The sequence below is a fragment of the Pseudomonas sp. AC247 genome, assembly GCF_979258015.1.
Genome location: NZ_OZ409829.1, coordinates 392,409 through 849,722, shown reverse-complemented (window position 1 = coordinate 849,722; position 457,314 = coordinate 392,409). Strand labels below are relative to the sequence as shown.

Below are 457,314 nucleotides of genomic sequence, written 5' to 3'. Positions count from 1 at the left end.
GTTTTGCAGATAACGCGCACTGGCGCAGACCCGGTAGGAAATCTTCGCCAATTGCCGTCCGACCAGGTGTTCTGGCGGTGTCCGCGTCAGGCGCAAGGCAATGTCGGCGTCGCGGCGGCTGAGGTTGGCGAAATCGTTGGACGTGCTCAATTCGATCATCAGCGCCGGGTAGTTGGGCATGAATTGCGCCAGCGCCGGCAGCAGCAAGCTTTGCAACACCGAATCGGTACAAGTCAGGCGCACCGTGCCGCTGATCACTTCACCGCCCTGCTCTACCCCGATGCGCGCAGCGTCGAGCGCCTGCTCGGCGCGTTCAGCCTGTTCGGCGAGGGTTTGCGCGAGCGTGGTCGGCAGGTAACCGGCGCGACTTTTTTCGAACAGTTGCTGACCGAGGGACGCTTCGAGGCGCCGCACCGCGCGAAATACCGTCGAGACGTCTACTTTCAACAGCTGCGCAGCGCGGGCCAGAGAGCCGCCGCGCACCAGGGCGAGGATCAGGGCCAGATCGGGATAGTCGAGTTGATAGTGCGTCGCTGCATTGATCACTTGGGGAAACGCCAATATTGAGTGCGTGGACGCCAATCTATAGTGAGCATCGGCAGCCGACAATCGCGTTCTCTCTGAGCCAGACCCAAACCCTGTGGTGAGGGGGTTCATCGATACATTCAAGATAAGGAATTCACATGGACGCTGTTTCCATCGCCCTGATCGGCGATTACGACCCGCAAGTGACTGCCCACCAGGCCATCCCGGTGGCCCTCGGTCTTGTCGCCGAACACTTCGGCCAGACGCTGCAATTGGAATGGCTGGCCACTGATCAGATCCACGCCGATACACCGCTGCAACACTTCGACGGTTTCTGGTGTGTCCCCGCCAGCCCGTACAAAAGTGAAGCCGGCGCCCTGCGCGCAATCCGTTTCGCCCGCGAGCACCAACGCCCGTTCCTTGGCACCTGCGGCGGTTTTCAGCATGCCGTGCTGGAATATTCCCGCAACGTTATGGGCTGGGCCGATGCCGAGCATGGCGAGACGTCGCCCGAATCGGCAAGGGCGCTGCTCACGCCACTGACTTGCTCGCTGGTCGAAGCCGTCGACGGCATCCATCTGCGGCCCGGTTCGTTGATCGCCAACGCGTACGAAACGTCCGATATTCATGAAGGCTACCGCTGCCGCTATGGCGTGAATCCGCAGTTCGAACGCGAGTTGTTGAGTAATCGATTACAGGCTGTGGGACACGATTGCTCAGGGGATTTGCGCGCGATTGAACTGAAGGGCCATCCGTTTTTTGTCGCGACGTTGTTCCAGCCAGAACGCGCCGCGCTCAAAGGCCAGATGCCGCCACTGGTGCGGGCGTTTGTCGAAGCTTGCAGGGGGCCGCGCTGATGAAGCCAGAGGGCGATTATTTTGCGGTGATCTTCACCTCGACCCGCACTGAGGGCGACAACGGTTATGCCGAAGCGGCAGCACGCATGGCCGAGCTGGTACGCGAACAACCTGGTTTTGTCGGGGTGGAGTCGATTCGCGGGGCCGACGGCGTCGGCGTCACCGTGTCGTACTGGCAGAGCGAGGCGGCGATTCTGGCGTGGCGACAGCATCCTGAGCATCGGTTGATCCAGGCGCGCGGGCGCGAGATCTGGTACTCGGCGTTTCATACGCGGGTGTGCAGGGTTGAACGCGAGTATGCGTTCGTGCAGTGAATCAGTTTGCGGGCTCACCGGCCCTATCGCGAGCAGGCTCACTCCTACAAGGGCGTGGATTCCCATGTAGGAGTGAGCCTGCTCGCGATGGGGCCGGTACAGCCACCAAAAAACTTCAGCCGTGCACCAGACTGCGCTGCGCCACAATCTCCGGCACTTCAACCTTCTGCATATACACCCGCAACGGTTCGGTGATGTTGATGCGCTCATCAATATTCTGGTCCAGCAGCAACTGGATGCGCTCTCGTTTGAGCGTCATGGTCTGCTCTGATGCCTGCGCCCAGACAAATTCACGGGTAGGCATGATGCCGTCATCGGCGACGTCCATGCCGAACGAATCTTCGCTGAAACGCACGATGTATTGATTGGTTTTACGGTTGAGGCCGACAAAGCCTTTGAGGTCGTCGGCGGCCTGGCAGATGAGTTGGGAGGTGATGCGCATGGTAAACCTCACGAAAAAGGATCGATGGTTTACACGCAGGGCAACTGCTCGGCGCGCCCTCTGCCGGGACGTCTGCCGAGGGCAAGCGTACTGCAAACGGCGACACAAAAGTGCAGGAAAAAACGCTTTTAATACGTTTATGTCGGTCTGGCGATAGCACGCAATCGTTTCAATTGTTAAAAGGTACGTCTTTGAAACAGACCCGCGAAAGGATCTCGAACATGCCCGCCACTTTCACCAAAAGCGCCCTCATGCTGAGCCTGTTACTCGGTCTCGGTCAGGCGCAGGCCGCCAGCCAGGCTGAGCCCAACGTTGTCGCAGCAGCTCACGGCATTCCGCACCCGGCGGTGATCGCCCACCGTGGCGCGTCCTTCGATGCTCCGGAATCCACCGCTGCCTCGTACAGACTGGCGCGTGATCTGGGTGCCGATTACCTGGAAATGGACTTGCAGCGCAGCAAGGACGGCGTGCTGTTCGCCCTGCACGACAACAACCTGCAACGCACCACTGACGTCGCGACCAAGTTCCCGGATCGCAAGGACAGCCCGGCCAATGCCTTCACCATGGCCGAACTGAAAACCCTCGACGCCGGCAGTTGGTACAACGCCAAATACCCGGATCGCGCGCGCCCGTCCTATGTCGGCCTGAAAATTCTGACCCTGGATGAAATCATCGACATCGCCCAGGCCAATGCACAGCACAAACCGGGCCTGTACATCGAGACCAAGGAGCCGCAACTGTTCCCCGGTATCGAGCACGATCTGAAAGAGAAACTGCAGGACCGTGGCTGGCTGAGCCCGGCGGGCTCCAAACTGGCGAAAAGCGCACTGGGCGTGGGTCAGGGCAAGGGTAAAGTGATTCTGCAAACCTTCGAGAAAAACAGCCTCGAACTGCTGCAGAAAGAAATGCCGCAAGTGCCGAAGATCCTCCTGTTGTGGGTCGGTGAAGGCGGCATGGACGCGAAGTCCAAGGTGACCTTCGCCGAGTCTGGCGAGAAGGACAAAAACGCCTACTACGGCAAGCAGGAACCGAAATCGGAAGCCGAGTTCAAGCAGTGGATCGACTACGCCAAGGCGCAGGGTGCAATCGGCACCGGACCGTCGGCGAAACTGACCCACGGCGGCGATCAGAGCTATTCGGATCTGGTGCAGCCGTGGATGAACAAGTACACCCACGATCAGGGTCTGTTGGTTCACGTTTACACGGTCGACGAGCCGGTGGACTTCGAGAAAGTCATGGCTGCCGGTGTCGACGGCATCTTCACCAACCGCGCCAGTGAACTGTTGAAGTTCTACAAACGCCCGGCGGCCGCCAGTGTCGATCAGCTGTTGAAGAACAATGGTTACTGAGTGACCGCACACACCGAGTGGACAGGCCGCCTCTGGCTGGGGCACGACTATGGCCTGATCCACGGAGTGTCGGGGCGCACCGCGCCCCATTCACACTATGCCCACCAGATCATCCTCGCCCCTGAGCGACCGGCAACGGTATGGCTCGAGGGCGAAACCGTCAGCACCTCGCAATTGCTGATCGCCTCCAACACGCGCCACGCCATTATCGATGCTCCGGATCCGCTGTTGACCGTGTATGCCGAACCGTTGATGTTCGCCGCGCCAACATTGCGCGAAGCGGTGTTCTGCGCCGAACTGTCGCTGCCGGCATTGGATCAAGCGCTACGCCAATGCCCGCGACGTTCGCTGAGTGATCCACGGATCGCACGGGCGCTGGCGGCCATCGACGCCTCGCTGACAGACAAAGTCGCCGCGCGGGCGGTGGCCAACACGGCGAATCTGTCCCTGAGCCAATTGCAACGGTTGCTGGTCGATCACGTCGGCTTACCCGTGCGCCGGTTGGTGCTGTGGCGGCGCCTGCGCATGGCGATGGCGTCGGTACTGGCGGGTGATGCGGTGACCATCGCTGCGCACAATGCAGGCTTCGCCGACTCGGCGCACTTCTCGCGCAGCCTGAAAAAACTCTTCGGTGTGACCGCGCGCCAGGCCTTGCAGCACATCGAGCTGCATCTGCTCGACTGACTCAACGACGCAGCGCGGCGGGCACGGGTGGCTCGCGATTTAGCGTTACCGTGGCTAACGGATCAAGCAATTGCGCGACGTAGTCACGGGGAAAATCCGCTCGACTGCCGATCCCCAGATCGCCCGGCCCGATTCGATAATCCTCGGTATAAAACGCGGTGCCCAGCAGCCAGTCCCACAGGGTGAAGAACAGGCCGAAGTTGACGTCACCGGCGCGCCCGTACTTCATGTGATGAAAACGGTGCAGTGGCGCCCAGGCAAAGATCCAGCGCAAATATCCGAGGCGCATGTCGACGTTGGAATGTTGCAGCAGCAGTTGAATCGCAATGGCGAACGCCAGCAGCGCCGCCACTGGTGAAGGAATGCCCAGCACCAGCAAAGGCAGCAGCCCCGCCGACGCTTCCAGCAACTGATGCAGCGGATGCTTCATCAATCCGTTGAAGCCATATAAACGTTCTACGCTGTGATGCACCGCATGCAATCGCCACAGCCACGACACACGATGACTGGCGTAATGCATCAGGCTGATGCCTGCATCGGCTATCAATATCGCCAATCCCAGTTGCAACCACAGCGGCCAGCCTTTGGGCCATACGCCGTCAATCGCCAGCAGTGCGACCAACCCGGGCAAGGCGAGCAATCCCAGCGCACTCAACGCCTCGTTGACCAGCGCATGCAGGATATCGCGCCGCCGATCACCGGCCGCACGGTTCCAGCACACCTCATAGGGCAACGCCCATTCCGCCGCGAACGACACGGCCAGCGCCAACCCAAACAGCGGCAACAACGCCAGCGCCGAGACGTCGCTCAGCCACACCCCGGCGCCAATGAAGCCGGCCCAGAACAGCGGCGCATACACGCCTGCAAAGATACGTTTCATCTGCACCTCCATTGATCGAAGGCACAGCTTGAGATGTTCCGTTGTGCGGCAATTGAACAAACGACGCAATCGAGCGCGGTGTTTTTAAGGGTGAGTTAAGTTGCGGTGATTAACCTGAACTCACTCAAACAGCACACCGCTCCGACAAACATTAAAAGGATTGAACCGATGAAAACCTTGACTGCCCTGTTTACTGCCGCCGCCCTGACCCTGACTGCTGGCCTGGCCCAGGCTGATGTTCGCGTCGACCAGATCCCTGAACTGGTCAAGTCCGGCAAAATCAAGTCGCTGGAATCGATGAACGCCGAAGCGCTGAAACTGCACCCGGGTGCGACCATCACTGACACCGACCTGGATAACCACTTCAACGGTTACGAATACGAAGTCGAGCTGAAAACCGCTGACGGCAAAGAGTTCGATGTCGACTTCGACGCCACCACCGGCAAGGTGCTGAGCAACAAACAAGACACTTGATCGCCTGAATGAAAACACCTGCACGGTGATGAGTCGTGCAGGTGTTTTTTTGTTTTTACGAGGTCATTCAGAGGGTCATTCCAACACGTTCGAGAAAGACGAACTCGTACTGCTGTTGAACGAGTGAACTTCAGCGCGAATCGTTTTTGAAGTGGCCACTACTATTTCTTTCTGGTCATCATCGATGACAACAATTTTATAGCCAAAGTCGACCGTACCGACGACTTTATGCAGCTTCGACTTATCCAGAATCACATGCACGGTAAAATCATCGCCTTCGCGGTAGCGATGTCGAGCGACTTCGGTTTTGCCCATCTCAACGACGATGGCTTGATCGAGCTCATAATCACGGGCTGCGATGGCAACTCTAGGTGTCAGGACATCAGCGTCATTTGAATAGATAACTGTCTTTTGCCCCGCGATAAGAGTCATTGGTAACAATTCTTCGGCCATTGCCTTTCTCCTGATAGGTTCGCAAATCACCATGCCCTGATCCGCTGGCATGTCAGGACTATCAGGTGCAGGCCGAAGACCGTCTACTGTCAGAAATTACAGGTGCAGCCTCATTCCGGCGTAAGGACCCCGATAAAGCGACCAACGGTTATGCCGTTGTGCTGACCAGCGAGCCCGAACTGCTGCTGTCCGAATCCTGCAGCGCCTGCAGCAAGGCCGATGTGGCGGTTTGCAGCGAAGCCGAAGTGCTGGCTATCTGCGCCTGAGCGGCGGCGACGTCGGCGGCTTTGGCCTCCGAGCTTTCCTGCTTGGCCTGCGCCGCTTGCAGCGCTTGCTGTTGTTCCTGCAATTGCTTTTGCAGTTCGGCGATCTGCTTGCGCAGTTCTTTCACCGAATCCGATTCTTCGCTGCTGCTGGAACTGCTGCCACCCGCAGGCGCCGCGCCACCGGCCGCTTTCGGTGCGTCGGTGGCAGCCCCAGTGCTCGAAGAGGCGGCGGTTGCCGCGTCTTCGCTGACGCCGCTGATCGCGGTTTTGCTGGTCGAGGTGTTGAGGGTCTGGTTGATCGAAACAGAAGTGATGCTGACCATGGGAGTGCTCCAATGCCGGTGATAGATAACCGGTCATCGACCATGGCCGCCGCAAGTTGAGATCGACTGTGTAGCGACTCGGTATCCAAACCGGTACACAGTCAAAGGGTCACGCGCTCAGGCGTGCAGTGACTTCGTTCAGTTGCCCCGACAACCCGTGCAGGTTCTGGCTGGCGCTTTCGGTGCGCTGCACGTTGTCGAGGTTGGTGCTGGCGATCGAGGTGATCTCGGTGAGGTTGCGCGAGATATCCTCGGCCACCGAGGTCTGCTCTTCGGCAGCAGTCGCGATCTGACGGTTCATGTCGCGAATCGCCTCTACTGCATGGGTGATGCGCTCCAGCATTGCGCCCGCCTGGGTCACTTGCTCGACGCTTTCATCACTGCGCGACTGACCGCTTTCAATCGCTTGCGCCGCGTCGACCGCACCGGTCTGCACGTTCTGGATGATCTGGTTGATCTCGATGATCGACTCAGCGGTGCGTTGGGCGAGGTTGCGCACCTCATCGGCGACCACCGCAAAACCACGCCCGGCTTCACCGGCGCGCGCCGCTTCGATCGCAGCGTTGAGTGCCAGCAAGTTGGTCTGCTCGGCAATGCCGCGAATCACTTCCAGCACTTTGCCAATGCGACCGCTGTCAGCTTCCAGACGCCGGATGACGGTGGCGGTGTTGGCGATTTCGCCGCGCATCTGCGTGATCGAATGGATGGTGCTCTGCATGACCTTTTCACCCTGCTGGGCAGACTGGTCGGCATCGTCGGCGGCACGCGCGGCATCGGCGGCATGACGTGCCACTTCCTGCGCGGTGGCGGACATTTCGTTCATCGCCGTGGCCACTTGATCGGTGCGGTTGAACTGCTCGTTGGTGCCACCGGCCATGGTCGTGGCAATCGCATTCAACTCGCCGCTGGCGCTGTCCAGATCGCTGGCGCTGCGCTGCAGACGGGTGAAGGTTTCAGCGAGGAAATCACGCAATGTGTTGGCCGCAGCGGCGAGGTTGCCCAACTCATCCTGACGGTCGCTGACCACGCGTTCAGCGAGTTTGCCGCGACTCAACTGAGTGACGTAGTCGATGAGCTTGCGAATTGGCTCGACCAGATTGCGGTTGACCAGCCACAGGCTCAGCAGGCCGATCACCACACCCGAAGCGAGCATCACCAGCAAACCGAACAACACCGTGCGGTCGGCCTCGGCACTGATCAGCGCCGATTGCTCGGTACCCTGCTTGCGCAACTCGGCGACCAGTTCGCTCATCTGGTCGCTGGTAGCACGGTCGACACCTTTGACGGCGTTATCGCCTGCGCTCGGATCGCCACCGGCAGCCACATAGGCATCGCGGCCCTTCTGGTAAGCGCTGCCCAACTGACGATGTTCTTCACGCAAACGTTCGATGCGCGACTTCAGGCTTGGCTCGATGCCTTTCTGACCGGCCAGTTCACCGAGAATACTCTGTACATCGCGCTGACGGTCTTCGAACTGGCTCCAGTACTTGGCCAGGTCCGCCGGTTGTTTGCCGCGCAGCAGAACGTTTTTCCATTCCTGCACCTGCACTTTGAATTGCAGGTTGGCTTCGTCGATCAGTTGCGAGGTGTGCAACGGGCCGGCGATCAACTGGCTGTAGCTTTGCACGCCGTTGGACAGGAAATGGAAGCAGGCCAGCGCGATCAACAACATCGCCAGCAGGCTGCCGCTCAGCAGGGCGAGAATTTGCGCTCTCAGGGATTTTTGCAGCATCACAGGTACTCATGACAGGGATGAGGCACGCCCAAAACGGGCGTGAAAAGTGGCCGGACTTCCCTGTCGGCGAACCTTGGCTCGAGGCCAATGGCGCGCAAGCTAACTCACCCGTGATCGGCGCGCCAGAGCGCTTCTTGAGATTTTCCCGACCGCTGGTAATGCGTTGATTTGACGTCATTTTGCTGTCACACAAACGTCATGTGACATTGCGATGATGCCGCTCAGGTGAACCTGAAATTCCCGCGCCAGCCGCCCTCTTCGCAGCGAGCCTTCATGAACCACAGCCTCGATATCAGCCATCGCGATCCTGATCTGTTTGGCCTGCTCTACGGCTTTCGTTTCCTGCCCGGCGAACGTGGCCGCGAAGTCGATTCGGCGACGGCGTTGCGCTGTTTGCAGGACGACAATGACAGTGGCGAATTTCTCTGGCTGCATCTGAACCTGGCTCACGCCGCCTGTGAACGCTGGATGAAAAGTCATCTGCAATTGCCCGAAGAATTTTTCGAAGCACTGCACGAAGGTTCGCGTTCGACGCGCATCGAACACGTCGACTCGGCGTTGCTGGCGGTGGTCAACGATGTGGTGTTCAACCTCAGCAGCATGGTCTCCTCCGACGTGTCGACGCTGTGGGTCTGTGTGCGCAGCAAACTGATCGTCAGTGCGCGCTTGCAACCGCTGCATTCGGTGGACAAATTGCGCTCGTCGGTGAAGGCCGGGGAGCGCTTTCGTTCACCGTCGGAACTGCTGGTGCATCTGCTCCGTGATCAGGGTGAAGTGCTCACGCAGATCGTGCGCAAGACCAGCCTGAGCGTTGACCAGGTCGAGGACGAATTGCTCTCCTCACGGCTGTCGACCAACCGCGCCGAACTCGGTGCCAACCGCCGGGTGTTGGTACGCTTGCAACGGTTGCTGGCGCTGGAGCCGGGCTCGTTGCTGCGTCTGCTCAATCGCCCGCCGCCGTGGTTGCAGAAGGAGGACGTCAAGGAGTTGCGCAAGTCCACCGAGGAGTTTGCGCTGATCATCAACGACCTCACGGCGTTGGGTGAGCGGATCAAATTGCTCCAGGAAGAGATCGCCGCCAACCTCAACGAACAAAGCAACCGCACGCTGTTTACTTTGACGGTGGTGACAGTCCTAGCGTTGCCGATCAACATCATTGCCGGTTTTTTCGGCATGAATGTCGGCGGCGTGCCGTTGTCGCAGGATCCGGAAGGGTTCTGGATACTGGTCGCGCTGGTGGCGACGTTTACCGTGATTGCCGGGCGTTGGGCCTTCCGTAAAAGAGGCGACTACTGACGTCTCCACACGCTCGTTCCCACGCTCTGCGTGGGAATGCATCAAGTGACGCTCTGCGTCACAGGGACGCGGAGCGTCCCGGGCGGCATTCCCACGCGGAGCGTGGGAACGAGCAGAAGACCGACGGTTGCGCTATTCATCCAAACACTGATCTGTCGCAGTCTCTCTGTAACATTCTGCAATGATCATGGGCGACACTCCTTCCCTCGCTCAGGATTGTCCTCCCATGGCTACTCCCTCCCTGACCGCCAGCTCGGCCTCCGCCGCCAGCGGCCGGCCGGCACTCGACAAGAAGACCGGGCCGTTCACCTACGTGATTTTTTTCGCCGTGCTGGCAATGGGGATGCTGTTCACCGCCTACAGCCTGATGCACGACATGCACGAACTCGGCACGGTGGTCACCACGTGGACGCCGTTCCTGCTGCTCGGCGTGGCGCTGCTGATTGCACTGGGCTTTGAGTTCGTCAACGGTTTCCACGACACCGCCAATGCCGTCGCAACCGTGATTTATACGCACTCGCTGCCGCCGAACGTCGCCGTAGTCTGGTCGGGTTTTTTCAACTTCCTCGGTGTGCTGCTGTCGAGCGGCGCGGTGGCGTTCGGCATCATCGCGTTGCTGCCGGTGGAGCTGATTCTGCAAGTCGGATCGTCTGCCGGGTTCGCGATGATCTTCGCCCTGTTGATCGCCGCGATCCTGTGGAACCTCGGCACCTGGTGGCTGGGTTTGCCGGCGTCGTCTTCACACACGCTGATCGGCTCGATCATCGGCGTCGGTGTGGCCAATGCCTTGATGCATGGCCGCGACGGCACCAGCGGTGTCGATTGGGCGCAGGCGACCAAGATCGGTTACGCGTTGCTGCTGTCGCCGCTGGTGGGTTTCGGTTGCGCCGCGCTGTTGCTGCTGGCGTTACGCGCGTTCGTGAAAAATCGCTCGCTGTACAAGGCGCCGGAAGGCAACACCCCGCCGCCGTGGTGGATTCGCGGTTTGTTGATCTTGACCTGCACCGGCGTGTCCTTCGCTCACGGCTCCAACGACGGGCAGAAAGGCATGGGCCTGATCATGTTGATTCTGGTCGGCACGCTGCCGATGGCCTACGCGCTGAACCGCACCATGCCGGAAGAACAATCGCTGCAATTCGCCGCCGTGGCGCAAGTCACCCAGCAAGCGCTGGTGAAAAGTGCACCGCTGCCGACGCCGGCCGATCCGCGCGCAGTGCTCTCCGACTACGTGCGCAGCAAGGACGCCACGCCGCAACTGATTCCCGCCCTCGCCGCCCTCACCGGGCACATCGGCGAAGAAGTCAGGGGCTACGGTTCGCTGGCGAAAGTCCCGGCCGAAGCCATGGGCAACGTGCGTAATGACATGTACCTGGCCAGCGAAAGCATTCGCCTGATGGACAAGAACAAGGTCGGCAATTTTGACGCCGACACCAGCAGCAAGCTGCAACTGTTCAAGCAACAGATCGACAACGCCACGCGGTTTATTCCGCTGTGGGTGAAGATCGCCGTGGCCATCGCGCTGGGGTTGGGCACCATGGTTGGCTGGAAGCGGATTGTGGTGACGGTCGGCGAGAAGATCGGCAAGACCCACCTGACGTATGCGCAAGGAGCCTCGGCGGAAACCGTGGCGATGCTGACCATTGGTGCGGCGGACATGTTCGGCTTGCCGGTGTCGACGACGCATGTGTTGTCGTCCGGTGTGGCCGGGACCATGGTCGCCAATGGCGGCGGCTTGCAGATGAGGACCATCCGCAATCTGCTGATGGCGTGGGTACTGACATTGCCCGCCGCGATTCTGCTGTCGGGCAGCCTCTATTGGCTGTTCACCCAAATCTTCTGATGATTCCCCTGTAGGCGCTGCCGCAGGCTGCGATCTATTGATCCTGTTTTTAAAGATCAAAAGATCGCAGCCTGCGGCAGCTCCTACAGTTGGATGTGGGATATTGGTTAGAGGGCGGAGCGAATCAGATCGCCGAGCCAGTCCATGAATACCCGTACTCGCAGAGGTAAATGTCGCTGCCTGGCATAGAGCAATGAAATACCCATCGCCGGCGCGGTGAATTGCGGCAACACCGTCACCAGCTCGCCATTGTCCAGATGCGGCTGCAACCCGGTGCGCGGCACTTGCGTCAGACCAAACCCGCCCAGGCACGCCGACTCATAAGCGTCAGTGCTGTTGACCGTCACGCTGCCGGCCATCGGCAAGCGCTTCACCTGCCCGCCCTCCTCGTACACAAACCCTTCCGAACGCGAACCCAGCACGCCGACGTAATGCACCAGCCGATGCTGCGCGAGATCCTCCAGCGTTTGCGGCACGCCATAGCGCGCGAGGTATGCAGGGCTCGCGCAATTGACCATCGGGAAATCGCCCAAATGGCGGGCGACCACCGATTGATCCGGCTGCGCGCCAATGCGCACCACGCAATCAAAGCCCTCGCTGAGCAGGTCGACGCGGCGGTCGGTGCTGCTGATTTCCAGTTCGAGGTTCGGATGGCGATCCATGAATTGCGGCAGGCTCGGCATGACCAGACGCCGCGCGAGAATGTTCGGCAGGTCGACACGAATGCGCCCGGTCAGCGACGCTTCGTCCTGACGAAACAAGCCTTCGATCTCGTCCATGTGCGAGAGCAGGTCTTTGCTGCGTTCGTACAACACCAGACCGTCCTGCGTCGCCTGCACCTTGCGCGTGGTGCGTTGCAGCAGGCGCGTGCCGAGCAACGCTTCCAGCGCTTGCACATGCTCGGACACGGTGGAGCGCGGCAGCCCGAGATTTTCCCCGGCGAGGGTGAAACTCGACAGTTCGCTGACCCGCACGAAGGTGCGCAGCAGTTCCAGTTTGTTCATGGCGGGCCTTTGATTGTTCGGATTAGCCGATCAGTGATTCCGATTTCAGTCTGTTTATCACCTCTCAGCGGATAAATAAACTGAGTACCATCACCACCACTCACCGCAATCGAGGTAGTCCCATGAACCGCAAAATCGCATTGATCACTGGCGCCAGTCGTGGCCTGGGTAAGAACGCCGCCCTGCACTTGGCTGCCCAAGGCATCGACATCATCGGCACTTACCACAGCCGCGCCGATGAAGCGCAGGCGCTGGTAAGCGAACTGCAAGCACTCGGCGCCAAAGCCATGATGTTGCAACTGGACGTTGGCCGCAGCGAAAGTTTTGCCGAGTTCGGTACTCGGGTTGAGCAGGCGTTGCAGCAGACCTTCGAGCGTCAGCGTTTTGATTTCCTGATCAACAATGCCGGGGTCGGTCTGCATGTGAGCTTCGCCGAGACCAGCGCCGAGCAATTCGACATGCTGATGAACGTGCATCTCAAAGGGCCGTTCTTCCTGACTCAACAACTGTTGCCGCTGATTAACGATGGCGGCCGGATCATCAACATTTCCAGCGGCCTCGCGCGTTTCACCATCCCGGGCGCCAGTGCTTATGCGGCGATGAAAGGTGCGATTGAAGTGCTGACCCGTTATCAGGCGAAAGAACTGGGCGCACGGCAGATTGCCGTGAATACCCTGGCGCCCGGTGCGATTGAAACCGACTTCGGTGGCGGTACCGTTCGCGACAATGCGGCGGTGAATGCGATGGTTGCCGACAACACCGCGCTGGGTCGTGCCGGCCAGCCGGATGACATTGGCGGGGCATTGGCGTTGTTGCTGTCGCCGGGTGCGCAGTGGATCAATGGCCAGCGGGTTGAAGCCTCCGGCGGCATGTTCCTCTAACTCACCGCACACACCTCCCCCTGTAGGAGCTGCCAAAAGCTGCGATCTTTTGATCTTGCTTTATAAGGGCAAGATCAAAAGATCGCAGCCTGCGGCAGCTCCTACAGGGGATGGGTCAGTTCTGGCAGACGCGGCGGGTCATGAAGCGTTCGCGCAGCACGTCGTACGCCCAGTGATAAACATAGGTGTACGGCAGGAAGAATAGCAGCACGCCGATGTCGAGCAAAAACGCCTGCCACAGGCTGACCGACAGCCACCAGGCAATCAGCGGCACGCCCATTACGATCAAACCACCCTCGAACAGCAAGGCGTGCACCACCCGCACCCAAGCGCTATGGGCGATATCCATGCGTGCAAGAACGCGATCGAAGTAACGGTTGAACACCACGTTCCAGCCTAGCGCCAGCAGCGCGATCAACACCGTCACCGCGCCCATTTCAAGCATCGGTTTTTGCATGATCCACGCCAGCAGCGGGGTGCAGATCAGAATGGCCAGCAGTTCGAAACCAACGGCCTGGAAAATACGTTCAGTGATGGACTTATTGGTAGTCATGGTCTGACTCCTTAGTGAAGATGGTTGCCATGATCTATCCTCACATCGATACTTCATAACCAATAACCATCGATCAAGGCGATAGTTGATGATCTCGCAGGAAGTGCTGTTGGCGTTTGTCCAGGCGGCCACGCAAGGTTCGTTTTCGGCGGCGGCGCGTAAATTGGGGCGCAGTCAGTCGACCATCAGCGCGGCGGTGGCAAGCATGGAGATTGATCTGGACCTGGTGCTGTTCGATCGCAGCAGCCGCAAACCGACGCTGACCCCGGCCGGGCACGTGATGCTGCAACGGGCGGAAGCGATTCTGGCGGCCAGCAGTCGCCTGGAAATGACCGCGCGGCAGTTGTCGCAAGGCGTTGAACCGAAACTGACCGTGGCGATTTCCGATACCTATCAGTCGTACCGATTCGAAGCGGCGTTGGCAGGTTTCGAACAGCGCTATCCGGATCTGGAACTGGAGTGTTTGATTGCCGAATGTGAAGACCTGATCGAACTGGTGCAGCGCGGCCGCGCGCATCTGGCTTTCGCTGAAATGCAGGAGCACTACCCGCCGGATCTGGTGACGTCGACGGTGGCCGAGCGCACGGAAATCGCCTTGTTCGTCAATCGCGACCATGCGCTGGCCAAGCTTGATCACGTTGATCAGCACATCCTGGAACAGCATCGGGAGTTGCGCTTGGCAACCATCGTCAATCCGTATGACAGCCGTGGCAAAGGCCGGGTGTGGTCGGCACCGAGTTATCTGATGTTGCTGGAAATGGCTGAAAAAGGCTTTGGCTGGGCGCCGTTACCGCGTTGGCTGGCGCAGCGGTTTGGCAATGATTTGTTAGTTGAACTGAAGGTGCGTGGCTGGCCCAAGCCGGTGTTTGTTGATGCTTTGTGGTCGCGGCTGTATCCGCCGGGGCCGGCGGGGAGCTGGTTGTTGAGCAAGATGCTGGAGTAGATCAAAAGATCGCAGCCTCCGGCAGCTCCTACAGGTCCCTCGTCATGGCCGCCCCCCGTCAGCAGGCCTGATAGCGAAAACTCCGTCCTGTAGGAGCTGTCGAGTGAAACGAGGCTGAGATCTTTTGATCTCGCTTAACAGGGTCAAAAGATCGCAGCCTTCGGCAGCTCCTACAGGGGGGTGGATAACTGATTCAGGCGTGCTTCGATGAAGCGTCTTTCGGGTTCTTGCCGGGTCAGTTCAAGGGCGCGAAGGTAGGCTGAACGCGCCTCCTCCACCCGACCCAACTGCCGACAAAACTCCGCCCGCGCCGAATGCGCCAAGTGGTAATCCTGCAACTCGCCCCGCGCCAAAATTCCTTCGATCAGATTCAACCCCGCCAACGCCCCATCGCGCTTGGCCACCGCCACGGCACGGTTCAACTCGATCACCGGCGAAGGCACCGCGCGCAACAGCACGTCATACAAGCCGACGATCTGTTCCCAGTCGGTTTCTGCCGCTGACGGCGCCTCGGCATGCACCGCCGCAATCGCCGCTTGCAAACAATACGGCCCAAACCGCCGCGTGGTCAGCGCGCGCTCGACCAGCGCACAGCCTTCAGCAATCAACCCGGCATCCCAGCGCGAGCGATCCTGATCATCCAGCAACACCAGTTCACCGTCCGGCGAAGTCCGCGCCGATCGTCGCGATTCATGCAACAGCATCATCGCCAGCAGCCCCATCACTTCCGGTTCCGGCAGCAGCTCCATCAACAACCGCCCCAGCCGTATCGCCTCACGCGTCAAATCCTCGCGGGTCAGCTCCGCCCCGACCGACGCCGAATAGCCTTCGTTGAACACCAGATAAATCACCCGCAAGACGCTGTCGAGGCGCTCGGGCAATTCGCTCAGGCTCGGTACTTGATAAGGGATTTTCGCGTCACGAATCTTGGCTTTCGCGCGCACGATACGTTGCGCTATCGCCGCTGGCGCGGAGAGAAACGCACGAGCGATTTCTTCGGTGGTCAGGTCGCAGACTTCGCGCAAGGTCAGCGGCACTTGCGCATCCGCCGCCAGCGCCGGGTGGCAGCAGGTGAAGATCAGCCGCAGACGATCGTCTTCCACGTCTTCGCCACTCCAGTCGGCCTGTTCGAGTTCTTCCAGTTGCGCCAATAACATTGGCTGCGAAGCTTTGAAGCGGGCACGGCGGCGCAACACATCAATCGCCTTGAAACGCCCGGTCGAGACCAGCCAGGTGCGCGGATTGTCCGGCACGCCATCGCGCTGCCAGCGTTCGACCGCGACGAAGAACGCCTCGTGCAAGGCTTCTTCGGCGAGGTCGAAATCACCGAGCAGACGAATCAGCGTCGCCAGAATCCGCCGCGAGTCTTCGCGATAGACCTGCTCGACCCGCGCCCGAACCTCAGACATTCAACTGCCGCACCGGGCGCACTTCAACGCTGCCGACCCGCGCCGCCGGAATGTTGCCGGCGACCTGAATGGCTTCGTTGAGATCCTTGGCGTCGATCAGGTAGAAACCGGCCAGTTGCTCCTTGGTTTCAGCGAACGGGCCATCGGTGATCGACAGTTTGCCGTTGCGCATACGCACCGTGGTGGCGGTCTGTACCGATTCGAGCGCCTCGGCGGCGACCATTCGCCCGCTGCCCTGAATCGACTCGGCGTAGGCCCAGCATTCGGCGTCTTCCGGGCTGTCGGGCGATGAATGCAGCAGGCGCTCATCGCTGTAGACCAGGCATAAATACTTCATGGCGTTCTCCTGAAGCGGACGGTTCAACTATGGCTGAAGATCAGGGAGTCACATCAAATAGGGTCGCGCCGCTCATCGGATCGAACGGCGCCGACCAGTGTTCATGGGCGATTTTCCAGGCCCCGCCGACCTGCCGATAGCACGCAGTGACGCGCATCCAGCAGCTCTGGGTTTCGCCTTTGTCGTTGGTGCCACCGCAGTTGGCCACCCAATGGGCGAAGGCGATGTTGTCAGCGCTTTCGATGGCAATTTCGTGGAACTCGAAAATGTGCGGGCCGGGGCACATTTCCATGCATGCCACCCAATGCGCGCGGTAGGCCGGTTTGCCCTTGAATTGCAGGGCCTTGATTGCGTCGAACGAGACGATGTCGTCGGCGTACAACGCCATGACTTTCTCCACGTCCTTGGTCATGACGGCTTCGCGGTAGGTATTGATCAGGGTCTGGATTTCAGCTTGTGCGCTCATGGTGTTCTCCGTGGTTTTTGTTGTGAAGACACCCTTAGTCGCTTGGTGGATCGGCAGATCGACAGACGAAACAAAAAATTTCCACCGAAGACAAAATCGCTAGAATCCGAGGCTCGTCTTTGTAGGAAAAAGGAAATTCCCGTGTCAGCCCAACTCGTGCCGTACGACAGTCTCAACGCCTTGCAGCGTGAACAAGTCGAGGCGATTGAAATCCACGCCGAACAGATCAAGTTCTCCGGCGATATCCACGGTGCCTTGCACACACTGCTGTCGAAACCCGGCCCCGGTGTAAAGGGTTTTGCGCTGCTGGCGGATGAGGTGCCGGTGGCGTTTCTGCTGCTCAAGCGCCCGCCGGTGTTGCCAGCCTGGGCCGATGAACACAGCGCCACGTTGCATGCATTGCAGGTCGATCGACGCGCGCAAGGCAAGGGTTACGGCAAGGCATGTTTGCAAGCGCTGCCCGAGGTTGCGCGGCAGGCGTGGCCGGAGATCAAGGGGCTGGAATTGTCGGTGGATGCCGATAACGACGCGGCCATCGCGCTGTATGCAAAGTATGGCTACGTCGACAGCGGCGAAGCGTACAAGGGCCGGATCGGTTACGAACGGCGCATGGGGCTGTTTTTCTAAGTTATCGGGGGTGCAAGGATGATTGACTCAATCGAAGCGCTGGAAGCGATTTACGGACTGCCCCACGACCGCGCGGTGCGCAAGCAGATCGGTTTTCTCAACGAGGATTATCAGGCGATGGTGCGGGTTTCGCCGCTGGTGATCGTCAGTTCGGTGGGCGCCGATGGCCTGGATAATTCGCCACGCGGGGATGCGCCGGGGTTTGTGCGGATCATTGATCAAAACACCCTGGCCCTGCCGGACCGCCCGGGCAACAACCGCATCGATACCCTGCGCAATGTCTTGGAGGATTCGCGGGTGTCGCTGCTGTTCATCATTCCGGGGATTGGCGAGACGTTGCAGGTCAATGGCACGGCGGTGATCAGCGCTGAGCCGGCGCTGCTGGAGAGTTTTGCGGTGAATGGCAAACCGGCGAAAACCGTGTTGCTGGTGACGGTGGAAGCGGCGTTCTTTCATTGCTCGAAAGCCTTTGTCCGCTCGGATGCGTGGAATCCTGAAACGCATCTGCCGCGCTCGGCCCTGCCAAGCGCCGGCGCCTTCCACAAGCGCCTGAATGACGGCGAATTCGATGCCGAAACCTACGACCGCGAAGCGCCGAAACGGGTCACCGACACCCTCTACTGATACCCCCGTAAATGATCGTTCCCACGCTCTGCGTGGGAATGCAGCCGGGGACGCTCTGCGTCCCAAAGTCGTGACGCAGAGCGTCACAGGAGGCATTCCCACGCAGAGCGTGGGAACGATCAGGATCGGGGTTGAATCAGAGGGTGAGGATCATCTCGTGCCACGCCATGCCGCCGTGATCGGACTCCGACGGTTTGATGTAGGCGAAGCCAAAGCCGGCATACAGCGGGATGTGTATTTCTTTGCACATCAAATGAATCGTCGCTTTATCCATCCCGCGCATACGCTCGATGAACTCGCCCATCAAGCGCTTGGCCAAACCCTGCCCCTGATAATCCGGGTGTACCACCACCGACATGATCACCACGTTCGGGCCTTTCGGGTCATGGCCGATCAGTTCCTTGAATGCCTCGTCCGACATCTGCACGTCAAACGCTGCGCCGGAATTGACAAAACCGGCGACCACTCCGTCCACTTCAGCGACGATAAAACCTTCTGGCCAGGTGGCAATACGCGTGGCGATCTTCTCGCGGGTGGCCGCTTCGTCGCCTTCGTAGGCAACGGTTTCGATGGCGTAGCAGCGATCCAGGTCGGCGGCGGTGACGTTGCGGATGAGGGTGTTCATGGCAGCTCGAAAATCAGCAGAAGAAAGTGCCGAAAGGATAAAGGAATAAGTGCGGCATATCGATCCGTGCGGGCGGCGTAAAGCTTGCGTATAAGCGCTTTTCTTCGGGCTCGGGGCGGGCTATTTCTCAGGTGTGTATCTGATCACCCTTGGGGGCAACTTATGAGCAGCGTTGAGATTGGTCTGTTGATGGTGTTGGGCATCAGTACGTTCGGGTTCATCACACTGGCGATCGACCTGCTGCGCACACGGCGTAAACAGCGTTGATCGTATGAGGCGGATCAATGATCCGCCTCATGGTTGTCTGTTCAGGCTTTTTTGGAATCGACCGGCACACAGATTTCCAGTTTGCCGGTGTGCAGACGCGGATTGAAATCGGCGCTGTAACGCTCCAGTTCCGGGGCGTTGAGCTCCACGTAGTGAGAGGTCGGCAACCAGGTCTTGTAGATGTATTGCAGGGTTTGCGGCAACTGCTCGAGCGGCCCCTGGTGTTCAAACACCGCGTACTGGCGGGGCAGCACCTCGACCCACTGGTAGACCTTCTGGTCGAGGTCATCGAGCTTGCTGATTTCCACCCCGGCGATGTAATCGAAGCCACCCTTACCGTCGAAGTTACTGCAGACGCCGTAGGTCACTTCGTTTTTTTGCCCCGGTATCTTTCCCAGGTGCGGCAAGAACTTTTCCCACAGCTTCGGGATGTCCTTTGCGCTGTCTTGGGTAAATCGACCGCGAAAACCTGCAATCAGCAGGAAGTGTCCATGTTCGAAGCGAGGTTCAGCCACTTCGACGCGTTTTTGCTCATCCATGACTCGACTCCTGGCACAAAAAAAGGGGTTCGGCTGGGAGTATAGAAAGCCCAATCCAATTCGCACGCCTACAACGTGTGCAACTGCTCGACGGCACCGGAACCGACGAATTCGTTATAGCCAGATACGATCACGTACACCGCGAAATAGCAGAAGATCGCTGCAGATGCCATGTAGGAGTAACGCAGAAGCTTGTCACCGAGCAGCTTGCCGCCATGACTCGCGGCGAAGCACAAACCGGCCGACCACAGCAGCCCTGCGCAGAGGAAACCGCCAAGGAACAACGCCGAACTCAAAGGGCCGCCGCCCCCGGAACGAGCAATCAAGGTGCCACCGACCGCTGCAAACCAGAGAATCGCGCTCGGCGACGACATGGCGAGAAAAATCCCACGAAAGAATTCCTTGCGATGAGAGTTCTGCCCTACTTCCGCCGTGGCCGCCAACTGCGCCTCGTGATGGATCGCCGAGTAAATCATCTTCGCCGCAAAGTAGATCAGCAGCACCGAGCCGCCGATCCACAGTACCCAGCGCACGCTTTCGTATTGCAGCAGCACCGTCATCCCGGCCAGCGCCAGCACCGCGTAAATCAAGTCGCCGACGCACGTGCCGAGGCCCAGCGCGAAGCCTTGAAAGTAACCGCGCTGCATCGCCAATGTGATCATCGCGATGTTGGCCACGCCGATATCCAGGCACAGCGAAAGGCTCAGCAAAAAGCCGCTGGTGAATTCCATCTACCGATTTCCTTGGGACAAAATTGTTTACAAACGGGCTGGACAGTATGCCATCACTGACCTTATCTTCCGACACAGGTCACCGCAGTGACCAGCGTCGCTCGGACGGTTCCGGGCGCTTACGTTATCCGAGGCAACAATGGCTGAACAAGGTTCGCCGCGCCGCTTTGCGCGCATAGATCGACTCCCCCCTTACGTTTTCAACATCACCGCCGAGCTGAAGATGGCCGCGCGTCGTCGTGGTGAAGACATCATCGACTTGAGCATGGGCAACCCCGACGGCGCCACGCCGCCGCACATTGTCGAAAAACTCGTACAGGTTGCCCAACGCGACGACACCCACGGTTACTCCACATCCAAGGGCATTCCGCGCCTGCGCCGGGCGATTTCCAACTGGTACAAGCAGCGCTACGAAGTCGATATCGACCCGGAAAGCGAAGCCATTGTCACCATCGGTTCCAAGGAAGGCCTGGCGCATTTGATGCTGGCGACTCTGGATCAGGGCGACACCGTATTGGTGCCGAACCCGAGCTATCCGATTCACATCTACGGTGCGGTGATTGCCGGTGCCCAAGTGCGTTCGGTGCCGCTGGTGCCCGGTGTGGACTTCTTCGATGAGTTGGAACGGGCAATTCGCGGCTCGATTCCGAAGCCGAAAATGATGATCCTCGGCTTCCCGTCGAACCCGACTGCGCAGTGCGTGGAACTGGATTTCTTCGAACGGGTGATCGCCCTCGCCAAGCAGTACGACGTGCTGGTAATTCACGATCTGGCCTACGCCGACATCGTCTATGACGGCTGGAAAGCGCCGTCGATCATGCAGGTGCCGGGCGCCAAGGACATCGCGGTGGAGTTTTTCACCTTGTCCAAGAGTTACAACATGGCGGGCTGGCGCATCGGTTTCATGGTCGGTAATCCGGAACTGGTCAACGCCCTCGCGCGGATCAAGAGCTACCACGACTACGGCACCTTTACCCCGCTGCAAGTCGCGGCGATTGCGGCGCTGGAAGGCGATCAACAGTGCGTGCGCGACATCGCCGAGCAGTATCGCCAGCGTCGCAACGTGTTGGTCAAAGGCCTGCATGAACTGGGCTGGATGGTCGAAAATCCGAAGGCGTCGATGTACGTCTGGGCGAAGATCCCCGAGCAGTACGCGCATCTGGGTTCGCTGGAATTCGCCAAGAAACTGCTGGCCGAGGCCAAGGTCTGTGTTTCGCCAGGGGTGGGGTTTGGTGAGTACGGCGATGATCACGTGCGCTTCGCGCTGATCGAAAACCAGGACCGCATTCGCCAGGCTGTGCGCGGGATTCGCGGCATGTTCCGGGCCGATGGATTAGTTACCAAATAACTGACCCACCTCTGATCGTTCCCACGCTCCGCGTGGGAATGCAGCCCGGGACGCTCCGCGTCCCAAAGCGGACGCAGAGCGTCCATTGAGGCATTCCCACGCAGAGCGTGGGAACGATCACCCACAAAAAAACCGCATCGCTGCGGTTTTTTTGTGTCTGCAAGAAGCTGTTTACACGAACAGCGACAGCAGCAGGATGAAGCCCAACGCAACCACCGAGAGGATCGTTTCCATCGCCGTCCAGGTCTTGAACGTCTCGGCCACGGTCATGTTGAAGTACTGCTTCACCAGCCAGAAACCGGCGTCGTTCACGTGCGACAGGATCAGCGAACCGGCGCCGGTAGCGAGTACCAGCAGCTCACGGTTAACGCCCGGAATCATCCCCACCACCGGCACCACAATGCCCGCGCCCGTGATGGTCGCCACAGTCGCCGAACCGGTCGCGATACGAATCACCGCCGCCACCAGCCACGCCAGCAGGATCGGCGAGATTTGCGCGCTGACCGCCATGTGGCCGATCACGTCGCCCACACCGCTGGTCACCAGCATCTGCTTGAAGCCACCGCCGGCACCGATGATCAAAATGATCGCGGCGGTTGGCGCCAGGCTCGCGTCCAGCCACTTGAGCATCTGTTGCGAACCGATGCCTTGTTTGTGCCCGAAGGTGTACAGCGACAGCAGCAACGCCAGCAACAGTGCCGAGATCGGGTGACCGATCATGTCCATCCAGGTGCGGAAGAAGTGACCGTCCGGCAACGCCACGTCAGCGAAGGTTTTCAGCAGCATCAGGAACACCGGCAGCAGCACGGTGATCAGGGTGATGCTGAAGCTCGGCAGCGTGGTCGAGTCGTCGTTTTCGCGGGCCAGTTGATCGACCAGTTCCTGATTCGGGTGACCCGGAATGTGCTTGGCGATGAACGTACCGAAAATCGGACCGGCAATGATCGCGGTTGGCAGCGCCACGATCAGACCATAAAGAATGGTCTTGCCGATGTCCGCGCCGAACACGCCGATAGCCAGCAACGGGCCCGGGTGCGGTGGCACCAGACCGTGCACGGCGGACAGACCGGCGAGCAGCGGGATACCGATCTTGATGATCGACACGCCGGTGCGGCGCGCAACGATGAACACCAACGGAATCAGCAGAACAAAACCGATTTCGAAGAACAGCGGAATGCCCACCAGGAACGCGGCAAACATCATCGCCCACTGGACTTTGTCTTTACCGAATGCACGGATCAAGGTCTGGGCGATCTGATCCGCCCCGCCCGACTCGGCCATCATTTTGCCGAGCATGGTGCCCAGCGCGAGGATGATGCCGACGAAACCGAGCACGCCACCGAAGCCGTCCTGGAACGCTTTGATGATGGTGCCGATCGGCATGCCCGACGTCAGGCCGAGGAACGCGGCAGCGATGGTCAGGGAAATAAACGGGTGAATCTTGAATTTGGTGATCAGGATAATCAGGCCGATTACCGTGACCACTGCATCGAGCAGCAGGTAGGCGTCGTGGGACATGCCAAACATTGGGGGTGTCTCCTGGATTGTTGTTGTTATTAAAGCGGGTTAAACAGAAGTCGTGAGGACTGCGCTAGCTCTTTCAACACACTCATACCGCCTGCTTCAGACCGTGGGCCTGCCACCAGACGTGAGCCTGAGACGCCAGTTCTTCAACACTGTGAATCGAAGCATTCAGCGCCAACGTCAGTGGTTCGCCCTTGGGCGATTCGAGCGTGGCGAACTGGCTTTCGATCAACGTGGCGGGCATGAAGTGGCCCGGACGGTGGGACACACGTTCAGCGGCGACTTCAGGGGTCAATTCAAGAAACACGAAACCCAGGCCCGGCAAGGCACTGCGCAACACTTCGCGATAACTGTGTTTAAGGGCCGAGCAGGTCAGCACCGGGCGTTTGCCCGACGCATCGACGCGACGCAGTTCATCGCACAGGCTGTCGAGCCAGCCGGCACGGTCGTCGTCGTTCAGGGGGATCCCCGCGCTCATCTTTTCGATGTTCGCGGCCGGATGAAAAGTATCGCCTTCAATGGCAGTGGCGCCGCTCAATTGGCACAGGGCCTCGCTGACGCACGTCTTGCCGCAACCGGCAACGCCCATGATGACCAGGGCGGTGATGGGATGACTCATATAACACCTCAGCGCGCAGACAGCGCTACCTTTGCTAGCTATGACTCTAGTGCACAGGCAGAAGTTGCCGACGCCTTCTTGTCGTTTTTTTGGGTTGCAGCAGGTTTGCGCCCAACGCCAAAAAGCGAAGATCAGGCAGGACCTCGCTTACGCATTTACAGCTGCATCAGGACAGCGCTACCTTAGTGCCTTGATTTTTGTTTGGCAAGCCGTCGATGACCACCCCTAAAAACGATAAAAACACTCGCACCACCGGCCGTCCCACCCTCAATGAAGTTGCCCGCCTGGCCGGCGTCAGCCCGATTACCGCCTCCCGCGCCTTGCGTGGGGTCAGCACGGTCGCCACCGAACTGGTGGAAAAAGTGCAAAAAGCCGCCAGTGAACTCAACTATGTGGTCAACCCTGCTGCCCGCGCCTTGGCCTCGGCGCAGAGCCATTCTGTGGTGGTGTTGGTCCCTTCGCTGTCCAACCTGTTGTTCATCGATACGCTGGAAGCCATTCATCGGGTGCTGACGCCCAAGGGCTTCGAAGTGTTGATCGGCAACTTCCACTATTCCCGCGATGAAGAAGAAAACCTGCTGCGCAACTACCTGGCTTATCAGCCGCGAGGTTTTTTGCTGACCGGGTTTGATCGCACCGAAAGTTCACGGCGAATGATCGAGGCCAGCAACATTCCCTGCGTGTACATGATGGAACTGGACAGTGCTGCCGGGGTGAATTGTGTTGGTTTCTCGCAACTGAGTGCAGGTGAAACGGCGGCCGAGCATTTGCTCTCACGCGGGCGCAAGCGCTTGGCGTATATCGGCGCGCAGCTCGATCAACGCACGTTGCTGCGTGGCGAGGGCTTCCGCAAGGCGCTGCAAAAGGCCGGGCGTTATGACCCGGATCTGGAAGTGCTGACGCCGCGTTCGTCGTCCGTGGGTTTGGGTGGCGAGTTGTTCCTGCAACTGTTGGCGGCACACCCGGATGTCGATGCGATCTTCTTCGGTAACGACGACCTGGCGCAGGGGGCGTTGCTCGAAGCGTTGCGCAACGGCATCAGGATTCCCGAGCAGGTGGCAATTCTCGGTTTCAACGACTTGCCGATGTCCGAGCACATGGTCCCGCGCCTGAGCAGTATCAACACCCCACGCGAGGCGATTGGCCGACGTGCTGCGGAGCAAATGCTGACGCTGATGGCCGGCAACAATGTCGCGCGGCCGGTCGAAGACATGGGCTTCGAACTGAAAATCCGCGAAAGCACCTGACCCCTGAAACCACTGTGGTGGGCACAAATCCCGGGGTGAAACACGATCCCGGTAGGAGCCGCCGCAGGCTGCGATCTTTTGATCTGATCTTTTAAAAGCAACATCAAAAGATCGCAGCCTTCGGCAGCTCCTACAGGGGGTTACCCAATGGCTCCCACAGGTTTTTGTGGTGGGCACAAATCCCGGGGTGAAACACGATCCCGGTAGGAGCTGCCGCAGGCTGCGATCTTTTGATCTGATCTTTTAAAAGCAACATCAAAAGATCGCAGCCTTCGGCAGCTCCTACAGGGGGTTACCCAATGACTCCCACAGGTTTTTGTGGTGGGCACAAATCCCGGGGTGAAACACGATCCCGGTAGGAGCTGCCGCAGCCTGCGATCTTTTGATCTGATCTTTTAAAAGCAACATCAAGAGATCGCAGCCTTCGGCAGCTCCTACAGGGGGTTACCCAATGGCTCCCACAGGTTTTTGTGGTGGGCACAAATCCCGGGGTGAAACACGATCCCGGTAGGAGCTGCCGCAGGCTGCGATCTTTTGATCTGATCTTTTAGAATCAACATCAAAAGATCGCAGCCTTCGGCAGCTCCTACAGGGGGTTACCCGATGACTCCCACAGGTTTTTGTGGTGGGCACAAATCCCGGGGTGAAACACGATCCCGGTAGGAGCTGCCGCAGGCTGCGATCTTTTGATCTGATCTTTTAAAAGCAACATCAAAAGATCGCAGCCTTCGGCAGCTCCTACAGGGGGTTACCCAATGAATCGACAAGGGCCAGCGCGCCTTTCTGTAAGGGCTGGCTCTTGAGCCACACCGCGTGCACCGGCATCACCAGGCCGTTTTCGATGTTGCGGAAATTCAGGCGTTTCAGCCTTCCGTTGTCCAGTCGCGGCTGCACCACCGACAACGGAAAATTGCCCCAGCCCAATCCCGCCTCGACCATTTCCATCGCCGTTTCCAGGCTGTCGGTACGCCAATACGACTGCGCCACCAACGGCCGCGTCTCACTGATCGGCAAGTCGCGACTGGCGACGATGATCTGCCGCACATGCACCAGATCCTCGAGGAACAAATCCTGCCCCTGCAATAACGGGCTGTCCGCCGCCAGCGTGGCGATCATCCGTTCGCTGCCGACAAACTGAAAACGCTCCAGCACGTTCATGCTCAACCCGGCGAACGCCAGGCACACGCTGACCCGGCCGCTGTGCAGCATCGCCAGCACGTCATCCTGCGGCGCTGTCAGCACTTCGATATCGAGCAAAGGATGGCGCTCGGCGATCACTTTGATCGCCGCCAGCAAACGCCGCCGATCAATGTCCGCGACTACGCCAATCGACAACTTGCTTTCCAGCCCCAGCGACAGCTCCACCGCGTGCACTTGCAGTTGCTTGAGTTGCTCGGCGATCAGCCGCGCATGCGGCACCAGTGCCAGCGCCATCGCCGTGGGTTGCGGCTCGCGGTGGCTGCGGTCGAACAGCAGATAACCGAGTTCGGCTTCCAGGTTGCCAATACTCATGCTGACGGCAGAAGGCACTCGACCCAACGCACGAGCCGCCGCAGAAAACGAGCCGCGTTCAATCACGGCTAGAAACAACTCGATGCTGTCGCTGTTAAAATTCACTCCGAACACCTATCAACAAAACTGAAAGTAGCTGACTTTTTCTGTCAGCCCTATTGAAGCTATCTTTCGTCGCCTTCGCCAGTCCCACTGGCCAACAAACGGCAAGAAAGAGGCAAAACCGCATGCAAGGCGTCAAACGCAAACTGGTCTACGTGTCGCTCTACGAAGTGATCGGCATGACCTTCTCCGCCCTCGGCCTGGCGCTGTTGTCCGGCACCTCCCCGGACAGCACCGGGCCGTTGGCGGTGATCATCACCACCATCGCCGTAACCTGGAACTTTATTTACACCTCACTCTTCGAGCGCTGGGAAAGCCGTCAGGTCTCGCGCACGCGCACGGTCAAACGCCGCATCGCCCACGCCATCGGTTTTCAATTGACCTTGATCGTGTTCCTGATTCCGTTGATCGCCTGGTGGATGAACATCAGTCTGGTGCAGGCGTTTCTGCTGGATCTGGCGCTGATCATTTTCATCCCGTGCTACACGTTCGCCTTCAACTGGCTGTTTGACCGGATTTTCGGTTTGCCGGCCTCGGCGCTGCCCGATTCGGCGGCTGCGGCATAAATCGTTAATTGGTAAGCAGATATTGCGAGAAATCAGCGGTTTATCCGGATAAACCACCGATATTCACAATCCGTAAACTCCGATAGCAGGCTAAGCTTTTCCATCAATAAAAAATGGACCTGCCCATGACTGCACATGCCTCCGCCGCCGCGCAAAGCGACGGCATCGACCCGATACGCGCCGCCCAAGTGTCTGCCCGCATCGACCGCCTCCCGGCCGTCGCGACGATCTGGCGGTTGGTGGCGCTGCTGTCGATCGGTGGATTTTTCGAACTCTACGACCTGTTCCAGACGGCCTACATCAGCCCCGGCCTGATCCGTGACGGGATCTTCGCCACCGGCAATCAAGGCGTGTTCGGATTCTCCGATCAGGCGGCGTTTGCCTCGGCGACGTTTCTGGGATTGTTTCTCGGCGCCAGCCTGCTCAGCCCGTTGGCGGATCGCTTCGGTCGTCGCGCGATCTTCACCTTCGCGCTGGTCTGGTACACCGTGGCGACGGTGTTGATGGGCATTCAGAGTTCCGCACTGGGGATCATCGGCATGCGTTTTCTGGTCGGCATCGGTTTGGGCATCGAACTGGTGACCATCGACGCCTACCTCTCGGAACTGGTGCCCAAACGCATGCGCAGTTCGGCGTTTGCCTTCGCGTTTTTCGTGCAGTTTCTCTCGGTGCCGGCGGTGGCACTGATGTCGTGGTGGCTGGTGCCGCAGGCGCCGTTCGGCGTGTCCGGCTGGCGTTGGGTGGTGCTGGCGAGCGCAGTGTTCGCGCTGTTTATCTGGTGGCTGCGCAAGCGTCTGCCGGAATCGCCGCGCTGGCTGGCGCAGCAGGGGCGCTTTGATGAGGCCAACCGGATTCTCGACCACATCGAGGCACGATGCGCGAAGGATCACGGCAAGCCGCTGGACGCTCCTGAAACCGTGCCGGTCGATGTCGAAGGCAAGGGTCGTTTCGCCGACATCTGGCAGCCACCCTATCGCCGTCGCGCACTGATGTTGATTGTTTTCCACATCTTCCAGGCCATCGGTTTCTTCGGTTTCGGCAACTGGTTGCCGGCGTTGCTCTCCGGTCAGGGGGTCAGCGTCACGCACAGCTTGATGTATGCGTTCATCATCACCCTCGCCTACCCGCTCGGGCCGTTGCTGTTCGTGAAGTTCGCCAATCGCTTCGAGAACAAATGGCAGATCGTCGGCTCCGCCCTCGGCGCAATGACCTTCGGTACGTTGTTTGCGCTGCAGACCAGCGCATTCGGGCTGATCTTCTGCGGCGTGATGATCACGTTCTGCAACGCGTGGCTGAGCTTCAGTTATCACTCGTACCAGAGCGAACTGTTCCCGACCAATATCCGCGCACGGGCAGTGGGCTTCTGCTATTCGTTCAGTCGCTTGTCGACGGTGTTCAGCAGTCTGTTGATCGGCTTTTTTCTCGACAGCTTCGGCACGCCGGGCGTGTTGGCGTTCATTGCCAGCAGCATGTTGATCGTGATGCTGACCATCGGCTGGTTCGGCCCGCGCACCCGCAATCTGGCGCTGGAAAACATTGCCCATCGTTGAAACCTGGCGGTGATCCCCTGCCACCCGGCGGCAAGGGATGGCCGATCTCCCGTCCAACACTCTGATCAAGCCCTTGAAGTAAAAGGTTTTATTCCAAGGGCATGGTATTTGCTGGGTATGGCCGTCAGTCATTACCTACAGGTCAATTCATCATGTTGGTCAGTGCCAAACAAATGGAAGTGCTGCCGCTGCCCAAGCGGTTAGCCGAAGACGCCACCGCTACGGCGGCGGCCGGTCTGCAAGGCGGCCTGCATGGCGCGATGCTGCAAACCCTGCAAAACCAGGTACAGACGCAAAGCACCGAAGCCACCAGCAAGGTACAGGCTTCAGCCACGCAGATTGCCACCCAACAAGTCAGCGAAGCCACGCGCATCAGCGATAACGTCGACGAGGCGTTCGCCAAGACCCGCGTCAACCTGCAGTCCACCGATGCCACTTCCGTCGCCGGCAAAAGCGCCACCGACGAGTTCAAGGACTACATGAGCAAGACGCCGGAACAGCGCCTGCGCGACAGCATCCTCAAGGACCTGGGCATTACCGAGGAAGACATCGCCAACATGCCGCCGGAGAAACAACTGGCGATCAGCAAAGAGATTGCCCAGCGTTTGCAGGACAAAATGCAACTGGCACAATCGGAGAAAGAGAACGTCAACGACGTCAAGGACAGCGACAAGATGGCGGATAAACTACTCGCTACGCTTTGACGTCGTCTGCTAAAAAAGAGCCCTGAATACGGGCTCTTTTTTTATGGCCGCTCTTCTGGATGGCGGCAGATAACGACGCTACCTGTAATTTCTGACAGTAGACGTCCAGGGCGGTGAAGCCAATGATCCGTGGGCGGGAACAATAAGATTCCCGCATCACTGCAGATATAAGGAGATATCCATGGCTAACACCCTTAACGCTAAATTTACCCTGGCGGGCGCCCCGGCAAGGGCAGACTACGCGGCCACGTCGTTTATCGTCATTCCGAATGCGCCGCCTATTCCTACCAAAGTCATTCGAACCAATGACAATCAGAGCAAAACCCTGACGTTCGAATTCAAAGACGGGGTCGGTACCGGCACTCACGTACTTGATGACCTGACGGCATCCTTCATGTATGCCGACAAACTATATTCCGTGTCCAAAAACCTGACGGGCATGCTTGAAGTAAATCTTCTGGAGGGCACCTATAAGGGCAATTTCAAAGCAATCCTGCCGGATGATTTTGGTAGGGAATGGCAAGTTGAAGGCACCATCGATATTACTGTTGAACCGCTAAAAAAGGCTTGAAGTTCCAATAGCGACTTCCAGGTCTCGATACCCACTGGCGCTCATTCCTTGCCGTCCTCTGGCCAGGAATAAGCGCTTTTTTCAGCGGGTTCAGTTTAGTTGCAGGGTTTCATTGAACTGACTGATCGCATCCACCACATGCCGTGAGCCCTGCTGGATTTCCTGAATCACCGCCCCCGCCTCATTCGCCAGTTCCACGCCAAGCCCGGTGCGGCTCAAACTCGATTGCATGCTCGACACCGCGCTCAACGACAAATCATGGTTCTTGCGCACCACATCGACAATCTCCAGCGTCGCCTGGCTGGTTCGTGCCGCCAGGCTGCGCACCTCGTCGGCCACCACCGCAAACCCGCGCCCATGTTCGCCGGCCCGGGCCGCTTCAATCGCAGCGTTAAGTGCCAGCAGGTTGGTCTGATCGGCAATGCCGCGAATGGTCTGGACGATGGTGCCGATGATGTCCGACTGCTTGCTGACCGCATCGATACTCACTGCGGCTTCGTTGAGGTCGCGGGAAATGTCCTGGATGATCTGCACCGTCTGCTGCACGACTTGCGAGCCTTTCTGCGCACAGGCGTCGTTTTGCACCGAGGTGCTGTGGGCCGATTCGGCAGCGTTTTGCAGGGTGGTCATCTGATGGGTGATGTCGCTGGCGAACTTGACCACTTTGTACAAGCGGCCCTTGGCGTCGAACAGCGGGTTGTACGAGGCCTCCAGATACACCATCTGCCCGGACTTGTTCTTGCGCTCAAAACGATGGGAGTGATATTCGCCGCGATTGAGCGATGCCCAGAACGCCTTGTACTGCGCCGACTCGGACTCAGACCGATGACAGAACAGGCTATGGTGATGGCCGACGACTTCGTTGAGCGAGTACTGCATGGTTTTCAGAAAGTTGTCGTTGGCAGTGATGACATTGCCTTCCGGGGTGAACTCGATCACCGCCATGGAGCGGCTGATCGCCGCGAGCATGCTTTCTTCTTCGTGTTCCTTGTTGACCCGGGCGGTGATGTCCGCCGCCACTTTGATCACACTTCTGACCTGTTTATCCGGGCCGTAGACGGGCATGTAACTGGCCTCGAGCCAGACTTCCTTGCCGCCCTTGTTCAGGCGCAGAAACGTGCCGCTGATCGGTTCACCCCGGGCCAGGTCGCGCCACAATTTGGCGTATTCCTCACTGCGGTAAAACGCTTCTTCGCAAAACACCCGGTGATGTTTGCCGCGCACTTCTTCAGCGCTGTAACCCATGGTCTTGCAGAAGTTTTCATTGGCATCCAGGACGATGCCGTCAGGGCTGAATTCAATCATTGCCATCGAACGGCTGATCGCCGCCAACTTGGCATTGGCCTCGGTCAGGGCGCAGCTGAAACGCTCGATTTCCTGCAGGTCAGCCTTGTGATGTAGGTTGAACATGGTTGTATCACCTTCCGCGCGGACTTTTGATTTGATGAAAGTTCAGTTCTTTCACGATCCACCACTACGTTCCACAGAACAGGCACACGCATTCCTCCACGGGAGGAAGTTGTCAGGTGATAAATGATGATCAATCGGAGTGTCCATGCAGCGACGCTCTAATCAAGACATCCTTCTCTTGATAGCCCGCACGCGGGCCAGCCCTAACGCGTTGAAGAACTTCCATGTACAAGATGCTCCTTGTTGGTTCAGTGTCGGTGCCTTGACTTGCGCACTCTGGCAGCATGAATTCCTGCACTAACCGTGCACGGTCGACATAGTTAGTTACAGGGGAGCATAGCCAGCGCGAGGCCGTGCGCAAGGCCACTAGTCGGCCAGACTCTGGCACTTTTTGCACAAAAAACGGTTCAGCGAGAAATGCATTCCCCCTGTAGGAGCTGCCGCAGGCTGCGATCTTTTGATCTTGAAAAAAATCAAAGTCAAAAGATCGCAGCCTGCGGCAGCTCCTACAGGGGGCGCGGTTAGAGGTTGGTGCTGACTTGGGTGGCTACTTCTGCCGGGACCCAGAGCTTCCAGACTTGGGGTTGACTGCGCAGAAACGCTTCGGCCACTGCCCGTGGCTGTGAGCGTTTTTCACTCATTTGCGCCAGTGTCTGGTTCAACAGATCAATCGGCAGATCGACCTTCTCGAAAAACGTCACCAGCTCCGGATACTGCGCCTTGAACGGCGCCGACACGCCAATTGCCAGGCTTGCCGGCATCGAGCGGGTGCCCTTGGGGTTGGGGTTATTGGCATCGGCCAGGGTTTTCCAGGCCTCGGCATCGAATGGCGGCTCTTCCAGTTTCACCAGTTTGAAACGCCCGAGCAGCGGCGTCGGCGACCAGTAGTAGAACAGCACCGGTTTGCCGCGCCTGATCGACGATGCCACCTCAGCGTCCAGCGCCGCGCCGGAACCGGTGCGGAAGTTGACGAAGCTGTCGTTGAGCGCATACGCCTTGAGCTTCTGGCTGTTGACGATCTCTGAGGTCCAGCCGGTCGGGCTGTTGAGGAAACGTCCGCGGCTCGGGTCTTCCGGATCGCGGAACAGCTCTTTGTAGCGCGGTAGATCCGTCACCGATTTCAGCTCCGGTGCCACAGCCTTGATCCCCCGCTCAGGGTCGCCCTTGATCACATACTCCGGCACCCACCAGCCTTCGGTCGCGCCTTTGACCGTGTCACCAAGGCCAAACACCTTGCCCTCGGCAGCGGCTTTGACCCACGCCGGACTGCGCCCGGCCCATTCTTCGCCGATCACCTGAATATCGTTTTTGGCCAGCGCTGCCTCCAGGCTGACGGTGCTGCCAGGCAATGTGTCGGTCGGGTAGCCGTAGCCTTTTTCAACGATCAGACGCAGCACTTCGGTGATGAAACTGCCGCTCTCCCAGGTGATATCGCCGAAGTGAATCGGCGCGGCTTTCTCAGCCGCCGAGACGGCGCCGACGCTCAGGCTCAGCGCCAGCAATGAACGGCCGAGCAGGGTTTTGATCAATCTCATGCAGACCTCTTTTCTTGTAGGAATTGACGGGCGCTGTGGCGATTGCACAGGGCCTGGGAACGGCTCATGTAGACGCTGACCGAACGTTGCGAGATGCCCAGTTCAGCGGCGATTTGCGGGTAAGTCAGGCCGTCGATGCGCGCGAGCAAAAAGGTCGAGCGGACTTTGCCGGGCAGCCGCTGCAGGCTGCGATCGAGGCGAGACAGTGCCTGACTGAAGTGCGCGATGTCTTCCGGGGATGCGCTGGTTTGCGTCTCGATCGAGGGCAAATGCCGCCGCTCCAGATCAGCATGGCGCCAGCGCTGGAAGAGCAAGCGCCGGGCAATGGTCGTCAGCAGTGCGCGCGGTTCGCGAATCGCTTGCAGCGCAGGGGCTTCGAGCAGTTGCGCGAAGGTTTCGGCAGCGATGTCTTCAATACTGGCGGCGTCGCGCAGATGACCACGCAGGTAGGCGCAAAGCCAGTGGTGATGGGCGCGGAACAAGCCGTCGAGGTGCTGGCGATGAGAAAGGTCGGCGCCGGACATAGGGGCTCCTGGGTTAGGGGTCGCTGAATGTCCGGTGTTCCGGTGGCGCGATCGTAGCAAAGCGCCTTATGCATTAATAATATTTAAATATCATTTTTATATGCATTTTATGAATATAAGATCAAAAGATCGCAGCCTTCGCCAGCTCCTACATGCTCCTGTAGGAGCTGCCGAAGGCTGCGATCTTTCAACGCAAGTGGCCATACCCCAACTCCTCAGCCTCACGCTGATAGTCGAGCACCACCTGATAATCACCCTCACCCGCCGCCAACACCTCTGGCAATCCCAACGTTTGCACAACATCCGGAAGTTCGTGCAACGACTGATTCATCACCTGCCGCAGCCGCTCTATCTGTTCATCCGTAGCACTGGCGCTGGTGATAAAAGGCAAGGTCGGACTGAACGCACTGCGTCCAACAACACGTAATCCGCTGACTTCCTCAGGCGCGTATTGCGCGAGATAGGCATAGGTGACGCTGTCGACAGCGGCCAGATCAGCACGTTTCTCACGCAGCCAACGCAGGCTCTCGCGATGTCCGCCACTGATGCCGACCGAGGAGAAAAACCGCCCATCCCTGTGCAGCGGGGCGAGGCATTGACGCAACAGGTTCATGCCGCTGTTGGAGTCGTCGCTGTTGATCACGCCGCGGCTGTCGCGAAAGGCTGGCAAGGTTTCGCGTGGATCATCGACGCGGCTGAGGATCAGGCTGCAATGATTGCCGGCGCTGGCATCGGGGAGTTCGTAGCGCGGGCGGCCGATCACTCGAACCTGGCCTTTTAACGCTGTCATCAACGGATAACCGCAGGTTTGTGTGAGCAGCAAATTGGGGGATAACCAGAGTTCGGGCAATGACAGGGTTTCAGCGTTCAGGCGTGTGTGGCCGAGGTGCTCAAGGATGCGCGCGAGCCAGCGTTCGTTGGCCACGCGGATGGGCTCGGGGGCGGTGTACATCAAGAGTTCGGCGTGGTATTGGGTCATTCACATATTCCCTGACAACGAATGTCCAAATGTAGGAGTGAGCCTGCTCGCGATAGCGGTGGGTCATGCACAGTAGATGTCACAAACAGACCGCTATCGCGAGCAGGCTCACTCCTACAGGGGACGGTGGTGGTTTTGGCTCAGTGATAGGGATGCTCGGGGCTGTCGATTGGTCTGATGCCATGCTCGCGCCACAACTGCCCGTATCCTTGCACCAGAAACACGCCGCTGCGCGCCAGCCACTGCTCGCGATGTCGCCAGTAGACCTTGGGCAAGTCGTACCACGCCAACCCCGGCAAGTCGTGGTGCACCAGATGAAAGTTGAGGTTGAGAAACAGCCAGCGCCACGGCCACGCGGCCTCGTTGAGCACGCTGCGCTGCTGCGGTTGCGCGTGTGGACGATGTTCATAGTAGGAGCGAATCATCGCGATCGACAGTGCCGGCACGCTGATCAGCAGCACGTAATGCCACACGGGCAGCGCACTGAAACGGGCGATAAATCCGAGCATCAATAAGGTCAGCGTGCCGTGAGTCAGCCACATCAACCACGCCTGGCGCTCGGCGTTTTTCAGCCGTTGCAGTTCTTCTGTGGCCAGTGCGATCAGTGCCAGCGGCGCACCGATCACGAAGCGACCGAGTACGGTTTTGTTCAGCCAGTGCAGGCTGCGCGCGAACAGTGGACGGCCCTGCCAGCGTGCTGCGCTCAGGTAGCGGCTTTCCGGATCGACGCCGGGCACGGTCAGGTCCTCGTCGCGGTGATGCAGCAGATGGCTGTCGCGATAGAGCGTGTACGGATACCACACCGCAAACGGTGCATAACCGAGGATTTTGTTCAGCGCTTTGGAGCGGGTCGGATGGCCATGGAGCAATTCGTGCTGCACCGACAGCCACAACACCAGCAGCGGAATCAGCAACAACGTACTTAGGCCGAGACCGAGCCTATGGCTATTGAGAAGGATGGCAAACCAGCCGCCATACACCGCGATCAGCAGTAACCAGGTCGGCCATTCGGTGCGGGCAGTGAAGCGTTGGCGCAGGGTTTCGATGTGTTGCCGGTGGGCGGCGTCGAAATAATGGGGCATGGCGTTGCTCGCTGCGGGTTCCTTCCCTTTCTGTGCAACGACCACCGAGAATCTTGCAGATTATTTTCAATCAACAGGGAAGCCCGAGAACCGGGCTTCCGAAAGGCGTGATCAGTGACCGAAGATGTCGACTTTCTTGGCCTTCTTCTCCGCACGTTTTTCAATCGCGGTCTTGGCCGGTTTCTTCTTCGCGGCTTTTTTTGAATCCATACCTTTGGACATGATGCGTACTCCACTCACAGGGGATGTGAGCTCAGGTATACACCTATCCACAGGCGCGCGTTCTTTTATAATCGCCGCTTTGCCCACCGACAGTCAGACCCCATGCCCGATACCCAGTACAGCCTGCTCGACGCGTCGCTCTGGCCGTTGATGAACAAGTTTTACCGCAGCCACCAGTCTTCGATGAAAGCGGTGCGCGAGGCGCAATTGTGGGTGGCGCGACGGGGCGAGATTGTGGCGGCGTTGTGCTTGCGGCCGGTGGCGGGTGGGCATTGGTTGACGGGGTTGTTGGTTGATCCGCAGTGCCGAGAGCAAGGGCTTGCTGCACAATTGATTGCGGCGGCGGTGCAGGATGTGACGGAGCCGGTGTGGCTGTTCTGCCATCCGGACTTGCGTGGTTTTTATGAGCGGCGCGGGTTCAGTTATGACCCCGCCCTGCCGCAAGCGATGGCAGAGCGATTGAGCCGCTATGCGCGGAGCAAGCCGATGATTGCGATGGGCCTGGAACGGCACACATTCCTGTAGGAGCAAGGCTTGCCCGCGAAGGCGATGTGTCAGTCAACCATGATGTTGGTTGAATGTGCAGGCCTCTTCGCGGGCAAGCCTTGCTCCTACAAGAAATCAGTCGTCGGCTGTGGGGTCGAGGTCGGGGAACATCACTTCGGTGAAACCGAATTTGCTGAAGTCGGTGATGCGCGACGGGTACAACCGGCCGATCAGGTGATCGCACTCATGCTGCACCACCCGCGCATGAAACCCCGAAGCCACGCGCACAATCGGCTCGCCCTTCGGATCAAACCCTTCGTAGCGAATCTGCTGATAACGGTCCACCGCACCGCGCAACCCCGGCACCGACAAACACCCTTCAAACCCTTCCTCCATCAACGGATTCAACGGCGTGATCAGCGGGTTGATCAGAATCGTCTGCGGCACCGCTTCGGCGTCGGGGTAACGTTCGCTGTGCTCGAAACCGAAGATCACCAGTTGCAGATCAACGCCGATCTGCGGCGCGGCCAGGCCAACGCCACCGACGCTTTCCATGGTCTGGAACATGTCGTCGATCAGTTGCCACAACTCGGCGCTGTTGAACATTTCCGGCGGCACCGGCGGGGCGATGCGCAGCAGGCGCTCGTCGCCCATTTTGAGAATTTCACGGATCATGATCAGACTTCGTCAGTGTCCGGCTTGAGCGAATGATCGCGGCCCAGGCCCGAGACGTGTTGTTTGGGTTGTTCATCGAGTTCGCCGGGGACTTTTTCGCCCGCATCCTTGCCCTCGCTGGACATGTGCTCGATCACCGCGTTCATCTCCGCACCGAGCAGCAGCACCGCGGCGGAAATGTAGAAGTACAGCAAGAGCACGATGATCGCCCCGATGCTGCCATACATCGCGTTGTAGTTGGCGAAGGTTTTCACGTAGAACGCGAAACCCAACGAGGCGATGATCCACACCACCACGGCCAATACCGAGCCCGGCGTGATGAAGCGGAATTCCTGTTTGACGTCAGGCATCACGTAGTAGATCAGTGCCACGGCAACCATCATCAGAATCACGATCACCGGCCAGCGCGCGATGGTCCAAATGGTCACGATGACTTCTTCCAGACCAACCTGCGCGGCAATCCAGCCCATCACTTGCGGCCCGAGCACCATCAACGCGGCGGCTACCAGCAACATGCCGGCAATACCGACGGTGTAGAAAATCGACAGCGGGAAACGCTTCCAGATCGGCCGCCCTTCGACCACGTCATACGCGGCGTTCATCGCGCTCATCATCAGGCGCACGCCAGCGGAGGCGGTGTACAGAGCGATAACGATACCGACCGAGAGCAGACCGCCCTTGGATTGCTGCAGCTGGTCGATTACCGGGTTGACTTGCTCCAGTGCCTGCGGCGGCAAGACCAGTTCCGATTGCAGGCGCAGCCAGGAGAAAAAGTCCGGCAGGTGCAGGAAACCGATCAGGGCGATCAGAAACAGGATGAACGGGAACAGCGAGAACAGCATCTGGTAGGCCAGTGCCGAGGCGTAGGTCGACATTTCGTCATCGACGAATTCAGTGACCGTGCGCACCATCACCCGGTGCAGGGGCAGACCTTTCATGTCCGGAAATATCATTCGCGTCTCCTTTCGCCGCTATAGGTTTGAAGTCGTGGCGACTCAGGGGCCGTTTTTTACATCAAGGTAGCCTGTTTGGCGAACCTTGCCGGGTGTCAGCAGGATTTCGACACAAAAACGGCCATCCTTGGATGGCCGTTCGTGTGTTTCGTTCAAGGCTGGATTACGCCTTGTCGACGCCTTTCTTGACCGCGTCCTTGGCTTTGCCGACCGCTTGCTGGGCTTCGCCTTTTTTCTCTTGGACTTTGCCTTCAGCCTGCAGCTTGGTGTTGTCGGTGGCTTTACCGACGCCTTGCTTGACATTGCCGACTGCTTCGTTGGCCATGCCTTTTACTTTATCGCCTGTGCTACTCATGGTGTTTCTCCTTGGTGCAATTAGGGGGAAAAGTCAGTACGTAATGATTGACTGGCCGGGTTTGCGCCAAGTTTCATTTATTTTTCGCCGGATCATTTCGTCGCGACGAGCAGGTTGGGCTTTATGTTTGGGTGCATTGCCACGAGAATGCGCAACATATGGGCGCCGTGCGCCAATGAACCGATCCCGCAGGAATGTTATGAAACTCGATAAAACGCTCGCCATCGCCCGTAGAAACAAGGAACTGGGTGGCGCTGTGCTCGGCACCAACAATTGCCACTTCGCCGAACTGAACCGCAACCGCAACATCTGGTGGTTCGACCTGCCGGTGTCGCGTCTGGCGATTGGTCAGTACGAGTGGATTCACCTGCTGATGCACACGCCGGCCACCGACGAACTGCTGCACCTGAGAGTGCCAACGGTGTTTTTGCGTGAAAAGCTCGAAGGGCTGGTGATCCGCAATGAAGGCAAGCGCAAAGCGGCGTTGAGCCTGGAATTGAGTGCGGACAAGGATTCGTATCTGCAGGACATGCGTCCGGCGGGGACCAACGTGAATTTCGCGCCGTTCCGTCAGTAAATCAACAGATCGCAGCCTGCGGCAGCTACTACAGGGAACGCATTCCAAAATGTAGGAGCTGCCGCAGGCTGCGATCTTTTGATCTGCAACAAAAAGCCCCGCTGATGCGGGGCTTTTTGGTTTAGGCGGCGGACTTGGCCTTGATCTTCTTCAGCTCTTCATCACGCAACTCGCGGCGCAGGATCTTGCCGACGTTGGTGGTCGGCAGCGCATCGCGGAATTCCACCGAACGCGGCACCTTGTAGCCCGTGACGTTGGCACGCATGTGATCCATCACCTGCTCTTTCGTCAGGGTGACACCCGGTTTGGCAACGATGAAAATCTTGATCGCCTCGCCCGATTTCTCGTCCGGCACGCCGATCGCCGCACACTGCAACACGCCCGGCAGAGTCGCCAGCACGTCTTCCAGTTCGTTCGGATAAACGTTGAAACCGGAGACCAGAATCATGTCTTTCTTGCGATCGACAATGCGCATGTAGCCATCCGGCTGGATCAGCGCGATGTCACCGGTTTTCAACCAGCCTTCGCTGTCGAGCATTTCATCGGTGGCTTCCTGACGCTGCCAGTAGCCCTTCATCACTTGCGGGCCCTTGATGCACAGCTCGCCAATTTCACCCAGCGGCTGCTCGACACCGGCGTCGTCGATGACTTTGCACAGGGTCGACGGCACTGGAATGCCGATGGTGCCGATCTGGATGTTCTGGATCGGGTTGACCGTGGCCACCGGGCTGGTTTCGGTCATGCCGTAACCTTCACAGATCGAGCAGCCGGTCACCGCTTTCCAGCGCTCGGCAGCGGCCAGTTGCAGGGCCATACCGCCGGACAAGGTGACTTTGAGCGCCGAGAAGTCCAGCTTGCGGAAACCTTCGTTGTTGCACAGCGCCACGAACAATGTGTTGAGGCCGACGAAACCGCTGAACTTCCACTTCGACAGTTCCTTGACCATCGCCGGCAGGTCGCGCGGGTTGCTGATCAGGATGTTGTGGTTGCCGATCAGCATCATCGCCATGCAATGAAAGGTGAACGCATAGATGTGATACAGCGGCAGCGGCGTGATCAGGATCTCGCAACCTTCATTGAGGTTCGACCCCATCAGCGCCTTGCACTGCAGCATGTTGGCGACGAGGTTGCGGTGGGTCAGCATCGCACCCTTGGCAACGCCGGTGGTGCCACCGGTATATTGCAGCACCGCAACGTCGCCGCTGTCCGGGTTGGCTTCGGCCACAGGCTGGCCCTGGCCTTTGCTCAGCACGTCATTGAACTTGACGGCCTTGGGCAAGTGATAGGCCGGGACCATTTTCTTCACGTACTTGATGACGCTGTTGATCAGCAGGCGCTTGATCGGCGGCAGCAGGTCGGCGACTTCGGTGACGATGACGTGTTTGACGCCGGTTTTCGGCACCACGGCTTCGGCCAGATGCGCCATGTTGGCCAGGCAAACGAGGGCTTTGGCACCGGAGTCGTTGAATTGGTGTTCCATTTCCCGCGCGGTGTACAGCGGGTTGGTGTTGACCACGATCAGCCCGGCGCGGATGGCACCGAAGACGGCTACCGGGTATTGCAGAACGTTGGGCAATTGCACGGCGATTCGATCACCGGGCTGCAAGTCGGTATGCTGTTGCAGATACGCGGCAAACGCACCGGACAATTCGTACAGTTCACCGTAGGTGATTGTCTTGCCCAGGTTGCTGAAAGCCGGTTTGTTGGCGAAGCGTTGGCAGGACTGCTTCAACACTGCCTGAATATTCGGGTACTCGTCTGGATTGATGTCGGCAGCAATTCCAGCGGGGTACTTATCCTTCCAAAAGTCTTCGATCATGGAAGCCCACTCCTCAGCAACGCGAATTCTTCACCGCATTTGATGCGATTATTATTGGTGTTTGTTTTGTATTGGTGAATCTGGCTTTTAGATAGGCCGAGAAGTCACAAAGCGCGCCGAGAGTAGCAGCTTTGCCGAGGGTCGACTAGAGCCAAAAGCGGCCCATACAGTCATGTTTGTGACTCAAGACTTGTTAGCGGTCATTTTAGAGCAAAGATCCTAGAACACTTTGAAAGCCCCGGATTTTGGGGGCTTAGAAGCAAAAGATCGCAGCCTTCGGCAGCTCCTACATGGGATGTGTTTCCTGTAGGAGCTGCCGAAGGCTGCGATCTTTTTGTTTTCAAGCGTTAAGCGATATCGCGCAACTCACGGCGCAGGATCTTACCCACTGGCGTCATCGGCAACGACTCACGCAGCACGATGTGTTTCGGCACCTTGTATGCGGTGAAATTCTCTTTGCAGTAAGCCTTCAACTCTTCAAGGCTGACGCCGGTCTCCCGCGCCACCACAAACAGCTTCACCGCCTCGCCCGAGCGCTCGTCCGGCACGCCGATCACCGCGCAATTGGCGACTTTCGGATGGGCCATCACCACGTCTTCGATCTCGTTGGGGTACACGTTGAAACCGGAGACGATGATCATGTCCTTCTTGCGATCGACAATCCGTACAAATCCGTCCGGATCGATCACCGCAATGTCGCCAGACTTGAACCAGCCCTCGGCATCCAGCACTTCGGCGGTGGCTTCCGGTTTGAGCCAGTAGCCTTTCATGATCTGCGGGCCCTTGATGCACAGCTCGCCGCGCTCGCCCATCGGCTGCTCGACGCCGTCATCGTTGATGACTTTGAGCAAAGTGCCCGGTACGGGCAGGCCGACCGTGCCGAGGCGCGACTGGTCGCCATACGGATTGGTGCAGGCCACGGGCGAGGTTTCGGTCAGACCGTAACCTTCGGTGATGCGGCAACCGGTCATCTGCTCCCAACGCTCGGCGGTGGCTTTCACTAGCGCAGTGCCGCCGGAGTTGGTGAGTTTCAGGCTGGAGAAGTCCAGGGTCTTGAAATCCGGGTGCTCCATCAGTGCGACGAACAGCGTGTTCAAACCGAGCAGCGCCGAGAAACGCCAGTTCTTCAGCTCTTTGATGAAGCCGGCAATGTCGCGCGGATTGCTGATCAGTACGTTGTGGTTACCGGAGACCATCATGCACATGCAATTCGCGGTGAAGGCATAGATGTGGTACAGCGGCAGCGGCGCGATCATCACCTCCTGGCCTTCGCGCAGCAGTGGCTGACCGTCCGGCCCGAGCTGCGCCAGACACGCACGCACTTGTTGCATGTTAGCCACCAGATTGCCGTGGGTGAGCATCGCGCCTTTCGCCAGCCCGGTGGTGCCGCCGGTGTATTGCAGCACGGCGGTGTCGTCGAGACTGACCTTCAGCGGCTTGATGCCCAGGCCACGGCCCATGCGCAGCGCGCTCTTGAAGGAGATCGCTTGCGGCAGCGAATACTCCGGGACCATTTTTTTCACTTTGCTGACCACGGTGTTGACCAGCCAACCCTTGGCGGTGGACATCAGGTCGCCCATCTTCGCTTCGATCAGGTACTGAATGTCGGTGTCAGGCAGCACTTCCTGGACTTTCTGGCCGAACATGTTCAGGTAAACCAATGCGCGCGCGCCGGAATCCTTGAACTGGTGACGCATCTCCCGCGCGGTGTACAACGGGTTGGTATTGACCACAATCAGCCCGGCGCGTAACGCACCGAACACCGCAATCGGGTAATGCAGGACGTTGGGCATCTGCACCGCAATGCGATCGCCCGGCACCAGATCGGTGTGCGCTTGCAGGTAACCGGCGAAGGCGGCGCTCTGGCGTTCGAGTTCAGCGTAGGTCAGGGTCACGCCCATGTTGCTGAACGCCGGGCGATCCGCGAACTTCTTGCAGGAACGTTCAAACACCTCGATCACCGACTTGAACTCGCCCATGTCGATGTCCAGCGGTACGCCGGCCGGGCGCTTGTCGTTCCAGAAATCAGGTTGCATTGTTCTTGTCCTCTTTACCTGAGCCGATCCGGGCCGCTTTCTGTCATTTCTGAAAAAGCGGAGCTTCACGGACACTAGCAGTTATGGCCATTGAGGCAAATACGGGCAAAGCCGTCATTGATCGTGTGAATCTTCGTGCCGTGGCGTGGGCTGATCAGACGCGCTATACAATGTGCCGACTCAGAGCAAAGGAATCGCCATGACCCACGACACCCTATGGCTGGACGCGAGTGACCGCAGCCGCCTGTACGTCAATCGCTGGCTGCCTCGCGCGCCGCTCAAGGCGGTGGTTCTGCTGGCCCATGGCATGGCGGAACACAGCGCTCGGTACGCGCGTTTGGCCGACACGTTTTGCGACAAAGGATATGGGGTGTACGCCGCGGATCTGCGTGGACATGGCAAAACTGCCGATCATGGGACGCTCGGGCATTTCGCCGATGAAGACGGCTGGTGCAAAGTCCTCGGTGACCTTGCCAGCCTCAATCAGCACATCGGCCAACAGCATCCCGGCGTGCCGATCATCCTGCTCGGCCACAGCATGGGCAGCTATCTCGCCCAGGGTTATCTGCTGCACCACAGCGCCAGCCTGCATGGGGCGATTCTCAGCGGTTCGAATTTCCAGCCGGTGGCGCTGTATGGCGCGGCGCGGCAGATCGCCCGCCTGGAAAAACTGCGGCAGGGCGGCAAGGGTCGCAGTGCGCTGATCGAGTGGTTGTCGTTCGGCTCGTTCAACAACAAGTTCAAGCCGGTGCGCACACGGTTCGACTGGCTGAGCCGCGACCCGGCCGAAGTCGATCGATACGCCGCCGACCCGCTGTGCGGCTTCCGTTGCACCAATCAGCTGTGGATCGACTTGCTCGGCGGCTTGCAGCAAATCAGCAAAGCGTCCAATCTCGCCCAGATCGACCCCGGCCTGCCATTGCTGGTGATCGGCGGCGAATGTGATCCGGTGAGTGACGGCAAGCGTCTGACAGATCTGGCCAACGCATTGCGCACAGCCGGCAGCCAGAACCTGCAACTGCAGATCTACCCGCAGGCGCGGCACGAATTGTTCAACGAAACCAACCGCGACGAAGTGATCGCCGATGTGCTGGCCTGGATTGATCAGGTCCTGAGCCATCCGCGCCCTCACCGCAGCGAATAAATTTTTTGTGGATTGATTTGATCCATCAGAGGAATCAAGACCGATGACCCAGGTTACCAACATCCCTTACGAAGCCCTTGAAGTCGGCCAGACCGCCAGCTACAGCAAGACCGTCGAAGAGCGTGACATTCAGCTGTTCGCCGCGATGTCGGGCGACCACAACCCGGTGCACCTGGATGCCGAGTTTGCAGCGGCCAGCATGTTCAAGGAGCGAATCGCGCACGGCATGTTCAGCGGCGCGCTGATCAGTGCCGCGGTGGCGTGCGAGCTGCCTGGGCCGGGCACTATTTATATCGGTCAGCAGATGAGCTTTCAGAAGCCGGTGAAAATCGGCGACACGCTGACCGTGCGACTGGAAATTCTCGAGAAGCTGCCGAAGTTTCGTGTGCGTATTGCTACTCGCGTGTTTAACCAGCGTGATGAGTTGGTGGTGGACGGTGAGGCGGAGATTCTGGCGCCGCGCAAGCAGCAGACGGTGACGTTGCCTACTTTGCCAGCGATCAGCATTGGCTGATTGAAAAGATCGCAGCCTTCGGCAGCTCCTACAGGGGAATGCGTCCCTGTAGGAGCTGCCGCATGCTGCGATCTTGTGCTTTCAAAACACCCATAAAAAAACGCCAGACTAGCTGGCGTTTTTTGTTACTGGCGTACGCTTACGAGCGTGCGCGAGCCTGGTTACGCAGGGCTTTCACCTGGTCGTGGTTGCGCTGTACGCCGTGGTATTGGCGTTCAACCAGGTCACGAATGCCCACCAGGTTGTGCTTGTTGATTTTCTCGATGGCTTCACGATAAGCCTTCAGGGCGTGGTCTTCACCGCGCTCGGCTTCGTTCAGTACAGCCTCTTCGTCTTTGCCGGTGAACATGGCTTTGACGTCGACCCAGCGACGGTGCAGGTCACCGCTGACGCTGGTAGAAGTTTCCGGATCACCGCCCAGCTTGCGAACCTCGGCCTGCAGTTCAGCTGCAGCGGTGGCGCAATCGGCAGAGCGAGTCACGAACAAGGTTTTCAGTTCTGGGTGCTTGATGTCTTCGGCGCAAGTCTTGAACCCTTCCTGACCGTCCTTGCTGGTTTCAATCAGGTCATTGAGTACAGAGATGGCTTCTTTATTAACGTCGGTCATTTTTCAATTCCTTGCGATCGGTGGAAGATGCAAGGGATATTGCAGTGTGCGTGCCAGCTTTTTAAAAACCAACAAACCCTTATAAATCAGCAAGTTAAATACAATTGAACTATCTGTATTGCGGTTATTTGCATGATCTGTCATTTGGCCTGCATGCAGAATGCCTGTATTTTCCAAGCTGATTTGAAGCCAGACGATCTCATTGATGAATCCCGAAAAACTCGAACTGCTGATCACCCGCGAAATGCCCTTCGGCAAATACAAGGGCCGGATCATTGCCGACCTGCCGGGGCCTTATCTGAACTGGTTTGCCCGCGAAGGTTTTCCCCATGGCGAACTCGGTGGCCTGCTCGCTTTGATGCAGGAGATCGACCACAACGGCTTGTCTGACTTGCTCGAACCGCTACGCGCCAAACATGGCAAACCTGCCCCGCGCCACTGAAGCGCCCTCCTCTATAGAGCCAGCCGCCATGCCTGACAACACCCGCCGCGCCCGTGACGAAGCCTTCTGGCAGACGTTTGCCGACCGATACGATGTGCAACCCGGTCCCGTGAACCTGGAGAACGGTTACTTCGGGCGCATGTCGCGCACGGTGATCGAGGAGTATCAGCGCAACATCGAGCTGATCAACACCAGCAACTCGGTGTACGTGCGCCAGCGTTTTGAGCAGCACGACAACCTCGATATCCGCGCACAACTGGCCGAGCTGATTGGTGTGCGCGCGCAAAGCGTAGCGTTCACGCGCAATGCCACCGAAGGTTTGCAGTCGCTGATCCGCAACTACAACCGCCTGCAGCCGGGTGATGAGGTGCTGATCTGCGACCTGGAGTACGACACGGTCAAGGGCGCCATGCGCTGGCTGGCCAAGCATCGCGGCGTCGAGGTGATCGAGATTGCCCACACCCATCCGGCGAGTTTCGACAGTTTGCTGGAGGCGTACCGCGAGGTATTTATCGGCCATCCGAAACTCAAGCTGATGGCCCTGACCCACGTTACTCACCGCACCGGGCTGGTGATGCCAGTGCAAGCCATCGCCGCGCTGGCCAAGGAGTACGGGGTCGACGTCATCCTCGATGGCGCCCACGCCCTGGGGCAGATCGAGTTCGATTTCGAGGCATTGGGTATCGCCTTCGCCGGCTACAACCTGCACAAGTGGATCGGCGCACCACTGACCCTCGGTTTCCTCTATATCGCGCCGCAACGCCTGACCGACATCGACCCCGACATGGGCGAGATGCATTACCCGATCAATGACATCCGCGCCCGCACCTCTTACAGCACACCGAACATTCCGGCGCTGATGACCCTGCCGCTGGTGTTTGAGGAACATCGCTCAATGGGCGGCTCTGCGGCCAAAGGCGCGCGAGTCAACTACCTGCGCAACCTGTGGGTCAGCGCCGTGCGGCACTTGCCGGGCATCGAAGTGATGACGCCGGACGATCCACGCTTGTATTGCGGGATCACCGCGCTGCGTTTCAGCCGCCATGACGATCAGCAGGCCATGGCCGAGCGCCTGCTCAATGATTTCAATCTGTTTACCGTGGTGCGCAACGGTGCTGCGTGCGGGCCGTGCATCCGCATCACCCCTGGGCTGACGACCACCGCTGGTGACATGCAACTGCTGACCCGCGCGCTGAACGAACTGCGCTGATTGGCTAGACGGTATATTTGTCGAAGTCCTCGGGTTTGATCTGCGAGGACGCGGCAAACGTGTCGATGCCGATCGTGAGGTGGCCGAAAAAACCGTCCTCGTGGGAATCGCGGCCGATCGGCCAGACCGTCAAGGTCGAGGCCTCGCCGCCCATGTCGGCATAAATGCTGTCCTGCGCATTGTTCAGCGCCGTCGTTGCACGGCCACGATAGGCCTTGGCGTTGAGCACCGAGCGCGAGACGACTTCAGGAAAATACAGCTGCCCGACCCAGGCCACGTTACGCTCTTCGAGAAACTCGTTGCCACTGACGATGCGCACCGCGACATGAATGTGCAGCGCACGACCGGCGTAGAAGCCCGGATAGATCGTGGTGAAACGCACCCTGCCCTTGTGATCGCAAAACTGGCTGCCGCGCAGATACGTGTCATCGTCGGTGCGCGGGATCGAGCCGATGTCGTCGGAGTCGACTTCCAGGTCCGGGTTGATCCGGCTCCAGCCCGAATACGCACCCCGCGCGTTGCAATGCCAAATGTCGACCAGCGCCCCACTGACGGGCTCACCGGTCATTGCATCGACGATGGTCAGGCGCAGCAGCAGCGGCAAGCCGTCAGCGCCTTCGCTGATGTTGCGACGCAACAGTTGCGGGTTACGGAAATACGGCCCGGCGATCTGCTCGGGGGCCAGTTGATAAACGGGGTTCAGTGAGGCTGTTGCAGAGTCTCGATCCATGACACGTTCTCTCTTCCATAAGATGAACGCAGATTAGCGCCATGCAAACGCCTGTGTGCGGTAACTATGTATCGCGTCGTAACTCCGGACTGCGATCTTTTGGCGTCGCCATTTGAAAGCAAGATCAAAAGATCGCAGCCTCGTTGCACTCGACAGCTCCTACATCGCATTCCGTATCGACGAAGGCTGCGATCTTGTGACGTAGCCATTTAGATCGCAGCCTCGTTGCCATGTAGGAGCTGCCGCAGGCTGCGATCTTTTGATGTTGGCTTTTCTGCGGGCAAAAAAAACGGTGCGCCGACCGAGCGCACCGTAAAGCCGTAGAACACACAACGAAGTGTTTGGTATCAATCAGTCCAGCAGCGCTAACGCTTCGGCGGTGCATTCCTGAATGCGCGCCCAGTCGCCGTTCTTGATCCACTCTGGATCAAGCATCCAGCTACCGCCCACGCACATGACGTTTTTCAGCGCCATGTAGCTCTTGATATTGGCTGGGCCGACGCCGCCAGTCGGGCAGAATTTCACTTCGCCGAACGGGCCGCCGAGGGCCTTGATTGCCGCGACGCCACCGCTGACTTCAGCCGGGAACAGCTTGAAGCGGCGATAACCCAGACCGTAGCCTTCCATGATGCCGGAGGCGTTGCTGATGCCCGGCAACAGCGGGATCGGGCTGTCGACGCTGGCTTCCAGCAGGTCTCGTGTAATGCCTGGGGTGACGATGAATTGCGAACCGGCCGCTTCTGCCGCCGCGAGCATGTTGCGATCGAGCACGGTGCCGGCACCAGTCATCAGTTCCGGACGCTGGTCGCGCAGGATCTGGATGGCCTTGAGGCCGAACTGCGAACGCAGGGTCACTTCCAGCGCGGTCAGACCACCGGCGGCCAATGCGTCGGCCAATGGCAGCACGTCCTGTTCGCGAGCGATGGTGATCACCGGCAGGATCCGCGCCTTGGCGCAGAGGCTGTCGATCAGGGCAACTTTGTCCGCCATGGAAACGGTCGGGGATGGGGTTGTCATAGCGGCTGTTCCTTGGCTCATGGGCACCAGTAAATCTCTAACGTAGGTTGCAGAAACGCGCGCACCGGCATGGCGCCGACGTCGTCGGATGCCAGCGCGGCATTCAGGGTGGTCAGCTTCGACTGACCGGAAATCGACAGAATCTTGTGCTTCGCCGACGCCAGCAGTGCACGGCTCATGGTCAGACGCTGACGCGGCACGCTCGGCGCCAGCATCGGCCAGCAACGACGGGTGCCATCGGCTTGCAGTGCTTCGGCCAGGTTCGGGCTGTTGGGGAACAGCGACGCCGTGTGGCCGTCATCGCCCATGCCCAGCACCAGCACATCAATCGGCGGCAACTCGGCGAGCAAGCGATCAGCCTGTTCAGCAGCCTGCTCGACGTTCGCCGCAGCGCTATAAAGGCTGAGGAACTGCGCTTTCGCCGCCGGGCCTTTGAGCAGGTATTGCTTGAGCAAACCGGCATTGCTGTCGGCGTGTTCAACCGGCACCCAACGCTCGTCGGCGAGGGTTACGACGACCTTCGACCAGTCCAGTTCCTGTTTGGCCAGGTGCTGGAAAAACGCCACCGGGCTGCGACCGCCCGACACCACTAGCACCGCGTTGCCGCGTGCCGCAATGGCCTCGCTCAATTGCTTGGCGACATTCAGCGCCAGACCTTCGGCCAACAGCACCGGGCTCTTGAATTCGTGAGCGTTTACGCCCGCAGGCAGTTGCACATTAGATATCGCCATACCACGACCTCCCGTCCCGCGTGATCAATGCAATGGAGCTCATCGGCCCCCACGACCCGGCGGCGTACGGCTTGGGCGCGTCACCGGATTTTTTCCAACCGGCGATCAACTGGTCACACCATTTCCACGCGGCTTCGATTTCATCTTTACGGACAAACAGGTTCTGATTGCCGTTCATCACTTCCAGCAACAACCGCTCGTAGGCATCGGGGATCCGCGCGCTACGCCAGGTGTCGGAGAAATTCAGTTGCAGCGGGCCGCTGCGCAGTTGCATGCCTTTGTCCAGGCCCTGCTCTTTGGTCATCACGCGCAAGGAAATACCTTCGTCCGGTTGCAGGCGAATGATCAGTTTGTTGCTGATCTGCAAGCGTTGCTCAGGGGCGAAGATGTAGTGCGACGGTTCCTTGAAGTGGATGACGATCTGCGACAGTTTCTGCGGCATGCGCTTGCCGGTACGCAAATAGAACGGCACGCCGGCCCAGCGCCAATTGCGGATGTCGGCACGCAGGGCGACGAAGGTTTCGGTGTCGCTCTGGGTGTTGGAATTCGGTTCTTCGAGGTAACCCGGTACGGATTTGCCTTCGCTGTGGCCGGCAATGTACTGGCCGCGCACTACTTGCGTGGTCAGGCCTTCCGGACTGATCGGCGCCAGCGCTTTGAGCACTTTTACCTTTTCATCGCGAATGCTGTCGGCGGACAGGTCGGCCGGTGGGTCCATGGCAATCAGGCAGAGCAGCTGCAACAGGTGATTCTGGATCATGTCGCGCAGTTGGCCGGCCTTGTCGAAGTAGCCCCAACGGCCTTCGATGCCCACTTTCTCGGCCACGGTGATTTCCACGTGGGAGATGTAATTCTGGTTCCACTGGGTTTCGAACAGGCTGTTGGCGAAACGCAGGGCGATCAGGTTCTGAACGGTTTCTTTGCCCAGATAGTGGTCGATGCGGTAGGTGCGGTTCTCCGGGAAGAACTGCGCCACGGCGTCGTTAACCTTGCGCGAGGATTCAAGGTCGGAGCCGATCGGTTTTTCCAGCACGACGCGGGTGTTCTCTGCCAGACCGACTTTCGCCAGGTTCTCGCAAATCGCGCCGTACACCGCTGCCGGTGTGGCGAAGTAGGCAATCATGCGTTGCGTGCTACCGGCCAGTTCAGCCAGCGCCACGTAATCTTCGGATTTGAGGAAGTCGACGTGCAGGTAGGTCAGGCGTGCCAGGAAACGCTCGGCAACGGCCTCGTCCAACTCTTTGCCTACATAGCGGCGCAGTTCGGCGGCGATGAACGCCATGTGCTGCTGTTGGGAACCTTCTTCACGGGCCAACGCGATGATGCGCGTGTCCTCGTGCAGCAGGTCGGCGCCATCGAGGTGGTAAAGGGCGGGAAACAGCTTGCGCAGGGCCAGATCGCCAAGCGCGCCGAACAAGGCAAAGGTGCACGGTTCAACCGTAATCGAAGGCATGATGTTTGTTCTTTTATCAAGTTAAGCTACAAATACCTTTTTTCAAGGCATCACTCAAGGGAAAATGTAGTAATAACCACAACATTTTCGCAAAATACAGATTCCGAGTGGTGGTCGGTCGGAGCCATCAGTAGGATAGGCCACCGTGACGGGCCATATCAAAGGCCCAATTTGCATAGCCCGGCGCACATTTGCGCAGGTGAATTAGGAATTCCATATGGACCGCGTGCGAAATTTACTGGAACAGATCCAGAGTCGCCTTGAAGACCTGAACAAGGCCGAACGCAAAGTCGCCGAGGTGATCCTGCTCAACCCGCAGCAGGCCACCCGCTTCAGCATTGCCGCCCTCGCCCAGGCGGCCTCGGTGAGCGAACCGACGGTCAACCGTTTCTGCCGTTCGTTCGGCGTCAGCGGCTACCCCGAACTCAAGCTGCAACTGGCGCAGAGCCTGGCCAGCGGCGCGGCGTATGTCAGTCGCGCGGTCGAGGCCGATGACAATCCCGAGGCGTACACGCAAAAGATTTTCGGCAGCGCCATCGCCTCGCTGGACAGCGCTTGCCAGGCGCTGGATCCGAATCTGATCAGCCGCGCGGTCGACCTGTTGATTCAGGCCCGGCAGATCCACTTTTTTGGCCTCGGCGCTTCGGCACCGGTGGCGCTGGATGCGCAGCACAAGTTCTTCCGTTTCAACCTCGCCGTCACCGCGCATGCTGATGTGTTGATGCAGCGGATGATTGCTTCGGTGGCGCACACCGGTGAGTTGTTCGTGATCATTTCCTACACCGGGCGCACCCGCGAGCTGGTGGAAGTGGCGCGCATTGCTCGCGAGAACGGCGCTTCGGTGTTGGGTTTGACGGCGGAGAACTCGCCGCTTGCCAAGGCGAGCACCTTGAGCCTGAACATTCCGCTGCCGGAAGACACCGACATCTATATGCCGATGACTTCGCGGATCATTCAGTTGACCGTGTTGGATGTCTTGGCGACGGGGATGACGTTGCGTCGCGGGGTGGATTTCCAGCCGCATTTGCGCAAGATCAAAGAGAGCTTGAATGCGAGCCGGTATCCGGTTGGGGATGAATTTAATTAGGACGCTTCGCGTAAAAGATCGCAGCCTTCGGCAGCTCCGACAGGGGTTGATCGTTCCCACGCTCTGCGTGGGAATGCAGCCCGTGACGCTCCGCGTCACTGGACGCGGAGCGTCCCTTGAGGCATTCCCACGCAGAGCGTGGGAACGATCATCAAGCCGCGGCCCACGCCTGCAAGCTCAAATGCGCCTTCTCCCCCGGCGCCAGATGCAGACTGTCCGTCCCGCCCGCCGCCGCTTCCACACAGACAAACTCCAACACCTCATCCCAGCTCACGCCCAGCAACGGTCGTGCGCCCGGATGCCAGACCACGGTGTCGGCACTGTCGCCGGTATCGATGCACAATTCGCGCTGCCAGGCGTGATCCTTGAGCTGCAATTCACCGTCATGCTGGAACACCCGCTGACAACCGCCATCTACCCGCAACTCGCCTTCCTGCTGGCAAGACTGGCGATTCAACTGGTCATAACCCTGCGCCCCTTCGAGCCCAGACAGCGCTATCTCACCGACATCGCCAATACGCCAGTAAGCGTGCAAAGCCTGGCTCAACTGGCACGGCATGTCGTCCTGATGCTCGGTGCTCAGGCGCAGATCCATGCGTTCGCCCAGATGCGCGTGCAGATCAACCTGCCAGTCGCACAGCTGTAATTGCCAGTGCAGGCGCACGCCATCTTCGGCGCTGCTGCTGTCGAGCAATTTCCAGTCAAGCAAACGCGCCCAGCCATGGGACGGCCATGCGTTTTCGCTCGGATGACGGCCATACCACGGCCAACAAACCGGCACACCGCCACGGATCGCACCGACATGCGGCCACTTCGCCGCGCACCACAACCATGGCTTTTGCCCGCGCGGTTGAAAGTGCAGCAACTGCGCGCCCTGACGACTGAACACCGCCTGACACAGCGGGTGATCGATCACCAACACGTCGCGCATCTGATAGCGCTCCCAGGCGAACACCGGTTGTTCACGCAGGGATTTGAAAAAGCGTTGTAGCGGATGCTCATGCATGGGCCACGGTCCTGAAAATCATGGGGGTACTTATCAATCCAAAAGCCTTGCACAGCACTTTGTGGCGAGGGGATTTATCCCCGATTGGCTGCGCAGCAGTCATGAAACCAGCAGATGCAGTCTGTCAGTGATATCGCGATTGCAGTGTTTGGGGCCGCTTCGCAGCCCATCGGGGATAAATCCCCTCGCCACAAAAAACTCTCCAGCCACAAAAATCATCAAGTAACACATCAGACCTGTGTCACAAAAAAAGCGGACAGCCTTGGCTGTCCGCAAATATGCGCACATAGAGAGGAGCTTATCGCAGACGCGTCAGAACGTAGACTGAATTTTCAGGCCAGCGACCAAAGCGTTGTCCACATCATCCACACCGCCCGGGTGAGTGATGTATTGCAGGTTAGGACGTACGGTCAGCCAATTGGTGACGTGGAAGCCGTAGTTGATTTCGTAGTTGTATTCGGTTTCACGAATCGGCGAGAACACCGGATTGTCGTAATCCGACACACCGTTGGACACGTTCAGCAGCTCGGCGTTTTTCTTCACGTCATCGTTGACGTGGATACGTGCCGCGCCGATACCGACGTCATCCTTCGGACGCGCGTCGAACGGGCCTTTGTAGACAAACATCACCGACTGGTAGTTGTCGATGAAGTTGGTGTCTTTGTCGTGGAACGTGGCGTTGGCCGCGATGTTCAGACCGCGCGAGGCATCACCGTTGTGGCTGGTGAGTTGCTGTTGCGCGACGAACCAGTAGCCACTTTTGCTGCTGTGAGACTTGTAGGCGTCGCCAGTGGTAGCAGCGTCGAAACCGTTGACGTCTTCGCGAACGTCGTCGGCATCGGCCGTGCTCTTGTAGTAACCGACGCGGTATTCGCCCGGCAGGCTGTTGACCTTCGGCGACCAGACCAATTCAACCGGAAGAACGGTACCTTTGGTGCCGCTGCCGCTGAGTTTGAAGCCGTTGCCGTGTTCCAGCTGCGACGGATTCTGGTTGTACGCACCGATTTGCGCGTAGAGCTCGTCGTTGATGTTGTACTTCACGCGGATGGCAGCCTGGCTAACCGGCCAGTTGTACCAGATGTTGGTGGCCCAGTTACCCACTTGGGAGCCACAGAACGCCAGGTTCTGGAAGTCGCACGGGAAGGTGTTGAAGTCTTCGCCTTCACCGAAGTAACCGGCCTTGACGTCGAGTTTGTTGTCGAAGAACTGGTGCTGAATCCACAATTGGGTCAGACGCACCATGTGGCCACGACCGTAAACTTCCTGCGAGGAGCTCAGGGTGCCGGCACGCGGATCGCCAACGCGGTCGTTGGAGATGTTGTAGCCGTTACGGTTGGTCAGTTGGATCTTCGCCTGGGTGTTATCCCAGCCCCACAGCTTTTGCAGATCGAGTGCCACGCCCAGACCGAACTGGTCAGCGTAACGCGCGGTCTTGTCGTCGTTGTAGCCACCGTTCAGGTTGCCACCGACTTCCCCAACGTAGTCGGCCTTGATGTCGATACCCTGCTCGATCAGCTTGGTCCGCTCGCCACCCCAGTCACCGGTCATCCATTTCGAATCGGAGCTGAAGGCATCCGCCGCCATGGCGTTACCGGCCAGCACCAATGCCGCCGCAGCTGACACTTGGCAGATCAACCGGGCATTGACGTGTTTCATTTTCATCCCTACATCCTCGTCTTTATTGTTATTAACTGTTTTTATCTAACGCGGTTTACATAAATTGCGATGGATTACAGGCAATCCACCGCGTGCTCCTTTGTAGGAGTGAGCCCTGTGGCGAGGGGATTTATCCCCGATGGGCTGCGAAGCGGCCCCAAAAGCCGGGTCTGCTGCGCAGACCATCGGGGATAAATCCCCTCGCCACAAAAGCCCTCTCCTACATCAAATATTCAGCGGCCTTTGAATTGCGCCACGTTCGCAGACCGCGCATCGGTCTGCGGTTGGCCGGCAGTGCCGAGGCGCTCGCCGGTCTTGGCATCAAACAACAACACTTTCGACGGATCGAATTGCAGCGTCAGGCTTTCGCCCACCTGCGGTGCCACGTCCGGCGCCAGACGGCAGCAGACTTTGGTTTCATTCAGATTGACGAACACCAGCGTGTCCGGACCAGTCGGCTCGGTGACCTGCACTTCGGCACGAATGCTCGGCAGGCCGTTGCCCTCGCCGTTCGCCAGAACGATCTGCTCAGGGCGCAGACCGAGGATCACTTCGCGATCTTCGAGACCGGCGTCCTGCATGCTCATCGGCAGCTCGCAACGGGCCTGGCCGCTGTCGAGCAGCGCCAGCAGACGACCGTCCTTGCGTTGCAGGCGTAGCGGGATGAAGTTCATCGGCGGCGAACCGATGAAGCTCGCGACGAACAGGTTGGCCGGGTCGTTGTAGATCTCTTTCGGCGTGCCGAACTGCTGAATGATGCCGTCCTTCATCACCGCAACCTTGTCGCCCAGAGTCATCGCTTCGATCTGGTCGTGGGTCACGTAGACCGTGGTGGTTTTCAGGCGCTGGTGCATCAGTTTCATTTCGGTGCGCATCTCGACACGCAGCTTGGCGTCGAGGTTGGACAGCGGTTCGTCGAACAGATAAATCTTCGGTCGACGCGCCAGCGCACGGCCCATCGCCACACGCTGTTGCTGACCACCGGAGAGCTGACCCGGCTTGCGGTTCAGCAAGTGTTCGATCTGCAGCAGCTTGGCCACACGCGCGACTTCTTCGTCGATTGCCGCCTGCGGCATCTTGCGAATTTTCAGGCCGAATTCGATGTTCTCGCGCACGCTCATGGTCGGGTACAGCGCGTAGGACTGGAACACCATGGCGATGTCGCGATCCTTCGGGCTCATGCCGCTGACGTCCTGATCACCGATCATGATCGCGCCGCCGGTGATGGTTTCCAGACCGGCGATGCAGTTCATCAACGTCGATTTGCCGCAGCCCGACGGGCCGACGAGGATCAGGAATTCGCCTTCCTTGATCGACAGTTCGATGTTCTTCAGGGTGTCCGGTAGGCCGGCACCGTAGGTCTTGTTTACGTTGCGAAGTTCGAGCGTTGCCATGATTACCCCTTGACTGCGCCGGCCGTCAGCCCGCGCACGAAATACTTGCCTGCGACCACATAGACCAGCAGGGTCGGCAGGCCGGCGATCATCGCCGCTGCCATATCAACGTTGTATTCCTTGGCGCCGGTGCTGGTGTTGACCAGGTTGTTCAGCGCTACCGTAATCGGCTGCGAATCACCGCTGGAGAACACCACACCGAACAGGAAGTCGTTCCAGATCTGGGTGAACTGCCAGATCAGGCAGACCATGATGATCGGCGTCGACATCGGCAGAATGATTCGCCGGAAAATCGTGAAGAAACCCGCGCCATCAAGGCGTGCGGCTTTCACCAGCGCATCCGGAATGCTCACGTAGTAGTTACGGAAGAACAGCGTGGTGAACGCCAGACCGTAAACCACGTGGATAAACACCAGGCCGGTGGTGGTGCTCGCCAGGCCCATTTTGCCGAGGGTGAACGAGGCCGGCAGCAGCACGGTCTGGAACGGCAGGAAGCAGCCGAACAACAGCAGACCGAAGAACAACTGCGAACCGCGGAAGCGCCAGAACGACAGCACATAACCGTTCAACGCACCGATACCGGTGGAGATGATCACGGCTGGAACGGTGATCTTGATCGAGTTCCAGAAGTAACCGTCAACCGTGGCCCAGGCCTTGACCCAGCCGATGCCGCTGACCACGGTCGGCCAGCTCAACAGGTTGCCGGTGCTGATGTCTTCCGGGGTCTTGAAGCTGGTCAGCAACATCACCACCAGCGGCACCAGATACAGGAACACCGCGAAAATCAGCACCGCGTAGATCGCGATGCGACTCAGGCTGATAGCAGGTTTGGCAGCGAGACTAGTCATTGCGCTTGGTCCTCAGCTCGGAATACAGGTAAGGCACGATGATCGCGAGGATCGCACCGAGCATCAGAATCGCACTGGCCGAGCCCATGCCCATCTGGCCGCGACTGAAGGTGAAGGAGTACATGAACATCGCGGGCAGGTCGGAGGAATAACCCGGGCCACCGGCGGTCATCGCCGCGACCAGGTCGAAGCTCTTGATCGCGATGTGCGCCAGAATCATCACCGCGCTGAAAAACACCGGACGCAGGCTTGGCAGCACGACTTTCCAGTAGATCATCGGCATGCTCGCGCCATCGATCTGCGCGGCACGGATGATCGATTGATCAACGCCACGCAGGCCGGCGAGGAACATCGCCATGATGAAACCCGAGGCTTGCCAGACAGCGGCGATCACCAGGCAATACACCACGCGATCAGGGTCGATCAGCCAGTCGAGACGGAAGCCTTCCCAGCCCCAGTCACGCAACAATTTGTCCAGGCCCATGCCCGGGTTGAGCAGCCATTTCCACGCGGTACCGGTCACGATCATCGAGAGCGCCATCGGGTACAGGTAAATGGTGCGGATAAAGCCTTCGCGACGGATGCGCTGGTCGAGGAACACCGCCAGCAACACGCCGATCACCAAAGTGATGCCGATGAACATACCGCCGAACACCGCGAGGTTTTTGCTCGCGACCCACCAGCGATCGTTGTCGAACAACCGAGCGTACTGCGCCAGGCCAGCCCACTTGTAGTTGGGCAGGAAAGTCGAGGTGGTGAACGACAGCACGAACGTCCACAGGATGTAGCCATAGAAGCCCACCAGAACGATGAACATGCTCGGCGCCAGCACCAGTTTTGGTAGCCAGCGCTGCAATGCATCGAACGGCGAGGCCTTGCTGAACACAGCAACAGAACTCATGGGGAAATCCAGTACAAGAGAAAAGGACTACTTGGGCAACTCGCCCCCTTGTAGGAGTGAGCCTGCTCGCGATTGCGGTGTGTCAGTTGATGAATCTGTTACCTGACCAACTGCTATCGCGAGCAGGCTCACTCCTACAGGGGCCAAGCATTACTTGGCGGACTTGATCGCTGCGCCGAGTTTCTTGGCGGTGTCGGCCGGGTCGGCTTTCGGGTCGTTGATGTAGTTGGTCACGACATCAAAGAACGCGCCTTGCACGGCCAGCGTGGTTGCCATGTTGTGCGCCATGCTTGGTTGCAGGCCGCCGGATTTGGCGTCAGCCAGGAAGTCCTTGGCAGCAGTCTGTGCGCAGGAGTCGAAGCCCAGCGCTTCCATGTTGTTCAACATGTCATTGCGAACCGGGATCGAGCCTTTGTTGATGCTGAAGACTTTCTGGAAGTTTTCACCCAGTACGACTTTGGCGATGTCCTGCTGACCGGCTGCAGTGCCTGCGTCCTTCTGCTTGAACACGGCCAGCGAGTCGATGTTGTAGGTGAAGGCCTTGTCGGTACCCGGGAAGGCTACGCACTGGTAATCCTTGCCGGCGATTTTCTTCGCGGCGGTCCATTCGGACTTGGCCCAGTCACCCATGATCTGCATGCCGGCCTTGCCGTTGATGACTTTGGCCGCTTCCAGGTTCCAGTCCTGACCTTTGCCGTCGGCGTCCATGTAGGTCGCGACTTTCTTCAGCTCGGTCAGCGCCTTGACCATTTCCGGGCCGGTCAGCGCGCCGTTGTCCAGATCAACCAGGGCTTTCTTGTAACCATCGACACCCATGACCGAAAGCACCACGGCTTCGAACACGGTGCTGTCCTGCCAAGGCTGACCGCCGTGCGCCAGCGGAATGAAGCCCGCAGCCTTGAGCTTGTCGCCCGCAGCGTAGAATTCTTCGAGGGTGGTCGGGTTCTTGGTGATACCGGCTTTCTTGAAGACTTCCGGGTTGATCCACAGCCAGTTCACGCGGTGAATGTTCACCGGTACGGCCACGTAATCACCGTCGTACTTCACGGTATCGGAGACTTTCTTGTCGAGCAGGCTGTCCCACTTTTCCGACTTGGCGACGTCTTTCAGCACGTCGGTGTCGAGCAGGCCGGTCGACGCCCATTCCTGGATGTCCGGGCCTTTGATCTGCGCAACGCCAGGCGGGTTGCCGGCGACTGCACGGCTTTTCAGCACGGTCATGGCAGTGGCACCGCCACCACCGGCGACAGCGCCGTCTTTCCAGGTGAAACCGTCTTTTTCGACTTGCGCCTTGAGCACATCAACAGCGGCTTTTTCGCCACCGGACGTCCACCAGTGCACGACTTCGACCGAACCTTTGGATTCGGCAGCGGAAACACTGAGAGGCAGAATTGCGAGCGGGAACAGGGAGGCGACAGAAATGACAGTAGCGAGGCGAGAAATCGCATTCATCTGAGATGTACCTTTCTTGTTGTTATGCATGCAAGTCTGGTGCTTGCGCTGCACAGGAGTTTAAACAGGACGTTTCCCTTCGCAGGTAACGAAGGGACGCGCGAATGTCACCACATGGTTACACAGGAGAACCCTGAGACAACTGCGCTAAAGCAGTCGCCATACTCGGTGACAAGGGTAGACGAGGGATCAGCACGGCTTGCCAGGCATGATACAGATCGGGTTTACCCGGCCAGATATCGGCACTTGGCACGTTTTGCGGGTTGAGTTCGTGATGCCAGCTGCCGTCGCAACGATCGATGAAGTTCACTTCGCAGAATTCCCAGAACAGCCGGTACCAGCTTTCGTATTGCGCATCGCCGGTGCGTTTGAGCAAGGCACTGGCAGCCGCGCTGGCCTCGGCGTGCGTCCAGTGCAGACGATGGCGGACCACGGCTTTGTTGCCCCAGTCGAGGGTGTAGACGATGCCCGGCAAACCATCGACGTTCCAGCCGTTGCGGCAGTTGTTCTCAAAGAGTTTCTGCGCGTCGGTCGCCAGCCAGCCGGGGGTGAGCATGCCAGCCTGGACCCGCGCGGCTTCGAGGTGTAACAGCAACCGCGCCCATTCGAAACCGTGGCCCGGCGTGGTGCCGTAGGGGCGGAAACCGTCAGCGGGATTGTCGTGGTTGTACTCGCGCAACGGTTGCCAGTCGCGATCGAAGTGCTCGATGACCATGTAACCGTTGGCGGCAGCGTGACCGTGGATCACCCGCTCGACGATGCGTTGCGCACGCACCAGCCAGCGCGGGTCTTCGGTGACATCGGCCAGTGCGAGGAATGCTTCGGTGGCGTGCATGTTGCTGTTGGCGCCGCGATAGGCTTCTTCTTCGCTCCAGTCGCGATTGAAGAACTCGCGCATGGCGCCCTCTTCTTCGCTCCAGAAATAGGTGTCGATGATGTCGATGGCATCATCGAGTAACGCTTGGGCGCCGGGACGTTTGGCGACCACCGCGGAACTCGCGGCCAGCGCGACGAAAGCATGCAGGTAGGCGTTCTTGCCGGTGTTGTCGTCGCGGTGTTCGGCGACCGCAAACCAGCCACCGTGCAACGCATCACGCAACGGCCCACGCAGGGCGGCGATGCCGTGATCGACCAGTTCGGCAAAACCCGGTAGGCCCTGAATATGGGCCATGGCAAAGCTGTGGGTCATGCGCGCGGTGTTCATGGTTTCGGCTTGCGCGTTCGCGGGCAGACGGCCGCGTTCGTCGAGGTTGCCGAAGCCTTGCGGCAGTTTTGCTGCCTTGGCGAAATCCAGCAGGCGCAGGCCTTCAGCGGCGAGCCATTGCTGGTGGGCAGGGGCGTTCAGCCAACTGCTGAAGCCGGGTTGGAAGCGATCCATGGGTGGCCTTTTTTGTTGTTATGACTGCGCGGAGTCTAAACAACGGGCCGGGATGGGCTTGTAACGAAGGGGGCGGGTTTTGTCACTAGCCAGTGACATTGGCAAGAGCAAAGTCAAAAGATCGCAGCCTTCGGCAGCCCCTACAGGGATCAGTGTAGGAGCTGCCGAAGGCTGCGATCTGTTGATCTTCAGTCCGCGGAACGCGGCAATTGCAGAGTCACCCGCAACCCACCCTCACGCAAATTCTGCAACGTCACTTCGCCGCCATGACTGTGAGCAATATTGCGCGCAATCCCCAACCCCAGCCCATACCCCTGCTGCTGCCCCGCCAACCGGAAGTGCGGCTCAAACACCTGCTCCAGCCGCTGCTCGGGCACACCCGGCCCTTCATCATCGACATGCAAGACGAACGCGCTGTCATCGTCATCGATGTGCAGATGCGCGTTCTGCCCATACTTCAACGCGTTGTCGATCAGGTTGCCGATACAACGCTTCAACGCCAGAGGCTTGCCCGGATACGCCGCCAGCGCCCGACCATGCTGAGTCACGCGACCATTGCCGTTCGGCGCCAGATACGGCTCGACCAGACAATCCAGCACATGGTTAAGGTCCACCGGCTCGATGTTCTCGTGGATGTCGGTGTCTTTCACGCATTGCAGCGCGCCTTTGACCAGCAACTCCAACTCATCCAGATCGCGGCCGAACTTGGCTTGCAGCTGTTCGTCTTCAAGCAATTCCACGCGCAAACGCAAACGGGTGATCGGCGTGCGCAAGTCATGGGAAATCGCGCTGAACAACTGGCTGCGCTCGGTCAGGTAACGGCTGATGCGCTCGCGCATGCTGTTGAAGGCGCGGCCCACTTCGACCACTTCACTGCCGCCGCCTTCAGCCACCGGCTCGACGTCGGCGCCCAGCGACATGTCCCGCGCGGCCCGTGCCAAGCGCTTGAGCGGTCGGCTCTGCCAGTGCACCAGCACACCGATGAACAGCAGCAGAAAACCGCTGGTGAGGACGATGAACCACACCTGTTGCGACGGCAGGCCTTGTTCTTCGAGGCTGGTGTACGGCTCCGGGAGCAAAGAAGCGATGTACAGCCATTCGCCCGGTGCCATCTGGATTTGCGTGACCAGCACGGGCGGGTTCACCGGCTCGAGGGTCAGCGCGTAATGCGCCCAGGAGCGTGGCAGCTCATCGAGTTTCAGCCCGGCATTGAAGATTCGCAGATCTTCGGGGCTGACAAAGGTCACCGAAATATCGGTGTCATGGCCCAAGGTCTGGCGCAGCACTTCGTCGACCGCTTTCATCACCGCGGCTTTACGCGGTGTTACCGGCAGCACGTCCATGCCCAGCGGTTTGTCGTTGAGCGTTACCACGAAGCGGGTGCCGCCCATGCTGCGCAACTGATCGAGCACCAATGGCCGGTAAGCCACCGGCAACGAGCGGAAATAACTGACGCTGGCGGTCATCGAATGGGCGAGGCTGCGGGCGCTGGTGACCAGACCTTCGAGCTGGGTGGCGCGCAGTTGCGAGACCCAGATCACGCTGGATAACGTCTGCGCGAACAGCACGGCGAGCAAGGTCAGCAGCAACATCCGCCCGAGCAGCGAGCGCGGCACCGGTACCTTGGCGGCGAGTTTGCGCAGCGACTCAGTGACCATTGCCGGCAACCACGTTGGCTGCCAGTTGATAGCCGCTGCCACGTACGGTGCGGATCAGTCGTGGCGGTTTTTCCGTGTCGCGCAGACGCTGGCGCAAACGGCTGACGGCCATGTCGACGATGCGATCGAGTGGCATCAGATCGCGGCCCCGGGTGGCGTTGCCGATGGTGTCGCGGTCGAGGATTTCCTGCGGGTGATCGAGGAACAGTTTCAGCAGGGCGAAGTCGGCGCCGGAGAGAATCACTTCTTCGCCGTCGGTGTGAAAGAGACGATGGCTGACCATGTCCAGCCGCCATTCATCGAACGCCAGTACTTCGCTGCCGTTACGTTCCTGGCCGAATTGCGCGCGGCGCAGCAGGGCTTTGATCCGCGCTTGCAGTTCGCGCGGGCTGAAGGGTTTGCCGAGGTAGTCGTCAGCGCCGAGTTCGAGTCCGATCACGCGGTCGGCTTCGTCGGAACTGGCGGTGAGCATGATGATCGGCACCTGCGCCTGACGCGGATGCTGACGCACCCAGCGGCACAAGCTGAAGCCGTCTTCGTCGGGGAGCATGACATCGAGGATCACCAGATCGCTCGGCGCTTCATTGAGTGCCTGACGGAAACTGGCGCCATCGGCGGTGGCCCGCACCTGAAACCCGGCGCGGGTCAGGTAGGTTTCCAGCAACTCGCGTATTTCCTGGTCGTCATCGACCAACAATATCGACTTGTTGACTGAGCTCACTTCGAAGGCATCCTTGTTGTTGGAATTGGGGCGGATTATGCCTGATGAACCTTGGAGATTTGTTGTCTGTTCTGGCCTCATCGCTGGCAAGCCAGCTCCCACAAGGATCTGTGTCGTTCACAAAACCTGTGGGAGCTGGCTTGCCAGCGATGAAGGTGACTCGGTATCAAGCCTGTTCGAGGGCCACACCCGCGCCAACGAGGCCAGAATACGGCGCTGTCACCAGCCACACCGGAATGCCTTTGAAGTAATCGCTCATGCACCCTTTGTCAGCGAAGCTACGGGCAAAACCGCTTTCGAGGAAGAAATCGGCAAAGCGTGGAATCACCCCGCCAACGATATACACCCCGCCACGCCCACCCGTGGTCAGCACGTTATTGCCGGCCACACGGCCGAGCCAGCAGCAGAACTGCTCCAACACTTCCAGCGCAATCGGATCACCCGCCAGCCCGGCTGCGGTAATCGCTTCCGGCGTATCGAGTGTCGGTTCATGTCCGTCCACCGCGCAGATCGCCCGGTAAACCCGTGGCAATCCACCTCCGCTCAACGCGGTTTCCGCGCTGACATGGCCAATCTCATTGTGAATGTGCTGCCACAATTGCGTTTCACGCGGGCTGCTCAGCGGCAGATCGACGTGACCGCCCTCGCCCGGCAACGCCGCAAAACGACCTTCACCCAAATCAAGCAAAGTACCGACGCCAAGACCAGTGCCCGGGCCGATCACCACCGCAGGGCGCAACGGCTCCGGCGTACCTTCGCAAACCACGCGGAATTCGCCCGGCTGCAAACGGGTCATGCCCAGCGCCATCGCCGAGAAGTCGTTGACCAGCAATAACTGCTCGACCTGCAAGGTTTGGCAAAACGCCTTACGGCTCAGCCGCCAGTGATTATTGGTGAACTTGAATTCATCACCGCTGACCGGGCCGGCCACCGACAGGCACACTGAACCGATCGAACCCGGCGCCAGACCGAGCCCGCTCAGGTAGAGGCTGATCGCCTCTTCCGGGCTGGCGTGGTCGGCCGTGGCCAGCACCTGAACCGATTCCAGTTGCTGGTTTTTCCACAACGCAAATCGCGCGTTGGTGCCTCCGATGTCACCGACCAAAGCCAGTTTCAATTAAGCGTCTCCAGGGCAGAAGTGAAGGCGCTGGCGCCCTGCTCCGCCGAGCTGAAGGCCATGCGCATGAAGCCAAACAGTTCGCGTCCGCTGCCGATGTTGTTGCCCAACAGGCCTTTGGCAGGTTCGCGCGCTGCAAATTCGTCGGCATCGACCTTGAGTTCCAAGGTGCCTTTGACGCCATCGACGCGGATGATATCGCCCTCTTGCACGCGTGCCAAAGCGCCACCGACATAAGCTTCGGGGCTGACGTGAATCGCCGCCGGGATTTTCCCCGAGGCACCGGACATGCGTCCGTCAGTCACCAGCGCGACTTTGAAGCCGCGATCCTGCAGCACACCGAGGAACGGCGTCATCTTGTGCAGCTCGGGCATGCCGTTGGAGCGCGGGCCCTGGAAGCGCATCACGGCGACAAAATCTTTTTCCAGCAAACCAGCCTTGAACGCGTCGGCCAGATCCTGTTGATCCTGGAACACCATCGCCGGTGCTTCGACGATCTGGTTTTCCAACGCCACCGCAGACACTTTCATCACACCGCGCCCGAGGTTGCCTTCCATAACGCGCAAACCGCCTTCCTGCGAGAACGCACGAGCGACCGGACGCAGGATGTTTTCGTCGAGGCTGTCGACCGGGCCTTCGCGCCAGACCAGCTCGCCGTTATCAAGGAACGGTTCTTTGGTGTACTTGCTCAAGCCGTGACCGAGCACCGTGTTGACGTCTTCGTGCAGCAGACCGGCGCCGAGCAGTTCGCGGATCAGGAACGACATGCCGCCCGCCGCCTGGAAGTGGTTGATGTCGGCTTTGCCGTTCGGGTAGACGTGGCTCAGGGTCGGCACGACTTCGGAGAGGTCGGCCATGTCCTGCCAGGTCAGTTGAATGCCTGCGGCCATGGCGATGGCCGGCATGTGCAGGGTGTGGTTGGTCGAGCCGCCGGTGGCGTGCAACGCCACAATCGAGTTGACCAGCGACTTCTCGTCGACGATTTCGCCGATCGGCATGAAGTTGCCGTTCTGTTTGGTCAGGCGCGTGACTTGATGCGCGGCTTCGCGGGTCAGCGCATCACGCAGCGGCGTGTTCGGGTTGACGAAAGAAGCGCCCGGCAAGTGCAGGCCCATGACTTCCATCAGCAACTGGTTGGTGTTGGCGGTGCCGTAGAACGTGCAGGTGCCCGGGCTGTGGTAGGACTTCATCTCCGATTCCAGCAGCTCTTCGCGGGTGGCTTTGCCTTCGGCGTACTTCTGGCGGACGTCGGCTTTTTCCTTGTTGGAAATCCCCGAGACCATCGGCCCGCCCGGCACGAAAATCGTCGGCAAGTGACCGAAACGCAGCGAGCCCATCATCAAACCCGGGACGATCTTGTCGCAGATGCCGAGCATCAGCGCACCGTCGAACATGTTGTGCGACAGCGCCACAGCGGTCGACATGGCGATCACTTCGCGGCTCGGCAGGCTCAGTTCCATGCCCGGCTCGCCCTGGGTCACGCCGTCGCACATCGCCGGGGTGCCGCCGGCGAACTGGCCGACCGAGCCGATTTCGCGCAAGGCGTTTTTGATCTGCTCCGGGAACACTTCGTACGGCTGGTGCGCCGAGAGCATGTCGTTATACGAAGAAACAATGGCGATGTTCGCCGAGTTCATCATCCGCAAGCTGTGTTTGTCTTCACTGCCGCAACCGGCCACGCCGTGGGCGAAGTTGGCGCATTGCAGCTTGCCGCGCATCGGCCCGTCAGTGGCGGCGCCGCGAATCAATGCAAGGTAAGCCTGACGCGTGGCGCGGCTGCGGGCGATAAGCCGTTCGGTGACCTCAAGAACGCGGGGATGCATGTGTAGAACTCCAGGCTAACGGATGTGGCGACCTGATTGTCTATGCTGATCAAACGCCGTTGTTGTTGGAATGACAGACGGCTTTTTTGACCAATCGGACCAGTTGATTCAGGTCACTCGTTGTAGATAAAACAAAATATTGCCACTAAAAAGGCTTGTTTTCTATTTTTATGCGAATAATCTTGTAATTCCAACAACAAAACGACGGCGGCGCTGTTCCATGACTCTACGAATCGCAATCAATGGTTTTGGCCGCATCGGCCGTAATGTCCTGCGCGCACTGTATACCCAAGGCTATCGACAGGATTTGCAGATCGTCGCCATCAATGATCTGGGCGACAGCTCGATCAATGCCCATCTGCTCAAATACGACACCGTTCACGGCACGTTTGACGCGCAAGTCGAACATGACAATGAAAGCCTGACCGTCAACGGCGACCGCATTGCGGTCAGCGCCATTCGCAACCCGGCCGAACTGCCATGGGCGGCGGAAAAGATTGATGTGGTGTTCGAATGCACCGGTCTCTTTACCGATCGCGCCAAAGCGGCCGCGCATATTACTGCCGGCGCGCGCAAAGTGATCATCTCGGCCCCGGCCAAAGGCGCCGACGCCACCGTCGTATATGGTGTGAACCACGACATTCTGCGCCAGTCGCACCAGATCATCTCCAACGCTTCGTGCACCACCAACTGCCTGGCACCGGTGGCGCAAGTGCTGCACCGTGAGCTGGGCATCGAAAGCGGTCTGATGACCACCATTCATGCCTACACCAACGATCAGAACCTGACCGACGTCTATCACACCGACCCGTATCGCGCGCGTTCGGCCACGCAGAACATGATCCCGAGCAAGACCGGCGCCGCTGAAGCAGTGGGCCTGGTGCTGCCGGAACTGGCCGGCAAACTGACCGGCATGGCGGTGCGTGTACCGGTGATCAATGTGTCGCTGGTGGATTTGACCGTACAGCTGAAAAAAGAAGCCAGCGCCGAAGAGGTCAACGCGCTGATGAAGTCTGCGAGCCAGCACTCGAAGATTCTCGGTTTCAACACCCTGCCGCTGGTGTCCAGCGACTTCAACCACAACCCGCTGTCGTCGATCTTCGACGCCAACCACACCAAATCCAGCGGCAAACTGCTGAAGGTGCTGGCCTGGTACGACAACGAATGGGGGTTCTCGAACCGCATGCTGGATAACTGCCTGGCGCTGTGTAACGCCGAGTAATCCGACATTGGCGGGGTGCGCTCACCTGATGGCCTAACGTAAATCCAGGTAGGAGCTGCCGAAGGCTGCGATCTTTTGATCTTGTTTTTAAGATCAAAAGATCGCAGCCTTCGGCAGCTCCTACATTTATCTGCGTCGATCACAAAACAATACTTGACCATTCAACTAGATGATAAGCATTATCATTCGCTCGAAATGGATCAGGTTCCCCCGTGAGTCAATCGCGCTTCAACCACGTCTTCCTCACCCAGCGCACGTCCTTGCTGCGCACGCTGGAACGGATGGTCAACAATCACAGCACCGCTGAAGACCTGTTGCAGGAGACCTACCTGCGCGTGACGCGGGCGCTGAGCGAGCGGGCCATCGATCACCTCGAACCTTTTGTCTTCCAGACCGCGCGCAATCTGGCGCTGGATCATTTGCGCGCGCGCAAGATTCATTCACGGACGATGGTCGATGACGTGCCGCAAGACGTTGTGCACAGCATCGCCGCCCCTGCCAGCAGCGCCGAAGACGCCGCCCACGCCGAACAACTGCTGGAGCGCTTGAACGTGAGCCTCAGTCAACTCAGCCCGCGTCAGCAGCAGATTTTTATTCTCAGCCGCCTGCACGGCAACAGCTACCAGGAAATCGCTGACGAACTGAACGTGTCCCTCAGCACCGTGCAGAAAGAATTGAAACTGATCATGTCCATTTGCATCGGCGTCGCCGAACGACACGACAGCAGCGGCACGCTGTAAGCTTAAAGCTCCAAGTAAAAACGAAAAGCAGTACACGCATCTGGCTTGCAGCTTGCAGCTTGAAGCTTGAAACTGCTTCGCCAGAAGCCCTGAGGAAACACCGTGACGGACACCCACCGCTCGCCTTCGCCGGATTCGGCGCAGGACGCTGCAAACGCAATGGACCAGGCACTCGACTGGCTCATCGTGCTCGGCAGCCCGGACGAGGAGCAGACCCGGCAGTTCCATGCCTGGCTGGCGGCGGATCCGTTGAATGCTGAAGCGTTCGCCAAGGCGCAAGCGATCTGGGACGGCCCGTTAGTGGTTCAATGCGCGCAAAGCCTCGCGGCGAAACCGGCCAAGGTCACCTTCCTCAAGCGTCTGCGCCCGCACTGGAAACCACTGGCCACGGCCGCTGTGCTGGTACTCGGTCTGTTCAGTTTCAGCAATTTGCCAATGCGCCTGCAGGCCGATCATTTGACGGTGGTGGGCGAGCGTCAGCGCCTGCAACTGGAGGACGGCTCGAAAGTCCTGCTCAACACCAACTCGGCGTTCTCCAGCACCATCAACGATCAACAGCGTGTCGCGCGGTTGTATCAGGGCGAAGCGTATTTCGAGATCGCCGGCAGCCGCACTCAGCCCTTGGAAATCGATGCCGGCCCGGTCAAGGCCAGCGTGCGTGACACTGCGTTCGCCGTGCGTTATCTCGATGGCGTGACGCAGGTCAACGTGCAACGCGGCGATGTCGATTTGCGCGCGACCCATAACGATGCCCGCGTGCGCTTGTCGGCCGGCGAAAGCATCCGCATCGGCCCGAACGGTTTTGATCGCCCGGCCAAACTCGATGCAGCGACCGATCTGGCCTGGGTTCAGGGCCGACTGGTGTTCGAGAATTGTCCGCTGAATCAAGTGCTGGCCGAGCTGCGCCGCTACTACCCGGGCTGGATCATCAACACCAACGAGCAGTTGGCCGACGTCGCCGTGACCGGCAATTACCGCCTCGATCAGCCGCTCGACGTCGTTCGTTCCCTCGCCCACATCACCTCGGCGCGCCTGCAGGAATTCCCGGCGCTGGTGATCTTGAACTAAATGAGAATTATTTTTACTCGATAGCCGAAGCCCGTTCGTCTCGTTATAGCCAATGCAATTGATTCGCATCCTCGGAAGTGAATCAGCACCTATAAAGATTCGTGCGACACGGAGCGCTATCGATGTCCTCACGCCTTACCCGCCAGACCTCATCCCCTTCCCGCGTATTGTCGCTGCTGACCGCTGCCATTCTGATGGCCGGCACCGCACCGCTGATGGCTGCCACCGAGCAACCGGCGCGCAACATGGGTGATTACTCGTTCTCCATCAGTCAGCAACCGCTGGTGTCGGCGCTCAATGCCTTTACCGCCGTGACGGGCTGGCAGGTCGGTTTGCCGGCGGAACTGGGGCAGAACGTATCGTCGCCGGGCGTGCGCGGTTCGCTGCCACCGGAAAAAGCCCTCGAGCGTCTGTTGGTGGGGACCAACCTGAGCTTCCGCAAGCTGAGCAACAACAACGTTGTGCTGGAAAAACGCAACGCCAGCGGCACCCTTAATCTGGATCAGGTGACCATCAGCGCCACGCGTCAGGAACAGTCGGTGAGCAGCGTGCCGGCCACCGTCAGCGTGCAGACCCGTGAGGATCTCGATCGCAACAACGTCAATTCGATCAAGGATCTGGTGCGTTACGAGCCGGGCGTTTCGGTGGGCGGTGCCGGTCAGCGTGCCGGCATCACCGGCTACAACATTCGTGGTATCGATGGCGACCGTGTCCTGACCCAGGTCGACGGCGTGCAAGTGCCGGACAGTTTTTTCAACGGCCCTTACGCACAGACCAACCGCAATTACGTCGACCCGGAAATCGTCAAACGCGTCGAAATTCTCCGTGGCCCGGCCTCGGTGCTGTACGGCAGCAATGCGATTGGCGGCGCCGTCAGCTACTACACCCTCGATCCGGACGACATCATCAAGCCTGGCCAGGACGTCGGCGCACGGCTGAAAACCGGTTACAGCTCGGCCGATGACAGCTGGCTGACCTCCGGCACTGTTGCCGGCCGCACCGGTGACTTCGACGGTTTGCTGCACCTGAGCCAGCGCAACGGTCACGAAACCGAGTCCTACGGCGAAACCGGTGGCACCGGCCTGAACCGCACCGAGGCCAACCCGGAAGACGTGCGCACCACCAACGTGCTGGCCAAACTCGGCTGGAACTACGCTGACGACGCGCGCTTCGGCCTGACCTACGAACACTACAAAGACGACCGCGACACCAACCAGTTGAGCGCCGTCGGTGGCCCGTTCAACGCTGGACGCGGGTTTGGTTTCTACAAGGCGCGCACCGGCAACGACACCGTCACCCGCGAGCGTTTTGGTCTGGAACACCGCTTCGCGCTGGACACTGCGCTGGCCGACAACATCAAGTGGTCGCTTAACTACCAGATCGCCAAGACCGATCAAAGCACCCAGGAAATCTACGCGCCGTCGCGCACCGTGCTGCGTAACCGCGACACCAATTACAAGGACCGCCAGTGGGTATTCGATGCGCAGGCTGACAAGTCGTTTGCCATCGCCGACACCGATCACACCATCGCCTACGGCACGACCATCAAGCAGGACAAAGTCACCGGCCTGCGCACCGGCAACGGCACCTGCCTGACCGTCAGTGGCGCCTGCCGGGTGATCGGTGCGCCAAGCGCCGCCGACACCCTGAAACCGGCCAGCGACTTCCCGGATCCGACCATCAACAGCTACAGCCTGTTCGCGCAGGATCAGATCAGTTGGGGCAACTGGACGTTCCTGCCGGGCGCACGCTACGACTACACCCAACTCAAGCCGCACATCACCGATGAGTTCCTCGCCACTGCCGACCAGAGCGGTAATGGTCAAGTCAGCGACAAGGAAAAAACCTGGCATCGTCTGTCGCCGAAGTTCGGTACGACCTACAGCTTCAACGATAATTACACCTGGTACGGTCAGTACGCCGAAGGCTTCCGCACGCCGACCGCCAAGGCCTTGTACGGTCGCTTTGAAAACCTCGCGGGCGGCTACCAGGTCGCGCCGAACCCGGATCTTGAACCGGAAAAAAGCAAAAGCTATGAAACCGGCCTGCGTGGCCAGTTTGAAGCGGGCACCTTCGATGTTGCGGTGTTCTACAACAAGTACCGTGATTTCATCGATGAAAACGCGATCACTCCGGGCTACAGCGAGACCACGTTCCAGAGCAACAACATCAAACACGCCACCATCAAAGGCGTTGAGCTCAAGGGTCGCCTGAACCTTGACACCTTTGGCGCGCCGACCGGCCTCTACACCCAAGGCTCGATGGCGTACCTGTATGGCCGCAATGACGACAGCGGTCAGCCGCTGAACAGCGTCAACCCGCTGACCGGCGTGTTCGGTCTCGGTTATGACCAGGACAAATACGGTGCGTTGCTGAGCTGGACGCTGGTCAAGCGCAAGGATCGTGTCGACAGCACCATGTTCAAGACGCCGGACGGCACCAGCACCCAGTTCAAGACCCCAGGTTATGGCGTGCTCGACCTGGCTGGCTTCTACAAAGTTACCGACGACGTGACCGTCAACGCCGGTCTCTACAACCTGACCGACAAGAAATACTGGCAGTGGGATGACGTGCGCGGTTACGACAGCGTCGGCGAAGCCTCGGTTACGCAGCCGGCCAACCTTGATCGCCTGACCCAACCGGGCCGCAACTTCGCGATCAATCTGGTCTGGGACATCTGATCCGGCAAACCTCACGGCGCGTGTTCATGCACCGCCCCGTGAGGTTTTTTTACGCTCGCTCGCTGGCTGGTTCGTCTCGTTAGCAAGCGCCTCAATTTCTCAAGGATTTGTCATGACCGCTCAAGACACCGAACAACGCCCTGCCCTGCGTTCGCAGCGCTTGAACCAGATCACCAACGAGCCGCACAGCAAGCTCGATGCGCTGGTCAAGGCGCATGCGCCGTTCGAGACCCGCGCCAACTTCGCCCGTTTCGTGGTCGCGCAGTACCTGTTCCAGTCAGAACTGGTCGACCTGTACAACGATGCCGAACTGACCGCGATCGTGCCTGACCTGTCCGCGCGTTGCCGCGCCGAAGCGGCCAAGGCTGACCTCGCCGACCTCGACACCGAAGTCCCTGCACCGGTCGCCGGCGCGGTGAAAAACCCGAGCAAGGCCCGTGCACTCGGCTGGATCTTTGTGTCCGAAGGTTCGAAGCTCGGCGCAGCGTTCCTGATCAAGCGTGCCGTGGCGCTGGAGCTGAGCGAAACGTTCGGCGCCCGTCACCTCGGTGAGCCCGAAGGTGGTCGTGCCGAAGGCTGGAAGCGTTTCGTGCGTACCCTCGACTCGCTGCAGTTCAGTGCTGAAGAAGAAGCCGAAGTGGAGCAAGGCGCGATCGACGCGTTCAACCGCTTCACCGTGCTGCTGGAACAGGCCTACGCCAGCGAAGCCGAACTCGCCTGAGCCACACAAATCCCCCTGCGGCAGCTCCTACAGGGGGGGCGCGTAAGTCTGTAAGATCTCCATTCCGCTTCAGAAGCAATCCGCTGAGCCCATGCCGCAACCCGCCTCCTCAAAACTCGCCCGCGTGCTGTTCGGCCTTCTGGCCTACGTCAGCCTCGGCATCGGCCTGATCGCCATTGTCGTGCCCGGCCTGCCGACCACCGAGTTCATCCTCCTCGCCGCCTGGGCCGCGACCCGCAGCTCGCCGCGCCTGAGTGCCTGGCTGGAAAACCATCGGCTGTTCGGGCCGATTCTGAGTAACTGGCGCAACGGCAAGATCATCGCGCGCAAGGCCAAGGTCAGTGCGACGGTGAGCATGCTGCTCTGCGCGACGTTGATGCTGGTGATGCTTGATCACGGCTGGCCGGTTTATCTGGCGATTGCCGGGATGAGTCTGGGCAACCTGTGGATCTGGTCGCGCCCTGAAACCATTCCTGTTTAAGCCACACCGAGTTTCTGTGCGAAGAACTCTTGTGGTGAGGGGATTCTGTGGTGAGGGGATTTATCCCCGATTGGCTGCGAAGCAGCCACAGTGCAGATAACCCTGATCTGTCAGACAGAACCCATTTTCAGGATTTGGGCCTGCTTCGCAGGCCATCGGGGATAAATCCCCTCGCCACAAAAGCTTTCCCCTCCTCACACTCAGACACATCGTATTCATCCCACTGAAACATCCCTGAAATTATTGCCTTTTCCAGCACTTTCCCCTGCGCAAACGTTTAGCGATGACCGTTCGTCGGTAGCCGGCTCATGCCCTCTCGCCTCGCGCCGATGAGCATTAAATGGCGCTGAATGGATTTGGCGAACCGGATAGTTAATGTCCGCCAGCCACCCGTTTATTCATTCGCGAGATCGCCCCATGTTCGACTCTCTGTCCATTCGCCTGAAAATCGTTTTGCTCTCCGGTCTGTGCCTGCTCGGTGTGGTCGCGCTGATCGTCAGCATGAACATCTACCAGACCAACCAGAACGACGAACTGGTCAGCACCTCCAGCAACCAGTTGCTCACCGCCAGTGTGCAGAATCTGCTGCAAGCCAAGGCCGCCGAACAAGCGGTGCGGGTGCAGAAGACCTTTGGTGAAAGCCTGTTGGTGATCACCGCGCTGGCGGATCAGATCAAGGACATGCGGGTGATGGCCGCCAAGCGTTCACTGGACGCCGGTGCCCTGCGTGAAGAGTTGAACCTGAGCCTGAAAACCGCCTTCGAGCGCAACGACAAGGTGCTCGGCATCTGGCTCGCGTTCGAACCGAACGGTCTCGACGGCAAGGACAGTGAATTCGCCAACGATGCGGCACGCCAGTCCAACGAAGCCGGGCGTTTCGCCACGTACTGGAGTCGCGCCGCCGGTTCCTCGCTGAACACGATCATGGTCGAAGAAGACCTGACCAAAACTACCCTCAGCGTCAGCGGCACGCCGTACAACAGCTGGTACACCTGCCCTCGCGACAACAAACGCACCTGCTTGCTCGACCCGTACGCCGACACCGTGGGCAACAAGGAAATGCTCATGACGACCATTTCCGTGCCGCTGATCGTCGACGGCAAGGCCATCGGTGTGGTCGGTGTCGACATCGCCCTCGACGCCCTGCAAGCAGCCGCTGTCGAGTCGCAACGCAACCTCTTCAACAACGCCGGGCACATGCTGATCGTCTCCGGCAGTGGCGTGCTCGGTGCCGACAGTTCGGACGCGACCAAGGTCGGCAAAAAGATCAACGACACCCTCGGCGCCAACGGCCAGGATGTACTGCAACTGCTCGCCTCCGGCACGCCGAAAATCATCGAACAGGGCGATCTGATCCGTGCGGTGTATCCAGTCGATCCGATCGGCAATGCGCGCGCCTGGGGCGTGGTCATCGACCTGCCGAAACAAGTGCTGCTGGCCGATTCGGTCAAGCTGCAAGCGGTGCTCGACGACGCACAGGAAACCGGCGTGATCACCGCGCTGCTGGTTGCCATCGTGGCCGGCGTGATTGGCCTGTTGCTGATCTGGCTCACCGCGTCCGGCGTCACCCGGCCGATCAACAGCGTCGCCGAAATGCTCAAGAACATTGCCAGCGGTGAAGGCGATCTGACCCAACGCCTGAACTACAGCAAGAAGGACGAACTCGGCGAACTGGTCAACTGGTTCAACCGTTTCCTCGACAAGCTGCAACCGACCATCGCGCAGATCAAACAAAGCATCACCGAAGCGCGCGGCACCGCCGACCAGTCCTCGGAAATCGCCCGCCAGACCAGCGAAGGCATGCAGGTGCAGTTCCGGGAAATCGACCAGGTTGCGACCGCCTCCAACGAAATGAGCGCCACTGCCCACGACGTCGCCAACAGCGCCTCGAACGCGGCCAATGCTGCGAAGGGTGCCGATCAGTCGGCCAGGGACGGCATGTCGATCATCGAGCGCAGCACCCGCGACATCAACCAACTGGCCGATGAAGTCAGCAAAGCGGTGACTGAAGTTGAAGCGCTGGCGGTCAACAGCGAGCAGATCGGCTCGGTACTGGAAGTGATCCGCAGCATCGCCGAACAGACCAACCTGCTGGCGCTTAACGCGGCCATTGAAGCGGCCCGTGCCGGTGAGAGCGGGCGTGGTTTCGCCGTGGTCGCCGACGAGGTGCGTAACCTCGCCAAACGCACGCAGGATTCGGTGGAAGAAATTCGCGTAGTGATCGAACGCATCCAGACCGGCACCCGTGGCGTGGTCGCGACCATGCATTCGAGCCAGACCCAGGCGCACAACAACGCCGGGCAGATTCGTCAGGCGGTGGATGCGCTGGGCAAGATCAGCGACGCGGTGACGGTGATCAGCGACATGAACCTGCAAATCGCCAGCGCCGCCGAGCAGCAGAGCGCGGTGGCCGAAGAGGTCAACCGTAACGTTTCGGCGATTCGTACCGTGACCGAAACCTTGACCGGCCAGGCCACTGAATCGGCCGCGATCAGCAGCCAGCTCAATGCCTTGGCGAGCCAGCAGATGAAATTGATGGACCAGTTCCGCGTATAAACACCTAGCGAAAATCACCGCAAACCCTGTGGGAGCTGGCTTGCCAGCGATGGCGGCAGATCAGTCAGTACATTGTTGACTGACCCTCCGCTATCGCTGGCAAGCCAGCTCCCACAGGGTCAAGTGGCAACCCTGCAATCGGGGATTTCATCTGACTCGGGATTGTTTTGCACTATCATCGCCCTCTCGCTCCGGAGGGCCTTCGATGACTGATTTACTCACGTCCATTCAAGCCGCACTCGGCTTGTCGCACACGCCAATTCCGTTCACCGATCACGGCGCCCTGCCCTCGGCGTTCGCCGTCACTTACCTTGCGTGCGCGAGCATCGCCGCTGCCGCTCAGGCCGTCAGCGAATTGATCCAGCAGCAGACCGGTTATTTGCCGGCCATTGCAGTCGACCGTCGATTGGCTTCGTTCTGGTTCTCCAGCTCTCTCCGCCCGAGCGGCTGGCAAGTGCCACCGCTGTGGGATCCGATTGCCGGTGACTATGCAACGAAAGACGGCTGGATCCGCCTGCACACCAATGCCCCGCACCATCGCGCCGCTGCTGAAAGCGTGCTCGGCGCATGCGCTGACCGAACGGTGATGGCGGCGAAAGTCGCGCAATGGGCGAGTACGGATCTGGAGCACGCCGTGGTCGAGGCCAAGGGTTGCGCCGCCGAAATGCGCAGTTGGGCGCAGTGGCAACAGCATCCGCAAGGGATGGCGGTAAATGCCGAGCCACTCGTTCACTTGATCTGCGATCAGGCTGAACACGCCAAACCGTGGCAAGGTTCGGTCGCCCAGCCGTTGGCCGGGATCAAGGTCCTGGATCTGACCCGAGTGCTCGCCGGCCCTACCGCCAGTCGTTTCCTCGCGGGGCTCGGCGCGGAAGTTTTGCGCATCGATCCGCCGACCTGGAATGAGCCCGGTGTCGTCCCGGAAATGACCTTGGGTAAACGCTGTGCGCGACTGGATCTGCAGGTTGCGGCGGATCGAGCGGTGTTCGAAAGTTTGTTGAAAGACGCCGACATCCTGCTGCATGGCTATCGCGCCGACGCACTGGAGCATCTCGGTTTCGGCGCAGAACGCCGCCGCCAACTGGCGCCGGGGCTGATCGACGTTTGCCTCAATGCCTACGGCTGGAGCGGCCCCTGGCAGAACCGCCGGGGCTTCGACAGCCTGGTGCAAATGAGCAGCGGCATCGCCGAGGCCGGGCAGCGTTGGCAGCAGGCCGATAAACCGACGCCGTTGCCGATGCAGGCGCTGGATCATGCGACGGGGTATTTGCTGGCGGCGAGTGCGCTCAAGTTGCTGACCGAGCGCTTGCGCAATGGTCGCAGTGGCTCGGCGCGTTTGTCGCTGGCGCGTACGGCGAAGTTGTTGATTGAGTCTGGGTCGGGCACAACTGAAGCGCTGCGTGCCGAGGATGAGCAGGATCAACAGGTGCTGGTGGAACAGACCCCATGGGGCCCGGCGCATCGGTTGCGGGTGCCGGTGAAGATCAGCGGCACACCGTTGCAGTGGGCGTTGCCTGCCACGGACTTGGGTTCCCACCAACCTCAGTGGTGAATTTTAAACCGCTATCGCGAGCAGGCTCACTCCTACAGTTGACCGCGTTCCAACAGTAGGAACGCGGTTAACTGTAGGAGTGAGCCTGCTCGCGATGAGGCCTGAATTGACCAAGCGACATTCGGATCAGTCCGAGCGGCTCAAAGACGTCCACAAAAGCTGCGCCGCATACCCTCGATAAGGCCGCCAGGCCTCAGCGCGCAAAGCCAAATCCCGCGCTGTCGGTCGCACGCCCTCCAACACTTCCAGTGCCCGTAGCAGCCCGACATCGCCATGGGGCAACCCATCCAGATCGCGCAATTGCCGCAACGCAACGTACTGCGCCGTCCACTCGCCTACCCCGTGTAACGCCAGCAGCCGTGCCACGCCACCCTCGCGATTCGGTTCAAACAATGAAGGTTCTTCCAGCAACGCCTGCGCCACCCCCGACAGCGTGCGCCCACGACTTTTCGGCATGCCCAGCGCTGCCAGATCTGCCGCTGCCAACACGTCCGCCTCGGGAAACACATGGGTCAATCCAGGCACGCCCGAATCCAGCGTCACCCCATGTTGCGCAACCAGTTTCCCGGCCAAACGAATCGCCGCCACCACCGTAATCTGCTGCCCGAGCACCGCGCGAAACGCCAACTCCAACCCATCCCACGCCCCAGGAATCCGCACCCCCGGGCGCTCGGCGATCAACCGCGCCAGCAACGGATCATTCGCCAGATGCCCTTGCATCAACGCCACATCAGCATCCAGATCAAACATCCGCCGCAACCTGATCACGATCTCGGGCACCGCTGCCGGATCAGGAAAGTCCAACTCGACCTCCAGCGCATCCGCCGTCCCAAGCCACACCGAAACCGTGCCGTGAACACCGTTCAACCCGATGCTGCGCGAATACACACCCTCGACCACAACCTCCATCCCGACCACCGCCCGCGCCGCGAGAAACCCCAACATCGCCTCCCAGTCATACGGCGGCGCATACGCAAGCGACAACCTCACAACGACAGCACACCGCTGTACAACCCGTAAGCCGCCAGCCCCGCGCCGATGACCACGCAGGTAAAAATGCCTTTCTCGACATGGGTGAACAACGGTTCGCCCGCCTCATGCTTGGCCTTGGCAAACAAAATCACTCCTGGGGCATACAAGAGCGCTGACAGCAGCAAATACTTCACCCCACCGGCATACAACAGCCACACCGCATAACCGAGGGCGATGCCGCCGATCAGCAGATCCTTGGTGCGTTCGGCCGTAGCGTGTTCGTAAGTTTCGCCGCGCCCGCTGAGCAACACCGCGTACGCCGCCGACCACAGGTACGGCACCAGAATCATCGACGACGCCAGATAAATCAGGCTGGTGTAAGTGCCCGCCGAAAACAGCGTGATCAGCAGGAAAATCTGGATCATCGCATTGGTCAGCCACAACGCGTTGACCGGCACATGGTTCTTGTTTTCCTTTTTCAGGAACGCCGGCATGGTCTTGTCCTTGGCCGTGGCGAAAAGTATTTCCGCACACAGCAGCGCCCATGACAGCAAGGCACCGAGCAGTGAAATCGCCAGGCCAATGCTGATCAGCAACGCCCCCCACGGCCCGACAATGTGCTCAAGCACCGCCGCCAGCGACGGGTTCTGCAGATTGGCCAGCTCCGGCTGACTCATGATCCCCAGCGACAGCACGTTGACCAACACCAGCAGCGCCAGCACGCCGACAAAACCGATGACCGTGGCGCGACCGACGTCGCTACGTTTTTCCGCCCGCGCCGAGTACACACTGGCGCCTTCGATGCCGATGAACACGAACACCGTGACCAGCATCATGTTGCGCACCTGATCCATTACTCCGCCGAAATTCGGGTTGCTGGTGCCCCAGATGTCACGGGTAAAAATGTCAGCCTTGAACGCGATGGCGGCGATGACGATGAACATGATCAGCGGCACGACTTTGGCCACTGTGGTCAATTGGTTGATCAGTGCCGCCTCCTTGATCCCGCGCATCACCAGAAAATGCACAGCCCACAGCAGCACCGACGCACAGGCAATGGCGATCGGCGTGTTGCCCTGGCCGAACACCGGAAAGAAATACCCGAGGGTGCTGAACAGCAGCACGAAATAACCGACGTTGCCCAGCCACGCGCTGATCCAGTAACCCCACGCCGACGAGAACCCCATGTAGTCGCCAAACCCGGCCTTGGCGTAGGCGTAGACCCCTGAGTCCAGCTCCGGCTTGCGGTTGGCCAGGGTCTGAAAGACGAACGCCAGCGTCAACATGCCGATCGCGGTGATGCCCCAACCGATCAGGATCGCCCCGGCGTCGGCGCGTGCTGCCATGTTTTGCGGCAACGAGAAAATCCCCCCGCCAATCATCGACCCCACCACCAGGGCGATCAACGCGCCTAATCGCAGCTTTTGCGTCGGTTGCGACATGCAAATCTCCCTTCCTGATCAACGAATTCTCAATTTCTACCGAAACCCCAAGATCCACCCAAACCCCAGATGCACCGCCCCCCTGTGGCGAGGGGATTTATCCCCGATGGGTGGCGAAGCCGCCCCAGACCCAGTCAGCGCGGTGTATCAGACAGAACGAGTTCTGAGGCTTTGGGGCGGCTTCGCCACCCATCGGGGATAAATCGCCTCACCACAGGTTTATGTCTTAACTAACTAAATGGGTAAAGAGTAAGTACGTTTATTAGATAACGCCAACAAACGCCCATTTATATATAGCCGATGACGCTAACGCCTAGCACGCTAAGACAGTTTTGTGCGCTGATCCTAATAAATCAATTCTGTACTGAAAACAGAGGCGGAAAATTTGCCAAACCGCCAAAAAGAACTAGCGTGATAATTCGAAAGTAATAATAGCCATTCCCAAGAACATCACCATAAAGCCTCTAGAACGGGCATTTCAGAAGACAGCTTTATGCCTGTAGTGGTTTCCTAAGTCATTCATTAACAATGGAATGTGACCATGCACTGATCTAAGTCAGCTGTTTGAACAGACAACAGAACTACGCTGTGATCTCTTCTCTCCTGCAATGGAGTCATGCAATGTCTGAAGCTCCCGGAAAACTACGACTAGGTGCACTGGTTGCGTTGGTAGTCGGCTCGATGATCGGTGGCGGGATATTCTCTTTGCCACAAAACATGGCCGCCAGCGCCGACGTCGGCGCGGTACTGATCGGTTGGGCCATCACCGCTGTCGGCATGCTCACCCTCGCTTTTGTCTTCCAAACCCTCGCCAATCGCAAGCCTGACCTGGACGGCGGTGTCTACGCCTACGCCAAGGCCGGTTTCGGCGACTACATGGGTTTCTCGTCCGCCTGGGGTTACTGGATCAGTGCCTGGCTGGGCAACGTCGGTTACTTCGTTCTGCTGTTCAGCACCCTCGGCTATTTCTTCCCGGTTTTCGGTGAAGGCAACACCGTTGCTGCGGTGATCGGTGCCTCGGTGCTGCTGTGGGCCGTGCACTTCCTCGTCCTGCGCGGGATCAAGGAAGCGGCGTTCATCAACCTCGTGACCACAGTCGCCAAGGTCGTGCCGCTGCTGCTGTTCGTGTTGATCGCGGTGTTCGCCTTCAAACTGGACATCTTCACCGCCGACATCTGGGGCATCAAAAACCCGGATCTGGGCAGCGTGATGAACCAGGTGCGCAACATGATGCTGGTTACCGTGTGGGTGTTCATCGGCATCGAGGGCGCGAGCATCTTCTCGGCCCGCGCCGAAAAACGCTCGGACGTCGGTAAGGCCACCGTGATCGGCTTCATCACCGTGCTGCTGTTTCTGGTGCTGGTGAACGTGCTGTCGCTGGGCATCATGACTCAGCCGGAACTGGCAAAACTGCAGAACCCGTCGATGGCCGCCGTGCTTGAGCACGTGGTCGGTCACTGGGGCGCGGTACTGATCAGTGTTGGTCTGATTATTTCGCTGCTGGGCGCGCTGCTGTCGTGGGTGCTGCTGTGTGCGGAGATCATGTTCGCCGCTGCCAAAGACCACACCATGCCGGAGTTCCTGCGTAAGGAAAACGCCAACCACGTACCGGTCAACGCCCTGTGGCTGACCAACGCGATGGTGCAGATTTTCCTGATCATCACGCTGTTCTCGGCCAGTACTTACCTGTCGCTGATCTATCTCGCCACCTCGATGATTCTGGTGCCGTACCTGTGGTCGGCGGCCTATGCCCTGCTGCTGGCGGTGCGCGGCGAAAGCTACGAGGGCTTCGCGGCCGAGCGGCGCAAGGATCTGATAATCGGCGGCATCGCGTTGATCTACGCGGTGTGGCTGCTGTATGCCGGCGGGGTCAAGTATCTGCTGCTCTCGGCCCTGCTCTACGCACCTGGCGCGATCCTGTTCGCCAAAGCCAAGCTGGAACTCAAACAACCGATTTTCACTAACGTCGAGAAGCTGATTTTCGCCGCAGTGGTCGTGGGTGCCCTGGTGGCTGCCTACGGTCTCTACGACGGCTTCCTGACTCTGTAACCCCTGATTGTTTTGTTATCTGGAGGATCTGAAATGACCACGGAAAAAGTTAAGTACGGCGTACATTCCGAAGCCGGCAAACTGCGCAAAGTCATGGTGTGCTCCCCAGGTCTGGCCCATCAGCGGCTGACCCCGAACAACTGCGATGAGCTGCTGTTCGACGACGTGCTCTGGGTGGCCCAGGCCAAGCGCGACCACTTCGACTTCGTCACCAAAATGCGCGAGCGCGGCATCGATGTGCTGGAAATGCACAACCTGCTGACCGACATCGTCGCCATCCCCGAAGCGCTGGACTGGATTCTCGAGCGCAAGGTCACCGCCGACTCGGTGGGCCTGGGCCTGATCAACGAAGTCAAATCCTGGCTGAAAAGCCTCGAGCCACGGCACATCGCCGAATTCCTGATTGGTGGCGTGTCTGCCGATGATCTGCCGGACAGCTTCGGTGGCAAGACCATCCAGATGTTCCGCGACTTCCTCGGCCACTCCAGCTTCATTCTGCCGCCGCTGCCGAACACCCAGTTCACCCGCGACACCACCTGCTGGATCTACGGTGGCGTGACGTTGAACCCGATGTACTGGCCAGCGCGCCGTCAGGAAACCCTGCTGGCCACCGCCATCTACAAATTCCACCCACAGTTCACCAACGCCGAATTCGAAATCTGGTACGGCGACCCGGACAAGGAGCACGGCAGCTCCACCCTTGAAGGTGGCGACGTCATGCCAATCGGCAACGGCGTGGTGTTGATCGGTATGGGCGAACGCTCGTCTCGTCAGGCCATCGGCCAACTGGCGCTGAACTTGTTCAAGAACAAAGCCGTGGAAAAAGTCATCGTTGCCGGCCTGCCGAAATCCCGTGCGGCGATGCACCTCGACACCGTGTTCAGCTTCTGCGACCGCGACCTGGTGACGATTTTCCCTGAGGTGGTCAACCAGATCGTCGCGTTCACCCTACGACCAGATGAAAGCAAACAGGGCGGCATCGACATCCGCCGCGAAGAAGGCACCTTCCTCGACACCGTGGCCAAAGCCCTCAACCTGCCGAAGCTGCGCGTGGTGGAAACCGGCGGCAACAGCTTCGCCGCTGAACGCGAGCAATGGGACGACGGCAACAACGTGGTGGCGGTGGAACCGGGCGTGGTTATCGGCTACGACCGCAACACCTACACCAACACCCTGCTGCGCAAGGCCGGCGTGGAAGTCATCACCATCAGCGCCGGTGAATTGGGCCGAGGCCGTGGCGGCGGCCACTGCATGACCTGCCCGATCATCCGCGACCCGATCGATTACTAAACCTCTGAGCCCTGGCCGACACTTACAACGTGCGGCCAGGGGGATAACCGACACCGAAGGAGATCCATCATGGCTTTTAACATTCACAACCGTAACCTACTCAGCCTGGAACACCACACCCCACGTGAGCTGCGTTACCTGCTCGACCTGTCCCGCGACCTCAAACGCGCCAAATACACTGGCACCGAGCAACAGCACCTGAAGGGCAACAACATCGCCCTGATCTTTGAAAAAACTTCGACCCGTACCCGTTGCGCCTTCGAAGTGGCGGCGTATGACCAAGGCGCCAACGTCACTTACATCGACCCGAACTCTTCGCAGATCGGTCACAAAGAAAGCATGAAAGACACCGCCCGCGTGCTGGGGCGCATGTACGACGCCATCGAGTACCGTGGCTTCAAACAGGAAATCGTCGAAGAGCTGGCCAAGTTCGCTGGCGTACCGGTGTTCAACGGCCTGACCGATGAATATCACCCGACGCAAATGATCGCCGACGTGTTGACCATGCGTGAACACGCCGACAAGCCGATCCATGAAATCAGCTACGCCTACCTCGGCGACGCGCGCAACAACATGGGCAACTCGCTGCTGCTGGTCGGCGCCAAACTCGGCATGGACGTGCGCATCTGCGCGCCGAAAGCCTTGTGGCCACTGGATGATCTGGTTGAGCGTTGCCACAAATATGCGGAAGAAAGTGGCGCACGCATTACCCTGACTGAAGACCCGAAAGCCGCCGTCAAAGGCGTCGACTTCATCCACACCGACGTTTGGGTGTCGATGGGCGAGCCGGTGGAAGCCTGGGCCGAGCGTATCCAGCAACTGCTGCCGTACCAGGTCAATGCTGAGCTGATGAAAGCCTCCGGCAACCCGCGTACCAAGTTCATGCACTGCCTGCCGGCGTTCCACAACAGCGATACCAAGGTCGGCAAACAGATTGCCGAACAGTATCCGCACCTGAAAAACGGCATCGAAGTGACCGACGACGTGTTCGAGTCCCCAGCCTGCATCGCCTTCGAGCAAGCGGAAAACCGCATGCACACGATCAAGGCGATTCTGGTCTCGACCCTCGCTGATCTGTAACTGGATGATCAGGTTCTCCTGATCCATGATCGTTCCCACGCTCCCGCGTGGGAATGCATCCCGTGACGCTCTGCGTCACAGCGGACGCGGAGCGTCCGTGGCGGCATTACCACGCAGAGCGTGGGAACGATCAACATCGAATTCTGAAAGGATTGCATTATGCGTATCGTCGTAGCGCTGGGCGGTAACGCCCTGCTCCGCCGTGGTGAGCCGATGACCGCTGACAATCAGCGCGCCAACATCCGCATCGCCACCGAGCAAATCGCCAAGATCCATGCCGGCAACCAACTGGTCATCGCCCACGGCAACGGCCCGCAAGTCGGCCTGCTGTCGCTGCAAGCGGCGGCCTACACCTCCGTCACCCCTTACCCGCTGGACGTGCTCGGCGCCGAAACCGAAGGCATGATCGGCTACATCATCGAACAGGAACTGGGCAACCTGCTCGACTTCGAAGTGCCGTTCGCCACCCTGCTGACCCAGGTTGAAGTCGACGCCAACGACCCCGCCTTCAAGAACCCGACCAAGCCGATCGGCCCGGTCTACGACAAGGCCGAAGCGGAAAAACTCGCCGCCGAAAAAGGCTGGGCGATTGCCCCGGATGGCGATAAGTACCGTCGTGTCGTGGCCAGTCCACGGCCAAAACGCATCTTCGAAATCCGCCCGATCAAGTGGCTGCTGGACAAGGGCAGCATCGTTATTTGCGCCGGGGGCGGCGGCATCCCGACCATGTACGACGAGAACCGCAACCTCAAAGGCATCGAGGCAGTAATCGACAAGGATCTGTGCTCGTCACTGCTCGCCGAGCAACTGGAAGCCGACCTGCTGGTGATCGCCACGGACGTCAACGCGGCGTTCATCGATTACGGCAAACCGACGCAGAAAGCCATTGCCGAAGCGCACCCGGATGAACTCGAACGCCTCGGTTTCGCCGCCGGTTCCATGGGGCCGAAGGTGCAGGCAGCCTGCGAATTCGCGCGCCATACTGGCAAGGTCGCGGTGATCGGTTCGCTGGCGGACATCGAAGCCATCGTCCAGGGCACGGCCGGTACGCGTGTGACCACCGCGAAGCCGGGCATCACTTACCGATAATTAGAAACTCCGGGGGCAGACCGAAGGTCTGCCCTTCTCCCATGCCTTGAAAGGAGAAAACCATGGCCCAATTCGAACCTGGTCACTTGCACATCGAGCGGCACGCGTTGACCGACGATGACGTCAATTACAACGTACACCTCGACTATGAAGTGTTTACCGATCCTTCGAAAGGCAAAGGAATACAGTTCACCCTGCATGGCAGCATGCAGGGCAAGGACATGAAGGAAACGTTTTTCCTGCCCAAGGAAGAGGCTTACAACTTCGCCCGTGACGTGACCCGCATCGCCGAGAAGTACGGGATTCCCAAGGCTCACAGCCAGATCGGCTCGGTGCACAAGCATTACGACCTGATGTTTGAAGACATTCGGCAGAAGTTGAATATGCAATCCGGGGATCCGGTCAATCCCGAGCATTTTGAGTAACCTGGATTTTTCACATCGATCGTTCCCACGCTCTGCGTGGGAATGCCGCCACGGACGCTCCGCGTCCGCTGTGACGCAGAGCGTCACGGGATGCATTCCCACGCGAAGCATGGGAACGATCAGCGCAGGACACAGATTTCACCATTAGCCCGCCCCAAGGCATACTTGCCACCCTCCGCTCTACAGATCACTGAACCGCCCCATGCGTATCCACGTCAGTTTCATCGACCGCGTCGGCATCACCCAGGAAGTCCTGGCTATTCTCGGTGGGCGCAATCTCAATCTGGATGCGGTGGAGATGATCCCGCCGAACGTCTACATCGATGCGCCGACCTTGAGTCCGCAAGTGCTCGAAGAACTGAAAGATGCATTGTTCCGCGTGCTCGGCGTGGAAGCGGTGACCGTGGTCGACATCCTCCCCGGCCAGCGTCGGCACTTGCAGCTCGATGCCTTGCTGGCGGCGATGACCGACCCGGTACTCGCGCTCGACAGCGCCGGCAAGGTGCTGCTGGCCAACCCGGCGTTGATCGCGTTGTACGGTCGTGAGCCGGCGGGTGAAAGCGTCTCTGAACTGTTCAACGATCCGGCCCTGCTCGACACCTTGCTCGAACACGGCTTCCGCCTGCCGCTGCGCGAAATCACCGTCAACGGCCAGACCCTGTTGCTCGACGCCACGCCGATCACCGACGCTGGCGCCCTGCTCACTTTGTATCAACCGAACCGTATCGGTGAACAACTCTCGGCACTGCACCACGACCACGCTGAAGGGTTCGATGCACTGCTTGGCGAATCCCCGGCGATCCGCACCCTCAAGGCCCGCGCGCAGCGTGTAGCAGCCCTCGATGCACCGCTGCTGATTCAAGGCGAAACCGGGACCGGCAAAGAACTGGTCGCCCGTGCCTGCCACGCGATCAGTGCGCGGCACAGCGCGCCGTTTCTGGCGTTGAACTGCGCAGCGCTACCGGAGAACCTCGCCGAAAGCGAACTGTTCGGCTACGCCCCCGGCGCCTTCACCGGCGCGGCGCGTGGCGGCAAACCGGGGCTGATGGAACTGGCCAACCAGGGCACGGTGTTTCTCGATGAAATCGGCGAGATGTCGCCGTACTTGCAGGCCAAGCTGCTGCGCTTCTTGAACGACGGCAGCTTCCGCCGCGTGGGCGGTGATCGCGAAGTGAAGGTCAACGTGCGCATCCTCAGCGCGACCCACCGTGATCTGGAGAAAATGGTCAGCGAAGGGCTGTTCCGCGAAGACCTGTTCTATCGCCTCAACGTACTCAACGTTGAAGTGCCGCCGCTGCGTGAGCGCGGCCAGGACATTCTGCTGTTGGCGCGCTATTTCATGCAGCAGGCCTGCGCGCAGATTCAGCGCCCGGTCTGCCGCCTCGCACCAGGGACCTACCCGGCGCTGCTCGGCAATCGCTGGCCGGGCAACGTGCGGCAATTGCAGAACGTGATCTTCCGCGCGGCGGCGATTTGCGAGAGCAGCCTGGTGGATATTGGCGACCTCGACATCGCTGGCACCTCGGTGGCGCGGCAGACGGACAGCGATGTCGACAGCCTTGAACAAGCGGTCGAATCCTTCGAAAAAACGCTGCTGGAAAAACTCTACGTCAGCTACCCCTCGACCCGCCAACTGGCCAGCCGCCTGCAAACCTCGCACACGGCCATCGCCCACCGCCTGCGCAAATACGGCATCCCGGGTAAACCTTAGCCAGCACAAACGCTTGGTGGCGATATCCCAAACGTAATTTTCGTCAATTCAACTACAGAGTGATCAAGTACCGTTCCTAGAAAAGACGGCATCCGTGATGGCATAATGCCCCTAGCTTCATACAGAAAACCGAACTTGAATCACCATTAATAACAACTACTCAAGGAACAGAGTCAAAAAATGTTCGAAGTAAAACTGCTTGCCGCGCTGTCATTCTTACCCATAATCATAACAGCAATAGTTCTTTATGGAGAACGGAGGCGCATATTCATATACGCACCAAAATTCAGACTAAATTACTCTTTCGCAAACTGGAGCATCATCGATTCATACTGCACATCTATTTGGATTGGGACTTTCTCGTTTATCATGCTTGCAGCAGTACAGAAATTCCTCCTAACCAATGTAAGTATATTTTCATTGTGTGCAGGACCGATCTTCCTGACTATTACGGGAACCGTTGCATTACTGATAGAACACTACAAACTTAAAGACACCTACGAGAACCATTCAAAAGCGATCAAAACAATACTTGTGGTATCCGCCGTATTCATTGGTTATAAATCAAACGCAATGACGGATGATGTGATAGCCGAGTACACTTTGGTTAATGCATCAAACTTTCCGGATGCGCAGAAAATCATAGCAATTTGCGTGACTGTGGGGATCTGGGCCTATACAGCAGTGGTTTTCAGCCTAGCAATCTACATCCTCATCAGCATGATAACGTTCACCAAGATGATAACCATCGACAAAATTAACGCCAAGGAGAACCGATATAGACGCTGTCTTATCGGAAATCGCCCCATCACACCAAATACTAAAAACAAAGAGATGCTCATCTTTGCCTCACTTCTTGTGGGAGCGGCCATGACTGTAAGTGCACCATTAGGCTTTGTAGAGCACATAAAAACAAAAGAAATAGAAAAAATAGTGAAAAACCTGATAGTCGAAACATCATTCCACTTACCCCCAGGAATATGCAACGTTGAGCCAGCAGACGGAAGCCGTCTATCATTACTACCTTTCCGCCAAGCTGCCATAGCCATCCCCGACAAGAATTCCACTTACAACTTCGCGATCATTGAATGCAATAGAACCTTCGCGCAGCTTCCAAAAACCTTTACGGACGAAAGTACGCAACAAAAAAAATAAAATCATGAATACCAAATCGTATAAATAGAAAATCAGAAACTTCGGAGTGTTAAAGATTGTTGCAAAGCCAGTCTAAGGCCTCGTTATACGCCCACAGGCACAGCATCAGAAACGACCTCCACCTGTACTGAAAACGCTACATCGGAACGATATCGATACACCCATCTCTGATCACCGCTGTGCAAGGCTTTGATCCCGTTCAGCTTTTTTCCCCGCTCCGCTGTGTAGCGATTTCGCTACACAGCCCCATTCCAAGCCTGCCGAAATAGCATTCAATCCTTTGATTTACAACGACAAATTAAATTTGGCAGCATTCTTGCTAACTATTTCCTCATAAATATGGGCTTCCCTGCCCAAGCCTTCCACCGCGTCCACCAGACGAGTCTGGCCCCTGAGGAGTTTCCATGAGCGAGTTGCGTTTTACTGAAGATCACGAATGGCTGCGCACCGAAGCTGACGGCAGCGTTACTGTCGGCATCACCGCTTTCGCGCAGAACGCCTTGGGCGACGTGGTGTTCGTGCAACTGCCTGAGCTGCAGGCTTACGAAAAAGGCGCCGAAGCCGCCACCGTCGAATCGGTGAAAGCCGCCAGCGGCGTGTACATGCCTCTCGACGGCGAAGTGCTGGCAACCAACCCGGCACTGGAAGACAGCCCGGAACTGGTCAACGAAGATCCGCTGGGCGAAGGCTGGTTCTTCCGCTTCAAGCCAAGCGACGCCGCCGCTGTCGGCAAACTGCTCGATCAGGACGCGTACGACCGTCTGATCAAAGCCCAAGCCGAAGCCTGAGGAACACTGACATGACTCAAGTAAACCTTGGCACCGCCAACGAATTCATCGCCCGTCACATCGGCCCGCGCGCCGGTGACGAGCAAGCCATGCTCAACAGCCTCGGCTTCGATTCGCTCGAAGCGCTGAGCGCCAGCGTCATCCCGGAAAGCATCAAGGGCACCAGCGTGCTCGGCATGGACGACGGCCTCAGCGAAGCCGATGCCCTGGCGATGATCAAATCCATCGCCGGCAAAAACCAACTGTTCACGACCTACATCGGCCAGGGCTACTACAACTGCCATACGCCGTCGCCGATCCTGCGCAACCTGCTGGAAAACCCGGCCTGGTACACCGCTTACACGCCGTACCAGCCAGAAATTTCCCAAGGCCGTCTCGAAGCGCTGCTGAACTTCCAGACCCTGATCAGCGACCTCACCGGCCTGCCGATCGCCAACGCATCCTTGCTCGACGAAGCCACCGCCGCTGCCGAAGCCATGACCTTCTGCAAACGCCTGAGCAAGAACAAGGGCAGCCACCAATTCTTCGCCTCGATCCACAGCCACCCGCAAACCCTCGACGTGCTGCGCACCCGTGCCGAGCCACTGGGCATCGACGTGGTTGTTGGCGATGAGCGTGAACTGACTGACGTCACCCCGTTCTTCGGCGCACTGCTGCAATACCCGGCGAGCAACGGTGATGTGTTCGACTACCGCGACCTGACCGAACGCTTCCACGCCGCCAACGCTTTGGTGGCCGTGGCTGCTGACCTGCTGGCCCTGACCCTGCTGACCGCCCCGGGCGAGTTCGGCGCTGACGTCGCCATCGGTTCGGCACAACGCTTCGGCGTGCCGCTGGGCTTCGGTGGCCCGCACGCCGCTTACTTCTCCACCAAAGATGCGTTCAAGCGCGACATGCCGGGCCGTCTGGTCGGTGTCTCGGTCGACCGTTTCGGCAAGCCGGCGCTGCGTCTGGCGATGCAAACCCGCGAGCAACACATCCGCCGCGAGAAGGCCACGTCGAACATCTGCACCGCGCAAGTGCTGCTGGCCAACATCGCCAGCATGTACGCCGTCTACCATGGCCCGAAAGGCCTGACACAGATCGCCAACCGCGTGCATCACCTGACCGCGATTCTGGCCAAGGGCCTGACCGCGCTGGGCGCGACAGTTGAACAAGCCAGTTTCTTCGACACCCTGACCGTGGCTACCGGCGCACAAACCGCCGCGCTGCACGACAAGGCGCACGCTGCGCAGATCAACCTGCGCGTGATCGACGCTCAGCGTCTGGGCCTGTCGGTCGATGAAACCACCACGCAGGCAGATATCGAAACCCTGTGGGGCCTGTTCGCCGACGGCAAGACCCTGCCGGACTTCGCGGCTCTCGCCGCCTCCGTTCAGAGCACTATTCCCGCTGCGCTGGTACGTCAGTCGCCAATCCTCAGCCACCCGGTGTTCAACCGATATCACTCGGAAACCGAGCTGATGCGCTACCTGCGCAAACTGGCGGACAAGGACCTGGCACTGGATCGCACCATGATCCCGCTGGGCTCGTGCACCATGAAACTCAACGCCGCCAGCGAAATGATCCCGGTGACCTGGGCTGAATTCGGTGCGCTGCATCCGTTCGCCCCGGCCGCGCAAAGTGCCGGTTACCAGCAATTGACTGACGAACTGGAGGCGATGCTCTGCGCCGCCACCGGTTACGACGCGATCTCGCTGCAACCGAACGCCGGTTCGCAAGGTGAATACGCTGGCCTACTGGCCATCCGCGCCTACCACCAGAGCCGTGGCGATGAGCGTCGCGACATCTGCCTGATCCCGTCGTCCGCCCACGGCACCAACCCGGCCACCGCCAACATGGCTGGCATGCGCGTGGTCGTGACTGCGTGCGATGCCCGTGGCAACGTCGACATCGAAGACCTGCGCGCCAAAGCCATCGAGCACCGCGAACACCTCGCCGCGCTGATGATCACTTACCCGTCGACGCACGGCGTGTTCGAAGAAGGCATCCGCGAAATCTGCGGAATCATTCATGACAACGGCGGCCAGGTGTACATCGACGGCGCCAACATGAACGCGATGGTCGGCCTCTGCGCACCGGGCAAGTTCGGCGGCGACGTTTCGCACCTGAACCTGCACAAAACCTTCTGCATCCCGCATGGCGGTGGTGGCCCGGGCGTCGGCCCGATTGGCGTCAAATCGCACCTGACGCCGTTCCTGCCAGGCCACGGCCAGATGGAACGCAAGGAAGGCGCGGTCTGCGCGGCACCGTTCGGCAGCGCGAGCATTTTGCCGATCACCTGGATGTACATTCGCATGATGGGCGGCGCGGGTTTGAAGCGCGCTTCGCAGTTGGCGATCCTCAATGCCAACTACATTTCCCGTCGTCTGGAAGAGCACTACCCAGTGCTGTACACCGGCAGCAATGGCTTGGTGGCGCACGAATGCATCCTCGATCTGCGTCCGTTGAAAGACAGCAGCGGCATCAGCGTTGATGACGTCGCCAAGCGCCTGATCGACTTCGGCTTCCACGCGCCGACCATGTCCTTCCCGGTCGCGGGCACGCTGATGATCGAGCCGACCGAAAGTGAATCCAAAGAAGAACTGGATCGCTTCTGCGACGCGATGATCCGCATCCGCGAAGAAATCCGCGCGGTGGAAAACGGCACGCTGGACAAGGACGACAACCCACTGAAAAACGCTCCGCACACCGCAGCGGAACTGGTTGGCGAGTGGACGCACCCGTACAGCCGCGAGCAGGCCGTTTACCCGGTTGCTTCGTTGATCGAAGGCAAATACTGGCCACCGGTCGGTCGCGTCGACAACGTCTTCGGCGATCGCAACCTGGTCTGCGCCTGCCCGTCGATCGAAAGCTACGCTTAAACGTGTAGGGGGCGAGCCACTCGCCCCCACCGCTTCACCTGTAGGAGCTGCCGAAGTCTGCGATCTTTTGATCTTGCTGTTGAAAGATCAGGATCAAAAGATCGCAGCCTTCGGCAGCTCCTACAGGGGATGTAACCAGCCTGATGTTTCGCCAATTCCTATAACAAGAAACCGGAGAACCACTCATGTCGTTAAGCGTGTTCGACCTGTTCAAGATTGGCATCGGCCCCTCCAGTTCCCACACCGTCGGCCCGATGCGTGCTGCTGCGCGTTTCGCCGAAGGCCTGCGACGTGAAAACCTGCTGACGGCCACCGCCAGCGTTCGCGTCGAGTTGTACGGTTCCCTCGGCGCCACCGGTAAAGGCCACGGCAGCGACAAAGCCGTGCTGCTCGGCCTCGAAGGCGAACACCCGGACACTGTTGATACCGAAACCGTCGCCGCGCGCCTGCAAGAAATTCGCGGCAACGGCCGGCTGAATCTGCTCGGTGAACACAGCATTGCGTTCAACGAGAAAGAACACCTGGCAATGATCCGCAAGCCGCTGGCCTATCACCCCAACGGCATGATCTTCCGCGCCTTCGATGCGGCCGGGCTGCAGATTCGCAGCCGCGAGTACTACTCCGTCGGTGGTGGTTTTGTCGTCGATGAGGATGCGGCCGGTGCCGACCGCATCGTTGAAGACGCCACGCCGCTGACCTTCCCGTTCAAGAGCGCCAAGGACTTGCTCGGCCATTGCACCACCTATGGTCTGTCGATCAGTCAGGTGATGCTGACCAACGAAAGCGCCTGGCGCCCGGAAGCGGAAACCCGCGCCGGGCTGCTGAACATCTGGCAAGTGATGCAGGACTGCGTTGCTGCCGGTTGCCGTAACGAAGGCATTTTGCCGGGCGGTTTGAAGGTCAAACGCCGTGCGGCGGCGTTGCATCGGCAGCTGTGCAAGAACCCGGAATCAGCGCTGCGCGATCCGTTGTCGGTACTCGACTGGGTCAACCTGTATGCCTTGGCGGTCAACGAAGAAAACGCCAACGGCGGGCGTGTGGTCACGGCGCCAACCAACGGCGCGGCGGGGATCGTTCCGGCGGTGCTGCATTACTACATGCGCTTTATCCCCGGCGCGAATGACGACGGCGTCGTGCGCTTTCTGCTGACGGCTGCGGCCATCGGCATTCTGTACAAGGAAAACGCTTCGATCTCCGGCGCCGAAGTCGGCTGCCAAGGTGAAGTCGGCGTAGCGTGCTCAATGGCTGCAGGTGCGTTGTGCGAAGTGCTCGGTGGCAGTGTTCAGCAAGTCGAGAACGCCGCAGAAATCGGCATGGAACACAACCTCGGCCTGACCTGCGACCCGATTGGCGGACTGGTGCAGGTGCCGTGCATCGAGCGCAATGCGATGGGCTCGGTGAAAGCCATCAACGCAGTGCGCATGGCCATGCGCGGCGACGGCCAGCATTTCGTCTCCCTCGACAAAGTCATCCGCACCATGCGTCAGACCGGCGCCGACATGAAAAGCAAATACAAAGAGACCGCCCGCGGCGGTCTGGCGGTCAACATTATCGAATGCTAATTAGCCCCCTCTCCCTGGGAGAGGGTTGGTGTGAATCAAGGAGTTCCGCATGTCCACCGAACAACTGTCGAAAACCCCGCTGCACGCTCTGCACATAGAACTCGGCGCCCGCATGGTGCCGTTCGCCGGCTACGACATGCCGGTGCAATACCCGCTCGGCGTGATGAAAGAACACCAGCACACCCGTGAAAACGCCGGGCTGTTCGACGTCTCGCACATGGGCCAGATTCGCCTGACCGGCGCCAACGCCGCCAAAGCCCTGGAAACCCTGGTACCGGTGGACATCATCGACCTGCCGGTGGGCATGCAGCGTTACGCGATGTTCACCAACGAGAGCGGCGGCATCCTCGATGACCTGATGGTCGCCAATCTCGGCAACGATGAGCTGTTCCTGGTGGTCAACGCCGCGTGCAAGGATCAGGATCTCGCTCATCTGCAAAAACACATCGGCGCTCAGTGCACCATTACGGAGCTGTTCGAGGAGCGCGCGCTGCTGGCGCTGCAAGGCCCGGCGGCCGTTACGGTGCTGGCGCGTCTTGCCCCGGAAGTGGCGAAGATGACGTTTATGCAGTTCAACCGCGTGTCGTTGCTGGGCGTCGATTGCTTCGTCAGCCGCTCGGGCTACACCGGTGAAGACGGTTTCGAAATCTCGGTGCCGGCCGCTGAGGCAGCAAAACTGGCGCGCGCCCTGCTCGCCGAACCGGAAGTCGAGGCCATTGGTCTTGGTGCTCGCGACTCGCTGCGTCTTGAAGCGGGTCTGTGCCTGTACGGCCACGACATGAACACCGAAACCACGCCAATCGAAGCCAGCCTGCTGTGGGCGATCTCCAAGCCACGCCGTGCTGACGGCGCACGCGCTGGCGGTTTCCCGGGCGCTGAGACCGTGTTCACCCAGCAACAAAATGGCGTAGCGCGCAAACGTGTAGGCCTGCTGCCACAAGAACGCACCCCGGTGCGCGAAGGCGCAGAAATCGTCAACGCGGATGGCGAAATCATTGGCAGCGTGTGCAGCGGTGGTTTCGGTCCGACTTTGGGCGGGCCATTGGCGATGGGTTATCTCGACAGCGCTTATGTCGCACTTGATACAGCTGTTTGGGCCATCGTGCGTGGGAAAAAGGTGCAAATGCTTGTAAGCAAAATGCCATTTGTTCCACAACGCTACTATCGTGGTTGATTGACTGTTTCTATAAGTAACGCGGTTGCGTTAAACGTGCACTAATGTGTAACGCAACCGCCATAAAACAGTGCATTGTCTATCAACCGATTCGAATATGAACTTTGCTTATAACGTTCGAAAACAACTGAACAAGCAAATCGTCTAAGCCTGCACTAGTGGACCGACTAACAACCAGCAAGCGCAGCAAAACCGGGGTCTTCACAGGGCTTGTTTTTTCTCCCGTAGTTGGCGTAGAGTTTGTTCACTGTGTTTGCATGGGTCAGCTTGGAATCGTGACCTGGGCAGTAGCCTACAAGTTAGCTACATCCCGTTCGACGTCTTCTTACTCTCCTGCAACCAGCCCCAGTACTCTTTCATGTGAAAGAGACTGTCATTAATTTTTTGCGTCAAAGGAAATAAGAAATGGCTGAACGTCAGAGCGGTACCGTCAAGTGGTTTAACGACGAGAAAGGTTTTGGTTTTATCACTCCTGAAAGCGGTCCGGATCTGTTCGTGCATTTCCGCGCCATCCAGGGCAACGGCTTCAAAAGCCTGAAGGAAGGCCAGAAAGTGACTTTCGTTGCTGTGCAAGGCCAGAAAGGCATGCAGGCTGACGAAGTACAAGCAGAAGGCTAATCTTCTGTAACGAAAAAGCCCCTGATATTGATATCAGGGGCTTTTTTGTGCGCGCGAATCCGTAAAATGGCGCTTCCATTAGCGTCCAGAGGCTGCCATGTCGAAAAACCTGCTCACTCCCCAGGGCGATTTTCCTGCCGTTGGCCTGGGCCGTCGTCTGGCCGCGATGTTCTATGACTTCCTGCTGTGCACCGCTCTGCTGATCGTCACCGGTTTCATTTACAAACTGATCCAGGCCGCGATCATCGGCGAAGAACGCCTGCGCGTGCTGACCGATGCCGGAAAAATGGACGGCGACCCACTGTATTCGACGGTACTGTTGTTGGTGCTGTTTGGATTCTTTGCCAAGTTCTGGACCCACGGCGGGCAGACGCTGGGCATGCAGGTGTGGGGCATTCGTGTGCAGAACGCCGATGGCAGCGCGATCAGCCTGTGGCAGGCGCTGCTGCGCTTTATGGTGTCGATTGCGTCATGGCTGTGCGCCGGGATCGGATTCTTCTGGTCGCTGTATGACAAGCAGAATCGCACGTGGCATGACATCTATTCGGATACTCTCGTGGTGCGAGTCCCGAAGAAACAAAAGTAAGCGCCCACAAAAAAAGATCGCAGCCTTCGGCAGCTCCTACCGAGAACAATGTAGGAGCTGCCGAAGGCTGCGATCTTTTGCTTTCAGGCGTTACCGGCCAGCTTCATCCGTGCGGCCTGGGTGAAATCCAGCATGCGCTTGAGCGGCCGGATCGCCTGCGGAATCAACGCCGGATCAACAAAGATCTCGTTCGTGCCCTCCTTCAAGCTCTTGAGCGTGCGCTCAAGGGTGTTCATGGCCATCCACGGGCAATGTGCGCAACTGCGGCACGCTGCGCCGTTACCGGCGGTTGGCGCTTCGATGAAGACCTTGTCCGGGCACAACTGCTGCATCTTGTAGAAGATGCCACGGTCGGTGGCGACGATCAGCGTCTTGTTTGGCAGGCTCTGCGCGGCGGCAATCAACTGACTGGTGGAACCAACAGCGTCCGCCAGCTCGATCACCGACGTCGGCGACTCCGGGTGCACCAGAATCGCGGCGTCCGGGTACAGCGCCTTCATGTCCTCAAGCTGCTTGGACTTGAACTCCTCGTGGACGATGCAGGCACCGTCCCACAACAGCATGTCTGCGCCGGTCTTGCGCTGGATGTACGTGCCCAAGTGCTTGTCCGGCCCCCAGATGATCGTCTCACCGTTGTCCATCAGGCTTTCGACGATCTCCAGCGCGCAACTCGATGTCACCACCCAGTCAGCCCGAGCCTTTACCGCTGCGGAGGTGTTGGCGTAGACCACCACCGTACGCTCCGGGTGCTGATCGCAGAACGCCGAGAACTCGTCGACCGGGCAACCCAGATCCAGCGAGCAGGTCGCCTCGAGAGTCGGCATCAGCACGCGTTTTTCCGGGTTGAGAATCTTCGCCGTCTCGCCCATGAACTTCACACCGGCGACCACCACGGTCTTGGCCGGGTGGGCGTTGCCGAAGCGCGCCATTTCCAGGGAGTCGGAGACGCAACCGCCGGTTTCTTCGGCCAGCGCCTGAATCACCGGGTCGCAATAAAAGTGAGCCACCAGCACCGCGTCCTGAGCCTTGAGCTCGGCGGCGATGGCGGCACGGTAATAAGCCTCTTCCTCAGCCGTCAGCGGTTTGGGCTGTTTGGCATCGAGGTGGGCTTGAACCAGAAGGCGTTCGGAAATCTGCGTCATGTTCGCAAGACCTGCAGGCGCTTTCGCGCGAAAGTCGAGTATACACCCGGCTCCGGACCGCTTGAGGGTACCGCCGGGAGAGTGAGTATTATCAGGCACGGACAGCATTGAAGCTGCGCAAGGCTACAGAATATCCCGTTGATACAAAAGATCATTCTGACCTGCGTCAGCGCTACTGACACTGAAACGACGCGGGCCCGAATTGCAGGCAAAAAAAAACCCGGAAATCCTCACTTGCGTGGGCCTTCCGGATTTTCTAAACCGCCAAAAATGGTGGGTCGTGTGGGATTCGAACCTACGACCAATTGGTTAAAAGCCAACTGCTCTACCAACTGAGCTAACGACCCGCTGTGTGGTGGCGCGTATAATACTGATTTTTAAGGACTATTCAACACCTTTTTGAAAATAATCAAAAATAAGGTGTTGGGTCGTCCACACCAGCGGCCGCGAAGCCTTCTGCGCGCAGGCGGCAGCTGTCGCATTTGGCGCACGCGCGGCCTTCATCGTCGGCCTGATAGCAGGAAACGGTGAGGCCATAATCAACGCCCAGCTTCACGCCGGCCTGGACGATCTGCGCCTTGCTCAGGTTCTGCAACGGCGCCTGGATACGGAAGCCATTGCCTTCCACGCCTGCCTTCGTCGCCAGATTGGCCATGCGCTCGAACGACTCGATGAACTCGGGACGGCAATCCGGGTAACCGGAATAGTCCACCGCGTTCACACCGATAAAGATGTCGCGCGCGCCGAGCACTTCTGCCCAACCCAATGCCAACGACAGGAACACCGTGTTACGCGCCGGCACGTAAGTCACCGGAATGCCTTCACCCAGCTCTTCAGGAATGTCGATGCTGGTGTCGGTCAGGGCCGAGCCGCCCATGCCATTCAGATTGAGGCCAATCACTTTGTGCTCGACCACACCCAAATCACGGGCGACGCGTGCAGCAGCATGCAGTTCGGCGTGGGAGCGCTGACCGTAGTCGAAGCTCATGGTGTAGCAGGCGTAACCTTCGGCACGGGCCATCGCTACAACAGTGGCCGAGTCGAGGCCGCCAGACAGCAGGATTACCGCACGTTTTTCGCTAGTCTTCAGTTGTTCAGTCATATCAGCGCCCCGGCTCATCATTCCATAGATATTTATGCAACTGCAGTTGCAGCCGCACTGGCAGGTTGTCTGCCACCACCCAATCCGCCAGATCCCTGGCATTGAGGTCATGATGACTTGGGGAGAACAGCACTTCACCCGCACGTCGATCAAGCCCGTACTGGATTAGTTTGGATACCGCCCAGTCATAGTCTTCCCGCGAGCAGATGACAAACTTCACCTGATCATTGGGGGTCAGCAATTCGATATTTTCGTAACGGTTGCGGTGGGCTTCTTTCGAGCCCGGTGTTTTCAGATCAACCACGCGACTGACGCGCGGATCGACCGCCGAGACGTCGAGGGCGCCGCTGGTTTCCAGCGAGACCTCATAGCCGGCATCACACAACTGTTTAAGGAAAGGGATGGCATTCGGCTGTGCCAGCGGCTCACCGCCGGTGACACAAACGTAGCGCGGACGAAATCCGGCCACTTGCTCAAGGATATCGTCGAGGGTGCGCACGGTACCACCACTGAAGGCGTACGCGCTGTCGCAGTATTGGCAACGCAAAGGGCAACCGGTCAGGCGCACAAAAACAGTGGGCAGCCCGGCAGTCCGCGTTTCCCCCTGCAAAGAGTAGAAAACTTCGGTGATTCTCAATGTGTCTTGCATAGTCGCCACGGGCGTAACAGCTAAACAGGCTGTCCGCCTCCGTCAGGCACTTCAGGCAATCGCGCCAACGCGCGGACTACAAGAAGCGTGTTTCAGAAAAAGGGCGTGAATTCTAACGAAAAAACCCGCGACAAGCGCGGGTTTCTTCTAAACGGGTCAAGCGTGCTTACATGCGTTGCAGATCGCGTTGAGCCAACTGAGCGGCGGAGGTACCCGGATATTGGGCCACCACCTGCTGCAGAATGCCTTTGACCTTGTCGGTATGACCAAGGCGGCGCTCTACATCAGCCAGCTTGTACAGCGAATCCGGCACTTTGGCGTGCTTGGGATACAGCTGCGAAACCTTGGCAAACGCCTGACCTGCACCTTGCAGATCGCCTTTGGCCAAGTTGACTTCGCCCAACCAGTACTGGGCATTGCCCGCGTATTGGCTGTTTGGGTATTTGCGCAGGAAAGCGGCGAAAGCCTGGCTGGCCTTGTCGAAATCCTTGGCTTTGATCAGGTCGAAAGCAGCATCGTAATACAGCTTTTCTTTGGCCGGATCAGCCGGTTCGCTACCCGCAGCAGGTGCCTGGGCAGCAGCCCCGGCGCCAGCAGCAGCTCCGGCAGCAGCACTTGCATCGCCACCGGCAGAAGAATTCTCAGGAGTCGCGGCCGGTGCAGCACCGCCGGTTCCTATGCGCCGATCAAGATCCTGGTATCGCTCCAGGGATTCCTGCTTCATGCGCGCAACCTGATTCTGCAGTTCTTCAATCACGCCTTGCTGGCGCGAGATCTGATCCTGCATCTGTTGCAATTGGTTGAACAGCATGCCTTGTGCCGAGGCAGGGGCCGAAGCCGCTCCCCCGGCATAGGCGCCGTTCGTACCGTAACCTGCAGGCGGATAACTGCTCCCGCTATTGTTATAACCGGAGTTGTCATCGACCACAGGAACCGCAGCCCACGCCGCAAGCGGCGCGAGGCTGAGAGCCAGAACAGTTACAGCACGACGGCACGTTCGCATATCGAATTACTTACGCAGTTCGACGCGACGGTTTTGAGCCCAGGACTGCTCGTCGTTGCCGGTAGCAACTGGACGCTCTTCGCCGTAGGAAACCAGTTCCAGCTGAGCTGGGGAAACACCTTGCAGTACCAGGTAGCGCTGAACGGCTTTCGCACGACGCTCGCCCAGTGCCATGTTGTACTCACGAGTACCACGTTCGTCGGTGTTGCCTTCCAGAACAACGCGAGCGCCGTTTGCTTTCAGGTCTTTGGCGTGAACGTCCAGAGCGCGCATGGCTTCTGGCTTCAGGTCCGAGCTGTCGTATTCGAAGTAGAAGGTGGTGATTGCGCGCAGAGCAGCTTCTTCGCTCAGGGAACCGTCAACGGCACCAGTGTTTGCGCCGTAACCAGCGTTTGGATCAACAGCGCCTTCACCGGCGTTGTCGCCGCCTTTGGACGAGCAACCTACAGCTACAGCCATGGCCAGAGCCAGCGCAGCAAATTTACCAAACTTCAGCATTTCCATCGTGAAACTCCTAATGAACCCCAGTGTGTTAAGTAAAACGTGTAGCGCCCGCTCACTTCAGGTAAGGGGACCAGGACGGTTCTCTGACTTCGCCTTGAGCGGTAGGAAGCGGGAGCCTAACGCGTCCATTAATGGACACGAGCATCAAGACTCCCCGGCCCTGTTGGCGGGTGGCGTAGATTACCATGGTGCCGTTGGGCGCAACAGTAGGCGACTCGTCCAGAGTGCTATCAGTGAGGATCTTTACACTCCCTCGCTGCAAATCCTGGGCCGCCACCTTGAAATTGGTGAAGCCATCCTGACGATGGATCATCACCAAAGTCTTTTCATCAGCCGACAGTTTCGGGTTGGCGTTGTAGTTACCGATGAAGGTCACTCGCTCGGCACCGCCGCCGCTGGCGCTGGTTTTGTAGATCTGTGGCTTGCCGCCGCGGTCCGAGGTGAAGTAGATGGTCGAACCATCCTTGCCCCAGTACGGTTCGGTGTTGATGCCGGGACCTGCGGTCACACGGGTGATCTGGCGCGAAGCCAGGTTCATCACGTAGATGTCCGGATTACCGTCCTTGGACAGTACGAACGCCAGGCGATCACCATTTGGCGACCAGGCTGGCGCGCCGTTCAGGCCTTCGAAGTTGGTGATCTGCTCACGGCGACCGGTGTCGATGTTCTGCATGAAGATGCGTGGGCGCTTCTGCTCGAACGACACGTAGGCAATACGCTTGCCGTCCGGTGCGAAACGCGGCGACAGGATTGGCTCACGCGATTGCAGCAAGGTCACCGCACGGGCACCGTCATAGTCCGAACGCTGCAGGGTGTAGCGAGTGTTCTTCTCGGAGAAACGCTCAGCCGTCACGTACAGCAGACGCGTCGAAAACGCACCTTCAATACCGGTCAGTTTCTGGAACGACTGGTCGGCGATGAAGTGCGCCATGTCGCGCAACTGCTCGGTCGTACCGGAAACGTTGCCGTCCGCCACTTTCTGCTCGGTGGCCACGTTGAACAGTGCCCACTGTACCTGCAGGCGGCCGCCCGCTGGGGCAATGCTGCCGACCATCATGTATTGAGCACCCACCGCCTTCCAGTCACGGAAGATGATTTCGCTCGGCTGGCTTGGCTGGCTGATCATGTTTTGCTTTGGAATCGGCGAGTAGTAGCCCGAGTTCCGCAAATCGTTACCAATGATTTCAGCCATGTCGTCCGGCAGTACGGCACCGCCCTGCATACCGAACGGTACAACGGCGATCGGGGTAGCCCGATCGCTGCCGCTGGTAACCAGAATGTTCTTTTCATCCGCCATCGCGATCCCTGCCATGCAGCAGATCACGACCAGCATTCCTCGAAGAAGGTTTCTCACAAGGCTAGATCCTCAGGTGTGAATGTCATCTTGAATGAACGATACGGAGCGAAATCGCTCGGCTTCATTCCCTGCATTTCTGTCAAACGTCCAATATTCTTCACTGCCGCGACTGCCGAAGCATCAAACGGACCGTCGCCACTGGATTTGGCCACGCTGACCGAAGTCACCGTACCGTCCGGCAACATGCCGATTTGCAACACGACTGTCATGCCTTTGCGTGCCGAAGGTGGACGAGCCCAACCCTCTGCAGCTCGCGCACGAATCAGGTCATCGAAACTGCCCGCGACTTCATCACCCTGCTCATCGGCCAAGGCCTGCTGGCGCTGCGGCGTGTCGGAAAGCAGATCGGCCAAGGCCTGAGCCTTTTTGTCTTCGGTCGATTTGCGTGCCGCATCCTGCGCTTTCTTCTTCGCAGCATCGGCAGCAGCTTTCTTCTTCGCTTCGTCGGCGATTTTCTTCTTCGCCTCTTCAGCTTCAGCTTTCTTCTTGGCGTCTTCGGCGGCTTTCTTCTTCGCGTCTTCGACGATCTTCTTCTTGGCTTCTTCAGCAGCCTCTTTCTTGGCTTCTTCCTTAGCCTCTTCTTCAGCCTTCTTCTTGGCTATATCAGCCAATTGTTTCTCTTCGGCCTTCTTGGCTTCGGCTTTTTTCGCGTCGTCAGCTTTCTTGGCGTCATCCGCCTTCTTCGCTTCGTCCGCTTTTTTAGCCTCATCGGCCTTCTTGGCTTCCTCGGCTTTTTGAGCCGCTTCTTCTTTCTTTTGTTCCGCAGCGGCCTTGATCTCTTCCTGCTCGACCTTTTTCTGTTCCATTTGCTCGACTTCGGTCTGGCGCGCGGCGGATTTCTTCGCCTCACCCGCAATCTTCTGATTGGTCTGGGTGGTTGCCTGACTTTTCGATTTCAGTTGGTACAGGGTCGCCTGGACAATCGGTTTGGCCGGCGGCAGCTCTGGTGTAAAGGCAAAACTGACGAACAGCATGCCGAACACCAGCACGTGCAGGACAATTGCCAGAACACTAGGCCAGAAGTAGCTTTCCGAGGCGGACGGCTCTCGCTGTTGCTGCATCAGGGGGCCTCGGTAATCAAACCAACATTACCGACCCCGGCTTTCTGCAACCCGCCCATGGCGCCCATGACGGAACCATAATCGACGGTCTTGTCACCGCGGATGAAGACCTGGGTACGCTTGCCGCCTTCGGTACCGGCGCGAATGATCTTGGTCACCGCGTCGGTCATTTGCGGCAGGGTCATGGCCCTGTCCTGTTGCTTCTCGGTATCGACTTCGCTGCCAAGGTTCCAGTAATAGGTCTTGTCAGCCTTGATCGAAATGGTCAGGACCTGTGTGTTGTTGTCCTGCGGCAAGGCTTCGCTGGAAACCTTGGGCAGATCAACTTTCACGCCCTGATTGAGCATCGGCGCGGTCACCATGAAGATGACCAGCAGTACCAACATCACGTCGATGTAAGGCACCACGTTCATCTCGGCGACCGGCTTGCGCTTTTTGCGAGCTCGAGCGATTAAAGCCATTGGAAATTACCTGCTTATTCTTCGCTGGTGTGCACTTTGCGGTGCAGGATCGCCTGGAATTCATCGGCGAAGGTGTAGTAGCGGCCCAGCAAGGTTTCGCTGCGAGCGGCGAAACGGTTGTAAGCGATGACCGCCGGGATCGCGGCGAACAGACCGATCGCGGTGGCAATCAGGGCTTCAGCGATACCCGGGGCTACGGTGGCCAGGGTCGCTTGTTGGGCGCTGGCCAGGCCGCGGAAGGAGTTCATGATGCCCCACACCGTACCGAACAGGCCGATGTACGGGCTGACCGAACCAACGGTGGCGAGAAACGGCAGGCTCTGCTCGAGCTTCTCTTCCTCGCGGGAGATGGCCACGCGCATGGCACGGGCCACGCCTTCCATTACCGCTTCAGGATCGACGCCTGGCTGCTGACGCAGACGGGAGAATTCCTTGAAACCGGCACGGAAGATTTGCTCGACGCCCGAATCCGGGTCCGGGTTGCTGCCCGCCTGACGGTACAGCTTGGACAGGTCGATACCCGACCAGAAGCGCTCTTCGAAGCTCTCCAGGGCGCGTCGACCGGCACGCAGCAGATTGCTGCGCTGAAAGATCATGATCCATGAGGTCACCGATGCGGCCACCAGGGTCAACATTACCAACTGCACCACGATGCTGGCATTGCTGACCAGGCTCCACATGGAGGAATGGTCGACGACGTTAGCTTCCACGCTTTATCTCCTGCTTTGAGTGTGTACCCGGACCGACCGCGTCGGCAAAGGCCGCACGCAAGTCTTCGGGAAGGGCCCGGGGTTTCAAACTGTTAGTGCGCACACAGGCCACCAAAAACTGCCCTTCACAGAGCAGCACATTATCCGTTGCCCGCCTGACCTGCTGTTTGAAGCGCAGGCTGACCCGGTTCAATTCGATTACATCAGCGCTTACCAGCAGTTCGTCGTCCAGTCGCGCCGGCGCGTGGTAGCGCGCTTCGCTGGAGTGCACGACAAACAACAGATCCTCCCCGGCAAGCTGCGATTGGGCAAAGCCCAGCTCGCGGAGCCGCTCGGTTCGAGCCCGTTCCATAAACTTGAGGTAATTAACGTAATACACGATGCCGCCCGCATCGGTGTCCTCGTAATAAACGCGACAACGATGTGCGAACGGCTCAAGCCCGTTTTGCGCGCGCATACTCTAGTGCTTACTCCTCAGGTTGCCAATCCGGCCAGGCAACTGTTTTTCATGGTTTCAGGGCTTTACTGCAAAAGTACCGTCGTCTGACAGTACAAACCCTGAATAAATCGCCAAAAAATGTGTATCAATCGTCCACGGCATCGAGAAACTCGTCTACCACGGGCATCTCACCCATTCGTGACGGAATGTTTAAACCGAAATGCAGGTATGCGTGCCGCGTTACCACCCTGCCCCGTGGTGTGCGCATGATGTAGCCCTGCTGAATCAGGTACGGTTCCAGCACGTCTTCAATGGTGTGACGTTCTTCGCTGATCGCGGCGGCGAGGCTGTCGATACCGACCGGCCCGCCGTCGAACTTCTCGATCATGGTCAACAGTAAACGGCGATCCTGATGATCGAAACCGTGTTCGTCGACATCCAGCAGGTTCAACGCCAGATCCGCCACTGCCTTGGTGATATGGCCCTTGGCGCGGACTTCGGCGAAATCGCGCACGCGCCGTAGCAAACGGTTGGCAATTCGCGGCGTACCACGGGCGCGCCGGGCGATTTCGAAAGAACCTTCCGGATCCAGCGGCAGACCGAGAATCGCTGCCGAACGGCTGACAATCGTCGCCAGATCGGCCGTGCTGTAGAACTCAAGACGCTGGACGATACCGAATCGGTCACGCAACGGGTTGGTCAGCATGCCGGCGCGAGTGGTCGCACCCACCAGCGTGAACGGTGGCAGATCAAGCTTGATCGAACGCGCCGCCGGCCCCTCGCCGATCATGATGTCTAGCTGGAAGTCCTCCATCGCCGGGTACAGCACTTCTTCCACGATCGGCGACAGACGATGGATTTCGTCGATGAACAACACATCGTGCGGCTCAAGATTGGTCAGCAATGCCGCCAGATCGCCTGGACGCTCAAGCACCGGACCGGATGTGCTCTTGATCGATACGCCCATTTCCTGAGCAATGATGTTGGCCAGCGTGGTTTTACCCAAGCCCGGCGGGCCGAAGATCAGCGTGTGGTCGAGGGATTCATTACGGCCACGGGCAGCCTGGATGAACAGTTCCATCTGCTCGCGCACAGTCGGCTGGCCAATGTAGTCGGCCAGGCTGACCGGGCGAATGGCCCGGTCCTGGACTTCTTCGCGCTCGCGCGGGCTGTGCGCGGCGGCGATCAGACGATCAGCTTCAATCACTTAAATCATTCCCTTCAGGGCGCGGCGGATCAGGTCTTCACTGCTCAAATTCTTGTCCTTGATGGCGGTAATCGCCTTGCTCGCTTCCTGCGGTTTGTAACCGAGGGAAATCAACGCACTGACGGCATCGTTCTCGGCGGTATTGACCGGCGCCGGGCCGTCCGGCTGATTCGGTACCAGCGCAAACATCGCCGGCGAAGTTTCCCACGCCTTGAAGCGATCTTTCAGCTCGACCAGCAAGCGCTCGGCCGTCTTCTTGCCAACGCCCGGCACCTTGGTCAGCGCCGAGGTGTCCTGGGATTGTACGCAGCGAACCAGTTCGTCGACTTCCAGACTCGACATCAACGCCAAGGCCAATTTCGGCCCGACACCATTGAGACGGATCAACTCGCGAAAAAAGTCTCGCTCACGTTTACCGGAAAACCCATAAAGCAGTTGCGCGTCTTCGCGTACGACCAAATGGGTGTGCAGGGTCAGCGGTTCACCGACCGACGGCAGACGATAAAGCGTGGTCATGGGCACTTCCAGCTCATACCCGAGGCCGTTTACATCCAGAATCAGGTGCGGCGGCTGTTTCTCAGCCAGGGTGCCGCGCAAGCGTCCAATCACGTTTCAGATCCTTGAGCGTTGGCCAGCCGTGGGCTGGCGACTGTCGAAAGGCGGATTCCGGGCCGACGACACAGGCTCAAGCATCCGCTTTCAGGAAATTTGATGCTGATGCTATCAGAGACGCAGGCGCCCGCCACGACTGCGTGCAGTGCCCAAGCCGTGCGGCAGCAGACTGGAGCGGGTGTGCGCGTGACAAATGGCAATGGCCAGGGCGTCGGATGCATCGATTTGCGGTTTGGCGGTGAGCTTGAGCATGTGCATGACCATCATCTGCACTTGTTCTTTATTGGCAGCGCCGGTGCCCACCACGGCCTGCTTGACCTGAGTCGCCGTGTACTCGGCGATTTCCAGGCTCTCTTCAGCGCCAGCGACAATCGCGGCGCCACGGGCCTGACCGAGTTTCAAAGCCGAGTCGGCGTTTTTCGCCATGAAGACTTTTTCAATGCCCATGGTGACCGGGCCGTACGTCTGGATGATTTCGCGCACGCCGCGATAAACGATTTGCAAACGCTCATGCAATTCGCCCGCGCCGGTACGAATGCAGCCGGACGCTACATAAATACAGCCGCCACGCCCGGTATCACGAACAATCCCGTAACCGGTGATGCGCGAACCGGGGTCGATACCAAGAATTAAAGTCATAACGCCTGCAGAAATTAATGCGAAAGCTGAGGGTACAGGTAGGAGCTGCCGAAGGCTGCGATCTTTGTGTTTTTAAAAGATCAAAAGATCGCAGCCTTCGGCAGCTCCTACAGGGGAAGTGTAGAGCCAGCAAAAACTGCGACCTTTCTATTTACATCAACCGAGCTGGGCGGCGACGTCTTCCGGAATGTCCGCGTTGGAGTAAACGTTCTGCACGTCATCCAGATCCTCAAGCATGTCGATCAGCTTGAGCACCTTCTCGGCACCTTCCAGATCCAGCTCGGCGCTGGTGGTCGGCTGCATGACGATTTCGGCATCATCACCCTTGAACCCGGCTGCTTCCAGCGCGTTACGCACCGCGTAGAAACTGGTGAACGAGGTGAACACGTCGATCGAACCGTCTTCGTGGCTGACCACGTCATCGGCATCGGCTTCCAGCGCCGCTTCGGTCAGTGCGTCTTCATCGACACCTGGCGCGAAGCTGATCTGGCCTTTGCGCTCGAACAGGTACGCCACCGAACCGTCGGTGCCGAGGTTGCCGCCACACTTGCTGAACGCATGGCGCACGGCTGCCGCAGTGCGGTTGCGGTTGTCGGTCATGCACTCAACCATAACCGCTACGCCGCCCGGGCCGTAACCTTCGTAGGTCAGCTCTTCAACGTTGTCCGCTTCGGTGGCACCGGCGCCGCGCGCGACGGCACGGTCGATGATGTCGCGACTCATGTTCGCGCTCAGTGCCTTGTCCAGCGCCAGGCGCAGACGCGGGTTGGAACCCGGATCACCGCCACCCTGGCGGGCCGCAACGGTCAGCTCACGGATCCACTTGGTGAAGATCTTGCCTCTCTTGGCATCCTGACGTTCTTTGCGGTGCTTGATGTTCGCCCACTTGGAATGACCTGCCATAACTCGCTCCGAATTCTCTTTGAAACGTTGCCCGCCCTGCTCATGCAGCGGCCAGCACACAAAAAATCTCGACCTGCTCTCTATAGAAAGAAAAAAGGCGCATCCGAAGATGCGCCTTCAGGCCCGTCTTACTCAGCCTTTGGCGTTTCGCGCAAACGAATGTGCAGCTCGCGCAATGCCTTGGCATCCACCACACCCGGCGCTTGCGTCATCACGTCAGCAGCACTCTGGGTTTTCGGGAAGGCGATCACTTCACGGATCGACTGGGCGCCGGTCATCAGCATCACCAGACGGTCGAGACCGAAGGCCAGACCACCGTGCGGCGGTGCACCGTACTTCAGGGCGTCGAGCAGGAAGCCGAATTTCTCTTCCTGTTCCGCTTCGTTGATACCCAACAGGCGGAAGACTGCTTGCTGCATTTCCTTGCGGTGGATACGGATCGAACCGCCACCCAACTCAGTGCCGTTCAGCACCATGTCGTAGGCACGGGACAGAGCGCCGGCCGGGTTGGCTTCCAGTTCTTCCGGCGAGCACTTCGGCGCGGTGAACGGGTGGTGCAGCGCAGAGAAGCTGCCGTCGTCGTTTTCTTCGAACATCGGGAAGTCGACAACCCACATCGGCGCCCACTTGCAGGTCAGCAGGTTGAGGTCGTGACCAAGCTTGATGCGCAGTGCGCCCAAGGCTTCGCTGACGATCTTGGCCTTGTCGGCGCCGAAGAACACGATGTCGCCGTCAACGGCGCCAACGCGATCGAGGATGGCGTTGAGGTTTTCCAGCGGAATGTTTTTCACGATCGGCGATTGCAGACCGTCAACACCGGCAGCGCGCTCGTTGACCTTGATGTACGCCAGGCCCTTGGCACCGTAGATGCCGACGAACTTGGTGTAGTCGTCGATCTGCTTGCGCGGCATGCTCGCCCCGCCTGGAACGCGCAAAGCAGCGATACGGCATTTCGGGTCGTTGGCCGGGCCGCTGAACACTTTGAAATCAACTTCTTTCAGTTGATCGGCAACGTCGACCAGTTCCAGCGGGATACGCAGGTCTGGCTTGTCGGAACCGTAGCGGCGCATGGCTTCTTCGAAGGTCATGTGCGGGAATTCGCCGAATTCCAGATCCAGCACTTCCTTGAACAGGTTGCGGATCATTTGCTCGGTCAGGCCCATGATCTCTTTTTCATCGAGGAAACTGGTCTCGATGTCGATCTGGGTGAATTCTGGCTGACGGTCAGCGCGCAGGTCTTCGTCACGGAAGCACTTGGCGATCTGGTAGTAACGGTCGAAGCCGGCCACCATCAACAGTTGTTTGAACAGTTGCGGCGATTGCGGCAGAGCGAAGAACGAACCGGCGTGGGTGCGGCTCGGTACCAGATAGTCACGCGCACCTTCAGGGGTGGCACGGGTCAGGATCGGTGTTTCAACGTCGAGGAAGCCGTTCTCGTCGAGGAAGCGACGGATGCTGGTGGTCATGCGCGAACGCAGACGCAGCTTCTCGGCCATTTCCGGACGACGCAGGTCGAGGAAGCGATAGCGCAGGCGGGTTTCTTCGCCGACGTCGGAGAACTCGTTCAGCGGGAACGGCGGGGTTTCCGACTCGTTCAGCACTTCCAGTTCGTAGCCCAGCACTTCGATCATGCCCGACGCCATGTTGGCGTTGGTCGCACCGGCCGGGCGCAGACGCACCTTACCGGTGATCTTCACCACGTATTCACTGCGCACCCGATCGGCAGCGGCGAAGCTCTCGGCGCGATCCGGATCGAATACCACTTGGGCCAGACCATCACGATCACGGATATCGAGGAAAATCACCCCGCCGTGGTCGCGGCGACGGTGAACCCATCCGCAAAGGGTAATTTCCTGGCCTTCCAGGCTTTCGTTCAGTTGGCCGCAATAGTGGCTGCGCATCATGATAATGGTTCGCTTCTCGTCATTCGATATTCGGTGGAGATCGCGTTGCGTTCAAGCAATGCGGAAACTCACGCGTGTCGTTCAACCCGGGGTTGAACCCTAGTCAGATTTGTCGCCACCGGCCAGGTTCTTCTTGGCGCCGGTCTTGAAATCGGTTTCGTACCAACCGCCGCCACTGAGGCGAAAGCCTGGCATCGACAGTTGTTTCTTCAACTCTGGCGCCTGGCAGGCAGGGCAGTCGACCAGCGGTGCCTCGCTGATCTTTTGAATGGCTTCCAACTGATGACCACAGGAAGCACATTGATAATCGTACATCGGCATGGGGGTGTCTCGGCGATCAGGTTGCCACCGCGCGCGGGGCTTTGCGGCGAAAGAGCGGGATTATATCCATTAAATGCGGGCTGTGCAGCCGTAAGACTGCACAGCCCGCATTTAATGGCAATCGCCTTTTTTCAGACGGCAATGGCCGGCGGCACTGCCCCGCCCCCGTTGATCACGCACACTACCCGCACCAGCGCGCTGAAGTTTTTCACCCCACCGTGGCGCAGTTGCACTTCGCGATCGACGTGGGACAACAGCGAACTGATCGAACAGCAATTGTCGGCGGCCATGTTGCCGAGGATATTCCAGTACACCTGCTCCAGTCGCAGGCAGGTCGCATAACCATTCAAACGTACCGACCGTGATAACGGCCGGACCAGCGTCATGTCGAACTCGTTGACGAACGGATCGACGATCAAATCCTGAGGCGGCCCGACAATCCTGTCCTTGCGCCTGTCTGCATCTTCCATATCGCTGACACTCCTTTGCCATTTCTGCGGGTTTCAAAAGCCACATCCGTGTGACCTCCATAAAAGCGCAGACGCAAAGTTATAGCCAGATGACTTATTGCCCATCCACGTAGGATAAGCCAACGCAACCGGTAAGAGTCTGGACAGCGCGCGAGCAACCGTACGAGATGCCCGCGCGCCCGGATCATGCCTCCAGTAGCGCGCGCAGCATCCACGCGGTTTTTTCATGCACTTGCATGCGTTGGGTCAGCAGGTCGGCAGTCGGCTCGTCACTGACTTTGTCCAACAGCGGGAAGATACCGCGCGCGGTGCGGGTAACCGCCTCTTGGCCTTCAACCAGTTGCTTGATCATGTCCTCGGCGCTCGGCACGCCGGTTTCTTCCTTAATAGAGGAAAGACGCGCGTACGTGGCGTAGGCCCCAGGTGCGGGAAAACCCAGCGCACGAATACGCTCGGCGATCGAGTCGACGGCCAGCGCCAGTTCGTTGTACTGCTCTTCAAACATCAAGTGCAGCGTGCGGAACATCGGCCCGGTGACGTTCCAGTGGAAGTTGTGGGTTTTCAAATACAGCACGTAGGTGTCCGACAGCAGACGCGACAGTCCTTCAACAATGGACTTGCGATCTTCTTCACTGATACCGATATCGATTGCCATGTTTTACCCCCTAACGGCGATTGAATTCATCCAAAGGTGCAGACCCACTCTAGCAAGGCTGTCGACACCCCGCAGCCCTGATCGGGCACACGAACTGCGACAAATCGACCAACACCTTGCCGCTGGCCGGGCTGATTTGAGTAGCTGCAGGCTTTGCTGTTAAATAGGCAGTGTGTCGCCATGCCCCATTTTTCGGGGTCTTGCGCATAGGCTGATGCCGTGTACGTGCCTACCGCCTCTTTATTTTGTTACGAAGCGAACCGTGCGCCTTCAGCTCTTCCTTGTGAGCCGTCATAAACGTGAGCCAATTAAAATGTTGAAAATCGTCCACCTGCTAATGGGCGCAGCCGCTTTGCTGCTGTCGTTCATACCCAGCTTGAAATCTGAAGCCGTTCCCTACCTGCAACAACCTGATGCTCTCTACCTGGCCTTTTTCGGCCTGCTGAACCTGGTCATTGCTCCGGTGATTCCTTACTGGAACAAAGGCCCGCGCCAGCATCTGCAAAACCTCGTCAGCGCGCTGCTGGTGCTGACCGTCGTCCTGCAAACCTTGACCCTGATCGCGCCGATGCCTGTCATCGCCGGCCAGCCAGCCGTACTGTTCACCCTGGTGATCGCGCTGGTGGCCGTCGTATTGCACCTGGCCGTCAGTTTTTATCGTTCTTCACCTGCTGCCGCTCCAACCAGCTATGACATGACCAATCGCGATACCGGTACCGTCAAGTGGTTCAACACCTCCAAAGGCTTCGGCTTTATCTCCCGGGATTCCGGCGATGATATCTTCGTGCACTTTCGTGCAATCCGTGGCGAAGGCCACCGCGTTCTGGTCGAAGGCCAGCGCGTAGAGTTCTCGGTAATGAACCGGGACAAGGGCCTGCAAGCCGAGGACGTGATCGCCGCTTTGCCGCGTCGCTGATCCAAGGCAATAAAAAACCGCGTACAGCCTGGCTGTACGCGGTTTTTTTATGCCTTTGAAAACGTATCAATAGTGCGGCGGTGGTGCTTCTTCTTCGAACGATTCGAACTGCCCGACCATCTCTTCCTGACGCTTGAGCAGTGCGGCCATCTGCAATTGCAGACGATCAACCACACGCTGCTGCGCAACCAGTACATCGTTCAACGACTGGATAGTGTCATCCTGAAACGCCAGACGGCTTTCCAGATCGGTAACGCGTTGTTCCAGGCTCATGCTTCAGCCCTCCAGAAACGTGAAGTCTTCGGTCAGCACCAGGCGCAAGCGTTCGCGAATGGCGGCCACTTGCTCGGCGCTATAAGGCTTGGCCGGGTGTTTGCCCCAGACCGGCGCCGGCCAGGCGGCGTCATCGCGTTTGCGCACAATCACGTGCATGTGCAATTGGCTGACGACGTTACCCAGCGTCGCCACGTTCATCTTGTCCGCATCCAGCAAATCCTTGAGCAACTCGGCCAGAGCGGTGGTTTCCAGCCATAACTGCTGTTGATCGGCGACATCCAATTGAAACAACTCGCTGATATCGTCGCGACGAGGCACCAGGATGAACCACGGGTAGTTGGCGTCGTTGGACAACAACAATCGGCAGAGCGGGAAGTCGCCGAGGGTCAGGGTGTCCTGTTGAAGTCGTGGATCTAAAGCAAACACTGCGCGCACTCCGGTTGTTCGACATATTGAGCTTAGCGGCCATCCCGCAGGACGCGGTACCAAGCGACAGACCGGCAGCATACCTGCGATTGCGCCAGCCTTCACGACAGCAGTGCCCTCTCGTCACTCGCCGCACGCCCCGACATGTGACATTTACCGACACGTTGCACCAGCAAAGAACCGAGAACGGCAATGAACACATGCAAATGACCGAAAAACCCTGATGCGTTCGCGATCGCCCACTCATCAAACTGTGTGATTACAGGACAGCGTGTCATTTTTTTTGCACCAAAACCGCACAGTGCGTCTACGCTCATGCGTCGAAGCATCCGCCGAATACTCACTCACGGGGTGAACCGGTAACGTTTTTGGCTGTCGCGTGCGGCTGATGTCGCGGCAACACCATTGCAGGAATGGCGTCAAGCCCTTGTACAAAGGGGCTTTGCGCCCCGTATTTATGAGGTTTTTACAGGTAACACGCGTTGTGCAGAAAAATAACCGCAGCAAGATTGCGGTTTGTGCACGCTTGTTGCATTCGCACACATATGGACTATAAGCGCACCACACGATGTGGATGCCTCAAGCCCAACAAAAACAGTGGCAGGGTTGCCCGATGGAGATTCAAGTGTTTTGCCAGGGACTCTTTTTTAGCGATGCAAACGGCTAAAAAAACAGCGAGAAAGTTGTCGGCCCGATTGCATCGGTACTGTGAATTTGCGACATCTACACAACCGTTTGCGACAGCGTCGTAAAGAAGGTGAAACGTTAGATTCGCAAGTATCGCCAACATTGTCGGCGTGATATAAGTTTGCGCCGACACAAAAAGAAAGAGCCGCCCAGATAATAAAACAGGTGGGACGGCAGTACTCTTCTAAAAACCAAAGGAGCAAATCACGATGCGCGTGATGAAGTGGAGCATGATCGCCCTGGCTGTTGCAGCAGGCACCTCGCAGTTCGCAGTGGCGTCCTCTCAGGATGATTCCAAAGGTTTCATCGGCGACCAGAGCCTGAAACTGAAGACTCGTTTTGAATACATGAACCGTGACTTTAAAAACGGTGCAGGCAATGGCACTTCCGGTACTGCTGGTTATCGCCAGGATTCCGGTCTCAGCCAACTGCTGACTTACGAATCGGGCTTCACTCAAGGCACCGTTGGCTTCGGTCTCGACGCCATGGCAATGGGTTCGGTCAAACTGGACGGCGGCTCGGGCCACCGCGGTAACGGCCTGTTCGCCAACGACAGCGACGGCAACCCGGAAAAATCCCAGGGCAAAATCGGCGGCGCAGTCAAATTCCGCGTATCCGACACCACTCTGAAGTACGGTCAGCAATTCGTTGCCAGCCCGGTTTTCGCTACCGATGACAGCCGTCTGCTGCCAGAAGTCGCGACCGGTACCCTGATCACTTCCAAAGAGATCAAAGGTCTGGAACTGAGCGCAGGTCGCTTCACTTCCCTGAGCAAGCAAACCGGTATGGGCCGTGACAGCATCGGCGGTCTGCCAGATGAGAACGGTTTTGGCGGCAAAGGCCTGACCAACATCAATATCTTTGGTGCCAGCTACGCCTTCACCGACAACTTCACCGGTGCCCTGGCTGCATCCGACGCTGATGACTACTTCAAGAAGTACTACATCAACCTGAACTACACCTTGCCAATCAACGACGAACAGTCGCTGAACTTCGACCTGAACGGGTACAAAACCAAGGGCGACAGCCGTGGTGACCTGGTCGACGCCATCGGTGACGGCACTCTGGGTGTGGACAACAACCTGTGGTCCCTGGCCGCTGCTTACAGCCTGGGCGCGCACAAGTTCACCGTTGCCTACCAGCAGTCGAGCGGCGACAACGCTTACTACTATGGCGTTGACGGCAACAGCACGATCTTCGTGGCCAACTCCATCCAAATCTCCGACTTCGTGGGCCGCGAGGAGAAATCCTGGCAAGCGCGCTACGACCTGAACATGAAAACTTACGGCGTCCCTGGCCTGAGCTTCATGACCCGTTACGTAATGGGTAACAACATCGAGACCAACGGTCTGGGTGAAGGTAAAGAGAACGAGTGGAACGCCGAGTCCAAGTACGTGATCCAGGAAGGCCCGGCCAAAGACCTGTCGTTCCGTCTGCGTTACGCCATGTACCGCTCCAACGGCGCGTACAGCGGCTACTCGTCTGACAACAACGACACTCGTCTGATCGTTGAGTACCCACTGAACATCCTCTAATAGGGATGCACAGCTGACGTACTGTAGAGCCCTGCTCTAACAAGAACCGCTCACCTGATTCAGGTGGGCGGTTTTTTTATGCCCGGCCCAACTTCATTCAAACAACAAAGATTAGCCGGCTATCTATTAGCCAGCAAACTTTCAGCACAGACATAAAAAAACCCAAGACTGCGAACAGCACTTGGGTTTTTCATTAATTAACTGACCGCAAAGCCAGGTATCAATGTTGTTACTGTGCAGCCGTTTCCTGAACTACACGAATTACCCGTTGCGGAAACGGGATATCGATACCGGCGGTTTTTAAACGATCGCGCGACTGTTCGTTAAACATGAACATCACGTCCCAGTAGTCTGCGGTTTTAACCCAGACACGCAGGGAAACAGTGATCGAGCTGTCGCCCAGCGTCGAAATCACTGCCTGTGGCGCCGGATCCTGCAGAACGCGATCATCCTTGGCCAGATCCAGCAGCACCTGACGGGCCTTCTGCAGATCGGCCTCGTAATCGACACCCACATCGAACACAACCTTACGGGTCGGCTGACGGTTGGTGTTGGTGATGATGCCGTTCGACAGGTTACCGTTCGGCACGATGATGGTCTTGTTGTCGCCGGTACGCAGCACCGTGTGGAAAATCTGGATGCTGTCGACGGTACCCGACACGCCTTGCGCTTCGATCCAGTCGCCGATGCGGAATGGACGGAACAGCAGAATCAGCACGCCGCCAGCGAAGTTCGCCAGGCTGCCCTGCAACGCCAGACCGATGGCCAGGCCGGCAGCACCGATCGCAGCAACGAACGAGGTGGTTTCGACACCGATCATCGACGCGACGCTGACGATCAGCAGCACTTTAAGAATGATGTTGGCCAGGCTGCTGATAAAGCCTTGCAGCGCCAGGTCAGCGTTGCGCAGGGCCAGCAAGCCGCCGAGTTTTTGCGTGACCTTGTTGATCAGCCACCAGCCGATGGCCAGGGTAATCACGGCCAGCAGCACGCGGCTGCCGTATTCCATGATCATCGGGATCCACGCCTGGGACGCCTTGACCAGGTGGTCTACCTCAGCATTCAAATCCATGTTCTATCTCCTGATTTCCGGCTACCCGGGCTGAAAAAATCAGCGGCAGAAAGACCGAGCCTGTTGGGGCTCAATCGTTTCTGCCGTTGCTTGGGGCTCGGACGCTGAAAACGCCGAGAGGTTCCCGACGAAAAGCTTAGTCGCGGAAGTTGTTGAACTGCAGCGGCATGCCGAATTCTTTGGCGCGCAGTGCCGCGATGGCCTCTTGCAGGTCGTCACGCTTCTTGCCGGTGACACGGACCTGCTCGCCTTGAATGGCGGCCTGCACTTTCAACTTGGCGTCTTTGATGTGGCCGACGATTTTCTTCGCCAGCTCCTTGTCGATGCCTTCCTTGAGGATGGCGTCTTGCTTCATCAGCTTGCCCGATGCGTAAGCGTCCTTGACTTCAAGGCACTGCACGTCGATCTTGCGCTTGACCAGTGCCAGCTTGAGGATTTCGATCATCGCTTCCAGCTGGAACCCGGCTTCAGCGGTCAGGCTGACGGTCAGGTCTTTTTCCTTGAACTCGAAGCTGCCTTTGCCTTTCAGGTCATAACGACGATCGAGTTCCTTCACGGCGTTCTCGACCGCGTTGGTGAGTTCGTGTTTGTCCAGTTCGGATACCACGTCGAACGACGGCATGTAATCTCTCCAATAAAAAGGCGCGCTCGATGAGGATGGAGCGCGCTTGGCTTGCGGTTAAAATCGGGCTCATTATAACGGGTCTTTTCCTACGAACACGGCGAGCCGCACATGCCTGCACGCAATCGAGCAAAAAACTGATGTCGACCACCTGGCACATTCTCGGCGCCGGCAGTCTTGGCACGCTGTGGGCTACACGCCTGGCCCGCGCCGGTTTGCCGGTCAGACTGATCCTGCGGGATGCCGAGCGCCTGCGCAGTTATCAAGGCGCTGGCGGCTTGACCCTGGTGGAACAAGGAAAGGCCAGTACCTACGCGGTGCCGGGCGAAACCCCGGACAGCCCCGAGCCGATCCGACGCTTGCTGGTCGCCTGCAAAGCCTATGATGCTGAAAGCGCCGTCGCCCGCCTCGCCCCGCGTCTGACGGCGGATGCCGAGCTGATCCTGTTGCAGAACGGCCTCGGCAGCCAGGACGCCGTCGCCACAAGGGTACTGCAGGCCCGCTGCATCAGCGCTTCCAGTACAGAAGGCGCGTTCCGCGATGGCGACTGGCGCGTGGTGTTCGCCGGCCACGGTTTCACCTGGCTTGGCGATGCCGGTCATCCGGTGGCGCCGATCTGGCTGGATGAACTGGACGCGGCGAAAATCCCCCACGAGTGGAGCGCTGACATCCTCACCCGCCTGTGGCGCAAACTGGCGCTCAACTGTGCGATCAACCCACTGACCGTGCTGCACGGCTGCCGTAACGGCGGGCTGCAGCAGCATCACTGCGAAGTCGCCACGCTGTGCGCCGAACTCGCCGAATTGTTGCAGCGCTGCGGCCAGCCAGCGGCTGCCGACAACCTGCAAGAGGAAGTCGAACGGGTGATCCACGCCACCGCCGCCAATTACTCTTCGATGTATCAGGACGTCGCCAACCAGCGCCGCACCGAAATCAGCTATCTATTGGGCCACGCCTGCCAAGTTGCCACCCGCCATCAATTGAACCTGCCGCACCTCAAGCAATTGCAGCAGCGCCTCGTCGCGCATCTGCACAGCCTTGGATTGCCCAGCGACTGAGCAGCGGCTACGCTGGCCACTTGTTCCTTTGCTGCGATAAACCTGATGCCATTGCGCCAGCGCCTCGAAAACCTGCCGGTCGGCCAGAAACTGCTGGCCGCCCTGCTGGTGCTGTTGACCACTGTCCTGCTGGTCGCCAACCTGACTTTTATCAGCGCCGCCTATTATATTTCCCAGGAAAGCATGGCACCGCAGGCCTTGCAGACCATCGGCCGACTGATTGCCAACCCGAGTCTGGTCAGCGAGTCCCTGCAATCACCGGAGAGCGCCGAGCGTCTGCTCAAGGAGCTCGACAGTTATTCACCGCTGCGCGCCGCCGCCCTGTATGACGGCAAAGGCGAACGCCTCGCTCAGGTGCAGCGCGGCGACAAACTGAAACTGCCGGAGCGTTATCGGCACATCGAAGCCTGGCAGCTCACCGAATTTCGCAGCAATCAGCTGATCACCCTGCCCCGCCCCGGCACCGCACCCGGCCATCTGTTGCTGGTGGCGAGCAGCGAACTGCCGATGGCCTTCTACACCGGTACGTTGACCGCGAGCCTCGGCATCCTGATTTTCAGCGTGCTGCTGTGGCTGGTGATTGCCCGGCAGATCAAGCGTTTGATCACCCGGCCGATCCACCAGCTCGAAGAGTTGTCGCGCCAGGTCACCCGCGAAGAAAACTACGCCCTGCGTGCCTCGCGCGGTAACCACGATGAAATCGGCAGTCTCGCCGAGGCCTTCAACACCATGCTCTCGCGTATCGAGGCCCGTGAGCAGCAGCTCAAGCGCGCCCGCGATGACTCGCAAGCCGCTTACGATCAGGCGCAGGGGCTGGCGGAAGAAACCCGCCACACCAACCGCAAACTGGAACTGGAAGTGCAGGTGCGCAGCAAGATCGAGAAGAAGCTCACCGGTTTCCAGAATTACCTCAACAGCATCATCGACTCAATGCCCTCGGCGCTGATCGCCCTCGACGAGCAGCTCTACGTCACTCAATGGAACCAGGAAGCCAGCGCCCTCTCCGGGACACGCCTGGACGAGGCGCTGAACCAGCCGATCTTCCTTGCCTTCGAACCGCTCAAGCCGTTTCTGCCGCAGCTCAAGCAGACCGTCGAGCAACACACCGTGGCGAAAATCGAGCGGGTGACGTGGTTCAAGGACGATGAGCCGAAGCACTACGCGCTGACGTTCTACCCGCTGATGGGTGGTGCCGGGCGCGGCGTGGTGATCCGCATCGATGACATTACTCAGCGCCTGTCGCTGGAAGAAATGATGGTGCAGTCGGAAAAAATGCTCTCGGTCGGCGGCCTCGCCGCCGGCATGGCGCACGAAATCAACAACCCGCTAGGCGCGATCCTGCACAACGTGCAGAACATCCGCCGCCGGCTGTCGACAGAACTGCCGAAGAACCTCGAAACCGCCGAACAACTGGGCATCGAACTGGACACGGTCAATCGCTATCTGCAAGGCCGCGAAGTCCCACAACTGCTCGATGGCATTCAACAGGCTGGCGCCCGGGCGGCAAAAATCGTCACGCACATGCTCAGTTTCAGTCGCCGCAGCACGCGGCAAATGGCGCCGTGCGATTTGCCGGCACTGATCGACCAGGCGGTGGACATCGCTGGCAACGACTTCGATCTGGCCATCGGTTTCGACTTCAAGGGTCAAGCGATCATTCGCCAATTCGACCCGGCGCTCGGCCCGGTACCGGGCACCGCCAATGAACTGGAACAAGTGCTGCTCAACCTGCTGAAGAACGCCGCGCAAGCAATTCACCAGCGCGAGGACGACAGCGAGCCCGGGCGGATCATTCTGCGCACCAAACTCAATCCGCCATGGGCCGAGATCCAGGTGGAAGACAACGGCATCGGCATGAGCGAGAACGTGCGCAAACGCACCTTCGAGCCGTTCTTCACCACCAAGGAAATCGGCCAGGGCACAGGGCTTGGCCTGTCGGTGTCGTACTTCATCATTACCAACAACCACAAAGGGCAGATGGAAGTGCAGTCGGCGCCCGGTCAGGGCACCTGCTTCACTTTGCGCCTGCCACTGGCGCAACCGGCGCCGATCGCAGCCGAAAACAATCAACTACCGAGGTAACCCATGGGCTTTCGCTTGTCGAAGATTTACACCCGCACCGGCGACAAAGGCGAAACCGGCCTGGGCGACGGCCGCCGCGTGCCGAAAGATCATCCGCGCATCGAGGCGATAGGTGAGGTCGACACGCTGAACAGTCAGGTCGGCGTGCTGTTGGCCGGTTTGATTGCCGAACGTGAGGCCTATCCTGGGCTGAATGAACTGATCGAAGTGTTGGCGCCTTGTCAGCATCGGCTGTTTGATTTGGGCGGCGAGTTGGCGATGCCCGAGTATCAGGCGTTGAACGCAGGGGAAATCGAACGGCTGGAAGCGGCGATCGACGTGTGGAATGAGGAGCTGGGGCCGCTGGAGAATTTCATTTTGCCGGGCGGGTCGATGCTGATTGCGCAGGCCCATGTGTGTCGCAGCCTGGCGCGCAGTGCCGAACGGCGCTGTCAGCATTTGAATGCGCTTGAGCCGCTGGCCGGGGTTGGCCTGGCTTACATCAATCGGTTGTCGGATTTGTTGTTTGTCGCGGCGCGGTTGATTGCGCGGCGACAAGGGATTGCGGAGATACTTTGGCAGCCGGCGGCTAAACCTTAGATTTGCAGTGATTGGAAGGACGCCATCGCGAGCAGGCTCACTCCTACAGTTGACCGTATTCCAACTGAAGGAACACGGTCCATGTAGGAGTGAGCCTGCTCGCGATGAGGCCTGCTGCCTTTACAGAGAATCAGGCCAGAACGCGCGGATCCCCGCCACACCCTGCGCCCCAACACCCCAAGCCTTCTCGCGTTCCACCGGGCCAACACCGCCCAAGAGAAACACCGGTTTACTGAACCCCTCAATCAGCGCCCCAGCCTGCTCCCAGCCCAACGGCTGCGCATCCGGATGCGTCAACGTCGGCTGCACCGGCGACAGCGTGACAAAGTCCACACCCATCTGCTCAGCCAGCGCCAACTCCTCAGCGTTGTGGCACGACGCCGCCAACCAACGCTCCGCCGGCAACGGACGCCCCGCCGCTGCGTATTTACGCAATTGTGCGGAGGTGATGTGCCATCCGGCAGACGGGAAATCGCCGAGCCATTCGAAGGGCCCTTTAATCATCAATTGCGCCTTGCCCGCACAAAGACCCGCCGCATCAACTGCCAGATCGCGATACTTGGGGTCGTAACCGTTCGGTGCACGCAGCTGAATCAACTTGATCCCGCCGGCAATCGCCTTCTGGATACCGCGCAACAACGCCGGGGTTTCCAGGTCTTCCGGGGTGATCAGGTATTCAGCCGGCAAACGCGCTGCCGCCACGATCGGCTGATTGGCCGCCGGGAACTCGTAGTTGACCAACTCCTTCGCCGTCACCCAGGCCAATGGCTGGCCTTCGGCACCGTGCGGTTCACCGGTGAATGCCGAGACTTCCCAGACATCCAGCAGCACTTGCTTGTCGGGATAGTCGTGACGCACTTTGATCAGCGGTCGGGCGGCGCCAACGACGATGCCCAACTCTTCGTGCAGCTCACGGGCCAGCGCGGTTTCGACTGTCTCGTCAGCCTCGACCTTGCCGCCGGGAAACTCCCACAACCCACCTTGATGCTGTGAGTCGGCGCGGCGGGCAATCAGGATTTTGCCGCTGTCGTCACGGATGACGGCGGCGGCGACGTGTACGCGTTTCACGGATTCAATTCCTCCAGTCCAGCCTTTTGCCACGCCTTGAACGCGGGCCATTGGTAGACGGTTTCAACATAGGCTTGGTCGACGGCCGGCAGTTGCACTTGATAAGTACGCAGGCGCACGGCAATCGGCGCGAAGAAGGCATCGGCCAGACTCACCCGGCCGAACAAATACGGCCCGCTCTCGGTGGCGGCGGCACGGCATTCGGCCCACAGCGCGAGCATGCGTTCGATGTCGACCTTCACTTCTGGCGGCACCGGGCTGAGCGGCGCATCGTGATTGAGGTTGAACGGCATGTGATTGCGCATGGCGAAGAAGCCGCTGTGCATTTGTGCGCAAGCGGATCGGGCCTGCGCACGGGCGAAGATATCGCTCGGCCAGAGCTGCTCGGACGGGAACTGTTCAGCGAGGTATTCGGCGATGGCCAGCGAATCGGCGACAGTGCCACGCGAGGTTTGCAGCAGCGGGACCTTGGCGGTCGGCGAATGCTTGAGCAGCAGCTCACGGGTGTCGGGCTTGCCGAGCTTGATCAGTTCTTCGGTATAGGGTGCGCCGGTCAGTTCCAGCGCCAGGGCGGCGCGCAGGGACCAGGAGGAAAGCAGTTTGTCGCCGATGATCAGGTGCAGGGACATGGGTTTGGCGCCTTTTCGTCAGGAGAATCAGGCCAGAATTTTTGGTACCTGATGGGGCGCCATCGCGAGCAGGCTCACTCCTACAGGGAATCTGTGGCGTTTACAAAACCACTGTAGGAGTGAGCCTGCTCGCGATGGCATCGACTCGGTCTCAGGTTAGATCAAGTGCGGTATTCAGCGTTGATCTTCACGTATTCATGCGACAGGTCGGTGGTCCAGATGGTTTCGCTGCAATCGCCGCGACCCAGTTCGATGCGGATGGTGATTTCTTCCTGCTGCATCACCGCCGAACCCTGCGCCTCAGTGTAGGTCGCCGCACGCGCGCCACGGCTGGCGATGCACACCTCGCCAAGGAACACGTCGATTTTGCTCACGTCCAGATCCGGCACGCCGGCACGACCGACGGCAGCCAGAATGCGGCCCCAGTTCGGATCGGATGCGAACAGCGCGGTCTTGATCAGCGGCGAGTGTGCCACGGTGTAGCCAACGTCGAGGCATTCCTGATGGTTGCCGCCGCCATTCACTTCAACGGTGACGAACTTGGTCGCGCCTTCGCCATCACGCACGATGGCCTGGGCGACGTCCATGCACACTTCGAATACCGCTTGCTTCAGTTTGGCGAACAACTCGCCTTCGGCGCGGGTGATTTCCGGCAGTGCAGCCTTGCCCGTGGCGATCAGCATGCAGCAGTCGTTGGTCGAGGTGTCGCCGTCGATGGTGATGCGGTTGAACGACTTGTTGGCGCCGTCGAGCATCAAGTTGTGCAGCACGTCGCGGGAGACTTTGGCGTCAGTGGCAATGTAACCGAGCATGGTCGCCATGTTCGGGCGGATCATGCCCGCGCCTTTGCTGATGCCGGTAACGGTGATGGTCACGCCGTCATGCTCGAACTGGCGGCTGGCGCCCTTCGGCAGGGTGTCGGTGGTCATGATGCCGGTGGCGGCGGCTTCCCAGTTGTTTTCCGACAAGTCGTCCAGCGCGGCTTGCAGTGCGCCTTCGATCTTCTCGACTGGCAGCGGCTCGCCGATCACACCAGTGGAGTACGGCAGGATCTGCTCGGCAGCAACGCCGGTCAGTTCCGCCAGTTTGGCGGTGGTGCGTTCGGCAGCGGCCAGGCCAGGCTCGCCGGTACCGGCGTTGGCATTGCCGGTGTTGGTCAGCAGATAACGCACGGCGTTCTGTACGCGCTTCTTCGCCAGGATCACCGGCGCGGCGCAAAAGGCGTTCAAGGTGAACACGCCCGCCACGGTCGAGCCTTCGGCGCAGCGCATCACGACGACATCTTTGCGCCCGGGACGCTTGATGCCGGCCGAGGCGATACCGAGTTCAAAACCGGCAACCGGGTGCAACGTTGGCAAAGGACCAAGACCAACAGCCATGAATGCGCTCCTTACTCAATGATGTCAGCACCGCCAATCGATGCGGCGGTGATTTAAATGGCAAAACGCCGCGACGGCAGGAGCCGGTCGCGGCGCGGGTATTTCAGCGATTGAAACGGGTTTTACTGAATCTGCCCGTGGCAATGCTTGAATTTCTTGCCCGAACCGCAGTAGCACAGTTCGTTGCGGCCCAGCTTCTGCTCGTTGCGAACCGGTGCGGCGGCGAGGGCCACATCGACCTCTTCACCGAGCAATTCCGGTTGCTCCAGACCTGGCGCTTCAGCGTGTTCGAACTGCATGCGGGCGGCCAGTGCTTCAGCTTCCTCACGCAGACGTTGCTCTTCGGCTTCCGGGTCTTCGCGACGAACCTGAACGTGCGACAGCACACGGATCGAGTCGCGCTTGATCGAATCGAGCAGCTCGGAGAACAGCGTGAACGACTCGCGCTTGTACTCTTGCTTCGGGTTCTTCTGGGCGTAGCCACGCAGGTGGATGCCGTGACGCAGGTGATCCATGGTCGACAGGTGGTCTTTCCACAGGTCGTCCAGCACGCGCAGAACGATTTGCTTCTCGAAGGAGCGCAGTGCCTCGGCACCCGCCTGGTCTTCTTTCTCGTTGTACGCGGCAATCAGCTCGGCCATCAGCTTCTCGCGCAGGGTTTCTTCGTACAGGTGATCGTCTTCGTCGAGCCATTGCTGGATCGGCAGTTTCACGCCGAAGTCGCTGGCAATCGTCGCTTCCAGACCGGCCACGTCCCACTGCTCTGGCAGCGATTGCGGTGGAATGTGGGCGCTGACGGTGGCGTTGAGTACGTCCTGACGGAAATCGGCGATGGTTTCACCGATGTTGTCAGCGGCCAGCAACGTGTTACGCATGTGATAAATCACTTTACGCTGTTCGTTGTTGACATCGTCGAACTCGAGCAGTTGTTTACGAATGTCGAAGTTACGGCCTTCAACCTTGCGTTGCGCCTTCTCGATCGCGTTGGTCACCATGCGGTGCTCGATCGCTTCGCCCGGCTGCATGCCCAGGGCTTTCATGAAGTTCTTCACTCGATCAGAAGCGAAGATGCGCATCAGGCTGTCTTCCAGCGACAGGTAGAAGCGGCTCGAACCGGCATCGCCCTGACGACCGGCACGGCCACGCAGCTGGTTGTCGATACGGCGCGACTCGTGACGCTCGGAAGCAATCACCTGCAGACCGCCGGATTCCAGCACTTGCTGGTGACGCTTCTGCCAGTCGGCCTTGATCTGGGCAATCTGCTCAGGCGTCGGGTCTTCCAGCGACGCGACTTCAACTTCCCAGTTGCCGCCCAACAGGATGTCGGTACCACGACCGGCCATGTTGGTGGCGATGGTCAGTGCGCCCGGACGACCGGCCTGCGCGATGATCTCGGCTTCTTTTTCGTGGAACTTGGCGTTGAGAACCTTGTGTTCGATGCCTTCCTTCACGAGCAATGCGGACATGTGCTCGGAGGTTTCGATGGTCGCCGTACCCACCAGCACCGGACGGCCGGCCGCCATGCTTTCCTTGATGTCGGCAACGATCGCCGCGTACTTCTCTTCGGCGGTGAGGAACACCAGGTCGTTGAAGTCTTTACGCGCCAACGGTTTGTTCGGCGGAATGACCATCACTTCCAGACCATAGATCTGATGGAATTCGAACGCTTCGGTGTCAGCGGTACCGGTCATGCCGGACAGCTTGGTGTACAGACGGAAGTAGTTCTGGAACGTGGTCGAGGCCAGGGTCTGGCTCTCGGCCTGGATGTTCAGACCTTCCTTGGCTTCGATGGCCTGGTGCAGGCCTTCGGACAAACGACGGCCCGGCATGGTACGACCGGTGTGTTCGTCGACCAGTACGACCTGGCCGTCCTGCACGATGTATTCGATGTTGCGGTTGAACAGCTTGTGCGCACGCAGACCGGCATAGACGTGGGTCAACAGACCCAGGTTATGCGCCGAGTACAGGCTCTCGCCTTCAGCCAGCAGGCCGACGCGGGTGAGCATGTCTTCGATGAACTGGTGACCGGCTTCGTTGAGTTCGACCTGACGGGTCTTCTCGTCAACGGTGTAGTGGCCAGCCTTGGTGACTTCGCCTTCGACTTCTTCAACGTGCAGTTCCAGCTGCGGGATCAGTTTATTGATCTCCATGTACAGCTTGGAGCTGTCCTCGGCCTGACCGGAAATGATCAGCGGGGTACGCGCTTCGTCGATGAGGATGGAGTCGACTTCGTCGATCACGGCAAAGTTGAGTTCGCGCTGGAATTTTTCTTCCATGCTGAACGCCATGTTGTCGCGCAGGTAGTCGAAACCGAATTCGTTGTTGGTGCCGTAGGTAATGTCGGCGGCGTAGGCCAGACGTTTCTCTTCCGGCGGCTGGAACGGCGTCACGACGCCGACGGTCAGGCCGAGGAATTCATACAGCGGGCGCATCCAGTTGGCGTCACGACGCGCCAGGTAGTCGTTCACCGTCACAACGTGCACGCCCTTGCCGGACAATGCGTTGAGGTAAACGCCCAGGGTTGCCACGAGGGTTTTACCCTCACCGGTGCGCATTTCGGCGATCTTGCCTTCGTGCAAGGTCATGCCACCGACGAGCTGTACGTCGAAGTGGCGCATACCCATGATGCGCTTGCCGGCTTCGCGGGCGACCGCAAAGGCTTCTGGCAACAGCTTGTCGAGGGTTTCCCCTTTGGCGATGCGGGCCTTGAACTCAGCGGTTTTGGCGCGCAATTGATCGTCCGAAAGGGCCACCATTTGCTCTTCGAAGGCATTGACGAGCTGCACCGTCTTGAGCATGCGTTTGACTTCACGCTCGTTCTTGCTTCCAAAAAGTTTCTTTAACAAAGGCGCAAACATATCGGCAGGATCTTCCACACTAAAGGGATGGAGGGCGGCCCCGTGAGCGTCGCCCGTGCAGCCCTCATGGCCGCATGCGAACGAGCATTCTACCCGGAAACGGAAGTGAGGAAAGTGGCGATGTTCCACGATGCTGGCACTGCGCTTTGACGGGGCTCACTTAAAATAGGGGCGTTTTGCTCAACTTCAAGTCATAAAAGGCAGAAGTTAGTCGTTGATTTAATGGGTAAAGCGGGGGCAAAAGCAATGGGCGAGTGATTTCGGCCTTTCTGCTACCATGGCGTTTCTGTTACTTCAGGTGTTCAATCATGGCATTTCGCCCTCTTACGGCCAGAGCACCCGCCGTTCTCCTGCGCGAAGCCAAGCCGCTCAAAGCCATTCTCGGCCATGCCCAGCGACTGGGGCATTTGCAGCGTCTGCTCGAAAGCCAACTGCAACCTGCCGCCCGCGAACATTGCCATGTCGCCTCGTGGCGTGAGGGCAGTTTGTTGCTGATTGTCACCGATGGCCACTGGGCCACACGCCTGCGTTACCAGCAAAAACGCTTGCAGCGGCAATTGCAGATGTTTGACGAGTTCGCCAGTTTGACGCGGATTCTGTTCAAAGTGCAGCCGCCGACGGTGCAGCGCGCGGTGGTTGGCAATACGATGGATTTGTCGACGGATGCCGCGGCGACAATTCAGGCGACGGCGGACGGGATCAGTGATCCGGGTTTGCGTGCAGCGCTGGAACGATTGGCGGCACACGCCAAAGACAAAACCTGAAGCAAGGTCAAAAGATCGCAGCCTGCGGCAGCTCCTACATTAACTCCTGTAGGAGCTGCCGCAGGCTGCGATCTTTACTTTCAGCGGCGTTTGCTGCCGCCTAATAAAGAGCCCATCAGGCCGCGTACCAGTTGTTTGCCCAAATTGTTGGCGGCCTGGCGCATGGCGGATTTCAGTGCCTGGCCGGCGGCTGTGCCGAGGAATTCTCCGGCCCTGTCGGCCAGGCTTGGCTCTTCAGGCGCGGGTTTTGCGTCGGCGGTTTCGGCCTCAGGCGCCAGGCCTTTACGGCCCATGAGTATTTCATACGCCGATTCACGATCGATCGGCTTGTCATAGCGCCCCTTGAACGGCGACCCGGCGATCAGCAGCGTATGCTCGGTTTCCGTCAGCGGCCCGATCCGCGATTGCGGCGGTGCCACCAGCACACGCTGAACCATCTCCGGCGTGCCCTTCTCGGCCAGCGTGCCGACCAATGCCTCGCCGATGCCCAACTCGGTCAGCACCGACAACGTGTCGAACGCCGGATTCGGCCGGAAGCCGTCCGCCACTGCACGCAGGGATTTCTGCTCCTTGGCGGTGAATGCGCGCAAGCCGTGCTGCACGCGCAGGCCCAGTTGCGCCAGCACATCATCCGGCAAGTCCGCCGGCGATTGCGTGACGAAATACACGCCAACGCCTTTCGAACGAATCAACCGCACCACTTGTTCCAGGCGCTCTTGCAAGGCCTTGGGCGTATCGCCAAACAACAAATGCGCTTCATCGAAAAACAATGCCAGCAGCGGTTTGTCGGCATCGCCGCGCTCCGGCAGCTGTTCGAACAACTCCGCCAGCAGCCACAGCAAAAACGTTGCGTAGACCTTTGGCGCCTCATGCACCAGACGACTGGCATCGAGCAGATGAATCCGTCCACGCCCATCGGCCGCCGGCTGCAAAATATCTTCCAATTGCAGCGCCGGTTCGCCGAACAGGGCTTCGGCGCCCTGCTGTTCCAGCGTCGCCAGACGGCGCAGCAGCGCCTGACTGGAACCGGTAGTCATCAGCGCGGCGTCCTCGCCGAGCATTTGCGGGTTGTCCTTGAGGTGATTGAGCAGCGCCTTCAGGTCTTTCAGGTCCAGCAGCAACAACCCTTCGCGATCGGCCACTTTAAAAGCGGCATACAACGCCGCCTGTTGGCTGTCGGTGAGTTCCAGCAGGCTGCCGATCAACAGCGGCCCCATTTCACTCAACGTCGTGCGCAATGGATGACCGGACTGACCGTGGATGTCCCACAAGGTCACCGGATACGCCTGCGCCTTGTAGTCGAGCCACGGCATCCCGGCGATGCGCTCGGCGACCTTGCCCTGCGGGTTGCCGGCAGCACCGAGGCCACACAGGTCACCCTTGATGTCAGCGGCGAAAACCGCGACACCGGCGTCGCTGAACGCTTCGGCCAGACGCTGCAAGGTCACGGTTTTACCGGTACCGGTCGCGCCGGCGATCAGGCCGTGGCGGTTCGCCAGGCGCATGGCCTGACCAATCGGTTGCGCGGTGAGATCGGCGCCGATTACGAGTTGCGATGAGTCAGGCATTTTGTCACCCATGGTTAATCTTTGATTCACTTTGGCCGATAGATAAAGCGTGAACCTGACTGAAAAGTCGGTCGGACATTTCCCTAAGGAGAGTCGGAAATATCAGTTTGCATTCACCTTTGCCCATATTGCGCGCCTTTATAAAAGCACGCCCAGGACATTAAGACCTTAGCGGAACCCCAAGCCATGAACAAAAATCTGCGCTTCAGCCATAAAATTTTGCTTGCCGCCGCCCTCATCGTCATCGCCGCCTTCGCCTCGTTTACGCTGTACAACGACTGGCTACAGCGCAACGCGATCCGCGATGACCTGAACAACTACCTCAACGAAATGGGCGAGGTCACCGCCGGCAACATCCAGACCTGGCTCAGCGGTCGCATTCTGCTGATCGAAAACGCCGCCCAGAACATCGCCATCAACCCGGAACCGGCCAACGTCGCCAGCCTGCTGGAACAGAAGACCCTGACCTCGACGTTCATGGCCACCTATCTGGGCGATGCCACCGGGCACTTCACCATTCGCCCGGACACGAAAATGCCAGACGGTTTCGATCCGCGCGTGCGCCCTTGGTATAAAGGTGCCGAGAGCAGCAGCACCTCGACCCTGACCGAACCGTACATCGACGCCGCCACCGGGCAACTGATCATCTCCATCGCCACCGCCTCGAAAAAGGCCGGTCAGAGCGTCGGCGTGGTCGGCGGCGACTTGAGCCTGCAATCGCTGGTCGATACCCTCGCCGCCCGCGATTTCGACGGCATGGGTTATGTGTTCCTGGTCAGCGCCGACGGCAAGATCCTCGTGCACCCGGACAAGGCCCTGGTGATGAAATCACTCAAGGAAGCCTATCCACAGGACACCCCGCGCATCAGCAGCGATTTCAGTGAAGTCACCGTTGATGGCAAGACCCGCATCGTCACCTTCGCGCCAATCAAAGGCCTGCCTTCGGTGAACTGGTACATCGGTTTGTCGGTTGATAAAGACCAGGCGTTCGCGATGCTCAGCGAGTTCCGCACCTCGGCAGTGATTGCGACAATCATCGCCGTGGCGATCATCATCGCGTTGCTCGGCATGCTGATCCGCCTGCTGATCCAGCCGCTGCACGTGATGACCCGCGCCATGGAAGACATCGCCGACGGTGAAGGCGACCTGACCAAACGCCTGACCATCGTCAATAACGATGAATTCGGCATTCTGGGTACCGCTTTCAACCGTTTCGTCGAGCGTATCCACAGTTCGATTCGCGAAGTGTCGTCAGCCACCGGCCAGGTCAACGAAGTGGCGCTGCGCGTGGTCGCCGCGTCGAACTCGTCGATGTACAACTCCGATCAACAAGCTTCGCGCACCAGCAGCGTGGCCGCCGCGATCAATCAGCTCGGCGCCGCCGCGCAGGAAATCGCCCGCAACGCCGCCCAGGCTTCGAATCAGGCCAGCGATGCTCGCGGCCTGGCAGAAGACGGCCAGCAAGTGGTGGATCGCAGCATCAAGGCAATGAACCAGCTGTCGAGCATGCTCAGCGCGTCGAGCAGCAACATCGAGTCGCTGAACAGCAAAACCGTGAACATCGGTCAGATTCTTGAAGTCATCACCAGCATTTCCCAGCAAACCAACCTGCTGGCGCTCAACGCGGCGATTGAAGCGGCGCGTGCCGGTGAGGCTGGCCGTGGTTTCGCGGTAGTCGCGGATGAAGTCCGTAACCTCGCGCACCGCACCCAGGAATCTGCGCAACAGGTGCAGACAATGATCGAGGAGCTGCAAGTGGGCGCCCGTGAATCGGTGAGTACCATGAGCGACAGCCAGCGCCACAGTCAGGACAGCGTGGAGATCGCCAACCTTGCCGGGGAACGCTTGAACAGCGTGACGCAGCGCATTGGCGAAATCGACGGGATGAACCAGTCGGTGGCCACGGCGACTGAAGAGCAGACTGCCGTTGTCGAGTCGATCAACGTTGATATCACCGAGATCAACACGCTGAACCAGGAAGGCGTGGAGAACCTGCAGGCGACGTTGCGGGCTTGCTCGGATCTGGAGCAGCAGGCTTCGCGGTTGAAGCAGTTGGTGGGTAGTTTCCGCATCTAAGATTGAAAGATCGCAGCCTGCGACAGCGCCTACCGGGATTCGAATGTAGGCGCTGCCGCAGGCTGCGATCTTTTTGCATCTGCCCCCCCCGTTGTAATCCCGACCGAACATCTATTCTGGATAAAGGTCAACCAAGGGAGAACCACGCAGCGGAGGGTTGATCACCGTGCACATCGCCGACATCACCATGTTCTACGCCCCGGCCAGCGGTGGCGTACGGACGTATCTGGATGCCAAACATCGTCGCCTCGGCTTTAAGCCTGGCATTCGTCACAGCCTGTTGATCCCCGGTGCGCATTTCGGCGAAGACGACGGCGTTTACACGGTTCCCGCCCCCGCCCTGCCCTTCGGCAAGGGCTATCGCTTCCCGCTGCGGCTCGCGCCATGGCGAAACGTCCTGCAGGATTTACAGCCCGATCTGATCGAAGTCGGCGATCCGTACCTCACCGCCTGGGCCGCACTTGATGCGCGCCGGCAACTCGACGTGCCGGTGATCGGTTTCTATCACTCGGACCTGCCGCTGCTGGTCCGCAATCGCATGGGCCATTGGCTCACGCCGAATGTCGAAGCCTACGTCACCAAGCTCTACGGCAATTTCGATCGAGTGCTGGCGCCAAGCCAAGTCATGGCCGACAAGCTCAGCAGCCTCGGCGTACGCAATGTCTTCGTGCAACCGCTGGGCGTCGATTTGCAAACTTTTCATCCGCACGCTGGCGACCGCAATCTGCGCGCCGAATTGGGCCTCGCCGAAGACACGCGCCTGCTGATCTTCGCTGGACGAGGCTCGAAAGAGAAAAACCTGCCGGTGCTGCTCAAATGCATGCAGCGGCTGGGCCCGCGTTATCACCTGTTGCTGGTTGGCTCGTCGATGCCCGCCGTGGTGCCGGACAACGTCAGTGTCATCGATGAGTTCTGCCCGGCCCCACGGGTCGCGCAATTGATGGCCAGTGCCGATGCGTTGCTGCATGCCGGCGATCAGGAAACCTTCGGCCTGGTGATTCTTGAAGCCATGGCCTGCGGCATTCCGGTGGTGGCCGTGGCGGCTGGCGCGTTTACCGAAATCGTCAATGAATCGTGCGGCCTGCTTTGCACGCCGAACAACCCGCAAGCCATGGCCAATGCGGTGCGTGAGCTATTCAGTCGTGGCAACACCCGGCTTGGCCAGCAAGCCCGCCAACATGTCGAACAGCATTACGCCTGGGACACGGTAGTGGACAGCCTGCTGGGTCACTATCACGCCGTGCTCGGTGATTCGTTGCCCAGAGTTGCCAATGGCTGAGCCCCTCGCCACACCCGCCGTGTTGCTGGTGCTGCACGATGTAGCACCTTCGACGTGGGCGGATTACCAGCCGTTTGTCGAAGCGATCGACGCCCTGGGCAACGTGCCGATGACGTGGCTGGTCGTGCCGGACTTCCACCGCCACGACACGCTCGACGCTCATCCGGCGTTTTCTCGAATGCTCAGCGAACGCGTGGCACGCGGTGATGAACTGGCGCTGCACGGTTATTACCATGACGATCAGGAACCCGGCCCGCACACCCCGCGAGACTGGTTCATGCGCCGCGTTTATACCCACGAAGGCGAGTTCTATCGGTTGTCCCACGACGCCGCCCTGACCCGCCTGCGCGCCGGTGTCGAAATGTTCCAGCGCCACAACTGGCCACTGCACGGTTTCGTCGCCCCGGCCTGGCTGATGAGCGACGGCACCCGCCAAGCCTTGCGCCAATTGCCGCTGAGTTACACCAGCGACCCGCAACATCTTTATCGTCTGCCGGACTTCACCCCCATAGCGGCCCCCGGTCTGGTCTGGAGCGCCCGCAGTGCCTGGCGTCGAGGCCTGTCAAAAATGCTCAGCGATCAGCGGCAGCAGCGCTGGCGCCAGGCGCCGGTGATTCGGCTAGGCTTGCACCCCGTGGACATGCGTCACCGTTTTTCCCGTGATTATTGGCTGCACACTCTTCAACAACTGCTGGCGGATGGACGCGTACCGATGAGCAAAATCAACTGGCTGGCACAACAGCGCGGTCAACTGGAACACGTCGCATGAGTCGCGGCATTCTGTTACTGATCGGCTTGCTCGCGGCAGTGCTGATCCCGGTGGTGCTGGGCGGCGGCGAAATCTGGGCGCGTCTGCAAAGCTTTCCGCTGCACTGGCTGCTGGTCATGTTCGGCATGATCCTGCTTTGCTGGGGCATCAATACCTTGCGTTTACGCTTGTTGCTCGGCGATCAGTGCGAGCGCGTCACGCCACTGAAAAGTCTCGGCGTGGTCATGGCCGCTGAGTTCGCCTATTGCGCCACACCCGGCGGCAGTGGCGGGCCGCTGACGATCATGGCGTTACTGGCGCGCAGCGGCGTACGTCCGGCGCGTGGCAGTGCGGTGTTTGCCATGGACCAGCTCAGCGATTTGCTGTTCTTTCTCTGCGCGTTGAGCGGGATTCTGATTTACGCGCTGTTCCAGCACCTCAGCGATCGCCTGGAATGGCTGCTGATGGTCAGCGCCGTGTCGTTGTTTGGCGGCCTGTTCAGTTGCGTGTTGCTGGCACGTTACCACCGCGCCCTGATCCGTCTGAGCGGTCGTCTGTTAGCGAGGATGAACGTCAAGGCCGGTACCCGTCGCCGTTGGGCGCGCAAACTGCTGCACTTTCTCGCCGCGTTTACCGACACGTTGAAATTGCCCTGGCAAACCCTGGCCAAGGTGTTCGCCCTGACCTGCGTGCATTGGCTGCTGCGCTACAGCGTGCTGTATCTGGCCCTGCGCGGGCTGGGCGCAGACTTGCAGTGGGCGTGGAGTTTTCTGGTGCAGATGCTTTCGCTCGGCGCCGGGCAGTTCAGTCTGTTGCCAGGGGGCGCGGGGGCGGCGGAATTGACCTCGGCGGCCCTGTTGGCGCCGATGGTGGGGAAATCGACGGCAGCAGCGGCGATTCTGATCTGGCGGGTGGTGACGTATTACTTTTATCTGGTAGTAGGGGGACCGGTGTTTTTGTTGATGCTGGGGCGGCCGTTGCTGAGGAAACTGATGAAAGTGCGTCAAGCTTAAAAGATCGCAGCCTTCGGCAGCTCCTACAGGGATAAGGGTTCAATGTAGGAGCTGCCGAAGGCTGCGATCTTTTCAGGCATCCACCGTTTCATCATCAGACTCCGGTTTGAGTTGTTCCCACAATTCAGCTGCACCGGGAAACTCGGTGCCATCCTCCGGGCTCATGTCCTCCGGGTCGTAGCGACTCAAACAACCCTCGCCCAACGTCGCCGGTGCTTTGGAAGTGGCTTTGTCCAGTGGATCGGTCATGGCTTTTCCTCAAAGCAGAAATGACAAAGGGTCTGGACGATTGAACGCCCAGACCCTTGGTTTTTCAAGCCTGCGGGCGTTCGATCAGAACACCACGGTCTTGTTGCCGTGCACCAGCACGCGATCTTCGAGGTGATAACGCAGGCCACGAGCCAGCACCATCTTCTCGACGTCACGGCCGAAACGCACCATGTCTTCGATGCTGTCGCTGTGGCTGACACGTACCACGTCCTGCTCGATGATCGGGCCGGCATCCAGCTCTTCGGTCACGTAGTGGCAGGTCGCGCCGATCAGTTTCACGCCACGCAGGGAAGCCTGGTGGTACGGCTTGGCGCCGACGAACGACGGCAGGAAGCTGTGGTGAATGTTGATGACCTTGTGTGCATATTCGCGGCACATGTCCGGCGGCAGGATTTGCATGTAGCGCGCCAGCACCACCACTTCGGCGTCGTGCTGTTTGACCAGACGCGACACTTCATCGAAGGCCGGTTGCTTGTCCTGCGGATTGACCGGCACATGGTAATAAGGGATGCCGTGCCACTCGACCATGCTGCGCAGGTCGTCGTGGTTGGAGATCACGCAGGAGATTTCGCAATCCAGCTCATCGCTGTGCCAGCGGTGCAGCAAGTCCGCCAGGCAGTGGGATTCGCGGCTGGCCATCAATACAACGCGCTTTTTCTGCTCGGTGTCGGTGATGCGCCAGTCCATCGAGAACTCTTCAGCGATCGGTGCAAACTTCTCGCGCAACACTTCAATACCGAATGGCAGCGAGTCGGCACGAATTTCGTGACGCATGAAGAACCAGCCCACCTGATTATCCGAGTGGTGGCTCGCTTCGGTGATCCAGCCATTGTGGGCTGCCAGAAAATTACTGACTTTGGCAACGATGCCAACGCGGTCCGGGCAAGAAATCACCAGACGAAAAGTGCGCATGAGGGGAAGACTCCAGAACTTCGCAAAGGCCGCCATTCTAGCGACTGCGCGGGAAAACTGCAGTATTGATCGGCGCACGGGTGGGTTTGGGCTGACGATACGGCTTTTTGACGGGGATAAACGTCAACGTGATGGCGCTCTAATGGCGCCGCATCAACAGATCTTTGTGAATATCTGTGATGACTGCATCACACTATTTAACGGAACAATCAATTCATGCCTATTAATCGTAACTAATTTAAATAAAAACTCCGGTTAAATGTTTACTTGATGAAACAGCCTGACTATTATTGCGGCACTGTCCCCTGCCATTCAACACCTCCACATAAGGTAGTTCTCATGTCCTTGATCAACGAATATCGCGCCACCGAAGAAGCTATCAAAGAGCTGCAAGCCCGTTTGAAGAACCTGTCGCAAGACGACAAACTGCAAACCGAGCTGGAATTCGAAGGCAAACTGCGCACCCTGATGGGCGAATACTCCAAGTCGCTGCGTGACATCATCGCGCTGCTGGACCCAGAGTCGAAAACCAAAGCACCACGCGGCGGCGCAGTAAAAACAACCGGCACCAAGCGTGCTCGCAAAGTTAAACAATACAAAAACCCGCACAACGGCGAAGTCATCGAAACCAAAGGTGGCAACCACAAAACTCTGAAAGAGTGGAAAGCCAAGTGGGGCGGTGACGTGGTTGAAGGCTGGGCTACCCTGCTGGGCTAAGCCGCAACGCCCGTCGCTGATTGATCGGTGACGAAAAAAAACGCCAGCCAATGCTGGCGTTTTTTTATGCCCGACATTTATGCCGGGCATGTTCGATTTCAAAGATCCAAACGTTTGCGTAATGCCTGGACATAATTCTGCCATTCATTGATCACCGCGCTCTGCATCGGCGTCGCACTAAGCAGCCATTGCTCGGCCGTGTTGATAAATGATGTCAGGGTATTCGGCGCCCCCCATTCAGGCACCGACAAACGCTGCTGGCAAAATATTCTCCAGCGCTCTTGCTCTTCAGAATTCAACGTATCGGGAAAGTTACGCGCTCGATATCGAAAGAGTAATTCAGGCAAACGTTCATCATCGAAAGGCCATTGCTCTTGCGCTAATTGTGCCGGATCGGACGCTCTCACTTGCTCACATAGACGGCGGTCGCGATCACCGATAAATCCGTCGTACAACTGTTGTTCCGGATCTTCGCTGGGGGTGAAATCTTCGCTGGCATAAATCGCCGCCACTTTATCTTTCCAAACTTGTTGTGCGTCAGTTAGTCGCAGTGCTCGCGCCTGATAAAGCGCCATGTCCAGACCCAGTCGCTGCTGATCTTCGGCGCGCAACACCGACAACGGTGCCACCACCGGGCAACGATTGATGTGAATCAGCTTGAGCGGTACCGGCAATTCGCCTTCGAGCAAATCGTCGCGGCGCGTGTAAAGGCGCTGGCGCAGGGTTTGCGCATCCAGGTCGAGCAAGCCCTGCGGGTCGAGGTGCAAGTCGCAGACAATCAGCGCATTGCGGTTTTTCGGGTGCCAGGCCAACGGCATGACCACGCCGACGTAACTGCGCGCCGCCGAGAAGCGCCCGGAAATATGCACCAGCGGCTGCAACAGACGAATCTGATCCATGACCTTCTGTTTGCTGCGCAATTGAAACAGCCAGTCATAGAGCTTCGGCTGTTTCTCGCGAATCAGTCTGGCCAGCGCGATGGTCGCGCGCACATCGGATAACGCTTCGTGGGCATGACCGTGATCGATGTTGTTGGCGGCGGTCAGGCGTTCAAGCTTGAGGGTGACGCGGCCCTCGTCATCGGTCGGCCAGACCAGGCCGTCCGGGCGCAATGCGTACGCGGCGCGCACCACATCGATCAGATCCCAGCGACTGTTGCCACCCTGCCATTCCCGGGCGTAGGGATCGAAGAAGTTTCGATACAGGCTGTAACGCGTCATTTCGTCGTCGAAACGCAAGGTGTTGTAACCCGCGCCGCAGGTGCCGGGCGCGGCCAGTTGCGCGTGTACGCGGGTCATGAAATCGGCCTCGCTCAAACCTTTTTCGGCGAGCTGGCTGGGGGTGATGCCGGTAATTGCACAGGCCGCCGGGTGCGGCAGGATGTCTTCGCTGGGCTGGCAGTAGAGGTTGACCGGCGCGTCGATTTCGTTGAGCTCATGGTCAGTGCGAATCCCGGCGACCTGCAGCGGGCGGTCGTTACGCGGATTGATGCCAGTGGTTTCGTAGTCGTACCAGAAGATTGAAGTCACGGGCGGTTCCTGAACTGAAGATCGGCAAAGTCTAGGCGCTCAACCCTTGTCGCGGCCAGCCTCGCGTCATTTCTGCACGTTGCCTCACACGCGGTGCAATACATAGTGATGTCGTTTCCCCCCGAGAGGCTGCTAGCATCGGACGCACTTGCACCCCGAACAGGCGAACATCAGGTAGCCCATGCTCGAGACCACAGCACCGCCAAGGAAAGCACCGCTGGCCCCGCCGCTGGATACGCGGCATCAGGTCGAAACGCCGGAAGGCATCGACCTGCCCCTGCGTCCGGCCGGATTGATGGTGCGGTCTGTGGCGTTCGCGATCGATCTGGGCATTCGCGGTGTAATCGCGGGCGTGCTGTTTATCGCACTGGCGTTCCTCGGCAAGCTGGGGCTGGGTCTCGGTTCGTTGCTGCTGTTCGCCATCAGCTGGTGGTACATGGTGCTGTTTGAAGTGCTGCGTCAGGGCCAGTCGCCTGGTAAACAGTGGATGGGCCTGCGCGTGGTCCACGATGACGGCACACCGGTGGGCTGGTCGGCTTCGTTGCTGCGCAACCTGCTGCGCTTCGTCGATCTGCTGCCGTTCGGTTACTTTCTCGGCACCCTCAGTTGCCTGCATCATCCGACGTTCAAACGCCTCGGCGACATTGCCGCCGGCACGCTGGTGGTCTACAGCGAACGCAAGCTGACCCGCCCGCAACTGCCCGAGGCCGAACCGCGCCGTTCACCCGTTGTGCTGACCCTCAGCGAACAACGCGCGGTGCTCGGGTTTGCCGAACGTCAGGGCGAATTGTCAGCAGCGCGGGTCAATGAACTGGCCGCCCTGCTCGCCCAGCCGCTGCATATCTCCGCGCCCAAAGCCGTGACGGAACTCAACGGCATCGCACGCGGCTTGTTGGGCCCGACATGAAGCAAAGCCTCTTCGAAAGTCGCCACAAGGCCGAATGGGAGCGTTTCGCGCTGGCCCTCGAACGTCTTGAACGCGGCAAGGACACCTCGCAGGTCAGCGCTTTCCCCAAAGCCTATCGCCGACTTTGCCAGCACCTGGCGTTGGCGCAGGAGCGCGGTTACAGCAGTTTCCTCATCGACTCGTTGCAACAGCAAGTGTTGCGCGGGCATCAGCAGTTGTATCGCCATCGCAGTCGTCTCGGGGCCAATCTGCTGAGCTTTATCCTCGCCGGTTTTCCGCGACTGGTGCGCGCCGAATGGCCTTTTGTGCTGGTCGCGGCGCTGTTGTTTTTCGGCAGTCTGATCGGTGTTGGTGTGTTGGTGTATGGGTTTCCCGAGCTGGTTTACAACCTGATCCCCGCCGAACAGGTGCGCGAGATGCAAGGCATGTACGACCCCGTCGCCGGCCACCTCGGTCGTCCCGCCGAGCGCGCGGCCAGCGAAGACTGGGTGATGTTCGGTTACTACGTGATGCACAACATCGGCATCGCCTTCCAGACCTTCGCCAGCGGATTGCTGATGGGCATCGGCAGCGCGTTCTTTCTGTTCTACAACGGGCTGGTGATCGGCGCGGTCGCCGGGCACCTGACCGAGATCGGTTTCGGCCAGACCTTCTGGCCGTTCGTCATCGGCCATGGCGCCTTCGAACTGACGGCGATTGCCCTCGCCGGCGCGGCCGGCCTGAAACTCGGTTGGGCGCTGATTGCCCCCCGGCGCCTGACCCGCGCCGAAGCCTTGAAACGCGCGGCGCGCAAAAGCGTGTTGCTGGTCTGCGGAGTGATGGTGTTTCTGCTGATCGCGGCGTTCATCGAGGCCTATTGGTCGTCGAAAACCAGTGTCGCCCCGCTGACCAAATACCTGGTCGGCGCCGGGCTCTGGTTAGTGGTCGCGACCTATCTGTTGTTCGCCGGAAGGAATCGCCATGCGCCTGAGTGACGCCACGGTGGTGATCCGTCCACGCACGAACTGGGAAGCCATGGATCTCGGCGTGCTGATGTCTCAGCAGCACCGACGTCTGTTGATGACCAGTTGGGCCATCGTCACCCTGCCGCTGTTTGCCGTGCTCAGTCTGCTGCTGTGGGATTCTCCGTCGCTGGCGGTGTTTATTTTCTGGTGGTTGAAACCAGCCTACGAACGCCTGCCGCTGTACATCCTTTCCAAAGCACTGTTCGGCGAAACACCGACGCTCAAGCAAGCGCTGCGCGAGTGGCCACGGCTGCTCAAACCTCAATTGCTGGCCAGCCTGACCTGGCGCCGGCTGAGTCTGAGCCGCAGCTTTCTGATGCCAGTGATGCAACTTGAGGGCCTCGATGGCAACGCGCGACAGCAACGGGTAACCGTGCTGTTGCAGCGCAACGCGGGCGCTGCGCAATGGCTGACGATCATCGGCGTGCATCTGGAAACGGCGTTGTGGATCGGCTTGATGGTGCTGTTCTACATGCTCCTGCCGCAGCCGATTGAAACCGATTGGGACTGGCAATCGCTGATTCTTGCGGCGGATCACGACTGGCGCTGGCTGGAGCACCTGACCAATGCTTTCTATGCGCTGGTGCTGGTGGTGTGGGAGCCGATCTACGTCGCCTGCGGGTTCAGCCTTTATCTGAACCGCCGCACGCACCTGGAAGCCTGGGACATCGAACTGGTGTTCCGTCGCTTGCGCCAACGCCTGAACAACGCTGTGCTGGGTCTGCTGCTGGCGGTGTGTCTGATATTGCCGAACGTGCCCTCGGTGTGGGCGGCCGAAGCTGACAGCGGTCCCGATGCTCCGCGCTTGTTGAATCAGCCGCTGACCAGCCAGGCCTCGCGCGACAGCATCAAGGCCCTGCTCGAACAGCCGCCGTTCAAGAACAAGGAGTCCGTCACCCGCTACCGTTTTGGCGAAGACCCGGCAGCGCCAGCCAAGGATTCAGAGCCCGGTGAAGCACCGCAGTGGCTGAAGACGCTGCTGGGATGGCTCGAGGGTCAGCATTTCAACACGCTGGCCAAGCTGATCGAGGTGCTGCTGTGGGGCACGGTGATTGCCTTGCTCGGCTGGCTGATCTGGTATTACCGTGAATTTCTGCGAGCCTTCGTCAGCCGCCGCCCGTCCCTGCTGGCCAAACCCAAGCGAGCGCTGCCGCAACAAGCCTTCGGCCTGGATTTGAACCGCGACACCCTGCCCGACGACATCGCCACCCGCGCCGAACAACTCTGGCAAACCCAGCCCCGCGCGGCGCTGAGCCTGCTCTATCGCGGTCTGCTCAGCCACCTGCTGCATGACTTTGCGCTGACCTTGAAACCCGCCGACACCGAACATCAGGTGCTGGCGCGCGTTGAACAATTGCAGCGCCCGGAGTTGCTCGCATTCAGCCGCGAACTGACCACTCATTGGCAGAACATGGCCTACGGGCATCGAATCCCGGCGGCGCATCTGCAACAGCAATTGTGCGATGGCTGGCGCGCCCTGTTCGGTCACGGGGCCCGGTCTTGAACCGGCGTTCACTGTGGTGGACCGGCGCGCTGATCGGTACGCTGCTTGTCGCGTTGAGCGTTTTTCTGTTCCTCAAGGCCAAGCCTTATCAGGAAGAAGTCGATCATGGCCCCTCGCCTGCCGTGCAGGCCAATCCGTATCTGGCGGCAGAGCTGTTCTTACAGCAACGCGGCCTCAACGTCAGCCACGCCGAAAGCCTCGCCATACTCCCCGACATCGACCCACGTCGACACACGCTGCTGTTGTTCAACGACCGTTCACGCATGACCCCGCGTCAAGTCGAGCAAGTCCTCAACTGGACGCGCGCCGGTGGGCGGCTGGTGTTTGTCGCCGAGTCGATATGGGACGAGCAGACCCGCCAGAGCAACGATCTGTTGCTCGATCGGGTGCAACTGCATCAGTCGCTGAGCAAAGACCTCAAGGAGCCGCCCAACGATCAGGAGCCAGAGCGCTTCCCGCAATTGACCAAGCTCTATCTGGAAGATGAAGACGCACCGGCCTATGCCGGTTTCGACACCGACTTCCACCTCGACGACCCGAAAGATCTCGCGCAGGCCTGGGCCAACAGCGCCAAGGCCACGCACATGATGCAACTGCCCTACAGCCTCGGCTCGATCACCGTGGTCACCGACGCCGAGTTGTGGAAGAACAAAACCATCAGCCAATACGACAATGCCTGGCTGCTCTGGTACCTGAGCGCCGACACCGACGTCACGTTGATCTACAACACTGAACACGACGGGTTGCTGACCTTGCTTTGGCGCTACTTCCCGCAGGCCATCGTCGCCCTGCTCGCCTTGATCGGCCTGTGGCTGTGGCATGTCGGCGTGCGTCATGGCCCGCTCCAGGCGCCGGCCCCGAGCGGGCGGCGACGGTTGCAGGAGCATCTGCGCGCCAGCGCCGATTTCGTCCTGCGCCACAATGGTCAGCAAGCATTGCTGCAAGCGCTGCAACAGGACGTGTTGCGCCGCGCTCGACGCCGTCACCCCGGATTTGATCGATTGAATGTCGCCGAACAATGGCTGGCGCTGTCACGCCTGACCCGCCAGCCGACCCGTGCCATCAGCCAGGCCCTGAGCCCGGTTGCGAACCAGCGTTTGTCCAGCGCCGAGTTCTGCCGTCAGGTCGCCCACCTGCAAACCTTGAGGAACACGCTATGAATGAACAGACCGAGCCCGGCAGCGCCAGCCACGCCGCCCAGCAACGCCAGCGCGCCAGTCAACTGGCGCAGGCGGTTCGCAGCGAATTGCAGAAAGCCCTGATCGGCCAGAATCAGGTGATCGACGACGTGCTCACGGCGTTGATTGCTGGCGGCCACGTGCTGCTCGAAGGCGTGCCAGGGCTGGGTAAAACCTTGCTGGTGCGCGCATTGGCGCGTTGCTTTGGTGGCGAGTTCGCGCGTATCCAGTTCACCCCGGACCTGATGCCCAGCGACGTTACCGGCCACGCCGTGTACGACCTGCAGACCGAGCAGTTCAAACTGCGCAAAGGCCCGCTGTTCACCAACCTGCTGCTGGCCGACGAGATCAACCGCGCCCCGGCGAAAACCCAGGCGGCATTGCTCGAAGCGATGCAGGAGCGCCAGGTGACGCTTGAAGGTCGCGCCCTGCCGATCGCGCAACCGTTCATGGTGTTGGCAACGCAGAACCCGATCGAACAGGAAGGCACCTACCCCCTGCCCGAAGCCGAGCTCGACCGGTTCATGCTCAAAGTGCGCATGGATTACCCCGACGCCGAACAAGAGCTGAACATGGTGCGTCAGGTCAGTCGCTCGACCCGCGCTGACATGCTCGATGTGCAACCCCTGCGCACGGTGTTGCAAGCCAAGGATGTGCAAGCCCTGCAACGCATTGCCAGTGATCTGCCGATGGATGATCAGGTGCTCGATTACGCCGTTCGGCTGGCACGCAGCACCCGCACCTGGCCGGGGCTGACCCTGGGTGCCGGGCCGCGCGCCTCGATTGCGCTGGTACGCTGCGCCCGTGCCCGCGCGTTGCTGCGCGGCGGCGAGTTCGTGATTCCCGACGATATCAAGGGCTGCGCGCTGGCCGTGCTGCGCCATCGCGTGCGCATCGCTCCGGAGCTGGACATCGAAGGCTTGCAAGTCGATCAGGTGTTGCTGCAACTGCTCGACCAGATCCCGGCGCCGCGCCTGTGAAATCCGTGTTGGGCAGAAAAGATCGCAGCCTTCGGCAGCTCCTACAGATGTTCCATGTAGGAGCTGCCGAAGGCTGCGATCTTTTCAACGAACAGCCCGGTGCCATGCCATGAAACCTTCAAGACTCCTATTGATCTGGCTGACACTGCTACTGGCCATCGGCATCGTCCTCGGCGCCTTGCAGGCATTGGAAATCGACCTCCCGCCCAGCCTGCTGTCGATCAACTGGGGCTTGCTGCTCGCCCTGCTGACCCTCGCCGCCATCGATGCCCTGCGCCTCAAGCGCCTGCCCGCCGTTCGCGTCAAACGGCAAATGCCCGGCAGCCTCGCGCTCGGGCGCTGGGGCGAAGTACGCCTGGAGGTGGAGCACGACTTCAGCGAGCCGCTGCACCTGCAACTCTTCGACCAAGTGCCGGACGGCCTGATTTTTGAGAACCTGCCGCTGAACGTCAAATTGCAACCCGGCAAAATCAGCCACATCGGCTACCGCCTGCGCGCCCTCAAACGTGGGCACTTCAGCTTCGAACACTGCGAAATCAATCTGCCGAGCCCTCTGGGTTTATGGTCAGGCAAACGCCTGCTCGACGTCACCGGTCACACCCGCGTCTACCCGGATTTCGCCCGGCTCTATGGTGGTGAACTGCTGGCGGTGGACAACTGGCTCAGCCAGCTCGGCGTGCGGCAAAAACAGCGCCGTGGTCAGGGTCTGGAATTCCATCAACTGCGCGAATTCCGTGAAGGCGACAGCCTGCGCCAGATCGACTGGAAAGCCACCGCCCGCCAACGCACACCGATCGCCCGTGAGTATCAGGACGAACGTGATCAGCAGATCATCTTCTTGCTCGATTGCGGACGCAACATGCGCAGTCAGGACGATGAACTGTCGCACTTTGACCATGCGCTGAACGCCTGTCTGCTGCTCAGTTATGTGGCGTTGCGTCAGGGTGATGCGGTGGGCATGTGCACGTTCGCCGCTGAGCATCCGCGTTACCTTGCGCCAATCAAGGGCACCGGGCAGCTCAACGTTTTGCTCAACAGTGTTTACGACCTCGACAGCAGTCAACGCCCGGCGGACTATCAGGCGGCGATCCGTCCACTGCTGGCCCGGCAGAAACGCCGAGCGCTGGTGGTGCTGGTGACCAATGTGCGCGAGGAGGACGATGAAGAACTGCTGAACGCGGTCAAGCGCCTGAGAAAGCATCATCGGGTGCTAGTCGCAAGTCTGCGCGAATCCGCGATTGACCAGCTGCAGCAGACGCCCGTTCAAACGTTAGATGAGGCGCTGGCATATTGCGGGACTGTTGACTATTTGAATTCACGCAACGAGTGTCATGAACATCTGATCGCTAATAGCGTTACGACTCTGGATGCACAGCCTCAGGCATTGGGGACTGAGCTGGTAACACGCTATTTGAGCTGGAAGAAGTCTGGCTCGTTTTGAACGTTCGACTTTCCGTCCCATCAACGCTCAGCTGATAGAAATCGTACGTGGGTGCTAGATGTGTGAAAAAAAACACTCACACCCTTTGCATTAAAAAGATTGCTGACAATCGTAATCAATCGAGCACTTCAACCCTTTCAGTGCTTTCCACCCTCCCAAAAAACTGGTGCTATGCTTTCTTTTTTTCGAAAGGAATCGAAGCTATGTCACCTGAATATTCGTTATCCGATGTACTGGAAAGGATCTATGAGAATCAGCTTGGGTTAGAGGCGGCCCTTATGGAGTTAGCACTACAAGTAGAAAAGGAAGGCTTTACGGACGTCGGTGAAAACGTCCGAGGTGCGCTATGTAGGGTTGGTGAAAATGCTGGCTACATAAAGCAGGGCATAGCAAAGATCAAAGGAAGAAACCTCAAATAAATGGATTAGCTACGTGTTCAAACTTCGGCTGGGGCCATTCAAGGGAACCACAAGATAAAAATTTCTCCAGAGATTTGGCCCCAGCGACCTCAATTCAAAAACCCGCCTGCCACGACTTCAGAAAATTTGCGAGGCCCGTCTACTTTTTAAGCACATCTGGTAGATGCACGTAGCCATAAGGTCCGACAGTTTTCGGGAGTTTGAAAACTTCCCTTGGCATTCGGGAATTAAGACTACAAGGTTTGGTGCCGTTGCCTACGCAGTCACCGGAATGGGCTGACTGACACTCTAAGGGATGCCGCTTAGATTAGGCATTGTCGCTGACATTCAGCGGCCAGGTTTAGTCGCCTGATATGAGACAAGGTGCAAGGCTTCATCCGGTCGGGTTTCCTACTCCCGTACTTGATGGTGGCTGTGTGCAGGGCACCTTCGGGTGCGCCGGAAAAGCCTTGTTTCCACCGGTCGACTAACCTGCACATAGCTGCCTCCCTTCATTTAGTCGCGAAGCGGAGGCAGCACCTAATAAAAGGAAACAAGGCAATGACAAAGGCATCCACGAGTCCTCCTGAGATAGATTCCGTCGATACATCACCCTACGCCTCCCCCGATTCAAAAAAGCTCCACGAAGCTGCCGAACGCGCGCTCGACCACTACCTCAAACCCCATCCTGCCATGCGCAACTCCGTTGATCGCGCCATGCAAATGTTCGTCGTCGCCCCCGACATCAATCCCGAAGCCATCGCCATCCAGACCTACGAAACGTTTTCGTCGGTGAGCATTCTTTTGCTGGATCTGGCGGACAGCCTAGAAGACAAACCACGGCACTTGGCGATGGCGATTTATCAGTTGAGCGAGATGGGGTTGTTGTTGGCGGAGAAGGTGCTCGACAGTGAGCGCGCAGTTGCCATGAACGGATGAAGACCAAAAGATCGCAGCCCTCTGCAGGAACTGCCGCAGGCTGCGATCTTTGGCTTTGGCGTTTGCTGTATCAGGCGGAAGCTGGCAGCGGCTGAAAACTGAAGTACTGCTTCAACGCCTGCACCAGTTGCCCGTACTCCGGCGGCGGCCGGTGCAGGCTGAAACCCGCGTCATAATGCTGCGGGGTCGCGTCTTCATGGCACCACAGGCAACACGCCGTCAGGTCGATGACCTGCTGGCAGCCTTCATCCATGGGAATTTTCAGACGCAGCTTGAAATCCACACCGATCATCATCGGTAACTGGCTGATGAGCATCAGCCCGTCTTCGGAGACGTTGCCGAGAAAGCCGATCGGTTTGTCGGTAATGCTGTTGAACACTCTCAGAAAGTACGGCAGTTGATGCCGTTCGATTCGGCGGTCGGTAAACATGCGCAGTTCGCCAGGCAGGGCTCCGTCACGGAGCCGCACTTTTGCTTCGGAACGAACCTGCCTTGCAGGCCCGCTCTCCCCGCTTCCGGTGTGCCGATCGCTACCTCGCCGTCACTTGACCACTTGCCAGTCGCAGGTGTTGCCCCGGAACAGCGCCAACGCGCTGGAACCGGATCATTCGACTATAGCTCAGCCTGTACACACGGCCAGCGTTTGTATGACAACTGTCATCAAAAACGCGTCGGGCGTACCACGGCTGCAGCACTGCGCGTTGGGTAATGGCCCAGGCTCTGCAGGGTTTCCAGACGGGCGCGGGCGCGGTAGGCGTATTCGCTGTTCGGGTACGAGGCCATGATGAACTGATAGGTCTGCGCAGCATCAACAAACATTTTCTGCCGTTCCAGGCACTGGCCGCGCATCATCGACACTTCCGGCCACACGTACGGGCGGGCACGGCTGGCGCGTTCGACCTTGGACAGCTCCAGCATGACCTGCTCGCAATTGCCGCGATCATAGGCGCTGTAGGCGTTGTTCAAATGGTGGTTCATCGACCAACGGGTGCAGCCCGTGACGGCGAGGACGCTGAGGGCAAGGGCGGCAATGGGCAACAATCGCATGGGGGGTTCTCCTGTCTTGTGCTCTGTATCGACCTTGCGCCGGAAATCTTCAGAACGGTTTGTGCCGATTGTCGCGTTCGTCGCGTTCAATAAACAAAGTAATAACAAAGCCCTTCACAAAAAGTAGTGCATTCGAACAATGACTACACCCCAAGAGCATAGTAGCCTTCGCTTGCGCTTGAACTCAGGAGTCTTTGCATGTCCGTCCGTCGTACCAAAATCGTCGCTACCCTTGGCCCGGCCAGTAACTCGCCGGAAGTTCTCGAACAGCTGATTCTGGCTGGCCTGGACGTTGCCCGTCTGAACTTCTCCCACGGCACCCCCGACGAGCACAAGGCTCGCGCGAAACTGGTGCGTGACATTGCCGCCAAGCACGGTCGCTTCGTCGCCCTGCTGGGTGACCTGCAAGGCCCGAAAATCCGTATCGCCAAATTCGCCAACAAGAAGATCGAGCTGAAGATCGGTGACAAGTTCACCTTCTCCACCAGCCATCCGTTGACCGAAGGCAACCAGCAAGTGGTCGGCATCGACTACCCGGATCTGGTCAAGGACTGCGGCGTAGGCGACGAGCTGCTGCTCGACGACGGCCGTGTGGTGATGCGCGTTGATACCCAAACTGACGACGCATTGCATTGCACCGTGACCATCGGCGGCCCGCTGTCCGACCACAAAGGCATCAACCGTCGCGGTGGCGGCCTGACCGCGCCGGCCCTGACTGAAAAAGACAAGGCCGACATCAAGCTCGCCGCTGAAATGGAAGTCGATTACCTCGCGGTATCCTTCCCGCGTGACGCTGCCGACATGGAATACGCCCGTCAACTGCGCGACGAAGCCGGCGGTACTGCCTGGCTGGTGGCGAAGATCGAACGCGCCGAAGCCGTAGCCGACGACGAAACCCTCGACGGCCTGATCAAGGCCTCCGACGCGGTGATGGTTGCTCGTGGTGACTTGGGTGTGGAAATCGGCGACGCCGAGCTGGTGGGCATTCAGAAGAAAATCATTCTGCACGCACGCCGCCACAACAAGGCTGTGATCGTCGCGACCCAGATGATGGAGTCGATGATCCAGAACCCGATGCCGACTCGCGCCGAAGTGTCCGACGTGGCCAACGCCGTGCTCGACTACACCGACGCCGTGATGCTGTCTGCTGAATCCGCAGCAGGTCTGTACCCGCTGGAAGCGGTTCAAGCGATGGCGCGCATCTGCGTCGGCGCTGAAAAGCACCCGACTGGCAAGACTTCCAGCCACCGTATCGGCAAGGAATTCACCCGTTGCGACGAAAGCATTGCGCTGGCGACCATGTACACCGCCAACCACTTCCCGGGCGTTAAAGCGATCATCGCGCTGACCGAAAGTGGCTACACCCCGCTGATCATGTCGCGCATCCGTTCCTCGGTGCCGATTTACGCGTTCTCGCCGCACCGCGAAACCCAGGCGCGCGCCGCCATGTTCCGTGGCGTGTACACCGTACCGTTCGATCCGGCTTCGCTGGAACCGCACGAAGTCAGCCAGAAGGCGATCGACGAGCTGGTCAAGCGCGGCGTTGTGGAAAAAGGCGACTGGGTCATCCTGACCAAGGGCGACAGCTACCACACCACCGGCGGCACCAACGGCATGAAGATCCTGCACGTGGGCGACCCACAGGTCTGAGTGATCGGTTGTTCGAAGAACAAAAGCCCCGGCATGTGAGTGCCGGGGCTTTTTGTTTTCTGATGTTCCGAAGATGTGGTGCCTGTTCGGGCCTCATCGCTGGCAAGCCAGCTCCCACAGGGATTGAGTTGTACACACTGTACTTGATCAACAAAGAAACCTGTGGGAGCTGGCTTGCCAGCGATGAGGCCAGTCAGGTCAGCGACAATTTCAATGCCGTTTGATGAATCCGCTCAACGCCGCTAACGCTTCCGGCGAACGCAGGCGCTGGGTGAACAACATACCCTCCTCCTCGATCACCCTGCGGATCAACTCGCGATCCGGCGCCTTCATCAATTGCTTGCTGATACGCACCGCTTCGCTCGGCAGTTCGTCGAAACGCAGCGCCATCTCCCGCGCCTTGCTCAACGCCGCAGCGCCGCTGCCCAACGCTTCGGTGGCAATCCCCCACTGCGCCGCCTGTTCACCGCTGAAGCCTTCACCGAGCAACAACAACTCCGCCGCTTTGGCCTGGCCGAGCAAGCGCGGCAGGATCAGGCTGGAGCCGAATTCCGGGCACAGGCCCAGGTTGACGAACGGCATACGCAACCGTGCATCGCGGGCCACGTAGACCAGATCGCAATGCAGCAATAACGTGGTGCCAATGCCCACTGCGGCGCCCGCCACGGCGGCAACCACCGGTTTGCGGCACTCAAGCAGGTTGAGCATGAAGTGGAACACCGGGCTGTCGAGGTCGCTCGGCGGTTGCTGGATGAAGTCGGCGATGTCGTTGCCGGCGGTGAAACACTCAGCGCTGCCGGTGATCAGCACGGCGTTAATCTCGGGGTCGCTGTCGGCTTGCTTCAACGCCTCAGCCAAACGGCTGTACATCGCCCGGGTCAGGGCGTTTTTCTTGTCGGGGCGATTGAGGCGCAGGGTGAGCAAACCGCGCTCGCGTTCCAGCAGGATGGCTTCGGTCATGGCGTCTCTCGGCGATAGTCGGGCTTGCGAAGGTCAAATGGGGATAGTGCCTTCTGTGGCCAGGGGACTTCTGTGGCTAGGGGGGCTTTTGTGGCTAGGGGGGCTTTTGTGGCTAGGGGATTGTTGTGGCGAGGGGATTTATCCCCGCTGGGCTGCGCAGCGGCCCCAAAATCTTGCGAGCGCTGCGCACTCAAACGGGAATAAATCCCCTTGCCACATAAATCCCCTTGCCACAAAAAATCCTCTGACCATAAAGACTTGGCCACAAAGAACCTATGAAACCCGATAAGCATTAGCGCTCAACCACGGGACAGGAATACGTCGGCCAGCAGCTGATTACGCGGCAGTCCGGCCAGATACAGGCGCCTGGCGAAGGCGTCGACACTGGCCGTCGAACCGCAGACTAAGGCCAGGGTTTGCCGGGAGACAAGCCGCAGTTGCGCCAAAGCGGCGGCTGACTCGGCCGCCGTCCATAGCTCGACGCTGAGGTTCTCTCGCTGCGCAGCCAGCGCGGCAAGGGGTTTGGCCAGATAGTGTTGGCGCTCATCATGGGCCAGGTGAATGACGCGGATCGCGCCTTGGTGATCCTGGCGCAAGGCTTCGCGCAGCACGCCGAACAACGGCCCCAACCCGGTGCCAGCGGCGAGCAGCCACAGCGGCCGGTCGTGCCAGTCCGGGTCGTAATGCAAGGCGCCGCCGCGCAGTTCGCCGAGGCGGATCGGATCGCCGATCTGCAAGCGCCGCGCGGCATCGCTGAACTCGCCGGGCTGGCGGCAATCGAGGTGGAATTCAAGAAAGCGGTCTTCTTCCGGCAGGCTCGCCAGCGAGTACGGCCGAGCGATGTGATCAATCCACAGCACCAAATGTTGCCCGGCGCTGTAGCGCAACGGCCGTTGCGGGACGAGGCGCAGGCGCAGGACGTTGTCGCTGAGCCAGTCCAGTGCTTCGACCACCGCCGGGCGACCGTCGGCAACCGGGTCGAAGGTGTGCACCTGCAAGTCTTCAACCACCTGGCACTGACACGCCAGGCGCCAGCCCTGCTGACGCTGCTCGGCGCTCAAGGCGTCCGGTCGACTGTCAGCCGGCAGACCTTGCACGCATTGCACCAGACACGCATGACAACTGCCGGCGCGGCAACTGTAAGGCACCGCCACGCCGTTTTGATTGAGGGCATCGAGCAGGTTGCTGCCCGACACCACCGACCAGTGTTGTTCACCGACACGAAGTTCAGGCATCGGCGTTCTCCCACGCGGCCGCGCAACGATTACGGCCGTCACGCTTGGCCCGGTAGAGCGCCTGATCGGCGCGTTGCAAGGCGTCATCGAGATCATCGCCCAGTTCCAACAGGGTCATGCCGGCCGACAGGCTGAGATTGCGCACATCCAGGCCGATCAATTCGACATCAGTGAAGGCAATGCGCAAGCGCTCACAACATGCGGTCAGCCGTTCGGCATTGCAATCGGGCAGCAACACCACAAACTCCTCACCACCGTAACGCGCCAGCACATCGCCGTCGCGCAGACACGCCTGGGCGACACCGGCGAAGGCCTGCAACACCTGATCGCCGGCGGCATGGCCGTGCAGGTCGTTGATGCGTTTGAAGTGGTCGAGATCAATCAACGCCAGGCCATGGGCCACATCGCTGTCCATCGCATTCAATTCACGCGAGGCCAGGCGCAGAAAGTGCCGGCGATTGAACAGCCCGGTCAGTTCGTCGGTGGCCACCAGGTCTTCGAGCTGGCGCATCATCCCGCGCAACGTGTCCTGATGCGCCTGCAAGGCAAACCGGCGCTGGCGCATGCGCTGCCGCGAGATCTGCACGAAACGTGCGTAAAGCACCAGCCACGCCAGCACCATCGCCAGAATGCACACCTGCAATGCCGCCAGCGCAGGCTCGGGCAAGAGGAAGTAGTAGCCATCCCATAAGGTGATCGCCGAGAAACTGAAGAACACCATCAGCGCGCAGCGAATGAACGCGCGTCGACTGAGATGGAACAGGCCAAACAGCAGGATGAGCACATAAAACACCAGAAAGGCGCCCCGCGCCTCGTCCAGATGGGCGATCAGCCAGGTCTGCCAGCCAAGCCCGAGCAGCACCTGCACTTCGGTCAGGCTGGGGTCGGCGAAGCGCTGGTTGCGCCCGCTCCAGAACAGCCCGAACAGGGTCGCCTGACTGATCACCACCAGCGCGCTGCCGATGACCACAGAACTCAGGGTCTGGTCGTAATGACCGGTAAAAAACGCCAGCCACAGCAGCAGCAAAGCCAATCCATAGGTGGCTGCAGCGAGGGCAAAACGTTTCATTAAAAGACGTTGAATGGCGTTATGGGTCAATCGTTGACTCACCGTGCGATAGGAGGCTGACCGAGTGTCCTACTCTACAGACCGGCTGCCACTTTAGAGGCCCGGTCGATAAATGACCACCGATTTTCAGGCCCGAAAATTGACGTCAAAAACCCACATATTCCCGGTAGGAGCTGCCGCAGGCTGCGATCTTCTGATCTTGACCTTAAAAACAAAATCAAAAGATCGCAGCCTGCGGCAGTTCCTGCAGGATTATGCGAAAGACATGCGACCAACGAATGACTGCCGGCGCGTGTACGCCCCACCGAGGCGCGGTATACTGCCGCGCCTTTTTAGCGTCGCGCCAGCAGCCCCGGCGTGCCTTGAAAGGTGCTTGCGACCGACCGATGCACCCAAGCCGCAGGCACCTTATTGAATGTTCCCGTCTTTTAGAGGAGCGCGACTCATGACCGTGATCAAGCAAGACGACCTGATTCAGAGCGTTGCCGACGCCCTGCAGTTCATTTCCTATTACCACCCCGTGGATTTCATCCAGGCGATGCACGAAGCCTACCTGCGCGAAGAATCGCCAGCGGCACGTGACTCGATGGCACAGATCCTGATCAACTCGCGCATGTGCGCCACTGGCCATCGCCCGATCTGCCAGGACACCGGTATCGTTACCGTGTTCGTGCGCGTCGGCATGGACGTGCGTTGGGATGGCGCCACCATGGGCCTGGACGACATGATCAACGAAGGCGTGCGTCGCGCCTACAACCTGCCGGAAAACGTCCTGCGTGCCTCGATCCTCGCCGACCCGGCGGGCGCTCGGAAAAACACCAAGGACAACACCCCGGCCGTGATTCACTACTCCATCGTCCCGGGCAACACCGTGGAAGTGGACGTGGCGGCCAAGGGCGGCGGTTCCGAGAACAAGTCGAAAATGGCCATGCTCAACCCGTCCGACTCGATCGTTGACTGGGTGCTCAAGACCGTTCCGACCATGGGCGCCGGCTGGTGCCCACCGGGCATGCTCGGCATCGGCATCGGCGGCACCGCCGAGAAAGCTGCGGTGATGGCCAAGGAAGTGTTGATGGAATCCATCGACATCCACGAGCTGAAAGCCCGTGGCCCACAGAACCGCATCGAAGAAATGCGTCTGGAGCTGTTCGAGAAGGTCAACCAGTTGGGCATCGGCGCCCAGGGCCTCGGTGGCCTGACCACCGTGCTCGACGTGAAGATCATGGACTACCCGACCCACGCCGCCTCGCTGCCGGTGTGCATGATCCCGAACTGCGCCGCCACCCGTCACGCGCACTTCGTGCTCGACGGTACAGGTCCGGCCTCGCTGGAAGCGCCACCGCTGGACGCCTACCCGGAAATCGTCTGGGAAGCCGGCCCGTCGGCCCGTCGCGTCAACCTCGACACCCTGACCCCGGAAGACGTGCAGAGCTGGAAGCCGGGCGAAACCGTCCTGCTCAACGGCAAGATGCTCACCGGTCGCGATGCGGCGCACAAGCGCATGGTCGAGATGCTCAACAAGGGTGAAACCCTGCCGGTCGATCTGAAAGGTCGCTTCATCTACTACGTCGGCCCGGTTGACCCGGTCGGTGACGAAGTGGTTGGCCCGGCTGGCCCGACTACCGCAACGCGGATGGACAAGTTCACTCGTCAGATCCTTGAGCAAACCGGTCTGCTGGGCATGATCGGCAAGTCCGAGCGCGGCCCGACCGCGATCGAAGCGATCAAGGACAACAAAGCCGTGTACCTGATGGCTGTCGGCGGCGCTGCTTACCTGGTGGCTCAGGCGATCAAGAAGTCGCAAGTGCTGGCGTTCGCCGAACTGGGCATGGAAGCGATCTACGAGTTCGAAGTCAAAGACATGCCGGTCACCGTTGCGGTGGACAGCAAAGGTGAGTCGGTACACATCACCGGCCCGGCGATCTGGCAACAGAAGATCAGCGAAAGCCTGGCGGTCGAAGTGCAGTAAGCGTTTACGCTGCGAATAAGGCCGGCCTCTCGAAAGAGAGCCCGGCCTTTTTTATCGATTGGCTGATGGTTATGAAAAATCCACAGCGTGGTTTTTTCGAACTAAAAGAATCGCCTGACCTGTCAGACCTGACAGGTTACCTGGACGATGTGGCCTGCTAGCGTTGCTCCATCTGCGTCTTCGCACACCGGATGGAACCATGACCTACGAAATCGCCCGAGGCATGTCCATGACGCTGACGTGCACTGAAATACACAACGGTGCAGGCAACCCATTTACAGCAAATCCATACTCGCGGCCCCGGCGCTGATGAACCGTGACGTGCACCAAGGCACCCCCTCCGTCACGGTAAACGACGGTCGAGGCTTACCGGTTCGTCAGGTCGCATACTTACGCGCGATCGCCAATGAACCGGCCATTGCATTGCTGAGCCGACAAGCGTTCGACGGAGCCGGGCGCGTAACCCGGCAATGGGACTCGCGGCTTTCCGAACCGAACCTCAGCACCGTATATGGGCTGAACGGTGCGGCATTGAAGATCAGCAGTGTCGATGCCGGCTGGCGTTTGAGCCTGCCAGGGCTGGCCGGGGAAACACTGGAGCATCATGACCAACGCGGTAACGTCTGGCGCACCCGTTACGATCAACTATTGCGCGTTGTGGCGCTGGAAGAAAACCAGCAGCCGAACGTCGAGACCTTCGTGTATGCCGACGGCTCGGCCAACGCATTGATGAACCTGCGCGGGCAATTGCTCAATCAGGTCGATCCGTCGGGTCGCATCGATTGCGAAAGTTATGCAATGACCGGCGCTTTGCTGCGCGACACGTTCACTTCCCACGACAACCAGTCGTTCACCAGTTCGCGCACCTACAGCCCTTTGGGCGCCGTGCTTGCAAACCGCGACGCCGGTGGCCATCAACAACAATTTCGTTACGACCATGCCGGGCAGATCCAACAGGTGCAGCTGCAACTCAACGCGCAAGCAACCTGGCAAACGGTTCAACTCAACGCCCACTACAACGCGGCCGGGCAGATCATCGAGCAACTGGCCGGCAACGGCGTGACCAGCCGTTGGCAATACGCTGCGGCGGATGGCCGGCTGCATCGACACACGGCACGCATCGGCCAACAGTCACCGCTGCAGGATTTCGAGTACAGCTATGACCGGGTCGGCAACATCACCCGAATTTTCGACCACACCTTCACACCGACTTACTTTGCCAATCAACGCGTCGACGGCGCTCGCGACTTCAGTTACGACTCGCTGTACCGTTTGCTCAGCGCCAGCGGTTACGACGACGCGGTGCCACGGGACAATCCCGGTCGCCCGCAACCGACCGATCCCAACGACCGACGCAACTACGTCCAGACGTACACCTACGATCACGGCAACAATCTTGTCGAGCTTCGCCACGTTCGCGACGGCGCCAACCATACCCGGCGCATGCGTATCGACCCGAACAGCAACCGTGGCGTGCGCTGCAACGACAACGATCCCGAGCCGGATTTCGACACGCTGTTCGACCGCCATGGCAATCAGCAGATGCTGCAACCGGGCCAGCCTCTGCAATGGAATACACGCGATCAACTGGAAAAAATCACCCTGGTAGCACGCGACAATCTGCCTGACGACGAAGAGTTTTATGAGTACAGCCAAGGCGCCCGGGTGTACAAGCGCCACCTCCACGATGGCGGCAAACATTTTCACGCAGTGCGCTACCTGCCCGGCCTGGAGATCCGCAGCAAAGACAACGGTGAAACGTTGCACGTCATCACGCTCGCCACCGGCGTCGGCAGCGTGCGTTGTCTGCATTGGCTCACGTCACCACCCTCAGGTGTCGAGCAGAATCAAATGCGCTACACCCTCGAAGATCATCTGGGCTCAAGCACGATGGAGCTTGACCATCAGGGCCGAATGATCAGTCATGAGGGTTACTACTCGTTCGGCGCTACTGCCTGGATGGCGGCACGCTCGCTGATCGAAGTGGCGTACAAGTTCATCCGCTACTCCGGCAAAGAGATGGATGTCAGTGGCCTCTATTACTACGGGGCGCGCTACTACGCGCCGTGGCTGCAGCGCTGGGTCAGCGCCGATCCGGGAGGCGATGTGGACGGGCTGAACCTGTACGCATTCGTCGGCAACAACCCGATGAACTATTTCGATGACACCGGGCTCAATCGCTCGCCCAACGAACTCAAGCGACTGATCAGCTGGAACATGCAGGCGTTGTCTTCCATAGATCGAAAAATGAGTAGCCTTCAGGATCAACTGATCGATCTGCAACATCCCGGGCAATGGCGCAAGACGCTGGCAAAGAACGTTGTTTATCAAATCGGCAGCGCCGCCGCCGGCTGGTTCACCTCGTACAATGCCGCCACGTTTGCCTCCGAAGCCTTGCCCGGGCTTTCCGCTGATTTGATCGGTTTGACACTGGGCAACAACATCGCCGACCGGAGCGTTGGCCTTTATGGAAAGCTGATGGCACCACTGCAGTTGAACTCGCCGATTGTCCCACGAACCTCCACCTTCAACCCTGATGCCATTGCGGCAGAATTGCAGCAGTCGTCCCCGCTCCCCTCCCGCGAACAGTACGACGTGCGCAGCCGTGAGGGTTTGCAGCAATTGGCGGTGGATAGCATCAGTAAAGTCGTAGGGGCTTATGTGCCCGGCGTGGGTGAGGCCATGGCCCTGGGCAGCCTTGCACAGGAAGCCAATGAAGCCGAGGAAGGTTTGTCATCGCTGAAACTTGCAAAAATCCACGGCACTCTTGATGAGCTCGATGCGATGGTCACGCGATTGACCACATCGGCCAACACCGCGTTTGCCGAACTGGGGATCAACGAGTTTTACGATGAACAACACGGGATGCGCGACTACCTGATCGACCTGGGACGCAACCGGGTAGGCACGGCACAAGCGAAAACGTTACGCCAGTCCGATATGACGCAGCTTGCGGGATTCGCCCGCAACAACATCGAGACCTCTCGAGGATTCCTCAACATTTATCAGCAAAAAGTCCCGGCCATTCGTAATCGGTATCGGGGCGATTGAATTACATAGACTTGAGCTGACCCCGGGTATGGAGCGTGGGTATTAGTGCCAAACTCCACTGGCGTACTCCGCGGTTGCACGTTATCGACATTCGCGGCGTGGCCGTGTCTATCGTCGAGTACTTGCGCACGCACCATGCTGAAGGGTGACGAGTCATTCGAGAAGGATCGTCGGACCCATGCTATCGTGCCGGCCCGTCCCTTTATCCATTAGCCCAGCATGCTGCCGACTTCCCGTACCCTGCGTCTGTCGTTGTATACCCTGCTGATCATCGCCGGTGCGGCCCTTGCCGCGACCCTTGCCATCCGCCACGCCGAACGTCAGGCGCTGGAAGAAGATGCCGCCCGTGCCAATCAACAACTGGCGTTGTACGCCAACTCGCTGCACACCCTGATTGATCGCTATCGCGCCCTGCCCGCCGTGCTCGCGCTGGACCCGCAACTGCGCTCGGCGCTGGCAGGTTCCGTCGATGCCGAGCAACAGTCGGCGCTGAACCTCAAGCTGGAAAAAATCAACGGTGCGGCGCAGTCCTCGACCCTTGAATTGCTCGATCACACGGGGCTCGCCGTGGCGGCCAGCAACTGGCGTTTGCCGAGCAGTTATGTCGGCCACAACTATGGCTTTCGCCCCTATTTCAGCCAGACCCGCACCCAAGGCTCCGGGCGTTTTTATGCGGTAGGCGTGACCAGCGGAATTCCCGGTTATTTTCTCTCAAGCGCAGTGCTTGGCGACAACAACGAGTTCCTCGGGGCGATGGTGGTCAAGCTGGAATTCCCCGAGCTGGAGCGTGAGTGGAGCCAAGGCAGTGACACGCTGTTGGTCAGCGATGCGCGCGGCATTATCTTTATCGCCAATCAGCCCGGTTGGCGCTATCGCCTGTTGCGCCCGCTGAGCGCCGCCGATCAGGCCGAGATCAAAACCACGCGCCAGTACGACAAACAGGCGTTGGCGCCGTTGACGCATCTGTCCTTGCGCCGCTTCGATGACAACAGCGATCTGCGCCGCGTTGAAGGCCCGCAAGGCACGGCGGATTATCTGTGGGAATCGCTGCCGCTGACCACCGAAGGCTGGACCCTGCATTTGCTCCGTCACCCGCAGGTCGCCTTCGAAGATTTGCGCAACGCCGGGCTCGCTGCTGCCGGCGTGTGGCTGGCGCTGGTGTTTTTGCTGCTGTTCCTCAATCAACGCTGGCGCTTGGCGAAGCTGCGTCAGCGCAGCCGCGAAGAGCTGGAGCAACTGGTCGAAGAGCGCACCCGCGATCTGCGCACGGCGCAGGACGGTCTGGTGCAGTCGGCCAAACTGGCGGCGCTGGGGCAGATGTCCGCCGCGCTGGCCCACGAAATCAATCAGCCGCTGACCGCTCAGCGCATGCAACTGGCGACCTTGCGTCTGCTGCTCGACCATGGCCGTGTCGACGACGCTTATAAAGCGCTGAAACCGGTGGATGAAATGCTTACGCGCATGGCCGCCCTCACCGGCCACCTCAAGACGTTCGCCCGCAAAAGCCCCAGCGGATTGCGTGAACGGCTGGATCTGGCCACGGTGGTCGATCAATCATTGCAGTTGCTGGACGCGCGTTTGCGTGACGAACAGGTCAGTCTGGTCCTGCATCTAGCGCGTCCAGCCTGGGTGCGCGGTGATGCGATCCGTCTCGAACAGGTGCTGATCAACTTGCTGCGCAACGCCCTCGATGCAATGCAGGGCAAACCGTGCAAACGTCTGGAAATCCGTCTGGAGGCCGACGAGCAGCTCTGGCGACTGAGCGTCAGCGACAACGGCGGCGGGATTGCCGAGGAGCATCTGGGCCAGGTGTTCGACCCCTTCTTCACTACCAAACCTGTGGGCGACGGTCTGGGCCTGGGGCTGGCGGTCTCCTTCGCTATCGTGCATGAATCCGGCGGGCGCTTGAGCGTGGAGAATGGCGACAGCGGCGCGGTGTTCAGCCTGACCTTGCCGATCGATCTGGAGGCGCATATCTGATGCTCAACTCGGTGATGGTGGTCGATGACGAAAGCAGCATTCGCAACGCCGTCGAGCAGTGGCTGAGCCTGTCCGGGTTCGAGGTGCAACTGTTCAGCCGCGCCGAAGACTGCCTCGCCGCCCTGCCCGCGCACTTTGCCGGGGTGATCCTCAGCGACGTGCGCATGCCCGGCATCGGTGGCCTGGCGTTGTTGGCTGAAGTGCAGAAACGTGATGCCGATCTGCCGGTGATTCTGCTCACCGGCCACGGCGATGTGCCGATGGCCGTCGAAGCGATGCGCGACGGCGCGTATGACTTTCTGGAAAAACCCTTCAGCCCGGAAACCCTGCTCGGCAGCCTGCGCCGGGCGCTGGACAAACGCGCGCTGGTGTTGGAAAACCGCGCCCTGCACGAACAGGCCGACAACCGCGCGAAACTCGATGCGACGTTGCTCGGTGTGTCGCGGGGTTTGCAGACGTTGCGTCGACAGGTGCTGGATCTGGCAGCGCTGCCGGTGAATGTATTGATCCGTGGCGAAACCGGCAGCGGCAAGGAACTGGTTGCGCGCTGCCTGCATGATTTCGGCCCTCGCGCAGACAAGCCGTTTGTGGCGCTGAACTGCGCGGCGATCCCTGAGCAATTGTTCGAAGCCGAGTTGTTCGGGCATGAGAGCGGCGCCTTCACCGGCGCCTCCGGCAAGCGCATCGGCAAGCTGGAATACGCCGATGGCGGCACGCTGTTTCTCGATGAAATCGAAAGCATGCCGTTGGCTCAGCAAGTGAAACTGCTGCGGGTATTGCAGGAGCAGAAGCTGGAGCGGCTAGGGTCAAACCAGAGTATTCGCGTCGACTTGCGCATTGTCGCAGCGACCAAACCTGATCTGCTCGATGAGGCCCGCGCCGGACGTTTTCGCGAGGACCTGGCGTATCGCCTGAACGTCGCGGAACTGCGCTTGCCGCCGCTGCGCGATCGACGTGAAGACATTCCGTTGCTGTTCGAGACCTTCGCCCAGAGTGCGGCGCAGCGCCTCGGCCGGACGTTCCCGCCGTTAACGGGCGCGCAGTTGAGTCACCTGCTCAGCCATGACTGGCCGGGCAATGTCCGTGAACTGGCCAACGTCGCCGAACGGCAAGTGCTGGGGCTGGATGAGCCGGCGCCGGGGATTGATCCGGGGCAGTCGCTGGCGGCGCAACAGGAAGCGTTTGAAGCGCAGTGCCTGCGCGCGGCGTTGACGCGGCACAAGGGCGATGTGAAAGCGGTGCTTGAAGAACTGCAACTGCCGCGGCGTACCTTCAATGAAAAAATGCAGCGGCATGGGTTGAGTCGGGAAATGTTTGTAAGCCCGTAAAGTCAAAAGATCGCAGCCTTCGGTAGCTCCTACATAGGTCCACTGTAGGAGCTGCCGCAGGCTGCGATCTTTTGATCCTTTCGGCAATTTTCCGCTCACACATATCCGACGGTAAGCGGATTTCCGCCTATCCAGCATCCCTCCCCCCTCTAAAACGGCCCTCTCCCCGTTGGCACAGCTCCTGCTATAGCCCACGCAGGCTGCGTTTCAACGCGCTCCACAAAAACAATTAAACGAAGGATCCTTCAATGGATAACTCCAACGCCCTGCCCCTTGGGTCGGCTGCCGTGCCCGCCAAAGAACGAACCACCGCCAGCCGGATCAAATCGATCTTCAGCGGCTCCGTCGGCAACATGGTCGAGTGGTACGACTGGTATGTTTATGCCGCCTTCTCGTTGTACTTCGCTAAAGCCTTTTTTCCTAAAGGCGACACCACCGCTCAACTGCTGAACACCGCTGCGATTTTCGCCGTGGGCTTCCTGATGCGCCCGATCGGCGGCTGGATGATGGGCCTGTACGCTGACAAGGTCGGCCGCAAAAAAGCGCTGATGGCCTCGGTTTACCTGATGTGCTTCGGCTCGCTGATCATCGCCCTGAGCCCCGGTTATGAAACCATCGGCATCGGCGCACCCATCCTGTTGATCTTTGCCCGTCTGTTGCAAGGCCTGTCGGTCGGCGGCGAGTACGGCACCTCGGCGACCTACCTGTCGGAGATGGCGACCAAGAACCGTCGCGGTTTCTTCTCCAGCTTCCAGTACGTGACCCTGATCTCCGGCCAGCTCATCGCCCTCGGCGTGCTGATCGTGCTGCAGAACTTCCTCACCACTGAAGAGCTGTACGCGTGGGGCTGGCGTATTCCGTTTGCCATCGGCGCGCTGTGCGCAGTGGTGGCGCTGTACCTGCGTCGCGGCATGGAAGAAACCGAGTCGTTCACCAAGAAAGAAAAAGCCAAGGAAAGCGCCATGCGCACCTTGCTGCGTCACCCCAAAGAACTGCTGACCGTGGTCGGCCTGACCATGGGCGGTACGCTGGCGTTCTACACCTACACCACCTACATGCAGAAATACCTGGTGAACACCGTCGGCATGAGCATTTCCGACTCGACCACCATTTCCGCCGCGACCCTGTTCCTGTTCATGTGCCTGCAACCGATCATCGGCGGCCTGTCGGACAAGATCGGTCGTCGTCCGATCCTGATCGCCTTCGGCGTGCTGGGCACGATCTTCACCGTGCCGATCCTGATGACCCTGCACACCATTCAGACCTGGTGGGGCGCGTTCTTCCTGATCATGGCGGCGCTGATCATCGTCAGCGGCTACACCTCGATCAACGCGGTGGTGAAAGCTGAACTGTTCCCGACTGAAATCCGTGCACTGGGCGTCGGCCTGCCGTACGCACTGACCGTGTCGATTTTCGGCGGCACTGCCGAATACATCGCGCTGTGGTTCAAGAGCATCGGCATGGAAACCGGTTACTACTGGTATGTCACGGCGTGCATCGCGGTGTCGCTGTTGGTGTACGTGACCATGAAAGACACCCAGAAGCACTCGCGGATCGTCACTGACTGATCGTGATTTCACAGCCACTGCAACGGTGGCTGTGTTGGCCCTATCGCGAGCAGGCTCACTCCTACATTTGGAATGCGTTCCCCTGTAGGAGTGAGCCTGCTCGCGATTGCGGTCGCCGCATTATTCAGCCCTGCATGAACAATCCGTCACCCACGCCAACTCGTGATTAATCGCGAATTAATGCTGGCGAAGCATCCTGCCCCTACCTGATCGATTACCTGCGCGACGTTCGCTGCGACGACGAAAGCGATTTGAATGCGTCGCCCTTAACATCAAGTTAATCGATTGTTTTTAGCATTATTTTGCGCTTTTTAATCAATTTAGTTGGCGTAGCATGAAACCCATGCAAGACACACCCGCCAACGAATCCGGAGTAACCGACATGAAAACCAAACTGATCCTCGCCTTCGCCCTGTCCGTACTGGCCGCCAACACCTTCGCTGCCGACGGTTATGACCGCACCGGTTCCGCCGTTGCCGCCGACGGTTACGACCGCACCGGTTCCGCCACGGTCGCTGAAGACGGCTATGACCGTACCGGCTCCGCAACTTTCGCTGAAGATGGCTACGATCGCACCGGCTCCGCGACCTTTGCCGCCGACGGTTATGACCGCACGCAATCCGCTGCCATCAGCTAACCCCCTGCTGTAAAGCGCACAGCCCGGCTTCGGCCGGGCTTAGTCATTTCTGGGGATTTTTGTTTGGCTGGAAATATGGGGGGCGGCCTTGCACTATGGCTCTCTTCAGAACGCAGCCTCAGGATCACCCGCCATGCCCGATGACATCCATTTCTACGAACCCGCCAACGGCCACGGCCTGCCCCACGATCCGTTCAACGCCATCGTCGGCCCGCGCCCCATCGGCTGGATTTCCTCACAGGATGCCCAAGGCCAGTTGAACCTGGCGCCGTACAGCTTCTTCAACGCCTTCAACTACATTCCGCCGATCATTGGTTTTTCCAGCGTCGGGCGCAAAGACAGCCTGAACAACATCGAGCAGACCGGAGAATTCGCCTGGAACCTCGCCACCCGCCCGCTGGCCGAGCAGATGAACCAGAGCTGCGCAATGGTCGCGCCTGAGGTCAACGAGTTTGAATTGGCAGGCTTGACGACCGTGGCGTCAAAAGTGATTTCGGTGCCGCGCGTGGCCGAAAGCCCGGTGTCCTTCGAGTGCAAGGTCACGCAGATCATTCAGTTGCAGCGCGCCGATGGCGAAACCGTGCCGAGTTGGCTGATCCTCGGCGAAGTGGTCGCCGTGCATATCGCCAAGTGGCTGTTGAAGGACGGCATTTACGACACCGCCGCAGCAGAACCGATTCTGCGTGGCGGCGGGCCGGCGGATTATTTCCAGTTGGGACCTGAAGCCCTGTTCAAGATGTGGCGTCCAGGCGCCAACAAGTAACGCGTTACCAGATCAACTCGGCGTCGTCAGTGACGCCCTTGAGTTTATCCAGCTCATTGATCGCAGCCTCGTCGGCAGCAATGGCGCCGGGGAACACCTGATCATTCAGCAGCTTGTGAAAGCGTGGTGCGCCGCCATCGACCAGGGCCTTGACCGCGATTGCCGCGTGATAGCCCTTGTTGCCGCCTAACTCGACGGGAACGACTGCGGAGACTGCTTCGAAGTGTTCGAACTCTTTACGTGCCATGTCACAGATCCCGGCTCAGACAGATTAAGCCGGACATTAAACCCTCAACCGGCGAGTTTGTGTACCGGCGCCGGGCATTGACCAAGGGCTTGCGCGGCCGACACGTCTTTAAAGGTGTGGAAATCGAGGCTGTTGACCACCAGTTCCTGTACCAGCTCGGCGAAGATTTCCATCGACGGGCTGTTGAAGTAGTGGGTCATCATTTGCTGGCTGCTCCAGAACCCGCTGACCAGCCACAACTCGGGATCACACTGCGAATGCTGCAAGGCGAAGCTCAGGCAACCAGGGGCGGCGCGGGACGGCTCGATCAACGCGCTCAGGCGTACACCGAGTTCCGCCGAACGCCCGGCGCGCGCTCGAACAAAAGCCATATGACTGACGGGAATCTGCTTGGACATGTTCAACCCTCCCAGGGAGTCGCGTGGCAGCCGGGGGACGGGCTGCGACAGGATCAAAGGTTAAGGGCCAGGCGCTGAGTGCCGTTAGTCGATTCCTGCCGTCGCGTTGCACAATCCTGCGAGACTTGCCTGAACCTGAGTTCACACACATCCCCTGTAGGAGCTGCCGTAGGCTGCGATCTTTTGACCTTAAAGACAACAATCAAAAGATCGCAGCCTTCGGCAGCTCCTACAGTCCGGCGTCGCGTCGGTGTTGAGCAATAGCGCGGTGCAGAATCAGGCAAGCATTTCGCAGGATGTGTCTACCGCTCGCGCTTGCACAAACATATGCTCTGCTCCATTCCACCTCCCTTGCCGAGGATGCCGTGCATGACGTCATTCGATCGTTTTCAAGCCGAACCCAGCGCTGACATGGAAAAACAGCGCGCGGAACTGGCGGCGATCATCCGCCGCAACACCACGGACGATGGTAGCTACGAGACCGCCATCGGTTCGCTGTACATGTCACGCCACACAAAATCCCATGACTTTGCCCCAGTGCTCGCGCAACCGGCGCTGTGCATCATGGCGCAGGGACGCAAAGAGGTGCGGCTGGCCGATGAGTACTTCAATTACGACCCGCTGAATTACCTGGTGGTCTCGGTTTCGATGCCGTTGAGTGGGCGTGTGGTCAACGTGTCGCCGGAGGATCCGATCCTCGCCGTGCGCCTCGATATCGACCCCGCCGAAATCACCGCACTGATTGCCGACGCCGGCCCGATGGGCGTACCGACGCGGCCGACCGGGCGCGGTTTGTATGTCGAGCAGATCGACAGTTCGATGCTCGATGCGGTGCTGCGTCTGGCGCGTTTGCTCGACGCACCGAAAGACATCGCCATGCTTGCGCCGCTGATTCGCCGGGAGATTTTGTATCGCCTGCTGCGCAGTCCGCAGGGCCATCGTTTGTATGAGATCGCGATTGCCAACAGCCAGAGCCATCGCATCAGCCAGGCAATCAAATGGCTTAACGGTAATTTTGAACAGCCGCTGCGCATTGATGATCTGGCCAAAGAAGTGAACCTGAGCGTGTCGACCTTGCATCACCGCTTCAAGGCGATGACGGCGATGAGTCCGTTGCAATATCAGAAGCAGCTGCGTTTGCAGGAGGCGCGGCGGTTGATGTTGGCCGAGGGGCTGGAGGCTTCGGCAGCGGGGTATCGGGTGGGGTATGAAAGTCCGTCGCAGTTCAGCCGCGAGTACAGCCGGTTGTTTGGTGCGCCGCCGTTGCGGGATCTGGCGCGGTTGCGGCTGTCGGTCTGATCCGGAATGTCATTGGGCTTACGGCCCTATCGCGAGCAGGCTCACTCCTACAGGGTCAGGTGTACACCCGCCCAATGTAGGAGTGAGCCTGCTCGCGATGAGGCCAGTTCAGACGAAAAAAACTCTGGATCAGATCGCGCGAATCACATGCTTGATCTCTTGAAACGCCGCCAATCCCCAAGGCCCCAGCTCGCGACCAATACTGCTCTGCTTGTACCCGCCCCACGCCGCCTGCGGGAAAATCACCTGCGGCGCATTGATCCACACCATCCCCGCCTGCAACGCATTGGCCACGCGATCCGCCGCTACAGCATCCGCCGTCACCACACTCGCCACCAAGCCAAACGGTGTGTCATTGGCCAGCGCAATCGCCTCGGCTTCGCTGCTGAAACTGCGCACACACACCACCGGCCCGAAAATCTCTTCGCACCACAGCGCACTGTCCAATGGCACATCGGTGAACACCGTCGGCTGCAAGAAATAGCCGCGCGGCAGATCCGCCGGGCGATTGCCGCCGCAGAGCAACCGCGCGCCCGCGCTCAGCCCACGATCAATATGCCCAAGCACTCGCTGGTACTGCGCCTGGTTGACCAGCGCGCCCATTTCCACCTCAGGGTCGAACGGATCCGCGACTCGAATCGCCTGCGCACGCTTCTGTAGCCGACGGAGGAATTCTTCCTCCAGCTCATCAGCAACCAGCACGCGACTGGTGGCCGAACACATCTGCCCGGCGTTGAAAAACGCACCGCCACAGGCCAGCTCAACCGCTAAATCGATATCAGCATCGGCCAACACCAGCAGCGAGGATTTGCCGCCCAGTTCCAGGCTCACACCCTTCACCGTTTCCGCCGCACGCTGCATCACTTGCACGCCGACCGCGTTGCTGCCGGTAAAGGAAATCCTGGCGATACGCGGGTCCGCCGACAACGGCGCGCCGACTGCCAGCCCGGTGCCGCAAACCAGATTGAACACACCATTGGGCAGACCCGATTCAGCAATGATCGCCGCCAGTTCCAGCTCCGGCAGCGGCGTCACTTCCGACGGTTTCAGCACCACGCAGCAACCCGCTGCCAACGCCGGCGCAAGCTTCCACGCGGTGGTCACCATCGGGAAATTCCACGGCACGATCAGCCCGACCACACCACACGGTTCGCGGCGCAAACGGGCGCTGAAATCATCACTGGGCAGCGGCACATTGCTGTCCTGGTTCGCGTCGAGGCCTTCAGCGAGTTCGGCGTAATACTCGAAGGTGGCGATGACATCATCGACATCGATGGCCGCTTCGAATTGCGGTTTGCCGTTGTTGCTCGATTGCAACTTCATCAGATGATCGCGGCCGTCGCGCACGCCATTGGCGATGTTGCGCAGAATCGCGCCGCGCTCGGCGCCAGTGGTTTGCGACCAGGTTTTGAACGCTTCGCTGGCAGCGGCGACGGCTTGCTCGACCGCGTGCTCGTCACCGCCATTGACCGTGGTCAGCAGCGCTTCGGTGGCCGGGTTGATCACGCGCAAGTGTTCACCACCCGCCGACCATTGGCCGTTGATGTAGAGGCCATCGAGTGTGGTTGGGAAACTGATCATTGCGCCACCGCCTGCATCCATTGGGTTTGGTCGATTTCAATCAGGGTCGGGCCCTGACGATCGCTTGCACAACGCAACGCGCTGCGCAGTTGTTCGATGCTGCTGATCGCTTCAGCCGCGCAGCCGAGGCCCTTGGCCACCGCGACAAAATCCGGGGTGTAGATGTCCACACCCACCGGTTCGATGGCGCGGTTGACCATGTATTTCTTGATCTCTTCGTAACCCTGGTTATTCCACAACAGGACGATCACCGGCACCCGCGCTTCGACCGCGCTGGCCAGTTCCGGCAGGGTGAATTGCAGCCCGCCGTCACCGATCAGGCACACCACCGGAGGCCGCGCGCCCTGGTCGAGTTGGCCACCGAGCCACGCACCAATCGCGGCCGGCAAGGCGTAGCCGAGGGTGCCGTAACCGGTCGAGGCGTTGAACCAGCGGCGCGGGTGATCCGGGTTGAACGTGAGGTTGCCGGTGTACACCGGTTGCGTCGAGTCGCCGACGAAAACGGCGTTCGGCAATTCATCGAGTACGGTGTCGAGGAAACGGGTTTGTGCGAGGGTCGGCGCGTCCCAGCTCGCGGCCAGTTCAGCGCGCAGTTTGCCGGCGCGGGCCTGCCCCCAATCGCTGCTGCGCTCGTCGAGTTTTTCCTGCGACAGGGTGTTCAACAAAGCCTGTGCAGCGTTGCGTGCGTCGGCCACCAGCGCCAGGTGCGGCGGGTAGTTACGCACGGTCTGGTCGGCATCGATATCGATGCGCAGCAGTTTGCCGGGAATCTCGAAACCGCCAGCGAAGGTGACGTCGTAATCGGTCTCGGCCAGTTCAGTGCCGATGGCCAGAACCACATCGGCATCAGCGACCAATGCACGTGTGGCGACCAGCGTCTGGGTCGAACCGATCAGCAGCGGATGGCTGCCCGGCAGCATGCCTTTGGCGTTGATGGTCAGCGCCACTGGAGCGTCGAGTAGCTCGGCGAGCTTGGTCAGCTCCGGTGCTGCGTCGATGGCCCCGCCACCGGCGAGAATCAGCGGACGTTTGGCACCGGCGAGCAATTCGCTCATGCGCTTGACTGCGCTTGGCGCAGCACCGGCGCGGTCAATATTGACCGGCACACTGGCGAGCAAGTCATCGGCGTTTTCGACCAGCACGTCCAACGGAATTTCGATGTGTACCGGACGTGGACGACCAGCCTGGAACAAGGCAAACGCACGCGCCAGCACCACTGGCAATTCAGCGGCGGACATCAAGGTATGCGAGAACGCTGCGACACCGGAAACCAGTGCGCTCTGGTTCGGCAGCTCATGCAGCTTGCCGCGCCCGCCGCCCAATTGGCTGCGCGATTGCACGCTGGAGATCACCAGCATCGGGATCGAATCGGCGTAGGCCTGGCCCATGGCGGTGGTGATGTTGGTCATGCCCGGGCCGGTGATGATAAAGCACACACCCGGTTTGCCAGCGGTGCGCGCGTAGCCGTCCGCCATGAAACCGGCGCCCTGCTCATGCCGAGGGGTGACGTGACGAATGCTCGAACGCGCCAGCCCGCGATACAGCTCCACGGTGTGCACCCCGGGAATGCCGAACACCTGCTCGACCCCATAACCTTCGAGTAACTTGACCAGTACTTCGCCACACGTCGCCATGTCGATTGCCCTTCTGCTCGCTGAATACACCGTGCCTTTTTGTAGGAGTGAGCCTGCTCGCGATAGCGTCATCACATCCAACATCGCAGTGACTGATCTACCGGTATCGCGAGCAGGCTCACTCCTACATAAAGCCCTTTAATGGGCTCATTGAACGGTCGGCAGGTAGCCGCAACAATCGATTAAAAGTCATACTAGCCATGTCCTCACGTCATACCTTGGATCGCCATGAAGCGCCTGCCGCCCCTGTCCGCCCTGCACACCTTTCTGATCACCGCGCAGTGCTGCAACTTCACCCGTGCCGCCGAGCAGTTGCACATCACCCAAGGCGCGGTGAGCCGGCAGATCGCCGGGCTGGAAGAGCATCTCGGTTATCCGCTGTTCATCCGTCTGGCCCGAGGTTTGGCGCTGACCGCCGAGGGACGTGAATGGTTACCGCGCGTGGAAAAAATCTTCGGGCTGATCAGCGAAGCGACCGAGCAGATCGGCCAACAACGCAAAACCCTGCAACTCAAGGCGCCCAGTTGCGTGATGCGCTGGCTGCTGCCGCGCTTGCTGCAATGGCAGAAAGAACGCCCGGACGTGCCGGTAAAACTCACGGCTTCGTTGCAACACGGGGTGGATTTTCAGCGTGAGCAATTCGATGCGGCGGTGATCTACGGCGCGCCGCCCGATAACTCGCCGGGCGCGTTGCACTTGTTTGATGAGCAACTGACGCCGGTGTGTTCACCGCTGCTGCTCAAGGGTTCACCGGCGCTGAATGCACCGGCGGATCTGCAGCAGCATCTGTTGCTTCATCCGACGCACGATATTCAGGATTGGTCGGTGTGGCTGAACGCAGCCGGGCTGCAGTTGAACAACATCAGCAGCGGCCAGCATTTCGAAACGCTGGATCAGGCGATGTCGATGGCGTCGCACGGCACGGGGGTGGCGATCGGGGACTGGTCGTTGATCGGCGATGACTTGCGCGCAGGAAGGCTGGTGATGCCGTTTGCTTTGAAAGTGAAAACAGGATTGGCGTACTACGTGGTGTTGCCACCAGGAACCGAGCCGTCGCCACCGCTCGAAGAACTAATGATCTGGCTGACAGAACAAGCCCACACCCGCTAAACACAAATCCCCTGTAGGAGCTGCCGAAGGCTGCGATCTTTTGATCCTGGTTTTTTAAAATCAAAAACAAGATCAAAAGATCGCAGCCTTCGGCAGCTCCTACAGGGGGATGTGTCAGTAGCCGACGGTGTAGCGTTGGTGTGAATGCTTTGGTGTTTCCACTTCGTCGATCAGTGCAATCGCATAGTCGGCAAAGCTGATCCAGCTACGGCCCTCGGCGCTCACCAGCAAGTGATCCTGGCCGACGCGGAATTTGCCCGTGCGCTCACCCTCAACGAATTCCGCCGATGGCGAGAGGAAGGTCCAGTCCAGCTCTTTTTCCTGGCGCAACGCATCAAGAAACGCCGCACCGGCGCTGGCCTCGGTCTTGTACTCGGCCGGGAAACCGGCGCTGTCGATCACCCGGGAGTCGTCCGGCAGCAACAGCGAGCCGGCACCGCCGACCACCAACAAACGCTTTACACCCGCCTGCTTCACCGGCCCAACGATGGCGCTCGCAGGAACAGTAGCGAAATGCGCCGCGGTGATCACCACGTCGTGACCGGCGAGCGCTTCTTGCAGTGCCGCCGAATCGAGCACGTCGACATTCTTGCTGACGACACCGGCACGGGCGCCGATCTTCGCAGTATCGCGGGCGATGGCGGTGACGCTATGACCGCGACGCAGGGCTTCTTCCAGCAGTTGGCTACCGGCACGGCCGGTGGCACCAATGATTGCGATCTTGCTCATGACGTTCTCCAGTTGGCTTGAGTGTTTCAAATGAGGCACATATCTATTGAGTGAAGATATTCCCTGTGCTGAGGAAACTTTGTGGCGAGGGGATTTATCCCCGATGGAGTGCGAAGCGCTCCCCTGCTTTTTCCTGTGAAACCGCATTCTCAGGATTTGCGACTGCTGCGCAGCCGATCGGGGCGGTGCGACGATTCGCTAAATCCCCTCGCCACAAAGGCAATCAGCAATCCTTGAAACCTCAGTATTCAGATGGAGCGGGTTACCACTTCATCTCACCCTTCGCGACTTTCGCGCTCAGCTCCAGCGAGCTCTCTTCACCCAGCGTCGGGTAGCGCTTTTTCATCGCGGCGATCAGCGCAGCAGAATCCTTGGCCTTCGCGGTTTCTGCGTCGAATGCCTTAATGTAGTCGGCGGTGAATTTCACGCTGGCCAGCGAGCGGCCGCTGTCACCCAGATAGTGACCCGGCACCACGGTTTTCGGCTTCAGGGTTTCGATCGCGTGCAGCGTCTGCAGCCAGTCGGCATGGGATTGCGCGGTCTGCGTGTCAGCCATCCACACGTGAATGTTCTCGGCCACTACCACGCCACCGACTACAGCTTTGAGCGACGGAATCCACACGAAGCTGCGATCCGGTTGCTTGCCCTCAAGGCCGACCACCTGCAATTTCTGCCCTTCAAGCATCAGGGTGTCGCCCTTGAGCACACCTGGGACGATGGTTTTCGCCGGCACGTCGGCGCCCATTTTCGGGCCCCAGAACGCCAGTTTCCCGGCCACGGTTTTATTGATGTGATCGACGGTCGGTTGCGACGCCAGCACCTTGGCATTCGGAAAAGCCTGGGTCAGGGTATCGAGACCGAAGTAGTAATCCGGGTCACCGTGGCTGATGTAGATGGTGGTCAGTTGCTTGCCGCTGGCGCGGATCTTCTCCACCACCTGTTCGGCCTGGGATTTGCCGAACTGTGCGTCGACCAGAATCGCGTCTTTCTCGCCGCTGACCAGCACCGATGTCACCGGAAAAATCGCATTGGCGCCTGGGTTGTAAACGTCCAGGGTCAAATTGGCCGCCGCTGCGTGCGCGGCGAAACCCAGTGAAGCGGTGGCGAGCAGAACGCGTTTGAGTGTGGTGAAACCGATCATCTGTTGCTCCGGTGTGCGAATGCCTTGCTTGGCGATGAAACACAGCTTAGTTGCCTGACTCAGTACAAAAAATGCGATGCTTGAACATAGTTTGTTTCTGAAAGCGGGCAAATCATGGATCGTCTCCAAGCAATGCGAGTGTTTGTCACCGTGGTGGACCTGGGCAGTCAGTCGGCCGCCGCCGACCAACTGGACCTCTCACGTCCGGTGGTTTCACGTTATCTGGCGGAGCTGGAAGACTGGGTCGGCGCACGCCTGATGCACCGCACCACACGCAAGTTGAGCCTGACCGCCGCTGGCAGTGAAATCCTCCCGCGCTGTCGGCAGATGATCGAACTGTCGAACGACATGCAGGCCGCCGTCAGCGAACCCGACGACGCACCGCGCGGGCTGCTGCGAATCAGCGTCAGCACGTCGTTCGGCCAGGCGCAACTGGCCGACGCGGTGGCTGCGTATGTCAAACGCTATCCGGGGGTGAGCATTGATCTGCAAATGCTCGATCGCACGGTGAACCTGGTGGATGAACGGATCGACCTGGCGATTCGCACCAGCAACGATCTTGATCCGAACCTGATCGCCCGGCGCCTGACGGTGTGCCGCTCAGTGGTGTGTGCAGCGCCCGCGTATCTGCAAGAACACCCGGCGCCACAACGGGTCGAGGAATTGAGCCGGCATAACTGCCTGACGCACTCGTATTTCGGCAAGAGCCTGTGGCATTTCGAGGAAGACGGCGAGCCGGTGTCCGTGCCGGTGCAGGGCAATATCAGCGCCAACGAAGCGAGCACTCTGCTGCGCGCGACCCTGGCCGGCGCGGGCGTGGCGATGCTGCCGACGTACCAGGCCGGCGTGCATATCCACAGCGGTGAACTGGTGCGCCTGCTGCCCGCAGCGGAACCACGGCAACTGAACATCTACGCGGTGTACGCCTCACGCAAACACATGCCGGCGGCGCTGCGCAGCCTGCTGGATTTTCTGGTGCAGCGGTTTCCCGAGACCCCGGCGTGGGATGTGGGATTTTAAAAGTCAAAAGATCGCAGCTGCGGCAGCTCCTACACGGATCCATGTAGGAGCTGCCGCAGGCTGCGATCTTTTGATCTTGTTCTATGCTGAAAGTAATACCGCAGGGTATTTCGTTCAGAGGTGAACGCCATGAACATCAAAACAAGAAGGTATTTCGCGATTTTCATCACCTGCGCCGCCACGCTGGCGCTGTACGGCACCGCTGCCTGGCGGGTCGAGCAACTGCGACAGCTGCCGCGCGAATACGCGAGCTGCAATTTCGAGCGCTGCATTCCGCACAATGCCACGCTGAATGCCCTGCGCTGAGGCTGACACAAAACCTGTGGGAGCTGGCTTGCCAGCGATTGCGGTCTGACATTCAGCATTTAAGGTGACTGAACCACCGCTATCGCTGGCAAGCCAGCTCCCACATTTTTTGCAGCGGCTTTGAGGTTACTGTTCGGCCTTCAGTCGATCGCGGAAGGCTTTTGGTGAGATCCCGACCCTGCGCCGGAACAGCCGTGTGAAGTTGGTCGGATCGGAAAAACCGAGCAATTCCGACATCTCGTAAATGGTCATGCTGGTGTACGTCAGCAGGCGCTTGGCTTCCAGCAACTGGCGTTCGTGCATGATCTGCAACGCCGGTTGCCCCGCCAGCTCCCGGCACGTGCCGTTAAGGTGCGATACCGAAATCCCCAATCGATGCGCCAGGTCCTCGACCTTCACGTGCTGGCGATAAGTCTCCTCCACCAGTTGAATGAAACCGTTGAGGTACTCGCGCTGACGCTGCGGCCGTTGGCTGGCGTTATGCCGAACAATCGCCTGGCGACTGACCCAGACCATGATCACGCTGACCAGCGCATGCATGAGCATTTCCCGCGCCGGTTGATGACCGTTGTATTCGGCCTGCAACGCACAAAACAGACTGTTCAGGTATTCGCCGTCCGCGCCTGCCGGGTAACTTTCGGTTTGGGCAAGCGCATGCACCGCGTCGCCCAGTTGCGCCTGCAAATGGTTGATCAGCGGTGTGGCGAGGGTGACGATGAATCCTTCAACGTCCTCGGAAAAACGAAAGCCGTGCACCGACAGCGGTGGCAGGACTTGAATGGCGGGTGTCTTGCGCTGCGTGCGTTGCCCTTCGATTTCAAGCTCTGCCTGACCTTTGAAAACGAAGAGTAATTGGCACAAATCGGCGTGGCGGTGGGGTTTGATTTCCCATTGATGTTCGCGGCTGCGGGAGGAAATGGTTTCACAGTGCAGCAAGTCAGGGGTTGGCCAGTCCAGGCTTTCACCGTAGAGCTTGAACACCGGAATCGAAGGCAGGTCAGGCTTGTTCATCACTTCAATCCAGGCCTCGGGGTTTGCGGGCGATAATCGCACCGATTGGCAGAATGTACAGGTATCGGCTCAGTTTTCACCTTCAATTGACAGACCCGCAAGGGAAAAATGCAAGCACTCGATCCATAAAAATCATTCAGCGGCGATTGCCGCGTGAAGCTTGCGAGTTATAAAAACAATGAAAACGCTGAAAACCCAAGTCGCCATCATCGGCGCCGGTCCGTCCGGTTTGCTCCTCGGTCAGTTGCTGCACAACGCCGGCATCGACACTCTCATTGTCGAACGTCAGGCCCCCGACTATGTGCTCGGGCGTATCCGCGCCGGCGTGCTTGAACAAGGCATGGTAGAGCTGTTGCGTCAGGCTGGGGTGAGTCAGCGGATGGACGCTGAAGGTCTGGTTCACCACGGTTTCGACCTGGCCCTCAACGGGCAACAAGTACACATCGATTTGCATACGCTGACCGGCGGCAAGAGCGTGATGATCTATGGCCAGACCGAAGTCACCCGCGACCTGATGGCCGCTCGTCGGGAGGCCGGCGCGTCGACAATTTATCAAGCGAGCAATGTCGTTCCCCACGGCATGAAAAGCGACGAAGCTTTTGTCACCTTCGAAAAGGACGGCGAAACCTGGCGCGTCGATTGCGACTACATCGCCGGTTGCGACGGTTTCCACGGGGTCGCGCGGCAGTCGATTCCTGCTGAATGCTTGAAGGTGTTCGAACGGGTTTATCCGTTCGGCTGGCTGGGCATTCTTGCCGACACGCCGCCGGTGCATGAGGAACTGGTCTACGCCCGCCACGAGCGCGGGTTTGCCTTGTGCAGCATGCGGTCGGCAACGCGCACCCGCTATTACCTGCAAGTGCCGGCCGAGGAAAACGTCGATGACTGGAGCGATCAACGCTTCTGGGATGAGTTGAAACGTCGTTTGCCTGAGTCGCTGGCCGAGCAACTGGTCACCGGCCCGTCCATCGAAAAAAGCATTGCGCCGCTGCGCAGTTTTGTCGTCGAGCCAATGCAGTACGGGCGGATGTTCCTCGTCGGTGACGCGGCGCACATCGTGCCCCCGACTGGCGCCAAAGGTCTTAATCTGGCGGCAAGCGACGTCAGCACCTTGTTCAATATTCTGCTGAAGGTTTACCGCGACGGTCGCACCGAGCTGTTGGATAAATACTCGGAGATCTGCCTGCGCCGCGTGTGGAAAGCCGAACGGTTTTCCTGGTGGATGACCTCGATGCTGCACCGCTTCGACGATCACGATGCGTTCAGCCAGCGCATCAGTGCCTCGGAACTGGACTACTTTGTCAGTTCAGAAGCGGGCCGAAAAACCATTGCAGAAAATTACGTCGGACTTCCTTATGAGGCTATCGAATAGCCTGCTACCGACTTACACTGGCGAGCATCCCCGCTCGCCTGACGATCTGCGGGACTCTCACTGCCCGCAGGTTTTGCCCGTGACCAATCTCAATCATCCCGAAACGCCCAAACCGGCCATTCGCAGCGTGCTGGTCGCGCTGATGATGGCGATCTTTCTTGGTGCGCTGGATCAGACCATCGTCGCCGTGTCGATGCCGGCCATTTCTGCTCAGTTCAAGGACGTCAGCCTGCTGGCCTGGGTGATTTCCGGGTACATGGTGGCGATGACCGTGGCCGTGCCGATCTACGGCAAGCTCGGCGACTTGTACGGGCGGCGCAAACTGATGCTGTTCGGCATGGGCCTGTTCACCCTCGCTTCGCTGTTCTGCGGCATGGCGCAAAGCATGGAGCAACTGGTGCTGGCGCGGATCCTTCAGGGCATCGGCGCCGGCGGGATGATTTCGGTGAGTCAGGCGATCATCGGCGACATCGTGCCGCCGCGTGAACGCGGGCGCTATCAGGGTTACTTCAGCAGCATGTACGCGGTGGCCAGCGTCGCCGGGCCGGTGCTCGGTGGTTACATGACCGAATACCTGTCGTGGCGCTGGGTGTTTCTGATCAACCTGCCGCTGGGCCTCGGCGCTTACTGGGTGGCACGGCGCAACTTGCGCGGCCTGCCGATTCCGCAGCGCAAACCGGTCATCGATTATCTCGGCACCCTGCTGATGATCATTGGCCTGACGGCACTACTGCTGGGCATTACTCAGGTCGGCCAGGGTCATTCGTGGCGCAGCGGCGAAGTGCTTGGCTTGTTCGCGTGTGCGGTGGTGGTTTTGGCGGTATTTGTCTGGCACGAGCGCCGTGCGCGTGAACCGTTGCTACCGATGCACCTGTTCGCCAACCGCAATGCCTTGCTGTGCTGGTGCACGATTTTCTTCACCAGTTTCCAGGCGATTTCGTTGATCGTGTTGATGCCGTTGCGCTTTCAGACCGTCACCGGTGCCGGCGCCGACAGCGCGGCGTTGCACTTGCTGCCGCTGGCGATGGGCCTGCCGATCGGTGCCTATTTCGCCGGGCGTCGCACGTCGATCACCGGGCGCTACAAACCGCAGATTCTGACCGGCGCGCTGCTGATGCCGATCTCGATTCTCGGCATGGCATTCAGTCCACCCGAGGCGACTTTGATCAGCGGCTTGTTCATGTTGCTCTGCGGCATTTCCAGCGGCATGCAGTTCCCGACCTCGCTGGTCGGCACGCAGAACTCGGTGGAGCAGCGCGACATCGGCGTGGCCACCAGCACCACCAACCTGTTCCGCTCACTGGGCGGCGCGGTGGGTGTGGCGTTGATGTCGGCGCTGCTGCTGGCGCTGTTGCAGGATTCAAGTTTCGCCCATTTGGCGAGCAGTTCGCTGATGAGCGAGGGGCATTCGGGCAACGTCTTGCTTGATGGTTTGAACGCAGCACCGGGGGATGCACAGAATGCCTTGCGCGCCGAGTTGCTGGTGACATTCCGCCATTTGCTGTGGGTGAGTGCGGCGGTGTCTTTGCTCGGGCTCGCGGCGGCGATTGCGATGCCTAACAGCCTGCTGCGCGGGCGTGAGCACGGCGCCAAATAACACAGCAAAAGTTCGCAGCCTGCGGCAGCTCCTACAGGGCAATAATCATGCAGGAGCTGCCGCAGGCTGCGATCTTTTAATCTTCAAGGGCTGTAATAACCGACCGCCACCAGAAAATGCCCAGCCTTCTTCAGGTAGGCATGTTTATCCTCGACCTTGCCGGTGACCGGGTTCTTCCAGCGATACTCATACTCGCCGTCATCCTGCTTGCCGATCAGCGCCAGAATCGGCTCGCCGACCGGTTTGCCCTCCGGATCCTTGACCTTGCCAAAGTCGGTATTGACCAGCCGCAAATTGGTGCCATGCGCGACATAGCGCTGGGTGTTCAGATCGACCACGAACACATACAAGTCATCCTGCAAATACCCGCCCTTGAGCGAGTTGATCGCCATCAGCGTGCCCTTCTCATCCTTGCTCAGATCGGTCGCGGCTTTGTCCAGCAGGGCCTTGGCCTGCTCGGCCGAGGCGCGCGGCAGGTAATAGCCAACCGCCAGAATCCGCTGCCCGATGCGCTGGTAGAACACATGCTTGCGCTCGACCTTGCCATCCGCCTGGTTCTGCCAGCGGTATTCGGCTTGCTGAATGCCATTGCCTTCCGGCACCCGCAACGCCTCCTTGAAGGCCTTTTGCAGATCCGGCCCGAGCACTTCACTGACGTCACGGCCGATCAGCGCTGAAGACGGCCCGCCGCTGGCAAGCATCACGCCCTTGGTGTCGACCACGAATACATAACGATCCTTGTCGACGAACTCGCCCTGGCGGCTGAACGCGGCGAAGGCCTTGTCGCCGTTGTCGTGGTAGTAGGCCAGCGCTTTTTCCAGCAAGGCGATGGCGGCCTGGCTGTCATCTTTTGCGGCGGTCGCGGCGCTGGCCTGGCCGAATCCGGCCAGTAACAGCAAACAGAGCCAGGCGAATTTATGCACAAACCCCATGACGCATCCCTCGTTCCTGTTGGTGTTTCAAGAGCGTAGACGGGTTGGCGTTAGACGGAGGTTGAAGATGAATCGAGAGATTGCCGCATCTTCCTGTGACAAAGGAGATTTCTGTGGTGAGGGGATTCATCCCCGATGGGTTGCGAAGCAGCCCCAAAAACTGAGCAATCGGTATTGCTGGAGAAATGCAGGGGAGCGCTCCGCACTCCATCGGGGATGAATCCCCTCACCACAAAGGCTCCCCGCATTAAGTGATCTGAGTTATGGCCGGGAATTTATTTGCTGCTGCAAGTTCTGGATCTGCGCCTGCAAGGTGTTGATATTGCGCGTCATCTGCCCACGGAACGCGTCGAACTCAGCCGTATTGCCGCCACCCTGCGGGGCTGCCGGGCGGTTGTCCTGCTGACTTTTCAGGACGACGATGTCCTGTTCCAGACGATCAATCGCCGCGCTCGGATTGCCCTGTTTCTTCAACGCGGCAATATCGGCGCCAAGGCTCTTGAACTGCGCATCGAAGGACTTCAATTGCGCGTCGACCTTGCTGGTGTCGGCCGGGGTGCTTTTCACCGTCGCCAGCTCCGCACTCAAGGCTTTGACCTGTGCTTGCAACTGGGTGCTGGCGTTCTGTTGTTCGGTCGTTTGCGCGGTCATCTGCGCCAGGCGCTTATCGAGATCGCTGGCCTGACCGGCGACGCCCTGCTGCTGTTTGCTCTGATCGAGCAGCTTGCCTTCAAGCTGTTTGATCTGCAGCTTCAGGGCTTCGCTGTCACTGGTGACGTTGCTCTGGCTGGCCACGACCTTGCCGGAAATGTCCTGCAGGCGCCCCGCCGCTTCTTCACTGATGCGCGCAAAGCTTTCCTGGGTCGCGACCAGTTGCTGTTCCATCAGCGAAATCTGCTGGAAACTCCACCAGGCCAAGCCGATGAAGGCAAAGAACAACGCGCCGACCAATGCCCACAGCGGCCCGGTGCTCGCGGCTTTGACCTGGACCACCGGTGGCGTGCGCGAGTGCACGGAGGTGCGCGCAGTGGTCGGAATGTCATCGTCGTCGAAGGTGTCGGCACGCAGGCTCGGGACATCGTCGAAATCGTCGTGGGCATCATTACGCATGGACATTGAGGCAACCTTTGTGAAACGCGGTGATGGCTAAATGCTGCGAAGTATAACCGCCGCAGCCGCAGGGATTGACCCCCAACGGGCGGTGCGGTTCATTGCCGCCGGGCCGAATCGTTTCAACGAATGTCCTGAGCTTTCCACCACGCGCAGAACTCATCCAGCGCCGACCATAGGCTGACTTTCGGATCGTAGTCCAGATAATGCCGGGCGCGACTGATGTCGAGGGTGAAATTTTTCTTCATGACTTGCATGCCCAGCCGCGACAGCGTCGGCTCCGGACGCCCCGGCCAGAGTTTGCAAGCGCCTTCATTCAACGCGGCGACACTGTAGGCCAGCCCGTAGGACCGGTACTGGGTGACCTGTGGGACTTCCATCCTGCGCATCACGTAATTGACCACATCCCACAACGGCACTGGCGCACCGTTGCTGATGTTGTAAGCCTTGCCCAACGCGGAGCCGGCGGCCAGCAGACTGCTGAGCATGGCTTCGTTGAGGTTCTGCACGCTGGTGAAATCGACCTTGTTCAGGCCATTGCCGATGATCGCCAGCCGGCCCTTGCGCTGCATGTTCAGCAGGCGCGGGAAGATGCTCATGTCGCCGGCACCAGTGACGAAACGCGGGCGCAGGGCGATGGTTTCGAGGCCGAATTCCTGCGCGCCGAAGACTTTTTGCTCAGCCAGGTATTTGGTCGCGGCGTAGTGATGCTTGAAGCGTTTTGGCACTTGCTCTTCGGTCAGGCCCAGGTGATCGCGGCCATCGAAATAAATCGACGGCGAAGACAGGTGTACCAAACGGCGCACGCGTTGCTTGAGGCAGGCTTCGACGACGTTTTCGGTGACCTGCACGTTGCCCTGATGAAAGTCCTGATAACGGCCCCACAGGCCGACGGCGCCAGCGCAATGCACCACGGCTTCTACGTCGGAGCACAGCTCGCGCACCAGATCAGGATCGGTCAGATCGCCGGGCACAAATTCGGCGCCACGGCGTACCAGATGCTCGACGCTCTCGGCCCGGCGACCGTTGACCCGCACGTCCAGGCCCTGCTCCAGGGCGAAACGCGCAAAGCGCCCGCCAATGAAGCCGCTTGCGCCGGTGACCAGAATTTTCATGTAAAGCTCCGATGTCTTTCGTTTTGCCTGATTCGTGTGTCTTGACGCTGGCCGTCAGTCCAACGGCACCAACCATTGCGCGGATGAACGCACCAATTGCTCGGTCAGCAACCCCAGCAGCTGACCGCCATTGCGCCAATGATGCCAGTACAACGGCACGTCGATCGGTTTATCTGGCAACAGTTCGCGCAATTCGCCGCGTTGCAACTGCTCGCGCACTTGCAGTTCCGGCACCAGGCCCCAGCCCAGTCCGGCCTCGGTCAAGCGGATAAAACCTTCCGAGGACGGGCACAAATGGTGCTCGAAGCCACCATCGACGCCCAGCGACGCCAGGTAGCGGTGCTGCAGGAAATCGTCCGGGCCGAACACCAGCGCCGGCGTGCGCGGCAGTTGTTCGGCGCGCACGCCATCAGGGAAATGCCGTTCGATGAACGCCGGGCTGGCCAGCGCGCGATAGCGCATCGCACCGAGCAACACGCTGCGTGCGCCGGCCACCGGCCGTTCACTGGCGCACAGGCACGCGGCGACCTCACCGGCGCGCATGCGCTTGAGGCCGACGGTCTGGTCTTCGACGATCAGGTCAAGCAGTAAATGCTGCTCGGCGCAGAAATCCCCCACCGCCTGCGCCCACCATGTCGCGAGGCTGTCGGCGTTCAGCGCGATGCGCAGGCGCTCGGGCAGGCCCTCTTCGTCCAATGCCGGCACGAGGGTCTGCAAGTCGCGCTCAAGCAAACGCACCTGTTGCACATGGTTGAGCAGCCGCCGGCCAATCTCGGTGGGCGACGGCGGTGTGCCGCGCACCAGCACCGGTTGGCCGACCCGCGCCTCAAGCAGTTTGATCCGCTGGGAGATCGCCGACTGTGACAAGCCCAATACCTGCGCGGCCCGTTCGAATCCGCCCTGCTCGACCACGGCGGCCAGAGCGGAAAGCAATTTGTAGTCGAACATCAGTTTTCCTAATGAGCGATCAGCACTATTGGTTTTTCTTATACAGGTTTCGCCCGGAGAATAGCCAGCAAGCACTCTTAACCAAGGACCACTTCAATGGCTGGCGAAACTTCACTCACAACCCTGTTGCGCAGCATGAGCCCGCAACTCAACGCCGGCGAATACGTGTTCTGCACCCTGCGTGACGGCCAGATGCCCAATGGCCTGGAGATCGTCGGCAGCTTCCGCGAACAGGAAGGCCTGACGCTGATTGTCGAACGTTCCCACGCCGAACAGGCCGGTTTCAGCTTCGACTATGTCGCCGCGTGGATCACCCTCAACGTGCACTCGGCGCTGGAAGCCGTCGGCCTTACCGCCGCATTTGCCACGGCATTGGGCAAGGCCGGGATCAGTTGCAACGTGATCGCCGGTTACTACCACGACCATTTGTTCGTCGGTCAGGCCGACGCCGAACGCGCCATGCAAGTGCTGCGCGATCTCGCAGCCAACGCGGAGTAATGGTTATGTGGCAGAGCTATGTGAACGGCTTGCTGGTGGCGTTGGGGCTGATCATGGCGATCGGTACGCAGAACGCCTTTGTATTGGCGCAAAGCCTGCGCCGTGAACATCACCTGCCGGTGGCGGCATTGTGCGTGGTCTGTGATGCGCTGTTGGTTGCGGCCGGGGTATTCGGCCTGGCGACGGTTCTGGCGCAGAACCCGACATTGCTGGCGATTGCCCGTTGGGGCGGCGCGACGTTTTTGATCTGGTACGGCAGCCAGGCGCTGCGTCGGGCCTGTTCGAAACAGAGCCTGGATCAGGGTGAAAACCAGACAGTGCGTTCGTTGCGTGCGGTAATGCTCAGCGCTTTGGCCGTGACGCTGCTCAACCCGCACGTTTATCTGGATACGGTGCTGCTGATCGGTTCTCTCGGTGCGCAGCAATCGGTGCCGGGAGCTTATGTGGTCGGCGCGGCGAGTGCTTCGCTGTTGTGGTTTTTTACCCTTGCGCTAGGCGCGGCATGGCTGGCGCCATGGTTGGCCCGGCCGAGCACCTGGCGGATTCTCGATCTGGTGGTGGCGTTGATGATGTTCACGGTCGCCGGACAACTGATATTGGCGTCGTGATTTATTCCAAACAGCTCTGGAACCTCTATCCCACACAGTTGTTGCGTGGTTAAGCCGCAACCCCGGTGCTATGATCCGAACCCTGCGCCGCAAAGAGTAAAAACTCGCCGGTGCATTTCTGGCCGCCCGTGATCGGCCTTGCGCTCACCGCAACAGACCTGATTAGGAGAATCATCATGGCTTTCGAATTGCCGCCGCTGCCTTACGCACACGATGCCCTGCAGCCGCACATTTCCAAGGAAACCCTGGAATACCACCACGACAAGCACCACAACACCTATGTCGTGAACCTGAACAACCTGGTGCCAGGCACCGAGTTCGAAGGCAAGACCCTGGAAGAAATCGTCAAGACTTCCTCGGGCGGTATCTTCAACAACGCCGCTCAGGTCTGGAACCACACTTTCTACTGGAACTGCCTGGCGCCAAACGCCGGCGGTCAACCTACCGGCGCGCTGGCTGAAGCCATCAACGCTTCGTTCGGTTCGTTCGACAAGTTCAAGGAAGAGTTCAGCAAAACCTCGATCGGCACCTTCGGTTCCGGCTGGGGCTGGCTGGTGAAAAAGGCTGACGGTTCCCTGGCCCTGGCCAGCACCATCGGCGCCGGCAACCCGCTGACCAGCGGCGACACCCCGCTGCTGACCTGCGACGTCTGGGAACACGCTTACTACATCGACTACCGCAACGTTCGTCCGAAGTATGTCGAAGCGTTCTGGAACCTGGTCAACTGGAAGTTCGTTGCTGAGCAGTTCGAAGGCAAAACCTTCACCGCTTAAGCTGCGCGCCAGTCAAAAAACCCGGCTTTTGCCGGGTTTTTTTACGCCTGTGATTCATACGCACGGCCGAAACCTGCGAATACTCAACGCTTTTGACTTCCTGTAGGAGCTGCCGAAGGCTGCGATCTTTGGCGTATTCAGGTACGCCGAAGATCAAAAGATCGCAGCCTTCGGCAGCTCCTAAATTGGGCTCGGTTTTTTCCCACTGCCTTGGCTTGCTGCCGCCGTACAGAGGGCTAACATCAAAACAGCGGAAAAAATGCTGCGAAGCGCTCAAGTTGAGGGTCGAAACTACCGACATAGTACAGATTAGGGCTAATACTCCAGACAGCAGCATTTCGGCCAACGCCACAGGCTAATTATCCTCGGCCTGATTGTCCCTTTGACTGCCAACACGGGATTGCCAATACTCATGGCAACTTGACGCTACCCGCACGGATTAAGGAATAACCCTTTGAAGCTGGAACTCAAGAACAGCTTGTCGGTGAAGTTGCTCCGGGTCGTGCTCCTGTCGGCATTGATCGTCGGCGTAGTCTTGAGCTGCGCGCAGATTGTTTTCGATGCCTACAAAACGCGTCAGGCGGTTGCCGGCGACGCCGAACGCATCCTCGACATGTTCCGCGACCCCTCGACCCAGGCGGTTTATAGCCTTGATCGGGAGATGGGCATGCAGGTGATCGAAGGCCTGTTCCAGGACGACGCCGTGCGCCAGGCCTCCATTGGCCATCCCAACGAAGCCATGCTCGCGCAAAAATCCCGCGAGTTGCAGCATTCCAACAGCCGCTGGCTGACCGACCTGATCCTCGGCCAGGAACGCACCTTCACCACGCAGCTGGTGGGGCGCGGTCCGTACAGCGAGTATTACGGCGACTTAAGCATCACCCTCGACACCGCCACCTATGGCGAAGGGTTTATCGTCAGTTCGGTGATCATTTTCATTTCCGGCGTGTTGCGCGCACTGGCCATGGGCCTGGTGCTGTATCTGGTCTATCACTGGCTGCTGACCAAACCGCTGTCGCGGATCATCGAGCACCTCACCGAGATCAACCCCGACCGCCCCAGCGAACACAAGATTCCGCAGCTCAAGGGCCACGAGAAAAACGAACTGGGGATCTGGATCAACACCGCCAACCAGTTGCTTGAGTCGATCGAACGCAACACCCATCTGCGCCACGAAGCAGAAAACAGCCTGCTGCGCATGGCCCAGTACGACTTCCTCACCGGCCTGCCGAACCGTCAGCAATTGCAGCAGCAACTGGACAAGATTCTGGTCGACGCCGGCAAGCTGCAACGCCGGGTCGCGGTGTTGTGTGTAGGGCTGGACGATTTCAAAGGCATCAACGAACAATTCAGCTACCAGACCGGCGACCAGTTGTTGCTGGCGCTGGCTGATCGCCTGCGCGCCCACAGCGGCCGCCTCGGCGCCCTCGCCCGTTTGGGTGGCGATCAGTTCGCGCTGGTCCAGGCGGATATCGAACAGCCTTACGAAGCAGCGGAACTGGCGCAAAGCATTCTCGATGACCTCGAGGCGCCGTTCGCTCTCGGCGATCAGGAAATCCGCCTGCGCGCGACCATCGGCATCACTCTGTTTCCGGAGGACGGCGACAGCACCGAAAAGCTGTTGCAGAAGGCCGAGCAGACCATGACCCTGGCCAAGACCCGCTCGCGCAACCGCTATCAGTTCTACATCGCCAGCGTCGACAGCGAGATGCGCCGTCGCCGCGAACTGGAGAAAGACCTGCGCGATGCCTTGCTGCGCGATCAGTTCTACCTCGTTTATCAACCGCAGATCAGCTATCGCGATCACCGCGTGGTCGGCGTCGAAGCGCTGATTCGCTGGCAGCATCCGGAACACGGCCTGGTGCCGCCGGACTTGTTCATTCCGCTGGCGGAACAGAACGGCACGATCATCGCGATTGGCGAGTGGGTGCTGGATCAGGCCTGCAAGCAATTGCGCGAATGGCACGATCAGGGTTTCGCCGATCTGCGCATGGCGGTGAATCTTTCCACCGTGCAGTTGCACCACGCCGAGCTGCCACGGGTGGTCAATAACCTGCTGCAGATGTACCGCTTGCCGCCGCGCAGCCTGGAACTGGAAGTCACTGAAACCGGCCTGATGGAAGACATCAGCACTGCCGCCCAGCACCTGCTGAGCCTGCGTCGCTCCGGTGCACTGATCGCCATCGACGACTTCGGCACCGGCTACTCATCGCTGAGCTATCTGAAAAGCCTGCCGCTGGACAAGATCAAGATCGACAAGAGCTTCGTGCAGGACCTGCTCGATGACGACGACGATGCGACCATCGTTCGCGCGATCATTCAGTTGGGCAAAAGCCTTGGCATGCAGGTGATTGCCGAGGGCGTGGAGACGGCCGAGCAGGAAAGCTACATCATCTCCGAAGGCTGCCACGAAGGTCAGGGTTACCACTACAGCAAGCCGCTGCCGGCGCGTGAGTTGAGTGCCTACCTCAAACAGGCGCAACGCAGTAACGCGGCCATTCTTTAAAAGTCAAAAGATCGCAGCCTGCGGCAGCTCCTACATTTGCAATGCGTTCCCCTGTAGGAGCTGCCGAAGGCTGCGATCTTTTGATCTACGTAAATAAGAAATATTTCCAGCCACAACCCTTTACACATAATGCGAAAGATTTGCATTATGTCGCAGTTTTGCGCACCCCCGCGCCTGTCCTATAAACCACCGAAGCAGGATGTTCGCCATGATTCGTATGCCTCTGGCTACCGCCAGTCTGCTGGCCATCGCTATTTCCCTCGCCGGTTGCGGCGAAGGCAAAGACAAGGCCGCCGCTCCGGCCGCGCCGACTCCAGCCGCCAGCACCACCGCTCCTGCGGCTGCGCCTGCCGCTGCCGGTAAAGTCGATGAAGCGGCCGCCAAGGCTGTGGTCGCGCACTACGCCGACATGGTCTTCGCGGTTTACAGCGATGCCGAATCCACCGCGAAAACCCTGCAGACCGCCGTCGACGCATTCCTTGCCAAGCCGAACGCCGACACCCTGAAAGCCGCCAAGGCTGCCTGGGTTGCTGCGCGCGTTCCGTACCTGCAGAGCGAAGTGTTCCGCTTCGGCAACACCATCATCGACGATTGGGAAGGTCAGGTTAACGCCTGGCCTCTGGACGAAGGCCTGATCGACTACGTCGACAAATCCTACGAGCACGCACTGGGTAACCCGGGCGCTACCGCCAACATCATCGCCAACACCGAAGTTCAGGTCGGCGAAGACAAGGTCGACGTCAAAGACATCACCCCGGAAAAACTCGCCAGCCTCAACGAGCTGGGCGGCTCCGAAGCCAACGTCGCCACCGGCTACCACGCCATCGAATTCCTGCTGTGGGGCCAGGATCTGAACGGCACCGGCCCTGGCGCTGGCAACCGTCCTGCCTCCGACTACCTGGAAGGCGCCGGCGCCACTGGCGGTCACAACGATCGTCGTCGTGCCTACCTGAAGTCCGTGACCCAACTGCTGGTCAGCGACCTGGAAGAAATGGTCGGCAACTGGAAGCCGAACGTGGCTGACAACTACCGCGCCACCCTGGAAGCCGAGCCGGGCGAAACCGGTCTGCGCAAAATGCTCTTCGGCATGGGCAGCCTGTCCCTGGGCGAACTGGCGGGCGAGCGCATGAAGGTTTCCCTGGAAGCCAACTCCCCTGAAGACGAGCAGGACTGCTTCAGCGACAACACGCACTACTCGCACTTCTACGATGCCAAAGGCATTCGTAACGTCTATCTGGGCGAGTACACCCGTGTTGACGGCACCAAAATGACCGGCGCCAGCCTGTCGTCGCTGGTGGCCAAGGCTGATCCGGCGGCCGACACCGCGCTGAAAGCCGATCTGGCTGCGACAGAAGCGAAGATTCAGGTCATGGTCGATCACGCCAACAAGGGTGAGCACTACGACCAGTTGATCGCTGCCGGCAACACCGCTGGCAACCAGATCGTTCGCGACGCGATCGCCTCGCTGGTCAAGCAGACCGGTTCGATCGAAGCCGCTGCCGGCAAACTGGGCATCAGCGACCTGAACCCGGACAACGCTGATCACGAGTTCTGATCAAACGCGTCCGCGTCAAAAAAGGCGACCTTAGGGTCGCCTTTTTCATCCCTGCCGTACACGGCCCCATGTAGGAGCTGCCGAAGGCTGCGATCTTTTGATCTGTCTATTAGAAGCAAGATCAAAAGATCGCAGCCTTCGGCAGCTCCTACAGGGGTTTTGCATTTGCGCTGTATCAAGCAAACGATAATTCCTCTTATTCAAACCCCCTCGCCCTGTTAGACTTTGCGCCTTTATTTTGCCCGTCCGCAGGATGTCTGATGCCCTCGCTGCCTCTTCGCTTGTCCGCACTGTTGCTGGCCCTGGGCCTGAGTGCCTGCGATGACGCCTCGCGTTTCACCAAGGCCGAGCCCGGTGAAGCGCGTTCCGGCGGTGCGGCGACCGTGCGCAAGACGGATCAGAATGCGTTCTCCCTGCCCTCGGCGAACCTGCCACCGTCGCGGCGGGTGGATTTCAGTGTCGGCAACAGCTTCTTTCGCAGCCCGTGGGTGATCGCGCCGTCGACCACCACCGCGCGCGATGGCCTCGGCCCGTTGTTCAACACCAACGCCTGCCAGAACTGCCACATCAAGGACGGTCGCGGTCATCCGCCAACGCCGGACGCGGCCAACGCAGTGTCTATGCTGGTTCGATTGTCGATTCCCGACGCACCGGAATATGCCCGGCTCATCGAGCAGGTCGGCGTGGTGCCAGAGCCCGTCTACGGTGGCCAGTTCCAGGACATGTCCGTACCGGGAGTTGCCCCGGAAGGTAAGGTGCGCGTCGACTACATCCCGGTGCCTGTGCGGTTCAAAGACGGCACCGAAGTCGAGTTGCGCAAGCCGGTGTTGCAGATCACCCAACTGGGTTACGGCCCGATGCATCCCGACACACGTTTTTCCGCACGCGTCGCGCCGCCGATGATTGGCCTCGGCCTGCTTGAAGCGATCCCTGAGGAAGCGATCCTCGCCAACGCCGCCGCACAGGCCAAAGCGAAAAACGGTATCAATGGCCGGCCCAATCAGGTCTGGGATGACGCGTTACAGAAAACCGTCATGGGCAGATTTGGCTGGAAAGCCGGGCAACCGAACCTCAATCAACAAAATGTTCACGCGTTTTCCGGTGATATGGGCCTGACGACCAGCCTGAGACCGTTCGATGATTGCACCGACGCGCAAACCGCCTGCAAACAGGCGCCGAACGGCAATGGGCCGGACGGCGGGCCGGAAGTCAGCGACAACATTTTGCGTCTGGTGCTGTTCTACAGCCGCAACCTCGCTGTGCCGGCACGCCGTGGCGTTAACGATGCAGACGTCATCGCCGGCAAGAACCTGTTTTTCCAGGCCGGTTGCGATTCGTGCCACACCCCGAAATACACCACCGCCGCCAACGCCGCCGAACCTGAACTGGCCAATCAAGTGATTCGCCCGTACAGCGATCTGCTGCTGCATGACATGGGCGACGGTCTGGCCGACAACCGCACAGAGTTCCAGGCCTCCGGCCGCGACTGGCGCACACCGCCGTTGTGGGGGATTGGCCTGACGCAAGCGGTCAGCGGCCACACGCAGTTTTTGCACGACGGTCGCGCGCGCAATCTGCTCGAAGCGGTGCTCTGGCACGGCGGCGAAGCGACGGCGGCGCAGCAACAGGTTTTATCTTTCAATGCCGAGCAGCGTGCCGCGCTGCTGGCGTTTCTGAACTCACTTTAAACACTGATAAAAGAATCGGGAGCCCGACATGTTCCGTCCCAAGCTACTGTTCACCAGCCTTGCCGCGCTCGCCCTCGGCGCCTGCTCACCGCAGGATCCGCAAGCGGTCACCTCGGCAGCCATCGCCAAATCGGTGATCCTGCCGACCTACACCCGTTGGGTCGAAGCCGACAAGCAACTGGCGGTCAGCGCCCTCGCCTACTGCCAGGGCAAAGAAACCCTGGAGACCGCCCGCGCCGACTTCCTGCACGCGCAGAAAGCCTGGGCCGAGTTGCAACCGCTGCTGATCGGCCCGCTGGCCGAGGGCAACCGCGCCTGGCAAGTACAGTTCTGGCCGGACAAGAAGAACCTTGTCGGTCGTCAGGTGGAGCAACTGGTTGTCGCCCAGCCGCAGATCGATGCCGCCGCACTGGCCAAATCGAGCGTTGTCGTTCAGGGCCTGTCGGCCTACGAATACATCCTGTTCGACGCCAAGCCTGACGTCGCCAACGCCGAGCAGAAAGCCAAGTACTGCCCACTGCTGATCGCCATCGGCGAGCGTCAGAAGCAACTGGCCGAAGAGATTCTGCAGAACTGGAACAACACCGACGGCATGCTCGCGCAGATGACCAAGTTCCCTAACCAGCGCTACGCCGACTCCCACGAAGCGATCGCCGATCTGCTGCGCGTGCAAGTCACCGCGCTGGACACCCTGAAGAAAAAACTCGGCACGCCAATGGGCCGCCAGAGCAAGGGCGTGCCACAGCCGTTCCAGGCCGATGCATGGCGCAGCCAGTCGTCGATGACCGCGCTGGAAGCCAGCCTGGCCGCCGCCAAAACCGTGTGGGAAGGCGTCGACAACAAAGGCCTGCGCGGGCTGTTGCCGGCTGAGCAAAAGCCGTTGGCCGACAAGATCGACGCTGCTTACGCCGCCTCACTGAAACTGTTCGACAGCACTCAGCGCTCGCTCGGCGAAATGCTCGAAGACGACGCCGGTCGTCAGCAACTCAACGACATCTACGACAGCCTCAACGTCGTCCATCGCCTGCACGAAGGCGAACTGGCCAAGGCGCTGGGCATCCAACTGGGCTTCAACGCCAACGACGGTGACTGATGAGGACAAGTGCCATGCTGCGACGCCAGGCTCTGACTTTAGCTAGTACGCTGCTGGGAGCAGTGACACTGGGCGGCTGGACGCTGTTCAAACGCAAGGATCAGAGCCCGCTGCTGTTGTCGGCGCGCGATGACACCGACGGCAAGCACTACGCCGTCGGTTATCGGCTGGACGGCACGCGCGTGTTCGCCACCGAAGTCGGCCAGCGTTGCCACGACATCATCAACCACCCGACGCAGCCGATTGCGCTGTTCGTCGCGCGGCGTCCGGGCACCGAGAGTTACCTGATCGACCTGCGCGACGGCAAGTTGCTGCAGACGCTGACCTCGCAGCCGAACCGGCACTTCTACGGCCACGCCGTGGTGCACAAGGACGGCGAGTACCTGTACGCCACTGAGAACGACACCACCGACCCTGGCCGTGGATTGCTCGGCGTGTACAAGTTCGAAGGCGAGCGGCTGGTACACAGCGGCGAGATTTCCACCCACGGCCTCGGCCCGCATCAGGTGTCATGGATGCCCGATGGCGAGACGCTGGTGGTGGCCAACGGCGGGATTCGTACCGAGGCGGAAAGTCGCGTCGACATGAACCTCAGCGCCATGGAACCGAGCCTGGTGCTGATGCAGCGCGACGGTACGTTGCTGAGCAAGGAAACCCTCGCCCAGCAGATGAACAGCGTGCGCCATTTGGGCATTGCCAGTGACGGCACCATCGTTGCCGGTCAGCAATTCATGGGCGCATCGCACGAGCGTTCGGAACTGCTGGCGATCAAGCGTCCGGGGCAGCCGTTCGTGGCGTTCCCGGTGCCGGAGCATCAGTTGCAGTCGATGGGGCACTACACCGCCAGTGTTGCGGTGCACAGTGAGTTGCGTCTGGTCGCACTGACGGCGCCGCGTGGTAATCGCTTCTTTATCTGGGACCTGGACAGCGGCGAAGTTCGCCTTGATGCGCCGCTGCCGGATTGCGCAGGTGTCGGTGCGGTGCAGGACGGTTTTGTCGTGACCTCCGGTCAGGGCCGCTGCCGCTACTACGATTGCCGTCAGGATGAACTGCTGGCCAAACCGCTGGAACTGCCGGCAGGGCTCTGGGACAACCATCTGCACCTGATGGCCTGATACCCATAGTTAAAATTAACGCGCCCCTGTGGCGAGGGGATTTATCCCCGTTCGGCTGCGCAGCAGTCGCAAAACCATCCGACACGGTTTAACAGACAGACCGCGTTCACAGGTTTTGGGGCGGCTTCGCCACCCAACGGGGATAAATCCCCTCGCCACAGGGGGTCATGTCGTCTCATGTGTAAAAAGTGGCAGTTGGATTACCTGCCTTTCTCGGAGTAATGTTCGGGCCTGTCTCACCTGATTTATCCAAGGAACTGGAAATATGCTGCGTCGCCGCATGCTGATCATGTTGGGTGTTGTGTTGCTGATCGTCCTGGTGCTGGGCGGGTACAAAGCCTTTTCGATCTACACGATGATCCAGGGCTTTTCCAAGCCGAAACCGCCGATCAGCGTCGCCGTGGCCAACGCCAGCGAACGGCCGTGGCAGATGCGCTTGCCCACCGTCGGCACGCTCAAGGCATTGCAAGGCGTCGAGCTGAGTCTGGAAGTCGCCGGCACGGTCACTGAACTCAAGTTCGAATCCGGACAGAAGGTCAAAGCCGGGCAACCGTTGCTGCAACTCGACAGCGCCGTCGAAACCGCCCTGCTGGAAACCGCCAAGGCAGACTTGGGTCTGGCGCAACTGGACTTCGGCCGTGGCGCGCAACTGGTCGACAGCCGCGCCATCTCCAAAGGCGAATTCGACCGCCTCTCCGCCGTGCTGCAAAAGAACAAAGCCACGGTCAATCAGCTCAACGCCTCGCTGGCGAAAAAACGCATTCTCGCGCCGTTCAGCGGCACCATCGGCATCCGTCAGGTCGACGTCGGCGACTACCTCGCCAGCGGCACCAAAATCGCTACGTTGCAGGATTTGAGCAGCCTCTACGCCGACTTCTACCTGCCCGAACAATCGGTGCCAAAACTGGCCATCGGCCAACCGGTGCAAATCTCGATCTCGGCTTATCCGGGGCAAAACTTCGCCGGCAAGATCAGCGCAATCAACCCGATCGTCGAAAGCACTACGCGCAACATCCTGATCCGCGCCACCTTGGCCAACCCCGACGGCAAACTGTTGCCCGGCATGTTTACCAGCCTCGAAGTGCTGCTGCCCGATCCGCAGAAACACATCGTCGTGCCGGAGAGCGCGATCACCTACACCCTCTACGGCAACTCGATCTACGTGGTCGGGCAGAAAAAGGCCGAAGACGGCAGCGTCGAAAAAGACGACAAGGGCCAACCCGTACTGATCGCCGAACGCCGCTTCATCGAAACCGGTGAACGCCGCGATGGCCTGGTGATGATCAACAAGGGCGTGCAGAACGGCGAACAAGTGGTGACGGCTGGCCAGATCAAACTGGACAACGGCGCGCACATCGCCATCAGCGACGACAAGACCCTCGGCGAGCAGAACAGTCCGCCCCGCGCCGACTGATCAAGGAAAACCCATGGCTTTTACTGATCCGTTCATCCGCCGCCCGGTGCTCGCCACCGTGGTCAGCCTGCTGATTGTGCTGCTCGGCTTTCAGGCCTGGAGCAAGTTGCCGCTGCGCCAATACCCGCAAATGGAAAACGCCCTGATCACGGTGACCACCGCCTACCCCGGGGCCAACGCCGAAACCATTCAGGGCTACATCACCCAACCGATGCAGCAGAGCCTGGCCAGCGCCGAGGGCATCGACTACATGACCTCGGTCAGTCGCCAGAACTTCTCGACGATCTCGATCTACGCACGCATCGGCGCCAACACCGACCGCTTGTTCACCGAGCTGCTGGCCAAGGCCAACGAAGTCAAAAACCAGCTGCCGCAGGATGCCGAAGACCCGGTGCTGAGCAAGGAATCCGCCGACGCTTCGGCACTGATGTACATCAGCTTCTTCAGCAAGGACTTGAGCAACCCGCAGATCACCGACTACCTGTCGCGGGTGATCCAGCCAAAACTGGCGACCCTGCCGGGCATGGCTGAAGCGGAGATTCTCGGCAATCAGGTGTTCGCCATGCGCCTGTGGCTCGACCCGATAAAACTTGCCGGTTTCGGCCTCAGCGCCGCCGACGTGACCAACGCTGTGCGTCAGTACAACTTCCTCTCCGCCGCCGGCGAAGTGAAAGGCGAGTACGTGGTGACCAGCATCAACGCCAACACCGAGCTGAAATCCGCCGAAGCCTTCGCCGCCATTCCGCTCAAGGTCAGTGGCGACAGCCGCGTGCTGCTCAGCGATGTCGCGCGGGTGGAAATGGGCGCGGAAAACTACGACTCGATCAGCTCGTTCGGCGGCACGCCATCGGTGTACATCGGCATCAAGGCGACACCGGGCGCCAACCCGCTGGACGTGATCAAGGAAGTGCGCAAGATCATGCCGGAGCTGGAAGCGCAGCTGCCGCCGAACCTCAAGAGCGAGATTGCTTACGACGCCACGCTGTTCATTCAGGCGTCCATCGACGAAGTGGTAAAAACCCTGTTCGAAGCGGTGCTGATCGTCATCGTCGTGGTGTTCCTGTTCCTTGGCGCGTTGCGCTCGGTGGTGATCCCGGTGGTGACCATTCCGCTGTCGATGATCGGCGTGATGTTCTTCATGCAGATGATGGGCTACTCGATCAACCTGCTGACGTTGCTGGCGATGGTGTTGGCCATCGGCCTGGTGGTGGACGATGCGATTGTCGTGGTGGAGAACATTCATCGGCACATCGAAGAAGGCAAAACACCGTTTGACGCCGCCCTTGAAGGCGCCCGAGAAATCGCCATGCCGGTGGTGTCGATGACCATCACGCTGGCGGCGGTGTATGCGCCGATCGGCTTTCTCACCGGACTGACCGGGGCGCTGTTCAAGGAGTTCGCGCTGACGCTGGCCGGGGCTGTGGTGATTTCCGGGGTCGTCGCCCTGACCCTGTCGCCAATGATGTGCGCTTATCTGCTGCGCCACGAACAGAACCCCAGCGGCCTCGCTCATCGCCTCGACCGCCTCTTCGACGGCCTCAAGCGCCGCTATCAAAGCACGCTGCACGGCACACTGAATACGCGCCCGGTGGTGCTGGTGTTTGCAGTGATCGTACTGTGCCTGATTCCAGTGTTCCTCAAGTTCACCAAATCTGAACTGGCGCCGGACGAGGATCAGGGCATCATTTTCATGATGGCCACCGCCCCGCAGCCAACCAACCTCGATTACCTGAGCACCTACACCGACGAGTTCATCAAGATCTTCAAGGAATTCCCGGAGTACTACTCCTCGTTCCAGATCAACGGCTACAACGGTGTGCAGGCCGGCATCGGCGGCTTCCTGCTCAAGCCGTGGAACGAGCGCAGCCGCACGCAGATGCAGATCCTCCCCGAGGTGCAAGGCAAACTGGGTGCGATCCCGGGATTGCAGATTTTCGGTTTCAATCTGCCCTCCCTGCCCGGCACCGGCGAAGGCTTGCCATTCGAATTCGTCATCAACACGGCCAACGATTACGAGCTACTGCTGCAAGTCGCTGACCGGATCAAGAAGCGCGCGATGGAATCGGGCAAGTTCGCCTTCGTCGACCTCGACCTGGCGTTCGACAAACCGGAAGTGGTGGTCGATATCGACCGCGCCAAAGCGGCGCAGATGGGCGTGTCGATGCTCGATCTGGGCAGCACGCTGGCAACGCTGCTCGGCGAGGCAGAAATCAATCGCTTCACCATTGAAGGGCGCAGCTACAAGGTCATCGCCCAGGTCGAACGTCCGTACCGCGACAACCCGGACTGGCTGAACAATTACTACGTGAAAAACACCCAGGGCGAATTGCTGCCGCTGTCGACGCTGATCAAGGTCAGCGACCGTGCCCGGCCGCGCCAGCTCAACCAGTTCCAGCAACTCAACGCGGCGAAGATTTCCGGGTTTCCGCTGGTGAGCATGGGCGAAGCCATCGACACGGTGTTGCAGATCGCCCGCGAAGAAGCACCGGCCGGTTTTGCTTTCGACTACGGCGGCGCCTCACGGCAGTTCGTCCAGGAAGGCAGCGCCCTGTGGGTGACGTTTGCTTTGGCGTTGGCGATCATTTTTCTGGTGCTGGCGGCGCAGTTCGAGAGCTTCCGCGATCCGCTGGTAATTCTGGTGACGGTACCGCTGTCGATCTGCGGGGCGCTGATTCCGCTGTTCCTTGGCTGGTCGAGCATGAACATCTACACCCAGGTCGGGCTGGTGACGCTGATCGGGCTGATCAGCAAGCACGGGATCCTGATCGTCGAATTCGCCAATCAACTGCGCAAGGACAAAGGCCTGAGCGCGCGCGAGGCGGTGGAGGAAGCGGCGGCGATTCGTTTGCGGCCGGTGCTGATGACCACCGCAGCGATGGTGTTCGGCATGGTGCCGCTGATTCTGGCTACCGGTGCCGGGGCCGTGAGCCGCTTTGATATCGGCATGGTGATTGCGACGGGGATGTCGATCGGTACCTTATTTACCCTGTTCGTCCTCCCATGCATTTACACCCTGCTGGCAAAACCCGACAAAGCCTGACCCCTGTAGGAGCTGCCGCAGGCTGCGATCTTTTGATCTGAACTGTAAAAACAAAATCAAAAGATCGCAGCCTGCGGCAGCTCCTACAGGGGAACAAAAAAGGCCTCGCATCTGCGAGGCCTTTCATGTGGGCTTCAATCGATTCAACTTTGTGGCCTCATCCCTTGAGACAATCCGAACATGAACAGCAACAAATCATGGTCGGGTTTGCTCGCCACAGAGGCTTTGGCCACCCGTGGTACTGCGCAGTGATCATCCGTCGTGGATGCACCGATGACTTGCATGCGGGGCTGCTCCCAAGCCGCCACCGCCAATGAAGCAACTGCCAAGGCTCCAACCAAAAACAAACCTCGTGCAATTTCTAGTTTCATCGCTATAAACCTTTGATAGCGCTGCCAAACGCCGTCTCATAAAAGTAGACGAGTTTTTTCCAGTCCGCGCCGTTGAACGACGAATGGCGGCGCAATTGCTTCATGTCATGGGCGGCCGCGCGATGGGCGGTCAGACGCTGGCGGCACTTCTCCAGATCGATCAATGCCACTTCGACCTTGGCCGACTCGCCCTCGCCCGTCACCCGTACAAAGACGTGTTTGATATAGATGCAACTGTGCTGCCAACGGCCCTTGTGCATGCGCGCAAGATTTTCGGCGAGATCCTTAAGTACGCGCTCGTAAACGGCTTCGCCGTATTGCGCACGACCACCCGCCGCTTCCCACTTTTCCAGTTCGTCAAAACCGTCCAGCGACTTGGTCACCAGCAGCGCACGCCACTTGTATTGCGGGTCAGGTTGCGCGCCGCAGAAAACAATTTCCGGCACGCGCACTCCCAGTTTGCTCACGCCGGTCAGCGCGTCGAGCTCACGCAATACCGTCGGGCGGCCAAACGGGTGCAGCCAGCTGCGGTAAATGTGTCCAGTCTGGCGTTTGGCATACAGCAGTTGCCCGTCACGTCCGATGACTCGTTGCACACCACTTTCGCCACCACGGCGGACGTTGGGCTCTTCGACCCACTCACCCTGCTGGTTCCAGTAATAGTCAAAGCGATCCTGCGGAGCGACGTCCGTTCCTGCTGCAAATTGCACTGCCATCCCACTACCTCTTGCGTAATACGTAGACCCGCCACATGGCATAGAGCGGGATGAAATCCAGTTGTTCCTGAATGCGGAACCCTGCTTCTTCAAATTCTTTTTCAACCGTAACAGCCGGTAACACAAAACGGTTCTGGTAACCTTCCTGCCCACGCTTGGCCTCGGCCTTCTTGCGTTTCCAGGCCTTGAAATTGCCATCCACCCACAGCGAAATGATCACGCTGTCACGGGTGACGCGCTCAAATTCACGCAGAATGGCCCGTCGATGCTCGGCTTCACCGATGTGATGGAGCAAACGCATGCAGAAAATGCTGTCGACGGCGTTATCAGGCAAGGCAATGTCGAACGCAGAGGTGTGCAAGGGTTGTACCCGTTTCACCACATCGGCCGGTTGCGCCTGCATCGCGGTCTTGATCATCGACTCGGAGTTGTCCGCGCCGATGATCACCCGGTTCGGTTTTTCCGCCAGCAGTGGCCAGAAACGACCCGCACCACACGGCAAATCCAGCACCAGCCCCGGCTCACCGGCCAATGTCAGCGCCTTGCGTGCCAGTTGTTCATCACGCCAGTGAGACAAGCGACGACCGAGATTGGCTTGATGCTTTTGCAGATATTTCTGCGCATGCGTGTCGTCGTACTTTTCGGAAAAATCGAGTTTGATCGGACCGGCCATCACCAGGACTCCTGAATTACTGATGCCCCCACCTTAAGCAGGGGCGTGTCAGCATCAGGTCATCCATTTGTGAAAAAAATGTCCGGTAAACCCACAAACTATTTCAAGGTTATACAGGATTTAGACAGGTTGGCGGGAGTGGCTGGATGCCACCACTGCGTATCAGACTTTGCCCAGATCAACCTCAAAACGACAGCCATTGGGCTCCATGGTGCTCAGGTTCACCGTCCAGCCCTGGTTCTCGCAGATGCGCTGGACCAGTGACAAGCCCAGCCCCAACCCCTCGCCGCGTTTCTCACTGCCACGGACAAATGGCTCGAACATCGCCTCGCGCTTTTCTTCGGGAATGCCCACGCCCGAATCCTCGACCACGAACCCGTGGGCATTGAGTGTCAGGCGTATGAATCCCTGCTCGGTGTAATGCAATGCATTGCGCAACAGGTTGCCCATAACCGCATTCAACAGGGTCGCGTTATAACGGGTATCCAGCGGGGTGCCCGGTTCGTAAATCAGTTTCAGGCCTTTGCTTTGAATGGGCTCGCGCCACAGACACAGCAGACTTTCGGCCACCTGGGCAAGGTTCTGCTGAGGCGCCATGCCAGCGTCTTCATGTTGAGCGCGGGCGAGCATCAGGAAAGTCTGCACCAGCTCGCGCATCTCTTCGCTGGCACGTGCGATACGCTCGACCTGAGAACGCCCGCGCTGGTCGATGCCGGGGTTTTCCAGCAACAACTCACAGGAACTTGCCAGCACCATCAGCGGCGTACGCAGTTCATGGCTGACGTCACTGGTAAACAGGCGCTCGCGGGTTAGCGCCTGACGCAAACGTCCCAGCGTGGCATCGAAGGCCACCGCCAACTCACCGACTTCATCAGCAGCGTAATCCGGCGCCAGCGGTGGTGCCAGCCCGAGCAACTGGTCGCGATGGCGCACTTGCCGCGCAAGACGCACCACCGGCGCCATCACTTTGCGCGCCAGCACCCAGCCGAGGAATACCGCCAGCGCCAGACTGAGCACGAAGCCCACCAGCACCACGGCAAACAGCACGCGCTCACGCTCTTCGAAATCGCTTTGATCCTGCAGCAGTACATAGCGACGACCGTCGACGATCTCGACCATCGCGTGATACGACAATTGTTCGCGGAAAACTTCGTGGAAGCCGGAATCCAGATGGCGCAGATCTTTCGGCAGCTCGAAATCGCCCGGTCCGCCGCTGAAATAGAACAGCTGATCCGGTTCGGGACGATGGCTCCAGTCCGAGACGTTGTCCATCAGCAGCAGCCGCTGCAGATCACCGCCCAGACCAGCCGAAATCAGTTTTTCCTCGACCAGGTGTACCGTCGCGACGATGCCCATGGCGAAGGCGCCGGCCACCAGTGCGCTCATCAGTGCGAAGGCAATGATGATCCGCTGGGAAAGGCTCTGTCTAAACTCCATCAGGCATCGGCCAGGCGGTAACCCACGCCATGCACGGTGTGCAGCAGTGGCTTGGCGAACGGCTTGTCGATTACCTGACGCAACTGGTGAACGTGGCTGCGCAGGCTGTCACTGTCCGGGCAGTCATCGCCCCACAGCGCTTCTTCGAGAATTTCCCGGCGCAAGACGTGCGGGCTTTTCTGCATCAACACCGCCAGCAATTTGAGGCCAACCGGGTTGAGCTTGAGCAGTTTGCCTTCGCGCGTCACTTCGAGGGTATCGAGGTCGTAACTCAGATCGGCGACCTGCAAGGCGCGACGGCCACCGCCCTGGGCTCGGCGCATCACCGCCTCGACCCGCGCCGCGAGCTCGGACAGGGCGAACGGCTTGATCAGGTAATCGTCGGCACCGGACTTGAAGCCCTGCAAACGATCGTCGAGCTGATCGCGAGCGGTGAGCATGATCACCGGCGTGTCCCGACGGGCATCTTCGCGCAGGCGCTTGCACAGGGTGTAGCCGTCGATCCCCGGCAGCATGATGTCGAGCACGATCAAATCGTAATGCTCAGTGGCCGCCAGGTGCAGGCCCGAAAGACCGTCCTGCGCACAGTCGACGGTATAGCCCTTGAGGCCCAGGTAATCGGCCAGATTGGCCAGGATGTCGCGGTTGTCTTCGACCAACAGAATACGCATGGGCACCTCCTCCGTACGGGGTAACGGCCGTCTTGGCCCGCGCAGCTTACGGCCAAGTGTGGCTCAGGGCTAGGCGTGTGTTGGGTTGTTTATCGACAAAAACGTTCATTGTTCGGCGCAACGTTTTTTTCACTTTCGGTTAACGAATCCTCGACGCCAACGGGCGCAGACTCCGCGCGGTTGCGCTCCTCAGAACCTGTTTTCCGCCCAAGGAATTGCCCATGGTGTCGACTTCTCCCCGCCCCGTCCCCAGGCCACTGAATTTTTGGCTGTGTCTGGGAATTCCCGCCGTCGCGGCCATCGTGCTGGTGTTGCTTGAACTGACCGATCTGGACATGGATCTGGCCAGACTTTTCTACGACCCTGTCGCCGGGGATTTCATCGGACGGCACAGTTACTTCCTCGAAGACATCCTGCATGACCGCGCCAAACAGGTAGTGATCGCCTTCTCGGTGTTCGCCATCTGCGGTTTTGTCGGGGCGTTTTTCATTGAGCGACTGAAACCGTTCAAGCGCGAATTGGGCTGTCTGGTGTTGTCGCTGGGGCTGGCGACTTCGTTTGTCACCCCGGTGAAAGCCGTGACCGCCGTGCAGTGTCCGTGGAGTCTTGAGCAGTTTGGCGGCCATGAGACTTATAGCAAGCTGATGGAACATCGTCCGCAGACCGATAAGCCTGGTCGTTGCTGGCCGGGAGGGCATGCGGCTACGGGGTTCACCTTGTTTGCGTTGTTTTTTGTGCTGCGCGACCGTCGTCCGCGCTTGGCTAAACAGGCGTTTATCTTTGCCTTTGCGCTGGGTTCGGTGTTTTCGATCAGCCGAATGATGCAGGGCGCACACTTCTTTTCGCACAACGTGTGGACGGCGATTTTCTGTTGGCTGATTTGTCTGGGGTCGTATTACTGGGTGCTGTATCGCCCGGCGGTGAAGGCTGAGGTAGTCGTCAAAGCACAACCGGTGAACGCCTGACACACAAATCCAATGTAGGAGTGAGCCTGCTCGCGATAGCGGTGTGTCAATCAACATAATTTGCGACTGACACACCGCTATCGCGAGCAGGCTCACTCCTACATGGGTTATGCGTGAAGCTGAAAATCAGGCAATAAAAAACCCCGCTGACTCGCGTCAGCGGGGTTTTGCGTTACGGGGGTAAGGCTGGCTTACATCATGCCGCCCATGCCACCCATGCCGCCCATGTCTGGCATGCCGCCGCCAGCGCCGCCGTCTTTCTTCGGCGCGTCAGCTACTGCAGCTTCGGTGGTCAGGATCAGACCGCCGATCGACGATGCCGCTTGCAGAGCGGAACGAGTCACCTTGGTTGGATCCAGGATGCCCATTTCGATCATGTCGCCGTATTCGCCAGTCGCAGCGTTGTAACCGAAGTTACCGGTGCCGTTCTTGACTTCGTTGACCACAACGCTTGGCTCGTCACCGCTGTTGGCAGCGATCTGACGCAGCGGAGCTTCAACAGCGCGACGCAGAACAGCGATACCGACGTCCTGATCAGCGTTGTCGCCTTTCAGGTCGTTCAGGGTTTGCAGAGCGCGGATCAGCGCAACGCCACCGCCAGGTACCACGCCTTCTTCAACGGCTGCACGGGTTGCGTGCAGGGCGTCTTCAACGCGGGCTTTCTTCTCTTTCATTTCTACTTCGGAACCAGCGCCAACCTTGATTACTGCAACGCCGCCGGACAGCTTGGCCAGACGCTCTTGCAGTTTTTCACGGTCGTAGTCCGAGGAAGTTTCGGCAACCTGAGCGCGGATCTGAGCGATACGCGATTCGATGTCGCCAGCAACGCCAGCACCGTCAACGATGATGGTGTTTTCCTTGGAGATGGTCACGCGCTTGGCGCTGCCCAGGTTTTCCAGGGTGGCTGCTTCCAGGCTCAGGCCGATCTCTTCGGAGATAACGGTACCGCCGGTCAGAACAGCGATGTCCTGCAGCATGGCCTTGCGACGGTCGCCGAAGCCAGGAGCCTTGACGGCTGCAACTTTAACGATGCCACGCATGTTGTTCACAACCAGAGTCGCCAAGGCTTCGCCTTCAACGTCTTCGGAAACGATCAGCAGTGGACGGCCAGCTTTGGCAACGGCTTCCAGCACTGGCAGCATTTCGCGGATGTTCGAGATCTTTTTGTCGACCAGCAGGACCAGTGGGTTGTCCAGTTCGGCAACCATGGTTTCCGGCTTGTTGACGAAGTACGGGGACAGGTAGCCACGGTCGAACTGCATGCCTTCTACAACCGACAGTTCGTTTTCCAGGCCAGTGCCTTCTTCAACGGTGATCACGCCTTCTTTACCGACTTTTTCCATGGCTTCGGCAATGATGTCGCCGATGGAGTTGTCGGAGTTGGCCGAGATGGTACCTACCTGAGCGATTGCCTTGGTATCAGCGCATGGCTTGGACAGGTTCTTCAGCTCTTTGACGATAGCGATGGTCGCTTTGTCGATACCGCGCTTCAGATCCATCGGGTTCATGCCGGCAGCGACGGCTTTCAGGCCTTCGTTGACGATCGACTGAGCCAGAACGGTAGCGGTAGTAGTACCGTCACCAGCGTCATCGTTGGCACGGGAGGCAACGTCTTTGACCAGCTGCGCGCCCATGTTTTCGAAACGGTCTTCGAGTTCGATTTCTTTAGCGACAGAAACGCCGTCCTTGGTGATGGTCGGAGCGCCGAAGCTCTTCTCGATGATCACGTTACGGCCTTTCGGGCCCAGGGTCGCTTTTACTGCGTCAGCCAGGACGTTGACGCCCTTGAGCATTTTTTTACGGGCGGAATCGCCAAACAGAACTTCTTTAGCAGCCATGATCGATATTCCTTAAATACTTTGTAGTAGCGGGAAAATGAACGGGGGTATCAGCCTTCGATAACAGCGAGGATTTCGTTCTCGCTCATTACCAGCAGGTCTTCGCCGTCGACTTTCACAGTGTTGCTGCCGGAGTAAGGACCGAACACAACCTTGTCGCCTTCCTTAACGGACAGTGCGCGCACTTCGCCGTTTTCCAGAGCTTTGCCCGGGCCTACAGCGAGAATCACACCGTGGTTGGCTTTTTCAGCAGCCGAACCTGGCAGGACGATACCGCCAGCGGTTTTCTTTTCTTCTTCGCTGCGACGGATTACGACGCGGTCATGCAGAGGACGAAGCTTCATTGTCGATCTCTCCTAATTGTGGTTTTCATCGGCCGGTGTATTCCCGGCGGGTTTAACAAATCCGGCCTGCGCCGGTTGCGGCTCGTCAAGCGAGTCGCGGAAGACTGACTGGCGCAAATGCCAGAAACCTTTCGGTGACCGATACATAAGGGCGCATAAGCTTATTACAAGGGCGAGGCTAAAAAAATTTCACCGAGGCTCGTCATAAAAGCAGCCCACAAATGAACACGGCACCCGAAGGTGCCGTGTCGATATCGCCGTTACTTGATGTCGCGGTGTTCGAACTCGCCTTCGATTACATCACCCTCGCGGCCCAGAGGCTCGCGCGGCGCAGGACCGCCACGGGGTTGCAGGTCGTCGGCGAAGGCGCGTTGGCGCATGGCCTGGTCTTCGGCACGCTGGCGCATTTTGTTTGCCAGCAGGCGGCGGGTGAATGGCAGCAACATCACCAGACCGACCACGTCGCTGATAAAGCCCGGCAGGATCAACAGGCCACCGGCCAGAGCCAGCATCAGGCCCTCAAGCATGGTTTGCGCGGGCAGTTCGCCGCGATTCAGGCTTTCACGGGCACGCAGGGCCGTGGCGAGACCGGCGACGCGCAGCACGAACACGCCGAACATCGAGCCGACAATGATCAGCAGCAGGGCCGGGAAAAACCCGATAGACCCTGCCACTTTGACGAATACGAACAGCTCCAGCACCGGAAACAGCAGAAAGAGCAACAGAAAAGGGCGCATCAAAGTTTCCTCAACGCAAGAAATGCCTTGCAGTAAGCCTTAGATGACGTCGCCCTTTCGTGAATTCAAGCTTCGGCCGTCGCATTTTTTGGCCAGACCTCAGCGTGAGCCAGAGAAACCAAGGCTTCGCGCACTTGTGTCGGCGTATTACAAGGCGTTGGGAACGGCAGCCAATACAGCGCCTGACCGATACGCAGGTGCATGCCTTCGGTGTCGATCCCGGCCAGTTGCGCCGGCACGGTTTTCGGCAGACCGGCAAGATCGACGTAATGCGCGATGGCTTTGGCGTGGTCGCTGTTCATGTGCTCGACCATGCTGATCTCAGCCTTGCCGGCGAACGGGTTGGCCAGGGTCAGTTGATCGACCCAGTGAATCGCGCCGAACCCGCCGATGTAGCGATGACGCACCGGCGTCAGCACCCAGAAATCGAAATCGTGGGCCTTGTGGTAATTCTGCGAGTCAGGGAAATAGCGGTAGTAGCGCTCGGCAGCCGCCTCGATGGCCGCGGCGTCTTCGAGCTTTTGCGCTTCGGCGAGATAGGTCAGGCGACCAACGGCTTGCACGTCGTCGGCTTCACGTTCACCCACCAACAGCGAGCATTTCGGATCTTTCTGCAGGTTGTGGGTGTGCTGGGCGATGCGGCTGATCAGGATCAGCGGGCGGCCCTGCTCGTCCAGGCAGTACGGCACCACGGAGCCAAAGGGAAAACCGGGCATCGATTTGGAGTGCGTCGACAGCACTCCGCGGTATTCCTTGAGAAGCAATTCTCGGGCATTCTTCGCCACTTCAACGCTCAATTTATGACTCCTTAAATAGAATCCGTCGAAAAAACGGACGGGCGCCGGGGATCAAGTCCCAGTCACGCCATCGGGCAATTCTCATGTGCAGTCGCGCCCAGGCCGGTGCAGATCGGGAGTCGCTGACAATAAAAACTAATCAGACCTGCTATCGGGGCATGCGAATGCAACTCAACGACAAAGTAATCATTATCACTGGCGGTTGCCAGGGTTTGGGCCGCTCAATGGCCGAGTATTTCGCTGGCAAAGGCGCGAAACTCGCGCTGGTCGACCTCAATCAGGAAAAACTCGACGACGCGGTGGCCGCTTGCAAGGCCAAGGGCGTCGAGGCACGCAGCTACCTGTGCAACGTCGCCAATGAAGAACAGGTCGAGCACATGGTCGCTCAGGTTGCCGCCGATTTCGGTGCGATTCACGGCCTGATCAACAACGCGGGGATCCTCCGTGATGGCCTGCTGTTGAAGGTCAAGGACGGCGAGATGACCAAGATGAGCCTGGCACAGTGGCAGGCGGTGATCGACGTCAACCTGACCGGCGTGTTCCTCTGCACCCGTGAGGTGGCGGCGAAAATGGTCGAGCTGAAGAACACTGGCGCGATCATCAACATTTCGTCGATTTCGCGGGCGGGCAACGTTGGCCAGACCAACTATTCGGCGGCCAAGGCTGGCGTTGCTGCGGCGACGGTGACCTGGGCCAAGGAACTGGCGCGTTACGGGATTCGCGTGGCGGGGATTGCGCCGGGCTTCATCGAAACCGAGATGACCCTGGGCATGAAGCCGGAAGCGCTGGAGAAGATGACCTCGGGGATTCCGCTCAAGCGCATGGGCAAGCCGGAAGAGATTGCGCATTCGGCGGCGTATATCTTCGAGAACGACTACTACACCGGGCGGATTCTGGAGATGGATGGCGGCTTGCGTATCTAACGGCCAATACAAAACAAATGTAGGAGTGAGCCTGCTCGCGATTGCGGTCATTCATTCAACAAATCTGTTGAATGTTATTCCGCTATCGCGAGCAGGCTCACTCCTACAGGGTTATCGGTGTTGCAGATGTATTAATCGTCGCTGATGGTGATGTTCGGCATCGCCGGCGTTGCCGCTTCCTGCAACACGATCCGCGCGCCGACGTGGCGGGCCAGTTCCTGATAGACCATGGCAATCTGGCTGTCCGGCTCGGCAATCACCGTTGGCTTGCCGCCATCGGCCTGTTCGCGAATCAGCATCGACAATGGCAGCGAAGCCAGCAGTTCGACACCGTACTGGGTCGCCAGCTTCTCACCACCACCCTCACCGAACAGATGCTCGGCATGCCCGCAGTTCGAGCAGATATGCACGGCCATGTTTTCCACCACGCCCAGCACTGGAATGTTGACCTTGCGGAACATTTCCACGCCTTTGCGCGCGTCGAGCAGGGCCAGATCCTGTGGAGTGGTGACGATCACAGCGCCCGCCACCGGGACTTTCTGCGCCAGGGTCAGCTGGATATCGCCGGTGCCTGGCGGCATGTCGATGACCAGATAATCCAGGTCGCCCCACGCGGTTTGCGTGACCAGTTGCAGCAGCGCGCCGGAAACCATCGGCCCGCGCCAGACCATCGGCGTGTTGTCGTCGGTCAGGAAAGCCATCGACATCACTTCAACGCCATGGGCCTTGAGCGGCACAAACCACTTCTGATCCTTGACCTCAGGGCGGGTGCGTTCGGGGATACCGAACATGATGCCTTGGCTCGGGCCGTAGATATCGGCGTCGAGAATGCCGACCTTGGCGCCTTCACGGGCCAGCGCCAGGGCGAGGTTGGCGGCGGTGGTCGACTTGCCCACACCGCCCTTGCCCGAGGCCACGGCGACCACGTTCTTGACGTTGGCCAGCCCCGGGATCTGCGCCTGGGCCTTGTGCGCGGCGATCACGCTGTTGACTTCAACCTTGGCCATCACCACGCCGTCGAGGTTTTCGATGGCCAGTTGCAGCAATTGCGCCCAGCCACTCTTGAACAGACCGGCGGCGTAACCGATTTCCAGCTGCACATTGACGCGATCACCGACGATTTCGATGTTCTTCACGCATCCGGCGCTGACCGGATCCTGGTTCAGGTAAGGGTCGGTGTATTGGCTGAGGACGGCTTCCACCGCTGCGCGAGTGACGGCGCTCATGGGCAACTCCGATAACAAGACTGGGAAAAGATGGCGGGTATCGTACCGTGCTGATTCATTTGAGTTCAGGAGATTTATAGCCAAACACACTCAGTTGAGCTGGAAAACCATTGTGGTGAGGGGATTTATCCCCGACCGGCTGCGCAGCAGTCGTGAAATCATTGAACACGGTATGCCTGATTTACCGAGTTGTCTGGTTTTGGGGTGGCTTCGCCACCCATCGGGGATAAATCCCCTCGCCACAAATGTACTCAAAGTACCCAGCGGCGCAGGGGTGAAAAATATGCGCCAGCGCTTTATAGTGGCCGACCTCCGTTTCATCAAGTAGCGAAGCCCCACATGTCCGAACCACGCAAGATCCTCGTCACCAGCGCCCTGCCCTACGCCAACGGTTCGATTCACCTTGGCCATATGCTGGAATATATCCAGACCGATATGTGGGTGCGCTTCCAGAAGCATCGCGGCAATCAATGCATCTACGTCTGCGCCGACGACGCCCACGGTTCGGCGATCATGCTGCGTGCGGAAAAGGAAGGCATCACCCCGGAACAACTGATCGCCAACGTGCAGGCTGAACACAGCGCCGACTTTGCCGAGTTCCTGGTTGATTTCGACAACTTCCACTCCACCCACGCCGAAGAAAACCGTGAGCTGTCGAGCCAGATCTACATCAAGCTGCGTGACGCCGGGCACATCGCCCAACGCTCGATCACCCAGTATTTCGACCCGGAAAAGAAAATGTTCCTGGCCGACCGCTTCATCAAGGGCACCTGCCCGAAATGCGGCACCGAAGACCAGTACGGCGACAACTGCGAAAAATGCGGCGCGACCTACGCCCCGACTGATCTGAAGGATCCGAAGTCGGCGATCTCTGGCGCCACCCCGGTGCTCAAGGATTCCCAGCACTTCTTCTTCAAACTGCCGGACTTCCAGGAAATGCTGCAAACCTGGACGCGCAGCGGCACTTTGCAGGACGCGGTCGCCAACAAGATCGCCGAATGGCTGGACGCCGGCCTGCAACAATGGGACATCTCCCGCGATGCGCCGTACTTCGGTTTCGAGATTCCGGGCGAGCCAGGCAAGTATTTCTACGTGTGGCTGGACGCGCCGATCGGCTACATGGCCAGCTTCAAGAATCTTTGCGACCGCACGCCGGATCTCGACTTCGACGCGTTCTGGGCCAAAGACTCCAGCGCCGAGCTGTACCACTTCATCGGCAAGGACATCGTCAACTTCCACGCACTGTTCTGGCCAGCGATGCTCGAAGGCGCGGGCTACCGCAAGCCGACCGGCATCAACGTACACGGCTACCTGACCGTCAACGGCCAGAAGATGTCCAAGTCACGTGGCACGTTCATCAAGGCCCGTACGTACCTCGATCACCTGTCGCCGGAATACCTGCGCTACTACTACGCGGCCAAACTGGGCCGTGGCGTCGATGACCTCGACCTGAACCTCGAAGACTTCGTGCAGAAGGTCAACTCCGACCTGGTCGGCAAAGTGGTCAACATCGCCAGCCGTTGCGCCGGTTTCATTCAGAAGGGCAACGGCGGCCTGCTGGTCGACAACAATGCCGCACCGGAGCTGACCGAGGCTTTCCTCGCCGCTGCACCAGGCATTGCTGATGCCTACGAAGCCCGCGACTTCGCCCGCGCCATGCGTGAAACCATGGCCCTGGCCGACCGCGCCAACGCCTGGATCGCCGACAAGGCCCCATGGTCGTTGAACAAGCAGGAAGGCAAACAGGATGAAGTGCAGGCGATTTGCGCCACCGCCATCAACCTGTTCCGCCAACTGGTGATCTTCCTCAAACCGGTGCTGCCGCTGCTGGCCGCCGATGCCGAGGCGTTCCTCAACGTCGCCCCGCTGACCTGGAACGACCACACCACCCTGCTGGCCAACCACCAGCTCAACGAATTCAAGCCGTTGATGACCCGCATCGACCCGGTAAAAGTGCAAGCCATGAGCGACGCCTCGAAAGAAGACCTGACCGCCAGCCAGACCGACACCGGCGCCGCTGCCCCGGCCGGCAATGGCGAACTGGCCAAGGATCCGCTGTCGGCGGAAATCGACTTCGATGCTTTCGCCGCGATCGACCTGCGCGTTGCACTGATCGTTAAAGCCGAACACGTGGAAGGTGCCGACAAGCTGCTGCGCCTGACCCTCGATATTGGTGACGAGCAACGCAACGTGTTCTCGGGGATCAAGAGCGCTTACCCGGATCCGTCCAAGCTCGATGGTCGTCTGACCATGATGATCGCCAACCTCAAGCCACGGAAAATGAAGTTCGGTATCTCCGAAGGCATGGTGATGGCAGCCGGCCCTGGCGGTGAAGAGATCTACCTGCTGAGCCCGGACAGCGGCGCCAAGCCGGGTCAACGCATCAAGTAACACTTGGCAGTGAATCGATCCCACAGGCGTGCCCGGCATGCCTGTGGGATTTTTCATATCTGGCCGGATAATGCCTAACCTTAAGAGACAGCCGCCCGTTTCGCTGGCAAAACCATGACCGAACTTGTGCTTACGCTCATCAGTGCTGCGCTGCTCACCAACTTCGTGTTGCACTGGCCGCTGGGCGTCGATCCGCTGTTGGCGGGAAGTCGCCGGCAGGTGCATGCGCTGGGGCTGGCGACGTTGTGTCTGATGTTGATCGTCGGCGTCATCGGTTACGCGATCTGGCACTTTTTACTGGTGCCGCTGCAACTTGAGGCGCTGCGCCTGTTGGTGTTTCTGCCGTTGAGCGTCTTGTTGATTGCGCCGCTGTTGAAACTGTTGGCGCGCGGGTTGCCGAATCTGCATTTCGAAGGGTTATGGCCGCTGTTGTTGGGCAATGCCGGTGTGCTTGGACTGGCCTTGATCAATGTGCAAAACGATCAAGGCCTGCTCCACGCGACAGCGCTGAGCCTCGGCGCCGGCCTGGGTTTCTGGCTGGTGCTGAGCCTGTTCTGCGATTTGCGTGAGCGCACCGCCGACAACGACATTCCCCTGCCCTTTCGTGGCTTGCCGATCGACCTGATCGGCGCCGGATTGATCGCAGTGATTTTTCTCGGATTCAGTGGACTGATCAAAACATGAGTCTGATTCAACGCATCGATGCCCTTCTGCCGCAGACCCAATGCGGCAAGTGTGGCCATCCCGGATGCAAACCCTATGCGCAAGGCATCGTTGACGGCGAGCCGATCAACAAATGCCCGCCCGGTGGCGACGAAACCATCGCAGCGTTGGCCGAGCTGTTGAAAGTGCCGGTGCTGGAGCTCGATATCAGTCGCGGTTCGGCGCCGCCGCAGGTCGCCTATATTCGCGAAGCCGAATGCATCGGCTGCACCAAGTGCATTCAGGCCTGCCCGATCGACGCCATCGTCGGCGCGGCGAAATTGATGCACACGGTGATCATCGATGAGTGCACCGGTTGCGACCTGTGCGTCGCGCCGTGCCCCGTCGATTGCATTGAAATGCATCCTTTGCCCTTGAACACATTGCCGGTGGTCGGTGGCCTGGCCCTCAGCCTTGAAGATCAGCGCGCGCGAGCAGCCAAACGCGATCACGCGCGGCTGCGATTCGAACGACGCAATGACCGACTGCTGCGCGAAGAACAGCAAAAGCAGGCCGAGCGTGAAGCCCGCGCCAAACGTGCTGCGCAGCCAGAAGCGACTACAAGCGATCCGGTGCAGGCAGCGCTGGAACGCGTGCGTGCGCAAAAAGCCGCGACGGCCGATGCCGCCCTGAAGAAAGCCAAGATCGATGTGGCGATGAGCCGTGCGCAACTGCACAAATCATTGAAAGCCTTCGGCCATCCGCCGACCTTCGAGCAGCAGGCGCAATTGATCGTGCTCCAGCAACAGTTCGAAGCGGCCGAGCAGGCGTTGGCGAAACTCGAAAGCATTGCGCCACCTGCCCCGACAGTGATCGCGCCGGCGAAAGATGCCGACCTCAAACGCGCAAAAATCCAGTTGGCCATGCGCCGTGCCGAATTGAAAAAAGCGCAAACCGCCGAAGCCGCTCCTGAACAGATCAGCGCACTGGAACAAGCACTGCGCGACGCTGAGCAGGCTTTGCACGACGCCGAAGCCACAAGCGATCAGCCTTTGCCTGACTTGGTTCGAGTAGAAAAACGCCCGATCGACAGCCAGCTTCGCCAGTTGAAAACCGAATTGGCCTACGCCCGCGCCGACCTCAACAAACTCGAACGCCGCGCCGACACGCCGGGCGACATCCTCGACAAGGCCCGCGCCCGCCTGCAAAACGCCGAGCGCCAGGTGCAAGACCATGTCGCCCCTTGAGGCACCCGACGATCGCCTGCGACAAGCGATGAAGCTTGTGCTGCTTGCCCTGCTGCCGGGGCTGCTGGTGATGTTCTGGTGGTACGGTTGGGGCGTATTGATCAACCTGGTGCTGGCCGTTGCCACGGCTATGACCGTCGAGGTGATTGTCACTCGATTGCGCCGCCAACCCTTACAGCCGACGCTGAGTGATGGCAGCGCGATCGTCAGCGCAACATTGCTCGCCGCCGCGTTGCCGCCCTATTGCCCGTGGTGGCTGACAGCGACGGCGGTGGCTGCAGGCCTGCTGTTCGGCAAGCATTTGTACGGCGGTGTCGGCAAAAATCCGTTCAATCCGGCGATGCTTGGTTTTGCCTTGGCCATGGTGATGTTCCCGCAACCGATGACCCATTGGCCGGCGCACGGCCTGGATCTTTCGGCAGCGGTTCAACAAGTGTTCAATATCGGTCAGGCGCCGGACGCCTGGGTGCAGGCCACTGCACTGGACAGTCTGCGCATCAACAAAAGCCTGACCATGGATGAACTGTTCGCCAGTCATTCGGCGTTCGGGCATTTCGGCGGTCGCGGGGTGGAATGGGTAAACCTGGCGTTTCTCGGCGGCGGGCTGTTTTTGCTGCAGCGCCGCGTGATCGCCTGGCATGCACCGGTCGGCATGCTCGCCAGTCTGTTTGTGGTCAGCCTGCTGTGCTGGAACGGTTCGGGATCGGACTCGCATGGTTCACCGCTGTTTCATCTGCTCAGCGGTGCAACCATGCTGGGCGCGTTCTTCATCATTACCGAACCGGTCTCGGGCGCCAGAAGTGCTTTCGCCCGCCTGTTGTTTGGCGTCGGCGTCGGGCTGCTGACTTACCTGATCCGCACGTGGGGCGGCTACCCTGACGGCGTGGCGTTTGCGGTGCTGCTGATGAATCTCTGCGTACCGACGCTGGAGCGTTTTGCCGCCAGCCGCCAGCCATCGGTGCAGTCATGAATCGGGCAACCCAACTGGTGACGCTGGGGCTACTGGCACTCGTCGGTATCAGTGCAACCTATGTTGTACAGCGCATCAATGCGCCGCAGATCAGCGCGCAACAGCGCTTGCTCGACAGCCGCAAACTGCTCGACGTCCTCCCCGCAGAAGCCTACGACAACCAACCTTTGGCGCAGCCGTTGGCGTTGGTCGACCCTGCGCTTGCCCACAGCACGCTGACCGGCGGTTATCGTGCGACCAAGACCGGGCAAACGGTGGCCATATTGCTGCGCAGTGAAACTCAGGGCTATGCCGGCCCACTTGAACTGCTGATCGCGATTGATGCCAACAGCAAACTGCTCGGCGTGAAAACCCTCAGGCAAAGCGAGACGCCTTCATTGGGCGGGCCTATCGGCGACTGGCCCAACAGCTGGCTGCAGATGTTTTCCGGGAAAACCATTGGCGATCCGCCAGACGCAGGCTGGGCGTTGAAAAAGGATCAGGGCAAGTTCGATCAGATGGCCGGCGCCACCATCACCTCCCGCGCTGCGATCAATGCCATCCACGATGCCTTGCGCTACTTTGATCAGCATCGCGCGCAATTACTGGGGAGTGGCGCATGAACCGGTCAACGGCCCTGTCGAACTCAATGATGCTGGTGCTACTGCTGGGGGCCACGGCTTCGTTGGCCGCAGCGCTGGGGACAATGCTGATGTTTGCCGTTGTGCTTGGCGGTTTCAGTTTGTGCATGGCTCCCCTGCGTTCGCGCATGGACGGCTCAAGAACCTTGATGGCGAGTCTGTTGCTCGCGGCGACGTTAACCGGTTGCGCCGACCTCCTCGCCCAACGCTGGTTTCTGCCATGGCAGCAGGCTTTCGGCCTTTATGGCGGATTGATCGCGCTGCAATGCGTGGTGCTGGAACACAGCGGTTTCTTTCGCCAGCCGCTGGCACAGCGCTGCAGGTTTTGCGCACGGTCTGCCGGCTTGATGTTGCTGCTCGCCGTGCTGCGCGAACTCATCGGTCATGGCACTCTCGGCCGGGGATTGTCCGAACACTGGCACGGTCTGGTTTTATTCCGCGACGGGCTGCCTCTGGTAACCCTGGTACCCGGCGCATTCCTGCTGCTGGGGCTGTTGCTTGCCGCCCGGGAGGCGTGCACCCGCTCGAACTCAATTTCCAAGGAATCGCATCGCCCATGAATGCCGCAAAACGTCTTGAGATCTTTCGCAGACTGCATGAAGACAATCCCGAGCCGAAGACTGAACTGGCGTATTCCTCGCCTTTCGAATTGCTGATTGCGGTGATTCTCTCGGCGCAATCGACCGATGTCGGCGTCAACAAGGCCACGGCGAAACTGTTCCCGGTCGCCAATACACCGGCAGCGATTCATGCCTTGGGCGTCGAAGGGTTGTCCGAATACATCAAGACCATCGGCCTCTATAACAGCAAAGCGAAAAACGTCATCGAGACCTGCCGCTTGCTGGTCGAGCGCCACGGCAGTGAAGTGCCACAAACGCGCGAAGAGCTGGAAGCCTTGCCCGGCGTGGGTCGCAAGACTGCCAACGTGGTGCTCAACACCGCATTTCGCCAATTGACCATGGCGGTCGACACGCACATTTTTCGCGTCAGCAACCGCACCGGCATCGCCCCTGGCAAGAACGTAGTCGAAGTTGAAAAAAAGCTGATGAAGTTTGTACCCAAGGAATTCCTGCTCGATTCCCATCACTGGCTGATTCTGCACGGACGCTACGTGTGCCTGGCGCGCAAGCCACGCTGCGGCAGCTGTCGGATCGAAGATTTGTGCGAGTACAAAGACAAAACCTCGGACGATTGACTGGCTATTAGGTTTATCGATTCGTCGATTGAAAAAATCTTTTTTACCCGCCGCTGGATTATCGATATAAGGGGCGCCAAAGGCATTATTCGCCGGGAGTCAGCTTATGAGTAGCGACAAAGAGCAACTGGATATAGATGACGATATCGCTGCAGAAACTGATGACGCCGAACCTGTGGTCGAAGTCGCCAAGACCAATCTGAGCAAGCGCCGCACTATCGATAACATGTTGGAGGAGCGCCGTTTGCAGAAGCAATTGGCCGATTACGATTTTGATGACTGATACTTGAAAGCCTCCCGAACGGAGGCTTTTTTTTGCCTGCTACCCGCTGAAACCGATCGGCCCATGATCCTGTCGTGCGGCGAAATGATCAGACGAGCCCATTACGCTGCGCCAACTCAATCAGATCCACCAGAGATCGCGCATTAAGCTTGAGCAACAAGCGCGTCTTGTAGGTGCTGACAGTCTTGTTACTCAAAAACATGCCATCGGCGATTTCCTTGTTGGTTTTACCCCGCGCCAATTGTTGCAGGACCATCATTTCTCGCCCGGAAAGGCGGTCGACCATATCGGCTTCGCTGGCATTGCCCAAACTGGTACGCACTGTATGCAATGCCTGATTGGGGAAATAACTATAGCCCGACAATACCGCCTTGATCGCACTGAGCAACTCCGTCAAATCCTGCTGTTTGCAAACATAACCCGCAGCGCCCGATTGCATGCACCGCATGGAAAAGTGCCCCGGTGCCTGAGACGTCAACACCAGGACTTTCATCGGCATGGCCACTGAACTTAATCGTGCAATAACTTCCAGGCCATCAAGTTTGGGAATGCCGATGTCCAGTATCACGATGTCAGGCATTTGTTCGCGCGCCAGTTGCAACGCATCCACACCATTATCGGTTTCCGCGATGACTTCGTAGCCATGACGTTCCATCAGCATACGTACCGCAAGACGAATGACGGGGTGATCATCCACGATCAGCACTTTATTCATGGGCAGGTCCAATTTCGCTGTTCGAATTTCTAGAACCCGCACCTTAGCTCAGTCATATCGCCCGTGGCATGACGGAGTTCTCTTGCACTTGCAGCGAAAGACGTGCCCTACAGTCAATGAAGATTATTCCTACAAAAAATGCATTTGAAACGTTCAGGCAAGCGGAACTTAATGCTTGCCGGTTATTTTTCTCACCCTGTGACGTTCCTCGACATCCCGTCTGACACCCATGGAACCCTTCTCCTGCGAGCGGCCAACGGGTGCCTGTTTGCAGCTGCAAGTCGCAAGCCGCGAAAACAGCGGCGCGTCAAAAACTATGCAACAAGAAACTTCAAGACAGCAGATAGCTTTTGATACCGGCCACTGACACTAATAACATCCGTTAAACCCGGCACAAACTAACAGACAACTTAAAACAACCTGGAGCGTCACCCAATGAGAAGAAAAAACATACTGAATATAAAAAGAAAAATATCCAACCCGATGACAGTGATCGCCATATTCGCTTTTATCTCAGAGACTTCGGCTGCGGTTTCATTGCCTTTTCTGGACAATGCCGAACGGGAGATTTACATCTGGTTTCTTATCAGTTTTCCTTTTTACCTGTTACTTCTTTTCTTCATCACACTCAACTTCAACTACCGCTCTCTCTACGCCCCTTCTGACTTCGACAAGGACGACCACTTCCTGAAAGCGTTTGAGGACAACAAACCCATCGGACGCCAACGGCGCGCAGACAATTCACCCGATCCTCCCCTAGCAGGGTGCCGCGTAAACTCCCCTTGGGTCGAGTACTGTATTCAACTGTCGAAATCAACGAACACACTGTCCGTCATTGATGTGCGCCTGATGAGCACCCAGAGTGAATTCGAGCAGTTAAAGGAGGACTTTCCACTGCCCGGCAAACACTCGCCGCGCATTATTCTGTTCCTCACTGACTCGACATCAGATGGACAACTCAAGCCCGTCATACTCTGCCACATCAAACACATCAGGAAGACCGCAGGCAGCACAATCTACATGGTGTACAACGCGAGCACACAGGTGGCGACAACGCTGAGAGGACATTGACCGGCGGGTGAAAAGCTTGCAAGAAAGACACGCCAGCATTGGCGCAAGACACTGCACGAGAAAGATTCGGCAAGTGAAAGACTTTTGAACAACAACGCCCTTGCCAGAGTGACAAGGGCGTTGTTTTTATTGCGCGTCTGAAGGGATCAGAACAGCTTGCGGCCCTTGTTGGCAGCAATACGCATGCGCAGCGCGTTGAGCTTGATGAAGCCCGCCGCGTCGGCCTGGTTGTAAGCACCGCCGTCTTCTTCGAAGGTCGCGATGTTGGAATCGAACAGCGAATCGTCGGACTTGCGGCCAGTGACGATCACGTTGCCTTTGTACAACTTCAGGCGCACAACGCCGTTCACGTTGACCTGCGAAGCGTCGATCATCTGCTGCAGCATCAGACGCTCTGGGCTCCACCAGTAACCGGTGTAGATCAGGCTGGCGTATTTCGGCATCAGCTCGTCTTTGAGGTGAGCGACTTCGCGGTCCAGGGTGATCGATTCGATGGCGCGATGAGCGCGCAGCATGATGGTGCCACCCGGGGTTTCGTAGCAGCCACGGGACTTCATGCCGACGTAACGGTTTTCAACGATGTCGAGACGGCCGATACCGTGAGCACCACCAATCTTGTTCAGCGTCGCCAGCACGGTAGCCGGGGTCATTTCGACGCCGTCCAGCGCAACGATGTCGCCGTTACGGTAGGTCAGTTCCAGGTATTGTGCTTTGTCAGGAGCGTTCTCCGGGGAGACGGTCCATTTCCACATGTCTTCTTCGTGCTCGGTCCAGGTGTCTTCCAGCACGCCGCCTTCATAGGAGATGTGCAGCAGGTTGGCGTCCATCGAGTACGGGGACTTCTTCTTGCCGTGACGCTCGATCGGGATCGCATGCTTCTCGGCGTAGTCCATCAGCTTCTCGCGGGACAGCAGGTCCCACTCGCGCCAAGGGGCAATCACTTTTACGCCAGGCTTGAGTGCGTAGGCACCCAGCTCGAAGCGCACCTGGTCGTTGCCCTTGCCGGTGGCGCCATGGGAAATGGCGTCAGCGCCGGTTTCGTTGGCGATTTCGATCAGGCGCTTGGCGATCAGCGGACGTGCGATGGAGGTACCCAGCAGGTACTCGCCTTCGTAGACGGTGTTGGCGCGGAACATCGGGAACACGAAATCACGCACGAACTCTTCGCGCAGATCGTCGATGTAGATTTCTTTGACGCCCATGGCCTGAGCCTTGGCGCGGGCCGGCTCGACCTCTTCGCCTTGACCGAGATCAGCGGTGAAGGTCACCACTTCACAGTTATAAGTATCCTGCAGCCACTTGAGGATCACCGAAGTGTCCAGGCCGCCGGAATACGCCAGAACGACCTTGTTTACGTCCGCCATGCCATCACTCCACGGGGTTCTACGGAAAGCCGAGGAGTCTACCGCTCAAACGCGATAATTTACAGAGGCGCGACAGCTTAAGACGACAAAGCGACAGAATCTGTCGAGAGCGCGACGATGACCAGCGGGTCAGGAAGTCGCTGCAGTGCTGGCTGGGGTGCTCGCTTGCGGCGCCGGAGCGGTGACCGGAGCCACGCGCGCCAGTTTGACATTGACCCGGCGGTTCTTCGCGCGATTGGCCGCATTGCTGTTCGGCACGATCGGGTATTGCTCGCCATGGAAACGCACGGTGATCTGCGATTCCTGAATGCCGTTGGCCTTGAAGAAGTCGACCACCGCCAGCGCCCGGCGGCGTGACAGTTCGCGGTTGGTCAGGCGATTGCCGCTGTTGTCGGAATGGCCATCGAGTTCGATGTGATTGACCGTCGGATCGGCCTTCATGTATTCGAGCATCACCTGCAACTTGGCCTTCGCGGCGGCGTCCAGATCAACGCCCTCGCCAGGGAAGCCGATTTGCGACTGCTTGATCTGGTCGAAATTCTGCGGCAGCAATTTCGCCACGCAGGACTGATAGTCGTTAAACGCCTTGCTGAATTTCACCGGCAATAAACGTACTTCCGACACGCGGCCATCGCCTGAAGCACGACGCACGACCGGACTGCGACCGTCGAGCAGACCGCTGATCAGACCGCCGGCCTGGGACTGCGAACTGCTGAACAATACGTTGCCACTGCCAAGCCTGACATTGCCCAGATTGATGTCGCCACGCCCCGGCTGCCATGGCGCGGCCGCGGCCAGCAGAGTCGCCGAACCGCCGCCAAGCATGGCGTTGTAGGCATTCAGACGGAAGATCGCCTGCTCGCCCGCCTTGCGCACGAACTCGCCCGAGCCGAAATCGGTGATCGGCTGGCTCAGGCGACATTCGAACTTGTCGCCGGCGACCGTCCACTCAATGTTCTCCAGACGTGTCTGGTACGTGAGCGCCATCGCGGGGAGGCTGGCAAACACACTGAGCAAGGCTAAATAACGCTGGCGCACGGGAGGCTCCATTGGCTTCTGAAACACAAAGACCGATTCACACTATGTTTACGGCATACCTACGGGATATCGGAAGCTTCCCGCAAAACTTGATAGCGAGTGCCTGCAAGAGTCTTTTCCGGTAGCATTCGCCTCAGTTTGACCCGCCTGGAATCCCCTCATGTCCGACCGCCTGACCCTGCTGCGTCCCGACGACTGGCACATTCATCTTCGCGATGGTGCCGTGTTGACCAATACCGTTGCCGATGTTGCGCGCACTTTTGGCCGCGCGATCATCATGCCCAACCTGGTACCTCCGGTGCGCAACGCCGCTGAAGCCGACGGCTATCGCCAGCGGATTCTCGCTGCCCGCCCGGCCGGCAGTCGCTTTGAGCCGCTGATGGTGCTGTACCTCACCGACCGCACCCAGCCCGAAGAAATTCGTGAAGCCAAGGCCAGCGGTTTTGTCTACGCCGCCAAGCTGTACCCGGCCGGGGCAACCACCAACTCCGATTCCGGCGTGACCAGCATCGACAAGATTCTGCCGGCGATAGAAGCCATGGCCGAAGTCGGCATGCCGCTGTTGATCCACGGTGAAGTCACCCGTGGCGACGTCGATGTGTTCGACCGCGAAAAGATTTTCATCGATGAGCACATGCGCCGCGTGGTCGAGCGTTTCCCGACGTTGAAAGTGGTGTTCGAACACATCACCACCGCCGACGCCGTGCAGTTCGTCAACGAGGCTTCGGCCAACGTTGGTGCAACCATCACCGCGCATCACCTGCTCTATAACCGCAACCACATGCTGGTGGGCGGGATTCGGCCGCACTTCTATTGCCTGCCGATCCTCAAGCGCAACACACACCAGGAAGCCCTGCTCGATGCCGCCACCAGCGGCAGCGCGAAGTTCTTCCTTGGCACCGATTCGGCGCCGCACGCCCAGCACGCCAAGGAAGCCGCTTGTGGCTGCGCCGGCTGCTACACCGCGTACGCCGCCATCGAGATGTACGCCGAAGCCTTCGAACAGCGTAATGCGCTGGACAAACTCGAAGCCTTCGCCAGCCTCAACGGCCCGCGTTTCTATGGCCTGCCGGCAAACACCGATCGCATCACCCTGGTTCGTGAAGAATGGACCGCCCCGACCAGCCTGCCGTTTGGCGAGCTGACCGTTATCCCGCTGCGCGCCGGTGAAAAACTGCGCTGGCGCCTGCTGGAGGAACACGCGTGAGTGAAGACCATTTCGACGACGAACTGGACGGTCAAAGTGGTGGTGGCAGTTCCCGTCACCCAATGGCAGCACGCTTTCGCGGCTATCTGCCGGTAGTCGTCGACGTAGAAACCGGTGGCTTCAACTCGGCCACCGATGCGTTGCTGGAGATTGCTGCGACCACCATCGCCATGGATGAAAAGGGTTTCGTATACCCCGACCACACCTACTTCTTCCGCGTTGAGCCGTTCGAAGGCGCCAACATCGAAGCAGCAGCGCTGGAGTTCACCGGGATCAAGCTCGATCACCCACTGCGCATGGCCGTCAGCGAAGAAACCGCGCTGACCGACATCTTCCGTGGCATTCGCAAAGCGCTGAAGGCCAACGGCTGCAAGCGCGCGATTCTGGTCGGCCACAACAGCAGCTTCGACCTCGGCTTCCTCAACGCTGCGGTCGCGCGTCTGGACATGAAGCGCAACCCGTTCCACCCATTCTCCAGCTTCGACACCGCGACACTGGCCGGTCTGGCCTACGGTCAAACCGTACTGGCAAAAGCCTGCCAAGCCGCCGACATCGATTTCGACGGCCGTGAGGCGCACTCCGCGCGTTACGACACCGAAAAAACCGCTGAGCTGTTCTGTGGCATCGTCAACCGCTGGAAACAGATGGGCGGCTGGGAAGATTTCGACGACTGATCCTCGTTGAGTAAATCCCGCGCATAAAAAAACCGGCCACTTGGGCCGGTTTTTTTATTAATGCTTATACAGTCTGAATTCTCGATCAATCCACACGACATAAAAAATCCGATGGTTTTTGTAACCCACCATCGCTACACGCTCGAAAGCCCGAAACACCAACAATATGACATCACCTGTTAAAAAAGCAGGTATCCCCACTTTCAGGCTGTTTCTCTCAATTGTTTCACACCCATACCGATGCCTATGCTCCTTGCGCAATTCTCTCCAAGGTATCTTTCCCAGGATCCTGAGACGCTCAAGCATTTTCGACCGTTCGACGGCCTCGCAATCTTGAATGCACCAGCCATTCTGCAAATACTCAAATGAGAAAACCGGAGGTCGCGCTTCCGATGAGTCCATTTCGATTGTGGACGTCCGTGCCGTTACTATCACCGCCGCATCGCGTTCCCTGCGTTTGAACTTGGCCATTTTTCAGTTCACCAAATGCTCCCGAAAATACTCCTGCATCTCGCAGGCGGGAATTTCTCGGCTGAACTCCCCTTCCTTGAAGTTTTTACGCCATGGGGCCTCTTCATGCGTCAACTGACGCAGTTTCCACGCCGAGAATTGGCCATAAACGTCGAACACTTCGTTGAGCAGAGTTTGTTGTTTCGTACTGAAAACATCGGGATTGAAATCACTTGGAGGAGGAATGGCACTCGATCCAAATTGGCTGAATCTTCGATACAGATCCGGAACCACTGGCCCGTGCATCCACGCTTCCAGCTTTTCAGGGAAGAGAGCCTCACCATGGACTGCCAGACTGAACCCTTGCGCGTAATAAACCATTTTTTGAATCTTGAGATTGGAGATCTCGCCCTCATGCCCTTCCAGGCAGAGGAAATAATCCGCAACGTCCAAGCTACTCGGCATTTGAATCCCCTTCCGCATCATGCAATCCATTGCACCGTCCTTACTGAACTGAGGCGCGATTCAGGCCAAGGCAATCGCCCTCTTCACCCGTTATCGCTCGACCATCACCCTATCCAACCACTGTTCAGTCATCCAGTATTTTTTCCCAGGCATTTGAAACAAATAATGCCGAGAGAATGCTGCTCACAATTCTGCGCAAAAAAAACCGGCCACTTGGGCTAATGCCGATCAGTTAAGCCTTCTCGCTTGACCTTTGGCCGCAAGAAATCAAAATCCGATGCCTGTACTGGCATCGGATTTTTTTATGCGTCTCGCTCGGGCACTGGAACTGACCCACAACATCGCCTCTACCCCCAACGCCATTGAGGGATTGGATGCTTTGCTCGATCCTTCTTTGGTCGAACAGGCGCTTGAACAAGCTGGTGTGGCGACGCTGCGCAAGCGTCGTTTGCCTCTGGAAATGATGCTCTGGTGCGTGATCTCCATGGCGTTCTTCCGGCGCATGTCGGCCTGGGATGTGGTTAGTCGCATGAATATCATGTTGCCGGGTCAGCGCCCGTTGGTAGCGCCCAGCGCCGTAGTCCAGGCTCGTCAGAGATTGGGCAGCGAAGCTGTACGACAAGTCTTCGATTTGACCCAGAAAAGTTGGCATGAGGCAGCCGGTCACCCGACTTGGGCCGGTCTGCGTTTGTTGGGTGTCGATGGCGTTGTCTGGCGCACGCCCGATACGCCGGAAAATCGGGCGCGCTATGACTCCGCCAGCAACCAGCATGGCGACACCGGTTTTCCTCAGGTGCGCATGGTCTGCCAAATGGAGTTGACCAGCCATTTGCTGATTGGAAGTGCGTTTGACGGCTACCGCAGCAACGAAATGAAACTGGCCGAGCAACTGATCGAAACCACCCCCGATCACTCGCTGACGCTGTTTGATCGTGGTTTTTACTCGTTAGGTTTACTGCATCAGTGGCAGCAGGCAGGTGTCGAACGCCACTGGCTGATGCCGCTGAAAAAAGGCTCGCAGTACGAGGTGATCCAGCGTTTGGGGCGCCAGGATGCGATTATTTTGCTGAGCACTTCGCCACAGGCCCGCAAGCAATGGCCTGGGTTGCCGGAGCGGCTGACCGCGCGACTGCTGAGCAAAACCGTCAAGGGCAAGGTGTGTCAGATTCTGACCTCGATGACTGACCCACTGCGTTTTCCTTCCGACGAGATTGTTGATCTATACAGCCAGCGCTGGGAAATCGAATTAGGCTTTCGGGAAATGAAGCAGACGCTGCTCAACAGCAGCTATACGCTGCGCAGCAAGACACCCGAGATGATCGAGCAAGAGTTGTGGGGTGTGTTGTTGGGCTACAACTTGTTGCGCTATCAGATGGTGGAAATGAGTCGCCACTGTCCTGGCATTTACCCGTGCGAAATGAGCTTTACTGCGTGTACCTGGGCGATTCTTGGGTTTATCAACAGCGTCTCGGCCGATCGTTCCGGGAACATCCCCAAGTATTTGGCCGAGCTTCATGCTTCAGCGCCGCACTACGTTCTGCCGCATCGACGGGAGGAGCGCGTTTACCCTCGGGCCATCAGGCTTAAATCCCCGAAATATCCGATCAAAAATAAAAATGCCAGTCAGCTTAACTGACTGGCATTAGCCACTTGGGCCGGTTTTTTTGTACCTCGACGTTGCGCCTTACAGGGCAGCAGCGTTCTCGGTCAGGTAGGCAGCAACGCCTTCTGGCGAAGCGTTCATGCCTTTGTCGCCTTTTTTCCAGTTGGCAGGGCAAACTTCGCCGTGCTCTTCGTGGAATTGCAGAGCGTCGACCAGACGGATCAGCTCTTCCATGTTACGGCCCAGCGGCAGGTCGTTGATGATCTGCGAGCGGACAACGCCTTTATCGTCGATCAGGAACGCGCCACGGAACGCTACGCCGCCTTCGGATTCAACGTCGTAAGCCTTGGCGATGTCGTGCTTCATGTCGGCAGCCATGGTGTATTTCACCTGGCCGATGCCGCCATTGTTCACTGGGGTGTTACGCCATGCGTTGTGAGTGAAGTGCGAGTCGATCGACACAGCGATCACTTCAACGTTGCGTGCCTTGAAGTCAGCCATGCGGTTGTCCAGAGCGATCAGCTCGGACGGGCAGACGAAGGTGAAGTCCAGTGGGTAGAAGAACACCAGGCCGTATTTGCCTTTGATGGCCGAGGACAGGGTGAAGCTGTCAACGATCTCGCCATTGCCGAGTACGGCCGGGACGGTGAAGTCAGGGGCTTGTTTGCCTACGAGTACGCTCATTGATATCTCCTGGTGTAAAAACTTGAAGTTCAGGGTTTGCGCCAGCCTGCCATCCTCGGACGACAGCCCTGTGACACGAACCCCCTTCGCAAGGGCCGACCATCATACACTGCGAATTTGGCCTGTCCTTAACGGTTTTTCCAAGCGGGCGCAGAACGGCGCTGCATTTACGGGGCCAGGCAAATCGCCAGCAAATGCCGTTCGTCAGTCACAGCTGTCAATCTGCTGAAGCGCCCGGAAAGCACTTTGACAATCATTCTCGTTAACATTAAGATCCATCGCAATTGAGTCACAACCAGCGACGGTTCTCACTTATGTATGTTTGTCTCTGCACTGGCGTCACCGACGGACAGATCCGCGAAGCGATCTATGAAGGTTGCTGCAGCTATAAAGAAGTTCGCCAGGCCACCGGCGTCGCCAGCCAATGCGGCAAATGTGCCTGCCTTGCCAAGGAAGTGGTCCGCGAAACCCTGACCAAGCTGCAAACCGCTCAGGCTGCGATCCCCTATCCGGTAGAATTTACTGCTGCGTAATAACACCCCATTTCAAAGAACCGGACTTATGTCCGGTTTTTTTATGCCTGTAAATCAACTGCTTAGGCTCTAGACGCGGAACACAAACATTCTTATTCCGATTAATTTTCATATATTATTCAATAACTTAGGTTTGACACTTATAAGTACGAAGCTCAAACTCTGCCGTATATACAACGAATACAGGGCAGGACTCCGATCATGAAAGGCGACATCACAGTCATCCAGCATCTCAACAAGATCCTTGCCAATGAGCTGGTCGCGATCAATCAGTACTTCCTGCATGCACGCATGTACGAAGATTGGGGTCTGAACAAGCTCGGCAAACACGAATACAAAGAATCCATCGACGAGATGAAACACGCGGACAAGCTGATCAAGCGCATCCTGTTCCTCGAAGGCCTGCCAAACGTACAGGACTTGGGCAAGCTGCACATCGGCGAGCACACCAAGGAAATGCTGGAGTGCGATCTGCGTATCGAGAAGACCGGCCACGCTGACCTGAAAACCGCGATCGCGCATTGCGAAACCGTCGGTGACTTCGGTAGCCGTGAACTGCTCGAAGACATTCTCGAATCCGAAGAAGAACATATCGACTGGCTGGAAACCCAACTGGGCCTGATCGATAAAGTCGGTCTTGAGAACTACCTGCAATCGCAGATGGGCGAAGAGTAGGAGCTGCCGCAGGCTGCGATCTTTTCAGATTGAACCGGCAACTTGCAGTAACGCTTCGAACGCACTAAAAAGCCCCGCCCTCTTTCGAAGTGCGGGGCTTTTTATTGGCTGAAGATCAAAAGATCGCAGCCTCGTTTCACTCGACAGCTCCTACACAAGCAGGAGGTGTCGGGTGAAACCCAGCCTTATCAGGCTTCGGACTTGTTCGCCGCTGCCGCTTCAACAGCCGACTTGATGGTGCTTTGCAGCGAACCATCTGCAGCCATCTCGGTCATGATGTCGCTACCGCCGACCAGCTCACCACCAACCCACAATTGCGGGAAAGTCGGCCAGTTGGCGTACTTAGGCAGGTTGGCGCGGATTTCCGGGTTCTGCAGGATGTCCACGTACGCAAACTTTTCGCCACACGCCATGACAGCCTGCGCAGCTTTCGCGGAGAAGCCACACTGTGGGGCATTCGGCGAGCCTTTCATGTAAAGCAGAATGGTGTTGTTGGCAATCTGCTCTTTAATCGTTTCGATGATATCCATGGAGCACCTCGGCTGAACTTTCCGACTCATGGGTCGGCACGGTGACGCATTGTAACGGAATCCCGAGCGCCATGCTCGGTCTCCCCGACGGTCACGTTCAAGCCGCCGCCACCGTCACCGGCACGCCGTTCAGCGCAGCATTGCCGGACAACTCGTCGAGCTGACACTCATCGGTCAGGTCATTGGCGCTCGAACCCGGCTGACTACTGGCAATCGCCATCTGCACGCCCGGGCGCGCATGGCCCCAGCCGTGCGGCAAACTGACCACGCCTTTCATCATGTCCAGACTGCCGAGCACTTCGACTTCGATCTGCCCGACCCGCGAGCTGACGCGCACCCGCTGACCATCGTTGAGCCCACGGCTGGCGAGATCGTCCGGGTGCATCAACAACTGATGACGCGGCTTGCCCTTCACCAGCCGGTGATAGTTGTGCATCCACGAGTTGTTGCTGCGCACATGGCGGCGGCCAATCATCAACAGCTCATCGGCGGCCGGCGCCTGTAATGCAGCAAAACGCGCAAGGTCAGCGAGAATCTCTGGCGGAGCGGCCTGCACTCGCTGATTCGGCGTTTTCAGGCGCGACGCCAGATTCGCTTTCAGCGCACCTAAATCAACCCCGTGAGGATGATCAAACAGCGTTGTCAGCGAGAGTTTTTGCTCGCTGGCGTCACCGTACATGCCCATGCGCAGCCCCATGTCGATCATCTTCGCCGGCGGCATCGTCGGCTTCAGCTCTTTGCCGGTTTTCTCGGCAAACGCCTTGGCCAAGCCAACGAAGATCTCCCAGTCATGCAGCGCGCCTTCGGGCTTCGCGAGGATCGCGCGATTGAAGCGAGTCACGTTGCGCACCGCAAACAGGTTGAACGTGGTGTCGTAGTGGTCATTCTCCAGCGCCGAGGTCGACGGCAGGATCAGGTCGGCGTAACGCGTGGTTTCGTTGATGTACAGATCGATGCTGAGCATGAACTCCAACCCGTCCAGCGCCTGTTCCAGCTGGCGTCCGTTCGGCGTCGACAATACCGGGTTCCCCGCCACAGTAATCAGCGCGCGGATCTGGCCCTCGCCCTCGGTGAGCATTTCTTCGGCCAGCGCTGAGACCGGTAACTCGCCGCCGTATTCGGGACGCCCGGAAACACGGCTCTGCCACTGGTTGAAATGCCCGCCCGAAGTTGACGCCACCAAGTCTACGGCGGGTTCGGTGCACAGCGCACCGCCAATCCGGTCGAGGTTGCCGGTGACCAAGTTGATCAACTGCACCACCCAATGGCACAGCGTGCCGAAGGCCTGGGTTGAAACGCCCATGCGCCCATAGCAAACCGCACTCGGCGCCGCAGCAAAATCCCGCGCCAGTTGGCGGATCTGCTCGGCAGGTACGGCGCACAATGGGCTCATTGCCTCGGCGGTGAACGTCTGCACCGCAGCGCGCACGTCGTCCAGCCCATCAACCGGCAAATGGCTGTCACGAGTCAGGCGTTCTTCAAACAGTGTATTGAGCACGCCAAACAACAACGCCGCATCACCGCCCGGGCGCACGAACAAATGCTGATCGGCCATCGCCGCCGTTTCGCTGCGCCGTGGATCGACCACAACGACTTTACCGCCCCGCGCCTGGATTGCCTTTAAACGTTTCTCAACATCTGGCACGGTCATGATGCTGCCGTTGGACGCCAACGGGTTACCGCCGAGGATCAGCATGAAATCGGTGTGATCGATGTCCGGAATCGGCAGCAGCAGCCCGTGGCCGTACATCAGATAGCTGCTCAGGTGATGCGGTAACTGATCGACCGACGTCGCCGAGTAGCGATTGCGCGTTTTCAGCAATCCCAGGAAATAATTGCTGTGGGTCATCAGCCCGTAGTTGTGCACGCTCGGGTTGCCTTGATAGACCGCCACCGCGTTCTGCCCGTGACGCTCTTGAATCGCCGCCAGTTTCTCGGCCACCAGCGCAAAGGCTTCGTCCCACTCAATCGGCAGCCATTCGCTACCCACGCGACGCATCGGCTGACGCAGGCGATCCGGATCACTCTGGATATCTTGCAGCGCCACAGCCTTGGGGCAGATGTGGCCACGGCTGAAAGTGTCCAGCGCATCGCCCTTGATCGAGGTGATCGCGACATTGCCATCGGTTTCAGTGGTCTCGATGGTCAGGCCGCAAATGGCTTCACACAGGTGGCAGGCACGGTGATGGAGAGTCTTGGTCATGGCCAGTCTCTGTCTTGTTCTGGGCAGGCAATTACGCCTGCGGGAACAAAACTATGGCCCTCGCACCGATCAGGCGCCAGCGACGTTCGTCTTGTGAATCGACGGTTATCAGGTGCGCCGATAGACCGCCGCGCTCAACTGGAAGGCAATTGGGGCGGCGCGGCCAGCTGGATTTCCTGGATGGTTTCGATCTGCTCGTGGGCGACGTGGACGCCAGTGAGTTCACCGATCAACCGCCAATGCTCGTCGAGCCCGGCGCTGATGGTGGCCATGCGATCAATCATGTGGCGACCGGCGGATTTGACCACTTCGTCTTCGCTGCGCAGCAGTTCGAAAGACATTGAAGTGACCGACGCGGTGAGATGGGTCAGTGAGCGTGCCGTGTGGCCCAGCAATTCCATTAACAGTTTTTCTTTCGATTCCATGCGGAGGCTTCCTGCGTCGCTCGAAAGTTATTTATAACCCAGCACTTTGCTTTAGCAAATGTTTCAGGCTGAGCATCCGACCAAGTGGTGGCATGGCGCCACGGTCGCAATCCGACCCAGCTGACTCGATCCACGCCACGCCGCATTGCCAAGCCCCGCGAGGCCAGTGTACAAAGAGGCTCGCGGCGGCCCTGAACCTGGCCGCCAATGCGCGACTGCAACATCCTGTGCACCCTTCGATTCCTGCAAAAACCGTAGGCTATTGGAAAAACGCGACATTTAGTGTCAATATCGCGCCTCCCCCTATTTCGTCGCCCCGTGCGGCTTACGCCGCAGGTCTCGCCCGTTGTTCCGTTAAACAAGGCTTTGAGCATCTGCGGTTTGTAGCAAAAAGGTAGTCAATGATGAGCGCAAGGCACTTTCTCTCCCTGATGGATTGCACGCCCGAAGAGCTGGTCAGCGTGATCCGTCGAGGCGTTGAGCTCAAGGACCTGCGTAACCGCGGCGTACTGTTCGAGCCTCTGAAAAACCGCGTGCTGGGCATGATCTTCGAGAAATCCTCGACCCGCACCCGGATCTCCTTCGAGGCCGGCATGATCCAGCTCGGCGGCCAGGCGATCTTTCTTTCGCCACGTGACACCCAACTGGGCCGTGGCGAGCCGATCGGCGACTGCGCCATCGTCATGTCGAGCATGCTCGATGCGGTGATGATCCGTACCTTTGCCCACAGCACCCTGACCGAATTCGCCGCCAATTCGCGCGTGCCGGTGATCAACGGCCTGTCCGATGACCTGCACCCGTGCCAGCTGCTGGCCGACATGCAGACGTTCCTTGAGCATCGCGGTTCGATTCAGGGTAAGACCGTGGCCTGGATCGGCGACGGCAACAACATGTGCAACAGCTATATAGAAGCGGCCATCCAGTTCGACTTCCAGTTGCGCGTCGCCTGCCCGGAAGGCTACGAACCCAACCCCGAATTTGTCGCCAAGGCTGGTGATCGCGTAACCATCGTCCGTGACCCGCAAGACGCCGTGCGCGGTGCTCACCTGGTGAGCACCGATGTCTGGACTTCGATGGGGCAGGAAGAGGAAACTGCCAAGCGCCTCAAGCTGTTCGCGCCGTTCCAGGTCAACCGTGCCCTGCTCGACCTCGCTGCCGAGGACGTGCTGTTCATGCACTGCCTGCCGGCGCACCGTGGCGAAGAAATCAGTCTCGACCTGCTTGATGACCCGCGCTCCGTCGCTTGGGATCAGGCAGAAAACCGTCTCCACGCACAGAAGGCCCTGCTCGAGTTCCTCGTCGAACCGGCATATCACCACGCATGAGCCATGAATTACTGCTGAACCTGCGCAACCTCGCTTGCGGCTATCAAGATCAACGTGTGGTGCAGAACCTCAATCTGCACCTCAACGCCGGTGACATCGGCTGTTTGCTGGGTTCGTCCGGCTGCGGCAAGACCACTACCCTGCGCGCCATCGCCGGTTTCGAGCCGGTGCACGAGGGCGAAATCACCCTTGGCGGCGAGACTATTTCCAGCGCCGGCTTCACTCTGGCACCGGAGAAACGCCGGATCGGTATGGTGTTTCAGGACTACGCGCTGTTTCCGCACCTGAGTGTTGCGGACAACATCGCCTTCGGTATTCGCAAGCACCCGAACAAGGCGCGTGTGACCGAAGAGCTGCTCGAACTGGTCAACCTGAAGAACCTCGGCAAGCGCTTCCCGCACGAGTTGTCCGGCGGCCAGCAACAGCGGGTCGCCCTCGCCCGTGCGTTGGCGCCGGAGCCGCAATTGCTGCTGCTCGACGAGCCGTTCTCCAACCTTGATGGCGAGTTGCGGCGCAAGCTCAGCCATGAGGTGCGCGACATCCTCAAGGCCCGTGGCACCAGCGCGATTCTGGTGACTCACGACCAGGAAGAAGCCTTTGCCGTCAGCGATCACGTTGGCGTGTTCAAGGAAGGTCGACTGGAGCAATGGGACACGCCGTACAACCTGTATCACGAACCGGCGACGCCGTTTGTGGCCAGTTTCATCGGTCAGGGCTACTTCATTCGCGGCCAGCTCGGCAGCCCGGAATCAGTGCAGACTGAGTTGGGTGAGTTGCGCGGTAATCGGGCTTACACCTGGCCGATTGGCGGGGCGGTAGATGTATTGCTGCGTCCGGATGACATTGTTTATGCGCCGGACAGTGAGTTGAAAGCTCGGATTGTCGGCAAGACCTTCCTGGGTGCTTCGACGTTGTATCGTCTGCAATTGCCGACTGGGGCGCAGCTGGAATCGATTTTCCCGAGCCATGCTGATCATCAGGTGGGGGCGCAAGTGGGGATTCGGGTTGCCGCCGAACATCTGGTGTTGTTTCAGGCATCGGGCAGCACCGCTGCACAGATCCCGGCAGTGGAAAACGGCGTCCGCCGCTACAGCACTGCCCTCTGATCCAACACCGAATCGAAATGTGGGTGGCTTTTGTGGCGAGGGGATTTATCCCCGATGGGGCGCGAAGCGGCCCTTAATCCTGCCAGCGCGGAGCATCTGTTGCTCCGCATGCAATGGTTTTGGGGCTGCTACGCAGCCCATCGGGGATAAATCCCCTCGCCACAAAGTTTCACTCCTACAAGGGGTTCGGACTCATCCCAAGATCAGGGTGCCGCTGGCAACCAGCGTCGCATTGCCGCCGATCTTCACCCGCTCGCCTTCCAGCCGACAAAACAACTCCCCGCCCCGCGCCGAACGCTGGCATGCGGTCAGGCTCGATTTGCCCAGACGCTTGGACCAATACGGAATCAAGCTGCAGTGCGTCGAACCGGTCACCGGATCCTCATTGATGCCAATTGCCGGGGCGAAATAGCGCGAGACGAAATCGTGCTGATTGCCGCGCGCCGTGACGATCGCGCCCAGCCACGGTAGCTTGGCCAACGCGACCATGTCCGGCTCGCAATCGAGCACGGCCTGCTCCGACTCCAGCACCACAAACAGTTCGTTGGAGCCAAGTACATCCACCGCCTCAACGCCAAGCGCGCGCTCGACATCCAGGGTTACACCAATCTCTGACGGCACGATCGACGGGAAGTCCAGCCACAAGCGGCCATCTTCGCGACTGACACTCAACGGCCCGGATTTGCTGGTGAAGTCGATACGCTCGGCGGTTTCCTTGTAGATATCGAACAGCACATGGGCGCTGGCCAACGTTGCGTGGCCGCATAACGGCACTTCAGTGGTCGGAGTAAACCAGCGGATATGCCAGGCCGAGCCCTCGCGCACCAGAAACGCGGTTTCCGCCAGATTGTGTTCGGCCGCGATCTTCTGCATCAGCTCATCGGCAAGCCACGCATCCAGCCGATAAACCATCGCCGGGTTGCCACTGAACGGCCGATCACTGAATGCGTCGACCTGATGAAACTCGAGCTGCATAACCTTCTCCTTAAGTCAGTCGGCAGAGCATGCAGCGTGGGCCGGATCAGCGCCAGTGACAGAACCGGCCAATTTTCTTCATACAGGGCGGGCGAGCGTCACGCACGACCGATGTCGGCAAATTTAGCTTGGGTGTGCTCAGCGAGCACCGCAGGCGCCAATTCGACTTCCAGCCCACGCCGACCGGCGCTGACATAAATAGTGGCAAAACCTTGAGCCGAATTATCGATGAAGGTGCGCAGGCGTTTTTTCTGCCCCAACGGACTGATGCCGCCCAACAGATAACCGGTGGAACGCTGCGCCGCTGCCGGGTCAGCCATTTCGACTTTTTTCACTCCCGCCGCATGCGCCAGACCTTTGAGGTCGAGGCTTCCGACGACCGGCACTACCGCCACCAACAGCTCACCTTTTTCACTCGCCGCCAGCAACGTTTTAAACACCTGCGCAGGTTCAAGGGCGAGTTTTTCTGCGGCCTCCAGCCCATACGACGCCGCTTTGGGATCATGTTCGTAACTGTGCACGCGATGTTCGGCACGAACTTTTTTCAACAAGTCCAACGCAGGGGTCATGGCAGCTCCAGGCTCGGCAGTGGCAGAAAAATCCTCCGGCGGATTCTAGGACATCACGCTGTAAAAGGCTCTATCACGGCCTGTAATTGCAGGGCTTTGCACAAGATTGGCAGTCATGCAAAAGCGGCCCTGCGCGCGGTCATTCACGTGACTGATAGTTCTATTATGACTGACGGTTCACTTTCGACCTTTGACAGGTTTGTTTCTTGTCTATATTTTTTCGAATCTGAATAATGTAAGAATTATCATCACCGCAGCACCCAGCAGTACACCGGGAAAGGAATGGGGATTCCTAACCGGGGAAAATCGCGCCCTGCCCTATCGGCAATGCGCCAGACAACAACAAAAACGAGGTTTTCAATGACAACTGCTTTACAGCAACCATCGCTCTCGAGCCAATGCATGGCCGAGTTTCTGGGTACTGCCCTGCTGATCTTTTTTGGTACCGGCTGCGTCGCCGCGCTCAAAGTCGCGGGCGCCAGCTTCGGCCTGTGGGAAATCAGCATCATCTGGGGCGTCGGCGTGAGCATGGCGATCTACCTCACGGCCGGGGTTTCCGGCGCGCATCTGAACCCCGCCGTGAGCATCGCCCTGGCCATTTTCGCCGACTTCGAAAAGCGCAAACTGCCGTTCTATATTCTTTCGCAAATCGCTGGCGCCTTCTGCGGCGCGCTGTTGGTTTACACGCTGTACAGCAATCTTTTCTTCGATTACGAACAAACTCACCAAATGGTTCGCGGCTCGGCCGCCAGTCTTGAGCTGGCCTCGGTGTTCTCGACCTTCCCGAATCCGGTGCTGTCGACTGCTCAGGCATTTCTGGTCGAGATGATCATCACTGCCATCCTGATGGGCGTGATCATGGCCCTGACCGACGACAACAATGGTTTGCCTAGAGGCCCGATGGCGCCACTGCTGATCGGTTTGCTGATCGCGGTGATCGGCAGCTCGATGGGCCCGCTAACTGGTTTCGCGATGAACCCGGCGCGTGACTTCGGTCCGAAACTGATGACTTTCTTCACCGGCTGGGGTGAAATTTCCTTCACTGGCGGCCGCGATATTCCGTACTTCCTGATTCCGATTTTTGCACCGATTGTCGGTGCCTGCCTCGGCGCTGCCGGGTATCGCGGGCTCATCGCCCGTCACCTGACCGGCGCCACACCTGCTACAAAGGATGCAGAACCGGCCATTGACGGCAAACCAAGAACTTCTTGAAACAGTCGGCGCAGGCTCCTGCCCTCTAGAGCCTGCGCCACGGCCCACTCTCCCTTATTTCGTCCAAGGCAATCGACATGACCGACATTCAGAATAAGAACTACATCATTGCCCTCGATCAGGGTACGACCAGCTCCCGCGCGATCATTTTCGACCGCGATGCGAACGTGGTCTGCACCGCGCAGCGCGAATTCGCTCAGCACTACCCGCAGGCCGGTTGGGTCGAACACGATCCGATGGAAATTTTCGCCACCCAGAGTGCGGTGATGGTTGAAGCGCTGGCACAGGCTGGTCTGCACCACGACCAGGTCGCCGCCATCGGCATCACCAACCAACGTGAAACCACCGTGGTCTGGGACAAGACCACCGGTCGCCCGGTGTACAACGCCATCGTCTGGCAGTGCCGCCGCAGCACCGAGATCTGCCAGCAACTCAAGCGTGACGGCCACGAAGAGTACATCCGCGACAACACCGGCCTGGTCACCGACCCGTACTTCTCCGGCACCAAACTGAAGTGGATCCTCGACAACGTCGAAGGCAGCCGCGAGCGTGCGCGCAACGGCGAACTGCTGTTCGGCACCGTCGATAGCTGGCTGATCTGGAAATTCACCGGCGGCAAAGTACACGTCACCGACTACACCAACGCCTCGCGCACCATGCTCTTCAACATTCACTCGCTGGAGTGGGATTCGAAGATGCTGGAGATCCTCGACATCCCGCGCGAAATGCTCCCGGAAGTGAAAGCGTCCTCGGAAATCTACGGTCGCACCAAGAGCGGCATCGCCATCGGCGGTATCGCCGGCGACCAGCAAGCGGCGCTGTTCGGTCAGATGTGCGTGGAGCCAGGCCAGGCGAAAAACACCTACGGCACCGGCTGCTTCCTGCTGATGAACACCGGCGACAAAGCGGTGAAATCCCAGCATGGCATGCTCACCACCATCGCTTGCGGCCCGCGTGGCGAAGTCGCTTACGCACTGGAAGGCGCGGTATTCAACGGCGGTTCGACCGTGCAGTGGCTGCGCGACGAACTGAAGATCATCAACGACGCCCACGACACCGAATACTTCGCCAATAAAGTGAAGGACAGCAACGGCGTGTACCTGGTACCGGCATTCACCGGTCTCGGCGCGCCGTACTGGGACCCGTATGCCCGTGGCGCGCTGTTCGGCCTGACACGCGGCGTGCGTGTGGATCACATCATCCGCGCGGCGCTGGAATCGATCGCCTACCAGACCCGCGACGTGCTCGACGCCATGCAACAGGACTCCGGCGAACGCCTCAAAGCCCTGCGTGTGGACGGTGGTGCGGTGGCGAACAACTTCCTCATGCAGTTCCAGGCCGACATCCTCGGCACGCAGGTCGAGCGTCCGCAAATGCGCGAAACCACGGCACTCGGTGCGGCGTATCTGGCCGGTCTGGCGTGCGGCTTCTGGGGCAGCCTGGAAGAACTGCGCGGCAAAGCGGTGATCGAGCGTGAGTTCGAACCGAGTCTGGACGAAGTCGAGAAAGAGAAGCTGTACAAAGGCTGGAAAAAAGCCGTCAGCCGCACCCGTGACTGGGCGCGTGAAGACGCTGAATAAGCCAACCTTCAGAGACTGATAGGCAACTAACTGGTAGGGAGCGGATTCCTGCGGCATCATGGGCAAATTTTGCACGGCAGCCCAAAGGAAGCCCCATGAATCTGCCTCCCCGTCAGCAGCAAATCCTCGAGCTGGTCCGCGAACGCGGCTATGTGAGCATCGAGGAAATGGCCACGCTGTTCGTTGTTACCCCGCAAACCATCCGCCGCGACATCAATCAGCTCGCGGAAGCCAATCTGCTGCGTCGCTACCATGGCGGTGCTGCCTACGATTCCAGCGTCGAAAACACGGCCTATGCGATGCGCGCTGATCAGATGCGCGATGAAAAACAACGCATCGGTGAAGCCATCGCCGCGCAAATCCCCGATCACGCCTCGCTGTTCATCAACATCGGTACGACCACCGAATCGATTGCCCGCGCCCTGCTCAATCACAATCACCTGAAAATCATCACCAACAACCTGCACGTAGCGTCGATGCTCAGTGCCAAGGATGATTTCGATGTGCTGCTGACTGGCGGCAATGTGCGTCGTGATGGCGGTGTAGTGGGTCAGGCGAGTGTGGACTTCATTAATCAGTTCAAGGTTGATTTCGCGCTGGTCGGGATTAGCGGTATTGATGAGGACGGCAGCTTGCTCGACTTTGATTATCAGGAAGTTCGGGTTTCCCAGGCGATCATTGCCAATGCGCGGCAGGTGATTCTGGCGGCGGACTCGAGCAAGTTCGGGCGGAATGCGATGATTCGGTTGGGGCCGATCAGTTTGATTGATTGTTTGGTGACGGATCAGCAGCCGGTGCCGGCGTTGGCGCAGTTGTTGAGTCAGCACAAGATTCGCCTGGAAGTCGTTTAACCCCCCCCAAGATCAAAAGATCGCAGCCTTCGGCAGCTCCTACATAGGTTCACTTGACCTGTAGGAGCTGCCGAAGGCTGCGATCTTTTTGCTTTTAATGTTCGTATTTTTTCCTTTCTCTGGTCTTCGATGAGTTTTTTCAATCGAACGTGACTGGCTGCGCGCGTCTTTATGGGCTACCATTTTCGCAAATGAACATTAATGTTCGATTTCCAATACAGAAAATCAAAAGAGCCCGAGGCCAGCCGATGTCCACCTCTACCTTGCGTACGCCCCCACTCTCCGAGATCTACGACATTGCCGTTATCGGCGGCGGGATCAATGGCGTGGGGATCGCAGCGGATGCCGCCGGTCGCGGTCTCTCGGTGTTCCTTTGCGAAAAGGACGACCTCGCCAGCCACACTTCGTCGGCCAGCAGCAAGCTGATCCACGGTGGCCTGCGCTACCTCGAACATTACGAGTTCCGTCTGGTGCGCGAAGCATTGGCCGAGCGTGAAGTGCTGCTGGCCAAGGCCCCACACATCGTCAAGCCAATGCGCTTCGTGTTGCCGCACCGTCCGCACCTGCGTCCGGCGTGGATGATTCGTGCAGGCCTGTTCCTGTATGACAACCTCGGCAAGCGCGAAAAGCTGCCCGGTTCGAAAAGCCTGAAGTTCGGTGCCGACAGCGCGCTGAAAAGCGAAATCAAGAAAGGCTTCGAATACTCCGATTGCTGGGTCGATGACGCCCGCCTCGTGGTACTCAACGCCATGGCCGCCCGCGAAAAAGGCGCCCACGTGCACACCCAGACTCGCTGCGTCAGCGCTCGCCGTGCCAAAGGTTTGTGGCACTTGAACCTGGAACGCGCCGACGGCAGCCTGTTTTCGATCACCGCCAAAGCGCTGGTGAACGCCGCTGGCCCGTGGGTTGCCAAATTCATCCGTGACGACCTGAAGATGGAATCGCCGTACGGCATCCGTCTGATTCAGGGCAGCCACATCATCGTGCCGAAACTGTACGAAGGCGATCACGCGCACATTCTGCAAAACGAAGATCAGCGCATCGTTTTCACCATTCCGTACTTGAACAACCACTTCACCCTGATCGGCACCACCGACCGTGAATACACTGGCGATCCGGCAAAAGTGGCGATCACCGACGGCGAAACCGATTACCTGCTGAAAGTGGTCAACGCACACTTCAAAAAGCAGCTCAGCCGCGACGACATCCAGCACAGCTACTCGGGCGTACGTCCGCTGTGCAACGACGAGTCCGATAACCCGTCGGCGGTCACCCGCGATTACACCCTGGCCCTGTCTGGCAACAGCGAAGAAGCGCCACTGCTGTCGGTGTTCGGCGGCAAGCTGACCACCTACCGCAAACTCGCCGAATCGGCGATGGCGCAGTTGATGCCGTTCTTCACTCAGATGCGTCCAAGCTGGACAGCCACGGCCACCCTGCCCGGCGGCGAAGACATGACCACGCCGCAAGCCTTGAGCGCGCTGATTCGTGACAAGTTCGACTTCGTGCCGACCGAGATTGCCCGTCGCTGGTCCACCACCTACGGCAGCCGCACCTGGCGCATGCTTGAAGGCGTGGAAACCCTCGCCGACATGGGCGAACACATTGGCGGCGGGCTCTACACCCGCGAAGTCGATTACCTGTGCAGTGAAGAGTGGGCAACCACGGCGCACGACATTCTGTGGCGCCGCAGCAAGCTGGGGTTGTTTACCACGCCGGCCGAGCAAGAGAAGTTGGCCGCGTACCTGGGCAAGGTCGAGCAGAACCGTAGCAAGATTGAAGCGGCATGATCTGAACATCGCTTAAACAAAAAGCCCCTGAATCGCAAGGTTCAGGGGCTTTTTGTTGCGGCGTAACTTACTTTGCCTGCCATTCCCCCTGTGGCGAGGGGATTTATCCCCGATGGACTGCGAAGCAGTCCTCCCTTTTGCATTTAAAAGAAAGGCCGCTTCGCGACCTATCGGGGATAAATCCCCTCGCCACAGGGTTGTGTGGTGCTTGGGCGATCATCCAATGAGCGTAGTGATTGAAAGATTGTTCGGTTTTCCGAACGCGACTTCCGGGTCGATTCGGTTAACCGGATCAGCCGGGCTCAAAAAAACTGCCTTAAAAATTTAATAACCTTATAAATCATCAACTTAACCAATCGAGACTGGTCTGGCACGACTCATGCTCTACACTCTCTCGACGAATGCCTGTTGTGCCAACACTTCAGGAGCCGTCAGGCATTCGAAGCACAAAAGGGCCGACGAACTGGCTCCATAAAAAAAACAATGTCGAGGAAAATTTGATGCGCATCGTTCCCCATATCCTGGGCGCAGCCATTGCTGCCGCTCTGATCAGCACGCCAGTTTTCGCCGCCGAACTCACCGGCACCCTGAAGAAAATCAACGATTCGGGCACCATCACGCTCGCTCACCGCGACAGCTCCATTCCGTTTTCCTACATTGCCGATGCTTCCGGCAAACCAGTGGGCTACTCCCACGACATTCAAGTGGCCATCGTTGAAGCCCTGAAAAAAGACCTGAACAAGCCCGATCTGCAGGTCAAGTACAACCTAGTGACCTCGCAAACCCGTATCCCGCTGATCCAGAACGGCACCGCGGATATCGAGTGCGGCTCGACCACCAACAACGCCGAACGCGCCCAGCAAGTCGATTTCACCGTCAACATCTTCGAAATCGGCACCCGTCTGCTGGTCAAGAAAGACAAGGATGGCAAGCCGTCCTACGCTGACTTCGCCGACCTCAAAGGCAAAAACGTCGTGACCACCGCGGGCACCACGTCCGAGCGCATCATCAAAGCGATGAACGCCGACAAGCAGATGGGCATGAACATCATCTCCGCCAAAGACCACGGCGAATCCTTCAACATGCTGGAAAGCGGCCGCGCCGTTGCCTTCATGATGGACGACGCCCTGCTGGCTGGCGAAGAAGCCAAGGCGAAGAAGCCGGCCGACTGGATCATCACCGGTACCCCGCAGTCGTTCGAAGCCTACGCGTGCATGGTTCGTAAAGACGACCCGGCCTTCAAGAAAGCTGTCGATGACGCCATCGTCGCCCTGTACAAGTCTGGCGAGATCAACAAGATCTACAGCAAATGGTTCGAGAGCCCGATCCCACCAAAAGGCCTGAACCTGAACTTCCCGATGAGCGACAAGGTAAAAGATCTGATCGCCACCCCGAGCGACAAGCCGGCGCCTGACGTAAAAATCTGATTCCTGACTAACCTTATCACCTGAGGGAGCCACCCTCCCTCAGGCGTCTGTTACTACCTGCTGGCTGTACTGTGGAACACTCGACCTGGCGGTTTCCGAGCCGATCGCGTGTGCCCGGCGTTCAACGTCGGGCGGGAAAGGATCTTCCCCAAGCGGGTGCTTGTACATCGATCGATTTCGAGGGGAGACCCTAATGAATTACAACTGGGACTGGGGCGTGTTCTTCAAGTCCACCGGCGTCGGCAGCGAGACTTATCTCGACTGGTACGTCACCGGTTTGGGCTGGACCATTGCCATTGCCATCGTGGCATGGATCATCGCCTTGCTGCTGGGGTCCATTCTGGGCGTCATGCGCACGGTGCCAAACCGTATCGTATCGGGCATCGCGACCTGCTACGTGGAACTGTTTCGCAACGTGCCGCTGCTGGTTCAGCTGTTCATCTGGTACTTCCTGGTGCCTGATCTGCTGCCGCAAAACCTGCAGGACTGGTACAAACAGGATCTCAACCCGACCACCTCGGCTTACCTGAGCGTTGTCGTGTGCCTGGGCCTGTTCACCGCCGCGCGTGTCTGCGAGCAAGTGCGCACCGGCATCCAGGCGCTGCCACGCGGCCAGGAAGCCGCCGCCCGCGCCATGGGTTTCAAGCTGCCACAGATCTACTGGAACGTGCTGCTGCCCCAGGCCTACCGCATCATCATTCCGCCGCTTACCTCGGAATTCCTCAACGTCTTCAAGAACTCCTCCGTGGCGTCCCTGATCGGCCTGATGGAACTGCTCGCGCAAACCAAACAGACCGCTGAGTTTTCGGCCAACCTGTTTGAAGCCTTCACCCTGGCCACGCTGATCTACTTCACCCTGAACATGAGCCTGATGTTGCTGATGCGCATGGTCGAGAAGAAAGTCGCGGTGCCCGGCCTGATCTCCGTGGGGGGTAAATAATGGACTTCGATTTCAGCGGTATCATCCCCGCTATCCCGGGCCTGTGGAACGGCATGGTCATGACCTTGCAGTTGATGGTCATGGGCGTGGTCGGCGGCATCGTGCTCGGGACGATCCTCGCGCTGATGCGCCTGTCGTCGAGCAAACTGTTGTCACGCGTGGCCGGCGCATATGTGAACTACTTCCGTTCGATCCCGCTGCTGCTGGTGATCACCTGGTTCTACCTGGCGGTGCCGTTCGTGCTGCGCTGGATCACCGGTGAAGACACGCCGATCGGCGCGTTCACCTCCTGCGTCGTGGCCTTCATGATGTTCGAAGCCGCGTACTTCTGCGAAATCGTCCGCGCCGGTGTGCAGTCGATTCCCAAAGGTCAGATGGCCGCTGCACAGGCGATGGGCATGACCTATGGCCAGACCATGCGTCTGATCATCCTGCCCCAGGCGTTCCGCAAAATGACGCCGTTGCTGCTGCAACAGTCGATCATCCTGTTCCAGGACACCTCGCTGGTTTACACCGTGGGCCTGGTGGACTTCCTCAACTCCGCCCGCTCCAGCGGCGACATCATTGGCCGGTCCAACGAGTTCCTGATCTTCGCCGGTGTCGTCTACTTCATCATCAGCTTTTCCGCCTCGCTGCTGGTCAAGCGTCTGCAAAAAAGGTTCGCCGTATGATCTCTATCAAGAACATCAACAAGTGGTATGGGGACTTCCAGGTGCTGACTGATTGCAGCACCGAGGTCAAAAAAGGCGAAGTGATCGTGGTCTGCGGCCCGTCGGGTTCCGGCAAGTCGACCCTGATCAAATGCGTCAACGCGCTGGAGCCGTTCCAGAAAGGCGACATCGTCGTCGACGGCACCTCGATTGCCGACTCGAAGACCAACCTGCCGAAACTGCGTTCGCGCGTCGGCATGGTGTTCCAGCATTTCGAACTGTTCCCGCACCTGACCATCACCGAAAACCTGACCATCGCGCAGATCAAGGTGTTGGGCCGCAGCAAGGAAGAGGCGACCAAGAAAGGTCTGCAACTGCTCGAGCGCGTTGGTTTGTCGGCGCACGCGCACAAGCATCCGGGGCAACTGTCCGGTGGTCAGCAACAGCGTGTGGCGATTGCCCGTGCGCTGGCGATGGACCCGATCGTCATGCTGTTCGACGAACCGACCTCGGCGCTCGACCCGGAGATGGTCAACGAAGTGCTCGACGTGATGGTGCAACTGGCCCACGAAGGCATGACCATGATGTGCGTGACCCACGAAATGGGTTTTGCGCGCAAAGTGGCCGACCGGGTGATTTTCATGGACGCCGGCAAGATCATCGAAGACTGCCCGAAAGAGGAATTCTTCGGCGACATCAGCGCCCGCTCCGAACGCGCGCAGCACTTCCTCGAGAAAATCCTGCAGCACTAAAAGCCACACACCCGCTCCCCCTCTGTGGGGTGCGGGCTGCCTGACAATGAGATCCCCTGTGGCGAGGGGATTTATCCCCGATGGGCTGCGCAGCGGCCCCAGCATTTCAAAGTCGAACCGCATGCAATGGTTTGACGACTGCTGCGCAGCCGATCGGGGATAAATCCCCTCGCCACAGAGTCCACCTGCAAACCAGCGGTGATTCACAAACAAGTGTTGTGGTTGACCCAAGGCATCTGTGATGAAATGCGACCCCAATCTCTATCGCGCCGCACCGCCATCACTTGCCGTGAAGCCCCGTCTGATTCGTCATTTGTTCCTGCCGCCACTGATCATCGCCCTGATGATCGGCCTGGGTTTTATCGGCTTCTGGACCAGTGAACATTTCGGCATCCGCAGCCTCGGCGAGAACGGCCAGCGTCAACTCGAACTGCACGCCCGCGCGGTCGAAAGCGAGATCAGCAAATACACCTACCTGCCCAGCCTGCTGGAACTCGAAACCAGTGTCTCGCAGCTGCTGGCCGACCCGACTCCGCAATACCGGGAAACGGTCAACGCTTACCTTGAAGGCCTGAACCGACGCAGCCGCAGTCGGGCCATCTACGTCATGGACACCACCGGCCGGGTCATGGCCACCAGCAACTGGCGCGATGTCGACAGTTATCTGGGTGAAGACCTGTCCTTCCGCGCCTATTTCCAGAAAGCCGTGCGCGGCGAACCCGGGCGTTTCTACGGCATTGGCAGCACCAACGGCGAACCTGGTTATTACCTCGCCCACGGCCTCGAAGAGCACGGCAAGATCATCGGCGTCGCCGTGGTCAAAGTGCGTCTGGAAGCCATGGAAGAACGCTGGCAGCGCGCGCGTCTGGAAGCCTTCGTCAGCGATGAAAACGGCATCATCATTCTCTCCAGCGATCCGGCCCGCCGCCTCAAGTCGGTGATTCCACTAAGTGAAATCACCAAAGAAAAACTCGCGCGCAGCCTGCAGTATTACTGGTTCCCGCTCAACGAACTGCAACCGTTGGCTCGCGAAACCTTGTCCGAAGGCGTGGAGAAACTGACCTTTCCTGCCAACAGCGAAGTGCAGTCCGGCGAGGACGACATCAGCTACCTGGCGCAGACCCGACCGCTGAGCGACACGCCGTGGAATTTCACTCTGCTCACGCCATTGCAGGATTTGCGTCGCGAGGCGATCAACCAAGGCATTCTCGTCGCCGTGGCGTTTGCCCTGGTCGCCTTCCTGCTGATCGCCTGGAACGAGCGACGCAAGGTCATCGCCACCCGCCTCGCCGCCCGCGAAGCCTTGCAGGAAGCCAACAATCAACTGGAACGTCGGATTACCGAACGCACCACCGACCTGCGCGCCAGCAACGAGCGACTGAAGAGTCAGATCCGCGAACGCCGCCAGGCTGAGGAGACCTTACGCCGCGCGCAGGACGAACTGGTACAGGCCGGCAAGCTCGCCGCTATCGGCCAAATGTCGACCAGCATCGCCCACGAACTGAACCAGCCGCTGGCCGCGATGCGCACGCTGTCGGGCAACACCGTACGCTTTCTGGAGCGTGGTCAGCTCGATGTCGCCAGCACCAACCTCAAGACCATCAACGACCTGATCGACCGCATGGGCCGCATCACCGCCAGCCTGCGCTCGTTCGCCCGGCGCGGTGACAACCAAGGCCAGGCCAGCCTCGGCAAAGCCGTGGACGCGGCGCTGCAATTGCTCGGTGCGCGCCTGGAGAGCTCGGCGCTGGACCTGCATCGGCAGTTCATTGACGTTCAGGTGCAGATCGACCAGACCCGCCTCGAACAGATTCTGGTCAACCTGATTGGCAACGCCCTCGATGCCATGCAGGCGCAACCGCTGCCCGAGCTGTGGCTGGAAGGCGAAGAATTCAACGGCAAATATCGCCTGCGCGTGCGCGACAACGGTCATGGTGTCGACGCCGAAGCGCGCAAGCATCTGTTCGAGCCGTTCTTCACCACCAAGCCCGGCGAACAAGGCCTGGGCTTGGGCCTGACCCTTTCCGCCAGCCTCGCCGCCGCCACCGGTGGGCATCTGGGTGTTGAACACCCGGCCAGCGGCGGCACCACTTTCGTCCTCAGTTTACCGTTGGTAAGCCCTACTCCCGCCGAGCCAATATGAACCCCGAACTCAGTGTACTGATCGTCGAAGACGACCCCCATGTGCTGCTCGGCTGCCAACAGGCGCTGACCCTTGAAGACATTCCCTGCGTCGGCGTCGGCAGTGCCGAAGAAGCGCTGGAGCGAGTCGGCGACAACTTTGCCGGCATCGTCATCAGCGACATTCGCCTGCCGGGCATCGATGGCCTGGAACTGCTGACCCGCCTCAAGCAACGCGACCGCAGCCTGCCGGTGGTGTTGATCACCGGCCACGGCGACATTTCCATGGCCGTCGGTGCGATGCAGAAAGGCGCCTACGACTTCATGGAAAAACCGTTCTCGCCGGAACGTCTGGTCGATGTCGCACGGCGAGCGCTGGAGCAACGCAGCCTCGCCCGTGAAGTGTCGTCGCTGCGCCGGCAACTGGCTGAACGTGATTCCCTTGAAGGACGCATCATCGGCCGCTCGCCAGCCATGCAGAACCTGCGCGAACTGATCGCCAACGTCGCCGACACCTCGGCCAACGTGCTGATCGAAGGCGAGACCGGCACCGGCAAAGAACTGGTCGCCCGTTGCCTGCACGATTTCAGTCGGCGCCACAGCAAACAGTTCGTCGCGTTGAACTGCGGTGGTCTGCCGGAAAACCTCTTCGAAAGCGAAATATTCGGTCACGAAGCCAATGCGTTCACCGGCGCTGGCAAACGGCGCATCGGCAAGATCGAACACGCTGACGGCGGCACGCTGTTCCTCGATGAAGTGGAAAGCATGCCGCTGCCGTTGCAGATCAAATTGCTGCGCGTCTTGCAGGAGCGCACCCTCGAACGCCTCGGTTCAAACCAGAGCGTGGCGGTGGATTGCCGGGTGATCGCGGCGACCAAGTCCGACCTCGACGAATCGAGCAGGGCCGGCGAATTTCGCAGCGACTTGTACTACCGCCTCAACGTGGTGACGCTGGAATTACCGCCCCTGCGCGAACGCCGCGAAGACATCCTGCAACTGTTCGAACACTTCACCCAGCAGTCGGCCCTGCGCTTCGATCGTGCGCTACCGGAGCTGGACAACCAGACCCTGTCGAACCTGATGAGCCACGACTGGCCGGGCAACGTGCGTGAACTGCGCAACGTCGCCGAGCGGTTTGCTTTGGGTTTGCCGGCGTTCAAGAAGTCCGGTGCCAACAGCGGCGGACAAGGGTTGGGGTTTGCCGAAGCGGTGGAAGCGTTCGAGCGCAACCTGCTCAGCGACGCCCTGCAACGCAGCGGCGGCAACCTGACCCAGGCGAGCCTGGAATTGGGCATGGCCAAGACCACGCTGTTCGACAAAGTGAAAAAATACGGCCTGAGCCATTAAGCGAGAACGACGTGGACCTGTTTTTCAAAGCCCTGTTGGGCGCCGCGGTGGTGCTGATCATCGCGGCGCTGTCGAAGACCAAAAACTATTACATCGCAGGCTTGGTGCCGTTGTTTCCGACCTTTGCGCTGATTGCGCATTACATTGTCGGCAAGGGACGTTCGATCGAGGATTTGAAGACCACGATCGTGTTCGGGATGTGGTCGATCATTCCGTACTTCGTCTATCTGGCGACGTTGTATGTGATGGTGGATCGGATGCGGTTGGAGGCTTCGTTGGCAGTGGCGGCGGTGGCGTGGCTGATGGCGGCGACCGTGCTGGTAACCGTTTGGGTGCGCCTGCACAGCTAACCCATGTAGGAGCTGCCGCAGGCTGCGATCTTTTGATCTTGCCCTTAAAAAGATCAAAAGATCGCAGCCTTCGGCAGCTCCTACAGGGGTAGGTGTTTAGCCGTTGACGGTGCCACCTTTTGACTCGGCCATGATTTGGCGGATCGCGCCGACAAATGTATCTACCGGTTGTCCGCCCGTCACTGCGTACTGACCGTTGAACACCACCGTCGGCACCGAACTGACCCCGCGCTGCAGCCACAGCTGTTCTTCTTCGCGCACCTCGTCGGCAAACTCATCCGTCGCCAGAATCGACTCGGCGCGCTGACGATCCAGCCCGACACTCTCAGCAATCTGCACCAGTTGGCCGTGATCGGAAGGATTGCCGCCATCGCTGAAATACGCCTTGAACAACGCCTCCTTCAACGGCAACTGCAAACCCTCAAGCTCCGCCCAATGCAGCAAACGGTGCGCATCGAAGGTGTTGTAAATGCGGCTGTTGGAATCGGTGCGAAAAGCAAACCCCAGTTCAGCGCCACGGGCGCGAATGGCTTCGCGGTTTTTCTGCGATTGCTCCGGCGTCGAGCCGTACTTTTCCTGGATGTGTTCGGCGATGTTCTGCCCGTCGGTGCCCATTTTCGGATTCAGCTCGAACGGCTGAAAACGGATCTCGGCCTGCACTTCGTTGCGCAGGATCTCCAGCGCTTGCAGCAAGCCATACAAACCGACAACGCACCACGGGCAGGAGACATCGCTGACAAAATCGATTTTCAAAGCGGAATTCATCAAACACCTCGCAAGGGGAAATCGTGCGGGAAAGTTTGCACGATACACCCTGATCACCCTGCAAATGTAGGAGCTGCCGAAGGCTGCGATCTTTTGACGTTGTGCTTGAGATCAAAAGATCGCAGCCTTCGGCAGCTCCTACAGGGGAATGTATTCCAAATGTGGGAGCTGGCTTGCCAGCGATGGGGCCTCTAGGGGCGACACATATCTGATGGTTACAGCAAATTCCCGCCCACCACCGGTTCAATCTGCGCCCAATGCGAAGTGTCTTCTCGGTGCTGCTGCAAATACGGCAACACTGCCGCCAGCAGCGGCTCCTTGAATGCCTCCTGAAACCGATGCGCCAACCCCGGAATCAGCTTCAATTGACTGCCGCGAATATGCGCCGCCAGATGCACACCATGCATCACCGGCAACAACGGATCCGCCGTGCCGTGCACCACCAGCGTCGGTACGCGCAACTGGTTAAGCAATGCAACGCGGCTCGGTTCGGCGAGGATCGCCATGATCTGCCGCTTCACACCCTCGGGATTAAACGCGCGGTCATAGGAAGCCGCTGCCTGTTGCAGCAAATTCTGCCGATCATCGGTCACCGCCGGGCTGCCCAGCGCCGCCAACAAATCAGCCTGCTGCTCCAGCGCCACCTGACGATTCGGTGCGCCGCGCCGCGACAACAACTGCACCAGCGCCGCACTCGGTGCCGGCAAACCTTCAGCGCCCGAGGTGGTCATGATCAGCGTCAGGCTCTCGACCCGCTGCGGCGCCATGGCCGCCATGTGCTGGGCGATCATCCCGCCCATGCTCGCGCCCAATACGTGGAATTGCTCGACGTGCAGCGCGTCCATCAGGCCCAGCGCATCGTCGGCCATGTCAGTCAGGCTGTACGGCGCCGACACCGGCAGCCCGAGTTTGTAGCGCAGCACTTCGAAGGTCAGGTTGGCCTCCTCCGGCGCCTGGCGCCAGGTCGACAGACCGACATCGCGGTTGTCATAACGGATCACCCGAAAGCCCTGCTGACACAGCGCGACCACCACCTCGTCCGGCCAGTGAATCAACTGCCCGCCCAGGCCCATCACCAGCAGCAACGCCGGATCCGACGCGCGACCAATGCTTTGATAAGCAATGCTGACTTGTTGCAGATCGACGTGCTCGGTCGGCACGTTGACATCGCAACGCGCAGCCGCCATCGACGGCGCACCGAACAAAAGCGCGGCCAACATGGCCCCGACTGATAAAAACAGCTTGTGCATGAAAAACACCGAAACGCAGAACCCCAGTAGAGCGCGAGTCTGATGAAGTTTGTTCAAGCGCGCTGCCACAGTTGCGTGACAGTTTGATGAAGAGTGCCGAGCGGTCATTGCGCCGCTCGCTCAGTCGCGGTCGACAGCCTCGCCAACATGAGACAAACTCACCACCATCGCTGAATCAGCAAATTTTGTTCATGGAGCCATCGGTGCTTGAGATCCGCCACTTGAAAACCCTTCATGCCCTGCGCGAAGCCGACAGCCTCGTCGACGCGGCTGATCGCCTGCACCTGACGCAGTCGGCGCTGTCCCACCAGTTCAAGGAACTGGAAGAACGCATGGGCATGCAACTGTTCGTGCGCAAGACCAAACCGGTGCGTTTCACCAGCGCCGGTCTGCGCCTGCTGCAACTGGCCGATGCGACCCTGCCGCTGCTGCGCGCCGCCGAGCGTGACATCAGTCGTCTGGCCGGTGGCACTGCCGGGCGTCTGCACATGGCGATCGAATGCCACAGCTGCTTTCAGTGGCTGATGCCGACCATCGACCAGTTCCGCGATGCTTGGCCGGAAGTTGAACTCGACCTCGCTTCGGGTTTCTCCTTTGCGCCACTGCCGGCGTTGGCGCGCGGTGATCTGGATCTGGTGGTGACGTCCGACCCGCTGGAAATTGCCGGCATCACCTATGTGCCGCTGTTTACCTATGAGGCAATGCTGGCAGTGGCCAATCAGCACGCGTTGGCGAGCAAGCCGTACATCGTGCCGGAGGATTTGCTCACGGAAACGCTGATCACCTATCCGGTGGAACGCGATCGTCTGGACATCTTCACGCGCTTCCTCGAACCGGCGGATATCGAACCGGCGCAGGTGCGTACCTCGGAGCTGACGGTAATGATGATGCAACTTGTCGCCAGCGGCCGTGGCGTGTGCGGCATGCCGCATTGGGCGCTGCATGAATACAGCTCGCGCGGCTACGTGAAGGCCAAGCGGCTGGGGGAGAAAGGTCTGTTTGCCACGCTGTACGCGGCGATCCGCGCGGACATGCTGGATGCGCCGTACATGCGCGACTTTTTGCTGACGGCGAAGGACACTTCGTTTTCTACCTTGGATGGGGTTAGCGCAGTTCGCTGATCACACCAGAGAGAAACACTGTGGCGAGGGGATTTATCCCCCGATGGGTTGCGCAGCAGCCCCAAAATCTATGCATGCGGTCTTTCAGGTAAACCGTGGTGAATGGTTTTGGGGCTGCTTCGCAACCCAACGGGGATAAATCCCCTCGCCACAAGAGATCCATTTGCCACAAAGAGGTGTTCATTCGCGAGTGAGTTCACGCCACATATGGACCTTGTCGAAGTAGTCTTCGCCAACCCGCACCGCCAATGGCTCAAGGCCGAACTGGATAAAGCCGCAACGCTCATAAAGTTTGAACGCAACATCATTCCCGGCAGTAACGGTCAACTGAACGACCTTCAGCGCCGGATGGTTCTGCGCTTCGGCCAGTGCCGCCTGCACCAGTTCAAACCCCAAACCGCGCTGGCGAAAATCCGCCGACACATACATCCCGAACAATGTGGCTTTGTGCCGAGCCTTTTCCCGAGGCTCGAACGCCAGCCCGACAATCCCGGCCAGCGTGCCGCCCTCGAATGCACCCAACACCACATCGAGCTTGCTGGTCAGCCGCGCCTCCCACCAGCTTAACGGCATCACCGCCCGCTCGCGCACGCTGGAGGTGAACGCCTGCGGATGGCGATCATAGGCCTCAAGCATCAACGCCCGATAAGCCAGGGCATGACTGGCGTCCAGCCGTTCGATCCACATGACTTAAGCTGTCCTGCGTTGCTCGAACATCAGCCGTACCGCGAGCCCGGCCAAGACAAACCCCATGAAATAGCGCTGCATCGCCAACCACGTCGGGTTGCGCACGAACCACGACGCAATCCCCGCCGCGAACAACGCGATCAACAGATTGACGGTGAAACTGACGCTGATCTGCGTCAGCCCCAGAATGATGCTTTGAGTAAACACCGAACCGTGCTCAGGTGTGATGAATTGCGGAAACACCGAGAGATAAAACACCGCAATCTTCGGGTTCAGCGCGCTGGTGAGAAAGCCCATGGTGATCAGTTTGCGCGACGAATCCGGCGGCAATTGCTGCGCCTCGAACGGCGAACGCGCACCGGGTTTCACCGCTTGCCAGGCCAGCCACAACAAATACAGCGCCCCGGCCCACTTCAACACTTCGTAGGCCATCGGCACGGCGAGGAACACCGCCGTCAAACCCGCTGCTGCGGCAAACATATGCACAAAGAACCCCGCGACCACACCCAGCAACGAGGTCACCCCGGCCTTGCGCCCCTGGCAAATCGAACGCGAGATCAGATAAATCATGTTCGGCCCGGGCGTCAGCACCATCAGCAACGCGGCGGCGGCGAATATCAGCAAGTCTTGAAGCGGGATCATGGCAACGTCCTTTGCATGGATGATCAAGCGATGGCGGTCAGCGAGGCTCGATAAAACGGCAGGATCTTATCCCGTGTCAATGGCGCCAAAACGACATCGCCGTCGGTGGTCGGGTCGATCCAGATCACCTCTTCGATCTCCGCTGCCGGGGAAACGACGACGTTGATCGTCAGAAGAAAGAGGTCTGCCTGTACGACAAATCCCGGCTCGTTGGCGGCCGGCGCAGAAAACTGACCCAAGAAGGTCGCCTGCGCCGGATCGATCTGCAGATTCAGCTCTTCTTCCAGCTCACGGGCCAGGGCATGTACCGGCAGCTCATGCGCTTCAATCTTGCCGCCCGGTTGCATGAATGCAGTGGTACCGCGTTTTCGCACCAGCAGGGTGCGACCGTCCGACCCGATCAACAGGGCGGCGGCGATGCGGATAATGGAAGGAGTAGCACCGGAAAGCGTCGACATAAAAACGGCCCTTGTTTCGAAAAATGCAAAGGATCCCACGCAAACCCGCCATACGCCACACAACCCTGTAGGAGCTGCCGAAGGCTGCGATCTTTTGATCTTGATCCTGAAAAAAACAAGATCAAAAGATCGCAGCCTTCGGCAGCTCCTACAGGGGGAGTGACTCGCCCGGCCAATTCCACGATTGCCCCGTGCGTAGGTCTGGGCCAGTATGCGCAGCAGCATCCGGCCGGCCATTCAAGGTAAACCGATGACACTTTCCTTCGACGACATCACCTGGCATCGCGCTGTCGGGCAATTGATCGAGGCGCTGGACAAGCCGAATTTCTGGGCACAACTGGTGCGTCTGCTCGACCAGTACATGCCGTTCGATAGCTGGGTGGCGCTGCTGTTCAGTTCAGACCAGCACCCGCAAGTGTTCGCCGCCAGCCCCGGCGAAGAAGGCATTCCGGACGCCTTGTTTGAAGATTATCTGCGCGGGCTGTACTTGCTCGACCCGTTCTATATCGCCAGTCGCGAGCAATCACGTTCGGGACTGTTCCGCCTGTGGGAAGTGGCGCCCGAGCATTTCGAGCTGACCGAGTATTACCAGCGATACTTTCGTCTGAATGTCGTCGCCGACGAAATCCAGTTCAATTGTCAGCTTCAGGGCGAGCGCACGCTGTGCCTGTCGCTGGGCAGCAAACAGCGTTTCAGCAGCGAGCAGATTGCCTTGTTGTCGTTGATCCAGCCGTGGCTGCTCGCGCTGTTGCGCCAGCGTCTGCCCTATGAACTCAGGGAAAGCGTGACCCCAGCCTCCGCCGATTGGCGGCTGCAACTGGAAACCTCGGTGCAACAACTCAAGGGCGCGCAACTGACCGCCCGCGAACTGGATGTCGGGCGATTGATGCTCAGCGGTTGCTCCAGTAAAGAAATCGCCCGTAAGCTGGAAATCTCCGTAGAAACCGTGAAAGTCCATAAGAAACACATGTACAGCAAGCTGGGGATCAAATCCCAGTCCGAGCTGTTTTCGATTTTTCTTCAGGCCCAGAACGCCTGAAACAGCGCTGAAATGCTCTCCTGTGGGAATCGATTCCTGTGGTGAGGGGATTTATCCCCGATGGGTGGCGAAGCCGCCCCAAAGTCTATGCATGCGGTCTTTCTGTTAAACCGCAGTGAATGGTTTTGGGGCTGCTACGCAACCCGTCGGGGATAAATCCCCTCACCACAATAGATCCCACCAGCAGGCCCACCTGCTAGCCCGCCTGCTGCCACAGGGTTGCAACCCACTGAGTCCGAACCAGGGAAACCGTATGAGCCTGTCACTCCTGAGCCGCTACGCCTTCTTTGCCGTCTGCGTGATTTTCACCCTCGCCAGCCTGCCTTTCCTCGACCACGACTGGCTGTGGCCGATCACCGCCGTCACCGGCGTCCTCAGCCTGCTCGGTCTGTTCGACCTGCTGCAGACCCCGCACGCGGTGCGGCGCAACTACCCGATCCTCGGCAACATCCGCTACCTGGTCGAAGGCATCCGTCCGGAAATCCGCCAATACCTGCTGGAATCCGACAGCGACGCCCTGCCCTTCTCCCGCGCCCAGCGCTCGCTGGTCTACTCGCGAGCGAAAAACGAGACCGCCGACAAACCGTTCGGCACGCTGATCGACGTCTATCAAGCGGGTTTCGAATTCATCGGCCACTCGATGCGCCCGGCGCCGCTGAGCGACCCGAGCAGTTTCCGCGTCACCGTCGGCGGCCCGCAGTGCTCGCAGCCGTACTCGGCGTCGGTGTTCAACATTTCGGCGATGAGTTTCGGCTCACTCAGCGCCAACGCCATTCGCGCATTGAACCAAGGCGCCAAGCTCGGCAACTTCGCCCACGACACCGGCGAAGGCAGCATCAGCCCGTATCACCGCGAACACGGCGGTGACCTGACCTGGGAACTGGGCAGCGGCTACTTCGGTTGCCGCACCAGCGATGGCCGTTTCGACCCGGAACGCTTCGCCACCCAAGCGCAAAACCCACAAGTGCGGATGATCGAAATCAAGATGAGCCAAGGCGCCAAACCCGGCCACGGCGGCATCCTGCCCAAGCACAAAGTCACCAAAGAAATCGCTGAAACCCGCGGGATCATGATGGGCGAAGACTGCGTGTCGCCATCACGCCACAGCGCGTTTTCCACGCCGATCGAAATGATGCATTTCATCCAGCAACTGCGCGAACTGTCCGGCGGCAAACCGGTGGGCTTCAAGTTCTGCCTCGGCCATCCGTGGGAGTTCATGGGCATCGCCAAAGCCATGCTGGAAACCGGCATCCTCCCCGACTTCATCGTCGTCGACGGCAAGGAAGGCGGCACCGGCGCTGCACCCGTGGAATTCACCGACCACATCGGCGTGCCGATGCGCGAAGGCCTGCTGTTCGTCCACAACACCTTGGTCGGGCTGAACCTGCGCGACAAGATCAAACTCGGTGCCAGCGGCAAGATTGTCAGCGCTTTTGACATCGCCAGCGTGCTGGCCATCGGCGCCGACTGGGCCAACTCGGCGCGCGGTTTCATGTTCGCCATCGGCTGCATTCAGTCGCAAAGCTGCCACACCAACAAATGCCCGACCGGCGTCGCCACTCAGGACGCTTTGCGCCAACGCGCGCTAGTAGTTCCAGACAAGGCACAGCGTGTGTTCAATTTCCATCGCAGCACATTGAAGGCCTTGGCGGAAATGCTCGCGGCGGCGGGGCTTGAACATCCGTCGCAACTGTCGGCCAAGCATCTGGTGCGGCGCATGTCGGCGACCGAGATCAAGCTGTTCTCGCAGTTGCATGTGTTCCTGAAACCGGGAGAACTGCTCACCGGAGAGGTGAACGGCGAGTTCTATTCGCGGATGTGGCAAATGGCGCGGGCGGACAGTTTTGAGCCGAATGAACCCGCCGCGGCCTGAAACGTTTACCAGCGCAGCGACCTGATCCGCGGCGGCTCGTTCATGACGATGAAGCCGTAGTCGCCGATCAGGTAAATCCGGTAGTACTGGCTCTCCACCAGCGCCGGATATACCAAGTAACCGACGCGCGTGGCATTGCGCCGCTCGCGCTCGGCGACCACGTTGGTGATGCCGACGCTCGGCAGGTTTTCCGCGAGCAGGTAGTAGTCGACGTTCAGCAGATAAGGCAAAACCGGCAAGCGCTTGAACGAGCCGGCCGCGCCGATCAGCCAGTGCTCGGAATAGCTCACCGACAGGTAAATTCGCTTGGCTTCACGCAGTTCCCGGTGCGCGGCGATGTCGTTACTAAGGCTGTAGAGCGCATGGTTGGCGAAGGTTTTCTGCATCGTCAGCACGCGTCCGTAAGCAAAGGACAGCGACAGCGTTGCCAGCAGCGGGACGATCAGCAGTAAGGGTAATCGTCGGTGCTGCGACGCCAGGCCAAGATGGGCAAGGTAGAACAGCAACACCAGCAGTACGCCGAAGCCCATCAGCGTGCGCGCACCCTCATTGAAATCGCGGAAGATCAGGGTGATGCCGGGGATCAGCAGCATGAGGATTGGCAGGGTCAGCAGACTGATCAGCTTGAACACCAGAGCCTGTTTACGGTGCTGGAAAACCTGCGTGCTGATCCGCACAGCGCCGAACAATGCACACAGCACCATCCCGGCGAATACCCACGCGTAACCGCTGTGAAACAGCAACGCGACCTTGTCTGAAACCCGCCCGATATTGATGCCGATCTGCAGCAACGGATCGGCACTCCATTGCAGTAATTCGCCACGCCCGGACTCCATGAACGGGTACGCGGTGATGGCGTAAATCAGTATCCCCAGAACCAGTTGCGCGAGTTTGCAGCCGAGCATTTCCAGCACATCGGTTTGACGGACAATTGCCCGAACCAACTCTACTGCGCATAACCCGAGGAACACGTTGAGGCTGATCTGGTACAGCCCGATCGCCAGCGCCAGCAACGTCGCCGGGACCAGCCAGCGTTGCACTCGGGATGAGCCGTGAAAGGTAATGGCGTAAACCACCGCGACGAGGCTGAGCGCCATGCTCGGGCCGTCGTATTGGTAGGACAGATTCTGCAGCAGGAACGGGTTGTACCAGAGCGGCAACGCAACCAGGCAACTGGCCAGCGTCGGTTCAGGGAAGTAGTGAAAGGTCAGGCGAGTCAGGGCCAGGCTCATGGCCCCGGTGGCGATGATTAGCGGCAGCGGAAAGATGTCCGGCGCAGCGCCAGTGAAGGTCAGCGCCTGATACAACCAGTCAGCGAACAATCTCCCCTGCCCGGCCCAGGCATTGCCAGCCGCGAGAGCACGCCAGTTGTCGTCAATGTAGGGGAAGTCAGCGAGGATCAGCGGCAGTACATACAGCGAAGTCGCGAGCAAGAAGAACAGCACGACCTGACGGCGGCCGAGTTCTCGCACGAGAAAATCGCTGATTTTCATGGCCGCGCCTCTGGGTGGAGATAAAGCTTTGAACCTGCGCCGTGGTTTTGTATCGCCTTATCAGACCGGTGGTTACTTGGGTCCCGGCAGGATTTGGATAGGCGTCCCTCTGGTGACTGCTTTACCAGTAGTGACCAATTTCCATGTGATGACTGCTGCTTTACCCGTGGCGAGGGGATTTATCGCCGATGGGTTGCGAAGCAGCCCCAAGACCATTCACCGCCGACCGCATGCACAGGTTTTACGACTGCTGCGCAGCCGATCGGGGATAAATCCCCTCGCCACAGGTTCATACGATCCTTAAGAACAGCGCCCACAAAAAAGCCCCGAACTCTAGACCGGGGCTTTGTCGTTACAGCGCTTACGACTTACGAAGCCGAACGCGCCGCACCTTGCGACACTTGTGTCGGTTGCAGCTTGAACACATAGAACAACACCGTCAGCAGCACCAGGAATGCTGGCCCGACATACAGCGCCACGCGCGTGTCCGGGAAGTACGCCATCAGGCCGACCACCAGCACCAGAAATGCCAGCGCAAAGTACGAGCTGACCGGGTACAGCCACATCTTGTATTTGAGGCCGGCACGTTCACTGGCGCTCAGGCCTTTGCGGAATTTCAGCTGGGCCAGCAGGATCATCACCCAGGTCCAGATCGCGCCGAAGGTCGCAATCGAAGTCACCCAGACGAAGACTTTTTCCGGCACCAGATAGTTGAGCATTACGCCCAGGAGCAATACCGCGATCGACAGCAGTAGCGCACGACGCGGCACACCGTTGTTCGAGGTTTTGGCGAAACCAGCCGGCGCCTGACCGTTCTGCGCCAGGCTGTAAAGCATGCGCCCGGTGCTGAAGATGCCACCATTGCACGACGACAGTGCGGCGGTGATCACCACGAAGTTAATGATACCGGCGGCGGTCTTGATGCCCAGACGCTCGAAGGTCATCACGAAGGGGCTGCCTTGCGTGCCGATTTCATTCCACGGGTAGATCGACAGGATCACGAACAACGCACCGACGTAGAACAGCAGAATCCGCCAGAACACCGAGCCGATCGCATCGGGAATGGTCTTCTGCGGGTTCTTCGCTTCACCGGCGGTCAGGCCGATCATTTCGACGCCGAGGTAGGCGAACATGACCATTTGCAGCGACATCAATACGCCGGTCACGCCATTCGGCATGAAGCCGCCGTGCGCCCACAGGTTTGAAATGCCCAGCGCCACGCCGTCATTGCCGAAACCGAAGGCGATGATGCCAACGCCGCCGATGACCATGGCAATGATCGTGACGATCTTGATCAGGGCGAACCAGAATTCGAACTCACCGAAGGCTTTCACCGCGATCAGGTTGATCGAGCCCATGCTGATCAGCGCCGCCAAGGCCCAGATCCAGCGCGGCACATCGGGAAACCAGATGCCCATGTACACCGCCACCGCGGTGATTTCCGCAACGCAGGTCACCAGCCACAGGAACCAGTAGTTCCAGCCAGTGAGAAAACCCGCCAACGGGCCGAGGTAGTCTTGTGCGTAGCGGCTGAACGAGCCGGCGACCGGGTTGTGCACAGCCATTTCGCCGAGGGCGCGCATGATCACCAGGATCGCCAGGCCGCCAAGAATGTAGGAAATCATGATCGCCGGGCCGGCCATTTCGATGGCCTTGGCCGAACCTAAAAACAGACCGACGCCGATACAGGCACCGAGCGCCATCAGGCGAATGTGCCGTTCGCCGAGTTCGCGTTTGAGCGGACCGCCCTGAGCGGTGTCGCCGTGAGGCAGGTGATTGCCAACTGGCATGGGGGTGCAACCTCGTCTTGTTATTGGATATGACCACCGAGTGTCGCAGCGTCGGCCGGTAAGCCTTGGCTGCCCTGAAACCGCGCCGGCCTCGTGGGCAAACGCGTCTTGTAGGACAAAACCTGCAAGATCAGCGGGGCGTGCAGTATAAAAAGCCTTGGGCAGGGCTTTTCACTCTATAAACCACAACATTCAGCGACAACTCTCGGCATAAGCCCGGTTTGCGGAGAGGCATCCCCTGTGTTTCGTAGGAATTTTCGCCACCGAAAAAGGCGGCGAGTATTGCACAGCATTGGTGCACCGTCATGCCCCTGCCTTAGTGCAATTGATCCCGCGAAGGCTCTAGCTCAGAACTCTGTGGCTCACATTGCCCTGTGGTGAGGGGATTTATCCCCGATGGCCTGCGCAGCAGGCCCAAACCTGCCAATGAGATATATCTGGAGAAATCAGGTGCCTGCTTTGGGGGCGCTTCGCACCCCATCGGGGATAAATCCCCTCACCACAAATACTTCGCTGGATTCAGAAATTTCGCACAACAGTTACAGATTCAGAATTTCCCACCCGGAACTAGCCTTGAGGGTTCGACAAACCAACACAAGGAAGTGAAGTGCCTAACTATCCAAATTCATACCGCCTACGACAAGGCAGATTCTCCGAACCCGGCCGCGCCTACTTCATCACCTCAGTGATTCACCAGCGCCAACCCGTCTTCGCCGATTGGCAAACAGGCCGATTACTGGTGGCAGAGCTTCGCAAGGCACATGACCAAGGCTGCGTAGAGTCCATTGCTTGGGTGGTGATGCCTGACCATTTCCATTGGCTGGTGCAGTTACAAAACGGCACGCTTGCCGAGGTCATTGGTGCAATAAAAGCGCGCTGCACTCGGGCCGTTAATCACAAGACCGGACGCGAAGGGGCGTTGTGGCAGAGCGGCTTTCACGACCGTGCGATTCGTGATGATGAGGATTTGCTGCCGTTCGCCCGGTACATCGTGGCGAATCCATTGCGGGCCGGTCTGGTCAAGAAGATAGGTGACTACCCGCTCCGGGATGCCTGCTGGCTGTAACCCCCCCTTTCAATTGTTCACATTACCTGTGGTGAGGGGATTTATCCCCGATGGACTGCGCAGCAGGCCCGCTTTTCGTGGGGAAAAACAGGGGCGCTTCGCGCCCCATCGGGGATAAATCCCCTCGCCACAAAAACCCCTCTACTAAATGGATTCCTTACTACGGATGAATGAGTTGCCCCTCATTCCAGATTTATTCAGCAACTCCCCACCCCCAACCCATCACAATTTTTTCACCACTGCCAACCACCGTCTAAGCTTCAAACAAGTCCGATCAATCTGCGTGAATGGATCAATCGACTATGGGCGCTTTGTGGCAAACCGATTCGAGTAAAACCGTGGTTCCGACTGAGAGTGTGGATCAAGCGCCTGTCCCCAAAAAACCACGCCGTCCCCGGCATGGCTGGAAGGCTTTCTGGTTGCTGCTGCTGATTATTGCCATCGTGGTTGGCATGGGGGCGGCCAAGGAGATGCGCACCTCGCGTTTCCAGTCCACTGAGGTCAGCAAATACGCCGCATCGCTGACTTACACACTGGAGCCCGGGCCCAGTGAAGCGATTCACTACCCCGGTAATGGGCCATTCGATTTGCGCCTGGGTTACAGCTCCCTCGATGAATTCCTGCCGCGCCTGCTCAAACGCAATTATGTGATCACCGAGCAGACCCGCTTCTCCCCCGCCCTGCTCAGCTACACCGACAAAGGCCTGTTCGTGCCCTACTCGGAAAAGATCCAGGCCGGCCTGACCATCACCGATTGCCGCGCCGCGCCTCTGTATAAATACAACTACCCCCAGCAACTCTATTCCAACTTCGCGGCGATTCCGCCCGTGGTGGTCAACAGCCTGCTGTTCATCGAAAACCGCTTTCTGCTCGACCCCAAACAGCCCCGCGCCAACCCGGCCGTGGACTGGCCGCGATTCGGCATGGCGGCGTGGTCGCAAGTGGCGAAACTGCTGCACTTGCCCGGTCAGTCGGCAGGCGGCAGTACCTTGGCGACGCAACTGGAAAAGTATCGGCACTCGCCGGATGGCCTGACCGTATCGGGCGCGGAGAAGATCCGCCAGATGGTTTCCGCCAGCGTGCGCGCTTATCAGGCCGGACCTGAAACACTGACTTCGCGGCAGAACATCGTCCGCGATTACCTCAACAGTGTGCCGCTGTCGGCAGTCCCGGGGCACGGCGAAGTACACGGTATGGCTGAAGGCTTGCGCGTCTGGTACGGCAGTGATTTCAACAAGGCCAACGAACAACTGAACAGCCCGGCCACCGACCCGAAAACCATGGCCGACAAAGGTCTGGCTCTGCGCGAAATGCTCTCGCTGATGATCGCCCAGCGCCGCCCTTCGCATTACCTGACCAAGGGCCGCGAAGAACTCGCCGACCTCACCGACAGCCACCTGCGCCTGCTCAAGCAGAACGGCGTCATCGACAACGCGCTGGCCGATGCCGCACTCGCCAGCAAGGTCACGTATCGCGACTGGCAAACCCAGCCAACCATCCAGCCGATTGAAACCAACAAAGGCATCAGCGTCGCCCGCAGTCGTTTGGCGAGCATGCTCAACCGGCCGCTGTATGACCTTGATCGTCTCGACCTATCGGCCACCAGCACCCTGCAAGGCGACCTGCAAATGCAGGCCACCGAGTACCTGAAAAAACTCGCCGACCCGGCCTTCGCCGCTGAAATCGGCCTGATGGGCGAACGACTGCTGACGCCCACCAGCACCACGCAAGTGCGCTACAGCTTCACCCTGTTCGAGTTGACCCCGGACGGCTCGCGCGTACGCATCCAGACCGACAGCACCGATCAGCCGTTCGACATCAATGAAGGCAGCAAACTCGAACTCGGCTCGACGGCGAAAATGCGCGTGCTGACGACTTACCTGCAAATCATCGCCGAACTGCACGACAAATACGCCGGCATGTCTGTACCGGAACTGAAGAAAGTCGACGTGCCGGATCAGGATCGCCTGAGCCAGTGGGTCATCGATTATCTGGTGCAAAACAAGGATCGCGATCTGTCGAAAATGCTCGGCGCCGCGCTCGACCGCAAATACTCGGCAAGCCCCGGCGAAGCGTTTTTCACCGGTGGCGGTCTGCATGTGTTCCATAACTTTCGCAAGGAAGACAACGGCCGCATGCCGACCCTGCGCGATGCCCTGCGGGAGTCGATCAACCTGCCGTTCATTCGCCTGATGCGCGATGTGGTGCGCTACGTCACCTACTCCGGCCCCAACAGCAGCGCCGAACTGCTCAAGGATGACCGCGACCCCCGGCGTCAGGAATACCTGGCCAATTTCGCCGACCGCGAAGGCACGTCGTTCCTGCTCAAGTTCTGGAAAAAGTACAAAAACAAAGACACTCCAGCGCGCCTCGACACCTTCCTCGACAGCATGCGCCCGACCCCGATCCGCATGGCGGCGGTGCATCGTTATCTGTTGCCGGACGCGAGCCAGGAAGACTTCAACACCTTTGTGCGTGCGCACCTCAAAGGCGCCAAGCTCAACGAAAAACTCACCGATGATCGCTTGATCCGTCTCTACGATTCCTATGGCCCGGGCAGCTATGATTTGCCCGATCAGGGCTTCATCGCCAAGGTTCACCCGTTGGATTTGTGGATGATGGGCTACCTGCTGCATAACCCGGACGCGACGTTCAGCCAAATCGTCAAAGCCAGCCACTTCGAGCGTCAGGAAGTCTATAGCTGGCTGTTCAAGAGCAAACACAAAGGCGCGCGCGACAGCCGCATTCGCACCATGCTCGAAATCGAAGCGTTCCTTGAAATTCACCAGCGCTGGCAGAAAGTCGGCTACCCGTTCGATCACTTGGTGCCATCGCTGGCGACGGCGATCGGCAGCTCCGGCGACCGCCCTGCGGCACTGGCCGAGTTGATCGGCACCATCCTTAACGATGGCGTGCGCATGCCGACCCTGCGCATCGACAGCCTGCACTTTGCCGCCGGCACACCGTACGAAACCCGCGTGACCAACGATCCGCATGTCGGCAAACGGGTGATGCCATCCGAAGTCGCCACGGCCATGCGCGAGGCGCTCTCGCAAGTGGTCGACTCCGGCACCGCCAAGCGTGTTTCCGGCAGCTTCAAAACCGCCGACGGCACACCGCTGGTCATGGGCGGCAAGACCGGCACCGGTGATAACCGCATCGAAGCCATAGGCTCGGGAGGGCGGATTCTCAGTTCGAAATCGATCAACCGCACGGCGACCTTCGTGTTCTACATCGGCGATCATCACTTCGGCACGCTGACGGCATTCGTGCCGGGGCGCTCGGCGGAGAACTTCAAGTTCACCTCGGCGCTGCCCGTGCAGGTGCTCAAAGGCATGGCACCGATTCTGTCGCCGTACCTGCAACCTGATTCGCACACCCGGTGCGAGACGCCCGCCGTCGCCCAGCGCAATTGAAATCAGCGGTAAAACCCGCCTCCAAGTGAACGCAACTGTGGCGAGGGAGCTTGCTCCCTCGCCAGAAAAGTCTGTGTGCACACAAGCCGATACACAAGCGATAACTATGTACCGCACACCCGGCCAGACAGCCGCGCAAACTGAAATCCTTTCGACGCCAAAAGGATTTTGCGCATGTCTGACTCCCGTGCTCGGGGCATCCACTTCGAGACCTTGAAAAAGGCCATCCCCCCCGTACTGATCAAGGCCTCGGCGACACGCCGCGCCGAGCTGCGCGAGACCCGGCCGGTGTTGCCGGCCTGGTTCACCAAGGCGTCCTCAGACCAACAACAGACACTCAGGGACGCCACCGAAGCCCTGCACCTGCGCCAGAACCAACGGGACGCCCTGTTCGACAAAATCCAGAGCATCGACAGCTTTGCGAAAAAACTGCTGGAACCTGAACTGCAGAAACTTGACCCCAGTTTCGATGCCGACAACACCTGGCTGCGCTTGTACGCACCAAAAAGCCTGGGCATTTTCGGTCTGAAAAGTGAAGCGCTGACGGTTAAAACCCTCTCGCTGTTGCAAGCGGCGTTGCACAACTTCGAATATGACGAAACCCGACCGGGGTTCTATGACACGAGTTCGTGTTTTATCAGCCGCCCCGATGTTAATGGCCATTTCGAACCGATCGCGACCCCGGTCAGCGTCGACGTATTCGCGCGCCTGTGCCGGCGTCTGAACATCGGCGAGCACTATCAGCGCTACCTGACAGACTTCCTGCGCCCGCCGAACAATCGCCTCGTCGAAAACCTGCTGCGGCAGATCAACGGCGCGTACTGCAAGCAATCCCTGCAGACAGCAGCCTGTCTGGCGCTGATCAAAAAAGACATCGGCCAGGCCGAATACAATCAGCTGATGAAAGTCGTCAAAGGCGACAGCGTCATCATGGACGGCAAGAAACAACTTCGCTTTTGCGGCTTAAGCATCATGGGATTGCGCCTGACCGATTGCGTGTTGTTCATTCCGTGCGAGTTACATCGCTACAGCACCGGGTCGATAATCGCCTGGATCCCCGGTGACCCCGAACATCCGGTCAAACGCTACGCCAGCTTCGAGGCGTTCCAACAGGAACTGACCCGCCAACTGAGCGCCCGCGCCAGCAACATTGGCACCGATGCCGGCTCGCCAACGTCCTATCAACTGTTCTTCAGCCGTTTCGTTGCGCAGAAGGACAGGTCGTATTACTTCAGACGCTTCAACGAGACTGTCAGCGATGGCCCGCCACGGTCTTTTGTCGAGAAGTGGCGCCATCACGAGCTGGTGCAACTGGGCGAACGACTGATACTCCACGCAGACATCCCACCACCGCGCGAATTCGGAGTTCGTCAGGATCCGCTGGAGGCGCCGAATTTCCACATCACCGACTGCACCTTGCCGGGCAAAGGCCCTTGGGAGGACTTCGAACTGTGGCCGGTGTTGCATGAAACAACCCTCGATCAAATGATCAGCGACGCCAGAGTCATCGCCGTGCCCAACGCCGACGAGGACGCCAAGGCACGTTCCGAACGCTGGGCCAATTATCTGAATATCGGCTTTGTCGCCCTCGGCGCCTTTGCGCTGGTGGTGCCCGGACTGGGCGAACTGATGCTGGTGGTGACGGCAGGTCAATTGCTTTACGAGGTGTTGGAAGGTGCGGTGGAACTGAGCGAAGGTGACCGGCAAGCAGGCTGGGCCCACCTCACCGACGTCATCGAAAATCTCGCGGCTGGCATTGCGCTGGCGCCGGTTTTTCACTTCACCGTTTCACCCTTCATCGAAAGCCTGAAAGCAGTGCGCCTGCCAAGCGCAAAGACTCGCCTGTGGAAACCTGATCTGGTGCCGTACCGATTCAAAGGCAAGCTGCCGCCCGAGCTCGCGCGGGGTGAGCACGGGCTGTACGCGCACGAAGGCAAATCCCTGCTGCGGGTCGGCGAACATCATTACCAACTGTCGAAACAGGCGACGACCGATGCACTGGTCGTGCGCCACGCCACGCGCCCGGATGCTTTTGAAGTTCCGGTTCGGCACAACGGTTCCGGCAGTTTTGTACTCGAAGGAGAAACGCCTCGAAGCTGGGATGACACTACGTTGATGCGCCGGCTGGGCCATTCGGTCGAAGCGTTTACCGATCCGCAGGAGCTTGAGCTGATTCGACAGACCAGCTGCACGTCGCCCGACGTGTTGCGCCGCATGTACCACGAGAATGCGCCCATACCGCCGTTGCTGGCCGACACCGTGCAGCGCTTCAATATCAAGCGCGATGTGCAGGCCTTCGTCGACAACGTCAGCAGCGATGATCCGGTCAGGCAGGCCCGGGCCAGACGTGATCCGGCCAGCCAGCTGCAAATCGTCGAAGCTCAAGGATTGTGGCCTGCCGACGTCCCCCTGCGGGTCAGCAACAATCGCGGCGAGACACTCTGGCAATCCGCAGCGGCCAGGTCAGCTCAAGGCCGAAAACTGGTGGTTCAGTTGAGTGATCAACAACTCAACGCAGGGCAGGGTTTGAATACAGTCTTGCAAACGCTGGAGGCGAATGGCGCACCGATTGCCCTCGACGTAGCGCCCGCCGAGCTTGAAGCGCATCTGCAGACACGCATTGCCGACAGCGCAAAAAGTCTGCGTCGGCAATTATTCGAGCAGCGTTACCAACCTCAGGTACAAACGTTCAACCCGGCGCGAACAGTGTTGACCGAGGCATTCCCGGCGCTGCCGGCGCCGCTCGCCGACACCTTGCTGGGCAACGCCACGCCAGCCGAACTCAACCTGATGAAGCAGCAACAACGCTTGCCATTGCGCCTTAAGCAACTGGGCAACGAATTGCAATTTGAAACCCGCAGCACTCATGCCTGGCAAGGTTTTCATCATGACTGGCTGGCGACCGCCGACACTGAACGCCTGGCCCTCAATGCCCTGCGTATCCACAGCGATGCGCTGGCCCGACTGCGCATTGAAGTGCGCCAGCAATCGCTGGATGGCGAGCTGATTTGCAGCGTTGGCTCCGCTGACGCCACGACAGTAAACACACTGATCAAGGACGCCGATTCTCGCTACACCGCGCATGACGCTCAAGGCCAGCATCTGCAAGACCGGCCGGGCGATCTGTTTCAAGCAATCCTCAACGCCCTGCCCGCTGATCAGCGCCAGACACTGGGTTATCGCCTCGATGACGCCGCCGGTTTCAAACACTGGATTCTGGCGAAAACCGAGCCGGCGAGCGTACGTCGCACGTTGCTCGCCGAACCACCGATCAGTGACCGCGTAGCGACTGAAACCACTATTTTGCTCGGTGGTCCCGGTTACTCCAGAGCCGGGCAAACCCTGCTCGACCGTATTCAGGACATTTACCCGCACCTCAATGAAACCGAAGTGCAAGGTTTTGCCCAAGCGCTAAGCACCCAGGGCGATGCCGAGTCTGGCATCCGGCGTATCGAAAACGACCTCGACACATTGCGCATCGCCCTCGACACCTGGCGCTTCGAGGAAGTGATCAACTGGCACTCCGGCAATGGTGGCACGCATAACCTGACGTTTATGCTCGACGGCGGCCTGCATCTGTCCGAAAGACTGATGGCCTGTTTTGAACGTAAAGCCACGGTGTTTGGCGAACGCAGCGTCGCACCGCATGCCGGTTATACGCTGGATCTTTCCTCTGAAATGCGTCGCTACAATCTTGAGCACTGGTGGAAAAAACTACCGGACATCAAGCCTTATCTCGATCAGATCACTACCCTCTCCCTCGACAACGTGCCGCTCGCCACCGACGGATCGGGACTGCTCAAGGACTTTCATCACCTGCGTCAATTGAGCGCCAGAAACTGCGAGTTGAAGCAACTGCCGAAAGACATCGGCCGCATGCGTCAACTGGAAACCTTGCGCCTCTCGGGCAACCAGATTCAGTTGACGCCGCAAACCGTGGAGGAACTGAAGAACCTCACGCGCCTGCAAACCCTGCGTCTGGATCTGAACCCCTTGGGCCTGGCTCCCAATGTCAGCCGAATGCCGCGTCTGGGTATCCTGACGCTGAACGAAACCGGGCTGACCACCTGGCCTGAGGGCCTGTTTGAAAAGCACCGGCCACGACAGTTTTTCCTCGACATGCTGGGCAATCCGATCGAGGAAGTTCCGCGTGTCGTACCGGGTTCCAACAACGCCTTCATCATCGCGCGCACCCGCCTGATTGCCAGTGAGTTGTCTGACGTCAATCGTGTTCTCTACGAGAAATATCGCACTTCCGTCGGCCTTATCCCCGAACATGTCACGTCGACAACCACCACCGAAATGATCAGACGCTGGCCTTTGAAGACCGATGCGTTATTCAACCGTATGCCGGGAATCGGCATTTATCGCCCGGAAGCGTGGCCCGATCTGGCCTCCGAACCGAACTCGCGGGGCTTCTTCAAAATCATCGATGACCTGACCCAATCGGCGGATTATCGCAGCGGCGGCTCGGCACGGGAGCAATTGAGCGAGCGTGTCTGGCGAATGATCCATGCGATCGATATCGACAAAAACCTGCGTCAGGATCTGTTCGAGATGGCCATCGCGCCAGTCAATTGCCGGGATGCCGGGGCACAGGTGTTCAATCAGATGGGCATCAAGGTGCTGGCGGCCGAAGCCCGGTTGTCTTCGACCTCAAGAGCCATGCTCGAACAAAAACTGGTGACATTGGCCCGAGGCGCTGCGCGACTGGATTACGTCAATGATGTCGCCCAAGCGGACATCCAGAGCCGTGGCGGTAATCCCGACGTGGTCGAGGTGTACCTGGCCTATCAGACGGGACTGGCGCAGCGCCTCGATCTGCCGTGGCAGTCGCAGAACATGCTGTTTCGCATCACTGCAGGTGTCGATCAGGCGAAAATCGACCTGGCATTCGAAACGGTCAACGCGATGGAGGCTGGCGACGGCCTGATCAACCGCATGCTCGAACAGCCGTTCTGGACCGACTATCTGCGCGAGGCTCATCCCGACAGTTACTACGCCAACAAGGCCCGCTTCGAGGAGCGGTCATCACAGCTCGACGACTTGCGTACGGCACAAGCCGACTGGGCAGGCTCCAACGATCCTTACCAGCAAAAAGCGGCTTTGCGCGACAAGCTCAAGGATCTCGCACGAATACTGGGCGTCCCCAAAGAGCAAGTGCTGACCGGGCAACCCATGCCGGATTCTGTATACGAACATCTGATCAATGATCTGGGCGATCAGGAGCAGCAGCTCAGCCGCCAGCAAACCCGCGATGCGTTGGAAAAACTCGCACTGCCCCCCGGTTAACCGACCTCGGAATCCCAGATGACCGTGACGTTGCCTTTGTACGTTGCCGCGCCGCCGGACAACATGTGTTCGACATCCGCCTGCTCGACCGCGAAGTGCAACGTGCCCGGTTTGCGGTCAACGTAAACGCCCGGCTGGAACAGTTCGGTACCTGTGCCGCTGACCCGCAACGGTTGGCGGATTACTGCGCCGCCAGCTGCCGATGTCAGACCAGCGGGTAACGTCACTGCAACCTGCAACGGTACGGAACGACCTCCTCGCGCCTCCAGACCACAGGTATCGCCCACCGCGAACTCGCACGTCATCTGCATTTTGAAACGGGAGCTTGTCGAGATATTAAAGGTCTGGTCACGGAACAAACGCGTCGGCTTACGTCCTTGATTCAGCCAGGCCTGCCAGCCGCCCAGAGGCACCAATTCGACACGAGTGCCACCCGGTGGAATATCGACTTTGAGGGTGTGCTGCACCTCCAGCTCAAAGTTCAAGGTCAATGCGGAATCGGTTGGCAACATGATGTCGCCGAAATCGAAATCCGCTCCGGGGCCTAGTGTGTAGGTCAGAGTACCCATGTATTTACCCGAGGACATCTCCAGCGGGCTGGGGGTTTCCAGTTCATAGGCGAAATCAAGGTAGTCATAACGCAACCAGGGGATGTCGAACTTCGCTTGTCGTGAACAGACGCCCTCAGTGGGCGTCTTCCAGAAAAAACCATAACCGTTTTCCCAGATCACACCGACACCGCTATACGTGCAAGGAGGCGGTGTATTGACCCAAGTTCCATCCCACAACGCCCAGTGTGCATCCCGATAGTCTGGACGAGGGCCCACAAGTTTCATGATGTTTTCAGTCAGATACTTTGAGCCGAGCCCGGCAATCCGTACTTTCAGCGTTTTCGTTTCAGCCGTGCCCTGATGTGTCACCGTCAGATCGCGCCACTGGGTCGGGACTTTGAACATGGCACCCTGACGAATCGATGGATGATTCGCCACAATCGGGCCGGCAGAATAGAAGCGGATCGGCACCTGCAAACTGAACATTTCATTGTCTTTGCATTGCTGGGCATAACCCGCGCAATAACCGCTGGACGGTGTGTCATTGATGAATTTATTGCGTTGCGGATAGGCCGAATCCGGCTTGAAAGATGCGTTGATCGAAACCTGTTCGGCTGTCGCCGATGATAACCACACGAAAACCAAAGCGAGCGAGAACGCACCTCGCAGGAGTACTCGAAAAAAAATCATCCATTGAACCTCGTGCAAGCCGCCAACCATTTCCCTGATCGGCAGCCGGTTTTGACCAGATCAGCCGACCTCGGAATCCCAAACAACCGTGACGTTGCCTCTATAAGTGGCAGCCTCGCCGGACAACATGCGCTCAACATCAGCCTGCTTGATGTCAAAGTGCAAAACCCCCGGTTTGCGATCGACATAAATTCCGGGCTGAAAAAGCTCGGTACCCACGCCACTCACCCGCAACGGCTGACGAACGACCGGCTGGCCGCCCGCCGAGGTCAGGCCGGTGGGCAAAGTCACCGCAACTTGCAACGGCACGATGCGACCTCCCGGCTCCTCAAGACCGCAGCCATCACCCACGGTGAACTCGCATGTCATCTGCATTTTGAATTGCGAGCTGGTCCAGATATTGAAGGTCTGATCACGGAACAATCGGGTCGGTTTACGCCCCTGGTTCAGCCAGGCCTGCCATCCGCCTTCAGGGATCAATTCAACCTTGTTGCCACCCGGAGGAATTTCGACTTTGAGCATGTGCTCGACGATCAGAGTGAAATTGAGCTGGAGCAAGTTATCGTTGGGAATCATCAGGTCGCCCATGTCGAAATCTTTACCGGGCCCCACCGAGTACTCGACGCTCCCGTGGTAACGACCAGACTTCATCGTCAACGGGCTGGGGGTGCGCAGTTCATAGCCGTAAACGAAGTAGCGAAAGAAAAAACCGGGAATCAGAAATCGTGCCTGTTTGGCACAGACTCCAGCATTAACCGGGACTTTCCAGAAACTGTTGTAACCGACAGGCCCCATCGTGGCACTGGAGACGCCGGTACAGGGCGCTGGCGCCTCTCGCCAAGAGCCGCCAGTCCACAAAATGCTCCATGCCAGCGAAAGATCCTTACCGGCCTGCCCCTCCACAATTTCAGTCACTGGCTGAAAAAGTCCAGATTCGTGACCAACTCCCGCGATACGTAACTCAAGAATCTCCCTGTCGCCTGATTCATGGGTCATTTCAATGCGCTGCCAATGCGAAGGGACTTTAGCCATTCCGCCCTGACGCGGGTCTGTGTGAAAAGCCTGAATCGGCCCACTGGCATTGAAAACAATCGGTGCGACCAAGGTGAACAGGCCTTCCGGCTTGCACTGGCCGGGCAACTGCAGACAAAACCCCTCAGAAGGTGTCTGGTTTATAAATTCGTTACTCTGCGGATTTGCAGAGTCCGGCCGAAACAACGCCTCGATGTCTTTAACCGCTGCCGACACCGACATCACGGCAAAACCGCTCACTAGCACAACCACCAAACGTGCATAAATATTCATCATGTCCCTTCACCTGTTCAGTCCGGACAATCTGTCTCAAGCACCGGGTAAAACGGCGTTGAACATCATGTTGACGTTGCCGAAATAACTGCCCGGTTTATAAACCCCGTCTTCCGGTCTCTGCGGGGTGATTTCCAGCAACACGCGTCGCCCCTGCTTGGCGTCAACCGAGGAAACCACTTCAACCGCCTCGCCGACTTTCAGCACTCTGCCGTTGAACACCACCTGCAGATTGATATTGTGCTGGCTCTCGCCACTGGACAGATAAGCCACACCGTCCAGTTGCGCCTCGATCGCCCCGCCCTCGTTTTTCACATCAAAATCCTTGCGCAGACCACCGAGCGTCGAGTTGAGCAAACTCCACGGCAGCCGCTGTTCGCGACTGATCCAGCCAGGATCTGCCGGCAAGACATGGAACCCTGAAGAGGGAATGCTCACCGACACTTCAAACTCCTGCACCTCGCGCGCCGCGTGGGCACAGGTGCAGGCCAGTAACAAACCGGTCAGCGTCACCCGTGCAATTTTTCGCCTGTTCATGATCGTTCCTCTGCCATCCAAATCGCGGTGTGCCTAACCCTTCACGTCGACTTTCTTTTTCGCCGCGCCTTCAACCACCGTGAAGCGGTAATTGCGCCCGGCCTGCTTGTCGAAACGGAAAGTGCGCCCGGCCAGAATGTGGTGTTTGGTGGTCGGCTGGCAGTCCTGGTCATTGCCCACGGCACAGTCCTTGAACTCGTCTATGACCACCACGCTGTTGCCGTTATTACGGATTTGATATTGGCCGTTGCCGTCATCGATGACGCTGTCGAACCGGGTGTTTTTCGGCCGCACGAAAAACACCGTGCCGTAACCGGCCAGCACCGTAACGCCGGCCGCGAAGTCTTTTTTGTAGTCCGCCTGCTCTTCATCCGTGAGCGCAAATTCGTCGGCGGCTTCAGGCACCACCGGCACAAAACGGACGCGAAAATAGCGTTCCTGATCGCGCGCGCCCATGTACAACAAGCGCGTGCCTTGAGTGCCGTTGGCCGGCACGATCAGCCGCGCCGGGCTGGCCATCAGGCCGTCACGTGCCGTGGCACCGGCCTGGGATTGCAGAGGAATTTCGCGGGCAGCGCCCTGCTCATCGAAGATCATTTCGAGAATATTGATCTTGATGAACGCGGTACTGTCGCCGCCATTGAAGATGCGTTTCAGATAGGTGCTTTTGTCAGCATCCAGATAGTCGTAGACCACGCCGACGTTGATCTGCGGAGCAGCAAAAGCGAGGGGCGCACACAAGAAAAAACCAACTGCCAACAAACGTTTCATGTTCGATTTGCCTCTGTATATTCAACACAGCCGCAACGGGCTGTCACAGCGAGTGACGGGTTTAAGGTCGGATCAACCAGCGGTTTCATTGCCATTGGCGGTGTCCGCCAAGGTGTCCGGCGTGCAGCGCAAATCGCCAATCATCAGCACGTTGTTTTCCACCCGGGCGGCATCGGTGTTCAGGCGGAAGCGGCAGAGCAATTGATCGCCCTGACGCACTTCCAGGGTCGGCGCGCCGGCGTTCATTTCCATCGAGAAGAACCCGTCGACTTCGCTCACCCCACGGCTGGCGTGGTTGATGATGTGGTGACCCTTGAGCGGTTGACCTTTGGGGTCGATCAAGCGGCCGAGCACCGTCAGGGTTTTCATCACGCGGATCTTTCGGTAATCCACGCCGCCCTTGTTCAAGTGATAACTCATGCGCGCCGGCTGGATCGCGGCGGCCGGCACGTCGTTGCCTTCAAAATCGAAGCTCACCGTGCCTTTTTTGTATGCGGTGATCGGGATGAAATTGCGTCCCGGCCGCAAGTTGGCGCTGCCACCACTGAGGTCGTCGGCGCGCAGGGCGATGTTGTCCAGGTCGGACTCGACGTCGACGATCATTCCGGCGCCACCTCGGTCGTGTTGACGGGTCATGGCCAGGTGCTGACCGCTCAACGCGATGGTGCTGTCGAGGTTCAAGCCCCCCGTGAGATTGCCGTTGAACGACGAACGCTGAACGAAACCGTCGCCGTTGACCGCGTCACTCTGGAAGCTGCCAGTCCCGGAAAGCCCCAAACCATAGGTGTCGGTGATCGCTGTGGCCGAGACGCTTTGCAGCAGGTGATCCTGCAGGTCTTTGCGGTAGGTGACGGACGCGTTGTTGTCACGTCCGCCATCACGCGAAGTGCGCGAACCAAGGCTGCCGGAAATCTGCTCACCCGGTGCACCAAGCGCCAGACTGACACTCAGATCGACCCCGCGATTGCGCGCATCGCCGCTGCTGAAACTGCCGGGGCGGTCGAACACCGACAGACGCCAGTTGGCATCGCTGCCAAACAATTCGCCACGCTGCGTCCAGCCGAGATCGAGACCGACACCTTCGATATTGCCGTCACTGTGCGAGACCCGCGCGTTGATCGAACTTTTGTTGCTGACCCGATGATTGACCGACAACGCCGAGTTGCTGGTCTGGCCGATGAACACGTTGCGCTGCCGCACTCGTGTGCCGTCGGGCAAGGTTTCGTAGGTGTTGGTGGTGTCGAGCCAGCTGCGGTTGTGGGTCAGGAAAATACTGCCGGAGCCGTAGCTGTACATGCCCTGCAGATCGAGGCCGGTGCCGTGGTCTTCGGTTTGGTAAACGTTGCCGAACACGCTGGTGTTATTGGCCAGCGTCCAGTCGATCGAGGTGCCGTACTGCAGTTTTTCGCTGATCTGGCGTCCGGAGAACCCGACGATGACCCGAGGGTGCAGCAGGTAGTTGAACGCCGCGCCAGCGGTCATGCCGCCGGAGGCCTGATCGTCCCAGTTGCTCCACAATTTGCTCTCGCGCCCGGCGAACACGTTGTAGCGCCAGCGCTCGTCATGATTGCGCCAGTTGTTCGGTTTGTAGATCAGCTCGGACGTGGTGGAGGTGATCTGGCCGTCTTCGATCAGGCGCACTTCGACTTCATAGATGCCGCCGGGTAACGGGCGGGTGTCCAGAGTTTGCAGACCGGCGTCGACCGGTTGCGTGTTGATCAACATGCCGTTGCGATAAATCTCCACCGAAGCCTGGCGGTTCGCGGTGACGTAGAGCGGATAAACGCTGGGTTTCGGATTGTCGATGGCGAGGCTGTCGGAGCTGCCGTACATGGCGCCCACCGCGGTGTCCGGGCTGACACCGAACGAACGCGGCTGACGGGTCAAGCCTTCCGAATCAGGCATGAAATAGCCCAGGCGAATAAAACGGCCTTGCAGTTCTTTCTGGCTGTAGAGCTCTTGCACGGCGTGATACATCTGCTCGTCCGAGCCGCCGAGACGGGCCATTTGTACGTTCAGGCTTTGCGTCCAGTTACCAAGGCTGCTGCTGGTGACCAGACCGTAACGGCCTCCGAGGTCCTGATCCTGACCACCGTTGAGGTTGAGCTGATTGCGCACAATCAAACCGGTGCTGCCGGCTTGCGGTTGCAGGTAGTAACGTGGGGCCTGGCTGTCGCGCTCGGCATTTGCGGTGACGATCGACACCAGCGAATTTTCCAGGTTGTAGTGCACCGCGAGCATCTGCTCCGGGCAACTGCCCTGACAGGCGCCCAATGCGACACCACGACCGAGATAGTCGGCCCAGACATCGCGCTCAGTGGCGCTGAAGTTGCTGTCGACACTCTCGGTAAATTCGAGGAGGGTGATGCGATCATTGCGTGATAGAACAATCATCGCCTCGCCCAGAAACTGTTGATCCAATTCAACACGCACCGCCAGCGGCACATCAAAGAAGTGCTCTTCGAATTCGCTCGGCAGCCCTTTGGCCTGCGCCAACAAGTTACGCGGTGTATGACTGGCATCGGTAGACGCAGCCAAGGCATTGGCACATAAAAAAAGTGCAAGCGCTGCCGCGATGGGTGTCATCGGAAACATGAACTTAGTTACTCTTTTTGTTTGATTGGCCAAACGCCGGCCGAACACTGTTTATTAGCGATCGGCCGGACGAACGCATTGCCAGAAACGGCAATGACCGACAGCGCTTTACGGCGTGATGCGCGGAATCGCGTCGAACATCACCACCGGCGTGGCGGTGTACAGGCCGGACTGGCCATCGGCCGGTTTGGCGGCGGTGATCACCAGATCGGCACGCATGCCGCCATTGGATTCGGTGTCGCCTACAACTTCTTCAGACACGCCGGTGAGGGTTTTACCGTTGAAGGTGTACGTCAGGGCAATGGTATTGGCACCGTTGAACAAAGGCTGCGGCCCACCTTCAACGTAAGCGCCTACCGAGCCCTGGCTGTGCTGGATGTCATAGGTGCCGCGCACCGGGGACAACGTGCCAGCGCCGATGACGTAGCGCATTTCTTCGTTTTTACCGAAGTTCGGATCGACCGGCTGGGCGTGGAACACCTTGCTCGGAATGTCCGCGACGATATTGATGGCGGTGCGCGATTCTTCAGCCGCAAAGGCCACCGAAGCACCCAGCGTCAGGATGGCCAGAGGAGTAGCGATTGCAAGTTGCTTGAGCATGATTAACTTCCTGTCATTTCGTTGTGGGAGATGGCTGAAGTCCAGTGCTGCTTACATGAACAGAAGAATGAAGACCAGCCGGCTTCAGACATGTAAGAAAGTGGACGTTCAACGCCGAGGAATATTCCCCTATTACCACCACGAAATAAGCAGGCCGTTTCTGACGAGTGCGTAGCCAAAGGGCGATTCGACTTGAAAGAAAAACAGCAACTTTCAAGAAAAACACTTGAGTAACTGTAAGACCGATACTACATCAGGACAAAATGAAAAAGTTGCAGGCCATGCAACTTCTGTAAGAAGCAAACTACACACGCAATAAAATAAGGACGACATCGATGCTTTAGAGTAATTAATCAAACTAACTGAAAGTTGTATAGGCATTTATTGTTACCGGCGCGGCGAAAAAATCCTCCTCGGGCGCCCCTTGCGCCATCTGCGCGCCCGTGCAGACCTGCTCGACCGTTGGTCATTTCAGCTTGATCAAGCCATAAGATATATCTTAAGTTGTATCTAAACACGACGAGAGAAGACTGAAATGAGAGACCATCATTCCCCCCACCGCGAACATGGCGACGGCCGTGACGGCTTCGAAAAACGCCCCGGTCGCGAACGCGGCGGCCGCGGCCCACGGGTATTCGCCCCCGGTGATTTGAAATTGCTGCTGTTGGCGTTGATCGCCGAACAGCCGTGCCACGGCTACGACTTGATCCGACAGATCGAAGGCATGTTCGACGGCGCCTACAGCCCGAGCCCCGGCGTGATCTACCCGACCCTGACCTTCCTCGAAGAAAGCGACCTGATTGCCGGTGACGCCGAGGGCGGCAAAAAACGCTACAGCGTCACCGAAGCCGGTCGTTTGTCTTTGGGCGAGCAAACCGTGGCGCTCGATGGCGTGCGCATGCGCATCGACGTCAGTAAACGCTCGCTGCGCGGCCACGACCGCCCTGCCGAAATCCATGAAGCCGTGCACAACTTGCGCCATGCCCTGCAAATGCACCACGGGCGCTGGAGCCCGGAAGAAATCCTGCGCGTGCGCGATCTGCTCAATAACACCGCCAAAGCCATCGTCGACGGCCCTGCCGTTCAACCTGCCTCGGAGAAAGCCGAATGACTGCAGTCGATACCCAAACCATTCACCGTGTGATGCACCAAATCAAACGCCGCAAGCTTGAGGTGCTGCGTGTAGTCGACCTGACGCCACGCATGCGCCGCATTACCCTCGGCGGGCCGGAGCTGGCCGGGTTTATCAGCCTGGGCACGGACGATCACGTCAAACTGCTGTTCCCGCAGAACGCCGAGCAGGCCGCCACGCTGGAAACCATGGTGCTCGGCGCCAGCAAGGACGATGGGCCAAAGCCAGAGATGCGCGACTACACGCCGCGCCGTTATGACCTGGATGCGCTGGAGCTGGACATCGATTTTGTACTGCACGGTGACGGCCCTGCGTCGACCTGGGCCGAGCAAGCTGCACCGGGGCAATTCCTGCACATCGGCGGGCCGCGTGGCTCGATGATCGTGCCGGATATCTTCGACAGCTACCTGCTGATCGGCGATGAAACCGCCCTGCCCGCCATCGCCCGTCGCCTTGAAGGTTTGGCGGCGAATCGCAAAGCCTTGGTCGTGATCGAGGTGGAAAACGGTGCTGAACAGCAAGTGCTGGAGAGCGCGGCGCAGGTCAATGTGATCTGGGTGTTGCGTGAGGGCGGCAAGGACAACCTGCTGAGCACGGTGAAACAGTTGCAGGTGCCCAAAGGCAATCTGTATGCGTGGGTGGCGACGGAGACCAAAGTCTCACGGCAGATTCGCCGGGTGCTGATCGATGAGCATGGGCTGGATGAGCAACTGATCAAAGCCGTCGGCTACTGGCGCGCTGAGGGCACTTCTGAAGAGGAGTGACACAAATCCCCTGTGGCTGGGAATTACCTGTTTCTGGTGATCACCTGTGGTTGATGATTACCTGTGGCTAGTGATGACCTGTGGTTAGTGATGACCCGTGGTTAGTGATTACCTGTGGTTAGTGATTACCTGTGGTTAGTGATTACCTGTGGCGAGGGGATTTATCCCCGCTGGGCTGCGAAGCAGCCCTGAAACCGGGCACTGCGGATTACCTGACACAACTCATAGAATGTTTTGGGGCCGCTTCGCAGCCCAACGGGGATAAATCCCCTCGCCACAGGTTTCTCATTTACCACAGGTTCCTCACTGATCTAAAGATCGGGTTGCGCGCCAGCGGTCCAGGCCGATCACCAGCAACCCGATCACCACAAACCCCAGCAATATCCCCCCGGCATTGACGAACACCTGTGGATAACCCAACACCGCCACATCAATGAACGGATACGCATACGCGCCAAGCAAATGCCCACGCAGCAAGGCGTAGATGAAATACACCAGCGGATAAATCAGCCACACCGGCAGATGCCACACGCGCAATGTGCCCTTCGGTACGCACAACCACCAATAGCCCAGGAACAGCAGCGGCATCACGTCGTGCAGCAGCTCATCGGCGACAAACTGCCAACCTTCCGGGTGCCACAAATGCCGCAGCAAAAGGCTGTAGGCCAGACCGACCACGGCAATACTCACGGCAATCCCACTGCTCACCCACGGCTGCAAAAACCAACGGCGCACGGCGGATTCACGCTCGGTCACGGCACAGGTCAACACCGTCGCCACCAGCGTATTAGTGAGGATCGTGAAGTAACTGAAAAAACTCACCAGCCCGCCCAACAGGCTGGCGCCGACGCTCAAACGCGCAAAAAAAATCAGATAAAGCTGAATGCCCAGCCCCGCCCAGCCCAATACGGCCGCGCAGGTGATCAGGCGTCGTCGCCGCACGGCGTCCATTTCAGAGCGGTCGCTTGGTGCGCATCAACTTCACGTACAGGCGCTCGACTTTCTCCCGCGCCCACGGGGTTTTGCGCAGAAACGTCAGGCTCGACTTGATGCTCGGATCGCTTTTGAAGCAGCGAATATCGATGCGCTCGGCCAGCCCCGACCATTCGTAATGAGTCACCAAAGCGTTGAGGATCTGTTCGAGGGTGACGCCGTGCAGCGGATCGGGGGTTTGGTCGTTCATGCCTGGCCTTTGGGCAAGTGAAAAATGCGGAAGCCGCGCACCTTAGCCGAGGGGGTGGTTCGGTGGAAGGGCTTCCTTCAAATGTAGGTCAAGGTCGAAAGATCGCAGCCTTCGGCAGCTCCTACAGGGACTGTTACCGATTGCGAAATGCTGCATGTCTGCAAAAGGCCTTTGTCTTTTTGTTACAGATCATTATCCTGCCGCCCTTCCGCTGAATCGCTTCACTGCCTGCGACATATTGAAGCGCACGAATTGCACCCCCGAAAACACCAAAAAAAGACTTGTCCATGCCCGATTTTTCCTTCTCCCGAGACAGCGCTATCTCAGCCCTGCGCACCCTTGGCGGCTGCACCGCACTAGGCCTTGCCACCTGCGCTCAAGCGGCGCCCGCGTTCGACAGTGAATCGCCGTACATGCTTGGTGACTGGAACGGCACGCGCACCGAACTCTCGGAAAAAGGCTACGACTTCAAGCTCGATTACACCGGCGAAATGGGCAGCAACCTGCACGGCGGTTATGACCATGACCGCACCGCGCGTTACAGCGATCAGTTCGGTCTCGGCACGCACCTCGATCTGCAAAAGATCCTAGGCTGGGACGATGCCGAGTTTCAACTGACCATCACCAAACGCAGCGGCAACAACATCAGCAACGATCGCATCAACGATCCGCGCGTCGGCGGCTTCACTTCCGCCCAAGAAGTCTGGGGCCGTGGCCAGACCACGCGCCTGACGCAGATGTGGTATCAGCAGAAATTCTTCGATCAGAAACTCGACATCAAAGTCGGCCGTTTCGGCGAGGGCGAAGACTTCAACAGCTTCCCGTGCGACTTCCAGAACCTCGCGTTCTGCGGCTCGCAGGTCGGCAACTGGGTCGGCGGCATCTGGTACAACTGGCCGGTCAGCCAATGGGCGCTGCGCGTCAAATATCACCTGACCCCAGAGTTGTACGCGCAGGTCGGTGCCTACGAGCAAAACCCATCGAACCTCGATCGCGGCAACGGCTTCAAACTGAGCGGCAGCGGCACCCAAGGCGCGATCCTGCCGATCGAACTGGTGTGGACGCCGAAGCTCAACGGTCTGCCAGGCGAATACCGCGCCGGCTACTACTACAGCAACGCCAAAGCCACTGACGCTTATAAAGATCAGAACGGCCAACCGGCGGCCCTCAGCGGCGAAGCTTATCGCAGCGCGTCGAGCAAACACGGGGTGTGGCTGGGCATTCAGCAGCAAGTCACCAGCGTTGCCAGCGATAACAGTCGCGGTTTGAGCGTGTTCGCCAACGGCACGATGCACGACAAGAAAACCAACGCGATCGACAACTACGTGCAGGCCGGCATCACCTACAAAGGCCCGTTCGATGCGCGCGCCAAGGATGACATCGGCTTCGCCCTCGCCCGCGTACACGTCAACCCGGCCTACCGCAAAAACGCCGAAGCGACGAATCAGGCCAACGCCGTATACGACTACGACGATCCGTCCTTCCTGCCACCGCAAGACACCGAATACAGCGCCGAGCTGTATTACGGCGTGCACGTGACCAACTGGCTGACCGTACGCCCGAACCTGCAATACATCCGCCACCCCGGTGGCGTGAACAACGTCGACGACGCCCTGATCGGCGGGATCAAAATCCAGTCCTCGTTCTAAAGCAACACACAGATCCCCTGTAGGAGTGAGCCTGCTCGCGATAGCGGTGTTTCAGGCGACATCTCCAGTGACTGAAACAGCGCTATCGCGAGCAGGCTCACTCCTACAGATGAAATTCGTTAGCTAGACAAGTTTTTATCTGAACCATGCCCGCGCTCAATCGTCATCTACAGTGACTACAGCGCGGGACTACATAAACGTCACGGAGAATCACACTATGAGCACCGAAAGTGCTTCGAGTCGGGGCCGTTTGCTACCGAGCCTGCTCGGCATTCTGCTTCTACTGATGGGCCTGGCCATGTTGGCCGGAGGGGTCAAGCTGAGCATGCTCGGCGGCTCGTTGTATTACCTGCTGGCCGGTATCGGCATTGCGCTGAGCGGCATCCTGTTGCTGATGCGCCGTCGCGCGGCGCTGGGCCTGTACGCCATCGTTCTCTTCGCCAGCACCGTTTGGGCGCTGTGGGAAGTCGGTCTGGACTGGTGGCAACTGGTGCCACGTCTGGCCCTGTGGTTTGTCCTCGGCTTCGTGATGTTGCTACCGTGGTTCCGTCGTCCGCTACTGCTTGACGGCCCGGCGCCGATGGGCACTCGCGGCCTGACCGTGGCCGTGGTTCTGGCCGGCCTCACCGCGCTGATCAGCCTGTTCACCCACCCGGGCGAAACCTTCGGCGAACTGGGCCGCGACACCGCCGACACCAGCAGCACCGCACCAGCGATGCCCGATGGCGACTGGCAGGCCTATGGCCGCACCGAATTCGGTGACCGTTATTCGCCGCTGAAGCAGATCACCCCGGCCAACGTCGGCAAGCTGCAAGAAGCCTGGCGCATCCAGACCGGCGACCTGCCGACGGCGGATGACCCGGTCGAGTTGACCAACGAAAACACCCCGCTGAAAGCCAACGGCATGGTCTACGCCTGCACCGCGCACAGCAAAGTGTTGGCCCTGGATCCGGACACCGGCAAAGAACTGTGGCGCTTCGACCCGCAGATCAAGAGCCCGGTCGGCTTCAAAGGCTTCGCCCACATGACTTGCCGTGGCGTGTCGTACTACGACGAAGCCGCGTACGCCAAAACTGAAAACGCAGCGTCCGCTGTGATTTCCGAAGCCGGCAAAGCCGTTGCTCAGGCCTGCCCGCGTCGTCTGTACCTGCCAACCGCTGATGCCCGTCTGATCGCGCTGAACGCCGACACCGGCAAAATCTGCGAAGGCTTCGGCACCAACGGTGTGGTTGACCTGACCCAAGGCATCGGCCCGTTCACCGCTGGTGGCTACTACTCCACCTCGCCGGCCGCGATTACTCGTGATCTGGTGATCATGGGCGGTCACGTCACCGACAACGAATCGACCAACGAGCCATCGGGTGTGATCCGCGCCTTCGACGTGCACGACGGTCACCTCGTATGGAACTGGGACAGCGACAAGCCAGACGCCACCGAGCCTTTGGCACCGGGCGAAACCTACAGCCGCAACTCGGCGAACATGTGGTCGCTGGCCAGCGTCGACGAAAAACTCGGCATGGTTTACCTGCCACTGGGCAACCAGACTCCAGACCAGTGGGGCGCTGACCGCACCCCGGGCGCCGAGAAATTCAGCGCCGGTATCGTTGCTCTGGATCTGGCCACCGGTAAAGTGCGCTGGAACTACCAGTTCACCCACCACGACCTGTGGGACATGGACGTTGGCAGCCAGCCAACCCTGCTCGACATGAAAACCGCCGACGGCGTGAAACCGGCACTGATCGCCCCGACCAAACAGGGCAGCCTGTACGTCCTCGACCGTCGTGACGGCACGCCGATCATTCCGATCAAGGAAATCCCGGTACCGCAGGGCGCCGTCAAAGGCGACCACACCGCACCGACCCAGGCCCGTTCGGACCTCAACCTGTTGGCCCCGGAACTCACCGAAAAAGCCATGTGGGGCGCGAGCCCGTTCGACCAGATGCTGTGCCGCATCCAGTTCAAAGAACTGCGTTACGAAGGCCAGTACACCCCGCCGTCGGAACAGGGCAGCCTGATCTACCCGGGTAACGTCGGCGTGTTCAACTGGGGCGGCGTTTCGGTCGATCCGGTTCGCCAAATGTTGTTCACCAGCCCGAACTACATGGCCTTCGTTTCGAAAATGGTGCCACGCGAGCAAGTCGCCGCCGGCAGCAAACGCGAAAGCGAAACCGCTGGCGTGCAACCGAACACTGGCGCGCCATACGCCGTGATCATGCACCCGTTCATGTCGCCACTCGGCGTACCGTGCCAGGCCCCGGCCTGGGGCTACGTTGCCGGTATCGACCTGACCACCGGCAAAGTCGTGTGGAAACGCAAAAACGGCACCAGCCGCGACAGCTCGCCAATCCCGATCGGCTTCACCCTGGGCGTGCCGAGCATGGGCGGCTCGATGGTCACGGCTGGCGGCGTCGGCTTCCTCAGCGGCACCCTCGACCAATACCTGCGCGCGTACGACGTCAACAGCGGTAAAGAGCTGTGGAAATCGCGTCTGCCGGCGGGTGGTCAAGCGACCCCGATGACCTACACCGGCAAAGACGGCAAGCAATACGTGCTGCTCGTTGTCGGCGGTCACGGCTCGCTGGGCACCAAAATGGGCGACTACATCATTGCCTACAAACTGCCGGAATAAGCTTCAACGGCGGTAAAACAAAGGCGATGCCCCGCAAGGGACATCGCCTTTTTTGTGCACCACATATCCATGTAGGAGCTGCCGAAGGCTGCGATCTTTTGACTTTTGACTTTTAAAAGCCAGATCAAAAGATCGCAGCCTTCGGCAGCTCCTACAGGGTGGAATGGGTTGGCTGTGGGAAATTTGCTCGTCCTACAAATGCTGGTGATTGAACGGAGTTTTTCCCACAAGTCGCGTCGGTTGTGCCTCGGAAGTGGGGTGGATAGGCTCTGAGGGTCGCTGCAAATTCAGCGAACGGGCGTCGCGGCCCGAGCAGTTCATTCGATTTGATGCATAATCGCCGACCCAAACGGGAGCGCTCAGGTGCTTGTTGTTTGGTTTGATGGTGGCTGTGCGCGGGATACCTTCGGGTATGCCGAGATTGCCGAATGGCTCGGTCCGCGAACCTGCGTACAGCTGCCACCCTTTGTCGCGTCGCGGCGATTGAGAGTGACAGCACCACTCATCATTCGGAGCTTCACCATGATCAAACCAACACCCAATCCGCCCGCAGCGGAAGACACCACCCCTTACGAATTCCCCGGCTCAAAAAGATTCCACGACGCCGCCGAACGCGCCCTCGACCACTACCTCAAACCCAACGCACTCACCCTGCGCTTCCACAAACCCAGCACCATGTTCCAGGTCGCCCCCGATCAAGACAACGAAAGCCTGCTGGTACACGCTTGCGAATCCCTGGCCCAAGCCAGCCTCATGACCAGCGACATCGCCGCCTACATCGAACTGCCGCAGCGACGCACGATTCTGGCGCTCCAGCAAATCATCATGCTCGCCGAACTCGCGGTGAACCGCGCACTGGATAACCACGAACTCCCCACCCAAAACTGACACCGACCTGTAGGAGCTGCCGAAGGCTGCGATCTGTTGATCTGGATTTTTAAAATCAAAAGATCGCAGCCTTCGGCAGCTCCTACATGTGAATCGAGTTCATCCGCCAGAACCAGGTCGGCTGGCAGGCCGTTATCGCGAGCAAGCTTTACTCCTACAAAAGCAAGATCAAAAGATCGCAGCCTTCGGCAGCTCCTACATGTGAATCGAGTTCACCCGCCAGACACAGGTCGGCTGGCAGGCCGTTATCGCGAGCAAGCTTTACTCCTACAAGATCAAAAGATCGCAGCCTTCGGCAGCTCCTACATTTGAATCGAGTTCATCCGCCAGAACCAGGTCGGCTGTCAGGCCGCCATCGCTGGCAAGCCAGCTCACAGGAATTGAGTTCACCCAATAAATTTTCGCATCGCGCCCGCTCTTCACCACTCAACAGGATGAGCGTTAGCTCGGCTGCAGCTCTTGATCTTGATCTTGATCCAAGAGCGACGTCGGAAGGCTGAGCGGAGGGATTGATCCGGGGGTGGGAGCGCAGCGACCGTTTGGCGCAGCCAAACACATCGAGAGGAGGTGCAGCGAAGCAAACCGTAGGCGATGCCCCCCGGATCAATCCCGCAGCGAAGGAACCCCGAGCCCCAGCGAGCGGGCCGCACGTAGGAGCAAGCGTTTTTTTGCTTACTTTTTTGAGGCGTTTGTCAAAAAAGTGAGTCGCCGTCAGGGCGAAACCCTAAGCAGCCGTTACCGAAGAAACGGATATACACACCGAACACCCACAACATGGCCGGCCCAAAGGCCGCCAAGCCCAAAGCGTGCCCCCTGTCAAAACCCTGAACACACAAGCAGAAACATCGCCCACCATTGAAACCACCTAAAGCCTGCCCCATCTAAGACCCATACCCCATTGCGCAGGTGCCCCATGAGCGACCAGCAAGAATTCCCCGATCACCCCGACGACTACACCGAAGCCGAACACATCGAACACACCTCCTCCGGCAAAGGCCTCGCCCTGCCAGGCCAAAACCTGCCGGACAAGGTCTACATCATCCCGATCCACAACCGCCCGTTCTTCCCGGCGCAAGTCCTGCCGGTCATCGTCAACGAAGAACCCTGGGCCGAAACCCTCGACCTCGTCAGCAAATCCGACCACCACTCCCTGGCCCTGTTCTTCATGGACACGCCCCAGGAAGACCCGCGCCACTTCAACACCGGCGCCCTCCCCGAATACGGCACGCTGGTCAAGGTTCACCACGCCAGCCGCGAAAACGGCAAACTGCAATTCGTCGCCCAAGGCCTGAGCCGCGTACGCATCAAAACCTGGCTCAAACACCACCGCCCACCGTACCTGGTCGAAGTCGAATACCCGCACCAGCCGACCGAGCCGACCGATGAGGTCAAGGCCTACGGCATGGCGCTGATCAACGCGATCAAGGAACTGCTGCCGCTCAACCCGCTGTACAGCGAAGAGCTGAAAAACTACCTCAACCGCTTCAGCCCCAACGACCCGTCGCCGCTGACCGACTTCGCCGCCGCCCTGACCTCCGCCACCGGCCCCGAGCTGCAAGAAGTGCTCGACTGCGTGCCGATGCTCAAGCGCATGGAAAAAGTCCTGCCGATGCTGCGCAAGGAAGTCGAAGTCGCGCGCCTGCAAAAAGAGATCTCGGCAGAAGTTAACCGCAAGATCGGCGAGCATCAGCGCGAGTTCTTCCTCAAGGAACAACTCAAGGTCATCCAGCAGGAACTTGGCCTGACCAAGGACGACCGCAGCGCCGACCTCGAACAGTTCGAACAACGTCTCGAAGGCAAAGTCCTGCCTGCGCAGGTGCAGAAGCGTCTCGAAGAGGAAATGAACAAACTGTCGATCCTCGAAACCGGCTCGCCGGAGTACGCGGTCACCCGCAACTACCTCGACTGGGCGACCTCGGTGCCGTGGGGCGTGTATGGCGAGGACAAACTCGACCTCAAGCACGCGCGCAAAATTCTCGACAAACACCACGCCGGCCTTGATGACATCAAGGATCGCATCCTCGAATTCCTCGCCGTCGGTGCTTATAAAGGTGAAATCAGCGGCTCCATCGTGCTGCTGGTCGGCCCGCCGGGCGTTGGTAAAACCAGCGTCGGCAAATCCATCGCCGAATCCCTCGGGCGGCCGTTCTATCGCTTCAGCCTCGGCGGCATGCGCGACGAAGCCGAGATCAAGGGACACCGCCGCACCTACATCGGCGCACAGCCGGGCAAACTCGTGCAGGCGCTGAAGGACGTCGAAGTGATGAACCCGGTGATCATGCTCGACGAGATCGACAAGATGGGCCAGAGCTACCAGGGCGACCCGGCCTCGGCGCTGCTGGAAACCCTCGACCCGGAACAGAACGTCGAATTCCTCGACCATTACCTCGACCTGCGCATGGACTTGTCGAAAGTCCTGTTCGTCTGCACCGCCAACACCCTCGATTCGATTCCCGGCCCACTGCTGGACCGGATGGAAGTGATTCGCCTGTCGGGTTACATCACCGAAGAAAAAGTCGCCATCGCCAAGCGTCACCTGTGGCCGAAATTGCTGGAAAAGGCCGGCGTGTCCAAGGGCAGCCTGAGCATCAGCGACAGCGCGCTCAAGTCCCTGATCGACGGTTACGCCCGTGAAGCCGGCGTGCGCCAGCTGGAAAAACAGATGGGCAAACTGGTGCGCAAAGCGGTGATGAAGCTGATCGACGACCCGAAAGCGGTGATCAAACTCGGGCCGAAAGATTTGGAAGCGTCACTGGGTCATCCGGTGTTCCGCAACGAACAAGTGCTGTCCGGCACCGGTGTGATTACCGGTCTGGCCTGGACCAGCATGGGCGGCGCGACCTTGCCGATCGAAGCGACGCGCATTCACACGCTCAATCGCGGTTTCAAACTCACCGGGCAACTGGGCGATGTGATGAAGGAATCGGCGGAGATCGCCTACAGCTACGTCAGCTCGCACCTGAAACAGTTCGGCGGTGACGCGAAGTTCTTCGACGAAGCCTTCGTCCACCTGCACGTACCCGAAGGCGCCACCCCGAAAGACGGCCCGAGCGCCGGTGTGACCATGGCCAGTGCGCTGCTCTCGCTTGCGCGTAATCAGCCGCCGAAGAAAGGTGTGGCGATGACCGGCGAACTGACGTTGACTGGGCATGTACTGCCGATTGGCGGGGTGCGCGAGAAGGTGATTGCGGCGCGGCGGCAGAAGATCTTCGAGTTGATTTTGCCGGAGCCTAACCGCGGTAACTTCGAAGAGCTGCCGGATTATCTGAAGGAAGGGATCACCGTGCATTTCGCGAAGAAGTTTGCCGATGTGGCGAAGGTGCTTTTCTAAGAAGTCATCATTTAATGACCTTCGTCACGGGCATAGCGATTCCCCGTGATGAAGGTAACAAGTCCGCAGCAGGGCATTAAAACGTAATCTTAATTGCAAATAGTGTTTAAAAACTGACAGAGCTGACAGTACCCAACCCGTACCAGCTCCTTTAACGTTCCTCGGCATGAATTTTAAATTTATGAGAGGAGCAACATCATGAGGGCGCACGAAGCTTGCGACGGACTAAAAGACAAAAAAACATTTATAGCCACGAAAAACGGTAGTCCGCTTTTTGAAACGGACCTTATCACCGTAGATAATCAGAGCACTTACATCATCATCGAAGGTTCCTACAGGCTTGGATTCAGAGAGGGACAATCGATCAGGTTAGTCATCGATCGATCCACACCTGACGGTGAGCAAACGTTTGTGCCCAACCAAAGACTGAGAGAAGTTTTCTATCTCAGCATGGCAGGAAAACACTACGCTAAAGCGGGTACATTCAATTCCACCCTCGACAACATCAACCTGAAATACCGGTTGAATTTCAAACTGACATTTAATACACACGCCGAGGACATTGAAGTTGATCTGGTTATACCGTGATCACATCTAATTTTCCTCGCCGGTAAATCCGCTATCGCTGGCAAGCCAGCTCCCACAATGTTCATTGGTGCTCACCAATCTTGTGTTCAACCAAGAAACCTGTGGGAGCTGCCTTGCCAGCGATGGCATCAGTGCTACAACACTGGACTTGCTGACTGTCACACTTTGTCTCATCTTCAGTTATGCTCGCCGTTCGTCGTGAACGCCCGGAGCCGCTGACCTTATGTCCCCCACTCGCCTGTTTGTCCCCCTCGCCCTCTCGTTGCTGGCCGCTTGCGCCAGCCAACCGAAACATAATGTGACCGTGGAAAAGCAGAGCGAATGCCCGGTGCGGCTGACCAACGGGCAAAACCTGATCGTCATGTTGCCAAGCAATCCAACCACCGGTTATCGCTGGGCCATTCAGGACTCGGCCGGTGGCGTGCTGCGCGCACTGAGCCCCGAGGTGTACAGCAATCCGGAGGACGCCGGTGTGGTCGGCGCGGCCGGACTCTCCACCTGGCGCTTTCAAGCGTTCGCTCCTGGCACCGGGCGTCTGCGTCTGACCTCGCAGCAACCGTGGGCACCGGAAGTGTTGCCGGTGGAGACCTTTGACTGCGCCATTTCGGTGAACTGATCGTGGGCTGGCTGATTCTGGCGCTGATGGGCGCGGTGACCTTTCTTTACGGTGTCAGCACGCACGCAGCGCTGCTTTGTCTGTTGGTCAAACCGTTGCCGGTACTGGCGTTGCTCGGCTGGTTACACGATGCACCGCCCAGCGACTATCGGCGCTGGATCAGCCTCGGCCTGATTTTCTCTCTGCTCGGCGACGTGCTGCTGGCGTGGCCCGGCGATCTGTTTGTGTTCGGGCTCGGCGCGTTTCTGGTCGCGCATCTGGCATATCTCAAGGCCTATTTGAGCGATTGCCGGCGCCTGGCATGGCTGCCACTGCTGCTGGCCGTGGGTGTAGGCGCGGTGCTGCTGGGAATTCTGCTATCCAATGGACTTGGCCCGTTGCTGGTGCCGGTGATCGTCTACGGCACGGCCATCAGCGCCATGCTCTGGCGCGCATTGGCCCGGCTGGGCACCGACGTGCCGAAACGCTCGGCATTGTTGGCGGCCGCCGGTGCGCTGGCGTTTGTTTTTTCCGACAGTGTGATCGGGATCAACCGATTTGTTTCGCCGTTCTCCGCTGCGCCGTACGTGATTATTCTCAGTTATTGGTTGGGACAATGGGGGATTGCAGCGTCAGCGTTCACTCAAAAGCAGCGTGCTGATCACACTTGAACTTCGATAGTACCCGGGACTTATTGCGAAAGGCTCTAAGGAACTGTCAGTTCTGACAGTAGCTCGTATTTTCTTACCTACCTACCATCTCAGTGGCGTTATCTCCCACGAATGTAAACCAAGGAAGAAAATCATGAGTTTGTTCAAAAGCAAAAAATCGAAATCCACCGACCTGATCTTCATCACGGTCAGTGCCGAGATTGAAGCCAAAGTTTCGGGCCGCGTGAAGCTGCAGACGCAGAATGTAGAGTTTCAGGAGCAGGAAGACGGGACGTTAATTGGCTATATCGCTCGACAAAATGTTGACGACCTCTCGCATCGATCCAAAAAAGGCATGACATTCGTTTTTGATAAAAACATTGCGTCGGGTACCTATTCAGTCACAGGCCCGTCATTCCCCTTCCTCGGTAGCTACTATTACGAAGATGCCGCCGCCATCGGCTTCACGACCTCCTACCAATACAAACCGAAGTCCGGCACTTTTACAGTCGAAGTGATCGAGAACAATTCAGACGAAGTGAGCCATCTCATCGAGTTTGACTTCACAGGTACAGACAACAGAAACAAAGAGCTGCATATCGCGGGCAAAGCCGAACTTCGTGTTTTCAAGCACAGCTTCTGATCTCGCGCCGAATAATGAATGATCAAACATCGTTGCTCGTTTGATCATTCATTGGTCTTTTCTGACCGCGTCCTGCAAAAAATACCCGACTCCGCTCCTCACGCTTTATCAGACAACCCAAGCAACCTCGCGCCAGTTTGGCTAAAATGCCGGCCTTTTCCACCGACATCGCCGGACACCGCCGTGAGCAAAGAACCCGATCGCATTTTCGCCAAGCCTCTGGCCCAGGTGCCTGACTTCGCCTTCAACGAGGACGTGGTGCGGGTGTTCCCGGACATGATCAAGCGCTCGGTACCGGGTTACCCGACCATCGTCGAAAACCTCGGCGTACTCGCGGCGCAGTTCGCTCAGCCGCACAGCGTGCTCTACGACCTCGGCTCCTCGCTGGGCGCAGTCACTCAAGCCCTGCGCCGCCACGTGCGCACCGACGGTTGCCGGGTGATCGCGGTGGATAACTCGGCGGCGATGGTTGAGCGCTGCCGCGAATACCTCAACGGTCAGGACTCGATGTTCCAGGAGTTGCTGCCGGTCGAAGTGATCGAAGGCGACATCCTCGCCCTCGACTTCCAGCCCGCCTCGGTGGTGGCGCTGAACTTCACCCTGCAATTCATCGCCCCGGATCAACGCACCGCGTTGCTCTCGCGCATCCGCCAATCGCTGCTGCCGGGTGGCGCGCTGATTCTCTCGGAAAAGCTGCGTTTCAACGATACCGAAGAGCACGCGCTGCTCACTGATCTGCACGTCGCCTTTAAACGCGCCAACGGCTACAGCGAACTGGAAATCGCCCAGAAGCGCAGCGCCATCGAAAACGTCATGAAGCCCGACAGCCTCGAAGAACACCGCGAACGCCTGTTGGCGGCCGGGTTCTCGAAAGTCGTGCCGTGGTTCCAGTGTCTTAACTTTGCCTCGTTGATTGCCTTGCCATGATTGATCTGTCCCCCCTCGCCCGCCGTCTGGCCGGCACGCCGCTGGCTGAATGGGCCAACACCCTGCAGCGTCAACTCGACAACAAAATGGAGAAAGGTCACGGCGACCTGGAGCGCTGGCAAAGTGCGCTGGATGCCTTGCCGAAGATCCAGCCAAGCGAAATCGATTTGCTCAACGGCCTGAAGCTCGACACCGATTGCGACGATGCAACCCGCGCGCAGATGCGTACCGCATTGATGGGCTTGTCGCCGTGGCGCAAGGGGCCGTTCGACTTGTTTGGTGTGCACGTCGACACTGAATGGCGTTCGGACTGGAAGTGGTCACGCGTCGCTCCGCATCTGGACCTTAAGGGCAAACGCATCCTCGATGTCGGCTGCGGTAACGGTTACTACATGTGGCGCATGCTCGGCGCGGGTGCAGACAGTGTGATTGGCGTTGATCCGAACTGGCTGTTCTTTTGCCAGTTCCAGGCAGTACAGCGCTATCTGTCAGAGCCGAATGCCTGGCACCTGCCGTTCCCGTTTGAAGATCTGCCGGCGAATCTGGAAGGTTTCGACACGGTGTTTTCGATGGGCGTGTTCTATCACCGTCGCTCGCCGATCGAACATTTGCTGGCGCTCAAGGACTGCCTGGTCAAGGGTGGCGAACTGGTGCTGGAAACGCTGGTAGTGGAAGGCGACAAGCATCAGGTGCTAGTGCCGGAAGACCGTTATGCGCAGATGCGTAACGTCTGGTTCCTGCCGTCGGTGCCGGCGCTGGAATTGTGGTTGCGGCGTGCGGGGTTTACCGACATTCGTTGCGTGGATGTGAGCACGACAACGGTTGAAGAGCAGCGCGGTACGGAGTGGATGAAGTATCAGTCGTTGAGCGACTTCCTTGATCCCGAAGACCACAGCAAAACCATCGAAGGCCTGCCGGCGCCGATGCGTGCCGTGATCGTCGCCCGTAAATAACCCACAAAAACGCCGCATAACCCTGTAGGAGTGAGCCTGCTCGCGATAGCGGTCTGCCAGTCAATATTGAGGTGATTGGCAGACCGCTATCGCGAGCAGGCTCACTCCTACAGTTTCGCTTTGCGTTTATTCAATGGGTTTCGCGCGGCGGGCTCTAAAAAATTCGGTCAGCACGGCGCCACACTCTTCGGCCAACACCCCACCTTCATACAACACTCGATGGTTGAGAAAGCCCTGGGTAAAGAACTGCCCCTGACTCTGCACAATCCCCGCCTTCGGCTCCAGCGCCCCATACACCACGCGCGCCACCCGCGAATGCACAATCAAGCCCGCGCACATGCTGCACGGTTCCAGCGTCACATACAGCGTGCTGCCCGGCAGCCGATAGTTATCCACCGCCTGCGCGGCCGCACGAATCGCGACCATTTCGGCATGCGCACTCGGGTCGCTGGCACTGATCGGGCAATTAAACCCACGCCCGATAATCTCGCCATCCTGCACCAGTACCGCGCCCACCGGCACTTCGCCGAGCGCTGCACCTTGCGCGGCAAGGGCAAGGGCTTCGCGCATGAAGTCACGGTCGCGGCTGCGGTCGATGATCGCTGCGGGGCGAATCTGGCGCATCACTTCACCTCGATGGCGGCCATCAGGCCGGTTTCCATGTGGTCGATCACATGGCAGTGGAACATCCACACCCCCGGATTATCGGCCACCAGCGCCACTTGCGCGCGCTCGTTCTTGCCCAGCAGATAGGTGTCGGTGAAATACGGAATGACCTTGTGCCGGTTCGACGACAACACTTTAAAGCTCATGCCGTGCAGGTGGATCGGGTGCTGATACTGGGTCATGTTTTTCAATTCGAAAATATAGCTCTGCCCCAGTTTCAGGCTGGCGATTGGCCGATCAGCACACGTCTTGTCGGTGATGTCCCAAGCCTTGCCGTTGATCTGCCACAGGCTCGGCGGCCGACCGTTGTCGACGTCGACCGACACCGATCCGACCCATTCGAAATTGAAGTTGAGTTTCTCGGCATTGGCCAGATCCGGTTCGGCCACCGGGTTGGCCGGCAGGGCTTTCGGCCAGTCCGTCGGCGCGTCGGTATTGGCCACCGAACGCAGCGTGCCCAGACGCACCGGGCCGTTGCGCAGCGATAACTCTTCGCCGGCCGCCGGTGCCTTGATCGCCAGGCAAATACGCATGCCGGGGCCGAGCCAGTATTCCTTGCCCAGCGGCCGTGGCTCGACCGGGTTGCCGTCCAGCGCGTAGATCTTCGCTTCGACGCCGGGGATGTTGATGCGATACGTCAGGGTGTTATCGAGATTGAGCAAGCGCACGCGGGTGATCTGCCCGGCGGGCAATTCGATCACCGGCGTCGGCACTCCATTGATCGTCGAAAGACGCCCCGCCGTACCGCCACGCGCCGCTTCACGCGGGATGCTGAACTCGACGAAATTGCCTTCGTCATCGATGTGCCAGTTCTTCAGGCTCAGGGTCTTTTCGTAGACGAAACCGGTCGGCTCGCGCTCTTCGATGATCAGCGGCCCGACCAGCCCGCGCCCCAACTCTTCGCTGCTGCTGACGTGCGGGTGATACCAGTAGCTGCCGGCATCCGGCACGCGGAATTTGTAATCGAAGTATTCACCGGGAAGCACCGGCAGTTGCGACACGTACGGCACGCCGTCCATCTCCAGCGGCAGACGGATGCCGTGCCAGTGGATGGTGGTCGCCACCGGCAAGTGGTTGATGAAGCGCACCCGCAGCCATTCGCCCTGACGCACACGCAGCTCGGTTCCTGGCGCCGAAGGGCCGAACGCCCAGGCTTCGGTCTTGTGCCCTGGCACCAACTCAACGTCCAGCGGCGCAGCGATCAGCTCGTAGTCATGCCCCGCCTCAGCATCCGCCATCTTGCCCAGCCAGTAACGCGACGCGCCCCCCGCCCCGACACCAACGACAACAAGACCGGCCAGGCCACCGAGGATTTGGCGACGGGTAAAGGACATGAACTCAACTACCTCACGTATCAGCGACAGGCCCGGGGGCCCGTTAAAAGGCGAATACGATACACCTGCAACTGCGAAACAGTAAGGCCGGCGTGGCAATGCGACACAGGTTTGCCACCTGTGCGGGGGCGGTTTCTTACAGGTCCTGTCCTCTTTCGTTACCTTGAAATGGCCTGAGCCCTACAGATTCGTCCCTATGAAAAAGCCATAGTGCTGATCAGTTTTTTATCCCCCATTTCTCAAGGAGCGAGAAGTGAACATTTCTGTAACCCTGCCCCCGTCACTGCTGCCGAACCCGGCGGATGAACAGTCTCTGCAAGCGCTGGTGCTGCCGTTTACCGAGGCTTGTCCCGACTTGCACGACATGGCCCACGAAGCGGCCCAAGGCATTCTCGACCATTACGGCATCAAAGACATTGATCCCGAGGATGTCTGGTGGCATCGCTTCAGCAACACCTCGGTCAGCAGCGACAAGGCCTTTCTGGGGTGGGAGCATTACCCGAAACCTTCGGAATCACTGACGCTGGCGGAGCTGGTGGTCAAACGCTTTCACGCCCACGATCAGGACAATTCCGACCTGCTCGACGGCTATGGCGGTTTCTACAACGTAGGCGCGGACGCGGCGATCTATAACGAGACCAATGAAGTCCGGCTGCGCCCCAGCGAAGTCTTGAAAGACCTCTGGGCGATCAACTTCAGCGAGCTCTACCGAACGAAAATGCAGCAGTTCTGGGCGCTGCACTCAGACGACTTCCGCACGCTGGCCAAACTGAATTTCCTCGCCAAGGCCCTCGATGAACACGATGGCGAGCGGCTGAATAATGAAAATCTGAAGACGCTGATCAAGGCTGTGGCGAGCGATATCGACTGGCCCGTCTCGCGGGCTTATTTGCAAACTGAAGCACCGGTCGCTGAAGGTCTGCGTGTGTGCGCGCTGAATATCGGCGGCTACAGCGCAACGGACATTCTGTGCATCAGCGACAGCAACGGCACGCAGATTCTCTACACTCCCGGTGAACTCGACTGCTTCCATATTCTCGCCAGCGAATCCGATCTGCACTGGTGGCTGCTGATGCAAAACAACCACGCGGAAAATCGCGCACGCTTCATGGCGCATTTTCCGTTGGCGGCCCAGCAACAAGACGACGGCAATATCGGTCTGAATGCCATGATCGACTTGCTTTACTCGACGTGGGGCGCCAGCGATCACCACTTGATCAATCAGAATCCTGCAGCGATCACCGGTGATGCATTCAGTTGGCTGCGCGACTCGGTCAAGGCGCGCATGCACAGCGATGCCGACCTGTCGCTGCATTCCAATGGCGAGTTGCGCAAAAAGATGTGGATCGGCTACCTGAATGCCTTTCTTCGGGTTTTCGGCTCCATGGCCGCCGTGGGCTGGCCCGTTGCGCTGGCAGTGGTCGGTGCGGGGCTGGCCGACATGGGCTTGAACATCGATCAGGCCATCAACGGCACCAGCAAGGCCGATCGCAAGGCCGGAGTGATGGGGGCAATTGCCAGCGGAATCGATGTGCTGTTCAACCTGACTTATCTGCGCGGTGCAGCAGAGGTCGCGGAAGTTGGCGAAGCCAGCGAAACGTTTAACGTGCAGGACGAGTTTAGCGAACCCCTCATCGACGAATCGTCTGCAGATATTGCAGATGTCCCGCCTATTGCGCGTTACGCCCCGGGACCCGCTTATGCGCAACAAGGCGCAGACTTACTGGAGTCTTTCGAGACCAATGAAGTGCTGGACGGATTATCGCCTGTCTCGCGAGAAGGCCAGTATCAGGGGATCTTTCAACCGCCGGGTGGTGGACATTACGTACTGATCAACGACAGTTACTACCTGGTTCGCTTCATCAAAGAGCTCAAGAGCTGGGCGATCATTGATCCAGAAAATCCTTACTCGTTCTATCGCAGTTTGCCGATTCGACTGGATGAAGCTGGCGAATGGTAACCGATCAACCGCCCGGGTCTGATGGGCGGCGGCAAGTGCATCGGACTGTGGCCATGGGGTCGCGTCCGCACTCCGTTGCCCGAGGTGGACAGTCCGCCGACTGCTTACGACATTCCACCTGCTTCCCGTGATGCGCTCAACGAAATAGCTCAAGGACGGGGGACCAAATACGAGCTCAAAGATTACATGGCCACCCTGCCAAAAACGGACGCGAGTAATCCGCACGCTGAGTTCAAGGCGTTACGCCAGACGTTGTACCGCGATGCCACTGCCTTTCTGGAATCCCACACGTTGCCATCGCGCCCGCAAATCCCTGAATTGCCAGCGAAACTCGCGCCGAAAGAAATCATCAAGAAGCTGTATAAATCGGCGTCCGGGCTGGTCATTGGCGAAAATCACTCCAGTGTCGGCAGCAAACAGTTTCTGATCGACAATATGGCGGCACTCAGTAAACAGAAGGTCAAAACCCTGTATCTGGAGCATGTGCTGACAGACTTCCATCAAGCCGATCTGGATGTTTTCAATCGCACCGGGAAGATGTCGGAGACGCTGGAAACCTACCTGAAGACCATGGATGGAGGATTCAAAACCGACACCAGCGGCCAGTACACCTTTCTCGAACTGGCCAAAGCGGCGCAAAAAAATCATATCCGCATCCAGTCGATCGATTGCCTGGCCAGCTATAGAAGCACCGGCATGAGCGGTGTCGACAAAAGCACTTTCCGCCAGAAGATGATGAATTACTTTTCGCATGAGGTGATCACGGCGGATCAGAACGCTCGTGGCGCCCATCGCTGGGTCGCGCTGGTAGGCGACAGCCATGCCAATACCTGGGAAGGCGTACCGGGCTTAAGCGAACTGGAAGGCGGCATCGGCCTGCGTATAGAAAGCACCCCGGCCGGAACTGCCCGAGGCATAGAGCCGGATCCCGGGCGCATTCCGACCGACGAGTTTGCCCGCCCGTTATCGCCCGTCAAAAGCGACCTGCGCCTGCAAATCGACACGCCCGCCAGCGTTGCCTTGGCCGACTCATTAGAGAAAACACTGATCAATCCCGGCGATTGCACGGTGATGAACATCGACGACGTCGCCACGCTGGTTCATCGCAGCAGCGATGGCAGCATCGTGCGCACGCCGATCCTTAACAAGGGCGGGTTCTATTACGTTGAACGACCGAACTGGCCCATCAGCGGCCGACGTTACCCCAACCTGGCCGAGCTCTCGGCTGCGTTGCGGATCATGGGGTTCAAACCGATCAAAATCAGCTGACGTAAAAAAGCCCATCGCCTGCCGCGAGCCTTCGGGCGGCGATGTGCCCGTCAGATCAATAACGCCGTTACTCGTCCGTTCGGTGAACAAGCAACTTGCCGCTCATCAGCCCATTCTTTGCCGACGCAGCTTGTAACGGTTGAAGCAAACGACAACCTGACAAACAACGACAACGTTACGTAGAATGCGCCCGTGGCTATGGAACACCTTCCTTCTAAACCTCCTATGACCTAGGGGTTTCGCTCTCCACAACGCGCCTGCTTTTTGCAGGCGTTTTTTTTTATCGGCTGTAGGATGCTGCAGCTCGTTCACGACGGCGGCCAAAGGAGAAAATCAAGCATGAATCAGGAGCTATTCCTACGTCGCCGTAACAAAGTTCAAGTCCCGCTGGGCACGGGCGGTGCCACGCGCGCTCAGGTCGCGTCCGCTGTCCGGGAAGTCGCGGCATTTCGATGCCTATTCTCAGAATCTCTGATTGAGCAAATTGGCGGGTTGTCACCCAAAGAACTCAAGTACTGGCTGCGCGACATTGTCGGAATGCTTCGGCGCCGAGCTGGCGCTCATGTACACCACCGGCCGTTTTATCCTGACTTTCCAGAACAGGTTCTGAAGGCCTCGGAGGCGGAGCTGTACCTGAACGCCGTCATGCACTATTTCACGCTTCGGCGCTTACCAAAGACAGAAAACTCTCGACCTCCCTTGTTTGAGGGCAACTTCATACCTTGGGTGATTGATTCTGGAAGCGCCTCTGAGTTCGAGGCACTGCTTGAACCGCTGGTTTCATCGCGCACCTCGCTTTCCGAAGAGGAGACTGCCGATGTCGTCTGGTTTATCCGCGAGTACAAAAGCGATGTGTTCCGTCTGCTGCCCGAGATCATCCCGTTCCGGGAGATCCGTGCACAGGTTGGCGGCGCGTTGATCCTGCATGTCGCCGGCGATGCACGGGTGGACGCTTTTCTGGAGCGAAACGTCGAGACGGCAACGGACGTTCTACGACTGGCGGTCGCATTGAGTGGAGGAGATGTGTCACTGACGACAGCTTCGACACGTTTCAAAGCAATGAAGCGCTCGATGCGCCGCCAGTTTTTGCGCATGCTCGATAACATTCCAAACGCTGTAGAAGACGTGATGCGCCATGCTGAGCGCTGGAAACGATTGGCTGAAGTACTGCATCCGGGAGACTACGCCGATAAGTACCCACGAGCGCTAGCCGCAATTACAGCGGCGCGTCGTAACGAACCGCCCGCCACCTTCAATTCACGTGTCGAAATATTGCTGGCCCAGCATGACATCGCCGCTCTTACGCCTCTACTACAAAGCCGTCCTGGTGAGTTCGCACGACGACTAGACGTGACCCTGCGCCGCGCGACACAAGCAGACTCTGTACTCAACGCATTCGAGGCTGTTGCGGCACAAGTCTCCTCGCCTGTCCTGCTGCAATTGCTGGCCCAATTACGTGCACCGCGCCCTCTGCCCTTGCGCGCGTTCACACCGAAAGGTTCACTCGCCAAAGTCTATGCGATCACAGATCGGCGCGAACCTCTCACACCTGAAGTGTTGGCCGCAGCGGCTCGTATCTGCGAGGAAGCTCTCGTACAGCGTTTTGCCTCACTGCCACCATTAGGCCGCTGCTTCATTGACCCGGCATTACGCGAATACAAGGTACCGCTGGCGCAGCGCGCTGCATCGAAGTCGCTACGTACACTAGTACGGGGCAGTCGCTTGCCTGTGCCCGACACACAATTCATTCGCCTGTTTCTGTGGTGGAAGAATGGCAGTGAACGCACGGATATCGACTTGTCCGCCGCATTTTTCGACGCCGACTTCGTGTTCAAAGATACGGTCGCGTACTACAACCTGCAGGGCTACGGCGGTTACCACAGCGGCGACATCGTCGATGCACCCGAAGGGGCTTCGGAGTTCATCGACCTCGACATCGACGTCCTTATCGAGAAGGGTATCCGTTATGTCGTCACGTCTATCAACTCTTACACCGAGCAGCCGTATTGCGATCTCCCGGAATGCTTCGCTGGCTGGATGGCCCGCTCTGATACAGCGTCGGGCGAAGTGTTCGAGCCGCGATCGGTGTTCGACCGTATCGATATCGCATCCGACACAGTGATCTGTCTGCCATTCGTGATGGACCTGCAGGAACGACGCATGATTTGGGCCGACCTGGGACTCACTTCAGCTCCGCGGTGGAACAACGTCGGGAACAACCTCAGCGGGGTGTCATTGATGCTGCGGGCTTTGGTGCATACACCACGGCCGGATCTGGAGACTTTGTTCGATTTACATGTTCGAGCGCGAGGGGAACGAGTGGCTTCGCCACAGCAGGCACAGGTGGTATTTAAACCTGACCAAGGGATAACGCCGTTCGATACCGACTTGATTCGGTCACAGTTTCTTTAATACCTGAGCCAGCCCGCTTGCGAATCTAGCGCTGCACTCTAGTCAGGCTTCGAATGATTGCTCTGGCCAGGGACACACCCAACAAAAAAGGCGCCTAAGCGCCTTTTTTGTTCACCACGAAACAACCAGCAGGATCACTCCCACTCAATGGTCGCCGGCGGCTTGCTCGACACGTCATAAGTAACGCGCGAAATGCCTTCGATTTCATTGATGATGCGGCCGGAGACGGTTTCCAGCAGTTCGTAAGGCAGGTGAGCCCAACGCGCAGTCATGAAGTCGATGGTTTCTACGGCACGCAGGGCAACGACCCAGGCGTAACGACGGCCATCACCAACAACACCAACCGATTTCACTGGCTGGAACACCACGAAAGCCTGGCTGACTTTGTGGTACCAGTCGGCTTTGCGCAGTTCTTCGATGAAGATGTGGTCGGCACGACGCAGCAGGTCGGCGTATTCCTTTTTCACTTCACCGAGGATGCGCACGCCCAGGCCCGGGCCCGGGAACGGGTGACGGTAGACCATGTCGTACGGCAGGCCGAGTTCCAGGCCCAGACGACGGACTTCGTCCTTGAACAGTTCGCGCAGTGGCTCGACCAGTTTCAGGTTCATCTCTTCCGGCAGGCCGCCCACGTTGTGGTGCGACTTGATCACGTGGGCCTTGCCGCTTTTCGCGCCAGCCGACTCGATCACGTCCGGGTAGATGGTGCCCTGAGCGAGGTACTTGATGTTGTCCAGTTTGTTCGACTGGGCATCGAATACGTCGATGAAGGTGCGACCAATGATTTTGCGCTTCTTCTCTGGATCGGCTTCGCCGGCCAGGTTGTTCAGGAACTGCTCTTCAGCGTTGGCGCGGATCACCTTGACGCCCATGTTCTCGGCGAACATGGCCATCACTTGCTCGCCTTCGTGCAGACGCAGCAGGCCGTTGTCGACGAAGACGCAGGTCAGTTGGTCGCCGATGGCTTTGTGCAGCAGCGCGGCAACCACCGAGGAGTCAACGCCGCCGGACAGACCCAGCAGCACGTTGTCGGTGCCGACTTGTGCGCGGATGTTGGCGATGGCGTCTTCAGCGATCTTCGACGGCGTCCACAAGGCTTCACAGCCGCAGATGTCGAGAACGAAGCGCGACAGGATGCGACCGCCCTGCTTGGTGTGGGTCACTTCCGGGTGGAACTGCACGCCGTAGTAGCCACGGTCGTCGTTGAACATGCCGGCGATCGGGCAGCTTGGGGTGCTGGCCAGGATGTGGAAGTCTTGTGGCATCTTGGTGACTTTGTCACCGTGGCTCATCCATACGTCGAGGCCGAACAGGCCGTCAGCGTCGATGTGGTCTTCGATGCCGTCGAGCAGACGGCTCTTGCCGACCACGTCAACGCGGGCGTAACCGAACTCACGCAGCTCGGAACCTTCAACCTTGCCGCCCAGTTGCTCGGCCATGGTCTGCATGCCGTAGCAGATACCGAAAACCGGTACGCCCAGATCGAACACTGCCTGTGGGCAGCGCGGGCTGTCGGCGACGTGCACGGACTCGGGGCCACCGGCGAGGATGACGCCTTTAGGAGCGAATTCGCGGATCGCATCTTCGTCCATGTCGAACGGGTGCAGTTCGCAGTACACACCTATCTCGCGCACGCGGCGGGCGATCAGTTGGGTGTATTGCGAACCGAAGTCGAGGATCAGGATGCGGTGAGCGTGAATATCGAGGGCCATGATTCAGTCTCGTCTAAGTCATTCAGAAACAGTCGTGATACAGAAACAACTCGGGGCTGAATAAAACAGCCCCGGTTGCTTAACGATTTGCTTGAAGCATCAACCTACGCGGTAGTTTGGCGCTTCTTTGGTGATCTGCACGTCGTGAACGTGGGATTCGGCCATGCCGGCACCGGTGATCCGCACGAATTCAGGCTTGGTGCGCATTTCTTCGATGTTGGCGCTGCCGGTGTAACCCATCGAGGAACGCAGACCGCCCATCAGTTGGTGAATGATCGCGCTCAGGGTGCCTTTGTACGGCACACGGCCTTCGATGCCTTCCGGAACAAGTTTCTCTGCGCCTGCCGAGGAGTCCTGGAAGTAACGGTCGGACGAACCTTGAGCCTGGGACATGGCGCCCAGCGAACCCATACCGCGATACGCCTTGTACGAACGGCCCTGGAACAGTTCGATTTCGCCCGGCGCTTCTTCAGTACCGGCGAACATCGAGCCCATCATCACGCAGGAGGCACCGGCTACGATGGCCTTGGACAGGTCACCGGAGAAACGGATGCCGCCGTCGGCGATCAACGGAACACCAGTGCCTTCAAGGGCAGCGGCAACGTTGGCGATGGCACTGATTTGCGGGACGCCGACACCGGCGACGATACGGGTGGTGCAGATCGAGCCAGGGCCGATACCGACCTTGACGGCGTCAGCGCCTGCTTCGGCCAGAGCCTTGGCAGCGGCGCCGGTGGCGATGTTGCCGCCGATCACCTGCACTTCAGGGAAATTCTGTTTAACCCAGCGAACGCGGTCGATCACGCCTTTGGAGTGACCGTGAGCGGTATCGACTACCACCACGTCAACGCCAGCAGCGACCAGCGCGGCGACGCGGTCACCGGTGTCTTTACCGGTACCGACCGCAGCGCCAACGCGCAGACGACCTTGATCGTCCTTGCTGGCCAGCGGGTAGGCTTTGGCTTTTTCGATGTCGTTGACGGTCATCATGCCTTTGAGGGCAAATTTGTCGTCAACGATCAGAACGCGTTCGATGCGGTTTTTGTGCAGCAACTCGCGAACGTCGTTCTTGTCAGCGCCTTCCTTGACCGTGACCAGACGCTCTTTAGGCGTCATCACTTCACGGACGGTGGCTTCCAGACGGTTTTCGAAACGCACGTCACGGGAAGTGACGATGCCGACCAGGTCGCCATCGTGCAGTACCGGAACGCCGGAAATGTTGTGCAGACGGGTCAGTTCGAACAGTTCACGCACCGTGGCATCGGCCTCGATGGTGATTGGGTCCTTGACTACACCGGCTTCGTAACGCTTGACCTTGCGAACTTCGGCAGCTTGCTGCTCGATGGTCATGTTCTTGTGGATAATGCCAATGCCACCTTCCTGAGCCATGGCGATTGCCAGACGGGCTTCAGTGACGGTGTCCATTGCGGCAGAAACCAGAGGAATATTCAGCTCGATGCCACGGGTTAGGCGGGTCTTGAGACTGACTTCGTTAGGAAGCACCTCGGAATAACCAGGCACTAGGAGAATGTCGTCGAATGTCAGAGCTTCTTGGCTGATACGCAGCATCGCGGGGGCTCCCGAGCGGGAAAATGGAAGCGCGCCATTATAGTCAGACACCCCCTGCTGTTCAACGTAAAACTCAGCCTAATTGATATACGGAAAAACCCGATCCCTGTAGGAGCTGCCGCAGGCTGCGATCTTTTGACGTTGTTTGTTAAAAGCCAGATCAAAAGATCGCAGCCTTCGGCAGCTCCTACAGGGGATGTTTGAAGGTCAGAGTTCTACTTTTACCCAACTGACGGGCAGGTCGAGCCAGTCGGCGAATTCGTCGAGGAAGCTTTGTTTGAAGCCGGCTTCGAGCCAGTTGTTGAAGATGAACCCCAGGTTGGAAAAACCACACTCCTGCAAATACAGGAAACCGTTGATGTCGTCTTCGTGACCGCATTCCGGGCAGGTGAAGTTGTCGGTGCGCCCGGGCATCCAGTCTTCCAGGCTTTCGAACAGTGCCTCACCAATCTCGCGGCGACACTCGGCGCAGCCGGCCTCTTCAAGAAAACCTTTGGCCGGGGTGTAGATGCAGCGCTTGGTGACAATTTCCAGACCATTGATCGGCTCGCCGAACGGCAACGCCTGCGGGTGCAGCACCACGGCACGCGCGCCGTCGGCAATCGCATAAGCCATGCGGTTGCCGGTACGGCCACAGGTGCTCAGCTCTTCCTTGACGATGTTCTTGCGCACCAGCCAGCGCACGATCGCCCGGGCCCGGGGTTCGTGGACCGGCAGGGTGGAGATTTTCGGGACGATGATGCTTTGCGAATTCATGGTGCAAGCCTGCTGCAGATACTGAAATTTACCTCTGTAGGAGTGAGCCTGCTCGCGATAGCGGTGGGTCAGACACATCAAGATCAACTGATACACCGCTATCGCGAGCAGGCTCACTCCTACAAAGGAATTGCGGCCGGCAGCTTAATCCCTGACAAAATCCGGTCAAGTGCTGAGGTAGCGCCCGATCAGCGCAATCCCGCTCGCCAGCACCAGCCACGTCACCAGCCGCACAAACGCCTCGCGTGACAAACGCATGGTCAACCGCCGCCCGACCCACAACCCCAACGCCATGGCCGGCAACAGACAAAGCGCCAACATCAACAAGGGTAGCTCGGCATACACACCCGCGATGGCAAACAGGCTCAAACGCACCACCGTGCTGCAACTGATCAGCGCACTTTGCGTGGCCCGCGCCGCTTCTTTCGGCAATCGGCTGTTGAGATAAATCGCATATAAAAAGCCGCCGCTGCCAAACAGCGCACCAAACAAACCGCCAACCGTGCCCATCGGCAGCGCCCACCCGGCTGACAATTGCGTCGGCCGCGCTTTCACCCACAAGCTGTAAATCGCATAAGCGCTGATAAACAGCCCCATCAACAACAGCAGCAGGTCGGATTTGAGGTTAAGCAGAAAAATCACCCCCAACGTGCAGCCGATCGCCATGCACGGCAGCAGCCGCAACAACTCCGGCTTAGCGACATCGCGCCGCGACGGCAGCAGATTGCCGAGCGCCGCGACGAAATCCAGCAACACCAGCAGCGGCACGATCTTCGACAACGGCATGAACAGAATCAGCACCGGCCCCGCCACCAGTGCGGTGCCAAACCCGGCAATACCGAACACGATGTACGCCAGCACGATGCCGAGCCCGATGACCAGCCAGCCCTCAATGCCCCACGACCATTCACTCAACAACCCCACCACGCTCATCGCTGCACATCCTTTATTAGCCTGAGATGACTTTAGCCAGCGCCGAGCATTGCGACTAATATCTTCAAAGCCGCCCACCCATCTCGAAAAGGCATACCTGGTGCTCTCAACCCGTCAATTGCGCTACTTCGTGGAGATCGCCGAATGCGGCAGCTTCAGTGCGGCCGCCGAGCGTTTGTTTATCGCGCAGTCGGCGCTGAGCCGACAGATCAAAGACATGGAAACCCGCCTGCAAACCCCGCTGTTCGAACGTACCGCGCGCCAGCCCCGACTGACGGCGGCGGGCGAAGCGTTTCTGCCGCGAGCGCGCAATCTGCTCAATGAATTGGGTAAAGCCAGCGCCATGGCCACCGAGGTCGGCAATGGCCAACTCGGCACGTTGCGCTTGAGTCATTCGAGCACCGTGTCGATCAGCGGCCGCTTGCTCCGTGATATCGGCGCCTATCTTGAGCAGCAGCCCGGCGTATCGCTGGATATCGGCAAATTGTCTTCCGAAGCACAGCTTGAAGAACTGGCCGAGGGCCGACTCGATGTCGGCTTGCTGCGCCTGCCCGTGCTGCGTCAGCGCGAAGGCATTCAGCTCGTGCCGCTGTTCACCGAACGCTTGCTGCTGGCGGTGCCGGTCGATCATCGACTGACGGCGTGCAATACCGTCGAACTGGCACAGTTGCAGGACGAAGCGTTCATCTCGATCCCGCACCCGCAACGCGGCGGTTTGAGTTATCTGTGTGCCGACCTGTGCATGCGCCAGGGTTTCTTCCCGAAAGCGGCGCGGGTGATGTCGCGCAAGACCACGCAGTTACAATTGATTCAGGCCGGATTCGGCATCGCCCTGCTGCCGGAATCCATGCAAGACATCGCCCCGAGCGGCGTACGCTTTCTGCCACTGAGCGATCCCGACTGCCAAAGCACCGTCGCCCTCGCCTACCGCCAATCCCCGCCCCCGTTGATTCACCACTTCATCCAGACCTTCACACCCCCCATGTAGGAGCTGCCGAAGGCTGCGATCTTTTGACCTTGATCTCAAAAAACCAGATCAAAAGATCGCAGCCTCGTTTCACTCGACAGCTCCTACAGGGATCGTGCAATGACGGCGAGAATGCCTTTAAACTGCGCCCCATGATTAAAGATCCCTTTGCAAGACTCGGCCTGGACCGTGAAGTCCTGACCGTCAGCCAGCTCAACGGCCGCGCGCGGGTGTTGCTCGAAGACGTGTTCAGCAACATCTGGGTCGAAGGCGAAATCTCCAACCTCGCCCGACCGGCGTCCGGGCACATCTACTTCACGCTCAAGGACAGTGGCGCGCAGGTGCGTTGCGCGCTGTTCCGGCAGAACGCCGCGCGCGTGCGCCAAGCGTTGAAGGATGGCCTGGCGGTGAAAGTGCGCGGCAAGGTTTCGTTGTTCGAAGGCCGTGGCGACTATCAGTTGATTCTCGACACCGTCGAGCCTGCCGGTGACGGCGCGCTACGTCTGGCGTTCGATGCGCTGAAAGAAAAGCTCAGCGCCGAAGGCCTGTTCAGCGCCGAACGCAAAGTGCCGTTGCCTGCTCATCCGCAGCGTATCGGCATCATCAGCTCGCCGACCGGCGCGGTGATTCGCGACATCATCAGTGTGTTCCGCCGCCGTGCACCGCAAGTGCAACTGACGCTGATTCCGACTGCCGTTCAAGGCCGCGAGGCCACCGCGCAAATTGTTCGCGCGCTGAAAATGGCCGATGCGCGGGGTTTCGACGCATTGATCCTCGCCCGTGGCGGCGGCTCGCTGGAAGACCTCTGGTGTTTCAACGAAGAAGCCGTGGCCCGCGCCGTCGATGCTTGCGTGACGCCGATTGTCAGCGCTGTCGGCCATGAGACCGACGTGTCGATCAGTGACTTTGTTGCTGACGTGCGCGCACCGACGCCATCTGCGGCTGCCGAGTTGCTCGCCCCTGATTCCAGCCATTTGATCCGTCAGGTCGAAAGCCTGCATCGCCGCTTGGTGATGCGCATGCGTGACCGTTTGATGCGTGATCGTCTGCGCCTCGAAGGCATGGCCCGTCGCCTGCGTCACCCCGGCGAACGTCTGCGCCAGCAAGCGCAACGTCTGGATGATCTGGACATGCGCATGCGCCGGGCCTTCGAGCGCAGCCTCAATACCCGTCGCGAGCGGCTGATCCGTCTGGAAACCCGCCTCGCCGGGCAACATCCTGGGCGGCAATTGGCGATGTTGCGCCAGCGCCTCGACAGCCTCGCCGAGCGTCTGCCCCGCGCCATGCGCGAAGGCCTGAAAAACCGTCGCCTGCAATTGCACAGCCAGATGCAGACGCTGCACGTGGTCAGTCCGCTGGCAACGCTCGGTCGTGGCTACAGCATTCTGCTCGATGAACGCGGCCATGCCATTCGCAACGCCGCGCAAACCCACACCGGCCAGCGCCTGAAAGCCAAACTGGGCGAAGGCGAATTGCAAGTGCGCGTCGAGGACAATCACCTGACGCCTGTCACCCTCTCTTTACTGGACTGATCCATGCCGCGTTTTCTGGCTCCACTGTTTTTGCTGTGTCTGACCTTCAACGCCCATGCCGACAGCTACATCACCCGCATGCTCAACAAACCGGTGCCGGGCGGCGTGGCCGTGGTTGATCTGGGCACAGCCGCGCAGGCGCCGACTGCCACCTATCAAGGCAAACCGGTGCTGGTGGTCAAGGAACAGGACAACTGGCTGGCAATCGTCGGCGTGCCATTGACGGTCAAACCGGGGGCGCAGCAGATCAGCAGTGGCGGACGTAATCTGCCTTTCACGGTGGGTAACAAGAAATACCCGGAACAGCACATCACCCTGAAGAACAAGCAACAAGTAAACCCGGATCAGTCGAACCTCAAGCGCATCGAGGGGGAACTGGCCGTGCAGATCAAGGCCTATCGCAGCTTCAGCCCGAACACACCGAGCAACCTGCTGTTGGACAAACCGGTCAACGGGCCACTGTCGAGCAAGTTTGGCGTGCGCCGTTTCTTCAACGGTGAGGAACGTAATCCGCACGCCGGCCTCGACTTCGCGGTGCCAGCCGGCACGCCGATCAAGACCCCGGCGGCGGGTAAGGTGATTCTGATCGGTAACTACTTCTTTAATGGCAACACAGTGTTTGTCGACCATGGGCAGGGCTTTATCAGCATGTTCTGCCATATGTCGAAGATTGACGTGAAGGACGGCCAGCAACTGGCACGTGGCGCGGTGGTGGGCAAGGTGGGCATGACCGGCAGGGCGACCGGGCCGCATATGCACTGGAATGTCAGCCTGAATGATGCGCGGGTGGATCCGGCGATTTTCATTGGTGCGTTTCAACCTTAAAAAATAGGGTGAGGCTTATGGCCTCATCGCGAGCAGGCTCACTCCTACATTGGACTGGTATTGTGAACACGATCAACTGTAGGAGTGAGCCTGCTCGCGATGGCGGCTTATGCTGTACTCAAACACCCCTGGCACCCCTGGCACCCCATCACCCCCGATTGCGCCCCAATCAAACCTCGCGCAAATATCACAACGATCAGCGATATCCTGCGCAATAAAATACTGCAAAATCTAGCTTTCCGAGTATTCCTCTCAATTTTTTTCGACTGCTTGCCATCCTCTCCCCTCGCGGTTAGGGTTGAAGGCATGAAAACCTCTCACACCCTCATTCAGCTTCGCCAGCACCGCAGCCTGTGCCTCGTCAGCGCACGACTGCCAGGCGGAATCGCTGCGCCTCGTCCAGAGCTTTTCCCGACATATTCGTAACACCGGCAGGCCGCCTCTTTTCGGCCCAGACAATAAGGAATTTCCCGATGAGCATGCTCAAAGATCCGTCTTCGAAATACCGCGCGTTTCCTGTCATCAACCTGCCGGATCGCACCTGGCCGTCGAAGACCATCGACACCGCGCCGATCTGGTGCAGCTCCGACCTGCGTGACGGTAACCAGTCGCTGATCGAACCGATGGACGCGGTGAAAAAGCTGCGCTTCTGGAAAACCCTGGTGCAAGTCGGCGTGAAGGAAATCGAAGCCTCGTTCCCTGCCGCTTCGCAAACCGACTTCGACTTCGTGCGTACCCTCATCGAAGAAGGCCACATCCCGGACGACACCACCATTCAGGTGCTGACCCAGGGTCGTGAAGACTTGATCGAGCGCACCTTCGAATCCCTGCGCGGCGCGAAGAAAGCCATCGTTCACTTGTACAACGCCACTTCGCCGTCTTTCCGTCGCATCGTCTTCAACCAGGACAAGGACGGTATCAAGGCCATCGCCGTGAACGCCGCCAAGCTGTTCGTCAAATACGCAGCGATGCAGCCGGACACCGAGTGGACCTTCGAATACTCGCCGGAAACCTTCAGCGCCACCGAGCTGGAATTCGCCAAGGAAGTCTGTGACGCGGTGATCGAGGTCTGGAACCCGACACCTGAGCACAAGATGATCCTCAACCTGCCCGCCACCGTCGAGTGCGCGACGCCGAACATCTACGCCGACCAGATCGAGTGGTTCGGCCGCAACATCAACCGTCGTGACAGCGTGATCATCAGCCTGCACACCCACAACGACCGTGGCACCGGTGTCGCCGCCACCGAACTGGGCCTGATGGCTGGCGCCGATCGCGTCGAAGGCTGCCTGTTCGGCAACGGCGAGCGTACCGGTAACGTCGACCTCGTCACCGTCGCACTGAACATGTACACCCAGGGTCTCGACCCGCAGCTGGACTTCTCCGACATTGACGGCGTGCGCAAAGTCGTCGAGGAGTGCAACCAGATTCAGGTTCACCCGCGTCACCCGTACGTTGGCGACCTGGTGCACACCGCGTTCTCCGGCTCGCACCAGGATGCAATCCGCAAAGGCTTCTCCCAGCAGAAACCGGACGCACTGTGGGAAGTGCCGTACTTGCCGATCGACCCGGCCGACATCGGTCGCAGCTACGAAGCGGTGATCCGCGTCAACAGCCAGTCGGGCAAGGGCGGCATCGCTTACTTGCTGGAGCAGGAATACGGCATCAGCCTGCCGCGTCGCATGCAGATCGAATTCAGCCAGGTCGTGCAGCGTGAAACCGATCGTCTCGGTCTGGAGATGACCGCCAAGCAGATTCACTCGCTGTTGATCAGCGAATACCTGCAAGCCAACACCCCGTACGCGCTGGTCAGCCATCGCTTGCAGGAAGAAAACGGCAACAGCAATGTTGAAGTGGAAGTGGCGAGCAAGGGTCAGGGCGAAACCAACCTGCACTGGCGCGGCAAAGGCAACGGTGCGCTGGAAGCACTGGTCGCCGGCCTGCCGGTTCCGGTGGAGATCATGGACTACAACGAACACGCGATCGGCGCGGGCACCAACGCCAAAGCGGCTGCGTACATCGAGCTGCGCGTGAACGGTGAACGTGCGGTGCACGGCGTGGGTATTGATGAAAACATCACCACGGCCAGCTTCAAGGCACTGTTCAGCGCGCTGAACCGCTCGCTGAGCCAGCCTGAGGCGAAAGCGGCGTAATCACCGCTGAAATGCAAAAGGCCCCGAAGTGCGAACTTCGGGGCCTTTTTATTGAAGATCAAAAGATCGCAGCCTTCGGCAGCTCCTACAGGAAACTCATTGCGATCTTTTGCCTTTGAACCTTACGCGTGGGTGTCGACGCTCAACATCGCCTGCAGCAACGTGGCCTGCAGCACTTGAATGTTGCTTGCGGTCACGGCGATCTGGGTCTGCATCTCCATCATTTGCTGAGCTTTTTGCTCCGGCGAGGCCTGGCTGCGTTGGGTGCTGGCCAGTTGTGCCTTTTGCTCGGCCAACAGCTTCTGCGCTTCGGCAATCTGTTTTTTCAGGGCTTCGATCGGGCTGCCGGCATCGCCGACAGAAGCGATATTGGCTCCCGCACTGTTCACGCGCAGCTCACCGTCGCCATTGGCATCGGTGGTGTTCAATGGATTAACCGCTAATTCCTGCGGATCGCGGATCGAGACTTTCGACGGCGTAACCGGGTACGGATTGACGGTAGTGGCGCTGATGCTGGTCATAAGAAAATCCTCCTTGGCTGATCTTCCTATCGGCACACAGCGCCAGAACTGAATACGTTTGTATGCGGTTTTATACAAACATCAGGTGAACTCGAAGGTATCCGCGTCAAGGTTTGCCGGAAAACGCTCGCGATATGCCGCCAACGGTGCAGCCTCCAGAATGGCCTTGAACACACCGTCCGCCTCCCCCGCTGCGAGCAGGGTTTCGCCCTGGAAATCGAGCACCTGACTGTCGCCGGTGTAGGCAAAGCCCTTGCCATCGGTGCCGACCCGGTTCACCGCCGCCACGTAGCAGAGGTTTTCGATGGCACGCGCCGGCAACAGGCGGTTCCAGTGCAGACGACGAGCGCCCGGCCAGTTGGCGGTGTACAACAGCAGATCGGTGTCCTGCGCGTCGCGGCTCCACACCGGGAAGCGCAGGTCGTAACAGATCAGCGGACGAATCCGCCAACCCTTGAGCTCGAACTGCACCTGACGCTCGCCCGGGGTGTAGTGATTGTGTTCGCCGGCCATGCGGAACAAGTGGCGCTTGTCGTAATGCAGCACTTCGCCGTCCGGGCGCGCCCACAGCAGGCGGTTGCGATGACTGCCGTCCGCGGCCTGAATGATCACGCTGCCAGTGATCACGGCGTTGAGTTTCGCCGCCTGCACGCGCAGCCACTTACTGGTCGGGCCGTTCTCGGCTTCGGCCAGGGTTTCTGATTCCATGGAGAAACCGGTGGTGAACATCTCCGGCAGGATGATCAGATCAGCGCCCTGCGCCTGCTCCAGCAGCATTTCGAAATGCTCGAAGTTCGCCTGACGGTCATGCCAGGCCAGGCTGGTCTGGATCAGCGCCAGGTTCAGATCGGGTAACGCACTCAGATCACGCATAGTTTTGCCGCCGCTTCACGCAGCGTCTCCTCGCGTTTGGCGAAGCACAGACGCACCAGGCGCTGGCCTTCGGGTGGGTTCTGGTAGAAGACCGACACGGGAATGCTCGCCACCCCGTGTTCGCGGGTCATCCATATGGTCATCTCGACGTCGTTCAGATCAGGGCGGATTTGCGAGTAATCGACCAGCTGGAAATAGGTGCCGGTGACACGCTTGAAGGTAAAGCGCGACGGCGCGAGCAGGTCGCAGAACAGATCACGTTTGGCCTGATAGAAACCTGGCAGCTCTTCGACGTGTTCCGGGTGCTCGGCCATGTAATCGGCCAGCGCATATTGCAGCGGGGTCACGCCGCAGAAGCTGACGTACTGATGAACTTTGCGCAGCTCGGCGGTCAGTGCTGGTGGCGCGACGACGTAGCCGGTTTTCCAGCCGGTAACGTGGTAAGTCTTGCCGAACGAGCTGACCACGAAGGCGCGTTGGTACAGCTCTTCGTGGGCCAGTACGCTGACGTGGGGCACGCCGTCGAACACCAGGTGTTCATAGACTTCATCGCTGATCAGGTAGATGTCGCGATCGCGGATCAGCCCTGCCAGTTGATCCAGTTCGTCGCGGGTGATCAGGGCGCCGCTCGGGTTGTGCGGGGTGTTGATGACAATCATTTTCGTGCGCGGACTGAGCGCCGCGGCGAGTTTGTCGAAATCGATGGAGAAGTCGTTCGGGTTCAGTTGCACATGCACGCAACGACCGCCCGCCAACTCCGTCGCCGGTGCATAGCTGTCGTAGCACGGATCAAACACGATGACTTCGTCGCCGCTGTGGATAACTGCCTGAATCGCACAGAAGATCGCCTGGGTCGCGCCCGGCGTCACGGTCACTTCGCTGTCGGCATTGACCTGGACGCCATAGCTGCGAGCGATTTTCGCTGCAATCTGTTCGCGCAATACCGGCAGGCCAGTCATCGGCGAATACTGATTGTGGCCACTGGCAATGTGCCGACCGACCGCATCGCGCAACGCCTGCGGGCCGTCAAAATCAGGAAAACCCTGGGACAGGTTGATCGCGCCGGTCTGCGCCGCGAGCTGAGACATCTGCGTGAAAATAGTGATGCCGACATTCGGCAGCTTACTGGTGATCATCGGGGGTTCCCTGCTCAACACCCGGCTCTGACGACGGCGCGGGAGAGCCCGAGGATAGCCCATCCGACGCCCATAAAAAAAGGGCGCTCTGGTGAGCGCCCTTCTTATCGCCGAACCCATGTAGGAGCTGCCGAAGGCTGCGATCTTCTGATCTTGCCTTTAAAGCAAAATCAAAAGATCGCAGCCTGCGGCAGCTCCTACAGAAGCCATTGAGCATTCCCACACCAAGGCAGGAATGGCCACCTCAATCACTTCTTGTCGCGGCGCTTTTTGTCGGCTTTTTTGCTGTGCGACATCATCCGACGCTTCCTGTTGACCTGGCGGTCGGTCAGCGTGTTTTTGTTGCCTTCGTACGGGTTCTCGCCGCCCTTGAACTCGATGCGGATCGGCGTACCGACCAGCTTGAGCACACGACGGTAAGTGTTTTCCAGATAGCGCACATACGACTTCGGCACTTTCTCGATCTGGTTACCGTGGATCACGATGATCGGCGGGTTAGCACCACCCAAGTGGGCGTAACGCAGCTTGATTCGGCGGTTGTTGACCATCGGCGGCGCGTGCTCGCCAACCGCATCTTCCAGAATCTGGGTCAGACGGTTGGTCGGCCAGCGGGTAACCGCCGACTTGAACGAGTTCTGCACCGAAGCGTAGAGGTTACCCACGCCGGTACCGTGCAGTGCCGAGATGAAGTGGATGTCGGCGTAATCAACGAAGAACAGACGACGCTGCAGCTCGACCTTGACGAAGTCGCGCTCGCTCGGCGTCATGCCGTCCCACTTGTTGATCGCGATCACCAGCGCACGACCCGACTCGATGGCGAAGCCGAGCAGGTTGAGGTCGTGATCGACCACGCCTTCACGCGCATCCATCACGAAGATCACCACGTTGGCGTCTTTGATCGCTTGCAGGGTTTTGACCACGGAGAACTTTTCAACTTCTTCGTGGATCTTGCCGCGCTTGCGCACACCGGCGGTGTCGATCAGCGTGTACTTCTCTTCATTCCGCTCGAACGGAATGTAGATACTGTCACGCGTGGTGCCGGGCTGGTCATAAACGATTACCCGGTCTTCACCGAGCATACGGTTGACCAGGGTCGATTTGCCGACGTTCGGACGACCGATGATGGCGATCTTGATGCCGTCTTTTTCGCTTGGGCCAGGAATGCGCTTGGCTTCCTCACCTTCGGCAACGATTTCTTCTTCACCGTCTTCCGGCTCTTCTTCGTCTTTCGGGAAATCACCCAAGGCGATTTCCAGCATCTGGGTGATGCCACGGCCGTGAGCACCGGCGATCGGGATCGCGTGGCCCATGCCCAACGGAGCGAATTCAGCGCGGGCCATTTCCGGATCGATGTTGTCGACCTTGTTGGCAACCACGTAGGAGCGCTTGTTACGTTTGCGCAGGTGTTCGGCGATCATCTGGTCGGCGGCGGTGAAACCGGCCTTGGCATCTACCAGGAACAGCACAACATCTGCTTCTTCAATGGCCAGCAGCGACTGCTCGGCCATTTTTTCGTCCATACCGTGCTCGTCACCGGAGATACCACCGGTGTCGACCAGAATGTAGGAACGCCCTTGCCACTTGGCCTCACCGTACTGGCGATCACGGGTCAGACCGGACAAGTCGCCGACGATGGCGTCGCGAGTCCTGGTCAGGCGGTTGAACAAGGTGGACTTGCCGACGTTCGGTCGGCCCACCAGGGCGATTACGGGAACCATGCGGCTCTCCACTTCGTTATTTCAGAAAATACAAAAGCCGCTGCGAGGCAGCGGCTGGTGCTCGGGGCAACGCCTGTTAGCGCTGCAAGCCCCATGAATCCGGGGCCGCCTGGGGGTTTAACCCCAAGCATAGTTGTTACTTGATGGTCAGGGCTTCCAGTTTGCCGCTGTTGCCATACACATAAATCGTGTCACCCACCACCAGCGGACGGGCACGCAGGCCGTCGCTGTCAATGCGCTCACGGCCGACGAAACGACCGTCAACCTGACTCAACAGGTGCAGATAACCTTCCAGGTCACCCACTGCCACGTAGCTGGAGAACACTTCCGGCGCCGACAGTTGACGGCGAGCCAGCGAATCGTTGCTCCACAATGCTGTGGTGGAACGTTCGTCGACGCCTTCAACAGTGCCCGAGGACAGGCTCACGTAAACGCTGCCGAAACCCTGAGCAATACCAGCGTAGCTCGACGCATCGCGCTGCCAGAGTTGACGACCGCTTTCCAGATCCAGTGCCGCGACGCGACCCTGATAGCTGGCAACGTACAGCGTACCGCCGGACAACAGCAGACCGCCGTCGATGTCGACTACGCGCTCCAGCTCCGAACGACCTTGCGGAATCGCAATGCGTTGTTCCCAAACCGGCACGCCGTTGGAAATGTCCAGAGCGACTACTTTACCGGTCGACAGGCCAGCCACCGCGAGGCGGTTGGTGACCAGCGGTGCACTGGTGCCACGCAGGGTCAGTACGGCCGGAGTGCTGTCATACACCCAACGCTGAGTACCGGTGGAAGCATCCAGACCGATCAGACGATCGTCCTGAGTCTGCACCACCACGACGTCACCGTTGTTGGCCGGTGGCGCAAGAACTTCGCTGTTGACGCGGGCACGCCACTTCTCTTCACCGTTGATGGTGTCCAGAGCAACGACTTCGCCACGCAGGGTGCCGATCAGAACCAGCCCATAACCAACGCCGACAGCGCCGGAGACAGGCAGATCAAGATCCTGCTTCCATTTCACATCGCCATTGCCGCGATCCATGGCCATCACCACGCCGGTTACATCAGCGGCGTAGATGTTGTCACCGTCGATCGCCGGCACCAGCATGTTGTAGGTTTCGCCCTGACCGTCACCGATCGAACGACTCCACTGCTTTTGCAGAACCACTTCTTCTTTGAAGTCGGTCAGTTCAGCCGGTGGCAATTCTTTCTTGCTGTTGCTGCTGCAACCCGCGGCCAGAAGGGCCAGAGCCAGCAATGCTGCATGCTTCCAACGGATCACGTCACGCATCCCCTTTGGCCAGGTCGTCGAGCTTGATTTGAAGGCCACCGACCGCCGCTTCATCCGACAGTGCCGCCTTGGCTTTTTGATACGCCTTGTTCGCGTCATCGGTACGGCCCAACTGCACCAGCAGGTCGCCCTTGAGTTCTTCGCGAGTGGCCAGGAACGCTTTGTCGGCATCACCGTCGAGCAGTTTCAGGGCGTCGTCGGCTTTGTTCTGTGCACCCAACACCTGCGCCAGACGCTGACGAGCGATTTCGCCCAGCGCCGGGTTGGCCGGTTTGTCGACGATGGCTTTCAGCTCGGTGGCGGCGTCATCCAGCTTGCCGCTGTCGACCGCCACTTTAGCCACGAACAGGCTGCCGTACTGCGCGTAGGCCGAACCGGCGAACTCGCTGTTGAGCTTGCCGGCCAGATCCGCAACGCGGGCAGCATCAGGCTTGCCGTCAGGCGTCAGCGTGGTTTCCAGCAGTTGCTGATAGAGCACCGAGGCGCCTTGCGACTGGTTGCCCTGATATTTGTGATAAGCCTGCCAGCCGAACACGATGACCAGCGCCAACAGGCCGCCGGTGACCAGAGGTTTGCCGTTGCGTGTCCACCAGTCCTTCAAATCCGCCAACTGTTCGTCTTCGGTACTCGACACCCCAATACTCCTTAATCGCTAAATCGGCTGTTTAGACAGCTTCAACCCTGCACGACGCAGGTGGCCAGGTGAGCGGCGAGCGCATCCCAGGCAATGCTTTGTTGTTCGCCCTGGCCACGCAGGGGTTTGAAACCTACCACTTGCTGGGCCATTTCGTCGTCACCGAGGATCAGTGCGTACAGCGCACCGCTCTTGTCGGCCTTCTTGAACTGGCTCTTGAAGCTGCCGGCGCCGGCATTGACTTGCAGGCGCAGGTTTGGAAGTTGATCACGAACACGTTCAGCCAGGGCCAGCCCCGCCAGCTCGGCTTCTTCGCCGAATGCGCACAGATAGACATCAACCTGACGGGAGATTTCTTCCGGGATCTGCTCCAGCGTTTCCAGCATCAGCACCAGACGTTCGATGCCCATGGCGAAACCGACGCCGGTGGTTGGTTTGCCGCCCATCTGCTCGACCAGACCGTCGTAACGGCCACCCGCGCAGACAGTGCCCTGAGCGCCGAGCTTGTCGGTGACCCATTCGAAAACGGTTTTGCTGTAGTAATCGAGGCCACGCACCAGCTTCGGATTGAGTACGTACGGAATGCCGACGGCATCCAGACGCGCTTTCAAACCTTCGAAGTGTGCACGCGACTCGTCATCGAGGTAGTCGGCCATCTTCGGCGCATCGACCAGCACCGCTTGAGTGTCGGCATTTTTCGTGTCGAGCACGCGCAGCGGGTTGGTTTTCAGGCGACGCTGGCTGTCTTCGTCGAGTTTGTCGTGGTGCGCCGAGAGGTACTCGACCAGCGCTTCACGATAACGCCCACGGGATTCGCTGGTGCCCAGGCTGTTGAGCTCGAGCTTGACCGCATCACGGATACCCAGCTCGCCCCACAGGCGCCAGGTCATGGTGATCAGCTCGGCGTCGATGTCCGGACCGTCGAGGTTGAACACTTCCAGACCGATCTGGTGGAACTGGCGATAACGGCCTTTCTGCGGACGCTCGTGGCGGAACATCGGGCCGATGTACCAGAGTTTCTGCACCTGGCCACCGCCGGTGATGCCGTGTTCAAGCACCGCACGCACGCACGCCGCGGTGCCTTCCGGACGCAGGGTCAGGGAGTCGCCGTTGCGGTCTTCAAAGGTGTACATCTCTTTTTCGACGATATCGGTCACTTCACCGATCGAGCGCTTGAACAGCTCGGTGAACTCGACGATCGGCATGCGGATCTGCTTGTAACCGTAGTTATCCAGCAGGCGCGCAACGGTGCCCTCGAAATAACGCCACAGGGGAGTCTGTTCGGGCAGGATGTCGTTCATGCCACGAATGGCTTGCAATGACTTGCTCACTTTAAATCCTTAAATTCGTTCGGCTCTTCAGTCAGGGTCAGCCGCGCGCAATTACGGCAGCGTCAGCTTCGACCTTTTCGGCCGCTTTCTGGCGGATCAGCCTTTCCAGCTCGTCCACCAGATTGTCATTCGTCAGTTTCTGCGCCGGCTTGCCGTCGATGTAAATCAGGTTGGGCGTGCCGCCGGTCAAGCCGATATGGGCTTCCTTGGCTTCGCCGGGGCCGTTGACCACACAACCGATCACCGCGACATCCAGCGGCACCAGCAGGTCTTCAAGGCGCCCTTCCAGCTCGTTCATGGTTTTCACCACATCGAAGTTCTGCCGCGAGCAGCTCGGGCAGGCGATGAAGTTGATGCCACGGGAACGCAGATGCAAAGACTTGAGGATGTCGTAACCGACCTTCACTTCCTCGACCGGATCGGCCGCCAGCGAGATGCGGATGGTATCGCCAATCCCTTCGGCGAGCAGCATACCTAGGCCCACGGCGGATTTCACTGTGCCCGAACGCAATCCACCGGCTTCGGTGATGCCCAGGTGCAGCGGCTGGACGATTTCTTTCGCCAGCAAGCGGTAGGCTTCGACGGCCATGAACACGTCGGAGGCCTTCACGCTGACCTTGAAGTCCTGGAAATTCAGGCGTTCGAGGTGCTCAACGTGGCGCAAAGCAGACTCGACCAGCGCGGCCGGGGTCGGCTCGCCGTATTTCTTTTGCAGGTCTTTTTCCAGGGAACCGGCGTTGACGCCGATGCGGATCGGAATGCCGCGATCACGCGCGGCATCGACCACAGCACGAACACGGTCTTCGCGACCGATGTTGCCCGGGTTGATGCGCAGGCAGTCGACGCCCAGTTCGGCTACACGCAGAGCGATTTTGTAGTCGAAGTGGATGTCGGCAACCAGTGGCACTTTGACCAGTTGTTTGATCTTGCCGAACGCCTCGGCGGCGTCCATGTCCGGCACCGAGACGCGAACGATGTCGACGCCAGCGGCTTCCAGACGGTTGATTTGCGCAACAGTGGCGGCAACGTCATTGGTGTCGCTGTTGGTCATGCTCTGCACCGCGATCGGCGCATCGCCGCCCACCGGTACGTTGCCGACCCAGATCTTGCGCGAAACGCGACGTTTGATTGGAGATTCGCCGTGCATGACTTATTGACCCAACTTCAGGCGAGCAGTCTCGCCACTGGTGAACGGAGCAACATCGACCGGCTGGCCGTTGTAGCTGACCTGCGCGCCACGGGCATAGCCCAGGCGTACGGCAAAAGGCGGCTTGCCGGCAACGGCCAGGCTGTCGCCTTTGCGTTTGAGACCACTGAACAATACTTTACCGCTGCCATCGGAGACTTGCGTCCAGCAGTCAGCGACAAATTGCACCGATACCTGGCCTTGGCCGGCAACCGGGGCTGCAGCAGGCGCGGCCGGTGCCACCGGGGCAGTCACGGTCGGAGCGGGCGTGCTCGGCACAGCAGGCGCCGGCGTGGCAGGCGAGGCAACCACGGGGGCAGGCGTATGAGCGGGAGCGGCTGGCGCTGCCGGAGCAACCGGTGCAGCAGGCGCAGACTCGGTGGCTGGAACGGCAGGCTCGGCACCCGTCGATTCCGCCGTGGTTTCGGCTTGCGGCAATGCCAGAGCGGTCGAGCCCTCGGTCTGGTTTTCCGCGACAGCCTGATCTTCCGGCTCGTCGATCGGGTGAATCTGGGTAGTGCCATCAGCCCCTTCGACTTCAACGTGCTCAGGCGCCAGAGACGTCAGGTCCTTGGTGCGCAGCGAGGTCTGATCCTGCCACCAGACGAAACCACCGCCGATGACCGCGATCAGCAACAACAGGCTGACGATACGTAAAATGGTGTGGGAAACCCGTACAGGCTCTTCGATACGGCCGAGGGCGTGGACGTTGCTGCCCTGCGAGTCGGTGCCGGTGGACTGGTCGAATTGCTGAACCAGAACGGTCTGGTCCATGCCGAGCAATTTGGCATAGGCGCGAATGTAACCGCGAGCGAAGGTATGCCCCGGCAGCTTGTCGAAAGCGCCGGCTTCAAGATTGCCCAGAGACGTCACGGTGAGGTTGAGCTTGAGGGCCACTTCGGCCAGCGACCAGCCATTGCTTTCGCGGGCCTGGCGCAGGGTCTCACCGGGGTTAACGCGATTCGCTGCTACAACTTCGGGATGCGCCGCTTTCATCATTGCTCCGACAGGTATTGCTGATATTCCGGCGTACCGGGATAGAGTCGTTTTAGTTGCAGGCCATAACTGGCGGCCTTGTCGCGATCTTCAAACACTTTTGCCAGCCGAACGCCGAGCAATAGACTACGTGCATTTTGTTCGGTAAGCAGGCTGAAACGGTCGTAATAGTCACGCGCGGGCACATAATGCCTGTCTTCGAAGGACAACTCAGCCATTTCCAGCAACGCACGTGGCTGTTGGCGGTTCAGACGCAGCGCCTTTTCCAGCTGTTGCTGTGCCAGATCACGCTGACCGAGCTTCGCTGCCGTCATGCCGAGGTTCTCGAACACACGCGAACGCTCAGGATACAGGGTATCGGCGGCAGCCTGTTCAAAACGCTCGTAGGCTTCTTTATAACGCTGTTCTTCGTAGAGGAAACTGCCGTAATTGTTGAGGATGCGCGCATCGGCAGGACGGGAGGACAAAGCCTTGCGGAAGTGTTCGTCGGCAAGTGCAGGCTCCATTTCAGACTGAAACACCAGCCCGAGGGCCGCGTTGGCATCCGGATCGGAACTGTCCAGTTCCAGGGCCTTTTTCAACGGCACCTTGGCCCGCTCGGTCATGCCTTGCTGCAAGTACCCCAGCCCCAACTGCACGTAGGCAGCCCGCGCTTCATCGCGGCCCTTGCTGGTCTTCATCGGGTTGTAGTCACCCGACAGGACACAACCAGCACACAGGCTGGCCAACAGCAACAGCAGCGCAAAGCGCAGGGACATAGAGATCCTCTCTTAGTTAGTGTTCGCGGCGTTCTGTGCCAGATCGCTGTCGGCGTTCAACTCACGCACGGCGATGTAACGTTCGCTGCGACGGGTGCGATCCAGCACCTGCCCTACCAATTGACCACATGCGGCGTCGATGTCTTCACCACGGGTGGTGCGGACAGTGACGTTGAAACCGGCCTGATGCAACTGATCCTGGAAACGACGGATCGCGTTGTTGCTCGGACGCTCGTACCCGGAGTGCGGGAACGGGTTGAACGGAATCAGGTTGATCTTGCACGGAATGTTTTTCAGCAACTCGACCATCTCGACGGCGTGTTCAACCTTGTCGTTGATGTCTTTGAGCAAGGTGTACTCGATGGTCAGCACGCGTTTTTCGCCCAGGGACGACATGTAGCGCTGGCACGACTCGAGCAGCATCTTAAGCGGATATTTCTTGTTGATCGGCACCAATTGGTTACGCAATGCGTCATTCGGTGCGTGCAGGGACAACGCCAGGGAGACGTCGATGTGCTTGGCCAGCTCATCGATCATCGGCACCACGCCCGAGGTGGACAGGGTCACGCGGCGCTTGGAGATCCCGTAGCCGAGGTCATCCATCATCAGATGCATGGCGGCGACGACGTTGTCGAAGTTCAGCAGCGGCTCACCCATGCCCATCATCACCACGTTGGTGATGGCACGGTCGACGGTTGCCGGGACACTGCCGAAAGATTTGTTGGCAATCCACACCTGACCGATGACTTCGGCGGCGGTGAGGTTGCTATTGAAGCCTTGCTTGCCGGTGGAGCAGAAACTGCAATCCAGGGCACAGCCTGCCTGGGACGAAACGCACAGAGTGCCGCGTTTGCCCTGGGGAATGTACACGGTCTCGACGCAGCTGCCGGACGCCACACGCACCACCCACTTACGGGTGCCATCGGTGGAGATGTCCTCGCTGACCACTTCCGGACCACGGACTTCAGCAATAGCCTTGAGCTTGTCGCGCAAGGCCTTGCTGACGTTCGTCATGGCGTCGAAATCATCGACACCAAAGTGGTGAATCCATTTCATTACCTGACCGGCACGGAAACGCTTCTCCCCGATTGAGTCGAAGAATTTTTCCATTTCCTGTTGAGTCAGACCCAGCAGGTTGGTTTTTACAGTCGATGTAGTCATGGATTCACCTTCACTCTTAAGCCAATGCTTAGCGAGTGGTTACTTCAGTAGCTGCGAAGAAGTACGAGATTTCACGAGCAGCTGCGGCTTCGGAGTCCGAACCGTGAACAGCGTTGGCGTCGATGGAATCAGCGAAGTCAGCGCGGATGGTGCCGGCAGCAGCTTCTTTAGGGTTGGTAGCGCCCATCAGCTCACGGTTCAGAGCGATAGCGTTTTCGCCTTCCAGAACCTGAACAACAACAGGACCGGAGATCATGAAAGCAACCAGGTCGCCGAAGAAACCACGAGCGCTGTGCTCAGCGTAGAAGCCTTCAGCTTCGGCTTTGGACAGTTGCTTCAGTTTCGAAGCTACAACGCGCAGGCCGGCTTTTTCGAAACGAGTGGTGATTTCGCCGATGACGTTTTTTGCAACAGCGTCAGGCTTGATGATGGAGAAAGTGCGTTGAACAGCCATGGTGTAACTCCAGAAACGGTAATTTGCGAAAAATTAAACCCGCGAATTATACGCGGGTTCTTGGGTATTGCCTAACCTGCGAGGACGATCAGTCCAATTCTTCAGCCCAGAGCGTCTGAACCGCTTCCAACACCTTCTCGCCAACTCGACCAGAGGTATTGTCAAAATCAGGCAGCTCTTTGATCCATTGCTGCAGATCGACGAAATTGACAGAAAACGGATCTACACCCGGCTTGGCCTCGGCCAGTTCTTCTGCAATACGTTGAACATCATTCCAACCGTAGCTCATGACAGTCTTACCAGTCAGTGCGGCGCTTCAGCCGCATGGTTAAGCGAATATTTCGGAATCTCGACGGTGATGTCTTCTTCACCGACGATGGCCTGACAGGCCAGGCGCGATTGCGCTTCCAGGCCCCAGGCACGATCGAGGAAGTCTTCTTCCAGCTCGTCAGCCTCTTCCATCGAGTCGAAACCCTCACGGATGATGCAGTGGCAGGTGGTGCAAGCGCAGACGCCGCCGCAGGCGCTTTCCATCTCGATGTGGTGTTCGTGAGCCAGTTCGAGAATCGATGTGCCGGGCGCAGCATCGACCACCATGCCTTCAGGGCAGAACTTCTCGTGGGGCAGAAAAATGACCTGCGGCATCAGATATCCTCGATTTCATTCAGATTGCGCCCCGACAGAGCGGCTTTCACCGTCAGATCCATGCGGCGGGCAGCAAAAGCATCGGTCACTTGCGACAGACGCTTGGTCTGCTGCTCGATGGCGTAACCATCGGTACCTTTCATCAGTTCAGCCAGCTCCTGCAGCTGCAGGTCGATGACCATGCGCTCTTCGGCGTCGAGCAAACGCTCGCCATCAGCCTCCAGAGCGCCCTGCACCGCTTCGATCAGGCGCTGAGCATCGACTTGTTGCTCGCGTAGAACGCGGGCGACTTTATCGTCATTGGCGTGCTGGAACGAATCTTTGAGCATTTTGGCGATTTCGCCGTCGGTCAGGCCGTAGGACGGTTTGACCTGAATGCTCGCCTCAACGCCCGATCCCAGTTCACGGGCTGAAACGCTGAGCAGACCGTCGGCATCGACCTGGAAGGTCACGCGAATTTTCGCTGCACCGGCCACCATTGCTGGAATGCCTCGCAATTCGAAGCGTGCCAGCGAACGGCAGTCACTGATCAGCTCGCGCTCACCCTGCAACACGTGGATCGCCATGGCCGACTGGCCATCTTTGTAGGTCGTGAAATCTTGTGCGCGCGCGACGGGGATGGTGGTGTTGCGCGGAATCACCTTCTCCATCAGGCCACCCATGGTTTCCAACCCCAGGGACAGCGGAATCACATCGAGCAGCAGCAGTTCGCCGCCATCGCGCTTGTTGCCCGCCAGCGTATCGGCCTGGATCGCGGCACCAATGGCCACCACTTGATCCGGATCGATTTCGGTCAAAGGCTGACGACCGAAGGCTTCGGCAACAGCTTCGCGAACACGCGGCACGCGAGTCGAACCGCCAACCATGACCACGGCGTGCACATCTTCCAGCTCTACACCGGAATCACGAACAGCGCGGCGGCAGGCTTTCAGGCTGCGCGCGACCATTGGCTCGATCAGCGCATCAAAGGCTTCGCGGGTCAGCGGCGCTTTCCAGTCGCCGTAGGCCACTTCAACGCTGGCCGAGTCGGTCAGGGCTTCTTTGGCCGCGCAAGCGGTTTGCAGCAGATTACGTTGTGCGCCCGGATCGAGATCGGCGGACAGACCGGCGCTCTCGATGATCCAGCCGGCAATCGCGTGATCGAAGTCATCGCCGCCCAGCGCGCTGTCGCCGCCAGTGGCCAACACTTCAAAAACACCGCCAGTCAGACGCAGAATCGAAATATCGAAAGTACCGCCGCCCAGGTCATAAATGGCAACCAGGCCTTCGGCATGCTGATCCAGACCGTACGCCACAGCGGCCGCCGTCGGCTCATTGAGCAGACGCAGCACGTTCAGACCGGCGAGTTTCGCCGCATCCTTGGTGGCTTGACGCTGAGCATCATCGAAGTAAGCCGGAACGGTGATCACCGCGCCAACCAGTTCGCCACCCAATGTCGCTTCAGCGCGCTGACGCAACACCTTGAGAATATCGGCGGAGACTTCGACCGGGCTTTTCGGGCCTTGCACGGTGTCGATGAACGGCATGTGCGATTCGCCACCGACAAAGCGGTACGGCAACTGGTCGCCCAATTGCTTGACGTCGGAGAGACCACGACCCATCAAGCGCTTGACCGACAGCACAGTGTTCAAAGGATCGGAGGCGGCGGCCAGCTTGGCCGACTCGCCGACTTCGACGCGATCGGCGTGGTAACGCACAGCGGACGGCAGGATGACCTGCCCGTTTGCGTCGGCCAACGGTTCGGAAAGACCACTGCGCAACGCAGCGACCAGCGAATTGGTAGTGCCCAAGTCGATCCCCACAGCCAGACGACGCTGGTGCGGTTGAGGACTTTGGCCGGGTTCGGCGATCTGCAGTAGGGCCATCGTGATCAGGACTTATCTGTATATCAGGCGTGCGACCGGAGCGGCACTGGGTTAATCGTCGAGGCGCTCTTCTAACTGGCGCACTTCGTAGGTGAGCTTGTCGAGGAACTGCATGCGCCGCATCAGGCGTTCGGCCTGTTCGCGTTGCGCTGCATCATCCCAACAGGCTGCGAAGCTTTCGTTGAGTTCTTCCTGAGCCACTTTCAAGCGACGCTTGAACACCGCGACACCGTCGAGGTCGGCACTGTCCTGGAGGTCTTCAAGCTCTTCGCGCCACTGCATCTGCTGCAGAAGAAACTCGGGATCATGGACCGTGACTTCCATCGGCACTTCATGCCCGCTGATGGTCAGCAGGTAGCGTGCACGCTGGGCCGGACTCTTGAGCGTCTGATAGGCGTCGTTGAGCCGAGCAGACTGCTCAAGTGCCGACCGCTGCTCACGCTCGGAAGCGTCGGCAAAGCGGTCAGGATGAACGCCGCGCGCCAACTCACGATAGCGCGTGGCCAACTGCTCGAGATCCAGACGGAAACTCGGTTGCAGCTCGAATAAAGCGAAATGACAAGGAATACCCACGACAAGCCTCAGATGTTGAAGCTTTCGCCGCAGCCACATTCACCGCGTACGTTGGGGTTGTTGAACTTGAAGCCTTCGTTCAACCCTTCCTTGACGAAGTCGAGCTCGGTGCCGTCCAGGTAGGCGAGGCTTTTCGGGTCGATGATCACTTTTTCGCCGTGACTTTCGAACACCTGATCCTCTGCAACCACCTCGTCGACAAACTCCAGCACGTAGGCAAGGCCGGAACAGCCTGTGGTGCGAACACCCAGACGAATCCCTTCACCTTTGCCGCGCCCGTCGAGGGAGCGCCGCACGTGTCGAGCAGCCGCTTCTGTCATGCTGATAGCCATCGGTGACTCCTTACTCGTCGCCAAATCCAGAAAGTCAGATCAAGCCTTTCTTCTGCTTGTAATCGCGAACAGCCGCTTTGATAGCGTCTTCAGCCAGTACCGAGCAGTGAATTTTCACTGGCGGCAGGGCCAGTTCTTCGGCCAGCTGAGTGTTCTTGATGGTTTCGGCTTCGTCCAGGGTCTTGCCCTTCATCCACTCGGTGGCGAGGGAGCTGGAAGCGATAGCCGAACCGCAGCCGTAGGTCTTGAATTTGGCATCTTCGATGATGCCGGCTTCGTTGACCTTGATTTGCAGACGCATTACGTCGCCGCATGCCGGAGCGCCGACCATGCCGGTGCCGACATCAGGATCTTCCGCGTTCATCTTGCCGACGTTGCGCGGGTTTTCGTAGTGGTCGATGACCTTTTCGCTGTAAGCCATGATTCTCAATCCTCACTCATCAGGGCCGCTCTTGAGACCCTGCAACTGCGCTGCGTAAACCGCCGCGTCGCTACAGGATCTGTATCCGGCGGCTTCTATATTTAGTGTGCCGCCCACTCGATTTTCGAGATATCGACGCCGTCTTTGTACATGTCCCACAGCGGCGACAAAGCGCGCAGCTTGGTAACGGCCTCGCAGACTTTCTGCGCGGCGTAGTCGATTTCTTCTTCGGTGGTGAAACGGCCGAAGGTGAAGCGGATCGAGCTGTGTGCCAGTTCGTCGTTGCGGCCCAGGGCGCGCAGTACGTACGAAGGCTCCAGCGACGCCGAGGTGCACGCCGAACCGGACGATACCGCCAGATCCTTGAGCGCCATGATCAGCGACTCGCCTTCAACGTAGTTGAAGCTCAGGTTCAGGTTGTGCGGAACGCGGGCGGTCAGGCTGCCGTTGACGTACAGCTCTTCCAGATGCTCGACCTGCTTGTAGAAGCGGTCGCTCAAGGCTTTGATACGGACGTTTTCGGCAGCCATGTCTTCTTTGGCCACACGGAACGCTTCGCCCATGCCGACGATCTGGTGGGTCGCCAGGGTGCCGGAACGCATGCCGCGCTCGTGACCGCCGCCGTGCATGGTCGCTTCGATGCGCACACGCGGCTTGCGGCTGACGTACAGCGCGCCGATGCCTTTAGGGCCGTAGGTTTTGTGGGCGGAGAACGACATCATGTCGACTTTCAGTTTCTGCAGGTCGATCTCGACCTTGCCAGTGGACTGAGCGGCGTCGACGTGGAACAGAATGCCCTTGGCGCGGAGCATTTCGCCGATCGCGGCGATGTCGTTGACGGTGCCGATTTCGTTGTTCACGTGCATCACGGAGACCAGGATAGTGTCTTCGCGCAGTGCCGCTTCAATCATCGCCGGAGTGATCAGACCGTCTTCAGTAGGCTCGAGGTAGGTCACTTCGAAACCTTCACGCTCCAGTTGGCGCATGGTGTCGAGGACAGCCTTGTGCTCAATCTTGGAGGTGATCAGGTGCTTGCCCTTGGAGCCATAGAAATGTGCCGCACCCTTGATTGCCAGGTTGTCGGACTCAGTGGCACCGGAGGTCCAGACGATTTCGCGCGGATCAGCGTTGACCAGATCGGCCACCTGACGACGAGCGTTTTCGACGGACTCTTCAGCTTTCCAGCCGAATACGTGGGAACGGGAAGCCGGGTTACCGAAGTTTCCGTCGACCAGCAGGCATTCACTCATTTTTTGCGCGACACGCGGGTCAACCGGGGTGGTCGCAGAGTAATCAAGGTAAATCGGCAATTTCATGGACTATCTCCTAAATCAGGGCTGGCGTGCCGCTAGCTCTCTGGCTGTCATTCGACGGCGGACGCTTCAATCTTGTCCAGGCGTGGCGCCTTGCTGTTGCAACGGCGCTGGTCCTGACGCTGGGCTACTTCTTGCACCTCACGGCGAGTCACAAGATCAGCCAAGCTGATACCACTTAGAAATTCGTGAATCTGCAGGCTCAAATCGCACCACAGATGATGAGTCAGGCACGTGTCGCCGGAATGGCAATCGCCCTGGCCCTGGCATTTGGTGGCATCGACCGATTCGTTTACCGCATCGATCACCTGGGCGACCTGGATGCCCTGCATGTCGCGGGACAACTGGTAGCCACCACCCGGGCCGCGAACACTGGAAACCAGGTTGCTGCGGCGCAGTTTGGCGAACAGCTGTTCGAGGTAGGACAGGGAGATGCCTTGGCGCTCGGAGATATCGGCCAGGGACACGGGCCCGTGCTGCGCGTGCAACGCCAGGTCAAGCATGGCGGTCACGGCGTATCGGCCTTTTGTAGTCAGTCGCATGGACAGTTACCACGGAGTTCAGAATGGGGCGAGTATGCAATTCCCGAGTATTTAAGTCAACTTTAAGACCTAGTACTTTAGTCAGGATTACCCGCAAAAGAGCGCGCGAATGATAGCAGGGTCTGCGGCCTAATGGCACACCGGCCGGCGCAAGCTTCTGTAGGAGCTGCCGCAGGCTGCGATCTTTTGATTTTGCTCTATAGAAGATCAAGGGATCGCAGCCTTCGGCAGCTCCTACACAGGGCTTAGCTTGCTTTGGATTCGTCTTTGCCTTTGACGCAGGCGAAGTCTTCTTCGCGCAGCTCAGGCAGATCTTTCGCACAGTAATTGCTGCCCAGATCCTTCAACGCGCCGCACATGCCTTCCAGCCGCCCGTCCACCGCTTGCAGATGATCAAGCAACTGACCGATGGCGCGCGCCACCGGGTCGGGCATGTCTTCGCTGACGCCGTAGGCATCAAAACCGATTTTCTCGGCCATGGCCTTGCGCTTGGCATCCTGCTCTTCGTCGGATTTGACGATGATTCGCCCCGGAATCCCCACAACAGTGGCGCCCGGCGGCACTTCTTTGGTCACCACGGCGTTGGAGCCAACCTTGGCACCTGCACCGACGGTGAATGGGCCGAGCACCTTGGCGCCCGCCCCCACGACAACACCGTCACCCAGCGTCGGGTGGCGTTTGCCTTTGTTCCAACTGGTGCCACCCAGGGTCACGCCCTGATAGATGGTCACGTCATCACCGATCTCGGCGGTTTCACCGATGACGATGCCCATGCCGTGGTCAATAAAGAAGCGTCGACCGACTTTGGCCCCAGGATGAATTTCGATCCCGGTCAACCAGCGACCGAAGTTCGACACCAGCCGCGCCAGCCATTTCAGCTCGTTGCGCCACAGCATGCCGGCCAAGCGATGGATCCAGATCGCATGCATGCCGGGGTAGCACGTCAGGACTTCAAAAGCGTTACGCGCCGCCGGGTCTCGATGGAACACGCTCTGGATATCTTCACGCAAACGCTCAAACATTGTTTAGTCCTTCCGCTTTAGAAGCTCACCACGGGCCGCTTTTTGGGTTTCCGTGAGGATGCCACGCAAAATATTCATTTCCGCCCGACTGACCGAGCTGCGTCCGTACAACCGGCGCAGGCGCGCCATCAAGTGCCGTGGTTTTTCCGGATCGAGGAATTCGATCGCGACCAGCGTTTGCTCCAGATGCTCATAAAAGCGCTCCAGCTCATCCATGGTCGCCAGCTCGGCGCTTTTCACCGAAGCCACTTCTTCTTTCTCGACCTTGCTCGGCTGACCTTGCGCGGCCAGCCAGGCCATGCGCACTTCGTAGCTCAACACCTGCACCGCCGCGCCGAGGTTCAGCGAACTGAACTCAGGGTCGGAGGGGATGTGCACGTGAAAGTGACATCGCTGCAGCTCATCATTGGTCAGGCCGGAGTCTTCACGACCGAACACCAAGGCGATTTCGGCGCCCTGCCCGGCTTCCTCGACCACTTTGGTGCCGCATTCGCGCGGATCCAGCAGTGGCCAGGGAATGCGGCGGTCACGGGCACTGGTGCCGAGCACCAGATTGCAGCCGACCAAGGCATCTTCGAGGGTGGCGACGACTTGTGCGTTTTCAAGGATGTCGCCGGCACCGGAGGCGCGAGCATCGGCCTCGTGATGCGGAAACAGGCGCGGTTCGACCAGCACCAATCGCGACAGACCCATGTTTTTCATGGCGCGCGCGGCCCCGCCGATATTGCCGGGGTGGCTGGTATTGACCAAGACGACACGAATGTTCTGCAGCAAGGGAGGCGCTCTCGGACACAGGAAAGGGGTGCAAATCTTACAGAACAGCCTACCGTTAAGCTATGAAAGCGAACAGCGTCCTTCACCTGAAGAAAAGTTCTGATAGAATGCGCGGCTTTCTTTAACAACCTTAGGTGACACATCCATGCAGCCCATGCTGAATATCGCGCTGCGCGCCGCCCGCAGCGCCAGTGAACTGATCTTCCGCTCCATCGAGCGCCTGGATACCATCAAGGTCGACGAAAAAGACGCCAAGGATTATGTATCCGAGGTCGATCGCGCCGCTGAACAGAAAATCATCGACGCGCTGCGCAAGGCTTACCCGAACCACTCCATCCGCGGTGAAGAGACTGGCATGCACGCCGGTACCGGCATCGAAGGCGAAGAGTACCTGTGGATCATCGATCCGCTGGACGGCACCACCAACTTCCTGCGCGGCATTCCTCACTTCGCTGTCAGCATCGCCTGCAAATACCGTGGTCGCCTGGAACACGCAGTGGTTCTTGACCCGGTTCGCCAGGAAGAATTCACCGCCAGCCGTGGTCGCGGCGCTCAATTGAACGGTCGTCGTCTGCGCGTCAGCGGTCGCACCAGCCTCGACGGCGCGCTGCTGGGCACTGGCTTCCCGTTCCGTGATGACCAGATGGACAACCTGGAAAACTACCTGGGCATGTTCCGCGCCCTGGTTGGCCAGACTGCCGGCATCCGCCGCGCCGGTTCGGCGAGCCTGGACCTGGCTTACGTAGCTGCCGGTCGTTTCGATGCATTCTGGGAGTCGGGCCTGTCCGAGTGGGACATGGCTGCAGGCGCCCTGCTGATTCAAGAAGCCGGCGGCCTGGTGAGCGACTTCACCGGCGGTCACGACTTCCTTGAAAAAGGCCACATCGTTGCCGGCAACACCAAATGCTTCAAGGCAGTTCTGACGGCGATCCAGCCGCACCTGCCGGCTTCGCTGAAGCGCTAAGCGTTACGCGAAACGAAAAAAGCGTCCTTCGGGGCGCTTTTTTTATGCCTGAATTTTACACCCACCCCCTGTAGGAGCTGCCGAAGGCTGCGATCTTTTGATCTTGGTTTTTAAAAGACAAAGATCAAAAGATCGCAGCCTTCGGCAGCTCCTACATTGGGAATAGGTTTCATGCGGGTACAAAAAAGCACCCCGCAGGGTGCTTCTTGTTAAAACAGTCGGTCTTTATTGACCCGGCTCATTCTGCGACAGAATCAACTTGCCTTCCTTGTCGACCGGAATCTGGTTGCCCGGATCACGATCCATGCGCACCTTGCCTTCCTTGCCGTCCAGCGAGTAACGCACGTCGTAACCAACGACCTTGTCGCTGATGTCATTCACGGTGTTACAGCGAGTCTGGGTGGTGGTGTAGGTGTCGCGATTCTGCATGCCTTCCTGCACTTTGTTACCGGCATAACCACCACCGACTGCACCAGCGACCGTGGCAATCTTCTTGCCGGTACCGCCGCCGACCTGGTTACCCAGCAAACCACCGGCTACCGCACCAATGGCGGTGCCGAGAATCTGGTGTTGATCCTTGACCGGCGCCTGGCGGGTCACGGCTACATCCTTGCACACTTCACGTGGCGTCTTGATCTGTGTTTTAACCGGTTCAACGGCCAACACTTGCGCATACTCAGGGCCGCTTTTAACCAGGCTGTAGGTGGCAACAGCACCCCCGGCAGTCACACCGACAGCACCCAATACCGCACCAACCAGCAACGACTTGTTCACATGAACCTCCTGACCATCACATGCGGGACACGCCCGCGCTTCTCCCAGCCTTGGAGCATAAAAAAAGGCGCGAGTTCAACTCGCGCCTTTCTTGGGCTGACAGCCGGGAAAACGATGACCGTTATGGACGGTCGTCGACTTCCTTCTCGGTGTTGGCCGGAGGAATCAGATCCTCGGTGGTCAGGTTCAGCCAGATCAGCACCACGTTGGCGATGTAGATCGACGAGTAAGTACCCGCCAATACACCGATGAACAGCGCGATCGAGAAGCCGAACAGGTTGTCACCGCCAAAGAACAGCAGCGCCGCGATCGCCAGCAAGGTCGAAATCGACGTCGCCATGGTCCGCAGCAGGGTCTGCGTGGTCGAGATGTTGATGTTCTCGATCAGCGTCGCCTTGCGCAGCACGCGGAAGTTCTCACGAACCCGGTCGAATACCACGATGGTGTCGTTCAGCGAGTAACCGATGATCGCCAGCACCGCCGCCAGCACCGTCAGATCAAAAGTGATCTGGAAGTACGACAGGATACCTACGGTCACGATCACGTCGTGAATCAGCGAAACGATGGCGCCGACCGCAAACTTCCACTGAAAGCGGAAAGCCAGGTAGATCAGGATGCCGCCGAGCGCCAGCAGCATGCCGAGGCCGCCCTGGTCGCGCAGTTCTTCACCGACCTGCGGGCCGACGAACTCGACACGCTTGACCGTCGCCGGGTTGTCGCCGCCGAGCTTCTGCAGCGCTTCCGCGACCTGATGGCCCAGCTGCGGGTCTTCACCGGGCATGCGCACCAGCAAATCGGTGGTTGCACCGAAGCTCTGCACGATGGCCTCGTGGTAACCGGAAGTCACCAGCTCCTCACGCACCTTGGTGACATCGGCCGGACGCTCGTAGGTCAGCTCAATGAGCGTACCGCCGGTGAAGTCCAGACCCCAGTTCATGCCCTTGTGGAAAACACTGAACAAGGCAATGACCGTGAGTAACACTGTGACGCCGAACGCAACGTTGCGAACGCCCATGAAGTTGATTGTACGTAACATGGCAGCCCCTTAAATCCACAACTTCTTGAAGTCACGTCCGCCAAAGATCAGGTTGACCATTGCGCGGGTCACCATGATGGCCGTGAACATCGAGGTAAAGATCCCGAGGGACATGGTCACTGCGAAACCTTTGACCGGGCCGGTGCCCATGGCAAAGAGAATCCCGCCGACCAACAAGGTAGTCAGGTTGGCGTCGAGAATCGCGGTGAATGCCCGGCCGAAGCCTTCGTTGATTGCACGCTGCACGGTCATGCCGGCGGCGATCTCTTCACGGATCCGCGAGAAGATCAGCACGTTGGCGTCGACCGCCATACCCATGGTCAGCACGATACCGGCGATACCTGGCAGGGTCAGTGTTGCACCCAGCAGCGACATCAACGCCAGCAGCAGCACCATGTTCACCGCCAGCGCGACAGTGGCAATGACGCCGAAGAAGCGGTAGATGGCGATGATGAACAGCGACACGAACAACATGCCCCACAGCGACGCATCGATACCTTTGGTGATGTTGTCAGCACCCAGGCTCGGGCCGATTGTGCGCTCTTCAGCGAAGTACATCGGAGCAGCCAGACCACCGGCACGCAGCAGCAGCGCCAGCTCGGACGACTCACCCTGACCGTTCAGGCCAGTGATGCGGAACTGAGCACCCAGCGGCGACTGAATGGTCGCCAGGCTGATGATCTTCTTCTCTTCTTTGAACGTCTGAACGGCGACGTCTTTCTCGACACCGTCGACCACTTGCTTGGTGTAAGTGGTAACCGGACGCTGTTCGATGAAAATCACCGCCATGCTGCGACCGACGTTCGAACGGGTCGCGCGGCTCATCAGCTCGCCACCGTGACCATCCAGACGGATGTTCACTTCAGGCGTACCGTGCTCGCCGAAACCGGCCTTGGCGTCGGTCACCTGGTCACCGGTGATGATCAGACCACGTTCGATCTGCGCAGCGGGACGATTGCCTTCACGGAACTCGAAAGTCTCAGAAGTGGCTTTCGAAGCACCCGGCTCAGCAGCCAGACGGAACTCAAGGTTGGCCGTCTTGCCGAGAATACGCTTGGCTTCGGCAGTGTCCTGCACGCCCGGCAGTTCAACCACAATGCGGTTGGCGCCTTGACGCTGAACGATCGGTTCGGCAACACCCAGCTCGTTGACGCGGTTACGTACCGTGGTCAAGTTCTGCTTGATGGAGTATTCACGGATTTCCGCCAGCTTGGCCGGGGTCATCGCCAGACGCAGCACCGGTTGACCGTTGAGGTCGGCCGGAACAATGTCGAAATCGTTGAAGTTCTTGCGGATCAGTGCACGGGCCTGTTCGCGGGAATCTTCATCGCTGAAGCCCAGCTGAATGGCACCGCCCAGTTGCGGCAGGCTGCGATAGCGCAGCTTCTCTTTGCGCAGCAGGCTCTTGACGTCGCCTTCGTAGACTTTCAGGCGTGCATCGAGGGCTTTGTCCATGTCCACTTCCAGCAGGAAGTGCACACCACCGGACAAGTCCAGACCCAGCTTCATCGGGTGCGCGCCCAGATTGCGCAGCCATTGCGGCGTGGTCTGTGCCAGGTTCAGCGCGACGACGTAGTCATCACCCAATGCCTTGCGCACAACGTCTTTGGCCGGCAGCTGATCTTCAGCCTTGGTCAGACGGATCAGGCCGCCCTTGCCATTTGCCGCCAGCGTGGCCGCCTTGACGTTGATCCCGGACTCCTTGAGCGCAGTGCTCACACGATCCAGATCAGCCTGATTGACTTGCAGCGCAGTGCTTGCACCGCTGACCTGAATGGCCGGGTCATCAGGGTATAGATTCGGAGCGGAATAAATCAGACCGATCGCCAGCACCGCCAGGATCAGAATGTATTTCCACAGAGGATATTTGTTCAGCATCACGCCGCCCGTTATGACGCGGGGCGCCTTGCGCGCCCCGTCGATTGAGTAGAAGTTGTTGCTCTTAGATCGCTTTCAGCGTGCCTTTTGGCAGCGTGGCGGCGATGGCGCCTTTCTGGAACTTCATTTCCACGGTGTCGGAAACTTCCAGAACCACGAAGTCATCGGCAACTTTGGTGATCTTGCCGGCGATGCCGCCAGTGGTCACAACTTCGTCGCCCTTCGCAAGGCTGCTCAGCAGGTTCTTCTGCTCTTTGGCGCGCTTGGCCTGTGGACGCCAGATCATCAGGTAGAAGATGACCAGGAAGCCGACCAGGAAAATCCACTCGAAGCCGCCGCCCATTGGGCCTGCAGCAGCCGGTGCAGCTGCGTCAGCCATGGCGTTAGAGATAAAAAAGCTCATTTAGCACTCCAGTTGCAAATGTTGAATCTTGGGGTCAGAAAACTCAGTCCAAAGGCGGAACGGGGAGCCCGCGTTTGGCGTAGAAGGCATCGACAAAGGCGGCCAATGTACCCTGTTGAATAGCCTCGCGCAAACCAGCCATCAGCACCTGATAATGGCGCAAGTTATGGATGGTATTGAGCATGCTTCCCAGCATTTCGCCGCACTTGTCCAGGTGATGCAGATAAGCGCGAGAGAAGTTCTGGCAGGTATAGCAATCGCAGGTCGGATCCAGCGGCGATTCATCATGGCGATGGAACGCGTTACGGATCTTCAGCACGCCGGTATCAATGAACAGATGCCCATTGCGGGCATTACGGGTTGGCATCACGCAATCGAACATGTCCACACCGCGGCGCACACCCTCAACCAGATCTTCCGGTTTGCCAACGCCCATAAGGTAACGAGGTTTGTCAGCCGGCATCATGCCCGGCAGATAATCCAATACTTTGATCATCTCGTGCTTCGGCTCGCCCACCGACAGACCACCAATGGCCAGGCCATCGAAGCCGATTTTGTCGAGGCCTTCGAGCGAGCGCATGCGCAGATCCTGGTGCATGCCGCCCTGAACGATACCGAACAGCGCTGCGGTGTTTTCACCGTGGGCATTTTTCGAACGTTGAGCCCAGCGCAGCGACAATTCCATGGAGATCCGCGCGACGTCTTCGTCAGCCGGGTACGGCGTGCATTCGTCGAAGATCATCACGATGTCGGAGCCGAGATCGCGCTGTACCTGCATCGATTCTTCCGGCCCCATGAACACTTTGGCGCCGTCGACCGGAGAAGCGAAGGTCACACCCTCCTCCTTGATCTTGCGCATTGCGCCGAGGCTGAATACCTGGAAGCCACCGGAGTCAGTGAGGATCGGGCCTTTCCACTGCATGAAATCGTGCAGGTCGCCGTGCTCCTTGATCACTTGGGTGCCAGGGCGCAGCCACAGGTGGAAGGTGTTACCCAGAATGATTTCCGCGCCAGTGGCGACGATGTCACGTGGCAACATGCCCTTGACCGTGCCGTAGGTGCCCACCGGCATGAACGCCGGGGTCTCGACGGTGCCACGCGGGAAGGTCAGACGACCACGACGGGCCTTGCCATCGGTGGCAAGGAGCTCAAAGGACATGCGACATTCGCGACTCATTCTGTTTCCTCTGGGCCGGTTTCTTTAGGGGCAGTAGGTGCGGGATTACGGGTGATGAACATCGCATCACCGTAGCTGAAAAAGCGGTAACCGTTGTCGACGGCGGCCTTGTAGGCGGCCATGGTCTCGGGATAACCGGCAAATGCCGACACCAGCATCAACAGCGTGGATTCCGGCAAATGAAAGTTGGTCACCAGGGCGTCGACCACATGGAACGGCCGGCCCGGGAAGATAAAGATATCGGTGTCGCCACTGAACGGCTTGAGCACACCATCGCGCGCGGCACTTTCCAGCGAACGCACGCTGGTGGTGCCGACAGCAATCACTCGACCACCGCGCGCACGGCACGCAGCGACTGCGTCGACCACGTCCTGGCCGACTTCCAGCCACTCGGTGTGCATATGGTGATCTTCAAGCTTCTCGACGCGCACCGGCTGGAACGTCCCCGCGCCCACGTGCAGCGTGACGAACGTGGTCTCGACGCCCTTGGCGGCAATCGCCTCCATCAGCGACTGATCGAAATGCAGCCCCGCCGTCGGCGCCGCCACCGCGCCGAGACGCTCGGCGTACACGGTCTGATAACGCTCGCGATCCGAGCCTTCATCCGGGCGGTCTATATAAGGAGGCAACGGCATGTGCCCGACGCGGTCGAGCAGCGGCAACACTTCTTCAGCGAAGGCCAGCTCGAACAACGCATCGTGACGCGCGATCATTTCAGCTTCGCCACCACCGTCGATAAGGATCTTCGAACCCGGCTTCGGCGACTTGCTGGAGCGCACATGGGCCAGCACGCGGTGCGAATCGAGCACGCGTTCGACGAGGATTTCCAGCTTGCCGCCGGACGCTTTCTGCCCGAACAGCCGCGCCGGAATCACCCGGGTATTGTTGAACACCATCAAATCGCCCGGGCGCAAATGCTCAAGCAAATCAGTGAATTGACGGTGTGCAAGTGTGCCGCTCGGCCCATCAAGGGTCAGCAGGCGACTACCGCGACGCTCGGCCAAAGGGTGGCGGGCGATCAGCGAATCAGGGAGCTCGAAAGTAAAGTCAGCAACACGCATGATGGGGTTCGTCTAGCAGGGCCGGAAAGTTTAGCGGAAATATCGAAAATAGACCATGAAACGTGATTGACCAACGGTAATCTCATCTCTATACTTCGCCGCCATTGAGCCCTGATGGCGGAATTGGTAGACGCGGCGGATTCAAAATCCGTTTTCGAAAGGAGTGGGAGTTCGAGTCTCCCTCGGGGCACCAAAATTAAGAAAGGTCTTGCTTAGCAAGGCCTTTTTTTTCGCCTGCAATAAAGCCCTTGCCCCTGCAGGAGCTGCCGCAGGCTGCGATCTTTTGACTTTCAGCTTCTCGACCGACGAAAACCCCAAGGATCAACACCATGGAAACGTCACTGGAAACAGTCGCCCTCTTCTCCCTCAAGCTCGCGTACGAGGAAGAAGGCCTGAGCCCGATCCTGCGCGATGACATGGTCATGGGTGAATACCAGCGGGATATTTTCGAGTTGTTGGTGAAACGTGGCGATGTCGAGACTATTCAATTCAAGATGAATGAGTGCCTCGGCCTGGCGCTGGATTCATTGGGCGGTGTCGAGAAACCGCTCGGGCGTGAGTTGCACAAGCTGTCGGCGGACTTCAGCCAGGCGCAGTCGCTGGAGCAGCTCGATCAGCCGCTCCTCGCGCTCAAGGTTTATCTGAAGGACATTCTTTGATTGAGCGCGTCGCGCGCGCTTACAGCAGATGTCTGGAGATGTACTTGGAAATCTCCACCATCGACGTCTTGCCGGTGAATTCGAACTTCACCTTGCCCAGCGACGAAAAGTAAATCTCCAGCTCCGAGTCCAGATCAAACGTCCCTGACGTTTCCACGGAATAGGCGACGATGTTCTTGTACGGCAGCGAAGTGAAATCCTTCTTGCTGCCCGTGATGCCCTGGACGTTGACGGCGATGATGCGTTTGTTGGTAAACACCACGCCATCGCGCATGGCCTTATAAGAGTCGATCACCTCTTCCCCTTCCAGCAACAGGGCGCTGACGCGCTCGGCGTATTCGTCGTTCTGCTTGAGTTTGAAGAAACCCTTGTTGTTGAAGTCGATCATCTGTCCATCCTCTGGTTGAAGAAAAATCCTGTCCTTCATCACTATTGCCCACCGTTTGGCACCGATGAAGAGAGTGGCGCGACGCTACTATTTTGTTATCTTGCCGTCCATCTTCAGCGCGACTGATCAACACGCGCTGCCTCAGGATTTTTGCAGGTTAAGGAAAGGATCGAATGGCGTTTCTGTGTCTACTCGCATTTCTGGCGACATGGGGTTTAATGTGGCGCTGGGTGGTGAAGAACCGCGGCAACTGGAATCTGTTTTTCGGCAACGTTCTCGGCGCGGGGGCGGGTTTTATTGTCGGTGTCGTGGTGTTTTCCATCTCGCTGGCGCTGTTCACGCCGGAGCTTAAAACTGCAAAAAAACAGGTTCAAGAGACGGTGACTCAAGAGGTCGCGCCGGCTGCGCCGAAGCCTGAGCCTGTTCCTGCGCCGGCCCCTGTTGCTGTCGCGCCACCCGCACCCGCACCAATCCCTGCACCGGCACCGGCACCGGCACCGGCACCTGCGCTGGACAACTTTCCGGCCTTTGTTGCCGGCAAACCGCAGAATGAGCCTTCGCCACCCGAGTCCGCGTTGCTGCCGAACTACAGCAGTCGTCTGACCAGCACGGTGTTCGAGAAGCCGATTACGGATGCGCTTGGCCAGGACTTCGTCGCCCTGCGCAAAATGCTCGGCAAGGACCCGGAGGCCGATAAGTCCATGATGGCGGCGGTGATGTGCGCGCCTTTCCTGCACGGTGCAATGCGCTTCCCGGCCACGACGGTCGTTGCCCCGCAAATCACCAACAAAAACCAGCGCTTCAAGGATCAGATCTACACCATCAGCAATAACGTCAGCGCCCGCAATATGCTCGGCGACGATGTGAGCTATCGCTACACCTGCACCGTTCAGCCCCTGGCGGGCAGCACTGCAGAAAATACCGAATGGCGATTGCTCGATCTGAAGCTGAAGAAGGCTGAATCTTAAGTCTCGCTTAAGGGTTGCAGGCGCCGGCTGCGCTATCATCGCCGGCTGTGCGCCTTGAGCCTTGCCCACCGATGTCCCGACTTTTAGCTGACCCTTCCTTGCTGCCACCGGTTTTGGCCGGCCCACTGCTGCGCCGACTCGAACCGACTCGACTGGTCATGTGGTTGGTCGGCACGCGCCCGTTGTCACTGGTCTTGCGTCTGCACGGTGTAGGAGACATTCCTCTCGATGGCGAGAAATGCACGGTGGTTCCTGTAGGCCGTCATGCATTTGTCCATCTCATCGACGTCCCCCTTGAAGGCGCCCTGCCCTTCGACACGCGTATCGACTATGACCTGCTGATTGACGGCGCGATGGGCATCGCCGAATGGGCGCCACATCTGCTGTATGGCGATGCGAAGTGCCCGAACTTCGTCCTGCGTTCGCGCATTGATCAATTGCTGCACGGCTCCTGCCGCAAACCGCATCACCCAGCGGCGGACGGTTTGCTCTGCGTCGATCAACTGTTGGCCGCCGAAACCGAACCGCACGAGCGCCCCGCCCTGCTGATGATGAGTGGCGATCAGGTGTATGCCGATGACGTCGCTGGCCCGATGCTGCGCGCGATTCATGCCTTGATCGAGCGTTTGGGCCTGTTCGACGAACACCTCGAAGGCGCCGTGGTCAGTGACAGCGCCAAGCTTTACGACCACCCGGCCAGCTATTACCACCGTGCGGATTTGTTACCGGCGCTGGAGAGCAACGAGACATTGCGCGAGCGATTTTTCGGCGGCGCGCGTAAGCCGATTTTCACCAGCAGCAGCGCCGACAATCACCTGGTGACGTTCGCCGAAGTCATGGCGATGTACTTGCTGGTATGGGCACCGACCGCATGGACGTTGGTCGAGCCAACGGCGCCGACGCTGACGCCCGAACGGCTCGAGCGCTACGCCCTGGAACAGACGCGGATCGACGGTTTCAAGGCAGGTCTGGGCAACGTCGCCCGGGCATTGGCGCATCTGCCGAGCCTGATGATTTTCGACGATCACGACATCACCGACGACTGGAATCTTTCCGCGCAATGGGAGGAAACGGCCTACGGCCATCCGTTCTCCAAGCGCATCATCGGCAACGCCTTGATCGCTTATATGTTGTGTCAGGGCTGGGGCAATAACCCGGATGCCTTCAAGGATCTGCTGGAGAAAACCCTTGGCTTGAGCGCCAGCGGTGATGATCAATACCTCGACAGCCCGGTGCAGGACGAACTGATCGACGACCTGCTGCGCTTTCAACATTGGCATTTCGTACTGCCCACCCGTCCGGCGCTGGTGGTCATCGACACCCGCACCCGCCGCTGGCGCAGCGAAATGGCGCTCAAGCAACCGTCCGGTCTGCTCGACTGGGAGGCCTTGAGCGAACTGCAACAGGAACTGCTCGATCATCCCTCGGCAATCATCGTTTCACCGGCGCCGATCTTCGGTGTGAAACTGATCGAGACGGTGCAGAAAGTCTTCAGTTGGTGCGGTTATCCATTGCTGGTCGATGCGGAAAACTGGATGGCCCATCGCGGCGCAGCACAGGTGATCCTGAACATTTTCCGACACTCGCGTACACCGGGTAATTACGTGGTGCTGTCCGGCGATGTGCATTATTCCTTCGTCTATGAAGTGCTGATCCGCCACCGCAAGGCCGGTCCGCGCATCTGGCAGATCACCAGCAGCGGCATCAAGAATGAATTCCCGAAAACCCTGCTGGAATGGTTCGACCGCCTCAACCGCTGGCTCTACTCCCCGCGTTCGCCGCTGAACTGGTTCACCAAACGCCGGCTGATGCGCATCGTGCCGTACACCCCGGAACACGCAGAAGCGGGTGAACGGTTGTGGAATTCGGCGGGGATCGGTCAGGTGTTTTTCAATGAGCAGGGGCAGCCGCGGGAAATCATTCAGCACAATTCGAACGGGGCGGCGAAGACGCGAATGCTGGCGCCGGATCTGGCGGATTATCCGGACTGACGCGCACCTTTCCAATGTAAGAGTGAGCCTGCTCGCGATTGCGGTAGACCATTCAAAATGAATAGCGCCTGATACACCGCTATCGCGAGCAGGCTCACTCCTACAGGGGTTTCAGTTGCGCGTCAGTTCGCAGACACCGCCCGCCCCACGCCTCTGACAATCATCTCCACCTCCCGCTCATCAATCGTCAGCGGTGGCAGCAGCCGTATCGTCTTGCCTCGCGTGACGTTGATCAGCAGCCCATGATCGCGCGCGGCAATCAGTGTCAGATCGCGCACCGGTTGTTTCAACTCGATACCGATCATCAAACCCTGCCCGCGAATCGTCAGCACATTGGGGTTGTCCGCCAACTCTGCGCGCAGGCGGGTCAACAGGCGCTCGCCCTGAACTCGTGCGTTGTCCAGCAGCCCTTGTTCCTCGATGATATCCAGCACTGTGCAAGCGACCCGGCAGGCCAGCGGATTGCCGCCGAATGTGCTGCCATGGCTACCGGGCGTGAACAGATCTGCCGCCCTGCCCCGCGCCAGGCAAGCACCGATCGGCACGCCGTTGCCCAACCCCTTCGCCAAGGTCATGACGTCGGGAACGATGCCTTCGTGCTGAAACGCAAACCACTGACCCGTGCGGCCGATGCCGGTCTGGATCTCATCAAGCATCAGCAGCCAAGCGTGGCGATCACATAATCCACGAAGCGCTTTCAAATAGCCGGCAGGCGCCAGTTGCACACCGCTTTCACCTTGAATCGGCTCGACCAGAATCGCCACGATGCGCTCGCCGTGTTGACGCTGCAGTTGCTCCAGCGCAGCGAGATCACCAAACGGGACCTTGATGAAATCTCCCGGTAATTCATTGAAGCCCAGCCGCACCGCCGGGCCATCGCTGGCGGACAACGTGCCGAGGGTACGGCCATGGAAAGCGTTGGCCATGACCACCACCAGCGGCTGTTCGATGCCTTTGCGCCAACCGTACAACCGCGCCAGTTTAAGCGCGGTCTCGTTGGCCTCGGCACCGGAGTTATTGAAGAACGCCCGCTGCATCCCCGACAACGCGGTCAGCCGCTTTGCCAGCTGTTGTTGCCAGTCGATGCTGTAGAGATTGGAGGTGTGCAGCAGCAAGCCCGCCTGCTCGCTGATCGCCGCAACGATACGCGGGTGCGAGTGGCCAACATTGGTCACCGCGACCCCGGCAACCGCATCCAGATACTCGCGACCGGCCTGATCCCACAGGCGAGTGCCCAGGCCTTTGGTGAAACTCAGGGCCAGCGGTTGGTAGGTGTTCATCAGGGCGGCGGTCATGACTTCAAACTCCAGTGAAGGTCGGTGTGATGTCAGTATGGTTAGCCACCAGAACTGGATAAACTCGCTACAACTTCATTCATTTAAAAGCAGGGCTTGATAATGGACCTGTTCCAGTCGATGAGCGTGTACGTCAAAGTCGTCGAAGCCGGCAGCATGACGGCGGCGGCGCTGCAGTGCGACATGTCGACAACCATGGTCGGCAATCATCTACGGGCGCTGGAGCACCGGCTCGGTGTGCAACTGCTGCAACGCACCACCCGACGGCAGCGCCTGACTGAGTTCGGCAGCGTCTACTACCAGCGTTGTCTGGATGTCCTGGGGCTGGTGGCCGACTCCGAACGTCTGGCCGAACAAGCACTCGATGAACCCCGTGGCCTGTTGCGCATTACCGCGCCGCTGACCTTCGGGGTAGAACGCCTGGCACCGGCGCTGAGCGATTTTTCCCTGCAATACCCGCAGGTGAAGATGGATGTGGTACTGACCAACAGCCGTCCGGACCTGCTGGAAAGCGGCCTCGACGTAGCGTTTCGGCTGGGTCATTTCGAGGAGTCGAACCTGATCGCCCGTCCCTTGATCGATTACACCCTGACCGTGTGCGCCTCCCCGGAATATGTGGCCCGCCGTGGTATGCCGAAAACCCCTGAGGACCTGCAACAACACGACTGCCTGTCGTTCGCCTATCCTGCTGGCGACGATTGGCAATCGGTGGAAAAGCGCTGGCGCCTCAGCGGCCCGGACGGAGAAATTCTCGTCGACGTCAGCGGGCCAATGCTGATGAATACGTCAGCCGGGTTGCATCAGTCTGCACGCACCGGCATGGGCATCGTGATGCTGCCCGATGCACTGGTGGAACAGGATTTGCGCGAGGGCAAACTGGTGATCGTGGTTGCCGACTACCAACCTCCCAGCCGTCCCCTGCATTTGCTGTACGCCCCGGATCGCTATCGCCTGCCGAAGCTGCGCCGCTTCGTCGAATTCGCGATGCAGACGTGGGGCAGATCCTGACATCAAGGGATAGGCCAGTCTCGAACAACTGCTGACAAGGAGTCGAACCATTGATGAACGACAATCTGAGCGTACGCGACCTGCGCCCTGACGAGGTGGAGTCGGTACGGCTGTTCCTCGGGCAACATGGCTGGGGTCACCGCACCGGTTCCAGCGAACACTTCATGCAACTGATCAACAACTCTCAACGCACGGCGGTTGCCCTGCGCAGCGCCCGCATCGTTGGCTTCGCCCGGGGCATCACCGACGGCTTGTCCAACGGTTACCTGTCGATGGTCGTGGTCGACGACCAGCACCGACGCGCAGGCATTGGCCGCAAACTGGTCGAGCATGTCATGGGCGATAACCCCGACATCACTTGGGTATTGCGCGCCGGGCGGGAGGGTGCCGAGGCTTTTTTTGCCCGCTTGGGTTTCGAGACGTCGGTGATTGCCATGGAGCGGCCGCGATTAAAATAAGCGGCGTTCACCCTGGCAACGGATATGATCTGCCTTCTCTTTCCGGCATGGACGCTGTGCGATGCTCGTCACTCTTCAAAATACTCCCTTGTGGGTTTATGCCGTTTTTCTGGTTCTGCTGTATTTCGGCCTCAAGACCCTCAAACCTCAACACGAAAGCCCGCTGTCCCTGCTGTCGACCCCGCTGGTGTTATTGGCGTGGTCGCTGTTGTCGTTGAACCTGACGAATGACCCAGGTCTGACCCTCAGCGGCTGGCTCATTGCTTTGTTACTCGGCGCCCTGTCGGCATGGCTGATTTTCCCCAACAAGGGGATAAATCTTGATGATCCGGAAACCGGGCTGGTCGTGCCGGGCACCTGGACAGCGCTGATTCTGCTCCTGCTTTTTTTCGCAGTGAACTACTACTTCGGCTATCAGGATGACGTGTACCCAGAGCGGGCTGCCGCCCCGGATATGGTGTTGCTCAAAGCCGCAGCATCGGGCTTTATCAGTGGTCTGATCAGCGCTCGCTCACTGAAATATTACCGTTTGCTGCGCACCCTTCAGGCTCATCGCCCGCCATTGGGCGCCCGATGATTCAGGAGCCGCTTTTCACCAGCACCGGTTTTTCCTGATAACGCTGGGCAAACACCTGCTTCAGATTCGCCACCTTCGGCATGTCGTTAATCACGATATAGGGATAGCTCGGGTGCTCGGTCAGGAAATCCTGGTGATAGTCCTCCGCCGGGTAAAAGCCGTTGTAGCTTTCCAGCTGGGTGACGATGGGTTTGTTGAACGCATGCGCCGCATCGAGTTGCGCGATGTAGGCCTGCGCGACCTTCTGCTGATCGGCGTTGACCGGGAACAGCGCCGAGCGATATTGCGTGCCGCTGTCCGGGCCCTGCCGATTAAGTTCGGTAGGGTTATGCGCCACCGAAAAGTAGATCTGCAGCAGGCTGCCGTAACTGACCTGCGCCGGATCGAAGGTAACTTGCACCGACTCGGCATGGCCCGTATCGCCCTCGCTGACACGTTCATATTCCGCCGTATTCGCCGCGCCGCCGGCGTAACCGGAGACGGCTTTCTGCACGCCTTTGACGTGCTGAAAAACCCCCTGCACACCCCAGAAACAGCCGCCGGCAAATACCGCCGTTTCGCTGTGCGCCTGAGTGACTTCGTCGAGGGTTGGCGGAGGAATGATCACCGCGTCTTCTCCTCCCAGGGAGAACGCTGAAACCTGGCCGATCACGCCTGCCACCGCGACTCCCAACAACATACGACGCCATGTAATTTTCATTGCAATGACTCCTGATTAGCCGAAGGTAAAGGCGTAGGCCGACACGCCCGGGTCAAGAAACTCGATGCTGAAGGTTCGATCCTGCACAGCCTCGGTCTGTCGCACCAACTGATACAGGCGTTGCTCGGTGACGCGGCCCGTGCCGTCAGGGGCAACGTCGACGCCATGGGCATCCGCCGGCACCTGACCGTCGATCAACACTTTGAAGCGCACCGGTTTGCCCTCCGCGCCCGGCCCCAGGACCAAATGCAGGTCACGGGCATGGAAGCGATAAACGATGCGGCTCGCCGGGGCACTGGCCGTCGCGCGCTCGGCACCGACGCTCCATTGACCACCAAGGCTCCAGTCATTCAGCGCGAGATTCGCCGGTGGGGTATAAGCCGCAACCTTGTCAGGCACCAGGCTGGTGTCCGGTACGAAATGTTCCGCACGCTGGTAGCCGACATAGGTTTCCGGTGATTGCGCTTCGCGCATGTCCGGGGCCAGTTGCACGCCCTTCGCGTCGGCATTGATCAAACCGTCCGCAACGGTTTTCGCACCGGCTTCACGCAACAATTGCTGGATGACGCGCTCCGATTCGGCGTAGTCGCCTTCGCCAAAATGGTGGTAACGAATGCGTCCCTGAGCGTCGGCAAAGTAATGCGCCGGCCAGTACTCGTTGTTGAAGGCTCGCCAGATCCTGTAGTCGTTGTCGATCGCTACCGGGTAGTTGATACCGAGTTCCTTCATGGCTTTGGTGACGTTGCCGACGTCACGCTCGAAAGCGAATTCCGGCGCGTGTACACCGATCACCACGAGGCCCTGATCGCGATACTTCTCGGCCCAGGCTTTGACGTACGGCAGGGTGCGCAGGCAGTTGATGCAGGAGTAGGTCCAGAAATCCACCAGCACCACTTTGCCCTTCAACGCCTGGGCATCCAGCGGTGGAGAGTTAAGCCATTGCACAGCACCATCGAGCGGCGGCAACTGCCCTTCGACCGGCAACGTGCCCGGTGCTTTCGCGGCCATTTTCATCGCGCCGCCCGCAGCCATCATGCTGCCGTTGGCCGAGTCATCTGCCGGCGGGATCTGAGCCATCATCGTGCCGTTTGTATTAGCGGATTTGCCCGAAAGCTTGCCGACCAATGTCTGTTCCAGCCCACCGGTAGACGCCGTCGATAACCGAGCGAGAATCCCGGTATCGAGCCCCAGTGCAATGGCCGCTACGCCGGCCAACATCAACGCGCCGAGGCCACGTCGAATCCACTCACCGGTGCCGATCGAGCGCTTCATCAGCGCAAAGACCTTAGCGCCGAGCAGCAACGCCGCCGCCAGTGAAGTGGCGGCACCTGCCGCGTAGGCGAGCAACAACAGCGTGGTGGCGATGCTTGCCCCCTGCAGTGCGGCGCCCGTCAGAATCAGCCCCAGAACCGGCCCCGCGCAAGGTGCCCAGAGCAGCCCCGTGGCGACCCCGATCAGAAACGAAGCGCCGGGACGCGGGCGATTGTCCTGCCCGGCGGCCTCCGACAGACGACTGCCGGCCGACACCAGCGGCCGGGTCAGACGCTCGGCCACACGCGGCAGCAGCAAGGTCAGCCCGAACAGTGCAACGAACAGCAACGCGAGCCAGCGCCCGTACTGATTGACTTGCACCACCCAACCGCCGCCCACCGCCGCCAACGAGGCGACGAGCGCAAAGGTCAGCGCCATCCCCGCCAGCAGCGGCAAGCCACTCTTGATAAACGGCTGCCCGGTGCGAGCGAAGACAAAAGGCAGAACCGGCAGGATGCACGGGCTGACGATCGTCAGCACACCACCGAGATAAGCGAGAACCAAGAGCCACATAAATTCGTCCTGTGTGAAGTGAAGATCGCGAGCGGGTCATGACTCAAGCCGCCACGGCTTTGAAGGTCATCGCCAGGCCATTCATGCAGTAACGCAGGCCGGTAGGCTTGGGCCCGTCATCGAAAACATGGCCCAGATGGACGCCGCAGCGGCGACAGTGAACCTCGTCGCGGGACATGCCGAACGAGCGGTCCTGACGCGTGGCCACTGCATGTTCCAGCGGCGCCCAGAAACTCGGCCAGCCAGTACGGCTGTCGAATTTGGTCGCCGAGGAAAACAGCGCCAGAGCACAGCCGGCACAGGCAAAAGTGCCGGTGCGATGTTCGTTGTTGAGCGCGCTGGTGTAGGCCCGTTCGGTGCCTTCGTCGCGCAGGATCTGATACTGCTCGTCACTGAGGATCGAGTGCCATTGACTGTCGCTGTGAGTCACTTCGAACGCTTCGTCTGCCCGCGCTTCACTGACCAGCGCCGTGCTGGTCGACAATTTTGGCAATACACCCGCGACCAGGGCTGCAACCCCTAGCCCGCCGCCCGCTAACAGAATCTGTCGCCTTGAAAACATGGCCGTCTCCCGAAATTCCAGATGCCCTTTCTGGAACACAGCCTAGGCTTGGTTTGATCGCCAAATCCTCACGGGAAGTTAACGAATTCGTGATAACTCGCCCCGAGGAAAACCCGCACAATGCGCCTTATCGCGCCGAAGGATTGAGCTTCATGGAACAGACCAAACGCGTTCTCGTGGTCGAGGACGACCTGCACATCGCCGACCTCATTTGCCTGCATCTTCGCGATGAACAATTTGAGGTGACGCACAGCGCCGACGGCGACGAGGGCATGCGCCTGCTACAACAAGGTCACTGGGATGCACTGATCCTCGACCTGATGCTGCCGGGGGTCGACGGTCTGGAAATCTGCCGCCGCGCCCGGGCGATGGCCCGCTACACACCGATCATCATCACCAGCGCTCGCTCCAGTGAATTGCATCGCATCCTTGGCCTGGAACTGGGCGCCGACGATTACCTTGCCAAGCCGTTTTCGATGCTCGAACTGGTGGCGCGGGTCAAAGCCTTGCTGCGCCGTGTTGACGCGATGGCGCGCAATCTGAAGATGGACGCCGGTAGCCTCAGCCTGGATGGGCTGACCATCGACCCGATCACCCGCGATGTCAGTCTCGAGGGGCAGCGCCTCGATCTGACGCCACGGGAGTTTGACCTGCTGTATTTCTTCGCCCGGCAACCGGGCAAAGTCTTCTCGCGCATGGACCTGCTCAACGCTGTCTGGGGTTACAGCCACGAGGGCTACGAACACACGGTCAACACCCACATCAATCGCCTGCGGGCGAAGATCGAAAAAGACCCGGCCCAGCCCTCTCGCATCCTCACCGTGTGGGGTCGCGGTTATAAATTCGGTACCGAGCAGCCATGAAACTGACCCTGACGCAGCGCCTGTCCGTGGTATTCGCCGTGTTGCTGCTGGTGTGCTGCGGCACGTCGGCATGGTTGCAGGTGCGCTCCAGCAAGATGCATGAACTGGAAGTGGTGCAGGGGCTGTCGCGGGATCTGGCGCAACACATCGCCCATGACACGGTGTTGATGGACAGCAACGGCCTGATGCCCGGTGCCGTGCGCGCGTTGTTCAGCCAACTGATGCTGGTCAACCCGAGTGTCGAGGTGTATCTGCTCGACACCGAGGGACGGATCGTCGGCAATGCCGCACCGGAGGGCCGGATTCGCCGGCAGCAGGTTGATCTGGCGCCGATCCGCCAACTGCTCGACGATCAGCCTCTGCCGATCCTCGGCGACGATCCGCGCAGCGCTGATGGCCGCAAGGTATTCAGCGCCGCGCCGTTACGGGTCAACGGTAAACCTGCCGGTTATCTGTACGTGGTGTTGCTCAGCGAAGAACATGACCGTTTCGCCGAGCGCGGGGCGACCAGCGCTGCGCTCAACACTGCGCTGCTGTCGATCGGGCTGGTGGCGTTGCTGTGCCTGATTGCCGGTCTCACGGCGTTCAATCTGATAACCCGGCCGCTGCGGCGACTGACCGAAACGGTCAGCCGTTTTGATATTGATGGTGCGCCGCAGCCCGTACCGGCACCTGTGGATAAATCAGCTGACCCGGATGAAATCGCGGTCCTCGACGCGGCTTTCCGGCAGATGCAAAACCGCCTCGGCGAGCAATGGCGTTCATTGACGCGCCAGGATCAGGAACGCCGCGAACTGGTGGCGAACATTTCCCACGACCTGCGTACGCCGCTAGCCTCGCTACACGGTTATCTGGAAACGTTGTCATTGAAGGACGCCACACTGTCCCCGGAAGAGCGCCGTCGTTATCTGGGCATTGCCCTTGATCAAAGCCGCAAAGTCGGTGGTCTGGCGCAATCGCTGCTGGAACTGGTGCGTCTGGAGCACGGTTTCGTGCAACCGGTGCTGGAGCGGTTTTCCCTGATCGATCTGGTGCAGGACATCTTTCAGAAATTCGAACTCACCGCCGAAGCGCGGCAGGTGGAATTGAAGGCGCATTTCGTGCCGAACCTGCCAACGGTCTGTGCCGACCTCGGGTTGATCGAACGGGTACTGACCAATCTGATGGACAACGCTTTGCGCCATACGCCTCAGGGCGGTGAAATCGAACTGGACCTGAAACCCCACGGTGCGCTGGTCGACGTCACGGTCAGCGACACCGGCCCGGGGATTGCGCCTGAACTGCGCGAAGGCCTGTTCCTGCGGCCGTTCAATATCGGCGGCGCACGGCGTGATGGTGGATTGGGCCTGCGCATCGTGCACCGTATCCTGCAATTGCACGGGCGCGAGATTCAGTTGCTGGACATCGGCGGGCGCGGTGCAACATTTCAGTTTTCGCTGCCAACAGACCCGCAAACCGCCGAACAATGGATGGTGCGCTCAATGAACCTGAACACCCCGGGCAAATAGTTGGGACCGCCGGCCCGTTGCTCCGTGACAACGCCGCCGCGCTCCCCTAAATTAGTCGGCCTGAAAAAGCCCTCGGGCTTGCTCATCTCCACTCAAGTTAAATAGTAGTGAAATTTCAATGTCCGATTTCAACACCGCTGAATCCGTAGTCACCGAATCGTCCAAAGCGGAATACGAAAACTCCATCAATCTTTCACAACACCTGCCACAAGCCAAAATCATCAGCGAGATGGTCCTGGACGCGTTCCAGTCGACCCGCGAAAGCGACCAGATCCGCGAACTACGTACCGCAATCCGTCACGCTCACGACAGCTTCGACGACGACAAGGCCTACGAACTGATGGGCCAACTCAAGTCGCTGAAAGACGCCGAAGCCGCCGACCTCGCCGCGCTTGAAGACCTGAGCAGCAAGTTTTCGATCGGCCGCATCCTGTCCAGCTTCAAGGACGATCCGGCCTTCCAGGAAATCGTCTACGGCCTGGCCCTCAAAGTGCTGAACCAGACCCATCAGGCGATCAGCAACCCGAGCGGCGGCAAGAGCAAGGCTGCGAAGAAGAAAGAAGTCGAAATCTTCACCATCAGCAAAGACGGCATCAGCGTAACCCTGCCATTGCGCACACCGCGTTCGCGTTTGAGCGTTGACCGTGAAGCGCTGGAATTCCTCGGTTTCACCTTCGTCGGTGAAGGCGAAGAGGCGGAACTGGAAAGCGAAGTCTTCGTTGATAACGACGGCACCGAGCAAGCAGTGAACCGCAAGAACATCATCACTGCGCTGCAGAAGAAAACGGCGTTTGATGGCTACAGCATCGCTGCACAGTAATTTTCAGCGCTGACGAAAAAGCCCCGCTCTGAGATTCAGGCGGGGCTTTTTGTTGTCTGGCTTTCGGGGGATTACGCGCCCGAATGCACTGCCACGATCATGTCCACTTCAATCGCCGCATTCTTCGGCAACTGATACACGCCAACCGTCGTCCGCGTATGCCGCCCTGCATCACCCAGCACATGGCTGAACACGTCTGAAGCACCGTTGGCCACTTCACTCAGATCCACAAAATCAGGCGTCGATTTCACATACACCGTCACCCGCAACAACGCCTTGATCTTGTCCAGCGAACCCACCGCATCAACTATCAGCGCCAGGCAACGCATCGCACTGATACTCGCAGCGGCTTGCGCATCCTTGAGCGTCAACTCCAGCCCGACGCGACCGGGATACTGAATCTTGCCGTGGGTGCGCGGCACCATGCCGCTGATGTACAGCTCATCATGATGACGGATCAGCGGCGCGTAATTGCCGCCAGCGGTGTTCTCACCATAGATGTCGTAATTCAGCTCTTGCGCCAGGGCAATAAAACGCTCGTCGCAGGTCATCCTCTCAGTCATTTCGCCCTGCCTCTCAGTCAATAATTGGATAACCGCAGTTAAAAACAGTAAAGCACCAGTTAAGTGGCATGGCGCTATCACTGATAGATTTGAGCGAGTCTATGTGGTTTGCCATGGCACCGCAGATTGCCCCGCGAGAGCCATAAAACAAAGGCCCTATGCTTCACTCGAAAGGTAGGGCCTTAAAACTGTAACGCTTTTTAATCACACAGCACTTAAGCGTTCAACCATGTCAGGGAATTTCTCAACCAAACGGATCAACAACGCTGCTTGAGCATTAGGCTTCGACTTTTCCTGCTCCCAGTTTCTCAGAGTGCTGGGGCTTGTCCTGATTCGCTTGGCAAAGACTGCCTGAGACATATGTAACCTTTCGCGCAGGGCCACAATTTCCTGAGCACCGACCTCGGGGACAGGTTTGTCCTCGAACGTCGTATTACGTAACGTAATTTTTCCTTCGCGTTGAGCTGCCATCTCATCAACGCCCTGCATCAATTCTGCAAACAGGTCGCGTTTTTTCATGGGGTGCCTCTTGTTTTCAACTCTTTATCAATGGCTTTCTTGAGCGCCTTCTCTTGCTCGGCTGTCAGATTCTCAAGCTCATCTTTGTCGTAAATGGCAAACATCCAGAACTGACTATCATTCATAAGCCAATAGTAGAGAACCCGCAAGCCGCCTCGTCGCCCTTTACCACGGCGAACATCAGCCCAACGCAGTTTCCGAAAACCACCTGTTCGCGGCATCACGTCACCCGACAGCGGATTACTCAGCAAATAGCTCTGCAGCTCTCGATACTCGTCGTCCGTCAGGTAATGACCAACGCTTGCGGTAAATATTGTGGTTTCAAAGAAGACTGTTCGCATGGGCAAACTATAGGCAACTCGCCTACAGATAGACTATCAACAAATTCCACATCAGATAAACAAAAAACCCCGCACATCTCTCAATGTGCGGGGTTTTTCTTCAAGCCTTTCAGCCTTACGGCGCGTACGTCAGCAGCAGCTCTGCCGGCACCTTGAAGTCCAGGGACATCATGACGCTCAGTGCAGTGATGGTGAAGATCGAGAACACGAACAGCTTGCGTGCCCAGACTGTGTCATCCACTGCTTTGTAGCCGGTCCAGGCCATGTACAACCAGTACATGCCCATGGCCGCGGCGACGGCGAGGTAGCTCATGCCGGCGTAGCCGCTGAAGGTCAGCATCAAGGTCGCCACGAGGAACGCCAGGATGTAGAGCAGGATGTGCTTCTTCGCCACTTTAATCCCGCGCTTCACAGGCAGCACCGGAATCGATGCGGCCAGGTAATCGTTGAAGCGGAAGATCGCGATGGCGTAGGAATGCGGCATCTGCCACAGGCTGAACATCACCAGCAACGTCAGCGCGGCCATGTCGAAGCTGTTGGTTACGGCAACGTAACCGATCACTGGCGGCATGGCGCCGGACAGACTGCCCACCAGCGTGCCGTGAACCGACTTGCGCTTGAGGTACAGGCTGTAGAAGCCGACGTAGATAACGAAGCCGATTACGGCGAACAGGGCAGCCAACGGGTTGGCCACCTTGTACAACAAGGCAACGCCGAGAACACCAAGGATGGTCGCGTAAACCAGTGCCAGTTTCAGGGAGATCAAGCCCTGTACCAGCACGCGGTTTTTGGTGCGTTCCATCTTCAGGTCGATGTCGCGGTCGATGCAGTTGTTGAACACGCAACCGGAGGCGACGACCAGGGATGTACCGATCATGGCGGCGAGAAACACCGCCAGATCAACATGCCCTTTCGAGGCCAGGAAGAACCCGCCTGCCACAGAAAGCACGTTACCGAAAATGATCCCCGGTTTGGTGATTTGGATAAAGTGCTTGAGCGACATCGGGTCTACCTCACTTCGCCATCATGTACGTGTGGATGCTGAACATGATCCACAACGACAGGCCAACCAGCAGCACGATCACGATCGCCGTGAAGACGAATGCAATCACGTTGTTACGCTGAGCAATGGAACGGTCCAGGTGCAGGAAGTAATACAGGTGAACGATCACCTGGATCACTGCGAACAGCAGAACGATTGCCAGCGTGGTGGCCTTCGGCAGGCTCGGGTACATCACCAGACCGAATGGGATAACGGTCAGGATCACCGACAGGATGAAGCCAATGGCGTACGACTTTACGCTGCCGTGGCCAGCATCATGGCTGTCATGGGAGTGTGCATTAGCCATTACAGAGTCCCCATCAGGTAAACAACGGTGAATACGCAGATCCACACCACGTCCAGGAAGTGCCAGAACAGGCTCAGGCAGCTCAGACGGGTCTTGTTGGTCGCCGTCAGGCCGTGCTTGTTGACCTGGTACATCATGATGCCCATCCAGATCAGACCCGCCGAAACGTGCAGACCGTGGGTACCGACCAGGGTGAAGAACGCCGACAGGAAGCCCGAACGGCTAGGACCGAAGCCCTCGGAGATCAGCAGATGGAACTCGTTGATCTCCATGGCGATAAAGCCTGCGCCCAGCAGGAAGGTCATGAACAACCAACCCAGAACCTGCTGCTTCTTGCCTTTGAACAACGCCAGCATGGCGAAGCCGTAGGTGATCGAACTGAACAACAGCAGAGCGGTTTCGCCCAGCACGTATGGCAGTTCGAAGATGTCGTGGCCCGCAGGGCCACCGGCGACGTTGTTTACCAGTACCGCGTATACCGCGAAGATCGACGCAAACAGAATGCAGTCGGTCATCAGGTAGAGCCAGAAACCGTATACGGTCATCTCGCCCGAATCGTGGTGATGGTCATCGTGCCCATGTTCACCATGGGCGTGTCCAGCATTGGTCACTAAATTCGACATGGTTTAAGCCTGTTCCAACGAGGTTTCAACACGGGTGGCGGAGGCCGGGATTTTCCCTGCCGCGACCAGACGCTTGTGCTGCTCGGCTTCGATACGCTCGATCGTTTCAACCGGAACCATATAGCCCTGGTCGTCACGTGCAGCGTGGATCACGAAGTAGATGACAGTACCGGCCAGGCTCGCGATCGCCAGCCACCAGATGTGCCAGATCATCGCGAAACCGAATACGGTCAACAGCGCGCCCATCACCACACCAGTGGCGGTGTTGTTCGGCATGTGGATCGGCTCGTACTTGGCCGGTTGCTGGTACGCAGTACCGTTTTCCTTGGCTTCAGTGAACGGGTCGATGCAGTCAGCTTTTGGCAGCACAGCGAAGTTGTAGAACGGCGGTGGCGACGAGGTCGACCATTCCAGAGTGTGTGCATTCCACGGGTCACCGTGATCGCAAACGTTCTCTGGCTTGTTGCGGTCACGCACACTGACGTACAGCTGAATCAGTTGGCAGGCGATACCGGCAGCAATCATCACCGCCCCGAACATGGCAACGTACAGGTACGGTACCCACTCAGGGTTGGTGGTGGCGTTCAGACGACGGGTCATGCCCATGAAGCCCAGTGCATAGAGCGGCATGAATGCGACGAAGAAGCCCGAGATCCAGAACCAGAACGCTGCTTTACCCCAGCCTTCATGCAGCTTGAAGCCGAACGCTTTCGGGAAGTAGAACGCGAAACCTGCGATGTAACCGAATACCGCACCGCCGATGATCACGTTATGGAAGTGCGCGATCACGAACAGGCTGTTGTGCAGAACGAAGTCAGCACCCGGGATGGCCAGCAGTACGCCGGTCATGCCGCCGATGGCGAAGGTCACCATGAAGCCCAGGGTCCACAGCACTTGGCTGGTGAAACGCAGACGGCCCTGGTAGATGGTGAACAGCCAGTTGAATAGCTTCACACCCGTCGGGATGGAAATCAGCATCGTCGCCAGACCGAAGAAGGCGTTGACGCTGGCACCCGAACCCATGGTGAAGAAGTGGTGCAGCCAAACCATGAAGCCCAGTACCGAGATCGCGCCCGAGGCGTAGATCATCGAGTGGTGGCCGAACAGTTTCTTGCCGGTGAACGCCGAGATCACTTCCGAGAAGATGCCGAATGCCGGCAGGATCAGGATGTAAACCTCAGGGTGGCCCCACGCCCAGAACAGGTTGACGTACATCATTGGATTGCCACCAAGTTCATTGGTGAAAATGTGGAAATCCATGTAACGGTCAAGGGTCAGCAGTGCCAGGGTAGCGGTCAGGATCGGGAACGAAGCCACGATCAGAACGTTTGCCCAGGTGCAGGTCCAGGTGAAGATCGGCATGTCCATCAGTTTCATGCCAGGAGTACGCATTTTCAGTACGGTCGCGAGGAAGTTAACCCCCGTCAGCGTCGTACCTAACCCGGATAACTGTAGCGCCCAGATGTAGTAGTCCATGCCCACGCCAGGGCTGTATTGCAGACCCGACAATGGTGGATAGGCAACCCAACCGGTCTTGGCGAATTCGCCAACGCCCAGGGACAGGTTGATCAGCACAACGCCGGACACCAGCAGCCAGAAGCTCAGGGAGTTCAGGAACGGGAACGCAACGTCACGCGCGCCGATCTGCAGCGGCACTGCAAGGTTCATCAGGCCGGTGAAGAATGGCATCGCCATGAAGATGATCATGATCACACCGTGAGCGGTGAAGATCTGGTCATAGTGTTCAGGTGGCAGGTAGCCAGGCGAACCCTCGGTGGCCATGGCCAACTGGGTACGCATCATGATGGCGTCGGCAAAACCGCGCAGCAGCATGACCATGGCGACGATGATGTACATCACGCCGATTTTCTTGTGGTCAACCGAAGTCAGCCACTCGGTCCACAAGTACGTCCACTTCTTGAAGTAGGTGATTGCAGCGAACAGCGCCAGACCACCGAGGGCGATCATGGCGATGGTAATCATCACGATCGGCTCGTGGAATGGGACTGCTTCCCAACTTAATTTACCAAACATCGTTTACTCCTCTGCCCCGGCAGCTGAATGCGAACTCGAGTCAATTTCCGTGGCCGCCACTTCTTTCTCTTTCTTCTCGTGCTTCAGCGGCTTGCCCGGCTTCATACCTTCGTACTTGTCGACGATGATCTGGAACTGGTTCGGCGTGACCGAGGAGTAGAGCTCGACTGGGTTGTTCTGGCTTGGCTTGGCAAGGGCTGCGTATTCAGCTTGATCAAGCTGTTTAGGTGACTTCTTGACTTCACTTACCCAGGCGTCGAAATCTTCCTGAGTGGTGGAGATAGCTTTGAACTTCATGCCGGTGAAACCCGCGCCGCTGTAGTTGGCGGAGATACCGTCCATTTCAGCGTTACGGTCAGCGATCAGGTGCAGCTTGGTCTGCATGCCCGCCATCGCGTAGATCTGGCCGCCCAGACCCGGGATGAAGAACGAGTTCATCACAGCGTCAGAGGTGATCTTGAAGTTGATTGGCGTGTGCGCCGGGAACACGATCTTGTTGACCGTGGCGATGCCTTGTTCCGGGTAGATGAACAGCCACTTCCAGTCCAGCGCGACCACTTCGATGGTCACAGGCTTGACGTCGGATTCGATTGGACGATATGGGTCCAGTTCGTGGGTGGAGATGTAGGTGATGTAACCCAGGGCAATGATGATCAGGACCGGGATGGTCCAGACTGCCACTTCGATTTTGGTCGAGTGCGACCATTTCGGGGTGTAGACGGCGTTCTTGTTCGACGCGCGGTATTTCCAGGCGAACAGGAAGGTCATGACGATAACCGGCACAACGACCAACAGCATCAGCAGGGTCGCGGTGATGATCAGGTTGCGCTGTTCCAGGCCGACCTGGCCCGTTGGATTGAGCAAGGTCATGTTGCAGCCTCCCAGCAACAACGTGCCGAGCAGCGGCACTAGGCCTAGTAATCTGGGGTACCTGTTTTTACTCATCTCACGACCTCTAAAGCAGCTTGCGCAATGCAGTTGGGTTTTGATCGCCAACACTTCACCCTGCCAAGGGTTGGCATTTTCTTTGGATTGAATAAGGGCCGCCCGTCGCGCGTCAGACGCTCGACAAATCCTGGGACAGCGTTAAGTTCTTATTCGAATTCGTGGTCAAAGGCCTTGTTACAGACCAATTCCATTTGGTGCGGAAAGTTGGAAGGCACCGACACCTGGGTGTCTTGAAAGCCTTCCGACTTGCTCGACACCCGACTTTCTGCGCAGCGCCTTAATAAAGTCTTCCTTAATAAAGGCTGAACAGTGCCGGGAATTCAGTGCGGGCGATTGTAGATAGGTAGCGCCCTATACACCATGTCTTATCCCGAAATAATTTTTATCCGTTCGAGCAACAATCCATCACCATTTTTGCAAAAGTTCCGCATGTTATCGAAATCGATTCTCAACAAAAACACCAAAAAATGTAGGTGTATCCGCCTCAGTTCAGACAGCTCCGAAGGCTTTTTTTGAACCCCCGATCGGCGCAAAGCCCGATATTCCAAGGGCTCTGGCCATTTGCCAGAGCGTGTTAAAACTGCCTGATCTGGCACTTGCGTTCAAAAGCCGCAAAACGTTGAAACAGACCAATGATTTTGTGTAACAAGAGACCAATCCGGCACTTCGCGACACCCTGCGACACGGCGCGTGTGACAACATGTCGCACACTCGCCGCACCCACTATTGCCGTTCGTCACGGTGTTTTCACAAACACTCTGAAATGCAAAACGCCCCGATTTGCTGATCCGCAAATCGAGGCGTTTTCTGTATCGGCCTGATCGCCGAATAGTTGACTCAGCGCAGTGCTTTTCGGTTACGCGAGGTCAACAGCGGCACCAGGATCACCACCAGCACGAACGCCACCAGCGCCCATTGCGCCAGCGACAGACCGAGGATCGGCGGGTACGGCGTCGAGCAGAAACCGTCGACCTGGAAGCCCAGCGGGAAGATCTTCGCCAGTGGCAGATCATCGACAATCGGCTGCAGCACATCGATGCCACAACTGACCGCCGGGTAGAACTGCGTGTACACGTGATGCCCGGCCACTCCGGCGCCGGCAATCGCACAGATCACCACCAACACTTCAAACACGGTGATGCTGCGGCGGGTGCGCATGGCCGCGCCAATGAAGGCGAAGAGCGCAATCAGCAGCAACGCATAACGTTGCAGAATGCACAGCGGGCATGGCGCTTCACCGAGCACGATTTGCATATAAAGCGCGCCACCGATCAGCGCCAGGCAGATGATCCCCAACAGCACCAGAAAGCGCCGCTCACGGCCCAACCGAATCGTTTCCTCGCTCATCGCGTTTCCCTTTTATGTCCATGGTTCAGCCGGCTCGCGACTGAAGGTTGTCGCAAGTCTACACCGGGGCAATAAACGATAAAGCGGTTAAGCAACCATTAAGTCGTAGTGAGGTTTGCCCAATCAGAATGGTGTAACGGCCATCGCGAGCAGGCTCACTCCTACAAGGGATCTGTGTCGTACACCATTCTCATGTACGCCACTGCGCCTGTAGGAGTGAGCCTGCTCGCGATGAAAGCGACTCAGTCTTAAGGATTACTCCAAAGCCGAGGCCGGCCCAAAGAACTCATAACGACTCTGCTTCTCCGGCACACCCAGCGCTTTCAAATGACGCTTGATCGCCCCCATGAAGCCTTTCGGCCCCAGGAAGTAAGCGTCGACATCGCGCTGCTCCGGCAGCCACTCGCCAAGCAATTCCTGATCCAGCATTCCGACCTTGTCCGCCGCCGGGCTCACGCCATCGTCTTCGGCATAGCAGTAGAAACGTTTGAGTTGCGGATGACGCGCCGCCAAGCCATCGATCCAGTCACGAAACGCATGAACACTGCCATTGCGCGCGCAGTGGATAAAGTGCACCGGCCGCTCGGTTTCCAGCGCCGCTTCAAGCATCGCCAGGGTCGGGGTGATGCCGACGCCGCCGCTGATCAGCACCAGCGGTTTATCGCTGGCGGTCAGGGTGAACTCACCCGATGGCGGGAACAACTGAATGCTCGCGCCGACATGCAACTGATCGTGCAGATGGTTGGACGCGCGGCCACCCGGTTCGCGTTTGACGCTGATACGGTACTGACCTTTATTAGCCAGCGCCGACAGCGAGTAGTTACGGCGGATTTCTTCGCCGTCGAGGATCAGCTTCATACCGATGTACTGACCCGGCTCAGCCGCCAGAATCGGGCCTTTGTCGGCAGGCTCGAAGTAAAAGGAGATGATTTCCGCACTCTCCTCGACCTTGGCCGCGACGATGAATTCACGCGCGCCGCGCCAGCCGCCGACCGCTTGTTCTTTCTGGTCATAAATAGCGGTTTCGGCGCCGATCAGGATGTCAGCCAGTTGACCGTACGCTGCGCCCCAGGCGCTCATCACTTCAGGCGTGGCAATTTCTTCGCCGAGCACTTCGGAGATGGCGCGCAGCAGGCAGGCGCCAACGATCGGGTAGTGCTCCGGGAGGATTTGCAGGGCGACGTGCTTGTTGATGATTTTCGCCACCAGATCGCCCAACTGATCGAGTTGATCGATGTGGCGGGCGTACATCAGCACACCATTGGCCAAGGCACGCGGCTGGTCGCCGCTGGCCTGATGCGCCTGGTTGAACAGCGGGCGCACTTCAGGGTATTCAGAGAGCATCATGCGATAGAAGTGCGTGATCAGCGCTTCGCCGCCGCTTTCCAGCAGAGGCACGGTGGATTTGACGATGGCACGATCCTGGACGCTAAGCATAAGAGTGACTCCCGAGCTTTCTTTGAAAAGTTACTCATGCTTTATCAGTTTCCGTGCCAACTTTTTAATCCATATAAATCAATAGCTTGAAAACGAGATAGTCATAATGACTCAAGAAGCCTTATAGTCATCCAGACTACATCTTGTCTCTTTGACTACAAGACCATGACTGCCAAATCCCTGCTCACCGCTCTGCTGCCCCTGGTCTCTGACCTGTCCCGCGAATTGCCCGAGGGCGAACGCTATCGACGCCTGCTCGAAGCCATGCGCGCCTTGCTGCCGTGCGATGCCGCCGCGTTGTTGCGCCTGGACGGCGAATCGCTGGTGCCGCTGGCGGTGGATGGCTTGAGCACCGACACCCTCGGCCGGCGCTTCAAAGTCAGCGAGCATCCGCGTTTCGAAATCCTCCTGGCCGGTGCCGGGCCGACACGCTTTGCCGCTGACAGTGACCTGCCCGACCCTTATGACGGGCTGGTCGACGGCCTCGACGAACACCTCGAAGTTCACGATTGCCTCGGCTGTCCGCTGTTTGTCGATGAAAAGCTCTGGGGCTTGATCACCCTCGACGCCCTCGATCCCGAGCGATTCGAACCGATCGAACTCGACGCCCTGCAAGCCTTCGCCAGCCTAGCGGCGGCCACGGTCAATGCCGCCGAACGCATCGAACGCCTGGCGACTCGCGCCGAAGACGAGCACCAGCGCGCCGAGGTCTACCGTCAGGCCAGCGGCCAACAGAACCGCGAAATGATCGGCCAGAGCAAAGCCCTCAAACGCTTGGTGGAAGAAATCAATCTGGTCGGCGGCAGTGACCTGACCGTGTTGATCACCGGTGAAACCGGGGTCGGCAAAGAACTGGTGGCGCAGGCGATCCACGCCGCTTCAGCGCGTGCCGACAAACCGATCATCAGCCTCAATTGCGCCGCCCTCCCCGACACGCTGGTCGAAAGCGAATTGTTCGGCCACGTACGCGGCGCGTTCACCGGTGCCACCAGTGACCGTCGTGGCAAATTCGAACTGGCCAACGGCGGCACGCTGTTTCTCGATGAAGTCGGCGAGTTGTCGCTGACGGTGCAGGCCAAGTTGCTGCGCGTCTTGCAGAGCGGGCAGTTGCAGCGTTTGGGTTCGGACAAGGAACATCAGGTCGATGTGCGCCTGATCGCCGCGACTAACCGTGACCTGGCGGAAGAAGTCCGCAGCGGGCGTTATCGCGCCGACTTCTACCATCGTTTGAGCGTGTACCCATTAAAGGTACCGGCACTGCGTGATCGTGGTCGCGATGTGTTGTTGCTCAGCGGTTTTTTCCTCGAACAGAATCGCTCGCGCATGGGCCTCAACAGCCTGCGCCTGAACAGTGACGCCCAGGACGCCCTGCTCACCTACACTTGGCCGGGCAACGTGCGCGAACTGGAGCACTTGATCGGCCGCAGCGCGTTGAAGGCTTTGGGCAACTGCAAGGTGCGGCCGAAGATCCTCAGCCTGAGCGCGGCGGATCTGGATTTGCCGCATGAGGTTGTGGATAACTCGACCGCACCGACTGCCGAAGTTGCAGTGGCGGCGCCGTTGATCAACGGCGATTTGCGCAGTGCCACTGAGGAGTATCAGCGCCGTTTGATCAGTGCGGCGCTGGAACGCAATCAGGATAACTGGGCAAGCGCAGCGCGGGAGCTGGGGCTGGATCGGGCGAATCTTGGGCGGATGGCCAAGCGGTTGGGAATGAAATAACCCCATCAACTGGCTTGAGTGGATTCCCTCACCAGAGGATATTTTCACAGGCCACTCCGTAGGAGCTGCCGCAGGCTGCGATCTTTTGATCTTCACCTGCCCAATGGCCCTAAAGCCTGCCCCCGACAAGTCGATAACCCGGCATCAATAGTTTCTGGCGATTTCCACCCTCGCCCACCACCTTTCCACAGAAGGTTTATATGTCCTCCACCAAAGCCCGCGCAGATTCACTTTCGCTTCTGCTGTTTACCTTGCGCAGCGGCAAGTTGATGGCGATCAACCTGCTGAAAGTCAGTGAAATCATCCCCTGCCCGCCGCTGACCAAGCTGCCGGAGTCGCACCCGCACGTGAAGGGCATCGCCACTCTGCGCGGCGCGTCGCTGTCGGTCATCGACCTCAGCCGCGCCATCGGCGAGCGGCCGCTGGAAGACCCGAACGGCGGCTGCCTGATCGTCACCGACGTCAGCCGTTCCAAGCAAGGCCTGCATGTACAGGCCGTGAGCAAAATCGTCCACTGCCTGACCACCGACATCAAACCGCCGCCGTTCGGCTCCGGTGGCTCGCGCGCTTACATCACTGGCGTGACTTCGGTGGACGGCACGCTGGTGCAGGTGCTCGACATCGAAAAGGTTATCCACAGCATCGCCCCGGCGCAGATCGAAATGGCCCCGACCGACCTGACCATGGAAGACGCCGAAGTGCTCGGTAACGCACGGATTCTGGTGGTCGATGACAGCCAGGTGGCGCTGCAGCAATCGGTGCACACTCTGCGCAACCTCGGTCTGCAATGCCATACCGCGCGCAGTGCCAAGGAAGCCATCGACTGCCTGCTCGACCTGCAAGGCACGGCGCAGCAGATCAACCTTATCGTCTCCGACATCGAGATGTCCGAGATGGACGGCTACGCCTTCACCCGCACCCTGCGCGAGACGCCGGACTTCGCCCACCTCTACGTGCTGCTGCACACCTCGCTCGACAGCGCGATGAACAGCGAGAAAGCCCGACTGGCCGGGGCGAACGGCGTGCTGACCAAGTTCTCCTCGCCGGAACTGACCCACTGCCTGATCGAAGCGGCCAAACACGTCGCGGCGCACGGGCACTGAGTCTTGGGCGAGACGTACTGTTTTTTGATGCGCCGCGACCTTGGCAAGGAAGCGCTGGATGCGCTTCTGCCTCAAGGTATTGAGCTGTGCACCTACTCCGTCGCAGTGGCGGCGGAGGTGCATGACTTGATGCAGTTCGGCTACCGCGAAGGTGGCGGCCGGGTGCCGGCGCTGGATGCTTGGCAGAAGCAGTTCGAGAGCGATCCTGAATACGATCCGACACTGTGCTTTATTGCCCGCGATGCCGAGGGTGTCGTCGGTGTGGCGCAATGCTGGACCAGTGCCTATATCAAGAATCTGGTGGTGCATCCACGGATGCAGGGGCGCGGGTTGGGCCGGGCGTTGTTGCTTAACGCATTCAACGCATTTCAGCAGCGGCGCGAAGGCTTTGTTGATTTGAAGGTGCTGGAAGACAACCTGCGGGCGCAGCGCTTGTATGAAAGTGCCGGCATGTACGTAGTCCGCCGCGAGCTGGTGCCGGACCTGTAAAGTCAAAAGATCGCAGCCTTCGGCAGCTCCTACAGGGAAACGCATATCCATGTAGGAGCTGCCGAAGGCTGCGATCTTTTAGCGCTGTCCGAGGCAACAAAACTCTTTAGGCACACTCCAACCTTGGCCACTCACGCCCCAGGATGCCTGATCATGAAAACCCTCACCGCCAGCCTGCTCTGCCTCACCGCCCTAGCCTCCCAGGCCCACGCCTCCAGCCCCGACGCCTGGGCCGCCTACGACAAAACCGTACTCGCCAGTTGCACCAAAGCCAGCGGCCTGAAAAATGCCAAACCCGTCGGCACCCCCGCACAATTCGACGACCGCGTCGGCTACACCGCCGTGTTGCTGCAAGGCCAATACCCGCAAAAACACATGAAAGGCCAGCAAGGCAGCGAGCTGTGCCTGTACAACAAGCAAACGAAAACCGCCTTCGTCACCGAGTGGGACTCGATCCGCCCGACCGCCAAACCTCAGTGAATGGCGCATAACTTGCTTCGACCCGGGCCTGTGCGGTGGTTTTCCGCCACCGTTTCACACCTTGGTTGAAGAAAGATCGCTCAATGAATACGACGTTTTCCTGCGTAGGCTGCGGCAAGTGCTGCACCGACCACCATGTGCCCCTGACCTTGGCCGAAGCCCGCATGTGGGCGGCGGATGGCGGCCAGGTGATCGTGTTAGTCGAAGCCTTTCTCGGCAATGGCCTGGGCCTGCCGGCGCACCAGCGTGAACACGCCGAACGTCGTTCAGCGGTGGTGCGCAGCGGCATCACGCAAGCGCATGTGGCAATCACTTTTGCCGCGTACAACGTCGGCCCCTGCCGGAATCTTGACGAAGACAAGCTCTGCCGGATTTACGAACGGCGGCCGCTGGTTTGCCGCATCTATCCGGCAGAAATCAATCCGCACATCCCGCTCAACCCTGCTGCCAAGGATTGCCCGCCGGAATCCTGGACCCAGGGACCGGCTTTGATTGCGGGGGGTGAGTTGGTTGATCAGGAATTGGTTGAATTGATTCAGCGCTCGCGTCAGGCCGATCGGGATGAAATCGGCACCAAGGACGCAATCTGTGCGCTGCTGGGGATTCGTACTACGGCGTTGAAAGGTGATGGCTTCACCGCCTACCTGCCGAACATGGCGGCATTCGCCACGGTCATCGATCAGGTGAGTGCGCAGCCGCCGGGCGAGGTTCACAGCGAATGGCTGTTTCATGTGTCCGGGGATGACATTGCCGGGCAAGTGCTGGCGGCGGGGGCGCAAGTGGTGACCGAGCCGGCGCAGACGTATGCGTTTATCTCGTTGCGCGCGGCCTGATCAGAATTTTACGGCGAACGAACTGGCCTCATCGCTGGCAAGCCAGCTCCCACAGGGTTTTGTGGCGTACACAAATTGTGTGAACACCCGAGAATAATGTGGGAGCTGGCTTGCCAGCGATGGGGCCTTTGCAGGCGACCTCAATCGCGAACCTGCCGCCGCCCCCAGAATTCACGCGCCAACAAGCGCAAATCCCCCGCCAGCCCTGCCACATCCTCAGAGTTTTGCTGACTCTGCCGCCCCTCATCCACCGTCACCTCGCACGCCGTGCGGATGCTGACGATGTTGCGATTGATGTCCTCGCTCACCGCGCTCTGCTGCTCCACCGCCGCCGCTATCTGCAGGCTCATCTCGGTGATCTGCTCGACCCGCTCACTGATCCCGTCCAGCGCCCGCGCCGCGCGTTGCGCCTGTTCGACACTGTTATCGACATGCTCGCTGCTCTGTTGCATGACCATCACCGCATCGCGCGCGCCGTTTTGCAGGGTACTGATCATGCGCTGAATTTCGTTGGTCGATTGCTGGGTGCGTTGCGCCAAGCCGCGCACCTCATCCGCTACCACCGCAAAGCCACGCCCGGCATCACCGGCGCGCGCCGCTTCGATCGCCGCGTTGAGCGCCAGCAGATTGGTCTGCTCGGCGATGCTGCGGATCACCTCCAGCACCCCGGAGATCTCGCTGCTGTGACCTTCGAGCTGATGAATCACCTCGGTGGCGCGCCCCAACTCTTCCGCCAGACGCAACACCGCACGGCGACTCTCACCCACCAGCAAATGCCCCTCGCGGGTTTCGGTTCCGGCCATGTCTGCCGCCACCGAAGCTTGCTGCGCATGGCTGGCCACCTGCGCGACACTGGCGGCCATTTGATGAATCGCTGCCGCCACCAGATCGGTTTCTGCTTGCTGCGCGAGTGAACTGCTATGACTGCTCTGCAGATGATCGACCAGTTGCGCGGCATGCCTGGCCAATTGCTGCGAGGCATCGCCAATGCGCCCGACCACCGCGCCGACCTGCGCCTCAAGCATCTGCAAGGCGAACTCGATCTGCCCCAACTCATCGCCCCGGCCGGTGTAGATGGTCTGGCTCAAAGGGTTGTCGGCAATATGTTTCGCACGTTCGGTGAGACGCACCAGCGGACGCAAAATCCAGCGCACACCCAACGCACAGGCGCCACTGCCAGCTACAAACGCAGCGGCTTCTATCCAGAACGACTCCGGTCGTAGCCACGTCTCGATACTCAAGACCATGCCAAGCAACGCACTGCCCAGCGCAGTGATCTTCGCCTGCACGCTGATCTCAGGCAGTTGCCAGCGCGTCATCTGATCACCGCGCAATTGCGCATAAGCGCGCTCAGCCGCCGCGACCAGACGCGCGTCTGGCCGCGTGCGCACCGACTGATACTCCACCGCCACGCCGTTCTGTGTGACCGGTGTGACAAAGGCGCTGACCCAATAATGATCACCGTTCTTGCAACGATTCTTCACCAGCCCCATCCACGACCGCCCGCGTTTGAGCGTCTGCCACATGTGCGCAAACGCCTGCGCCGGCATGTCCGGATGACGCAGCAGGTGGTGCGGCGTCCCCAGCAGTTCGTCGCGGGTATAACCGCTGATCTGGATGAAATCGTCGTTGGCGTAGGTGATCGCGCTGGTCAGATCGGTGGTCGAAAGAATGTTCGCATCCAGCGCCACGTCGACGTTGCGGCCGGTCACCGGGAGATTGATCTTCATGGATAGCGCGCTCGTTTTATGGGAAGAGTCGGCAGGGCTGCTGACTCTAAGCGCACCAATTGGTCAAATATTGATCTGGCTCAGGAACTGAGCACTTAGCCATCACTGTGTTCGATAATCATCGCCATCGAAAATCACAGTGAGGGCCGCAGGCGGGAATAAAACTCAGCGCTTGCCCATCGAACGACGGGTGCCCGGCGGCGCCATGCCCGGGGTCTTGGTGTGGCCATTCTTGGCGCCGTTCTTGTACCAAGGCTGGTTAGAGCCTTTGGCAGAAGCCAGCTCGCCCGGTTTGAACGGGAACTTGAAGGCCGGAATTTCGGCTTTGGTGTCGCTGGTATCGGCCAGTTCAGCCGAGACATCGCTGACAGCGTCGTCAACCGGCGGCAGGGTCGGGGAAGTCATAAAAGCTCCGGAAAGCAAAAAGTCGGGCCCGAACAGTGAGCCGCGAAGGCGCGCAGTATACCTGCGCGCCATGGCTCGGCACCTGAAGATTTACAGCGCACGCCGAACGGCTCACAGGTAGGTGATGGTGACGATGCCTTTATCGGTCGAAGTCTTCAGCGCTTCGTAGCTCATGGAGATCGGCAGCGACTGATGGCCGCAAGCGTTGCGATCAGTGTCCACCTCGACTTTCAGACCAGGCTTGATTTCGACCTGACGGGACTGCGCGGCGGACAACGCGCCGACACGTGCGACCGCACAGCCGGAATTGACGATCTGCCCGGTAAAACGGATCTCGCCAGATTGACTGCCAGGTGCAGCGAAGGCTGCGAGTGGAAGCAAGAGAAGCAAATACGGCAGAGCGGTTTTCAGCTTCATGTCTAGACCCTCCCGGGGTGAGCGGCCCGGAAAACCCAGGCTACATAATGTTTATCCGCGAACAGGGGAGGATCTTGAGCAGGATAGTTGGCAAACAAGTCCCGAATTGGGACCGTTATACCGTCATCGCGAGCAGGCTCACTCCCACACGTGAAATGCATTCTCTCTGTAGGAGTGAGCCTGCTCGCGATGAACGATAACGCGGCGTTCCTGCCTGATCAGGGCTGGGGATCAACCCGATCCAAAACATGGTTGACCGCCAGTTCGGCGAGCATGACGATCTGCTGGATGGCCAGTGCCGTGCTGCGTTGCGGGCGGCTGAGCTGATCGGCGAAATCGCCGGCCATCACATTGGCCGAGGCCAGGGATTCGCAAGCGTGGGCGAGCAGGCTTTCGGTGTCGATGTTCGGGTGGATGAGGAACATCGTGCTGGGCAAGCGTGGTTTTATCGGGTCGGGGCTGAGGTAGAAATCGAGGGCGCGTTTTATGGCTTCGCGGTTTTTTAGCTGGTCGTCGGCACGGATGGCGTCTTCGAGGGGGGTTGTTGTTTCGAAGGGGGGATCGGGTACGGGCTTAGTCATGGAAATGTTCCTTGTCAAAAGCCAACACGTGCCGTTTCTCACGCGGCGGAGTGGTGGCAGCTATGTGCGGAGTGAGAAACCGGTAGGAACAAGCCCGGCCGAACCGAAGTTCGCCCGCACACAGCCGCCATAAAAATTGCAGGGCAGCAAAAAGCCGGCGGCAATTATGGTGGTACTGGTGTTGGATTAACAGTTCCTAAGGGTTCTCACACCCGATCGCCGAGTTTTCGGCGACAACCCAAGCCTAGAGAGCGCACGTCCGACGGACAACCTGAAAACCTTGTGGGAAGGTTCACCCATTTCGAAACGCGTTTAAACACCCACTGCCGATGTAGGAGCTGCCGCGGGCTGCGATCTTTTGATGTTCGACGTCAGATGCAAGATCAAAAGATCGCAGCCTGCGGCAGCTCCTACATGAGATTGCCGCCAACTGGAGAAAATGGTCGGCTGGCGGGCCGCCATCGCGAGCAAGCTCTGCTCCTACAAAAACAAAAGCCAGATCAAAAGATCGCAGCCTGCGGCAGCTCCTACATGAGATTGCCGCCAACTGAAGAAAATGGTCGGCTGGCGGGGCGCCATCGCTGGCAAGCCAGCTCCCACAGGGTTTTTGTGCAGTCTGTAATAAATAGGTTGGCCGCCATCGCGAGTAAGCTCTGCTCCTACGAAGAGCAAAAGCAGAACGCACACCGCTTCTGCTTCTCACCACTCAACACGATGAGCGCAAGCTCGGGTGAGCTCTTGATCTTGATCTTGATCCACGGGCGACGTCGGAAGGCTGAGTGGAGGGATTGATCCGGGGGTGGGAGCGCAGCGACCGTTTGGCGCAGCCAAACACAGCGAGAGGAGGTGCAGCGAAGCAAACCGTAGGCGCTGCGCCCGGATCGATCCCGTAGCGAAGGAACCCCGAGCCCCAGCGAGCGGGCCGCACGTAGGAGCAAGCGTTTTTTGCTTACTTTTTTAGGCGCTTGTAAAAAAGTGAGTCGCCGTCAGGGCGAAACCCTAAGTAGCCGTTACCGCAGCAACGGATATGTACACACGAAACTGACAGCGCTGACAGCCAGCCGTCACCCTCCTGACCCCCAAACAAGTTTATAACTACCCAACCTGCCCAAACTCCATACCCTTGGCGCCCACCCCGCATGCGAATCCAAAAGAACAAAGCCCTGCTCGCCACCCTATTGATCGTCCTCGCAGGCGCAGGTCTGTGGTACGCCCTGAAACCCGCCCCGACCAAACTCGCCACCCCCACCGCCATCCCGGTGCGAGTCATCGCGGTCAGCGAAAAAGACGTCCCCCGCTACACCAGCGGCATCGGCTCGGTACTCTCCCTGCACAGCGTGGTAGTGCGCCCACAAATCGACGGCATCCTCACCAAAATCCTCGTCAAAGAAGGCCAACTGGTCAAAACAGGCGACCTGCTGGCCACCATCGACGACCGCTCCATCCGCGCCAGCCTCGACCAGGCCCGCGCCCAACTGGGCGAAAGCCAGGCACAACTGCAAGTCGCCCTGGTCAACCTCAAACGCTACAAACTGCTCACCGTCGACGACGGCATCTCGAAACAGACCTACGACCAACAACAAGCTCTGGTCAACCAATTGAAGGCCACCGCCCAAGGCAACCAGGCCTCCATCGATTCCGCGCAGGTACAACTTTCCTACACGCAAATCCGCTCCCCGGTCACCGGCCGCGTCGGTATTCGTACAGTCGATGAAGGCAACTTCCTGCGCATGACCGACACCGCCGGCCTGTTCACCGTCACCCAAATCGACCCGATCGCCGTTGAATTCTCCCTGCCCCAGCAAATGCTGCCGACCCTGCAAGGCCTGATCAACGATCCACAGCGCGCCCAGGTCAAGGCCTACATCGGCGCCGACACCGATGGCGAAACCGGCAATCTGCTCGGCGAAGGTCACCTGACCCTGATCGACAACCAGATCAACGCCAACACCGGCACCATCCGCGCCAAGGCCGAGTTCGACAACGCCAGTCAGAAGCTCTGGCCCGGTCTGCTGGTCACGGTAAAAATTCAGACAGCCCTCGACAAAGATGCGCTGGTCGTCCCACCCACCGTCGTACAACGTGGCCTCGACCAACACTTCGTTTACCGGGTGAATGGCGACAAGGTCGAAGCCGTACAAGTGCAGATGGTTTACCAAGGCAGCGGCCAGGACATCATCAAAGGCGTGAAGGCCGGTGACGTGCTGGTCACCGACGGCCAGTCGCGGCTCAAGCCCGGCTCGACCGTGCAAGTCATGACCGAACCGGCGCAGGTGGTGCAAGCGGAGCCGAAACCATGAAGGCGCACAAAGGCGTCTCGACGTGGTGCATCGATCATCCGGTCGCCACAATCCTGCTGACCATCGCTCTGGTGCTGGTCGGTTTGATTGCCTTCCCGCGCTTGCCAATCGCCCCACTGCCGGAAGCGGAATTTCCTACGATTCAGGTCTCCGCGCAATTGCCCGGCGCCAGCCCCGATACCATGGCTTCATCCGTGGCCACGCCGCTGGAGGTGCAATTCAGCGCCATCCCCGGCATGACCCAGATGACTTCTAGCAGTGCGCTGGGCTCAAGCCTGCTGACCCTGCAATTCACCCTCGATAAAAGCATCGACACCGCCGCGCAAGAAGTCCAGGCGGCAATCAATACCGCCGCCGGCAAACTGCCCAAGGACATGCCGACGCTGCCTACCTGGAAGAAGGTCAACCCGGCCGACAGCCCGGTGCTGATCCTCAGCGTCAGCTCGACGCAGATGCCCGGCACTGAACTCAGCGATCTGGTGGAAACCCTGCTCTCGCGTCAGATCAGTCAGATCGACGGCGTAGGACAAATCAACATCACCGGTCAGCAACGTCCGGCGATTCGCGTACAAGCCTCGGCGGACAAACTCGCGGCGATCGGCCTGACCCTCGCCGACATTCGTCTGGCGATTCAACAGACCAGCCTCAACCTCGCCAAAGGTGCGCTGTACGGTGAATCGAGCATCTCGACGCTGTCGACCAACGACCAGTTGTTCCATCCTGAGGACTACAGCCAACTCATCGTTTCCTACAAGGATGGCGCCCCGGTTCACCTGCGCGATGTCGCCAAAGTCGTCAACGGTTCGGAAGATGCCTACGTGCAGGCGTGGGCCGGGGATCAACCCGGGGTGAACCTGGTGATCTCGCGCCAGCCCGGCGCCAACATCGTAGAAACGGTCGACCGCATTCAAGCCGCCCTGCCCGGCCTCGAAGCGATGTTGCCGGCCTCGGTGCAAGTGAAAACCCTGATCGACCGCACCCAGACCATCCGCGCCTCGCTGCATGAGGTCGAAATCACCCTGTTGATCGCGATCATGCTGGTGGTCGCGGTGATGGCGCTGTTTCTGCGCCAGCTGTCGGCGACCCTGATCGTGTCGGCAGTGCTCGGCGTATCGCTGATCGCCAGTTTCGCCCTGATGTACATCCTCGGTTTCAGCCTGAACAACCTGACGCTGGTGGCGATCGTGGTGGCCGTGGGGTTTGTGGTCGACGATGCGATCGTCGTGGTGGAAAACATCCACCGGCACCTTGAGGCCGGCGACGATATGCGCGAAGCGGCGATCAAGGGCGCTGGCGAGATTGGCTTCACCGTGGTCTCGATCAGTTTCTCGTTGGTGGCGGCGTTTATTCCGCTGCTGTTCATGGGCGGTGTGGTCGGGCGACTGTTCAAGGAATTCGCCCTGACCGCGACCTCGACCATCATGATTTCCGTGGTGGTGTCGCTGACTTTGGCGCCGACGCTGGCCGCGCTGTTCATGCGCAAACCGGTGCACCACGCCCACGACAAACCGGGCTTCAGCGAACGTTTGCTCAGTTGGTATGAGAAAGGCCTGCGCCGCGCCCTCGCTCATCAAAAATTGATGATTGGCGTGTTCGGTTTATCGCTGGCGCTGGCCATCGGCGGTTACATCTTTATCCCGAAAGGTTTCTTCCCGGTGCAGGACACCGGTTTCGTCCTCGGCACCACCGAAGCTGCGGCGGATATTTCCTATGGCGACATGGTGAAAAAACACTTGGCCATGGCCGAAATCGTCGCCGCTGACCCGGCCGTGCAAGCGTTTTCCCACTCGGTGGGTGTCTCCGGCAGCAACCAGACCATCGCCAACGGCCGCTTCTGGATTGCCCTGAAAAAACGCGGTGACCGCGACGTCAGCGCCAGCCAGTTCATCGACCGCATCCGCCCGCAACTGATGAAAGTCCCCGGCATCGTGCTGTACCTGCGCGCAGGCCAAGACATCAACCTCAGCTCCGGCCCGAGCCGCGCGCAGTACCAATACGTGCTCAAGAGCAACGACGGCGCAACACTCGCCACCTGGACGCAACGCCTCACGGAAAAACTGCGCAGCAACCCTGCATTCCGCGACATTTCCAACGACCTGCAACTGGGCGGCAGCATCACCCACATCAGCATCGACCGCAGCGCCGCCGCGCGTTTTGGCCTGACCGCCAGCGATGTCGACGAGGCGCTGTACGACGCCTTCGGTCAACGGCAGATCAATGAATTCCAGACCCAGGTCAACCAGTACAACGTGATTCTGGAGCTGGACACTAAGCAGCGCGGCAAGGCCGAAAGCCTCAACTATTTCTATCTGCGCTCACCGCTGAGTGGCGAGATGGTGCCGCTATCGGCGCTGGCCAAATTCGATGCGCCGACCATTGGCCCGTTGTCGATTGCCCACGACGGCATGTTCCCCGCCGCCAACCTGTCGTTCAACCTCGCGCCCGGCGTGGCGTTGGGTGATGCGGTGATTCTGCTTAATCAGGCCAAGGCCGAGATCGGCATGCCCACCGCGATCAGCGGCAATTTTCAGGGTGCGGCGCAGGCGTTCCAGAGTTCGCTGGCCAGTCAGCCATGGCTGATTCTCGCGGCGCTGGTGGCGGTGTACATCATTCTCGGCGTGCTTTATGAAAGCTTCGTACACCCGCTGACGATCATTTCGACGTTGCCGGCGGCAGGCTTGGGCGCGGTGATCATGCTGTGGATCTGCGGTCAGGACTTTTCGATCATGGCGTTGATCGGCCTGGTGTTGCTGATCGGTATCGTCAAGAAGAACGGCATCCTGATGATCGACTTTGCATTGGAAGCCCAGCGCCACCGAGGCTTATCACCTCAGGATGCGATTTTCGAAGCGTGCATCACGCGGTTTCGGCCGATCATCATGACCACCCTCGCCGCCCTGCTCGGCGCGCTGCCGCTGATGCTCGGTTACGGCACCGGCGCCGAGCTGCGCCAACCGCTGGGCATCGCGGTGGTCGGCGGTTTGCTGGTCAGCCAGATGCTGACGTTGTTTACCACGCCGGTCATATACTTGTGGCTTGAGCGGCTGTTTCACCGGCACTCACACCCACCAGCCCCATCGCCCGCACCGGCATTGGCGACCACAGACTGAGGCAGGGTCATGCGCGTTCTGATTATCGAAGACGAGGAAAAAACCGCGGACTATCTGCACCGCGGTCTGACGGAACAGGGTTACACCGTGGATCTGGCCCGCGACGGCGTCGAGGGTCTGCATCTGGCGCTGGAAAGCGACTACGCGGTGATCGTCCTCGACGTGATGTTGCCGGGCCTCGATGGCTTCGGCGTTTTGCGCGCGTTGCGTGCACGCAAGCAGACCCCGGTGATCATGCTCACCGCTCGCGAGCGCGTCGAAGACCGCATTAAAGGCCTGCGCGACGGTGCCGACGATTACCTCGGCAAACCGTTTTCCTTCCTTGAACTGGTCGCGCGCCTGCAAGCGCTGACCCGGCGCAGTGGCGGCCATGAACCGGTGCAGGTGAGCATTGCCGACCTGTGGATCGATTTGATCAGCCGCAAGGCGACCCGCGCCGGTACACGCCTGGATCTGACCGCCAAGGAGTTTTCGCTGCTGAGCGTATTGGCTCGCCGCCAGGGTGAAATCCTCTCGAAAACCGCCATCGCCGAGATGGTCTGGGACATCAATTTCGACAGCGATGCCAACGTCGTCGAAGTAGCAATCAAACGCCTGCGCGCCAAGCTTGACGGGCCGTTCGACGAGAAGCTGCTGCACACCATTCGCGGCATGGGTTATGTGCTGGAGAGCCGTGGTGTCCAGTAATTCGATTGCCCTGCGCCTCAGTGGCATGTTCACGCTAGTGGCGCTGCTGGTGTTTCTGTTGATCGGCGGTGCGCTCTATCAGCAGGTCGATAAAGGCTTGGGATTGCTGCCGGAAGCCGAGCTGGATGCGCGTTACAGCGTGCTCGAATCGGCGCTCAATCGCTTCGGCACCCCGGAGCACTGGGCGAAGATCACCGCCAAGTTGAAGCTGCTCGGCGAAGAGGACAAACGCATTCGTTTCTGGGTGGTGAGCGGCGATCCGGGTTACGAATACGGTCAGCCGGATACGGCGATTCGCGCCTTCGCCCAAGGCCCGTTGGGCATGCGTGACCTGCAGTTGGCCGAGCATCCTTATCCGCTGAAAGTGCTGCTGACCGAGTTGCCGGCCAAGGACCAGCGCCCGCCGCTGCGCTTCATGATCGGCATTGATACCGAGACGTTTCACGAGACTCAGCACAATCTGTTGATCGCCCTGATCGGGCTGGCGATTGTCGGTGTGTTGATGGCGTCGGCACTGGGGTATTGGGTGGCGCGGATCGGCCTGAAACCGCTGATCAAACTCTCCCATGAAGCCCAGCGTCTGGCGCCGCCGCTGCGGGCCGGGCGCTTGCGTTTGTCACCACTGCCGCCGGAACTGGAACAGTTTGTCGACTCGTTCAACTCGACGCTGGAACGGGTCGAACTGGCTTATTCGCGACTGGAGTCGTTCAACGCCGACGTCGCCCATGAGTTGCGCTCGCCGCTGACCAATCTGATCGGCCAGACCCAAGTGGCGCTGACCCGTGGGCGCTCTGCCGAACATTATTTCGAAGTGCTGCAATCCAATCTGGAAGAGCTGGAAAGGTTGCGTTCGATCATCAACGACATGCTGTTTCTGGCCAGTGCGGATCAGGGCAATAAGGCGACCAAACTCACCTCGACTTCGCTGGCCGATGAGGTGGCGACGACGCTGGAGTATCTGGATTTCATTCTTGAAGATGCGCAAGTTGAGGTGCAGGTCAGTGGTGATGCGCTGGTGCAGATCGAGGTCGCGCATTTGCGGCGGGCGTTGATCAATCTGCTGAGCAATGCGGTGCAGCACACCGGGCCAGGTCAGGTGATCGAGGTGCGGATTGAGGTTGAGGAACATCAAGTCAGTATCGGCGTCGCCAACCCCGGCTCGCCGATTGCCAGTGAGCATTTGCCACGCTTGTTCGAGCGGTTTTATCGGGTCGATGCGTCGCGCAGCAACAGCGGCAATAACCACGGATTGGGGCTGGCGATCGTCAAGGCGATTGCGCTGATGCATGGCGGGGATGTGTTTGTGCGCAGTGATCGGGGGATGAATACCTTTGGCATCCACCTTCCTGTCTGAATGCTTTTTTCATGGCTGAACGCGGTCAACTGTGGTGAGGGGATTTATCCCCGACCGGCTGCGCAGCAGTCGTAAATCCTGTGTGTAGGATCTACAGGGTTCTTTGAGGCTGGATTTTTGGGGCTGCTTCGCAGCCCATCGGGGATAAATCCCCTCGCCACAAGGATTTCTACCACTACTGGATGGGTGATCTTTGCTTGTGCTGTAACAGTCATTTATGAAAATCGCGCTGTTTCCCGTCGCCCGGCAACCTTATCTTTGCCCGCACCAAACAGCACACTCGCCAAGCGAGAAGGTTTTCAAGATGTCCAACAGTATGGGTATTGCCAGCGCTTTCGTTTTGTCCTCATTGATCCTGTCGCCGCTGGCGATGGCTGAAGAATCCCACGCGTTCGTGGCGCAGAATTCTGCCCGCGCTCAAGCGTATGACCAGCATCAGGCAGAAATGATGGCCAAGGCCAAAGACGCGACGCAGGCCCCTCAGGCTGCAAATTCCCAGGCTCAATCGCTGGAAAAAGACAGCTGAGTCGCGCACCGCACCGTTTCCCTCGACGCGGTTGTTTGGCTCTTCCCGTTCAACCGTCGTCATTCCAGGCCGCTGCCGTTCAGCGGCCTTTTTTCGTTGTGGTCTGAAAGCCGTTTGGTTCGTCTGTAACAACAAGAAACATCGAGCGCCTCAAAATATAGAGGCGCCAGTTGACCCAAGGAGCTCCATTGCACGTGCGTTACTCAGTCCGTTTCACCCCGTTGTTCATTGCAATTTCCGCAACGATTGCCCCCGCCGCCCATGCCGACGAGCCAGCCAAAAAAGGTTTCGTCGAAGGTTCGAGCCTCAACCTCAACGCCCGCAACTACTACATGAATCGCAACCGCTTGCAGCAGGCGGACGACAACATTGAGTGGGGCCAAGGGTTTCTCGGGATTTTCCAGTCGGGTTACACCGAAGGCACGGTCGGTTTCGGCATTGATGCCCACGCCATGCTCGGGCTGAAACTCGACGGCGGTGGCGGCACGGACGGTTCGAGCATCTTGCCGGTCCGAGAAAATGGCGGCAAAGCACCGGGAGCTTTCTCCACCGCCGGTGGCACGTTGAAAATGCGTGCGTTCGACACCGAGTTGAAGGCCGGTGACCTGTTTCTCACCAATCCGGTAATTGCCGGCGGTGACACGCGCATGCTGCCGCAGACGTTTCGTGGTGTGAGCCTGACCAACCACAGCTTCGATGGCTGGTTGATCGAGGGCGGTCAGGCCAGTTTCACCAAGCCGTACAACCAGAGTGGCCATACGCGCATCGGCACCTCCTACGGCACCCTGGCCGACGGCGATGAGAGCCAGCACCTGAACTGGGCCGGCGTGGCGTGGAGCGGTGTCGAAGGCCTGACCAGCAGCCTTTACGCCTCTGAGCTGAAGGACATCTGGAACCAGTACTACTACGACCTGGATTACACCTGGCAGTTGAACGATCTGGTCAGCCTCAACCCGGGCCTGCACTTTTATCACACGCAAGACACCGGCGATGCGCTGCTCGGCAACATCGACAACAACACCTACAGCCTGCATTTCACCGTGGGCGTCGGCAGCCACAGCGTCACCGCCGCGTATCAGCGGGTTAACGGCAACACGCCGTTCGACTACATCAGCCAGGGCGACAGCGTTTACCTCGACAACTCGCAGCAGTACTCGGATTTCAACGGCCCGAATGAGCGCTCGTGGAAACTCAAGTACGCCTATGACTTTGCCGGTGTGGGTTATCCGGGGCTGACGTCGGCGGTGTCGTACTCGCGCGGGACGGTGGATCTGACCAAGGTCGATCCTGACGGCAAGGGCTATTCCAACTGGTACAGCGCTGAAGGGCGCAATGCCAAACATTGGGAGCGCGATATCGATCTCAAGTACGTGGTGCAAAGCGGCCAGGCGAAAGACCTGGCGGTACGCCTGCAATGGGCGACCAACCGTGGCGGCAACGGCTACGGCGCGATTGATTCAGACACAGATGAATACCGCGTGATCATCGACTACCCGATCAACGTCTTCTAAGATCAGCATCAAATCAATTGCGATCTGATACAAATTTTGATTGAAATGTTTTTTGTGGCGAGGGGATTTATCCCCGATGGGCTGCGCAGCAGACCCTTTTTTGGGGCCGCTTCGCAGCCCATCGGGGATAAATCCCCTCGCCACAGTAGATCTTTTTTAGTGTTATCCCCCGCAGTGTTTGTGCAACTACGCTTATAAGATCCCCTAATCGATAACCCCATCATGATCGCGAGCCGTACCCCTCCGGTTTCGGGCAAGACCGGACGCCCCGAACTGCTGCTGATTTGCGTCAGCTCGCTGACCGTGATCGCGATTTTATGCATCGTCACCTTTCTGCTGATCCGCGAGCACGCCAACGCTCAGGAATCGGCGACCCGCAGCGCCACCACCATCGCCCAGTTGATCGACGCCGATGTGTTGCGCACCGTCGAACTCTACGACCTGACCCTGCAAGGCCTGATCGCCGCCGCCCAGCGCGATGATTTGCGCGATGTCACTCCGCAGGTCCGCCACTTGGCGCTGTTCGACCGTTCCACCACCGCACGTTTCAAGGGCGACATCCTGCTCCTCGACAAGCATGGCGACGTGCTCGCCGACTCTTCGCGGGTCGAACCGAAACCGGGCAATTTCGCCGACCGCGACTACTTCCTTGCCCACGCCTTCAATCGCGATGTCGGCATGTTCATCAGCCGGCCGTTCAAGACCCGTTGCGACTGTGATGAAGCCAACCAGTGGCGAATCAGCTTCAGCCGGCGGATATCCTCGGACACCGGCGAATTTGTCGGCGTCGCCGTGGCTTCAATGAAGCTCGACTACTTCGACCAGTTGTTCAACAGCCTCGACATCGGCAAAGACAGCACGCTGAACATCATCGACAACGACGGCGTCCTGCTGGCGCAAAAGCCTTATCTGCAAAGCGATTCGATCGGCAAGAGCTTCGGCAATCGGCCCAATGTCATTCGCATACTGCGCGACAAGGATGGCAACGGCAGTTTCAGCAGCACCTCGAGCATGGATCATCAGCAGCGTCTCTATACCTATTCGCGCGTTGGCAACCTGCCGCTGACGGTGATGGTCGCGCTGTCCAGCGATGAAGTATTCGCCACCTGGCGCCGCACCGCGATCCTGATAAGCGGCGCCACGGGCGTGCTCTGCGTGGGTTTGCTGTGGCTGACCTGGCTGCTGGCCCGCGAACTGCGCCGACGCCAGCGCGCCGAGCACGAACTGGCGCAACTGGCAGCCACAGATGCGCTGACCGGTGTCGCCAACCGTCGAATGCTCGATCAGGCGCTGCGTCACGAATGGTTTCGGGCCCAGCGTTCGGGGAAGCCGATGTCGGTGATGATGATCGATGCCGACCATTTCAAGGCGTTCAATGATCGGCATGGGCATCAGGCCGGGGATCGGGCGCTGCGCGAACTGGCCAAGGTGATCGCGGCGAATGTACGGCGACCGGCGGATCTGGTCGCGCGGTATGGCGGCGAGGAGTTTTCGGTGATTCTGGCTGAGACCGACGGTCATGGGGCGCAGCAGATTGCCGAGCATATTCGGCAGGCGGTGGAGCAATTGCCGTGGGTCGAAGGGGCTGAGCGGCCGATGACGGTAAGTATTGGCATCGCGACCTGGACGTCGGCGAGTGAGATGACGCTGGAGCAGCTGTTGTTTGCGGCGGACAAAGCGTTGTATCAGGCCAAGGAAGGTGGGCGGAATCGGGTGGTGGTGGCTGCCTGAAGATCAAAAGATCGCAGCCTTCGGCAGCTCCTACATTGGAATGCGGTTCCTGTAGGAGCTACCGAAGGCTGCGATCTTTTGCTTCTGAAAAAAGGGGCATAAAAAAAGGCCATCCGAGGATGGCCTTCAAAAAACTAGAGAGGTTTTTTACTTACACCGCCGCAACCGGGCGCATGTAAGAGATTGGTGCGGTGCTGGCGTCATCGAACGTCACCACTTCCCAAGCATCTGTTTGCTCAATCAACTTGCGCAACAGCTGGTTGTTCAGTGCATGACCGGACTTGAAGCCTTTGAACTCACCAATCAGGCTGTTACCCAAAAGGTACAGGTCGCCAATGGCATCGAGGATCTTGTGCTTCACGAATTCGTCTTCATAGCGAAGGCCGTCTTCGTTCAGTACGCCATCGGCATCGACAACGATTGCGTTTTCAACGCTGCCGCCGAGTGCGAGGTTGTGCTTGCGCAGGTACTCGATATCACTCATGAAACCAAAGGTACGGGCGCGGCTGACTTCTTTTACGAACGAAGTGCTGGAAAAATCCACGCTTGCACTTTGGGTGCGGTCCCGGAAAACCGGGTGATCGAAATCGATCTCGAAGCTCACCTTGAACCCTTCGAAAGGGACGAAAGTGGCGCGCTTGTCGCCATCTTCCACTGTCACTTCACGCAGGATGCGGATGAATTTCTTGGCGGCGTCCTGTTCTTCCAGGCCTGCCGATTGAATCAGGAATACGAAGGGTCCAGCGCTGCCATCCATGATCGGGACTTCGGACGCGGAGAGCTCGACGTAGGCGTTATCGATGCCCAGGCCAGCCATGGCCGAGAGCAAGTGCTCTACCGTGTCCACTTTCACGTCGCCGTTAATCAGCGTCGTCGACATAGTGGTTTCACCGACGTTTTCCGCGCGGGCAGGGATCTGCACCACAGGGTCGAGGTCAGCGCGACAAAACACAATGCCAGTGTCGACAGGCGCAGGCTTGAGGGTCAGATAGACCTTCTCACCGGAGTGCAGGCCTACACCTGTGGCACGGATAATATTTTTCAGTGTGCGTTGTTTAATCATGGCTTGGGCCGCTTCAGCGCAAATTGCGAACTGGTATCAACAAAGGCTGGCGATGATAGCAGACCATGCCTTTGCTGAACACCAATCACCTTCATAGCCCTGATACATTCCATCAATCGGCCTGACGACGCAGGAATGCCGGGATGTCCAGGTAGTCCAGATCATCTTGCGGATTCATCTTCGCGGCAGCCGCAGCACCGGCCTGAGCCTGGTTGCGCATGACGGTCGGACGGTCCAGATCACGATAGTTGACCGCTGGCGCTTCCTGACGGGCCGCAGCCGGTTGTTGCACCTGAGCGGAAGCCATGGAAGTGTGAACGGTGTTGTCGATGACCTTCACAGGCTTCTCGATTTTCGCGCCCAGACCGGTGGCAACCACGGTCACGTGCAGCTCGTCGCGCATGTCCGGGTCGATAACGGTACCGACCTTGACCATGGCGTGCTCGGAAGCGAAGGCTTCGATGATCGAACCCACGTCGGAGTACTCACCCAGAGACAGGTCAGGACCGGCAGTGATGTTCACCAGGATGCCGCGTGCGCCTTGCAGGTTCACGTCTTCCAGCAGCGGGTTGCGGATGGCCGCTTCGGTCGCTTCACGTGCACGGTTCGGACCGCTGGCGCAGCCAGTGCCCATCATCGCCATGCCCATTTCGCTCATCACGGTACGCACGTCGGCGAAGTCGACGTTGATCATGCCCGGACGCTTGATGATGTCGGAGATACCGCGAACGGCACCGGCCAGTACATCGTCGGCCTTGGCGAAAGCCGACAAGAGGCTGGCGTCTTTACCGAGGATGGTCAGCAGCTTCTCGTTAGGAATGGTGATCAACGAGTCGACGCTTTCCGAGAGCATGCGGATGCCTTCGTCGGCGATCTGCATACGCTTGCGGCCTTCGAACGGGAACGGACGCGTCACGACCGCAACGGTCAGAATGCCCATTTCCTTGGCCACTTCGGCGATGATCGGCGCAGCACCGGTACCGGTACCGCCGCCCATGCCAGTGGTGATGAACACCATGTTGGTGCCCTGCAGCACTTCGGCAATACGCTCGCGGTCTTCCAGAGCAGCCTGACGGCCGACTTCAGGGTTCGCGCCGGCGCCGAGGCCTTTGGTCACGCCAGTGCCCAGTTGCAGGATGGTACGCGCGCCGATGTTTTTCAGCGCTTGAGCATCGGTGTTGGCGCAGATGAATTCAACGCCTTCGATGTTGCTCTTGACCATGTGGTTGACAGCGTTGCCGCCGCCACCGCCGACACCGATAACTTTGATTACCGGGCTTGCGGGGATGTTGTCTACGAGTTCGAACATTTTCCCTCTCCTTACATTCTCTAGTTTTTTCGCCTACTGCATTTTTGTTGCGGTGTTGCGGTAAAGCTTTAGAAGTTGCCTTGAACCCACTTCTTCAATCGGTCCAGCAACGGCGCCTGTGGCTCTTCGTTGCTGTAGCTGTCGCGGCTGCCGATGCCCGAGAACGAGATCCCGTCGGACTGCTTCTGCAGGCCGTACATCAACAAGCCAACGCCAGTGGAATAAATCGGGTTGCGCACCACGTCATCCAGACCTTTGACGCCATGCGGCACGCCCAGACGAACCGGCATGTGGAAGATTTCTTCCGCCAGTTCAGTGGCGCCTTCCATCTTCGAGGTACCGCCGGTGAGGACGATGCCGGCCGGGATCAGGTCTTCGTAGCCGCTGCGACGCAGCTCGGCCTGAATCAGCGTGAACAGTTCGTCGTAACGCGGCTCGACCACTTCGGCCAGGGCCTGACGCGACAGTTCGCGCGGTGGACGGTCGCCGACGCTTGGCACCTTGATGGTTTCACCGGCACCGGCCAGTTTCGCCAGGGCGCAGGCGTAGCGGATTTTGATTTCTTCGGCGTACTGGGTCGGAGTGCGCAACGCCATGGCGATGTCGTTGGTCACTTGATCACCGGCAATCGGGATCACCGCGGTGTGACGAATCGCGCCTTCGGTGAAGATCGCGATGTCGGTGGTGCCGCCGCCGATGTCGACCAGGCACACGCCCAGCTCTTTTTCGTCGTCGGTCAGCACCGAGTAAGCCGAAGCCAGTTGCTCGAGAATGATGTCGTCGATTTCCAGACCGCAGCGACGCACGCATTTTTCAATGTTCTGTGCGGCGTTGACGGCGCAGGTGACCACGTGAACCTTGGCTTCCAGACGCACGCCGGACATGCCCAGTGGCTCACGAACGCCTTCCTGGTTATCGATCACGTAATCCTGCGGCAGGGTGTGCAGCACGCGCTGGTCAGCCGGGATCGCCACGGCCTGGGCGGCGTCGAGCACACGCTCAAGGTCAGCCGAGCTGACTTCGCGATCACGGATCGCGACGATGCCGTGGGAGTTCAGGCTGCGGATGTGATTGCCCGCCACGCCAACGAACGCCGAGTGAATGCGGCAGCCCGCCATCAGTTGGGCTTCTTCGATCGCGCGCTGGATCGATTGCACGGTGGACTCGATGTTGACCACCACGCCCTTCTTCAGGCCACGGGACGGATGGGTACCGATCCCGACGATTTCCAGCGAGCCGTCGTCGGAGACCTCGCCGACCAGCGCCACCACCTTGGAGGTGCCGATATCGAGACCGACGATCATTTTGCCGCTTTGCACGTTTGCCATGGGTCCTGCCTCTTCTTAATTCTTTGCGACAGCGGGTTTGTCTGTCGTCGGCGCTACAGGTTCCCGCCAGCCAACAGCAAGGCCGTTGGCGTAGCGCAGATCGATGCGCGCAATGTTCGTAATCTGGTCTTTAAGCGTCTTGTCATAGATGGCGATAAAGCGGCGCATCTTTTCCACCAGGTTGCCGCGTCCCAGCAGCAACTCGATGCCGGGGCCGGAACTGCCGGCACCGGTGGTCAGGAACCAACTGCCGCGTTCACGCAATTCCAGGCGCGCAATCGAGAAGCCCAACGGCCGCAGCATCTGGCTCAGCACCTGATACTGCTGCATCACTTGCTGCTGAGCCCGTTGTGGGCCGAACAGCTGTGGCAGGTGTTCGTAGTTCGCCAGCTCCTTGGGCGTAAACGCCTGGCCCTGGTTGTTCAGCAACGACTCGTCGCCCCATCGCGCCACCGGCAGTTGCTCTTCGAGGCGGATCACCACTTGATCCGGCCACACCCGACGTACTTCGGCGTGGGCGATCCAGGGCATCTGCTCAAGCTCGGTGCGCATCCCGGCCAGGTCGATGGTGAAGAAGCTCGACGCCACAAACGGGGCGATCCGCTGCTGCACCGCTTGCTGACTGATGTAGCTCAGGTCGCCCTGCACGGCGATCTTGGTGATCGGCCGGTCGGCGTACGGCAGCAAACGCGTTGCACCTTCGTATGTCCCAAAACCCAGCACAACCAAGAGCACCGGCCAGAACAGGCTTTTCAGAAACCCAAAATTGGCTTTCGGCAGGCGCGCGGACATCGGCTCTTTCGCCACCATACGGCTGGCACCCCGTGGCACCGGCTTGCGGCCGGGTGCGGGAGGCTGATGTCGGAGCTGAGCGCCTTGCATGGTCTTAACCTCTAGCGTCTTCAACACTGGCGGCCAGAATGGCCAGTACCAGTTGCTGGAAATCCAGACCGGCCGCACGGGCCGCCATCGGCACCAGACTGTGATCGGTCATGCCCGGAGCGGTATTAACTTCGAGGAACCAGAACTGCCCGTCGGCGTCCTGCATCACGTCTGCCCTGCCCCAACCGGCAATACCCAGCGCCTCACTGGCCTTGGCCGTGAGATCCATGAGTTCCTGCTCCTTGGCGGCATCCAGCCCGCAGGGAATGCGGTACTGGGTATCGTTGGCGATGTACTTGGCGTCGTAGTCGTAGAACGTGTGCGGTGTACCCAGGGCGATTGGAGGCAAAACCTGGTCACGCAGGGTGGCGATGGTGAACTCCGGACCTTGAATCCATTGCTCAACCAAAACTTGCGAATCGTAGGTACTGGCCGCTTTCCATGCGTCGATCAACTCGGACGCAGAACTCACTTTGGCCATCCCGATACTTGAACCTTCATGCGCCGGTTTGACGATCAAAGGGAAGCCCAGTTCCGTCGCCGCCGAAATACAATCGGCTTCGCTGCACAGCACGGCGTGACGCGGCGTCGGAATCCCGAGGCTGTGCCAGACCTGCTTGGTGCGCAGTTTGTCCATCGCTAGTGCCGAAGCCAGAATGCCGCTGCCGGTGTACGGAATGCCCGCCACTTCGAGCAGGCCCTGCATGCTGCCGTCTTCACCGCCACGGCCGTGAAGAATGATGAAGGCACGGTCGATTTTTTCGCTGAGCAGACGTTGCAGAATGTCGTCGCCAACGTCGATGCCGAACGCGTCCACGCCAGCGCTTTGCAGGGCGTCGAGTACGGCGTTACCGGATTTCAGCGAAACCTCACGCTCGGCACTCAGACCGCCAAAGAGCACGGCGACGCGGCCGAAGTCTTTCGGCGCGATAGTGGAAAACAGCTTGGCGTAGGCAGCAGTCATTTCAACTTCCCCTCGACCGACGCCGCCACGGCGCCAGCGAACAATTCACTTTTCAACAGCTTCGGCGCGAGACCGCCGATATCACCGGCGCCTTGACACAGCAGGATGTCGCCGGCGCGCAGCAGCGGCTTGACCAGCGGCGCCAGATCGACGCCACGCTCGATGTAGATCGGGTCGAGCTGACCGCGCTGGCGGATGCTGTTGCACAGCTTGCGGCTGTCGGCGCCCGGGATCGGCTCTTCGCCGGCCGGATAGACTTCCATCAGCAGCAGCACGTTGGCATCGGCCAATACATTGACGAAGTCGTCGTACAGATCGCGGGTGCGGCTGTAACGGTGCGGCTGGTAGACCATCACCAGACGGCGCTCCGGCCAGCCACCGCGCACGGCTTTGATCACTGCGGCGACTTCGGTCGGGTGGTGACCATAGTCGTCGACCAGCATCACGTGGCCGCCGTCTACCGGCAGTTCGCCGTAGACCTGGAAGCGCCGGCCGACACCCTGGAAACCCGACAGGCCCTGAACGATGGCTTCATCGCTGACGCCCTCGTCGGTGGCGATGCAAATGGTCGCCAGCGAGTTGAGCACGTTGTGGTTGCCCGGCATGTTCACGGAAACATCCAGCGGCTCGCGGTCAGGACGCAGCACGGTGAAGAAGGTCTGCATGCCTTGCTGGCGAACATTGATCGCGCGCACGTCAGCGTCTTCGCTGAAGCCGTAGGTCACGGTCGGACGTTTCACCAGCGGCAGGATTTCGCGCACCACCGGGTCGTCCAGGCACATCACCGCCAAACCGTAGAACGGCAGGTTGTGCAGGAACTCGACGAAGGTTTTCTTCAGTTTGTTGAAGTCGCCGTCGTAGGTCGCCATGTGGTCGGCGTCGATGTTGGTAACCACGGCCACCAGCGGTTGCAGATGCAGGAAGCTCGCATCGCTTTCATCGGCTTCGGCGATCAGGTAGCGGCTGGTGCCGAGCTGGGCATTGGTGCCCGCAGCATTCAGACGGCCACCGATAACGAAGGTCGGGTCCAGACCACCGGCGGCGAACACCGAAGCGATCAGGCTGGTGGTGGTGGTTTTGCCGTGGGTACCGGCGACGGCGATGCCGTGGCGATAGCGCATCAGTTCAGCGAGCATTTCCGCACGCGGCACCACTGGAATGCGGCGCTCAAGCGCAGTCGCCACTTCCGGGTTGGAGGTGTTCACAGCGCTCGACACCACCAGTACATCGGCGGTCGCGGCGTTCTCGGCACGGTGGCCGATGTAGATGTGTGCGCCGAACGATTCGAGACGCTCGGTGACCGGCGAAGCTTTCAGGTCGGAACCGGACACTTCATAGCCCAGGTTCAACAACACTTCGGCGATACCGCACATGCCCACGCCGCCGATGCCGACGAAGTGGATGCGACGGATGCGGCGCATTTCCGGTTGCGGCATGGCTTTCTGATTCTCAACCATGGGCCACCTCCAGACAGGTATCGACCACGCTACGGGTGGCATCGGGTTTCGCCAGACGGCGGGCCGCTTGGGCCATATCTTCGAGTCGTTGCGGTTGCATCAAGACCTCTGTCAGGCGCGCGGCAAGGTCCGCGGCACCAGTCGTTCTTTGCGGCATCAGGAAGGCAGCGCCTTCACGGGCCAAATAATCGGCGTTGCGAGTCTGGTGATCGTCGATCGCGTGGGGCAAAGGCACCAGCATCGAGGGCAGACCGGCGGCAGCCAGCTCACTGATGGTCAACGCGCCTGCACGGCACACCACCAGGTCAGCCCAGCCATAGGCTTGGGCCATGTCTTTGATGAACGGCTGCACCTGCGCATCGACGCCGGCGGCGCGGTAGCGTTCTGCAGTCACTTCATCGTGGTTTTTGCCGGCCTGATGAAACACTTCCGGGCGCAAATCGACAGCGACTTGGGCCAGGGCTTCAGGCAGCAATTTGTTCAACGGTTCTGCGCCCAGGCTTCCGCCGAGGATCAGCAAACGCGCTTTGCGACCGGCCAGGGCTGGTCGCGATGTGTCGAGGAACAGCTCGCTGCGCACCGGGTTTCCGGTGGTACGGCGGGTGTCCGACAGAGTAAAGGTGTCGGGGAACGCTTCACACACTCGGGCGGCGAACGGCACCAGCAACCGATTGGCGGTGCCGGCGACGGCGTTCTGCTCGTGAACGATCACCGGCACGCCGGCCAGTTTCGCGGCGAGGCCACCAGGGCCAGTCACATAACCACCGAAACCGACCACACACACTGGCTTCAAGCGACGAATGATCGCGCGCGCCTGCCACACCGACTTGAGCAGCATGAACGGCGCCTTGAGCAGCGACAGCTTGCCCTTGCCACGCAGGCCGGTAGCGTTGATGCGGTGCAGTTCAAGACCTGCCGCCGGCACCAGTTCGTTCTCGATCCCGCGTGGCGTGCCGAGCCAGTGCACGGTGTAGCCGCGCGCCTGAAACTCGCGGGCACAGGCCAGCGCCGGGAACACGTGGCCGCCGGTTCCGCCGGCCATGATCAATACGTTAGCGCCCATGATTCGGCTCCTCGGCGAAGTCGCTCTCATGGAATTCCATCTCTTCACTGCCCAGGTGGGTTCGACTCTCCCACTCGATCCTCAGCAACAAGCCGAGACAGGCACAGCAAATCACCAACGAGCTACCGCCGTAACTGAGGAACGGCAAGGTCAGACCCTTGGTTGGCAACAGACCGACGTTCACACCGATGTTGATCAGGAACTGACCAATCCACAGGAACGACAACCCGTAAGCCACATACGCAGCGAAAAACTGTTTGGCTTTCTCCGCCCACAGACCGATGTACATGCCGCGAATACACACGAACACGAACAGCGCGACGGTGCACAACGAACCGACCGCACCGAGTTCTTCAGCCAGTACCGAGAACACGAAGTCGGTGTGCGCTTCCGGCAGGTAGAACTGCTTCTGCACGCTGTTGCCCAGGCCGACGCCGAGCCATTCACCGCGACCGAAGGCGATCAAGGCTTGCGACAACTGATAACCGGCACCGAACTGGTCGGCCCACGGATCAGCGAAGTTAGTCAGACGCGCCATTCGGTACGGCTGCATCTGAATCAGCAAGACCACGGCCCCGACCGCCAACACCACCATCAGCGAGAAGCGGAACAACCCGACCCCGCCAAGGAACAGCATCGCCGCCGCAGCGCCCATCATCACGACGGTGGCACCGAAGTCCGGCTCCATCAGCAACAGGCCGGCCATCGGCAGCAGCACGATGAACGGCTTGAAGAAGCCCATCCAGCTCTCGCGCACTTCCTTCTGACGCCGCACCAGATAACCGGCGAGGTAGATCACCACGAACACTTTGGCGATTTCAGACGGTTGCACGTTGAAGAAGCTGAAACCGATCCAGCGCATCGAACCGTTCACTTCTCGGCCGATGCCGGGAATGATCACCATCACCAGCAAGCCGAACGCACCGAGCAGCATCAGCCAGCCGAGACGTTGCCAGGTGGCGATCGGAATCATCATGGTGATGACACACGCGCCCAGGCCCAGCACCACATAAATAAGGTGGCGGATCATGTAATACAGCGGACTGCCCGACTGTGCGGCTGCCACTTCAGTGGACGCCGAGGCGATCATGATCAACCCGAGACCAAGCAGCGCCAGGCAACCAGCGAGCATCGGGAAATCGAGGTCGATGCCGCGCCCGGTGATGATCGGCGACGGATACGGCTTGATGATATTGAACAGGCTCATGCCAGATCCTCCACAGCGCGGACGAACTGGTGACCACGGTCTTCATAATTCTTGAACATGTCGAAACTGGCGCAGGCCGGCGACAGCAGCACCACGTCACCCGGTTGGGCGGCGGCGCGGCATTGCGCAACGGCGTCGACCAGCGAGGTCGCGCGAATCAATGGCACGGCATCACCGATGGCTGCGCCGATCTTGTCGGAGTCGCGCCCCATGAGGATCACGGCGCGGCAGTTGGCCGCCACCGGATCACGCAAATCGTTGAATTCGGCACCCTTGCCATCGCCACCGGCGATCAGGATGACCTTGCCGTCGATGTCCGCACCGAGGCCTTCGATGGCCGCCAGAGCGGCGCCAACGTTAGTGGCTTTGGAATCGTTGTAGTACGCCACGCCGTCGAGATCACGTACCCACTGGCAGCGATGTTCGAGACCGGCAAAGGTGCGCAAGGCCGAGAGCATGGCGTCGAACGGCAGGCCCACGGCATGCCCAAGCGCCAGTGCCGCGAGGGCGTTGGACTGGTTATGCGCGCCGCGAATCTTCAGCTCACGCACCGGCATCAGGTTCTGGAATTCGAACGCGAGGTACTTCTCGCCATCTTCTTCGCGAATACCGAAGGCCTTGAAATCCGGTTTGCTCAGGCCGAAGGTCCAGCACGGCTGGCCCTCGCCCATCAACGGACGGGTCAGGGCATCCTGACGGTTGACCACAAACTGCCTGGCACCCCGGAAGATCCGGTGCTTGGCCAGGTGGTACGCCGGCAGACCGCTGTAGCGATCCATGTGGTCTTCGCTGATGTTCAGCACGGTCGCCACTTCGGCGTTGAGCTGGTCGGTGGTTTCCAGCTGGAAACTCGACAGCTCCATCACGTACAACTCGACGTCGTCGCTGAGCAGATCCAGCGCCGGAGTGCCGAGGTTGCCGCCGACGGCGACGCGTTTGCCGGCCGCAGCCGCCATCTCGCCGACCAGGGTGGTGACGGTGCTTTTCGCGTTGGAACCGCTGATGGCCACGATCGGCGCCTGCGCGTTACGCGCGAACAGCTCGATGTCGCCGGACAGTTTCACGCCACGGGCCGCAGCGGCTTGCAGGGCCGGGGTCGCCAGCGCCAGGCCGGGGCTCACGTAGAGCTCGTCGGCACGGCAGAGGAATTCGACGTCCAGCTCGCCACAACGCACTTCCACGTGCGGATAGTCACGCTTGAGCGTGGCCAGTTCCGGTGGATTTTCCCGCGTGTCCGCCACGGCAAACGACGTGCCCCGGTTCGCCAGGAAGCGAACCAGGGACATGCCGCTCTTGCCGAGGCCGACAACGATGCGGAAGTGGTCAGAAGCGATCAGAGACACTCGTTCTACCTCAGCTTCAGGGTGGCAAGGCCGACCAATACGAGAATCACGGTGATGATCCAGAAACGGACGATCACGCGCGGCTCGGGCCAGCCCTTGAGTTCAAAATGGTGGTGGATCGGTGCCATGCGGAACACACGGCGACCGGTCAGCTTAAAGGACGCAACCTGAATGACGACTGACAGGGTTTCCATCACGAACACGCCGCCCATGATGAACAGGACGATTTCCTGACGGACGATCACCGCGATCGTGCCCAGTGCCGCGCCGAGTGCCAGGGCACCGACGTCGCCCATGAACACTTGCGCCGGGTAGGTGTTGAACCAGAGGAAGCCCAGACCGGCACCGATCAGCGCGCCGCAAAACACGATCAGTTCGCCCGCGCCCGGCACGTAAGGGATCAACAGGTATTCAGCGAATTTCACGTTACCCGACAGGTAGCAGAAGATGCCCAAGCCGCCGCCGACCATCACAGTTGGCATGATTGCCAGACCGTCGAGGCCGTCAGTCAGGTTGACCGCGTTGCTCGAACCGACGATCACGAAGTAGGTCAGCACGATGAACCCGAGACCCAGCGGAATGCTGTAGTCCTTGAGCATCGGCAGGATCAGCGTGGTTTCCACCGGGGTGGATGCGGTCATATAAAGGAAGATCGCTGCGCCGAGGCCGAACACCGACTGCCAGAAATACTTCCAGCGGCTCGGCAGGCCACGCGAGTTCTTCTCGATGACTTTACGGTAATCGTCGACCCAGCCGATGGCGCCGAACAGCAGGGTCACCAGCAACACAGTCCAGACGTAGCGGTTGCTCAGGTCAGCCCAGAGCAAGGTGCTGACGCCGATCGAAGACAGAATCAATGCGCCGCCCATGGTCGGAGTGCCCGACTTGGACAGGTGCGATTGCGGACCGTCGTTACGCACGGATTGACCGATCTGACGGTTCTGCAGGGTGCGGATCATCCACGGGCCATAGCACAGCGACAAAACCAGCGCGGTCAGCACACCGAGAATCCCGCGCAGGGTCAGGTACTGAAAGACCGCGAAGCCTTTGTAGAACTGTTGCAGATACTCCGCTAGCAGCAGCAGCATTAATGTTTCTCCAGACTGGACCCGCACAGAGCCGCAACGATGTTTTCCATCGCTGCACTGCGCGAACCCTTGATCAAAATGGTGGTGTTTGTGTCCTGCTCGGCGTCGAGGGCCTGGATCAGCTCGGCTTGCGTGCCGAAGTGATGCGCCTGTTCACCGAATGCGTTCACGGCGTGAACCATGTTTGGCCCGACAGCGTAAAGCGCGGAAACCTTGCCCCGAGCGTACTCGCCCACGTCGCGGTGCCCCTGCTCCGCCCAATCGCCCAACTCGCCGATATCCCCGAGCACCAGGACGGTGCGGCCGGAAAAGCCGGCGAGTATATCAACGGCCGCGCACATTGAGGTGGGGTTTGCGTTGTAAGTGTCATCGATCACGCGCATACCGTTTTTCGCCAGTTGCGCGACGGTGCGACCCTTGACCGGTTGCACGGCGCCAAGCCCGGTGGCGATGCCGAACAGCGACACGCCCAAAGCGTGAGCGGCAGCGGCGGCGGCCATGGAGTTGGCGACGTTGTGGGTGCCGAGCAGGTTCAACTGAACGCGCTCGATACCTTCAGGTGTGTGCAGATTGAAGGCCGGGCAACCACGTGCATCAGTGCTCAGGTCGCTGGCGTAGAAATTCGCCTGAGTGTTGCTCAGGGCGAACGTCAGCACTTTGCGCGCGCCCGCACGGGTCTTCCAGATACCGAAGGCCTTGTCATCGAGGTTGAGCACGGCGATGCCGTCAGCTGCCAGACCGTCGATGATTTCGCCTTTGGCTTCGACGATTTTTTCCGGCCCGCCAAACTCACCGACGTGAGCGGTGCCGGCATTGTTCAGGATCGCTACGTGCGGCTTGGTCAGGCCGACGGTGTAAGCGATTTCACCCAGACGCGAGGCGCCCAGTTCGATGACCGCCGAGGTATGTTCCGGGGCCAGTTCGAGCAGGGTCAGCGGTGCGCCGAGGTCATTGTTCAGATTGCCACGGGTCGCCAGCACCGGGCCGCGCGTGCGCAGGATGCTCGCGAGCATCTCCTTGACGGTGGTCTTGCCGCTGGAACCGGTGATCGCGGCGACTGGCTGAGTGAAAGCAGCGCGGTTCAGCGCGCCCAACTGGCCGAGGGCCTGACGAGTGTCTTTGACCAGCAGTTGCGGCAGCGTGCTGTCGGCGACTTCGCGCTCGACCAGTGCAGCCACCGCGCCTTTGGCGGCGACGTCATTCAAATAGTCATGACCGTCGAAGCGCGGGCCGGTCAACGCAATGAACAGTTGGCCTGGCTGGATCGCACGGCTGTCGATGCTGACGCCGTCGAAACTGGCATCAGCAGCGATCAAACGCGCATCGAGCGCATTGGTCAGTTCGCTGAGTTTCAGGGCCTTAAGCATGGGCCACCTCCCACGCGGTCAGGGCGTGATCGGCTTCGACCAGATCAGAGAAGGCATGGCGCTCGCCGTTGATTTCCTGATAGTCCTCGTGACCTTTACCGGCCAGGACAATCACGTCATCGGCGGACGCGCCGGCAATCAGTTGCGCAATCGCCTGGCCACGGCCAGCGACAAAGGTGACTTTATCCACAGCCGTGAACCCGGCGCGGATGTCATCGAAAATCACCGCAGGATCTTCGGTGCGCGGGTTGTCGTCGGTGACCAACACTTGATCAGCCAGACGCTCAACCACTTCGGCCATCAACGGACGCTTGCCGCGATCACGGTCGCCACCGCAGCCGAACAGGCACAGCAGCTGACCTTTGACGTGCGGGCGCAGCGCGGTCAGGACTTTTTCCAGCGCGTCCGGGGTGTGGGCGTAATCGACCACCACCAACGGCTGCGTGCCACCACCCAGACGCTGCATGCGTCCGGCCGGGCCTTCGAGTTTCGGCAGTACTTTAAGAATTTCGTCGAGCGCGTAATCCAGACCGAGCAAGGCGCCGACCGCAGCGAGGACGTTGCTCAGGTTGAAGCGACCGAGCAAGGTGCTGCGCAGATGATGTTCGCCCTGCGGCGTGACCAGCGTGGCGCGCACGCCGTGGTCGTCGAACTGTGCTTCGCGGCAATACAGATAGGCGCTGCTGTCGAGCAGGCTGTAGGTAATCAAGCGCGACTCACGTTTTTCAGCGGCCAGTTGCCGGCCAAAATCGTCGTCGAGGTTGACCACGCGGCACTTCAGATCATTCCAGGCGAACAGCTTGGCCTTGGCCTCGGCGTACGCCTCCATGGTGCCGTGATAATCCAGATGATCGCGGGACAGGTTGGTCATCACCGCGACGTCGAATGCCAGCGCGGTCACGCGGCCCTGATCCAGACCGTGGGACGACACTTCCATGGCCACGGCTTTGGCACCAGCCTTTTTCAGGTCGCCCAAGGTCGCTTGCACGGCAATCGGATTCGGCGTGGTGTGCAGACCGCTTTGCAGCGCGCCATAGAAGCCGGAACCGAGGGTGCCGACGATGCCGCAATGCTGGCCGAGCAGATCCAGCGCCTGCGCAACCAATTGGGTCACGCTGGTCTTGCCGTTGGTGCCGGTGACACCCACAAGATTCAGGTGATGACTTGGCTCGCCATAAAAACGCCCGGCGATGTCCGACAGCTGCGCGGCCAGGCCTTTGACCGGAATCAGCGGCACGTCGGTGATCGGCAGCACGGTAGCGCCTTCCACTTCATAAGCCACAGCCGCCGCACCACGTTGCAGTGCATCGGCGATATGCGCACGGCCATCGAATTTACCGCCAGGCACGGCGAGGAACAGATCGCCTGCGCGTACGCTGCGGCTGTCCAGCGCCAATTCACGGATCAACAGATCGTGGCCGGCGTGGGGGAATATCTTGTTCAGACTTAATGACATCAGCCGCGCCCTCCATTGGCTTTCAGCGGAATGACCGGGGTAGCGTTGGCTTGTTGCGTCGTCGGCAGGTTGTCCGGCGTGACGTTCATCAGGCGCAGGGTGCCGGACATCACACGGCTGAACACGGGCGCCGATACCAGACCACCGAAGTAGCCGGCCTTGGACGGTTCGTCGATCACCACAACAATGGCGTAACGCGGATCGCTCATCGGGCCGAATCCGGCGAACAGCGAGCGGTAGGAGTTCTCGGCGTAGCCCTTGGTGCCGACCGACGTTTTACGTGCAGTACCCGACTTGCCCGCCACGTGATACGCCGGCACCTGCGCACGGAATACACCGCGCGGCGCTTCGATCACTTGGGTCAGCATGCCTTGCATGGTTTTGGCGACGGCTTCCGGCAGCACTTGTGTGGTCTGCGGCGGTTTGTCGGTTTTGATCAGGGTCAGCGGCGCGAGACGACCGTTGTTGGCCAGCGCCGAGAACGCATGAACGAGCTGAATCGCGGTCACCGAAATACCGTAACCGTACGACAGCGTTGCGGTTTCAGCCTTGCGCCAATCGCGGTAGTTCGGCAGGTTGCCGACACGTTCGCCCGGGAATCCAAGGCCGGTGTCCTGGCCGAGGCCGACTTTCTGCGCGAGGCGGAAAATCGTTTCGCCGCCGATATCGAACGCGACCTTACTCATGCCGACGTTACTGGAATTGATCAGAATGCCGGTCAGGTCGAGTACCGGACCTTCGCTTTTGGAAACGTCCTTGATCGTGTATTTGCCGATCTGCAGGGAGCCCGGATACACCTCGACGGTGTCACTCGGCTTCCAGCGCCCGGTTTCAATCGCGGCGGCCATCGAGATGGCTTTCATGGTCGAACCCGGTTCGAACACGTCGATCATCGCGCGGTTACGCATCATCGCCGGTTGCAGGTTGCGACGGTTGTTCGGGTTGTAGGTCGGCTGGTTGACCATGGCCAGAATCTCACCGGTCTTGACGTCCATGATCACCAGACTGCCGGCCTTGGCGCCGTTCTCGATGATCGCGTTACGCAGTTCGCGGTTGGCCAGATATTGCAGACGCAGGTCAATGGACAACGCCAAGGGCTTGCCGGCCTTGGCGTTTTTGGTGACCTGGACATCCTTGATCAGCCGTCCGCGCCGATCCTTGATGACCTGTCGTTTGCCCGGCACCCCGGCGAGCCATTCGTCATAAGCCAGTTCGACACCTTCGCGACCGTGGTCATCGATGTCGGTAAACCCGACCATGTGCGCGGTGACTTCACCGGCCGGATAGAACCGACGGAATTCTTCGATGCCGTAGACGCCCGGTACTTTCAGATCGAGCACAGACTGGCCCTGCTCGGGGGTCAGCCCGCGCACCAGGTAGATGAATTCTTTGTTGGCCTGGGCCTCGAGGCGTTCGGTCAGGGCTTTCGGGTCCTGGCCCAGCGCGGCGGCGAGTGCCGGCCACTTCTCTTTCGCCGTCTGCATTTCCTTGGCGTTGGCCCACAGCGTGGTCACCGGAGTACTCACGGCCAAAGGCTCGCCGTTACGGTCGGTGATCAGACCACGGTGAGCCGGGATTGGAATGTGACGCAGACTGCGCGCATCGCCCTGACCTTTGAGGAAGTCACGGTCAACCACTTGCAGGTCGATGATGCGCCAGCAGATCGCCGCGACCATCACACCGAGCAGCGCGACCATCAGGCGGAAACGCCATGGGAACAGAGCGCCTTCGAGTTTCATCATGGCGCCACCATCTTCACGTCAGCCGCGCCAGGAATATGCATTTTCAGTTGTTCGGTGGCCAGCACTTCGATGCGGCTGTGCGCGGTCCAGGTGCTCTGCTCAAGAATCAGACGGCCCCACTCGGCCTGCGCCTTGTCGCGCACGCTGAGTTCGTTGTAAAGGGTGTTGAGCAACTGCCGGTTCCAGTGCGCGCTGTACGACACGGCGATGGCCGACACGAGCACGCCGATAAACAGCAGCAGCATCAGAAAGCTGCCGCCGGGCAGTGGCTTGGCGAAAAGCTTGCTCACCGCAGCTTCTCCGCGACGCGCATGACAGCGCTACGGGAACGTGGGTTGGCTTTGAGTTCGGCGTCGGAGGCCGTCTGCGCTTTGCCATGGACTTTGATTTTCGGTTCGAACGCCACATGGCGAACCGGCAGGTTGCGCGGCAGGTTGTCGGCTTCGCCTTTCACCAGCTTGCGCATGAACAGTTTGACGATGCGGTCTTCCAGCGAGTGGAAGCTGATCACCACCAGGCGGCCGCCAATTTCCAAGGCGTCCAGCGCCGCTTCGAGGCCGGCTTCCAGATCACCCAGTTCGTTGTTGACGTGAATACGCAAACCCTGGAATGCACGGGTGGCCGGGTTCTTGCCCTTTTCCCACGCCGGGTTGGCGACTTTCAACACTTCAGCCAGGTCGGCAGTGCGCTCGAACGGCTTGATGTCGCGACGCTCGGCGACGGCGCGAGCCATACGACCGGAGAAACGTTCTTCGCCGTATTCCTTGAACACCCGGGCGATTTCCTCAGCCGGCGCGGTGTTGACGAATTCGGCAGCGCTGATACCCCGGGACGGGTCCATGCGCATGTCCAGCGGGCCGTCGTTGAGAAAACTGAAACCGCGCTCGGCGTCGTCGAGCTGCGGCGAAGACACGCCGAGGTCGAGCAAAATACCGCTGACCTTGCCGCTCAGACCTTGTTCGGCAACCACCGAACCGAGTTCGGCAAAGCTGCGCTGCACAACGACAAAGCGGCCGTCTTCGGCCGCTAGCGTTTGCCCGGTGGCAATCGCTTGTGGATCTTTGTCGAACCCGATGAGCCGACCGTCGGTGCCGAGCTGGCTGAGGATCAGTCGGCTGTGGCCGCCGCGTCCGAACGTGCCGTCCAGATAGCAGCCATCAGGACGTACGGCGAGAGCCTCGACGGCTTCGTCAAGCAGTACGGTGATGTGGTTAAAGCCGCTATCAATAGTCACAGGATCAAATCACGCAGTTCATCAGGCATCGCGCCCGGTTGTTGAATGGCAGCAAGGTCAGCGGCAGATACCGCGTTCCATGCATCCTCGTCCCACAATTGGAACTTGTTCAGTTGGCCCACCAGCATCGCGCGCTTATCCAGCTTGGCGTACTCGCGCAAACGCGGTGGAACCAGAAAACGGCCACTGCCATCGAGCTCGAGGTCGACGGCGTTGCCGATCAATAAACGCTGCAAGCGACGGTTCTCTTCGCGAAGCGAAGGGAGTGCGCGCAACTTGGTTTCAATAATTTCCCACTCGTCGAGCGGATAGACACACAGACACGGATCAACGGCATCAATGGTGACGATCAACTGGCCAGAACTACGCGAATCGAGCTCGTCACGGTACCGGCTCGGCATGGCGAGACGGCCCTTTGCATCGAGACTGATAGCGTTAGCTCCGCGAAACACGTCTGCGTTTCTCCAATTTTTATCGTTTTGAGCTCAAAAAACCCACTTCATGCCACTTTCCGCCACTTGCGCACACTATAGGAATGCGCCCACCACACCGTCAAGGCGCGGATTAAAGGAAAACCCTTACAGAACGGAGATTTAGGAGCATAAAAGAAGGAGTAACGACAATCTGGCGCTGACTTTTGACCTATAACTTGATGCAGCACTGATAGCTGCGCTCGAAAGTTAAAGTAATTTGTTAAGAGTAAGATTTTTTCGGTATTACAAAAGCGCTTCTGCTGTTGATTGAAGCGAGGTGGGAAATGGCTATTACTGCGCGTGCCGCTGCCGAACTTTCAGAACAGGCGTGCTGATATTACACAGCCCTGTTGCCAATGATTCAAGCAGGGAAAGAAAAAGGTGGAGAGTCGATCTGTAAGCCGGGTTCTGTCTTGAACAGTCATTCGTCTACGATGGCCATCACTGGACATCTTTAGCAACCTACCCGGTCCCAGCGCGGGCCACGCCTTGGGACCCTATTTGGTCTTGCTCCAAGTGGGGTTTACCTAGCCACGAACTGTTGCCAGACGTGCGGTGCGCTCTTACCGCACCTTTTCACCCTTACCGGCGCCGAAGCGCTTAGGCGGTTATTTTCTGTGGCACTTTCCGTAGGCTCACGCCTCCCAGGCATTACCTGGCACTTCGCCCTATGGAGCCCGGACTTTCCTCCCCCCCTAATTTTCATAGAGGGCAGCGACTGTCCGATCGACTCTCCGCCGCGAAGGTTAACGGCAGAGCGCCCGAAGAACAAGCGCTAATAGCCGCAAAACCTGTCCGATCGACGGGTTACTCGCCCTTCTGTTTATCCAGCGCGACCTGATACAGCACGTTTTTGCGCTCGCCAGTGATCTGCGCAGCCAAGGCCGCGGCACGCTTGAGCGGCATCTCTTCGAGCAACAGATTGAGGACGCGCATCGCCTCGCTGCTGACGGCGTCTTCAGACTCCGGCGCGGTCCAGCCCGCGACCAGCACGACGCACTCGCCGCGCTGCTGATTACTGTCGGATTCAACAAATGCGCGCAGCTCGGCCAGCGGCAAGCCTTTCAACGTCTCGAAGGTCTTGGTGATTTCACGGGCGAGCAAGGCCTGACGCTCACCCCCAAACACCGCTTCCATATCCTGCAGACACTCAAGAATGCGGTGCGGCGCCTCGTAAAAAATCAGCGTGCGCGGCTCTTCTTTAACTGCTTCGAGGCGCGCCTTGCGCCCCACCGATTTGGCCGGCAGGAAACCTTCAAAGATAAAACGGTCGGACGGCAGCCCCGCCGCCGACAGCGCTGCAATCAGCGCACAGGCACCCGGCACCGGCACCACATTGATCCCGGCAGCACGCGCCTGTCGGACCAGGTGATAACCCGGATCGGAAATCAGCGGCGTGCCGGCATCGGAAATCAGCGCGACGTTATCGCCCGCGAGCAGACGGGTAATAAAGCGGCTACCTTCATCTCGTTCATTGTGTTCGTGACAAGCGGCCAGCGGCGTGGAAATACCGAAGTGCTGCATCAGGCGCGCCGAGTGACGGGTGTCTTCGGCAGCGATCAGCGCCACTTCACGCAGGATTTTCAGTGCCCGGGCGCTGATGTCGTCCAGGTTGCCGATGGGCGTCGCCACCACATAAAGCGAGCCAGCAGCGGAATTCAAAGGACCTGGAGCAGTCAAAGCGCACACCTCGTGTTCGGTAAAAGCGGGCATTGTAGCGCGTCGCGCGACCGGCGATACGCCTGAGCCAAACCCGGTTTTGCCCGCAGTTGTGTGCTGTCGCAACATTTACTCCAGCTAAATTGCCCGTTTCACGCCACTAACATCGCGCCCCGGCCAGTGCTTGGGTACAATTCGACGCTAATTTGATCGAGTATCAGGAACACTTACATGATCGCTTGCCTGCGGCTGTTCACTGCCCTCTGCCTCGCTGCCTTGTTGGCGGCTTGTGCCAGCTCCCCTTCCTCCAGCCTTGGCGAACTTCCACGGACTCCGGATGCCAGCATCGAGCAACTGCTCGAACAGGCTACCCAGGCGAAAACCCCGGAAAAAGCTGCCCTGCTGCGCCTGAGCGCGGCGGACCTGGCTTATCGCCAAGGCAATGCCGGACAGTCCGCGCAAATCCTGCAACAAGTGCCGATGGAGCAACTCAAGCCCGGCCAGCAGATTTTTGCCAGCACCTTGAATGCTGAACTGGCGATGACGCGCAATCAGCCGAAAGCTGCGCTGACTGCCCTGAGCCATCCAAGCCTGCAGCACCTGGGCGAAATGCCTGAAGAGCAACAAGTGCGCACCGGCACCGTTCACGCCCGCGCCCTTGAAGCCGACGGTCAGACACTCGCCGCCGCGCGCGAACGCGTGTTCATCGCACCGATGCTGCAAGGCGAAGCCGCGAGCAAGAACCACGAAGCCATCTGGACACTGATTGGCTCGCTGCCGACCGACCAGTTGCAACCTAACACCACCGACGATCTCGGCGGCTGGATGGGTCTGGCACTGGCCGTGAAATCCGCCGGCACGCTGGAACAGCAGCAAGCCGCGATCGACACCTGGCGCGCACAGAATCCAAAACACCCGGCCGCGATCAACCTGCCGCTGCCACTGACCAAACTCAAGGAACTGGCCAGCCAGCCACTGAGCAAAATCGCCCTGCTGCTGCCGCAAGACGGCCAGTTGGCAGCGGTCGGCAAAGCACTGCGTGAAGGTTTCATGGCGGCGCACTACCAGGCGCAACAGGCCGGGCAGAAGCCACCCGCCATCGTCTTCTACGACAGCTCCAAGCTGACCTCGATAGATGAGTTCTACCGCAAGGCTCAGGCTGACGGCGTGCAACTGGTCGTCGGCCCGCTGGAAAAACCACTGGTCAAACAATTGAGCACTCGCCCACAACTGCCGATCACCACCCTCGCGCTGAACTACAGCGAAGGTGATCAAGGCCCGGCGCAACTGTTCCAGTTTGGTCTGGCCGCTGAAGACGAAGCCCGCGAAGTCTCGCGCCGCGCCCGTGCCGACGGTCTGCATCGCGCCGCCATCATGGTGCCGAAAGGCGAATGGGGCGACCGTGTACTGCGTGCTTTCAGCCAGGACTGGCAGGCCAACGGTGGCAGCATCATTGCCATTGAGCGCGTTGATCAGCCGGTGCAACTGGCTCAGCAGATCGCCGAGATGTTCCAGCTGCGTCAGAGCGAAGCCCGCGCCAAAAGCCTGCAAAATGCTGCCGGTACCAACGTAGCAGCACAGCCTTCGCGTCGTCAGGACATCGAATTCATCTTCCTAGCCGCAACGCCGCAACAAGCGCAGCAGATCAAGCCGACCCTGAACTTCCAGTATGCCGGTGATGTTCCGGTTTACGCGACCTCGCACGTTTACAGCGCCAGCGGCGATGTGAATCAGTACAACGACATGAACGGCATTCGCTTCTGCGAAACCCCATGGTTGCTGGACAACAGCGATCCACTGCGCCAGCAAGTGGTTGCACAATGGCCGCAAGCAGCGGGCAGCCTCGGCCGCCTGTACGCGATGGGCGTTGATGCCTATCGTCTGGCGCCACGCCTGGGCCAGCTCAAGGCCCTGCCGGACAGCCGCATCGACGGTGAGTCGGGCAGCCTCGGCATGACCCCGACCCAGCGTGTTGTGCGACAGTTGCCTTGGGCGCAGTTCGTCAGCGGCCAGGTTCAACGCCTGCCGGACACCCAGCGCTGATGCCTGACAGGTCACGCTCGCAAAGCGGTAAAGATGCCGAGCGCCGGGCGCTCGAGCATCTGCAACAACAAGGTCTGCGCCTGCTGGCGCAGAACTGGTTTTGCAAACGTGGCGAGCTTGATCTGGTCATGCTTGATGGCGATACAGTAGTATTCGTTGAAGTTCGTTACAGAAAAAACACCCAATGGGGTGGCGCGCTCGCTAGCATCGATGAGCGCAAGCAGCAGAAACTGATTTTCGCCGCACAGTATTTTCTTCAGCGCGAGTCGCGTTGGGCCAATTCCCCCTGCCGCTTCGACGTGGTGGCCATCGACAGCCATCCGGATCAGCTGAACTGGTTGCAGAATGCTTTCGACAGTTGATCGTCGGCGTTGCGACCCGGACAATCCCACCGACAAATTTTGCTCTTTGCTTTGCGGGCTGCACATTCATGTGCCGAACAGCCGCGCTACTTAAGGTCACACAGATGGACATGCAATCCCGAATTCGCCAGCTTTTCCAGGCCAGTATCGACACCAAGCAACAGGCGATGGACGTACTTGCACCGCACATCGAGCAAGCCAGCCAGATCATGGTCAACGCCCTGCTCAACGAAGGCAAAATGCTTTCGTGCGGCAACGGTGGCTCGGCCGGTGACGCCCAGCACTTCTCTTCGGAGCTGCTCAACCGCTTCGAGCGCGAGCGCCCGAGCCTGCCGGCCATCGCCCTGACCACCGACACGTCGACGATCACCTCGATCGCCAACGACTACAGCTACAACGAAGTGTTCTCCAAACAGATCCGCGCACTCGGTCAGCCAGGCGATGTCCTGCTGGCGATTTCGACCAGCGGCAACTCGGCGAACATTATTCAAGCGATCCAGGCCGCACATGATCGCGAAATGATTGTCGTAGCTATGACCGGACGCGATGGCGGCGGCATGGCGTCGCTGCTGTTGCCCGAGGACGTCGAGATTCGCGTACCGGCCAATGTCACTGCACGTATTCAAGAAGTCCACTTGCTGGCGATCCATTGCCTCTGCGATCTGATCGACAGCCAACTGTTCGGGAGTGAAGAATGACCCCTAATCGCCTTGGCCTTCTGGCCTTGACCCTGTGCCTCGGCATCAGCGGCTGCACCTCGGTGGTGAACGCCAGCCGTGAAGCACCGATCGACGACGACCGTGGCACGCGCACCTTCGGCAGCAAGATCGACGACTCGCTGATCGAAACCAAAGTGGGTGTGAACGTGGCGAAGGCCGACCCGGCTCTGGACAACGATTCGCACATCGTCGTCACCAGCTTCAACGGCGTCGTGCTACTGGCCGGTCAAACGCCGCGCGCAGACCTGAAAGCCAAGGCTGAGCAGGCGGCAGCTGCCGTTCAACGGGTAAAAACCGTGCACAACGAACTGCAGGTCATCCCGCCGTCCGGTTTCCTGGCGCGCCAGAATGACACCTGGCTGACCTCCAAGATCAAGACGCAGATGCTCACTGACGCCAGCATTCCCGGCTCGCGCATCAAGGTGGTGACCGAGAACGGTATCGTTTATCTGCTGGGCCTGCTGACCAAACAGGAAGCCACCCAGGCGACCAACCTGGTGCAGGGCGTTTCCGGCGTACAGAAAATCGTCAAACTGTTCGAATACATCGATTAATACACATCTCTATGTAGGAGCTGCCGCAGGCTGCGATCTTTTGATCCTGATCTTTTAAAGCAAGATCAAAAGATCGCAGCCTTCGGCAGCTCCTACAGATTTGAGATGCGCATGCAGTTTTGAGACGCGCATGAAAAAGGCGATCCATCCGGATCGCCTTTTTTTATTTCACCACTTTCAAGCTTGGCCGGCCGCTAGGGCGCGGTGGCTCGCTGTCCGGTGGCGGCAAGTCGTCATCCGACTCGATCTCTTCCTCGTCATCCATCGGCGACTCGAGATCAAACACCATGCCCTGACCATTCTCCCGGGCGTAGATACCCAGAATCGCACTGATCGGCACGTACAAGCTGTGCGGAACACCACCGAAGCGACCTTCAAAGGTCACCACGTCGTTGTCCATGTGCAAGTGCCGTACGGCACTTGGCGAGATGTTCAGGACAATCTGCCCGTCACTGGCAAAACCCTGTGGCACCTGCACCGCCGGGTACTCGGAATTGACCAGCATGTGCGGGGTGCAATCGTTATCAACAATCCACTCGTAGAGCGCGCGGACCAGATAAGGTCGACTGGAGTTCATAGCGGCTCCTTAAGCCTTAGCGCATATCGCGTTCGACACCAGACAGACTCGCCTGGAAAGCCTCACGCGCAAACGAGCGCTCCATATAATCAAGCAGCGGCTTGGCTGGCCGCGGCAGTTCAATACCCAGAATCGGCAAACGCCAGAGTATTGGCAATAGGCAGCAATCCACCAGACTTTGTTCCTCACTGAGGAAAAACGGCTTGTCGGCAAACAGCGGCGACACGCCAGTCAGGCTCTCGCGCAATTCCTTGCGCGCCACGACCCGCGCGGCCTCCTTGCTTTTCGGATCCAGAATCAGATCCACCAGCCCACACCAGTCGCGCTGAATACGGTGAATCAGCAAACGGCTGTTGGCACGCGCCACCGGATAAACCGGCATCAAGGGCGGGTGCGGGTAACGCTCATCCAGATATTCCATCACCACGGTCGACTCCCACAACGCCAGGTCACGATCGACCAGCGTGGGCAGACTTCCGTAAGGGTTCACCTCAATCAGTTTAGGCGGCTGACGACCAGCCTCCACATAAATGATTTCGGCGCTGACACCCTTCTCTGCAAGCACGATGCGCACTCGGTGGGAATAGTGGTCGGCGGGGTCGGAGTAACAGGCCAACCGATTGGTCACGCCCATGGCGATCCTCCTCGCTTGTTGAATTTGTCGGAACCGGAAAAACGCGCGCGCCCAGAGGGCGCCTCCCGCAATGCCTGGCTAGCCAGACGTTGCGTTATCGGAGGCGCCCTTGGGCGCGCGCGATTAACAGCAATGCTTGAAGCGTATCAGTGCACGTCTTTCCAGTATTCACGCTTGAGCAGGTAGGCGAACACAAAGAAGAACGCCAGGTACAGCAAGACGTAAGTACCGATGCGCTGATGTTGCAGCTTAACCGGGTTAGCCGAGTAAGCCAGGAAGGTTACCAGATTCTTGACCTTCTCATCGAACTGCTCTTCGTTCAGAGCACCGGACTTCGGCACGATGGTCAACTGATCGCACGCTTCATGGGTCAGCGGCGTGCCGGTCAGCGGATCATATTGCTTCTTGCCGTCTTCAACGATCTGCACCTGCTTGCAACCCACCACCTGACGACCTTGCAGGCCGACCAGCACGTTAGGCATGCCGACGTTCGGGAAGACCTTGTTGTTCACACCCCAAGGGCGTGCAGGATCTTCGTAGAACGACTTCAGGTAACCGTAGAGCCAGTCAGTGCCACGCACGCGGGCAACCAGCGTCAGGTCTGGCGGCGCTGCGCCGAACCAGGTCTTGGCGTCGGTCGGTTGCATGCCGATGGTCATGTGATCGCCGATCTTCGCACCGGTGAACACCAGCTTCTCCAGCATCAGTTCGTGCGGCACACCGAGGTCATCGGCAACGCGCTCGTAACGCTGGAACTTGGCACTGTGGCAACCCATGCAATAGTTGGCGAAAGTACGCGCACCGTCCTGCAGGGCCGCTTTATCGGAGACGTCAATGTCGACTTTTTCCAGCTCCGGACCACCGTGTTCAGCGGCGAACGACAAGACAGGCAACGCAGCAAAAATCAGAGCAAAAAATAACTTTTTCATCAGCCAGTCACCCTTTCCGGAACCTTTTTGGTCTTCTCGAGCCTGGTGTAGAACGGCATCAGAATGAAGTAAGCGAAGTACAGGAAGGTGCACACCTGCGACAGCAAGGTTCGCTCCGGCGTCGGCGCAAGCACACCGAGAATGCCGAGGATGACGAACGAAATGCAGAACACCACCAGCCAGATTTTGCTCATCCAGCCTTTGTAGCGCATCGATTTAACTGGGCTGCGATCCAGCCACGGCAACACAAACAACACCGCAATCGCCGCGCCCATGGCGATAACGCCCATGAGTTTGTCCGGGATCGCGCGCAAGATTGCGTAGAACGGTGTGAAGTACCAAACCGGCGCAATATGCTCTGGCGTCTTGAACGGGTTGGCTTGTTCGAAGTTTGGTTTTTCGAGGAAGTAGCCGCCCATTTCCGGGAAGAAGAACACAATGAAGCAGAAGATAAACAGGAACACCACGACACCGACAATGTCTTTCACGGTGTAGTACGGGTGGAAGGCGATGCCGTCCAGCGGGATGCCGTTTTCATCTTTGTGCTTCTTGATGTCGACGCCATCAGGGTTGTTCGAGCCGACTTCGTGCAGCGCCAGAATGTGCAGTACCACCAGACCGAGAATCACGATCGGCAGCGCCACAACGTGCAAGGCGAAGAAGCGGTTCAGGGTGATCCCCGAGATCAGGTAGTCACCACGAATCCACTGAGTCAGGTCGTTACCGATGACCGGAATCGCACCAAACAGCGAGATGATCACTTGGGCACCCCAGTAGGACATCTGGCCCCATGGCAGCAGGTAACCCATGAACGCTTCAGCCATCAGCGCCAGGTAGATCAGCATGCCGAAGACCCAGACCAGCTCACGCGGTTTCTGGTACGAACCGTAGAGCAGACCACGGAACATGTGCAGATAAACCACGATAAAAAATGCCGAAGCACCGGTCGAGTGCAGCAGACGCAGGATCGAGCCGTACTCGACGTCACGCATGATGTATTCAACGGAGGCGAAGGCTTCTTCCGCCGACGGCGTGTAGCTCATTGTCAGCCAGACGCCGGTGACGATCTGGTTGACCAACACCAGCAACGCCAGCGAGCCGAAGAAATAGAAGAAGTTGAAGTTTTTTGGCGCGTAATACTTGCTGAGATGGTCTTCCCACATTTTGGTCGCGGGGAAGCGCGCATCAACCCAATCCATGAACTTGCTCATCACGCTTTCTCCGTATCGACGCCAATGACAATCAGGTCATCGGTCTCATAGGAATGCGGGGGAACTGGCAGGTTCAAAGGCGCAGGTTGCGACTTGTAGACGCGGCCAGCCAGATCGTAGTGGGAACCATGGCAAGGGCAGAAATAACCGCCTACCCAGTCTTTGCCCAGATCCGCAGGTGCCACTTCGGGACGGAAGGTCGGTGAGCAACCCAGGTGTGTGCAGATCCCGATCAGCAGCAGAATTTCTGGCTTGATCGATCGCACTTCAGGGTCGACATAGGTGGGTTGCGTGGAGTTTTTGGAGGTTGGATCGGAGAGTTGGCCCTCGATCTTCTTGAGATTCCCCAGGATTTCCGCAGTACGGCGGACAATGAACACCGGCTGGCCGCGCCACTCAGCAATCATCTGCTGTCCTGGCTCGATCTTGCTGACATTCACTTTCACCGGTGCACCGGCGGCTTTCGCCTTGGCACTGGGAAACCATGACCCCACGAACGGGACCGCAGCCCCCACCGCTCCTGCAGCACCCACCACGGATGTGGCTGCTACCAAGAAGCGACGCCGGCCTGCATTCACGCCGTCATTGCTCATTCAGTCCTCTCCCATCAGCTTTTGTGGCCTGTTAAATCAGGCATCTACTAAATAAATCAATGTTACTTATAAAAATTTTGCCGAATGGTAATGAAAAGCCCCAATTCTGACAAGGGAATTACCCGGAGCTCTTACCCTCAAGCCTTGCAGTATAGGGGGTCTACGGAAGTGGCAAGTTGTCGCAGCGCAATTCTTTGATAAATCACAGGCATAAAAAAACGCCCGCTTCCGTGAGGAGGCGGGCGTTCTTTTTGAACGTGGAAGCGGAATTAACGCTTCGAGTACTGCGGACGCTTACGCGCTTTACGCAGACCAACTTTCTTACGTTCAACTTCACGGGCGTCGCGAGTAACGAAGCCAGCTTTGCGCAGAGCGCCACGCAGGGTTTCGTCGTAGTCCATCAGAGCGCGAGTGATGCCGTGGCGGATTGCGCCAGCTTGACCACTTACACCACCGCCGATCACGGTGACGTAGATGTCGAACTTCTCGACAGTCTCAGTCAGCTCCAGCGGCTGGCGAACTACCATGCGGGCAGTTTCGCGGCCGAAGAAGTTTTCCAGCGAACGGTTGTTGATGGAGATGTTACCAGTACCCGGACGCAGGAAAACGCGTGCGGTTGCGGTCTTGCGACGGCCAGTGCCGTAATTTTGAGTCGCCGACATAATGTACTATTCCGTTAAAACTTCAGTTCTTGGGGCTGCTGAGCAGTATGTGGGTGTGCAGCGCCCGCATAGACTTTCAGCTTACGGTACATGTCGCGACCCAGTGGGTTTTTAGGCAGCATGCCTTTAACCGCGGTCTCGATCACGCGCTCAGGGGCTTTAGCGATCAGCTTTTCAAAGTTGATCGACTTGATGCCGCCCGGGAAACCGGAGTGGGAGTAGTACATTTTGTCAGTGGTTTTAGCACCGGTAACACGAATCTGCTCAGCGTTGATTACGACGATGTAGTCGCCGGTGTCAACGTGAGGAGTGTACTCAGGCTTGTGCTTGCCACGCAGACGGCTCGCGATTTCGGTGGCCAGACGACCCAGGGTCTGACCAGCAGCGTCGACGACAAACCAGTCGCGCTTTACTGTTTCTGGTTTAGCAGTAAAAGTTTTCATTCTTTATAGCCTCAGGGGCCGCCCTGTAAATTAGACGGCGGATCTTACTGAATAGTGCGTACTTTGACAAGTCAAAGGCAGCCGGATACAGACGCTTTCGGGGGCTCGGGTCGGCGCGTCCGTTCAACGGCAAGATTCTTCGGCGGCGGCGCATCACTTCCACTGCAGAAAGAGGTCGGCAATTATGCAGATTGCGAAAAATATTTCAACCTGCTTTTATGATTGTTTTGCCCAAGGAGCACCTGATGGACTATCGCCAGCTAGGCCGTACCGACCTGAACGTGAGTGCAATCTGCCTCGGCACCATGACCTGGGGCGAGCAAAACACTGAAGCTGAAGCCTTCGCGCAGATCGAACGCGCCAAGGAAGCCGGGATCAATTTCATCGACACCGCCGAGATGTACCCGGTGCCGCCGAAAGCCGAAACCTACGCCACCACCGAGCGCTACATCGGCAATTACTTCAAAAGCCGCGGTGATCGCGCCGACTGGATCCTCGCCAGCAAAATCGCCGGCCCGGGCAACACCATCGACTACATCCGCGACAAAAACCTGCGCCACAACCGCCAGCACATCACCGCCGCAGTGGATGCCAGCCTCGAGCGCCTGCAAACCGACTACATCGACCTGTATCAATTGCACTGGCCGGAACGCAGCACCAACTTTTTCGGACAACTGGGCTACAAGCACAAGATCGAAGCCAACCTCACCCCGCTGGAAGACACGCTCGAAGCACTCGACGAGCAAGTGAAGGCCGGCAAGATCCGCCACATCGGCCTGTCCAACGAAACGCCGTGGGGCACCATGCGTTTCCTGGCACTGGCCGAAGCCCGTGGCTGGCCGCGTGCGGTGTCGATCCAGAACCCGTACAACCTGCTCAACCGCAGCTTCGAAGTCGGCCTAGCGGAAATCGCCATCCGCGAACAATGCGGCCTGCTCGCCTATTCGCCGCTGGCGTTCGGTTTCCTCTCAGGCAAGTACGAAGGTGGCGCACGTCCGCCGAAAGGCCGCCTGAGCCTCTATAGCCGCTTCAGCCGCTATTTCAACGCGCAATCGGAAGCAGCCTGCAGCCGTTACGTCGCACTGGCCCGTGAACACGGTCTGGACCCGGCGCAGATGGCCCTGGCGTTTGTGACTCAGCAACCGTTCGTCACCAGCAACATCATTGGCGCGACGACGCTTGAGCAACTGGACAGCAACATCGCCAGCTTTGATCTGAAGCTTTCCGATGAAGTGCTGGAAGGGATTGAGGCGATTCACAAGGATCATCCGAACCCAGCGCCTTGATCAGCCGCTAAAAGCTTCGCGGGCAAGCCTTGCTCCTACAGAGAATCAAAATCCCGTAGGAGCAAGGCTTGCCCGCGAAGGCGCCCGCCGCCTCACCACAACATCAGAGTGACCGCGCAATGATCTCTTTCATGATTTCATTGGTACCGGCATAAATCCGCTGTACGCGCGCATCCGCCCACGCCCGGGCCACCGGGTATTCCCACATGAAGCCGTAACCGCCATGCAACTGCACGCACTCGTCGAGCACCTTGCATTGCAGGTCGGTGCCCCAGTATTTAGCCATCGCGGCCGTCGGCACATCGAGCTTGCCTTGCAGGTGCAGTTCCAGACATTTGTCGACGAAGACTCGGCCGATCTGAATTTCAGTGGCCATTTCTGCCAGCTTGAAACGGGTGTTCTGGAAATCGGCAATTGCCTTACCGAAGGCCTTGCGATCACGGGTGTAATCCAGTGTCCATTGCAACGCCGCTTCCGCTGAGGCCAACCCGCCAATCGCCACCGTCAGACGCTCTTGCGGCAGTTCCTGCATCAGATAGGCAAACCCTGCTCCCGCCTGCCCCAGCAGGTTTTCCTTGGGCACGCGCACGTCCTGGAGGAACAATTCCGAGGTGTCCTGCGCCTTCATGCCGACCTTCTCCAGGCGCTTGCCCTTCTCGAAGCCCGGCGTATTGGCCTCGACCAGAAACAGACTGGTGCCCTTGGCGCCGGCCTTGGGATCGGTCTTGGCGACGACGATCACCAGGTCGGCGAGAAAGCCGTTGGTGATGAAGGTTTTCGAGCCATTGATCACGTAGTCGTCACCGTCGAGCACGGCAGTGGTTTTCACGCCTTGCAGGTCGGAACCGGCACCCGGCTCGGTCATGGCGATGGCCGTGACCATTTCGCCCGAGACCAGTTTCGGCAGGTACTTATGCTTCAGCGCCTCACTGCCGTAGTGCAGGATGTAAGGAGCAACAATATCGGAATGCAGCGAGAAACCGATGCCGGTCAGGCCGAGCCGACCGACCTCCTCGATCACCACAGCGCTGTACAAAAAGTCCGCCCCCAACCCGCCGTATTCCTCCGGCAGATGCGAGCAGAGCATCCCCGCCTCCCCTGCCTTGTTCCACAGTTTACGGTCGATGTGGCCTTGTTTCTCCCACTGCGCATGGAACGGCACGGCCTCTTTTTCGAGGAAGGTTCGTACGCTGTCGCGAAATAATTCGTGCTCGGAGCTGAACAAGGTTCTGGGAATCATGCGGCACCTTTGTTTCTTGTTGGAGGGAGATGACCTTCAGAGACTATGCCTCCCCTCCGACACAGGACACTGGACACATCCGACAAAAAATAAGACGATCCAGCCGTCTGGTGACCACTTTCCCTTATAAAAACAAAACAAAAGTTGAATTATGTCCAAGCAAGTCTCCACGCCCTTGCGGCGCGTCAGCATCCTGGCGATCGACCAGGTTTTCGCCTTCACCCTCATGCAAGCCAAGGATTTTTTCCATGTGGCGAGCCTGCGTTACGGCAAGCAACTGGGCCACGGCCTGACTCCGGCGTTTGAAACGCGCCTCGTCAGCCCCGACGGCAAACCGGTGAAAAGCTTCAGTGACGTGGTCATCCCGGTGGACGGCGGTCTGGAAAACACCGATATCATCATCCTGCCGGCGTTCTGGGATGACTTCGATACGTTATGCAGCCGTTACCCACAAATCCTGCCTTGGCTGCGCGAACAACACGCTCGCGGCGCAGTACTGTGCGGCGAAGCCACCGGCGTGTTCTGGCTGGCCGAAGCCGGGCTGCTCAATGGCAAGGAAGCGACCACCTACTGGCGTTTCTTCAATGCCTTCGCCGAGCGCTTCCCCAGGGTGCACCTCAATCAGGACAAGCACCTGACCGACGCTGACAATCTCTATTGCGCCGGCGGCACCACATCAGCCTGCGACCTTTACATTTATCTGATCGAGCGCTTCTGCGGGGCCAACGTCGCCCAGGCCGTGGCCCGCGACATCCTTTACGAAGTGCAGCGCAATTACTCCCCGGGGCGCATTGGTTTTGGCGGGCAGAAGCTGCATCAGGACGTGATCATCCTGCAGATTCAGCATTGGCTTGAAGAGCACTTCGCCGACAAATTCCGCTTCGAAGATGTGGCGCGCGAGCATGGCATGAGCATTCGTAACTTCATGCGTCGCTTCCAGACTGCGACTGGCGACAAGCCCCTGCATTACCTGCAACGGCTGCGCATCGAAACGGCGAAGGGCTTGTTGTCGGGCAGCCGCAAAAGCATCAAGACCATCAGTTATGAGGTCGGTTACGACGACGCGAGCTTCTTTGCGCGGTTGTTCCGCCAGCACACCGAGCTGTCGCCGAACCAGTATCGGCAGCAGTTCCAACAGGCTGCCTAACCTTCTGTCCACACACAAACCCATGTAGGAGTGAGCCTGCTCGCGATTGCGTCCGTTCATGCAGCATTTATGTGACTGATCCACCGCTAATCGCGAGCAGGCTCACTCCTACAGGGTATTGCGGTGAATGCTGGACATAAAAAAGGCCTGCAATTGCAGGCCCTTTTTTTTGTTTCGCGATTCTGTTTAAGGCTTGTGCGCCCGCGACAGGAATTCGTGCGATTGCATCTCCAGCAATCGGCTCAGCGTGCGCTGGAATTCGAAGTTCAAGCGGCCGCCGGTGTACAGATCCTTCAGCTCGACTTCAGCAGAAATGATCAGCTTGACGTTACGGTCGTAGAACTCGTCGACCATGTTGATGAAGCGGCGAGCGATGTCGTCAGTGGTGACGCTCATCTGCTCGACACCGCTGAGCAACACGGCGTGGAAGATCTTGCCCAGCTCGATGTAGTCGTTCTGGCTACGCGGGCCGTCGCACAGTTCGCGGAAGTCGAACCAGGCCACGTCGTCGCACGTACGCAACGCGCGGATCTCGCGGTTTTCGATGATCAGCACATCGTTCTCGACCGCCGCAGTACATTCCGGCGTCAGCGCGCGGAAGCTTTTGCGCAGGCTTTCGTGGGACGCTTCGTCGAGCGGGAAGTGGAACAGTTCCGCTTGCTCGAGGTGACGCAGGCGGTAATCGACGCCGCTGTCGACGTTGACGATCTCGGTGTTCTGCTTGATCAGCGCGATGGCTGGCAAGAAGCGCGCGCGTTGCAGGCCGTCCTTGTACAGACCGTCCGGGACGATGTTCGAGGTCGCGACCAGGGTCACGCCATTTTTGAAGAGTTCTTCCATCAACGTGCCGAGAATCATCGCGTCGGTGATGTCGGAGACGAAGAACTCATCGAAGCAGATCACCCGCGACTCGTCGGAGAAACGCTTGGCAATGATGGTCAGCGGGTTTTTCTCGCCGCCGAGGGTCTTCATCTCTTCGTGCACGCGCTTCATGAAGCGGTGGAAGTGGGTGCGGGTCTTTTCCTTGAACGGCAGCGCTTCGAAGAAGGTGTCGACCAGGTAAGTTTTGCCGCGACCTACGCCGCCCCAGAAATACAGGCCCTTGACCGGCGTCTGATCCTTCTTGCCGAACAGCTTGCTCAGCAGTCCCGGCTTGTTTTGATCGGCGGCGATCAGATCGTCGTACAGACGCTGCAAATGACGTACAGCAGTTTCCTGCGCGGCGTCATGGAAGAAGTCCGGGCGTTTCAGATCAGCTTGGTATCGTTCTAGGGGCGTCATAATTCGTTAGCAAGGCAACAAAAACGGGCCGTCACTGTAGCGACGGCCCGTGGGAATGGCAATCAGCCCTTGGTCGGACCGTGCCGCCGATTAGTCCTGAACCGGGGTCAGCGCAATGCGCAACGCCTCAATGGCCGCGTCCCGCGCAGCACCGTCGGCGAACGCCGGGCTGTCGCCGACACACTCGCCTTCCAGCCAGACGCTGAAACTCAGGTCTTCGCTGCGCACGTCCAGCGCCTGACCCGATTGCAGTTGCTTGGTCACCTGACCAGCGGTTTTACCGTCAGCGAAGTTACGCGACAGCAGCAATTGCTCGCCATCGGCCGCCAGCAGACGGAAGCGGAAGCTGCCGTCGTCTTCGCGGAAGCTGACGAAGCGTGCGGCTTTTGCGGCTTTCTTCTTGGTGGTTGCGGCAACCTGAACCTGATTGACGAACGAACGCAGGCCAACCGCTTCGCGCAGTTCGTTGAGGAACGGCGTGGCCACAGCACGGGCCTTCTTGGCGCCGATTTGCAGAATGTCTTCCAGATCAGCCGGGCGCTCGATCAACTGGTGATACTTGTCGCGCGCTTCGCCGAGATCGTTGTCGAGCAACTGGAACAGACGGTTCTTCGCCTCGCCCCAACCCAGACCGCCCAACAGTTCGCTGCGGAACTCGTCAGCCTGCGCTGGCGTGGCGAACGCCTGGAACAGGGTGAACAGGTGCGAGTTGTCAGGATCTTTCGCTTCGCCCGGCGCTTTAGAGTCGGTGACGATGCGGGAGATCGCGTCCTTCATCTCTTTGGCGCTGGAGAACAACGGGATGGTGTTGTCGTAGCTCTTCGACATCTTGCGACCGTCGAGGCCTGGCAATGTCGCCACGCTTTCTTCAATCAGCGCTTCGGGCATGGTGAAGAATTCTTTGCCCTGACCGAACAAGTGGTTGAAGCGCTGGCCGATATCGCGGGCCATTTCCACGTGCTGAATCTGGTCACGACCGACCGGCACTTTGTGCGCGTTGAACATCAGGATGTCCGCGGCCATCAGCACCGGGTAGCTGTAGAGGCCCATGGTGATACCGGCATCCGGGTCTTCACCGGTTTCGACGTTCTTGTCCACCGAGGCCTTGTAGGCGTGCGCACGGTTGAGCAAACCCTTGGCGGCGACGCAGGTCAGCAGCCAGGTCAGCTCAGGGATTTCCGGGATGTCGGACTGGCGGTAGAAGGTCACGCGGTCGACATCGAGGCCACCGGCCAGCCAGGTCGCGGCGATTTCCAGACGCGAGCGCTGGATGCGCAGCGGGTCATCGCATTTGATCAGGGCGTGGTAGTCGGCCAGGAAGTAGAAGGAATCGGCATTGCTGTCGCGGCTGGCAAGGATCGCCGGGCGGATGGCGCCGGCGTAGTTGCCCAGGTGCGGCGTGCCGGTGGTGGTGATGCCGGTGAGGATACGGGTACGGTTCGTCATGGGTAATCGCTTGTCAGACTGCAATCAATTCGAGAGACGCGGCAGGATCAGATCCTTGAGATCGGTCAGCTTGCCATGAAAAAAGTGTCCGCATTCTGCCACTTTCAACAGCTCATGGGGGCGCTGGAGTTTTTCCGACCAGTCGTAAACCAGCTGAGGCTCGATGACTTCGTCGGTTTCCGGCTGGATCACGGTGAGTTCGCCCTGCTGCGGCAATTGATCCTGCTCGCCCAGACGCATGACCGCCGGCGCGACCATGAACAGGTGCTTGAGCTGCACGCCTTGGTCTTCAAGACGACCGCCGAGACTTGCAGCAACAAATCCGCCGAAGGAAAAACCGAACAGGGTCAGCGGCAGATCCGGGTGTTTTTCCCGCAGCCATGCCGCAGCCGCCTGGGCATCGTCGACTTCACCGGTGCCCATGTCGTGCGAACCTTCGCTGGCGCCGACGCCGCGATAGTTGAAGCGCAAGGTAATCAGGCCGGCGTCGCGCGCGGTGCGCTGCAGGGTCGAGACGACCTTGTTGAGCATGGTGCCGCCCTGCACCGGGTTCGGATGGCAGATCAGCGCGATGCCGCGCGGCTGCTCATTGTCGAGGTACAAGGCTTCGATTTGGCCGACTGGGCCGGCAATCACTACAGGGGTTTCACGCATCAGCAAGGAAGGAACTCCGTGACCTCGAATCGGGTCGACTCGTCTAGCAAATTGTCTGTGCCAATCTATTGCGAGTGAATCGCGGTATACAGCGCAGGTTCGAGCCGTTAACGTAAAGCAAAGCCGTTTATAGAGGAAGGACTCGTGGAACACTCGCTCTTAGTTTGGTTGTTACCGACTCTTGCCCTGGTTGTGGGTGTCGCCATTGGATTCCTGATCGCGCGCGTTGTGCCAAGCGCCGCGCCGAGCCGCACGCAGCGTCAACTGGATGATATCCAGGAGCGTTTCGACAGTTATCAGAACGAGGTGGTCACCCACTTCAACAGCACCGCGACGCTGGTCAAGAAACTGACCCAGAGCTATCAGGAAGTGCAGGATCATCTCGCCGAGGGCGCCAACCGTCTGGCCCTGGACGAGCAGACCCGTCAACGCCTGATCGCCGCGCTGCACGCCGACGCGGTACAGACCCCGCGCGAACGCCTGACGCCACCGCGCGATCAAGAGCCGCCGCGCGACTACGCACCGAAAACCCCGAATGCACCGGGAATGCTCGATGAGCATTATGGTCTGAAGAAGTAATCAGCCTTCGCTGCAAACAAAAGCCCCCGGACAGTGAAGTGTCCGGGGGCTTTTTTGTATCTGATAGTTTTGTGGGGCCGATTTGATCGCCATCGCGAGCAGGCTCACTCCTACATTTTGAAATGCATTCCCCTGTAGGAGTGAGCCTGCTCGCGATGAGGCCATAACCGGCCACACAAAAAAATGCCCGATCACCGGATCGGGCATTTCTTCATACGGGCAATCGTTTACGGATACTGCTGAACCGTGCCCGGCTGCTGTTGCTGCTGACCACCATACTGCTGCCCCGGGATCGCCTTAAGGTTGACCTCGACCCGACGGTTCTGCGCCCGGCCATTGACGTCACCGTTGCTGGCAATCGGGTTATCCGGGCCGGCGCCACGGGCCGACAGATTGGCACCGCTGACGCCTTGCGAGGTCAGGTAGGTCGCCACGCTCTGCGCACGACGCTGCGACAGGTCCATGTTGTGCTGGCGGCTGCCGGTGCTGTCGGTGTAGCCGACGATTTCAATCTGGTTCTGGCTGAATTCCTTCAGCGAGCCCGCGAGGTTGTTCAGCGGCTGGTAGAAGCTGGAAGCGATGTTCGCCGAGTCGGTGGCGAAGGTGATATTGCCCGGCATGATCAGCTTGATCTGATCGCCCTGGCGCTGCACCTCAACACCGGTGTTGGCCATGCTCGCGCGCAGTTTTTTCTCTTGCTGGTCGGCGTAGTAACCGTAGCCGGCTGCCGAGGCACCTACCACGGCAGCGCCGATCAACGCGCCCTTGCCACGATTGTCGTGACCGATGGCGGCACCGGCCAGTGCGCCGGCGAGTGCACCGAGTCCTCCGTACTTGGCGGTTTTGCTCATGCCTTGCGAGCCGCCGTCGGCCTGACCCTGATTGTCATACGGGTTGGGCGAGGCGCAGCCGGACAGCACGGCCACGGCAGTAGCGACAATAATCAAACGACGCGTGGTGAACATGGAAAGCTCCTACTTTTGCATTCTATGGTGGCCATTTGGCAATGGACCTGTGCGGGCGTTGGATCATGACAATGCCGAAAAATTCCGCCGACAACCCGTGACAAAATATTTAGGCACGCACAAACGGGTTCTCGCGCATTTCATCGCCCAGACGCGTATCCGGACCATGGCCGGTCACAACCGTGGCGTCTTCGTCCAGGGTGTACAGCCGTTGCTTGATTGAGCGGACAATAGTCGCCTGATCGCCGCCCCACAAATCCGTGCGCCCTACACCGCGACGAAACAATGTGTCGCCGGCTATCAACAGCTTAGCCTCGGAAAACCAAAAGCTCATGGAACCAGGCGTATGCCCCGGCGTATGCAGTGCCACGCCGCAGCCACAGGCCAACTCCTCATCGTCGCTCAACCAGCGATCCGGCGATGGCACCGGCACGTAAGGCACGCCGAACATCTGGCATTGCATCTCCAGGTTGTCCCACAGGAATTGATCTTCCTTATGCAGATGCAGGGTCGCGCCGGTTTTCTCCTTCATCTGCCCGGAAGCGAGGAAGTGATCGAGGTGTGCGTGGGTGTGGATGATGCTCACCACTTTCAGACCCAACGCATCCAGGCGCGCCATGATCAGATCGGGGTTGCCACCCGGGTCGACGACGATGGCTTTTTTGGTGATCGGGTCGCCGATGATCGTGCAGTTGCACTGCAACGGGCCGACGGGGAAGGTTTCGCGGATCAGCGCTGGCGTGACGGCGTGCATGGGAACTCCTGCAAGGTATTGGATTGATCGCAGGATACGTTTGCCGACCTCAGGATTCCATGCCACCAGCCGATACATCATTGCTGGGTGCCACGCGTCGGCCAGTCAAAAAAATAGTGTCAATATGATGTCACGTGTAACGTTTTTGTTGCAAAATCGCCCTCTGTAGCGGCCACATCCAGGATAGGCCGCGGCCCATCCAGGAAATTCCGCATGCCACGCCCGACTCAATCAACAGACAGCACTTCTTCATCGTTGACCGGCAACACACTCGTCAACAGTCTGATTTCCGGCACACAATGGGAAAGCACCAAGTGGTATGACAAGAGTGCCCCCACTGAATTGACCTTCAGCTTCATCAACCCGGTTTCTTCGTATTTCGCCACCAGTTACAGTGCGGATAACGAATACAACGCGGTTTTCGCTCTGACCGCCAACCAGCAGGTTGCCGTTGTCAGCGCCCTGGCTGCGTGGAGCGCCGTGGCGAACATCAAGTTTAGCCAGACCACCGACACCATCACCAATGTCGGCGACCTGCGCTTCGGCGGATATTCTCTGATGGAGAGCGGAACCGTGGCCTGGGCCTATCTGCCCGGCAGCACACCCAAATCCGGTGACGTCTGGATCGGCCCCGAGACCAACCAGGCCAACCCGGTCAAAGGCTCCTACGATTACCTGACGTTCGTTCACGAAATCGGTCATGCCATCGGCCTCAAGCATCCGTTCGCCACCAGCCTGACCAACAGCACCGTACTGGACGCAACGCTGGACGACGTTCGTTATACGGTCATGAGTTACAACGATTCATATTCCTATCAGCCAACGACCCCGATGTTGCTGGATATCCTCGCCATCCAGAGTCTATATGGCGCCAACACCTTGTGGCAGGCCGGTAACACCACCTACTCCTGGGCGAGCAATCAATCGGTTTTTGAAACCATTTGGGATGCCGGCGGCGTTGACACCATCGACGCCACCAACCAGTTGAACGCCGTGCGCATCAACCTCAACGAGGGTGCCTTCAGTCAGATCGGCAAGGCCTTCCTCGATATCAAGACCATGACCGCCTTCAACGAAGGCCTGGCCATCGCCTACGGCGCGAAGATTGAAAATGCCGTCGGCAGTGACAACGATGACAGCCTGATCGGCAACGCCCTGGACAACATCCTCAACGGCCGGGGCGGCGCCGACACCATGATGGGTGGTACCGGTAACGACACCTATTTCGTCGACAACATCGGCGACACCGTCATCGAGACAAGCACCCTGTCGAGCGAAATCGATACGGTGCTCAGCTATATCGATTACACCCTGACCGCGAACGTCGAAAACCTCGTGCTGATGGGCACCGGCAATCTCGCGGGCACCGGCAATGCCTTGAACAACGTCATCACCGGTAACTGGGGGCAAAATACGCTGGACGGTGGTGCCGGTGCCGACACCCTGATCGGTGGCGGTGGCAACGACACTTACATCGTCGACAATGCCGGCGACGTCGTCGTTGAAAACAACGAAGTGGGTGGCGGGATCGACACCGTCAAATCGTCTGTCAACTACAGCCTGGGTGCGAACGTCGAGAACATCGAGTTGACCGGCACGGCCAACCTGAATGCCAACGGCAACACCCTCAACAACGTGATGACCGGCAACAGCGGCAACAACGTGCTCAACGGTGGCGCAGGCGTGGACACCATGATCGGCGGCGGCGGGGATGACACCTACTACCTCGATCAGGCCGCTGAACTGGGACTGGTTCAGGAAAACGCCAGCGAGGGTAACGACACCCTGCGCGTCTACTACAACGCCACGGCTTCGAATTCCACCGTCGATCTCAACCAGAGCAACCTCACCAACGTTGAAAACGTCTGGCTGATGGGCACCGGCAACTACACCGTGCAAGGCAACGCTCAGGACAACTACCTGCTCGGCGGTGCTGGCAACGACAACCTCCAGGGCGGGGCCGGCGACGACCGTCTCGACGGCGCGGCCGGTGCCGACACCCTGGCCGGTGGCATCGGCGATGACACTTACGTGATCGACAACGCCGGTGACGTCGTCATCGAAGGCGTCGGCGAAGGCCACGACCGCGTGCTGAGCAACATCGGTTACACCCTGACCGCCAACGTCGAAGATGGCCAGTTGCTTGGCAGCAGCGACCTGTTCCTGATCGGTAACGGCCTGGACAACGTGCTGACCGGTAATAGCGGCAACAACATCCTCAACGGTCAGGAAGGCGCCGACATCATGGCCGGCGGTGCCGGCAACGACACCTATTTCGTCGACAACGTCGGTGACGTGATCATCGAAAACGGCACCTCGCTGACCGAGATCGACACCGTGCTGTCGTCGCTCGCCAGCTACACCTTGGGCGCCAACCTGGAAAACCTGACCCTGCGTTTTGCCGACAACATCAACGGCACCGGCAACGCGCTGAACAACGTCATCACCGGTAATGCCGGCGATAACATTCTGGATGGTGGCGCGGGTGCCGACCGGATGATCGGCGGCTTGGGCAACGACACGTATGTGGTCGACAACGTCGGTGACGTGGTGGTCGAAACCAGCACTTTGATGACCGAGATCGATACCGTGCGTTCCTCGATCAACTACGGCCTGGGCGCCAACATCGAGAACATCGTGCTGACCGGCTCTGCCAACCTCAATGCCAACGGCAACACCCTCAACAACGTGATGACCGGCAACAGCGGCAACAACGTGCTCAACGGTGGCGCCGGGCTGGACACCATGATCGGTGGCGACGGTGACGACACCTACTACCTCGACCAAAGCGGCGAGCTGTCACTGATCCAGGAAAATGCCAATGAAGGCAGCGACACCCTGCGCATCTATTACAACGCCACCCCGATGACCAACGTCGTCAACCTGAACCTGGGCAATCTGACCAACGTCGAGAACGTCTGGCTGATGGGGACCGGCGGCTATAACGTGCAAGGCAACAGCCTGAACAACTACTTGCTCGGCAGCGCCTCGGCGGACACGCTGCAGGGCGGTGCCGGCAACGATCGTCTGGATGGTGCGGCCGGTGCCGACACCTTGATCGGCGGCAGCGGTGACGACACCTATGTCATCGACAATGCCGGCGATGTGGTCATCGAACTGGGCGGCGAAGGCCGTGACCTTGTCCTGAGCAACATCGGTTACACCCTGACTGCCAACGTCGAAGATGGCCAGTTGCTGGGCACCAGCGACCTGTTCCTGGTGGGTAACAGCCTGGACAACGTGCTGACCGGCAACAGCGGTAACAACATCCTCAACGGTCAAGAAGGCGCCGACATCATGGCCGGCGGTGCCGGCAACGACACCTACTTCGTCGACAACCTCGGTGACGTCATCATCGAAAACGGCACCTCGCTGACCGAGATCGACACCGTGCTGTCGTCGCTCGCCAACTACACCTTGGGCGCCAACCTGGAAAACCTGACCCTGCGTTTTGCCGACAACATCAACGGCACCGGCAACGCGCTGAACAACGTCATCACCGGTAATGCCGGCGATAACATTCTGGATGGTGGCGCGGGTGCCGACCGGATGATCGGCGGTCTGGGCAACGACACCTACGTGGTCGATAACGTCGGCGATGTGGTGGTCGAGACCAGCACACTGGCCAACGAAATCGACACCGTTCGCTCCTCGATCAACTACAGCCTGGGCGCCAATCTGGAAAACATCGTGTTGACCGGTACGGCCAACCTGAATGCCAATGGCAACGCGCTGAACAACGTGATGACCGGCAACAGCGGCAACAACGTGCTCAACGGTGGCGCCGGGCTGGACACCATGATCGGTGGCGACGGTGACGACACCTACTATCTCGACCAGAGCGGCGAGTTGGCACTGATCCAGGAGAATGCCAGCGAAGGCAGCGACACCCTGCGCATCTACTACAACGCCACGGCTTCGAACAACACCGTCAACCTCAATCTGGCCAACCTCGGCAACGTCGAAAACGTCTGGCTGATGGGCACCGGCAACTACACCGTGCAAGGCAACGCTCAGGACAACTACCTGCTCGGCGGCGCTGGCAACGACACGCTGAACGGCGGCGCCGGCAACGACCGTCTGGACGGCGCAGTCGGTGCAGACACGCTGGCCGGTGGCACTGGCGACGACACTTACGTGATCGACAACGTCGGTGACAAGGTGATCGAAGGCATCGGTGAAGGCCATGACCGTGTCCTGAGCAACATCAGCTACACCCTGACCGCCAACGTCGAGGACGGTCAGTTGCTGGGCAGCAGCGATCTGTATCTGGTCGGCAACGGCCTGGACAACGTGCTGACCGGCAACAGCGGTAACAACATCCTCAACGGTCAGGAAGGGGCTGACACCATGGACGGCGGTGCCGGCAACGACACCTACTTCGTCGACAACGTCGGTGACGTGATCATCGAAAACGGCACCTCGCTGACCGAGATCGACACCGTGCTGTCGTCGCTCGCCAACTACACTCTGGGCGCGAATCTGGAAAACCTCACGCTGCGTTTCGCTGACAACATCAACGGCACGGGCAACGCGCTGAACAACGTGATCACCGGTAATGCCGGCAACAACATCCTCGACGGCGGTGCCGGTGCCGACACCCTGATCGGCGGTCTGGGCAACGACACTTATGTGGTCGATAACGCTGGAGATGTGGTGGTCGAGACCAGCACCCTGGCCAATGAAATCGACACCGTGCGTTCCTCGATCAACTACACCCTGGGCGCCAATGTGGAGAACCTGCAACTGACCGGCAGCGCCAACCTGCTGGGCTACGGCAACGCCCTGAACAACGTGCTCACCGGCAACGATGGCAACAACGTGCTCAATGGCGGCGCCGGCAATGACACCTTGATCGGTGGTCTGGGCACAGACATGCTCACCGGCGGCACCGGAGCCGACACGTTTGTCTTCAACGACATCAGCGAAGTCGGTAAAGGCGCCCAGCGTGATGTCATCTATGACTTCAGCAGCCTGCAGGGTGACAAGATCGACCTGTCGGCCTTTGACGCCAATCTCGGTACTGCCGGCCTTGATGCCTTCACCTTTATCGGTTCGGGCGACTTCACCGGCGCCGGTCAACTGCGCTTTGTCGATCAAGTGCTTTCGGGCAACGTCTCTGGCAATGCCGGTGCGGACTTCGAAATTCACCTGGTCGGCGTGAACACGTTCTCCGCCCAGGACCTCGTGGCCTGAGTGCAGTGAACTGACCGTTCTGCGCAATGCAGAACGGTGCACAAAAAACGCCCCGAACTGTCGGGGCGTTTTCTTTTATGGGATGGCGGCAACCGTTATGCCAACACACCCAGTTCTTTGGCCCGCGCCACCGCCTGGGTGCGTCGCTCAACCCCCAGCTTGCTGTTGATGTGGCTGGCATGGGTTTTCACCGTGTGCAGTGAAATGAACAACTGATCACTGATTTCCTGATTCGAACAGCCTTGGGCAATCAGTCGCAGGACTGCCAATTCGCGGCTACTGAGCTGTTCCGTTGCTGAAGTCTCAACAATTACCCGGGCCGCTGGCTGCGGAAAATGCTCGAGTAATTGCTGGCATACAGGCGCCTGAGCGAGCGACATCAATTGCCCGCGCAACCAGTCCGGATACGCTTTGACCAAGGCATCGAAAGGCTGCAAAACCCCTCCGCCAGCCGCCTCCAGCGCCAGCACCAGCGTTTTGCGCGCCTCCGCTTCCCGTGCGGCGCCCAACAGCAAAGCGACTTTCTGGGTCAGCGCCATCACGCTGAGCAACTGGCGACCGGTTTGCTGACCGTTCTCATGCAGCACATTCAAACGCCCTTCGGCGAGCATCGGCTGCCCCTGAATGACATCCAGTAGCGCCTGTTGCAGTTCGACGTGCAAGGGCAGTTGCGGGTGAAACTCCGGCGGTGCGGCAGCGCGCTCACCGGTATACGTCTGCCCTAGGCGCGCCAACCAGGCTTCGGCCAGATCGGTGCGCCCCTGCGCCAGCCACAGCTCGCATTTGACCAGGGTGATCATCGCCAGATAATAGATGGGGGGCACGTCCCAGATGTGCATCAGCCGTTCAGCTTCGGACAATTCGGCGAAGGCCTTGGCGAACTCGCCTGCGCCGCCGTCCAGGCGGGCGATCACGCAGTGACCGATCAACACGCTGATATCACGACAGGCGCGCGCCTCGCCGATCCCGGCCAGTAACCGTGCGCGTGCGGCTTGCGGCTGCAAGCGCATCGCCAACAAAAAACCTTCGTACAGCGTCAGCCGTGCACGCACCGCATACAAGCGTTGCGGCGACAGCCCGCGCAGGCGCTCCAGGCCCTGATGCACTTCATCCAGCGCGCGCAGAATTTCACCGCGCGACTGCAATACGCGCGCGCGGTCGTAATGGGCCAACGCTTCAAACAGCGGATTGCCGACCCGTTGCGCCAGTTCAAGGGATTCGCGGTTAAGACCACGGGCGCGCCATAGATCACCATCGGCAATCGCCAGATTGGACAGAGTCGACAGGCACATCAGCCGCTGGCCGTAGCGTTTGGCGGGCAGGCTCTCCAATGCTTCGCTGCAATACCTGAGCGTCAGTTCACGGTGGCCGCGACCACGGGCAATGATCCCGCTCAACGCCAGCCATTGCGCCAGCATCGACTTTTGCGCAGTGGCCGAAGGCGCTGGCAGAAAGCGGCTCAAATGACTGGACAGCTCTTCGGCAGCATCGAGCTGGCAAGCCAGCCCCAGCGCCCAACTGTAGAGGACGATCAGCCGTGGCGTGCTGATCAGCAGACTGTCGGGCAAGTCCATTTTCCAGCGCAGCAGCATGCCGACGTTTTGCTCGGCGAGCAGTTGTTCCTCGGAAAGGTTCTGCACCAGATTGGCGGCCACATCGAGGTGCCCGGCGCGCAAGGCCTGCTCCACCGCTTCGTCGAGCAGCCCCTGCGCGTTAAACCAGCGACAGGCCCGCAGGTGCAGGGTCGCGGTCGGCACCATCGGCTGGGCAATGGGCCGGCTGCGCAGCAGATCAGAAAACAGATGGTGATAACGATACCAGTGCCCGTGCTCATCCAGCGGCACCAGAAACACCTGATGCGCGAGCAGGAAACGCAGGATTTCGGCGCTGTCATGGGCTTCGCGCACCGCATCACACAGTTCACTGCAAAAGCGCTCTTGCGGTGCCGTGTCATAGAGAAACGTCTGCACTTCGGGCGGAAGGCAATCGATGACTTCTTCGAGCAGATAGTCGCGAATCAATCCCTCCCCGCCATTCAGCGCTTGCGGCAGCGCGGCTTCGTTGCCGGCCTCCGCCATCGCCAGCAACCAGAAACGCAGGCCTGCCACCCAACCTTCGCTGCGCAGGATCAGACTTTCCAATGCCTCGCCGCGCAGTGAACTGCTGTGGCGATCGAGCAATGTGAGGGCTTCGTCGTGGGTCAGGCGCAGGTCCTGTTCGTGCAGTTCAAGCAGCTGGCGGGACAGACGCAACCGCGCCAGGTGCCAGTCCGGGCGTTGCCGACTGGTGACCATGACCAGCAAGCCGTCCGGCAAATGATTGAGGAAAAATTGCAGGCAGCGATCGAGTACCGGGCCCTGGGCCAGATGGTAATCGTCGAGCACCAGCAGCAAGGGTGCCGCCGGATCAAGGTGCAGGGCCAGTTCATCGAGCAGGCCGTCGAGCCATTCTTCAAACGCAAACGGCTGATGGCGCTGACGCATCTTCAGCAGGCCCAGTGCGCGGCTGCCCAGTTGCGGAAAATAATCCTGCAAGCCTTCGAGCAAGCGCTCCAGAAACCGCCCCGGATCGCTGTCACGCGGGCTCAGGCCCAACCACAGACTTTGCCACTGCGCCGGCAGGCTCTGACAGAACTCCACCGCCAGCGAACTCTTGCCGAAGCCCGCCGGAGCGCTCACCAGCAATAGCCGACCACCGAGCCCGGCTTGCAGGCGCTCGCAGAGTCGTGGTCGCAGCACATATCCGTCGGGCAATGGCGGGCGAAAAAAACGCCCGTTCAATGCCGCGACGGCAACACTTGCGGGACCCGGAAGTGGAGACAGATCAGTCATGGCCGGCTCTTGTTCGAATGGCTGTTGGCGGCATTGCAGATGTCCGCAGACTAGCCTTAAACGTAGCGGTAATGAAGGTTGCTGCTACAAATGGCTACAAAAAAGCTACACAGCGCCGACAAAATCCGCCATCACCGATCAATCGCGCCCGGTGACGAATCCCTGTAGGAGCTGCCGCAGGCTGCGATCTTTTGACTTTGTTTTGCCCCCCAAAAAAGCAGGATCAAAAGATCGCAGCCTGCGGCAGCTCCTACATAAGCAGGGAAATCTGATCAAAAAAAACGCCCCGAACCAGTCGGGGCGTTTTTACGAGGATGCGGCCTCGGGGTTACAGCGGTTTAGCGAACACCATCCTGGCGCAGCGCGGCCGGGGTGAAGTCGCTGGTGGTGGCGGTGAAGCCGAAGTCATACGCCTGCTTCTCTTCGTTCTTCATGCCCAGTGCCAGATAACGGCCGGACTGCAGGTCGTAGAGGGTTTCCAGGGCATACCACGGCACCTGCTTGTCGTAGTAGTTCTCGGCATGCGCCTCGGCTACACGCCACAGTTGGCCACGACCGTCGTAATGGTCGATAACGGCTGCCTGCCAGGTGTCTTCGTCGATGTAGAAGTCACGCTTGGCGTAGATGTGACGCTGACCTTCCTTGAGGGTGGCAACCACATGCCAGACGCGACGCAGCTCGTAACGCGCCAGGTCCTGGTTGATGTGACCGGCCTTGATGATGTCGGCGTACTTCAGTTTCGGATCATCGAGCTTGTAGCTGTCGGAGGCGATGTACATCTCTTTCTTGCCTTCGAGCTTCCAGTCGTAGCGATCCGGCGCACCGTTGAACATGTCGAGGTTGTCGGAAGTCCGCAGGCCATCCGCCGCAGTACCCGGGCCGTCATAGGATACTTGTGGCGCACGACGGACACGACGCTGACCGGCGTTGTAGACCCACGCCGAACGTGGCTCTTTCACCTGGTCGAGGGTTTCGTGCACCAGCAGCACACCACCGGCCAGACGCGCCGGCGCAGTCACTTTCTGCTTGAAGTAGAACAGGATGTTGCCCGGGTTTTTCGGGTCATAGTCCTTCATCTTGTCGCGGAACACGAACTGATCCTGGAAGTACACCAGGCTGTACGAGCCGTTCGGTTGCGGCGTGGCCTGGGTCACCAGACGGGTCACGCTGCCGCCGCGATAGCGGGTGATGTGGTTCCAGATCACTTCCACGCCGGTTTTCGGAATCGGGAACGGCACTGCCGTGTCGAAGTTCTCCAGACCGTTGCCGCCGGACACCAGATTGGTGGTGGTAGCGTTCTTCTTGATCGCGGCGAATACGTCATCCGGCACAGTGGCACCGCGATGGGACGGGTACACCGGCATTTTGAACGTTTCCGGGTAACGCTTGAACATCGCGTACTGCCCCGGCGCCAGTTTGCCCTTGTACTTGTCAGCATCCTTGGCGGTGATGGTGAACAACGGCTGTTCACTGGCGTAAGGGTTGGACAGGAAACCGCGCGCATCGACGCTGCCGGCATTCTTCGGCAGCGGCTTCCAGGCGGGAATCGAACCGTCGGCGTTACCGGCCATTTCGGCGCCCATCGGGGTCAGGCTCTTGCCCAGCTTGTCCGCTTCGGCAGCAGGGACCGCCGCCATGACGCCGGTCGCCAGCAGCGACAGGCCCAGAACACCGGCGTGGAACAGACTCTTTGTTATTTTCATATGTGTGTTCGTCCTGAAATGCAGTGCTTAGAAGTTCACGCCGAAGCTGAGCGCAACGAAGTCGCGGTCATCCACAGTGGTGTACTTGCCGTCGAAGAAGTTGGTGTAAGCCAGGCTCGCGGTGTAGGTGTTCTGGTATTCGGCGTCGACACCCAGGCTGACCGCCTTGCGGCCTTCCTCGAAGTTGCCGCCAGGGCCTGGCGAGTAACCGCTGACGTCGTGCTGCCAGGCCACGTTAGGCTTGAGGTTCACACCGGCAAACACATCGTTGTATTCCCAGATGGCACGGCCGCGGTAGCCCCACGACATCGATGTGGTAAAGCCGTCGTTGTTGCAATTGCGGCTGCGGTTGTTCTGCGGCGAACCCGGCCCTGCACCATTGATAGTGCTGGCATTGAGAATGTTGGCGCAGGTATTGATACCACCAGTGGCCGGCAGCTCACCCGGGCCATACACCGGATCGCGGCCATAACGCATGTCGGAACGGCTTTCCAGCCCGCCGACATAAGTCGCGCCAACTTCACCGACGAGGGTCAGACGGCTGGCGCCCATGACCTGATCGAAGAAGTGCGTGAACGTTGTCTGAATCTGGGTGATTTCCTTGCGCTCGTAACCGTGCAGATCCTGACCCGGCACGCCATTGAGTATCGAAGCGTTGGTCAGTGCGCCGCCGATCGGACGCACACCGGCGAACAGGATGTCGGTCGAGTTCAGTTGCACCGGTGCGTTCGGACGGTAGCTGATCTCACCGCTCCACGCCGTGCCGGTAGGCAGGGTGGTGGAGAAGCTCAGACCGTAGAGGCGAATGTCTTCAGGGTATTCAATGAAGTAGTTCGAGTTGCCCGCGACCAGCAGGGGAGCGAGTGCCGCAAAAGGCCCCGGCAGCGCGCGCGCCGTGTTGTAGACCGATTGCGGAGCACCGGTGGCGCTGAAGATCGGCGCACGGCTGTGATAGTTCATGAAGTAGGCGCCGAACTCGGTATCGAGTGGCTCGTACATGTACTTGAAGGACGCGCCCCACTGGCCGCTGTCGCGCGCATCGCGATCCGGGCCACGGCGCACCAGAACCCCTTCTTCGTTGACGTTGACACCGTTGGCGGCCAATGGCCCCAGGGCGATGGCCGGGATTTGCGAGCGCTTGTTCAAGACGCGCAAGTTGTCGTTGCAACCGTCGGCAACGATGTCAGGCTGCGAGAAAAATGTGCCGCAGTTATCGACGACCGTCTGGTCCCATTCCAGTTGATAGAACGCCTCGGCCGAGAGGTTCTCGGTCAGGCTCTGCGAGACGTAGAACATGTTGACCGGGATCAGGCCTTCCTTGATCTCGGCACCGGGACGACGGAACGCCGACACATCGATCGGGTTGATCGAGTTGATGCCACCGCCGATGAAAGTACTTTCACCCCAGCTCACCACCTGTTTGCCCAGACGCACGGAGCCCGGCTGATCGGCAACCGAGTAGTTGTGGTAGACGAAGGCATCGAGGATCTGGCCGCCGGACGACTTGGCGCCCTCTTTGCGGCCCGTATCGCTGATGTCCTTGAATTGGCGGCTTTCATCCTTGAGTTCGAAGTCGTACCAGTATTTGCCACGGACGAACACGCCGGTGTCGCCGTATTTCAATTCAAGGTCATGAATGCCCTTGAAGATTTTCGAGAAGGTTTCGCCGCTCTTGAAGTTGGCGTGACCGTCATCGGAAGTCTGCGACAGGCCATGGCCGCCGTTGTTGACGCCGATGAGGTTCTTGTTCGGGCTCTGAGTAGACCAACTGGCACCGATCGACAGAGACGAGTCGAACTGGCCTTCGATTTCACCGACGTTGAAACTGACGCCGAATGCGGGCCCGGCGAGCGAAGAGGCAAGACTGACCGCCAGAGGCAGTTTCGCCCGGCGCCAGAACTGGTTTACTGAGGTCATCGACGCTACTCCATGTGCATTATTGTTATGGCAGTGAGTACTTTTAAAAACGCTGTGGAGGAGCGGACGCCAGGGCTGCCCGAAATCACTCCAGAGTTACTCGCCCCAATCAGTGCGTGTGCTCCGTTCTTAAAAATCCTTGAACGGACTATATCCAGCAGGGGGTACTGCTTGATCCCTCTAAAGTGTGATTTGCAGTCGCCAACCACTCTGGAACAGTCCTTTCGCCAGTCCGACACTCGTCGGCACGGCAAGGATGGCTGAATTTTTCGATTTCACAAGCCAAGCGCTTGCTTGGTGGGTCTGGCGCGCCGTTTTCGGCGCGCCAGCAGACACTAAAGTGTCGAGAGGAAGGTGCTGTTGTTGGCCTGCCATTCAGTGATGTCGAGGCGGATGCGCTTCTTGTCGAGCTTGCCGACACTGGTCTTGGGAATTTCAGTAACAAGGGCAATCTGACTCGGGATCGCCCACTTGCTCAGGTGCCCCAATTCCACGAACGGCTTGAGGTGTTCCTTGAGCTCTCGCGCCCCGATCACGTGCCCTTCGCGGATTACCAGCAGCGCAAACGGGCGCTCGCCCCACTGTGGATCGGCGATGCCCACCACTGCTACTTCGCGTACCGCGACATGCCGGCTGATCAAGTCTTCGAGGTCCAGCGAGGAGATCCATTCGCCGCCGGTCTTGATCACGTCCTTGATGCGGTCGCGGATGTCGATCACGCCCATGCTGTCGAGTGTGGCGACGTCGCCGGTGTGCAGCCAGCCACCGGCCCACAGCTCGGCGCCCTTCTGCGGTTCATTGAAATAGCCTTCGGTGAGCCACGGTGCGCGCAGCACCAGTTCGCCCTGGGTTTCGCCGTCGGCCGGAAGGAAGTTGCCGTCGCCGTCGACAATCGCCGCTTCGACCAATGGCCCCGGCACGCCAGCCTTGATCCGGTAAGTAGTGCGTTCGTCTTCGCTGCCGGCCATCAGCTCGTCATTGAGGTGCGCGCAGGACACCAGCGGCCCGGTCTCGGACATGCCGTACGCCGCCGTCAGCTGAATACCGCGAGCCTTGGCGGTTTCGTACAGCGTGCGATTGAGCGCGCTGCCACCGATGACAATTTTCCAGCCAGCAAAATCGGTGTCTTGCGCACCTTTGGCGTTGAGCAACATCTGCAGGATGGTCGGCACGCAATGGGAGAACGTGACCTTCTCCTTGCGCCACAACTCGACGAGAAATTCCGGGTCGTAGCGCCCCGGATAAACCTGTTTGAGCCCGAGCATGGTCGCCACATAAGGCAGGCCCCAGGCATGCACGTGAAACATCGGCGTGATCGGCATGTACACATCGTTGGTGCCCAGCAGGCGCACGCTGTCGATGGAGCCCATGATCGTCGCCACGCCCATGGTGTGCAGCACCAGTTGCCGATGGGTGAAGTACACGCCTTTCGGGTTGCCGGTGGTGCCGGTGGTGTAGAACGTGGTGGCGACCGAGTTTTCGTCGAAATCCTCGAAGTCGTACTGCGGACTCGCGGCGGCCAGCAGTTGCTCGTACTCACCGACCAGGTTCGGCAAGTCGGCAGTCTTCTCCGGCAGATCGGTCAGCAGCAGGGTTTTCTCGACCGTGGTCAGGTGCGGCGCGATCGCCTGATACAGCCCGACGAACTCGCTGTTGACCAGTACAAAGCGGTCTTCGGCGTGGTTCATGGTGTAGAGAATCTGTTCTGGCGACAGGCGCACGTTGATGGTGTGAATCACCGCGCCGATCATGGGAATGGCAAACATGCATTCCAGGTAACGATGGCTGTCCCAATCCATCACCGCCACGGTGTCACCAGCCTTCACACCGGCGGCCGTCAGCACATTGGCCAGCCGCGCCACGCGCTCGATCAGCGTCGGATAGCTGTAGCGCAACTGGTCACGGTAAATGATCTCGCGGGTTTTCTCGTAACGGGCGCCGGACATCAGCAGCCGTTTGATCAGCAATGGATACTGGTAGGCCCCATCGGCCGGGGGAATGACGCGAGTCTGCAACATATGAATCCCTTTTCTGGCTGCACGGTGTTGGCGTAGAGATTTGTACTCTAGAACCCTTATACGCCAGCCAAATCAGCCAAAGGAATGATTTGCAGAGCCGTACAAATGCTAGCTTTGCGCCAGCATTTGCCGGTTTTCTTCACCGATCAGGCCGTTTGTCATACAGCTGCCTCAGAAGGTGTCCGTGGGAAAACCACTGCTGCGAGGAAGGTCAGCGCGCCGAAACCCGCGAGAATCAAGTAAAGGCCTACAAAACCATGGCGCGGTTCGACATAGGAAATCAGCGGAATCGCTGTCGCACTGGCACCGAACGACAAACAGTAACGCAAGGCGAACACCCGCGATTGCCACTGTGGCGCAACGAAGTTGGCGACCATTGCATCGTTGACTGTGACCTGACCGAACACCACGAACATGAACGCCGCACCGAGGGCAATCACCGTCCAGCCATCGGCGTAAGCCAGCGCAAACAGCAGCGGCGCCTGGCACAGCGTCAACACAATGAACGGCCATTTCAGGCTGAGCCGGTGCAAAACCCGGCCGATGCTCAACTGCGCGACCGCCCCGAAGGCATACGCCAGGCTGACCACCACACCGAGGGTTTGCGGGGAGGCGAACAGCTCATGCAAACGCTCCTGAAACAGTTTCGGATAGGTCATGGTGGTGGCGTTGAACACCACACCGCCGGTGGCTGTGGCCAGCGCCAGCACGGCGAAGACCATGACCATCGAAATGCGCTGACCGCCGGCCCCTTTGAGCGGAGTGTGCGGGCGCTTGGGGATCGGCTCCTCACGCACCTGCAAGGCGAAGCCGACACCCAGAACAATCGCCACCGCACCGGGTATGAGGAACGCCGAGCGCCAGCCGAACTGCGCCACCAGCAACCCGGTGATCAGCGCCGAAAACGCTACGCCGAGGTTGCCCCACATGCCATTGATGCCGATTTCGCGGCCACGGTTTTGTGCGTAGGCGACCAGCATTGCCGTGCCCACCGGGTGATAGATCGCAGCGAAAATGCCGATCAGGGTCAGGCCGATTACCAGCATCGTCGGGCTGTTGCTCAGGCCGGTGACAATCGCCGAGGCGCCGATGCCGAAGAAAAACACCAGCATCATTTGCCGCCGGCTCCAGTGATCGCCCAGCCAACCGGCCGGTAGCGAGCAAGCACCGAAAGCGATGAAGCCGCCCAGCGACAGGCCGATCAGCGCAGCATAGTCGAGGCCAAAGGCCTGGGTCATGCCGAGTACGGCGGCGGGAAAAATCAGCATGAACATGTGATCGATCACATGGGCGGCGTTGATGTAGCGAATAACGTTTCTCGATTGATTCATGGCGGCACGCTTTACGTTGTTGTGTGCCGCTTATGCTAAGTTGGCCGGAAAGCGCATTCCTGCCAAGCAAGTCATTGAATCAGACATGTTGATCAGCCACTTTGAACACGGCCCGGTGAGCGCCTACCCCCGGGATTATCTCGACGGCGCCCACCAGCCGCTGCATCTGCATCGCGAGGCGCAGTTGCTGTACGCGGCCAGCGGCATCATGCGCGTGGTCACGGCGTCGGGCGCATGGGTGATTCCGCCGAGCCGTGCGGTGTGGATACCGCCGCAAGTGGCGCATGAGATTTTCATGAGTGGCGACGTGCAGATGCGCTCGCTGTTCATCGCTCCCGAGCGGTCGCCGGCCAGCCTGAAGCAGTGTTGTGTGCTGGCAGTGACGCCGCTGCTGCGCGAGCTGATTCTGCGCGCCGTGCAAGGCCCGCCGCATGCCGACAATCCGCTGATTCAGCAATTGATGCTGGAAGAACTGGCCAGCCTGGAAAACCTGCCGCTGCACATTCCGATGCCGACTGATCGACGCCTGCAAAATATTTGCCTGGCGCTGCTGCACACCCCCGATCATCCCAACACGCTGGAAGACTGGGCGCAGCAGGTCGGCGCCAGCTCTCGCACGTTGGCGCGGCTGTTCCAGCAACAGTTAACGATGAGTTTCAATGCCTGGCGCCAGCAATTGCGCTTGATGGAAGCCCTGCCCCGCCTGCTCGCCGGCGACAGTGTGCAGCGCGTGGCGCAGGATTTGGGCTACGCCAGCGCGCGGGCGTTCAGCGCGATGTTTCGCCGTTTGCTGGGCGAGAATCCCCGCGACTACCTCAACACCCTGAGCAAGCTCAGCCAACTCGTGTAGGAGCCATGTAGGAGCTGCCGAAGGCTGCGATCTTTTGATCTTTTTTTTGAGGACCAAGATCAAAAGATCGCAGCCTTCGGCAGCTCCTACACCAGCCAGGCACAATTTCTGTAGGAGCTGACGAGTGCAACGAGGCTGCGATCTTTCAAGATCAACAGATCGCAGCCTGCGGCAGCTCCTACAGGGAAGATCAGTGCATTTCGGTGAAGGCGATTTTCACGCCGAGAGCGATCAACACCGCGCCCATGGTGCGGTCGAACCAGTGACCCATGCGAGCAAAACCGGCGCGTACGCGCTGCTGGCTGAACAGCATCGCCACCAGGCAGAACCAGATCGCGGTCGCCACGGCGAGATAAACGCCATAACCGGCCTGCACCGACAGCGGCGTGTGCGGGTTGATCACCACGGTGAACAGCGACAGGAAGAACAACGTCGCTTTCGGGTTCAGGCCATTGGTGACGAAGCCCGAAGTGAACGCGCCGCGAGCGGTGCGCACGCCCGCCTCTTTGTGCAGATCATCGGTGACGGTTTTCGCCGGTTGCGCACGCAAGGCCTTGAAGCCGATGTACAGCAAGTACGCGGCCGCCGCCCATTTCAAGGCATTGAACAGAACGATCGACTGCGACACGATCAGGCCAATGCCCAGCAACGAATAACCGACGTGGAGGAAAATCGCCGTACCGACACCCAAGGCAGTCCAGGTACCGGCGCGACGTCCGTGGGTCACGCTTTCGCGCACCACCACGGCAAAGTCCGGGCCGGGGCTGGCGACGGCCAGCAGGTGGATCAGTGCAACGGTCAAGAACTCGGTCCAGTACATGGGGGCTCCTCTGGGGCAGCTTGGTCAATAAAAAATCTGTAGGAAACGCAGCACTTGTGGTGAGGGGATTTATCCCCGTTCGGCTGCGCAGCAGTCGTAAACCCGGCGAACGCGATTGAGCAGATACACCGAGGTGAATGGTTTTAGGGCTGCTTCGCAACCCAACGGGGATAAATCCCCTCACCACAGGGTTGTGTATTCGCGGCGGGGTCTGCGTAACGATTTGTTTCATCTGGTAGGCTCGGCAGATTACGCCCAACGCTCAAAGCCTAAAAGGTACAGTTGATGACGAACACGCGCCGCGCGGTTTTCCTTGATCACCCTTCGCTCGACCTCGGCGACCTCGACCTCAGCCCGTTGCGCGAGTGTTTCAGCGATCTGCAACTGTTCGCCCAGACTTTGCCCGAGCAAGTCAGCGAACGTCTGCAAGGCGCTACCGTCGCCATTTCCAACAAGGTTCTGATCGACGCCGCCGCCATGGCCGCCAACCCCGATCTGAAGCTGATTCTGATTGCCGCCACCGGCACCAACAACGTCGATCTCGCCGCCGCACGCGCCCACGGCATCACCGTGTGCAACTGTCAGGGTTACGGTACGCCATCGGTAGCGCAACACACGATCATGCTGCTGCTCAACCTCGCCACACGCCTGGCCGATTATCAGAAAGCCGTCGGCGCAGGTCGCTGGCAGCAAGCCAAACAGTTCTGCCTGCTCGACTATCCGATCGTTGAACTACAAGGCAAAACCCTCGGTTTGCTCGGTCATGGCGAACTCGGCGGTGCCGTGGCGCGACTGGCCGAAGCCTTCGGCATGCGCGTGTTGCTCGGGCAGCTTCCCGGTCGCCCTGCCCGCCCGGATCGCTTGCCGCTGGATGAATTGCTGCCGCAAATTGACGCCCTCACCCTGCACTGCCCGCTCAACGAACACACTCGCCACTTCATCGGTGCGCGCGAGCTGGCGTCGATGAAACCCGGCGCGTTCGTGGTCAACACCGCGCGTGGCGGCCTGATCGATGAGCAGGCGCTGGCCGATGCCCTGCGCAACGGTCACCTCGGCGGCGCGGCCACCGATGTGCTGAGTGTCGAGCCACCGACTCAAGGCAATCCGCTGCTGGCCGCCGACATTCCGCGTCTGATCGTCACGCCGCACAACGCTTGGGGCAGCGTCGAAGCGCGGCAGCGCATCGTCGGCCAATTGACCGAAAACGCTCAGGCGTTCTTCAGCGCTAAGGCGCTGCGGGTCGTCAGTTGATAAACTGCGGCACTTTTTTTTGAGGAGCAGTTATGGATCCGCGCAGTGAAGTACTGCTTCGTCAGCCCGAGTTGTTTCAAGGATCGTTGTTGCTCGCCGGTTTGCCCGCCGATGATTTGCTCGGGCGCTTGCCCAATGCGTTCGGCTGGTGCTGGCATGCCGGCGATCAAGCGGCGCTGGACGCCCGTTTCGAAGGTCGCAGCCATTTCGGCGTGAATGTCCCGGAGCGTGAGTTCGACAGCGCGGTGGTGTTCTTGCCCAAGTCCAAGGACCTGACCGATTACATCCTCAATGCCGTGGCTTCGCGTCTGGCTGGGCGCGAAGTGTTTCTGGTCGGGGAAAAGCGCAGCGGCATCGAAGGCGCCTCCAAACAGCTCAACCCGTTCGGCAAGCCACGCAAGCTCGACAGCGCGCGGCACTGCCAACTCTGGCAAGTGACCGTGGCCAATGCCCCTGAAGCGAAATCCCTGGAAAGCCTGGCGCAGACTTATGAATTGCCACTGGCTGAAGGCCCGTTGAAAGTCATCAGCCTGCCGGGCGTGTTCAGCCACGGCCGACTGGATCGCGGCAGCGCTTTGTTGCTGGAGCATCTGGACAAGTTGCCGAGCGGCCATCTGCTCGATTTCGGTTGCGGTGCCGGTGTGTTGGGCGCTGCGGTCAAACGTCGCTATCCGCACAATCAGGTGACGTTGCTCGACGTCGATGCGTTTGCTGCTGCCAGCAGTCGCTTGACCTTGGCCGCCAACGGTCTGGAAGCCGAGGTGCTGACCGGTGACGGTATCGATGCGGCGCCGATGGGGTTGAACGCGATTCTGAGCAACCCGCCGTTCCATGTCGGCGTGCACACCGATTATTTCGCTACCGAGAACTTGCTGCGAAAAGCGGCCAAACATCTGAAAAACGGCGGCGAACTGCGCTTGGTCGCCAACAGCTTTCTCAAGTATCAACCGCTGATCGAGGAGCATCTGGGCGTGTGTGCGATCAAGGCCGAAGGCAATGGTTTCCGCATCTACCGGGCCAAGCGCGGCTAGAACTTCTTTCAAAAAAGAGGCTTGCTCAATCGGATTTGCCTAGGCAGAATCCGCTCCGTCCTAGGGGAGTAGTCTCCCACGAGCGCCAAGCTCGTCCGGCATACGTCAACATACTTGATCCTCAGATCATGGCGTATGCGACCCAAGCGTCCGCAGCAGACGGATCGCAGGGTTTGACAAGACCTATGACACGCACACCTTACCCGGGGCGGGAAGGCTGTACGTGTCATAGCCGTGTCGACCCGCCCCTTAGGAAAATCCTGATGCTGGACTCGTTACTCGTTCCCACCGCAATCGTTGCCTTGGCCGAAATCGGCGACAAGACGCAACTGCTCGCGCTGATTCTCGCCGCTCGCTTCCGCAAACCCTGGCCGATCATTGCCGGTATTGTCGCCGCGACCCTGGCCAACCACGCAGCAGCCGGCGCGGTCGGCGCCTGGTTCGGCAGTTTCTTCTCAGACTCGGTCCTGCACTGGATTCTCGCCGCAAGCTTCACGGCCACCGCGCTGTGGACACTGGTCCCGGACAAAATGGACGACGATGAAACCAGCACCGCACGCAAGTTCGGGCCGTTCCTGACCACGCTGATCGCGTTTTTCCTGGCTGAAATGGGTGACAAGACTCAGGTCGCGACGGTGATGCTCGCCGCGCAATACCCGGAACTGTGGCTGGTGATTATCGGGACGACGGCGGGCATGTTGATTGCCAACGTGCCGGTGGTGTTGGCGGGTAATTTTGCTGCCGACAAATTGCCGCTGACCTTGATCCGTCGCCTGGCGGCTTCGGCGTTCATGATTCTGGCAATTGTGGCGGTGTACAAGGCGATGCAGAGCAGCGGCTGGGTTTAACCCCCGTCTACTGAACCACCCAAAACCTGTGGTGAGGGGATTTATCCCCGATGGGGCGCGAAGCGCCCCCAAACCTGCTGCCTCAGAGTGTCAGACATAACGCATTTGCAGGTTTTGGGGCTGCTTCGCAGCCCATCGGGGATAAATCCCCTCGCCACAACAGCCCTCTCAACCTGAAGAATCGTTGTGTCCTTCGACTCTTAGGACTTCGGGGCTTGTTCGTACAGCGGCATGACTTTTGGAATCGCCGCCTGCAGCGAAGCGATCCGGCTGGCCGACGCCGGGTGAGTGCTCATGAACTCCGGCGGCGAACCTTCCGAGGCCTTGCTCATCTTGTTCCACAAGGTGATCGCGGCGTTCGGGTTGTAGCCGGCACGAGCAGCCAGTTCCAGACCAATCAGGTCGGCTTCGTTTTCGTTGGCGCGGCTGTTCGGCAGGGTCATGCCGTAGTTGGCCACGGTGTCGGCCAGCGCCAGACTGTCCTGACCCAGACCAAGCAATGCGCCTGCGCCCTGCTTGGCCATTTCAATCCCGTACGCCTTGGACATCGCTTCACGACCGTGCTCGCGCAGGGCGTGGGCGATTTCATGGCCCATGACCGCGGCGATTTCATCGTCGGTGAGTTTCAGGCTGTCGATCAGCCCGGTGTAGAAAATGATCTTGCCGCCAGGCCCGCAGTTGGCGTTGAGTTCGTCACTCTTGATCAGATTGACTTCCCACTGCCATTGCGCGGCATCCGGGCGGAAGTTAGGCGCCTGGGCGATCAAACGGTTGGCAATCGCCTGAACCCGCTTGGCCTCAGGGCTGGTCTTGTCCAGCACACCTTTGCTGGACGCCTCGCCGACGGTCTTCTGATACGACTGGGCATACATCTGGTCGACCTCTTGCGAGGACAGCATGCTGAACATGTACTGCTTGCGCTCCACCCCCACGGCGCCGCCGCTGGTGGTGTTGACCGACTGACAACCGGCCAGCAACAGCGCTGCGCTCAGTGCACTTACAACCAATGTCTTGTTCATTCAAAAGCTCCCTGAAAACCTGTCGCGTATCCTAGGCGGGTAATTGTATCGGCGCCAGATACAACGGACGTGTTGTAGCGACTTTCAGATATTTCCCACCGCGGCTGTCGTAAAAAATTCACGCCACCGACCAGCCCACAACAACTGCGGCACGCAGTGATCCATTTGCGACATGCTCTGCCAATTCCACCCTGCCACGCTCATGGCGCCCTGCCCGCTGCCGATACATCACCGCAGACGTCCTCTTGCGTGCGGAGCTCCCATGAAGTTCAAGTCGATCCAGTTTTCCGTCGCCGCCCTGGCCGGCGCCATTGTGCTCAGCGTGGTGGCGGCGCTGGTGCTGTATGCGCTGTTTGCCGGCGCCCGCACCCAGGAGATGGTGCAGCAGCGCACCCAGGCGCAGTTCGAGCAAGTCATCGAACAACGCCTGACTTCTCTGGCGCAAACCCAGGTCAGCCAGATCCAGCGCGAGCTCGAAGCGCCGCTGCTGATTGCCGGCGGCCTGGTACGGGTCAACGCCCTGCTCGGCACGCCGGGCGCCGATGGTCAGCCGCGCGTGAATGTCAGCCGCGAACAACTGATCAGCCTGATCAAAGAGAACGTCGAAAAGAACCCGAAGATCCTCGGCACCTACATCGGCTGGGAGAAAAACGCCCTCGATCAGAATGACGCGGCTTACGTCGGCACCGGCGTGGTCGGCATCGATGCGGCCAACGGGCGCTTTCTGCCATGGTGGTTCCGCAATGACGACGGCACGCTGGGCCTGGACAAACTGGCCGACGTCGATGACCAGAAAGTCCTCTCCACCGGCGTGCGCGCCAGCGAGTACTACCTGTGCTCGAAAGAGAGCAAAAAGTCCTGCGTGATCGATCCGGCACCGTACAAGGTCGGCGACAAGATCGTCATGCTCGCCTCCTTCATTGAACCGATCATGCTCAACGGCACCTTCCAGGGCATCGTCGGCGCCGACCTGTCGGTGAACTTCATCCAGGAAATGCTCCTCGGCGCGAACCAGAAGCTCTACAGCGGCGCCGGTGAAATGGCCTTGGTCGGCGGCAATGGCCGGATCGTTGCCTACACCAAGGACCCGAGCAAATTCGGCGAGAAAATCAGCGATATCCTCGACGCCGAGCAAACGGCCAACATGGCCAATCTCAAGAGCGGCGAAGTGACTTACTCGGTCAACAAGGACAAGGGCCGCATTGAGTTGTACCTGCCGTTCGGCATCGGCCAGACCGACGCGCGCTGGACACTGATGCTGCAATTGCCGCTTAACGCGGTGATGGCCGATCTGCAGAAACTGCAGGGCGACCTCGATGCGCAACGCAAGTCCGACACCTTCGGCATGGCCATGGTCGGTCTGCTGATCGCCGGCCTTGGCCTGCTGGTGATCTGGCTGGTCGGCCACGGTATTGCCCGGCCGTTGAAGCAGATGGTCGCGATGCTCAACGACATCGCTCAGGGTGAAGGTGACCTGACCCGCCGCTTGAGCAGTGATCGCAGCGATGAACTCGGTTCGATCGCCAAGGGCTTCAACACCTTCCTGGCCAAATTGCAGGCGATGATCACGCAGGTGGTGACGTCGGTGCAAAGCGTCAGCGATTCCTCGGAGCACACCGCCGACATCGCGATTCGCACCAACATCGGCATCCAGAAACAAATGGCCGAGATCGATCAGGTCGCCACCGCCGTGCAGGAAATGACCGCCACCGCGCAGGACGTTGCGCGCAATGCGACGCAGGCTGCACAAGCCGCCAGCCATGCCGATCAAGCGGCCAGTCAGGGCATGCAGATCGTCCGCGACACGTCCAATTCGATCGGCGTGCTGGCGCTGGAAATCGGCAAAGCCGTGGGCGTGGTACAGACGCTGGCGAAGGACAGCGAGAACATCAACGCGATCCTCACAGCGATTCGCGGGATCGCCGAGCAGACCAATTTGCTCGCGCTGAACGCGGCGATTGAAGCGGCACGTGCCGGCGAGCAAGGTCGCGGTTTCGCGGTGGTGGCGGATGAGGTGCGCAATCTGGCGCAGAAGACGCAGAAAGCCACCGAAGAAATCCAGAGCATGATCCAGCAACTGCAACAGGGCACCCGCGACGTGGTGCGGGTCATGGAAGACAGTCAGAACCGCACCGACGAAAGCGTGCAGCACGCGGCGAAAGCGGCTGAGGCGCTGGAGACGATTACCCAGGCGGTATCGGTGATCAACGACATGAACACGCAGATTGCCAGTGCGGCGGAAGAGCAGAGCGCGGTGGCGGATGACATCAATCGCAACGTGATCAACATTGGACAGGTGGCCAATGAAGTGGCGGGCGGTGCGGATGAGTCGAGCTCGGCGAGCGCCGATTTGACAAAGTTGGCGGAACAGCAGCGGCGGTTGATCAATCAGTTCAAGGTTTAAGGGCAAGATCAAAAGATCGCAGCCTTCGGCAGCTCCTACAGAGGCTGCGATCTTTTCGCTTTTCAAATTAACCCGGGGTCAGGCACTCCGGCCCATTGAGTTTGGGATCATTGATCAGGTTCGCCAACACCCGCTCACGCAATGCGACCGGTTCGCTGGCGAGCAAGCCTTGCAGCACATGCAACGGCGTCTCCGGATCAAGCCATGCCGCCTGCCCTGCCTCATCAAGAATCAACGGCCGGCGTTGACTCGACGCCGGCTGAGTAATCACCGCCGTACTCAACCAGACCTGTTCCTGCACCGGATACGCCTCCCAGATCGCCGCAAAAAACAGCGACGAACCCTCGCCCGGCGTCAGCCAGAACGGCCGCTTGCGCTGGGTCCCGCGCCATTCGTAAAACCCGTTCGCCGGCAGCAGGCAGCGACGCTGGCGCAGCGCCTCACGAAACATCGGTTGTTCGGCCACGGTTTCCGCGCGGGCATGCGCCGGGGTTTTCGACAGATCGGTCAGCCACGGCGGCGTCAGCCCCCAACGCGCGCGGGCCAGGGTGCGCTCGCCGTCTTCACCAGCACGCAGCATCAACACCGAATCATTGGGGGAAATGTTCCACTGCGCCTGCTGATCGGCGGGAAAACCTGGCAGGGCCGCGAAATCGCGGTTCCAGCGAAACAGGGCATAACGTCCACACATGGGGCAACACGACTCTGAAGTAAAACGAAGCTCAGCCTAACAGACCAGCGTCCCGGGGAAGCTCTCCGGTTCATCGCCGGGCAGCGGCAGCGCGGCATTGTACGCGGTGATCAACTCGCGGGCGTATTCGGCCTGGTCGTTATCGACGGACAGTGCCAACAACCCGAAGATCGGCAATTCGCCCGTACCACCGAGCAAATCGCGGCCAACCAGATGCGCCTCGATGCCTTCGCTGGCAAGCATGCCCTTGAGCATTTCGCCTTCCATCAGGTTTTCCGGCTCGTAGATTCGCTGCATGGGCGCGCCTCACTCGTTTTCGCTGAAGACTTCCAGAAACCAGTCCTCTTCGTGTACCTGCAAGACAAACGTGATTGGCCGGCAACACACCTGACAATCTTCGATATAGGTCTGATCGCCACCGGACAGGTCCACTGACGTCTCGACCGTTTCCCCACAATAAGGACATTCGTATTCAGCAGGTTCCAGCATCGCGGTCTCCCAAGTGACTTGTGCGTATAATCGCCGGTCTATTTGCAGGGCTATTTTTGTCTGGCTACCTTTTCAGACCGTGCCCCGTTGGTTTTCGATCAAAACCTTTACTTACCCTAGCCGTTTCCAACAAGAGAGCATGATGGGCGAATTCGATGCCATCCGACCTTACGACGACAGCGAAGTACCTGTGGTACTGGCAAGACTGCTCGGCGACAAGGCGTTTCTAGATATCCTCACCCACTTCCGCTTCCCGCGTTTTGCCGGTGCCTTCGGCTGGATGCTCAAACCACTTATAGCCCATCGGCTGCGTCGTGAGTTCGCCGACGTGACCTCGGTGGCGACGTTGCAGGACAAGGTCGAGTCCTACGTCGACCACACCATCGAGCGCGCCACCGACGGCGTGACCTACACCGGTGTCGAGCAATTCAAGTCGGGCAGCGCCTATCTGTTCATCGCCAACCACCGCGACATCGTCATGGACCCGGCCTTCGTCAACTACGCCGTGTACCACGCCGGCCTGCCGACGCCGCGCATTGCGATTGGCGACAACCTGCTGCAGAAGCCGTTTGTCAGCGACTTGATGCGCCTGAACAAGAGCTTCATCGTCCACCGTTCGATCAGCGGCCGTCGCGAGAAGATGGCCGCGTATCAGCTGTTGTCGGCGTACATCAACCACTCGATCCGCAACGATTGCGCCTCGATCTGGATCGCGCAGGCTGAAGGTCGGGCGAAGGACGGCGATGACCGCACCGAGTCGGCGATCCTCAAGATGTTCCACATGAGCCGCAAGGACGAGCCGTTCGGCGAAGTCATTCGCTCGCTGAACGTCACCCCGGTGTCGATCAGCTACGAGTACGACCCGTGCGACCAGGCCAAGGCTCGAGAGCTGTATATCCGCGCCACCACCGGCACCTACGCGAAAGCGCCGGGCGAGGATGACGTGAGCATCGCCAAGGGCATCACCGGCTACAAGGGCCGGGTGCACGTGAACTTCGCACCGCCAATCACCGAGCTGTTCGAAGACACCAAGCAATTGGCAGTCGAGATGGACAAGCAGATTCTTGGCGGCTACCGGTTATTCCCGGTGCATTACCTGGCGTATGCGCAGTGGGCCGATGCTGATGCGCAATTGAATGTGCCGAAGGCTGCCGAAGTGTTCCCGGCCGATGAACTGGCCAAGGCCCAGGAAGAATGGCAAAGCCGGCTGGGCGCGTGCCCTGCAGAGCACCGTCCGTATCTGGTGCTGCAATATGCGACGCCGGTGCGCAATCAGTACCGCGTAAAAGCCGGGCTGCCGCTTTAATCAACAGCGCTGAGCAATTGTGGCGAGGGGATTTATCCCCGCTGGACTGCGCAGCAGGCCCTGTTTTTCTCAGGTAAAAACTGGGGGCGCTGCGCGCCCCAACGGGGATAAATCCCCTCGCCACAGGTTTTGCATCAGATTCAGTAACGCGTGCTGATCCACGAGACGATCAGTGCCAGCCCCAGGCAAGCAAAACCAAATCGATAGAAAAACCGGTTCATGCGCAAGGTCGCCCAATCAAGAATGGGCTCGGCGTTCGGCTGCGCGTTGCGCTGAGCGGCAATACTGGCCATCGCGCGCTGTTCACGGCGACGGGTGGCGTGCAACAGCCAACTGCCGGGAAACGCCAACAGCAGCGCCAGCAGGTTGATCAATTTGGCGGGATGGGCGGTAAACAGCGTCATCAAGTGCAGCGACATCACAGACCTCTATCTAAACCGGTATGACAGGCGCCAGATCGACGACCGCGGCGCGGATTCTACCGAAACCGTCCTCCTCTGCCCCAGCCTTTGCGACAAATTACATGACATTCGACCGATGGCTGTCCTGTGTCACGGCATCGTCATGTGGATGTAGCACCCTGCGCGCCTCGAAACGCACATGGAACGCGACATGCTTCACGCTGAAAACCAGGATCGTCTCTACCTCATCACCCCTTACGACGAACAACAAAGCCTCGTTGGCAGCCTTGCCTTCAATGTTCAGGATCGCCACTGGCTGGTGTATTGCGCCCTCGGCGGGCATCAACATGCCGATTTGCCCGAGACCGACCTGCTGACCGGCGTCAGCGTCCTCGACTTCTACTCCCAGGCCGCCTGAATGAAATCCCCCATGTAGGAGCTGCCGAAGGCTGCGATCTTTTGATGTTGGTTTTAAGATCAAAAGATCGCAGCCTTCGGCAGCTCCTACAGGGAATCGATCTGCATGAAAAAGCCCGGGGCCATCACTGGCACCGGGCTTTTTTGCATCTGCCGACAGCTTACTCGGCGAGCACCTGACCCACGGTCGGGTCCTTGAACAGACGCGTCAGCGCATCACTCAACACATCGCTCACCAGCTTGGTGTTGGTTTCCTGGTTCGGCGCCATGCCGAAACGCTGGTCCAGCGACGCACCGTAACGGCCGCTGTAACGGCGGTTTGCGTTCTGCACGTCGGAGCGGAAGGTCGCGCCGATGGTCGCCTCGGTCACGTACATGCCTTCTTTCGGCGACTGGTATTTCAGCTCGGCCAGGGTCACGGTCAGCTGCGGCGCATTCGGCGCGTTGTTGGTCGGGGTGAAGCCCAACAGACGCACGGCGGCTTCAGCCTGAGCCTGCAACTTCGGCAGGATCTGCTCGCGCTGCACGGTGATGGCGCTGGTTTCCGGGTACAGGCCGCCACGGGTGCCGAGGGTTGGCGACGGACGACCGTCAACCACACGCACGACAACGGGCTGGCCACGGCCGACCGCAGGCAACTGCGTGGTCAGCTTCGGCTCCGGATTCAGTTGTTGCGGGCTGTGGGCGCAGCCGGCCAGAGTCAAACCGGCCACAGTGATCAAACCGAACAACAGGCGTTGCAACATGCTCTTCTCTCCAGAATCAGGCACAAACAGGCCGGCAGTATAGCGGTGGGCCACTGCGGGTCACCAGCACCCGACAGCGAATACTGCAATGTCTGACAAACCCTGCCGAACGCGGTTCCTGTCACAGATTGTTCACCTGTCATACACGTTGACGTCACGGCCCTTTGCCAACCTCCAAACCAGTCCTCCAACAAGGTACTCGACCATGCGTTATCTGATCTCGTTGTTCGCCCCTCGTCCGCTGCACCGCAGCTTCGCCCTGCTCGACCGCAACGGCCATTGCCAGGCATTCAAGCAGTGCAGCCTGCAACCGATGGGCGACGGTTGGGTGGAAATCGAGGAAATTCGCCTCAACTGGTTGCACCAGCCACTGCCCGCCAGCGCCCGCGTCATGGTGTCGCAGCCCCGCGCACGGGTGCAGGCGATGTTGAGCATCTGACCGGATGCCTAATAAAAGTCATTAAACACGAGCAACTGCCCGCATTTCTTCGATACAATCTCCCCCCGATTATAAGGACGTCTCCTGATCGGGCCCCGCAACAGCGTCAATGCACATGCATCGACATCAAAAATCGCCCACAGAGAGCCGCCCACACAGATCGAGTGAAGTTGGCGCGCTTGCCTGTTCTTCCGGCAAAAACCCCGCTTTTCGCGAATCTGCAGAGCTGTCATGACGCTCGGCCGCCGCGTTGTTTTTGCCCTCGGGCATGGTGCCAAGCCCGGACAGCCCTTTTTTGAGGTTCACGTCTTCAAAAGAGCGTGAAAAAAACGGGTTTTCACAACTTCACAAGAGTGTGGCGAGCAAATGAAAAGTTTTGCGTCTGAACATGCACCATTAGCGTCTGAAACAGCCCAACGACACAGGACCGGGTATACCTCGAATATCGGAGCCTGAAGCCTGTCCGCTACGGATTTGGTTGCACAAAAACGGATGTCTCGACCATAAGTCGAATTGCCAGCCACGTGCTGAAATGAGTTCATGGAGCTCTTGAAGCCTGGCCGCACGCATCCGTCGAAGTTGCGAAAAATTGCGAAGATTCGGACATGGCGACCTGACCACGGATAGCTGGGGCACAACTGATCTGTCCCGGAACGCCTGGCAGCCATGCCGACAATTTGGTGCTGCAGATTTTGGAGACGCGTTAAATGGCGCATAACGAAGCAGTCGACGTAGTACTGGTTGGGGCCGGCATCATGAGTGCCACCCTTGCCGTACTGCTCAAAGAGCTCGACCCCGCGATCAAGCTGGAAGTCGTCGAGCTGATGGATTCCGGTGCTGCGGAGAGTTCCAACCCGTGGAACAACGCCGGTACCGGTCACGCCGGCCTGTGCGAGCTGAACTACACGCCGCAAGCCGCTGATGGCACCGTCGACATCAAGAAAGCCGTGCACATCAACACCCAGTTCGAGGTGTCGAAGCAGTTCTGGTCGTACCTGACCAAGCAAGGCACCTTCGGCTCGTGCAAATCCTTCATCAGCCCGGTACCGCACCTGAGTTTCGTCCAGGGCGACAAAGGTGTGTCGTTCCTCAAGGAACGCTTTGACGTGTTGAGCAAGCACCACGCTTTCTCCGACATGGAATACACCGAAGACAAGGCCAAAATGGCCGAGTGGATGCCGCTGATGATGCCGGGCCGCTCGCCGGACGAAGTCCTCGCTGCGACCCGCGTGATGAACGGCACCGACGTCAACTTCGGCGCGCTGACCAATCAGTTGCTCAAGCACCTGACCAGCGCCCCGGACACGCAAGTCAAATACTGCAAGCGCGTGACCGGCCTCAAGCGTAACGGCAGCGGCTGGACCGTCAGCATCAAGGACGTCAACAGCGGCAGTACCCGCGAAGTCGACGCCAAATTCGTCTTCCTCGGCGCGGGCGGCGCGGCGCTGCCGTTGCTGCAGGCGTCGGGCATCGAAGAAAGCAAAGGCTTCGGCGGCTTCCCGATCAGCGGCCAGTGGCTGCGTTGCGACAACCCGGAAGTGGTCAAACACCACCAGGCCAAGGTTTACAGCCAGGCCGCCGTGGGTTCGCCACCGATGTCGGTGCCGCATCTGGACACCCGCGTGGTCGACGGCAAGAAATCCCTGCTGTTCGGGCCATACGCCGGTTTCACCACCAAGTTCCTCAAGCACGGTTCCTTCATGGACCTGCCGCTGTCGGTTCGCGCCGGCAACATCGGGCCGATGCTGGCCGTGGCGAAAAACAACATGGACCTGACCAAGTACCTGGTCAGCGAAGTGATGCAGTCAATGGAGCAGCGTCTGGATTCCCTGCGCCGTTTCTACCCTGAAGCGAAAGCCGAAGACTGGCGCCTGGAAGTGGCCGGCCAACGGGTGCAGATCATCAAGAAAGACCCGAAAAAGGGCGGCATCCTGCAGTTCGGTACCGAACTGGTGTCGGCCAAGGACGGTTCCCTCGCCGCCCTGCTCGGTGCTTCGCCGGGTGCCTCGGTGACCGTTTCGATCATGCTGGAACTGATCGAGAAGTGCTTCCCGGCCAAGGCCAAGGGTGAGTGGGCTGGCAAACTGGCAGAGATCTTCCCGGCCCGTGAAAAGGTGCTGGAGACCGATGCTGCGCTGTATCGCAAGATCAACACGCAGAACAACATCGCGCTGGAACTGGTTGAAGAAAGCAGCGAGACACCAAGCTACGCTTGATCACGCCGCATAAAAAACGCCCCGGACTCAGAGAGTGCGGGGCGTTTTTTTACGCGTGAACATTGGCACGACTTCTGTGGCGAGGGGATTTATCCCCGCTGGGCTGCGAAGCGGCCCCAAAACCTGCTGATAAGGTGTGTCAGGCAAACCGCATTTTTTGGTTATGCGACTGCTGCGCAGCCGAACGGGGATAAATCCCCTCGCCACAGTTATTGGGGATACCTCACGTGCGGGACTTTTCGATCAGTTCGATGTATTCCGGCGCGTTGCGCTGATCGGCGATCAGGTCAACAAAGGTCTTGCCTTGCTCGTCCTTGCCATCGACGTCGTAGCCAGCTGCAACGAAGAAGCCCAGGAAGCGCTCGAAGTCATCGATGCGCAAGCCACGGTAAGCCTTGATCAGTTTGTGCAGCGACGGCGAAGTGGCGTCGACCGGCTCAAAATCGAGGAACAGCTTGATCTGCTCATCGCCGATCTCGTCACCAATCACTTGTTTCTTATCTTTACGCATTGCCGACTCCAGCTCGCAGACATTACACGGGGCGGGCAGTTTACCCCTGCCCTGCCGCCGGGCTCAACGCGAACGCGTGCTGCCGGTGTGCAAATCGGCCCAGATATGGCCATTGGCGTAACTGAGGAACTGCACATACACGGTGTCATTGCGCAGCAAATCGATGATCACCCGGTATTGGGCCTGTGGATAAAACAACGTCAGGGTTTTGCTCTTGTCGTCGTAGATCGGCTTTTTCAGGCTTTTGCTTTCGCCATCGAAATTGACCAGCACTTGTGTGATGGTCGCGCCTTTGTTCAGGGACTTGCCCTTGAGGCGGATCAGCAGCGGTGAGGTGACCGGGATCGGTTGTTGATTGGACTGGCGTTGCGCGCCCACCACAACGGAATAGTCGGTGACCTGCATGAGTTGCTGCTGCTCGGGCTCGGCATCGCGTACGGTCAGATCGTCCGGCGGCAGGAATTGGCTGTGCATCGGCGCGGCGGACAGCGGCAGGCTGAGGGCCAGCAACAGGGCGGCGAGGCTGCGGATCAAGAGGCGCATGACAGGCTCCGGGGGGCGGGGCCGAGCACTCTAGCATGGGATTAAAAGCAAAAGATCGCAGCGTTCCGCAGCTCCTACATTGAACCTGTAGGAGCTGCCGAAGGCTGCGATCTTTTGATCTTGCTTACATGCCTTTAACGGCAAAAATCCCGTTGGCGTTGCGCCAGTAGCCTTTGTAGTCCATGCCGTAACCGAAGATGTAGCGGTCGATGCACGGCAGGCCGACGAAATCGGCTTTCAGGTCAGGACGCGCCTTGCGGTCGTGATCCTTGTCGATCAGCACGGCGGTGTGCACTTTGCGCGCGCCGGCGTGTTTGCAGAAGTCGATGATCGCGCCCAGGGTGTGACCTTCGTCGAGGATGTCGTCGATGATCAGCACGTCGCGGTCGATGAACGAGACTTCCGGCTTGGCTTTCCAGAACAGGTCGCCGCCGCTGGTTTCGTTGCGATAACGGGTCGCGTGCAGGTAGGACGCTTCCAGCGGGAATTGCAGATGCGTCAGCAGTTTGCCGGAGAAGATCAGGCCGCCGTTCATCACGCAGAACACCACAGGGTTGCTGTCAGCCAGTTGTTCGTTGATTTGTGCACCGACACGGGCGATGGCCGCCTCGACTTCAGCTTCGGTGTACAGGCAGTCAGCCTCTCGCATGATTTGACGGATATGCTCGAGATCAGCGGACATGGCGCTCTCCAGGGGGGAATGTGGGGGGGTATGGCTGCGAAAAGCGGGCAAAGGTACGCATCTCGGGGGGCCGAATCAAGCCTTTATGGACTAACGTACAGAATGTCCTATAGGACATCACCCTCGGATAGATTAATCTAGGCCGGTTTTTTTGCCCGCCGCCGGAGTTTTTCCATGCCCATCCTCGAGATCCGCCATCCGCTGATCCGTCATAAACTCGGCCTGATGCGCCGCGCCGATATCAGCACCAAGAACTTCCGTGAGCTTGCTCAGGAAGTCGGCGCCCTGTTGACCTATGAAGCTACAAAAGATTTGCCGCTGGAGTCCTACGATATTGCAGGCTGGTGCGGCACCGTGTCGGTCGAGAAGATCGCCGGCAAGAAGATCACCGTCGTGCCGATCCTGCGCGCCGGCATCGGCATGCTCGAAGGCGTGCTGAGCCTGATCCCGGGTGCCAAGGTTTCCGCTGTGGGTGTCGCCCGTAACGAAGAAACCCTGCAAGCGCACACCTATCTGGAAAAACTGGTTCCGGAAATCGACGAACGGTTGGCGATGATCATCGACCCGATGCTCGCCACCGGCAGCTCGATGGTTGCGACCATCGACCTGTTGAAAAAGGCTGGCTGCAAAGACATCCGCGCGATGGTGCTGGTTGCCGCGCCGGAAGGCATTGCCGCAGTAGAAAAAGCTCACCCGGACGTGACCATCTACACCGCGTCCATCGATGAGCGCTTGAACGAGCACGGTTACATCATCCCTGGACTTGGCGACGCCGGTGACAAGATCTTCGGCACCAAGCAGAAGGACGCGTAACCATGCAGCAAGAGTTCAACGATCCGCTCTGGCGCACGGTGCTGTCCGGCGCCCAGATGCTGTTCGTGGCTTTCGGCGCCCTGGTGCTGATGCCGCTGATCACGGGCCTGGACCCGAACGTGGCACTGTTTACCGCAGGTCTGGGGACGATTCTGTTCCAGATCGTCACCGGGCGTCAGGTGCCGGTGTTTCTGGCGTCGAGCTTCGCTTTCATCACTCCGATCATTCTCGCCAAGGGCCAGTTCGGCCTCGCCGCGACCATGGGCGGCGTGATGGCGGCCGGTTTCGTCTACACCTTCCTGGGCCTGGCCGTGAAGATCAAAGGCACCGGCTTCATTGACCGTTTGCTGCCGCCGGTAGTGATTGGCCCGGTGATCATCTCTATCGGCCTGGCCATGGCGCCGATTGCCGCGAACATGGCGATGGGCAAGGCTGGCGACGGTTCGGAACTGATCCACTACCAGACCGCAATGCTGATCTCGATGCCGGCGCTGCTGACCACGTTGATCGTGGCGGTGTTCGGTAAAGGCATCTTCCGTCTGGTGCCGATCATCTCCGGTGTACTGGTCGGTTTTGCCATGTCGTTCTATTTCGGCGTGGTCGACACCGCGAAGATTGCCGCTGCGCCCTGGTTTGCGATTCCGCACTTCACCGCGCCGGAATTTAACTGGCAGGCGATCCTGTTCATCGTTCCGGTGGCATTGGCTCCGGCCATCGAGCACATCGGCGGCGTGATTGCCGTGGGTAGCGTGACCGGTCGTGATTACCTGAAGAAGCCAGGCCTGCACCGCACCCTGCTCGGTGACGGCATTGCCACCACCGCCGCCGGCCTGTTCGGCGGCCCGCCAAACACCACCTACGCCGAAGTGACTGGCGCAGTGATGCTGACCAAAAACTACAATCCGAAAATCATGACCTGGGCGGCGGTTTTCGCCATCACCCTGGCGTTCATCGGCAAGTTCGGTGCACTGCTGCAAAGCATTCCGGTGCCGGTGATGGGCGGGATTCTGTGCCTGCTGTTCGGCTCGATCGCGGCGGTGGGCATGAACACCCTGATCCGTCACAAGATCGATTTGGGCGAAGCACGCAATCTGGTGATTGTCTCGGTGACGCTGGTGTTCGGGATTGGCGGTGTGCTGGTCGGCACCGGTACCGGCCCGGACGACTTCGGCCTCAAAGGCATCGCGCTGTGCGCGGTGGTGGCGATTGCGCTGAACCTGATCCTGCCGGGCAATGACGGCTGGAAGAACAAGAAGGCGGATGAGCCGCTGATCTAGAGATCGGCTCATACCCTGTGTGATCGTCCCCACGCTCTGCGTGGGAATGCAGCCCGTGACGCTCCGCGTCACTGGACGCAGAGCGTCCCTAGAGGCATTCCCACGCGGAGCGTGGGAACGATCATCACAACGCCAGCGGCGCTCGTTCGCAGAGAGTCGCCAAAGCTTTCGCCCAATGCGTGTCATCATTCAGGCACGGCACCAAAACCAACTCCTCGCCCCCCGCTTCGCGGAACTGCTCCTTGCCGCGATCACCAATTTCTTCCAGCGTTTCGATGCAGTCGGCAACAAACGCCGGGCACATCACCAGCAACTTCTTCACGCCGCTTTTACCCAGTTCATCCAGCCGCGCTTCGGTGTACGGTTCGATCCACTTCGCCCGCCCCAGACGCGACTGAAACGACACCGACCATTTGCCATCCGGCAGGCCCATGCGCTCGGCAAACAATGCCGCCGTGCGCAGGCATTGCGCGCGATAACAGGTCGCCATGACCGCCGGCGAGGCGTTCTTGCAGCAGTCGTCATTCTTGAAGCAATGATTGCCGGTCGGATCAAGCTTGGTCAGATGCCGCTCAGGCAAACCGTGAAAACTCAGCAACAGGTGATCGTAATTCTGCTGCAAATGCGGCTTGGCGCTTTCCACCAGCGCATCCAGATATTCCGGCTGATCGTAGAACGGCTGCAGCACCGACAATTTCACCTCGAGCTTCTTCTCGCGGATCACTCGCTTGGCTTCTTCGATCACCGTGGTCGTGGTGCTGTCGGCGAACTGTGGATAAAGCGGCGCCAGCGTGATGCGCTTATGCCCCGCCGCGACCAGTTTCAGCAGGCAGGTTTCAATCGACGGTTCGCCGTAACGCATCGCCAGTTCTACCGGGCCTTGAGTCCACTGCGCCTTCATCTGCTGTTGCAGACGACGGCTGAGCACCACCAGCGGCGAGCCCTCCTCCCACCAGATCGACGCATAGGCGTGGGCCGACTGCTCCGGGCGTTTGATCAGGATCAGCGACACCAGCAGACGCCGCACCGGCCAGGGCAGGTCGATCACGTATGGGTCCATCAGGAACTGATTGAGGTAGCTGCGCACGTCGGCCACAGAGGTTGAGGCCGGGGAACCCAGGTTGACCAGAAGCAAAGCGTGATCGGTCATGCAACGTCCTATTTCAGAGGCGGCTGGAGAGATCATCCAGGGCCGCGCGTAAATCCGTGAACTGGAAAGTGAAACCCGCTTCCAGCAAGCGTGCCGGCGTAGCCTTCTGGCCGCCGAGCAACAACAAAGACATCTCGCCGAGGCCGACTTTCAGTGCCAGCGTCGGCATCGGCATGAACGCCGGGCGGTGTAAAACGCTGCCCAGCGTCTTGGCAAATTCGCGATTGCGCACAGGTTTTGGCGCGCACGCATTATAAGGACCACTGGCCTCATCGCGATGCAGAAGAAAATCAATCAGGGCGATTTGGTCGTTGATATGAATCCACGGCATCCATTGCCGGCCATTGCCCAAAGGCCCACCCAGACCCAGCTTGAACGGCAGCAATAACCGCGACAAAAAGCCGCCCTCGGCCGACAGCACCAACCCGGTTCGCACCAGCACCACACGGATGCCCTGCGCTTCGGCACGTTGCGCGGTTTCTTCCCAGGCGATGCACAACTGACTGGCGAAATCGTCGATCACCGGCGGCGATTCTTCCGTCAGTTCGCGTTCACCGCCATCGCCGTACCAGCCGATCGCTGAACCGGAAATCAGCAACGCCGGTTTCTGTGATCGGGTTTCCAGCCATGCCAGCAAGGATTCCGTCAGGGTGATGCGGCTGCTCCACAGCAACGCCTTGCGGCGATGGGTCCACGGCCGATCGGCAATCGGTGCACCAGCAAGGTTGATGATCGCGTCCAGCGGTTCTTCGCCAATGTCTTCGAGACGCGCAATGCCACGCACCTGCGCACCGCAGATCTTCGCAACCTTCTCCGGTTTGCGACTCCACACCGTCAAGCGATGGCCCTGCCCCGACCAGTGCCGGCAGAGCTGACGTCCGATCAAACCAGTACCGCCGGTCAGCAATATGTGCATGACATCTTCCTCGCGTGGCGTTTAACCCGGATCACTAGTCTATTTTTAAAAGCAGGGATCTTTTCTATCGGGCAGGCTCTATTGTTTAACCATAGGCCAAGCTGTCAGAACGAGAACGCTAGAAGTTATACCAGAAAACAAAATTGTACAGGTTTCAATCACGGCGTAGTCTGTACAGAAAGGTAAACGAGGCCCCTATGACTGTACCTATCGCAATCATCGGCACCGGCATCGCCGGACTCTCCGCCGCCCAGGCTCTGACAGAGGCCGGGCATACCGTGCAACTGTTCGATAAAAGCCGTGGCAGCGGCGGGCGCATGTCGAGCAAACGCAGCGACGCCGGCTCGCTGGACCTGGGCGCGCAGTACTTCACCGCCCGCGACCGCCGCTTCGTCACCGAGGTACAGCGTTGGCAAAGCCAGGGCTGGGTCGCCGAGTGGACGCCGCAGCTCTATACCTATCAGGGCGGGCAACTGAACCTGTCGCCGGACGAGCAGACCCGTTGGGTCGGCGCGCCGCGCATGAGCGCCATCACCCGTGGCTTGCTTGACGGTCTGGAAGTGCATTTCGCCTGCCGCATCACCGAGGTTTTCCGGGGTGAACAGCACTGGCATTTGCAAGATGCCGAGGGCTTCACGCACGGCCCTTTCAGCCATGTGGTGATCGCCACGCCAGCGCCACAGGCCACTGCTTTGTTGGCCGCTGCGCCGAAACTCGCCGGCGCCGCTGCCGGAGTAAAAATGGACCCGACCTGGGCCGTCGCCCTCGCCTTCGATACGCCTTTGGATACACCGATCGAAGGCTGCTTTGTGCAAGACAGCCCGCTCGACTGGCTGGCGCGCAACCGCAGCAAACCGGGGCGCGACAACACCCTCGACACCTGGGTACTGCATGCGACCAGCGCGTGGAGCCGGCAACACATCGACCTGTCCAAGGAAGCGGTGATCGAGCAACTGCACGGCGCTTTCGCTGAACTGCTGCACAGCGCGATGCCGGCACCGAGCTTCAGCCTCGCCCATCGCTGGCTCTATGCCCGCCCGGCGACGGGTCATGAATGGGGCACGCTGGCCGATGCCGATCTGGGCTTGTACGCCTGCGGCGACTGGTGCCTGTCGGGGCGCGTGGAGGGTGCATGGCTGAGTGGTCAGGAGGCTGCGCGTCGCCTGCACGAACACCTGCAATGAACCGCATCAACCCGCGCAAATTGCTGCTGTCGAAATGGACAGCAGCCCACCCGCAGAACCGTGAAAAACACTTTCTGGTGACCGAGCTGTTCCGAGATGAGGAAGGCACGGTGCTGGAAATCGAGTTACAAGCGGTGCTGACCAAACGCGTTGAACGCCTCGATTGGCAAGCGCTACAAAACAGCACTCACTGGAAAATCGGTTGGCTCATGTAGGAGCTGCCGAAGGCTGCGATCTTTTGATCTTGTGGTTGTAAAAGCAAAATCAAAAGATCGCAGCCTTCGGCAGCTCCTACAGAAAGTTGTACAAACAATTTGACTTGTACACCTTTGAATCTATGCTAAGCCAATGTTGTACAGAGATTGATCTCTGTACAGGTTTAGATTCGAGGTGCTTATGCTCGCCCTTCCCGCCGCCAAACCGAAAATCGCCATCAGCGCCTGCCTGATGGGTGCCGAGGTGCGCTACAACGGCGGACACAAGGAATCACGCCTGTGCAGCCGCACCCTCACTGAATATTTCGATTTCACCCCGGTCTGCCCGGAAGTCGCCATCGGCCTCGGCATTCCCCGCGAGCCGATCCGCCTCGTCGGTGATCCCGACAATCCTGAAGCCATCGGCACAGTGAATCCGGCGATCAACGTCACCCAGCCACTGGCGGCGTACGGCGAGCAAATGGCCGCCGAACTCGAGGGCATCTGCGGTTACATCTTCATGCAGCAATCGCCGTCCTGCGGGCTGGAACGGGTCAAGGTCTACCACGCCAACGGCGCGCCGGTGAATGGCGGCGGACGCGGCATTTATGCCCAGGCCTTCTGCGCACAGCATCCGGATTTGCCGGTGGAAGAAGCCGGGCGCCTCAACGATCCGGTGCTGCGGGAAAACTTCATCACCCGCGTCTTCGCCTACAGTGCCTGGCAGCAAGTCCTCGCCGACGGCCTCAGCCGACGCGCGCTGACTGAATTCCACTCGCGCTACAAATACCAGCTGATGGCGCACAACCCGCTGCAATACAAAGCACTGGGCAAACTACTGGGCAACATGGCCGACAGCGATCCGGCCGAACTCGGCCCGCGTTATTTCAGCGAGTTGATGGCGGCGCTGAAAAAATGCGCCACGCGCGGCACTCATTGCAACGTGCTGCTGCACATCAGTGGATATCTGAAGCAAGTGATCAGCGCCGAAGACAAACAGGAAATGGTCCACGTCATCGGCCAGTACCGCCTCGGCATCGTGCCGCTGGTGGTGCCGTTGACGCTGCTCAAGCATCACTTTCGCCAACACCCCGATCCGTACATCGCGCAACAGGTTTACCTGCAGCCGCACCCGGAAAACCTCAGCCTGCGAAACGCCATCTGATGAACGACAAACCCGATTCCAGCGCCCAGGAAGACCTCGGCGCCGACTTCAAGAAAGCCCTCGACGAAGGCTGGCTGCCGATCCGCGAAGTTGCGCGACAGACCGGCGTCAACGCGATCACCCTGCGCGCGTGGGAGCGACGTTATGGATTGGTCATCCCGCAACGCACACCCAAGGGACATCGGCTGTATTCGGCCGAACATGTGCAACGGATTCTGACCATCCTGACCTGGCTCAACCGTGGCGTCGCGGTCAGTCAGGTCAAGCCGCTGCTCGACACCCCGCAAGCCTTCACGCCCACCGAGGAGAACGATTGGCACCCGCTGCGCCAGACGTTGCTGGCGGCGGTCATCCAGCTCAACGAACGCAACCTCGACGACAGCGTCAATCAAGCGATGGCGCTCTACCCGCCGCGCACCTTGTGCGAGCAGTTGCTGCTGCCGCTGCTGGCCGACCTCGAACAGCGTTGGCAGGGCCAATTTGGTGCACAGATGGAGCGCGTGTTCTTTTTTTCCTGGTTACGCAGCAAATTCGGCGCGCGCATCTACCATAACAATCGTCAGTTACACGCCGCGCCCTTGCTGTTGATCAACCATTCCGACCTGTCACTGGAACCTCATCTGTGGCTATGCGCGTGGCTGATCAGCAGCGCCGATTGCCCGGTGCAAGTCTTCGACTGGCCGTTACCGGCCGGCGAATTGGCGCTGGCGGTCGAACACCTGCAGGCTCGTGGCGTACTGCTGTATTCCAGCAAAGCCATGAACCTGGCGCAGCTCCCCAAGCTACTGAACGGAGTCAGTTGTCCAAAAATGATTGTCGGACCAACGGTGTGCATCCACCACGCCGAGTTGTCCGTAAAAACTTCCGAGATCACTGATGTGTACCTGGCTGAAGATCCGCTCTCGGCGCACCAGGCACTCGTTCAGTGTGGGCTGATTTAATGATGGATTTAATCTCATGCAATTGATCTGGCTGCGCAGCGACTTGCGCCAACACGACAACACCGCCCTCGCGGCCGCCGCAGCCCGCGGCCCGACCGTGGCCGTGTACTTGTTGAGCCCGCAGCAATGGCTGGATCACGACGATGCCGCATGCAAGGTCGACTTCTGGCTGCGCAATCTCAAAGAACTGAGCCAAAGCCTCGACGCGCTGAACATTCCCTTGTTGATTCGCACCGCCACTCATTGGGATCACGCCCCGGCGGAACTGCTCAAACTGTGCCGCGAACTGCAGGTCGAAGCGGTTCACGTCAATGAAGAATATGGCGTGCACGAAAGCCGTCGCGATGCTGCAGTGGCTGAAACCCTGCGGGCCGAGGGCATTGAGTTTCACAGCTACCTCGATCAGTTGCTGTTCAAACCTGGCACCGTGCTGACCAAGACCGACACTTACTTCAAGGTCTTCAGCCAGTTCAGAAAGGTCTGTTACGAACGCCTGCACCGCTCGATGCCGGCGCTGGTCAAGGCGCCGGGCAAGCAGGCAAAACTCAAGATCGACAGCGACCCGATACCTGATTCGGTCAAAGGCTTCGCCACCCCGAGCGAATCCCTCCAAGCGCTTTGGCCGGCGGGTGAAAAAGAAGCGCGGCGCCGCCTCGACACCTTCGCTGACGCGCAAATCGATTACTACAAAAGCGAACGCGACTTCCCGGCCAAACCCGGCACCAGTCAACTCTCCGCCTATCTGGCGGCGGGCGTGATCTCGCCACGCCAATGCCTGCACGCCGCGCTGCAAAGCAATCAGGGCGAGTTCGAAAGCGGCAAGGTCGGTGCGGTCACCTGGATCAATGAGCTGCTGTGGCGCGAGTTCTACAAACACATTCTGGTTGGTTATCCGCGGGTCTCGCGTCACCGTGCCTTTCGCCCGGAAACCGAGGCGCTGGCCTGGCGTGATGCGCCAGAGGAGCTTGCCGCCTGGCAAGAAGCGCGCACCGGCCTGCCGATCATCGACGCGGCGATGCGCCAATTGCTCGAAACCGGCTGGATGCACAACCGTCTGCGCATGGTCGTGGCAATGTTCCTGACCAAAAACCTGTTGATCGACTGGCGCGAAGGCGAACGCTTTTTCATGCGCCATCTGATCGACGGCGACCTGGCGGCGAACAACGGTGGCTGGCAATGGAGTTCATCGACCGGCACCGACTCCGCGCCGTACTTCCGGATTTTCAACCCGCTGAGCCAGTCGGAGAAATTCGACAGCGAAGGCCTGTTCATCAAGCACTGGTTACCGGAACTGGCCGGGCTGAACAAAAAGCAAATCCACAACCCGGCGAGCCTCGGCGGGCTGTTTGGCGTCGCCGATTATCCGTCGCCCATCGTCAACCTCAGCGCCTCACGCGAGCGCGCACTGGCCGCCTTCAAGAGCCTGCCATCGCGCACGGTAATGGAGGGCGATGATGAGTGAGTTCCTGCGCCGCTTCGCCCAACAATTCTGCGAGTTGAACAAAGACAACCTGCACCGCCTGGGCGAGCTGTACAGCGATGACATTCATTTCACCGACCCATTGCACGAAGTGCAGGGACTGAAGCAACTGCACAATTATTTCAGCGAGCTGTACGCCAATGTCAGCGAGTTGCGTTTTGATTTTCATGGCTTCGATCAGATCGGCGACGGCGAAGGTTATCTGCGCTGGGTCATGAGTTATCGCCACCCGCGTCTGGCGGGTGGCCAGGTGATTCGCGTCAGCGGCTGCTCGCATCTGCTCTGGCGCGACAAGGTTTATCGCCACCGGGATTACTTCGATGCCGGGGCGCTGTTGTATGAGCATTTACCCGTATTGGGCCGGGTGATCGCCTGGCTAAAAAGGAGAATGGGATGAGTCGTACACCTCCACGGCGTTATTGGTTGACCGGGGCCAGCAGTGGCATCGGCGCGGCGCTGGCTGAAGAAATTTTGAAAACCGGTGCGCACCTGGCAGTGAGTTCTCGCCAGATCGCCCCGCTCAAGGTCTTGTCGCAGCGCTATCCCGGCCAGGTGCTGGTGGTGCCGGGGGATTTGACCAACAGCCGGACCGTGCGCGAAATCGGTGAACAGATCGCCGAGATCTGGGGCTCGCTGGACTCGGTGATTCTCAATGCCGGCACCTGTGAATATGTCGACGCCAAGCAATTCGATGCCTCGATCATCGAGCACGTGGTGCGCACCAATTTGCTCGCCAGCAGCTACTGTATCGAAGCTGCCCTGCCCTTGTTGCGCAAAGGCACCGCGCCGCACCTGATCGGCGTCGCCAGTTCGGTGACCTACCTGCCGCTGCCGCGAGCCGAAGCCTATGGCGCATCGAAAGCCGGGCTGCGTTACCTGTTCGAATCGCTGCGCATCGACCTGGCGGACGAAGGCATTGAAGTCACCGTGGTCAGCCCCGGTTTCGTCGAAACGCCGCTGACCGCCAAGAACGATTTTCCGATGCCGCTCAGTTGGCCTGTGGATAAAGCCGCGCGGCATATCTTCACCAAACTCAAGGACCGTCCGCTGGAAATCGCCTTTCCGGCCTTGTTCATGGCCGCGCTGTGGCCGTTGTCGAAACTCCCCGCCAGGCTGCAACTGGCGATCGGCAAGCGCATGGTGCGCAAGTCGCCGCCGCTGCGGGATCCAGCATGAAAATCGCCATCGTCGGCAGCGGGATCGCCGGGCTCACCTGCGCCTACCTGCTCAATCGTCGACATGACGTGCACGTGTTCGAGGCCAGCGACTGGGTCGGTGGCCACACGCATACGGTGGAGGTGACGGTCGACGCCCAGCAGTACGCGGTGGACACCGGGTTCATCGTGTTCAACGACTGGACCTACCCGAATTTCATCCGTTTGCTCGGCCAACTCGGCGTGGCGTTCAAACCGACTGAAATGAGTTTCTCGGTGAGCGATCCGGACACCGGCCTGGAATACAACGGCAACAACCTCAACAGCCTGTTCGCCCAGCGCAGCAATCTGTTGTCGCCGGGGTTCTGGGGCATGTTGCGCGACATTCTGCGCTTCAATAAAGAAGCCCAGCGCGACCTCGCCGAATTGCGCATCGCCAGCGACATGACCCTCGACGACTACCTGAAAGCAGGCAACTACGGCGAGCGTTTTATCCTGCATTACATCGTGCCGATGGGCGCGGCGATCTGGTCGATGCCGATGGCCGAGATGCTCAAATTCCCGCTGCAGTTCTTCGTGCGCTTCTTCAAGAACCACGGGCTGTTGTCGGTCAGTGATCGTCCACAATGGCAGGTCATCGAAGGCGGTTCCAGCGCCTACGTGGCGCCGCTGAGCGCTTCGTTCAAAGACAAGATCCGCCTCAGTTGCCCGGTGACGCGCGTCGATCGCGATGAGCACGGCGTGGTTATCCACAGCCCGGCCGGCCTTGAGCATTTCGACAAAGTGGTGTTCGCCTGCCACAGCGATCAGGCGCTGCAATTGCTCGCCAGCCCCAGCGATGCCGAACGCGAAATCCTCGGCGCCCTGCCCTACGCCGATAACGAAGTGGTGCTGCACACCGACACACGCCTGCTGCCGACACGCAAACTGGCGTGGGCCAGCTGGAACTATCGCCTCGGTGGCCCCGGCCATACTCACGCCGCAGTCACTTACGACATGAACATTCTGCAAGGCATTCAGAGCGATACCACGTTCTGCGTCAGCCTCAATCAGAGTGCCGGCATCAGCCCGTTCAAAGTGCTCGCTAAATACACCTACGCCCACCCGCAATACAGCCTCGCGGCGGTGGCGGCACAGCATCGCTGGACGGAACTGGACGGTGCGCAACACACGCATTATTGCGGCGCCTATTGGGCCAACGGTTTCCATGAAGACGGCGTGGTCAGCGCCTTGCGCGTGGCCTCGGCGTTCGGGGAAACCTTATGAACAGCGCCCTGTACGGCGGCTGGATCGGCCATCGGCGCTTTTCGCCGCGCCAGCATGCATTCCGCTACCAGATCGGCTTGCTCTATCTCGACCTGAGCGAGCAGGACGCGGTGCTGGCGTTATCGCCGCTGGCGGGGCGCAGCCGCTTTGCGCCGTTTTCTTTTCGCGAGACCGATTACCTGAAGACCTTTACCAGTCGCGGCGTAAGCCTGATCGATGCCGTGCGCCAGTTGGTCGGCGCGGCCATCGGCCGCGAACCACAGGGCTCAGTCTGCCTGCTGACCCAGGCGCGCAGTTGGGGCTTGTCGTTCAATCCGGTGAGTTTTTTCTATTGCCACGAAGCCGACGGGCAACTGGCGGCAATTGTCTGTGAAGTCACCAACACGCCATGGCGCGAGCGTTATCACTACGTGTTGCCGGCGCGCGCACCGGTCAGCCGGCAAGATCTGCATCAACATTTTGCGGTGGCCAAGGCGTTTCACGTGTCACCGTTTTTGCCGCGTGATCTCGAATACCGCATGAGTTTCAGCCCCGCCGCACAAACCCTCGGCGTGCACATGGCCGACTGGCAGGGCGAGGACAAACTGTTCGACGCGACGCTCAATCTGCAACGCGAAAGCCTCGACCGTCACAGCTTGCATCGTTACTTGCGGCGCTTCCCGTGGATGACCGCGAAAACCGCTCTAGCGATTTACTGGCAAGCGCTACGGCTGCTGCTCAAACGCGCACCGATCTTTGCTCATCAGGCTGCCAACGGCAGCTTTAAAACCGCCACTGTGCCTCCCAAGGAGCACCGCCATGAAATCCTCTAGCCTGTCGGTCAGTCGGCTCAGCACTAACGGTTTGACCGGATCGCTGCTGCGCCGTGGCGTATTGCGCCAATTGGGTCAGCTCAAACACGGGCAGTTGCTGGTGGTCGAGGATGGCGAACGCTTGATGTTCGGCACGCCGGGCAGTGCATTGCTCGGGGAAATCCATGTACTGGATTCGGCTGTCTGGGGCATGGTCGCCAGCAATGGCTCGATCGGCGCGGGCGAGGCGTTTATTCACGGTTACTGGAGTTCGCCGGACCTGACGGCGGTGGTGCGCGTGTTCGTCAGCAACCTCGACGTGCTCGATGCAATGGAGGGTGGCCTGGCCCGTCTCAGCCGGCCGTTGGTGCAAGGCCTGCACTGGCTCAACCGCAACACGCGCAAGGGTTCGCAGAAAAACATCGCCGCGCACTACGACCTTGGCAACGATCTGTTCGAGCAATTTCTCGACCCGACCATGATGTATTCGGCGGCGCAGTTCCTCTCCCCCGAAGACACCCTGGAACAGGCGCAGTTGAACAAACTCGAGCGCATCTGCCAGAAGCTCGCGCTCAAGCCCAGCGACCATTTGCTGGAGATCGGCACGGGCTGGGGCAGCATGGCGCTTTACGCCGCGCAGAATTACGGTTGCCGCGTGACCACCACGACACTGTCGAAAGAGCAGTACGCCTTCACCGCCCAGCGTATCGAACAACTGGGTTTGCAGGATCAAGTGACGCTGCTGCTGGAGGACTACCGCGACCTCACCGGCGAGTACGACAAACTGGTGTCGATCGAAATGATCGAAGCGGTCGGCCATCGCTTCCTGCCGACCTACTTCAAACAGTGCGCGCACCTGCTCAAGAGCAACGGTTTGATGCTGATCCAGGCGATCACCATCCGCGAGCAGCGCTACGAACAGGCCAAACGCGGCGTCGATTTCATTCAACGCTACATCTTCCCCGGCGGCGCCCTGCCCTGTGTACAGAAGATGCTCGAAGTGGTCAGCCGCGACACCGACATGAACCTGCTGCACATGGAAGATTTCGGCCTGCATTACGCCAGGACCCTGCGCCTGTGGCACGAGAACTTTCGCCGTGCCCATGGTCGTTTGACCGAGTTGGGTTACGACGATTATTTCCTGCGATTGTGGGAGTTTTACCTGTGCTACTGCGAAGGAGGATTTCTCGAACGCACCATCGGCACCGCGCAATTGCTGCTGGCCAAACCTGCCGCGATGACTGCGCCACTGCTTGGCCGCTTCGATGCTTGAGCGTGTTGCCAATGCCGTGCTGTTCCAGATCGGCTGGCTGACCTGCGTAATTGGCGGGAACAGTTTGTGGTTGTTGCTGGCGCTGGCGGTACTGGTGGTGCATTTGAGCTGGATCAGCAGTTGGGCGGCTGAAGGGCGTTTGATTCTTTGCGTAGTGATTGTCGGCACGGCGGTGGATAGCGTTTTGCGTGCGGTAGGAGTGTTTGAGTTTCAGGATCAATCGCCACTGATTCCGTTGTGGCTGATGCTGCTGTGGGCGTTGCTCGCAACCACCTTGCGTCATTGTCTGCAATGGAGTGGCCGGCCCTGGTGGCTGGCAAGTGGGTTGGGCGCGGTCGGTGGCGCGTTGTCGTATTACGGCGGCGGGCACTTGGCCGGGGTGCAATTTCCCTTCGGCGAACTGCCCACTTTGATCGGTATCGGCCTGCTCTGGGCACTGCTGTTTCCGCTGTTGCACACAATGGCTCGGCGTTTGGCGCACTGAGCGTCTGTCAGACCTTTCACACGCACCTCGGCGACTGCCTTACACTGGCGCCATGAAAACCATTCCCCACCAGCAAATCAACGAGCCTGCCGTCACCTGCTCAACCTGCGCGGCGTGCTGCTGCCAGCTCGAAGTGATGCTGATCACCGACACCGGCGTGCCTGATCGCTTTATCGATACCGATGAGTGGGGCGGCGAAGTGATGTTGCGTCTGGACGACGGCTGGTGCGCGGCGCTGGATCGCGACACGATGATGTGCACGATTTACGAAAAACGCCCGCTGATCTGCCGCGAATTCGAAATGGGCGCGCCCGAGTGCATCGACGAACGCCAAGGGATTACCACGGCTTACCGCTGATCCCAAAAACAAAAGATCGCAGCCTTCGGCAGCTCCTACATGGGATTGTGTTT

Annotated in this window: 424 protein-coding genes, 2 tRNA genes, 1 other RNA gene, 5 pseudogenes and 1 riboswitch (1 of these 433 cut by a window edge); of the genes and pseudogenes, 198 read left to right on the top strand and 234 right to left on the bottom strand. The window is 59.2% G+C overall.

The annotated features are described in order from the left end of the window. Window positions 1–546: the 5' portion of a LysR family transcriptional regulator gene (locus ACZZ0B_RS04065; RefSeq protein ID WP_463546907.1), read on the bottom strand. The gene continues 333 nt to the left of window position 1, outside the view; the window shows 546 of its 879 coding nt (coding positions 1–546); it begins with the start codon at window positions 544–546; the stop codon falls past the left edge of the window. 137 nt (window positions 547–683) lie between these two features. Here ACZZ0B_RS04065 and ACZZ0B_RS04060 point away from each other — a divergent pair, with 137 nt between their 5' ends. Next, window positions 684–1,382, top strand: coding sequence for a CTP synthase C-terminal region-related (seleno)protein (locus ACZZ0B_RS04060; RefSeq protein WP_463544424.1), 699 nt, complete (start codon window positions 684–686; stop codon window positions 1,380–1,382). Continuing rightward, window positions 1,382–1,696, top strand: coding sequence for an antibiotic biosynthesis monooxygenase family protein (locus ACZZ0B_RS04055; protein ID WP_463544423.1), 315 nt, complete (start codon window positions 1,382–1,384; stop codon window positions 1,694–1,696). The genes ACZZ0B_RS04060 and ACZZ0B_RS04055 overlap by 1 nt, the downstream gene beginning before the upstream one ends. Before the next feature lie 115 nt (window positions 1,697–1,811). Here the strand turns inward: ACZZ0B_RS04055 and ACZZ0B_RS04050 are convergent, their stop codons facing one another. Beyond that, the gene (locus ACZZ0B_RS04050; RefSeq protein ID WP_008084886.1) at window positions 1,812–2,138 is read right to left on the bottom strand and encodes a DUF2025 family protein; all 327 of its coding nucleotides are present in this window, start codon (window positions 2,136–2,138) and stop codon (window positions 1,812–1,814) included. 221 nt (window positions 2,139–2,359) lie between these two features. Here ACZZ0B_RS04050 and ACZZ0B_RS04045 point away from each other — a divergent pair, with 221 nt between their 5' ends. Further along, window positions 2,360–3,487 carry a glycerophosphodiester phosphodiesterase gene (locus ACZZ0B_RS04045; RefSeq protein ID WP_158833063.1) on the top strand — a complete coding sequence of 376 codons (1,128 nt, stop codon included), beginning with the start codon at window positions 2,360–2,362 and terminating at the stop codon, window positions 3,485–3,487. Next, complete coding sequence (locus tag ACZZ0B_RS04040; RefSeq protein ID WP_463544422.1) at window positions 3,488–4,171, top strand: helix-turn-helix domain-containing protein; 684 nt, start codon at window positions 3,488–3,490, stop codon at window positions 4,169–4,171. A 1-nt stretch (window position 4,172) separates the two neighbouring features. Here ACZZ0B_RS04040 and ACZZ0B_RS04035 read toward each other — a convergent pair whose 3' ends face one another. Next, a complete protein-coding gene (locus ACZZ0B_RS04035; protein WP_463544421.1) occupies window positions 4,173–5,051 on the bottom strand; it encodes a sterol desaturase family protein in 879 nt (292 codons plus the stop codon). 168 nt (window positions 5,052–5,219) lie between these two features. On the opposite strand from ACZZ0B_RS04035, the gene ACZZ0B_RS04030 reads away from it, so the two are divergent. After that, window positions 5,220–5,525: a PepSY domain-containing protein gene (locus ACZZ0B_RS04030; protein WP_007917758.1), complete on the top strand. Its 306-nt coding sequence runs from the start codon at window positions 5,220–5,222 to the stop codon at window positions 5,523–5,525. 75 nt (window positions 5,526–5,600) lie between these two features. Here the strand turns inward: ACZZ0B_RS04030 and ACZZ0B_RS04025 are convergent, their stop codons facing one another. From ACZZ0B_RS04025 to ACZZ0B_RS04015, 3 genes are all read right to left on the bottom strand, one after another. Continuing rightward, a complete protein-coding gene (locus tag ACZZ0B_RS04025; protein ID WP_463544420.1) occupies window positions 5,601–5,978 on the bottom strand; it encodes a hypothetical protein in 378 nt (125 codons plus the stop codon). Window positions 5,979–6,126: 148 nt separating this feature from the next. Further along, window positions 6,127–6,567, bottom strand: coding sequence for a hypothetical protein (locus tag ACZZ0B_RS04020; RefSeq protein ID WP_463544419.1), 441 nt, complete (start codon window positions 6,565–6,567; stop codon window positions 6,127–6,129). 109 nt (window positions 6,568–6,676) lie between these two features. Next, window positions 6,677–8,302, bottom strand: coding sequence for a methyl-accepting chemotaxis protein (locus tag ACZZ0B_RS04015; protein ID WP_463544418.1), 1,626 nt, complete (start codon window positions 8,300–8,302; stop codon window positions 6,677–6,679). Window positions 8,303–8,575: 273 nt separating this feature from the next. On the opposite strand from ACZZ0B_RS04015, the gene ACZZ0B_RS04010 reads away from it, so the two are divergent. After that, window positions 8,576–9,598 (top strand): transporter, encoded by a 1,023-nt coding sequence (locus tag ACZZ0B_RS04010; protein ID WP_008084903.1) that lies wholly within the window; start codon window positions 8,576–8,578, stop codon window positions 9,596–9,598. A 226-nt stretch (window positions 9,599–9,824) separates the two neighbouring features. Beyond that, on the top strand, window positions 9,825–11,438 hold the full coding sequence (locus ACZZ0B_RS04005; RefSeq protein WP_008084905.1) for an inorganic phosphate transporter: 1,614 nt from the start codon (window positions 9,825–9,827) through the stop codon (window positions 11,436–11,438). A 107-nt stretch (window positions 11,439–11,545) separates the two neighbouring features. Here the strand turns inward: ACZZ0B_RS04005 and ACZZ0B_RS04000 are convergent, their stop codons facing one another. Further along, a complete protein-coding gene (locus tag ACZZ0B_RS04000; protein WP_463544417.1) occupies window positions 11,546–12,442 on the bottom strand; it encodes a LysR family transcriptional regulator in 897 nt (298 codons plus the stop codon). A gap of 122 nt (window positions 12,443–12,564) precedes the next feature. Between ACZZ0B_RS04000 and ACZZ0B_RS03995 the strand changes: the two genes are divergently transcribed. Then, window positions 12,565–13,323 carry an SDR family NAD(P)-dependent oxidoreductase gene (locus tag ACZZ0B_RS03995; RefSeq protein WP_008084909.1) on the top strand — a complete coding sequence of 253 codons (759 nt, stop codon included), beginning with the start codon at window positions 12,565–12,567 and terminating at the stop codon, window positions 13,321–13,323. 115 nt (window positions 13,324–13,438) lie between these two features. Here ACZZ0B_RS03995 and ACZZ0B_RS03990 read toward each other — a convergent pair whose 3' ends face one another. After that, window positions 13,439–13,876 (bottom strand): multidrug/biocide efflux PACE transporter, encoded by a 438-nt coding sequence (locus ACZZ0B_RS03990; protein WP_463544416.1) that lies wholly within the window; start codon window positions 13,874–13,876, stop codon window positions 13,439–13,441. Window positions 13,877–13,964: 88 nt separating this feature from the next. Here ACZZ0B_RS03990 and ACZZ0B_RS03985 point away from each other — a divergent pair, with 88 nt between their 5' ends. Next, window positions 13,965–14,819 (top strand): LysR family transcriptional regulator, encoded by an 855-nt coding sequence (locus ACZZ0B_RS03985; RefSeq protein WP_008081984.1) that lies wholly within the window; start codon window positions 13,965–13,967, stop codon window positions 14,817–14,819. Window positions 14,820–14,989: 170 nt separating this feature from the next. Here ACZZ0B_RS03985 and ACZZ0B_RS03980 read toward each other — a convergent pair whose 3' ends face one another. The 3 genes from ACZZ0B_RS03980 to ACZZ0B_RS03970 are packed head-to-tail and all read right to left on the bottom strand — an operon-like array spanning window position 14,990 to window position 17,031. Then, entirely contained in the window at window positions 14,990–16,228 is a 1,239-nt protein-coding gene (locus tag ACZZ0B_RS03980) for an RNA polymerase sigma factor (protein WP_463544415.1), read from the bottom strand. Next, on the bottom strand, window positions 16,221–16,565 hold the full coding sequence (locus ACZZ0B_RS03975) for a YciI family protein (RefSeq protein ID WP_008081988.1): 345 nt from the start codon (window positions 16,563–16,565) through the stop codon (window positions 16,221–16,223). The genes ACZZ0B_RS03980 and ACZZ0B_RS03975 overlap by 8 nt, the downstream gene beginning before the upstream one ends. A gap of 40 nt (window positions 16,566–16,605) precedes the next feature. Then, window positions 16,606–17,031: a YybH family protein gene (locus ACZZ0B_RS03970; protein ID WP_158834545.1), complete on the bottom strand. Its 426-nt coding sequence runs from the start codon at window positions 17,029–17,031 to the stop codon at window positions 16,606–16,608. A 141-nt stretch (window positions 17,032–17,172) separates the two neighbouring features. On the opposite strand from ACZZ0B_RS03970, the gene ACZZ0B_RS03965 reads away from it, so the two are divergent. Together ACZZ0B_RS03965 and ACZZ0B_RS03960 are read left to right on the top strand one after the other, a co-directional pair. Further along, on the top strand, window positions 17,173–17,658 hold the full coding sequence (locus ACZZ0B_RS03965) for a GNAT family N-acetyltransferase (RefSeq protein WP_463544414.1): 486 nt from the start codon (window positions 17,173–17,175) through the stop codon (window positions 17,656–17,658). 18 nt (window positions 17,659–17,676) lie between these two features. Continuing rightward, window positions 17,677–18,282 carry a pyridoxamine 5'-phosphate oxidase family protein gene (locus tag ACZZ0B_RS03960; protein WP_463544413.1) on the top strand — a complete coding sequence of 202 codons (606 nt, stop codon included), beginning with the start codon at window positions 17,677–17,679 and terminating at the stop codon, window positions 18,280–18,282. A 136-nt stretch (window positions 18,283–18,418) separates the two neighbouring features. On the opposite strand, the gene ACZZ0B_RS03955 is transcribed toward ACZZ0B_RS03960, so the two are convergent. The 3 genes from ACZZ0B_RS03955 to ACZZ0B_RS03945 all read right to left on the bottom strand — a co-directional run bounded on the left by ACZZ0B_RS03955 (window position 18,419) and on the right by ACZZ0B_RS03945 (window position 20,444). Next, a complete protein-coding gene (locus tag ACZZ0B_RS03955) occupies window positions 18,419–18,907 on the bottom strand; it encodes a GNAT family N-acetyltransferase (RefSeq protein WP_463544412.1) in 489 nt (162 codons plus the stop codon). Between the two features lie 308 nt (window positions 18,908–19,215). Then, window positions 19,216–19,713, bottom strand: a complete 498-nt coding sequence (locus ACZZ0B_RS03950) for a GyrI-like domain-containing protein (RefSeq protein ID WP_463544411.1) — start codon at window positions 19,711–19,713, stop codon at window positions 19,216–19,218. Between the two features lie 68 nt (window positions 19,714–19,781). Continuing rightward, a complete protein-coding gene (locus ACZZ0B_RS03945) occupies window positions 19,782–20,444 on the bottom strand; it encodes a LysE family translocator (RefSeq protein WP_463544410.1) in 663 nt (220 codons plus the stop codon). 139 nt (window positions 20,445–20,583) lie between these two features. Between ACZZ0B_RS03945 and alaC the strand changes: the two genes are divergently transcribed. After that, complete coding sequence (gene alaC, locus ACZZ0B_RS03940; protein WP_008082017.1) at window positions 20,584–21,792, top strand: alanine transaminase; 1,209 nt, start codon at window positions 20,584–20,586, stop codon at window positions 21,790–21,792. 171 nt (window positions 21,793–21,963) lie between these two features. Here alaC and ACZZ0B_RS03935 read toward each other — a convergent pair whose 3' ends face one another. Beyond that, window positions 21,964–23,319, bottom strand: a complete 1,356-nt coding sequence (locus tag ACZZ0B_RS03935) for a GntP family permease (RefSeq protein WP_463544409.1) — start codon at window positions 23,317–23,319, stop codon at window positions 21,964–21,966. 82 nt (window positions 23,320–23,401) lie between these two features. Then, window positions 23,402–23,935, bottom strand: a complete 534-nt coding sequence (locus ACZZ0B_RS03930; RefSeq protein WP_007917804.1) for a gluconokinase — start codon at window positions 23,933–23,935, stop codon at window positions 23,402–23,404. A 215-nt stretch (window positions 23,936–24,150) separates the two neighbouring features. On the opposite strand from ACZZ0B_RS03930, the gene gntR reads away from it, so the two are divergent. Then, a complete protein-coding gene (gntR, locus tag ACZZ0B_RS03925; RefSeq protein WP_008082021.1) occupies window positions 24,151–25,182 on the top strand; it encodes an HTH-type transcriptional regulator GntR in 1,032 nt (343 codons plus the stop codon). Between the two features lie 738 nt (window positions 25,183–25,920). Here gntR and ACZZ0B_RS03920 read toward each other — a convergent pair. Continuing rightward, the gene (locus ACZZ0B_RS03920; RefSeq protein WP_463544408.1) at window positions 25,921–26,799 is read right to left on the bottom strand and encodes a LysR family transcriptional regulator; all 879 of its coding nucleotides are present in this window, start codon (window positions 26,797–26,799) and stop codon (window positions 25,921–25,923) included. A gap of 122 nt (window positions 26,800–26,921) precedes the next feature. Between ACZZ0B_RS03920 and ACZZ0B_RS03915 the strand changes: the two genes are divergently transcribed. The 4 genes from ACZZ0B_RS03915 (at window position 26,922) to ACZZ0B_RS03900 (ending at window position 30,187) form a co-directional block, all read left to right on the top strand. Beyond that, a complete protein-coding gene (locus ACZZ0B_RS03915; protein ID WP_463544407.1) occupies window positions 26,922–27,362 on the top strand; it encodes a PACE efflux transporter in 441 nt (146 codons plus the stop codon). Window positions 27,363–27,487: 125 nt separating this feature from the next. Continuing rightward, a complete protein-coding gene (locus tag ACZZ0B_RS03910) occupies window positions 27,488–28,912 on the top strand; it encodes an MFS transporter (RefSeq protein WP_463544406.1) in 1,425 nt (474 codons plus the stop codon). A gap of 152 nt (window positions 28,913–29,064) precedes the next feature. Then, the gene (locus tag ACZZ0B_RS03905) at window positions 29,065–29,616 is read left to right on the top strand and encodes a hypothetical protein (protein ID WP_008082322.1); all 552 of its coding nucleotides are present in this window, start codon (window positions 29,065–29,067) and stop codon (window positions 29,614–29,616) included. Window positions 29,617–29,797: 181 nt separating this feature from the next. Then, entirely contained in the window at window positions 29,798–30,187 is a 390-nt protein-coding gene (locus tag ACZZ0B_RS03900; protein ID WP_463544405.1) for a hypothetical protein, read from the top strand. 90 nt (window positions 30,188–30,277) lie between these two features. On the opposite strand, the pseudogene ACZZ0B_RS03895 reads toward ACZZ0B_RS03900, so the two are convergent. The 6 genes and pseudogenes from ACZZ0B_RS03895 to ACZZ0B_RS03870 form a co-directional block, all read right to left on the bottom strand. Beyond that, window positions 30,278–30,706, bottom strand: a pseudogene (locus ACZZ0B_RS03895) (methyl-accepting chemotaxis protein); the annotation flags it as partial. 114 nt (window positions 30,707–30,820) lie between these two features. Continuing rightward, a pseudogene (locus tag ACZZ0B_RS03890) lies at window positions 30,821–31,597 on the bottom strand (PAS domain-containing protein); the annotation flags it as partial. A gap of 521 nt (window positions 31,598–32,118) precedes the next feature. Further along, window positions 32,119–33,132, bottom strand: coding sequence for an ABC transporter substrate-binding protein (locus tag ACZZ0B_RS03885; protein ID WP_463544404.1), 1,014 nt, complete (start codon window positions 33,130–33,132; stop codon window positions 32,119–32,121). Beyond that, window positions 33,129–33,656 (bottom strand): sigma-70 family RNA polymerase sigma factor, encoded by a 528-nt coding sequence (locus ACZZ0B_RS03880; protein WP_008082330.1) that lies wholly within the window; start codon window positions 33,654–33,656, stop codon window positions 33,129–33,131. Before ACZZ0B_RS03880 ends, ACZZ0B_RS03885 begins: the two co-directional genes overlap by 4 nt. 187 nt (window positions 33,657–33,843) lie before the next feature. Then, window positions 33,844–34,635 carry a phosphate/phosphite/phosphonate ABC transporter substrate-binding protein gene (locus ACZZ0B_RS03875; protein WP_463544403.1) on the bottom strand — a complete coding sequence of 264 codons (792 nt, stop codon included), beginning with the start codon at window positions 34,633–34,635 and terminating at the stop codon, window positions 33,844–33,846. 140 nt (window positions 34,636–34,775) lie between these two features. Next, a complete protein-coding gene (locus ACZZ0B_RS03870; RefSeq protein ID WP_463544402.1) occupies window positions 34,776–35,717 on the bottom strand; it encodes a fatty acid desaturase in 942 nt (313 codons plus the stop codon). A 324-nt stretch (window positions 35,718–36,041) separates the two neighbouring features. Here ACZZ0B_RS03870 and ACZZ0B_RS03865 point away from each other — a divergent pair, with 324 nt between their 5' ends. Next, on the top strand, window positions 36,042–36,464 hold the full coding sequence (locus ACZZ0B_RS03865) for a GNAT family N-acetyltransferase (RefSeq protein ID WP_463544401.1): 423 nt from the start codon (window positions 36,042–36,044) through the stop codon (window positions 36,462–36,464). Between the two features lie 96 nt (window positions 36,465–36,560). Here the strand turns inward: ACZZ0B_RS03865 and def are convergent, their stop codons facing one another. The 3 genes from def to ACZZ0B_RS03850 form a co-directional block, all read right to left on the bottom strand. Next, complete coding sequence (gene def, locus ACZZ0B_RS03860) at window positions 36,561–37,100, bottom strand: peptide deformylase (RefSeq protein WP_463544400.1); 540 nt, start codon at window positions 37,098–37,100, stop codon at window positions 36,561–36,563. Window positions 37,101–37,102: 2 nt separating this feature from the next. Next, window positions 37,103–38,053 (bottom strand): YihY/virulence factor BrkB family protein, encoded by a 951-nt coding sequence (locus ACZZ0B_RS03855; RefSeq protein WP_008082338.1) that lies wholly within the window; start codon window positions 38,051–38,053, stop codon window positions 37,103–37,105. A 163-nt stretch (window positions 38,054–38,216) separates the two neighbouring features. Next, complete coding sequence (locus ACZZ0B_RS03850; protein ID WP_053122994.1) at window positions 38,217–38,408, bottom strand: CsbD family protein; 192 nt, start codon at window positions 38,406–38,408, stop codon at window positions 38,217–38,219. Between the two features lie 199 nt (window positions 38,409–38,607). Between ACZZ0B_RS03850 and ACZZ0B_RS03845 the strand changes: the two genes are divergently transcribed. Further along, window positions 38,608–38,985, top strand: a complete 378-nt coding sequence (locus ACZZ0B_RS03845) for a hypothetical protein (RefSeq protein WP_463544399.1) — start codon at window positions 38,608–38,610, stop codon at window positions 38,983–38,985. A 121-nt stretch (window positions 38,986–39,106) separates the two neighbouring features. On the opposite strand, the gene fadD1 is transcribed toward ACZZ0B_RS03845, so the two are convergent. Both fadD1 and fadD2 read right to left on the bottom strand, forming a co-directional pair. Next, window positions 39,107–40,804 carry a long-chain-fatty-acid--CoA ligase FadD1 gene (gene fadD1, locus ACZZ0B_RS03840; RefSeq protein WP_008082828.1) on the bottom strand — a complete coding sequence of 566 codons (1,698 nt, stop codon included), beginning with the start codon at window positions 40,802–40,804 and terminating at the stop codon, window positions 39,107–39,109. Window positions 40,805–41,151: 347 nt separating this feature from the next. Next, window positions 41,152–42,840, bottom strand: coding sequence for a long-chain-fatty-acid--CoA ligase FadD2 (fadD2, locus tag ACZZ0B_RS03835; protein ID WP_008082825.1), 1,689 nt, complete (start codon window positions 42,838–42,840; stop codon window positions 41,152–41,154). Window positions 42,841–43,039: 199 nt separating this feature from the next. Between fadD2 and ACZZ0B_RS03830 the strand changes: the two genes are divergently transcribed. Continuing rightward, complete coding sequence (locus ACZZ0B_RS03830) at window positions 43,040–43,984, top strand: alpha/beta hydrolase (RefSeq protein ID WP_008082822.1); 945 nt, start codon at window positions 43,040–43,042, stop codon at window positions 43,982–43,984. 43 nt (window positions 43,985–44,027) lie between these two features. Next, window positions 44,028–44,498, top strand: a complete 471-nt coding sequence (locus tag ACZZ0B_RS03825; RefSeq protein ID WP_003227420.1) for a MaoC family dehydratase — start codon at window positions 44,028–44,030, stop codon at window positions 44,496–44,498. Between the two features lie 139 nt (window positions 44,499–44,637). Here ACZZ0B_RS03825 and ACZZ0B_RS03820 read toward each other — a convergent pair whose 3' ends face one another. Further along, window positions 44,638–45,105 (bottom strand): ferritin-like domain-containing protein, encoded by a 468-nt coding sequence (locus ACZZ0B_RS03820; protein WP_008082820.1) that lies wholly within the window; start codon window positions 45,103–45,105, stop codon window positions 44,638–44,640. Between the two features lie 205 nt (window positions 45,106–45,310). Between ACZZ0B_RS03820 and ACZZ0B_RS03815 the strand changes: the two genes are divergently transcribed. Next, window positions 45,311–45,547: a DUF3820 family protein gene (locus ACZZ0B_RS03815; protein ID WP_003227425.1), complete on the top strand. Its 237-nt coding sequence runs from the start codon at window positions 45,311–45,313 to the stop codon at window positions 45,545–45,547. A gap of 28 nt (window positions 45,548–45,575) precedes the next feature. Continuing rightward, window positions 45,576–46,757: an aminotransferase class V-fold PLP-dependent enzyme gene (locus tag ACZZ0B_RS03810; RefSeq protein WP_463544398.1), complete on the top strand. Its 1,182-nt coding sequence runs from the start codon at window positions 45,576–45,578 to the stop codon at window positions 46,755–46,757. A 4-nt stretch (window positions 46,758–46,761) separates the two neighbouring features. Here ACZZ0B_RS03810 and ACZZ0B_RS03805 read toward each other — a convergent pair whose 3' ends face one another. From ACZZ0B_RS03805 to zwf, 4 genes are all read right to left on the bottom strand, one after another. Continuing rightward, entirely contained in the window at window positions 46,762–47,487 is a 726-nt protein-coding gene (locus ACZZ0B_RS03805; RefSeq protein WP_008082816.1) for an intradiol ring-cleavage dioxygenase, read from the bottom strand. A gap of 351 nt (window positions 47,488–47,838) precedes the next feature. Then, the gene (locus ACZZ0B_RS03800) at window positions 47,839–48,504 is read right to left on the bottom strand and encodes a bifunctional 4-hydroxy-2-oxoglutarate aldolase/2-dehydro-3-deoxy-phosphogluconate aldolase (protein ID WP_008082815.1); all 666 of its coding nucleotides are present in this window, start codon (window positions 48,502–48,504) and stop codon (window positions 47,839–47,841) included. 17 nt (window positions 48,505–48,521) lie between these two features. Continuing rightward, window positions 48,522–49,235 (bottom strand): 6-phosphogluconolactonase, encoded by a 714-nt coding sequence (pgl, locus tag ACZZ0B_RS03795; RefSeq protein ID WP_463544397.1) that lies wholly within the window; start codon window positions 49,233–49,235, stop codon window positions 48,522–48,524. Further along, window positions 49,222–50,688, bottom strand: coding sequence for a glucose-6-phosphate dehydrogenase (gene zwf, locus ACZZ0B_RS03790; RefSeq protein WP_077574250.1), 1,467 nt, complete (start codon window positions 50,686–50,688; stop codon window positions 49,222–49,224). The genes pgl and zwf overlap by 14 nt, the downstream gene beginning before the upstream one ends. A 226-nt stretch (window positions 50,689–50,914) precedes the next feature. Between zwf and ACZZ0B_RS03785 the strand changes: the two genes are divergently transcribed. Then, window positions 50,915–51,775 (top strand): MurR/RpiR family transcriptional regulator, encoded by an 861-nt coding sequence (locus ACZZ0B_RS03785; protein WP_171057240.1) that lies wholly within the window; start codon window positions 50,915–50,917, stop codon window positions 51,773–51,775. Between the two features lie 151 nt (window positions 51,776–51,926). Here ACZZ0B_RS03785 and ACZZ0B_RS03780 read toward each other — a convergent pair whose 3' ends face one another. From ACZZ0B_RS03780 to edd, 11 genes are all read right to left on the bottom strand, one after another. Further along, window positions 51,927–52,781 carry a D-hexose-6-phosphate mutarotase gene (locus tag ACZZ0B_RS03780; protein ID WP_463544396.1) on the bottom strand — a complete coding sequence of 285 codons (855 nt, stop codon included), beginning with the start codon at window positions 52,779–52,781 and terminating at the stop codon, window positions 51,927–51,929. Between the two features lie 312 nt (window positions 52,782–53,093). After that, on the bottom strand, window positions 53,094–54,443 hold the full coding sequence (locus ACZZ0B_RS03775; RefSeq protein ID WP_008082811.1) for a carbohydrate porin: 1,350 nt from the start codon (window positions 54,441–54,443) through the stop codon (window positions 53,094–53,096). Window positions 54,444–54,670: 227 nt separating this feature from the next. Continuing rightward, window positions 54,671–55,831 (bottom strand): ABC transporter ATP-binding protein, encoded by a 1,161-nt coding sequence (locus tag ACZZ0B_RS03770; RefSeq protein ID WP_123593657.1) that lies wholly within the window; start codon window positions 55,829–55,831, stop codon window positions 54,671–54,673. 2 nt (window positions 55,832–55,833) lie between these two features. Then, window positions 55,834–56,679 carry a carbohydrate ABC transporter permease gene (locus ACZZ0B_RS03765; RefSeq protein ID WP_008082809.1) on the bottom strand — a complete coding sequence of 282 codons (846 nt, stop codon included), beginning with the start codon at window positions 56,677–56,679 and terminating at the stop codon, window positions 55,834–55,836. Then, the gene (locus ACZZ0B_RS03760; protein WP_008082808.1) at window positions 56,672–57,580 is read right to left on the bottom strand and encodes a carbohydrate ABC transporter permease; all 909 of its coding nucleotides are present in this window, start codon (window positions 57,578–57,580) and stop codon (window positions 56,672–56,674) included. Before ACZZ0B_RS03760 ends, ACZZ0B_RS03765 begins: the two co-directional genes overlap by 8 nt. A gap of 150 nt (window positions 57,581–57,730) precedes the next feature. Continuing rightward, window positions 57,731–59,032, bottom strand: a complete 1,302-nt coding sequence (locus tag ACZZ0B_RS03755; RefSeq protein ID WP_158832197.1) for an ABC transporter substrate-binding protein — start codon at window positions 59,030–59,032, stop codon at window positions 57,731–57,733. Between the two features lie 118 nt (window positions 59,033–59,150). Beyond that, a complete protein-coding gene (locus ACZZ0B_RS03750) occupies window positions 59,151–60,410 on the bottom strand; it encodes a D-mannose isomerase (protein WP_463544395.1) in 1,260 nt (419 codons plus the stop codon). Window positions 60,411–60,598: 188 nt separating this feature from the next. Next, window positions 60,599–62,068 carry an ATP-binding protein gene (locus tag ACZZ0B_RS03745; RefSeq protein ID WP_008082803.1) on the bottom strand — a complete coding sequence of 490 codons (1,470 nt, stop codon included), beginning with the start codon at window positions 62,066–62,068 and terminating at the stop codon, window positions 60,599–60,601. Next, window positions 62,058–62,789 carry a response regulator gene (locus ACZZ0B_RS03740; protein ID WP_008082801.1) on the bottom strand — a complete coding sequence of 244 codons (732 nt, stop codon included), beginning with the start codon at window positions 62,787–62,789 and terminating at the stop codon, window positions 62,058–62,060. Before ACZZ0B_RS03740 ends, ACZZ0B_RS03745 begins: the two co-directional genes overlap by 11 nt. 166 nt (window positions 62,790–62,955) lie before the next feature. Further along, window positions 62,956–63,906 (bottom strand): glucokinase, encoded by a 951-nt coding sequence (locus tag ACZZ0B_RS03735; protein WP_440094640.1) that lies wholly within the window; start codon window positions 63,904–63,906, stop codon window positions 62,956–62,958. Beyond that, window positions 63,903–65,729 carry a phosphogluconate dehydratase gene (edd, locus tag ACZZ0B_RS03730; RefSeq protein ID WP_008082799.1) on the bottom strand — a complete coding sequence of 609 codons (1,827 nt, stop codon included), beginning with the start codon at window positions 65,727–65,729 and terminating at the stop codon, window positions 63,903–63,905. Before edd ends, ACZZ0B_RS03735 begins: the two co-directional genes overlap by 4 nt. Window positions 65,730–65,949: 220 nt before the next feature. Here edd and gap point away from each other — a divergent pair, with 220 nt between their 5' ends. The 9 genes and pseudogenes from gap to ACZZ0B_RS03685 all read left to right on the top strand — a co-directional run bounded on the left by gap (window position 65,950) and on the right by ACZZ0B_RS03685 (window position 76,750). Next, window positions 65,950–66,951, top strand: coding sequence for a type I glyceraldehyde-3-phosphate dehydrogenase (gene gap, locus ACZZ0B_RS03725; protein ID WP_007917884.1), 1,002 nt, complete (start codon window positions 65,950–65,952; stop codon window positions 66,949–66,951). Between the two features lie 212 nt (window positions 66,952–67,163). After that, entirely contained in the window at window positions 67,164–67,691 is a 528-nt protein-coding gene (locus ACZZ0B_RS03720) for an RNA polymerase sigma factor (RefSeq protein ID WP_158832205.1), read from the top strand. A 102-nt stretch (window positions 67,692–67,793) separates the two neighbouring features. Further along, window positions 67,794–68,759 carry a FecR family protein gene (locus ACZZ0B_RS03715; protein ID WP_158832207.1) on the top strand — a complete coding sequence of 322 codons (966 nt, stop codon included), beginning with the start codon at window positions 67,794–67,796 and terminating at the stop codon, window positions 68,757–68,759. 122 nt (window positions 68,760–68,881) lie between these two features. Next, window positions 68,882–71,440 carry a TonB-dependent receptor gene (locus ACZZ0B_RS03710; protein ID WP_463544394.1) on the top strand — a complete coding sequence of 853 codons (2,559 nt, stop codon included), beginning with the start codon at window positions 68,882–68,884 and terminating at the stop codon, window positions 71,438–71,440. Window positions 71,441–71,552: 112 nt separating this feature from the next. Then, the gene (locus ACZZ0B_RS03705; protein WP_463544393.1) at window positions 71,553–72,161 is read left to right on the top strand and encodes a biliverdin-producing heme oxygenase; all 609 of its coding nucleotides are present in this window, start codon (window positions 71,553–71,555) and stop codon (window positions 72,159–72,161) included. 91 nt (window positions 72,162–72,252) lie between these two features. Beyond that, a complete protein-coding gene (locus tag ACZZ0B_RS03700; RefSeq protein ID WP_463544392.1) occupies window positions 72,253–72,642 on the top strand; it encodes a YbaN family protein in 390 nt (129 codons plus the stop codon). Window positions 72,643–73,017: 375 nt separating this feature from the next. Further along, window positions 73,018–74,340: pseudogene (locus tag ACZZ0B_RS03695) on the top strand (methyl-accepting chemotaxis protein); the annotation flags it as partial. A 102-nt stretch (window positions 74,341–74,442) separates the two neighbouring features. After that, window positions 74,443–75,198 carry a methyl-accepting chemotaxis protein gene (locus tag ACZZ0B_RS03690; protein ID WP_440094767.1) on the top strand — a complete coding sequence of 252 codons (756 nt, stop codon included), beginning with the start codon at window positions 74,443–74,445 and terminating at the stop codon, window positions 75,196–75,198. A gap of 205 nt (window positions 75,199–75,403) precedes the next feature. Next, on the top strand, window positions 75,404–76,750 hold the full coding sequence (locus ACZZ0B_RS03685; RefSeq protein ID WP_463544391.1) for a CoA transferase: 1,347 nt from the start codon (window positions 75,404–75,406) through the stop codon (window positions 76,748–76,750). A 126-nt stretch (window positions 76,751–76,876) separates the two neighbouring features. Here the strand turns inward: ACZZ0B_RS03685 and ACZZ0B_RS03680 are convergent, their stop codons facing one another. Beyond that, window positions 76,877–77,740 (bottom strand): DNA-3-methyladenine glycosylase family protein, encoded by an 864-nt coding sequence (locus ACZZ0B_RS03680; protein WP_463544390.1) that lies wholly within the window; start codon window positions 77,738–77,740, stop codon window positions 76,877–76,879. After that, entirely contained in the window at window positions 77,737–79,164 is a 1,428-nt protein-coding gene (gene arcD, locus ACZZ0B_RS03675) for an arginine-ornithine antiporter (protein WP_463544389.1), read from the bottom strand. The genes ACZZ0B_RS03680 and arcD (ACZZ0B_RS03675) overlap by 4 nt, the downstream gene beginning before the upstream one ends. 621 nt (window positions 79,165–79,785) lie before the next feature. Between arcD (ACZZ0B_RS03675) and arcD (ACZZ0B_RS03670) the strand changes: the two genes are divergently transcribed. The 13 genes from arcD (ACZZ0B_RS03670) (at window position 79,786) to ACZZ0B_RS03610 (ending at window position 95,555) form a co-directional block, all read left to right on the top strand. Further along, the gene (gene arcD / locus ACZZ0B_RS03670) at window positions 79,786–81,213 is read left to right on the top strand and encodes an arginine-ornithine antiporter (protein ID WP_008086807.1); all 1,428 of its coding nucleotides are present in this window, start codon (window positions 79,786–79,788) and stop codon (window positions 81,211–81,213) included. A gap of 33 nt (window positions 81,214–81,246) precedes the next feature. After that, entirely contained in the window at window positions 81,247–82,503 is a 1,257-nt protein-coding gene (gene arcA / locus ACZZ0B_RS03665; RefSeq protein ID WP_008086806.1) for an arginine deiminase, read from the top strand. 69 nt (window positions 82,504–82,572) lie between these two features. Then, window positions 82,573–83,583, top strand: a complete 1,011-nt coding sequence (locus tag ACZZ0B_RS03660; RefSeq protein ID WP_008086805.1) for an ornithine carbamoyltransferase — start codon at window positions 82,573–82,575, stop codon at window positions 83,581–83,583. 159 nt (window positions 83,584–83,742) lie between these two features. Next, window positions 83,743–84,672 (top strand): carbamate kinase, encoded by a 930-nt coding sequence (gene arcC / locus ACZZ0B_RS03655; protein ID WP_401241947.1) that lies wholly within the window; start codon window positions 83,743–83,745, stop codon window positions 84,670–84,672. 62 nt (window positions 84,673–84,734) lie between these two features. Next, window positions 84,735–85,097, top strand: coding sequence for a DUF5064 family protein (locus tag ACZZ0B_RS03650; RefSeq protein ID WP_158831189.1), 363 nt, complete (start codon window positions 84,735–84,737; stop codon window positions 85,095–85,097). Between the two features lie 202 nt (window positions 85,098–85,299). Further along, window positions 85,300–86,808 carry a sigma-54-dependent transcriptional regulator gene (locus ACZZ0B_RS03645; RefSeq protein ID WP_463544388.1) on the top strand — a complete coding sequence of 503 codons (1,509 nt, stop codon included), beginning with the start codon at window positions 85,300–85,302 and terminating at the stop codon, window positions 86,806–86,808. A gap of 180 nt (window positions 86,809–86,988) precedes the next feature. Next, window positions 86,989–87,963 carry a hypothetical protein gene (locus tag ACZZ0B_RS03640; RefSeq protein ID WP_463544387.1) on the top strand — a complete coding sequence of 325 codons (975 nt, stop codon included), beginning with the start codon at window positions 86,989–86,991 and terminating at the stop codon, window positions 87,961–87,963. A 404-nt stretch (window positions 87,964–88,367) separates the two neighbouring features. Beyond that, window positions 88,368–88,751 (top strand): glycine cleavage system protein GcvH, encoded by a 384-nt coding sequence (gene gcvH, locus ACZZ0B_RS03635; protein ID WP_008086539.1) that lies wholly within the window; start codon window positions 88,368–88,370, stop codon window positions 88,749–88,751. A gap of 11 nt (window positions 88,752–88,762) precedes the next feature. Next, the gene (gene gcvP / locus ACZZ0B_RS03630) at window positions 88,763–91,615 is read left to right on the top strand and encodes an aminomethyl-transferring glycine dehydrogenase (RefSeq protein WP_463544386.1); all 2,853 of its coding nucleotides are present in this window, start codon (window positions 88,763–88,765) and stop codon (window positions 91,613–91,615) included. Between the two features lie 185 nt (window positions 91,616–91,800). Further along, the gene (locus tag ACZZ0B_RS03625) at window positions 91,801–93,177 is read left to right on the top strand and encodes an L-serine ammonia-lyase (RefSeq protein ID WP_008086535.1); all 1,377 of its coding nucleotides are present in this window, start codon (window positions 91,801–91,803) and stop codon (window positions 93,175–93,177) included. A gap of 49 nt (window positions 93,178–93,226) precedes the next feature. Then, window positions 93,227–94,351, top strand: coding sequence for a glycine cleavage system aminomethyltransferase GcvT (gene gcvT / locus ACZZ0B_RS03620; protein ID WP_463544385.1), 1,125 nt, complete (start codon window positions 93,227–93,229; stop codon window positions 94,349–94,351). A 405-nt stretch (window positions 94,352–94,756) separates the two neighbouring features. Further along, the gene (locus ACZZ0B_RS03615) at window positions 94,757–94,969 is read left to right on the top strand and encodes a cold-shock protein (RefSeq protein ID WP_003365337.1); all 213 of its coding nucleotides are present in this window, start codon (window positions 94,757–94,759) and stop codon (window positions 94,967–94,969) included. A 97-nt stretch (window positions 94,970–95,066) separates the two neighbouring features. Beyond that, a complete protein-coding gene (locus tag ACZZ0B_RS03610; protein WP_463544384.1) occupies window positions 95,067–95,555 on the top strand; it encodes an RDD family protein in 489 nt (162 codons plus the stop codon). Between the two features lie 83 nt (window positions 95,556–95,638). Here the strand turns inward: ACZZ0B_RS03610 and nadA are convergent, their stop codons facing one another. The 19 genes from nadA to ACZZ0B_RS03515 form a co-directional block, all read right to left on the bottom strand. After that, complete coding sequence (nadA, locus tag ACZZ0B_RS03605) at window positions 95,639–96,697, bottom strand: quinolinate synthase NadA (RefSeq protein ID WP_008080237.1); 1,059 nt, start codon at window positions 96,695–96,697, stop codon at window positions 95,639–95,641. Between the two features lie 271 nt (window positions 96,698–96,968). Next, window positions 96,969–97,044, bottom strand: a tRNA-Lys gene (locus ACZZ0B_RS03600). 62 nt (window positions 97,045–97,106) lie between these two features. Beyond that, window positions 97,107–97,799: a 7-cyano-7-deazaguanine synthase QueC gene (queC, locus tag ACZZ0B_RS03595; RefSeq protein WP_008080236.1), complete on the bottom strand. Its 693-nt coding sequence runs from the start codon at window positions 97,797–97,799 to the stop codon at window positions 97,107–97,109. A gap of 1 nt (window position 97,800) precedes the next feature. Next, window positions 97,801–98,448, bottom strand: a complete 648-nt coding sequence (gene queE / locus ACZZ0B_RS03590; RefSeq protein ID WP_463544383.1) for a 7-carboxy-7-deazaguanine synthase QueE — start codon at window positions 98,446–98,448, stop codon at window positions 97,801–97,803. 166 nt (window positions 98,449–98,614) lie between these two features. Further along, entirely contained in the window at window positions 98,615–99,451 is an 837-nt protein-coding gene (ybgF, locus tag ACZZ0B_RS03585) for a tol-pal system protein YbgF (RefSeq protein ID WP_008080228.1), read from the bottom strand. Window positions 99,452–99,457: 6 nt separating this feature from the next. After that, complete coding sequence (gene pal / locus ACZZ0B_RS03580; RefSeq protein ID WP_003178634.1) at window positions 99,458–99,955, bottom strand: peptidoglycan-associated lipoprotein Pal; 498 nt, start codon at window positions 99,953–99,955, stop codon at window positions 99,458–99,460. Window positions 99,956–100,007: 52 nt separating this feature from the next. Next, on the bottom strand, window positions 100,008–101,288 hold the full coding sequence (tolB, locus tag ACZZ0B_RS03575; RefSeq protein ID WP_177323305.1) for a Tol-Pal system beta propeller repeat protein TolB: 1,281 nt from the start codon (window positions 101,286–101,288) through the stop codon (window positions 100,008–100,010). Between the two features lie 17 nt (window positions 101,289–101,305). Then, complete coding sequence (gene tolA, locus ACZZ0B_RS03570) at window positions 101,306–102,373, bottom strand: cell envelope integrity protein TolA (protein ID WP_007912728.1); 1,068 nt, start codon at window positions 102,371–102,373, stop codon at window positions 101,306–101,308. Continuing rightward, window positions 102,373–102,825, bottom strand: a complete 453-nt coding sequence (gene tolR, locus ACZZ0B_RS03565) for a protein TolR (protein WP_161806672.1) — start codon at window positions 102,823–102,825, stop codon at window positions 102,373–102,375. Before tolR ends, tolA begins: the two co-directional genes overlap by 1 nt. A 23-nt stretch (window positions 102,826–102,848) precedes the next feature. Beyond that, complete coding sequence (tolQ, locus tag ACZZ0B_RS03560) at window positions 102,849–103,544, bottom strand: protein TolQ (protein ID WP_008080223.1); 696 nt, start codon at window positions 103,542–103,544, stop codon at window positions 102,849–102,851. After that, on the bottom strand, window positions 103,534–104,001 hold the full coding sequence (gene ybgC / locus ACZZ0B_RS03555) for a tol-pal system-associated acyl-CoA thioesterase (protein WP_007912735.1): 468 nt from the start codon (window positions 103,999–104,001) through the stop codon (window positions 103,534–103,536). The genes tolQ and ybgC overlap by 11 nt, the downstream gene beginning before the upstream one ends. Before the next feature lie 127 nt (window positions 104,002–104,128). Beyond that, on the bottom strand, window positions 104,129–105,190 hold the full coding sequence (gene ruvB / locus ACZZ0B_RS03550; protein WP_008080222.1) for a Holliday junction branch migration DNA helicase RuvB: 1,062 nt from the start codon (window positions 105,188–105,190) through the stop codon (window positions 104,129–104,131). Continuing rightward, a complete protein-coding gene (ruvA, locus tag ACZZ0B_RS03545; protein WP_129395230.1) occupies window positions 105,191–105,799 on the bottom strand; it encodes a Holliday junction branch migration protein RuvA in 609 nt (202 codons plus the stop codon). Window positions 105,800–105,913: 114 nt separating this feature from the next. After that, window positions 105,914–106,441: a crossover junction endodeoxyribonuclease RuvC gene (gene ruvC, locus ACZZ0B_RS03540; protein ID WP_008080220.1), complete on the bottom strand. Its 528-nt coding sequence runs from the start codon at window positions 106,439–106,441 to the stop codon at window positions 105,914–105,916. A gap of 156 nt (window positions 106,442–106,597) precedes the next feature. Further along, the gene (locus ACZZ0B_RS03535) at window positions 106,598–107,344 is read right to left on the bottom strand and encodes a YebC/PmpR family DNA-binding transcriptional regulator (protein WP_007912738.1); all 747 of its coding nucleotides are present in this window, start codon (window positions 107,342–107,344) and stop codon (window positions 106,598–106,600) included. A 128-nt stretch (window positions 107,345–107,472) separates the two neighbouring features. Then, complete coding sequence (gene aspS / locus ACZZ0B_RS03530) at window positions 107,473–109,248, bottom strand: aspartate--tRNA ligase (protein WP_008080219.1); 1,776 nt, start codon at window positions 109,246–109,248, stop codon at window positions 107,473–107,475. A gap of 99 nt (window positions 109,249–109,347) precedes the next feature. Next, complete coding sequence (locus ACZZ0B_RS03525) at window positions 109,348–109,569, bottom strand: FmdB family zinc ribbon protein (RefSeq protein ID WP_007912741.1); 222 nt, start codon at window positions 109,567–109,569, stop codon at window positions 109,348–109,350. Window positions 109,570–109,700: 131 nt separating this feature from the next. Next, window positions 109,701–110,039 (bottom strand): ribbon-helix-helix domain-containing protein, encoded by a 339-nt coding sequence (locus ACZZ0B_RS03520; RefSeq protein ID WP_008080218.1) that lies wholly within the window; start codon window positions 110,037–110,039, stop codon window positions 109,701–109,703. Between the two features lie 184 nt (window positions 110,040–110,223). Next, window positions 110,224–110,694, bottom strand: coding sequence for a Dps family protein (locus tag ACZZ0B_RS03515; protein WP_008080217.1), 471 nt, complete (start codon window positions 110,692–110,694; stop codon window positions 110,224–110,226). Window positions 110,695–111,007: 313 nt separating this feature from the next. Here ACZZ0B_RS03515 and ACZZ0B_RS03510 point away from each other — a divergent pair, with 313 nt between their 5' ends. Beyond that, a complete protein-coding gene (locus tag ACZZ0B_RS03510) occupies window positions 111,008–111,610 on the top strand; it encodes a cold-shock protein (RefSeq protein WP_008080216.1) in 603 nt (200 codons plus the stop codon). A 66-nt stretch (window positions 111,611–111,676) separates the two neighbouring features. Here the strand turns inward: ACZZ0B_RS03510 and ACZZ0B_RS03505 are convergent, their stop codons facing one another. The 3 genes from ACZZ0B_RS03505 to ACZZ0B_RS03495 form a co-directional block, all read right to left on the bottom strand. Beyond that, window positions 111,677–111,883 carry a SlyX family protein gene (locus ACZZ0B_RS03505; RefSeq protein WP_008080215.1) on the bottom strand — a complete coding sequence of 69 codons (207 nt, stop codon included), beginning with the start codon at window positions 111,881–111,883 and terminating at the stop codon, window positions 111,677–111,679. A gap of 3 nt (window positions 111,884–111,886) precedes the next feature. After that, window positions 111,887–112,312 (bottom strand): HIT domain-containing protein, encoded by a 426-nt coding sequence (locus tag ACZZ0B_RS03500; protein WP_158831169.1) that lies wholly within the window; start codon window positions 112,310–112,312, stop codon window positions 111,887–111,889. 101 nt (window positions 112,313–112,413) lie between these two features. Then, the gene (locus tag ACZZ0B_RS03495; RefSeq protein ID WP_463544382.1) at window positions 112,414–112,629 is read right to left on the bottom strand and encodes a hypothetical protein; all 216 of its coding nucleotides are present in this window, start codon (window positions 112,627–112,629) and stop codon (window positions 112,414–112,416) included. Window positions 112,630–113,208: 579 nt separating this feature from the next. Between ACZZ0B_RS03495 and ACZZ0B_RS03490 the strand changes: the two genes are divergently transcribed. Beyond that, a complete protein-coding gene (locus ACZZ0B_RS03490; protein WP_008080212.1) occupies window positions 113,209–114,534 on the top strand; it encodes an OprD family porin in 1,326 nt (441 codons plus the stop codon). Between the two features lie 229 nt (window positions 114,535–114,763). On the opposite strand, the gene ACZZ0B_RS03485 is transcribed toward ACZZ0B_RS03490, so the two are convergent. Together ACZZ0B_RS03485 and ACZZ0B_RS03480 are read right to left on the bottom strand one after the other, a co-directional pair. Continuing rightward, window positions 114,764–115,606: a mechanosensitive ion channel family protein gene (locus ACZZ0B_RS03485; protein ID WP_008080211.1), complete on the bottom strand. Its 843-nt coding sequence runs from the start codon at window positions 115,604–115,606 to the stop codon at window positions 114,764–114,766. A gap of 136 nt (window positions 115,607–115,742) precedes the next feature. Further along, window positions 115,743–116,228 (bottom strand): YajQ family cyclic di-GMP-binding protein, encoded by a 486-nt coding sequence (locus ACZZ0B_RS03480; RefSeq protein ID WP_008080210.1) that lies wholly within the window; start codon window positions 116,226–116,228, stop codon window positions 115,743–115,745. A 140-nt stretch (window positions 116,229–116,368) separates the two neighbouring features. On the opposite strand from ACZZ0B_RS03480, the gene ACZZ0B_RS03475 reads away from it, so the two are divergent. Genes ACZZ0B_RS03475 through ACZZ0B_RS03465 form a run of 3 tightly spaced genes read left to right on the top strand, consistent with a single transcriptional unit; the run spans window position 116,369 to window position 119,947 of the window. Further along, the gene (locus ACZZ0B_RS03475; RefSeq protein ID WP_463544381.1) at window positions 116,369–117,286 is read left to right on the top strand and encodes a putative 2-dehydropantoate 2-reductase; all 918 of its coding nucleotides are present in this window, start codon (window positions 116,369–116,371) and stop codon (window positions 117,284–117,286) included. Between the two features lie 45 nt (window positions 117,287–117,331). Beyond that, window positions 117,332–119,368 (top strand): sensor histidine kinase, encoded by a 2,037-nt coding sequence (locus ACZZ0B_RS03470; protein WP_008080373.1) that lies wholly within the window; start codon window positions 117,332–117,334, stop codon window positions 119,366–119,368. Between the two features lie 3 nt (window positions 119,369–119,371). After that, window positions 119,372–119,947, top strand: coding sequence for a cob(I)yrinic acid a,c-diamide adenosyltransferase (locus ACZZ0B_RS03465; protein ID WP_463544380.1), 576 nt, complete (start codon window positions 119,372–119,374; stop codon window positions 119,945–119,947). Window positions 119,948–120,067: 120 nt separating this feature from the next. Here ACZZ0B_RS03465 and ACZZ0B_RS03460 read toward each other — a convergent pair whose 3' ends face one another. The 4 genes from ACZZ0B_RS03460 to secA form a co-directional block, all read right to left on the bottom strand. Beyond that, window positions 120,068–121,015 (bottom strand): Nudix family hydrolase, encoded by a 948-nt coding sequence (locus tag ACZZ0B_RS03460; RefSeq protein ID WP_463544379.1) that lies wholly within the window; start codon window positions 121,013–121,015, stop codon window positions 120,068–120,070. Then, complete coding sequence (locus tag ACZZ0B_RS03455) at window positions 121,012–121,644, bottom strand: glutathione S-transferase family protein (RefSeq protein WP_008080377.1); 633 nt, start codon at window positions 121,642–121,644, stop codon at window positions 121,012–121,014. The genes ACZZ0B_RS03460 and ACZZ0B_RS03455 overlap by 4 nt, the downstream gene beginning before the upstream one ends. 161 nt (window positions 121,645–121,805) lie before the next feature. Beyond that, on the bottom strand, window positions 121,806–123,023 hold the full coding sequence (gene argJ / locus ACZZ0B_RS03450) for a bifunctional glutamate N-acetyltransferase/amino-acid acetyltransferase ArgJ (protein WP_008080378.1): 1,218 nt from the start codon (window positions 123,021–123,023) through the stop codon (window positions 121,806–121,808). Between the two features lie 122 nt (window positions 123,024–123,145). Next, the gene (secA, locus tag ACZZ0B_RS03445; RefSeq protein ID WP_158831161.1) at window positions 123,146–125,881 is read right to left on the bottom strand and encodes a preprotein translocase subunit SecA; all 2,736 of its coding nucleotides are present in this window, start codon (window positions 125,879–125,881) and stop codon (window positions 123,146–123,148) included. Window positions 125,882–126,189: 308 nt separating this feature from the next. On the opposite strand from secA, the gene ACZZ0B_RS03440 reads away from it, so the two are divergent. After that, window positions 126,190–126,645 carry a DUF721 domain-containing protein gene (locus tag ACZZ0B_RS03440; RefSeq protein ID WP_008080387.1) on the top strand — a complete coding sequence of 152 codons (456 nt, stop codon included), beginning with the start codon at window positions 126,190–126,192 and terminating at the stop codon, window positions 126,643–126,645. Window positions 126,646–126,725: 80 nt separating this feature from the next. Here the strand turns inward: ACZZ0B_RS03440 and ACZZ0B_RS03435 are convergent, their stop codons facing one another. Next, complete coding sequence (locus tag ACZZ0B_RS03435) at window positions 126,726–128,213, bottom strand: helicase HerA-like domain-containing protein (RefSeq protein WP_463544378.1); 1,488 nt, start codon at window positions 128,211–128,213, stop codon at window positions 126,726–126,728. 186 nt (window positions 128,214–128,399) lie between these two features. Here ACZZ0B_RS03435 and ACZZ0B_RS03430 point away from each other — a divergent pair. The 5 genes and pseudogenes from ACZZ0B_RS03430 to ACZZ0B_RS03410 all read left to right on the top strand — a co-directional run. Beyond that, window positions 128,400–129,431 (top strand): annotated as a pseudogene (locus tag ACZZ0B_RS03430) (HAMP domain-containing protein); the annotation flags it as partial. Between the two features lie 93 nt (window positions 129,432–129,524). Further along, complete coding sequence (locus ACZZ0B_RS03425) at window positions 129,525–130,289, top strand: methyl-accepting chemotaxis protein (protein ID WP_371043227.1); 765 nt, start codon at window positions 129,525–129,527, stop codon at window positions 130,287–130,289. 166 nt (window positions 130,290–130,455) lie between these two features. Then, window positions 130,456–131,568 (top strand): glycosyltransferase family 4 protein, encoded by a 1,113-nt coding sequence (locus ACZZ0B_RS03420; protein ID WP_463544377.1) that lies wholly within the window; start codon window positions 130,456–130,458, stop codon window positions 131,566–131,568. After that, complete coding sequence (locus ACZZ0B_RS03415; protein ID WP_463544376.1) at window positions 131,561–132,337, top strand: DUF2334 domain-containing protein; 777 nt, start codon at window positions 131,561–131,563, stop codon at window positions 132,335–132,337. Before ACZZ0B_RS03420 ends, ACZZ0B_RS03415 begins: the two co-directional genes overlap by 8 nt. After that, a complete protein-coding gene (locus tag ACZZ0B_RS03410; protein WP_008080397.1) occupies window positions 132,334–133,329 on the top strand; it encodes a lysylphosphatidylglycerol synthase transmembrane domain-containing protein in 996 nt (331 codons plus the stop codon). Before ACZZ0B_RS03415 ends, ACZZ0B_RS03410 begins: the two co-directional genes overlap by 4 nt. A 72-nt stretch (window positions 133,330–133,401) precedes the next feature. Here the strand turns inward: ACZZ0B_RS03410 and ACZZ0B_RS03405 are convergent, their stop codons facing one another. Together ACZZ0B_RS03405 and purU are read right to left on the bottom strand one after the other, a co-directional pair. After that, the gene (locus ACZZ0B_RS03405) at window positions 133,402–133,578 is read right to left on the bottom strand and encodes a hypothetical protein (protein ID WP_008080399.1); all 177 of its coding nucleotides are present in this window, start codon (window positions 133,576–133,578) and stop codon (window positions 133,402–133,404) included. Between the two features lie 84 nt (window positions 133,579–133,662). Next, window positions 133,663–134,511: a formyltetrahydrofolate deformylase gene (gene purU, locus ACZZ0B_RS03400; protein WP_007912774.1), complete on the bottom strand. Its 849-nt coding sequence runs from the start codon at window positions 134,509–134,511 to the stop codon at window positions 133,663–133,665. 339 nt (window positions 134,512–134,850) lie between these two features. On the opposite strand from purU, the gene mvaT reads away from it, so the two are divergent. Further along, window positions 134,851–135,228 (top strand): histone-like nucleoid-structuring protein MvaT, encoded by a 378-nt coding sequence (mvaT, locus tag ACZZ0B_RS03395; protein WP_007933316.1) that lies wholly within the window; start codon window positions 134,851–134,853, stop codon window positions 135,226–135,228. 98 nt (window positions 135,229–135,326) lie between these two features. Here the strand turns inward: mvaT and sbcB are convergent, their stop codons facing one another. After that, window positions 135,327–136,757, bottom strand: coding sequence for an exodeoxyribonuclease I (gene sbcB / locus ACZZ0B_RS03390; RefSeq protein ID WP_440094605.1), 1,431 nt, complete (start codon window positions 136,755–136,757; stop codon window positions 135,327–135,329). A 181-nt stretch (window positions 136,758–136,938) separates the two neighbouring features. Here sbcB and ACZZ0B_RS03385 point away from each other — a divergent pair, with 181 nt between their 5' ends. From ACZZ0B_RS03385 to ACZZ0B_RS03350, 8 genes are all read left to right on the top strand, one after another. Next, entirely contained in the window at window positions 136,939–137,664 is a 726-nt protein-coding gene (locus tag ACZZ0B_RS03385; RefSeq protein WP_008080403.1) for an RDD family protein, read from the top strand. Further along, on the top strand, window positions 137,661–138,638 hold the full coding sequence (locus ACZZ0B_RS03380) for a stage II sporulation protein M (RefSeq protein ID WP_463544375.1): 978 nt from the start codon (window positions 137,661–137,663) through the stop codon (window positions 138,636–138,638). Before ACZZ0B_RS03385 ends, ACZZ0B_RS03380 begins: the two co-directional genes overlap by 4 nt. Beyond that, window positions 138,625–140,172 carry a DUF4129 domain-containing protein gene (locus tag ACZZ0B_RS03375; protein WP_463544374.1) on the top strand — a complete coding sequence of 516 codons (1,548 nt, stop codon included), beginning with the start codon at window positions 138,625–138,627 and terminating at the stop codon, window positions 140,170–140,172. Before ACZZ0B_RS03380 ends, ACZZ0B_RS03375 begins: the two co-directional genes overlap by 14 nt. Further along, window positions 140,169–141,332 carry a DUF4350 domain-containing protein gene (locus ACZZ0B_RS03370; protein WP_463544373.1) on the top strand — a complete coding sequence of 388 codons (1,164 nt, stop codon included), beginning with the start codon at window positions 140,169–140,171 and terminating at the stop codon, window positions 141,330–141,332. Before ACZZ0B_RS03375 ends, ACZZ0B_RS03370 begins: the two co-directional genes overlap by 4 nt. Further along, window positions 141,329–142,330, top strand: a complete 1,002-nt coding sequence (locus ACZZ0B_RS03365) for an AAA family ATPase (protein WP_008080411.1) — start codon at window positions 141,329–141,331, stop codon at window positions 142,328–142,330. Before ACZZ0B_RS03370 ends, ACZZ0B_RS03365 begins: the two co-directional genes overlap by 4 nt. 109 nt (window positions 142,331–142,439) lie before the next feature. Further along, on the top strand, window positions 142,440–143,771 hold the full coding sequence (locus tag ACZZ0B_RS03360) for a DUF58 domain-containing protein (RefSeq protein WP_463544372.1): 1,332 nt from the start codon (window positions 142,440–142,442) through the stop codon (window positions 143,769–143,771). 203 nt (window positions 143,772–143,974) lie between these two features. Then, window positions 143,975–144,190, top strand: a complete 216-nt coding sequence (locus tag ACZZ0B_RS03355; protein WP_440094763.1) for a hypothetical protein — start codon at window positions 143,975–143,977, stop codon at window positions 144,188–144,190. Window positions 144,191–144,730: 540 nt separating this feature from the next. Next, window positions 144,731–145,108 (top strand): DUF6124 family protein, encoded by a 378-nt coding sequence (locus tag ACZZ0B_RS03350; RefSeq protein ID WP_463544371.1) that lies wholly within the window; start codon window positions 144,731–144,733, stop codon window positions 145,106–145,108. A gap of 70 nt (window positions 145,109–145,178) precedes the next feature. Here the strand turns inward: ACZZ0B_RS03350 and ACZZ0B_RS03345 are convergent, their stop codons facing one another. After that, entirely contained in the window at window positions 145,179–145,538 is a 360-nt protein-coding gene (locus ACZZ0B_RS03345; protein ID WP_440094593.1) for a PilZ domain-containing protein, read from the bottom strand. 230 nt (window positions 145,539–145,768) lie between these two features. After that, window positions 145,769–146,155, bottom strand: a complete 387-nt coding sequence (locus ACZZ0B_RS03340; protein ID WP_158831119.1) for a tetratricopeptide repeat protein — start codon at window positions 146,153–146,155, stop codon at window positions 145,769–145,771. Window positions 146,156–146,353: 198 nt separating this feature from the next. On the opposite strand from ACZZ0B_RS03340, the gene pyk reads away from it, so the two are divergent. After that, window positions 146,354–147,805 carry a pyruvate kinase gene (pyk, locus tag ACZZ0B_RS03335; RefSeq protein WP_008080434.1) on the top strand — a complete coding sequence of 484 codons (1,452 nt, stop codon included), beginning with the start codon at window positions 146,354–146,356 and terminating at the stop codon, window positions 147,803–147,805. Window positions 147,806–148,015: 210 nt separating this feature from the next. On the opposite strand, the gene ACZZ0B_RS03330 is transcribed toward pyk, so the two are convergent. The 3 genes from ACZZ0B_RS03330 to ACZZ0B_RS03320 form a co-directional block, all read right to left on the bottom strand. Continuing rightward, entirely contained in the window at window positions 148,016–148,765 is a 750-nt protein-coding gene (locus ACZZ0B_RS03330) for an enoyl-CoA hydratase-related protein (RefSeq protein ID WP_463544370.1), read from the bottom strand. A 299-nt stretch (window positions 148,766–149,064) separates the two neighbouring features. Beyond that, on the bottom strand, window positions 149,065–150,000 hold the full coding sequence (locus ACZZ0B_RS03325) for an iron-sulfur-binding ferredoxin reductase (RefSeq protein WP_463544369.1): 936 nt from the start codon (window positions 149,998–150,000) through the stop codon (window positions 149,065–149,067). Continuing rightward, entirely contained in the window at window positions 149,993–151,099 is a 1,107-nt protein-coding gene (locus ACZZ0B_RS03320; protein ID WP_045123086.1) for a GGDEF domain-containing protein, read from the bottom strand. Before ACZZ0B_RS03320 ends, ACZZ0B_RS03325 begins: the two co-directional genes overlap by 8 nt. Before the next feature lie 415 nt (window positions 151,100–151,514). Between ACZZ0B_RS03320 and ACZZ0B_RS03315 the strand changes: the two genes are divergently transcribed. The 7 genes from ACZZ0B_RS03315 (at window position 151,515) to ACZZ0B_RS03285 (ending at window position 162,365) form a co-directional block, all read left to right on the top strand. Further along, window positions 151,515–153,038: a fumarate hydratase gene (locus tag ACZZ0B_RS03315; RefSeq protein ID WP_008080438.1), complete on the top strand. Its 1,524-nt coding sequence runs from the start codon at window positions 151,515–151,517 to the stop codon at window positions 153,036–153,038. Window positions 153,039–153,347: 309 nt separating this feature from the next. Then, window positions 153,348–156,089, top strand: a complete 2,742-nt coding sequence (locus ACZZ0B_RS03310; RefSeq protein WP_463544368.1) for an RHS repeat-associated core domain-containing protein — start codon at window positions 153,348–153,350, stop codon at window positions 156,087–156,089. A 219-nt stretch (window positions 156,090–156,308) separates the two neighbouring features. Then, window positions 156,309–158,069, top strand: a complete 1,761-nt coding sequence (locus ACZZ0B_RS03305) for an ATP-binding protein (RefSeq protein ID WP_463544367.1) — start codon at window positions 156,309–156,311, stop codon at window positions 158,067–158,069. Further along, window positions 158,069–159,397 carry a sigma-54-dependent transcriptional regulator gene (locus ACZZ0B_RS03300; RefSeq protein WP_158831065.1) on the top strand — a complete coding sequence of 443 codons (1,329 nt, stop codon included), beginning with the start codon at window positions 158,069–158,071 and terminating at the stop codon, window positions 159,395–159,397. The genes ACZZ0B_RS03305 and ACZZ0B_RS03300 overlap by 1 nt, the downstream gene beginning before the upstream one ends. A 248-nt stretch (window positions 159,398–159,645) precedes the next feature. Continuing rightward, window positions 159,646–160,965, top strand: coding sequence for an MFS transporter (locus ACZZ0B_RS03295; protein WP_463544366.1), 1,320 nt, complete (start codon window positions 159,646–159,648; stop codon window positions 160,963–160,965). A 382-nt stretch (window positions 160,966–161,347) separates the two neighbouring features. After that, on the top strand, window positions 161,348–161,602 hold the full coding sequence (locus ACZZ0B_RS03290; RefSeq protein WP_008080444.1) for a hypothetical protein: 255 nt from the start codon (window positions 161,348–161,350) through the stop codon (window positions 161,600–161,602). 133 nt (window positions 161,603–161,735) lie between these two features. Further along, on the top strand, window positions 161,736–162,365 hold the full coding sequence (locus ACZZ0B_RS03285; protein WP_008080446.1) for a flavin reductase family protein: 630 nt from the start codon (window positions 161,736–161,738) through the stop codon (window positions 162,363–162,365). Between the two features lie 4 nt (window positions 162,366–162,369). On the opposite strand, the gene ACZZ0B_RS03280 is transcribed toward ACZZ0B_RS03285, so the two are convergent. After that, window positions 162,370–162,612, bottom strand: coding sequence for a hypothetical protein (locus ACZZ0B_RS03280; RefSeq protein WP_007960172.1), 243 nt, complete (start codon window positions 162,610–162,612; stop codon window positions 162,370–162,372). A gap of 44 nt (window positions 162,613–162,656) precedes the next feature. Next, window positions 162,657–163,010, bottom strand: coding sequence for a putative quinol monooxygenase (locus tag ACZZ0B_RS03275; RefSeq protein ID WP_440094576.1), 354 nt, complete (start codon window positions 163,008–163,010; stop codon window positions 162,657–162,659). Window positions 163,011–163,379: 369 nt separating this feature from the next. On the opposite strand from ACZZ0B_RS03275, the gene ACZZ0B_RS03270 reads away from it, so the two are divergent. Further along, window positions 163,380–164,309 (top strand): AraC family transcriptional regulator, encoded by a 930-nt coding sequence (locus ACZZ0B_RS03270; RefSeq protein WP_008087534.1) that lies wholly within the window; start codon window positions 163,380–163,382, stop codon window positions 164,307–164,309. Window positions 164,310–164,438: 129 nt separating this feature from the next. On the opposite strand, the gene ACZZ0B_RS03265 is transcribed toward ACZZ0B_RS03270, so the two are convergent. Together ACZZ0B_RS03265 and ACZZ0B_RS03260 are read right to left on the bottom strand one after the other, a co-directional pair. Continuing rightward, window positions 164,439–165,887 (bottom strand): aldehyde dehydrogenase family protein, encoded by a 1,449-nt coding sequence (locus ACZZ0B_RS03265; protein WP_463546906.1) that lies wholly within the window; start codon window positions 165,885–165,887, stop codon window positions 164,439–164,441. After that, window positions 165,887–167,524, bottom strand: coding sequence for a 5-guanidino-2-oxopentanoate decarboxylase (locus tag ACZZ0B_RS03260; RefSeq protein WP_463544365.1), 1,638 nt, complete (start codon window positions 167,522–167,524; stop codon window positions 165,887–165,889). Before ACZZ0B_RS03260 ends, ACZZ0B_RS03265 begins: the two co-directional genes overlap by 1 nt. 228 nt (window positions 167,525–167,752) lie before the next feature. On the opposite strand from ACZZ0B_RS03260, the gene ACZZ0B_RS03255 reads away from it, so the two are divergent. Then, window positions 167,753–168,634, top strand: coding sequence for a LysR substrate-binding domain-containing protein (locus tag ACZZ0B_RS03255; RefSeq protein WP_463544364.1), 882 nt, complete (start codon window positions 167,753–167,755; stop codon window positions 168,632–168,634). Window positions 168,635–168,748: 114 nt separating this feature from the next. On the opposite strand, the gene ACZZ0B_RS03250 is transcribed toward ACZZ0B_RS03255, so the two are convergent. Both ACZZ0B_RS03250 and ACZZ0B_RS03245 read right to left on the bottom strand, forming a co-directional pair. Next, the gene (locus ACZZ0B_RS03250) at window positions 168,749–169,363 is read right to left on the bottom strand and encodes an NAD(P)-dependent oxidoreductase (protein ID WP_463544363.1); all 615 of its coding nucleotides are present in this window, start codon (window positions 169,361–169,363) and stop codon (window positions 168,749–168,751) included. A 262-nt stretch (window positions 169,364–169,625) separates the two neighbouring features. Then, window positions 169,626–170,504, bottom strand: a complete 879-nt coding sequence (locus ACZZ0B_RS03245; RefSeq protein ID WP_463544362.1) for an MBL fold metallo-hydrolase — start codon at window positions 170,502–170,504, stop codon at window positions 169,626–169,628. A gap of 114 nt (window positions 170,505–170,618) precedes the next feature. Here ACZZ0B_RS03245 and ACZZ0B_RS03240 point away from each other — a divergent pair, with 114 nt between their 5' ends. Both ACZZ0B_RS03240 and ACZZ0B_RS03235 read left to right on the top strand, forming a co-directional pair. Next, complete coding sequence (locus ACZZ0B_RS03240; protein ID WP_202949190.1) at window positions 170,619–171,524, top strand: LysR family transcriptional regulator; 906 nt, start codon at window positions 170,619–170,621, stop codon at window positions 171,522–171,524. A 129-nt stretch (window positions 171,525–171,653) separates the two neighbouring features. Then, the gene (locus ACZZ0B_RS03235) at window positions 171,654–171,830 is read left to right on the top strand and encodes a hypothetical protein (protein WP_008085463.1); all 177 of its coding nucleotides are present in this window, start codon (window positions 171,654–171,656) and stop codon (window positions 171,828–171,830) included. Between the two features lie 126 nt (window positions 171,831–171,956). Here ACZZ0B_RS03235 and ACZZ0B_RS03230 read toward each other — a convergent pair whose 3' ends face one another. Further along, window positions 171,957–172,841, bottom strand: a complete 885-nt coding sequence (locus ACZZ0B_RS03230; protein ID WP_463544361.1) for a helix-turn-helix domain-containing protein — start codon at window positions 172,839–172,841, stop codon at window positions 171,957–171,959. Window positions 172,842–173,019: 178 nt separating this feature from the next. Between ACZZ0B_RS03230 and pobA the strand changes: the two genes are divergently transcribed. Together pobA and ACZZ0B_RS03220 are read left to right on the top strand one after the other, a co-directional pair. Then, a complete protein-coding gene (pobA, locus tag ACZZ0B_RS03225) occupies window positions 173,020–174,213 on the top strand; it encodes a 4-hydroxybenzoate 3-monooxygenase (RefSeq protein ID WP_463544360.1) in 1,194 nt (397 codons plus the stop codon). Window positions 174,214–174,292: 79 nt separating this feature from the next. Next, window positions 174,293–175,810, top strand: a complete 1,518-nt coding sequence (locus tag ACZZ0B_RS03220; RefSeq protein ID WP_045123245.1) for an MDR family MFS transporter — start codon at window positions 174,293–174,295, stop codon at window positions 175,808–175,810. Between the two features lie 83 nt (window positions 175,811–175,893). On the opposite strand, the gene ACZZ0B_RS03215 is transcribed toward ACZZ0B_RS03220, so the two are convergent. The 4 genes from ACZZ0B_RS03215 to ACZZ0B_RS03200 all read right to left on the bottom strand — a co-directional run bounded on the left by ACZZ0B_RS03215 (window position 175,894) and on the right by ACZZ0B_RS03200 (window position 179,915). Further along, window positions 175,894–176,742: a cache domain-containing protein gene (locus ACZZ0B_RS03215; protein WP_463544359.1), complete on the bottom strand. Its 849-nt coding sequence runs from the start codon at window positions 176,740–176,742 to the stop codon at window positions 175,894–175,896. A 261-nt stretch (window positions 176,743–177,003) separates the two neighbouring features. Further along, window positions 177,004–177,858, bottom strand: coding sequence for an ATPase (locus ACZZ0B_RS03210; protein WP_440094563.1), 855 nt, complete (start codon window positions 177,856–177,858; stop codon window positions 177,004–177,006). Window positions 177,859–177,974: 116 nt separating this feature from the next. Further along, window positions 177,975–178,967: an NAD-dependent epimerase/dehydratase family protein gene (locus ACZZ0B_RS03205; protein ID WP_008085474.1), complete on the bottom strand. Its 993-nt coding sequence runs from the start codon at window positions 178,965–178,967 to the stop codon at window positions 177,975–177,977. A 54-nt stretch (window positions 178,968–179,021) separates the two neighbouring features. Beyond that, the gene (locus tag ACZZ0B_RS03200; RefSeq protein WP_008085475.1) at window positions 179,022–179,915 is read right to left on the bottom strand and encodes a LysR family transcriptional regulator ArgP; all 894 of its coding nucleotides are present in this window, start codon (window positions 179,913–179,915) and stop codon (window positions 179,022–179,024) included. Between the two features lie 96 nt (window positions 179,916–180,011). Between ACZZ0B_RS03200 and ACZZ0B_RS03195 the strand changes: the two genes are divergently transcribed. The 3 genes from ACZZ0B_RS03195 (at window position 180,012) to ACZZ0B_RS03185 (ending at window position 181,794) form a co-directional block, all read left to right on the top strand. Next, the gene (locus tag ACZZ0B_RS03195; protein ID WP_463544358.1) at window positions 180,012–180,413 is read left to right on the top strand and encodes an ACT domain-containing protein; all 402 of its coding nucleotides are present in this window, start codon (window positions 180,012–180,014) and stop codon (window positions 180,411–180,413) included. Window positions 180,414–180,418: 5 nt separating this feature from the next. Next, complete coding sequence (locus ACZZ0B_RS03190) at window positions 180,419–181,021, top strand: LysE/ArgO family amino acid transporter (RefSeq protein WP_008085477.1); 603 nt, start codon at window positions 180,419–180,421, stop codon at window positions 181,019–181,021. 176 nt (window positions 181,022–181,197) lie between these two features. Then, entirely contained in the window at window positions 181,198–181,794 is a 597-nt protein-coding gene (locus tag ACZZ0B_RS03185; protein ID WP_008085479.1) for a superoxide dismutase, read from the top strand. On the opposite strand, the gene ACZZ0B_RS03180 is transcribed toward ACZZ0B_RS03185, so the two are convergent. After that, window positions 181,784–182,146: a hypothetical protein gene (locus tag ACZZ0B_RS03180; RefSeq protein WP_463544357.1), complete on the bottom strand. Its 363-nt coding sequence runs from the start codon at window positions 182,144–182,146 to the stop codon at window positions 181,784–181,786. The genes ACZZ0B_RS03185 and ACZZ0B_RS03180 overlap by 11 nt on opposite strands. 102 nt (window positions 182,147–182,248) lie before the next feature. Here ACZZ0B_RS03180 and ACZZ0B_RS03175 point away from each other — a divergent pair, with 102 nt between their 5' ends. The 7 genes from ACZZ0B_RS03175 (at window position 182,249) to ACZZ0B_RS03145 (ending at window position 194,205) form a co-directional block, all read left to right on the top strand. Continuing rightward, window positions 182,249–184,300, top strand: a complete 2,052-nt coding sequence (locus ACZZ0B_RS03175; RefSeq protein ID WP_158833764.1) for a putative bifunctional diguanylate cyclase/phosphodiesterase — start codon at window positions 182,249–182,251, stop codon at window positions 184,298–184,300. 208 nt (window positions 184,301–184,508) lie between these two features. Then, window positions 184,509–185,855 (top strand): imelysin family protein, encoded by a 1,347-nt coding sequence (locus ACZZ0B_RS03170; protein ID WP_008085485.1) that lies wholly within the window; start codon window positions 184,509–184,511, stop codon window positions 185,853–185,855. 260 nt (window positions 185,856–186,115) lie between these two features. After that, window positions 186,116–187,543, top strand: coding sequence for a di-heme oxidoreductase family protein (locus tag ACZZ0B_RS03165; RefSeq protein WP_463544356.1), 1,428 nt, complete (start codon window positions 186,116–186,118; stop codon window positions 187,541–187,543). A 28-nt stretch (window positions 187,544–187,571) separates the two neighbouring features. Then, entirely contained in the window at window positions 187,572–188,636 is a 1,065-nt protein-coding gene (locus tag ACZZ0B_RS03160) for an imelysin family protein (RefSeq protein WP_400650546.1), read from the top strand. Between the two features lie 14 nt (window positions 188,637–188,650). Next, the gene (locus ACZZ0B_RS03155) at window positions 188,651–189,751 is read left to right on the top strand and encodes a DUF1513 domain-containing protein (protein WP_440094554.1); all 1,101 of its coding nucleotides are present in this window, start codon (window positions 188,651–188,653) and stop codon (window positions 189,749–189,751) included. Between the two features lie 265 nt (window positions 189,752–190,016). After that, window positions 190,017–191,165: an efflux RND transporter periplasmic adaptor subunit gene (locus ACZZ0B_RS03150; protein WP_463544355.1), complete on the top strand. Its 1,149-nt coding sequence runs from the start codon at window positions 190,017–190,019 to the stop codon at window positions 191,163–191,165. Between the two features lie 13 nt (window positions 191,166–191,178). Beyond that, window positions 191,179–194,205, top strand: a complete 3,027-nt coding sequence (locus tag ACZZ0B_RS03145; RefSeq protein ID WP_463544354.1) for a multidrug efflux RND transporter permease subunit — start codon at window positions 191,179–191,181, stop codon at window positions 194,203–194,205. Between the two features lie 143 nt (window positions 194,206–194,348). On the opposite strand, the gene ACZZ0B_RS03140 is transcribed toward ACZZ0B_RS03145, so the two are convergent. From ACZZ0B_RS03140 to colR, 5 genes are all read right to left on the bottom strand, one after another. Then, on the bottom strand, window positions 194,349–194,576 hold the full coding sequence (locus tag ACZZ0B_RS03140) for a hypothetical protein (protein ID WP_045123044.1): 228 nt from the start codon (window positions 194,574–194,576) through the stop codon (window positions 194,349–194,351). A gap of 2 nt (window positions 194,577–194,578) precedes the next feature. Further along, entirely contained in the window at window positions 194,579–195,292 is a 714-nt protein-coding gene (locus ACZZ0B_RS03135; protein WP_008079370.1) for a lipopolysaccharide kinase InaA family protein, read from the bottom strand. A gap of 4 nt (window positions 195,293–195,296) precedes the next feature. Beyond that, window positions 195,297–195,965 (bottom strand): class I SAM-dependent methyltransferase, encoded by a 669-nt coding sequence (locus tag ACZZ0B_RS03130; RefSeq protein WP_008079371.1) that lies wholly within the window; start codon window positions 195,963–195,965, stop codon window positions 195,297–195,299. 162 nt (window positions 195,966–196,127) lie between these two features. Continuing rightward, window positions 196,128–197,402, bottom strand: coding sequence for a sensor histidine kinase (locus tag ACZZ0B_RS03125; RefSeq protein WP_463544353.1), 1,275 nt, complete (start codon window positions 197,400–197,402; stop codon window positions 196,128–196,130). Then, window positions 197,402–198,073: a two-component system response regulator ColR gene (colR, locus tag ACZZ0B_RS03120; RefSeq protein ID WP_126365982.1), complete on the bottom strand. Its 672-nt coding sequence runs from the start codon at window positions 198,071–198,073 to the stop codon at window positions 197,402–197,404. The genes ACZZ0B_RS03125 and colR overlap by 1 nt, the downstream gene beginning before the upstream one ends. Before the next feature lie 221 nt (window positions 198,074–198,294). Here colR and ACZZ0B_RS03115 point away from each other — a divergent pair, with 221 nt between their 5' ends. After that, on the top strand, window positions 198,295–199,038 hold the full coding sequence (locus tag ACZZ0B_RS03115; protein ID WP_463544352.1) for a phosphatase PAP2 family protein: 744 nt from the start codon (window positions 198,295–198,297) through the stop codon (window positions 199,036–199,038). Window positions 199,039–199,229: 191 nt separating this feature from the next. Here ACZZ0B_RS03115 and groL read toward each other — a convergent pair whose 3' ends face one another. From groL to ACZZ0B_RS03095, 4 genes are all read right to left on the bottom strand, one after another. Further along, window positions 199,230–200,876 (bottom strand): chaperonin GroEL, encoded by a 1,647-nt coding sequence (gene groL, locus ACZZ0B_RS03110; RefSeq protein WP_008079375.1) that lies wholly within the window; start codon window positions 200,874–200,876, stop codon window positions 199,230–199,232. 50 nt (window positions 200,877–200,926) lie between these two features. Then, the gene (locus tag ACZZ0B_RS03105; RefSeq protein WP_007916610.1) at window positions 200,927–201,220 is read right to left on the bottom strand and encodes a co-chaperone GroES; all 294 of its coding nucleotides are present in this window, start codon (window positions 201,218–201,220) and stop codon (window positions 200,927–200,929) included. Between the two features lie 260 nt (window positions 201,221–201,480). Next, window positions 201,481–201,957 (bottom strand): FxsA family protein, encoded by a 477-nt coding sequence (locus ACZZ0B_RS03100; protein ID WP_008079382.1) that lies wholly within the window; start codon window positions 201,955–201,957, stop codon window positions 201,481–201,483. A gap of 65 nt (window positions 201,958–202,022) precedes the next feature. Next, the gene (locus ACZZ0B_RS03095) at window positions 202,023–202,754 is read right to left on the bottom strand and encodes a HugZ family pyridoxamine 5'-phosphate oxidase (protein ID WP_463544351.1); all 732 of its coding nucleotides are present in this window, start codon (window positions 202,752–202,754) and stop codon (window positions 202,023–202,025) included. Between the two features lie 164 nt (window positions 202,755–202,918). On the opposite strand from ACZZ0B_RS03095, the gene ACZZ0B_RS03090 reads away from it, so the two are divergent. Beyond that, window positions 202,919–203,677, top strand: coding sequence for an SDR family oxidoreductase (locus ACZZ0B_RS03090; RefSeq protein ID WP_016986667.1), 759 nt, complete (start codon window positions 202,919–202,921; stop codon window positions 203,675–203,677). A gap of 131 nt (window positions 203,678–203,808) precedes the next feature. On the opposite strand, the gene apbC is transcribed toward ACZZ0B_RS03090, so the two are convergent. Further along, window positions 203,809–204,903 (bottom strand): iron-sulfur cluster carrier protein ApbC, encoded by a 1,095-nt coding sequence (gene apbC, locus ACZZ0B_RS03085; RefSeq protein WP_463544350.1) that lies wholly within the window; start codon window positions 204,901–204,903, stop codon window positions 203,809–203,811. A gap of 339 nt (window positions 204,904–205,242) precedes the next feature. Here apbC and metG point away from each other — a divergent pair, with 339 nt between their 5' ends. From metG to ACZZ0B_RS03045, 8 genes are all read left to right on the top strand, one after another. Further along, window positions 205,243–207,294, top strand: a complete 2,052-nt coding sequence (metG, locus tag ACZZ0B_RS03080; protein WP_463544349.1) for a methionine--tRNA ligase — start codon at window positions 205,243–205,245, stop codon at window positions 207,292–207,294. 114 nt (window positions 207,295–207,408) lie between these two features. Next, a complete protein-coding gene (locus ACZZ0B_RS03075) occupies window positions 207,409–207,978 on the top strand; it encodes an electron transport complex protein RnfA (protein ID WP_440094541.1) in 570 nt (189 codons plus the stop codon). Continuing rightward, window positions 207,975–209,183 (top strand): electron transport complex subunit RsxB, encoded by a 1,209-nt coding sequence (gene rsxB, locus ACZZ0B_RS03070; RefSeq protein WP_463544348.1) that lies wholly within the window; start codon window positions 207,975–207,977, stop codon window positions 209,181–209,183. Before ACZZ0B_RS03075 ends, rsxB begins: the two co-directional genes overlap by 4 nt. Beyond that, window positions 209,170–210,153, top strand: a complete 984-nt coding sequence (locus ACZZ0B_RS03065; RefSeq protein WP_158833798.1) for an RnfABCDGE type electron transport complex subunit D — start codon at window positions 209,170–209,172, stop codon at window positions 210,151–210,153. Before rsxB ends, ACZZ0B_RS03065 begins: the two co-directional genes overlap by 14 nt. After that, window positions 210,150–210,755: an RnfABCDGE type electron transport complex subunit G gene (locus ACZZ0B_RS03060; protein ID WP_463544347.1), complete on the top strand. Its 606-nt coding sequence runs from the start codon at window positions 210,150–210,152 to the stop codon at window positions 210,753–210,755. Before ACZZ0B_RS03065 ends, ACZZ0B_RS03060 begins: the two co-directional genes overlap by 4 nt. Further along, window positions 210,752–211,333: an Rnf-Nqr domain containing protein gene (locus tag ACZZ0B_RS03055; protein ID WP_463544346.1), complete on the top strand. Its 582-nt coding sequence runs from the start codon at window positions 210,752–210,754 to the stop codon at window positions 211,331–211,333. Before ACZZ0B_RS03060 ends, ACZZ0B_RS03055 begins: the two co-directional genes overlap by 4 nt. Beyond that, the gene (gene nth / locus ACZZ0B_RS03050) at window positions 211,330–211,968 is read left to right on the top strand and encodes an endonuclease III (RefSeq protein WP_008079405.1); all 639 of its coding nucleotides are present in this window, start codon (window positions 211,330–211,332) and stop codon (window positions 211,966–211,968) included. The genes ACZZ0B_RS03055 and nth overlap by 4 nt, the downstream gene beginning before the upstream one ends. A 106-nt stretch (window positions 211,969–212,074) precedes the next feature. Continuing rightward, window positions 212,075–212,251, top strand: coding sequence for a PA3496 family putative envelope integrity protein (locus ACZZ0B_RS03045; protein ID WP_008079412.1), 177 nt, complete (start codon window positions 212,075–212,077; stop codon window positions 212,249–212,251). A gap of 88 nt (window positions 212,252–212,339) precedes the next feature. Here the strand turns inward: ACZZ0B_RS03045 and ACZZ0B_RS03040 are convergent, their stop codons facing one another. After that, entirely contained in the window at window positions 212,340–212,966 is a 627-nt protein-coding gene (locus tag ACZZ0B_RS03040) for a response regulator transcription factor (RefSeq protein WP_053123410.1), read from the bottom strand. 435 nt (window positions 212,967–213,401) lie between these two features. On the opposite strand from ACZZ0B_RS03040, the gene ACZZ0B_RS03035 reads away from it, so the two are divergent. After that, complete coding sequence (locus ACZZ0B_RS03035; RefSeq protein WP_008079415.1) at window positions 213,402–214,037, top strand: hypothetical protein; 636 nt, start codon at window positions 213,402–213,404, stop codon at window positions 214,035–214,037. A gap of 146 nt (window positions 214,038–214,183) precedes the next feature. Here the strand turns inward: ACZZ0B_RS03035 and ACZZ0B_RS03030 are convergent, their stop codons facing one another. Further along, window positions 214,184–215,401, bottom strand: a complete 1,218-nt coding sequence (locus ACZZ0B_RS03030; RefSeq protein ID WP_007916658.1) for an argininosuccinate synthase — start codon at window positions 215,399–215,401, stop codon at window positions 214,184–214,186. Between the two features lie 129 nt (window positions 215,402–215,530). After that, the gene (locus tag ACZZ0B_RS03025) at window positions 215,531–216,439 is read right to left on the bottom strand and encodes a flagellar protein MotY (RefSeq protein ID WP_008079417.1); all 909 of its coding nucleotides are present in this window, start codon (window positions 216,437–216,439) and stop codon (window positions 215,531–215,533) included. 160 nt (window positions 216,440–216,599) lie between these two features. Between ACZZ0B_RS03025 and pyrC the strand changes: the two genes are divergently transcribed. Both pyrC and rnt read left to right on the top strand, forming a co-directional pair. After that, window positions 216,600–217,646, top strand: a complete 1,047-nt coding sequence (pyrC, locus tag ACZZ0B_RS03020) for a dihydroorotase (RefSeq protein WP_008079419.1) — start codon at window positions 216,600–216,602, stop codon at window positions 217,644–217,646. Further along, window positions 217,643–218,320, top strand: coding sequence for a ribonuclease T (rnt, locus tag ACZZ0B_RS03015; protein WP_008079422.1), 678 nt, complete (start codon window positions 217,643–217,645; stop codon window positions 218,318–218,320). The genes pyrC and rnt overlap by 4 nt, the downstream gene beginning before the upstream one ends. Window positions 218,321–218,377: 57 nt before the next feature. Here rnt and ACZZ0B_RS03010 read toward each other — a convergent pair whose 3' ends face one another. After that, window positions 218,378–218,791 (bottom strand): hypothetical protein, encoded by a 414-nt coding sequence (locus ACZZ0B_RS03010; RefSeq protein ID WP_463544345.1) that lies wholly within the window; start codon window positions 218,789–218,791, stop codon window positions 218,378–218,380. A gap of 3 nt (window positions 218,792–218,794) precedes the next feature. Next, on the bottom strand, window positions 218,795–219,265 hold the full coding sequence (locus ACZZ0B_RS03005; protein WP_463544344.1) for a Panacea domain-containing protein: 471 nt from the start codon (window positions 219,263–219,265) through the stop codon (window positions 218,795–218,797). Window positions 219,266–219,539: 274 nt separating this feature from the next. Here ACZZ0B_RS03005 and ACZZ0B_RS03000 point away from each other — a divergent pair, with 274 nt between their 5' ends. Beyond that, window positions 219,540–220,871, top strand: coding sequence for an IS4 family transposase (locus tag ACZZ0B_RS03000; protein WP_463544343.1), 1,332 nt, complete (start codon window positions 219,540–219,542; stop codon window positions 220,869–220,871). A gap of 48 nt (window positions 220,872–220,919) precedes the next feature. Here the strand turns inward: ACZZ0B_RS03000 and ACZZ0B_RS02995 are convergent, their stop codons facing one another. Then, entirely contained in the window at window positions 220,920–221,522 is a 603-nt protein-coding gene (locus ACZZ0B_RS02995; protein WP_003227723.1) for a peroxiredoxin, read from the bottom strand. A 314-nt stretch (window positions 221,523–221,836) separates the two neighbouring features. Here ACZZ0B_RS02995 and ACZZ0B_RS02990 point away from each other — a divergent pair, with 314 nt between their 5' ends. Continuing rightward, window positions 221,837–222,055 (top strand): bacterioferritin-associated ferredoxin, encoded by a 219-nt coding sequence (locus ACZZ0B_RS02990; RefSeq protein ID WP_003227725.1) that lies wholly within the window; start codon window positions 221,837–221,839, stop codon window positions 222,053–222,055. Window positions 222,056–222,256: 201 nt separating this feature from the next. After that, window positions 222,257–222,730, top strand: a complete 474-nt coding sequence (gene bfr / locus ACZZ0B_RS02985; protein ID WP_007916671.1) for a bacterioferritin — start codon at window positions 222,257–222,259, stop codon at window positions 222,728–222,730. A 188-nt stretch (window positions 222,731–222,918) separates the two neighbouring features. Here bfr and grxD read toward each other — a convergent pair whose 3' ends face one another. The 3 genes from grxD to ACZZ0B_RS02970 form a co-directional block, all read right to left on the bottom strand. Further along, window positions 222,919–223,260 carry a Grx4 family monothiol glutaredoxin gene (gene grxD / locus ACZZ0B_RS02980; RefSeq protein ID WP_008079424.1) on the bottom strand — a complete coding sequence of 114 codons (342 nt, stop codon included), beginning with the start codon at window positions 223,258–223,260 and terminating at the stop codon, window positions 222,919–222,921. 97 nt (window positions 223,261–223,357) lie between these two features. Next, on the bottom strand, window positions 223,358–225,463 hold the full coding sequence (locus ACZZ0B_RS02975; protein ID WP_463544341.1) for a molybdopterin oxidoreductase family protein: 2,106 nt from the start codon (window positions 225,461–225,463) through the stop codon (window positions 223,358–223,360). A gap of 134 nt (window positions 225,464–225,597) precedes the next feature. Beyond that, on the bottom strand, window positions 225,598–225,888 hold the full coding sequence (locus ACZZ0B_RS02970) for a hypothetical protein (protein ID WP_007916677.1): 291 nt from the start codon (window positions 225,886–225,888) through the stop codon (window positions 225,598–225,600). Between the two features lie 404 nt (window positions 225,889–226,292). Between ACZZ0B_RS02970 and argF the strand changes: the two genes are divergently transcribed. Both argF and ACZZ0B_RS02960 read left to right on the top strand, forming a co-directional pair. After that, window positions 226,293–227,213, top strand: a complete 921-nt coding sequence (argF, locus tag ACZZ0B_RS02965; protein ID WP_045123046.1) for an ornithine carbamoyltransferase — start codon at window positions 226,293–226,295, stop codon at window positions 227,211–227,213. Continuing rightward, window positions 227,210–228,319, top strand: a complete 1,110-nt coding sequence (locus ACZZ0B_RS02960) for an ABC transporter ATP-binding protein (protein WP_008079427.1) — start codon at window positions 227,210–227,212, stop codon at window positions 228,317–228,319. Before argF ends, ACZZ0B_RS02960 begins: the two co-directional genes overlap by 4 nt. A 192-nt stretch (window positions 228,320–228,511) precedes the next feature. On the opposite strand, the gene ACZZ0B_RS02955 is transcribed toward ACZZ0B_RS02960, so the two are convergent. Together ACZZ0B_RS02955 and ybaK are read right to left on the bottom strand one after the other, a co-directional pair. Further along, window positions 228,512–229,294, bottom strand: a complete 783-nt coding sequence (locus ACZZ0B_RS02955; RefSeq protein WP_463544340.1) for a PhzF family phenazine biosynthesis protein — start codon at window positions 229,292–229,294, stop codon at window positions 228,512–228,514. Between the two features lie 98 nt (window positions 229,295–229,392). Continuing rightward, the gene (ybaK, locus tag ACZZ0B_RS02950) at window positions 229,393–229,863 is read right to left on the bottom strand and encodes a Cys-tRNA(Pro) deacylase (RefSeq protein WP_003227741.1); all 471 of its coding nucleotides are present in this window, start codon (window positions 229,861–229,863) and stop codon (window positions 229,393–229,395) included. Between the two features lie 360 nt (window positions 229,864–230,223). On the opposite strand from ybaK, the gene ACZZ0B_RS02945 reads away from it, so the two are divergent. The 11 genes from ACZZ0B_RS02945 to ACZZ0B_RS02895 all read left to right on the top strand — a co-directional run bounded on the left by ACZZ0B_RS02945 (window position 230,224) and on the right by ACZZ0B_RS02895 (window position 242,883). Further along, the gene (locus ACZZ0B_RS02945) at window positions 230,224–231,075 is read left to right on the top strand and encodes an MIP/aquaporin family protein (protein WP_463546905.1); all 852 of its coding nucleotides are present in this window, start codon (window positions 230,224–230,226) and stop codon (window positions 231,073–231,075) included. A gap of 77 nt (window positions 231,076–231,152) precedes the next feature. After that, window positions 231,153–232,655, top strand: a complete 1,503-nt coding sequence (glpK, locus tag ACZZ0B_RS02940) for a glycerol kinase GlpK (RefSeq protein ID WP_007916698.1) — start codon at window positions 231,153–231,155, stop codon at window positions 232,653–232,655. 95 nt (window positions 232,656–232,750) lie between these two features. Then, window positions 232,751–233,506, top strand: a complete 756-nt coding sequence (locus ACZZ0B_RS02935) for a DeoR/GlpR family transcriptional regulator (RefSeq protein ID WP_007916700.1) — start codon at window positions 232,751–232,753, stop codon at window positions 233,504–233,506. A gap of 248 nt (window positions 233,507–233,754) precedes the next feature. Next, a complete protein-coding gene (glpD, locus tag ACZZ0B_RS02930) occupies window positions 233,755–235,296 on the top strand; it encodes a glycerol-3-phosphate dehydrogenase (RefSeq protein ID WP_463544339.1) in 1,542 nt (513 codons plus the stop codon). A 500-nt stretch (window positions 235,297–235,796) separates the two neighbouring features. Beyond that, a complete protein-coding gene (locus tag ACZZ0B_RS02925; RefSeq protein WP_008079434.1) occupies window positions 235,797–236,723 on the top strand; it encodes a glutamate/aspartate ABC transporter substrate-binding protein in 927 nt (308 codons plus the stop codon). 193 nt (window positions 236,724–236,916) lie between these two features. Further along, window positions 236,917–237,663 (top strand): amino acid ABC transporter permease, encoded by a 747-nt coding sequence (locus ACZZ0B_RS02920; RefSeq protein ID WP_008079435.1) that lies wholly within the window; start codon window positions 236,917–236,919, stop codon window positions 237,661–237,663. Beyond that, window positions 237,663–238,334 (top strand): amino acid ABC transporter permease, encoded by a 672-nt coding sequence (locus tag ACZZ0B_RS02915; protein WP_003227756.1) that lies wholly within the window; start codon window positions 237,663–237,665, stop codon window positions 238,332–238,334. Before ACZZ0B_RS02920 ends, ACZZ0B_RS02915 begins: the two co-directional genes overlap by 1 nt. Next, window positions 238,331–239,065, top strand: coding sequence for an amino acid ABC transporter ATP-binding protein (locus tag ACZZ0B_RS02910; protein WP_007963947.1), 735 nt, complete (start codon window positions 238,331–238,333; stop codon window positions 239,063–239,065). Before ACZZ0B_RS02915 ends, ACZZ0B_RS02910 begins: the two co-directional genes overlap by 4 nt. 241 nt (window positions 239,066–239,306) lie before the next feature. After that, entirely contained in the window at window positions 239,307–241,208 is a 1,902-nt protein-coding gene (aauS, locus tag ACZZ0B_RS02905; RefSeq protein WP_008079436.1) for a two-component sensor histidine kinase AauS, read from the top strand. Continuing rightward, window positions 241,205–242,533, top strand: coding sequence for a two-component response regulator AauR (gene aauR / locus ACZZ0B_RS02900; protein ID WP_008079441.1), 1,329 nt, complete (start codon window positions 241,205–241,207; stop codon window positions 242,531–242,533). Before aauS ends, aauR begins: the two co-directional genes overlap by 4 nt. Window positions 242,534–242,544: 11 nt before the next feature. Then, entirely contained in the window at window positions 242,545–242,883 is a 339-nt protein-coding gene (locus ACZZ0B_RS02895; protein ID WP_008079444.1) for a GlpM family protein, read from the top strand. Window positions 242,884–242,979: 96 nt separating this feature from the next. Here the strand turns inward: ACZZ0B_RS02895 and ACZZ0B_RS02890 are convergent, their stop codons facing one another. Together ACZZ0B_RS02890 and ACZZ0B_RS02885 are read right to left on the bottom strand one after the other, a co-directional pair. Beyond that, on the bottom strand, window positions 242,980–243,648 hold the full coding sequence (locus tag ACZZ0B_RS02890; RefSeq protein WP_463544338.1) for a DsbA family oxidoreductase: 669 nt from the start codon (window positions 243,646–243,648) through the stop codon (window positions 242,980–242,982). A gap of 215 nt (window positions 243,649–243,863) precedes the next feature. Continuing rightward, a complete protein-coding gene (locus ACZZ0B_RS02885; protein ID WP_463544337.1) occupies window positions 243,864–244,898 on the bottom strand; it encodes an alpha/beta fold hydrolase in 1,035 nt (344 codons plus the stop codon). Window positions 244,899–245,101: 203 nt separating this feature from the next. Between ACZZ0B_RS02885 and metR the strand changes: the two genes are divergently transcribed. Then, a complete protein-coding gene (gene metR, locus ACZZ0B_RS02880; RefSeq protein ID WP_008087231.1) occupies window positions 245,102–246,019 on the top strand; it encodes a transcriptional regulator MetR in 918 nt (305 codons plus the stop codon). Between the two features lie 180 nt (window positions 246,020–246,199). On the opposite strand, the gene ACZZ0B_RS02875 is transcribed toward metR, so the two are convergent. From ACZZ0B_RS02875 to ACZZ0B_RS02865, 3 genes are read right to left on the bottom strand one after another with little or no spacing between them, the layout of a single operon-like run. Beyond that, window positions 246,200–246,706: an N-acetyltransferase family protein gene (locus tag ACZZ0B_RS02875; protein ID WP_463544336.1), complete on the bottom strand. Its 507-nt coding sequence runs from the start codon at window positions 246,704–246,706 to the stop codon at window positions 246,200–246,202. A 3-nt stretch (window positions 246,707–246,709) separates the two neighbouring features. Then, entirely contained in the window at window positions 246,710–247,348 is a 639-nt protein-coding gene (locus tag ACZZ0B_RS02870) for a LysE family translocator (protein WP_463544335.1), read from the bottom strand. A gap of 23 nt (window positions 247,349–247,371) precedes the next feature. Then, the gene (locus tag ACZZ0B_RS02865; protein ID WP_440094513.1) at window positions 247,372–247,806 is read right to left on the bottom strand and encodes an NUDIX hydrolase; all 435 of its coding nucleotides are present in this window, start codon (window positions 247,804–247,806) and stop codon (window positions 247,372–247,374) included. Between the two features lie 250 nt (window positions 247,807–248,056). On the opposite strand from ACZZ0B_RS02865, the gene ACZZ0B_RS02860 reads away from it, so the two are divergent. Both ACZZ0B_RS02860 and ACZZ0B_RS02855 read left to right on the top strand, forming a co-directional pair. Beyond that, window positions 248,057–248,845, top strand: coding sequence for a helix-turn-helix transcriptional regulator (locus tag ACZZ0B_RS02860; RefSeq protein ID WP_463544334.1), 789 nt, complete (start codon window positions 248,057–248,059; stop codon window positions 248,843–248,845). A gap of 253 nt (window positions 248,846–249,098) precedes the next feature. Next, window positions 249,099–250,718: an FMN-binding glutamate synthase family protein gene (locus ACZZ0B_RS02855; protein WP_008083066.1), complete on the top strand. Its 1,620-nt coding sequence runs from the start codon at window positions 249,099–249,101 to the stop codon at window positions 250,716–250,718. A gap of 5 nt (window positions 250,719–250,723) precedes the next feature. Here ACZZ0B_RS02855 and ACZZ0B_RS02850 read toward each other — a convergent pair whose 3' ends face one another. Together ACZZ0B_RS02850 and ACZZ0B_RS02845 are read right to left on the bottom strand one after the other, a co-directional pair. Beyond that, window positions 250,724–252,211, bottom strand: coding sequence for a glucosyltransferase domain-containing protein (locus ACZZ0B_RS02850; RefSeq protein ID WP_463544333.1), 1,488 nt, complete (start codon window positions 252,209–252,211; stop codon window positions 250,724–250,726). 368 nt (window positions 252,212–252,579) lie between these two features. Next, window positions 252,580–254,001, bottom strand: a complete 1,422-nt coding sequence (locus tag ACZZ0B_RS02845) for an amino acid permease (RefSeq protein WP_008083055.1) — start codon at window positions 253,999–254,001, stop codon at window positions 252,580–252,582. Between the two features lie 607 nt (window positions 254,002–254,608). Here ACZZ0B_RS02845 and ACZZ0B_RS02840 point away from each other — a divergent pair. The 3 genes from ACZZ0B_RS02840 (at window position 254,609) to ACZZ0B_RS02830 (ending at window position 263,775) form a co-directional block, all read left to right on the top strand. Continuing rightward, window positions 254,609–255,067 (top strand): REP-associated tyrosine transposase, encoded by a 459-nt coding sequence (locus tag ACZZ0B_RS02840; protein WP_463544332.1) that lies wholly within the window; start codon window positions 254,609–254,611, stop codon window positions 255,065–255,067. A 302-nt stretch (window positions 255,068–255,369) separates the two neighbouring features. Further along, on the top strand, window positions 255,370–258,483 hold the full coding sequence (locus ACZZ0B_RS02835) for a transglycosylase domain-containing protein (protein ID WP_463544331.1): 3,114 nt from the start codon (window positions 255,370–255,372) through the stop codon (window positions 258,481–258,483). Between the two features lie 174 nt (window positions 258,484–258,657). Beyond that, window positions 258,658–263,775 (top strand): NEL-type E3 ubiquitin ligase domain-containing protein, encoded by a 5,118-nt coding sequence (locus tag ACZZ0B_RS02830; protein ID WP_463544330.1) that lies wholly within the window; start codon window positions 258,658–258,660, stop codon window positions 263,773–263,775. Here the strand turns inward: ACZZ0B_RS02830 and ACZZ0B_RS02825 are convergent. The 6 genes from ACZZ0B_RS02825 to ACZZ0B_RS02800 form a co-directional block, all read right to left on the bottom strand. Continuing rightward, window positions 263,772–265,016, bottom strand: a complete 1,245-nt coding sequence (locus ACZZ0B_RS02825; protein WP_463546904.1) for a hypothetical protein — start codon at window positions 265,014–265,016, stop codon at window positions 263,772–263,774. The two genes, ACZZ0B_RS02830 and ACZZ0B_RS02825, sit on opposite strands and share 4 nt — an antisense overlap. A 60-nt stretch (window positions 265,017–265,076) precedes the next feature. Next, window positions 265,077–266,324, bottom strand: a complete 1,248-nt coding sequence (locus ACZZ0B_RS02820; protein WP_463544329.1) for a hypothetical protein — start codon at window positions 266,322–266,324, stop codon at window positions 265,077–265,079. A gap of 33 nt (window positions 266,325–266,357) precedes the next feature. Then, window positions 266,358–266,858: a CS1 type fimbrial major subunit gene (locus tag ACZZ0B_RS02815; RefSeq protein WP_440094500.1), complete on the bottom strand. Its 501-nt coding sequence runs from the start codon at window positions 266,856–266,858 to the stop codon at window positions 266,358–266,360. A 33-nt stretch (window positions 266,859–266,891) separates the two neighbouring features. Continuing rightward, entirely contained in the window at window positions 266,892–267,629 is a 738-nt protein-coding gene (locus tag ACZZ0B_RS02810) for a hypothetical protein (protein WP_008088473.1), read from the bottom strand. Between the two features lie 72 nt (window positions 267,630–267,701). Beyond that, window positions 267,702–270,224, bottom strand: a complete 2,523-nt coding sequence (locus ACZZ0B_RS02805; protein WP_463544328.1) for a CS1-pili formation C-terminal domain-containing protein — start codon at window positions 270,222–270,224, stop codon at window positions 267,702–267,704. A gap of 108 nt (window positions 270,225–270,332) precedes the next feature. Further along, window positions 270,333–270,824: a CS1 type fimbrial major subunit gene (locus ACZZ0B_RS02800; RefSeq protein WP_008088477.1), complete on the bottom strand. Its 492-nt coding sequence runs from the start codon at window positions 270,822–270,824 to the stop codon at window positions 270,333–270,335. Between the two features lie 535 nt (window positions 270,825–271,359). On the opposite strand from ACZZ0B_RS02800, the gene ACZZ0B_RS02795 reads away from it, so the two are divergent. Continuing rightward, window positions 271,360–271,935: a PadR family transcriptional regulator gene (locus tag ACZZ0B_RS02795; RefSeq protein WP_008088479.1), complete on the top strand. Its 576-nt coding sequence runs from the start codon at window positions 271,360–271,362 to the stop codon at window positions 271,933–271,935. Then, on the top strand, window positions 271,932–272,720 hold the full coding sequence (locus ACZZ0B_RS02790; RefSeq protein WP_463544327.1) for a siderophore-interacting protein: 789 nt from the start codon (window positions 271,932–271,934) through the stop codon (window positions 272,718–272,720). Before ACZZ0B_RS02795 ends, ACZZ0B_RS02790 begins: the two co-directional genes overlap by 4 nt. A 303-nt stretch (window positions 272,721–273,023) precedes the next feature. Here ACZZ0B_RS02790 and ACZZ0B_RS02785 read toward each other — a convergent pair whose 3' ends face one another. Both ACZZ0B_RS02785 and ACZZ0B_RS02780 read right to left on the bottom strand, forming a co-directional pair. Next, a complete protein-coding gene (locus ACZZ0B_RS02785; protein WP_463544326.1) occupies window positions 273,024–273,671 on the bottom strand; it encodes a Pr6Pr family membrane protein in 648 nt (215 codons plus the stop codon). 1 nt (window position 273,672) lies between these two features. After that, window positions 273,673–273,903: a VF530 family protein gene (locus tag ACZZ0B_RS02780; protein ID WP_008088485.1), complete on the bottom strand. Its 231-nt coding sequence runs from the start codon at window positions 273,901–273,903 to the stop codon at window positions 273,673–273,675. A gap of 287 nt (window positions 273,904–274,190) precedes the next feature. Here ACZZ0B_RS02780 and ACZZ0B_RS02775 point away from each other — a divergent pair, with 287 nt between their 5' ends. The 10 genes from ACZZ0B_RS02775 to cmoB all read left to right on the top strand — a co-directional run bounded on the left by ACZZ0B_RS02775 (window position 274,191) and on the right by cmoB (window position 286,756). After that, window positions 274,191–275,552: a carbohydrate porin gene (locus tag ACZZ0B_RS02775; RefSeq protein WP_158833869.1), complete on the top strand. Its 1,362-nt coding sequence runs from the start codon at window positions 274,191–274,193 to the stop codon at window positions 275,550–275,552. 217 nt (window positions 275,553–275,769) lie between these two features. Then, the gene (locus tag ACZZ0B_RS02770) at window positions 275,770–278,181 is read left to right on the top strand and encodes a glucose/quinate/shikimate family membrane-bound PQQ-dependent dehydrogenase (protein ID WP_400752260.1); all 2,412 of its coding nucleotides are present in this window, start codon (window positions 275,770–275,772) and stop codon (window positions 278,179–278,181) included. Between the two features lie 522 nt (window positions 278,182–278,703). Then, window positions 278,704–279,069: a DUF6124 family protein gene (locus ACZZ0B_RS02765; RefSeq protein WP_463544325.1), complete on the top strand. Its 366-nt coding sequence runs from the start codon at window positions 278,704–278,706 to the stop codon at window positions 279,067–279,069. A gap of 913 nt (window positions 279,070–279,982) precedes the next feature. After that, window positions 279,983–282,400, top strand: coding sequence for an endopeptidase La (gene lon, locus ACZZ0B_RS02760; protein ID WP_463544324.1), 2,418 nt, complete (start codon window positions 279,983–279,985; stop codon window positions 282,398–282,400). A 198-nt stretch (window positions 282,401–282,598) separates the two neighbouring features. After that, on the top strand, window positions 282,599–282,988 hold the full coding sequence (locus ACZZ0B_RS02755; protein ID WP_008082492.1) for a hypothetical protein: 390 nt from the start codon (window positions 282,599–282,601) through the stop codon (window positions 282,986–282,988). A 223-nt stretch (window positions 282,989–283,211) separates the two neighbouring features. Beyond that, window positions 283,212–283,604 carry a protease inhibitor I42 family protein gene (locus ACZZ0B_RS02750; protein ID WP_008082494.1) on the top strand — a complete coding sequence of 131 codons (393 nt, stop codon included), beginning with the start codon at window positions 283,212–283,214 and terminating at the stop codon, window positions 283,602–283,604. A gap of 2 nt (window positions 283,605–283,606) precedes the next feature. Next, complete coding sequence (locus ACZZ0B_RS02745; protein WP_463544323.1) at window positions 283,607–284,254, top strand: lysoplasmalogenase; 648 nt, start codon at window positions 283,607–283,609, stop codon at window positions 284,252–284,254. 133 nt (window positions 284,255–284,387) lie between these two features. Continuing rightward, window positions 284,388–284,876, top strand: a complete 489-nt coding sequence (locus ACZZ0B_RS02740) for a hypothetical protein (RefSeq protein WP_463544322.1) — start codon at window positions 284,388–284,390, stop codon at window positions 284,874–284,876. Window positions 284,877–285,059: 183 nt separating this feature from the next. Beyond that, on the top strand, window positions 285,060–285,803 hold the full coding sequence (gene cmoA, locus ACZZ0B_RS02735; RefSeq protein WP_440094478.1) for a carboxy-S-adenosyl-L-methionine synthase CmoA: 744 nt from the start codon (window positions 285,060–285,062) through the stop codon (window positions 285,801–285,803). Continuing rightward, window positions 285,800–286,756: a tRNA 5-methoxyuridine(34)/uridine 5-oxyacetic acid(34) synthase CmoB gene (gene cmoB / locus ACZZ0B_RS02730; RefSeq protein ID WP_463544321.1), complete on the top strand. Its 957-nt coding sequence runs from the start codon at window positions 285,800–285,802 to the stop codon at window positions 286,754–286,756. The genes cmoA and cmoB overlap by 4 nt, the downstream gene beginning before the upstream one ends. A gap of 126 nt (window positions 286,757–286,882) precedes the next feature. Here cmoB and tadA read toward each other — a convergent pair whose 3' ends face one another. Both tadA and ACZZ0B_RS02720 read right to left on the bottom strand, forming a co-directional pair. Further along, window positions 286,883–287,380, bottom strand: coding sequence for a tRNA adenosine(34) deaminase TadA (gene tadA, locus ACZZ0B_RS02725; RefSeq protein WP_463544320.1), 498 nt, complete (start codon window positions 287,378–287,380; stop codon window positions 286,883–286,885). Beyond that, window positions 287,380–288,756, bottom strand: coding sequence for a multicopper oxidase family protein (locus ACZZ0B_RS02720; protein WP_463544319.1), 1,377 nt, complete (start codon window positions 288,754–288,756; stop codon window positions 287,380–287,382). The genes tadA and ACZZ0B_RS02720 overlap by 1 nt, the downstream gene beginning before the upstream one ends. 253 nt (window positions 288,757–289,009) lie before the next feature. On the opposite strand from ACZZ0B_RS02720, the gene ACZZ0B_RS02715 reads away from it, so the two are divergent. The 3 genes from ACZZ0B_RS02715 (at window position 289,010) to ACZZ0B_RS02705 (ending at window position 294,397) form a co-directional block, all read left to right on the top strand. Beyond that, complete coding sequence (locus ACZZ0B_RS02715) at window positions 289,010–290,716, top strand: dermonecrotic toxin domain-containing protein (RefSeq protein ID WP_463544318.1); 1,707 nt, start codon at window positions 289,010–289,012, stop codon at window positions 290,714–290,716. Window positions 290,717–290,902: 186 nt separating this feature from the next. Then, window positions 290,903–291,985, top strand: a complete 1,083-nt coding sequence (locus ACZZ0B_RS02710) for a membrane-targeted effector domain-containing toxin (protein WP_463544317.1) — start codon at window positions 290,903–290,905, stop codon at window positions 291,983–291,985. A 339-nt stretch (window positions 291,986–292,324) separates the two neighbouring features. Beyond that, window positions 292,325–294,397, top strand: a complete 2,073-nt coding sequence (locus ACZZ0B_RS02705) for a TerD family protein (RefSeq protein WP_463544316.1) — start codon at window positions 292,325–292,327, stop codon at window positions 294,395–294,397. Between the two features lie 134 nt (window positions 294,398–294,531). Here ACZZ0B_RS02705 and guaA read toward each other — a convergent pair whose 3' ends face one another. The 4 genes from guaA to ACZZ0B_RS02685 form a co-directional block, all read right to left on the bottom strand. Then, window positions 294,532–296,109: a glutamine-hydrolyzing GMP synthase gene (gene guaA / locus ACZZ0B_RS02700; protein ID WP_008082511.1), complete on the bottom strand. Its 1,578-nt coding sequence runs from the start codon at window positions 296,107–296,109 to the stop codon at window positions 294,532–294,534. Between the two features lie 99 nt (window positions 296,110–296,208). Then, window positions 296,209–297,678: an IMP dehydrogenase gene (gene guaB, locus ACZZ0B_RS02695; protein ID WP_463544315.1), complete on the bottom strand. Its 1,470-nt coding sequence runs from the start codon at window positions 297,676–297,678 to the stop codon at window positions 296,209–296,211. 207 nt (window positions 297,679–297,885) lie between these two features. Next, the gene (locus ACZZ0B_RS02690) at window positions 297,886–298,434 is read right to left on the bottom strand and encodes a sugar ABC transporter ATPase (RefSeq protein WP_045123163.1); all 549 of its coding nucleotides are present in this window, start codon (window positions 298,432–298,434) and stop codon (window positions 297,886–297,888) included. Window positions 298,435–298,599: 165 nt separating this feature from the next. Further along, the gene (locus ACZZ0B_RS02685; RefSeq protein WP_463544314.1) at window positions 298,600–299,367 is read right to left on the bottom strand and encodes a sulfite exporter TauE/SafE family protein; all 768 of its coding nucleotides are present in this window, start codon (window positions 299,365–299,367) and stop codon (window positions 298,600–298,602) included. A 100-nt stretch (window positions 299,368–299,467) separates the two neighbouring features. Between ACZZ0B_RS02685 and ACZZ0B_RS02680 the strand changes: the two genes are divergently transcribed. The 4 genes from ACZZ0B_RS02680 to leuA all read left to right on the top strand — a co-directional run bounded on the left by ACZZ0B_RS02680 (window position 299,468) and on the right by leuA (window position 304,844). After that, a complete protein-coding gene (locus tag ACZZ0B_RS02680) occupies window positions 299,468–300,355 on the top strand; it encodes a LysR family transcriptional regulator (protein ID WP_440094464.1) in 888 nt (295 codons plus the stop codon). A gap of 131 nt (window positions 300,356–300,486) precedes the next feature. Next, on the top strand, window positions 300,487–301,866 hold the full coding sequence (xseA, locus tag ACZZ0B_RS02675) for an exodeoxyribonuclease VII large subunit (RefSeq protein ID WP_008082520.1): 1,380 nt from the start codon (window positions 300,487–300,489) through the stop codon (window positions 301,864–301,866). Between the two features lie 3 nt (window positions 301,867–301,869). Beyond that, a complete protein-coding gene (locus ACZZ0B_RS02670; RefSeq protein ID WP_282354647.1) occupies window positions 301,870–302,691 on the top strand; it encodes a peptidoglycan DD-metalloendopeptidase family protein in 822 nt (273 codons plus the stop codon). Window positions 302,692–303,164: 473 nt separating this feature from the next. Beyond that, window positions 303,165–304,844 (top strand): 2-isopropylmalate synthase, encoded by a 1,680-nt coding sequence (gene leuA, locus ACZZ0B_RS02665; RefSeq protein WP_008082522.1) that lies wholly within the window; start codon window positions 303,165–303,167, stop codon window positions 304,842–304,844. A gap of 122 nt (window positions 304,845–304,966) precedes the next feature. On the opposite strand, the gene ACZZ0B_RS02660 is transcribed toward leuA, so the two are convergent. The 22 genes from ACZZ0B_RS02660 to trmJ form a co-directional block, all read right to left on the bottom strand. Next, a complete protein-coding gene (locus ACZZ0B_RS02660) occupies window positions 304,967–305,365 on the bottom strand; it encodes a hypothetical protein (protein ID WP_008082523.1) in 399 nt (132 codons plus the stop codon). 81 nt (window positions 305,366–305,446) lie between these two features. Beyond that, window positions 305,447–306,238, bottom strand: coding sequence for an amidohydrolase (locus ACZZ0B_RS02655; protein WP_008082525.1), 792 nt, complete (start codon window positions 306,236–306,238; stop codon window positions 305,447–305,449). Next, complete coding sequence (locus ACZZ0B_RS02650) at window positions 306,226–307,374, bottom strand: pyridoxal phosphate-dependent aminotransferase (protein ID WP_463544313.1); 1,149 nt, start codon at window positions 307,372–307,374, stop codon at window positions 306,226–306,228. The genes ACZZ0B_RS02655 and ACZZ0B_RS02650 overlap by 13 nt, the downstream gene beginning before the upstream one ends. A 248-nt stretch (window positions 307,375–307,622) precedes the next feature. Continuing rightward, window positions 307,623–309,092: a ribosome biogenesis GTPase Der gene (gene der, locus ACZZ0B_RS02645; RefSeq protein WP_008084638.1), complete on the bottom strand. Its 1,470-nt coding sequence runs from the start codon at window positions 309,090–309,092 to the stop codon at window positions 307,623–307,625. A 136-nt stretch (window positions 309,093–309,228) separates the two neighbouring features. Further along, window positions 309,229–310,380, bottom strand: a complete 1,152-nt coding sequence (bamB, locus tag ACZZ0B_RS02640; protein ID WP_463544312.1) for an outer membrane protein assembly factor BamB — start codon at window positions 310,378–310,380, stop codon at window positions 309,229–309,231. Further along, window positions 310,373–311,014 carry a YfgM family protein gene (locus ACZZ0B_RS02635; RefSeq protein ID WP_008084642.1) on the bottom strand — a complete coding sequence of 214 codons (642 nt, stop codon included), beginning with the start codon at window positions 311,012–311,014 and terminating at the stop codon, window positions 310,373–310,375. Before ACZZ0B_RS02635 ends, bamB begins: the two co-directional genes overlap by 8 nt. A 41-nt stretch (window positions 311,015–311,055) precedes the next feature. Beyond that, a complete protein-coding gene (gene hisS, locus ACZZ0B_RS02630; protein ID WP_016984369.1) occupies window positions 311,056–312,345 on the bottom strand; it encodes a histidine--tRNA ligase in 1,290 nt (429 codons plus the stop codon). 37 nt (window positions 312,346–312,382) lie between these two features. Next, window positions 312,383–313,492: a flavodoxin-dependent (E)-4-hydroxy-3-methylbut-2-enyl-diphosphate synthase gene (ispG, locus tag ACZZ0B_RS02625; RefSeq protein ID WP_008084646.1), complete on the bottom strand. Its 1,110-nt coding sequence runs from the start codon at window positions 313,490–313,492 to the stop codon at window positions 312,383–312,385. A 3-nt stretch (window positions 313,493–313,495) separates the two neighbouring features. After that, entirely contained in the window at window positions 313,496–314,527 is a 1,032-nt protein-coding gene (locus ACZZ0B_RS02620; RefSeq protein WP_008084649.1) for a RodZ domain-containing protein, read from the bottom strand. After that, on the bottom strand, window positions 314,527–315,285 hold the full coding sequence (gene pilW / locus ACZZ0B_RS02615) for a type IV pilus biogenesis/stability protein PilW (RefSeq protein ID WP_008084650.1): 759 nt from the start codon (window positions 315,283–315,285) through the stop codon (window positions 314,527–314,529). The genes ACZZ0B_RS02620 and pilW overlap by 1 nt, the downstream gene beginning before the upstream one ends. A gap of 12 nt (window positions 315,286–315,297) precedes the next feature. Next, on the bottom strand, window positions 315,298–316,446 hold the full coding sequence (gene rlmN, locus ACZZ0B_RS02610; protein ID WP_463544311.1) for a dual-specificity RNA methyltransferase RlmN: 1,149 nt from the start codon (window positions 316,444–316,446) through the stop codon (window positions 315,298–315,300). Between the two features lie 28 nt (window positions 316,447–316,474). Beyond that, window positions 316,475–316,900 (bottom strand): nucleoside-diphosphate kinase, encoded by a 426-nt coding sequence (gene ndk, locus ACZZ0B_RS02605; protein WP_007916882.1) that lies wholly within the window; start codon window positions 316,898–316,900, stop codon window positions 316,475–316,477. Window positions 316,901–316,988: 88 nt separating this feature from the next. Continuing rightward, entirely contained in the window at window positions 316,989–317,189 is a 201-nt protein-coding gene (gene iscX, locus ACZZ0B_RS02600) for a Fe-S cluster assembly protein IscX (RefSeq protein WP_008084655.1), read from the bottom strand. 14 nt (window positions 317,190–317,203) lie between these two features. Beyond that, on the bottom strand, window positions 317,204–317,545 hold the full coding sequence (gene fdx / locus ACZZ0B_RS02595; RefSeq protein ID WP_064392064.1) for an ISC system 2Fe-2S type ferredoxin: 342 nt from the start codon (window positions 317,543–317,545) through the stop codon (window positions 317,204–317,206). Further along, the gene (gene hscA, locus ACZZ0B_RS02590) at window positions 317,545–319,410 is read right to left on the bottom strand and encodes a Fe-S protein assembly chaperone HscA (protein ID WP_463544310.1); all 1,866 of its coding nucleotides are present in this window, start codon (window positions 319,408–319,410) and stop codon (window positions 317,545–317,547) included. The genes fdx and hscA overlap by 1 nt, the downstream gene beginning before the upstream one ends. Window positions 319,411–319,461: 51 nt before the next feature. After that, on the bottom strand, window positions 319,462–319,983 hold the full coding sequence (gene hscB, locus ACZZ0B_RS02585; RefSeq protein ID WP_008084660.1) for a co-chaperone HscB: 522 nt from the start codon (window positions 319,981–319,983) through the stop codon (window positions 319,462–319,464). Window positions 319,984–319,991: 8 nt separating this feature from the next. Next, window positions 319,992–320,315 (bottom strand): iron-sulfur cluster assembly protein IscA, encoded by a 324-nt coding sequence (gene iscA / locus ACZZ0B_RS02580; protein WP_003227904.1) that lies wholly within the window; start codon window positions 320,313–320,315, stop codon window positions 319,992–319,994. A 34-nt stretch (window positions 320,316–320,349) separates the two neighbouring features. After that, the gene (iscU, locus tag ACZZ0B_RS02575; RefSeq protein ID WP_046820395.1) at window positions 320,350–320,736 is read right to left on the bottom strand and encodes a Fe-S cluster assembly scaffold IscU; all 387 of its coding nucleotides are present in this window, start codon (window positions 320,734–320,736) and stop codon (window positions 320,350–320,352) included. A gap of 101 nt (window positions 320,737–320,837) precedes the next feature. Further along, window positions 320,838–322,052 (bottom strand): IscS subfamily cysteine desulfurase, encoded by a 1,215-nt coding sequence (locus ACZZ0B_RS02570; protein ID WP_008084662.1) that lies wholly within the window; start codon window positions 322,050–322,052, stop codon window positions 320,838–320,840. A 47-nt stretch (window positions 322,053–322,099) separates the two neighbouring features. Next, entirely contained in the window at window positions 322,100–322,591 is a 492-nt protein-coding gene (iscR, locus tag ACZZ0B_RS02565; RefSeq protein WP_003227911.1) for a Fe-S cluster assembly transcriptional regulator IscR, read from the bottom strand. A gap of 245 nt (window positions 322,592–322,836) precedes the next feature. After that, the gene (cysE, locus tag ACZZ0B_RS02560; RefSeq protein WP_007916901.1) at window positions 322,837–323,613 is read right to left on the bottom strand and encodes a serine O-acetyltransferase; all 777 of its coding nucleotides are present in this window, start codon (window positions 323,611–323,613) and stop codon (window positions 322,837–322,839) included. Window positions 323,614–323,616: 3 nt separating this feature from the next. Beyond that, entirely contained in the window at window positions 323,617–324,387 is a 771-nt protein-coding gene (trmJ, locus tag ACZZ0B_RS02555) for a tRNA (cytosine(32)/uridine(32)-2'-O)-methyltransferase TrmJ (protein WP_277759169.1), read from the bottom strand. Window positions 324,388–324,532: 145 nt separating this feature from the next. Here trmJ and suhB point away from each other — a divergent pair, with 145 nt between their 5' ends. Then, window positions 324,533–325,351: a type III secretion system regulator SuhB gene (gene suhB / locus ACZZ0B_RS02550; RefSeq protein ID WP_008084666.1), complete on the top strand. Its 819-nt coding sequence runs from the start codon at window positions 324,533–324,535 to the stop codon at window positions 325,349–325,351. 225 nt (window positions 325,352–325,576) lie between these two features. Here the strand turns inward: suhB and ACZZ0B_RS02545 are convergent, their stop codons facing one another. The 6 genes from ACZZ0B_RS02545 to queA form a co-directional block, all read right to left on the bottom strand. Beyond that, complete coding sequence (locus ACZZ0B_RS02545; RefSeq protein WP_008084667.1) at window positions 325,577–326,125, bottom strand: glycine zipper 2TM domain-containing protein; 549 nt, start codon at window positions 326,123–326,125, stop codon at window positions 325,577–325,579. A 121-nt stretch (window positions 326,126–326,246) separates the two neighbouring features. Continuing rightward, window positions 326,247–327,161, bottom strand: coding sequence for a protein translocase subunit SecF (gene secF / locus ACZZ0B_RS02540; protein WP_463544309.1), 915 nt, complete (start codon window positions 327,159–327,161; stop codon window positions 326,247–326,249). Window positions 327,162–327,170: 9 nt separating this feature from the next. Continuing rightward, window positions 327,171–329,039 carry a protein translocase subunit SecD gene (gene secD, locus ACZZ0B_RS02535; RefSeq protein ID WP_158829282.1) on the bottom strand — a complete coding sequence of 623 codons (1,869 nt, stop codon included), beginning with the start codon at window positions 329,037–329,039 and terminating at the stop codon, window positions 327,171–327,173. A gap of 64 nt (window positions 329,040–329,103) precedes the next feature. Beyond that, window positions 329,104–329,442, bottom strand: a complete 339-nt coding sequence (yajC, locus tag ACZZ0B_RS02530; RefSeq protein ID WP_003227923.1) for a preprotein translocase subunit YajC — start codon at window positions 329,440–329,442, stop codon at window positions 329,104–329,106. A 43-nt stretch (window positions 329,443–329,485) separates the two neighbouring features. Continuing rightward, window positions 329,486–330,601 carry a tRNA guanosine(34) transglycosylase Tgt gene (gene tgt, locus ACZZ0B_RS02525; RefSeq protein WP_162130783.1) on the bottom strand — a complete coding sequence of 372 codons (1,116 nt, stop codon included), beginning with the start codon at window positions 330,599–330,601 and terminating at the stop codon, window positions 329,486–329,488. Between the two features lie 14 nt (window positions 330,602–330,615). After that, a complete protein-coding gene (gene queA, locus ACZZ0B_RS02520; protein ID WP_426619189.1) occupies window positions 330,616–331,680 on the bottom strand; it encodes a tRNA preQ1(34) S-adenosylmethionine ribosyltransferase-isomerase QueA in 1,065 nt (354 codons plus the stop codon). Window positions 331,681–331,788: 108 nt separating this feature from the next. On the opposite strand from queA, the gene ACZZ0B_RS02515 reads away from it, so the two are divergent. Both ACZZ0B_RS02515 and ACZZ0B_RS02510 read left to right on the top strand, forming a co-directional pair. After that, a tRNA-Leu gene (locus ACZZ0B_RS02515) sits at window positions 331,789–331,873 on the top strand. Window positions 331,874–332,009: 136 nt separating this feature from the next. Continuing rightward, window positions 332,010–332,339, top strand: coding sequence for a hypothetical protein (locus ACZZ0B_RS02510; protein ID WP_463544308.1), 330 nt, complete (start codon window positions 332,010–332,012; stop codon window positions 332,337–332,339). Window positions 332,340–332,358: 19 nt separating this feature from the next. Here ACZZ0B_RS02510 and ACZZ0B_RS02505 read toward each other — a convergent pair whose 3' ends face one another. Continuing rightward, on the bottom strand, window positions 332,359–332,727 hold the full coding sequence (locus ACZZ0B_RS02505; protein ID WP_463544307.1) for a PH domain-containing protein: 369 nt from the start codon (window positions 332,725–332,727) through the stop codon (window positions 332,359–332,361). 173 nt (window positions 332,728–332,900) lie between these two features. Here ACZZ0B_RS02505 and ACZZ0B_RS02500 point away from each other — a divergent pair, with 173 nt between their 5' ends. Together ACZZ0B_RS02500 and ACZZ0B_RS02495 are read left to right on the top strand one after the other, a co-directional pair. Beyond that, window positions 332,901–333,695 (top strand): hypothetical protein, encoded by a 795-nt coding sequence (locus tag ACZZ0B_RS02500; RefSeq protein ID WP_463544306.1) that lies wholly within the window; start codon window positions 332,901–332,903, stop codon window positions 333,693–333,695. A gap of 71 nt (window positions 333,696–333,766) precedes the next feature. Beyond that, window positions 333,767–335,686, top strand: a complete 1,920-nt coding sequence (locus tag ACZZ0B_RS02495) for an alkaline phosphatase D family protein (RefSeq protein WP_463544305.1) — start codon at window positions 333,767–333,769, stop codon at window positions 335,684–335,686. A gap of 122 nt (window positions 335,687–335,808) precedes the next feature. On the opposite strand, the gene ACZZ0B_RS02490 is transcribed toward ACZZ0B_RS02495, so the two are convergent. After that, the gene (locus tag ACZZ0B_RS02490) at window positions 335,809–336,981 is read right to left on the bottom strand and encodes an acetylornithine/succinylornithine family transaminase (RefSeq protein WP_463544304.1); all 1,173 of its coding nucleotides are present in this window, start codon (window positions 336,979–336,981) and stop codon (window positions 335,809–335,811) included. A gap of 102 nt (window positions 336,982–337,083) precedes the next feature. Here ACZZ0B_RS02490 and ACZZ0B_RS02485 point away from each other — a divergent pair, with 102 nt between their 5' ends. From ACZZ0B_RS02485 to ACZZ0B_RS02475, 3 genes are all read left to right on the top strand, one after another. Beyond that, on the top strand, window positions 337,084–337,989 hold the full coding sequence (locus ACZZ0B_RS02485) for a LysR family transcriptional regulator (RefSeq protein ID WP_463544303.1): 906 nt from the start codon (window positions 337,084–337,086) through the stop codon (window positions 337,987–337,989). Between the two features lie 53 nt (window positions 337,990–338,042). Then, window positions 338,043–338,447, top strand: coding sequence for a GNAT family N-acetyltransferase (locus tag ACZZ0B_RS02480; protein WP_463544302.1), 405 nt, complete (start codon window positions 338,043–338,045; stop codon window positions 338,445–338,447). Between the two features lie 61 nt (window positions 338,448–338,508). Next, window positions 338,509–339,024, top strand: coding sequence for a hypothetical protein (locus tag ACZZ0B_RS02475; RefSeq protein ID WP_463544301.1), 516 nt, complete (start codon window positions 338,509–338,511; stop codon window positions 339,022–339,024). A 1-nt stretch (window position 339,025) separates the two neighbouring features. On the opposite strand, the gene msrA is transcribed toward ACZZ0B_RS02475, so the two are convergent. Genes msrA through msrB form a run of 3 tightly spaced genes read right to left on the bottom strand, consistent with a single transcriptional unit; the run spans window position 339,026 to window position 342,110 of the window. After that, complete coding sequence (msrA, locus tag ACZZ0B_RS02470; protein ID WP_008084782.1) at window positions 339,026–339,724, bottom strand: peptide-methionine (S)-S-oxide reductase MsrA; 699 nt, start codon at window positions 339,722–339,724, stop codon at window positions 339,026–339,028. A gap of 15 nt (window positions 339,725–339,739) precedes the next feature. Then, on the bottom strand, window positions 339,740–341,548 hold the full coding sequence (locus ACZZ0B_RS02465; RefSeq protein WP_463544300.1) for a cytochrome c biogenesis protein DipZ: 1,809 nt from the start codon (window positions 341,546–341,548) through the stop codon (window positions 339,740–339,742). A 43-nt stretch (window positions 341,549–341,591) separates the two neighbouring features. Beyond that, window positions 341,592–342,110 (bottom strand): peptide-methionine (R)-S-oxide reductase MsrB, encoded by a 519-nt coding sequence (gene msrB, locus ACZZ0B_RS02460; protein WP_463544299.1) that lies wholly within the window; start codon window positions 342,108–342,110, stop codon window positions 341,592–341,594. Window positions 342,111–342,262: 152 nt separating this feature from the next. Between msrB and ACZZ0B_RS02455 the strand changes: the two genes are divergently transcribed. The 3 genes from ACZZ0B_RS02455 to ACZZ0B_RS02445 all read left to right on the top strand — a co-directional run bounded on the left by ACZZ0B_RS02455 (window position 342,263) and on the right by ACZZ0B_RS02445 (window position 345,301). After that, the gene (locus ACZZ0B_RS02455) at window positions 342,263–342,973 is read left to right on the top strand and encodes a response regulator transcription factor (protein WP_008084787.1); all 711 of its coding nucleotides are present in this window, start codon (window positions 342,263–342,265) and stop codon (window positions 342,971–342,973) included. Next, a complete protein-coding gene (locus ACZZ0B_RS02450; protein ID WP_463544298.1) occupies window positions 342,970–344,481 on the top strand; it encodes a sensor histidine kinase in 1,512 nt (503 codons plus the stop codon). Before ACZZ0B_RS02455 ends, ACZZ0B_RS02450 begins: the two co-directional genes overlap by 4 nt. Before the next feature lie 118 nt (window positions 344,482–344,599). Next, complete coding sequence (locus tag ACZZ0B_RS02445; protein ID WP_008084792.1) at window positions 344,600–345,301, top strand: hypothetical protein; 702 nt, start codon at window positions 344,600–344,602, stop codon at window positions 345,299–345,301. 71 nt (window positions 345,302–345,372) lie between these two features. Here ACZZ0B_RS02445 and ACZZ0B_RS02440 read toward each other — a convergent pair whose 3' ends face one another. The 10 genes from ACZZ0B_RS02440 to hmpA all read right to left on the bottom strand — a co-directional run bounded on the left by ACZZ0B_RS02440 (window position 345,373) and on the right by hmpA (window position 354,462). Then, the gene (locus ACZZ0B_RS02440) at window positions 345,373–345,864 is read right to left on the bottom strand and encodes a RidA family protein (protein WP_008084793.1); all 492 of its coding nucleotides are present in this window, start codon (window positions 345,862–345,864) and stop codon (window positions 345,373–345,375) included. A gap of 204 nt (window positions 345,865–346,068) precedes the next feature. Then, the gene (locus ACZZ0B_RS02435) at window positions 346,069–346,383 is read right to left on the bottom strand and encodes a helix-turn-helix domain-containing protein (RefSeq protein WP_008084794.1); all 315 of its coding nucleotides are present in this window, start codon (window positions 346,381–346,383) and stop codon (window positions 346,069–346,071) included. Continuing rightward, window positions 346,380–346,724 carry a hypothetical protein gene (locus ACZZ0B_RS02430; protein ID WP_008084795.1) on the bottom strand — a complete coding sequence of 115 codons (345 nt, stop codon included), beginning with the start codon at window positions 346,722–346,724 and terminating at the stop codon, window positions 346,380–346,382. The genes ACZZ0B_RS02435 and ACZZ0B_RS02430 overlap by 4 nt, the downstream gene beginning before the upstream one ends. Before the next feature lie 115 nt (window positions 346,725–346,839). Then, window positions 346,840–347,727 carry a heme o synthase gene (gene cyoE / locus ACZZ0B_RS02425; RefSeq protein ID WP_008084796.1) on the bottom strand — a complete coding sequence of 296 codons (888 nt, stop codon included), beginning with the start codon at window positions 347,725–347,727 and terminating at the stop codon, window positions 346,840–346,842. 10 nt (window positions 347,728–347,737) lie between these two features. Next, on the bottom strand, window positions 347,738–348,073 hold the full coding sequence (cyoD, locus tag ACZZ0B_RS02420) for a cytochrome o ubiquinol oxidase subunit IV (RefSeq protein ID WP_007916940.1): 336 nt from the start codon (window positions 348,071–348,073) through the stop codon (window positions 347,738–347,740). Continuing rightward, a complete protein-coding gene (cyoC, locus tag ACZZ0B_RS02415; protein ID WP_008084797.1) occupies window positions 348,073–348,696 on the bottom strand; it encodes a cytochrome o ubiquinol oxidase subunit III in 624 nt (207 codons plus the stop codon). The genes cyoD and cyoC overlap by 1 nt, the downstream gene beginning before the upstream one ends. Window positions 348,697–348,699: 3 nt before the next feature. After that, window positions 348,700–350,730 carry a cytochrome o ubiquinol oxidase subunit I gene (gene cyoB, locus ACZZ0B_RS02410; protein ID WP_008084798.1) on the bottom strand — a complete coding sequence of 677 codons (2,031 nt, stop codon included), beginning with the start codon at window positions 350,728–350,730 and terminating at the stop codon, window positions 348,700–348,702. A 3-nt stretch (window positions 350,731–350,733) separates the two neighbouring features. Further along, window positions 350,734–351,675, bottom strand: coding sequence for a ubiquinol oxidase subunit II (cyoA, locus tag ACZZ0B_RS02405; protein ID WP_008084799.1), 942 nt, complete (start codon window positions 351,673–351,675; stop codon window positions 350,734–350,736). An 840-nt stretch (window positions 351,676–352,515) separates the two neighbouring features. After that, window positions 352,516–353,025 (bottom strand): disulfide bond formation protein B, encoded by a 510-nt coding sequence (locus tag ACZZ0B_RS02400; RefSeq protein WP_025109264.1) that lies wholly within the window; start codon window positions 353,023–353,025, stop codon window positions 352,516–352,518. Window positions 353,026–353,280: 255 nt separating this feature from the next. Beyond that, entirely contained in the window at window positions 353,281–354,462 is a 1,182-nt protein-coding gene (hmpA, locus tag ACZZ0B_RS02395; RefSeq protein ID WP_463544297.1) for an NO-inducible flavohemoprotein, read from the bottom strand. A 165-nt stretch (window positions 354,463–354,627) separates the two neighbouring features. On the opposite strand from hmpA, the gene norR reads away from it, so the two are divergent. The 5 genes from norR to ACZZ0B_RS02370 all read left to right on the top strand — a co-directional run bounded on the left by norR (window position 354,628) and on the right by ACZZ0B_RS02370 (window position 359,089). Then, window positions 354,628–356,184: a nitric oxide reductase transcriptional regulator NorR gene (gene norR / locus ACZZ0B_RS02390; protein ID WP_463544296.1), complete on the top strand. Its 1,557-nt coding sequence runs from the start codon at window positions 354,628–354,630 to the stop codon at window positions 356,182–356,184. Between the two features lie 200 nt (window positions 356,185–356,384). Further along, window positions 356,385–357,287, top strand: a complete 903-nt coding sequence (locus ACZZ0B_RS02385; RefSeq protein ID WP_008084803.1) for a chemotaxis protein CheV — start codon at window positions 356,385–356,387, stop codon at window positions 357,285–357,287. 27 nt (window positions 357,288–357,314) lie between these two features. Beyond that, entirely contained in the window at window positions 357,315–357,776 is a 462-nt protein-coding gene (locus ACZZ0B_RS02380) for a GNAT family N-acetyltransferase (protein ID WP_463544295.1), read from the top strand. 153 nt (window positions 357,777–357,929) lie between these two features. Further along, entirely contained in the window at window positions 357,930–358,256 is a 327-nt protein-coding gene (locus tag ACZZ0B_RS02375) for a hypothetical protein (RefSeq protein WP_158829252.1), read from the top strand. A gap of 83 nt (window positions 358,257–358,339) precedes the next feature. Continuing rightward, on the top strand, window positions 358,340–359,089 hold the full coding sequence (locus tag ACZZ0B_RS02370; protein ID WP_463544294.1) for a YkgJ family cysteine cluster protein: 750 nt from the start codon (window positions 358,340–358,342) through the stop codon (window positions 359,087–359,089). 140 nt (window positions 359,090–359,229) lie between these two features. Here ACZZ0B_RS02370 and ACZZ0B_RS02365 read toward each other — a convergent pair whose 3' ends face one another. From ACZZ0B_RS02365 to ACZZ0B_RS02345, 5 genes and pseudogenes are all read right to left on the bottom strand, one after another. Next, a complete protein-coding gene (locus ACZZ0B_RS02365; protein ID WP_463546903.1) occupies window positions 359,230–360,336 on the bottom strand; it encodes a methyl-accepting chemotaxis protein in 1,107 nt (368 codons plus the stop codon). 201 nt (window positions 360,337–360,537) lie between these two features. Further along, a pseudogene (locus tag ACZZ0B_RS02360) lies at window positions 360,538–360,819 on the bottom strand (PAS domain-containing protein); the annotation flags it as partial. 165 nt (window positions 360,820–360,984) lie between these two features. Beyond that, window positions 360,985–361,224: a hypothetical protein gene (locus ACZZ0B_RS02355; protein WP_008083852.1), complete on the bottom strand. Its 240-nt coding sequence runs from the start codon at window positions 361,222–361,224 to the stop codon at window positions 360,985–360,987. Between the two features lie 111 nt (window positions 361,225–361,335). Next, a complete protein-coding gene (locus tag ACZZ0B_RS02350; protein ID WP_440094407.1) occupies window positions 361,336–361,641 on the bottom strand; it encodes a type 1 fimbrial protein in 306 nt (101 codons plus the stop codon). 218 nt (window positions 361,642–361,859) lie between these two features. Then, on the bottom strand, window positions 361,860–362,222 hold the full coding sequence (locus ACZZ0B_RS02345) for a DUF6124 family protein (protein ID WP_463544293.1): 363 nt from the start codon (window positions 362,220–362,222) through the stop codon (window positions 361,860–361,862). Window positions 362,223–363,361: 1,139 nt separating this feature from the next. On the opposite strand from ACZZ0B_RS02345, the gene ACZZ0B_RS02340 reads away from it, so the two are divergent. From ACZZ0B_RS02340 to ACZZ0B_RS02310, 7 genes are all read left to right on the top strand, one after another. Beyond that, the gene (locus ACZZ0B_RS02340) at window positions 363,362–364,522 is read left to right on the top strand and encodes an efflux RND transporter periplasmic adaptor subunit (protein ID WP_212545547.1); all 1,161 of its coding nucleotides are present in this window, start codon (window positions 363,362–363,364) and stop codon (window positions 364,520–364,522) included. Beyond that, complete coding sequence (locus ACZZ0B_RS02335) at window positions 364,519–367,632, top strand: multidrug efflux RND transporter permease subunit (protein WP_008088919.1); 3,114 nt, start codon at window positions 364,519–364,521, stop codon at window positions 367,630–367,632. The genes ACZZ0B_RS02340 and ACZZ0B_RS02335 overlap by 4 nt, the downstream gene beginning before the upstream one ends. Window positions 367,633–367,641: 9 nt before the next feature. Beyond that, on the top strand, window positions 367,642–368,319 hold the full coding sequence (locus ACZZ0B_RS02330; protein WP_007916978.1) for a heavy metal response regulator transcription factor: 678 nt from the start codon (window positions 367,642–367,644) through the stop codon (window positions 368,317–368,319). Continuing rightward, a complete protein-coding gene (locus tag ACZZ0B_RS02325; protein ID WP_463544292.1) occupies window positions 368,309–369,673 on the top strand; it encodes a heavy metal sensor histidine kinase in 1,365 nt (454 codons plus the stop codon). The genes ACZZ0B_RS02330 and ACZZ0B_RS02325 overlap by 11 nt, the downstream gene beginning before the upstream one ends. A gap of 304 nt (window positions 369,674–369,977) precedes the next feature. Beyond that, entirely contained in the window at window positions 369,978–370,199 is a 222-nt protein-coding gene (locus ACZZ0B_RS02320) for a hypothetical protein (protein WP_008088915.1), read from the top strand. A 194-nt stretch (window positions 370,200–370,393) separates the two neighbouring features. Next, window positions 370,394–371,710 (top strand): OprD family porin, encoded by a 1,317-nt coding sequence (locus ACZZ0B_RS02315; protein ID WP_463544291.1) that lies wholly within the window; start codon window positions 370,394–370,396, stop codon window positions 371,708–371,710. 222 nt (window positions 371,711–371,932) lie between these two features. After that, window positions 371,933–373,441, top strand: a complete 1,509-nt coding sequence (locus tag ACZZ0B_RS02310) for a sensor domain-containing diguanylate cyclase (protein WP_463544290.1) — start codon at window positions 371,933–371,935, stop codon at window positions 373,439–373,441. A gap of 151 nt (window positions 373,442–373,592) precedes the next feature. On the opposite strand, the gene lpxC is transcribed toward ACZZ0B_RS02310, so the two are convergent. The 18 genes from lpxC to rsmI all read right to left on the bottom strand — a co-directional run bounded on the left by lpxC (window position 373,593) and on the right by rsmI (window position 393,130). Further along, window positions 373,593–374,504: a UDP-3-O-acyl-N-acetylglucosamine deacetylase gene (gene lpxC, locus ACZZ0B_RS02305; RefSeq protein WP_008082763.1), complete on the bottom strand. Its 912-nt coding sequence runs from the start codon at window positions 374,502–374,504 to the stop codon at window positions 373,593–373,595. 112 nt (window positions 374,505–374,616) lie between these two features. Beyond that, window positions 374,617–375,813 (bottom strand): cell division protein FtsZ, encoded by a 1,197-nt coding sequence (gene ftsZ / locus ACZZ0B_RS02300; RefSeq protein ID WP_007916986.1) that lies wholly within the window; start codon window positions 375,811–375,813, stop codon window positions 374,617–374,619. Between the two features lie 68 nt (window positions 375,814–375,881). Continuing rightward, the gene (gene ftsA, locus ACZZ0B_RS02295) at window positions 375,882–377,141 is read right to left on the bottom strand and encodes a cell division protein FtsA (RefSeq protein WP_008082764.1); all 1,260 of its coding nucleotides are present in this window, start codon (window positions 377,139–377,141) and stop codon (window positions 375,882–375,884) included. Window positions 377,142–377,156: 15 nt separating this feature from the next. Next, the gene (locus ACZZ0B_RS02290) at window positions 377,157–378,023 is read right to left on the bottom strand and encodes a cell division protein FtsQ/DivIB (RefSeq protein WP_008082766.1); all 867 of its coding nucleotides are present in this window, start codon (window positions 378,021–378,023) and stop codon (window positions 377,157–377,159) included. A 4-nt stretch (window positions 378,024–378,027) separates the two neighbouring features. Continuing rightward, window positions 378,028–378,987, bottom strand: coding sequence for a D-alanine--D-alanine ligase (locus ACZZ0B_RS02285; protein ID WP_242206793.1), 960 nt, complete (start codon window positions 378,985–378,987; stop codon window positions 378,028–378,030). After that, the gene (gene murC, locus ACZZ0B_RS02280; protein WP_008082770.1) at window positions 378,984–380,444 is read right to left on the bottom strand and encodes a UDP-N-acetylmuramate--L-alanine ligase; all 1,461 of its coding nucleotides are present in this window, start codon (window positions 380,442–380,444) and stop codon (window positions 378,984–378,986) included. Before murC ends, ACZZ0B_RS02285 begins: the two co-directional genes overlap by 4 nt. Then, complete coding sequence (murG, locus tag ACZZ0B_RS02275; RefSeq protein ID WP_008082771.1) at window positions 380,437–381,507, bottom strand: undecaprenyldiphospho-muramoylpentapeptide beta-N-acetylglucosaminyltransferase; 1,071 nt, start codon at window positions 381,505–381,507, stop codon at window positions 380,437–380,439. The genes murC and murG overlap by 8 nt, the downstream gene beginning before the upstream one ends. Next, the gene (ftsW, locus tag ACZZ0B_RS02270) at window positions 381,497–382,714 is read right to left on the bottom strand and encodes a putative lipid II flippase FtsW (protein WP_008082773.1); all 1,218 of its coding nucleotides are present in this window, start codon (window positions 382,712–382,714) and stop codon (window positions 381,497–381,499) included. The genes murG and ftsW overlap by 11 nt, the downstream gene beginning before the upstream one ends. Then, entirely contained in the window at window positions 382,711–384,057 is a 1,347-nt protein-coding gene (gene murD / locus ACZZ0B_RS02265; RefSeq protein ID WP_008082774.1) for a UDP-N-acetylmuramoyl-L-alanine--D-glutamate ligase, read from the bottom strand. Before murD ends, ftsW begins: the two co-directional genes overlap by 4 nt. A 5-nt stretch (window positions 384,058–384,062) precedes the next feature. Continuing rightward, entirely contained in the window at window positions 384,063–385,145 is a 1,083-nt protein-coding gene (mraY, locus tag ACZZ0B_RS02260) for a phospho-N-acetylmuramoyl-pentapeptide-transferase (RefSeq protein WP_008082775.1), read from the bottom strand. Beyond that, window positions 385,145–386,512, bottom strand: coding sequence for a UDP-N-acetylmuramoyl-tripeptide--D-alanyl-D-alanine ligase (locus ACZZ0B_RS02255; RefSeq protein WP_463544289.1), 1,368 nt, complete (start codon window positions 386,510–386,512; stop codon window positions 385,145–385,147). Before ACZZ0B_RS02255 ends, mraY begins: the two co-directional genes overlap by 1 nt. After that, window positions 386,505–387,968 carry a UDP-N-acetylmuramoyl-L-alanyl-D-glutamate--2,6-diaminopimelate ligase gene (locus tag ACZZ0B_RS02250; RefSeq protein ID WP_463544288.1) on the bottom strand — a complete coding sequence of 488 codons (1,464 nt, stop codon included), beginning with the start codon at window positions 387,966–387,968 and terminating at the stop codon, window positions 386,505–386,507. The genes ACZZ0B_RS02255 and ACZZ0B_RS02250 overlap by 8 nt, the downstream gene beginning before the upstream one ends. Beyond that, complete coding sequence (locus ACZZ0B_RS02245; protein WP_177323319.1) at window positions 387,968–389,707, bottom strand: peptidoglycan D,D-transpeptidase FtsI family protein; 1,740 nt, start codon at window positions 389,705–389,707, stop codon at window positions 387,968–387,970. Before ACZZ0B_RS02245 ends, ACZZ0B_RS02250 begins: the two co-directional genes overlap by 1 nt. Beyond that, the gene (gene ftsL, locus ACZZ0B_RS02240) at window positions 389,707–390,000 is read right to left on the bottom strand and encodes a cell division protein FtsL (RefSeq protein WP_007917008.1); all 294 of its coding nucleotides are present in this window, start codon (window positions 389,998–390,000) and stop codon (window positions 389,707–389,709) included. Before ftsL ends, ACZZ0B_RS02245 begins: the two co-directional genes overlap by 1 nt. Further along, window positions 389,997–390,944 carry a 16S rRNA (cytosine(1402)-N(4))-methyltransferase RsmH gene (rsmH, locus tag ACZZ0B_RS02235; protein ID WP_008082779.1) on the bottom strand — a complete coding sequence of 316 codons (948 nt, stop codon included), beginning with the start codon at window positions 390,942–390,944 and terminating at the stop codon, window positions 389,997–389,999. Before rsmH ends, ftsL begins: the two co-directional genes overlap by 4 nt. After that, the gene (mraZ, locus tag ACZZ0B_RS02230) at window positions 390,941–391,396 is read right to left on the bottom strand and encodes a division/cell wall cluster transcriptional repressor MraZ (protein WP_007917012.1); all 456 of its coding nucleotides are present in this window, start codon (window positions 391,394–391,396) and stop codon (window positions 390,941–390,943) included. The genes rsmH and mraZ overlap by 4 nt, the downstream gene beginning before the upstream one ends. A gap of 402 nt (window positions 391,397–391,798) precedes the next feature. Further along, window positions 391,799–392,151, bottom strand: an RNA gene (gene rnpB / locus ACZZ0B_RS02225) — RNase P RNA component class A. A 73-nt stretch (window positions 392,152–392,224) separates the two neighbouring features. After that, a complete protein-coding gene (rsmI, locus tag ACZZ0B_RS02220) occupies window positions 392,225–393,130 on the bottom strand; it encodes a 16S rRNA (cytidine(1402)-2'-O)-methyltransferase (RefSeq protein WP_440094387.1) in 906 nt (301 codons plus the stop codon). A gap of 177 nt (window positions 393,131–393,307) precedes the next feature. Between rsmI and ACZZ0B_RS02215 the strand changes: the two genes are divergently transcribed. The 4 genes from ACZZ0B_RS02215 (at window position 393,308) to ACZZ0B_RS02200 (ending at window position 396,754) form a co-directional block, all read left to right on the top strand. Beyond that, entirely contained in the window at window positions 393,308–395,119 is a 1,812-nt protein-coding gene (locus ACZZ0B_RS02215) for a penicillin-binding protein activator (RefSeq protein ID WP_158831930.1), read from the top strand. Beyond that, entirely contained in the window at window positions 395,119–395,481 is a 363-nt protein-coding gene (locus tag ACZZ0B_RS02210) for a YraN family protein (RefSeq protein ID WP_158831928.1), read from the top strand. Before ACZZ0B_RS02215 ends, ACZZ0B_RS02210 begins: the two co-directional genes overlap by 1 nt. Window positions 395,482–395,585: 104 nt before the next feature. Continuing rightward, window positions 395,586–396,179, top strand: a complete 594-nt coding sequence (locus ACZZ0B_RS02205) for a phosphoheptose isomerase (RefSeq protein ID WP_007917022.1) — start codon at window positions 395,586–395,588, stop codon at window positions 396,177–396,179. Next, window positions 396,176–396,754, top strand: coding sequence for a BON domain-containing protein (locus ACZZ0B_RS02200; RefSeq protein ID WP_007917023.1), 579 nt, complete (start codon window positions 396,176–396,178; stop codon window positions 396,752–396,754). The genes ACZZ0B_RS02205 and ACZZ0B_RS02200 overlap by 4 nt, the downstream gene beginning before the upstream one ends. A 163-nt stretch (window positions 396,755–396,917) precedes the next feature. On the opposite strand, the gene ACZZ0B_RS02195 is transcribed toward ACZZ0B_RS02200, so the two are convergent. From ACZZ0B_RS02195 to rplM, 7 genes are all read right to left on the bottom strand, one after another. Then, window positions 396,918–397,331, bottom strand: coding sequence for a ClpXP protease specificity-enhancing factor (locus ACZZ0B_RS02195; RefSeq protein WP_007917024.1), 414 nt, complete (start codon window positions 397,329–397,331; stop codon window positions 396,918–396,920). A gap of 16 nt (window positions 397,332–397,347) precedes the next feature. Continuing rightward, the gene (locus ACZZ0B_RS02190) at window positions 397,348–397,965 is read right to left on the bottom strand and encodes a glutathione S-transferase N-terminal domain-containing protein (protein WP_007917025.1); all 618 of its coding nucleotides are present in this window, start codon (window positions 397,963–397,965) and stop codon (window positions 397,348–397,350) included. Window positions 397,966–398,111: 146 nt separating this feature from the next. Next, entirely contained in the window at window positions 398,112–398,894 is a 783-nt protein-coding gene (locus ACZZ0B_RS02185; RefSeq protein WP_440094383.1) for a cytochrome c1, read from the bottom strand. Then, on the bottom strand, window positions 398,894–400,105 hold the full coding sequence (locus tag ACZZ0B_RS02180) for a cytochrome b (RefSeq protein WP_008080276.1): 1,212 nt from the start codon (window positions 400,103–400,105) through the stop codon (window positions 398,894–398,896). The genes ACZZ0B_RS02185 and ACZZ0B_RS02180 overlap by 1 nt, the downstream gene beginning before the upstream one ends. Further along, window positions 400,105–400,698 carry a ubiquinol-cytochrome c reductase iron-sulfur subunit gene (petA, locus tag ACZZ0B_RS02175; RefSeq protein ID WP_003228055.1) on the bottom strand — a complete coding sequence of 198 codons (594 nt, stop codon included), beginning with the start codon at window positions 400,696–400,698 and terminating at the stop codon, window positions 400,105–400,107. The genes ACZZ0B_RS02180 and petA overlap by 1 nt, the downstream gene beginning before the upstream one ends. 269 nt (window positions 400,699–400,967) lie before the next feature. Beyond that, a complete protein-coding gene (rpsI, locus tag ACZZ0B_RS02170; RefSeq protein ID WP_008080273.1) occupies window positions 400,968–401,360 on the bottom strand; it encodes a 30S ribosomal protein S9 in 393 nt (130 codons plus the stop codon). 14 nt (window positions 401,361–401,374) lie between these two features. Continuing rightward, a complete protein-coding gene (rplM, locus tag ACZZ0B_RS02165; RefSeq protein WP_007917032.1) occupies window positions 401,375–401,803 on the bottom strand; it encodes a 50S ribosomal protein L13 in 429 nt (142 codons plus the stop codon). A gap of 245 nt (window positions 401,804–402,048) precedes the next feature. On the opposite strand from rplM, the gene ACZZ0B_RS02160 reads away from it, so the two are divergent. Continuing rightward, a complete protein-coding gene (locus ACZZ0B_RS02160; protein ID WP_008080271.1) occupies window positions 402,049–403,089 on the top strand; it encodes an NADP(H)-dependent aldo-keto reductase in 1,041 nt (346 codons plus the stop codon). Window positions 403,090–403,192: 103 nt separating this feature from the next. On the opposite strand, the gene ACZZ0B_RS02155 is transcribed toward ACZZ0B_RS02160, so the two are convergent. After that, on the bottom strand, window positions 403,193–404,329 hold the full coding sequence (locus tag ACZZ0B_RS02155) for an acyl-CoA dehydrogenase family protein (protein WP_463544287.1): 1,137 nt from the start codon (window positions 404,327–404,329) through the stop codon (window positions 403,193–403,195). Between the two features lie 250 nt (window positions 404,330–404,579). On the opposite strand from ACZZ0B_RS02155, the gene ACZZ0B_RS02150 reads away from it, so the two are divergent. Next, window positions 404,580–405,476 carry a GlxA family transcriptional regulator gene (locus tag ACZZ0B_RS02150; RefSeq protein ID WP_177323306.1) on the top strand — a complete coding sequence of 299 codons (897 nt, stop codon included), beginning with the start codon at window positions 404,580–404,582 and terminating at the stop codon, window positions 405,474–405,476. 186 nt (window positions 405,477–405,662) lie between these two features. On the opposite strand, the gene zapE is transcribed toward ACZZ0B_RS02150, so the two are convergent. The 3 genes from zapE to ACZZ0B_RS02135 all read right to left on the bottom strand — a co-directional run bounded on the left by zapE (window position 405,663) and on the right by ACZZ0B_RS02135 (window position 408,857). Beyond that, window positions 405,663–406,757: a cell division protein ZapE gene (zapE, locus tag ACZZ0B_RS02145; RefSeq protein WP_045123300.1), complete on the bottom strand. Its 1,095-nt coding sequence runs from the start codon at window positions 406,755–406,757 to the stop codon at window positions 405,663–405,665. Between the two features lie 90 nt (window positions 406,758–406,847). Continuing rightward, on the bottom strand, window positions 406,848–408,203 hold the full coding sequence (locus ACZZ0B_RS02140; protein ID WP_463544286.1) for a tryptophan--tRNA ligase: 1,356 nt from the start codon (window positions 408,201–408,203) through the stop codon (window positions 406,848–406,850). Between the two features lie 24 nt (window positions 408,204–408,227). Beyond that, a complete protein-coding gene (locus ACZZ0B_RS02135) occupies window positions 408,228–408,857 on the bottom strand; it encodes an alpha/beta hydrolase (protein WP_463544285.1) in 630 nt (209 codons plus the stop codon). A gap of 144 nt (window positions 408,858–409,001) precedes the next feature. Here ACZZ0B_RS02135 and ACZZ0B_RS02130 point away from each other — a divergent pair, with 144 nt between their 5' ends. Beyond that, window positions 409,002–409,436 carry a Z-ring associated ZapG family protein gene (locus tag ACZZ0B_RS02130; RefSeq protein ID WP_008086953.1) on the top strand — a complete coding sequence of 145 codons (435 nt, stop codon included), beginning with the start codon at window positions 409,002–409,004 and terminating at the stop codon, window positions 409,434–409,436. Between the two features lie 227 nt (window positions 409,437–409,663). Here the strand turns inward: ACZZ0B_RS02130 and ACZZ0B_RS02125 are convergent, their stop codons facing one another. Further along, complete coding sequence (locus ACZZ0B_RS02125) at window positions 409,664–410,401, bottom strand: OmpA family lipoprotein (RefSeq protein ID WP_008086951.1); 738 nt, start codon at window positions 410,399–410,401, stop codon at window positions 409,664–409,666. A gap of 109 nt (window positions 410,402–410,510) precedes the next feature. Next, on the bottom strand, window positions 410,511–411,155 hold the full coding sequence (locus ACZZ0B_RS02120; RefSeq protein WP_463544284.1) for an MBL fold metallo-hydrolase: 645 nt from the start codon (window positions 411,153–411,155) through the stop codon (window positions 410,511–410,513). A 213-nt stretch (window positions 411,156–411,368) separates the two neighbouring features. On the opposite strand from ACZZ0B_RS02120, the gene ACZZ0B_RS02115 reads away from it, so the two are divergent. After that, on the top strand, window positions 411,369–416,351 hold the full coding sequence (locus tag ACZZ0B_RS02115; RefSeq protein ID WP_463544283.1) for a M10 family metallopeptidase C-terminal domain-containing protein: 4,983 nt from the start codon (window positions 411,369–411,371) through the stop codon (window positions 416,349–416,351). Between the two features lie 95 nt (window positions 416,352–416,446). Here ACZZ0B_RS02115 and ACZZ0B_RS02110 read toward each other — a convergent pair whose 3' ends face one another. From ACZZ0B_RS02110 to ACZZ0B_RS02090, 5 genes are all read right to left on the bottom strand, one after another. After that, a complete protein-coding gene (locus ACZZ0B_RS02110) occupies window positions 416,447–419,182 on the bottom strand; it encodes a LuxR C-terminal-related transcriptional regulator (RefSeq protein ID WP_463544282.1) in 2,736 nt (911 codons plus the stop codon). Between the two features lie 338 nt (window positions 419,183–419,520). Beyond that, complete coding sequence (locus tag ACZZ0B_RS02105) at window positions 419,521–420,885, bottom strand: DUF1329 domain-containing protein (RefSeq protein ID WP_463544281.1); 1,365 nt, start codon at window positions 420,883–420,885, stop codon at window positions 419,521–419,523. Between the two features lie 27 nt (window positions 420,886–420,912). Beyond that, window positions 420,913–422,802: a DUF1302 domain-containing protein gene (locus ACZZ0B_RS02100; RefSeq protein WP_463544280.1), complete on the bottom strand. Its 1,890-nt coding sequence runs from the start codon at window positions 422,800–422,802 to the stop codon at window positions 420,913–420,915. A 335-nt stretch (window positions 422,803–423,137) separates the two neighbouring features. Then, entirely contained in the window at window positions 423,138–424,820 is a 1,683-nt protein-coding gene (locus ACZZ0B_RS02095; protein WP_158830462.1) for a fatty acid--CoA ligase, read from the bottom strand. Window positions 424,821–424,978: 158 nt separating this feature from the next. Beyond that, a complete protein-coding gene (locus tag ACZZ0B_RS02090) occupies window positions 424,979–426,151 on the bottom strand; it encodes an MFS transporter (RefSeq protein WP_463544279.1) in 1,173 nt (390 codons plus the stop codon). Window positions 426,152–426,236: 85 nt separating this feature from the next. Here ACZZ0B_RS02090 and ACZZ0B_RS02085 point away from each other — a divergent pair, with 85 nt between their 5' ends. Beyond that, window positions 426,237–427,001: an AraC family transcriptional regulator gene (locus tag ACZZ0B_RS02085; protein ID WP_463544278.1), complete on the top strand. Its 765-nt coding sequence runs from the start codon at window positions 426,237–426,239 to the stop codon at window positions 426,999–427,001. Between the two features lie 190 nt (window positions 427,002–427,191). Here the strand turns inward: ACZZ0B_RS02085 and ACZZ0B_RS02080 are convergent, their stop codons facing one another. Next, window positions 427,192–427,821 carry a LysE family translocator gene (locus tag ACZZ0B_RS02080; protein WP_008084004.1) on the bottom strand — a complete coding sequence of 210 codons (630 nt, stop codon included), beginning with the start codon at window positions 427,819–427,821 and terminating at the stop codon, window positions 427,192–427,194. Between the two features lie 285 nt (window positions 427,822–428,106). Between ACZZ0B_RS02080 and ACZZ0B_RS02075 the strand changes: the two genes are divergently transcribed. From ACZZ0B_RS02075 to ACZZ0B_RS02065, 3 genes are all read left to right on the top strand, one after another. After that, window positions 428,107–429,072, top strand: coding sequence for a 2-hydroxyacid dehydrogenase (locus ACZZ0B_RS02075; protein WP_463544277.1), 966 nt, complete (start codon window positions 428,107–428,109; stop codon window positions 429,070–429,072). A 32-nt stretch (window positions 429,073–429,104) separates the two neighbouring features. Then, the gene (locus ACZZ0B_RS02070; RefSeq protein ID WP_102901153.1) at window positions 429,105–430,103 is read left to right on the top strand and encodes a class I SAM-dependent methyltransferase; all 999 of its coding nucleotides are present in this window, start codon (window positions 429,105–429,107) and stop codon (window positions 430,101–430,103) included. Window positions 430,104–430,153: 50 nt separating this feature from the next. Further along, window positions 430,154–430,278, top strand: a riboswitch (yybP-ykoY riboswitch). 88 nt (window positions 430,279–430,366) lie between these two features. Then, a complete protein-coding gene (locus ACZZ0B_RS02065; protein WP_158836137.1) occupies window positions 430,367–430,951 on the top strand; it encodes a TMEM165/GDT1 family protein in 585 nt (194 codons plus the stop codon). A gap of 200 nt (window positions 430,952–431,151) precedes the next feature. Here ACZZ0B_RS02065 and ACZZ0B_RS02060 read toward each other — a convergent pair whose 3' ends face one another. Then, window positions 431,152–431,970, bottom strand: a complete 819-nt coding sequence (locus tag ACZZ0B_RS02060) for a M48 family metallopeptidase (RefSeq protein WP_158836139.1) — start codon at window positions 431,968–431,970, stop codon at window positions 431,152–431,154. Between the two features lie 262 nt (window positions 431,971–432,232). Here ACZZ0B_RS02060 and ACZZ0B_RS02055 point away from each other — a divergent pair, with 262 nt between their 5' ends. After that, entirely contained in the window at window positions 432,233–434,374 is a 2,142-nt protein-coding gene (locus ACZZ0B_RS02055) for a methyl-accepting chemotaxis protein (protein ID WP_463544276.1), read from the top strand. Window positions 434,375–434,441: 67 nt separating this feature from the next. Here the strand turns inward: ACZZ0B_RS02055 and ACZZ0B_RS02050 are convergent, their stop codons facing one another. The 3 genes from ACZZ0B_RS02050 to ACZZ0B_RS02040 are packed head-to-tail and all read right to left on the bottom strand — an operon-like array spanning window position 434,442 to window position 435,554. Further along, window positions 434,442–435,065 (bottom strand): SOS response-associated peptidase, encoded by a 624-nt coding sequence (locus ACZZ0B_RS02050; protein WP_463544275.1) that lies wholly within the window; start codon window positions 435,063–435,065, stop codon window positions 434,442–434,444. 36 nt (window positions 435,066–435,101) lie between these two features. Further along, window positions 435,102–435,362: a putative signal transducing protein gene (locus ACZZ0B_RS02045; RefSeq protein ID WP_008083988.1), complete on the bottom strand. Its 261-nt coding sequence runs from the start codon at window positions 435,360–435,362 to the stop codon at window positions 435,102–435,104. Window positions 435,363–435,371: 9 nt separating this feature from the next. Then, window positions 435,372–435,554, bottom strand: a complete 183-nt coding sequence (locus ACZZ0B_RS02040; RefSeq protein WP_007912820.1) for a CPXCG motif-containing cysteine-rich protein — start codon at window positions 435,552–435,554, stop codon at window positions 435,372–435,374. A gap of 142 nt (window positions 435,555–435,696) precedes the next feature. On the opposite strand from ACZZ0B_RS02040, the gene ACZZ0B_RS02035 reads away from it, so the two are divergent. After that, on the top strand, window positions 435,697–436,860 hold the full coding sequence (locus tag ACZZ0B_RS02035) for a 1-acyl-sn-glycerol-3-phosphate acyltransferase (protein WP_463544274.1): 1,164 nt from the start codon (window positions 435,697–435,699) through the stop codon (window positions 436,858–436,860). Window positions 436,861–437,000: 140 nt separating this feature from the next. Here ACZZ0B_RS02035 and ACZZ0B_RS02030 read toward each other — a convergent pair whose 3' ends face one another. Then, window positions 437,001–437,279: a hypothetical protein gene (locus ACZZ0B_RS02030; RefSeq protein ID WP_053123707.1), complete on the bottom strand. Its 279-nt coding sequence runs from the start codon at window positions 437,277–437,279 to the stop codon at window positions 437,001–437,003. A 193-nt stretch (window positions 437,280–437,472) separates the two neighbouring features. On the opposite strand from ACZZ0B_RS02030, the gene ACZZ0B_RS02025 reads away from it, so the two are divergent. Next, window positions 437,473–437,679 carry a hypothetical protein gene (locus ACZZ0B_RS02025; RefSeq protein ID WP_008083982.1) on the top strand — a complete coding sequence of 69 codons (207 nt, stop codon included), beginning with the start codon at window positions 437,473–437,475 and terminating at the stop codon, window positions 437,677–437,679. A 160-nt stretch (window positions 437,680–437,839) separates the two neighbouring features. On the opposite strand, the gene ACZZ0B_RS02020 is transcribed toward ACZZ0B_RS02025, so the two are convergent. After that, window positions 437,840–438,424 carry a YajG family lipoprotein gene (locus tag ACZZ0B_RS02020; RefSeq protein ID WP_008086137.1) on the bottom strand — a complete coding sequence of 195 codons (585 nt, stop codon included), beginning with the start codon at window positions 438,422–438,424 and terminating at the stop codon, window positions 437,840–437,842. Window positions 438,425–438,629: 205 nt separating this feature from the next. Between ACZZ0B_RS02020 and ACZZ0B_RS02015 the strand changes: the two genes are divergently transcribed. Next, window positions 438,630–438,863 (top strand): hypothetical protein, encoded by a 234-nt coding sequence (locus ACZZ0B_RS02015; RefSeq protein WP_008086138.1) that lies wholly within the window; start codon window positions 438,630–438,632, stop codon window positions 438,861–438,863. Window positions 438,864–438,989: 126 nt separating this feature from the next. On the opposite strand, the gene ACZZ0B_RS02010 is transcribed toward ACZZ0B_RS02015, so the two are convergent. Beyond that, entirely contained in the window at window positions 438,990–439,169 is a 180-nt protein-coding gene (locus tag ACZZ0B_RS02010) for a hypothetical protein (protein WP_157173115.1), read from the bottom strand. A gap of 401 nt (window positions 439,170–439,570) precedes the next feature. On the opposite strand from ACZZ0B_RS02010, the gene mqo reads away from it, so the two are divergent. After that, window positions 439,571–441,079 carry a malate dehydrogenase (quinone) gene (gene mqo / locus ACZZ0B_RS02005; protein WP_463544273.1) on the top strand — a complete coding sequence of 503 codons (1,509 nt, stop codon included), beginning with the start codon at window positions 439,571–439,573 and terminating at the stop codon, window positions 441,077–441,079. A gap of 223 nt (window positions 441,080–441,302) precedes the next feature. Here mqo and ACZZ0B_RS02000 read toward each other — a convergent pair whose 3' ends face one another. The 3 genes from ACZZ0B_RS02000 to ACZZ0B_RS01990 form a co-directional block, all read right to left on the bottom strand. Further along, the gene (locus tag ACZZ0B_RS02000) at window positions 441,303–441,590 is read right to left on the bottom strand and encodes a PA4642 family protein (protein ID WP_008086140.1); all 288 of its coding nucleotides are present in this window, start codon (window positions 441,588–441,590) and stop codon (window positions 441,303–441,305) included. A 63-nt stretch (window positions 441,591–441,653) separates the two neighbouring features. After that, on the bottom strand, window positions 441,654–442,133 hold the full coding sequence (locus ACZZ0B_RS01995) for a hypothetical protein (protein WP_008086141.1): 480 nt from the start codon (window positions 442,131–442,133) through the stop codon (window positions 441,654–441,656). A 124-nt stretch (window positions 442,134–442,257) separates the two neighbouring features. Continuing rightward, complete coding sequence (locus tag ACZZ0B_RS01990) at window positions 442,258–442,815, bottom strand: hypoxanthine-guanine phosphoribosyltransferase (protein WP_008086142.1); 558 nt, start codon at window positions 442,813–442,815, stop codon at window positions 442,258–442,260. 174 nt (window positions 442,816–442,989) lie between these two features. On the opposite strand from ACZZ0B_RS01990, the gene upp reads away from it, so the two are divergent. Further along, a complete protein-coding gene (gene upp / locus ACZZ0B_RS01985) occupies window positions 442,990–443,628 on the top strand; it encodes a uracil phosphoribosyltransferase (RefSeq protein WP_007912842.1) in 639 nt (212 codons plus the stop codon). A gap of 2 nt (window positions 443,629–443,630) precedes the next feature. Then, window positions 443,631–444,905, top strand: coding sequence for a uracil-xanthine permease family protein (locus ACZZ0B_RS01980; protein WP_008086144.1), 1,275 nt, complete (start codon window positions 443,631–443,633; stop codon window positions 444,903–444,905). Window positions 444,906–445,029: 124 nt separating this feature from the next. On the opposite strand, the gene hemH is transcribed toward ACZZ0B_RS01980, so the two are convergent. After that, window positions 445,030–446,055 (bottom strand): ferrochelatase, encoded by a 1,026-nt coding sequence (gene hemH / locus ACZZ0B_RS01975; protein ID WP_463544272.1) that lies wholly within the window; start codon window positions 446,053–446,055, stop codon window positions 445,030–445,032. A 13-nt stretch (window positions 446,056–446,068) separates the two neighbouring features. Then, entirely contained in the window at window positions 446,069–446,971 is a 903-nt protein-coding gene (locus ACZZ0B_RS01970) for a TIGR01777 family oxidoreductase (RefSeq protein WP_463544271.1), read from the bottom strand. Window positions 446,972–447,168: 197 nt separating this feature from the next. Here ACZZ0B_RS01970 and ACZZ0B_RS01965 point away from each other — a divergent pair, with 197 nt between their 5' ends. The 12 genes from ACZZ0B_RS01965 (at window position 447,169) to ACZZ0B_RS01910 (ending at window position 457,261) form a co-directional block, all read left to right on the top strand. After that, window positions 447,169–448,155, top strand: a complete 987-nt coding sequence (locus tag ACZZ0B_RS01965; protein ID WP_008086150.1) for an NAD(P)/FAD-dependent oxidoreductase — start codon at window positions 447,169–447,171, stop codon at window positions 448,153–448,155. Beyond that, entirely contained in the window at window positions 448,152–448,370 is a 219-nt protein-coding gene (locus ACZZ0B_RS01960) for a TIGR02450 family Trp-rich protein (protein ID WP_008086152.1), read from the top strand. The genes ACZZ0B_RS01965 and ACZZ0B_RS01960 overlap by 4 nt, the downstream gene beginning before the upstream one ends. A gap of 181 nt (window positions 448,371–448,551) precedes the next feature. After that, a complete protein-coding gene (locus tag ACZZ0B_RS01955; RefSeq protein ID WP_463544270.1) occupies window positions 448,552–449,514 on the top strand; it encodes a YbgA family protein in 963 nt (320 codons plus the stop codon). Then, window positions 449,514–450,455 carry a MerR family transcriptional regulator gene (locus ACZZ0B_RS01950; protein WP_008086156.1) on the top strand — a complete coding sequence of 314 codons (942 nt, stop codon included), beginning with the start codon at window positions 449,514–449,516 and terminating at the stop codon, window positions 450,453–450,455. Before ACZZ0B_RS01955 ends, ACZZ0B_RS01950 begins: the two co-directional genes overlap by 1 nt. Before the next feature lie 16 nt (window positions 450,456–450,471). After that, window positions 450,472–451,917, top strand: a complete 1,446-nt coding sequence (gene phrB, locus ACZZ0B_RS01945) for a deoxyribodipyrimidine photo-lyase (RefSeq protein ID WP_463544269.1) — start codon at window positions 450,472–450,474, stop codon at window positions 451,915–451,917. Next, a complete protein-coding gene (locus tag ACZZ0B_RS01940; protein ID WP_463544268.1) occupies window positions 451,910–452,332 on the top strand; it encodes a nuclear transport factor 2 family protein in 423 nt (140 codons plus the stop codon). Before phrB ends, ACZZ0B_RS01940 begins: the two co-directional genes overlap by 8 nt. Next, window positions 452,329–453,111, top strand: coding sequence for an SDR family NAD(P)-dependent oxidoreductase (locus ACZZ0B_RS01935; protein WP_463544267.1), 783 nt, complete (start codon window positions 452,329–452,331; stop codon window positions 453,109–453,111). The genes ACZZ0B_RS01940 and ACZZ0B_RS01935 overlap by 4 nt, the downstream gene beginning before the upstream one ends. After that, on the top strand, window positions 453,108–454,355 hold the full coding sequence (locus ACZZ0B_RS01930) for an NAD(P)/FAD-dependent oxidoreductase (protein WP_463544266.1): 1,248 nt from the start codon (window positions 453,108–453,110) through the stop codon (window positions 454,353–454,355). Before ACZZ0B_RS01935 ends, ACZZ0B_RS01930 begins: the two co-directional genes overlap by 4 nt. Next, window positions 454,352–455,167, top strand: coding sequence for a DUF1365 domain-containing protein (locus ACZZ0B_RS01925; RefSeq protein WP_463544265.1), 816 nt, complete (start codon window positions 454,352–454,354; stop codon window positions 455,165–455,167). Before ACZZ0B_RS01930 ends, ACZZ0B_RS01925 begins: the two co-directional genes overlap by 4 nt. Then, window positions 455,154–456,419: a class I SAM-dependent methyltransferase gene (locus ACZZ0B_RS01920; protein WP_463544264.1), complete on the top strand. Its 1,266-nt coding sequence runs from the start codon at window positions 455,154–455,156 to the stop codon at window positions 456,417–456,419. Before ACZZ0B_RS01925 ends, ACZZ0B_RS01920 begins: the two co-directional genes overlap by 14 nt. Next, window positions 456,412–456,903 (top strand): DUF2878 domain-containing protein, encoded by a 492-nt coding sequence (locus tag ACZZ0B_RS01915; protein ID WP_463544263.1) that lies wholly within the window; start codon window positions 456,412–456,414, stop codon window positions 456,901–456,903. Before ACZZ0B_RS01920 ends, ACZZ0B_RS01915 begins: the two co-directional genes overlap by 8 nt. Window positions 456,904–456,955: 52 nt before the next feature. Continuing rightward, window positions 456,956–457,261: a YkgJ family cysteine cluster protein gene (locus tag ACZZ0B_RS01910; RefSeq protein ID WP_463544262.1), complete on the top strand. Its 306-nt coding sequence runs from the start codon at window positions 456,956–456,958 to the stop codon at window positions 457,259–457,261. Window positions 457,262–457,314: the final 53 nt, after the last annotated feature.

Bases quoted from the DNA above. Each gene is read 5' to 3' on its own strand.
- ACZZ0B_RS04060 (WP_463544424.1), top strand. From the start codon at position 684: ATGGACGCTGTTTCCATCGCCCTGATCGGCGATTACGACCCGCAAGTG.
- ACZZ0B_RS04055 (WP_463544423.1), top strand. From the start codon at position 1,382: ATGAAGCCAGAGGGCGATTATTTTGCGGTGATCTTCACCTCGACCCGC.
- ACZZ0B_RS04050 (WP_008084886.1), bottom strand. From the start codon at position 2,138: ATGCGCATCACCTCCCAACTCATCTGCCAGGCCGCCGACGACCTCAAA.
- ACZZ0B_RS04045 (WP_158833063.1), top strand. From the start codon at position 2,360: ATGCCCGCCACTTTCACCAAAAGCGCCCTCATGCTGAGCCTGTTACTC.
- ACZZ0B_RS04035 (WP_463544421.1), bottom strand. From the start codon at position 5,051: ATGAAACGTATCTTTGCAGGCGTGTATGCGCCGCTGTTCTGGGCCGGC.
- ACZZ0B_RS04030 (WP_007917758.1), top strand. From the start codon at position 5,220: ATGAAAACCTTGACTGCCCTGTTTACTGCCGCCGCCCTGACCCTGACT.
- ACZZ0B_RS04025 (WP_463544420.1), bottom strand. From the start codon at position 5,978: ATGGCCGAAGAATTGTTACCAATGACTCTTATCGCGGGGCAAAAGACA.
- ACZZ0B_RS04020 (WP_463544419.1), bottom strand. From the start codon at position 6,567: ATGGTCAGCATCACTTCTGTTTCGATCAACCAGACCCTCAACACCTCG.
- ACZZ0B_RS04010 (WP_008084903.1), top strand. From the start codon at position 8,576: ATGAACCACAGCCTCGATATCAGCCATCGCGATCCTGATCTGTTTGGC.
- ACZZ0B_RS04005 (WP_008084905.1), top strand. From the start codon at position 9,825: ATGGCTACTCCCTCCCTGACCGCCAGCTCGGCCTCCGCCGCCAGCGGC.
- ACZZ0B_RS04000 (WP_463544417.1), bottom strand. From the start codon at position 12,442: ATGAACAAACTGGAACTGCTGCGCACCTTCGTGCGGGTCAGCGAACTG.
- ACZZ0B_RS03995 (WP_008084909.1), top strand. From the start codon at position 12,565: ATGAACCGCAAAATCGCATTGATCACTGGCGCCAGTCGTGGCCTGGGT.
- ACZZ0B_RS03990 (WP_463544416.1), bottom strand. From the start codon at position 13,876: ATGACTACCAATAAGTCCATCACTGAACGTATTTTCCAGGCCGTTGGT.
- ACZZ0B_RS03985 (WP_008081984.1), top strand. From the start codon at position 13,965: ATGATCTCGCAGGAAGTGCTGTTGGCGTTTGTCCAGGCGGCCACGCAA.
- ACZZ0B_RS03980 (WP_463544415.1), bottom strand. From the start codon at position 16,228: ATGTCTGAGGTTCGGGCGCGGGTCGAGCAGGTCTATCGCGAAGACTCG.
- ACZZ0B_RS03975 (WP_008081988.1), bottom strand. From the start codon at position 16,565: ATGAAGTATTTATGCCTGGTCTACAGCGATGAGCGCCTGCTGCATTCA.
- ACZZ0B_RS03970 (WP_158834545.1), bottom strand. From the start codon at position 17,031: ATGAGCGCACAAGCTGAAATCCAGACCCTGATCAATACCTACCGCGAA.
- ACZZ0B_RS03960 (WP_463544413.1), top strand. From the start codon at position 17,677: ATGATTGACTCAATCGAAGCGCTGGAAGCGATTTACGGACTGCCCCAC.
- ACZZ0B_RS03955 (WP_463544412.1), bottom strand. From the start codon at position 18,907: ATGAACACCCTCATCCGCAACGTCACCGCCGCCGACCTGGATCGCTGC.
- ACZZ0B_RS03950 (WP_463544411.1), bottom strand. From the start codon at position 19,713: ATGGATGAGCAAAAACGCGTCGAAGTGGCTGAACCTCGCTTCGAACAT.
- ACZZ0B_RS03945 (WP_463544410.1), bottom strand. From the start codon at position 20,444: ATGGAATTCACCAGCGGCTTTTTGCTGAGCCTTTCGCTGTGCCTGGAT.
- alaC (WP_008082017.1), top strand. From the start codon at position 20,584: ATGGCTGAACAAGGTTCGCCGCGCCGCTTTGCGCGCATAGATCGACTC.
- ACZZ0B_RS03935 (WP_463544409.1), bottom strand. From the start codon at position 23,319: ATGTTTGGCATGTCCCACGACGCCTACCTGCTGCTCGATGCAGTGGTC.
- ACZZ0B_RS03930 (WP_007917804.1), bottom strand. From the start codon at position 23,935: ATGAGTCATCCCATCACCGCCCTGGTCATCATGGGCGTTGCCGGTTGC.
- gntR (WP_008082021.1), top strand. From the start codon at position 24,151: ATGACCACCCCTAAAAACGATAAAAACACTCGCACCACCGGCCGTCCC.
- ACZZ0B_RS03915 (WP_463544407.1), top strand. From the start codon at position 26,922: ATGCAAGGCGTCAAACGCAAACTGGTCTACGTGTCGCTCTACGAAGTG.
- ACZZ0B_RS03910 (WP_463544406.1), top strand. From the start codon at position 27,488: ATGACTGCACATGCCTCCGCCGCCGCGCAAAGCGACGGCATCGACCCG.
- ACZZ0B_RS03905 (WP_008082322.1), top strand. From the start codon at position 29,065: ATGTTGGTCAGTGCCAAACAAATGGAAGTGCTGCCGCTGCCCAAGCGG.
- ACZZ0B_RS03900 (WP_463544405.1), top strand. From the start codon at position 29,798: ATGGCTAACACCCTTAACGCTAAATTTACCCTGGCGGGCGCCCCGGCA.
- ACZZ0B_RS03885 (WP_463544404.1), bottom strand. From the start codon at position 33,132: ATGAGATTGATCAAAACCCTGCTCGGCCGTTCATTGCTGGCGCTGAGC.
- ACZZ0B_RS03880 (WP_008082330.1), bottom strand. From the start codon at position 33,656: ATGTCCGGCGCCGACCTTTCTCATCGCCAGCACCTCGACGGCTTGTTC.
- ACZZ0B_RS03875 (WP_463544403.1), bottom strand. From the start codon at position 34,635: ATGACCCAATACCACGCCGAACTCTTGATGTACACCGCCCCCGAGCCC.
- ACZZ0B_RS03870 (WP_463544402.1), bottom strand. From the start codon at position 35,717: ATGCCCCATTATTTCGACGCCGCCCACCGGCAACACATCGAAACCCTG.
- ACZZ0B_RS03865 (WP_463544401.1), top strand. From the start codon at position 36,042: ATGCCCGATACCCAGTACAGCCTGCTCGACGCGTCGCTCTGGCCGTTG.
- def (WP_463544400.1), bottom strand. From the start codon at position 37,100: ATGATCCGTGAAATTCTCAAAATGGGCGACGAGCGCCTGCTGCGCATC.
- ACZZ0B_RS03855 (WP_008082338.1), bottom strand. From the start codon at position 38,053: ATGATATTTCCGGACATGAAAGGTCTGCCCCTGCACCGGGTGATGGTG.
- ACZZ0B_RS03850 (WP_053122994.1), bottom strand. From the start codon at position 38,408: ATGAGTAGCACAGGCGATAAAGTAAAAGGCATGGCCAACGAAGCAGTC.
- ACZZ0B_RS03845 (WP_463544399.1), top strand. From the start codon at position 38,608: ATGAAACTCGATAAAACGCTCGCCATCGCCCGTAGAAACAAGGAACTG.
- fadD1 (WP_008082828.1), bottom strand. From the start codon at position 40,804: ATGATCGAAGACTTTTGGAAGGATAAGTACCCCGCTGGAATTGCTGCC.
- fadD2 (WP_008082825.1), bottom strand. From the start codon at position 42,840: ATGCAACCTGATTTCTGGAACGACAAGCGCCCGGCCGGCGTACCGCTG.
- ACZZ0B_RS03830 (WP_008082822.1), top strand. From the start codon at position 43,040: ATGACCCACGACACCCTATGGCTGGACGCGAGTGACCGCAGCCGCCTG.
- ACZZ0B_RS03825 (WP_003227420.1), top strand. From the start codon at position 44,028: ATGACCCAGGTTACCAACATCCCTTACGAAGCCCTTGAAGTCGGCCAG.
- ACZZ0B_RS03820 (WP_008082820.1), bottom strand. From the start codon at position 45,105: ATGACCGACGTTAATAAAGAAGCCATCTCTGTACTCAATGACCTGATT.
- ACZZ0B_RS03815 (WP_003227425.1), top strand. From the start codon at position 45,311: ATGAATCCCGAAAAACTCGAACTGCTGATCACCCGCGAAATGCCCTTC.
- ACZZ0B_RS03810 (WP_463544398.1), top strand. From the start codon at position 45,576: ATGCCTGACAACACCCGCCGCGCCCGTGACGAAGCCTTCTGGCAGACG.
- ACZZ0B_RS03805 (WP_008082816.1), bottom strand. From the start codon at position 47,487: ATGGATCGAGACTCTGCAACAGCCTCACTGAACCCCGTTTATCAACTG.
- ACZZ0B_RS03800 (WP_008082815.1), bottom strand. From the start codon at position 48,504: ATGACAACCCCATCCCCGACCGTTTCCATGGCGGACAAAGTTGCCCTG.
- pgl (WP_463544397.1), bottom strand. From the start codon at position 49,235: ATGGCGATATCTAATGTGCAACTGCCTGCGGGCGTAAACGCTCACGAA.
- zwf (WP_077574250.1), bottom strand. From the start codon at position 50,688: ATGCCTTCGATTACGGTTGAACCGTGCACCTTTGCCTTGTTCGGCGCG.
- ACZZ0B_RS03780 (WP_463544396.1), bottom strand. From the start codon at position 52,781: ATGCATGAGCATCCGCTACAACGCTTTTTCAAATCCCTGCGTGAACAA.
- ACZZ0B_RS03775 (WP_008082811.1), bottom strand. From the start codon at position 54,443: ATGAAAATGAAACACGTCAATGCCCGGTTGATCTGCCAAGTGTCAGCT.
- ACZZ0B_RS03770 (WP_123593657.1), bottom strand. From the start codon at position 55,831: ATGGCAACGCTCGAACTTCGCAACGTAAACAAGACCTACGGTGCCGGC.
- ACZZ0B_RS03765 (WP_008082809.1), bottom strand. From the start codon at position 56,679: ATGACTAGTCTCGCTGCCAAACCTGCTATCAGCCTGAGTCGCATCGCG.
- ACZZ0B_RS03760 (WP_008082808.1), bottom strand. From the start codon at position 57,580: ATGAGTTCTGTTGCTGTGTTCAGCAAGGCCTCGCCGTTCGATGCATTG.
- ACZZ0B_RS03755 (WP_158832197.1), bottom strand. From the start codon at position 59,032: ATGAATGCGATTTCTCGCCTCGCTACTGTCATTTCTGTCGCCTCCCTG.
- ACZZ0B_RS03750 (WP_463544395.1), bottom strand. From the start codon at position 60,410: ATGGATCGCTTCCAACCCGGCTTCAGCAGTTGGCTGAACGCCCCTGCC.
- ACZZ0B_RS03745 (WP_008082803.1), bottom strand. From the start codon at position 62,068: ATGGTCACTGAGTCGCTGCGCAAACTCGCCGCCAAGGTACCGGTGCCG.
- edd (WP_008082799.1), bottom strand. From the start codon at position 65,729: ATGCATCCCCGCGTTCTTGAGGTCACCGAACGGCTTATCGCCCGCAGC.
- gap (WP_007917884.1), top strand. From the start codon at position 65,950: ATGACTCTACGAATCGCAATCAATGGTTTTGGCCGCATCGGCCGTAAT.
- ACZZ0B_RS03710 (WP_463544394.1), top strand. From the start codon at position 68,882: ATGTCCTCACGCCTTACCCGCCAGACCTCATCCCCTTCCCGCGTATTG.
- ACZZ0B_RS03705 (WP_463544393.1), top strand. From the start codon at position 71,553: ATGACCGCTCAAGACACCGAACAACGCCCTGCCCTGCGTTCGCAGCGC.
- ACZZ0B_RS03700 (WP_463544392.1), top strand. From the start codon at position 72,253: ATGCCGCAACCCGCCTCCTCAAAACTCGCCCGCGTGCTGTTCGGCCTT.
- ACZZ0B_RS03690 (WP_440094767.1), top strand. From the start codon at position 74,443: ATGCAGGTGCAGTTCCGGGAAATCGACCAGGTTGCGACCGCCTCCAAC.
- ACZZ0B_RS03685 (WP_463544391.1), top strand. From the start codon at position 75,404: ATGACTGATTTACTCACGTCCATTCAAGCCGCACTCGGCTTGTCGCAC.
- arcD (WP_463544389.1), bottom strand. From the start codon at position 79,164: ATGTCGCAACCGACGCAAAAGCTGCGATTAGGCGCGTTGATCGCCCTG.
- arcD (WP_008086807.1), top strand. From the start codon at position 79,786: ATGTCTGAAGCTCCCGGAAAACTACGACTAGGTGCACTGGTTGCGTTG.
- arcA (WP_008086806.1), top strand. From the start codon at position 81,247: ATGACCACGGAAAAAGTTAAGTACGGCGTACATTCCGAAGCCGGCAAA.
- ACZZ0B_RS03660 (WP_008086805.1), top strand. From the start codon at position 82,573: ATGGCTTTTAACATTCACAACCGTAACCTACTCAGCCTGGAACACCAC.
- arcC (WP_401241947.1), top strand. From the start codon at position 83,743: ATGCGTATCGTCGTAGCGCTGGGCGGTAACGCCCTGCTCCGCCGTGGT.
- ACZZ0B_RS03650 (WP_158831189.1), top strand. From the start codon at position 84,735: ATGGCCCAATTCGAACCTGGTCACTTGCACATCGAGCGGCACGCGTTG.
- ACZZ0B_RS03645 (WP_463544388.1), top strand. From the start codon at position 85,300: ATGCGTATCCACGTCAGTTTCATCGACCGCGTCGGCATCACCCAGGAA.
- ACZZ0B_RS03640 (WP_463544387.1), top strand. From the start codon at position 86,989: ATGTTCGAAGTAAAACTGCTTGCCGCGCTGTCATTCTTACCCATAATC.
- gcvH (WP_008086539.1), top strand. From the start codon at position 88,368: ATGAGCGAGTTGCGTTTTACTGAAGATCACGAATGGCTGCGCACCGAA.
- gcvP (WP_463544386.1), top strand. From the start codon at position 88,763: ATGACTCAAGTAAACCTTGGCACCGCCAACGAATTCATCGCCCGTCAC.
- ACZZ0B_RS03625 (WP_008086535.1), top strand. From the start codon at position 91,801: ATGTCGTTAAGCGTGTTCGACCTGTTCAAGATTGGCATCGGCCCCTCC.
- gcvT (WP_463544385.1), top strand. From the start codon at position 93,227: ATGTCCACCGAACAACTGTCGAAAACCCCGCTGCACGCTCTGCACATA.
- ACZZ0B_RS03615 (WP_003365337.1), top strand. From the start codon at position 94,757: ATGGCTGAACGTCAGAGCGGTACCGTCAAGTGGTTTAACGACGAGAAA.
- ACZZ0B_RS03610 (WP_463544384.1), top strand. From the start codon at position 95,067: ATGTCGAAAAACCTGCTCACTCCCCAGGGCGATTTTCCTGCCGTTGGC.
- nadA (WP_008080237.1), bottom strand. From the start codon at position 96,697: ATGACGCAGATTTCCGAACGCCTTCTGGTTCAAGCCCACCTCGATGCC.
- queC (WP_008080236.1), bottom strand. From the start codon at position 97,799: ATGACTGAACAACTGAAGACTAGCGAAAAACGTGCGGTAATCCTGCTG.
- queE (WP_463544383.1), bottom strand. From the start codon at position 98,448: ATGCAAGACACATTGAGAATCACCGAAGTTTTCTACTCTTTGCAGGGG.
- ybgF (WP_008080228.1), bottom strand. From the start codon at position 99,451: ATGCGAACGTGCCGTCGTGCTGTAACTGTTCTGGCTCTCAGCCTCGCG.
- pal (WP_003178634.1), bottom strand. From the start codon at position 99,955: ATGGAAATGCTGAAGTTTGGTAAATTTGCTGCGCTGGCTCTGGCCATG.
- tolB (WP_177323305.1), bottom strand. From the start codon at position 101,288: ATGCTGGTCGTGATCTGCTGCATGGCAGGGATCGCGATGGCGGATGAA.
- tolA (WP_007912728.1), bottom strand. From the start codon at position 102,373: ATGCAGCAACAGCGAGAGCCGTCCGCCTCGGAAAGCTACTTCTGGCCT.
- ybgC (WP_007912735.1), bottom strand. From the start codon at position 104,001: ATGCGCGCGCAAAACGGGCTTGAGCCGTTCGCACATCGTTGTCGCGTT.
- ruvC (WP_008080220.1), bottom strand. From the start codon at position 106,441: ATGACTTTAATTCTTGGTATCGACCCCGGTTCGCGCATCACCGGTTAC.
- ACZZ0B_RS03535 (WP_007912738.1), bottom strand. From the start codon at position 107,344: ATGGCAGGTCATTCCAAGTGGGCGAACATCAAGCACCGCAAAGAACGT.
- aspS (WP_008080219.1), bottom strand. From the start codon at position 109,248: ATGATGCGCAGCCACTATTGCGGCCAACTGAACGAAAGCCTGGAAGGC.
- ACZZ0B_RS03525 (WP_007912741.1), bottom strand. From the start codon at position 109,569: ATGCCGATGTACGATTATCAATGTGCTTCCTGTGGTCATCAGTTGGAA.
- ACZZ0B_RS03520 (WP_008080218.1), bottom strand. From the start codon at position 110,039: ATGGAAGATGCAGACAGGCGCAAGGACAGGATTGTCGGGCCGCCTCAG.
- ACZZ0B_RS03515 (WP_008080217.1), bottom strand. From the start codon at position 110,694: ATGGCAATCGATATCGGTATCAGTGAAGAAGATCGCAAGTCCATTGTT.
- ACZZ0B_RS03510 (WP_008080216.1), top strand. From the start codon at position 111,008: ATGTTGAAAATCGTCCACCTGCTAATGGGCGCAGCCGCTTTGCTGCTG.
- ACZZ0B_RS03505 (WP_008080215.1), bottom strand. From the start codon at position 111,883: ATGAGCCTGGAACAACGCGTTACCGATCTGGAAAGCCGTCTGGCGTTT.
- ACZZ0B_RS03495 (WP_463544382.1), bottom strand. From the start codon at position 112,629: ATGAGCGTAGACGCACTGTGCGGTTTTGGTGCAAAAAAAATGACACGC.
- ACZZ0B_RS03490 (WP_008080212.1), top strand. From the start codon at position 113,209: ATGCGCGTGATGAAGTGGAGCATGATCGCCCTGGCTGTTGCAGCAGGC.
- ACZZ0B_RS03485 (WP_008080211.1), bottom strand. From the start codon at position 115,606: ATGGATTTGAATGCTGAGGTAGACCACCTGGTCAAGGCGTCCCAGGCG.
- ACZZ0B_RS03480 (WP_008080210.1), bottom strand. From the start codon at position 116,228: ATGCCGTCGTTCGACGTGGTATCCGAACTGGACAAACACGAACTCACC.
- ACZZ0B_RS03475 (WP_463544381.1), top strand. From the start codon at position 116,369: ATGTCGACCACCTGGCACATTCTCGGCGCCGGCAGTCTTGGCACGCTG.
- ACZZ0B_RS03470 (WP_008080373.1), top strand. From the start codon at position 117,332: ATGCCATTGCGCCAGCGCCTCGAAAACCTGCCGGTCGGCCAGAAACTG.
- ACZZ0B_RS03465 (WP_463544380.1), top strand. From the start codon at position 119,372: ATGGGCTTTCGCTTGTCGAAGATTTACACCCGCACCGGCGACAAAGGC.
- ACZZ0B_RS03455 (WP_008080377.1), bottom strand. From the start codon at position 121,644: ATGTCCCTGCACCTGATCATCGGCGACAAACTGCTTTCCTCCTGGTCC.
- argJ (WP_008080378.1), bottom strand. From the start codon at position 123,023: ATGGCTGTTGGTCTTGGTCCTTTGCCAACGTTGCACCCGGTTGCCGGT.
- secA (WP_158831161.1), bottom strand. From the start codon at position 125,881: ATGTTTGCGCCTTTGTTAAAGAAACTTTTTGGAAGCAAGAACGAGCGT.
- ACZZ0B_RS03440 (WP_008080387.1), top strand. From the start codon at position 126,190: ATGGCATTTCGCCCTCTTACGGCCAGAGCACCCGCCGTTCTCCTGCGC.
- ACZZ0B_RS03435 (WP_463544378.1), bottom strand. From the start codon at position 128,213: ATGCCTGACTCATCGCAACTCGTAATCGGCGCCGATCTCACCGCGCAA.
- ACZZ0B_RS03425 (WP_371043227.1), top strand. From the start codon at position 129,525: ATGTACAACTCCGATCAACAAGCTTCGCGCACCAGCAGCGTGGCCGCC.
- ACZZ0B_RS03415 (WP_463544376.1), top strand. From the start codon at position 131,561: ATGGCTGAGCCCCTCGCCACACCCGCCGTGTTGCTGGTGCTGCACGAT.
- ACZZ0B_RS03410 (WP_008080397.1), top strand. From the start codon at position 132,334: ATGAGTCGCGGCATTCTGTTACTGATCGGCTTGCTCGCGGCAGTGCTG.
- ACZZ0B_RS03405 (WP_008080399.1), bottom strand. From the start codon at position 133,578: ATGACCGATCCACTGGACAAAGCCACTTCCAAAGCACCGGCGACGTTG.
- purU (WP_007912774.1), bottom strand. From the start codon at position 134,511: ATGCGCACTTTTCGTCTGGTGATTTCTTGCCCGGACCGCGTTGGCATC.
- mvaT (WP_007933316.1), top strand. From the start codon at position 134,851: ATGTCCTTGATCAACGAATATCGCGCCACCGAAGAAGCTATCAAAGAG.
- ACZZ0B_RS03385 (WP_008080403.1), top strand. From the start codon at position 136,939: ATGCTCGAGACCACAGCACCGCCAAGGAAAGCACCGCTGGCCCCGCCG.
- ACZZ0B_RS03380 (WP_463544375.1), top strand. From the start codon at position 137,661: ATGAAGCAAAGCCTCTTCGAAAGTCGCCACAAGGCCGAATGGGAGCGT.
- ACZZ0B_RS03375 (WP_463544374.1), top strand. From the start codon at position 138,625: ATGCGCCTGAGTGACGCCACGGTGGTGATCCGTCCACGCACGAACTGG.
- ACZZ0B_RS03365 (WP_008080411.1), top strand. From the start codon at position 141,329: ATGAATGAACAGACCGAGCCCGGCAGCGCCAGCCACGCCGCCCAGCAA.
- ACZZ0B_RS03360 (WP_463544372.1), top strand. From the start codon at position 142,440: ATGAAACCTTCAAGACTCCTATTGATCTGGCTGACACTGCTACTGGCC.
- ACZZ0B_RS03355 (WP_440094763.1), top strand. From the start codon at position 143,975: ATGTCACCTGAATATTCGTTATCCGATGTACTGGAAAGGATCTATGAG.
- ACZZ0B_RS03350 (WP_463544371.1), top strand. From the start codon at position 144,731: ATGACAAAGGCATCCACGAGTCCTCCTGAGATAGATTCCGTCGATACA.
- ACZZ0B_RS03345 (WP_440094593.1), bottom strand. From the start codon at position 145,538: ATGTTTACCGACCGCCGAATCGAACGGCATCAACTGCCGTACTTTCTG.
- ACZZ0B_RS03340 (WP_158831119.1), bottom strand. From the start codon at position 146,155: ATGCGATTGTTGCCCATTGCCGCCCTTGCCCTCAGCGTCCTCGCCGTC.
- pyk (WP_008080434.1), top strand. From the start codon at position 146,354: ATGTCCGTCCGTCGTACCAAAATCGTCGCTACCCTTGGCCCGGCCAGT.
- ACZZ0B_RS03330 (WP_463544370.1), bottom strand. From the start codon at position 148,765: ATGACCGAAGCCATCCTGCTGGAACGCGAGCGCGGTTTGCTCACCCTG.
- ACZZ0B_RS03325 (WP_463544369.1), bottom strand. From the start codon at position 150,000: ATGCCTGAACTTCGTGTCGGTGAACAACACTGGTCGGTGGTGTCGGGC.
- ACZZ0B_RS03315 (WP_008080438.1), top strand. From the start codon at position 151,515: ATGACCGTGATCAAGCAAGACGACCTGATTCAGAGCGTTGCCGACGCC.
- ACZZ0B_RS03310 (WP_463544368.1), top strand. From the start codon at position 153,348: ATGAACCGTGACGTGCACCAAGGCACCCCCTCCGTCACGGTAAACGAC.
- ACZZ0B_RS03305 (WP_463544367.1), top strand. From the start codon at position 156,309: ATGCTGCCGACTTCCCGTACCCTGCGTCTGTCGTTGTATACCCTGCTG.
- ACZZ0B_RS03300 (WP_158831065.1), top strand. From the start codon at position 158,069: ATGCTCAACTCGGTGATGGTGGTCGATGACGAAAGCAGCATTCGCAAC.
- ACZZ0B_RS03295 (WP_463544366.1), top strand. From the start codon at position 159,646: ATGGATAACTCCAACGCCCTGCCCCTTGGGTCGGCTGCCGTGCCCGCC.
- ACZZ0B_RS03290 (WP_008080444.1), top strand. From the start codon at position 161,348: ATGAAAACCAAACTGATCCTCGCCTTCGCCCTGTCCGTACTGGCCGCC.
- ACZZ0B_RS03285 (WP_008080446.1), top strand. From the start codon at position 161,736: ATGCCCGATGACATCCATTTCTACGAACCCGCCAACGGCCACGGCCTG.
- ACZZ0B_RS03280 (WP_007960172.1), bottom strand. From the start codon at position 162,612: ATGGCACGTAAAGAGTTCGAACACTTCGAAGCAGTCTCCGCAGTCGTT.
- ACZZ0B_RS03275 (WP_440094576.1), bottom strand. From the start codon at position 163,010: ATGTCCAAGCAGATTCCCGTCAGTCATATGGCTTTTGTTCGAGCGCGC.
- ACZZ0B_RS03270 (WP_008087534.1), top strand. From the start codon at position 163,380: ATGACGTCATTCGATCGTTTTCAAGCCGAACCCAGCGCTGACATGGAA.
- ACZZ0B_RS03260 (WP_463544365.1), bottom strand. From the start codon at position 167,524: ATGGCGACGTGTGGCGAAGTACTGGTCAAGTTACTCGAAGGTTATGGG.
- ACZZ0B_RS03255 (WP_463544364.1), top strand. From the start codon at position 167,753: ATGAAGCGCCTGCCGCCCCTGTCCGCCCTGCACACCTTTCTGATCACC.
- ACZZ0B_RS03250 (WP_463544363.1), bottom strand. From the start codon at position 169,363: ATGAGCAAGATCGCAATCATTGGTGCCACCGGCCGTGCCGGTAGCCAA.
- ACZZ0B_RS03245 (WP_463544362.1), bottom strand. From the start codon at position 170,504: ATGATCGGTTTCACCACACTCAAACGCGTTCTGCTCGCCACCGCTTCA.
- ACZZ0B_RS03240 (WP_202949190.1), top strand. From the start codon at position 170,619: ATGGATCGTCTCCAAGCAATGCGAGTGTTTGTCACCGTGGTGGACCTG.
- ACZZ0B_RS03235 (WP_008085463.1), top strand. From the start codon at position 171,654: ATGAACATCAAAACAAGAAGGTATTTCGCGATTTTCATCACCTGCGCC.
- ACZZ0B_RS03230 (WP_463544361.1), bottom strand. From the start codon at position 172,841: ATGAACAAGCCTGACCTGCCTTCGATTCCGGTGTTCAAGCTCTACGGT.
- pobA (WP_463544360.1), top strand. From the start codon at position 173,020: ATGAAAACGCTGAAAACCCAAGTCGCCATCATCGGCGCCGGTCCGTCC.
- ACZZ0B_RS03215 (WP_463544359.1), bottom strand. From the start codon at position 176,742: ATGGGGTTTGTGCATAAATTCGCCTGGCTCTGTTTGCTGTTACTGGCC.
- ACZZ0B_RS03210 (WP_440094563.1), bottom strand. From the start codon at position 177,858: ATGTCCATGCGTAATGATGCCCACGACGATTTCGACGATGTCCCGAGC.
- ACZZ0B_RS03205 (WP_008085474.1), bottom strand. From the start codon at position 178,967: ATGAAAATTCTGGTCACCGGCGCAAGCGGCTTCATTGGCGGGCGCTTT.
- ACZZ0B_RS03200 (WP_008085475.1), bottom strand. From the start codon at position 179,915: ATGTTCGACTACAAATTGCTTTCCGCTCTGGCCGCCGTGGTCGAGCAG.
- ACZZ0B_RS03195 (WP_463544358.1), top strand. From the start codon at position 180,012: ATGGCTGGCGAAACTTCACTCACAACCCTGTTGCGCAGCATGAGCCCG.
- ACZZ0B_RS03190 (WP_008085477.1), top strand. From the start codon at position 180,419: ATGTGGCAGAGCTATGTGAACGGCTTGCTGGTGGCGTTGGGGCTGATC.
- ACZZ0B_RS03185 (WP_008085479.1), top strand. From the start codon at position 181,198: ATGGCTTTCGAATTGCCGCCGCTGCCTTACGCACACGATGCCCTGCAG.
- ACZZ0B_RS03170 (WP_008085485.1), top strand. From the start codon at position 184,509: ATGATTCGTATGCCTCTGGCTACCGCCAGTCTGCTGGCCATCGCTATT.
- ACZZ0B_RS03165 (WP_463544356.1), top strand. From the start codon at position 186,116: ATGCCCTCGCTGCCTCTTCGCTTGTCCGCACTGTTGCTGGCCCTGGGC.
- ACZZ0B_RS03160 (WP_400650546.1), top strand. From the start codon at position 187,572: ATGTTCCGTCCCAAGCTACTGTTCACCAGCCTTGCCGCGCTCGCCCTC.
- ACZZ0B_RS03155 (WP_440094554.1), top strand. From the start codon at position 188,651: ATGCTGCGACGCCAGGCTCTGACTTTAGCTAGTACGCTGCTGGGAGCA.
- ACZZ0B_RS03150 (WP_463544355.1), top strand. From the start codon at position 190,017: ATGCTGCGTCGCCGCATGCTGATCATGTTGGGTGTTGTGTTGCTGATC.
- ACZZ0B_RS03145 (WP_463544354.1), top strand. From the start codon at position 191,179: ATGGCTTTTACTGATCCGTTCATCCGCCGCCCGGTGCTCGCCACCGTG.
- ACZZ0B_RS03140 (WP_045123044.1), bottom strand. From the start codon at position 194,576: ATGAAACTAGAAATTGCACGAGGTTTGTTTTTGGTTGGAGCCTTGGCA.
- ACZZ0B_RS03135 (WP_008079370.1), bottom strand. From the start codon at position 195,292: ATGGCAGTGCAATTTGCAGCAGGAACGGACGTCGCTCCGCAGGATCGC.
- ACZZ0B_RS03130 (WP_008079371.1), bottom strand. From the start codon at position 195,965: ATGGCCGGTCCGATCAAACTCGATTTTTCCGAAAAGTACGACGACACG.
- ACZZ0B_RS03125 (WP_463544353.1), bottom strand. From the start codon at position 197,402: ATGGAGTTTAGACAGAGCCTTTCCCAGCGGATCATCATTGCCTTCGCA.
- colR (WP_126365982.1), bottom strand. From the start codon at position 198,073: ATGCGTATTCTGTTGGTCGAAGACAACCGCGACATCCTGGCCAATCTG.
- ACZZ0B_RS03115 (WP_463544352.1), top strand. From the start codon at position 198,295: ATGGTGTCGACTTCTCCCCGCCCCGTCCCCAGGCCACTGAATTTTTGG.
- groL (WP_008079375.1), bottom strand. From the start codon at position 200,876: ATGGCTGCTAAAGAAGTTCTGTTTGGCGATTCCGCCCGTAAAAAAATG.
- ACZZ0B_RS03105 (WP_007916610.1), bottom strand. From the start codon at position 201,220: ATGAAGCTTCGTCCTCTGCATGACCGCGTCGTAATCCGTCGCAGCGAA.
- ACZZ0B_RS03100 (WP_008079382.1), bottom strand. From the start codon at position 201,957: ATGCGCCCTTTTCTGTTGCTCTTTCTGCTGTTTCCGGTGCTGGAGCTG.
- ACZZ0B_RS03090 (WP_016986667.1), top strand. From the start codon at position 202,919: ATGCAACTCAACGACAAAGTAATCATTATCACTGGCGGTTGCCAGGGT.
- apbC (WP_463544350.1), bottom strand. From the start codon at position 204,903: ATGAGCGCCGTCACTCGCGCAGCGGTGGAAGCCGTCCTCAGCCAATAC.
- metG (WP_463544349.1), top strand. From the start codon at position 205,243: ATGTCCGAACCACGCAAGATCCTCGTCACCAGCGCCCTGCCCTACGCC.
- ACZZ0B_RS03075 (WP_440094541.1), top strand. From the start codon at position 207,409: ATGACCGAACTTGTGCTTACGCTCATCAGTGCTGCGCTGCTCACCAAC.
- rsxB (WP_463544348.1), top strand. From the start codon at position 207,975: ATGAGTCTGATTCAACGCATCGATGCCCTTCTGCCGCAGACCCAATGC.
- ACZZ0B_RS03065 (WP_158833798.1), top strand. From the start codon at position 209,170: ATGTCGCCCCTTGAGGCACCCGACGATCGCCTGCGACAAGCGATGAAG.
- ACZZ0B_RS03060 (WP_463544347.1), top strand. From the start codon at position 210,150: ATGAATCGGGCAACCCAACTGGTGACGCTGGGGCTACTGGCACTCGTC.
- ACZZ0B_RS03055 (WP_463544346.1), top strand. From the start codon at position 210,752: ATGAACCGGTCAACGGCCCTGTCGAACTCAATGATGCTGGTGCTACTG.
- nth (WP_008079405.1), top strand. From the start codon at position 211,330: ATGAATGCCGCAAAACGTCTTGAGATCTTTCGCAGACTGCATGAAGAC.
- ACZZ0B_RS03045 (WP_008079412.1), top strand. From the start codon at position 212,075: ATGAGTAGCGACAAAGAGCAACTGGATATAGATGACGATATCGCTGCA.
- ACZZ0B_RS03040 (WP_053123410.1), bottom strand. From the start codon at position 212,966: ATGAATAAAGTGCTGATCGTGGATGATCACCCCGTCATTCGTCTTGCG.
- ACZZ0B_RS03035 (WP_008079415.1), top strand. From the start codon at position 213,402: ATGAGAAGAAAAAACATACTGAATATAAAAAGAAAAATATCCAACCCG.
- ACZZ0B_RS03030 (WP_007916658.1), bottom strand. From the start codon at position 215,401: ATGGCGGACGTAAACAAGGTCGTTCTGGCGTATTCCGGCGGCCTGGAC.
- pyrC (WP_008079419.1), top strand. From the start codon at position 216,600: ATGTCCGACCGCCTGACCCTGCTGCGTCCCGACGACTGGCACATTCAT.
- ACZZ0B_RS03010 (WP_463544345.1), bottom strand. From the start codon at position 218,791: ATGGCCAAGTTCAAACGCAGGGAACGCGATGCGGCGGTGATAGTAACG.
- ACZZ0B_RS03005 (WP_463544344.1), bottom strand. From the start codon at position 219,265: ATGGATTGCATGATGCGGAAGGGGATTCAAATGCCGAGTAGCTTGGAC.
- ACZZ0B_RS03000 (WP_463544343.1), top strand. From the start codon at position 219,540: ATGCGTCTCGCTCGGGCACTGGAACTGACCCACAACATCGCCTCTACC.
- ACZZ0B_RS02995 (WP_003227723.1), bottom strand. From the start codon at position 221,522: ATGAGCGTACTCGTAGGCAAACAAGCCCCTGACTTCACCGTCCCGGCC.
- ACZZ0B_RS02990 (WP_003227725.1), top strand. From the start codon at position 221,837: ATGTATGTTTGTCTCTGCACTGGCGTCACCGACGGACAGATCCGCGAA.
- bfr (WP_007916671.1), top strand. From the start codon at position 222,257: ATGAAAGGCGACATCACAGTCATCCAGCATCTCAACAAGATCCTTGCC.
- grxD (WP_008079424.1), bottom strand. From the start codon at position 223,260: ATGGATATCATCGAAACGATTAAAGAGCAGATTGCCAACAACACCATT.
- ACZZ0B_RS02975 (WP_463544341.1), bottom strand. From the start codon at position 225,463: ATGACCAAGACTCTCCATCACCGTGCCTGCCACCTGTGTGAAGCCATT.
- ACZZ0B_RS02970 (WP_007916677.1), bottom strand. From the start codon at position 225,888: ATGGAATCGAAAGAAAAACTGTTAATGGAATTGCTGGGCCACACGGCA.
- argF (WP_045123046.1), top strand. From the start codon at position 226,293: ATGAGCGCAAGGCACTTTCTCTCCCTGATGGATTGCACGCCCGAAGAG.
- ACZZ0B_RS02960 (WP_008079427.1), top strand. From the start codon at position 227,210: ATGAGCCATGAATTACTGCTGAACCTGCGCAACCTCGCTTGCGGCTAT.
- ACZZ0B_RS02955 (WP_463544340.1), bottom strand. From the start codon at position 229,294: ATGCAGCTCGAGTTTCATCAGGTCGACGCATTCAGTGATCGGCCGTTC.
- ybaK (WP_003227741.1), bottom strand. From the start codon at position 229,863: ATGACCCCTGCGTTGGACTTGTTGAAAAAAGTTCGTGCCGAACATCGC.
- ACZZ0B_RS02945 (WP_463546905.1), top strand. From the start codon at position 230,224: ATGACAACTGCTTTACAGCAACCATCGCTCTCGAGCCAATGCATGGCC.
- glpK (WP_007916698.1), top strand. From the start codon at position 231,153: ATGACCGACATTCAGAATAAGAACTACATCATTGCCCTCGATCAGGGT.
- ACZZ0B_RS02935 (WP_007916700.1), top strand. From the start codon at position 232,751: ATGAATCTGCCTCCCCGTCAGCAGCAAATCCTCGAGCTGGTCCGCGAA.
- glpD (WP_463544339.1), top strand. From the start codon at position 233,755: ATGTCCACCTCTACCTTGCGTACGCCCCCACTCTCCGAGATCTACGAC.
- ACZZ0B_RS02925 (WP_008079434.1), top strand. From the start codon at position 235,797: ATGCGCATCGTTCCCCATATCCTGGGCGCAGCCATTGCTGCCGCTCTG.
- ACZZ0B_RS02920 (WP_008079435.1), top strand. From the start codon at position 236,917: ATGAATTACAACTGGGACTGGGGCGTGTTCTTCAAGTCCACCGGCGTC.
- ACZZ0B_RS02915 (WP_003227756.1), top strand. From the start codon at position 237,663: ATGGACTTCGATTTCAGCGGTATCATCCCCGCTATCCCGGGCCTGTGG.
- ACZZ0B_RS02910 (WP_007963947.1), top strand. From the start codon at position 238,331: ATGATCTCTATCAAGAACATCAACAAGTGGTATGGGGACTTCCAGGTG.
- aauS (WP_008079436.1), top strand. From the start codon at position 239,307: ATGAAATGCGACCCCAATCTCTATCGCGCCGCACCGCCATCACTTGCC.
- aauR (WP_008079441.1), top strand. From the start codon at position 241,205: ATGAACCCCGAACTCAGTGTACTGATCGTCGAAGACGACCCCCATGTG.
- ACZZ0B_RS02890 (WP_463544338.1), bottom strand. From the start codon at position 243,648: ATGAATTCCGCTTTGAAAATCGATTTTGTCAGCGATGTCTCCTGCCCG.
- ACZZ0B_RS02885 (WP_463544337.1), bottom strand. From the start codon at position 244,898: ATGCACAAGCTGTTTTTATCAGTCGGGGCCATGTTGGCCGCGCTTTTG.
- ACZZ0B_RS02875 (WP_463544336.1), bottom strand. From the start codon at position 246,706: ATGTGGATCGAACGGCTGGACGCCAGTCATGCCCTGGCTTATCGGGCG.
- ACZZ0B_RS02870 (WP_463544335.1), bottom strand. From the start codon at position 247,348: ATGATCCCGCTTCAAGACTTGCTGATATTCGCCGCCGCCGCGTTGCTG.
- ACZZ0B_RS02865 (WP_440094513.1), bottom strand. From the start codon at position 247,806: ATGTCGACGCTTTCCGGTGCTACTCCTTCCATTATCCGCATCGCCGCC.
- ACZZ0B_RS02860 (WP_463544334.1), top strand. From the start codon at position 248,057: ATGACACTTTCCTTCGACGACATCACCTGGCATCGCGCTGTCGGGCAA.
- ACZZ0B_RS02855 (WP_008083066.1), top strand. From the start codon at position 249,099: ATGAGCCTGTCACTCCTGAGCCGCTACGCCTTCTTTGCCGTCTGCGTG.
- ACZZ0B_RS02850 (WP_463544333.1), bottom strand. From the start codon at position 252,211: ATGAAAATCAGCGATTTTCTCGTGCGAGAACTCGGCCGCCGTCAGGTC.
- ACZZ0B_RS02845 (WP_008083055.1), bottom strand. From the start codon at position 254,001: ATGCCAGTTGGCAATCACCTGCCTCACGGCGACACCGCTCAGGGCGGT.
- ACZZ0B_RS02835 (WP_463544331.1), top strand. From the start codon at position 255,370: ATGGGCGCTTTGTGGCAAACCGATTCGAGTAAAACCGTGGTTCCGACT.
- ACZZ0B_RS02830 (WP_463544330.1), top strand. From the start codon at position 258,658: ATGTCTGACTCCCGTGCTCGGGGCATCCACTTCGAGACCTTGAAAAAG.
- ACZZ0B_RS02825 (WP_463546904.1), bottom strand. From the start codon at position 265,016: ATGATTTTTTTTCGAGTACTCCTGCGAGGTGCGTTCTCGCTCGCTTTG.
- ACZZ0B_RS02820 (WP_463544329.1), bottom strand. From the start codon at position 266,324: ATGATGAATATTTATGCACGTTTGGTGGTTGTGCTAGTGAGCGGTTTT.
- ACZZ0B_RS02815 (WP_440094500.1), bottom strand. From the start codon at position 266,858: ATGAACAGGCGAAAAATTGCACGGGTGACGCTGACCGGTTTGTTACTG.
- ACZZ0B_RS02810 (WP_008088473.1), bottom strand. From the start codon at position 267,629: ATGAAACGTTTGTTGGCAGTTGGTTTTTTCTTGTGTGCGCCCCTCGCT.
- ACZZ0B_RS02805 (WP_463544328.1), bottom strand. From the start codon at position 270,224: ATGTTTCCGATGACACCCATCGCGGCAGCGCTTGCACTTTTTTTATGT.
- ACZZ0B_RS02800 (WP_008088477.1), bottom strand. From the start codon at position 270,824: ATGCTCAAGCAACTTGCAATCGCTACTCCTCTGGCCATCCTGACGCTG.
- ACZZ0B_RS02795 (WP_008088479.1), top strand. From the start codon at position 271,360: ATGAGAGACCATCATTCCCCCCACCGCGAACATGGCGACGGCCGTGAC.
- ACZZ0B_RS02790 (WP_463544327.1), top strand. From the start codon at position 271,932: ATGACTGCAGTCGATACCCAAACCATTCACCGTGTGATGCACCAAATC.
- ACZZ0B_RS02785 (WP_463544326.1), bottom strand. From the start codon at position 273,671: ATGGACGCCGTGCGGCGACGACGCCTGATCACCTGCGCGGCCGTATTG.
- ACZZ0B_RS02780 (WP_008088485.1), bottom strand. From the start codon at position 273,903: ATGAACGACCAAACCCCCGATCCGCTGCACGGCGTCACCCTCGAACAG.
- ACZZ0B_RS02775 (WP_158833869.1), top strand. From the start codon at position 274,191: ATGCCCGATTTTTCCTTCTCCCGAGACAGCGCTATCTCAGCCCTGCGC.
- ACZZ0B_RS02770 (WP_400752260.1), top strand. From the start codon at position 275,770: ATGAGCACCGAAAGTGCTTCGAGTCGGGGCCGTTTGCTACCGAGCCTG.
- ACZZ0B_RS02765 (WP_463544325.1), top strand. From the start codon at position 278,704: ATGATCAAACCAACACCCAATCCGCCCGCAGCGGAAGACACCACCCCT.
- lon (WP_463544324.1), top strand. From the start codon at position 279,983: ATGAGCGACCAGCAAGAATTCCCCGATCACCCCGACGACTACACCGAA.
- ACZZ0B_RS02755 (WP_008082492.1), top strand. From the start codon at position 282,599: ATGAGGGCGCACGAAGCTTGCGACGGACTAAAAGACAAAAAAACATTT.
- ACZZ0B_RS02750 (WP_008082494.1), top strand. From the start codon at position 283,212: ATGTCCCCCACTCGCCTGTTTGTCCCCCTCGCCCTCTCGTTGCTGGCC.
- ACZZ0B_RS02740 (WP_463544322.1), top strand. From the start codon at position 284,388: ATGAGTTTGTTCAAAAGCAAAAAATCGAAATCCACCGACCTGATCTTC.
- cmoB (WP_463544321.1), top strand. From the start codon at position 285,800: ATGATTGATCTGTCCCCCCTCGCCCGCCGTCTGGCCGGCACGCCGCTG.
- tadA (WP_463544320.1), bottom strand. From the start codon at position 287,380: ATGCGCCAGATTCGCCCCGCAGCGATCATCGACCGCAGCCGCGACCGT.
- ACZZ0B_RS02720 (WP_463544319.1), bottom strand. From the start codon at position 288,756: ATGTCCTTTACCCGTCGCCAAATCCTCGGTGGCCTGGCCGGTCTTGTT.
- ACZZ0B_RS02710 (WP_463544317.1), top strand. From the start codon at position 290,903: ATGGCCACCCTGCCAAAAACGGACGCGAGTAATCCGCACGCTGAGTTC.
- ACZZ0B_RS02705 (WP_463544316.1), top strand. From the start codon at position 292,325: ATGAATCAGGAGCTATTCCTACGTCGCCGTAACAAAGTTCAAGTCCCG.
- guaA (WP_008082511.1), bottom strand. From the start codon at position 296,109: ATGGCCCTCGATATTCACGCTCACCGCATCCTGATCCTCGACTTCGGT.
- guaB (WP_463544315.1), bottom strand. From the start codon at position 297,678: ATGCTGCGTATCAGCCAAGAAGCTCTGACATTCGACGACATTCTCCTA.
- ACZZ0B_RS02690 (WP_045123163.1), bottom strand. From the start codon at position 298,434: ATGAATTCGCAAAGCATCATCGTCCCGAAAATCTCCACCCTGCCGGTC.
- ACZZ0B_RS02685 (WP_463544314.1), bottom strand. From the start codon at position 299,367: ATGAGCGTGGTGGGGTTGTTGAGTGAATGGTCGTGGGGCATTGAGGGC.
- xseA (WP_008082520.1), top strand. From the start codon at position 300,487: ATGATTAAAGATCCCTTTGCAAGACTCGGCCTGGACCGTGAAGTCCTG.
- ACZZ0B_RS02670 (WP_282354647.1), top strand. From the start codon at position 301,870: ATGCCGCGTTTTCTGGCTCCACTGTTTTTGCTGTGTCTGACCTTCAAC.
- leuA (WP_008082522.1), top strand. From the start codon at position 303,165: ATGAGCATGCTCAAAGATCCGTCTTCGAAATACCGCGCGTTTCCTGTC.
- ACZZ0B_RS02660 (WP_008082523.1), bottom strand. From the start codon at position 305,365: ATGACCAGCATCAGCGCCACTACCGTCAATCCGTACCCGGTTACGCCG.
- ACZZ0B_RS02655 (WP_008082525.1), bottom strand. From the start codon at position 306,238: ATGCGTGATCTGAGTGCGTTACCCGATCTGAACCTGGCGCTGATCCAG.
- ACZZ0B_RS02650 (WP_463544313.1), bottom strand. From the start codon at position 307,374: ATGATCACCAGTAAGCTGCCGAATGTCGGCATCACTATTTTCACGCAG.
- der (WP_008084638.1), bottom strand. From the start codon at position 309,092: ATGGTTCCCGTAATCGCCCTGGTGGGCCGACCGAACGTCGGCAAGTCC.
- bamB (WP_463544312.1), bottom strand. From the start codon at position 310,380: ATGCGTGACGTGATCCGTTGGAAGCATGCAGCATTGCTGGCTCTGGCC.
- ispG (WP_008084646.1), bottom strand. From the start codon at position 313,492: ATGCACGGCGAATCTCCAATCAAACGTCGCGTTTCGCGCAAGATCTGG.
- ACZZ0B_RS02620 (WP_008084649.1), bottom strand. From the start codon at position 314,527: ATGAAAGCGGCGCATCCCGAAGTTGTAGCAGCGAATCGCGTTAACCCC.
- pilW (WP_008084650.1), bottom strand. From the start codon at position 315,285: ATGTCCCTGCGCTTTGCGCTGCTGTTGCTGTTGGCCAGCCTGTGTGCT.
- rlmN (WP_463544311.1), bottom strand. From the start codon at position 316,446: ATGACTACATCGACTGTAAAAACCAACCTGCTGGGTCTGACTCAACAG.
- ndk (WP_007916882.1), bottom strand. From the start codon at position 316,900: ATGGCTGTTCAACGCACTTTCTCCATCATCAAGCCTGACGCTGTTGCA.
- iscX (WP_008084655.1), bottom strand. From the start codon at position 317,189: ATGAGCTACGGTTGGAATGATGTTCAACGTATTGCAGAAGAACTGGCC.
- fdx (WP_064392064.1), bottom strand. From the start codon at position 317,545: ATGCCGCAGGTCATTTTTCTGCCCCACGAGAAGTTCTGCCCTGAAGGC.
- hscA (WP_463544310.1), bottom strand. From the start codon at position 319,410: ATGGCCCTACTGCAGATCGCCGAACCCGGCCAAAGTCCTCAACCGCAC.
- iscA (WP_003227904.1), bottom strand. From the start codon at position 320,315: ATGGCTATCAGCATGACAGAAGCGGCTGCTCGACACGTGCGGCGCTCC.
- iscU (WP_046820395.1), bottom strand. From the start codon at position 320,736: ATGGCTTACAGCGAAAAGGTCATCGACCACTACGAAAACCCGCGCAAC.
- ACZZ0B_RS02570 (WP_008084662.1), bottom strand. From the start codon at position 322,052: ATGAAATTGCCGATTTACCTTGATTACTCTGCGACCACCCCGGTTGAC.
- iscR (WP_003227911.1), bottom strand. From the start codon at position 322,591: ATGCGACTGACTACAAAAGGCCGATACGCCGTGACCGCCATGCTTGAC.
- cysE (WP_007916901.1), bottom strand. From the start codon at position 323,613: ATGTTTGAGCGTTTGCGTGAAGATATCCAGAGCGTGTTCCATCGAGAC.
- suhB (WP_008084666.1), top strand. From the start codon at position 324,533: ATGCAGCCCATGCTGAATATCGCGCTGCGCGCCGCCCGCAGCGCCAGT.
- secF (WP_463544309.1), bottom strand. From the start codon at position 327,161: ATGTTACGTACAATCAACTTCATGGGCGTTCGCAACGTTGCGTTCGGC.
- secD (WP_158829282.1), bottom strand. From the start codon at position 329,039: ATGCTGAACAAATATCCTCTGTGGAAATACATTCTGATCCTGGCGGTG.
- yajC (WP_003227923.1), bottom strand. From the start codon at position 329,442: ATGAGCTTTTTTATCTCTAACGCCATGGCTGACGCAGCTGCACCGGCT.
- tgt (WP_162130783.1), bottom strand. From the start codon at position 330,601: ATGTCCTTTGAGCTCCTTGCCACCGATGGCAAGGCCCGTCGTGGTCGT.
- queA (WP_426619189.1), bottom strand. From the start codon at position 331,680: ATGCGTGTTGCTGACTTTACTTTCGAGCTCCCTGATTCGCTGATCGCC.
- ACZZ0B_RS02510 (WP_463544308.1), top strand. From the start codon at position 332,010: ATGGAAACGTCACTGGAAACAGTCGCCCTCTTCTCCCTCAAGCTCGCG.
- ACZZ0B_RS02505 (WP_463544307.1), bottom strand. From the start codon at position 332,727: ATGATCGACTTCAACAACAAGGGTTTCTTCAAACTCAAGCAGAACGAC.
- ACZZ0B_RS02500 (WP_463544306.1), top strand. From the start codon at position 332,901: ATGGCGTTTCTGTGTCTACTCGCATTTCTGGCGACATGGGGTTTAATG.
- ACZZ0B_RS02495 (WP_463544305.1), top strand. From the start codon at position 333,767: ATGTCCCGACTTTTAGCTGACCCTTCCTTGCTGCCACCGGTTTTGGCC.
- ACZZ0B_RS02490 (WP_463544304.1), bottom strand. From the start codon at position 336,981: ATGACCGCCGCCCTGATGAACACCTACCAACCGCTGGCCCTGAGTTTC.
- ACZZ0B_RS02485 (WP_463544303.1), top strand. From the start codon at position 337,084: ATGGACCTGTTCCAGTCGATGAGCGTGTACGTCAAAGTCGTCGAAGCC.
- ACZZ0B_RS02480 (WP_463544302.1), top strand. From the start codon at position 338,043: ATGAACGACAATCTGAGCGTACGCGACCTGCGCCCTGACGAGGTGGAG.
- ACZZ0B_RS02475 (WP_463544301.1), top strand. From the start codon at position 338,509: ATGCTCGTCACTCTTCAAAATACTCCCTTGTGGGTTTATGCCGTTTTT.
- msrA (WP_008084782.1), bottom strand. From the start codon at position 339,724: ATGAAAATTACATGGCGTCGTATGTTGTTGGGAGTCGCGGTGGCAGGC.
- ACZZ0B_RS02465 (WP_463544300.1), bottom strand. From the start codon at position 341,548: ATGTGGCTCTTGGTTCTCGCTTATCTCGGTGGTGTGCTGACGATCGTC.
- msrB (WP_463544299.1), bottom strand. From the start codon at position 342,110: ATGTTTTCAAGGCGACAGATTCTGTTAGCGGGCGGCGGGCTAGGGGTT.
- ACZZ0B_RS02455 (WP_008084787.1), top strand. From the start codon at position 342,263: ATGGAACAGACCAAACGCGTTCTCGTGGTCGAGGACGACCTGCACATC.
- ACZZ0B_RS02450 (WP_463544298.1), top strand. From the start codon at position 342,970: ATGAAACTGACCCTGACGCAGCGCCTGTCCGTGGTATTCGCCGTGTTG.
- ACZZ0B_RS02445 (WP_008084792.1), top strand. From the start codon at position 344,600: ATGTCCGATTTCAACACCGCTGAATCCGTAGTCACCGAATCGTCCAAA.
- ACZZ0B_RS02440 (WP_008084793.1), bottom strand. From the start codon at position 345,864: ATGACTGAGAGGATGACCTGCGACGAGCGTTTTATTGCCCTGGCGCAA.
- ACZZ0B_RS02435 (WP_008084794.1), bottom strand. From the start codon at position 346,383: ATGAAAAAACGCGACCTGTTTGCAGAATTGATGCAGGGCGTTGATGAG.
- ACZZ0B_RS02430 (WP_008084795.1), bottom strand. From the start codon at position 346,724: ATGCGAACAGTCTTCTTTGAAACCACAATATTTACCGCAAGCGTTGGT.
- cyoE (WP_008084796.1), bottom strand. From the start codon at position 347,727: ATGTCGCTCAAGCACTTTATCCAAATCACCAAACCGGGGATCATTTTC.
- cyoD (WP_007916940.1), bottom strand. From the start codon at position 348,073: ATGGCTAATGCACACTCCCATGACAGCCATGATGCTGGCCACGGCAGC.
- cyoC (WP_008084797.1), bottom strand. From the start codon at position 348,696: ATGTCGAATTTAGTGACCAATGCTGGACACGCCCATGGTGAACATGGG.
- cyoB (WP_008084798.1), bottom strand. From the start codon at position 350,730: ATGTTTGGTAAATTAAGTTGGGAAGCAGTCCCATTCCACGAGCCGATC.
- cyoA (WP_008084799.1), bottom strand. From the start codon at position 351,675: ATGAGTAAAAACAGGTACCCCAGATTACTAGGCCTAGTGCCGCTGCTC.
- ACZZ0B_RS02400 (WP_025109264.1), bottom strand. From the start codon at position 353,025: ATGAGCGAGGAAACGATTCGGTTGGGCCGTGAGCGGCGCTTTCTGGTG.
- hmpA (WP_463544297.1), bottom strand. From the start codon at position 354,462: ATGCTTAGCGTCCAGGATCGTGCCATCGTCAAATCCACCGTGCCTCTG.
- norR (WP_463544296.1), top strand. From the start codon at position 354,628: ATGACTGCCAAATCCCTGCTCACCGCTCTGCTGCCCCTGGTCTCTGAC.
- ACZZ0B_RS02385 (WP_008084803.1), top strand. From the start codon at position 356,385: ATGTCCTCCACCAAAGCCCGCGCAGATTCACTTTCGCTTCTGCTGTTT.
- ACZZ0B_RS02380 (WP_463544295.1), top strand. From the start codon at position 357,315: ATGCGCCGCGACCTTGGCAAGGAAGCGCTGGATGCGCTTCTGCCTCAA.
- ACZZ0B_RS02375 (WP_158829252.1), top strand. From the start codon at position 357,930: ATGAAAACCCTCACCGCCAGCCTGCTCTGCCTCACCGCCCTAGCCTCC.
- ACZZ0B_RS02370 (WP_463544294.1), top strand. From the start codon at position 358,340: ATGAATACGACGTTTTCCTGCGTAGGCTGCGGCAAGTGCTGCACCGAC.
- ACZZ0B_RS02365 (WP_463546903.1), bottom strand. From the start codon at position 360,336: ATGGTCTTGAGTATCGAGACGTGGCTACGACCGGAGTCGTTCTGGATA.
- ACZZ0B_RS02355 (WP_008083852.1), bottom strand. From the start codon at position 361,224: ATGACTTCCCCGACCCTGCCGCCGGTTGACGACGCTGTCAGCGATGTC.
- ACZZ0B_RS02350 (WP_440094407.1), bottom strand. From the start codon at position 361,641: ATGAAGCTGAAAACCGCTCTGCCGTATTTGCTTCTCTTGCTTCCACTC.
- ACZZ0B_RS02345 (WP_463544293.1), bottom strand. From the start codon at position 362,222: ATGACTAAGCCCGTACCCGATCCCCCCTTCGAAACAACAACCCCCCTC.
- ACZZ0B_RS02340 (WP_212545547.1), top strand. From the start codon at position 363,362: ATGCGAATCCAAAAGAACAAAGCCCTGCTCGCCACCCTATTGATCGTC.
- ACZZ0B_RS02335 (WP_008088919.1), top strand. From the start codon at position 364,519: ATGAAGGCGCACAAAGGCGTCTCGACGTGGTGCATCGATCATCCGGTC.
- ACZZ0B_RS02330 (WP_007916978.1), top strand. From the start codon at position 367,642: ATGCGCGTTCTGATTATCGAAGACGAGGAAAAAACCGCGGACTATCTG.
- ACZZ0B_RS02320 (WP_008088915.1), top strand. From the start codon at position 369,978: ATGTCCAACAGTATGGGTATTGCCAGCGCTTTCGTTTTGTCCTCATTG.
- ACZZ0B_RS02310 (WP_463544290.1), top strand. From the start codon at position 371,933: ATGATCGCGAGCCGTACCCCTCCGGTTTCGGGCAAGACCGGACGCCCC.
- lpxC (WP_008082763.1), bottom strand. From the start codon at position 374,504: ATGATTAAACAACGCACACTGAAAAATATTATCCGTGCCACAGGTGTA.
- ftsZ (WP_007916986.1), bottom strand. From the start codon at position 375,813: ATGTTCGAACTCGTAGACAACATCCCCGCAAGCCCGGTAATCAAAGTT.
- ftsA (WP_008082764.1), bottom strand. From the start codon at position 377,141: ATGGCAAACGTGCAAAGCGGCAAAATGATCGTCGGTCTCGATATCGGC.
- ACZZ0B_RS02290 (WP_008082766.1), bottom strand. From the start codon at position 378,023: ATGCAAGGCGCTCAGCTCCGACATCAGCCTCCCGCACCCGGCCGCAAG.
- ACZZ0B_RS02285 (WP_242206793.1), bottom strand. From the start codon at position 378,987: ATGACTGCTGCCTACGCCAAGCTGTTTTCCACTATCGCGCCGAAAGAC.
- murC (WP_008082770.1), bottom strand. From the start codon at position 380,444: ATGGTTGAGAATCAGAAAGCCATGCCGCAACCGGAAATGCGCCGCATC.
- murG (WP_008082771.1), bottom strand. From the start codon at position 381,507: ATGGGCGCTAACGTATTGATCATGGCCGGCGGAACCGGCGGCCACGTG.
- ftsW (WP_008082773.1), bottom strand. From the start codon at position 382,714: ATGAGCCTGTTCAATATCATCAAGCCGTATCCGTCGCCGATCATCACC.
- mraY (WP_008082775.1), bottom strand. From the start codon at position 385,145: ATGCTGCTGCTGCTAGCGGAGTATCTGCAACAGTTCTACAAAGGCTTC.
- ACZZ0B_RS02255 (WP_463544289.1), bottom strand. From the start codon at position 386,512: ATGCTTAAGGCCCTGAAACTCAGCGAACTGACCAATGCGCTCGATGCG.
- ACZZ0B_RS02250 (WP_463544288.1), bottom strand. From the start codon at position 387,968: ATGTCATTAAGTCTGAACAAGATATTCCCCCACGCCGGCCACGATCTG.
- ACZZ0B_RS02245 (WP_177323319.1), bottom strand. From the start codon at position 389,707: ATGAAACTCGAAGGCGCTCTGTTCCCATGGCGTTTCCGCCTGATGGTC.
- rsmI (WP_440094387.1), bottom strand. From the start codon at position 393,130: ATGCCCGCTTTTACCGAACACGAGGTGTGCGCTTTGACTGCTCCAGGT.
- ACZZ0B_RS02215 (WP_158831930.1), top strand. From the start codon at position 393,308: ATGATCGCTTGCCTGCGGCTGTTCACTGCCCTCTGCCTCGCTGCCTTG.
- ACZZ0B_RS02210 (WP_158831928.1), top strand. From the start codon at position 395,119: ATGCCTGACAGGTCACGCTCGCAAAGCGGTAAAGATGCCGAGCGCCGG.
- ACZZ0B_RS02205 (WP_007917022.1), top strand. From the start codon at position 395,586: ATGGACATGCAATCCCGAATTCGCCAGCTTTTCCAGGCCAGTATCGAC.
- ACZZ0B_RS02200 (WP_007917023.1), top strand. From the start codon at position 396,176: ATGACCCCTAATCGCCTTGGCCTTCTGGCCTTGACCCTGTGCCTCGGC.
- ACZZ0B_RS02195 (WP_007917024.1), bottom strand. From the start codon at position 397,331: ATGAACTCCAGTCGACCTTATCTGGTCCGCGCGCTCTACGAGTGGATT.
- ACZZ0B_RS02190 (WP_007917025.1), bottom strand. From the start codon at position 397,965: ATGGGCGTGACCAATCGGTTGGCCTGTTACTCCGACCCCGCCGACCAC.
- ACZZ0B_RS02185 (WP_440094383.1), bottom strand. From the start codon at position 398,894: ATGAAAAAGTTATTTTTTGCTCTGATTTTTGCTGCGTTGCCTGTCTTG.
- ACZZ0B_RS02180 (WP_008080276.1), bottom strand. From the start codon at position 400,105: ATGAGCAAGTTCATGGATTGGGTTGATGCGCGCTTCCCCGCGACCAAA.
- petA (WP_003228055.1), bottom strand. From the start codon at position 400,698: ATGAGCAATGACGGCGTGAATGCAGGCCGGCGTCGCTTCTTGGTAGCA.
- rpsI (WP_008080273.1), bottom strand. From the start codon at position 401,360: ATGTCGGCGACTCAAAATTACGGCACTGGCCGTCGCAAGACCGCAACC.
- rplM (WP_007917032.1), bottom strand. From the start codon at position 401,803: ATGAAAACTTTTACTGCTAAACCAGAAACAGTAAAGCGCGACTGGTTT.
- ACZZ0B_RS02160 (WP_008080271.1), top strand. From the start codon at position 402,049: ATGGACTATCGCCAGCTAGGCCGTACCGACCTGAACGTGAGTGCAATC.
- ACZZ0B_RS02155 (WP_463544287.1), bottom strand. From the start codon at position 404,329: ATGATTCCCAGAACCTTGTTCAGCTCCGAGCACGAATTATTTCGCGAC.
- zapE (WP_045123300.1), bottom strand. From the start codon at position 406,757: ATGACGCCCCTAGAACGATACCAAGCTGATCTGAAACGCCCGGACTTC.
- ACZZ0B_RS02140 (WP_463544286.1), bottom strand. From the start codon at position 408,203: ATGACGAACCGTACCCGTATCCTCACCGGCATCACCACCACCGGCACG.
- ACZZ0B_RS02135 (WP_463544285.1), bottom strand. From the start codon at position 408,857: ATGCGTGAAACCCCTGTAGTGATTGCCGGCCCAGTCGGCCAAATCGAA.
- ACZZ0B_RS02125 (WP_008086951.1), bottom strand. From the start codon at position 410,401: ATGTTCACCACGCGTCGTTTGATTATTGTCGCTACTGCCGTGGCCGTG.
- ACZZ0B_RS02120 (WP_463544284.1), bottom strand. From the start codon at position 411,155: ATGCACGCCGTCACGCCAGCGCTGATCCGCGAAACCTTCCCCGTCGGC.
- ACZZ0B_RS02115 (WP_463544283.1), top strand. From the start codon at position 411,369: ATGCCACGCCCGACTCAATCAACAGACAGCACTTCTTCATCGTTGACC.
- ACZZ0B_RS02110 (WP_463544282.1), bottom strand. From the start codon at position 419,182: ATGACTGATCTGTCTCCACTTCCGGGTCCCGCAAGTGTTGCCGTCGCG.
- ACZZ0B_RS02105 (WP_463544281.1), bottom strand. From the start codon at position 420,885: ATGAAAATAACAAAGAGTCTGTTCCACGCCGGTGTTCTGGGCCTGTCG.
- ACZZ0B_RS02100 (WP_463544280.1), bottom strand. From the start codon at position 422,802: ATGACCTCAGTAAACCAGTTCTGGCGCCGGGCGAAACTGCCTCTGGCG.
- ACZZ0B_RS02095 (WP_158830462.1), bottom strand. From the start codon at position 424,820: ATGTTGCAGACTCGCGTCATTCCCCCGGCCGATGGGGCCTACCAGTAT.
- ACZZ0B_RS02090 (WP_463544279.1), bottom strand. From the start codon at position 426,151: ATGAATCAATCGAGAAACGTTATTCGCTACATCAACGCCGCCCATGTG.
- ACZZ0B_RS02085 (WP_463544278.1), top strand. From the start codon at position 426,237: ATGTTGATCAGCCACTTTGAACACGGCCCGGTGAGCGCCTACCCCCGG.
- ACZZ0B_RS02080 (WP_008084004.1), bottom strand. From the start codon at position 427,821: ATGTACTGGACCGAGTTCTTGACCGTTGCACTGATCCACCTGCTGGCC.
- ACZZ0B_RS02075 (WP_463544277.1), top strand. From the start codon at position 428,107: ATGACGAACACGCGCCGCGCGGTTTTCCTTGATCACCCTTCGCTCGAC.
- ACZZ0B_RS02070 (WP_102901153.1), top strand. From the start codon at position 429,105: ATGGATCCGCGCAGTGAAGTACTGCTTCGTCAGCCCGAGTTGTTTCAA.
- ACZZ0B_RS02065 (WP_158836137.1), top strand. From the start codon at position 430,367: ATGCTGGACTCGTTACTCGTTCCCACCGCAATCGTTGCCTTGGCCGAA.
- ACZZ0B_RS02060 (WP_158836139.1), bottom strand. From the start codon at position 431,970: ATGAACAAGACATTGGTTGTAAGTGCACTGAGCGCAGCGCTGTTGCTG.
- ACZZ0B_RS02055 (WP_463544276.1), top strand. From the start codon at position 432,233: ATGAAGTTCAAGTCGATCCAGTTTTCCGTCGCCGCCCTGGCCGGCGCC.
- ACZZ0B_RS02050 (WP_463544275.1), bottom strand. From the start codon at position 435,065: ATGTGTGGACGTTATGCCCTGTTTCGCTGGAACCGCGATTTCGCGGCC.
- ACZZ0B_RS02045 (WP_008083988.1), bottom strand. From the start codon at position 435,362: ATGCAGCGAATCTACGAGCCGGAAAACCTGATGGAAGGCGAAATGCTC.
- ACZZ0B_RS02040 (WP_007912820.1), bottom strand. From the start codon at position 435,554: ATGCTGGAACCTGCTGAATACGAATGTCCTTATTGTGGGGAAACGGTC.
- ACZZ0B_RS02035 (WP_463544274.1), top strand. From the start codon at position 435,697: ATGGGCGAATTCGATGCCATCCGACCTTACGACGACAGCGAAGTACCT.
- ACZZ0B_RS02030 (WP_053123707.1), bottom strand. From the start codon at position 437,279: ATGTCGCTGCACTTGATGACGCTGTTTACCGCCCATCCCGCCAAATTG.
- ACZZ0B_RS02025 (WP_008083982.1), top strand. From the start codon at position 437,473: ATGCTTCACGCTGAAAACCAGGATCGTCTCTACCTCATCACCCCTTAC.
- ACZZ0B_RS02020 (WP_008086137.1), bottom strand. From the start codon at position 438,424: ATGTTGCAACGCCTGTTGTTCGGTTTGATCACTGTGGCCGGTTTGACT.
- ACZZ0B_RS02015 (WP_008086138.1), top strand. From the start codon at position 438,630: ATGCGTTATCTGATCTCGTTGTTCGCCCCTCGTCCGCTGCACCGCAGC.
- mqo (WP_463544273.1), top strand. From the start codon at position 439,571: ATGGCGCATAACGAAGCAGTCGACGTAGTACTGGTTGGGGCCGGCATC.
- ACZZ0B_RS02000 (WP_008086140.1), bottom strand. From the start codon at position 441,590: ATGCGTAAAGATAAGAAACAAGTGATTGGTGACGAGATCGGCGATGAG.
- ACZZ0B_RS01995 (WP_008086141.1), bottom strand. From the start codon at position 442,133: ATGCGCCTCTTGATCCGCAGCCTCGCCGCCCTGTTGCTGGCCCTCAGC.
- ACZZ0B_RS01990 (WP_008086142.1), bottom strand. From the start codon at position 442,815: ATGTCCGCTGATCTCGAGCATATCCGTCAAATCATGCGAGAGGCTGAC.
- upp (WP_007912842.1), top strand. From the start codon at position 442,990: ATGCCCATCCTCGAGATCCGCCATCCGCTGATCCGTCATAAACTCGGC.
- ACZZ0B_RS01980 (WP_008086144.1), top strand. From the start codon at position 443,631: ATGCAGCAAGAGTTCAACGATCCGCTCTGGCGCACGGTGCTGTCCGGC.
- hemH (WP_463544272.1), bottom strand. From the start codon at position 446,055: ATGACCGATCACGCTTTGCTTCTGGTCAACCTGGGTTCCCCGGCCTCA.
- ACZZ0B_RS01970 (WP_463544271.1), bottom strand. From the start codon at position 446,971: ATGCACATATTGCTGACCGGCGGTACTGGTTTGATCGGACGTCAGCTC.
- ACZZ0B_RS01965 (WP_008086150.1), top strand. From the start codon at position 447,169: ATGACTGTACCTATCGCAATCATCGGCACCGGCATCGCCGGACTCTCC.
- ACZZ0B_RS01960 (WP_008086152.1), top strand. From the start codon at position 448,152: ATGAACCGCATCAACCCGCGCAAATTGCTGCTGTCGAAATGGACAGCA.
- ACZZ0B_RS01955 (WP_463544270.1), top strand. From the start codon at position 448,552: ATGCTCGCCCTTCCCGCCGCCAAACCGAAAATCGCCATCAGCGCCTGC.
- ACZZ0B_RS01950 (WP_008086156.1), top strand. From the start codon at position 449,514: ATGAACGACAAACCCGATTCCAGCGCCCAGGAAGACCTCGGCGCCGAC.
- phrB (WP_463544269.1), top strand. From the start codon at position 450,472: ATGCAATTGATCTGGCTGCGCAGCGACTTGCGCCAACACGACAACACC.
- ACZZ0B_RS01940 (WP_463544268.1), top strand. From the start codon at position 451,910: ATGAGTGAGTTCCTGCGCCGCTTCGCCCAACAATTCTGCGAGTTGAAC.
- ACZZ0B_RS01935 (WP_463544267.1), top strand. From the start codon at position 452,329: ATGAGTCGTACACCTCCACGGCGTTATTGGTTGACCGGGGCCAGCAGT.
- ACZZ0B_RS01930 (WP_463544266.1), top strand. From the start codon at position 453,108: ATGAAAATCGCCATCGTCGGCAGCGGGATCGCCGGGCTCACCTGCGCC.
- ACZZ0B_RS01925 (WP_463544265.1), top strand. From the start codon at position 454,352: ATGAACAGCGCCCTGTACGGCGGCTGGATCGGCCATCGGCGCTTTTCG.
- ACZZ0B_RS01920 (WP_463544264.1), top strand. From the start codon at position 455,154: ATGAAATCCTCTAGCCTGTCGGTCAGTCGGCTCAGCACTAACGGTTTG.
- ACZZ0B_RS01915 (WP_463544263.1), top strand. From the start codon at position 456,412: ATGCTTGAGCGTGTTGCCAATGCCGTGCTGTTCCAGATCGGCTGGCTG.
- ACZZ0B_RS01910 (WP_463544262.1), top strand. From the start codon at position 456,956: ATGAAAACCATTCCCCACCAGCAAATCAACGAGCCTGCCGTCACCTGC.